Source organism: Candidatus Krumholzibacteriota bacterium (genome assembly GCA_016932415.1).
GTDB lineage: Bacteria > Krumholzibacteriota > Krumholzibacteriia > Krumholzibacteriales > Krumholzibacteriaceae > Krumholzibacterium.
Map to the genome: position 1 here is coordinate 1 of JAFGCX010000020.1, position 333,287 is coordinate 333,287.

Below are 333,287 nucleotides of genomic sequence, written 5' to 3' on the forward strand. Positions count from 1 at the left end.
TCCTTTGTCCTTACTCAAGGACTGGTTTTTAATTCAAACCGAGGATACGCTCATTTTTCTTCATCCACAACTTTTGATAATATCTCATTACAAAGACCAGATAATCTATAATATTAAATAATAGTAATATGTGGCAAAAAGCGGTTTCTATCAGAGGTCATAAACATTCCCGCCGATACACCCCTTACCGACGGGAACATTTATTAATCGAGTACCGAGAGTGTTTCTTATCGCAGCCACCAGAACAAATCAATGATCAATGCGAAAGGTAGCATCGTGATCACCTCCATATTCCTGTTTGTGCTAAGTTCCCGGTTTCATTTCCAGCTATCGGAAATCACGTTCAAAACTTTAGCTGCATTATTTGTGCCTGAAGGGTAATAGCTTCCCGGATGAAGGCGGGAGACATTCTAAATATTTGAAAGAGGGGCAGTTAATGCAATACAGCATTTATCGCAAAAGATCGAGAACTATCTCTGTCATATTGAATCGACAGGCATGTGGTATCTATTTTGCCGACCGGCGGAGGATAATCGTGCAATATATACAGCAATAATGTCGTCATTGGCGTTATGAATATAATAATTGCGGTATATACTATGTAATAAGTCTATATTTAATAAACAAGGTGGGTCATTTGGTCACACCTGCCGTATTGTTCCTCTTTAAAACAACGGCTGTCATATCATCCTTGAAAATGCCGACGCCGAATATCCTCTCCATCTCATACAATCTGTCGATTATTTGATCTGCTGTTCTGTCAGCGTTTTCACGAAGGAGCGAAGTAAGCCTCTCTTCTCCGAAATAATCGCCTTTTGAGTTTTCCTGGTCTATCACTCCGTCTGAATATATAACAAGAAGGTCTCCGGGAAGAAGTTTCACAACACCTTCGTTAAAATACGAATCAGGGTCCACACCTACCAGAGGTCCACCTCTTTTAAGTTGTTCGACCCGTCCGTCATCATGAACAAGGATAGGGGGGAAAGATCCCCCGTTTGAATAATACAGAATCCCCTCGGTATCATCATATTTGGCGTAGAAAAAAGTGGCGAATTTACTCTCTTCGCTTCTTCTGTACAGAGACCTGTTAAGGGCATTGAGAAGGTCGGCGGGGGACCTTTCCAGCGTCGCTTCCGACCTGAACGAAGCCTGCAGGGTCGTCATAAGCAGTGAAGCGGGGATACCTTTGCCTGAAACGTCAGCAACCGCTATACCTATTACACCTGATCCGAATTCGACGAAATCATAAAAATCTCCGCCAACTTCCCGGCTGTTCAACAACCTGCCTGAAACTGTACTGTTTACCATATCCGGCGCTTTCTCGGGTAACAGTCTTTTCTGTATCTCGCTGGCAAGCTGGACTTCCTTGTCAAGCTTGTCTTTTTCAAGTGAAGCCTTGATCAAGAATGTGTGCCTTATTGCCGCTGAACATCTCTCACCGATCAATTCGAGTATCTCGGAATCTGTATGATTATATGGATTACCCGACTCCTTTTTCCCCAGGATGACAAACCCAAGCATCTCATTCTGCTCGATCAGAGGAAGGATCACCGCAACCTTGAGGATGGAGAGAAGTTCGATCGATATCCTGTCAAGATTGTTCTTGATCCAGAGCCGGTCATAATATTCCACCATTACGGGACGTCGTTTATTTTCCGATATTCTGATGATCTCGATACCACTTGGAAATGTAGTCAGGAGTATATGTTTTTCTCCAGGCGAGCTGTGCCTGTGGATGAAATTATCACTGTTGTCCTTCAGAAAAATATGGATATGTTCGGGAGCGAACAGGTCCTTCAGTTCCGATACCACGAATTCCGATATCTCCTGCATTGAAGCAATGAACTGTATCTTTCGCGAAAAATCTATCACTTTCTCCCTGAAGATCTTCCGGTCTTTCATGAATAATCTGTCAGAAAGTCTTTGAATACCTGTCCTCGCGAGAAAAAAAACAACGCCGGCGAGCAAAAGAGAAACCGATATCGTGGTATATCGCCCATTTGGTGAAAAAACGGAGAATTTGGTGCCGATCGATTTCGCGATAAAATAAAAGAACCCCGTAAGAAAAACAGGAAGAATCACATATGCCAGACCGGCCTTGAAAACGAGGCTTATGTCAAAGGCATCATGTTTGAGGATCGCGTAAGCGAAAGATATCGATATGAAGGAGAGGAATACCATTGAAATATAATCGAACGGCAGGTTCAGCGAAGGAGCGAATTGCCTCAGGACTATCACTATCGTTACAGGTACAGTCCCGATTATCAAGCCAAGAGTCGCTATCCTGAACTTGATTCGCTGGATGCTGTCAGATGTCACATATGTGCGGATAAACATCGCTACTCCGGTGATCATGTAAAGGACCCAGTATAGCGAGGCTATGCTGTTTGAAGCGAGCAAGAGGGCCGGGCTGATTTCTGATGTGTAATTGATCAGGGCCAGAATAAAAAATGAAACGAAAATGAGGAAAGGGAGGATATAGAGGACCCTGGTCAACTGGGATCGCCTCGATCCATAGTGAATATCCTTCCCTGGAAAGATAAGAAAAAAATGCAGGAAAAAAGCAGGCAGAAAGGCGAAAATGCCGTCGTAAAAAAGCTCTCCGATGACATGAAGCACCGGGGCCTGCACGGCTGGCCTTTCAGTCAACAAAAAGGAGAATATAAGACAGTTTACGCTGAATAGTCTCCCAAGGATATCGTTGCGCCGTAAAACAAGATACAACGCGACCAGAATGAATGTAAAGGCGACGAATGACAGCACTATCTTTCGAATAACCCAGTAACTCGGCTGATCTATGTATTCTATCCTGGCATTAAAGAGTGAGTCACCTCTCGAAATCGTGTATATCTGAGGTGCATGAGTATTATTGGAGAAGGTCAGGTATTTAAAATGAATGATATTTCTGACACGGATCCCGTCTACCGCCATTATGCGGTCCCCCCTGAGAAGACCCGATTTCTTCGCGGGGCTGTCCTTGTCGTACTTCAGGAATGTAAGATTGTTATGCCTGATGCCGTGATAAGGGGATTTCGAAAAATGTTCCAGACCTGAGAAATTCAAGAGAGTGATCACGACAGCAATCGCAATTATCGCGGGCCTGAGAAACCTGGCCACCTGAGCCCTCCCTTGAAGTCTGAAACTCCAGTTGATTTTCACAGATGGCTGTCGTAATGTCAATTCAAAACATCGATTCGGGGGTGGTAACCAATTCGGTATAATTACCTTGAATTTAAACCCCACAAGATGTTAATTATGGCTAAAGGAGGTAAGCAGAATTGGTACATAACAAGTTAACGAAACATGATTTGAAAGAAGACGGGTTTGTGACATTCGTCCTCGGCGCCTGGGAGTACGTAAGGGAAAATCAGAATAAATTCTTTATCGGACTTATCGCGCTTATCGTGGTTGTCGCGTCGAGCATCTGGGTGAGTAATTCCAGGAAGCAGGCAAATGAGCAGGCACAGATCCAGTTTTCAGAAGCGGTCACATCCTTCCGAAACGGTCAGATCAAAAGCGCGGAAGAGCTTTTCAGGATCGTGGATGAAAGGTTCAGCAACACGAGGGAGGGCGTCTTTTCAGCCTATTTCGCTGGCAAATGCGCTCTTATCGATGGCAGAAACACCGAAGCTGTGGAACTGTTCGGGAAATACCTTAAGAAGGCTGATAAATACCCGTTTTTCAGAGAAGCCGCCATGGATGGGATGGCAACTGCCTATTCAAATGAAAGAAATTACGATATGGCTGCCGGCGTATATACCGATCTTATCAAAAGGATAGGAGAGGGCTCTTTTGAAGAAAAGGTATACCTTAGAAAAGCGGCAGACTCGATGAAAATGGCGGGCAGGAATACGGAAGCGATCGGAATGCTTGAACGTCTGCTCAAGATCTCGACAGGGATCGAGCGCCGGGATATCCAGATAGAACTCGATTTCCTTCGAGGATAGGATATTATGAACGATCTTGAATCAAACAGTTTTAAAGATGGAACAGGCTCCGTTCCCACAGACAGGGCAAGGTGGATTTCCGCGATAAGCTATGTGACTTTTTTCTGCTTTCTTTCGTTGTGGAAATCAAAGAATGATCCTTTCGTGAAATATCATGCTCGACAGGGTTTCTTGCTTCTGCTGGCAGAATGTATTATTTTGATCCTGGCAGTCATACTTGACCTGACGATAGGGAGACTGAGATTTGTCGGAGTGCTTATCGTCGGACTCGTTCAGCTCGTTGCGGGGCTTGGAGCGCTGACTTTATCAGTTCTCGGGTTTGTAAAAGCCCTTTTCGGTGAGTACTGGGATCTTCCGCTTCTGGGAGAATACAGGGAAAAGATCCCGGGATTACACAAGGACGACAACTAGATTTTTCTTGACACGATGTGATCCCCGTTTTAACCTTCGGCAGTTTTAAAGGAAAAAAAAGACAGGAAAACAGGCTGGGAGAGTTTAACTGGTTCACAAGGAGGGTCCGGAATGAAAAAACTGGCAATGTTTCTTTTAGTGATGCTTATCGCGGCAACCGGTATCAACGCGCACGAAGGTTCGTTGGGATTGTTCACTTCTTCATCAGCAGATGACTGCGATATGGCCGTTCCACCTTTTTCGCCGACAAATATCTGGCTTATGTATATCAGAAGTGATAGCGGCCCGGACGGAATCACCGGCGCCGAGTTCAAAGCGGAACTGAGTACGGCTCAGGTCCAGTGGCTGACACCTACCTGGGCGGCCGGCACGATGATCATTGGGGACCCTGCCACAGGCATCGGAATCGTATTCAACGACGGTTGCACCGGACAGGGAAGTCCGACTGTATATATCGGAACTCTCCAGATCATGAGTGTTGGAGCTCCGGCTGGATGGACGATGCACATAGTTCCGAGTCCGGAAGCCCAGGACCCAAGCAGTATCTGGGTTAGCCGCTGTGACGCCAATAAAACGATTCATCCAGTACTTGGCGGATGGTTCCACGATGGTGAAGGCAACTGTAACGTCGAAGCGGAATCAAAGACTTGGGGCGCGATAAAGAATATGTATAACAACTGATAGAGGGAAGAGAGAAAACCCGCATATTTTTTTATATGCGGGTTTTTAATGTCCTGAATTAATGTCGCATAATATATATTATGTTAACCAATGGATATTGATTTTTTCTCGCGTCGTTTATCTTTTTGAATATCATCGTGTTACAATTATCAGACCGCTACTATATTGACCAGCTTGCCTGGTACATTTATGATCTTGTTTATCTTCATCCCTTCCAGAAGATTCCTGATCTTTTCATCTTCCAGGGCAAGCTTTTCAATATCTTCCTGGGATATATCCTTTTTGACTTCGATCTTTGATCTGATCTTGCCGTTGATCTGCACGACAAGAGTAAAACTCTCAGATACCAGGTACTTTTCGTCCGCTTCAGGGAGTTTTTCCGCGAATACAGTCTTTTTATTTCCTATTCTTTCCCAGATCTCCTCGCACATGTGCGGCGCCATCGGAGCAAGCAGGATCAGTATCTTCTTCATTGAATACTGGAGCAGGTTTCTAGAACTTTCCTTTCCAGAGATGAAATCATCGTTATTTTCAATGTATAGATAGAGGATGTTGGTCAGTTCCATAAGGGCGCTTATAGCCGTGTTAAAATGGAAATTACCATCAAGGATGTCATGTCTAACACGATCTATGGTCCATTGTGTCTTTCTATAGACTTCCAGATCGTCCCCAGCCAGATTTTCAGGGTGATCGATTTTGATGCCGGGACCAGGTTCAAAACAATCCTGGAAACGATCATACAGTCTCCAGACCCTGTTTATGAACCTGTAGGCACCCTCGACTGATCGGTCGTTCCATTCAGCGTCCTTTTCAGGAGGCCCTATAAAGAGCGTATAGAGCCTTACGGTGTCGGCGCCGTACTTCTCTATCAAAGGCTTCGGATCGACAGTATTCATGGCACTTTTGGACATTTTGGCGCCATGCCTCGTTATCATACCCTGTGTAAAAAGATTCTTGAATGGTTCGTCGAAATCAAGAAGCCCTTTTTCCTTCAGGAATTTCACTATAAATCTCGAATACAGCAGATGAAGGATCGCGTGCTCGATCCCCCCGATATACTGATCGACCGGAAGCCATTTGTTGACCTTTTCTCTGTCGAAAGGCTTCGTATCGTCGTCTGGAGAGAGATATCTCAGGAAATACCAGCTCGAATCGACAAAAGTATCCATTGTGTCGGTATCGCGCCTGGCCTGTTCGCCGCACCTTGGACATTTAGTATTGACGAACTCCTCAGAAGCAGCCAGCGGTGATTTCCCATCTGATCTCGGCATAAAATCGACATCTTCAGGAAGCAGGACAGGCAGATCTTCTTCAGGAACGGGGACAACTCCGCATTTCGGGCAATGGATCATCGGAATCGGCGCTCCCCAGTACCTCTGCCTGGATATCAGCCAGTCTTTCAACCGGTAATGGACCGTATCCCAGGCGAGACCTTTCTCCGACAGATATCCCGTTATTTTATCAATAGCATCGCGATTATCCATCCCGTCGAACGAACCTGAGTTGATTATTACCCCGTCTTCCGTGTAAGCCCTGTCGAGCACGTCAGGTATATCATCTTCCAGAGGTTTTATCACCTGCAGAACGGGTATTTTTATCGATGATTCACGTACGAATTCAAAATCCCTCTGGTCGTGCGCAGGAACTCCCATTATCACGCCTGTCCCGTAATCCATGAGAACGTAACTTGCCAGAAATACGGGGACCCTCTCCCCCGTGGCGGGATTGATGGCGTAGCATCCCGTAAAGAACCCCTCTTTCGTGTTCTCGGTCTTCTCCCTTTCCATCAACCTCAGCTGTTTTACATGTTCTATGAATTTCAACCCATCCTGTTCCCTGAATCCTTTTTTTATCAGATCTCCGGCCAGCGGATGATCGACAGCCATTACTATAAAAGTCGCGCCATAAATCGTGTCTATTCTCGTTGTAAAACAGTTGAGGACTTCATCTGAATCGGCAAGCTTGAAAGATACCTCCACACCTTCGCTGCGCCCTATCCAGTTCTTCTGCATCGTGCGGACGCGTTCGGGCCAGTTGTCAAGTTTTTCAAGGTCGTTCAAAAGCTTGTCCGCGTAGACTGTTATGCGGAAAAACCACTGCTTGAGTTTCCTGCCCTCTATATCCGATTTGCATCTTTCACACTGCCCGCCGACCACCTGCTCATTGGCAAGGACAGTCATGCAGGATGGGCACCAGTTGACCGTCGCCTCTTCCTGGTAAGCAAGGTTAGATTCGAAGAGTTGAAGAAACAGCCACTGTGTCCATCTGTAGTAATCGGGCCGGCATGAAGCTACTTCCCTCGACCAGTCGTAGACAACACCCCATTTCTGGAACTGGGCCTTCATATTTGCTATGTTACCTTCAGTCCATTTTGAAGGTTGAATCCTGTTTTTGATAGCGGCATTTTCCGCTGGAAGCCCGAAAGAGTCCCATCCCATCGGTGCAAGGACATTGACTCCTTCCATCATCTTTATCCTAGCGAGAGCATCGCCTATGATATAGTTCCTGCCGTGCCCCACGTGAAGATTGCCCGATGGATAAGGAAACATCATCAGGCAGTAGTACTTTTTGTCTGTGGAATCCAGGTCGCACAGGAACAGTTCTTTCCAGCGCTGCTGCCATTTTCTCTCGACTTCATCAAATGGAAATATCTCCTGCATCAATCAACATCCTTGAAGTTTTTCATATCTACAAGCAGGTGATAATCATCACCCGCGATATCGATTTCGGTATTCACACCCCTGTCACTGAAGTAATCCTTCAACGCTTCGACCGCATCGCTGAAGGAAACGATGATCCTCAACATCCCACTCTGCCTTCCTGATATATTTTTTTTTACAAGAAGCAGGGCAGCGGGTGCCTTGAGACCTCGAGCTACTATTTTATTCTCTTTCCCATCAGTCATTTTGAAGCAATCCCCCACTTTTCGTCAGCCATGACCGGCAATCCCCCCGGCACCCATAACCTGTTCATCAGAAGATATACACTGTTCATTTCACTCTCAAGCGGTTTCAGCAAGAGATCTCAATTTTCCTTCAAGAGTCTCTCTCGTTATTGAACCCACCGCATGATCCACTATCTCTCCATTCCTGAAAAAAAGAAGCATCGGAATACTTCTTACCGAATATTTCGACGCCGTCCTGTTGCTTTCATTAACATCGACCTTGTAAAACGATACCTTACTTCCATATTCCGATGCCATTTCATTCAAGACCACATCCAGTTCCCTGCAGGGCGCGCACCATGTCGCCCAAAAATCCACAACAGCCGGCGTTCCGGGGTCTATTACCTTGTCTTCGAAATCATTATCGGAGACTTTGACCATCTTTACATCTGTCGCCATTTTGTTTTTTTCCTCCTTCGGGTATCGAAAAGAGACGAAATATCTCACATCCGGTAAGGTGGGTCTTCGATACCGTCTATACGGATCCCTCTTATCGAATGAATAAAGACGCTTTCGAGTAAAATTTCTTCAGGATAAGATATGCTTTTCATCATCACCTCGGCCAACCTTAGATTCTCAAGCCACACGAGTATTTTTCTTGTCCCGAGTTTATCAGCTTTGTCACCCAGTCTTTTATAGTAATATCCTCCTTTGCCCGAGTGGCCTGCTTTTATTTTCAAAAGAGTCAAAAAATGCCTGATCAGGAGATAGATTACAACAGATGGCCTTTCAACGCCAGAGTTCAATATCGAAGACAGTATTTCGATCGGCCTGTTCCCTTGCGACAATCCCGCGCAATCAAGTAATTCATCAATCGCGTTGAGCCTGTAACGGCCGACTACGCTGGCAAGCTCATGCTCGGATATTTTCCCCTTTTCATATACAAGGGAGAGTTTGTCAAGTTCGTTCTGGATATTATAAAGGTCTTCCCCGACACTTCCTATAAGCGCTCCGGCGGTCTTACTGTCCATCTCCAAACCGGATCTTTCAGCTCTGCGTTTTACATATTCCCGCAGATCGTTTACATAAAGAAAGTCGAACTGGATTATCTCTCCGTTTTTTTTTATTGCCGCCTCGAGGTATGAATAATCTTTCGGATGCCGTAAGCGCCTTCCTGATTCGTCATGAGAATCACAGAGAAAGACCATAACACTGGATGGGACGGGATTATTTGCGTATGAGATTATCTCTTTCCACTTTCCCTTGAGCTTGTGGAGTTCCTTGAGGATAAGGACTCTCCTTTCGCCAAGGAAGGGAAATGAATTGGCTGTCGATATAAATCGCTCAATATCGACTTCGCCGCCATACTCGATATCCAGATTAAAACTGTCGCTCTCTCCACCTGTTATCTTTTCTACAAGGCGCGAAGTGAACTCTTCCATAATATAGCGTTCCTGGCCTCTGAACAGATAGACAGGCGAGATCTTTTTCTTTTCCATCCTGGAAAATAAATTTTTGTAATAAGCAATATTTGTGCGCATTATTTCTACCAGTCTTCGACAGTCGACGACAATATCGACTCGACTATATCCCTGTACACATCCTCAAGAGCTTTTTCATAAGTCTGCTCCGAAGCGGTCTCAAGATAATAGTCGCCGTGCGCGGAGATATTTTTGTCCTGCCAGATATAGGAATTGTTTTTTTTGTCAAAAAGAGACGCCTTCAACCTTACAGTCAACCTGTATTGTTCGGCCTGTATGTCTGTTCCGCTTTCAGAAAAAGTATATGGCACGTTCCTGTATTCCTGAATCCGCGCCTCCAGTATCCCATCGGCATCCTGGTCCGATACGACCTTCAGCGTGTTGTCGTTTACGATCCCGTCTATTATCTTCTGAGTTATCTCAATTTCTATATCAGGTTCGGAAGTCTCGTTCACGAGATATGGGATCGCGATCTTCTTGATATCACCCGGTGTCCTGCTGGTTGTCCGATAGATCCCGCATGCGGAACAAACAAGTCCGCAAGCGATCACCGCTGAAACAAGAACATTCCTTTTCAAGATTCTCCCTCCGGTATCAATTGTTTTCCAGATCAAAATTCTTCAGTCGGTATCTCAACTTGTCTCTGTTCAACTGTAGCAGCCGTGACGCCTTGCTCTGATTATTGTCAGATTCGTTCATCGCTTTAGATATCAGTTCCTTCTCGATATTCTTCATCAATTCCTCGAAAGGAATACCGTTTTCGGGATAAGGCCGCCCGAGAGCTATCCCGATGTTGTTCGCTATGGTGAATTCCCTGTCCGACAGGCTTTCCGTGATCATGCTGCCGGGAAGATGTTCTCTCTTCAGAACAATGTCATCTTCAAGAAGAACGATTCTTTCTATTACATTCTTCAGTTCCCTGATATTGCCTGGCCATTTGTAAGACATGAGTATTTCGAAAGCCTCATCGTCTATATCCTGGAAATTTTTCTTGAACTGCTTGTTGTACCTGTTCAGGAAATGTTTAACCAGCAGGAAAATATCTTCTTTTCTGTCCCTGAGCGCAGGTATATCTATCGGAATGACCTTCAACCTGTAAAAAAGATCCTCCCTGAAAGTCCTGTTTTCCACTTCCAGGGCAAGGTCCCTGTTTGTCGCTGAGATTATGCGTACGCTAACATTTATATCCTTCGTCCCTCCAACCCTGCGAAACGACATCTTCTCAAGGACCCTGAGAAGTTTTACCTGTATTGTGAGGCTCATTTCTCCGATTTCGTCGAGAAAGAGCGTGCCTTTGTTAGCAAGTTCAAGCAGTCCCGTCTTCTGTATCTTGGCATCGGTAAAAGCCCCTTTCTCATGCCCGAAAAGCTCACTCTCCAGAAGCTCTTCAGGCAGGGAAGCGCAGTTTATCTCCAGGAACGGCTTGTCATGTCTCGGACTGTTCTTGTGGATCATGTTTGCGATTATTTCCTTGCCCGTGCCACTCTCTCCCTGTATGAGGACAGTGGTCGTATCGCTTTTCGCGACAGCCTTGACAATCTCGTAGATCTCCTTCATCTTCGGCGATTCTCCAGGTACATATTGATCGTCAAAATCTGTTTTCAGTCTTCTTCTAAGCTGAAAAAGCTCTCTTGTCAATTTCTGCGAATTCAATCCTTTCTCGATAGTCAGGAGTAACTGTTCGAGATTTACCGGTTTGCTGACAAAATCAAAAGCGCCTTTCTTGATGGCTTTAACGGCTATTTCGATATCCCCGAAAGCGGTAAGCATGATAACGCAGATGTCCGGGAGTTCTTCTTTTATCCGTGCAAGCACCTCTATCCCGTTTATATCTGGCAGCTTAAGATCGAGAAGTATAAGATCGGGTAGTTCTCTTCTGGCCAGTTCAAGAGCTTCATTTCCCGTCGCGGCTGTTAGAGATTCATATCCCTCGTCAGTTATAGTCTTCTCCAGAAACATTCGGATTGTATCTTCATCATCAACCAGAAGCACTACCGGTTTCAACTTTTCCTCCCTTAGATGGCCGGTTAACGGGAAGATAGACTCTGAATACTGTTCCCTTCCCCGGTTCAGATAAAACGCTGATCCTGCCCTGATGGTGGTGGATTATGCTGTGTGTCACGAAGAGTCCAAGGCCGGTTCCCGCTGATTTGTTTGAAAAAAACGGTTCAAAAATCTTGTTCTTGTCCTTTTTGGATATCCCCTGTCCGTCATCCTCTACCTCTATACATATCATCTCCTTGAATTTTTCTTTAAGCACGTCAGGGTCGCCACCCGTGTATACCCTCGACCTCACTACTATGTTGCCTTCGTCGGAGACTGCCTCGGCGGCGTTCTTGATGAGATTTATAAGTACCTGAGTGATCTGATCGGCATCGACCTCTATCCCATCAGGGCCATCTTCCATCTCGATATTGAAATTAATATTTTTCGAGGCCATCTCCTCATTGAGGCTCCTGTAGCTTCTTTCTATAAGATCTTTCACCTTGATCTCCTGGTAAAGGAGATCTCTCGGTCTGGCCACTTTGAAAAGATCGGTTATTATTCTGTTAAGTCTCTCCACCTCATTCAAGATAAAAGAGATGTTTTCCATCTGGTCCTCAGATAGCCCGCCTTTTCTCTGAAGATACTGGATCCCCGCGCCTATCCCGGTCAGTGGATTTCTGATCTCATGAGCTATCGCCGAGGTGAACCTTCCGAGCAGGGCAAGCTTGTCAAGGTGCCTGATAGCTTCTTCCATCCTTCTTACTTCGCTCAGATCTGTAAAAAGAATTATTGCTCCCTGCACTTCTCCTTCATTTCCGTACATCTGCGATACGTTTATCCTTAAAGGTATATGCGTTCCGTCAGATCTCTTAAGAAACGTCTCATAAAATATCGACGGCATTTCCTCCTTTATGAGATCTATGATACCGGTATCGCTCTCCTTTCCCTTCCCGCTTAAAATCAGCGTGTCAATCGTCATTTTTCTTACTTTGTCTTCGTCATATCCGCACATTTCCAACGCGCTCCGGTTGGCCAGAGTGATATTGCCTTCCATGTCCGTAACGAAGAGTCCATGCTGCATCGATTCGAGTATCTTTTCCCTGAATATCTCCTCCTGCCTTAATTCATGGTAAAGAAGCCAGTTTTCGATATTGGAAGCCACAAGCGAACCTACCGTCTCTATTGTGACCTGATCGATATTGGTAAGCGGAGATCCCCTGAATCCGTCGGTGACTATGACCGCTCCCATCACCTTGTTCTCATCACATGAAATACAATCGCTGGATCCCATATAATGGCGCTCGTCAGCTTCGCTGTCTTCCGTTTCCTTGCCGCTTAAACAGCACCCGGTGTCCGAACAACAATTTTTCCTTTCGGCAGTCATAACAAGAGGTACGCATATATATGAAGTCATGGTAGTCTCGGGAAAAAGAGTCTCGTGCCCCGACTTCAGCATTTTATGCATCGAAACATCTTTTATCAGCATCGATTTTCCAGAGACGAGGGTCTTCAGGAGAACGCCGTCGATATCATCTATTCCAAGATTTATGATCCTCCTGAAAACCCTGCTGGCGTTCTCCACGCAGACTATCGCTTGAAAGCATTCCTTGTTTTTCCTGAGCAATAGAAAAGCCGTCTCCCTGTACCCTACTCCATGGATAAGATAATCGAAAACCGAATCTATCAGCTTTCGTTCATCCATCGAACTGATGATATTCCTTCCTATCTCCTTGAGGCTCAAGAGCTGGATATTCTTTTCGACCAGCTTAAAAAGCGATCTTTCGAGATCCCTGAAAAGAGTAAGTATCAGTTTGTAGAATACGTCACCATCATCATCCTTGATCTTTTCTTCAATGATCAATCCTTCGCTGCGAAGATTTGTCAGCCTTTTCTGTATTTCTTCGATCTTGCTCTTGTGTACGATCCTCTCGTGAATGACCATCACGGCCGCGATCAGCAATCCGGAAGGAATCACGATAAGGGCATGAATATTCAGCTGGAATGCTGAAATAATCAGCAGGCTATAAATAAGTGCAAGCAGTATAAGACTTTGTATTCTCAGCATATAATCACCACCGGACCAGTGTAATGCTGAAATTCCCACAGGTCAAGCTATTCCATTGTTTTTGGTAGGATTGTCAAGAGCGGTCACGGGGCTAACGAAAGCTAGCAGGCGCCTTTACCGGTCACGACTACACTCACAGTCTTTAGAAGGATCCGAAGCTCATGAAGAAGCGAGAACTGGGAAATATATTTCAGGTCATAAAACAATTTCCTCTTCATCATGTCGAGTGTCTGAGTGTAACCATCTTCAACCTGGGCGAGGCCGGTTATTCCAGGTTTCACCCTGTGCCGTAGAGTGAACTCCGGTACTTCCTGGCGGATTCTGTTTATGAAAAAAGACCTTTCCGGTCTGGGACCTATTATGCTCATCTCGCCTTTAAGGACGTTGACGAATTGCGGGATCTCATCGATTCTCGTCTTCCTCAAAAAGAGTCCGACCCTGGTTATCCGGGGATCATTCTCCTGTGCCAGTACGGGACCGGAATCTTCCGCCTGCCTGCACATCGTCCTGAGCTTGTAAATAAAGAACGGTTTGCCCGCGTGTGTATTCTTCCTTCTGTCCGTGCTCTGGCGGCGTTCTGTCCCATATCCGCTGTTGTAGGAATTTCTTCTATCAATACGGCGCTTGTTAAGGCCTATTCTTTCCTGCCGGTAAAATACAGGGCCCCTCGATTCAAGTTTTATCAGGATCCCCGCGATTATCAGTAAGGGGGAAAGCAGCATTATCGCGAAAGCCGAAAATATGATGTCAAAAATTCTTTTGATCTTTACAGATATACCTTTTAATTCTTTTTCAGAATGAGAGACGATTTCGCTGAGAATCGATATCTCGTCTTTCAAAGGATCGAGACTGGGCTGGTATCCAAAATCTCCTGTTGTATTCTTTTTCAGCGCTGTCTTGTTGAAAATAACCAATTCTTTTTCTTCCCTTGTTTAGTCAATCTGATGCGGTCCGGCCGCAGCTGCACATATTTTTTGGTAATTAACGCAAGTACTATTCCACTTATAAAGTTAATTTATTTGTCAACCGAAAATGCTTTATATGATTGTCGTAACACACTATTATATATCACGTTATAAAATACCATATTGACGGATAAAAAGTATTCGTTAAAAATCGTTCTTTTTTAAACAGCTATTATTGTGGATTATTCCCCAGGTAATAGACTTTACTGGGTGATATTACTCATTCAGACCGGTTTTGTCAAGAAGATAATTAGAAGGTAGATTCCTCGTTGCTCCTTGAATATCTGCCGCCCTTATCGTACACAAAGACTCTGTAGTAATATATATCTGTCACAGTGTTAATTCCAATATCGTCATACCATCCTAATTCCTGAACATCGAGTGTGGTTACAAGATCTGAATTTTCCGTCACTCCCGGAGAGGTAGACCTGTAAATCCTGTATTCCAAAAAATCGGTATTCTGATTGATGCTCCATGTCAGGGTCAGGCGGTCGTCGCCGATCGCCGAAAGAGTGTCGAGATATACTGATGAGGGGTAATCGTCCAGTGTCGACATCATCCTCTCGTTGCTTCCAGCTATATCCTCCAGATCATTCACCACGAAGATCCGATAGTAGTATGAAGTCGCTTCCTTCAGGTCTCCGTCCGGATAACTTGTCTGGGCCCGGTTGTCGAGCCCGCGGACGAAATATTCGGGTAGAGCTTCGACATCCGGATCAGTACTCCTGTATATCCTGTAGGCTAGAAAATCAGGTTCAGTCGATTCCACCCATTTGATTGTTATGCTGCTTGTGGTTGAATCGATCGGAGCAAGCAGTACGACCGCCGGTGGAGGATCGGTAAAAGAGATTCTCTGCGAAGATTCTTTGACCATCGCGCTATTTCCAGCTTTATCGATGAATCTGCCGGCGACACCGAGATCCTTGCCCCTTATGCTTGATGGAAAAGTGAAATCGAGTTCGTAAGATCCGTCCGAAGCAATGGGATCCCCTCCCTTTCCATCATCCTTAAGGACAATAGCCTCTGAATAATTCTCTAGCTCGATCCATGCTTCACCCCCCGTTTCCTGGCCTTCTGTACGAAGGGAAAGCCTTACTCCTGACCCCAGTGGGTATTTTTCAAGATCAGGATCTATTTCTACCGAAGAAATAGAGGCATACGTATCGAGTGTTATATTTTTCGAGACGATCGGTGAATTTGTACCGTTGTCATTCTGGAATCTCGCGTATACTGTCTTTTCAGAATCACCAGGTTCGATCTCCCATCCAGTAGTCGTCGCGAATGTCTCCCAGACGGCCTCTGAAAGGTCGGGATCGTTTGATATCTTCATCAGGACGCAGGATACCGGCGCTGTAAGTGACAATATGACATCGGTGCTGTTTGTGAATCTATCTCCGTTGTTGATCCTTATCGAATAGATCGACGGTATCGCGTGGATTGTTTCCGCGCGGCCGCCTTCCAATCCCGAGTTGTTCACGGCGGCAACAGTATAGTAATACTCCTGTCCGTTCCTCACGCTATTATCAAGATAAGTAAGCGCCGCGGTGTTGGCCACAAGTCCAAGAGTCCCATAATAACCGGTCATCCTGTAGATGTTATATGAGGACGCGTCTGCTACAGATTCCCAGGTCAGGATGATCTCGCCATCACCGACATCGGCGTTTAACCCGCCGGGAATTCCAAGTTCCGATCCGGGAGGATCGATATCAACTTCTTTTACGTCATCGAAACAGCCGGATACGGAAATAAGAAGGATCAGCACGAACATTATTCCATAATCGAGTTTTCGCATCAAGGCAACCTCCATCGATCAGAATCTCAGCACCAGAGCCGCGCCCGAGGGACCGAGTTCAAGACCAAGGTCAGAAGAATAATCCTTGTTATCAGTCGTAAAAAATGTGTCTATTATATTTAGACCCCAAAGACCTGCAAGCACCATATACGAGATATTTCTGTCTTTCCTCGCGTCCTCAAGCCTGTCCCACGATCTTGCAGCCCTGCTTCGGCAGAACTCCCTCTCTTCGAGAGAAACGGCGTCATTATAATCCCTGATATCGAGATCATATCGAACTGTTTTTTCCTCGTAATTGTTCAACCTGTCAAGGGAATAGAACCCTGCGGCGGCTGTCAATCCGGAGAACAATATACATCTCGTCTTTTTTCCCTGATAGAACTGCCCTCTTCCAGGACAGACCAGGGAGTGAATAAAAGCTTTTTTTCTGTTTGCTGGCGTTCCTCTGATCTCGACTATACTTCCACCAGCTTCCGATCTGCATCCAGGCGATCTGTTAAAAAGAACCGGATCCAAAAGCTGATACCCGTACATAGCCGCCGCGACGATGAGGATCCTTTTTCTGTGATCGTTCTGAACATTGAGATACAAGGTCGATGAGTATAGTTCCTCTCCGGCTTTAATACGTTCTTCGTACGTCAAGGCTGATTCGTAAGAATTCTTTATCGATTCATAGCCGTCGTGAAGATCGTCATATTCGGATTCCTGCTTCAAAAAATATCCGGCGGTAAATGCGAGAATGGAAATATCGGTCCAGCCAGAAGCAGATCTTCCTGAAGATATCGCCCCCCAACCAGGAATAAGGGCATTTTTAAGGATCGTCGAAGCAATCTTCCCATCGATATCAGGGTTCCCATTACGATCGAGGGAAAATACGCCTCTGCGTCTTTCTATACCTGGACCTTCGATCTCCATCTCCCATTTCTCCCTCACCGGAATATCACAAATAGTGAGCGGAAGTACTCCGTTAATGGAATAACCCCTTTTCAGTCTCAGATGAATCTGATCGTCTTTACTGGAGAAGTGGACACAGAGAGAATCGCTTTCCTGGCATCTGGCCATGCCTGTTCCCGTTACGAGGGATGCGATAGTCACAGAGACAGAGATAAAAAGCGTCAGATTTAGTGAAATCCCGCTGAAAGGCCGGTTCTCTTTTCCTTGCGTTAGTGTCATCACTCTTTCTCATCCTCCGTGTACCCGTAATAGTGGTAATCGTAATAATAAGGAAGGACTTCTGAAGCGTTGTTGACTACGACACCGAGCAGATTGGCATTTGCGTCCAACAGTATGTCTCTTGCCCTTATGGCTACGTTCCTTGGCGTCATCCCGGCCAGAAGAACCATTATTACACCATCCACGACGCTGGAGATCAACATGGGATCGCTGACAGGTATTATAGGAGCACTGTCGACTATGACAATGTCGTAATAGAATTTCATCTTCTCGAAGATCTCTGACATGATCTCACCCTCAAAAAGATGCGCGGGTGATTTTACCATTCGCCCCGCCGGAATTACCTTTAGATTTTCCCGTTTTGTATCTTTTACGGCATCGACGGGGTCGATTTTCCCTTCAAGGCATTCGAGCAGCCCGGGTTCCTTCGGAACATTGAAAATCTGATGAAGGCGTGGCCTTCTCAGATCGGCATCGACTATGAGAGACTTTTTGTTTCTGAATCTTGCCACTGTCAGGGCAAGATGGGAAGCAACAGTGCTTTTTCCTTCCCCCCTGTTCGCGCTTGTGACAAGATAACTTCGCTTTTTCGTTTTCCCATCAATGTGCCTGACGTTGGAATATAGCCTTCTCATCTCCGTCGCTATGGGGCTTTCCTGATCGAAAACATCGTAGATTGTCGGCGTCTCTTTTTTCCCCAAGATCTACCCTCCGTCCCTGTTCACGTTCAGTTCGACTTTGATGTTGTTGCTGTCGAGGGCTTTCGCGTACATGAACATCGCGCCGCTGATTAGCCCAATAAACACAACGAGGACGATCGACCAGATCACGATCATTCTACCTCTTTTTTTCTTTTCCCACGAGAACCTGGCGATCGTTTTCGGGACTGTTCCCAGCACAGAGAGTTTCAATACTTTTTCGACCTCATCGACAGACCTGAAAGAGTCGTCGATGTACTCTGTAACTAGGATCGCGCCTATTCCGCACGCTATTCCGAAGATTACCGACATAAGGATGATCCTGATCTTGTCAGGTTCGACTGGGGAAAAAGGTTTTTCAGCTTTTTCAATAATGCTTATATTATCGCCAAGATTAGTACTCTGGACTGCCTCCGTGATCTGCGTAGATGTCTTCGATTCAAGGAACGCCTGATAGACCGCCCTGTTTGTCTCTATCTCGTTGTTGAGCCTGACTACATCTCTTTCCAGCTGCGGCCTTTTCGTAAGATTCTGCCTGTGCCTTTCTATATATCCCTGAAGTTTCCTTATCCGGGACTGAAAATGTTCGAGAACATATCTCTGGTAATAATATTCCGTGATCAGGGGGCGGTATTCGGCAGAGAAATTGGAATATTCAGCCTGTATGATCTCCGAGATCCGGTTTCTCAGCTCTATCCACAAGGCGTCAGAACCATCATCGAACCCCGGTTGTTCATCGACGCCCCTGATTATTGCGAGAAATCGTTCATCGCTCTTGGCGGATATCTGGTTTTCGATGATCCCGAGGGTCTCATCGGCGCCGACCTTGTCGGTAGACGGTACAAGGCCAAATATATTGCTTAACCTGCTTCTTATCCTTTTCAGCGTAAGGTTGCTTCTTTCTTCCTCCGATAAAAGAGTGGTCTTCCTCGCTTCCGCCAGATGGAGGTTTGCGCTGTTGATTGGATTGGATTCGATATCAGTCGAGGCCAACTCCTTTCTGACCCTGGCGAGTTCTTTTTCAGATGCTTCCATTTTTTCCTTGTATATCGCTATCTGTTCGTTACTGAAAGCACCGGCCTGCCTTAATCCTTGAAGTTTCGATTCCTGGGTGATCTGAATATATTTCTCAGTCACCTTGTTTGACAGGATATAAGCACTGTTCGGATCAGCATCCGAAACGCTTATCATGTAGAATCCCGGGACGGAGCTTTTCACGACGATCTTGTCTCTCAGCATCCCTATCAGTCTCTTCATGACCAGCTCATCAACAGAATACTCCGATTCAGGACTTATCGAATTCTCAACCGCCATCCTGATACCGGGAGACCATTGAAGGTTAAGGTCCCTTATGACTGCTTCGAGAAAATTCGTACTCAGCAACCGGGTCTCCATGACAGACCTGAACTGTCTGTCCCTCGCTCTCTGGTTTTCCTCGAACGTCTGCAGGTACTGGCCCATCGTCTGGGAGAGCACATTTCTCTGTTCCAGTGAGACTACCGTACTCGCCTCATAGACCGGCGTAAGATATCTTACTCCAACGAATGACACTATCATGGAAAGGACTACCGGAATGATCAGGAAAAACTTTTTTCTCTGAAAGATCTTCCAGTAAACCGACAGGTCGATCTTGTTCTCTTCCTCTTTAGGGAGTGTCTGCCTGATATTTTCCAACCTGAATCCTTCCTACCTGTTCAAAATAGCGATCAACGTAGCTGTACCGGTTATCAGTCCTATCAGATACCTGGGATCTGTTACCAGTACTTTAACAAAGTTTTGATCTCGCGGAATATTCACCGTATCGTCAGGAAGTATCCTCGGATTATGACGTGAATCCCCGTTCTCCAGGTATTCGCCGAAATCGACCTGGATAGTGATCACTCTGCCATCAGGTTTATTTCTTATTATTGTGACCTTCCCGAGATCGGCATTTGACCCGGGTCCCCCAGCGGCAAGGATCGCGTCAGTAAGCGTTTTTTCACCAGTGATCTTGTAAGGCCCGGGCCGGACAACGCTCCCGATGACCCTTACAGATCCGTCACCGGTGTACTGAATGCTGATGGCCGGGATAATTATGGTATCTCCCGGTTTCAATCTCGGCAGGGAATCGAAGTTCCCATTCTCAATGACTTGCTGAAGGTTTACTATCAGGGTCCGTCTTCCTTCTTTTTCCGCACGGATGATCCTGACCGTCTCAAGGGAAGCTGCCGCCGTTGCCCCTCCCGCTTCGCGTACCGCCTCCCAAACGTCAGGATTCGATTTAAACTCGTATTTTCCCGGATTAAGTACTTCTCCGTGCACATAGATGAGTCGCCTCGATTCTTCTCCGACGAGAGTCACAGATATCCTAAGGACACTCGGGTATATTTCCTGAAGGCGCGCAAGTATCATCGATTCGACTTCCGGAACTGTCAATCCTGAAACTTCCATTTCTCCGATGACCGGAATAGAGATCCTTCCATTTGAGTCGATTTCAAGGCGCCGGCCAAGGCCGGGCCTGCCTGGTACATCAAGATCAAGCCTGTCGCCTTCCTGCAGCCTTATTTCCTGCGACGACACTGAAAGCGGAAAAAGCAGCAGTATTATCGCAGCCAGTACTCCGAAATATTGAATCCTGTTTTTGATTTTGACCGCCTCCTTTATTGTTGAGGCATTAATCGTATATTTCTTTAGCTTTTCAGTAAAGAAAAAAGGGAATTACATCTGATCCCGATACCATTCGACTGTCTTTGTCAATCCATCTCTGAACGATATTTCGACTGAATAGTCAAAAAGTTTTTCAGCCAATGTGATATCGGCATGGGAATGTTTCACGTCTCCCTGCCGGGTCTCAGCATAGACAGGTTGGATATCAGTATCAATTAATTTACATAAGATCGCGAAGAGTTCATTCAGCGAATACTTCCCGCCGCATGCCACGTTGACCATCTGCCCTCCGGCTGAAACGCACTTCGAGGCTGCGATGTTCGCGTTAACGACATTCTTGACATAAGTGAAATCCCGGCTTTGCTCTCCGTCTCCGTAAATCGTCGGAGCCTTGCCATCCAGAAGATGAGTAATAAAGATCGGAATGACCGCCGCGTACTGGGAAGCCGGATCCTGCCGTGGTCCGAATACATTGAAATACCTTAAGCTTATGGTAGGCAATCCGTAGACCTGTGAGTATACAGAGCAGTAATATTCGCCGACAAGTTTCGTGATTGCGTAAGGTGATAGAGGTTCTGGCAGAATATCCTCGGTCTTGGGAAGTTTCTCTGTCTCTCCATAAGCCGACGATGAAGCGGCATAGACAAGGCTTTTGACACCTGCTGTTCTGGCTTCCTCGAGAACGACAAGCGTGCCGTTTATGTTTACGTCGTTTACAAGCACGGGATCGTCTATACTTCTCGGCACCGAAGCAAGCGCTGCCTGATGGAGAACATGATCGACTCCCTTCATCGCGACACGGACTTCGTCGGGTTTCCTGATATCGCCTTTTATGAATTCGATATCAGTGGCGATCCCTGCAAGATTATCTTCATGTCCGGTGGAAAGATCGTCGAAAACAACTACATCCTCGCCTCTTGACACCAGTTCGCTGGCTATATTTGAGCCTATAAATCCAGCCCCTCCGGTAACAAGATATTTTGACATCCTGCCTCCATTCAAATTCATCGTTAATTATAGCCTTACAATATTTTTATCATCGAATTCTTTCAGGACATTCCTTGAATCAAAGATCAGCGGGCAGTTCGTTACTATCTTTTTATAATCGATGGAGGAATGCCCCGTGACTATGATCGCGCAATCCATCTCCCTGAGTTTTTCAGGTTCGAAATCAAGTTTTCTGGCGCTGCTTCCAAGTTCTCCGAGTTCGTTAACATAAGGATCGTACCAGAAGACCTCAGTGCCTCTGTTCAGGAGAAGTTTGATTATATCGTAAGCCGGCGATTCACGTGTGTCATCGATATCCTGTTTATAAGATATTCCCACGACAAGAACTTTTGCGCCATTCATGCATTTTTTTACAGAGTTCATCGCATCAGAGACGCGAACGACGACCTGCATTGGCATATCACCGTTGATCATACCTGCCAGCTCGATGAAACGTGCGTCGAATCCGCTTTGTTTGGCTTTCCAGGACAGGTAAAACGGGTCGATCGGGATGCAGTGGCCTCCAAGCCCTGGACCTGGATAAAATGGCATGAAACCAAAAGGTTTTGTTGCCGCGGCATCAATGACTTCCCAGACATTGATACCCATTCTGTTGCACATCAAAGCGATCTCGTTTACCAATCCTATATTGACGCTACGGAAGGTATTCTCAAGTAATTTGACAGTTTCAGCGACTCTCGAAGATTTGACAGGAACGGGATTCATACCGGCAGCCCTGTAGAGCATCTCGGCAAGTTCAGTGCATTGAGGTGTGACTCCTCCCACGACCTTTGGAATATTCTTTGTATTGTATTTTTCGTTACCCGGATCCACTCGTTCAGGAGAAAAAGCGAGAAAGAAGTCTTTACCCACATTCAGGCCGCTCTCCTCCAGGATCGGCATCATCACCTCTTCCGTCGTCCCGGGGTAAGTAGTGCTTTCAAGGATGATCAACTGGCCCTTGTGGACATATTTCCGAATCTCTTTCAACGCGGCGACTATATACGAGATGTCAGGATCTTTGGTCTTTCTGAGCGGAGTCGGTACAGCTATGTTTATCGTGTCAACATCCTGTAATACGGAAAAATCATCTGTAGCTTTCAATTTGCCGCTTTTTACAGCGTTTTTTAATTCTTCGTCTGTGACATCACCGATATAGCTATTGCCGGCGTTGATTTTTTTTACCTTTTCAGAATCAATATCTATTCCGACCGTCTGCAGACCGGCTTTACTGAATTCCACGGCCAGGGGAAGACCGACATAACCAAGGCCTATAACGGACTGGACTGCCGTTCTTTGGGATAATTTCTCTTTAAGATCCAATTCTGACTCCTTTCAAAAGCCAATTCGATGTGGAGAGTACACCAAAACCGGTTTTCAGGTCAAAGGTTTCAAGCTTTTTCCAGATATTTTAATCCCCTGTAGCATTTGATATTGTTCTTTCCCTCGGCCTTTGCCTTATAGAGAGCCGCATCCGCATTGTCTATAAGTTCTTCGACCCCCAAGGCATCTTCCGGATATACGGCTATTCCCAGGCTGCATGACAGCAGTCCTGCATTGACCCTGTCGAATTTAAAAAGGTTTATCGCCTTCAATATCCTTTCTCCCAGTTTTATCGCACCCTCAAGATTGGTCTGCGGAAGAAGGATAGCAAATTCGTCTCCACCGTATTTGGCGACAACATCGATATCACGGCAGTTGGATTTTAATATCGCCGCGATATCAGTCAGTGCCCTGCTGCCCGAAAGATGACCATTTTTATCGTTGTAATCCTTGAGGTTATCGACATCCAGCATGATGAATGAAAATACCTGGTCAAAACGTATCGATCTTTTAATCTCCAGATTGATAGATCTAATCAGATACCGGTAATTATATATGCCGGTAAGTCCATCCGTGATCGATTCGAGTTTGAGCTTTTTATAGAGAAGGTAATTTTCAAACGCGATAGCCCCCTGATTTGCCATCACGTTCAGAAGATGAATATCTTCTTCCGAAAAATCCCCCTGCTCAGGATCGTTGATGGCCAGAATGACTCCGAACAGCGCGTTCCTGGACATCAGGGGAGCGGAGATCACAGTGCTGAAATGATTCTCGTCTTTTACAAGCTCCCGGGCGACAAGGGAAAGATCGAGGTTAAATATGCTACTCCCGCTCTTCGATTCCTCAAGTTCCCTGTGAAGCCACATTGTTATTCCGCTTGACCCAGGTATATCCTCGATTCCGACTGTATATTTCTTGCCTTTCATTTCGCCTGTATACTTTATTATCCTCTGACCTTCGATAAAGATCATATGGATCTTGTTCGTAGGGAGGATATCAATGGCGCTGCTTATTATCTTATTAAAGATCACACGATTATCCTTACCAAGACTGATAAGGCTGGTAATCTCGGCGAATGTGCGGAACAGGATGTCTTTTTCATCAAATTTATGATGCATATTATTACCAATGCGTAAATTACAAACTCAAATAACGCAAAAGACATGCCACCGATTAGTAAAAAGGCCTGCCAGGTTCATAGATGTCAAAATAATAATAAAAATCTTGAGAGATCAGAGGCTTACGTTTAATGTAAATTCTTATATTCTTCTTTTAAATTGTTGATATTTTTAATGATATAATATATCAATACTGCGATCATAATTACAATCAACCCCGGAAGTGAATATCTCAATGCCGCTGGACTGTCACTGAACCTGTAGATGAATACACCTATTGTCGTCTTCAGAAGGATGATGAGAAACACCAAAAGGATAATTTTGACAAGCAAAACGGTAATCGATGAATAGAAATATTCCCTCTTTCTCCGTGCCGTCTGTCTTATGGTTGACTGAAATTTCCGTCTTTTAGGCTGCCTTGTCTTTAGAACCATCACTCTTTATCCTTTGGGATCTCCGCCTGGCATGGGACTTCCTTTATTCGATCTCCTCGTAATCAGCATCTTCTATCTTCTGGTTGGTCAATTCGCTGTAATCCTCATCCCTGCGATCTCCTCCCGTACCGGTCCTGGGTTTCCCGGATCTTCTCCCCGGATTAAAAGATCTTCCAAAAATCTTTATAAGATAATAGGCCAGCCCGAATATCAGAAGAATCCTGAAAAATAACATCCCTTTCCCCTGTTGAGATCTTTCCCCCGGTTTTACAAAAGAAAACTCATATTGTTCCCTGTTTTTATCAGGCTCCGTGTCCCGCATCCGGGATTGACCGGGTCACGGAGCCAAAAGCACGCCCGAGAGGATTCGAACCTCCGACACCCAGCTCCGGAGGCTGGTGCTCTATCCAACTGAGCTACGGGCGCTTTTCTTTATTTCCGAGAAGTTCCGAGGCAAGTTTCTCTCTCAGGTCTCCCCTGCCTCCCAGCATTCTCGCCAGTTCGATTTTTCTCTCTTCCTTGCCAAGGACAGAAGCTTTTGTGATCGTCCTGCCGCCAAGGACCTTCTTTTCTATTAAAATATGCTGATTTCCAGCTGCCGCGACCTGTGGCAGATGGGTTATCGTTATGATCTGATAATTATCAGCAAGTTCTTCCATTTTTTCAGCTACAACGGCCCCGAGATCTGCTCCGAGTCCTGAATCGATCTCGTCGAAAATAAGGGTTGGTATTCCCTTTTTCCTTACAAGCAGTCTCTTGAGTACCAGGGTGATCCTGGAAAGTTCCCCTCCTGACGCCACTTCCGAAAGTGGGTGCATCTGCTCTCCCACATTCGTTCTGATCATGAATTCAACCCTGTCCCAACCGCCAGGATGTAAATCTAGCTCATCAGCACCGTCTATGAAAGCTTTTATTTCGACGGTTTTTATGCTGGTTTTAAAAACAGCGCCATTCATTCCGAGTCCCTGCAATTCCATTGTGATCTCTTCATCGATCGATTTAGCGTGTTTTTTCCTTTCATCGGAAAGCCTTTTCAATAAAGGTAAAAGTCCTTCCTTTGCTTTTTGAAGCATACTGGATGACTCTATCATCTCGTCAGACCCATCTTCGAGAGATCTCAACGAGGATCTAAGTTCATCGCGTTTTTCTATAAGCCCCCTGAAATCAGTAGCAAATTTTCGTTTGGCCGACTGGATCGCCGCAAGCCGGTTCTGCAGATATTCGAGATCTGCGGGATCGTCCTCATCGTCCGATTCCGAATGTTCAAGCGTTCTGTCGATCTCTTCGAGCGAAATGATCATTTCCTCGATCTCAAGCTTCGAATCACTCCAGCTCTGATCGATCATGGACAATTTCCCCAAAAGCCTTTCCAGCGCGCTCATTTTTTCAAGAATAGATCCCTCTCCTTCGGATAGCAGAGACCTTGATTCTTCGATCGATCTGGCGTGGCTATGAAGATTCTCCAGTTTTTTGATCCTCGTCGCAAGCTGATCGTCCATCCCCGGGTCAAGCCCCAGGGCATCGAGCTGTTTCAGCTGAAACCTGAAATAATCTTCTCTCTCCCTGTTTTCCCTTTCTTTTTTTCTCAACGCGTCGAGATCTTTCCACCTGTTTCGGAAAAGCTCTATGGCCTCATCGCATCTCTCGAGAAGCTGCACATATGGTCCCGAGCCATCGAGCTGCGCGATATGGCTCGAGGGATCAAGAAGCTCCTGGTGCCTGTGCTGTGAGTTAAGTTCAAGAAGTATTTCCGAGAGTCTTTTAGCATCCTGGTTTGAAGCAGTTCGATCATTGATCCATAATCTGCTTCTTCCGTCGAAACCTATCTCTCTTTTTACCGATACCTGACTGCCAGGTTTGATATCAATCCCTGGAATACCTGAAATATCCATTTTCCCGGGCATAAGGAATCTTCCCTCGACACAAAGCTTATCCGCTCCTTTTCTCAAAAGAGATTTTCTGGCTCTTCCACCTGATAAAAGATCCACCGCGGTAAGTATGATAGATTTGCCAGCCCCCGTAGATCCGGTTATAACGTTCAATCCATTATCGAATATTATCGCCGCGTCCTCAACGACGGCAAGATTGCGGATGAGCAACTCCTGAAGCATACCCGTTTCCCTTCATCAATGTTCCCGCAGAACACCACCCCATTTAAGCTTCTTCCTGACAAGATCGTAAAAATTGTAATTTCTCCGTGTCACAAGCCTTGTGACTTTCTCACTTTTTTGAACCGTGATAATTTCTCCGGCTTCCAACCCGCACACCTTCTGTCCATCAATGGTCAGCATTATATCCTGATCCTTTTCGACCACCTCCACCTGCAGAGTCTCGAGGCTGCTTACCACGACCGGTCTTACGGAAAGAGAATGGGGACAGAGAGGGGTAATGATCATGCCCTGCATCGTTACGGGATTGATGATAGGACCGCCGGCTGCTAGCGAATACGCGGTCGATCCGGTAGGAGTAGATATGATCACGCCGTCGGAGAGATACTCACCGAGCATCGTATTATCCATTGTTGTCTTCAGATGGATCACTCTTGAAAGTCCTGTTCCATGAATAACGATATCGTTTAGTGCCGAGTAGTATTCTCCCCTCTTTTCTTTTCCCGAAAATGATACTTTAAGTCTCATCCGTTCCTGCACCATACATTTGCCTTTAAAGAGGTCCTTCATCGCTTTCTGGAGATTATCCTCAGTCAGAAACCCGAGGCTTCGTATTTTGACACCCATCAGAGGGATCTCCTCTCTTTCCACAAGCCTCGCAGCTCTGAGAAAAGTTCCATCTCCTCCAAGAGATATCACTATATCGCAATTTTTATATGAGTTGGCGAACCTTACACTGGCTTCCGGTACAAGTCCCGAGACTTCTTTCATCGCTATTATCTCTACACCTTCAGGGATAAGTTCTATCACATCCTTCAGTATATCAGCGATATCAGCTTTATAGATATTCACTGCGAGTCCCAGCCTGCTGATCTTCATTATTATCCTCCGTTATCGTTCAGGCTTCTTGCACGCAGTTCCTTGCCGATTATCCTCGCGATCGAGATCTCGTCGAGAGCTGTCTCTTCAAGGAGCTGATCTCTCTTTCCGTGCGGAACGAACCTGTCGTTAATACCAAGTTTTATCAGTCGGGCTGATGATCTCAGTTCCGAAAGCAGGTCTCTCACTGAATCTCCGAACCCTCCCTTTTTGACATTCTCTTCGAGAGTAAAAACAATATTCTTCTCCATCGAAGTCTCTCGAATGAGGAGCTCGTCGAGTGGTTTTGCGAATCTTGCGTTTATTACCTGCAGTTCTATTCCTTCTTTGGAAAGAATATTCGCAGCGGCTATCGCAGTATTGACCATAGAACCGATCGCGTAAACGACCGAATCTTTGCCTTCCCTTACGATCACTCCCCTGCCTTTCTCCGGAAAAGTTCCGGTCATCTCCGATCTTACTTCCGGAACGTTGCCCCTCGGAAATCTGATCATTACGGGACCGCTCTCGTGCGACACCATATCGCCAAGCATTCTTTCCATATCGACCTCGTCAGAAGGAGCCATAATCGTCATACCGGGGATCATGTTCATGTAACTGAGATCGAAGTTGCCGTGATGCGTGGGACCATCCTCACCGACGATACCGGCTCTGTCCAGAACGAATCTTACCGGTAGCCTCTGAAGCGCCACGTCGTGGATGATCTGGTCGAAACTTCTCTGCAGAAAGGTCGAATAAATGGCGACAAAAGGCTTGTATCCCTCTTTGGCAAGTCCTGCCGCGAATGTGACAGCGTGCGGTTCGCTTATCCCGACATCAAAGAATCTACCTGGAAATTCTTCAGCGAAACAGGCAAGGCCCGTACCTTCCTTCATCGCCGCTGTTATGGCTACGATTTTGTCGTCTTTTCTCGCGAGCCCGGATAATACCCTGCCAAAGACCTTGCTGTACTTTTCTTTTTCCGAGACACTTTTTGAATCACCGGTAGCTTTATAAAAACTCCCTATACCATGGAATTTTTCCGCATCCTTCTCCGCGAAAGGATACCCCTTGCCTTTTTTCGTTATAACATGCACAAGAACCGGGCCTGGCAATTGGTGAAGGTTCGAGAAAGTATCTACTAATTCCTCGATATCATGCCCGTCAAGGGGACCGAGGTATCGAAATCCAAGTTCCTCGAAGAGGATGGTCGGAACGACAAGATTTTTGATACTTTCCTTGATACGGCTGGCGAGCGTCCGTGCTTTTCCTCCAAGAGAAGGGATCTTCCCCAATAACTCCCACACATCTGATTCGATCTGCAGATACGGTTTTTTTGTAGTGATCCTTGTCAGATATTTAGCGAGCGCGCCCACATTCTTCGATATGGACATCTCGTTGTCGTTGAGTATTATCACGAACCTGTTCTTTTTCAGATGTCCGGCCTGGTTGATCCCTTCCTGGGATAACCCTCCCGATATCGAGCCGTCACCAACAACGCTGATGACAAAATTGTCCTTTCCCCTTAGATCCCTCGCGACGGCGAATCCGAGGGCTGCGGATATCGCTGTGCAGGCATGACCTACTCCAAAGGAATCATGTTCGTTCTCGTAGATATTAGGAAATCCGGAGATACCTCCCCTTATTCTCAGATCTCTGAATGCTTCTCTTCGTCCCGTCAATATCTTGTGAGCGTAGCTCTGGTGCCCGACATCCCAGACGATCTTGTCCTCCGGTGAATTGAAGATATAATGCAGGGCGAGAGTTATCTCCACCGTACCCAGGCTTGATGCGAGGTGTCCTCCCCTTATTGAGACAGTCTCTATGATATATCTGCGGATCTCGCCGGCAAGTACTTCAAGATCGGAGATCGAAAGATTCTTTATATCCGACGGGGAATCGATATTTTTCAGATAGATGCTATCTTCCAAAATAAACGCTCTTTTCTACAGTACGATGTATGTCAGCAGAACTCCAAGCGCGGCGCCGCTGATCACATCGAGCGGACGGAACTGGAGTATTCTGCTTGTCTTGAACGAATCTATCTCACTGTATCCGTGTACGCTGAAAATAATAGAACGCAGGATTCCGACCTGTTTCTCTTTTTCCCTTTTCACCCTCATAGTATCATGAAGGATAATCACCGTGTATGTGGCGCTGACCGCGAAAAGAATCGACGAATAGCCATATTTAAGGCCTACTATCGCAGATAATGACCCAAAGACGGTAGCGTGAAGGTTCGGCATGCCGTCGGTCTGAAAAAGTTTTCCAATATCGAGTTCCCTGCCCACTATGGAATAGATACCCATTTTGATCAACTGTACGATAATGCCGCAGATTATCGGAACGATGAAAATATTCTTATAGAGAATCAGCTTGATCATAGTCAGGAAATACGCTCCAGAATGTATTCAAACAGCCCCTCTATCGACCCGTCATCACCAAGCCCACGTATCCTTTCGATGGATTCATTTATCAGCGATCTTGCCATATCCCGGGATTTTTCGATACCGAACGTCGCGGGCCATGTGATTTTCCCTCTTTTGTTGTCCTTTCGCAAGCCTTTTCCCACATCACTGACATCACCCACAAGATCAAGAAGATCATCGGTGATCTGAAATGCAAGCCCGGCCTTTCTTCCTATATCGGCAATCTCCGAATTAATATCCGCAGATACTGTTTCGAGGGCTGTTCCTATTGACATTGAAGCAGAGATAAGTTCCGCCGTCTTTCTTTCGTGGATAAAAGCGACCATTTCGGCCATGGGATCTTTACCTTCACCTTCAAGATCGGCGACCTGTCCTCCCACGAGCATTCTTGAACCGGCCGCTGCGGCGAGGATCCTTATCGCGAGCAACCTGTTCTTATCCGGCACATTTCCATTTCGCGACAATATTTCGAACGCAAGGGCCTGAAGCGCGTCCCCGGCGAGCAAGGCGATAGCTTCCCCAAAACGTACATGACACGAAGGTTTACCGCGCCTGAGCGCATCATCATCGAGGGATGGAAGATCATCGTGAATCAGGGTGTACGAATGAAGGCATTCGATTGCGCAGGCCGCATCAAGGGCCTCCAGAGGATAGGAATTGCCGGCAAGATTGTGAGTCCACAAGCAAAGTGCCGCTCTTATTCTCTTTCCCCCCGCGAGAGTAGAATATCTCATCGCCCTGTGAAGCGATTCAGGGGTTTCCGACTCCGGAGGAAGAAGGATATCAAGCCTGGAATCAACCTCTTCAGCCGTCCTGGCAATCCTTGAAAGAAACGGAGAGTCTCCGGTACTGTCACTCACTTGATTCCTCTCGGTCAAGTCCAGCGGATAGTTGCGTTATTCTCCTGTCAGCCGCTTCAAGTATCTGTTTGCATTTTTTCCCCAGTTTCATCCCCTCTTCGTATAGCCGGATACTATCTTCAAGCGGTACCTGTCCCTCTTCAAGCTCTCTTACTATCTCTTCAAGCCTGTTTATTGAATCTTCGAAGCTTTGTTTTGGCGCCACATCTTCCCCTTTCTTTTGTCCTTTACGGTGCAAAAAGCGGAACCGTCATGAAAATTTACAGCTATATTGTCACCTTTTCCAATATTATCGGTTCCGGAGATTATCCTCAATCCATCATCCGAGGTACAAAACGAATATCCCCTCTTCAGTATTGAAAGTGGATAGAGCCCTTCAAGCATCCTTATCCTCGCGGCTGTTTTTTCCTTCACAAATCCCAGCCTGTCGATGAGTGTCCTGTCGAGCCGCACACAGAGATTTCCGCTTGATGCCAATAGATCGTGCCTGTTTCCTTTCCACCAGTTCTCAAGCCGAACCTGTTTCTCGTCCGCCTGCAGCATCCCGTAATCGAGTCTATGCCTGATAGCCGGGAATACGCTGCTTCGCATCACAAGATCGAGCATGTTGTACCTTCGTAATGAACCGCGGTCAGCTATTTTCCCGAGAATCCGGATAATATTCGCGATGTCATTTTTTACCTGTCCGATCTCCGGAGCGGCAAGTTCCGCTGCGGCAGTAGGAGTAGGAGCTCTCAGATCTGATACATAGTCGCAAATTGTAGTATCGATCTCATGGCCTATACCTGTTATCACCGGGTACTTGCTTCCCAACACCGCTCTTGCCGTTTCTTCAAGGTTGAAGGCCCAGAGATCCTCGATACTTCCTCCTCCGCGAGCGAGGATCACGCAATCGATCCCTTCCATCGAATCAGTTTCTTCAAACGCCCGTATTATTGATCCCGCGGCTGTCGCCCCCTGTACTTCCGCTGGAACCCTTACGATCCTTGCCAGCGGCCAGCGTCTGGCAAGCGTATTGGATATATCTTTTATAACGGCACCGGAGAGAGAGGTTATGACTGCTATTTTTTCCGGGAAACGAGGAATAGCCCTTTTCCTGTCGATCCCCGTTGCGCCTTCGTCGATCAATTTCTGCAGGGTCCTTCGAAACTGAAGTTCAGAGGCTCCCTTCCCGGCTCTTACAAGATTCTCGGCTATCAGCTGCGTCTGGCCAGTCCCACCGTAGAATGATATTCGTCCGGATGCGATCACCTGCATCCCGTCAGAAGGAAGAAACGGGAGCCGATACGCGTTTCTTTTAAAGATGACTATTCGGATAAGGTTCTTTTCATCCCGGAGCGTAAGATAATAATGTCCGGAAGCGTGCGCCTTGAAATTTGCGATCTCGCCGATTATTCTGACGGAGGGGAATTCAGTCTCAAGATTATGCCTCAAAGCCTCGGCTATCTCGGAAACAGAATATATATCTTCGTTTTCTGTAACTGGCGAATCGTTCCAGTCACTTGATCTCATCACCCGCTCCCCTTGCCCATTTCGCCGCCTGAAGAGTGTTTTTCATAAGCGTAGCGACAGTCATCGGCCCTACACCTCCGGGAACCGGTGTTATCAGTGAAGCTTTCGGCTGGACTGAATCAAAATCGACATCCCCATCGAGGCGATATCCTCTTTTTGCCGCCGGATCGTCAACCCTGTTCATTCCGACATCAATGACGACGACGCCGTCACTTACCATCTCACCTGTTATCATCCTCGGACTGCCGGCCGCAGCGATTATTATTTCCGCTTTCGAAAGGATTTCCTCAAGATTCCTTGTCCTGGTGTGACAAAGTGTCACCGTCGCGTTTCCCCCTGAAGACCTTGCCGAAAGAAGAAGAGCCATGGGTTTTCCCACTATAAGGCTTCTTCCAACGACAACAATATTACTTCCTTCAGTCTTGATAGAATACCTTTCGAGAAGCGTCATAATGCCAAGAGGTGTGCACGGTACGAATCTTCTCTTTCCGGATACGAGCCTTCCGAGATTGTATGGATGAAAACCATCAACATCCTTGTCGGGTGATATCGACTCGATGATCTTCTGCTCGTCGATATGCGCGGGAAGAGGAAGCTGAACGAGTATTCCGTCGACAGACCTGTCACTGTTCAGTGTACGCAGTCTCTCGATCAGGTATTCCTCCGTGATGTCCGCGGGCAGTTCTATCAGATCGGAATCGATATTACATTTCGCCGAAGCTTTGACTTTCATACCGACATAAACCTGGGAAGCAGGTTCGTCACCGGCGATCAGAACGGTAAGTTTTGGAGGAGCATTGTCCCTGGAGAACCTCGCTGATTCCTCATTGACTTCCGAGAGTATTTCCTTTGATATTCTTTTTCCGTCAATAAGGTTTTTGTATTCCTGGGTCTTCAATACTGCCCTCCTTCACAACGGCTGATGGATTCTTTCCAGCTTCAAAGCTTTTCCGGTATTATCATCCACTTCAACGAACAAACCCTGGATACAGGGATCTTCTCCGCCCGGTTGAAACCTGACATTGATCCCGGTCAGGAATCTTTCTATGACAGCTTCTTTCTTTACCCCTATCACCGACGAATACGGACCGGTCATCCCGATATCGGTCTGGTAGGCTGTCCCTCCAGGAAGGATCCTTTCATCGGCGGTATGCACATGCGTGTGAGTGCCGGCAAGGATCGAGATCCGTCCGTCAAGATAATACGCCATGGCAAGTTTTTCACTTGTAGCTTCGGCGTGAAAATCGACGATGATTATCCTGATATCTGAGGAAAGTGACGAAAGCACTTCATCAGCTTTTCTGAACGGGCAGTCGATATCGGGCATATACGTCCTGCCCTGAAGATTGAGCAGGCAGACACGCCTTGAAGATACCTCTCTGGTGACGAATCCATACCCTTTCGCGCCGGGTGGATAATTCGCCGGCCTGAGCAGATCGTCCCGATCATCAAGGAGTCTTACGCCTTCCTGTTTGTCCCAGATATGGTTACCACTGGTCATAAGATCGACCCCGTACTGCCTGATCTCGTTGACGACAGATTCAGTGACGCCGAACATCCCCGCCGCGTTCTCTACGTTTGCCGTACACAGATCTACTTTCAGTCTCTTTTTCAGTTCAGGCAGCCCGTCTCTTAAAGCTATCCGGCCGATTTTTGAAAGGACGTCTCCAAGGATCAGGATATTCATGCTGTTCTTTTCTCCCGATTTTTACTTGAACGGCATCGAGCAGACTCAGTCGTCGCTTGCGCCGCGCCATGTAAAGCCTACTTTGCGAAATCGACAGCCCTTGTCTCCCGTATCACAATCACCTTTATCTGTCCGGGGTATTCCATCTCGTCCTCTATCTTTCTCGAAATATCGCTCGCAAGCTGAGTAGCCTGGGCGTCATCTATCTTCTTGTGACTGACGAGGATCCTTATTTCCCTTCCAGCCTGTATCGCGTATGATTTTTCCACTCCATCGAAAGCGTCGGCGATCTTTTCGAGTTTTTCCAGCCTTCTGATATAATTCTCCAGAGTCTCTCGCCTCGCGCCAGGTCTGGCCCCGGAGATCGAATCCGCGGCTGAGACAATATGCGCCATCAGTGAAGTCTTTTCGACATCCTCATGATGTGAAGCGATCGAGTTGATCACTACCTCTGATTCACCGTACCTTCGGGCGAGGTCTGCTCCTATTTCGGCGTGCGGTCCGTCTACTTCATGATCGGCAGCTTTTCCGATATCATGAAGAAGTCCGGCTCTTTTCGCGATGACGGGATCGAGACCAAGTTCGCTTGCGAGAAGCGAAGCGACGAAGGCTACTTCCTTCGAATGCTGGAGTACATTCTGACCGTAAGATGTCCTGTAGTTCAACCTTCCAAGCAACTTTACCAGCTCGGGATGCAATCCATGCATATTGAGTTCGAGATATGTGCGCTCTCCGATCTCCCTTATTTCTTCCATAAGGTCTTTTTTCGTCTTTTCGACCAGTTCCTCTATCCTTCCCGGGTGGATCCTTCCATCCTTAACAAGCTTATCCAAAGCGATTCTCGCAATCTCCCGTCTTATTGGATCAAATCCCGAAAGGATGACAGCTTCGGGCGTATCATCGATGATCACATCGATTCCAGTGGCGTTTTCGAAAGCCCTGATGTTACGGCCCTCTCTTCCGATTATCCTCCCCTTCATCTCGTCATTGGGAAGATCGACGACTGACACTGTCGATTCGACAACGTGATCGGCGGCGCAACGTTCAATAGCAAGCGTTATTATTTCCCTTGCCGCTTTCGTCGCGTTCCTTTCCGCCTCATCCTTGATCTCCTTGATCTTTCTGGCAGCCTGCATCTTGGCTTCGCTTTCCAGATTCGAGATAAGGAGTTTCTTGGCCTCATCGCTGCTCATTCCAGCTATTTTTTCAAGCTTCTCGTTCTGTTGATGCAGGACCTTTGTTATCTCTTCCTTTTTCGAGTTCAGGTTTATAAGCTTGTTTTCAAGGACCTTCCGGTTATCTATCAGCTCCTGTTCCCTTTTTTCAAGATAGTCCACCTTCCGGTTTATATTCTCTTCTTTTTCCTCGATCCTCCGCTCGACATTCCTCAGTTCATTTCTCGTTTCAGCCGTATCTTTCTCGAACTTGAGCTTGGCCTGGTACCACTCGTCTTTCGCTTCAAGAATAGAGGCTTTTTTTCTCGTCTCCGCTTCCCTCTGGGCTTCGGCGATGATATTCTCGGCGAGTTTCTGCGTATGTTTCATCTGAGCCTGGGCTATCTTCTTGTTCACGAACCAGCCCACGATAAATCCCAGGAAAAGTACAAGGATTCCAATCAACAGATAATAGATCATGCCTTCCATTTTAATACCCCCCTTAAAGAATTCAGGGGTTTTCACCTCCCGATTTTTTCAATTAAACTGCAATCTACATAAAATATGAATATAGTATCTGGATTATTCTGGAAATTTCAGGGAGATGCTGGTAACAATGAAAATTCCCCACTCAATGCCGTGAGGTAGAATCCTTTTAAGCCCTGACTTACAACAGTGGATATCCTCACGGCAATCTCGACCTTCCGGGATCGCCCCGGCCTGGTCTGAATCACCATTCATTGGATTTCCGGGCTTAAAGCGTTGGCAAAAAATGATTTTTACCTACACCAACAAAGCAGGGAATTTCTCGGTAGCTCTATTTATCGATCTCATCTCATATCCCCGCGTTTTATATAAACTTGGGGATGAGGATTACCTTCCTGTACTAATCTTGTCTTCTATCAACTCTCCCAGCCTCGCAGCTCTCCGTCCGAATTCCTTCTCGTTGTTCTTTTCCTTCTCCTTGATCTGGTGCAATTCGTCGGCGATATTAAGAGCAGTTAAAATAGCTATACGTGACTGTGACATTATCCCACTGGAATGCGCGATCTCCCTCATCTTCTTGTCAACATATCCAGCGATCCTGTGAATATAATGAGGGTCACCGACACCTTTGATTTTATACTCCTGACCAAAAATTTCCACCTTCTCTGTGTTCTTTTCGGTCATCTATCTTCCTTTCAAGATCAACACAGTTGAGTCCTCATCATCCCCGCCCGGAAACAACCTCGTAAAACCTCGCGGACTAGAGTTCAAGTCCGTCGAGCTTTAACAGCATCTCCTCGATTTTGTTTCCTATCTCCTCTCTGGTTTTGTCGAAATCTTTTCTTTTGTCTTTATCACTATTAAAGATTTCAATCTCTTTCTTCAGTTCTTCATTTTTAATATATAACGAATCGACTTGATCTTTCAACTCTTTATTCTTTTCCTCGAGCCTCTTTTTTTCCCCGGAAAGTCTTTCAATAAGTTCCGCCGCCTTAATTATCTTTTCCTCAAGGACTTCGAGGCTTGCAAGCCCGACTGATCCCATTTTTTCTCCTATTCCATCCTTAAAGATACCTGTAACTCTGTACGTAATCCGTCCAGGACCTTGCCGATCACCTTGTCTACTACCTTGTCATCGAGCGTCCCTTCAGGTGATCTGAAGGAGAGCCTGAAAGCGTAACTTCTCTGCCCTTCCCCCAGATTGCCACCACGATAATAATCGAACAGCCTTATATATTCAAGATATTTGGCCCTTTTTTTAACGACCTTCATGATATCGGAGAATTTAACCCTCTCCGAAGCAACGACACACAGATCCCTCTTTACAGCGGGATATGGTATAAGTTCCGAATACGTGAGTTCATTAACTCCCAGCGAATGAATCACTTCGGGAAGTATTGAAAAATAGAATACAGGGCTCGGTATTTCGTACCTCTTCGAAATACGGCCCGGTATCATTCCACAATAACCTGCTAACTCGTTTTTATAGTAGCAGTTAAAAACAAAGTCCGGTTCCTCTCTCTTTTCCCTTTCAATATTAACCTCGGATTCTATACCGATCCACTCAAAGACCGTTTCGATCTCCCCTTTCATATCGAGAAAATCGAATTCTCTCTGCTTCTCATTCCATTGCACCGGAATATTCTTTCGGGTAAAGCAGGCTGTCAGGTGCAATTTTTCTTCAGGAAGCCCATCACCTGGACCGACAGGCAGAAAGATCCTGCCCATTTCAAATACTTTTATCCCTTCCTGTTCGACCGGAGCGTTCCTCGCGATCGTCCTGAGGATTCCAGGAAGAAGAGAAGTCCGCAGGACCGATTGGCCCAGCGAAAGAGGGTTAAGCAGCTTTACCGGGTTACACCTCGGATCGCTGGAATGCCACTCGAAGACCCTCGTGTCTTCGGGATCCATGAAGGATGAATTGATCACTTCGGCATACCCTCTCGATACAAGGAAAAACGAAAGATCCTCCCGCAACATGTCAAGAGACGAGACACGCGAGAATATCCTGCTGCTGTATTCCTCTTCACGTCCGATATTCTCATATCCGTAGACTCTTGCCACTTCTTCTATCAGATCTACCTCGGCCTTGATATCCCTGCGGAATGACGGTATCGCCACAACGATCTCATTCCCTTTTATCTCCGATTCCAGATCGAGACGTAAAAGAAGGTCTTTCAGATCTGTTGGGCCCAGATGCGTCCCCATGAGCCTGTTTGCCTGGCTGACCCTGATCGATATCTTTTTCTCCTCAAGGACCACCCGGTCAGCGACATTATCGGTAATCTTCAGTTCAGGTTCGCCAGCTCCGATCTCTTTTATCAGGTAACATGCTCTTTCGAGCGCCTTTACCGTTATACCGACATCTCCCTCGCGCTCAAACCTGTAAGAGGCTTCCGTGTCGAGCTTCAGATAATGACTCGATTTTCTCACTGCGGCCGGATCAAAAACCGCGCTTTCCAGGACGATCCGTTTCGTTTTGTCCTTGATCTCGCTGTCGGCTCCACCCATCACGCCAGCGATGCCGACGGGAATCTCTGAATCGGCGATGACCAGGACGCTGCTGCCCAGTTTTCTCTTGACTCCGTCGAGAGTCTCGAGCGTCTCCCTGTCATTTGCTCTTCTAACAGTTATAGTGTCCCCTATCAACCTGTCCCTGTCAAAAGCATGGAGAGGCTGACCGATCTCCATCAGAACGAAATTCGTTATATCGACGATATTATTAAGAGGTTTGACGCCGGCCGATACCAGCAGTTTCTGAATCCACTGTGGAGATTTTTCAATCTTTACATCAGAGACGCATGCCGCAGAGTACCTCCAGCAATCGTTCGTATCCTCTATTTTGACTTTGAACCGGTCATCGGTCTCGAGAGGCAGATATTCCGGTTCTTTCAGATCCCTTTTGTAGAGGGCGGCGATCTCCCTGGCGATCCCCAGGTGGGAAAGCTGATCAGGTCTGTTCGGCGTCACCTCGATATCGAGGATGACATCATCAGATCCTAGATGGCCACCAAGATCGGTTCCAGGCGCGAGTTCAAATCCAAGTTCAATGATACCGCTTTTGTCGCTTCCGATCCCAAGTTCTATCTCAGAACAGATCATTCCCTCCGAGACCTGTCCCCTGATCCTGGTCTTTTTTATCTTGAAATTACCAGGAAGGACGGCACCGTTGACGGCTACCGCAACATTCAATCCGGCCCTTACGTTCGGGGCGCCGCACACGATGTTCAGATGCTCTTCCTGACCAGTGTCAACTTTGCAGACGCTCAGCTTGTCCGCGTCAGGGTGTTTCCCGCATTCGGTCACTATTCCGAATATTACTCCGCTGAAATCAGGCCGCCTGTCCTCGATCCCTTCGACATTCAATCCGAACATCGTCAGATCGTCCGCCAGTGTCTTCGGATCTTCTACTATATCCACGTATCTCTTAAGCCAGTTTAAGCTAACTTTCATTCCTTCGCTCCTACCCATGATCCACTCCAGAACTGGCTGAGAAAACGGATATCATTCGCAAGGAATCTGCGTATGTCGTCGACTCCATATTTCAGCATCGCCACACGGTCTATTCCGAGGCCGAAAGCAAACCCGGTGACCGAATCGGGATCGTAACCGGCGAATTTAAAGACGTTTGGATGAACCATACCGGCTCCCATGATCTCGATCCATCCTGTTTTCTGGCAGATCGGACATCCGTTTCCGTGACAGGCGAAGCATGTCATGTCCACCTCTGCGCTCGGTTCCGTGAAAGGAAAGAAATGAGGCCTGAACCTGACCTTTGTCTCTTTTCCGAAGTATGAATGTATAAAATAGGTCACATCGTTTCTCAGATCGGCAAGCGATACGTCCCGGTCAACGTAAAGACCCTCCATCTGATTGAATTCAGCTGAGTGAGAAGGGTCTGGTGTTTCGTTCCTGTAGACTCTTCCCGGTGAAATGATCCGTAACGGAGGATCGTTTTTTTCCATGTACCTGACCTGGACGGGCGAAGTCTGCGTTCGAAGAAGGATATCCCGGTTGATGTAAAAAGTATCCTGCGTGTCGCGAGAGGGGTGTTCTTCGGGAAAATTAAGAGCCTCGAAATTGTAATAATCCAGCTCCACCTCGGGCCCCTCGGCAAGCGAGTATCCCATCCTGTAGAATATCTCCTTGACGTCTCTTGTCACCTTGTGAAGAAGATGGAGTCCGCCTCTCCACCCTTTCCTGCCAGGAAGGGTAGGATCTCCGGGGTAAGGTTCACTGTCGGTTATCCCCGAGGAAAGCTCGTTTTTCTTCTCTTCGATAAGACGATTGATCACCGTCTTGATCTCGTTGAAAAGGCTTCCGATAAGCGGCCTTTCTTCCTTTGGAAGTTGGCCTATCGATCTGAGGGCGTTCGTCAGGACGCCCTTCCTTCCAAGATACTCGATCCGTATATCCTCAATCGCCTCAAGACCTTTCGCGCTGCCGAGCCGTTCGGAAGCCTCGTTCTTGATCTTTTCGAGAGATTGTCGGTCGATTCCCTCGCGACTCATTTAAAGGGCATCCTTTGCGATCTCGGCGAGTTTCGAGAATCCTTCCGCGTCATGGATAGCTATTTCGGAAAGCATTTTTCTGTTTATCTCGATCTCGGATTTCTTCAGGCCGTTCATGAAACGACTGTAACTGAGACCATTCAGCCTCGCCGCGGCATTGATCCTGGCGATCCAGAGTTTGCGAAAATCTCTTTTTCTGGCACGCCTGTCCCTGTACGCGTATGAAAGCGCCCTGTTCACGGCTTCCTGGGCTGAGCGAAAGAGTTTTCCCCTTCCGCCGGTAAACCCTTTTGCCTGTTTCAACACCTTCTTTTTTCTTTTATGCGAAGCTACACTGTGTTTTGTTCTCGGCATACCTGTATGCCTCCTGTACTTATTTCCTATTCAAGACAATATGATTTATTCGATCCCAAAAAGACCTACATGCCCAACATCCTTTTGATTCTTTTTACATCAGATGTGGCTGCCAGAGTCTGTTTGCGGAGGTTGCGTTTCCTCTTGGTCGATTTTTTAGTAAGAATATGGCTCGCATAAGCCTTACCTCTTTTTATTTTTCCATTCCCGGTCAATCGGAATCGTTTCGCAGCTCCACGGTTTGTTTTAATTTTTGGCATCCTCGTCTCCACCCCCTTTTCTCGCATTTTTCTCTGAGACCGGTCCCATTATCATCGAAATTATTCTGCCGGTTCTGACGGCAGGTTTTTCGATAATAGCCAAATCGGAGAATTCCTGGATTATCTTTTCGAGAAGTTCATACCCCTTCTCAACATGTTCCATTTCCCGGCCTCTGAAAACGACAGTGAACTTCACCTTGTCTTTCTGTTCGAGAAATCTCTGAGCGTTTCTAAGCTTGAACTCAAAATCATGTTTCTCGATCTTGGGACGGAGTTTTATCTCCTTCAGATGAGTCACATGCTGTTTCTTCTTCGATTCGCGGACCTTTTTGCTCTCTTCATATTTATGTTTTCCGAAATCCATGATCTTGCAGACCGGTGGCCTGACGTTAGGGGCTATCTCCACAAGATCAAGCCCTCTCTCTTCAGCGATCCTTTTCGCTTCGTCCGTAGACATCACACCGAGCTGTTCACCATCATCAGCGATGACCCTTACTTCGGGGATTCTGATCATTTCATTGATCCTGGTCCTTTTATCGTTCTTATCTTTTCTGAATCTGTCTTTGATCTGTTCACCTCCTGAACAAAAAATAAAAAGGGCGCGTAGATATTCCACCCGCCCGGTTTGCTTCGGTATTAGATGAAACCCTACCAGTACATTTAAGACCGCAAGGTGAGGAGCTCTCGCTCCTTCTTTTATTTAAAAAACCAGATAACAGCATAATATTATGCTTTTCTATCTATCTCGTCAACCAATTCCGTAATAAATTCCTCTATTTTGCTGCTTCCCAGCCTTCCCTTCGATTTAGACCTGATATCGAGAGTCCCATCCTTTATCTCGTTATCACCGCAAACCGCCGCGTAAGGTATTTTCTGGACTTCGCATTCGCGTATCCTGAAACCGAGTTTCTCCTCCCGGAGATCGCAACTTGCCCTTATGCCGGCCGCCTTCATCCTCTTAGCGCATTCGACCGCGTACTCATGATGGTCTTTTCCGACAGGTATGATCCAGACCTGTTCCGGTGCCAGCCAGAGCGGGAAAAGTCCGGCGTAATGTTCTGTAAGCGTGCCAATGAACCTCTCTATCGACCCGAGAAGGGCCCTGTGGATCATATAGACATATTCTTTCTTTCCAGTGCTGTCGATATACTGGACATCGAACCTTCTCGGAAGGTTGAAATCGAACTGTATCGTCGTCGCCTGCCACCCTCTTCCGATGGCGTCTATCAGCTTCAGGTCTATCTTGGGTCCGTAGAATACCGCCTCACCTGCGATCTTTCTGAACGGTATGTCACGCTTCTCGATCGCCTTCATCAGAGAGCTCTCCGCCATCCGCCATTCTTCAGGTGATCCAGCGTACTTGTCCATGTTATCGGGATCGTGAGCGCTGAGTTCAACAGTGTACTCGTTGAATCCGAAGGTGGTCAGGATGTGGTGCGCGAGATCAAAACATTTGTCGACTTCGACGTCCAGCTGTTCTGGAGTACAGAAGATATGAGCGTCATCCTGCGTAAATCCCCGCACCCTGAGAAGGCCATGAAGAGTCCCGGAACGTTCGTTCCTGTATACCGTTCCCAGTTCCGCGTATCTGATTGGAAGGTCCCGGTAGCTGTGAATGGCACTTTTATACACAAGTATATGACCAGGACAGTTCATAGGTTTCAAAACGAATTCCTGGCCCTCGTCGTTCTTGATGATGAACATGTTTTCTTTATAGAAATCGTAATGCCCCGAGGTCTTCCAGAGTTCGCTCCTGGCGATATGAGGAGTCATTATCATCTCGTAACCGTTAGCCCTATGCTCTTTCTTCCAGAAATCCTCCACCGCTTCACGCAGTATATATCCTTTTGGATACCAGAATGCGAGTCCACCGCCTGCTTCTTCCTTGATATCGAAAAGCCCGAGCTGTGGGCCAAGTTTTCTGTGATCTCTTTTCCTTGCTTCTTCACGCCTTTCCAGTTCCTGGCTCAGCATGTCGGCAGAAAAGAAGACAGTCCCGTAAATCCTCTGAAGCATATCCCTCTTCTCGTCGCCGCGCCAATAGGCCCCGGCCAGGGAAAGAAGTTTGAAATGCTTCATCATCTTCACATCCGGAATGTGAGGGCCCCTGCATAGATCGACGAAAGCTCCAAGCCTGTAGATCGAGACAGTGTCGTCTTCTATTTCGTTTAAAAGTTCGACTTTGAATTGCTGGCCACCGGAAGAAAAGAGCTCGATCGCCTTTTCCTTTTCGATGACCTCCCTGACAAACTCAAGACCGCCGTTTTTCAGAAGATCTTTCATCTTCTCCTCGATAGCTTCGAGATCTTCCGGCGTGAACCGCCTGTCTAAAAGAAAATCGTAATAGAACCCTTCTTGTATCGAGGGGCCTATGGCGAACCTGACATCATTGAAAAGTTCATGGACGGCAAGAGCCATGAGGTGTGAGGTGCTGTGCCTGAGTATATCGAGACCTTCGGGATCATCGATCGTTATGACAGTAAAATCGCCTCCCACTGTTATATCTTCCCGCAAATCGAAGAGCCGGCCGTCTATCCGCGCGGCCACAGCCTTTTTACTTACTGACCTTGGAAGTTTGCCGAGAAGCTCTTTTACGGGCAAGCCTTTTTCGATTTCGTCTTTTGATCCATCCGGATATATTATCTCGACCATTTTATGATTATCCACCTTACAGGGAATTTCAGGGGAATGGTGGGCGATACTGGAATTGAACCAGTGACCCCCTGCATGTCAAGCAGGTACTCTAACCATCTGAGCTAATCGCCCACACACCATCTTTGCTGAATCTTATGAAATAAATCACCTACGAGCAACTAAATAATCATTTTCGGCAATTATTTCTTCTCTTCGTCATCAATTACCTCAAATTCAGCATCGACGACCTGATCATCCTTGTCTTCCTTTTCCCCGCCAGAAGAAGATCCGCCCTGCTGCTTCGGTTCCTGGTGTTGCTGCTCGCCGGCCGCGCTCTGATACATCGCCTGGGCCGCTTTCTGCCAGATCGCGTTGTGGGAATCGATCGCCTGTTTGATCCGTTCCTTATCTTCAGTCTTTGAAGCTTCTTTGAGTTCCTCGAGAGATTTTCGCATTTCATCGAAATCCGAGGATGGGATCTTTTCCTTGTACTCTTCCATCTGTTTTTCGGTCTGGTAACTCAGCTGGTCCGCCTGGTTGCGCAGATCTATCATCTCGCGGTTTGCCTTGTCCTCAGCGGCATGTTCTTCAGCTTCGTGAACCATCCGTTCTATATCGTCTTCAGACAAACCGCTTGAAGCCTGGATGATTATCTTCTGTTCTTTTCCGGTAGCCTTGTCTTTTGCCGTGACATTCAGTATGCCGTTGGCATCTATATCAAACGTTACCTCGATCTGCGGTATCCCTCTCTGGGCGGGAGGAATGCCGGCAAGCTGGAATCGTCCTATCGATTTGTTCGCGGCGGCCATCTCCCTCTCTCCCTGCAGGACATGGATCTCCACAGTAGTCTGGTTGTCAGCCGCAGTTGAGAATATCTCGCTTTTTGTTGTCGGGATCGTCGAGTTCCTGTTGATAAGTCTCGTCATCACTCCGCCGAGAGTCTCAATCCCCAGAGAGAGCGGGGTAACGTCTAGAAGAAGCACGTCATGCACATCTCCCGCAAGAACGCCACCCTGGATAGCCGCGCCCAGCGCGACTACTTCATCGGGGTTTACTCCCTCATGCGGTTCTTTTCCGAATATCTCTTTTACCTTGGCCTTTACCGCGGGAATCCTTGTTGTCCCGCCAACAAGGATGACCTCATCGATCTCTGAGAGATTGATCTTGGCGTCCTTTATCGCGTTCTTGCATGGCTGTACTGTCCTTTCGATCAGGCTGTCGGTGAGAGATTCGAACTTCGCTCTCGAGAGTTTGACATTCAGGTGCTTCGGACCTGCCGCGTCGGCAGTTATGAAGGGTAGATTGATGTCCGTCTGAGTTACTGTCGACAGTTCACATTTGGCTTTTTCGGCAGCTTCTCTCAACCTTTGCAGAGCCATGGGATCTGTCGTCAGGTCTATACCCTGATCCTTTTTGAATTCCTCGGAAAGCCATTCGATTATCTTCTGGTCGAAGTCGTCTCCTCCAAGATGCCCATCTCCGTTCGTCGCTTTTACCTCGAATACATTCTCGCCCAGTTCAAGCACCGATACATCAAAAGTACCGCCACCAAGGTCGAAGACCACTATGGTCTTTTCCCCTTTCTTTTCGAGTCCGTAGGCGAGAGACGCCGCTGTAGGTTCGTTGATGATCCTCTCGACCTCAAGCCCTGCTATCTTGCCCGCATCTTTGGTGGCCTGTCTCTGGCTGTCGTTAAAATACGCGGGGACGGTAATTACTGCTTTTGTTACTTTTTCGCCGAGATATTTTTCCGCGGCTTCCTTCAGATACTGAAGCACCATGGCAGAGATCTCCGGTGGCGAATATTCCTTGCCCCCCGCTTCTACTCTGACATCGCCAGAAGGTCCTTTCTTTATCTTGTACGAGACTTCCGATATCTCCGTCGATACTTCCGAGAATTTTCTTCCCATGAATCGTTTTATAGAATAAATAGTATCTTCGGGATTTGTGATCGCCTGCCTTTTAGCAAGCATCCCGACAAGCTTCTGAGAATCCTTGAATCCGACTATCGAAGGAGTGGTCCTTCCGCCTTCCGGATTAGGGATTATTACCGGCTCTCCACCCTCTATGACAGATACGCACGAGTTTGTAGTCCCAAGGTCAATTCCGATTATTTTTGACATTTCGTTCTCCCTCTGAAAATAATAAGTTTAAATATTCCAGAATACTAACTTCAATAAGCATGCCAATTAGGGCAAAATAGAGGCCTACATATCATATTGCAATATAACAAATTAGGATTATATCAATTGTCCATGGCAGAAATGGCAAAACTCACGCCATGACAGAAGCTGCCATAGATGCCATTATGGCGTATTATGGCAGGCTCAGAGAGGTCAGTCCTTAGCATCGCTTTCAGAGTCGTCCTCCCCCATCGCGCACTTTATCTCCCCGTTTTCAAGACGCAACTGTATCTCGAGACATATATCATAGTTTCTTTTTGCAATATCGCTGTACTCGTAAAATACGCACCTGTTGTCTCTCGAACACCTGTTCTTTTTCCGGCATATCCTCAGCTGTTCATAGAACCAGGATTCGATATATTCTCCTTTCCCGACATCCCATCTCTCTCCTCCCCTTTCCACATCATGCTCATGATGGTACGGGAAAAGCTTTTTCCTCATATCGCGTATCAGTTTTTCAAGCCGCCTCATTTTACCACCCGCATGATCATGCCTGTGCGTCGTTCCCCTTTAAAGATAATACACTTTTGATGACCGGCAATAGCTCATTACTAATTCAAATCTTCCCTGACAATAGTGGTAAGATTCTCCCTTGTATTGATCGAGGGGTCATCTATCACCATTTCAAGGAGCGCGTCGAGTATTTCTCCGATCCTTTTACCTGAAGCTTTGCCGGTGATCTTCATGATATCATTACCGTTTATCGCGAGATCCTTTATCTTGAATACCGAATCGGCAGCAAGTACGTCATCGACCCTTTTTCGAGAGATTCCGACTTCCCTGCCGATATCAAGATCCCCTCTCGAAAGACCATCGGCCATCCTCAGGCTGAAAAGATCCTCAATCGCTTCAACACCGACTCTCGCAATGAACCTTCTCACCGCGGCGTCAGACCATTCATCGGTTATATAGAACATGTGATGAAGCACCAGATGGGACACGTACTTTACGAAAGAATTCGGAAAGATGAGCCGTCTGAGTATTTCTGTGGCGATCTTTGAACTCTCCAGTTCATGCCGGTAAAATATCACCCTGCCATCTTTCTCCTGTTTCATCTTCTTTTTTCCAAGATCATGGAGCAAGGCAGCCCACCTGACTTCTTGACGCTTTCCGGCAAGGTCACAACTCTTCACGCTGTGCATGAAAATATCATCTATATGGTATTCGTTCTGTTCTATTCCCCACGTCTCATCAAGTTCAGGAATAATAAAATCGAGTATCCCTCTTTCATGCATAAAAATGAAGCCATCTCCCGGTTTTTCCGCGTACCTCATCATTTTTTCAAGTTCCAGCCTTATCCTCTCGTTCGAGACGGTCTCAAGAGCGGGAGCGTACCTGGCCATCAGTTTTCCCGTTTCTTCTTCGACAGAAAATCCAAACCTCGCCATAAACTGGACTCCCCGCATGATCCTCAGCGGGTCCTCGATGAAAGCTTCTTTTCGGTTTACTCTGAGAATATGTTTTTCCAGGTCTTCGATCCCTCCCAGAGGATCGATCAATCTCATCGTCGCGAGATCGAGTGCCATCGAATTGATCGTAAAATCCCTTCTGACAAGATCGTCCTCAAGGGAAACACTGCTGTCGAACCGGACGTCGAATTCTCTGTGCCCCGGGCCGGTGCTTGTCTCTTTTCTGGGGAATGAGATATCGACTGTGTCCGAACCTTCAGGAGTGAACTTGATGACTCCGAACGATCTGCCGACAAGGTCGGTCTTTCCAAATCTGCCAAGGATATCGAGAAGTCTATCTGCTTCTATTCCGTGAACCAGGTAATCCGTATCAACCGAAACGATATCTTTTCCAAGGATCAGGTCCCTTACCGCTCCACCGACCAGGGAGAGGCCGCATATCTCAAGGATCGACCTCTCCCACGGATGGTGTTCTCTTCCCAGCGAAATCTTCAGATCACGTTTCATACACTGGAATGTACCTAAACGCGACTCTTCCGGTCAACATCTTAACCGCGCTGATCAATGATAGCCCCCGGTTCTTCTTCAGGTTCAGGATGCTGTGCCTGTTCATCGTACATCCCCTCCCGGCTTGCTACCGTATCTTCCGGCGATCTGCGCCGGGATTCCTTTTTGGCACTATTCCTGAGTTCCGGCGGTGTAGATCCTTCCGCCTCCCTGATCCTTACGACCCGGTTCCCCGGATTAGGATTATTCAACCTGGCAGCCTGCTCAGGTTGCAGATCGGCCCGGATCTCCTGCCCACCGGCACCCCGGTTCGCGGCCGGATTCAGCAGCACCATACAGAACCTCCTTTTCAGGGTTTCCGTCTGTGTTGCTTCTGTATCGATTTTCGGCAGATTACCGGCGGCCTTTAACATTTTCGGGAAAATATTTCCGCATCAGAGACCGATTGGGAGCGAAAAGAGGGGGAAAATTCGTCTTATCCAGCCCCCCGAGGCCATCCCCTAGAAAGATATGGTGCCGAGGGTGGGACTTGAACCCACACGATGCCAAGCATCAGCGGATTTTAAGTCCGCTGCGTCTACCAGTTCCGCCACCCCGGCACGAAGGTAAAGTTATAATGGAATCCTGCTTTCTTCAAGCGAAAATGACCAGTGACTATCGCAACGAGGAGGAGATATAAGTTGGAGGCGGCAACCGGATTCGAACCGGTGATAACGATTTTGCAGACCGTCGCCTTAGCCACTTGGCTATGCCGCCTCAATAAACTGGAGCGGGAAACGGGGTTCGAACCCGCGACCTCAACCTTGGCAAGGTTGCGCTCTACCAGCTGAGCTATTCCCGCTCTCCATTCCTGACTTAATTTTTCTATAGACTATATAAATAAAGCTTTATCCGCTTGTCAACCTCATTCCTGTTTTCCCGACAGTCTTTTGATACATTTTTATGTATTCCCTCGCTGAATTCTCCCACGAGTGATCTTCCTTCATTATTCTTTTTCTCGTCCTGGTCACGGCGGCCTTGTCACTGAAGAACTTAAGCGCCCTTTCGACAGTTTCTATCAGCGCCTTGGGAGTATACTCCTCAAAGGTAAAACCGTTCCCCCTGTTACCTTTTGGCGAGAGTTCGCTGATCGTATCCTTTAGACCCCCGGTGGCTCTTACGATAGGGATCGTCCCGTATCGCAGGGAGTACATCTGGTTCAGACCGCACGGTTCATACTTCGACGGCATCATGAAAAAATCGCTTCCAGCTTCGATAAGATGAGCAAGCCTGTTACTGAACGCGAGCTTGATCCCGAGTTTTGATGGATATTTTGCCGCCAGTTCGGTATAGAGTTCGTGATATTTTTTCTGGCCGGTTCCAAGGATTACGAATTTAAGATCATCTTTCATCAGGTCTTCGAAAGCTTCCGAAAGGATATCAAAACCTTTCTGGTCGACAAGTCTCGATACAATACCGATCACGGGATCATCACCGGTGGGCAGTCCGAACTCGGTGAGAAGTTCGTCTCGGTTTTCCCTCTTCCCTTCAAGATCTTCAACAGAAAAATGATGCGACAGATTTTCATCTGTCTCCGGGTCCCAGGCACTCGGATCGATCCCGTTGAGAATACCGTTAAGGTCTTCCTTCCTGTATGTAAGGACACCTTCAAGGCCATACCCGTATTCCTCGTCCTCTGATATCTCGTCGGCGTAAGCCTTGCTGACCGTACTAATCGTTCCGGAAAACAGCAGGGCCATCTTCATTAAATTCACCCGTCCCCAGAATTCGAATGGACTCATCGGCTGAAAAAGCTCTTTACCTATCCCTGCTTTCTCAAGAAAATCCGGTTCGAAAGTTCCCTGATATGCGAGATTATGGACGCTGAAAACTGTTCCTGTATATTCGAACAGTCCATTATTCTCTTCTTCCAGCGAAAGATAGACCGGTATCAATCCAGAATGAAAATCGTTACAGTGAATAATATCCGGTTTCAACCCCAGTATCTTGATCGCTTCTATGACCGCCCTGTTAAAGAAGATCACCCTCTCATCCTCGTCCTTGTAGGCTTCCCCCGTCTCCGGGACAGTATAGATACCCTTGCGTCCATAGAAATGCTCGTTGTCTATAAAATAGACCCTGATCTGCGTACCCGGTTTCAGCGTGGAACAGAGTCCGAATTCAATGTCGGTACCGTTCACTGGAACCCTCATCTTCTCAATGCCCTTTTCCTCTTTTATGCCGAATTTTTTCCTGTCGACCTCGGAATAAAGGGGAGTGAATATGACAAGGTCGCAACCGAGTTTTTCAAGCTCATCCGGGAGGGCTCCGATAACATCTGCAAGCCCGCCTACTTTTGAAAACGGCACCATTTCGGTTGAGACAAGAACTACCTTCATCTGTTTTTCAGCCATCTTTATTCCTCGACCTTCTGCGGCTCTTTGTTACCCTCTAGAGAGGAAGATATATCAATATTGCGCAATACTTCTGCGGCGTCTTCAGGTGGTGTCGGATTAATATAGAAACCGCTGCCCCATTCGAATCCCGCAACTCTCGTAAGCTTCGGCATGATCTCTATATGCCAGTGATAATAATCCAGGTCGGGCTGATCGCACGGCGCTGTATGTATTATCAAGTTAAACGGAGGAGCATCAAGGGCCAGATCTATCCTGAGAAGAACGTTCTTCATTATATCGGCCAGACCGGCGAAAAGATCGGCCGGCGTATTCTCATAAGAGGATATATGCTTCAGAGGAAGTACCCATGTCTCGTAGGGAAACCTTGCGGCATATGGAGCAAGGGCGATAAAATTCTCGTTCTGGTATACGATCCTTTTCTTTTCCCTTATCTCCTGCTTGAGCATATCGCAATATACGCATCTTTCCTTAAGGTTGTAATGGAATTTCGCCCCGTTCAGTTCCTCGACAGCCCGCTTCGGTATGATCGGTGTCGCGATAAGCTGCATGTGAGAATGTTCGAGGGACGCGCCCGCCTCTTCTCCCCAGTTCTTGAACACGAGAATATACTTGAACCTTGAATCTCTTTTCAGGTCCAGGCACCGTTCTCTCAACGCCCAGAATACCGATTCCACGTGATCGACATCGAGATGGTGGAGATTCTTCGCATGGTCCGGCGATTCGATCAGGACCTCGTGTGCTCCGACACCTCTCATCCGGTCGTAGATCCCGTCGCCACTTTTATCAAGTTCCCCTTCTATCTGCAACGCGGGAAACTTGTTCGGCACTACCCTGATCGTCCACCCTTCCTTGTCCGGAAGTGATTGAGGAGTCCTGTATGCCAGGACTTCTTTAGGAGTCTTGTCTTCATTTCCATTGCAAAAAGGGCAAAAACCACCTTTCAGCGGGCGTTTTTCCCTCTTGAAATCGTCGGGCCTCTTACCCCTTTCCGTCGAGATGATCACCCATCTTTCCAGTATGGGGCTTTTTCGCAACTCAGGCATGGATGCTATACTCCTTATGTTGACAACAAGCTATTTCCTTACAGTGGTATTAACTATCCAGCAATCGGGATATCCATCGACAAGTTTTTTCCTGGCTTGTGAGGCATCTTCCCTCGTCAGGAAGTCACCGACTCGCACTTTGTACATTCCATCCTCAAACTCTATATATACTGCAAGACCTGTTCCCGCCATGATATTATTTTTCAGTTCGCCTGCTTTCCCCAGATCGGAAGAGGCGAAAACCTGTATCCTGTAACCTGTATCGTAATTTGAGGCTTCCACCGCCGCTTCGGAGAGATCCTTGACCGTGAAAGAATCGACCGATATCTTTTCCTCAAAATCAAGATTCTCGATCTTCTTATCGATCACCTCGTCTTCGAGGATCTCATCCTCCAGATCGTACACGAGTTCTTCCGCCTGTTCCTCCACCTTCGTCTCCGAAACCACCCGCTTCGAAGGGGTCTTTTCCCGTTCTACCACGACAGGGACTCTACCGGATACTTCGGACCGGGTACACCCAAGCTGAAGCAAAAGAATTATTGCCGCGTTAATGAATAAAACAGCTGAAATAATCCTGCAGGATTTCCGCATTGTACGTCCTCCCATCCGAAAAAGCTCAAATGCGCTTCGCCACTAACTAACAAATAAACGTGGCGATGTCAATGAAATATGGACTACGAACCCTGGCGCCCGTAGAGAATATCGAGGTAGAACCTTTCTGTCCTTTCTGTTATCAGATCCCAGTTATATTCGATCTCAACCTTTTTCCTTCCTTCCTTTCCCAGCTTTTCCCGTTCTTCTTCGGTGAGGGATAACATCTCCTTCAGAGCGCGCGTAAGATCGCCGGGATCGTCGTGGATAAAGGTCAACGATGAGCCGCCGGCGACCTCAAGATTTTCGGGGATATCGCTTATCAGGACCGGCCTGGAAAAACTCATCGCCTCCATGAGCGAGATCGGCAATCCTTCTACGGTCGACGGCAGAACATAAAACGCGCAATGAGCGTATAGTTCGTCGAGTTCAGCACCTGAGATATATCCTGGAAAGATCACTCTTTCATCAGCTTTTTCATGAAGAGTCCTGGCGTACCGCGTCTCAAAACGCTCATCCCCGACTATGACAAGCTTCAAGGGTGTATCGACAGCCTGGTACGCTTCTATCAGCGAATGGAATCCCCTCTCGATAATGAACCTGCCTACGGTAAGGATATATCCTCCCTTTTTAAGGCCCAATCCGGAAGAATCCGCAAATTCAGGCATTTCGCGCAGGGAAGCGCCATTCGGTATATATTCGACCCTTCTTCCGTATTTTCCCGATAGCTGGGCGGTCATAAGCTTTGATACGGCGATCGTCGCGGACGAGTTCTTTACCGCGCATCTCTCGCCAAACCGTAACATCGATTTGGCCAGCTTTCCCCACTTTATCTGCCTGTAATCCAGAGCGTGTATTGTCGACACTGTTTTCTTTCCTGAAACACGAGGGATCACGTTGAAGATCGAGGGGCCTATTCCATGAAAATGGACGATATCATAATCCCTGAAAATGGAAACGAACGAAGAAAGAAAAGAGTTGGTCGCCGTATCCAGATTTTTTGTCCGAACAGACGGAAGGATCTCGATCTTCATTCCAAGATATTCGGCCTGCTGACTGAACGGCTTTCTTCCGAAAACAGTCACATTGTGCCCTCTGCTGACGAGTCGCCTTCCGATCTCCTCTACATGCCGCTCTATTCCGCCGAATAACGCCGGCAGACCTTTTGATCCAATGATAGCTATATTCAATTTCCCGTTACTTTCCTGTTTCCGCCGGAATCCACGCCACAAAGATCAGGTCACCGAGATTCCCGCTCCGAGCAACAGCCTCGCCCAGTTTTTAAGTATCCACCAGATGGGGCGAATGGGATTTCTCTTCATCGAGACTCTCGCGGTGCATATCATCCAGCATGGAAGCCTGCAGCTGTCAACAGCCTTTCTTGCCTTCTCCGCCTTTTCACTGTTCCATATCTCCTTGAACGAAGATTCGTTGAGGTTGCCCATCTCTTTCTCGAGAGTAAGGCATGGATACACTTTTCCCTCTGGATCGATGAAGACCGAATCGCGTCCCGCCCTGCATCCAAGCGCTCTTTCTCCGGCCATGTTGTATCTCAGTACTCCGGAGTAGAAATACGCCCTCAACCATCTTTTAGGGCTTAGACTGAAAAGTTCCTTTTTCATCACGTATTTCAATTCCCGTTCGAGATCCCCGGGATCAACTTGTTGGTTGTCTGAAGTCGAAAAATAAAACTCCGAATTCTGCACAACCGAAGTAGTGAACTGGTATCCGTATTGCCTTGAGAGATCGTACACGGCGCCGAGATGCTTCACGTTCTCCTTTTGAGCTGTGAATGCCACTCGGACGTTCCTGTACCCTATTCTTTTAAGTTGATTGAGGGTTTCGAGGACTTTCTCAAACCCCCCGTCGACTCCTCTTATCCTGTCGTGTACTTCGCCGATACCATCAAGGGAAACTGCGATCCCGACCTTTTTTGATATTGCCAACAATTTCGGCGCGACGTGCGCGATCTTCTTGCTCTGAAAACCGTTAGTTGAGATCACAATCCTCGGATTTTCGGCTTTTTCATGTATCTCCCTGACAAGTTCGACGATATCATCCCTCAGGAACGGTTCTCCGCCGGTAATATTGACATCATTCAGCGTTTCGGGCAGGCTGGTATAGGCCGCGGCCGGCATCTCCGCTCCGGGAGGCAGCTTCCAGATATTGCACATATTACACCTGGAATCACATCTGTATGTTATCGCCGTGACTGCATCGATAGGAAGATGCATCATATCACCTGCTTTCGGGAATCATCTTTTTCAATCAAAAAGTCCTGCATAGCCTTCTATCATCCTGTCTACGGAAAAATCCCTTATTACCCTATCTCTGGCCTTTCGACCTATTTCTTCCCTGAATGTTCTCTCCTTGCTCAACCGTATCATATTTTCCGCAAGCGCTCCGACATCTCCGCTTTCAATGAGGATCCCTTCCCTACCGTCTTCGAGCATCTCCGGAATCGATCCAACCGCGGTAGATATCACGGGCAGTCCCGTTGCCATCGCCTCCAGGATGGTGAGAGGAAATGTTTCGACAACGGGAAACGATGAGAGTATTGCTACATCAGTCGCCGCTAAAATCGATTCCGTGTCTTCTCTCCTTCCAAGGAATTTCAATGTCCCTTGCGAAAGAAGCCTGTCCGCGGCTTTTTTAAGCCCAGTTTCCATGGGACCCTCTCCCACTATAAGAAACCTGAAACGACCCCCTTCACTTTCCGCTATCTTCAAAGCAGCCTCGATGAACATCATATGGTTCTTTTCCGGTCTCAACGCGGCGATTATTGTGACAACGAAATCCTCATCAGACAGGCCGAGCAATTTTTTAGCCCCTTTCTTCTCCCGCGTCTCAACCGGATGGAAACGTGCAATATCCACACCATTATTTATTATTACGAGCCTGTCATCGGATACGCCCTCATTTTCGGAAAGGAAATCCCTGTGATTATCCGCAAGAGCAATCACCTTGTCGTAACTGCCCAGAACGAGCCTGTCTGTCCAATTGAAGATCTTGCCCGTCTTCCACAACCCTGTCGAATGGACAGAGAGGACTTTTCGCCTGCCATCGATGAATTTCGTCGCGATCGCCGTAAGGAAAATAGCATCGTGATGATCGAGGACGATAATGCCCGCGCCTGGATATCTTTTAAGTACTCCGGCAAGACGGAAAACGGCGAGTGGGTCATACCTCGCGCCCGCGAGGCGCGAAAAAGTCCGGATTCCCGACGAGGCGATTGCTTCGCCCACTTCGCCTGGCTCTCTCAGGCAGACCAGGACCGGTTCCAGACGATGGCGCGGAAGGAGCTCGCAAAGGGCTTTTACGATCACCTCGGCTCCGCCCGTCACGAGGGTGGAACAGACAATAATCAGATTTTTATCCTTACCGGTCGAATTCATAAAGGGAGCCTTTAAAGATAAGGCGCCTCTCTCCGGCCCTGTTTGCACTTCAGGTCGACAAGCTTCCCCTGTACTCTGGCGGGGTTGCCATACGCGAGGACTCCGGGAGGTAGATCCCTGGTCACCACGGAACCGCTCCCGACTAGCGTTCCTTCGCCTATCGTCACATAAGGTACGACAGTAACGTTGACGCCCAGCCTGCATCCCTTTTTCAAAACGGGTCCTCGCATACATTCGCCGGAATCGGGGCATCCAGGGTGGATATCATTGGCTATCGTGACTCCTGGCGCCATGAAAACATCATCCTCGATCACTGTGAACTGGGCTACATAGATATTGCAGTGTATCTTTACATTATTTCCTATTGTGCATCCGTAATCTATTACCGAGTTGTTCCAGATCGAAAAATGATCACCTATGGTATTCTGTTCGCGGATCACGACATTATGACCTGTCTCGAATTGAGTCCCAATGATCGATCCGGCATAGATAACCGATCCGCTCCTGATCCTCGCCTTCTCGCCGATATCGAGCCTGTCGCTGATATTCTTTCTTGGCGAGAGATAACCTATGATCGCTTCCGGGTCGATCGAAGATCCATCTCCCAGATGTACCTGTCCCAGTCTTTCCGGGTTCTTTTCGGGTTTCATACTGTCCATCCTGATCTAAGTTAAAGATTTCGGATACTCGATCTCGATCTGTCTGCCGTTTTCCATGATCGACCGGTCGATCGCGTCAAGAACCAGCAGTACTTCAAGACCGTGCCTGCCGCTGCTTCTCATCTCTTTTCCCGCGATACAATCGAGAAAATGCTGACACTCTATCTTCAACGGCTCGGCATCATCGAGCTTGGGGATGGAAATATCACCGTATCTGTAGGAAAGTTGAAACTCTCCGAAAGTGTCGTAGTGAGGAATCACGTCGACGCCCTTGTCATAAATACGGATCTTCTCCAGGCTTGCGACATCATCATATAAAAGCATTTTTTTGCTTCCGACGACAGTCGTTTTCCTTATCTTGTTAGGATTAAGCCATGATACCTGAAGATTCGCAAGTACTGAACCGGGGTATGTCAAAGTGACGAAAGCGACATCCTGTATACCCGGCTGGATATACGAATGCCCCACCGCAGACACCGATACCGGCCTCGACTCGAGGATGTAGTTCATTATCGACAGGTCATGCGGAGCAAGGTCCCACACGACGTTGATATCTTCCTGGAAAAGTCCAAGATTCACCCGGGAAGTCGACATGTAATATATGTCTCCCAGCTCGCCTTCCCTTATCAGGGCCCTTATCTTGTTCACGGCAGCTGTATATACGAATGTATGGCCGACCATAAGAGTCCTTTTGCATCTGTCAGCCGTGTCGATCAGTTTCACACCTTCCTCAACGTTCTGAGTAAGAGGTTTTTCGCAAAACACGTGTTTTCCCGCCTCCAGGGCGTCGACCGCGAGTTTGAAGTGCGTGGATACAGGAGTCGCGATAACGACAGCGTCAATATCGGGGTCTTTGATGATATCAAGGTAGTCGCGCGTCACGGAGATCGATGGATATAACTTTTTCATATGCTCCAGACGCTTCTGATCCAGATCGGAACAGATCTTTACCTCAGCGTCGTCAAGCGCCGAAAAGTTCCTTATCAGATTTGGGCCCCAATACCCACAACCGATTACTCCTACTGTAATCAATTTTCCTCCATCCTGTTAATAGCCTCCCGTACCGGAAAGCATCACCGGTACGGTCTTGACCATGATATTAATATCCATCTTCAGAGACCAGTGTTCGATGTAGTAAAGATCAAGCATCACCATCTCTTGAAATGGAACGGTGCTTCTACCGCTCACCTGCCAGAGTCCGGTCAGGCCCGGCCTGACTTTCAATCTCAACTTGTGCCAGTTGTCGTAATGCTCGTATTCGTATTCCATCGGCGGTCTTGGACCTACGATACTCATCTCGCCTTTGAGAATATTTATAAACTGAGGCAACTCGTCAAGACTTGATCTGCGAAGAAAGCTGCCTATCGCGGTTACGCGAGGGTCATCCGCTATCTTATAGAGCTTTTCAGGTTTTTCGTCAAGTGAAGATTGAGTGGTCGCGCCCTGAATGAAGTTCTGGGCGAATTCCCGATGGATGGAATCGTCATTCCCCGCCTTCATCGAGCGGAACTTGTAAAGAAAAAACAGTTCGCCGTTCTCCCCGACTCTCTGTTGTTTAAAAAAGACAGGACCTCTGGAAGTCAGTTTGATCAGCAACCCTATGGCGAGGAAAAACGGAAAACCAAGAACCAGGACTGCCAGTGAGGCTACGACATCGAAGGAACGTTTGACAAACCGTTCAAAGTTGCTTCTTTCCCGTACCTCAAGCAGTGGCCGATTCTTAAGCGGTTCCGCTTGGTGCTGAGACTTAATGGTGCTGTCCAGGGCCAGTGAATACTTTCTCATTGCTGTATTGTCCCGTCCCGGTTTCTGCTCAACTTATTTCGTTAACCGTCTTACCTAAGGCCCCCTCCTTGAAAAAGTTAACCTGTCATTTTCCGACCGCAGCCTTCAGCACGTCGCATACCTGGTCTACTTTTCCGGGCTCAAGTTCCGGATACATAGGCAGAGTAATGCTCGTGCGCATCAGCTTTTCGGATACGGGGAAATCACCTTCAGACAGTCCGAGATGCCTGAATGCCGGCTGAAGATGGATAGGAACAGGATAATGCTGTCCCCAACCTATCCCGGCATCAGTAAGTGCTTTCCCTACTGCTTCCTTCTCCGCGCACCCCAGCGCGAAAAGATGGTAGACCGGCTTACACTCTTTATGTTCAGATGCCATCCAGAATCCTGTTCCCTCAAGATTCCTGTGATATCTTTCCGCCAGAGAACGCCGTTTTTCGTTCCATCCGTCGAGATATTTAAGTTTTACCCCCAGGACAGCCGCCTGAAGGGAATGCAATCTGTAATTATGGCCCAGTTCACTGTGCTCGTTCTTTACTATCTGTCCATGATGCCTGAGGCCCTTGATCCTCTTTAACACTTCTTCATCATCGGTCGTTACTGCTCCACCTTCTCCGAACGATCCGAGATTCTTGCTCGGGTAAAAAGAAAAAGCACCAGCGTCGCCGAGCGAACCAGCCCTTTTTCCCTTATACATTGCTCCATGCGCCTGGCAGGAGTCCTCTATTACTTTCAATCCATGCTTGCGGGCGATCTCCATGATGGGATCCATGTCGCAGCACTGTCCGAATAAATGTACCGGTATAATCGCTTTTGTATTCTCAGTTATCGCGTCTTCAAGTTTTGTATGATCCATAAGAGCGTTATCTTTAAAAACATCGACCAGTACCGGCGTCGCGCCGACGATCGCTATCGCTTCGACCGTCGCTATGAAAGTATTCGCCACGGTGATCACTTCATCGCCTGATCCTATCTTGTAGGCAAGCAGGGCCAGGACAAGTGCCGATGTGCCGCTGCTCGTCCCAGCGCAGAACTTTGTACCGCAATAGCCGGAAAAATCTTTTTCAAATTGTTCAAGCGCGGGTCCAAGGACAAAAGATGTGTTATCAATGACCCCTGAAATAGCCGCGTCTACTTCCGCTCTGATACCTTTTGTCTGTTCGCTGAGATTAAAAAACGGTACATTACCCATATATACGCCTCTTCCGATCCGTTAAAATCATTCCCATGCCCAAGTTCTGTAAATTATATCATTTTTTGTCAATTATTACTACCCCCTATTTTAAATACCATATATATTTGGACTTATATCTATTTATCAGATGTATATGATAATAAACCCTGAAATTGTGTAATTGATATTCTTTCAATATTCTGATTTAATAAGATTGATATGCGTATCCTGCTTGTATCGGAAGAGATCACCTTTAGCCCTTCAGAAGGACTTCTTGTCTTTATAATGCACCTGTGCCGATATCTCGATGAAAGAAGCGAAGTTACTCTACTCCATAAGTCGGGTTCTCCCCCTCCGCTCTTCGATTCCTACAGATTGTTGAAGGGAAGATTGCATCTTGGTTTCGGGATCTCGAAGTTCTATAAAGAGAATGATTTTGACCTGGTCATCTATCTCCCTTCATCCGGGCTTACGGGAATGGGAATGCTCAGAGCAGGAATAATCAGAGGTTTATCTGCCGCTCCCCTTATTCTCATTGGCCTTCAGGAAAGAAAGACAGGAGTGCTGCACAGAGCGATGTCACTGATAAACCCTCCCGACATGATACTTTCCCCCGTGGACAGGATGCGGACCGATCTGGAAAAAGCAGGTTTCAGTACCGGGTATATAATGCCCGGTTATGACGAGAATTCCTTCAGGCCTGTCACCAAGGAAGAAAAAAAACGCCTGAGAAAAAAGTACGGGTTCCCGGAAGAAAAATTCCTCGTCCTCCATGTCGGTCATATCAAGGAGAGCAGGAACCTGGCGACTTTTCTCAGGTATCGCGACTGGGGAAAAGATATCCTTCCGGTAATCAAGGGTGGAGAAATCGAACCCTCATGGAGAGACAGGCTCCGGCTTGCCGGGATCATAGTGATCGATGAATATACCGACGATATCCACGAGCTTTATCAGGCGTGCGACCTATATCTCTTTCCCGTTTCTTCATCTCTCGGCGCCCTCGAGTTCCCCCTTTCAGTCATTGAGGCGGCAGCCTGCGATCTTCCCGTCCTTACGACAAGATTCGGAGCTCTACCCGAGATGCTGGAAGAGGGAGGCGATTTCATCTATTACGCGGAACCTTCCGAGATCGCAGGAAAGATATCAAGACTCCGTGGGATCGATGCCGCGACATCACGTATAGTGGAATCGTTTTCCTGGAACAACGTACTCGACAGATATTTAAAACCCCATATCGAACTTCTTTCCCCGTGCAGTAAAAGGAAGATAAAACGATGACCCAAAAGGTTTTTTCTCCGAAAGTGACCGGAAAACGGGGAATACTTGTCCTGAGCGGACTTGACGGTACCGGCAAGTCATCGCAGGCCAGTATACTCTCCGGCCGACTGGCCTCTTCCGGGGTTAAAAACGTGATGATATGGAACAGGTGGAAACCGTTCTTCAGCGCCCCCCTCGTTTTTCTCGCAAGGCGATCGCTGAGCCGCACGAAAAACGCGCAGACAGCCGAATACTCGAGTTTTACGGCGGCTAAAAAAGATAAGATGAGATCTCCGGTAAAGAGAAAACTCTGGCAGGCAATGGTATGGAGCGAATATGCCGTTCAGGTCAACCTGAGACTTCTTTTCCATAACTATCCATACCGCGCGATAATTTCGGACAGGTATCTCTTCGACACCCTGGTCGATATGGCTGTCAATTTTTCAATCCCTCCATCAAGGCTGGGAGAGCTTTTCGACAACATCCTTTTTCGATTCTTTCCCCGACCGGCAATGGCGATATTTTTCGACATAGATCCGGAAAAAGGCGCCACCAGAAAAAGCGACGGCACGCCGGTCGAATACCTTGACGACAGAAGAGCGTTGTACCTCGAGATGGCGAAGATGACAGGTTCGCCCGTCATAGACAGCGCGCTGCCGATAGATGAGATAGCCGATCAGGTGTGGGAACTTACTTCCGAATGGAGAAGATCTCTTGAATAAAAGAACGGAGTGTGAACCTTGAGCCGGCTGGTAGTCATAGGAATAGACGGAATGGACTGGCTTGTCACTAAGCCTCTGCTCTCGAGGATGCCTAATCTGAAAAAGATCGCCGATGAAGGATATTCCGGCGAGATGCCGGCTATTTTCCCGCCTGACAGCATCCCTTCGTGGATCTCGATCTTTACAGGGATGGACCCGAGTGAGCACGGCATATTGGAGACCATAGATTATTTCAAGAAGGACGCCCGCGAATTCGCCGTCGACACAAGCGCTTTCAGAGGAAAGACTTTCTGGGACAAAGCCTCCGAGCATGGCAAAAAAGTAATCGTCGTCAACCCTCTGATGGCTCATCCCCCATGGCAGGTCAACGGCGTCATGGCATCAGGCCCTGTCTTCGTATCCGGCGATTCCTCGACCTGCCCGCCCGGGATCTCCGATTCGATCGATCTGCCTCCGCTGGGAGGTATCGTCGATTTTCCGGAAAAGAACGAGTTGGGCGAATTCTATGAAAAGACAAAAGAGGAAACATGGGCCATCACCGATTTTACCGCCAGGTTGATGGAGACGAGAGAATGGGACCTTACTTTCATCACCCTTCTTACCATGGACAGGATATGTCATTTCTTCTGGCGCTACTATGACAGGGACGACCCCACATATCCTGGAAACAGCATACACAGTGATATCATTCCGGATTTTCATTCTTTCATCGATAAGTGCATCGGAAGGCTGGTCGAAGCGGCTGGCGATGAGGCTTCGTTCATGATCATCAGCGATCACGGGCACGCGATGCGTCCTCCCCTGCTGTTCAACCTCAACCAGCTCCTGATGGAAAACGGGCTTCTCGAGAGCAGGATCAGCGGTCCGAAGCTCCTGAGCGCGAGATATCACCTTGAAAGAGCCAAGAACCTCACTCTCGAGACCTTACACCGTCTCGACCTGGAAGATCTCTCGTACCGGCTGGCGCATTTATTCCCGTGGACGAGAAAGCTAAAGAAAAAAGATTTCATGACCTCTTCATCGAAAAACATCGCTACAGCTTCCGGTTTCGGCGGCACCAACCCTTTCGGCGGAATCGATATCTCCGTTGACAGGTGCAGGGAGGAATCACATGATTACGAGGAAGTCCGCGACCGGGTGATAAGGCTCATCCTCGACCTCAAAGATGAAAGAGGAAACAGTTACTTTCTATGGGCGAGGCGCAGAGAGGAACTGTTCGGGGGTGAATTTCTTCATAAATATCCTGACATCCTCTACGAGATGCGTCCCGAGTTCGGAACGAACTGGTCGGTGCATCTGCCCCTCGTTACTATAAATCCTCGTCACAGAAAAATTTCGGGAGGTCACAGAAAGAACAGCGTTCTCATCTTCGGCCCGACGCGGGGATGGAAAGTTATCGACAGTAATATCAGGTCGTTGAATATAGCTTCCTCAGTCCTTGCCTTCCTGACGGTCGACATGGACGGCCCGGACTTGTACAAAGGATCTTTTCTGGCCAGGCGCGATGGTTGAAAAGACTTTCTTGAGACAGGCCCTGATCGCCGCGCTTGACATCGGCGGCAGGCCGATTTAGAGTTGCTGACTTGAAGATAGCTTGAGTCAAAGTGGAGGAGAATCATGATCGATGGAGTATCGGTAAAGAACCTGAGAGTCATCCCGGATGAAAGAGGCCGGTTGATGGAGATCCTCAGGTCCGACGACAGTGAATTCACTACATTCGGGCAGGTGTACATGACTACCTGTTACGAGGGTGTCGTGAAAGGCTGGCATTTCCATAAAAAACAGACGGATTATATGACAGTGATCAGCGGTATGATGAAGATCGTGCTTTACGATTCTAGAGAGGATTCCGCTACTTTTGGCGAGGTAAACGAGTTCTTTGCCGGAACGCACAATCCGGTCAGGGTACAGATCCCACCAGGAGTATGCCACGGTTTCAAATGCGTAAGTCCTGGCGAAGCGGTCGTGATCAACACCGTGACAGAAAACTACAACTACGACGATCCGGATGAATTCAGGATAGACCCACGTGATAACGACATACCTTACGACTGGGACAGAAGAGACGGTTGAAACCGGGAGATCGAATGAGACGCGTATACGTGACAGGCGCCCGTGGCATGCTCGGCAAGGCTTTGGTCCCTCTGCTCGAAAAGAAGTACGAGGTGAAAGCCACCGACCTTCCCGAAGCTGATATTACGGACAGGGACAACATCGTCAGCGATATAAGATCCTTCTCTCCCGATTACGTATTTCATCTCGCTTCGATGACAGACGTCGATCTCTGCGAACTTCATCCGGAACAGGCGCGGCTCTCAAACACCACCGGTACGCGAAACGTCGCCGAAGGGGCGAAGGAAACCGGCGCCATGATGATATATATCAGCACGGGGATGATCTATAACGGCAGGAAAAAAGGCCCCTATACCGAATACGATCTTCCCGACCCCGTCAATGTCTATGGACGCACAAAATATGAAGGCGAACTGGAGATCGGAAGGCTGCTCAAGCGATATTTTATCTTCAACACATGCTGGATATTTGGAGGAGGAAAAGAAGATAAGAAATTCGTTTCGAAGATCCTCGAACTTGCCGGTAAAAACAAAAAGCTGAAAATCGTCGACGACAGGATCGGTTCCCCGACTTATACCGTCGACTTTGCCCGGGCGATAGCCGACCTGATAGAGCAAAACGAATATGGCAGGTTTCATTGCGTCAACAGTGGACTTGCCAGCCGTTTTCAACTCGCTGAAAAGATCCTTCAGATAGCCGGCATCACCGGTTGCAGCCTGACTCCCGTATCATCCGATGAATTTCCTCTTCCCGCGCCCCGGCCGGAAATGGAAGGGATGAGCAACTACAGGCTGACATTGATGGGACTCGATAATATGAGGCCATGGGATGAGGCATTAAGCGAATATATAAGGGAAGTCCTTATTTGATCTTGTTAGCCCCCGTTTCAGCGACAAGATTACTCGCCTTGTGCAGCGAAGCGAACGTGCCGGCGTCAGTCCACCATCCGTCGAGGATATCCCAGGCAAGCTCGCCTTTTTCAATATATGCGTTATTTACATCGGTGATCTCAAGTTCACCCCGGTCCGAGGGCCTAAGGGTCTTGATGATCTCAAAGACAGAATTATCATACATATATATTCCCGTCACCGCGTAACGCGATTTCGGCTCTGCCGGCTTTTCCTCTATCTTCACTACCTTTTCCCCTTCGAGTACGGGGACCCCGAATCTTTCCGGATCAGGGACTTCCTTTAAAAGGATCCTCGCGCCGCGCCCCGTCTCCCGAAACCTCTCCACAGCCAAAACGATATTGTTCTCTATGATATTGTCACCGAGAACAACGCAGATACTGTCCTCACCTGCAAAATACTCGGCGAGTCTGAGCGCTTCCGCGATCCCTCCCTCGCCTTCCTGGTACGTGTAATTTATATGCGCCAGGCCGAACTCGCTTCCATTACCCAGCAGCCTGAGAAAATCGCCGGCATGATTGCCTCCCGTAACAATCAGGATATCACGAATGCCCGCGTTTATAAGGGTCTGTATAGGGTAATAGATCATCGGTTTGTCATATACCGGCAAGAGGTGCTTATTCGTTATCTTGGTAAGCGGCAGAAGTCTTGATCCAAGTCCGCCGGCAAGTATTACGCCTTTCATTCAATCTCCTTTTCATCGATAAAACGCAAGCCGCAGTCTACCATCACGACCGGTTTGAATCAAGGAAAACCGGGAATCACGAATATCCTTTCAAAAAAGCCGACAAGTTGTTAATATTCCGCCTGGTTGTGGCAAAGTGTGATAACTGGAGGAATTATGAAAGTCTGTTTTTTTTCGCCAACTGCCTACAGCTATTTCAATCCTGACGCCGACGAGTGGGCCGGAGGAGCGGAGACGCAGCAGGTCCTTCTGGCAAAACAGATGTCCTTGAAGGGGATCGACGTCTCCTTCATAGTCGGCGACCATGGCCAGGAGGAAGTCGAGAAATTCGGGAATATAACTGTCATAAGATCTTTCGCCCCTTTTTCGGGAAACAGGAAACTCCGTTTTCTCCCGGACATGATGAAGATCAGAAGAGCGATGCGCTTGTCGGGTGCCGATATCTTCAACCAGAGATCGACATCTTTCTACACCGGCCAGCTGTGCTATTTCGCGTCATCTCTCGGCAAACAGTTCACTTTTTCGATCGGTATCGATTATAACTGTTATGGCGATTGTGATGGCAACCTCTCCTTTCCGATGACATCGATGTACCGGTATGGAATAAGGAATGCCGGCGCGGTGATCGCGCAGACACAGAAACAGAAAGACCTGCTGTTTGAAAATATGCGGCGCGAGTCGACTCTGATCAGAAACGGGATAGAGATACTCGACCGCGTGGAATGTCCCGTTAACTCAGGCTCTGAAAAGACTGCGGAAGGCCGGAAGGAATTCCTCTGGGTCGGCTCTTTCAGAAGACGAAAACGCCCCGAACTCTTTCTGGATCTCGCCCGGGCTGTTCCAGAAGCTGATTTCACGATCATCGGCGGTGGCGGGGACGACCGGGACTTTTACGAAATGATAGCAGCGAACGCCGGATCGATCTCCAACCTGAATTACCCTGGATTCATTGAACCTGAAAAGATCGAAGAGTATTACCGCAGGGCTTACGCTTATATCAACACATCTGTTCTTGAGGGCTTTCCAAACACGTACCTCCATAGCTGGAGGCGCGGCGTTCCTACATTTACGATAGAGATCGATCCTGACAGGATTATCGAAGAGAACGGTATCGGTGAATGCACGGGAAGTTTCGAACGTCTCGTCGAGGCCGTCCGCGAATTATCTTCCGATGAACCGATGAGGACGCGGATGTGCCGGAGGGCTCTTGAATATGTGGCGCGCGAACATGATATCAAGGACAAGGCTGATGAATATATATCTCTGTTCGAATCACTTCTCTGATTTATCGATAATTTTTTCGAACAGGGCTTTCAACCTCTCGCTGTAATTCGCGTCCGAATAATTCTTCTCCATCCATACCCTGGCATTCTTTCCAAGCTCACCGGCGAGATCGTCATCATCGAGCAAACGCAGCACCGCGGCGGCGATATCTTCAGGTGAACCGGCTTCGAGATATTCCCTTCCATCAACCAGGCCCATACCCTCGACGCCAGTGGGAGTGCTTACAACCGGGGTCCCGACAGCGGCAGCTTCGAGCATCCTGATCCTTATCCCACCGCCGAACCTGAGAGGGATAACAAGGACGGAAGCTTCGGCCAGAGAGGAAGAAAGATCACTGACATATCCGCAATATTCAATATTCTCTCCCTTGAGAGATTCCATGTCCACCGGATGAACGCTTCCGACTACATGGAGAACAGCCGAGGGTCTTTTCTTTCTTATAATGGGAAGAACATCGAGTATGAAAAACCGTAGCGCGTCCCTGTTGAAATCGGATAAATGCGTTCCGGTCAGAAGGATCCTGTCTCTTACCCTGATCCTGCCTCTTCTGTCGAAGTGCTTAAGGTCGAGAGATACGGGAAGGGTCTCTATTTGTTTCTTCTTTCCCCTGTACTCTTTCCTGAGAATATCCGCGTCTTTTTCCGTCACGGTCATGATCATATCGAAATTATCGTACGCCTTTTTTTCCGTCCTTTCCCTCATCCGGTCCCTGAACGGAGTCCTCTTTCCGCTCCGCTTTCCCCGCGCGAACTTCAACCTTGAAGGAGCCACCAGATAATCGAGATCAAGAGTCACAAGCAGGTGCCTGAAACGTGGCAGGATAACGGGAAGCATGTAGAGATGCCAGTATGATGATATGATAAGATCAGGGTCTTCAGCACGGGCAAGATCGGCGACCAGCCTGATGTATTTACCGGGAGAAGCGTAACTCACTTCCGGAACGATCCCCTTCAACATATACCTTACTGCGTATCTTATCTTGAAGATCATCCGGCCGGCCAACGACCTCTTGTTCGGAGCGATCATAGACGCGATTTTAAGGTGCTCTTTTTCCTGTTTTCGAAGTGAATCCCTTTCTTCCTCCGTAAATGTCATCGTCACCAGTACGACCTCGTGATCGACAATAAGGCCGTCAACAAGGTTCGTCATCAGACGATCGAAACCCCTCCTGACGGGGTATGGAGAATACGGGACTGCCAGCAGGATCTTCATCTCATCTCCTGTGTCTTTTCTTTTCCGCGCACAAGGGCTTCATACAGTCGAGAGGTGAGCGATACCGACCTTTCGATAGTAAAACGTTCTTTGAATACTTCTAACGATCTTTTCGACATCCTTTCGAGCAGTTCTCTGTCTGACATCAGCCTCTCGACCGATTCGGCCAACCTGCCACTGTCGCCCTCGTCGACAAGGAGCCCTGTCTCACCATCAGAAACAAGCTCCGGTATTCCGAATATATCGCTCGCGACAACGGGGACTCCGAGAGACATCGCCTCGATGATGACATAGGGAGTAGCCTCGAGAGTCGACGGAACAGCGAGAAGATCCGTCCGGGAAAGAAGCCCCATGATATCATCGCTATGGCCGATGAATTCCACCCTGTCGCCGATCCCCGCGCTCTCGACGTATTCCCTGTATTCCTTTTCCATCTCCCCCTCGCCGGCAACAGTGAGCCTTACGCCGCGGGGCAGCTTCGCGATCGCCTCGAATAGCACGAGATGACCCTTCCTCTTGTGGAGCGCGCCGATAATCGTTACTTCAAAGATATCGTCTTGAATTGCTTTGATGGTCTCTCCATCAGGGACTGCCCGGTCTATCCCGTTATATATGACTTCGATCTTATCGGATGGAATGTGATGATTCCTTTCAAGATGTCTTCTGTTATCCTCACTTACAGTGATCACCCGGTCGATCGATCTTGACGTGATGCTTTTTAACAGCATTCCTTTTGTAAATGCGGGAAACATCGGAAGATGCTCCGTTGAAACGACCTTCCCGACACCGGCGAGTCTGGCTACCGGAGCGGCAAGTCCATACCCCGCGTCGTATGAGCCCGGGAGATTGATGTGGAAAATATCAGCTGGATATTTCCTGAGGATCCTGTAGAGCTTTCGCGCGTTCCCGGGCGAAAAAGGCGGCGTGTATCCAAGCGACGAGACTTTGATCCCCGAATCTTCCAGCCACGATCTCAATCTCTTCAGGCCCTCATCGTTATTTATGATGACATGACTCTCGAATCGAGCCGGATCCAGGTGCGAAGCAAGAAGAAAGATATATTTCTCCGCTCCTCCCGTATATGGAGCGTCGCAGAAAAACGCGACTTTAATCTTTTCTGGCCGGTCAATCACGGAAATATTCACCTGTTTTTCGTTTCTCGTCCGCTGTTCGCATCTCCCGGGCCTGTAATATCGATCCTTCCTATAAGGGTCCCGGAAAGAGAATCCCTGTTTCTCAGGTAGTCTTTTATCATTCTATTGGGTAGATACGTCTCCCTTCTGACGATCAGGCCGAGATCGTACCTGCCTGGAGCGATATTATCGGGGAGAACAAAAAAGAGACGCTGGCCGGAATCCTCGCCCGTGCCCCACCTTTCCGGCATAGTAGAACCGCTTCTTATCATTCCTCCAGCGGTATACCTGTAAAATGTCCCTTTTTTTCTTTCAACTATACGCCTGTACTGTTTATCGTACCATGGCCTGTAAAGACCGCCCTGGGGATAATCGCGGTCAAGCCTCAGGTTCCAGCTGCATGGAAGACCCGGCTTGTAAGATTCCCCGGCATTCCAGCAGAAGATCCCCCTCACTGTATCTCCCGCGACTACTTCCCTTTCTTCGAGGACCAGTGAAACGAACCTTATGCCTTCCCATTCCGCCGCCTTTTCAAACCGGTTCATGCCCTCGCCGAAAATGCAGCATTCCTTCCGTGCCTCGCTTTTTACCTCGCCCACATCATTTTTCATCTCGTCAAGGAACCTGATATTGAGTTGAAACAGTATATACCTCTCTCTTTCGCCTTTCCTGACGAACAGGCCGGGATATCTCGAGATCTTTTCAAGAAACGCCGGGACAATCTCCGCCGGAACGGCCTCAAAGAAATCGACCATCGTTTCTCCGCCGGTATCGACAACCAGGTACCTTATATCCTTTTCCATAAGCCATGCCGCGCTCTCAGAAAGGGGAAGAGCGGGATCGAAGAGATTTCTGACGGCCGATATCCTTTCAAGAGCTTCACCGTCGCAGGGTGATCCATGTTGACCGAGCGTGACTACGGCGAAACAGTCTGTGTATGCCGAAAGCAGGTAACTCGTCGCTGGATCGGAGATCACTACCGACCCTTCAGGGAGTTCCCTGGTCAACTCACAGAGGATATCGCCCCTCTCAAGACTCGACTCCGGATCTGTAAGCAGTATTTTCTCCGTTTCACTCATTATTCCTGAAATTGCGAACCTGAGAGGAAGAGCGGCGAAGAGAAAGATCAGAAGAAGAGACAATACGCGGGCCGCGACTGTCCTGGCTTTCCAGGATCGCTTCTCTCCTGATACCGTCCCCATTATGATGAGCCTGCATAGATAATATATTATCAGAGCGAGCAGGCCGGTCGACGGAGCGGCATAGACCAGTCTGTAGAAAAGATAACCAAGGTGGCTCTCGAGAGGCGTAGCGGTAAGAGGATTTATCACCGCCAGAACCGGAACGAGAAAAAGTACGCCGGCAAGTAGAGGCAGTCCCTTTTTCTCCCTTATGAAAAAGACCAGCGGGGACGCGATTAATATGAAAAAGAAAACCAACCCCATCTGGCTCATGAGCTCGATCGGATCGACTGTCAGAAACTTCTCTCCGAGAAGGAGGAGGCCCTGCCTGTGCGTGTGTATGATGTTATACTCTCCCTGTACCATCGATATCCTGGCGATCACCGCCGCCGCGGTGACACCGGCCAGCACAGGGACTATTACCCTGAACCCCCGCATCCATCTTCTGCCGGCTGGAAGAATGACTCCATAGATAAAGAAAGAACCGAGGATGCCGAACATAAGATACGCGAAGACGATGTGATACGCGATTCCCGTCACGACAAGAAAGACCGACAAGATCAGATCGCGCCTTTCCTTCAATCGCAGGTACCTGATCAGGTATCCGGTCGTACCCCACATCATCACTATCGCCAGGTTCTTGCTGTACCCGATCCTGGTGAGCCACGCGATGCCGTTCCCCCTCATGAACAGGACAAAAAGTATCGAAGCCAACAGAGTCAGCCTTATCGTTCCGAGAAGCTCCTTTGAATAGAACCAGAAAACGGCCAGGGCGAAAAATGCCAGAAAAGAAGGGATCATCGACCAGAGATCGTCCGGCGCGGCATCAGCCTGGTATGCCCAGAGGGAAAGCACCGGATGCCACAATCCCTTTCTTGGATCGAATCCTGTCCCATCTCCCTCCCTGAAAAAAGAATCGTCTGGAAGGATCGTCCCGCTCTCGATAGACCTGCGGATAAAACTGATATGATCAGGCGCGTCGGTGGAAATACCAAGCTCGCCGCTTTGATCGAAAAACACGAAACAGAGGATCATCATGACAAGGATGATCGCCAGCATCGCTCTTTTTTCTCTGGCCGAAAGTCCAGTATCCTCTACAAAGTAGGGCCTGATACGCTGGTTGACCTTTTCGTCGTTTCTCCTGATGTGCATGTGGTAATAGAGGATCAACACGACCGTGACTGCAGAACAGGCTGTCGATATACCGGCATATCCCGTTCCAGGCAGAAAACCGAGAGTGACGATGAACGTCGCATAGATGATCCCGCTGAAGAAGACCCTGCAGACTCCCTCTACAGTCAGCGGGACGGAACCGGAACGGATCAGCGTGATATAGATCCCCGGGAGAACGAATAACGAAAGGAAAGCCAGGATCAACCCCACTGGCGCGGGACCCGGGATGATGCGGGCACCGACCAGAAAAGAAAGGATTATTAACGAAATGCTCAACGTGAGGAAAAACGCTTTGTTCTTCAAGGCAGCGGACTCCTCGATTCTGAGAGCGTGTCGGCCACTATTTCCAATATCAGTTATATGTCCTGCTTACCAGGAAGACTCCGGCACAGATGACAATGATACCTATGAATCTCTGGATCGAAAATGACTCGTTAAGCAGATATGGCGCGAGCAGCGCCGTGATCACGTACGAGAGGCTCACCATCGGGAACGCCCAGCTCAGTTCCGAACGCGACAGGATCAGTATCCATAGGACAGCGCTCAGCGCGTACGAAGTGAATCCTCCTATCACGTACCATGATGTAACGACCTTCTGAAAGGCTTCGACAATATTCCCAAGCCCGATCTTCCCTATCCTGTTTATTCCAGCTTTCATCATAAACTGGCCCGCTGTATTCAGGACGACTGTAGCCATGATCATAATCAGGTTTTTAAGCATATTCAGGGCCCTCCAGTGCGGTCACCCGCGAAGATCTACTTTTTTGCCGGTCTGAAACGTAATTTCACAAGATAGAGAAGATTCTCGAAACCGTCTTTCCATTTGTTCAATTTGACCTCGCCGACGCGAGGATGATAATTGACATTGTACTCGTCGAACCTGATCCCCGGATGTCTTATCGCGGCGATCTTGATCTCTTCGCTGAGGGGCATCCCGTCGCTCTGAAGACCGAGTCTGGGATAGATCTCGCTCTTATATATCCACATCCCCGATTGCGAATCCCTTATCGCGTGCGCGAAAAGTATCAGCGTCCCCATAGTTAGGACCCAGTTGCCGACCTTGTTTGAAAAATTCATCGATTTCTTGTCTTTCAGTGGAAAACGAGAAGCTGACACGAAATCGAGATCCTTGTCTATCAGGTGATCGATGCATTCTTCGATCTGTTCGACGGCGTAAGTCCCGTCGCCGTCCATCGTCACTGTTATATCACCGGTGACGGCAGGTAGTCCGGCCTTGTACGCCGCCCCGTACCCCTTCTTTTTTTCAAAGACGACGCGGGCTCCGAGCCCTTTCGCGACTTCGGCTGTCCTGTCGGTCGAATTGTTATCGACGATTATGACCTCATCGACCGATTCGGGAAGAGATGGTATTACCAGCGCTATCCCTTCCTCTTCGTTGAAACACGGAATAACGACCGATATTTTCTTTTCACGATACATAGATCATCCTTATCAAAAGATCCCTGTCAGCTTTTCCTTGAAAGGAAGAGGGAGTTTATTTATCAACCCCTTCTCTCTTTCCCCTATAATATTTAAAAATCTGAATCCCGCGAAAAGCAGGGCCAATCCCAGGATCATCAGTAAAATCAGCAGAACGGGCGAATCCCATCTCGATGAGAGAAACGCGAGAGCGGCGGTCGGAAGAGCGGCCAGGTAACACCTTGCTATAAAACCTGACGGCACTTTGATATCCGGCCTGAAATACTTTACAGTCACTCTGAATACAACGACCTCTACCGCCAGGATCAGTACCACGGGGAAAAACGCCCCCCACAAACCATACTTGGGGATCAAAGCAATATCCAGGCCTATATTCAATATCGCCATCACCGTGAGGACAAGCATGTTAACCCAGCTTTTTCCAATCACATAGAGGGCCATACTCATCGGAGTATAGAGAAACGAATATGAAAAGACAATAAAAAACAATTGCGTAAGCCGTGCCGAGGGAACCATTTCGTTTCCGTAAAGCAAAGGAACCATCGGTTTCGCGAAAGCGAATCCCATCGCGGCAACCGGTATGACGAGCAGGAAAAGGAGCCTGTAGTATATATCGATAGCTTCGGCAAGTCTCGAATCGTCTTTTGAAAAGACTTCGGACATCCCCGCCATCACGATAGGCCAGATAGTAAGCGGAACGAATTCAAGCGCCATCTGTGGGATATCATATGCCAGGCTGAAAAATCCGGATGCCTCGGCGCCTGAATATCGGCCCAGGAATATCACCTCGGAATGACGCCAGACGATCTGAGTAAGCAGACCGGTGACTACAAAAGGCAGGGAGTATTTCATTATCCTTCGTATCCCCGGAATATCATCTCCGGGCCTGTCGTCTTCGCGGATCAGTTCCATTATCCCGGGGAGTAGTATGACTGTCGAGAGGATATCGATGATCGCTCCGGCTGCAAGATACCCGATTATCCCCAGCCCGGCCTTTAGAAGCAACATCATCAAAACAAGATATGCCACGTTGGATATTGCCGTTACGATACTGAGACGTTTCGTGACATACCATGACTGAAGAATATTCGTGACCATCGAGATCAAGACTTTGAATATCACGAGGGCGACGGCTGTCACAAGATAGATATTAAAATTATCCGGCCTGTCCTCATAAAAAGAACCGAGCTCTTCCCTGAAAAACCAGACGGCACCCAGCAGGATCAACCAGGCTGCCACCTGCAGCAGCAGCAGTCTTTTTACATTTTTAAAGAAATCACCCATCCCTCCCCTGACGCGCCTCGAGGGAAGATATTTAAGCATAGCCTGCGTCCCGCCGAGCGCGACAATGATCATGGCGAAACCGGATATCGTCTTGAGTATACTCAGTACACCCCAGTCATGGCTTCCCAGTATCCTTACGACTATTATGAAACTTACCGGTCCGGCGAACAGCCTTGCCAGCTTCGCCAGGATATTCCATGACATCGCCTGTCCGACTTTTTCGTACGTCATCTCCGCTCCATGCCGCCGTTGCCGGGTAGTATCATCCCCGCAATTTCAGTCAACGAGATCCGGTCTGGCACCGCCGGGACATTCGAATACAGAACACTGTCCATGCACGGAGCGCCGGGGTGATATCCGTGCATGCCGGCGATCGGCTTCTTCCCCATGAAACACGGTACTATCATCACGCCAGGATCGGCCAGAAAGATCATCTCCCCGAACCTCTGGTCGTCAAACCATACTCCGAGCCTCCGGAGTTCTTTTTCTTCGAGGATGCGGCCTCCCTTTATATCTGTCAGAACATTGCCGACAAGTTCCCTGCCCCTGCCTGAATTGAACCTGAATCTCGCCATCGTCGAATCGTAAAATGGTATGTAGTCTTCAGGGACTGACAACCCGAGCCGGCCGATCTCCCCCATCACATCGATCACCGCTGTCACGTCGCACATACCGTGATCTCCCAGAACGAAGATCCTCAGGTCGTCGCGGGAAGAGGCGATCTCACCGATCCTTTTTTCATACCAGCGCAGGTGGAGCCCGGTCTCTTCAGAAAGCGTTCCGCGTCTGTGAAGGGTCGAATCGAAACCTGCCGTATACAGTAAGAAAAGACCATCTCCTCCGCCGTCAAGGGCAAGTGCGAGATCGTTGAACGCTTTTTTCTCTTCCGTATTGTAATAACGGATGAACAGTGGGATATTTTTCCGGAGCGCCGTGTCTATGATTGTCTCACGCCCCGGAACACTCCCCGGTGAAAAAAGTTGCTTTCTCGCGGGCAGGTCGAGAAAAGAAAGCTCCCTCGCGGGTACATCGTAGAGATTGTAATAAGCGCTTACACCGATCGACCTTGTTATCTGCCGGTCGATGATCGTCCTGACCCATCTTCTTTCGGTAGATACAAAGCGGGGCATATTTCTCAGCCATTTGAAAGGAGACCCCTGCTGGTCGAACGAATACATCATCCATAGTCCGTGATGGTCCGGTAAGGCGCCTGTCATGATGGTGGTAAGAGCAGCCTGGCTGAATCCGAAGACAGTCTCGGCCTTCGCAATTTTATCAAGCCCGGCTGGCCTGAAATCGTGATGCCTTGTTATATCGTATCCCAGGGCATCGATTATTATCATCACCGTGGCGGCCAATGTATATCAACCTTTCCTTCCAAAGACGAGCCGATTCCACTCATCGCTGAGCCTGCCGGCCGCTTTGGCCCAATCGCCCTCACCAGCTAAAAATATCCGATCATTCGGCCCGATGACCGAACCGGTCCCACGCGATACTGCATGGTCGAGAAGCAGTACTCCCGCTTCCCTCAGCTTTTCAAGAGGCGATGATCGGGCCAGAGCGAGCCCGACAGAAAAGACTGTCGATGCTACCGTTCGAAATGGCTTATCGCGAAGATAGCATCTCCACGCCGTAATATAATCCTTTTTAAACGATTTTGTCCTCCTGCCGGCAAAAAGGTCCGAAGCGTTCTGCTCCTCTGCCCCGACGGCGGCGCCTCCCTGAATGAACGATTCACATCTTTTCCAGCAACCGAGCAGGTCGGCCGCGACCTCGAACCAAAGAGATCTATCAGTTCCTGCTGAAAAAGGCGGCACCTTGCCGGAGGGGTCGAGCTTGTACTCCGACCATTCTAGCGCCTTCATAACTGCCCCCTGGCCTGCCAGCCTGACGCCCGGATCATCCTCGCCAGCGCCGGCAACGTACTCAGCCCGTTCCCTGTAGCCGGAGATGAAATTTCCAGATACGCATAAAGACGCCGTGATGATGTCGGCGTATCCCTTTGCCGCCTGATAGAGAAAGTGATGCCTGGAAAGCGGCCCCGAAGATGTATCGGGAGGCCACTCCCCGATAAAGGAAGCGATCCTGTTTTCCAGAAGTATGATCCCCTCGCGGCGGTCGACCTCTTCCGGCCTGAAATCTGGAAAAAACCCGGACGCGCCGAGGTCTCCTCTCAGGACGATCGCCCTCCGGTTTATATCATATACTCCGGGAGACCGTGGAAACCTGCCTGTCTCGCCAGCGGTCACTATACCTACGTCGACATGCCCGTCGAAGACAGCGTCCGGGAATAATGATTCGCATTCTCCGGAAAGCCGCTCTTTTTCGGGAAGAAGCTTCATCAGAAGTCCTTTGTCCTCGATTATCGCGAGAAGATCTATGTCGGACAGAAAAACGGGGCTTTCGCCCCCGAACAGTATGCTCCCCTCGCCGATCGAGAAACTTCCTGTCAGCAGAAGGGATTTCAAATTATCTGGTCCGATATGCCCGGCGAGAAGGTCGCCGCAACATTCAAGAGACTTTTCGAACCGGTCGTGATAACGTTTTTTTATCTTGTATAGAGGATCGCCCTCGGCATGATGGAAAAAGATATTGCTACTCTGCCGGCCTTTCTCATTTCCCTGATTTTGCAGCAATCAAACCCGCCTGTATATGAATTCGGGGATATAGTATTTCTTCCTGTTGAGGATCGAACCGAGGAAATGTCCATCGAGCTTTCGCACCATCATTATCGCTCGCTGCACCACTTCTCGCTTGGTATGTCCAGCCTGTATGACCAGGGCTATTCCGTTGGCCCGCGAACCTATAACGGGAGTCTCGGGAGCTTCCAGTACCGCCGATGTGTCTATGATGACATAGTCGTATCTCGCTCCGGTCTCGGCTATCAACTCGTCCATCAGGGCTGATTTAAATAGCGGCTGAGTGACATCGGGCATACGGACAGAACCACTCGTAATAATATCAAGGACCCCGTCATCTACAGGCCGGATGATCTCTTCCAGCGTCACGTCGCCGGAAAGGTAATCTATGATGCCTTTTTCGTTTTCTATTCCGAAAAGCTCATGTATTTTCGGATCGTTTATCGCGCAATCGATAATCAGCACCCTGTCCGCTTCACTCTGGGCCAGAACTCTTGCCAGGTATGAAGCTATCAGAGTCTTTCCTTCGCCCTTTACGGCGCTGGTGAACATGACGACCCTGGAATCTCTCTCCTTGAACTCGGAATCGATCGAATTTCTAAGGTTCATCAGGGAACGCCGGAATTCGTCGTCGACGCCGGGGATAAAAAGATCATCCCCACCCGAGGCAGGCTTGACCGGCCTTACCGGACGCTGATTCTTGATTCGTGGAGCCCCTTTTTTCATCTCCGCTTTTCTAAGGGCATCAAATATCTTACTCAAATCAGACAACCCCCTGGTCGAGATATCGCTACATCGGCCGATTTCGACGCTCCGTAACTATACTCTCCTTGTTTTCCAGGTCTCTTATCGCCTCACGCACTATCTTTCCGTCGAGCGAGTGAGTGTTCCCCACATATCCGAGAAGAAGGACACGGTCGCAGAGAACATTGATCAGTCTCGGCGTCCCTCCCGAATAATGAAATATCTCTTCGAGCGCGTCCCCCGAAAATACCGGTCCGTTGTTATCCTCGGAAGCGACATGAAGACGGTACTTGATATAGTTATCCGTCTCCTGGCGGTTCAGCATCGGGATCTTGCATATCCCCGGTATCCGCTGGCGAAGCTGTCGCATCTCGTTGAGGTTGAGCATATTCTCCAGCTCCGGCTGGCCGACGAGCATTATCTGTATCAGTTTTCTATCCCTTGTCTCGAGGTTCGAGAGCATTCTCAGTTCCTCAAGGACGTCCGGCGAGAGATTCTGCGCCTCATCGATGATCAGAACGGTGTTCCTGTTTTTTTCATACTGCGATATAAGGAACCTGTTGAGGGACAGAAGCATCTGCGCCTTGTTCATCCCCTCGACGTCCAGCCCGAAATCGTTGCATACGAGATATAGAAGCTGATCGAATGGAAACTTCGTCGTAAAGACGAAAGCGACTTCCAGAGAGGGTTGAAAGAGATCGATAAAGGCGTTTACCACCGTTGTCTTTCCCACTCCCACCTCTCCGGTCACCGCGATGAAACCTTTTTTCTGAAAGATCCCGTAAGTTATATAGGCCAGCGCGTCCCTGTGGCTCTCACTCCTGTAGAGAAAACGCGGATCGGGAGTCACGTTGAAAGGCAGTTCCTTGAATCTGTAAAATTCTTCGTACATCCTGGCCTATTTCCGTTCCATATCAGGAAAACTCGACAGCACCTGGAATCCCAGAAGGTCTTCGGCTTCCGATATATTCTTGATCGAGTGATCGAGATTATCTATGAAAAATGTAAACCCGAGCGCTATTACAAGGCTGAAAATCGGGCCTAGGGCCATCCTGACATAATCTCTTGTCTTCTTCTGGTTGCCAGGCGTGGCCGGCGCCAGTATCGTTATAGACCATTCAGGATTACTGGCAAGCGCGACTTTCGATGTCATGTGCTGGTTCTTCAGATCGCTATAGTTTATCGCCAGCCTGTCTATCGCCCTGTCTATCCTCTCAAGCTCCACTCCCTTTTCCGGGTATGAATCCTTCTCAACCACGATCGCGTCGATCATTTCCTTGAGATCCTTTTCCCTAGCGATTATATGAGAAAGGTTTGTTTTTCTTGCTTCGATGTTGAGATCGATCTCGCTTTTCAGGAAGATGTTTATATCCGATATCTGTTTGCGCACCTTTTTAAGTTCCCTGTGCTCGTCGGTATACGTAGCGGAAAGTTCCGATTCGGACAACTTCAGTTCCTGCAGCTTCTCGACATATTGCTCGATCATCGTCTTCCTCGTCCCGAACGAAAAGTTCCAAGCGGCAAGCATAGCCTGTGAATAGACTCCGTTTGACTCGGCCTTTTCCAGCGTGGTTATGACGTCCTCCACCTCGCTGCGTTCTTTCTGGACGAGATCGAGTTCAGTCCTGTACGCTTCGATCCTGTTAAGTGTGTTTCGTTCCTGAGCCTGGATATCGACTATTCCCCATTCTTTTTCAAGCATACTCTTTCTCTGCCGCCAGTATTCGAGATCCTCATTCACCCTTGTGAGCTCAGAGGTGAAAAAATCATCCATCTCGGGAGGAGTCCTCACCTGCTGGTAATATTCCTTGTACGAATTGACGATCGCGTTGACCGCCGCTTCCGCGAAGACCGGATCGAGACAGGTATATGTCACCCAGAGGACGTTCGAAGTGCTGATAACGCCAGATACAGTCGATCCCGGATTTATCTTTTCGGGAGTCTCATAACCATCCGGAAGAAACGAGGGAAGCATATCATTGGCCCTGTCAAGAACGACCTGGGAACGGACCATCTCGATCTGCGAGGCTATCTCCTCTTCCCAGGTGAGGACCCTCACATAGCTGTTAAAGACTCCCGGAGCCTCTCCCCTCTTTACAAGCATCTTGCCTACAGATTCGTAGACTGCCGGTTCCTTCAGGTTGAGAATAATCACGAAAACCGTCGAGATCAGGACTACGCCGACGATGATCCATTTTCTTCGGAAGATCACCTCGAGAAAATCCTTCACGGTCGATTCTTTTACTACACTCTTGTTTTCCATAAGGCTACTGGCTCCGTCCGACCGATCTGTAAAACTCATACATCGTCTTTACATTCACTACCTGCCATCCCCTTAGATAAAGATCGGCCGGTTTGGCGAGGATATCAAACATTTTATTAGAAAAGTCCGCTGCCGAAGATATCCTGGATTTAGGGACCATCACAATATCGTAAGGCCTTATCGCGATGTCGAGATCATAGTGGTTTCCTTTGATGATATCGTTGATATTTACTTCGATACCAACGATGTGATCGGGAGCGATCCTTCTTATCACCACAACGTTGTTCTTCCTCGCATCATCATTGAGCCCGCCCCCGGAAGCGAGAAGATTGAGAAGAGTCTGTCCCGGCCTGTAATCGTATCCTCCAGGGTTTCCGACTTCACCCAGCACATAGACCAGGCGTTTGTCGAATTCCCTTACCATCACGGCTATATCGGGATCATTGATTATCTCCGAGAACTTCTCGGTGAGGATACTGTCTATTTCATCGGTAGTCCTGCCGACTACTTCGATATCGCCGATATACGGATAGGATATCCTTCCGTCCGGGCGGATCTTTATATTTTCCCTGGAATAGTTTCTGTTATAGAGAAAAAGCACATCGATGACATCTCCGTATCCCAGAGTGTAGATGCCATCCTCTTCAGCCTGCGGAAGGGCTGAGAGATCGAGCGTCGAAGTCTCAACGATTCCAGCCCTGTTGTCGATAATCCTGTTTCCGCCTCCACATCCGCCGAGAATCAGGGCAGATAGTGTCAACAATATTACCATATCGAGGCAGAATGTAATTCTTCGCATTGGTCTCCAGATTCAGCTACTTCAGGTCCGACCCTGTAATTCCTTTAAATCGAGGAAAAGTTACCCTTTCAGGCGTAATATGTCAAACAAGAATTAGGGCAAGATGCATGCCAGAATACTAGTAGGCCCCTTTCCTGGCGATAACTGCCGGAATGGTCTTTAGCATTATTTTAAAATCAGTTACCAGACTTCTTTTCCTGATATACTCAAGATCCAGCCTCATCCATTCGTGGAAACCGATATGGCTGCGACCGGTGATCTGCCAGAAGCAGGTTATGCCTGGGGTGACTTCGAGACGTTTTTTCTGCCATGGCAGATAGTGCGCCACCTCCGACGGAAGATTCGGGCGCGGACCAACGATACTCATATCTCCTTTTATGACGTTGAGTAACTGAGGCAGCTCATCAAGGCTCGAACGCCGTAGAAACCGTCCGACCCTGGTCACTCTCGGATCCTCTTTGAGCTTGAAGATCGGTCCGTCGACTCCGCTGAGAGGCCTCAGATGACCGATTATACTCTCCGCCCCCTGTAGCATCGAACGGAACTTGTAGAAATCAAATTCCCTGCCACCCTTGCCTATCCTTTTTTGTTTAAACAGGATAGCTCCGTTCGAATCCAGTTTTATCAACAACACTATTACCGGAATGACTGGAAGGAAAAGAAGCAGGATCAATCCCGCGATGATGATGTCTGTCGCTCTCTTGAAGAAGGTGAAAAACCTGTCCTCCCTGATCTCCGTGCATTCATTCATCGAAAAAGCGGAGATCCCCGATGTAGCAATCGTCTCTTTCAGTTCCGGATATCCAGCCATCTCTCCTCCAAAAAAATGCCCAGGCCTGTGACTTCGGCCTGGGCATTGTGACGTAAAAAAACGCCTGTAATAGAAACTTACTTCACAATCCAAAAGTTAAACCAGCACCGAAGCAAATATCTATAACAAACGTTTCTCTAAGTACACCTCCCTGTACTTCATGGATTGTATCACAACGCCACCGCGCCTGTCAACTCCTAAAATCAACCGTAAACTGATTATGACATCAGGGCGGAATAAAGAAGCGGGATCATGACCTCGTGATGGCCGGTAAGGGAGATAGCTTCAGCTCCAAGGCCGGCAGGGCGCCTGAGAAGATTCTCTCCTGGGCGGTAATGCTGGATCATGTCGATATTGGCTGTCGTGAGTCTTTCAAAAGGGGCCCCGAGGTTCCTCGCCGCGCTGTAAGCCTTGAGAAAAACCTCTGGAAGGATCACAGCCGAACCGATATTCAGTACGACTCCGGTCGAATGTCCGAGGTTATGGACCCGCTGGCCGAATATACGAAAATCCCGGGCCGAGAGCTCTCCCCATTTTCCCCCGTCGTACCCAGGGTGCTGGGCGACTATATCAGTACCGATCGATATATGCATCGTAACAGGGATATCGGCCCTGTACGCCTGGGCAAGAATGCTCTTCGCTGCGTAAGGCGCTTTTGCAGTTGTTATATAGCGGCCTATCGACTCGCCAAGTCCGAGCTTGTCGTCAGATCCCGCCTCGACAGCTTCAAAAAGCATTCCGGCTGTCTCCGCGCAGAAGCCGAAGGTGCCCGTTTCGAGATTCGCAGCGACATCTTCGGAAGTCTTGCCAAAGAAGGCGATCTCGAGGTCGTGGATAGCGACAGCGCCGTTCGCTGCCAGTGCGGTAATATACCCTTTTTTCATCAGAGATATCAGGTATGGCGGGAGTCCGCATTTTATCACGTGGGCTCCTATCATCCATATCATCTCTTTTTTCTTTGCCGCTTTCGCCCTTCTGAAAGCCAGCACGAGCTTGCGGAACCTTTTCGCGGCAAGCTGATCAGGGAGAGAATCTATCCAATGCCTCAGGGCCTTTCCGCCCTTCACAGGCTCTCCATAGTCATCGACGGAGACCTTGCTTTCGCGCTCTGATATCGAAACGGTCCGGACACGGCTGAGATCGATCTCGTTATATTTGCTCGTCATCCTGGAAGATTCCCCTTTTTTCAAGCACCCTGATCGAGTCGGGACTCTGCTGATACTCCTCAAGCACCGCCTCGAAGGCCCCGACGATCACCTTCGAACGCATCAGAACAGGCATCTTGAACGTATCATCGGTCAGCCATATTGTCAACTTACCCTTGTTCTCGAATATCGCGCTCGTCTCGAGGACAGGTTCGATCACTACGCAGTCGAACTCACCGGCGGGAACAATTACCCTTTCCCGACCCAGCATCTTGATATATATCGGATAGTTTCTTCCGCTGGCATGATTCGCCATCGCCACCGCCTGCCCCGGTTCGAAATCAAGCGTCCTGACGTAATAGAGGGCGGCAAGAATATCGCGCGTATTTGGCGCAATAGGCATCTCCTTATCCTTGTAGAGCGCCAGATGTCTCTTCTGATCGAAGACATACTCCCTGTCATACTTGTATTTTCCCTCTCTCAGATGCTTCTCGAACCTCAGCGAGTAGAGATTTTCATAATCGATGAAGGATTCATGCCTGTCGCGGACCTTGAATATCTTGTCGAATACCTTGTTCGTCCTCGCAACGGAGACTATATGGTAGCATCTTACGCTGTCGATCTCCGCTATATTCCTTACTTCGAGGGTTGCCGTACCGGCGTTTATCAGCCCGTACCTGATCTGGAAGATCAGGTTCTCACCCTCGCTGAACGGCACCCTTGACGCGACAGGATTGACCAGCTCGAAACCCTCGAGCTTCTTGATACCATGGTCCTTCGTCCCTACAAGAGGCAGCTTTCCCCCTGCTTCGTCGGCAGAGATCTGCCCTGAAAAGAGGACGATAAATCCTGATAGAAGGGCTACCACCCTTCCCGGCCACATTGATGCTGAATCCACATATTTAATTATCATAATACCTTTATTACCTGTCCGTTATGCTCTTTACCTTACGCCATTTCTAATTCATATCCGTGCTTCCGGATCTTCTATTTGCAAGGAACGTGCTAGAATGGTGGAATAAGTGAGCCGCGACCCATTGTTCCAGCATCAGTTTCGCCTGTCTCGGTTATTCATGAGGTCCGTCCACAACCTGATCACTGTATCCTTGTTTATCGGTATAAAGTTACCTTTAGCATTCCTGTCGAATTTGAAAGTCTCGACAGCATTTTTATTCGCCGGATAATATTCAGGTTTTCCGTTCCGTGTCACCTCAAGGAGATAAAAGGGACCGAATCTTATAAGGCGATTATCGGCCTTTTCAAGAAGACCTGCTTTTATCATATCGATCATTTCTTCCGATGGTTTGCCTAGAGCGGAGAATCTCCATCCATCGGCCTCTTTTGTCAATGATAGCCTCGCCCGCGCATGACCTTCCGCCATGATGATGAAATTGTCATTGATATATTTGCACAGATCGACAATAGAATCATCGGCGCCTAGGGTCGTCAGGTCACCTTTTAGATTGTATTCGGCGTAGTGGATTCCGACAGATACTTTCTTCTCAAGCTCCTCTATTTTCTCTTCCGGCTGCAGATATCCCCCCTCGACAAGTTCTTCGCATGGATGCGATCTCAGAAAATCAGAATATCTTTTTATAACAAGCTCCTGCAGCTTATCTTCAGCGGCGGCGCTTTCAGATTGAGAATCGGCTGACTGGGTCATAAGGATCATTAAAACCGGAATTGCCAGAATACAGCTCAATTTTACGAATCGAGTCTTTTGTCCTCTACGCATAATATCCTCCCTTTCCCTTTCAAGCAGTTCCTAAGCTTTTGTAGCCGCCGACTTTCTCAGGTAATTTGAATTTATCCAGTTCCAGTTCAGGATCAGATGAAGCACCCCCGACAGGGCAAGGATTATACCTCCACCCTCATGCAATATTTCGTACATATTGTGAGAAAGTCTCGCGTGAATCAGCCCGGTCACGACCTGATTGACGAAGAATATCCCAAGGATCAGGTTAACAACCTTAAGAACTCCCGTCTTTTTCATGATCCACCTCCGTTTTTGAAAAATGCCTGAAGAGCATCTCTGTCATGAAAAATGATATGGCAAATACTACAGCCGGGACAACGATCCCGAAAAGAACGGATTTCATCAGTTGTCCTCCCTGCTGCCGTGATGTTTTCTCCATGAATGCCAGGCAAGTATAAGCCCGGCGAACGAAGTCACGTAAGCGAGTGTCATTCCAAGCACCATCTTCAGTCCATTGTCCATTTAGATTATCCTTTCCTCTTCCCAGTATATGAAAATCTACTTTTATCCGATCATCTCCACTCGGAGTCCGCCTTCAGGCAGACCGCCCGGCCAGCCGATTATTCCTCCCACTTCACCTTCTTCTCAAGCTCTTCCATATAACCCTTCTGCTTCTCTTCGTACGCCTTCGATATGGCGGAGAGTTTGGGGTTGATTATTTTTACCATGACAAATATTAGAACGATACCTATAGCCAGGAGGGCAAATCCGAGCGGCATCAAAAGGGCGCTCAACGCTCCCCCTATCAGTATGAGAACGTATATTACAGGTGAGATAATCACCGTCACAGTATCGTGGATCGTCCATCTCTCAGCTTCATCGCTTGTCCATTCTTTTCTGAACATCAAGATCATCTCCCTGGGTGATTGATATCAAAACAGGCGACATCTATTGTATTCCATTTTCTCCGCTCGCCGGAGCGATCGTTCCTCATAACAATCCGCGCTTTTGCGCTTCCCGCCTTACCGGGCCCCACCAGCCGACAGGCCGTGACATGACATAGAACTTGACCAGCCTGTCCATCTTCTCCGGTTTCGTGAAGAATGTCACCGGGATGAAGACAACGGCTCCGAGAAGCATCAGGAGCCAGAACTGGTGATAATCCTTCAGCTCGGGCAGAATCCCGAACGCCGGAAGCACCCAGACGACAAGCCACGAAAAAACGAGGTTCGAGACCCAGGCGGTCAGGTACCCCCAGCCGTTGAACCTCCACCAGACGACCTGTAGTATCCCCGGAAGCCATATACCCGCCGCCATTATCCAGAGGGCGAAGATCAGCCACTCAGTGATATTCTCCATTATGGAACCGAAGATAAAAGATCCAGCGAGCAGTATCACAGTCCCTATCCGTCCGACCCTGACAAGCTTTTCCTGGGTCGCCTGAGGATTGATGTAGTGGTGATAAAGGTCCCTTGTTATATAGACCGCGCCGAGATTCAGATGCGTAGATATCGTCGATATATGTATCGCCACTATGGCGGCGAAGAAGAACCCTATCATCCCCGCGGGCAGATTCTCGAAACCGAGCCGGAACCAGCCCATCTCGTAATCTTTCACATCGCTGAGGTTCGGATAGAGGACGAAAAAGGCGAGGATCGCGGCGCCCCATAGGGCGTTCCTGAAGATGACGAGAGCCGACCCTGCCCATATCGACCATGACGCGTCCTTGACCGTTTTTGCAGACTGGATCCTCTGCGCTTCGGGAAACCAGTCTATCGCGGTTCCCATGCCGAGTCCGCCAAGTATTCCGATAAACAGCATCGTCAGAAACCAGACCATCGGAAAATCTCCGCTGAGAAATCCCGTGAAATTGAACGGGTTGAGCCTTCCCGCCTCTCCCATCACCTCAAGCTTCGAAATTATTCCCGCCGCTCCGCCGGCAGCATGGATCCCCCAGAAGGAGACTATGATTATCACTATGAAAGCGATTACTCCCTGCTGGAAATCGGCCATCACGACCCCCCAGTATCCAGCGGCAAGAACATAGACGGCGCAGACTGAGGAAAATACTATAAGGCCTATCCAGAGCGGCCAGCCGAACATGAATCCGCAGACCTTCCCCATAGCTATACCGACCCAGCCGAGGATAAACATATTGAGAAAGACCTGCCAGCCCGCTACCCAGCCGCGGAGCAGCTCGCCAGACATCCCGCCGAAACGCTGAGACTGCCACTCGGCCTGCGTGTAGGCGAGAGAACGCCTGAATATTTTAGTCGATACAAAGGCGCTGATCGCGCACCAGGCCGAAAAAAAGGTGTACCAGAGGCCGGCGAGGCCGAACCTGTATACAACTCCCGAGACCCACATCGGCGTATCGGTCGCCGTATGCGTAGCATATACGGAAGATGCCGGAAGCCACCACGGCAATCCCCTGCCGGCAAGGAAAAAGTCCGCCTCGGATCTCTTGCCGAGCCTGTAGAACCTCACTCCGCTTCCTACCATCAGCACGATGAACGCTATCAGCCAGAACCAGTCGAGAAAGCTGAAAACGACCATTGATCCTCCTTGTTATCTACTCTACTGCCTGTCGACCGTTATCTCGTCGATGAATATCCAGGACCTGCTGCCCTCGCCTGGATGGCCCGGCGGACATACTCCTATGTTCTCCGCTCTGACCCTGACATACCTCGCGCGCACGCTGAGGTTTTTTGAACGAGCCTCCCATATTTTTTCATCATCCGGTTCTTCGTTGAAAGGATTTTCAATCTCTCCCGCGTCGCTGAAGCTCTCGCCGTCAGAAGATACCGCGAATCCGACTCTTACCGGCAGAAATATCCAAGCTCCTGGATCGTTCATGAAACCGGCTGATATTTTCTTTATATCGATTTCTTTTCCAAGATCGATCACTGCTTCTAAATCGATCCCCTGGTATCCCTGCCATCCCCCGGTTCGAAAATCCTCGCCTCCCCTGATCTGGTCGACAAGCGCGAGCGGGCCTCCGCCGGAATAAAGAGGACTGTATTCTCCCGTGAGCTTGACGAATATTCCCTCCTTGATCCGGGTAAAGTGGCTCATGAGCGTTCTGCTCCCGATCATCCCGGTTTTGTACGCGGCTGCTTTAATAGTGGAAGTCTCTGTTATAGTGAACGGTTTCCCGTACAGCCTTGACTCCGGTCCAGGCTCGCTGCCATCGGTGGTATACCTGATTTCCGCCTCATTCTCGGCGCATGAAAAGGAGAGAGTCAGGCTCCCGGTAAAGATCCTCCCTGAGGTATCTATCACCGGAGACGGACAGACGATCTCTTTCTCTATCCGGGATATGGGGACGTTTCCTTTTCCCATCCCCCAGGAATAGGAAGGCTCGGGACCGAGTTCGAGTTCCAGGGCGCCGCCGTGGACGATATCCCGATGCGAGATGAACGACCTGTCGTACTTCTTGCCGTTAAGGGTGGCAGATCGTATATATATGCTCTCTGGCGTATCCCTTCGCGCCGATACGATGAATGACTTTCCATCGCTGAGTTCGATCTCAGCCTTATCAAAGAGAGGCGAACCGATAATATAAATATCATCTCCGGGAGTTACCGGATAAAAGCCCAGAGCGCTCAGCACATACCAGGAAGACATCTGCCCGCAGTCCTCGTTGCCGCAAAGACCATCCGGTTTGTCGCCGTACATCGTGTCGATGATCTCCCGCACTCGCCTCTGCGTCTTCCAGGGGGAGCCGGTGTAATTATACAGGTAAGCCATATGCTGACTCGGTTCGTTCCCGTGGGCGTACTGCCCGATCAGGCCTGTGACATCAGGTTGATCGAGGCCTTTCAGATCGCTCCTTTGCGCGAAGAGAGAATCGAGTTTCGCTTCGAGCTCCGCCATCCCTCCATGCAGCATCGCAAGTCCGCTTATATCCTGCGGAACGTAGAAGCTGTACTGCCATGAGTTAGCCTCGGTGTAGTGGAAATTCACCTCGGCTGGATCGAACGGCTCGATGAAAGCGCCGTTGAGCCTCGCTCTCATAAACCCGGTCGCCGGGTCGAAGAGGTTCTTGTAGCTCTGCGCTCTCCTGAGAAACTTCGCCTCGACATCGGCGCGGCCCATGGCTCGCGCCATCATCGCGATGCACCAGTCGTCATAAGCGTATTCGAGAGTCCTCGACACCGACTGCCCGGCATCCTCGGAAGCTATGAACCCGTTCGCCTTGTACGATTCGAGACCGAGATGATCCTGGCTGGCGCTCGATATCATCGCCTCGAGAGCAAGCTCTGAGTCAAAATCATCTATTCCTTTTATATATGCGTCGGCAATGACGGGGACGGCGTGATACCCTATCATGCAACCCGTCTCGTTAGCGCCGAGTTCCCACACCGGCAAGGCGCCTCCCTCTTTGTACTGCCTGAGGAATGTCTTCATAAAATCGACTGTCCTTTCAGGCTCTATTATAGTAAAAAGAGGATGAGCGGCCCTGTACGTATCCCATAGAGAAAATACGGTGTAATATTCGAAATCATCAGTGCTGTGTATCTTAAGATCCCTTCCCCTGTATCTTCCATCGACGTCGCTGTAGAGATTGGGAGCAAGAAGGGAGTGATAAAGAGCGCTGTAGAATGTTCTCTTCTGACTCGTGTTACCCCCCTTGACTATTATCCTGCTGAGAGATCGGTCCCATTCAGCAAGCGCTTCTCTCGCTGTCTCATTGAAATCCCAGTCGGGGAGTTCGGCATCGAGATTTCCCCGGGCCCCTTCTATGCTGACGGCGGATATCCCGACCTTTACGAACAGAACACCTCCGTCGCCTGGATCGAATGTGAACCACCCTCGGAGATCCTCACCGGATATTTCCTTCACCGTTTCCGACGCCGGATCGCCGCCTATTGATAAGGCGTGTCTAACGATCGGCCGCGAGAACCTCGCAACGAAATAGACATGCTGATCTTCGGCCCATGCCCTCGATCTTCTGAACCCAGAGATTTCCGTGGAACTGTTTATATATATGGCCGAATCAATGACCTTGTCCCTATGCGCCAGGTCTATTACTATCGCCTCTCCCCTGCCCTCGGGATAGCTGTAGTGATGGAATCCGCATCTTCGAGTCGCTGTGAGCCTTACACCGATATCGTGGTCATCAAGATATACCGAATAGAATCCCGGAAGAACCGTCTCGCTCGAGTGGTCGAAACGAGACCTGTACCCGGCTTCCCCGTCAGCACCGTTTTCCAGTGACGGCTTTGTCTCCGGCGGGTCCAGCGGAATACTTAACGGCATCAGGAGGATATCTCCATAGTCGGAGCAGCCAGTTCCACTCAGGTGCGTGTGGCTGAATCCGTAAATATAATTATCAGAGTAATGGTACGCCGAGCACCCGTCCCATCCTGTAAGCCTCGTGTCTGGACTGAGCTGCACCATGCCAAAAGGGATGGTCGCTCCGGGATAGGTGTGGCCGTGGCTCCCCGTGCCGACGATAGGATCGGCGAGGACGGCGAATCCCAGGTTGCTTGTCAGGAGGCCTGCCAGTTCCGCGGTACTGGATTGAAACAGATCCTTACCTTGAATGATGGCGCCAGGTTCTTTACTCATAGAGGGAACCGGCGTAATTCCCGAAAGAAGAATGGACGAAACCGCGACTAAACAGAAGGCTAAGCGGAATTTACCTGTCATGCCCTTCCCCCGATCGCCTGGAAAGATATCCGACCACCTAAAGAACCGGGTCTGAACTATTGATCTTACGCTTTCGGATTATGATTCAGATCATCGATGAAAGTCCAGAGATAACATCGCTGTCAGAACAGATTAAAAGCAGGGAAGATCAAAATCGTTACGTTATCAAACCAGCAATGATAAAGACGATAACGACGCTCATAAACTCAACGATAAGTAATAAGATAATATTTTGCCCGTTCATACCGTCACTGCAAATATCATTCAATAACAGTGAATTTGGCAATTTGTGTCGTTGATTCTCTGGTTCGTCTGTCCATTACTGTTACTGATAATTGAAATATTCCTCCCCGGAGTTCTTTTGCGTCAAATTCGATACGTTCCCGTTGTGTTTTTCCATAAGCTGACGTTTCATATTTAACTGATACCAAGACCTTCTCCCAAAGGCTTGATGAGGTTGCTGATTCTGTAACTCCCGTTACGATTTGAAATAAGGTCTTTAGCCTTTAAACAGATCCGGTAGTATCCCGGATCCAGAGTAAATGTAAACTGGGCTGGAATGAGTGATGTTTTTTCAGGATTCAATCCTTTGAACGATAAACTCGTTTTCTTTTTCGCGGATACAATTTCATTCATTTCCATATCATGAATGCTGACAAAAAGTTCAAGCCGTGAATGACATTCTCAATTTTCCTCAGAATAAGTCAGCTCGGTTGTCGGTATTTCCAAATTCACTTCCGCTTTGACCTTGCCAGGGCCACCTCTGAAATGTACTATATCGAAGTAAAAATCAATCAGACCAGATATCATTTAAAAGATAATTCCCGTTTCTATTCAACATATCTCTCATATTTCGATCGACAGTAAATATCTCCATATTGTATATGCACTCACCATCGAGCTTGACCTGTTCAAATGGGACAATGAGGCCTATCAAATGATAATACCATACTTCACCAGGCTTTTTTAAACGGAAATAATCTACACTTTGCTCCAGCGAAACCAGGTCGGCATCGACTCGATTTATCTGATCCGGTTCACCGAACCTGATCAATGTTTCCCCTCTGTGGTCCAGACCTGGAAATGTTTTTTTAGGATATTGCTCCTTCGCAATCCTGACCCTGTTCTCATGTTCAATTCTTCGTTCATTTGCTTTTGTACTGGGAATCGGATCATTCATTTTCCAGAATTTAATTATCCAATTCTCCCTCGCTGACCGTGTTCCAAGAGTAAGATATTGCCTTTTTTGGTATTTATTCAGTAGGAATCGTAATCCCTGATAATATTCTCTTTCCGGTTTACTCAAGAGTTGAAACAGCTCTTCTTCATTGAAAGCAGAAAGATTTTCATTGGTTGAACAAGTAGCGCAGCAGGAAGAATGATGATCAGGTATAGTGAGAATATGATTTTCATTCCAATGTATTCCAATAGTTTCAATAGTACTTTCGTATAACGTTGTGTGAGCTTGCGGCGCGGCCGCAATCCCCTATCGATATATCACCATGCACTCAAGCTCCGCGCGGCCGTAACAGCCGAGGCTGCGTCAGCAGCCGAGTGTGCAAATGCATCTGTTATGTACTTTACACGGATCTCATTGTTTATCTCGAGCTTTATACGCTCGAAGTTCCACTATCATCAGCACTATTATGATTAAGAATATGATCAGTTGAGGGAAAGCGATCCGAATCACAATTAAGTCAAACAGCAATCCAACCAATATAAATGTAAAAATATTGAGAATGATAATCCCGACTGGTATCCAAGATGCAACCCCACGCAGCTGAACACGATTCAACCCTCTCAAGAATTGCAGTAAGCCTACCCCAAGCAGTATCACCCCACCCTGGTAGATCATCACTCGGACAGAACCAATTATGGCAGGATCATCAAGATGTTTCATCAGTTCGGGAATCTGCGATACCTCTCCGAATATTATATGTACAATACCAATGAGTAATATCAGGATTCCTGTCAGAATTGCCACTTCTCCTCCTATAAGTGATGCACCGTCTATAGCGCATAACGTTGTGAGCATTTGCGGCGCGGCCGCAATCCCCTATTTATCTATCACCAAGCACTAAGTTCGGCCGGCCGTGACTGCCGAGTCCTGGCATCGCCAGGCGAGTGCGCAAATGCCTCTATTTACGAATTAATGTTTCAGTTCTGATGCAATTCCCTATGCCAGTACTATACGCATTATATGATAATAATTCTATCTGAAAACATCCTGTTTGTAGATGCAATTGCGAACGATTTGCTACCGCATAACACCCGAATCCTTGAGGATCGAGAGCAGCTTTTCCGCTGTCCTTTCAGGATTGTGCATTGATCTCACAAGCCCCACACCGTTTCTGGAAATAACGTTTCTTTTCTCTCTGTCAGATCGAAGCGTTTCAATAGCCACGGCCAGTTTTTCCGGCTCCCCCTTCGGTACGAGTAATATATCTCTGTCCGCTCTGAAGAGCTCCCTGATCGCCGGAGTATCTGCCGTGATGACTGGCCTTCCCGAAGCGATCCCCTGAAAGACCTTGTTCGGGATGACCAGTTCGGTCTTGGGAGTCGTCCCGAAGATACCGAGAACCAGGTGATGATCGCGAATCAACTGGCTGAGCTTATCCGGCCGGACATATTCCCTGAAAATTATCTTCTCTTCAGGAAGACCTCGCGCGAGTTCTCTTGCGATAGAATATGTCTGCCCGCCTCCGACCATCGTGAATGATACTGGACTCTCCGAAAGATGCCTTGCCGATTTGACGATCGTATCGACGCCGTGAAGAGGCAGGTAAGAACCGTAGAAGAGGACCCTGAAAGGTTCCGATTCGGGGGGTTCCTCGCACAGACCGAATTCCCCATCGTCGAATCCGACGTACAGGGTCTTTATCTTTCCCCTGTCGATACCGAACTCTTCTGAATAATATCGCGCGTGAGCGTCCGTGTCGGCGATGACAAGATCAGCCATCTTCATCGAGGTCCTGTCCAGATTCCTGTTGTGCCACGATGCGGGCGTACCCTCGGTGGCGTCTTCCCTGTCGAGCACCCTTGTAGCATACCTCGAGACGAGGGGATCGAAGACGACCTTCTTCCCCGACATCCTTGCCAGAAACCACGCGAGAGGTACATCCTTGTGCCTGAATTCGGGGACAAAGAACACTTCTCCCCTCTCCCTTGTCCCGAGATACTTCGCGGTAAGGCACGGATATCTTGTGATCACTCTGGACTTCCAGTCGGCGTGGCACTCGTCCACCCTGACACCGATCTTTCGGAGCCCTTTTCTAATGATCCTGTTTCTCGGATATTCCTCGTCGTACCCCCCGAAAAAGAGGATTGAATTATTCCCGCTGCCATCTGATATGCCAGTCATCGGATGATCTTTCTTATCTCATCGAGGACATCATCTACCTCGATATCTTTCATACACCTGTTATCAGGGCAATCTCTGTCCCTGCAGGGAAAACATTCCATATCGACAGAGAGGACCCGATGCTTCTCGGTCACAGGATCCCATACCATCGGATCGGTTGGCCCGAAAAGAGTGACTGTTGGAACGCCCTCAAGCACGGCGATATGCTTCGGGCCCGAATCTATCCCAACAAGAAACCTCAGTCTCCTGATCATAGCGCCGAGCTCCGGTATCTTGATAAGAGGCGGCAATATGGATGATTTCACCGAATCGCGTAGCTTCATGGCATCTTTCTCTTCCCCCGGGCCCCAGATTATCACAGGGATGATATCGAACTCGTAATGTATCTCTCTCGCGAGTTTCGAAAGGTTCTCGATCGGCCACGATTTCGACAGGTAACTGGACGATGCGGTTATCCCGGCGTAACCACCCCTTGTCGAAGGCAGGCCAGCGAAATACTCTTTTGCCCAATCTTCCCCGTAACGAGCGGGGGGAAATCCGATCTCGAGGCTGGCGTCATCACTCCTATTTACCGGCGTCCACGCCATGCCATCGCTACCAGTGACCATCATCTTCATAAGTTCCCTGTTCGTGTCGAGAGTGTAGTATTTTATTTTTCTGCTTTCCTTTTCGAATCTTCTCGGAAGCAGGTAATGATAACACCAATCGTTTCGGCCGGTCTCCATTCCTATCCTGACCTTCGCGCCACTCAGCCAGCTGAGCTGCGCGCTGCCTGGAGAGCTGACAAGGTCCAGTATAAAGTCGTACCTGTCTCTTCTTAGCCTTCTTGCCATCATCAACCACTCGAAGATCCCCTCTTTCAGGATGATCACGCGATCGACCTCTTCGACGCCCAGAAGGGCATCGGAGTATCGTTCCCATACCAGATAGCTGATCTCGGATTCGGGGAATGCTTCCCTCATGCCGCGGACTATAGGTACGGATAGAGCTATATCGCCCAAGGCGAAATATCTGACAATGAGGATCCTGTCGACCCGCCCGAGTTTTGTCAGATCTGGAAGCGGTTTTTTTTGAGCCATCTCACCTCCGGCATTCGTTCGGTTAATATTTGCCTTTTTTACCAGAGAGCCGCCGAGAGCAACTCATCCGCGACATCCGAAGGTCCGATATCTTCCATGCACCCCATATCGCCGCACGTGTGTCTGTCGCACGGCGAACATTCCCGTCCTGCCGTCAGCACGCGAAAAGGCCCCATCTCTTCATATGGAAACCATATCGCCGGATCTGTAGGGCCGAAAAGGGCGACAGTCGGCCTGCCGAGTGCTACGGCAAGATGCATTATTCCTCCATCGTTAGCCACAACAGCATCGCATGATTCGATGATCAAAGCAACATCCCTGACCGCCCGCGGCGAAAGAGTCTCGATGTCCCCCTTGGCTTCCCCGACGAGTCGACCCACGATCTTCTCTTCTCCCGGACCTGTTATCACCACGCAATGGGCGCCAGCCTTCTCCCGGACCAGATCAGCAAGCGCCGCGAAATATTCCGGCGCCCATCTCTTCACCGGCCATTTTCCTCCAGGAACAATAGCGACGATCCTTTCGCACCGTGATTTACCCCGGATCGCGTCGACAACCGCTCTTCCCTTCTCTCTCTCATTATCATCGAGATAGACCTTCGGAATCGCACCGGATATCTCTATATCCACCGCTTTCAGAAAATAGAGATGATGATCGACCGCGCTTTTTACTCCCGGCGGAACATCGACCGCAGAAGTATAAAGCTTTTCCCTGAACCGCCTCCTGCCTCCGATCCTTACCGGTATCCCTGACAGAAATAAAAGATTGGCGCTCGCCGGGTTGTAGAAAAGATCTATCGCCGCGATAAATCTCATCTTCCTTAAAAGCGAGACCGTTCTGTGAAAGCCTCCGATCCCGGGCTGAAGCTCGATGATACCGCGGAGCACCGGGTGGTTTCTGAGGATATCAGCGTACCCTGGCTGCGCGAGATAGCAGATCTCCGCGCCGGGATACTTCCTTCCAAGGGCTTCAAGTACAGGAGTGGTGATGATCACATCACCGAGAAATCTCAGCCTCGTGACGAGTATCTTCAGTTTGCGCCCTCTTCTTCGAGCCTCTACGGCAAGATCCACATCAGTCCTTCCCGCGCACCCTGGCTATGATCTCACTGCTTGAACGCGATTTCCTGTCCCCGGTGATGATCGTCCTGCACCCGACAGAGATCGAGCTCTCAAGCTCCGGGACATCGTCTATCATATAATCGGTCCCCTTGGCGTGCACGTCTGGCCTCAGTTCCCTTATCACCAGGTCCGCGGTCAGCCCTGGAAAGATCAGTATATAATCGACACACCTTAGAGCCGCCAAGATCTCTGCCCTCTCGACATCGGGGACGACTGGCCTGCCGGCACCCTTCAGCTTCCGCGCCGACGCATCGTCATTTATGGCAACGACCATTATTTCGCCTTCTCTTGCAGCTTCTTCAAGATACCTTATATGGCCGGCATGCAGAATATCGAAACAGCCATTTGCAAGCACGATCCGCATTCCCGCTTCGCGGTGTGCGCCGAGGACTATCATAAGCTCTCCGGTCTTGTCGAATATCCTTTTCATGTTTCCTTCGTCTCTCCGTTTCTATTTTCCGGGCCTGTTGCCATCCAGCAGCCGATAAAAGCCGGTCTCCATTTTATCGCAGAGTCTTTCCCACGAAAATTCAGCTACTTTTTGCCTGGCCTTCTCTCCCAGTCTTTTCCTCAGTACGGGATCCTCTGCCAGTCTCTTCACTGCTCTCCCTATGAACCATGAATTTCGAAATGGCACTACCAGCGCAGACTCACAATCTACGGCGAAATCGCCAGTGCCGCTTCCAGTAGTCACGATAGCCAGGGAGCAGGCGGCAGCTTCCGCGGCAGTATTGTTCCAGCCGGCCCTTTTCTCTGCTGTGACGAAAATGTCTGCCCCCCTGTAGACCTCCCGGAGAGATTCCTGCGATATGTTCGAGTAGAACCTGAAAGGAACTCCAGGATCGAACCCTATCCTCCCGTCAACGCTCCCGCCGACAGCGCTGTCGAAAAGATGAAGCTCGACCCTGTGACCTTTGCGGTAAAGATCGGCCGCCGCCTTCACGGCGAACCTCGTCCCCTTTCTCGGCCGGGATAACCTGCCGTAGCAGAGGATGTTGAGCTTTTCCCCTCTTAGCCGGTCGCAAAAGGGGCCTTCTCCTCCCTTATCGACACTGATTTCCCTATCAGTGCCTGGACAGAAAAAGTCAGGATCTACTCCTCCTATCCCATCAATCGGTTCGATCGAATAACTCCTTCTCACCCTTCTGGCAAGCCTGGACGAATTGACCATCAGGTGAAGGGTTCTGTCGCGCGCTATCTCGCGCTCTTCTTTGAGGCCCTCGATCTGAAGGTAAAATACAGATGCTTTCGCCTTTGCTCCCTTGACCGCGTCTATATATTCGGGGCTGCCGGTAAGAAGGATATCTTGACTTGATCCCGCCAGGTCATCGATCTTCCCGGTCTTCCCTTCGAACCCCAGCCACAAAGGCTTCTCCCCTGACGGAGTATATATCGTAAAACTGTGCCCCCTCGAAACGAAGATATTTCCGAGCTCAATATATCTTCTCACTCCGCCAAAGACCATCATGTGGGGAAGAAGAGCTCCTATATTCATTCTCGCTCCGCCGCGTTGAGTTTTTTCCGTATCTGCCCCGACTCATAGATACTTTCCGCCTGGGTAAATATCACGAGATACCGGTCTGCAGGTCGAAAAGCATCCTGTATATACCATCTTTTTCTATAAGTTCCGCGTGGCTTCCACTCTGATCAACCCGTCCGTCCTTTATAACTACTATACGATCAGCGTTTCTTACAGTCGATAGCCTGTGCGCTATCACAAGAGTCGTGCGCCCTTTTACGAGCCTTTCGATCGCCTCCTGCACAAGCTTTTCGCTTTCCGAGTCGAGCGCGCTCGTAGCTTCATCAAGGATCAGGATCCTCGGGTTCTTAAGCAGTGCCCTTGCAATCGCTATCCGCTGCCTCTCCCCTCCCGAGAGCTGCGCTCCTCGGTCGCCGACGACAGAATCATATCGATCCGGCAACGCTGATATGAAATCGTGCGCGTTCGCCGCCTTTGCCACCTCTACGACCCTGTCGATCGACGCGGTACTGTCCGCGTAAGCTATATTGTTCAATATCGTATCGTTAAATAGGACCGTCTCCTGCGTGACAACGCCGATCATCGAACGAAGCGAGGCGAGGTCGATGGTAGTGATATCCCTTCCGTCAATCGTGACAGCGCCGGAATCGGGCCGGTAAAACCTCGGGAGCAGATCGGCTATCGTCGACTTGCCTGCTCCACTCGGCCCGACGAGCGCGACTACCTCTCCCTTTCTTATGACCATATCTATCCCGCTCAGCACTGTGGTCCCTTTCCTGTAGGCAAACGAGACGTTCCTGTAAGCTATCTCCTTCTCAAAATCGTCGATCACGATACCTCCGGGATCGTCATACTCTCCCGGCGCATCGATGATCTCGAAGACCCTTCTTCCCGAGGCAAGACCCACCTGGACGACGTTGTTAAGCTTGCTGAGGTTTCTTACCGGTCCGACGACCCATAACATCGCCACGATGAACATGATAAGATATGATGCGCTAATCTCCCCCGAGATCACAAGCCTTCCTCCGTACCATATTATGATCACCGAGGCGACAAGAGCAAGCATCTCGCTCCCGGGAGAAGCGAGCTCGGCGTATTTTCTCATCCTGAGATATTCCATGAGATATCTCGCGCTGAAAAGATCGAACTTCCTTTTTTCCCTCTCTTCCATCCTGAACGCCTTGACGACCCTGATTCCCGATACCGTCTCCTGTATGACCGAGGTCATATCGGACATCCTCTCCTGCGCTCTGCGTGATCTCTTCCTCAGCTTTCCTCCTATCACCGAGATCATAAGTATATTCACCGGAACGATGATCACAGTAAGAAGCGCAAGTTTCCAGGAGGTATAGAATATTATCACCGCCGCCACGGCAGTCATCAGAGAATTCCTTATAAGGCTCGCGAGGCTACCGACGATCGTTCCCCTCAGATTGGTGACATCGCTCGTGATCCTCGATATGAGGTCGCCAGTCCTGCGCCTTTCGAAAAAGGAAAGTGGCAAGTCCTGCATCCTGCCGTACAGCTTCCTCCTGATATTGTGCAGAATCGACTGTTCAAGGAATATCGTCAGGTATGTACTCATATAGCCGAAGAAGTTCTTCACGAACATAAGCAGAAAGAACAGGAGACAGAATCGGGCGAGCTTCTCAAAGGGACTGCCGCGGAAGATCATCGCTCTTGCCAACGTCCTTATCCCTTCGACCCTCTCCCTGATGGCGCCCGGCACGTTATCGGAGATGTCTTCGCCGGAAGATACTTTCCACTCGACAGCGGCGCTCTCTTCAGTGAAAAGTATCTGCAAAAACGGCGGGATGAGCGTAAGTGAGACACCGCTCAGGACAGCAAATATCGAAGTGCATAAAAAAAGAAGGACAAGTTTTCGCCAGAAAGGCCAGAGGAAGGATAAAAGCCTGAGATAAAGTCGCCCGTCACCCCGTGGTTGCACCCCTGTCCCGCCTTCCGGTGAAAAAGATCAGATCGTGATACCCTCTTTCGTCGCGAGGACCTCTTCCACTTTCGAGAAGAAACTTTTCAGCGAGAGTTTCTCTCCTTTCACACCCTTGAAGACCCTTACGTTCGAGGCGTAATCGGGGACCCAGTTCTTGTCGTCATACCTTGTGAATACAGCCAGCGTGGGTACGTCAAGAGCCGCCGAGAAATGAAAGAGATCGGTATTCCCGGTCATGAAGAGATCGCACTGCGACAGAAGGGCGAGAGTCTCGCTTATCCCCATCTGTTCGAGGTCGATCACCTCTCCCTTCAGTTCGCCCGTGAAGCGTTCGATCGTCTTCATATCCACCGGGTTCATCAAAACGAGAAATTTCAGCTTCAGGCGTCCTGCGAGGTTGTTCGCCAGGTATATCATTATCTCGGGGATGACATTATGCCTTGTCTTGCTCTTGCCCGGGTCTATTCCAACCGTGATGACCCCTTTTTCAGGTTTTCTGAAATGTATCAGCTGCCTCGCGTGTGCTATATCCGCCGCTGGAAGGGTGATCCGGCGATCGCATTCTTTCACGCCAAGCCCCATCGCGCCGAGAAGTCGCACTATGCTGTTACCGATATAACTGTCTTCCGACACCCTGACCTCGCAATTTATGAACGGGAAGGCCATTGGATGGGCGAACCCGATCCTTATTCGAGCACCCGAGAGAAAAGCGAGGAGATACCTTTCAAGCGACATCTGCCTGCTTATCAGTATCGTCGTGTCGATCTGCTCCTTCTTGAGTTTTCTTGAAAGGGCCATGTAATCGGATTTGAGGATCTTCATCTGTTTAGGTTCGTAGGAGATAATGGTATTGAGTCTCATGACGCTTTTCGCCACTCCCGCGTGCTTCCTGTCTACCAGCATCATCAATTTGATATCGGGATAGTAATCCCGGAACCAGTTGACCATCGGCGCGGCGAAAAGAATGTCTGTCATATCTCCGGAATCGAAGAACAGGATCCTTTTAGACCTGATAAGATCGTCCGGCAGGGAAAAAGGCTTGTCCTTTCGCATCTTTTTCAGAAAGATGGAGATCGTCTTCGACATAAGAAGTTTTTCATTCTTCTTCTCGTACGTCACCTTGACTCCTTTTCAGTCTTTTTCCCGGGCGAACGGCCGCAAAGTGCCATTTCAATCGCCTGATCGACCCTGTCTATCATCTCGAAAGTCACTTCATTCTTTATCTTTTCGGGAATATCCTCAAGTTCTTTTCTGTTCGAAGAGGGAATTATTATCGTTCTTATCCCGGCCCTGTGAGCGGCAATAACCTTGTCCTTTATACCGCCGACGGCTAGAACCTTCCCTGTCAGCGTGATCTCGCCTGTCATCGCGATATCGTTGCGTACTTTGCTTTTTGTCGCGAGAGAAGCGAGGGCGGTAGAAATCGCGACACCCGCGCTCGGACCGTCCTTGGGGACTGCTCCCGACGGAATATGAAGGTGTATGTCATGGTCCTCGAAGAATTTTTCATCAGCCCCTCCGCTCGAACAGAAAGACCTCACGTAGCTGAGCGCCGCCTCGGCTGATTCCTTCATCACCTCGCCGAGCTGGCCAGTGAGCTTTATCTTTCCGTCTCCCTTCATCGCCAGAGCCTCTATAAACAGTATCACCCCTCCAGTCGCCGTCTTGGCCATGCCGGTCGAGACGCCGATCTCAGCCTCGCCCAGCATATCCTGTCCGGGATAATCCTTGCCTCCAAGATATTTCCTGAGGTTTCGCGTCGAGACCCTGTATGGGCCTTTCCTGCCTTCAACGAGCTTTCGCGCCACTTTGCGCGCGATACTACCGATCTTGCGCTGAAGCTCGCGGACTCCCGCTTCCCTCGTGTAGCGCTCGACAATCTCGACCAGCGCGTCATCGGTTATCTCGAGTCTGCCTTTTTTTACGCCGTTCTCTTCAAGTTCGGCGGGCAGAAGGAACCTTCTCGCGATCTCCACTTTCTCACTGGTGATATATCCGGGGATCTCGATCACTTCCATCCTGTCCTGCAGGGCTGCCGGAATCGTATCGGTCACGTTTGATGTCGTAATAAAGAGCACCTTAGAGAGATCGAAGGGTATATTTAGATAGTTATCGACGAAAGAGCTGTTCTGCTGGGGATCGAGTACCTCAAGAAGAGCAGAGGAGGGATCCCCCTTGTAATCGTTACCAAGTTTGTCTATCTCATCGAGCATAAATACAGGATTGTTGCTTCCCGCGGTCTGTATCCCCTGGATTATCCTCCCCGGCATCGCCCCGATATATGTCCTCCTGTGCCCCCTGATCTCCGCTTCATCCCTTATTCCGCCAAGAGACATCCTTACGAAATTCCTTCCCGTCGCCGAAGCGATACTCATCCCGAGCGAAGTCTTCCCGACTCCTGGAGGTCCGGTGAAACAGATGATCGAACCCTTCCCCCCCTTTCTCAGTTTTCTTACGGCGAGGAATTCGAGGATCCTCTCTTTCGCTTCCTCGAGATCGTAATGATCCCTGTCGAGTACTTCTTTCGCTTTCTTTATATCGATGATATCATCTGTCGAAGCCTCCCATGGCAGTTCTATCAACCATTCGAGGTATCTCCTCGACACGGAGTACTCCGACGAACTGGTATTCATCCGCGATATCCTGTTCCATTCCTTTATTGACGCTTCCCTGGCGTGGTCAGGCATCGCCTTGCCGTCTATCTGGTCCTTGAGCTCATCGAGTTCCTCGGCAAGACCTTCGTCACCGAGCTCTTTCTGTATGACCCTTATCTGCTGCCTGAGATAATATTCCCTCTGTTCCTTGTCCATCTCCTCATTGACGCCGGATCGTATCTGCTCACCGATCCTGGCGATCTCGATCTCGCGGTTGATCCTTTCGTAGATATATTCGAGACGGCTGATCGGATCGCTCATCTCGAGAGCCTTCTGCTTCTCGCCGATATCGAGATCTATATTCGCCGCCAGGAGATCACCGAGCCTGCCAGGATCCTTTATCCCGGGAATGACATTCCTGAGGTCATCAGGGTAGCTCTCTGAATGGTCCATCAATCTGAAAAAGGCGTTATTGACGTTGACCATCACAGCTTTTGCCTGCTGGTCGACCTCTTCACTCTCTTCCAGGATTTTTATCCTGGCTCTCATGAACGGAACATCATCGGTAAAATGTAAAATCTCTATCCTGGAAAGTCCCTGCCCTATGATCCTGATATGGCCGTCGGGGAAACGGGCCATTTTCTGTATCTGCATCGCGCAGCCTGTGTAGTAGAGATCGAGAGGCCCCGGCGCGTCAACGCTCCTGTCGACCTGCGTGAATACCCCGACTATCCTGTTTCCATCGAGAGCTTCCTCGATCAGCCGGATAAGGTTGGCGTCGCTGATGATCAGTGGCACCAGCATGTAAGGGAAAACGACTCCGTCATTTATGGGGATAACGGCAAGTTCGTCCTCGATCTGCCTGATTAAATCGGTATTATTCTCCGACACCGTGCCTTCTTTCGGTCTGTTGAGGGATATTTATCCCGCATAACGGGTTAGAGAATAGATTAAGGACCGGTCCAAGTCAATTTGAAAAAGGATTTTTATAAAAACAGGGGCGCTGAAAGCGCCCCCGCGCGATGATTATCTTTTCCAGGAGACGGAAGACCATCCTGGCCTGGTCATCTTCTGTCTGAAGCCTTGCTATCGCTGACTGGAATCTCCTGGTTGCCGGGGCTGTAGACATAGCTTCCTCCGTTGAACCTCTTGATGTCAATATCCCAGTCGGCAAGATTGTTCTTGTCATTGAAGGTCAGGGTGTAGATCAGGATCGACCTTGAGTCCTCGTTGTGGACATAGTAGACCCAGTATTCGTTGGGCCCGTTTTTCGACAGGAGATAGACGTTGGGAAGCCCCCACGACGCCATGACTTCGTTTCCCTCCATCCCGCGTACTATCTCTCCGGAAAGAATATTCTCGCCGAATCTGCATTCGGGATGTTTTTTAACATAATCTTCCCTCTCGCAGAGATCGACAAGCTCTTCCCTTTCTACCATCGGAAAACATGAACACCCCAGGGAAAATATCAGGGAAAGCGATACTATCGATAAAAACACCTTATTCATGTTTTCCTCCTGACTTGCTGATGCTACCGCCAGACAGCGTGTTTTGCGGGTCGAATACGAATATACCGCAACGCCTGTGGCGCCGCGGTAATATCGATCACCATGACCGGTCTATCGCACACAATAGCCCTCCAAAGCATTTCAACCCTGCATTAATAATTTTATCCGGATTTTCCTGATTGTCAACCCATGAACCCTTACGCGGCAGGTATATATCTTATATATATCAGGCAAGATCGTTGCTACTTCGTCATTTCTGCTCTCCGGCAGCTTTCAGGCCGAAAGGATGGACGGTGAATAGAAATATCCTCACTCCGGGAAATTCCCACGATTCGGTCTGCTCTGAACGCCTGGAAAGGGCTGATATCGCAAGGCGCCCCGGATCGACATCCCATTCCCTGCACTGGATATACCAGATCCTTTGATTGCTTTCAACGTATTCAGCGATCTTCCGACTGGTATCCTCAGCCCCCCTTTCCACCGGGATATACCCCACTACCCGGTTCGTTCCCGTATAATAATGCGCGAATACCGGTTCGAATCCGGGAACGAGGATCAGATCGCCCGGCTGTTCGGCCGAAACGATCACCTTCGCTCCCGAGCGCATATCATCTCTCGCGTAGAGAGGATCGAAATGATAATTCCACGCGGAAAGTGCCATTATAATAGTAATAGCCGCCATGACAGCTATCCTGAAGACCTTTTTTTCAGGGACGCCGAAAGCCAGCAGAGCGATAAAAACTGGAAAAGCGCTCATAAGATACCTGATATTGAACACCTTGATATTAAGCATCGCCGCCAGGGTCGCGGCTCCGATCGTCACTGTCAGGATGGAAAGGAAAAGAAGAAAGACTCCCTTTCGCGCCGACATGATGATCCCGCGCAGCGCCAAAAGCCCGAAAACGAGAGAGACCGCTATGAGATGAAAACCGTACCTTCCCAGAAGCGCCATGACCGAGGATGCTTCTCGCAGGCTACGAAGGTCCGGGCCGAATGAGAATCCTGTAGAGAAGGCATACAGGATATAAGGATAGGACCATCGGCTGATAGTCAGTTCACCTCTCAGCTTCGATTCGTCGGGAAGCGCCGAGATATCGACGACCTCGATCTGCCTTAGAAAATATATTTCCCTGTATATCCACGGAGATACCATGGCAAATGTTATTAGCGCCGCAACGAGGCCATAGCGAAGGTGATCGCCTTTGACCTTCCCCGTTACCAGTATGAAGACGAGAAGTCCCGCGCAGAGAAAAAGAGCCATGAAATGCGAAAGGCAGGCCAGGCCGAGGGTGATCCCCAGGATTATCCCCGATCTTCTTCCGGGTCTTTCGAGAAAACCCCTGAAAGCTATCATCGAAAGGGTGACAAAGAGGATAAGCAGCGAATAGAACCTCAGCTCCTGCGAATAGTAGATATGAAGGGGATTGAGAGCAAGTATCCAGGCAGCCGTCAAAGCAACGGTCCCGGTAGCTATCATCCTTACCCAGCGATATATGAAGAATACGGAAAGGACGCCGGCAATGGCGCCCGGAGTCCTCAACCAGGCTTCGCTCTTTCCGGCAATACTCCAGAAGTGCATTACCAGCGAATAGAGAGGGCCGTGCATATCCCAGAGGATCTTTCTCCAGTATGATATCGGAGCCGGTGGCGACGCGTATGAACCTATCGTCAATATCTCGTCGACCCAGAACGACTGGTGCCCCAACCTGACAAAACGCATCAGCGCCGCGATGAAGATTATCGCGGCAAGGATCATCCATTCGCGCCTTACCCTGTCCATCTCTTTCATGTGACCTTTATACCTTATACTAAAGCTATTTTCCAGTTGAAAAAGATCTTTATTCGTTTCAGTATGATAAGAATGCGGGGGGAAAATAACATCGGTACCGATATCTATATAGGTCCGGCCGGCTGGTCATACCAGGACTGGACGGGAAAGGTCTATCCGCCCGGAAAAAAGATCGACCATCTCCTTTACATCTCGAAATATTTTAACTGCATAGAATTGAACAGTTCTTTCTATCGCGTTCCCTCAAGATCTCTCGTATCAAGCTGGCATGACCGGCTGGGCGATTCCAAGGGGTTCAGACTGAACGTGAAACTCCATCAGAAGTTCACCCATGAAAGGGATATCTCCTCTGCCGCTGTCGGATCGTTTATTGACAGGTTTTCCCCCCTCGCCGAAAGCGGGCTGCTCGGCGCGTATCTCATGCAGTTTCCCTGGTCATTCAGGATGAACGATGAGAACACCAGGTACCTTGCCCGGCTCGCCGGACATTTCAGAGGACATCCGCTCGCCGCTGAGGTCCGGCACGGCTCATGGGCCTGCGGGGAAGCTCTTGAGATATTCGAGGAAAATAAGATCGCCTTCTGCAACATAGACCAGCCGGTCATAGGTGATTCGCTCGGACCGACGAACCATGTCACTGATCCCTCGACAGGATATATCCGGCTTCACGGCAGAAACCATTCGAACTGGTTCAGGAAAGAGGCGGGAAGAGATGCGAGGTACGATTATCTATACACTACCCGGGAGATCGGAGAATGGCATGAGCGCGCGAAGAAGATGGCGGGAAAAGTCAAAGAGCTTTTTATAATAACAAACAATCATTTCCAGGGCCAGGCTCTCGCGAACGCCCTTCAGATCAGGGCGCTCATCGAAAACGGCAGGGTCGAGGTCCCGCCCGCCCTTCAGCGATCGTACCCTCACCTGCGTGACATTTCGCTGACCGGACCGGACACGCTCGATCTCTCCCTTTGACAACTCCGCGCAAGACAATACGATCGGCGATCGGTCAGATATCATTCCTGGAAGACGGTGAAGGTCAGGATATTACATTGATAAGTATGATCGCCGAAAATAAAAGGAACAGGTAGAAAAGAAGCCTCGGTGGAGATATGTACAGTTTTTTCGCTTTCTCCACCACCGGATGGGCAGTCTTTTCGACCTCGACCAGGGAAGACATGCAGAACTGGCAGAACTCGTCATCCTTCTTCGCTGGAAAACCGCATTTCGGACAAAGGATCGACCCGTTCTTCTTCCCCTTTACCTGGATGTCGGATGCTTTCTTCTTCTCGACCTCTGGTTTTTTAGCCTCTATCCTTCCTCTTCCCCCCGCCTCTACTATGAGGGAAAGCAGGCCGTTCGCCTTCGATTTCGAGGGTCCCGACCAGATCACCGGGTTGCTGTCGTTTATCATATGCTTTACCCTGGTGACAGGGATATTGGCAAGGATACTGAACTTAATAGCGAATGAATCCAGCGTCTCGATCTCTCTCTCCACGCCGTCAAAGAGAACGGAATAAATCTTCCTCTTCATCATCGGCGTATCGCCAAAATAGAAATCGCCTGCTTCGCTGTTTGTCTCTCTCTGCTTTGTTCCAGTCATGACATTCCTCCACTTTGGGCCAAAATGCATCTTTTATGCCATGATCATACCTGGAACGACAGTGGAAGACTTGACGAAAAGCCCCTAGGGAGAAGGCGCGTCGACCATTTCACATACTGTCTCGCTGCGCCATCCCTCCAAGCCGCTCATATTGACGGCGGAGACCCTGTAGCAGTAAACCATATTCCCGATCAGGTCCTCGTCGACGTAACTCGTAACTTCAGTAGAATCTACCAGTTCCGCGACACCATACGACTCGTAGAAATAATAGATCCTGAAGACCCTTACCTCGTCGAGCAATTCAGCAGGGTAATCCCATTCCAGCAAGGCGCTGTTCACTCCCGGAGTCACTGAAAGGCCGGTCGGCCTTTCCGGAGCATCGAATAAAAAGGCGGCAGGTGAATCTCCATGTTCATTGCTGCACGCCGGAACGATAATAATCGAGAATAAAAGGAATAATATTGCAACACGCCACATAATGATCTCACCTTCCTAAAAGGAAAAACTCTTTGAAACGAGAAAACCGTCATTTCTGATCTCAAGCGTCAGGGGTGGATATTCAGCCTCCGGCCCCCAGACCATATCGGCAATATTGATCAACCATACTCCGGCGGCGACGCCGAGAAAGGTGTTTCTGTATCCATGATAACTATCGGCGTCTTCCCATTGGGAGACCATCTCTCTGTAGTACGCGTCAGCATCCCCTATGTACTCGGCATTCTGATAGAGGACTTTCGCGCGCTCGTAAGCTTCGACGCTTCTGTCATACTGGATGTCGGTTATTCCCAGTCCGATCAGGGCGACAAGCTCAATCCCCATAAAAGCGGTCGCGCGCGTATATCTGCCGGTCCTGTACTGTCCCAGTCCCGGAAACAAGATTGAGTACATGATATCTTCGCTGTCTTTCGCGCTGAGCGGCGAAGCGCATATGGTGACGATCACTGCCAGTACCAGCAGAAAAGTTCTTCGCATATCGTTTCCTTTCTTCATCATCGTCTTATTGATATTTCAGATGCCTCTGTTCTCTTTACGCATCGATCTCACGATTTGTTACAGAGATCTTCTCATAATATCGAAAATAAACAATAGCAGATTGACACTTCGATGAAAAGTCCTTAGTTTATAGTAATAAGTTACAGGGATATGCCAGGATAGCGGTCTTTGCCGCCGCGCGGATCCCGGCAGGCTCCGGAGGTCGGTCTTGATCAGGGTTGAAAACCTATCCAAATATTACGGCTACAACAAGGCGGTCGACGATCTCTCCTTCGAGGTCAGTAAAGGAGAGATACTGGGATTCCTGGGGCCCAACGGTGCCGGCAAGACGACGACGATGAAGATGCTTACATGTTTTCTTCCCCCGTCTTCGGGAAAAGCGCAGATATTCGGATTTGACATCCTTGAAGATTCAATGGAAATACGCAGGCGGATAGGCTATCTCCCCGAAAGGACACCACTGTACCAGGACCTCGGAGTAAGGGAATATCTCGATCTGGTGGCGAGGCTTAAAGGGGTCGATCGGGGCTCGTTAAAACAGTCTATAAGCCGTTCGGTCGAGAGATGCGGTCTCGAAGAGGTAACGGAAAAGAAGATCGGCACTCTTTCGAAAGGGTATCAGCAGAGAGTCGGGATCGCCCAAGCGGTGATAAACGATCCGGAGCTTCTTATCCTCGACGAACCTACTCTCGGGCTGGACCCGAGGCAGATAATAGATATACGCAAGCTGATCAACAGCCTCGGACGCGAGAGGACGGTGATCCTCAGCAGCCATATCCTCCCCGAAGTCAGCCAGGTCTGCAACAGGGTGATCATAATAAACAAGGGGAGGCTCGTCGCCGTAGATTCCCCGGAAAATCTCAGGGAAAGACTGAGAAAATCATCGATGACAAATGTTACGGTGCGCTCGGAAAAAGCTCCATCAGCCATCAACGATATGATATCCGGACTGGAAGGAGTCCTTATGTCGAAAGTGCGCGGCATCGAGGGCGACACGATATCGCTGATCGTCGAATCTGGCACCGACATGGAGATACGAGACACCATATCGGAAACGCTTGTGAAAAACGAGGTCAGGCTGCTCGAGATATATAACGAGGAACTCTCCCTCGAGGAGATCTTCATGAAACTCGTGACGAAAGAACCGAAATGATCCCTGAATTCAAAGCAATATACGCACGGGAACTGAAATACTATTTCAATTCGATCACGGCGTACGTGACTATATCGATCTTCCTGATAATATCGGGATATTTTTTCTTCAGCATATTCAGGTTTTACAACCTGATGTCCCTGCAGATAATCCAGAAAAACGATTTTTCGATGAACCTCAATCTTATCGATGGCGTCATGCGCCCGATCTTCGGGAACCTCAGTATAATAATTCTTCTCATCCTGCCGATGATCACGATGAGGTTGATAGCGGAAGAGAAGAAACAGGGGACTTTCGAACTTCTCCTCACCTTCCCCGTATCGGACGCCGCCGTCGTCGGGGGGAAATATTTCGCTTCTCTGACGATACTGGCGATAATGCTCGCTCCAACAGCCCTATATCCGGTCCTTCTGAAGGTCTATTCCGATCCCGAACTTCTACCGGTCCTGTCCGGATACCTAGGACTCTTCCTCATGGGAGCGGCTTTCCTGTCGATAGGGACCTTCTTTTCATCACTGACATCCAACCAGCTAGTCGCGGGCGTTTCGACATTCGGGGTGTCTCTTTTCTTCCTCGTTATCGGCTGGGCCGCGCCACTGAGCGGATCGACTCTCTCGGCAGTCCTTTCGGAGCTTTCTATCCTTGTTCACTTCGAATCATTCTCAAAAGGAATCATCGACCTGAAGGATATTACATACTACCTTCTCCTGAGCCTTTTTTTCCTTTTTCTGACGCTGAGGTCACTCGAATCATCAAGGTGGAGGGCGTGATATGAGAGGATTGAACCTTATCCTTGGAACAGCCGGCCTCATCCTTGTGATAGCGGGAAGCGTTGTATATGGCGTTTTATATTCGAGCGGAATCGTGGCATTTCTCCCTCTTCTTGCCGGCCTCTCTCTCTCCACCGCGTCAGCGGTTCTGGCGTACCGTGGATCGGTCAGTGAAGGGTCCAGGCGTTCGGTGAGATATGGCCTCAACACGGCGGTCACGATAATCCTCGGCCTTGCGATACTGGTCTTTCTCCAGACCCTTGTCACGCGTCACACCGTACGCCTGGATACGACATCGAACAGAAGATTCTCCCTTTCAGCGCAGACCGGCAAGGTTATAAGCAATCTCGGTATCGAGATAGCGATAACCGCCTTCTTCAAGGAAGGCTCGCAGGAAAGGATCGAACTTGAAGATCTCCTTTCCGAATACAGGAATCTCTCCCCGAAGATGACGTACAGGTTCATCGACCCGGACAAGGACCCGATCTCGGCTCGGAGGTACGACCTCAAAGATTACGGCACTATCTTTATCGATGCATCAGGCCGGCGCGAAATCATATCCGAAGGAACGGAAGAGAAACTGACGAACGCGATATACAGGATCGTATCTTCCGGCGCGAAAAAGATCTATTTCACTACCGGTCACGGAGAGAAATCAATCGAAAAGACAGATCCTCGAGGCCTCAGTTCTCTCAAGGAAGCAATCGAACTTGAGAGCTACGAAGTCACGGAATTTCTTCCTCTTGGTAACGAGAGGATACCCTCCGACTGCACCGTCCTTGTGATAGCAGGTCCTCGCGATGATCTTCTCAAGGCCGAGCAGAACATAATACTCGACTATCTTATCTCCGGGGGGAAAGCCCTTATCCTTCTTGAACCTGCTACCGATATCCCCTTGATAAAAGGGATAACGAAAGCTTTTGGAATCGATCCGTCCGACGACATCATAATAGATCCGGGTGGAAAGATGCTCGTCGACAACTTTCTCACCGCTGTCGTGAACCAGTATGGAAAGCACCCGGTGACAGACGGTTTCAGACTATTTTCGTTCTTCCCGCAGGCGAGGTCTCTCTCCGTCCTTGATCGCCTGCCCGACGCAACTACGGTGACGATCATAGGAAAAACCGACGTAAAGGCGTACGGCGAGAGTGATATCGATACGCTTATGATCGAGGGCAAGACTCAATACGAAAGCACCAGCGACAAAGCAGGTCCAGTATCGATCGCCGCCGTGGGAGAAATGGAACTGGTACTGGCCAGGGAGGATTCGGCGGGATCTTCCGGCAAGCGTTTATCCAGGATCATCGTTTTCGGAGACAGCGATTTTACAGGCAATTCGAATTTCAGGCTTTCGGGAAACAGGGATCTGGTGCTCAATTCCATCAACTGGCTCGCCGAAGAAGAAGACCTGGTGTCGATACGCCCCGCTGAAGTCCTCAATCAGCCGGTCCTTCTGAGCAAGAAAGAGGGACTTGTCGTTTTCTGGATACCGGTTGTCGCTTTTCCCTCTCTTTTCGCCATCGCCGGCCTGCTGGTCTTCATCCGCAGGCAACGCGCGTCATAGACAGGTATTTAGATGAAGATAAGAACGACTGTCATCTTTTTTCTCGTGCTGGCTGTCATAGCCGGCTACTTCTACTTCGATCAAAAAAAGACAAAATCGGCCGATGAGGAATATTCCGCTTCAAAGGCCCTTCTGCCATACACTTTTGATGAGATAGACAGCGTAGATTTTTTTAATCCCTTCGGTGACCTGATCAAATGGAAGCGCGATGGCGATGGCTGGCAGGTCACTTACCCCGTCGTCACGGTAGGCTCCAAATCGATGATAGACTATATGTTGAAACTGACCGTACCAGGGAGAAGATGGAAGAGTTTTGACGCCGAAGACAGATTCGCCGATTACGGGCTCGAGAACCCGTCGACATCGATAATACTCCATAACAGTCTGAGAAGCAGATGCGACACGATCCTTTTCGGCGACAAGACTCCCCTGAACACGCAATGCTATGTCAGGCTCGGATCATCAAAAGAGATCATTGTCACGACCGATCTTTCCCGGAACCTTATGGAGAAAACCCTTTATCATCTCCGTGACAAGAATCTTCTCTACATGGAAGCCGACTCGATATCGGCGTTCTCCTTCCGTAAAAATACAAGGAGTTACTTTTTCGAAAAAGACGCTGAAGGGAACTGGGTCGTAGCTGGCACATCCGTCCTCGCTGACAAGAATCTCATAAAACCTTACCTCTACGACCTGGTGGACGCTTTGATATATGGTTTCGCTGCTGAAAATATGCTTCACGCTAATAAATTCGGGATAGATCCAAAATCAGACAATATCCTTCTGTCCACCCGGTCAGGGACGGTCGAGGTCTCGTTCGGAAAAATCGATGAGAATTTTGTCTACGCAACGCGAACCGGACTTGGAAAAATCGTAAAGATCGAATCGAGGTATCTTGATATCTTCGACTGGATAGACGAAAGGATAATGGTGCTGAAAGCCGCTTCATTCGATCCGGCGGAAGTGAGTGGCCTGGTCTGCGAATATCCTTCCGAAACGGTCAGGATCGACTTTGCCACCAAAAGCCTCTCGATCGATGGGAATCCATCGATCGAGATATCGACAGTCGATATCCAGCGCATACTTTACATGCTCATCTCTGTATCTTTCGACTCCGGTATATCACCCGCGGCAGATGATGATTCGGAAGTCCGTGCCGCGCGATATTCTATCCTGGGAGAAGATGAAATACTCCTTGATCGACTTGATTTCTACATCGATCAGAACGGAATGGAGAATGTCATGGGCTTCAAGACACGCTCGTCGGGATCTACCGGCACGAAAAACTCCCGCGAGATACGGACCTTTATACTCAGCCGCGCGAATTCTTCGAGATAGGCCGGAAGGCTCGATATCGAGACGGTGTCTTTATCCGCGCATACTCCTCCCCATCCGGAAGAATCTCTTCTTCCTGCTTGTACGATCGATCTTTTTGGTTTATTATCCAATGTAGAGGTGAACCTGATTGAAAGATACTCGTATTAATAATCCCCGCATTTCATCCTACGCGAACAGATCGATTACAAGGAGGAGTTTTCTATCCGGCGGTGCCTCTCTCGCGGTTGCCGGGATCGTCCCCGGATACCTTTACGCTACTGATGAAGGTCCTCGTGAAGCCTGTTTCTATGAAAAGCTTGGAAACGGCAAGGTGTCATGCACCCTCTGTCCCCACAACTGCAGGATCTCGCCTGGGAAAAAAGGTATCTGCCGCGCGCGAAAGAATATCGGTGGCACCCTTTTCTCGATCGTCTATTCCAGACCCTGCTCGTTGCATATCGACCCTATTGAAAAAAAACCTTTCTTTCATTTCCTTCCCGGCACCCGGGCTCTTTCGATCTCCACGGCGGGTTGCAACATGCGATGCAAGTTCTGCCAGAACTGGCAGATATCCCAATCCGATCCAGAAGATATCTCCCTGGATGCTGTCTCACCGGAAACGATCGTTTCGAAAGCAGTCGGGCTAGGCGCGGAATCGATCGCTTATACATATGGGGAACCGGTGGTATTTTACGAATATATGAGTGACATCGCCACACTCGCCAGGAAAAGAGGGGTCAGAAGCGTGGTAGTGACTAATGGATATTACTCTTCCCCGGCGATACAGTCGCTTTGCGAAAAAGTCGACGCTATCAAGATCGACCTTAAATCATTCAGCGACGCGTATTATCGAGATATCTGCGGAGGATCGCTTAAACCTGTACTCGATGCTCTTGTCGCGGTAAAAGGATCCGGTGTCTGGCTGGAGATAGTATACCTGATGGTCCCCGGCCTCAATGACGACCCATCGATGCTAAAGAATATGTCACGGTGGCTTGTAGATAATCTCGGCGCCGACGTCCCACTGCATTATTCAAGATTCCAACCCGCGTACCGCCTCTCCAACATCCCTCCCACTACAGCCGAATCGCTCGAGCGGGCGTGGAGTATCAGCAGGGACGCGGGTATCAGATTTGTCTATATAGGCAATCTGCCAGGCCATGCCGCCGAGAACACATATTGCCCGGATTGCGGAGAAAAGATCATATCAAGAAAAGGTTATACAGTTGGGAAAATAGATATAGTCAATGGAAAGTGCCTGTATTGCGGCAATACGGTCCCCGGATCGTGGGGGGAGGCGATCGATTGAAGAGCCTGAAAGCTATCTTGACCCTTTCCGCCCTGATCGTAATCTTCACGGGAGCCGCTTTCTCTGGCAGGAAAGGTGATCCGATGAAAGACCATACGCGTTCGCCGGCGGTTGCCGGCCAGTTTTATCCGGACGACCCGGCAAAATTGAGATCTATGATCGAAAATATGCTTTCAAATGCTTCGTCGAAAAAAGTAAAGGGAAGGATCAGGGCGATCGTCGCGCCCCACGCGGGATACGTATACTCCGGGCATGTCGCCGCCGAGGCTTATTCGCTTCTCGGCCCGCGATACGCCGGAACTGTCATTGTGATCTCTCCATGCCATGTCGATCACTTTCCCTATGCCTCGATCTTCACCGGTTCCTCATATACCACGCCACTCGGAAATATCGAGATAAACGAAGAACTTTCTGAAATGATAGCATCGAAGACCGAAGCGGTAAGAAGGGACGACAGGGGTCATACCTCGCGCGCCGGCGGAAGGGGCGAACATTCCCTCGAAGTGCAGCTTCCATTCCTCCAGGTGGTGATCGGAGAATTCCGGCTGGTACCGATAGTGATGGGAGATCAATCTACGGCGCTGATAGAATCGCTTGGCAAAGCCATCGGAGAATCGATCAAGGGTGAAGATGTTCTGATCGTGGCTTCCACCGACCTGTCCCATTTTCATCCAGCCGATCACGCAAATATTCTGGACGAAGCTTTCATTAAAGCTCTCATGGAATTCGATCATGAATCGGTAATCGCCTCGATCGTTTCCGACAGATCCGAAGCATGCGGAGCGGGACCTGTCGCGGCAGCTATAATAGCTTCAAAAACAGCTGGCGCCGATCGGTGTGAAATAGTCAATTATGCCAACTCGGGCGATATCAGTGGCGATTACAGCAGCGTGGTCGGGTATCTCTCCGCGCTCTTTATCGATGATACCTCGATAAAGGAATCTTCGTCAGACATCAGGGCCGCATCTTCGAACGAGGATGATATCTCGCGGGAAGACCGGCTTTTTCTCCTTCGTTATGCCCGCCGTGTAATAGAAGACAGGCTATCGGGGAAGGAGACCGATGACGATATACCGGACTCCCGCGTGCTGGGAGAAAAACGCGGAGGCTTTGTGACACTAAAGAAAAGGGGACAGCTTCGAGGCTGTATCGGATATATCGAGGCGATCAAACCACTGGCAGAAACGGTCGCCGAGATGGCCGCCTCAGCAGCCTTTAACGACACTCGTTTTAATCCGGTGTCAAAAGAAGAACTCGACGATATCGCGATAGAGATATCAGTTCTTTCTCCGGTAAGAAAGATCGATGACCCGTCAATAATCGTCGTAGGCAAGCACGGGATAATCATCACGCGCGGAAGAAACCGGGGGCTGCTCCTGCCCCAGGTAGCGACCGAATGGAAGTGGGACAGAGAGACTTTTCTGTCGCAGACCTGCGTGAAAGCCGGTCTTGATCCAGACGCGTGGAAACTCGAAGGGACCTTAATAGAGATCTTTTCGGCGGAAATATTCTCCGAGGAGGAACTCGGACTTCGCTGATCGCTTATCTTCCGATCCTTATCGTGATCGCCGCGAAAAGATGGATCGCCGCGATAAGAACGAGAGTCGACAGCACACCCGCCACTGGAAGAAGGAAAAACCCTCCCGTCAGACCGCCGAGCGTGGCACCGAGCAGATCTGTCGAGTAATAGACTGCCGGGACAGAACGCTTTTCTTCATCGTACGACAAAGAAACGACGGTCCTGTAGTACGATCCGGTAAGTATGCCCCCCGCGAAAGAGGCTGCGTAAAAGACAATCGGTCCAGCGAGACTTATCATGCCTTGACCAGCCCTGCCGGTAAGAAGGGCGAAAAGCACGCCGGTGGTGAGAAGGAAACCGATATGCAGCTTCCTGACACTCGATGCCGGTCTTTTCCCTGCCATCGACTTTCCGGAAGATCCCAGAGAGATACCTGCCATAAAAAAGGCGCTTAGAAGTATGAGCCCATGGTAAAGCACGCCCGAAATGATCTGGAAGAGGGTCATTATCGTCATCTGAAGCAGAAAACCGGTAAACCCGGTGATGAATATCGCCGTTCTGTCGATCGCCCGTTTACGGGTCATAAAGATCAGTGACGAGATAGCCGTAAATATCAAAGCAGCGTATAAAAATCCCGGAACGCGCGCGAGCATCTCAAGTATATCAGCGGCGCCACTGCTTTTTCTTTCCGCTTCCAGTATCATCTCATGGTATGGAAGGACCGGATGGAGATCGCTGTTTACGCCTGCTTCGGGACAGCTGCCAAGACTCGCTTCGAGAGCATCGAACCTTTCTGGAGAAAGCCTTGAAGGAAGATATGCTTCATTCACGTAAGATGCGTCGAGTTTTCTATCGTGAAGATTCCCAAGGAGCCTCTCTCCGATTCTCCCGGGAACAGCCCCGGCGATGAAATGCGCTGTACTTCCCGGAATCATCCCGACATCGCCGAATACTTCTTCAAGAGTCTTCTTCAGAATGCCCAGAACAACGCACTGTCTTCCGGAAATGTAATTCTCCGAGGAAGGATGGGATATGTCGAATATCCCTCCGGCAGCAAGGGCTTTCCTGGCCGACAGGAAAAACTCTCTGGTATAAAACCGGTTCCACAGGATATTGACCGGGGCGGGGACCGAGACGATTATCAGATCGTATTTTTTTTTCGAAGAGAAAAGAAGAGCCCTGGGATCGCCGAAAACCCGGTCGATTTTCAGTCCTTCCAGCCGGTAGACTCCTGGCCCGCCCGGCACTGTTCTATCGATGCCTTCGACCAGCCTGGAGACCCCTTCGTCAAGTTCCATCAGATCGATCGATTTTACCGAGGGATGTTTTGACGCTTCATTTACAACCCCCTCCGACAAAGAACCGATTATGAGGACGTCACGGGGATCGTCGTGGCAGAGAAGGGGAATATCGACTGCTTCCTCGATTCTTTCTGGCTCTGGGATCGAGAATATCCTTCCGCCCCCAGCGTATACGGAAAGCATATCCTCGCGCTCCACCGCGACAAGTTCAGCGTATTTCGAAGAGATGAATCCCCTTAACTGATACCCCGGGAAAACAGCGGATATCGACGACTCGTCGATTATCGCAAGCGCGGGCAGAATGGCCGCGCACAAGATTGCTCCCGCGGCGATTACCGCCGGCAACTTCCACCCCGGCCTGAATCTGACAAACGAGGAGACGAGTACGGTCATGAATATTATGAATGATGCTTCAAGCTGCGAGAATCTTCCGATCAGAACGAATGAAAACAAAAGCGCCCCGGCTACCGAACCGGCCGCTTCGGACCTGTAAACAGAGGTTATACTCTCGCGCATATCGGCGAACTTTTTCCTGAAAAGAAGACTCGCAGTATTGTAGATCCATCCGTACAGGAAAGTAAAAGGAGCGATGATGAAGAAGGAGAAGGTCAAAGCCTTGAAATAACCGGGGAATTCACCGCGAGCCTCCTGGAGAGGACCGCGTGACAACCTTATCAATATAACGGTAAGAGGTAGTAGCGACCCGGCTGCTATGGAAAGGATCCGGGTCAAACTTTCGCGGTCAGTGATCCTGGCTGTCATTCTTCCACCAAGAAGACCTCCCGCGGCGATCCAGAACAGCCATGAAGCGAGAAGAAAACCTATCGTGAATTCAGTACCGTGAAACAGCCCGAGAAGTTCCCTCAGGAATACAGCCTGGGCTGTCACAGCGCATGCCCCAAGGATCAGTATCTGGGGCCTTCCCGGATAGATATCGCCATTCACCTGTCAGTTTTCATTGTTGAAGTAATCCTCTTCAAAAACCCTGGTAAAATCGTACCGGTCCCTGAAATCCTCTATACTGTCTTCAGCAGTCTTATCCAGAATACCGTAATCTACCAGTCTGAAAACAATATTGCCCACATCTTCAGTCTCGAAAATACCCCATGAATTAAGTACTTCCTTCGCCATGGGACCATACCTGGATGAAGCGTAGATCCTGAGGCCGTCGAGGAGTATCTCTCCCGAGATATGCCGGGGCACTTTAAGAGAGTTCTGGATCTCGTCTATTACAAGCATCACGAAAACGTAAGCTTCCCCCTTGTAACGGGGATAATTCTTTGTTATCAGTTCTATCCAGCCATCTTCCGCGGATCTGTCTTCCATCATCATTCTTTCGATAAGATCGTATCCTTTTCCCACCGGGGGTCGGTATCGGGGTGATCGGCGTTGAAATGCAGCCCTCTTGATTCCTTCCTCATAAGTGCTGACTCGATTATCAGGCTGCTGACAAGGACTATGTTTCTGAGTTCGATTATATCTGCCGACACGCCGTATTCCGAATAAAGTCTTCCAACCGTCTCTGATATCTGCCTCATCCTGTCTCTTGCTATACGCAACCTTTCATCGCTTCGCACTATCCCGACGTAATCCCACATGACCCTTCTCGCCAGATCCCAGTCGTGATCGATGATCACGGTCTGCAATCTCTCGGGGTCGCTGATCCTCGGGCAACCCGCCTTGATATTTTCTGGATCTACCGTGCGCCTTTCGGATCTCGATACGAGCGTGGCGCATCTGTCAGCCATCACAATCGATTCAAGAAGGGAATTACTTGCCAGCCTGTTCGCTCCATGCACCCTCGAGCATGCGACTTCACCTATCGCGTATAATCCATCCAGGTTCGTCTCTCCGTTTATAGTCGCCAGCACTCCTCCAACCATATAATGCGCCGCCGGCACTACCGGTATCGGTTCCTTTCTTATATCTATCCCGAACTCCATGCAGGATTGAAATATATATGGAAATCTTTTCATCAGCCATTCTCCCGGGCGGTGGGAGATATCAAGCAGTACAAATTTCTCTCCGCTGTTTTTCATCTCGGTATCGATCGCTCTCGCCACTATATCCCTCGAAGCGAGTTCTCCACGGGGGTCGTAATCGGTCATGAATTCTACACCGGCATGATTCTTAAGGATCGCTCCTTCGCCTCTTAACGCTTCGGAAATCAGCCTCGATTTCGCTTCAGGGTGGTAGAGGCATGTCGGATGGAACTGTACGAACTCGAGATTGGCTATCCTCGCTCCCGCCTGGTAAGCCATCGCTATTCCGTCACCGGTCGCCACGTCCGGGTTCGACGTATAAAGATATGTCTTTCCCGCGCCACCGGAGGCCAGGATGGTACTGGGACTCAGGCAGGCTGTGATCTCATGTTTCTCGATATCGAAGAGGTACGCCCCGCATATCCGCCCCTTTTCGTCCTTTATCAGGTCGATCGCCAGTTGTCCCTCCACGAGTCTTATCGACCTGTGCTCCTTGCAGCTCTGGATGAGCCTCTCTTCAAGTTCCCTTCCTGTAAGATCACCGTAATGGACGATCCTCGATTTCGAGTGTCCTCCCTCTCGTCCGAGCTGAAGTGGCCCGTTTTCCCCTTCCCTGCTGAACCGGACACCGAGCCTGATCAGCTGCTCGATCTTGTCAGGGCCTTCAGTCACCATTATCCGCACAGATTCGGGATCTGAAAGTCCCTTACCTGCCATCAGAGTATCTGATATATGCAGTTCCACCGAATCGCCCGAATCGATCACTGAAGCGATCCCTCCCTGAGCGTAGTTGGTATTCGACTGCTCGGCCTTTTTCTTTGTCACGACGAGCACATCGGCGTTATCCGCCGCTCTCAGCGCGAAATAGAGGCCGGACGCTCCACTTCCAATGACAAGCATGTCTGTCGTGATTTTTTTCACCAGGACTTCCTTTCGTTACCAGATAATAGGTAAAAGAAGTCTGGAGAGGCAACATAAAGAAGTGCATTCTGCATAAAGAGAGGCCGACGGAGTTTATCCCGATATTTACGGTTTTGTAACTATAATTAACACAAGACATTAGACTTTACAGCATGACCGTGTCCTTGGCACAAACATTGCGTAACCCTCTCTGAAAACTATTAAATGCCAGATATCGACGAGGAGGTTACCCGATGTCCGTAAGAAATTTCGCCACTCTGGCTGTAATTTTACTAGTCGCTGCAGTGACTTTCACCGCAGGCTGCGACACAGATTCCAACTACGACGAGAGAACGATCGTTTATGTCAGCAATGTAAACGAGGGATACCCGTTCATCGCCGATGTCATCAATCAGGGCGATTCGCTTTATTACAAGGACACTTTTGTTTACAAGTATGAAGATGATTACATCGTGGAAGACTGGATGAAGGTCGAGATCCACAACAGGCCCTATAACAGTACTATAGACCCGACGACGAGCGCTCTCGGCGATTTTCTCGTCACGGGATATACGGTGGAGTTTGTAAGGCTCGATGGCGGACCTGAGGTCGTCGCTCCCTTCACCGGCGAAATGAGCCTGCTCGTGCCGGCGAATACGATCGTCGAAGCCTACTTCCTGGCGGTTCCTTACGTCGCGAAAAACACCGGGATACTCCTGGGAGTCCAGTATACTACACAGGAGATCATGACCAATATGCAGGTGACTTTCCACGGGCATGAGATCCAGACGGACAGGGAGATCGATTTCTCGGCGGGAGTAATGGTCAACTTTGCCGACTGGCTTGGAAAAGAGGACCCGAACGAGCATTGATCACGCGATCACCGGGTAATCAGAATAGAATTGATGTCAAACGATCCGTCCCCCGGGGCGGATCGTTTTTCATTGTCCCCTCCGGACTGAGCGGATATCTTCATCTCTATCTCGAGAGAGTAGACATCAGCCTTCTGATCTATCAATGGAAAAGATTTGGCCCTGTCCTTTTCCGTCGTAATAAAGACTGTACTACCACTTCCTTCCGACAGGATCCTTTCGATCTCTTCTTTAGTATATGACGCGTGGTCAGGATAACGGATCGACCTGACAGGCTCGATCCCGACTTTTCTTACCGTTGATTCGAACGAATCGGGCCTGGCGATACCTGAAAAAAGGATGACTTCTCTCCCCTGGCAGACTGAAAAGGGAAGTATCTTGCCGCGCTGGTCTCTAAGTCCCGACGGAAGATGCTCGGCAAAAAATATCTTTTTCCCCTCGACATACCGGCGGACCCTCTCAGGCACGGTCCTGTCCGTTGCCCTGGTGAATATCACTACATCGGCCCTTCTCGCCGACGAACCGGGTTCTCGTAGCGTTCCCGCCGGAAGGAGCCATCCCTTGCCAAGTGGAGCGTCATGGTCGAGAAGAAGGATATCTATGTCCTTCCATATCTCTCTCTGCTGGAAGGCGTCATCGAGGAAGATATGGGTGGGCCCGAATAGTCTTGTAGCCGTTCTGACGGCACGGTCTCTGACGGGGTCGACGATAACGATGAATCCTCGCCGGGCAAGCATCGCAGCCTCATCTCCGAATGCCGCGGCTTCGGCGTCTTTTTCCACACGACCTTCAGAAACCAGACGGGAAATAAAGAGTTCCGCAGATATGTAATCTTCATCTTCCTGGTGCCACGCACCGTTCTCCGCCGATATTACAACGCTCTTTCCCGCTCGTTCGGCGGCTCCCCTGTATCCCCTTGTTACTATTACCGGCTTTCCACCCGCTTTTTTCACTGCACCGGCAAAGGCGATCACAGCCGGGGTCTTTCCGCCTCCACCTATCTCGATATTTCCGATCGAGATCGTCAAGGGTCCGCTTTCCTGTCTTTCTCTCCCCTCTTTTTTTCCCGTTCCATATCTTCTGGACAGATACAGGTATTCCCAGTAAAGAGCGGCCAGAAGATAGCGCAGCGGTAACAGAAACGCCCAGCCTCCCCGTCCGGCGAATACCCTCAGCCGGCGGTCATATCTTTCGATAATCTCCATCATGCGTCCTCATGCGGCCATAGATCGATCCCACTGTACCCTATCTCCCGATCGAGCCGCCTTGTCAACACGCCAAGTGAATCCTCAAGGGCAAGCCTTATCCTTTCCCTCTCTTCAGGATCACTGTCACGGGAAACGCTAAAAGGCTTTTCGTATTCGATTATCACTTTCGCGAAAGGGTACGGGATCTGGAACCTGTCCCAGGAACGGGTAAGGAACCTGCCTTTGGCCGTGCAGGAGACCGGTATGACTGCTTTCGAGGCGAGCCTCCCAAGCTCGATCGCTCCCTGTTGAACGATCCCCCGCGGGCCCCTTGGCCCATCGACTGTCAAGGCGATATCTATCCCATTCTTCAGAAGAGAGGTCATCGTCATCAGCGCCCTTGCCCCACCTCGCGTACTCGATCCCTTTACATGACCGTATCCGAGACGCTCGATCGTCTTTCCCATAAGATCGCCGTCGTAGTGTTCCGAGGCTAGCACATGAACATTCCGGTTTCTATGCGACCAGGTCATTGCCAGCATCCTTCCGTGCAGAAAGGCAAATACCACCTGCCCGGATAACGCCCTTGCTTCATCCAGATGACCGGTCCCCCGCCATTCTATCCTCAACGTGACCCCTAGTAACCTGATGAAGATCGCTCCGAGGAAACTCGCCACCGATCGATTCACCCTGATTTTCATAAGGAGACCACCTCTGCCGTCACGGCAGACAGATATCAAGCGTTTTCTCAGCTAAACGCCTTATTCCGTTATCAACCAATAATTTGTCATATATACTTATCAAGCTCTCAGAGATATTTCTATATCTTTCCGCGTCGGTCAGGACAGAGAGTGTTTCGCCGGCGATCCTCTCGGCTGTCGCGTCCGATTGAATCAGTTCCGGCATAAGCGTCTTTCCAGCGAGCAGATTCGGCATCGCGATCCATCTGACCTTGACGAGGAGGCGTCCTATCAGGTGCGTGATCGCTGAACTTTTATATATCACTACCGCGGGAGTACCCGAGATCGCTGTCTGAAGGGTCACAGTGCCTGAAGATGCTATAACAAAGTCCGCTTCGTCGAGCATACTCGAAGCATCCTCGCGTATCTCGACAGAATCCCTGATATCGGCGGGAATCGATTCCCTGTCGATATCGATCAGCGGGGCAGCTCCGATGATAAAATTCGCAGAGGGAATCGAAGAGCGGATGATCCTCGCCGCTGAAAGAAGCAGCGGCAAATGTTTCGAGACCTCCTGTTTCCTGCTTCCGGGAAAGAGCAATATCAATAATCCGTCCCGATCCCTTCCTATCTCCTTCGGCCTGCCGGGAGGCCGAATCGTATCTGTCATGGGATGACCGGCATAAAAGACTTCTATCCCGGCTTCTTTGAAATACTTCTCCTCGAAAGGAAATATCACCGCCATCATGTCGATCGAGCGCTTCATCTTCCTGATCCGCCATCCACCCCAGGCCCAGACCTGCGGGGAGATAAAATAGATGACCGGCACCCCTCTCTTTCGCGCGTATCTTGCGACCCTGAGATTCAATCCAGGGTAATCTACCGGGATGAAAAGTCCGATATCGCCGCTGTCGATAAGCCTTCTAAGCTTTTTTTCGAGAGCGATTATCTTCGGCAGTCCGGTTATTATCTCGGAAAAACCCATGAAAACGAATTCTTCCATGGGAAAAATGACGCGCGCGCCCGCAGCAGCAAGCTCTTTCCCGCCCATGGCTACGATCGGGCGGTCGGGGTCGAGTCGTTTCAATTCCGCCACAAGGCGAGCGCCATGCTCATCACCGCTCGTCTCGCCGCATGTCATAAGGATAGACTTCATATCCCTACCGATCGGTCTTGATGCTTTCGATTACCTTCTCAGCGATGATGAGGGCGTTGAGGCCTTCCTCTCCCGTGACTTCCGGATCATTACCTCTCCTTACCGCTTCAAGAAACGATTCTATCTCCATCATCAGGGGTTCGCTTTGATCAACTTCTATATCAAGCTTCTCAATGAACGATCTCGGATCGGATGATAGCCTGTCCATCGAGATATTATCCGCCTTTGAGAAAGCCTCGATCTCCTTCGCCCTGAAATCGGCCGAGACATAGATATTCTCCTGAAAGAACCGGATCTTCCTGAGAGGTTCTCTCGAGATCCTTGATGATGTCAGGTTCGCCACGCAACCGCTTTCGAATTCAAGACGCGCGTTGACGATATCCGGTTCACCGGTGAGGATCGCCGCCCCGGAAGCCTTCAGGTCTACGAGTTTTTCCCCGCCGAGGATATCAAGGACAAGATCGATATCATGTATCATAAGGTCGACCACTACAGAGACGTCGATCCCTCTTGGAACGAAAGTGCCGAGGCGGTGGGATTCGATGAAAAGAGGCCTGTTGATAAGTTTTCTAACAGCCTTGTATGTCCCGTTGAATCTTTCTATATGACCAACCTGGAATACCAGTCCCCTGTTTAGGGCGAGATCTACCATCTTGCGGCCCTGGATCGAATCTGAAGCGATCGGTTTCTCCACGAGAACGTGTACATCTTTGCCAAACGCTTTCATTACCGAATCAAAATGATCGGTCGCGGGAGTACAGATACTTACAACGTCGCAGATATCGAGAAGTTCTTCGTCCGTAGCGCAGACTGTCGCGTCATACTCTCCGGCGATCTTTTCGGAGCGGTCCTTCATGATATCGTAAAGGTAAACTCCGCTGATATTCGAGGAGGAGTGGTACAGCCTGGCGTGATTCTTTCCCAGGCTTCCAGTGCCTATTACACCTGCCTTGATGCTCCGTGCCGGATCGTTCATTATATCTCCTGGTTTAAACTGGTAAGAACGGTCACTTGGTCAGCCCGCGCCTCGAATTGCAGATAAATTCAAGGAGAGTCCTGATCTCTTCCGTCTGATCAAGCTCCTCTTTGATCTTTTCGGCGGCCTGGGTGACATTCAATTCGCTGCGGTAGAGATATACGTACGCTTTTTTAAGAAGAGCCCTGGTCTCCAGACTGAATCCGCGGCGTTCAAGCCCGACGCTGTTAAGCCCGCTTACTTTAGGTGGATTACCGGCGAATTTGAAGTAGGGCGGGATGTCTTTTGGTATCCTGCTGCCGCCTCCGATGAAAGCGTGCGCCCCGATCGATACGAACTGGTGAACAGGGACCATACCACCGATGATCGCCCAGTCATTGACGGTGACGTGTCCCGCCAGATTCACCGCGTTGGAGAGTATGACCCTGTTTCCGATCACGCAGTTATGCGCGATATGAACGTAGGCCATGAGCAGACAGTTGTCTCCAACCAGCGTGCTCTCTCCCTCACCTACCGCCGCGTTGATAGTGACGAATTCCCTTATCACATTATCGTTGCCTATCCTTACATGGCTTTTTTCGCCGCCGAACTTCAGATCCTGTGGAGGTGCCCCTATCGCCGCGCCGTGAAAGATCGTATTCCCGCTTCCTATAGATGTATGACCTTCTATCAGGACATTGCTTCCGACTTTCGTTCCATCTCCTATCGACACATCCTTGCCGATTACCGAGAATGGACCTACTTCTACCTTATCACCGATCCTGGCATCCTTATGTATAATAGCTGAATCATGAATCAACCCTGGCATTATTCCCTCCATCACCGTTCCACCAATGTCGATGTAAGATCTGCTTCGGCGACGATTTTTCCATCAACGTATGCCAGACCGCGCATCTTGCAGAATCTTTTCTTAAGCGATTTCAATTCAAGTTCGAATCTCACCTGGTCTCCCGGAACAACCGGTTTTCTGAACTTGGCGTTATTGATACTCATGAAATATACGAGGTATTTCTCATGGTCATCTACTGACGAGAAGAGAAGAATACCGCCTGTCTGGGCCATCGCTTCGATTATCAGAACGGCCGGCATTATAGGGTGCCCGGGAAAATGCCCGATGAAGAAAGGCTCATTTATAGTAACATTCTTTATTCCGACGACCCTCTTCTTGTCCTCAAGCTCAAGTATCCTGTCAATCAGGAGGAAGGGGTACCGGTGGGGCATGATATCCATTATCCTGTTTATATCCCAGTGGTTGCCAGACTTGACGATTGTCCTTTCAGCCTGATCGCGTTTGTCGCTCAGTAAACGGGCGAATTCCAGGTTGTAATTGTGCCCCGATCTTATGGCTATTATATGACCTTCGACAGGGGCTCCGGCAAAAGTAAGATCACCTATGATATCGAGTATCTTGTGCCTTACGAACTCATCCTTGAACCGCAATGGCTCCTTGTTCATAATCCCGTTTTCATCGACAACAACAGCGTTTGCAAGACTTCCGCCCTTAATCAGTCCTTCCGCCTTCAGCATATCGACATCTGACATAAGCGCGAAGGTGCGGGCGGGAGCTATCTCCTTTGCGAATATCTCCGGATTGATATCTATCGAGAGGAACTGCGTCCCTATGTGGACATTATCATACTCGATCGTAAAACTGATCCTCAGCCCATCGTATGGCAGAGCTATCAGTTCGGCATCATCCCTCTGGTAGGCGACCGGGGTATCTATCTTGAAATACCTTACCGCTTCTTCCTGTTCTTCTATTCCGGTGGCAAGGAACTTCTCCACCAGTGACGCGACACTTCCGTCCTTCGGTTCAGGGGGCTCCTCGGCATCGATCTCGACCACGAGGTTGTCTATCTGCAGTCCCGCGACTGCCGCCAGGAAATGCTCGACTGTATGGATCACCGCGTCGCCGTTGACTATGGTAGTGTTCCGTTTGACTTCCCTGAGATCTATATATTCAGCCGTTGCCGGGATCTCGACTACGGGATCAAGATCGACTCTTCTAAAGACGATACCTGATCCGGGAGGCGATGGGAGAAATCTTGTTTTGACGCTTTTCCCTGTATGAAGTCCTGTCCCGATATATTCGAATGCTTTTTTAATCGTCTTTTGATTGCGGATCAATATCCGATCCTTTCTCAAGAGCTTCTACTCTTTTCTGAAGATCCCTGAAATTTTTCAGAAGATCGGGAAGCCTTGTACTCGCCGCGTATATTTTTCTGGCGAAAGAATGCTCCCTCGCCGGATAACCTGAAACAGTCGTGCCGGGTGGAATCGATTTGGTCACTCCCCCCTGAGCGCCGACCATTGCTCCTTCACCTATTTTTATATGCCCCACCAGGCCGGCCTGGCCCGCCAGCACGACATTCTTTTCCAGTTCCGTACTCCCTGAAACTCCCACCTGGGCGGCAAGAACAGAATTATTTCCAATAACGACGTTATGCGCTATCTGGACTAGATTGTCGATCTTCGAGCCGCTCTGTATAAGGGTCACTCCTGTCGTCGCCCTGTCCACAGTCGTATTGGCCCCTATCTCGACATCATCCTCGATCCTTACAATACCTATTTGCGGGATCTTGTGGTGCTCGCAACCCTGCTTCGCGTAACCAAAACCATCGCTTCCTATCACAGTCCCGGAATGAATGATCACCCTGTCGCCGATCTCGCAGTTCTCCCTGATGATCACATGAGCGTAAAGAAGGCAATCTTCTCCGATCCTCACATCGCCGGAAACAACGGTCAGAGGAAGAATTGTGCTTCTGTCCCCGATTACCGCATTATCGCCGATTACAACATATGCACCTATCGAGACATCCGACCCGATAGAAGCGCTCCCGGAGATCACCGCGGTCCCGTGAATTCCCCTCGGGTACCTTTCCATAGGGCTTTGGGAAAAAAGAGTCACGACCTTCAGAAAAGCAAGATACGGATTATCGACCGTGATCACAGGACCCTTGAAATTGCCGTTGCCTGCCGCTATAAGCGCCGAAGCCTTAGTCGAAGCAAGATACGATTCATATTTCGAATTGGCCAGAAAGGTTATCTGCCCTTTTCCCGCTTCCTTTATACCGGCCACGCCGGTTATCCTGACTGTAGGATCACCTTCTACTTCACCGCCGACGACCCGGGCAAGTTCTTCAAGAATGTATTCAGCCATAGGTTCACCTGGATATTACTGCTCCTGGATAACGATCCCCATGGAAAGGATTCTAACCCGATGGGGAGATAAAGGCAATTGATTATCCGGCCCTTTATATTTAATAACAAGCTATCTTATTGTGCTGTTTCCAGTTGCGCTTCCAATTCGGCTATCACGGTATCTGTAAGATCTATCGATTTATCGGCATAAATGATATTTCCCTGTGCCGCGTCGAAGACCATCGTAAAACCCTGTTCCTCGGCGATCTTCGAGATCACCGCGTTGATCTTCTCGACTATCGGATCTGTCAATTCCTTGTTCCGCCTGGCAGCTTCACCGTTCTCGCCAAAGATATCATTCATGTACTTTCTGTATTCATTCGCCGCCTGATCGAATTCCATCTTCTTTTCCTGGAGCTTTTCCTCGCTCAGCATCAGGGTCTGGCTCTGGATAGTCTCGCGCATCTGGGCCAGTTCGGTTTCCATCTCTTCAGCTTTCTTCTTCCAGGATTCTACTTCTTTTTTGTATATCTCCTCGGCCTCTACTGTCTCCTTGAAATTAGCGAAGATCTTGACTGTGTCTATATACCCGATCTTTACCTCTTCAGCTCTCAATGAAGCGGCAGGCAGCATGCTTACCACGTAAACCAGCAGCAGTATCGCAGAGATTCTCTTTTTCATCCTTCTCCTCCTTTTAATCTGACAACTCACAAAATATATTACTTTTCATCCGAAACGAAACTGTTTTTTAAAAGAAAGTGCCGAATGTGAAGTGGGGTTCCCAGGCAGCCCCGCCTTCCTTGTCGTATCCGTAACCGTAATCAAACCCGAGATTTCCCATTCCGGGCATCTCAAGCCTGATGCCAAGGCCCAACCCTCTCTTCATGCTGAAGAGATTCGCGTCCCGGAACGAGTTCCACGTGTTTCCCGCGTCGAAGAAGACAAGGCCGTATACCGCCTGAGAAAACGGAAAGACGATCTCCTGAGTGAACTTTGTCATGAACCGGCCGCCGATATAGCGATCGTTCCCTTCGGGAACGACTTCATAAAAATCATACCCCCTGAGCGGATATCTTCTGTTTCCGCCGAGCCGGAATTTTTCATAATCCTCTACTTCCGAACCTCCGTAACTGTCTATCAGACCGGCATTCATCTCGAGATGGAAGGTGAATTTCCAGAAAAGGTTCCTGAACCAGGACATCTCGCCGTTATACCGGATGAATTTGACATTACCTCCGAACGGCCCCCCGGCCAGTTCCACGCTGAGGCTCGACTGTGAGCCAGTCGTAGGGTGAAAGGGGCTGTCTGTCGAATTCCTCGACAGGCTCAGCATCACAGTGCTTTTATTAAGAGGCCAGTCCACTTTCCTGAGGCTTCCGAATTCTGGATATGAGGGGTCGAAATTGTTGAGTTCTACCGTCTCGAAACGGTACTGGAGATACGCCCTGGTGTAGTCGAGGTAGGGGAACGGATGTCCAGCCTGGACCGAGAATCCCTTTCGGCGGTCGGTATAGTACTGCTGGCTTACCCTGTCCTGTATCCAGTTGAAGACCGTCACTGTCATCGCCCATTCAGAATCAAAGAGGTGCGGTTCAGAGTATCTCAGATTCATATTCTTTCTATAGCGTCCGAATTCCCAATCGAGGGCTATCGTCTTGCCACGGCCCAGGAAATTATTCTCCTGTACGCCGAGGAACCCGCTCAGTTTGTTGAGTTGTGAAAAACCGAACCCGCCCTTGAAGTTGCCTGTCTGTTTCTCCTGGACATCGATCAGCAGGTTGATATCCCCTTCATCGTTCACCGGTTCGGTATCGATCTTGGGAGGTCCCTCGAAATACCCCATCTGGAAGATCTCTCGTACCGAGCGCTGCACTTCACCCAGTATGAACCTGTCTCCGGGATATACATCGAGCTCCCGCCTGATTACAGTCTCAAAGGTCTTCGTATTTCCACCTATCTTTATCTCTTTAATGGACGCGGGATTGTTCTCTATGATATCAAGGTCCAGATCTACCCTGTTCTTCCTTACATTCTGCCTCGGTATCACCCTGCTCCAGATATAACCCTTTTCCCAGTAAAGGCTGTTTATCGACATCTGGACGAATTCGACTTCCTCGAGGGAGAAGGGATCGCCTTTATCAAGGATAACCAGGTCGCTTATTTCCTCGTCTGTGACGATCTCGTTCCCGCTCCACCCGATATCACCGGTGATATATTCTCTTCCTTCATCTATCGCGATATATACGTCTACATGCTCCCCCTCATTGATCTCGTCAAGCCTGTACAAGGATGCTCTCGCGTCCAGATACCCCTTGTTACGGTAGAGGGTCTCTATTTTCTTGAGATCCTCCTCGAGTACGGCGCTTTTGTACTCCCCGCCCTTCCACCAGTGATCGACGCGGCTTTCGATCGCTTTCCTGAATTCTTTCGACTCAATGGCGCCATTACCGATAAAATCGATATTCCTGATCTTGACCTTATGCCCTTCTTCTATCACATAAGTAATGTAGACCCTGTGGTCCTCTGTCTTGTCGCTTATCCTCGAAGTTATCTTCGCCCTGTTGTAACCCTTTTCGGCAAGCAATTCCCTGATCGCCGCGATATCGTCGGCTATTACCGCCGGGCGGGCGAAAAAACCCTCTCTGAGCATTATCTTCTCGGTTATATCCTTATCCTTGATATTATCATTTCCCTCGAAAAGTATCGCTTTGACCCTGGGATATTCCTCGACACTGACAGTGATCACCGCCAGAGAGTTCTCTTCGCTGTAATATGCCGTTACATTGGCGAAATCCTTCGTGCTTACAAGTCTTTTTATCCCTTCAGAGATCCTTTCGACCCTGAACTCCTCTCCGGTGAGGAGACCGAAAACCGAGACGATCTTCTTTTCAGATACGAATACATTCCCCTCTACGTCGACCCTTCCTATGTTTATCGCGGCCGCTCCCGTACTGATGACGCAAAGGATGACCACAGACAGTACCAAGATCCTCATCTATTCACTTCCTCGTTAAATCCACCCTCAAAATCCGGAGAATGCTAGCATAGCCCCTGAACTCTTGCCAAGATAAAAGGACAGCCGGAAATTATTAAAATACCGCGTCCTCGACATGAAGATATCTCTTTCATACCTTATAGTCCAGGGCGGCAGAGGGAATAGACCCTTTTCCGGCTTACGCGGCCCAGGGGTGGCCCTGGACCGCTATATTGTACATTTGGGGAATATAAAGGTTCCGGCTATTCAGACCTGGCCGTCTTGACCTTCCTCTCCGTCTCGAAAAGAAGCATCTTTCCGGATGGATCAGCGGTGATACTGAGCTTATCGTGCCGGCTGATATCTCCCGACAGCATCTTCTCGCTGAGTGGGTCTTCGAGAAGTTTCTGAATAGCTCTCTTCAGGGGCCGCGCTCCCAGAGTGGGATCGAACCCCTTTTCTATGATAAGTTCCTTCGCCTCAACTGTTATCTCGAACTCGAGCTTCATCGAATCGAGTCTCGTGTAGAGGTCCTTGAGAAGAATATCGATTATGTTCATAAGATCGTCGCGGTCAAGCTGCCTGAATACGATAAGTTCATCGATCCTGTTTATGAACTCGGGATTGAATATCTGTTTGGCGGCTTCCATGATCTTGTTCTTCATATGCTCATAACCGGTATCGACTTCCTTTTCATCAGACGAGACGAAGCCGAACCCTTTTTTACTCCTGACATCTTTAGCGCCGGCATTCGAAGTCATTATCAGCACGGTGTTCTTGAAATCGATCTTCCGCCCGAACGAATCGGTGATATTCCCTTCTTCGAGGATCTGCAGCAGAAGGTTGAATACATCCGGATGTGCTTTCTCTATCTCATCGAGAAGAACGACCGAGTACGGTCTTCTTCTGACCTTTTCCGTCAGCTGTCCTCCTTCTTCGTATCCGACATATCCCGGAGGAGCTCCTATCAGTCTGGAGATAGCGAATTTTTCCATGTATTCAGACATATCTATCTGTATGAGCGCGTTTTCACTCTCGAAAAGAGTAGCCGAAAGCGTCCTTGCAAGCTCTGTCTTCCCGACTCCCGTCGGGCCGAGAAATACGAACGAGCCGATAGGCCTTTTTGGGTCTCTCAGACCGGCACGGTTTCTTCTCACCGCTTTCGCAATGGCAAGAAGAGCCGGCTCCTGGCCGATCACTCTTTTCCTCAGTTCTTCCTCAAGATTGAGAAGCTTGACAGTCTCTTCCTCCTCGACATCGGAGACGGGGATACCTGTCATATCAGAAATCACGTTGGCGATGTCCTTTCCCGTGACGATCGACTCGGTCTCCTGCCTGTGCTCGGTCCACTCCTTGTACCTTTCCTTCAGTTCCTCGCGCAATCCCTTCTCCTGGTCACGGAACGAAGCGGCTTTTTCGAACTCCTGGGACTGGATCGCCGATTCCTTTTCCTTCGACATCTCTTCTATGCGCTTTTCCATCTCGCGGAGTTCATCGGGAGTAGTCGTGACAGAAAGCCTCGCCCTCGCTCCCGCTTCGTCTATGACATCGATTGCCTTGTCGGGAAGGAACCTGCCCTGTATATACCTCTGCGAGAGATATACAGCCTGTTCAAGGGAATCCTGATCGAACTTGGTCCTGTGATGAGCTTCGTATTTATCTCTAAGCCCCTCGAGGATAAGGACCGATTCGTTCTCGGTAGGAGGACTGATTATAATCGATTGAAAACGCCTTTCAAGGGCTCCGTCCTTCTCGATATGCTTCCTGTACTCGTCGAGTGTCGTCGCCCCGATACACTGGATCTCACCCCTTGCCAGAGCTGGTTTGAGCATATTGGAAGCGTCGATCGCGCCTTCCGCTCCACCTGCACCGACGATCGTATGGATCTCGTCGATAAAGATGATGACCTGGTCGTTATCGCGTATCTCGGCTATGATATTCTTAAGACGCTCCTCGAACTGTCCTCTGTATTTTGTTCCAGCTACTACAGATGCTAGATCGAGCGTAGTTATTCGTTTATCCTTGAGCAGTTCAGGGACCTTGTTGTTCACGATCGCCTGAGCGAGGCCTTCGATTATCGCCGATTTCCCCACACCCGGTTCACCGATCAGGACGGGATTGTTCTTCTTGCGGCGGCAGAGGATCTGTATGATCCTGTTCATCTCTCTTTCACGCCCGATGATCGGATCAAGCTTATTCTCCCTTGCCAGCTGGGTCAGGTCTCTTCCGAACTGATCGAGTGTAGGAGACTCGCTTTTCGATTTTGATGATTTCCCAGCTCCGATATTTCCTCCACCCTGATGAAGTATCTTCATGATCTCTTCACGGACCCTCTTTCGATCGACGCCGAGTTCAAGCAGTACCCTGGCTGCCACTCCCTCACCCTCCCGTATCAATCCAAGAAGGAGGTGCTCTGTGCCTACATAGTTATGCCCCAGAAGCCTTGCTTCCTCGACCGAAAGCTCCAGGACCCGTTTCGCCCTCGGAGTAAGTGGAATCTCACCGAGGGTTAGCGTTCCGCCGGTAGGTTTTACGAGGTTCTCGATCGCCTGCTGAATCTGTTCGAGATCAAGATCGAGTTTCTGAAGGACCCTTGCGGCAATCCCTTCACCCTCGCGTACTATCCCGAGAAGCAGATGCTCTGTTCCTATATAATCGTGCTGCAGCCTGTTAGCCTCGTCTCTCGCGAGGTATATGACTTTTCTTACTCGTTCTGTGAACTTGTCGTTCATGACATCCTTTCGAAAAACCGCAATGGCCTCTCTAATCTTTCTTTAATCTCGATCGTATGTGGTCGGCGCGAATCCTGTCCCTTTCCTCAGGTCCCAGCGCCTTGCCATAGAGCCTCTGCAGATGCATCGGCTGGATAATAATCAGAATTTCGTTCAAATCTGCCAGTTTTATATCGGTAATGATCCCCAAACCGATACCAAGCCTGATAGCTGAAATCAAACTCATTGTCTCTTTTGAAGTTACAAGCCTGGCACTTTTCAGGATACCATAAGACCTCCAAATCTTGTCTTCCAGCAAAGTCCGTGCCTCCCTCAGAAGGCTCGTGCGCGCTTTTTTCTCGAACTCAATGACCTTCCTGATATGCGAATCAATATTCGTCACCGTATCAGCTTCTGAAAGCCCCAGGGTTATACTGTTCGATATCTGGAAAAAGTTCCCGACTACCTCGCTTCCCTCACCATAGCTGCCACGGACAGTCAACCTTACATGCCTCAGGCCGTCAATTACGCCTCTTATATCGTTATTATGGACCAGTCCGGGCAGATGCACCATCGCTGATACCCTGAGTCCAGTCCCCACATTCGTCGTACAGGCGGTCAGATAACCGAGCCGCTTGGAAAAGGCGAAATCAAGCCGTTCATCCAGTTCATCGTCAAGATCACCTATCCTCTTGAACGCTTTTCTTACTGAAAGACCCGATTCGAAAGACTGTATTCTGAGGTGATCCTCCTCGTTGATCATGATACTGAGTTTTTCGCCTTCTTTTACGGCCAGGCTTCTATTGGAGTAATTCCTGACCATCTCTTCGGAAATAAGACGCCTTTCAGCGAGGATCATCCTCTCGCCTTCCGATATATCGTCCATATCCACTATCGTCGCCTTGCCGAGCATATCGGTTCTCAGAACCGCTTCCTTTACCTCACGGGACATCTCAGCGAGGAGCTCCGGCTCGGCAACATGCGAAAAGGGTCTGTTTTCAAGGTTTCTGGCGAGCCTGACCCTGGAAGAAAGGACAATCTCACTCTCATCGCCATCGCTTGAAAGCCATTCAGCCGGTTTCTTCAGCAGTTCCGAGATATCAGCCATCGAGCCTTCCCTCCGATTCGTCCTTTTCTTTCAGAATCTTTATCTCATCCCTGATTACCGCTGCCTGCTCGTATTGCTCAAGTTCAATCACTCTGCCGAGCTCGTACTGGAGTTCTTCTATCCTTCTCGAAAGATCGACGCTTTTTCCGTATCTTACCGGGACCTTACCCTTATGAGTGGTATCTCCGTGTATGCTGCTCAGAACCTGGTCCAGCCTCACTCTGAATATATCATAACACTGAGCGCAACCGAGTTTTCCCGATTTTTTGAAGGCAGCGTACGTTCTGCCACACCCGGGGCAGCGTTTAGTCGCCGATGTCCCCTTGCTCGTCTCCGCCGCGAGATTCATCAGTCCGGCGAGAAGGTCTACCTTCTCGAAATTGCTCTTCTTGAGGTAATCGAATCCTTTTTCCTCGGCGCAGACCGTGCAGATATGTATTTTCTCGACATTTTTACCTATCACGTTGGTAAAATGAATCGTGGCTTCTCTTTCCTTGCAGAATTGACAGAGCATATCATCCCTTTTCTGCCTCGAAGAGCTTTCCGTCTCTGAGAAGGAATCCCTTGTCAGCACTGTTAAGGATCTCTTTTTTGTGTGTCACTATAACGAAAGTCTGATTCCTCGATCTGCTCAGTTTTGTTATCAGAGTATGTAATACCATGCTGTTCCTGTCATCGAGATTACCTGAAGGCTCATCGGCAAGTATTATCGCCGGTTCGTTCATCAGAGCCCTTGCCACGGCGACTCTCTGCTGCTCCCCTCCCGAGAGTTCGGCAGGTTTATGCGAAGTCCTCTCCTGCAGCCCGACATCCTCAAGAAGTCTCCTGGCCCTTGCCTCAATCTGCCCGTCAGGGCTACCACGAAGAACCGCGGGCATCATTACATTCTCGAGGGCATTGAATTCCGGGAGAAGATAGTGGAATTGAAATACGAAACCGATATCCCGGTTTCTGATCATGTTCAGTTCTCTCGCGCCGCACTCGACCGGATCCTTTCCCTTTATCAGGACCCTGCCGCCATCGGGGGTGTCAAGTGTGCCAAGCAGATGCAGCAGTGTCGATTTTCCGGCACCGGATTCACCGAGGATCGCTATCACCTCGCCCTCGCCAGCTTCGAAATCGAGTCCCTTCAAAACCTCGATCTTTCCCATTTCCACGTCGAATACCTTGGACAGATCTTCAGCTTTCAGAACATTCATATGCTACCTCTGTTAAAATATACTTTTTCTTTCTCTTCCTGGCAAGCTGTCCTGTTCCTTTCGCCGCCTCGGACACCTCACCTAATCGAACCTGATCGCGTCCAGAGGAGGCATTTTGCAGGCCTCCCAGCTTGGATATATCGTGGCGGCGAAACAGATGACCAGTGACGCCGCGCTGACCATAAGGATATCAGCAAGTTTGACGACTACGGGCAGCGTGTTAATAAAATATATGTCTGCCGGCAGATCGAGATGCACGGCTGAGAGGATCATGCATATACCATAGCCGAGTAATACTCCGAGTACAGTCCCGGCAAGCCCGATGATCGTCCCCTCCACCATAAAGATCGACATGATACCCCTCGACGACGCCCCCATCGACCTCAGTATCCCGATCTCGCTTCGTTTTTCCATTATCACCATAGTAAGCATTCCCACGAGATTGAATGCCGCTATAAGGATTATAAGGGCGAGAAGAAGGAACATCAGTATCTTCTCGACCTTTATGTAGCTGAAAAGACTACTGTTCATATCTATCCAGTTATTCGTGCCATATTCATAGCTCTGAAGCCTCTCCTGTATGGCGTCATCTATATCTTTCGCCCTGTATATATCGTCGACCTTGATTCCGAGCCCCCTTATCGAAGATTCGAAATCGTACAATTTTGAAGCGTCCCTGATATCGATATAACAGAACCTCGAATCGAATTCGAAGACTCCCGTCTTGAAGAACCCTATGACCCTGAAATCCATCAGCCGTGGCACGATCTCTCCCGCCTTCAGATCGGCGGGAGCGCTGACAAGCGTCAGTTCCTCAGCCAGCGATATCCTCAGATCATCCGCCAGCTCCTGCCCGAGGACGATCCCTGGCAATTCCTCGCCTTCATAGAACCCACCCGTCTCGAAAGTCGTAACGGGTGGATAGAAGGAATCTATTACAGTTGAGACGTTTCTTTCCCTCTCGATCTCGATACCCTTTATTATCACACCCTTTGTCTTCACGCGAATGCCTGGGATCAGCTCGTAATTCAGTATCGACTCACCGCGTACGAACGGGGATGAAGAGATGACGCCTGGCACATTTCCTATCTCCGCCGAGATCGAGTCGATATCGGCCCACGCCTTCGGGGACCTGGCGAAAAGGAGTACATGCGTGTTGAATTCGATTATCCTGCTTCTCAGTTCGCTCTCGAACCCGTTCATCAGTGACAGGACGATCACCAGAGTCGTCACGCCTACGAGGGTGCCACCGACCGCGATTAGAGTCACTCTCGAAACGAATCCGCTTCTGTGCCGCGCCTTGAGGTACCTCAGAGCGATCGAAAAGGAATAGTGCATCTGTGCTACCTTCCCTCTCTGCCGGTCTCTGGCCGCATCTGGGGAAACAGGATGACATCCCTTATCGATGATGAATTCGTCAGAAGCATCACCAGGCGGTCGATCCCCACGCCAAGTCCGCCAGTAGGAGGCATTCCGTATTCAAGAGCCCTGATGTAATCATCATCGACCGGGTGCATCTCATCGGCGCCCTCTTCTCGCGTCCTTACCTGTTCTTCAAACCTCGCCCGCTGGTCTATCGGGTCGTTCAATTCGCTGAAAGCGTTAGCCACTTCGAATCCCGCTATATACGGTTCGAACCTCTCGACAAGCCCTTCTTCCTCCCTGTGCATCTTTGCCAGGGGGGAAAGCTCGACCGGATAGTCGATGATAAAGGTGGGCTGGATCAGGTGGGGTTCCACCAGCTCCGAAAACAGTTGATCGAGAAGCGCGGCCTTGCCCGACACACCATCGAGACCGATCTCCTTTTCCCTCGCGACTTTTTCCAGATCCTTTACTGTCGCTCCGCGCAGATCGAGACCTGTCCTCTCCTCGAGCGAACCGAAGAATGTCAACCTTTTCCATGGAGGAGTCAGATCGAGTTGATGTTCGCCGAAGACTATCCGGGATGAACCGACGACCTCTTCGCAGAGCCTCTGGTACATCTCCTCAAGAAAACCCATCATGTCGTTATAATCCCAGTACGCAGCGTAGCATTCAAGCATGGTGAATTCCGGATTATGCGATTTGTCCATCCCCTCGTTCCTGAAATCTTTCGCGAATTCAAAGACTCTCTCCATTCCTCCCACGATCAGCCTCTTGAGGTAGAGCTCGTCAGCGATCCTCAGGTAGAGCTTCATGTCGAGAGAGTTGTGATGCGTCACGAAAGGCCTCGCCGAAGCCCCTCCGTAAAGCGGTTGAAGCACCGGTGTCTCGACCTCGAGAAAATTATGCTCTTTGAGATAGTTCCTGATCGTATCTATGATCATCGTCCTTTTCTGAAATACTTTCATCACATCATCGTTCACGATAAGGTCTACGTAGCGTCTCCGGTATCTCAATTCCTTGTCCTGCAACCCATGGTATTTTTCCGGAAGGGGTAGAAGTGATTTGCTCAGAAGTTCAAGACGGCTCACCTTTATGGTCAGCTCTCCGGTCCTTGTCTTGAACATGACTCCCCAGATCCCTATGATATCGCCGATGTCGAGCAGCCTGAAGACCTTCCAGTCAGTCGCGCTGACTTCAGCATCCTTGATGTAAAACTGTATCTCTCCCGTATCGTCCTTGATATTTCCGAAAGAAGTATGCCCATGTCCCCTCAGAGACATTATCCTTCCCGCCACGGCTATATCTCCGCCGCTTTCCAGAAGCGTCTCTTCACCCGAATGAAGTCCGCTTATACGGTGCGTTCTCTGAAACCTGTACGGATAAGGGTTTATTCCGGTTTCGCGAAGCCTGTCAAGTTTCTCAAGCCTGTTCTCTCTTTCACGCCCACCTTCGTGGACAATCTCATTCTCTTTCACCTTCAGTCAGTCCTTTCTTTCATTCTCAGGAACGCTTCTATGAAATCATCTATTTCTCCATCCATGACGGCAGTAATATTTCCAGTCTGAACATTGGTCCTGTGATCCTTGACCATTGTGTATGGATGAAACACATAGCTTCTGATCTGGTTTCCCCAGGAAATGGCCTTTTTTTCCCCAGTGATCTTCGATTTCTTCTCTTCTTCCTCCTCGAGGAGTTTTACGTATATCCTCGATCGCAGCACTTTCATCGCCATTTCCCTGTTGCGGTGCTGTGACCGCTCGTTCTGGCACTGGACGACGATCCCGGTCGGATAGTGCGTTATCCTTATCGCCGAATCAGTCTTGTTCACATGCTGTCCGCCCGCCCCGCTCGCCCTGTACGTATCGATCCTGATATCCTCAGGATCGATCTCAACATCGATATTATCGTCCACCTCCGGATAGACGAATACCGAAGCGAAGGAAGTGTGCCTCCTATGATTGGCGTCGAAAGGCGATAACCTTACAAGCCTGTGGATCCCCGCCTCAGCCTTCAGTCTTCCATAGGCGAGTTCACCTTTCACCTCGATAGTCGCGTTCTTGATCCCAGCCTCGTCTCCCGGCTGAAGATCGAGAAGTTTGAATTTATACCCTTTTTTATCCAGGTACCGCGTGTACAGCCTCAACAGCATCTCGGCCCAGTCCTGAGATTCCGTGCCACCGGCGCCGGGATGAATGTTCATCAGCGCGTTGCTTCTGTCGTGTTCTCCGGAAAGGAGGATCTCCAGTTCGAAACTGTTCATCCTCTTTTCAACAGCCTTCATCTCCGACTCTATCTCGCCCAGGATGCTATTGTCCCCATCTTCGCTGAGAAGCACCAATTCTCTCAGCGAGCGGATCTCATCGTTCAGCGACGAAAACGGTTCAGTTTTGCTTTTAAGAGATTTCAGCCTGGTTATAAGTTCTTCCGCTGTCTCACGGTCGTCCCAGAAACCTGGCGATGACATCTTTTCCTCGATCTCAATGGTCTGTGCGGACATTGTTTCAAGGTCAAAGATACTCCTTGAGGCTGGAGAGTCTTTCTTCCATATCGCTTACATATTCTTCGATCTCTCTTATCGGTAGATTTTCGGTCATCGGTCTTCTCCCGTCCGGGCAAACGTTTTCCCGCTGTAAATACTGTCAATAATTCCTTCTTCTTTAAATATAGCGCCCCGCTCACGAAAGGGCTAAAGCGCTGATGAATTTTTCGCGTATATCAACGGTTTTCCTCAGCAGGGCTTTACGCGAACAATCGGTATCTATCGTGACGCCTGCCCTGTTCCATTCATCCTCCATACCCTTCTGCGTCTCTATCCTCCTGCGCGCCTCGCTGGCGTCGCACTTGTCTCTTTCGACAATTCGTTTTACTCGGGTCCGTTCGGATGCCCTGGTCGTCACGACCAGATCGGCCCTGAACCTGAATTTATACTGAAAATACAGTACAGCATCAAGAACAATGTATTTATTCCGGCTCCTGCTTTCCCTGACTGTCTTTGATACAAGTTCCTTCACAAAGGGACGCACCGTCCGGTCGAGAAGCGCCATCATACGCAGGTCCGAAAAGACAATACGTCCAAGTTTCGCCCGCGATACCGTTCCGGAACGGGTAAACACTCCCGGACCGAACCTTTCCATCAATTTCTCTTTAAGCGCGGGGTCATCGTAAACCCCGTGTGCCAGAGCGTCCGCGTCGATTATTTTCCCGTCCTTTCCGGCAAGTATCGCCGCGACTGTCGATTTTCCCGAACCGATCCCTCCCGTAACAACGATCAAGGGAGCTCTCATCAATGGGCCTCCAGCCAGTTTCTACCACTTCCGATCTCCACTTTCAGCGGAACTCTGAGTTCAATTGCTGATTCCATCAACCTGACGACGAGTTCTTCCATATCGCCGAGTTCCCCTGGAATAACGTCAAATACAAGTTCGTCATGCACCTGAAGTATCATCCTGGACTTCATTCCTCTCCTTGATATCTCCCTGTCGATCTCGATCATGGCGATCTTGATAAGGTCCGCGGCTGTACCCTGGATCGGCATATTTACCGCGATCCTCTCCGAGAACGACCTGAATCTTCCGTTGCTGCTGTTGATATCGGGAAGCGGCCGCCTCCTTCCAAGAAGAGTCTCCGCGTATCCCTTTTTCCTCGCCGATTCGACAGACGAATCGATAAACTCCCTTATCCCTGGATATTTTTCGAAATATTCATCTATGAATTTTTTCGCTTCCTCGAAAGGTATCCTCAACTGCCTTGATAAAGCACGGGCTCCCTGTCCGTAAAGGACGCCGAAATTGATCGTCTTGGCCGAGACCCGCATCTCCCTGGTGACCTGTTCCTCATCCACGCCGTAGATCCTCGCCGCCGTTCTCGAATGTATATCACTGCCGTCTATGAAGGCAGAGACCAGCTGGGGATCTCCGGAGAGATGGGCCATTAGCCGCAGTTCGATCTGCGAATAATCGGCGTCGAGAAGCATATTGCCTTTCTCCGGTATAAAAGCGCTTCTTATCTTCCTGCCCAGCTCAGTTCTGATCGGTATGTTCTGAAGGTTCGGATCGCTTGAAGACAGCCTTCCGGTCGCCGCCACAGTCTGATTGAAAGAAGTATGGATCTTGCCTGTCACCGGATTTACGAGACCGGGAAGGGTGTCGACATAAGTGCTGAGCAGTTTTGACATCTGCCGGTATTCGAGTATCAACCCGGCGACCGGATGATCGATCGCGAGATCCGTCAGTACGTTGACATCGGTCGAATATCCGGTTTTCGTCTTTCTCGCCGCGGTCAATCCCATTTTCTCAAAAAGGATCCTCTGCATCTGCTTGTTGGAATTGATATTGAATTCCTCTCCCGTCATCTCATGGATCTTCGACGTAAGGATGTCGATCTCCGACTTTATCTCTCTTGAAAGTTCGCTGAGCCTGGAAGTATCAAGCGTCATTCCGCTGTCTTCCATTCTTTTAAGAACGAAGCTGAGCGGCATCTCGATCTTCCCGAACAACTCCCCGAGAGGGTTGTCTTCGAGTGGACCGGTGAAATATTCTTTCAATCTGAAGGTGTAATCCGAATCTTCGCAGGCATACGCGGCAAGTCTTTCAAGAGGGACTTTTCTTATATCTTTTTCCCTGTCGCCCTTCTCGAAAAGTCCGCTGTACGGGATCATCCTGTGCCGAAAGATATCGAGAGCCAGATTGTCAAGCGAATGCGATCTTCTCGAAGGATCTATACAATACGACGCGATCATCGTGTCCCACGTCACGTTGGCGACTTCGAACCCGTGCGCCTCGAGTACCTTCAGGTCGTACTTAATATTATGCCCGGCCTTAGTCGTCTTTTCACTCGCCAGGACCGGGCCGAGGATATCCCTTACCCGTTCAAGCGGGATCAGCGAGCTCTCTTCGTCTACTTCTTCGTCAAAGAGGCCCGTTCCCCCGACGGCCTTTCCCGCTACCGGGACATACCAAGCCTTTCCTTCCGAAAAGCAGAAGGAGATACCTACAAGTTCCGCCCGGTAGGCGTCCAGCGACGTTGTTTCCACGTCAAGCACGAATCCTCCCGAGTCTTCCAGCATCCCGGCGAGCTTTCCGAGATCTTCCTCCCTGACGATCGTGTAATCATCTTCCGATCGTTCCTTATCGCCTCCAAGGGAAAGCTCCTCGATCATCTGGTTGAACTCAAGGCTGATGAACAGGTCTGTCAGCCTCTCATCGTCCCTCTTACGACGTTTCAACTGGTCGAATCTGATACCGACGGGAACATCTATCAGTCTGACCAGTTCCCTCGAGAAAAGACCTTCATCCTTCCCCTCCGATATCTTTTTTCCTATGTGGGCAGGTTTGATCGACCCTGCGTTTGCAAAGATGTTTTCGAGATTATCGTACTCGTGAAGAAGCTTAAGCGCCGTCTTTTCGCCGATACCGCGTATCCCCGGTATGTTATCGACGCTGTCGCCCATCATCGCCAGGAAATCAGTGATCTGTTGCGGTCTCAATCCATACTTCTCGTTGAGCCATTCCGGACCGATAGTATCAGAAAGATTGTTGCCTTTACCCGGTCTTATCATCCTGATCCTGTCGCTTAAAAGTTGAAAGAGGTCCTTGTCACTGGATACTATCCTGACATCATGGCCGTTTCCCGCGGCATCGAGGGCAATGGTGGCTATTATATCGTCTGCTTCGTATCCAGGACTGGCTATGACCGGGATCCCCAGCGATTCGATGATATCGACGATCACCGGCAACTGTGACTGGATATCTTCCGGCATAGGTTCACGCTGAGCTTTGTATTCTGCGTATTTCTCATGCCTGAGCGTCTCTCCCTCTGAGTCAAAGACGATGGCGATCATCTGGGGATCGTAACTGTCGAGCAGCCTCAGGACAAGCCGCGTAAATCCGAACGAGGTGCTGGTATTCTCACCCCGGGAATTTGTAAGAGGATTGCGTATAAAGGCGTAGTATGACCTGTAGGCTATGGCGTGACCATCAATCAGGAACAGGGCCATTTTGACTCCCGGTTTCTTCTATCCGATGTAAAGCGATCTCTCTTCAATATACCTGGCAACGCTTTCCGGGACAAGATAGCGTATCGACTTGCGCTCGGCGACACGCTTCCTTATACCGCTCGAGGATATCGAATTCGACGCGCCTGTCAGAAAGATGATCGCAGCTTCCGAGGGCAGAGGGGAATTCACGGTATGTCCCGGCCTCTGCATCGCGATGATAGTCGCGTTTGAGAGTATTTCTTCCGGATTCCTCCAGCGCGTTATATCATTGAGCGAATCGGCTCCGATAATAAGATGTATCTGATCCCTGCCGAACCCTTTCTCCCTGAAATGCAATATCGATTCGAAGGTGTATGAGATATCTCCTCTATCTTCCAGGTCTGAGATGAAGAACCTCTCGTTTCCGGCGATCGCCAGTTCCACCATGATTTTTCTGTCACTGAAGGAACTCATCCTCCCTGCGCTTTTGTGCGGAGGATTCGAGGTGGGAATAAACAGCACCCTGTCGAGCGATGCCGCTTCCGCGGCCATCTCGGCGAGAATCAGGTGCCCGGTATGAACGGGATCGAAGGACCCTCCAAAGAGCCCTATTCTCTCCCTACTCTTCACTATCCTTTTCTCCCTTTAATGAAAGGATCCTTTCGCGTGCTTTCTCTTTCCCGGAAAACTGGAATTCCGAGGAAATGCTTTTTCCGTATTCTGCTATGGCGTTTTCAATTTCACCGCGTTCCTCGGCTATCACACCCTTGTGGTAATGCGAAAGATCTTCCCAGACCGTCCCCGGATATTGCTCGATCACTTTATCCAGGTAGACCAGAGCGGCGTTGTAATGCTTGCGCGACAAATAACTCCTGGCATTCATGAATTCTTTTTCGCCGAGCAGTTCGAATATCTCTTTCCTTGTCTTCTCGGCTTCGGCTCTCCTCGGACTGTCGGGAAAGAGTTTGAGAAACCGGTTGATCCGGCTCAGAGCCTCGTAAGTCTTCGCCTGGTCTCTTTCAGGCCGCTGCCTCTGCATGAACGCGCATAGTCCTTCGAGGTAGAAAGCGTCATCAATATATTCACTGTAGCCGTAATCATTGATGAGTATCCTGTACTCTATGGCGGCAATCGGATAATCCTCGTCGAGCCTCAGGCATTCCGCCAGCCGGAACTGGGCGTAATCGGCCCGTTCATCACCGGCGAAGACAGCGAGAAAATCCTTGTACTCGAGAGAGGCATCTGCATATTTCTCTTTCTGGAAAAGCGATTCGGCCAGAGCAAGTTTCGCGTCCGGCTGATTTATCCTTTTAGCGGTGTATGGACCACCGCAGGACGTTATCAATAATGCTGCCGAAATGATGATCCTGGCGGATCCCGATATATATCTACCTTGCCTTTTCAAGCTCCACTATCCTTTCTTTCGCTTTCTCGGCCAGTCTTCCGCTTGACCCGAGATTTATATATATGACTCTTTTATAATATTCGATAGCCGTATTTATCTCGTGATTCGATTCGAATATCTGAGCGAGCATAAAATTCGCTTTTTCCCTTACGAGAGGATTATCAGCCGAACCTGCAAGATCGCGAAGCAGTGACTCCGATTCGTCTGTCTCGCCACCGATAAAAAGTTCCTCGCCCGCGTTTAGGAGAAGATTCTCCAGTTTCCATTTAGCCGTCGAAACCATCCGGCTTTTTGGATATCGTTCCTGGAAAAGCCTGTACAGATCTATGGCCTTGATCGTCTCCCCCAGACCCTCGTAGGTGGCTCCGAGGTCGATCATCACTTTCGCGGCCCCCATTGAATCGGGATATTGCGCGAGATATCTCGTAAAATAGAATTTCGCTCCTTCGTAATCCTTTCTTTCAAGGAGAAGCTCTCCCGCCAGAGAGTTATACTCCCTGAAATCGATGTTGTTCCTGTAATTCACCGCTCTGAGGATAAACCTTTTACCACGTGAATCCTGTCCTTTTTCAAGACTCTCTATCGCTTCGACCTGAAGGACCTCGGCAAGCTTCGGGGCCCAGAGACTGTCGATGCTGTAGATCTCGGCGAAAGAATCATCCGCATCCGATTCTCTTCCGAGTTTTAGAAGGGCTTTACCCGAAATGAAGAGCAATTCGGGACTCCTGTCTCCTCCGCGCCTGAAATGATGTTTAACCAGAAAGACCGCCTCGCGGAAATTGTCCTTCTTGTACTCCTCTTCCGCCTGTTGAAGCAGCGTCTTCTTCTCGCATGAGAGTGCTGATGAGACTATCAGCCCCGCCAGCGCCAGCGATATATATCTCTTGTTGAGAAAGGAAATGACAGATCGACCCCCCCTCATACCGGTTATCATTCCGTACTGGTCTGATTTGAAAAGAACAGATAGACAAGTCCTGTCACGATCCCTGTCACGACGACCGGTTCAACGAGCTTGCTCCAGCGAAGTTCTTTTCTGGGCGGTCTGGTAAAATCGTATTGCGGATCCTCTACGCGCTCAAGGAGTGAATATGAGATCACATCCTCATATTTTTTCTGTGTCTCGCCGACCCAGATGATATCTCCGGTCGACAGGTCTGTCAACTGGGTGAAGACGCCTATCTCGGCAAGCCTGTCGACCTGCTTGGATCCGACCCAGTAACTGCGGTGAATGTCCGGGTATTTGAAATCCAGCCTTATCAACTGATAACTTAACCTGTAATCAGCGGTCTTCTCCCCCTCTTTCGTCGTTACAAGATCTTCAGCCACTCTCATTCCAGCATTCGTCATCGTCTTGATCATGGCGTTCTTGAAAATGATGTCGATACTGCCGGCGCCCTTCTCTTTTGACAGGAAGATCAGTTTCTCTCCCGCGAGACCGGGCATGTTGGCTCTGAGTTCCGCTATAGCCTCGAGAGAGATCTTTTCTATGATCTCGTAATTAGTCGGTATTTTTTCACCCGCACCAGGCGAACCCGACACGGGAAAGGTGTTAAAGACCAGCACAAGACAGATTATCGCCGGAATTCTCGACATAGCACCATTCTCTCTGAAAGAACTCAATCAACGACCTCCATGGGGGTAGATCAGCTATTATTACTTAATAACCGGCCGGCAGTCATTAACTCCCACCTTAACGTGAATTATATTCAGTATTTGCAGACAAATGTCAATCTAAATCTTCCCTGACCGTGGCGAAAAGATCGTATGCTTCTACTTCGGTTACATCGGCCAGAGAAAAACTGCCAGGTTCTGTCTTTCTGCCGGAGAGGTATATCACTCCATCGATCTCGTATGACTGGCCGTAGAAACGGCCTGTCCCCCACACTCCGGAAACGGGAGCATGGTCCGGCGCAACGAGATCATCGACAAGCACCTTCAACCTCTTACCATCCCTTTCCGCCAGCCTCTCGTAAGATATATCCATCTGAATGGAGATTACCTCATCGGCTCTCGACCTGGCTGTATCTTCAGAAATAGTCGATCCTAGACTCGCCGCGGGAGTGCCATTTTCAGCTGAATATGAAAAAACACCTACATGATCGAACCTGTATTTTTCAAGAAAATCGGTCAATTCCTGAAAATCCTCATCCGTTTCCCCGGGAAACCCCGTCATGACTGTCGTCCTCAGTACCATCCCGGGGTCGATCGATCTGAGGGTCCCGATGATATCCTCAAGCTCCCTTCGCCCGTACCCGCGCTTCATCCTCCTGAGCACTCCGTCAGAGACATGCTGGATCGGGATATCGAGGTAGGGTATTATGATACCTGATTCCGAAAGACGGCATATCTCCTTCGCGTCGGTATGCGCCGGATGCATATACATCAACCTTATCCAATCGAATGAACCTCGATCTGCTATATCTTCGAGAAGGTGGTACAGCGACTGCTTTTCTCCGGTCTCATGACCGTAAGCAGTCGTATCCTGCGCGATTATTACAAGTTCCTTGATTCCTGCCGCCGACAGGGCCTCGATCTCGAAAAGAATATCGCCTCGGCTCCTGCTTTCGAGTTCTCCCCTTATCGAAGGTATCTTGCAGTAGGCGCAGTGATTTGAACACCCTTCCGATATCTTGAGATATGCGATGTGAGAAGGAGTGAAGAGCCTCCTTCCCGCCTTCCCGATCAGTAGACGGTCCGGAGGAGATATCGACGGTATGACAGGGCAGCTGCGATCTGTCACGATATCGGCGAGGGATTCCATCTCTTTTACCGGCAGGAAGATATCGACTTCCGGTATAAGTCCGACGAGTTTTTCCCCTTCCCGGGTTACGAGACATCCGAGTACGGCCAGGATCTGGTCTTCCCTTCTGCCTGAAGAGACCCTGAGGATCTCGTTTACCGATTCTTCCTCCGCTATGGAAATGAAAGCGCAAGTCGTGATGACAAGAAGATCGGCCGACGCCGGATCGCCAGTTTCGCGCCAGCCTTTCTCTTCAAGCCTGGCCGCTGTCCGTTCAGCGTCGACAAGATTTTTTGGACACCCCAGATTGAAAAAATGATAGGTTCCGGGAGTGATCGAAAAGTCAGATTCCTTCATACTCTTCACGGCTGATCAACACTTCCCTTGCCTTGCTTCCTTCGAACGGACCGACTACTCCCGATTGCTCGAGCATATCGATCAACCTCGCCGCTCTCGCGTACCCGACCCGGAGCCGCCTCTGAACGAGAGAGATCGATCCCTGCTGGTGCATTATGACAAGTTCCCGCGCTTTTTCATAAAGATCGTCGTCGATATCGGCATCGGCGTCAGGTTCTGGCCCGGTCTCGGCTGAAAGGTCTATCTCTCCTCCCCCCTGGAACGACCTCCAGTAATCGGCAACGTTCTCAGCCTCTTTCTCCGAGATGTAGGCGCCCTGGATCCTTACCGGGGCCGGGAGATTCTTGGGAAGATAAAGCATATCGCCGTTACCGAGAAGAGTCTCCGCTCCATTGACATCGAGGATCGTCCTGGAATCAGTCTTCGAGGTCACCTGGAAAGCGATCCTCGATGGAAAATTGGCCTTGATAAGACCGGTTATCACATCTACCGATGGCCTCTGAGTGGCGAAGACGAGATGTATCCCGACGGCCCTCGCCATCTGGGCAAGCCTGGTGATCGGAGGATATATCTCGTTGCCGAGCGTGACCATGATATCGGCCAGTTCATCTATTATGCACACATAGTAAGGCAGCGTGGAAAGAGCCTCACCAGTCTCACTTTCGACCAGCTTTTCAGAAGTGACCTTCTGGTTGAATCCCTTGATATTCTTCACTCCGAACCTGGCCAGCAGCTTATAACGCCTGTCCATCTCTATTGTCAGGTAGTTCAGGACCTTCAGGGATTGCTTCGCCTCGGTGATCACCGGATGAAGAAGATGGGGAATATCGTTGTAGGTGATCAGTTCAAGACGTTTTGGATCGATAAGTACGAATCTGCATGTCGCCGGGGTATGGTTGAAGAGCAGGGAACAGATAATGGTATTTATACAGACGCTTTTCCCGCTCCCCGTAGCTCCGGCTATAAGAAGATGCGGCATATCCGATATATCGACGAAAACCGGTTCACCGGTGACGCTCTTACCGAGCGAGACCATCAGTCCATCCTCCGCGGGCGGAAAATGCTCCAGCAGTTCTTTCAGAACGACCATCTTGGGTTCGGGATTCGGCACTTCTATCCCTACCGCTCCCCTTCCGGGGATCGGAGCCTGGATCCTCAGCGCCCTGGCCGCCAGGGCGAGAGAGATATCATCGGCGCGGTTGGCAATCTGACTGACCTTCACTCCCGGCGCCGGCACGAATTCGAAGGTCGTCACGACCGGTCCGGGCAGGACCTTCTGTACCTTACCCTTCAGCCCGTAATCCTCGAGTTTCGCCTCGATCACCTCAGACCTCGCGATCAGATCCTCCTTGCTGTAGGTAATCGTCGATTCATCATAGTCATCCAGGATCGACAGGTCGGGTAACGGCGCGTTATCTGCCGGCGTAGCGTCTGCTCCGGCGACGACAGGAGGTTTTTGCGCCGTATTGGGCCTCGGCAGAGGTCTTCTTTTTCTGGGAGCCGGAATATCGATCTCTACAGGCTCCTCATCGAGTTCATCATCGGAAGGCTCCGGTTTTTTCTTTTTCTCCCCCTTTGCCCGGATCGAACGTTTTTTTCCTGCCTGGGTCTTCCGTTCCCCGCGCGGTTGTTTTTTATTTTCCCTGCTGACTGAACGTGTAAGCGCGCCGAAAATATCAAGCTCGACGATCCGCTCGATCATTCCATGGATTGAACCGAAAAGCAGCACGAGAAGAGTCAGCATAGTCGCTGAAACAAGGATTATCAGGGATCCTATCCTGCCGGAGATAAGCCGCAGGAAAGCATCGACTCTCTCCCCGGCAAACCCGCCACTGTCACTATCGCTGAAGGCGGAAAAAAGAGCGGCGACAAGAACGGCAAGTATCCCGACACAGACGAGATGCTTCGCGTGTGCCGATATTTTTCTTCCCGACAGGAGGATCCATCCCCAGTAGAGAAAGAAAAGCGGCACGATCCACGAGACGACAGGCCCGACCGCTATTCTGAGAAACCCCGCGATAAAAGCTCCAAATGGTCCACAGAGATTTCTCGCGCCGAGGAACGATCCCCAGTCGCGAAAATCGTACGAATAGAGCGCCACGCCGATAAACACCGAAGCACTCACCAGCAGAAGTCCTGTCGCTATCTTCTTTTTCACCGCCATGCTTCAATCCTGTCAGTATTCACCTGGCGACCGATCATCGCCTTCATGCGGAACAACAGCCCAGCCTCGGAAATCAGGCCTCCCTTTTAGAGGAGCGGAAGACCCGTCTTCACGGTGAAACTTCCATTACCTATTTCTTTTATCAATGATCTGCGAGAAGGTAAAGGAGTTTTTCCTGGCATCACCGTTTAATATGGCTGATATCACGGCAATTCCATCAGCCCCTGTTTCAAGGACCGAGCCCGCGTTTTCCGTTGTGATCCCCCCGATGGCTACGACCGGGATAGCGCTTTTTTCGCAGACTCGCGCGAGAAACCCAAGACCCAGCGGTTTGACGCCTTTCTTGGTACCGGTGGGGAAGACACCGCTGACCGCCACATAATCAAGGATCTCCCCGGGGGCGTGGCGAAGTTCTTTCATGGTGCGGATGCTAAGCCCCACTATGCTTCGCGGACCGAGCACTTCCCTCGCTTCTGCGGGACCCGCGTCATCCTGCCCGAGATGTACGCCGGCCGCGCCGGTCTCGGCGGCAAGATCGATCTCATCGTTGATAATGACCGGAATCTTCTTTCTCGAAGCGGCGGAAATTATTCTGATAATATCTATCCGCATTTCGTCGCGCGAGATACCCTTCGCTCTGTACTGGATCATTCCGGCGCCTCCGGCGACCAGGTCATCAGCTGTCTTTTCCACTTCTGGCGCGCCGATTACGGCCCTGTCGATAAAAGCGTACAAAAAAGGAGATGAAGGCATGACCGGCAACTCAATTTCACTGCCGAAAAAAGTCCTTTCTGCTGAATAGACCCTGAATCGCAGATCCTTTACCTGTTGTGATATCTCCGGGGCGACAAGTTTTCCGAATTCCTCGATCACCCGCAGCCCCTCCTCAACCCTGAGAAAATTGGCGCGAGCGACTGAGGAAAAAGACCCTCTTGATTTTTCTGACACAGTCGAAAAAAGAGCGCCGACATCATCATCGCTTTTTCTAAAATCAACAAGCCTGTTTGAAATAGATTCGGCAAGCCTTCTTATTGAATGCCGGAGTTCTTTTATCCCGGCCATGAAAGAGATATCTTCATCATCGAAACGCACTATCTCCTCGATGACCCTCAATCCCTCGCAGCATCTGTTTGCATTGGCGTCGATTATTCTGAATATCGTCTTTTTCCTGTTATCCATCGACTGAGGCAGGATTAAAGTACGATCTGTCCCTGTCTGAATTCCGGGACGATCCGACAACTGTCAAGCGTTGAACAATGTACAACATCCGATTCATATCCGAGATCGACAAGCTGCCTTCCCCTGTCAGTCCCGCGTATAAATTCCTCGGCATTTTCAGCATATTTTTCCGCGAGGAAAAGCGCGATCCTCGATGTGTCGCAGAGCCGGGCTCCCCGTTCCATGGCTCCGATATTTTTCAGAAGTATTCCGGCGCAAAGGAGATCTTCGGCCGAAAGCCTTCCCGAATTACCAGCGCATATTATATTCAGTTCATCTTCGGGAGAGACAGTCCTGCTGACCGCGCCGATATTGTTCATCGAACATATTATGACACGCTCCGCTTTCGAGGCGGCTACGATCGCTCTTGTGCCGTTAGTCGTGGAAAGAATGACAGTCTTACCTTCGATCTTCTCTGGAGTGAATTCGCCGGGAGAGTTAAAAAGATCAAAACCGTCGATGGGAAGGCCTTTCCATTCACCGGCAAGAAGCTTGGCACCCCTGTCCGCATGGCCGACAAGCCTCGATGCCGTCTCAATGCTCTCGACGGGTATGATCGTACCTGCTCTGTTCACCATCCCGGCGATGATCGTCGATGTCGCCCTCAGGACATCTATAACGACGGCTGTTGATCCATGTATCTTGTCATTATCTACGAGCATCCAGTATGGAAAGAGATTTATCTTCATTCGCGCGGTTTTCCGCCTTCCTCGTCTATTTGCCAATCCTGTCTATAAAAGATGTATCAAAATCACCATTTATAAAATCCCTGTTCCGCAGGATCCATAGATGAAACGGTATAGTCGTCGGTACACCTTCAATGACCAGTTCCTCAAGCGAACGGATCATCCTGTACCGTGCTTCCTTTCTGGTACGGCCCCAGGTTATCACCTTGGCGAGAAGGGAATCGTAGTATGGCGGCACTACATAACCGTCGAAAAGATGCGTGTCGACCCTCACTCCCGGACCGCCCGGAGGATGATAGAAAGTGATCCTGCCGGGAACAGGCTTGAAATTATTGTCGGGATCCTCCGCGTTTATCCTGCATTCCATCGAGTGCCCTTTAAGTTCAACGGGATTGTCCATTATCTCGCTCGAACCAGTAGCCGCGAGGATTATCTGTTCCTTGATAAGATCGTAACTGCTGACCATCTCCGTGACGGGATGTTCTACCTGTACCCTCGTATTCATCTCGAGGAAATATATCTTCTTATCCGCTGTCACGAGGAATTCGATGGTACCGAGCGACCCGTACTTGATGTACCGCGCTCCCTTGACCGCGTATTTCCTTATTTTCATCCTCATCTCGTCGTCGATCCCGGGAGACGGGGATTCCTCGATAAGTTTCTGGTGACGGCGCTGAATACTGCACTCACGTTCGCCAAGATCGACAGCTTTTCCCTTTCCGTCACCAAAAATCTGGACTTCTATATGCCTGGGGTTCTCGAGGAATTTTTCTATATACAGTCCGCCGTCTCCAAAGGCTGCTTCCGCTTCCTTTCCGGCTGAATGGAAAAGTTCGACCAGCTCGCCGCGGTCCCTGGCTATGCGGATACCTCTTCCTCCACCACCAGCCACCGCCTTGATCATTACCGGAAACCCTATTTTCTCAGCGATAGATATCGCCGCATCTTCATTTTCGACGATTCCATCGCTTCCCTCGATCACGGGAAGCCCCGCTTCGGCCATCAATTTTCTCGCTGTGGCCTTGTCTCCCATCTCCTGCATTATCTCGGGAGAGGGACCTATCCAATCTATATTGCACGACATGCAGACTTCGGCAAAATGAGGGTTCTCCGACAGAAAACCGTACGCTGGATGGATTGCGTCGGCATGAGTGATCTCGGCCGCGGCGATTATCCTTGGGATATTGAGATAGCTGTCGACAGGTTTCGGCCCGCCGATACAGACATCTTCATCGGCGAGTTTTACGTGGAGAGAATCCGCATCAGCTTCTGAATGGACTGCTACAGCTCTTACGCCGAGTTCTCTGCAGGCGCGTATCACCCGCATCGCAATCTCGCCGCGTGCCGCGATAAGAATCTTTTTATACATAGACTTCTAGAAGTCGCCGCCAGTAGCTTTGCCTCCTGCTTCGGCTCCTTCGAAGCCGTCCCAGGATGTGTCACTGCTGGCCTGTATGCCCTTCAGACGCAGGCTGAACTCATGCGGATTGGTGCTGTTCTTCATCGCTTCTTCCATGCTGATATATCCTCCGGTAAGAAGCCTCATCAGCGACTGGTCGAAACTCTGCATCCCGTGGGAGGAGACCCCTTCCCGAATAGCCTGCTGTATCAGGGACGCCTTGTCAGGGTCAATAATATACTCCCTTATAGCGGAAGTTACAACCATTACTTCCACAGCCGGAGCACGTCCCGGACCGTCTTTCAACGGGACAAGCCTCTGGGCTATTACAGCCTGAAGGGTCGAGGAAAGCATATATCTGATCTCCTGGTGCTGGTGAGGAGGGAAAAAGGAGATCACCCTGTTGATAGTCTGCGTGGCGTCAATCGTATGAAGGGTGGAAAACACAAGATGGCCTGTATCGGCTGCCATCAGGGCGATTTCCATCGTCAGGGCATCCCTTATCTCGCCGACGAGGATCACGTCCGGATCCTGGCGGAGGATATGCCTGAGCGCTTCATGAAAAGATGTTGTGTCCGTGCCGATCTCACGCTGATTAATGATACTCTTGATATCATGGTGAAGAAACTCGATCGGGTCCTCGATCGTTATGACATTTTTATTGGTATTCTCGTTTATTTCCCGGATCATCGCTGCGAGCGTCGTCGATTTACCGCTTCCGACCGTGCCGGTCACAAATATCAGCCCTCTCTGTTTCAAAGCCAGTTCCTTGAGGATCAGAGGGAGCTTGAGATCATCGAGAGACTTGATCTCGACAGGGACATGCCTGAAGACCATCGCGATCGAACCTCTCTGAACGTAGAAATTCGCTCTGAACCTCGCCAGCCCGGCTACTCCGAAAGCAAAATCGACCTCTCTGGTTTTTTTAAACTTGTCTCTCTGCGCGGGGGTTAGTATCTGCTCGGCAATAGCTTCCATATCTTTTGGTCCCGGCCGGTCGAAATCCAGGTGGGTAAGCTTCCCGTCGATCCTTACGACAGGAGGCAATCCAGCCTTAATATGCAGATCGGAACCGTTTTTTGCGATCATCGCTTCAAGGATATTCTTAATTTTCATCAGTCGGTGCCCCTCGCGTAAATTGTTATCCTGCAACAGACAAATCGATACAATACAGGATTATTCGACAGAAGCCGGATATCTGCCCTTGTGCCGGATCAAATACTGTAATGAAGATCAATTGCAAGGATCACGCCGGTTCGATAAGAAAAAGAGGTTGCCCGAACTCGACGGGCTGGGAATCCTTCACGAGGATCTTGCGGACAATCCCGTTCCTGTCCGATTCGATCTCATTCATCAGTTTCATGGCTTCGATTATACAGACGACCTGCCCAGCCTCAACGACCGAACCGATCTCCACGAATGGCTCTTTCTCCGGTCCGGATGCCTGGTAAAAGGTGCCTACCATCGGTGATACGATCTGTTCGAAGCCATCACCCTTCTCATCGGAGGGTCCTGACGGAATATCAATATTTTCAGCAGCTTTTTCCACTTGAGGTTCAGCGGGAAGATCCTCTGTTCTGTTCTCCCCCGCTTCATCGGGGATTGGTTGCGGCTTGAATTCGATCCTCGCCGGCTCGATGATGCCCTCTTCCTCACCGCCGGTCAGGGAGGCGCGGTTCTTCACCAGTCTGATCGAAGTGAAGAACTTCCTGACCTCGATCTCGTCGAGACCCTCCGAGTTCATGATATCTATAAGTTTTGATATCCTGTCGAATATCATTCTATACCCGCTCGATATAACGACCAGTCCTGGTATCGATTTTCAATATATCACCGATCTCGATGAATAACGGAACACTTACCGTGGCTCCCGTCTCCAGCCTGGCAGGTTTCGATCCTCCCTGGGCTGTATCCCCCCTGAGCCCCGGTTCAGTCTCCGCGACGGCAAGTTCGACGAATGTTGGCAATTCGACCGACAATGGTATCGTTCCGTCCATAAGGACAGATACTTCCATATTCTCTTTAAGGTATGGAGTTATATCTTTGACAAGTTCGGCGGCAAGGGGAATCTGTTCGTAAGTTTCCGTATCCATCATGTAATAAAGCTCATCGGAGTTGTAAAGGAACTGATAAGTGTTCCTGTCCACCCTTACTTCCTCGATCTTTTCCCCCGCCCTGAAGGTCTTGTCGACGACCGCTCCTTCAGGTATCTTTTTCAGTTTGGTCCTTACAAAGGCTCCGCCTTTTCCCGGTTTTACGTGTTGAAATTCGACAATCGCGTACAGCTGGTTGTCAATCCTCATTATAAGGCCGTTCCTGAAGTTACTGGTATCAGCCAAATCGATTTCCTTTCAGATCCCAGGGCTAGTCATTCTTTCCGTGTTTTTCCTGCATCTTTTTTATCCAGTCGTGAAAATGATCCTTTCCTTCACCCGGTCCCTGGTCATCGAGATCTTTTTCATCACTTTCACGTTCTAAAGCCACGTCATCCGAGTCTTCTTCCTGATCGTGGGAAGCACCTTCGCCACCTTCAAGCTGAGCCGCTATCTCCTCCAGCCCGGAATCGTCACCTTCTTCATTTTCATCTTCTCTATCGGCCGCATCGCCGGTCCCGGGCTGATCATCCTCTTCGCCGGTCCCAGAATATCCGCCATGCCCCGCGGTGTTTTCCACCAGCTCTCTGCTTACGTCATCGATCGATATCGTCAGGACCTCTTCGCCGAACGCCTCGGACCGTTCTTCTTCCGAATGGTCTATCATTGCTTTCAGTCTTTCCACCATCGACGCGGCTTCCCTGTTGCTGTCGTCTCTCGAACAGATATCTTCGTACATGCTAAGCGCCTTGGCATAGTATCCCTGTGACGCGTATATCCCCGCGAGTGTCATAGTCGCGAGTTCCCGAGGCTGTTCGGTCTTTTTGACCCTGCTTTCATCTTCAAGGTCTATCTCTTTCGCTTCGAAATCCTTCTCGATATCTTTCAGGCTCTTCAGGATCTCCTCATTTGTCGGATCGATAGCTAGCAGCGTCCTGTAATATCCCGCTGCTTCCACCTTCTTATCCTCGCCGAGAAGAATGTCGCCAAGGAATTTCAGGGCAACCATGTTCTCAGAGTCGATCTCGAGGACTCTCTTGAACTCTCCCCGTGAACGTTCCGTGGCTCCCTTGTCATAGAAACACTTACCCAGTATCACATGAGCGCTTGCGTAATCGGGAAACCTCTTTAGTCCGTCCTCGCATATCTCTATCGATTTGTCAATGAGTCCGCTTTTGCGGTAAGCGTCGGCAAGGGGAGCGAATATCCTCGATTCAGGAGCGTTCCTGTACCGCTCGGCCAGCTGTTTGATTTCATCGCTTAGATTATCAGACATTGAGACCTTCCTTACCCGTTATTTCCATAGATGTCAAGCTACCAAAGCCAGATACACCATGTCAAGTTGTTTGGCTATACTTTCATTCTGAGTCGTCGATCTCAATTTATCCTGAATGTCTCCGCGACCGCTCTCAATTCCCTCAGAAGAATATGCTTGCTGAATCCGGGAGCGTATACGAGGCAATCTATCATCCACACCCTTGATCTGCCCCGGTCATGTATGAAGTACGCGGTGAACGGGCCACCGAAGAGGTCTTTGCTGTTCTCCCAGTATCCGTCCATACGGATCACGTCGTATTGACCAAGCTTGTCTGTTCTGTAAAATACCAGGTCTTTCCTCATAATATCCTGGTCGTACATCTTCCACGCTATGTTGGCACGTATATCGAACAGCGCCGTCGAATCGGCAACTGAAAGGGTCGCCTTGTTCCATGAAAGCCAGGATATTGTCAATCCACGGTGCGGTTGGGTCCTTATTATCTCTATTCCAGGTATATCCCCGCGGTCCTGGTTTATCTCATATATATACGGAATATCTATGTGAAAACCGTACTCTGCTCTCAGCCTGGCCATTCCTTCGGTATCTTCTTTCCTTAGGAGATACTCCCTTAACCTCTCCCTGTTGGCTTCTTCTATTATGTCGCGGATCGTCGATCCGTTCTCCGTGACGACCTTCTTAAGCATTTCAGGGGAAGAAGCTGTCACAATCACCGTAAGCTGGCCGGTGACGGGATAATCCATCTTCTTGAAAATATGATGTTTGCCCTCCACCACTTTTCTTATCGCGTTTGTCCCGATAAAACTCTCAAGCACGGTACCAATCATCCCCTGCCTGGCGACGCCGAATATCACCATATTCTTTGTCGGAGGTTCCTTGGTCACTTCCGCGGCCGCGATCATCCTCAGTTTGAACTGTATCTCTGTCTTGGTATAGTAATCTACGGGATGCTGGAGTTCCCTGATCATGTAATCGTTTATCCCTCCCGGTTTACCAGTCTCAGTGACAAGCACGACATCACTGTACGATCCGGCAGGCGGGAAATTCGATTTTCCCGTGCATGAAACGAGAATCAAAGTGGCGAGAGCCAGAAATCTGACAGATTGTTTCATAGAGACCTCCTGATTGAAAAATAGATATTATGACCGCTTCTTTCAAGGAAAAAGGATGGCCAACTGAATGGCCATCCTTTTCGTCTGTTCCACGGGTCCAGGTTATGATCTCTTTTATTACCGGCTCATCGATCGTTATTCTGCTCCACGATGATCCTTTTAAGCTTTATGTTCTCTGTCTTGTAATATTCGATATATTCTCTCAGCATCTTGTTCTCCTTCGCGAGATATTCGATCCGTCTTTCCGATTCCATGCTGAACGGCTGCTGTTTCCTGTAGGAATCTCCGCCGGAGTTTCCGTAGAAATCATCTGATACCATCCTTATACCGGCCGGATAACCTGTCGAAGTATAATTGATATTCCTTCCGCCGCGAGCGGGAGAAACAGTCTTCTCGTTGATCCTGGCGGCCTGATCAGTCCCGGATGAATCTGATGATCCGTCGCCGATAACCAGCCATGCCCCCGCGAGCACGATTAGCAGGACGGCTGCGGCGCTTGTCACAAACTTCCGGCCCCAGGCCGGGTTGGTGAAGACCGATCCGGCTCTTTCTCTCATTACACGGGATTTTTCCAGTGCAATCATACGTTTTACGTTCCAATCGAAACTCTCCGGCAGTTCCATCTCAGGAACTGAATCGAGAATCGACAGGCAATCGTCCATTTCCCTGCAATATTGAGCGCATTCCGGGCATTCCTCGATATGATGCTGTAACTTGATCTTTTCCATTTCGTCCAGCATATTGTCCCGGCTCGCGAGGTAATACTCCTGTGCTGTCCTGCATCGCATCAGTCAATCTCCTTGAACCTGTTGTCATCACCGAGAAGGGGTGTCACTGCTTTCTTGAAATGCATCCTTCCCCGGTTGATCCTCGAGCGTACCGTTCCGAGTTTCAAACCGGTAGAGGCCGCTATCTCTTCATAACTCAGACCATTGATCTCCCTGAGAACAAACGAGGGCCTGTATTTCGCTGGAATCTTATCTATCGCTATCTGTATCAATTCGTTCAATCTCTTTCTGTCCATCGTCTCTTCGGGATCGGGACTCTCATCTCTTATCTCAAGCCAGCGCCCATCATCGCTGCTTCTTTCGTCTGACCACATACTGATCGTCTTTGGACGTCTTTTTATATTCCTTATCCTGTTTCGTACCAGATTTGTCGCAATCGTATAGAGCCATGTCGAGAATTTGGCGATCGTCTTGTATTTATCCGCGTGCATGTACGCCCTTACAAAAGCTTCCTGGGCATACTCCTCCGCTTCGCTTTCATTACCGAGTAGCCGGAAGAGATATGCGTAAAGCCTGTTTTTGTACCTTCCGACCAGGATATCGAAAGCCTGGTTATTACCCTGCTGAACAAGAAGTATCAGTTCCTCGTCACTCAGGGTGGCGCTGGCGGCGCGCGCGCCGTGATATTGCTGCTGCAGATTCAAACTTTCATCTCCGGTCTCATCATCTTTCATTGTCTGATACCCCTTCACAGACGAATTGTTCCAGATTTAATCGATCCCCCGCAAGTTTTTTATCAATTCCCTTTTACCGGCTGTGACTCGATCTCGACGCTGTTGATCGTCAAAGAGAATCTTTCCGATCCGTATTTTCTCTCAAATACTATTTTGTCTGGATACCAGCCGACGCCGGGCCATTCCCTGTATCTGTATCTTGCTATGTAACAAGGAGTCCCGCCATTTCCGCAGAGGACGGTCTCGACGGGTCCCTTTCCACTTTCGATCCTGACTGCCGATTCCCTGCCAAGCCATTTCCCTTTGATCGTTCTTCCCCATTCCTCGATGATAACCTTCCGTTCAACGATATCGGGTTCCTCAAAAAGAAGAAGCGCGATTATATCTGCCGGATAGATATCGAGGCCAAAATGCTTCTGAAGCGATCTCATCGTCTCCTGGCTTTGCCAGATCACATCTCTTTCCCGATCGTCGATCGTGATCTGATCGCGATCGATATACAGCGTCGCATCTTCCCTGTAGGAACCAAACAGGCTTGAATGCAGAAAATCGACCTGCAGATCACCATTTCCTCCATGGAAGATCATGCAACTTCCCTTCACTCTGTATTCAGGAAGTTCGAATCTGACCTTTCCCGTAATGACAAGATCTTTTCCGGTCGCCGCGGAGGAGATGATGCCGGAAGATCCGACAGAGGGATCGACCGGGATACCCGCGGGAGGCACAGACGCGCATGATCCAAAAAACAGGAGACAAGCGAAAATATTAGTTATCCGCCTGAACAATTATTTCTCCACGCGCAGAAGCGTTTCGTTGATCTCAGTGAGTTTCTGGAGGACTTCTTCTTTCTCTGAATCTATATCTATTGATCTTGTATAGGCATCCCTGGCCCTGTCGAACATCTCAAGCTTCGAGTAAATATCGCCAAGATGCTCCCAGATGACAGGGTCATCACCTACTATCTCGATCGCTTCCATCAAAATCTTCAGCGCGTTCTGATAATCACCCTGCCTGTATTTGATCCATCCCATGCTGTCGAGAAAATATCCGTTTCGCGGTTCCGAATTCAGGGCCTGAGAGAGAAGTTCTTCAGCGAAATCGAGCCGGTCTCCCTTTTCCGCGAGAAGATACCCGTAAAAATTCAGAATGGAAGGATCACCGGGGCTTATCTCGTGAAGGTGACTGATCCTCTTTATCGCTTCGTCATATTTTTTATACTGTTGAAAAAGAACGGCCAGTTCCATCAACGTCCTGTGATCATCAGGCCTGATCTGTTCCGACCTGAGAAGATATCCGCCGGCCCTGTCGTAATCCTCAAGTTTCCTGTATATCGTACCTAAGAGATAGTTATCCCCCGCGGAATCCGCGTCATGAAGCCTTTCAGCCTCTACGAGATATCTTTTTCCGTCTTCCAGTGAAAGATCGGATGCTTCGTCAGGGCTCGAAGGTTCTCCGGCAAAATCGAACGCTACGAGAAGCAGACCGATATAATTCGTGAAGTTTTCCGGTTCGAGCCTGATCAGCCTTTTTATGTACGAGCAACCTGATCTGAAATTTCCTTTTTCAAGCTCTATCTCTGATATGATCCTCAGGATCGAAGGATTCTCTCCCGATGATTCGAGTATATTCGTAAATATGGCAAGTGCCATGTCGTATTTTTCGCTCCGGTAATAGAACCTCCCCAGACTGATCTTGCCTGCCTGGTCGAGATCCTTTTCGAGATAAAGCGGTTCGAGAAGAGATATGCCTTCCTCGATCTGGTCATCCTCGTAGTAAAGATCGGCGAGGTCCCTGATCGCGTTCCTGTTGCCCGGTTCAAGTTCGATCGCTCTATTGAAAGATCTTTTCGCCTCTTCCCTTTCTCCCTTGTGAAGAAGCATCGAACCGAGAGCGAGATGAGCGCTGGCCAGTCCCGGATTCGATCCGATCGCTCCGCGGAAGGCTTCGATCGCCTTGTCGATCTCGTTCTCCTCGGCATATATAAATCCCAGCCTGTAATTTGTGAATAGATCCGACGGGTCGATCGCGCGGGCCTCCTCGAGGACCTGTCTTGCTTTCTCTTCGTCTTTCATCTCAATATAGACCCTTGCGAGAAATTTCCTTACTTCCAGTTGAGGGACTCCGGGAGAATCCTTTATCTCTTCAAAGATGGTGACCGCCTTTTCCCGGTTCCCCTCCCTGAATTCGACTTCAGCGAGTATCAGTTTCGCTTCACCATCCTTCTTTCCAAGTTCTATCATCCGCTGGGCGTACCTGCGCGTCTCGTCGTATTTTTCCATATCGAATGTCACCCTGGCCAGGGCGAAAAGTATGACCTCGTTGTCTTTCTGGTACCTGTCCGCGTAGATGTAGTAAGTATAGGCGTGCATAAGATCGTTTCGAGCTTCAAAAAACGACCCCTTCATATAATAAAGCATTCCCTGGCCGTCTATCTCTCCGCCTGACAACGGCGCCTGCTGAAGCAATGCGAATGTCAAAATAATAAAAAACAGCTTTTTCATTTCCAGTTTCCTTCCCGGCTTCCTCTTCTATTATACGTTAACATCGATTCGCAGGCAAATGCTCCTGTCGACGTCATTGAATTTTTATCGTCACGGCGCCACATCCATCTTTAGCCTTTAATGGCAATGGAGTGGCGCAACGGCCGGCATAGTTAGATTGACTTTGCATCAGCCGTGCCATATAATCCACTTGGCGTTTCTCAACAGGAAAGGGGCGGATCATGAATAATAAATATTTCAAAGATCGTATTTTCGGGGTGATCCTTCTGATATCAGTGATAATACCAGCCGCCGCGCACTCACAGGTCATAGGACTGCTTACACTTGAAAGACTTTCCCTGCTGGATACTTACAGGACTGGAGCAAGACCGATGGCTCTCGGGACCGCTTACACCGCGGTAAGCGATGACGCATTCGCGCTTCTGTATAATCCCGCCGGGCTTACGCAGATAGAAAAGAATGAGATCATCTTCGGAGTACAGCATTTCAACCTCGATATCGACAACGAATACGAAACGTGGAATACGGCGACGTCGAATTCCTACACGTCGTTCGGACATATAGCGATGGCTACGCCTGTCGGTTCGTATGGAAATAATATCGTCCTCGGTTTCGGAATATTCAGGGTCGGTAATTCCGACGCGGAATATATCAGGAAGGGGCTCAGGCCCGATCTCGATGGGATGCTTGAGAATGTTTTCCTCCAGTCAGGTTCGATATTCCAGTACAGATTCGGAATAGGTATTGAATTGATGGAGAATATCTCGGCCGGAGCTACCCTTGTCCTCTGGGATGAATCCGTAACGTATACCGAGACGATCAGGTTCAACCAGAGCGGAAGCGACTCGAGTTATAACTATATAAACGACTCCGGTTCCGAACTGGACGGTATCAGCGTCGATTTTGGACTGATGATGTGGCTTAACCAGTATATGCGCGCCGGCGTAACCTTCTCCTCTCCCGTCGCCCTCAGCTATGTCGGCAACGGGACCGACTATTACGACGGCACGAATCCTGACGGCTCGACATGGGAGACCGATTCGGAATCTCTGTACAGTGAAGATGATCTGACCCTTCCGATGAGATTCGCTGGAGGCGTCTCGTTCCTCTCGGGCCCGCTCCTGCTCGCTGCCGATCTGTCATACTGCGATTATTCACAGACGAAATACAACGGGTTAAGGCTTACAGGCGATGAAGGACCAGGCAGGCAGCTCCTCGGTGAAGCCCTTGATTTCAGTATCGGCGGAGAGTTTGTTTTCCCGTCGATGCCCCTGACTGTCAGGGCGGGGTATTCTTATATGCCTCTTAAGCTGAAGGCGATGGATGAATTGACCTATGTCACCGATACGGTAGATGAATGGGGACTCGTCACAGAGTACGATTTTATTGATGTGAACGTACAGAGGCGGTTTTTCACTTTCGGCATCGGTGGTATCATCGAGGATATGCTGGCGATCGACTTCGCTCTCGCGATCGGAAGCTTTGAGAGAGAGACAAGATACTTGAAAGAAAACCGCGACATCTTGGAACTGGTCGTCACGGCGGGGTATTCTTTCTGATCAGTCGGTTTTTCTGCTGATCCCCCTGAGAAGCGACAGATAGGCATCGTCAAGTCTTGACAGCATCTCTTCTGAGAGTCCGCCCCCGCTTTCCAGGATCTGGGTGTAATACTGTTCAATGTAGCGGCAAAGGTAGACTCCCTGCCTGTCTATCTCATTTTGTATCAAATCGAACACATCCTTGCGATTCTTGAGGAAAGCCTCGTCTTCTTCTTTTCCGTCCCTGTTGTGAAAATAATCATTCAGAAGATTTAACCAGTACGCGTCGTGTTTCCCTCCGTTATCAAACACGCATCCCGGCACGTCGACGAGAAAACAGTATCCGTAGACGAAATAACTGCAGTTAAGCAACCCTAAAAGAAAATGCCGCCTGTGACAGTCGACCGGCATTTCGTCGAGATTGCAGGGAAGCTGGCATTCCTCACATATCACCTCCGGATCGCATCCGAAGGTGAAGGGAAATCTCTTTGCTTTGCCGGGATCGCCCATTATTCACCTCAATGGATCTTTCTCAACTTGTTAAGGGCTTCCTTGGCAGCCATCTGCTCGGCGTCTTTCTTGCTTTTGCCTCGTCCGCGGCCTGTTATTCCTTCAGCCGCTTTGACTTCGATCAGAAACAACTTGTCGTGTTCCGGACCGGTAGTCGATTTGATCCTGTACTTTGGATAACCCTTGAATTTTTTCTGGGTCCATTCCTGGAGATGGCTCTTGTAGTTTATATGATCGGTATGTTCAATTATCTCGTCAATATCGTCGAGCACGAGATTTTCGACTATTTTTCTCGAAGGTTCCAGTCCGCCATCCATATAGACGGCACCAATGACCGCTTCGAAAACGGCAGTCTGTATCGAATCCTGGCCATGAACGCCTCCCCTGAAAGCATTGTCGCTTAGAATAACGTGATCTTTCAATCCTATCAGATCTGCCTTTTTGGAGAGTACATTCTTGCTTACCAGCAGGGATTTCTTCTGTGTCAGCTGTCCTTCATTCTCGTCGGGGAAATTCCTCATCAGGAATTCGGTAGTTATAAGGGCAAGGACCGAGTCCCCCAGAAACTCGAGTCTTTCGTATGTAATCCCTTCCTCGCCTGGCTTTAATTCTCCAAGTGTCGAACGGTGAGTGAGAGCTTCTATAAGAAATTCCCTTTTTTCGAACCTGTAATCTATCTTTTCTTCCAGCGACGAAAGATTTACAGGCACTTCCACCGGATCGGGGCTGAAGAGCCTCCTGATCCAACCGAACAACCTTTGCATAGACAGATCGTTCCCCTCTAGCCTTCGAATTTTGAAAGCAGAAGACTTACGTTATGTCCTCCAAATCCGAACGAATTGCTGATGACGTATTTCAATTCTTTTTCCACAGCATTTCGCGGGACATGATTAAGCGGACATTCCGGATCTATATTGTCGAGATTCGCCGTCGGAGGAATCGTCTGTTCCAACAGAGCTTTGACGCTGACAATGAATTCAATCCCCGCGGCGGCACCAAGCAGATGCCCTGTAGAGGATTTTGTCGAACTCACGCGCAGGGAATCCCTGGTTCCGAAAAGACCTGTTATAGCTTCTGATTCAGCTCTGTCATTATACAAAGTGGAAGTACCGTGAGCGTTTATATAATCGATATCGTCCGGTTCAAGCCCCGCGTCCAGCAGGGCCATCTTCATGGCCTTGACCGCCCCCGCTCCTCCCGGGACGGGGGATGTCATATGATAAGCGTCGCCAGACATCCCCACTCCTGATAATTCCGCCAGGATCTCCGCTCCCCTTGCTCTCGCGTGAGAGAGTTCCTCAAGAAGAACCAGGCCAGCCCCCTCTGACATGACAAAACCGTCCCTGTCGACGTCGAAGGGTCTGCTGGCTGCGGATGGGTCATCGTTGCGCGTCGAGAGGGCTTTCATTGAACAGAATCCTCCCAGAGCCATCGGAGAGATCGTCCCTTCAGCACCGCCTGTGAGAGCAGCTTCCGAATAACCCTGCTTGATAAGCATAAATGCCGTCGCTATAGCGTTACCGCCTGATGCGCATGCCGATACGGTGCAGTAATTCGGTCCTTTCAATCCATACCTGATCGAGACAAGGCCTGAAGCCATGTCGGAGATCATCATCGGGATATAAAAGGGACTTATCTTCCCGGGGCCTTTTTCGATAAGATTATGATGCTGAGTCTCGAACGTGATTATGCCCCCGATACCTGAACCGATTATCGTCGCGATATTCTCCCCGTCAATATCGCAGCCTTCGAAACTGCGCATAGCTTCAACCGAAGCGGCCATCGCGAGATGAACGAAACGATCCATCCTCCTAGCGTCTTTTTTGTCGATATAATCGAGTGGATCGAAGTTCCTGACCTCTCCGCCGATCCTGCTGGAATATCCGGTCGTATCAAAAGCCTGTATCAGGCCTATGCCTGAATTCCCCGCCTTGATGTTCAACCAGCTTTCATCGACAGTATTCCCGCATGGAGTCACCGCTCCCAGTCCAGTGACCACGACTCTTCTGCCATTATCGAACACGTTTTCCCCCTCGCAGGTCCGTTTTCGTTAAAATGCGCGCATCAGTTAAGGGAGTTATTCTGTTATATGCGCCTTGATATACTCGATAGCGGCTCCGACCTTCGTGATCTTTTCCGCTTCATCGTCAGGGATCTCGACGCCGAATTCTTCCTCGAGAGCCATGACCAGTTCAACCGTGTCGAGCGAATCCGCTCCAAGGTCATCGATAAAAGATGCCTCGGGAATGATCTGGTCCTGGTTAACTGAAAGCTGATCTTCTACTACTTTCTTGACTCTTTCTTCTACTGATGCCATCGTTCTTCGACCTCCTGTAAGCTCTGTCTTTTATTTTAAGACATTATCATCCCACCGTCACAGTTTATCACCTGTCCCGTGACGTAACTTCCCAGCTCAGAAACCAGGAAGAGAACGATGCTTGCGACATCATCCCCTGTCCCGAATTTTCCGAGAGGGATCATGCGGCGCATTCCTTCCTTTACTTCCTTGGGAAGCACGGAAGTCATCGCCGTCTCGATGAAACCGGGAGCGATCGCGTTTACCGTCACGTTCCTTGGCGCAAACTCTCTCGCGACCGATTTCGAGAACCCGATTATACCTGCCTTGCTGGCCGCGTAATTGCTCTGGCCGGCGTTACCCATCTGCCCGATCACCGATGCTATGCTGACTATTCGACCGAAGCGCTTTTTGAACATATGCTTCGATACGACCTTCGTCATGTTGAATGTCCCGGTGAGATTTACGTCGATGACGCTTTTCCACTCATCCTCACTCATCCTCAGAAGCAGGTTATCTCTCGTTATACCGGCATTGTTGATCAGGAAATGTATCTGGTCCCTCCACGCGAGGGTTTCCTTCACGCATTCCTGGACTCCGGCGTAGTCGGCGACATTGCACTTCAGGGCCATGCCTCTGCCACCTGCTTCTTCAAGCAGGTCGACAGTCTCCCTGGCAGTATCGATATTCATGTCGATGACCGCCACGTCTGCCCCGTTTCTCCCCAGTGCAAGAGCGATGTCGCGCCCTATACCCTGTCCGGCGCCGGTGACTAAAGCTGTCTTTTCTTTCAGGTCAATCATAACGCAGTCCTGTATATCAAAAACTCTCTTTCACGTAAAGCAGAACTTTATTTAAATTACACTTCTCTTTCAAGAAACTTCTGCAGATCTTCGACCGAGCCTGCCGGTTCGACCTGCCTGCTCCTGTCTATTCTCTTCATCAACCCGGCCAGGACCTTTCCCGGACCGGCTTCAATGACCGGGCCGTCCCATTCGCCAAGCAGCAACCTCATAGATTCAGCCCATAGAACCGGGCTTGTAAGCTGCCTTGAAAGGGCGTCGATTATTTCTTCCCTTGATCTTATCAGCCTCGCGTCGGCGTTGCATATTACTCCCGTATCAGCGTCTTCGATCGTGAAACTCTTTATATATGCCACCAGGTCATCCTGGGCCGGCGCCACCAGGGGGGAATGAAACGCTCCACTGACGTTAAGCCTTACTACTTTTTTTGCTCCCGAGGCGTCAGCGATCTTCATCGCTGTTTCCACCGCTTCGATATTTCCAGAGATTACGATCTGACCGGGGGAATTGATATTCGCTATGACGACGGTCTGGCCCCCGGTCGAAGCTTCCCTGCAGGCGGCGGCCACTTCTTCCTCTTCCAGTCCGATGACGGCAGCCATCGTTCCCGGACGTTCGAGGCCAGCATTGAACATAAGTTCGCCTCTCCTGCGCACGATCCTCAGTGCGTCCATTCCGTCGAGCACCCCTGAAGCGACGAGCGCGGAATATTCTCCAAGACTGTGGCCAGCCGTCATCGCCGGTTCGACCCCGGCTTCCTCCCGCAGGATCCTCAGCGCGATTATACTGTGAAGGAGGATCGCCGGCTGCGCGTTCCTCGTTTCGGTAAGTTCATCCGGATCTCCATCGAAACAGAGTCTCGAAAGGGAAAAGCCGAGGACATCGTCCGCTTCACTGAACATCTCCCGGGCGACGGGAAATGTTTCTGCCAGATCCTTCCCCATACCCACGTACTGCGATCCCTGTCCTGGAAAAAGCATTGCGGCTTTCATCAATTGATCTCCTTGTCATCAGACCCGGCACCGGCCCCTGAACAGAAGAAGCCTATATGATCCCTATCTCTTGAAAAGGACCGCACCCCATGTCAGTCCTCCGCCGAAAGCTACCATTATTACCAGATCATCTTTTTTAAGGACTCCGCTTTCATTTATCTCGCCAAGCGCGATCGGAATGCTTGCCGACGAGGTGTTCCCGATCCTGTCAATATTTACTACGACCTGTTCCCTGTCGAGTTTGAGTCTTTTTCTGACACCTTCGATTATCCTGATATTGGCCTGGTGCGGAATGAGAAACGACACATCGTCAGTCGTCAGGCCTGCTTCCACAAGAGTCCTTTGTGCCGCGTCAACCATGGATCTGACTGCGTATTTAAAGAGCCCGTCCCCTTTCATCTTCACGTACTGCAGGCGCTCATCGAGATTTTCGGCCGTGATCGGATTCCTTGACCCTCCTCCGGGGAGAAAGAGCAGTTCTCCGAGTGATCCGTCACTCTGCATGAATGTACCGAGTATCCCCTCTCCCTGCGGACAGCTCTCAAGTACCACTGCTCCCGCTCCATCGCCGAACAGGACGCAAGTCTTTCGGTCTTCCCAGTCTATTATCTTTGACAGCACCTCTACGCCGACGACAAGGGCTTTCTTCACGTGTCCCATGCCGATCATAGACTGGGCGACTGTTACTGCGTAGATAAAGCCTGAACATGCCGCGCTGATGTCGAACGCGGCTGCTCGCTTTGCTCCAAGCTTGTCCTGGATGATGCATCCCGTCGCGGGAAGGGCCATATCGGCAGTCACTGTAGCTACGATGATCAGATCGAGGTCTTCAGCATCTACACCGGCGTCTTTCAGGGCAGCCTTCGCCGCCTCGAGCGAAAGATCGCTCGCCGCCTGCTCGGGAGTAGCTATCCTTCTTTCCCTTATGCCGCTTCGAGTGACGATCCACTCATCCGTCGTATCGACCATCGTTTCAAGCTCGGCGTTCGTCAGGATTCGATCAGGTATGTAATATCCTATACCTGTGATCTTCGCGCTCATTTTTTCGCTTGTGGAAATCACTGACCGTCTGCCTCCATTCTGTCCCTGAGCTTCTTGTTCATACCGCTTACGTAGAAAGCCTCTGCCGCGAAAAGAGCGTTTTTGACAGCCTTGGCGTTGGAGCCTCCATGACCGATAAGCGTGATCCCTTCGACTCCGAGGAGCGGCATCCCTCCATATTCTGAATAATCCAGGGTCCTCTTTACCCTGGCAAAAGCGGGCTTCATGAGAAAAGCCCCGAGTTTGGCGATCCTGTGCTCGGCGACCCCTTCCTTGATCAGGCTGTTCATGTAGTCTATTATAGATTCGGTGAACTTCAGAACGACATTCCCCGTAAATCCATCGGTGACGACGACGTCGACAGTATCGAGAAAAATATCATGACCCTCGACATTTCCGACAAAATTTACGCTGCTTTTTTCGAGAAGCTTGTGCGTCTCCCGGGCAAGTTCGTTACCTTTTGAGGATTCCTCCCCGATACTGAGAAGCCCTACCCTGGGATTATTCCTTTTCAGTACTATTTCAGCGTAGATCGATCCCATCAGGGCGAACTGCTCCAGATGTTTCGGGATGCAGTCGGAATTGGCTCCTCCGTCGAGAAATATCGTTCCGCCTGTCTTGGTGGGAAAGTGTATGGCGATCGCCGGTCTTGAGACCCCGGGAATCCTGCCGTACGAAAAAAGAGAGGATGCCACCGCGGCACCTGTATTTCCAGCGCTCAGAACCGCTTCGGCGAGACCGTCACGGACCAGGCCGGTAGCGACGGCGATCGAGGAACTCCTCTTCCTCCTCAGCGCCGTAGCGGGGGATTCCGACATCCCTATAACTTCGGGGGCGTGGACTATCTCAACATGATCGACCAGCCCTCCCTGTTCGGCAAAGAATTCTTCTATCAGAGACTGGTCACCGACCAGGATGACATCAAATCTGCCTGAAGCCTCTTTGACGGCTTCGATTGCTCCCTTGATGATTTCCTCCGGCGCGTTGTCGCCGCCCATTGCATCCAAAGCTATTTTCATCATCACTCCGGAATAAATGCCGGCAACAGGCGTGGCACAGCCGCTGTCGACAGGGAATCCAGGTCGTTAAAGAAAAAGTCCGGGAGGATCAACTCTCGTCTTTTTCAGAGGGCTTGATAACTTCGCGTCCGCCATAATACCCGCAATTCGGACAGACTACATGGGGTTGCTTCGGCTGATGACAATGCGAACATGTCGCCAGGGCAGGAGATTCTGCCTTCCAGTGAGTCCTGCGGCTGTGCTTTTTCGCTTTCGAAGTCCTTCTTTTTGGTACTGCCATTATCACTCCTCCCGCTTCAGGGGATCTTGATTATCGTCAATTTCTACCTTGATCCGATCAAGTGCGGCCCATCTGGGGTCGACTTCTTCCTTACTGCATTCGCATCTTCCAGTATTAAGATCGGTTCCGCAGGAGGCGCATATCCCGGCGCACTCTTCCCTGCAGAGATATTTAATAGGAAGCTCCAGCAGGATCGCTTCCCTTACCCGCGGAAAGATATCATAGGAGAAGGTATCGCCCAGTGAAAGAAAAACAAAATCATCTTCATCCTCTATCCCGGGCAGTACTGATCTCTCTCCGCGTTGAAAGACTATCTCGAATTCAGTACTCACAAAGTGATCGAAGGGTATCCCGCAGCGGCTGCATTCTGTCGATAAAACGCAATCGACCTTCGCTTCGAGCAGGTAACGAATGCCTGTCTTCGTAACCCTCGCTTCGACAACCGCCCTGCAGTCATTCTCACCGCCGTCGAAAGAGGGCAGTTCGAACCCTTCGCTGAAGGAAAAGGACTCCCGGTCCTCAACATGACCCAGGTCCAGTTCCATTTTATGAAAATCCTTCTCCATAAAGCGTTTATATTAATCTTCAGAAAACACGATAGCAAGCTCTTTTTCTGCTGATTCCGGTGAATCTGAAGCATGTACGGCATTTGTCTGGAGACTCGCGCCATATATATATCGGATCGTACCTGGCCGCGCGTCGGCAGGATCGGTCGCGCCGACAAGCTCGCGAACCATCTTGACGGCATTTTCCTTTTCCAGTTCGAGTCCGATAACGTCACCAGATGTAATATATTCTATCAGATCCTTAAAGAAAGGTTTTTCGGCATGGATCCCGTAAAAATCCTCAGCCCTGTCGACTTCGAAGCTGAATTGCTTCATCCGCAGTATATTGAGACCGTTCTTTAGAATAAAATCGATAATCTCTCCCTGTTTTCTGGCCTTTACCATCTCCGGTTTGATCATCAGGTAAGTCTTTTCCACGAATGCCTCCATCATTGAAAAACCCTGACAGGCAGATCGACAGTATTACCTGCCCCATTGGAAATATCCACCCGCTTTCGCCAGTTTCAGTTCTGCCCGATCAATCCCGCTACGATACCGGCTATCATCGCAGGAGTCTCCGCCACATCAACGCCGGCCTCAGCGAAAGCCGCCACCTTTTCCGCTGCTGTCCCAGTCCCGCCTGTCACTATAGCTCCGGCGTGTCCCATCCGTTTTCCGGGGGGCGCGGTCCTTCCGGCAATGAACGCGGCAACCTTTTTCGGATATCCGTCCTTGATCATCATTGCGGCTTTTTCCTCGTCATTTCCGCCGATCTCGCCTATGAGCACGACCACTTCGGTCTCGTCATCTTCAGCAAAAAGATCCATCGCGTCGAGCAGGTTGGTACCGATTACAGGATCTCCTCCGATACCGAGACATGTCGACTGGCCAAAACCGTTTTTTGAAAGATGATATACGATCTCATAAGTCAAGGTACCACTTCGTGATACAACCCCCACATTACCTTCTTTGTGAATATTGCCCGGCATGATCCCGACCTTGGACTTCCCCGGCGATATCACACCCGGACTGTTGGGGCCGATCACCCTCGTACCTCTTTCGCGCGTATATGGAAGGACTTTCAGCATATCCCTTACCGGCAGACCTTCGGATATACAGACGACCAGCGATATTCCGGCATCCGACGCCTCAAATATCGCATCGGCGGCAAACGGGGCCGGTACGTAGATCACGCTTGTGTTCGCCCCGGTCTCTCTGACTGCTTCTTCCATACTGTTGAAGACCGGGACTCCATCCTCTGTCTTCATTCCGCCCTTGCCAGGCGTGACTCCTCCAACGACATTCGTCCCGTAAGCCACCATCTGGCTGGCATGGAACCCGCCATCTCGTCCAGTGATCCCCTGGACAATCAACCTGGTATTTTTATCGATAAGAATACTCAAGACCAGCTCCCTTTCCAGTGATCACGAACCCGCGATCTCGATTGCTTTCTTAACTCCCTCATCCATCGTGGCGGCGCTTTCCAGTTCGGTATCTTCAAGAAGCTCTCTCGCTTCCTTCTCGTTCGTGCCGGTCAGCCTGACTACCAGCGGTACATCGATTCCGAGTTTCTCCCTGGCTTCAAGAAGCCCTCTCGCCACATCGTCGCACCTCGTTATTCCGCCGAAAATATTTATAAGGATAGCTTTTACCTTTTCGTCCCGGAGAATGATCTTCATCGCGGAAAGCACCTTTTCCGGGTTTGAAGAACCTCCTATATCGAGAAAATTCGCCGGTTCAGCCCCGTAGTACTTGATCATGTCCATAGTCGCCATCGCGAGACCCGCACCGTTGACTATGCACCCGATATTTCCATCCAGCTTGACGAATGAAAGATCAGCCTCTCTCGCCTCGACCTCTCCGGCATCCTCAGCCGAATCATCCCTGAGCGCCTCGATCTCCTTGTGCCTGTAAAGGCTGTTGTCATCGATATTGATCTTCGCGTCGATCGCCCAGACCTTTCCATCGGGACTTACGACAAGCGGGTTGATCTCTGCAAGTGACGAATCGATCTCCATGAACGCTTCGTAGAGCGACCTGAAGACAGGAGAGAGCTGTTTAGCCACATCCTTGTCGCTGGTCAGGAAAGAGGCCATCTTTCTTGTCTGGAATGGAAGAAGCCCCGTCACCGGGTCTATGACTACCTTGAGTATCTTCTCCGGAGTCGACCTCGCTACTTCCTCGATGTCAATCCCGCCGGCAGGCGATATCATCATAAGAGGTTTCCGCGTCACGCGATCGACGACCATTCCGACATAGAATTCCTCCGAAATATCGACCGCTTTCGCGATGAGGATCTTTTCAACTTTCAAGCCCTTGATATCCATCCCCAGGATCGCTTTGGCTTTCTCGACTGCTTCAGCGGGACTTGAAGCGAGTTTGACTCCTCCAGCTTTCCCCCTGCCACCGACGAGGACCTGGGCCTTTACGACGACCGGGCAACCGAGATCCTCAGCCGCAGGGCCTGCGTCTTCAGCTTCTGTTACAAAACAGCTTGGTGGTACGGGAAGACCGAACCTGGTAAATATCCCCCTCGCGTCACCTTCATGGATCTTCAATTCTGACCTCCACTCCTGAATTATATATGTCAAACTCCCTACTTCAGGTAATCTTTCAGGACATCCCTTAGGTTCGGATGGCCGATCTCGCAGAGATCATACTTCACCCGGGCGCATGGCTGGGAGATCTTGACTACCCTGCTGAGATCGATCGGTGTCCCGATGATGACCGTGTCACATTCGACTTTGGCTATCGTCGCCTCCAGGTCCCTGATCTGCTCATCTCCATATCCCATCGCCGGCAGAAGTGTGCCGACATCGGGATATCTCGAGAATGTCCTGGCGATCTTGCCGGTCGCCCAGGGTCTTGGATCGACGAGTTCGCTGGCACCGAACTTCAGGGCGGCCATTATGCCGGCTCCGTACTTCATGCCGCCGTGCGTGAGAGTCGGCCCGTCCTCGACGCAAAGGACTTTCTTGCCCCTGATAAGTTCAGGCTTGTCAACGCTTAAAGGTGAAGCGGCATCGACGACGATCGCGCCTGGATTAAACTGGTCGATATTTTCCCTGACCTCCTCTATCCCCTCTAGATCGGCCGTATCGATCTTATTGATCACTATGACATCAGCCATGAGAAGATTGGCAAAACCTGGATAGTAGTCGAGTTCATGCGAAGGCCTGTGGGGATCGACTACCACGATGCTCAGGTCCGGTCTGTAGAAAGGCATATCATTGTTTCCGCCGTCCCAGAGGATCACATCGGCTTCCTTCTCCGCTTCCCTGAGGATAGCTTCATAGTCGACGCCGGCGTATATGATGATGCCATTGACGATATGAGGTTCGTATTCTTCCATCTCCTCGATTGTGCACTTGTGTTTTTTAAGGTCATCCAGACTTGCGAATCTCTGCACCTTCTGTTCTACAAGATTCCCGTAAGGCATCGGGTGCCTGATCGCCGCGACCTTTTTGCCCGCTTCGAGAAGAAGTTTCGCCACTGTCCTGGTCGTCTGGCTCTTTCCGCATCCGGTACGGGTCGCGCAGACCGAGATAAGAGGCTTTGTGCTTTTTATCATCGTGGGATCAGCGCCGGCAATCGTGAAATGAGCTCCGAGGGCATTGACAAGCTGTCCTTTCTGCATCACATACTGGCTCGTGACGTCACTGTAAGCGAATAAGACCTCTTCTATCTTTTCGTTTTCTATCAGTTCCACGAGTTTTTCTTCAGGATAGATAGGTATCCCATCTGGATAAAGGCTTCCGGCCAGTTCGGCGGGATATTTACGGTCATCGATATCGGGGATCTGCGTCGCGGTAAAGGCGACTACCTCGACCGTTTCATCATCCCGGTAAAGGGTGTTAAAGTTGTGAAAATCCCTTCCTGCCGCGCCCATGATAAGCATTCTTCTTCTACTCATATCTGTCTCTACCTCCATCGATCGTCATTGACAAATAAAAAACATCAAACCGGCATAAAACAGAATCTTTCCAGTGTCGTCTAAGAACCCTCCCTCATTTTATCTATCAGTCTGCTGGTCGAAAGACCTTCCACCATTTTTATCCTTTCAACTTTCCCGCCTCTCTTCTCCATGAAATCGGCTCCCACAATATCCCCGATCGGATATTCATCACCCTTGACCAGGATATCGGGACTTAGAGCCTCTATAGTCTCGAGAGGCGTATCTTCATCGAATATTGTGACATAATCGACGGCGCGAAGGCTGAGAAGCATGAAGACCCTGTCTTTTTCCTCAACGACTGGCCGGTCCTTTCCTTTGCCGAGACGCCTGATCGACCTGTCGCTGTTCACGCCGACTACAAGGATGTCACCCATCTCCCGGGCTTTTTCGAGCAAGGTCACGTGCCCCCGGTGGAGAATATCAAAACAGCCATTGGTAAAGACTATCCGGCGCGCCGAGTTTTCTTTTCTGAACCGCGCGAGCCTGCCGCGTACGATGACTCTCTCCTGTTCACTGATCATACCGTTATACGGGAAAGGATCCCGCCAGTTCCTTTCTGCTGACTGTCGCCGTACCCAGCTCTCTTACAACGATACCGGCGGCGGCGTTTGCCATTTCAATCGCGTCATATACGTGCGCCTTCGCCGCTAGCCCTGCAGCGAGTACGCTGATCACCGTATCACCGGCTCCCGTGACATCATATACCTCACTCGCCATCGTCGGGAAATGTCTCGGATCCTTCCCTCTTTCGTAAAGGGTCATCCCCTGCTCTCCCCTTGTAATCAGAACGACCGTCGCTCCAAGGTCCTCGAGGAGTGATCTTCCCACCATATCGAGTTCTTCATCAGTCTGGATCCTTATATTGTAAAAACCTCCGGCTTCCATCAGGTTCGGTGTAAGCCCCCAGGCTTTCCTGTAAAGTTCAAAATGCCCTTCCTTCGGATCGATAAGAAGAGGTATATCCTCTTCTTCACATATCCCCCTGACAGTATCCATCACATCCATCGATACCACGCCTTTTCCGTAGTCCGATACGATCACCGCTCCCGATGAGCTTACCGCCTTTCGCACCGCGGAACGTATCTTCCCGACGACCCTCGCCGACAGCGGCTCGCCTGATTCGAAATCGGCCCTGACGACCTGCTGATGATGAGCTACTATCCTGATTTTTTCGGTAGTGACTCTTCCGGGATCGGAGACTACAAATTCTGTCGATATTCCCTGCGTGGCGAGAAGCCTTCTGATCTCGCCGGCCTGGGGATCCCTTCCCAGGATGGCGACGAGCCTCGGAGTGCATCCCAGAGAAACAAGGTTCCACGCCACGTTTGCCGCTCCTCCCGGGCGTACGTCGGTCTTTTCGACGTTTACCACGGGTACTGGTGCTTCCGGACTAATCCGGTCGACCATCCCCCAGAAATATCTGTCGAGCATTATATCGCCGATCACAGCTACCGAGGATTTTTCAATTGAGGAACAGATCTGATTGACTCTTCGACGATTCATTTGAATTACCGCCAACTGATCCCGGATATCCGGGTGGATGACCGACACCTCTACAACTTCAACGGGATAGACCCGGATTTTTTTCATCGCGTGTGAATTGATTACAGCCTGACAATGACTATACAACGCACTTTCGGGAATATACCCCGAAGATTTCTATTATTCAAGAAGATATATCTGAATTCCCCCCGTATCTTTAATCATCACCGCATTGAAATGTATTCGTCATCTTCCAGGGGAGGGGATCCCACTCTCCTGAACCTGACCGTATCACAGAATTGATTATATAGTAATATTTTCCGCATTCGAACCCGATGGCGCGAAAAGGCGGACTTTCTCCGCCAGGCGAGGCCCAGGTCCCGTCGACGACGATCGCCTGCCGGCCTTTGAAGACGATTTTCTTATAACTTTCGATCTCTGTCTCTATCCCGAACGCCCCGGCGGAGGTCTCCCCGACAAGAACCACGAACTCCCGCACTGCGACCTTGCCACCGGTCGACATCCTGTAGAGAAGGACTGAACTCGTCTCCTTTCCCTTGATTTCCAGGGCAAGGTCATCCCTCTCCCGGGTAAACTCCTTTCCCCTGTGCAGCACGTCGAATCCGCGCGGGGTCCTGATAGAAAAACCGTCGAAGATCACCTTTTCCGGAAGAAGCTCAAGGGTCACCGAATCTATCAGTCCGCTCCTTAGATCCTCGATATTCATCGTTTCTTTGCTCTTTTCGCATCCTGGCGCGAAGATAGCGGACGAAAGAATGATAGAGAAGGCGAGAAGGACGAGCCTGGCATCCTGAGTTCTTAAGGCTTTCCCACCATCAGTATTCGTTATATCGGATAATCGTTGAAAGAAGGATTTCACTGCGTCTTCTCCCTCGCGGCGCCGGCGCCCGCGTTCTGCTGCTTTCCCGCGGGTAAGGAAAGGGTAGTAACTACCGCCGTAAGACTGGCGACGGCAAAGGTCATCACGCGGGCGGTAATGACCTTGTCCATTCCCGAAGCGATCCATATGATCGTAAATACCATACCTGTCACGATCGTCACGAGAGCCGCCCTGCCGTGGAACCTTTTCCAGAAAAGAGAGAGGAGTATCACGACCGAAAAATTACTCCCTATCCCCGCCCAGACATATCCTACCAGCCTGTGTATCAGCGCGCGTGGAAACGACCATGCCACACCGAGGGCTACCACAGCGATCATCGCGGTCACGAATCTCGAGACTAAAAGATCGTTTCTTTTTGCCTTTTCGGCTTTTCTCCGGTTGAGCGGTTTTATGATATTCTCATGCAACTCCGTCGCCGAAAGGATCAACAGGGAATCAGCGGTCGAAATCATCGCCGCTATCGCTCCGGTGATCAGTACTGCGGCGATCGCCGGATGGAATATCCTGAGCATCACCGCCGGCATGACATATTCCGGATCATCGAGTCCGCCCGGCCCGAAAAGTGCCAGTCCTATCCAGCCGATAGAGAGAGCTCCCATGTACGCGAGGATCGTCCAGGCGATCCCGATGTTTCTTGCCATCTTCCCATTTTTGGCGTCCCTGATCGCCATAAACCGCATCGAGAGTTGGGGCTGGCCGCCGAGATAACCGAAAAACCATGAAAAGCCGCCGGTAATGATGACTCCCGCGGCGAAACCACCTGTAGCCCCGGTGAACGAACTGTACGAATCTCCAGCCTTCGATAGTGCCTGCGGTATCGTTGAAGCGAAGATCCCGGGAGCGTTTGCTATCGTGATGATCCCGACGACAGGACCTGCGATAAGAGCGGTTATCATCACGATCGCCTGCACGGCGTCCGTGTAGACGACGCTCCTGAACCCTCCATATACCGTGTAGGGAATGATTATCAGGGCTGTAAGGATCATCCCTGATCGCGGATCGATCCCGAACATCGCGTGGAGAGTCTTTCCTCCTCCAAGAAATTGCGCGCCGATATAAAAGAAAAAGAAGAATACGATAGTCAGGCTCCCGACAGTCCGGATAGACTTTCCAAAATCGTTGTGCTTAAGGGAGATGTACTCTATGAATGAATTGACCCTGTATTTCTCGGCCTCGCTCCTCAGGCGCCACGCGATAGCGACCCAGGCTGTGAGTATTCCCGCTACGCATCCTATGGCTGTCCAGACCTCCATCAATCCGGTCGCGTATGCCGCTCCGGGAAGTCCTAGAAGAGCCCAGGACGATTCACCCGTCGCCCTTTCGGAAAGAGCCGCTATCCAGCCTGGAAGATCACGTCCGGCAATCATGAAATCTGAATCTGATTTTACCTTACGGCCTTGATAAATACCCCATGCCACAAGGAAGAAAAGATACCCTGCCATCACCGCGAGTATCTGGGAATTCTCTCTCAAGTATGACTCCTTCCGACAATATCGCGATCCCCAACGGTCAGACCGTCCCCGATCGCGGACGCGGCCTCACGGCGGACCGGAGGTATGACTTTATGCCAGACTGGCGTCGACCGGCAAGTAATAAAAAGTTATCAGGAACAACTTGCCTGCCACCGCCTCTTGATCGAGCGTTGTTGACTGATGGTCGATTATCTGTTAATCATATCATTGACAGTTACCACAGTTACGGCGAAAGGAAATACAATGGAAAAAAAACCGCAGCAGCAACAGATCCAGCTTGAACTCGATCCGAAAACAGCTGAAGGGATCTATTCGAACTTTGTCCTTACCGGATCGACCCCATCCGAATTCATCCTTGATTTCGCAAGGATGCTTCCAGGCCTCCAGAAAGCCAAGGTCCTTTCAAGGATCATAATGACGCCTCAATCAGCCAAATCCCTTCTTTCGGTGCTGACAAGGACGGTTGAGCAGTACGAGAAGAATTTCGGCGAGATCAAGATGAAGGGAATAAAGGGAGCCCCGACGATAGGTTTTCAGTCAACGGTCATAGACGAAACGGACAAAAAAAACTGAATCTCAGGACGGATCTTTCCCTGGATCGGGACTGGTCTTCCATCTTTTATGAGCCCAGAAATAGTGGTCGGGATATTTTCTTACGCAATCCTCAAGCGCTTTGACGTGCGCCGCGGTCAGCCTCAGGATCTCTTTATCGACCGGGGCGCTTCTGTCTACTTCGATCGGCGGCATAAAGACAGTCTCGTGGGTCTCATCAGCCTTTCTTACTATATAACAGAATATGATCGGGCAACCTGTCCTGCAGGCAAACTGGGCAGCGCCGGGATATGTCGAAGCGGGAATACCGAAAAAATCGACGAATATGCCATGTTTCCTGGCATCCTGGTCGGAAAGGAGGGCGACAAGCCTCTTCTTTTTCAGAGACCTGAATATGCCGCGTGCCGCGACGCCCCTGGAGATAATACCTATTCCCGCACCGCGTCGAAGATCGTTCATAAGGGCGTCGACCATCCTGTTCCCCTGCCGTCCGACGAGAAAATCGACTTCGAATCCATGCGCGACAGCGGCAGCTCCAAGAAATTCCCACGAGCCGAAATGACCGGTTACGACGACGACACCCGCTCCTTTGTCCAGCGCGTCATCGACATATTGGCGTCCGGTCAACCTGACCAGTTCTATCAGCCTCTTTTTTCGCTGCTTCTTCAGAGACGCGAACTCTATCATCGATTTCGCGAAATTGATATATGACCGTCTCGCTATCTTTCTTCGTTCTTTCGGCGTATATCGATCTCCGAAAGCTCTGCGAAGATTCTCGATACTCACATCCCTTCTTATTCTTACTATATCAAATGCTATTATGCCCAGAATCGAGGCAAGCCTGACTGAAAGCCGCAGGGGAAGCAGCGAAGGAAGCCAGACCATGATCCTTACTCCGATGAGTTCCAGTCTATGCCTTATTCTTTTGATCCGGTCGATCTTGCCCTCCTCCACTTCAATGGACCATGCCACTCATCCGGTGACCACGTCCCGTGTGAGCTTATAAAAACAATCGCGCGAGAAGAGAGAACCTGATATCTATAGCGTCCTCCGGACAGAGTTCGTGGCAGCACATGCACTGTATGCATCCCTTCTGATCAATAACGAAACTCTCTCTCTCTTTTCTTATCGTCTGGACGGGACAACTTTTCGCGCATTGCCCGCATAGGATGCATCTTCCGGTCGCTATCTCGAGCTTGAGCCACACGAGCGGAGCGACCATTCTCGCCAGAGGCCGTGGTATCATCCTCAGTTTTCTGTTTGAGGGAAGGATGAAATTGTCAGGCCTGGTGACCTCCCTGGCTCCTATCACGCCGATATTCTCAAAACGGCCGTTCCCCACTCCTCTCTCATCAGCTATCCTCGTGGTATCGATCTGTCCTTCCCTGAAACCGACAATGTCGGCTATCACCGCGTCAACGGCTACGGCATCGCCCCCCGCCGCGAGGAGATCGAGTTTTTTCGCTCTCCCCGAACTGGGCCCGTTCCCTTCCATCGACAGTATTCCATCTATTATAGTAAGTGAGGGAGAAATCAGCCTGTACAACTCAACGAGCATTTCGGCAAATTCTCCAGGCTTCGGAAAAAGCTTGTGCAGTTCAGATTTTCTGAAACCCGGTATCACGCCGAAGAGGTTCTTTACGCCTCCCGTCAGCAGCGTAAGGGTATGTGTCTTCAATTTCGCGATGTTTATTACAAGGTCGGCCTCCAGGACGGCTTTCGAGATATAGAACCTGTAGTTCCCTCTGACGATCTCCTCCAGTCCCGAAGTCTCGAAATTGACCAGGTCGATACCTGATTCCAGAGCCATATTTGTCATCCCGGTATTGTCCCAGACTCTCTTTACGCCTCTGATCGCCCCTCCTGGACTGTCCCCGATAAAGACTTCTCCCCCTGCTTCCCTTACCATTGCCGTGACGACCCGGACAACGTCCGGATGAGTAGTGATAGCCCTTTCAGGAGATTTTGCCGAAAGCAGGTTAGGTTTGACAAGAACCCTCTGGCCCGGCTGGACAAAAGAAGCGATACCTCCGAGCGGTTCGAGAAGCTTCTCCATAGCGGACCTCAACTTCTCCGGTTCATAGGAACCGCATCTGACCAGGGATACTATGCTCTTTTCAGTTTTTCGATCCATAGCGGTTTTTTCAGATATTTCTAATCATCATTGATCGATACCGGGGCTGCGTGGATCCAGAGCTTCGTTTCCGGCCCTGGATGACAGTCTTTTCGACGCCGCAGCGAATCTTCCACCTCCGCAGGCTTCCACGAGACCCTTCATCTCGAGGTTGAGAAGGATCGGCAGGATGGAATTCGCTGAAATATGACAGATTCGTATGAGTTCATCAACATGTTTCGGGTCGACTCCGATGAAGGAAAGGACAGTCTTTTCATCACCCGTCAGGGAAGGCATTACTTCGCACAGGCATTCTCCGGTATTGTTCGATCGATCCACCGAACGATCGAAAGGCAGTATTGCATTGCGTGGAATCGCGGCGAGTATATCATCTATCGATTCGACAAGGCACGCGCCATCCCTTATCAGTCTGTGCGGACCTTCGCTACCATCTTCGCCCGCCGGACCTGGAACGGCGAAGACTTCCCTGCCCTGACCCGCCGCCCAGCGGGCCGTGTTCATCGCGCCGCTTCTGATCCTGCCTTCAACTACGAGTATCCCGACAGAGATCCCGCTCATGATCCTGTTTCGCCTGGGAAAATTAAATTTCAGAGGAGGAGTGCCGGGAAGAAATTCGGAAATAATGATCCCGTTCGAGATGATCTCGATCGAAAGAGAGAGGTTTTCCGGCGGGTAAGGAACATCGATTCCGCATCCGATAACACCGCATGTCTTTCCCCCGCTTTCGAGCGCTCCCGAATGAACCATACTGTCGATCCCCCTTGCCATTCCGGAGACGACGGTAAAACCTCTTCTTCCGAGTTCAAAAGCGATATTCTCTGCAAAAAGAAGTCCCCTTCTCGAAGCATTTCTCGAACCGACAACGCAGAACGCGGGAATATCAAGAGATCCCGGATCTCCCGCGTAAAACAGCACGGGAGGAGGATCCGCTATCTCCCTGAGAAGGGAAGGGTATCTTCTGTCCGAGACCGTGATGATCCCGCAGTTGTCCTTTCGCGCGAAACGGAGCTGACGCTCGGCCAAGCTTCGATCTGGGGGAGTCACTTTTCTGCCGAGAAGACGGGATAGCTCTTTGCGGCCCGGCGTACTTCTCAGCATCGATACGATTCGCCTGGCCGGCAATGACCTGTTGAGCCTGGACCATTTAAGGCTGCTGATACCTTTTACGGATAATATCTCGACCCAGGAGAGAAGGTCGTCGGAACCTGTTATCATAGTCACCTCCACATCATCATCACAACCCCGGGATCCGGCCGGAAAGGAACCGTGCGGCGCATTCCAGCCGTCGACCACAACAGATTATTACCATTTTCAGCGGGAAAATACCATCTGAATCTTGCGCTGGATATTTATAAGTGAGTCGATCTCAATGATCAGACAGGCCCGATGGACGACCGGCCCGAATCGATCGGGTGCAGGCCGATCGTGCCGGGCCGGTTTCATATGAGGCCATGACCGGCTTTATTCGATTGAAAATCCCAAATCCCATCCGGGAACGCCCCGATAGCCGGTCACGGTCTCTTAAGAGCCTCCTGTCAGATCTTCTCTTTCTTCATCTCCATCTTCTTCTGGATCTTCTGGAGTACCATCTGTCCGTTCTTGTTCTCGGGATTGATCTGAAGTGATTTCTGGTAATATTTCTTCGCCTTTTCAATATTTCCGGAAGCAAGATACGCTTCTCCGAGAGAATCATAAGTATTCCAGGAATCAGGATATTCTTCCACATTCAGCTTGAATACCCCTATCGCTTCGTCCGGTTTCTCGTGATAGAGGAAGACATAGCCGAGAGTATTGAACTCGCCTTCCTTGAAATAGATGTTTTCCTGCCCATCGGACTTGAGTTTCTGGAAGACCTTTATCCCGTTTTCGAGGCCTTTTTTCTTGATAGCCTTGCCTACGATGGCGGCGGCGGAGTTTTCATCGGCGGATATCTTCTCCCAGGTGCCCATGATCTTTTCCCTCTGGGCCTGCTTTTTCTGCTCCGCGTAGGCTTTTTTCTCTTCCTCGGTCATATTCTTCATCTTCTCCGCTTCGAGCATCTTTTTTTTCTTTTCGATCTCCAGTTTCTTTTCCTTCTCCATCTGTTCGGTCTTTTCTTTTTTCTCTTTTTCAGTCTGCGCGACCGCCTGAGAATTCCACAGGCCCGATGTCGAAAGGGGAACCGTTATCATCAGGACCAGGATAGCGGTGACCACAGCGACTCTGCGGCTACCTCTTTTCCTGTCGATCCTGGTATTGAGGATATTCATCAGCCTCTCCTTAAGGTTTGAGCTCTGGGATATAGTTGACAACTGCCACACCGGCCTTGCCTGGCCACTCAGATCGGAAGCTATTTCCATTAGAAGCTCGGCATAATCTGATGGTTTCGCGCCTGCGCAGAGGACAGCATCATCACAATCCCGTTCACGTTCTATCCTGAGCTGCCTTACCGCGAACAGGATGACCGGATTGAACCAGTAGATCACAGTCACTATCAGCGTAAAGATCTCGATCAGGGCATCCCATCGTTTCACATGGACAAGTTCATGGGAAAGGACAAGCCTGCGATGCGTTTCCGGCCAGTCCCCGGAATCGGCCGGCACTATCACTACGGGATTGAATATACCCGTTGTCATGGCGGCCTTTATCCTTTTTGACTCCAGCAGGCGTACGGTCCGGTTCAGGCCGATTCCTCCGGCGACATCACCGAGGATATCTTTCCAGCCATGGGAGGCTTCAGCGCAATTGAGGACAAAACGGCGCATCGCGACCCATGATACCAGGCACCAGCAGATGTGAATCACCACACCGGCCATCCATACGGCGAAAACCCAGATATACCAGGGAGTACCGGCAAAGATATTTTTCCCCGTGATGCTCTTCTCCGCTGTACCGGCTCCTGGTGTCACGACGGGAGGGCCGGCTGAAGCAGGACCTTCACGGTATTCAAAATCACCGAGGACCCGCGCTGAATTCCAACTGCCCGGTTCAGGCAGTAACGGGAGGTTCCAGACCGGTGTTATAAGTGAAAGAACCGGTAAAAGAACCAGTCCCAGCAGGACCGAGACCCATATCGCGTTTCTCACGAAAGCCGACGAACGACTCAGAACGAGCGTTGCTATCGCGGCTCCGGCACAGATGACCGTCCCCTTGAGCGTAACGTCGATAAACAGCCTCAGCACCTCAGCCCACTGAACCTGTCCCAGCTGGCCCATAATGGTATCGATCATCTTTACCTTCCCTCCTTTCTCGTATTCTTTATCAACTCCAGTATCATTTCTTTATCCGCATCAGTCAGCCTGGCATCAGACCTCTTCAATATCGAGATGACGGCGCTCGCTTCAGAACCTTCAAAAAACGAGTCCATAAGATGATCGAGTGCGTTTTTTCTCGCCTGGCCAAGGGGGATCGTCGGTTTGTAAATGAATTTTCCCTTTACCGTTTCGTGAAAGAGGTAGCCCTTTTCCTCAAGTACTCCGAGCATCGTCCTCACGGTCGCGTTGACGGCATTGCCCGGGAGAATGTCGACGATCTCGGAGGCGCTGGAACTTCCCAGTTTGTAGATGATTTCCATTATCTGTCTTTCTCTCTTAGTCAGCTCACTTATCTTCGGTCCATTCTTCATCCTGCCCTCCCTTTGTATTGTTAATACTCTAACATGTGTATAATTTAACATTATGTCAGGGATGTGTCAATATTTTTTTTGTAACTTCCTTCTTCCCCGCTTCGACGTTAATGGCAGAGACGAGTTCTTCTTTACAGCGAATAGTCATAAGGGAGGTTTCATATGAGGTTTATGTCGATTTTATCGGCGTTTTTAATACTGTTCACGTCGACTTTCGTCCTTGCCTCCGGTCAGGACGCGAGCAGACGGGCGATCGAGAGCGATTATTCAAAATTACTTGTCAGGGTAAAAAGTACCATAACCCTTACTCCCGATCAGGACGCGAATATAAGCGCTCTTTACAGAGAGTATAACAGTTCGAGAAAATCGATCATTGAAAAATACCCGGAGGAAAACGACAACGACAGATTATCCAGACAGATCGAGATCAGAAGACTGAACAGGGATATCGAAACCAGGTTGATCGAGATCCTTGATCCGGAGCAGCTTGAGACCTTCAACGGAATCCGGGAAGAGCATATCGGATCGGCGCGAAGGGAACACCGCGAAAAAATGCGTACCGATGAGATCGATCTGATCATCGAGCGTCTTGAATTGACTGGTGACCAGGAGGAAAAAGTCATCGAGATCCTTGAAAAACGATCGGAGAAGATAAACGCCCTGATGGAGGGAAGAAAGGACAGAGGCCGCGGTGGTTTCGCCGATATGCGAAAGAGGATGGAAATGATCGATTCCGAGATCGAAGAGAGCCTTCGCGCAATACTGAACGACGATCAGATGATCGAATACACTAAGATCCACGAGGAAAGACGGGAAAAAATGCGTTCGACGCGTCCCGGCCCCGGTGGATCAGGAGAGATGAATAAAGACGATGAAAGGAGATTCTGAAAGAAAGATCTGTCGTGAGCTTTAAAGCTTGTACGGCACACTGATATCTGGCATTAATTCAAACAAGAAAGAGGTAAGATAAAATGAATACCGACAACAGCATGAAAAGGAACCCGAAAAGATCCTCCCGCCTGGCCGGAAAGGTCTCCATCACCTTTCTGATCTCGCTTATCATCGCCGGCCTTGCCGGAAACCTGTACGCATCCAGGAGTGGCCGGCAAAGGCACACGATGGAAGAAAGGGAAACGATCCACAGTGAGCACGTCGCCCGTATAATAGAGAGACTCGATTTGACTGAGGATCAGAAAACAAGGATACTTCCTCTTCTTGAAGAAGGCATGGGAATGAGGATGGGAGAACGGTTCGAGCGCAGAGACGGATATCGCCTCTCTGGCAGGTCAGCCCATCGGAAGGTTCGGATGGACTTTCACCGGCACGAAGCTCGCCGGCATGAACTCATGGCGCTTCGTCATCATCGCCAGATGAGCGACCGATGCTGCCAGGACCACTCCATTGACCGTAATCGCGGGGCCGCGCGCAGACCTGATCGTTCTTATCATAACGGCAAAGTATGCGATTCCGGAAAAAACCTCCGTTTCAGGGATGATCGTGGCGTTCGCGGCGGCAATCATGGCCATATCGCCCGGATCGAGGAGATCCTGACCAAAGAGCAGATCGAAAGATTCCACGAGATCCGTATGGAACTTAGAAAAGAATTATTCGATAATGAAGAAAGTGAAGACAGATAGTATCCTGTAACGTGGACTCATTCAGCGCCTGGTGCTATACAGATGACCGACGAACAGTTAAAAGCCGCCGACGGGGATATCATCAGCCAGGTGCTGGGTGGGGACCATGACGCTTTCGGGAGATTGATAGACAGGTACAGTGAAGAGATCCTCAGGATCGTATCAAGAAGAATACCGGCGGAAGACGCCGGAGAGGTAGCTCATGAAGTTTTTATCAGGGCGTTCAGATCGCTTGCCGGATTCAGGGGAGAAAGCCCATTTGGCAACTGGCTCGCCAGGATCGCCGTCCGGAGTTGTCACGATTACTGGCGCGAAAGATACAGATCGAAAGAATCGCCGATGAATACTCTTGAAACCGAACAGAAGGAATGGCTTGACCGTTTCACTTCGGAAACCGCGAAAGATTCTTTCGACAGGGAAGAATCGAAGAAGACAGCCAGAGAGATCCTGATGTGGGCACTTGAAAAGATCGACCCGGACGACAGAGCTGTCCTCGAACTGGTTCATCTTGACGGTTTTTCCGTCAGTGAAGCAGCACTCACGCTTGGCTGGAGCAAAGGCAAAGTGAAGATACGAGCATTCAGATCGAGAAACAGATTAAGGAAATTGCTGGAGAAGGTCATCGATTGACAGGATTTGCAAGGAAGTATCCGATGAGATCCCGAAAAGAAATAATAGACGGAATAGAAAAAGAACTGGCTTCTTCCTGGAAGAGTGGAAAGACGGTCTCTGTCGATCCTCAGTGGAAAAACCGCATAATGAGAGAGATTAGGATATCCGCGGACGAGGCTGGACAGAGATCATTGTTTGAAACCCATGGAAGGTTGATCTGGCGTTTCTCCATGATCGCCACGGGATTGACCCTGTTTTTCCTGATATATGTTTTGTCGAGCGATGTTATGCCGTACAGGGATCTTGCCCTTCTTTTCCTGGAAGACCCCGCAGGTTTTATACTTTCTCCCCCGTTTGTATAGGCCGGAAAGGAAAGATGAGGAATATGAAAAATCTCAAGGTATGGTCGGCGATGGCGCTTATTTTCTTTTCAGGAGCTGTCATAGGGGTGGCTGTTTCCACGTTCGTCATAAAAAAACATGTCATGGGATTCATGGAAGGAGGGCCTCCGAGAGCAAACCGAAGGATCGTAATGGAAGTCACGAGGGACATAGACCTCTCCGACCTTCAGCGAGCGCGGATAGATTCGATCATGAACGATAACAATTCAAGGATCGAAACGATCGCCGGAGAGTTCCGCGAGACAATGGACCAGTTCTTCGAATCGCAGACTTCGCAGATCATGGCTCTTCTAACCGAGGAGCAGCAGAGGGAATTCGACAGAAGATATTCGGAAATCAGGAAGACTATTGAAAAAAGGATCCATCGGCATTCTCCAGCTCACAGGCCAGGAGACAGAAAGATACGCAAGCGGCATCATCCGCGGCAGCCGTCAGACAGCATCTGACGGCGGAATATGATCATCGACCAGTGTATTCCGGTGTCTATTGAAAAAACTCCATTTCAATTTCCCGCCGGCTTGATTATAATCTTTTATTGAATGAATCATCGGCATAATGAAAGGATCCGGTAAGTTCAAATTGACTGTGAAACTGATAATATATCTTCTTTTCATACTCATTACGGTCTCCTCGTGCGGAACCGGGCTTTTAAAACCTGGTATCGATAGCCATGCTTCCCGCCTCGTCGAGATCCCTTCAACCTATGAAGGATCATTGGCAGACAGTTCATCCCCGGCAGATTTTGACAAATGGTGGACCGTTTTTCAGGATCCGGATATCGATACTCTCGTAGAAGACCTGATCGAAAGAAACCTCGATATTCAGGTCGCCAGCGCGGTTATAAAGGAAATGCAGGCGAGATCGTCACAGACCCGCTCGGCGAGATTGCCTTCGGTCTCACTGAACGGAAGTTACCAGCGCCAGTTGACGCCGGAAATATCGACTCCGATGGGGATCTCGGGGGGAGAAGAAACTGACTCGTATAATCTATCCGCCGCGGCTTCGTTCGAACTCGATCTCTGGGGAAAATTATCGATGGCCGATGAAGCCGCCCGCTTCGACCTTCTTTCCTCGATCGAAAACAGAAATATTATTGTGCAGGGGATAATCTCCGAAGCGATATCGATCTATCTCCAGATCGAGGCTCTTGAAAGACGGATCGCCATATCAGAGGAGACTATCTCCAGATATAAGAATAACGTCGAAATAATGACCTATCGTTACAACAAGGGACTGGTATCGACTCTTGAACTTCAGCAGTCGAAGCGCAATCTCGCGAGTGCTGAATCGAACCTGCCACTTCTCAGGCAGGAACTCGGGATCAATCAGCAACGTCTCCGCATCATCACGGGAAAATATCCCGCGACCAGTCCACCGAAGAAACAACCTGAGGATTACTTCAGAACCCTCTCCCCCGTTCCCGAAGGCCTTCCCTCAGACCTTCTTGAGAACAGGCCCGACATCAGAAGCGCAGCGGCGAGGCTTGGAGCGGCTGCCGCCAGAGTAGGCGTCGCCAGGAGCAACCTTCTGCCCAGGATCACCTTCACCGGAAATTACGGTTACGCCAGCGACCAGCTCACAGACCTGACCGGGCCGGGGAACCTCCTCTGGAACATAATCGCTGGTATAACCCAGCCTGTCTTCAGTTCAGGAAGGCTTACCGCTGAAAAAAATGCCGCGTGGGCGAAATATCAGCAGGAATACGTCAGTTACGCTAAAGTGATCCTTAACGCTTTCTCGGAAGTGGAAGCCGCCCTTCTCACTCGGGAGCAGCAGATCAGGAGAAGGGAAAAGGTCATTGTCTTCCTGCGCCAGGCAAGAAGCACTCAGGAAATAGCCGAAAAAAGATATCAGAGAGGGCTCATAAGCTATCTGACCGTACTCGACGCGATGCAGGCAAGGTTCATCGCCGAACAGAGTCTTGTCCTTACCGACCTTGCGATAATGACCAACAGGGTCGCCCTGCATCGAGCACTCGGCGGCAGCTGGCTGGAAGAAAAGGAATGATGATAATGGGTGTTACGAAGAGACTCGGGGACCTCAGGAGATCAAGACCCCGGTTGTTTCAATTTCTCATCTCGATCGTGATCATCGCCGTGGGAGCTTTCATCGTCGTTGTCTTGATGGCCACAAAGACAGAGGTGATAAAACGTAAGTCCAGCATTCCTGTGCCTGTCGTGAACACACTCAGGATCGAACCGGCCGCCAGGAGGATAGTTCTTACGGGAGAAGGGACTGTAAGGCCCCTGAGAATCATAAACCTTGTGCCCCAGGTCAGCGGAAAGATAGTCTCGCTCGATGACAGGTTCGCCGATGGAGGAGAATTTGCCCGGGGAGAACAACTCCTTAAGATCGAGGACACCGATTACAGGCTTGCCGTCAAATCGGCCGAATCAAAGGTCATGGACCTTGAAAGCAGACTCCAGATGGCGATCGAGGAAGCGGCGGCGGCCAGGGAAGAATGGGCGATGAGTAATAATGGAGAGGAAAAACCTCCCCCCCTTGTCGCCAAGGAACCACAACTTGCCGCCTCCAGAGCGGCTCTTTCAGCGGCGGAAGCTGAATACGAAAGAGCAATGTTGAATCTGGAAAGGACATCGATAACCGCTCCTTTCGAGGGAAGAATAAGCGCCAAGAACGCCGACATCGGCCAGTTTGTCTCGCCCGGGCAGGTCCTCGCGACGATATATTCGATCGAGGCTGCCGAGATCACCGTCCCGATGAAAAATGATGATCTGTCATGGTTTTCAGTACCCGGATTCACTACGGAAAATGATCCGGGCAGTTGCGCTACCGTCATCGCCGAAATCGCCGGAATGGAACTTCAGTGGCCTGCCATGGTGATGCGCGCGGAAGGGTTCCTTGATTCGAGAACCAGGATGGTGAACGTGGTCGTCAGGGTCGACAAACCTTACCAGTCTACTCCGCCTCTGGCGATGGGCCTTTTTACGTCGGTAAGGATCGAAGGCAATCTTCTCGAAAATACAACGGTCATTCCCCGCTCGAGCGTACATGAGGACAACACGGTCTGGCTTGTCGATCCGGATGGAAGGCTTAGGTTCCGCAGGGTGGAGATAGCAAGATTCGAGGGAAACGACGCGTGGATAACCTCCGGACTCTCAGCCGGCGAACTCGTCGTGACCTCCGCCGTTAAAGCAGTCACGGACAGCATGAAAGTGAATCTCCGTCCGGTGAAAGGAAAAGACGGAAAATGAACGGACTTATCAGATGGTTCACTGAAAATCACGTCGCGTCCAATCTTCTGATGGTCTTTCTGCTTGTTGCCGGGTTCATGACGGCGCAGACGGTGAAAGTGGAGACTTTCCCCGATTTCTCTCTCGATATCATAAACATATCCGTTGAATATCCGGGAGCTTCCCCGGAAGAAATTGAAGAATCGATCGTCCAGAGGATCGAGGAACGGATCGCCGGACTCGCCGGGATAAAAGAGATTAACTCGACCGCGCAGGAAAGTTACGGATCGGTGAATATCGAGGTCGTCAACGGCTGGGACATAGAGAACCTTGTAAATGACGTCAAATCAGAAGTAGACCGTATCAGGACTTTTCCGGCTGAAGCTGAAAGGCCTGTCGTAAGGCAGATAGTAAGGACAAACCAGGTAATAAACCTCGCCGTGTTCGGCGACGCCGACGAGGCTACGATCAAACACCTGGCGGAAAAGATAAAGGACGATCTGACAGAACTGCCAGGAATCACCCTTGTCGATCTTTTCGGCGTAAAGAAGGGCGAGATCCATATAGATATTTCCGAAAAGGATCTTCGGCGATACCACCTCACTCTCGACCAGGTCGCTGACAGGGTGCGCAAGGCAAGTCTCGATCTGCCGGCGGGATCGATCAAGTCATCCGACGGTACGATAATGATCAGGACCAAGGGAAGACGCTACTACGCGAGTGATTACACTGATATAGCTGTTATTACCGATCCCGACGGCCACAAGGTGACTCTCGGCCAGATAGCTACTCTGACCGACGGGTTTGAGGATATCGATATCCACGTAAAGACAAAGGGAAAACCAGCGGCCTTTATTCAGGTCTACAGAGTCGCCGACCAGAGCGCGCTGAAGGTCGCGAACGAAGTAAAAGAGTACGTGAAGGAGATAGAGGAGGATCTTCCCGAAGGGATCGAGATCGTCTTCTTCGCCGACATGTCGGAGATCCTTAAAAGCAGATTGAACCTTCTGATCAGAAATATGGCCCTCGGTCTCATCCTCGTGATCATCCTTCTCAGCCTCTTCCTCAATCCGAAACTCGCGTTCTGGGTCACGCTGGGGATCCCGATATCTTTCGCCACGGCGTTGTGGCTTCTCCCCCTCTTTAACGTCTCGATCAACCTCATCTCCCTTTTCGCCTTTATACTGATCCTCGGGATAGTGGTCGATGACGCGATAGTGATAGGTGAGAATATCTACAGGAAAAGGGAAAACGGTATCGACGGGATCAAGGGCGCGGTAAGTGGAGCGGCCCAGGTATCTCGCCCCGTCATATTCGCCGTACTTACGACTATCGCGGCATTTTATCCACTACTGATGATACCGGGCGTCCGCGGCAATTTCATGCGGAATATTCCAATTGTCGTCATACTCGTTCTTCTCGGATCTCTCCTTGAATCTCTATTCATACTCCCCGGCCACCTTGCCAGAAGCAGATTCAAAGGTATAAATCATTCAGCCGGAGATAAAAGGACAAAATGGTCAGATCGAAAACTCAAGGAATTCATCAAGGGTCCATACTCACGGGCACTGCGATTCTCCCTGAAGTGGAGATACGCGGTAGTCGCCTCCGGGATCGCGCTGCTTCTCATCACCGCGGGGATATTTCAGAGTGGCAGAATAAAATTCAGCCTCTTTCCAAAGATCGACGCGGATAACCTCGTTTGTTCGGTAGTAATGCCGCCAAGCACCCCCGTGGAAAAGACCGAAGAGGTCCTGGCTCACATAGAGAGATCAGCGATCGAGATGGTCAGGGAGATCGATTCGAAAAGGCCGCCGAACTCGCCTTCGGTGATGGAAGAATATTTTTCACTTATCGGTGTGCATATGGGCGGAGGCGGACCGATGGGAACAAGCACTTCAGGCGGACATCTTGCCCAGGTTCATATACAACTCCTCGAAGGTGAAAAAAGGAAGATCAAAGCATCTCTGCTTGCCAACGAATGGAGGAAGAAGACCGGGCCGATCCCGGAAGCGAGGACTGTCAGTTTTGTCGGGCAGCTCCGCGCGATGGATTCCCCCGTCGAAGTGCACCTTTCATCGAACAATAACCAGAGCCTTCTTGAAGCTGTTGAGGCGATGAAAGACGAACTGAGCCAGTTTCCCGGCCTAATCGATATCAACGATAACTTCCTCCCCGGGAAAGATGAGCTCCAGATGAGGCTCAAACCCTCGGCAAGGGCGCTCGGCCTTTCTCTGAACGACCTTGCCAGGCAGGTGAGAGCCGCTTTTTACGGCTCCGAAGCGTTACGGATCCAGAGAGACAAGGACGAGGTCAAGATCCTGGTGAGATATCCTGATTCCGAGAGAAAGACGCTCGACAATATTGAAAACATGAGGATCAGGACGCCCGACGGTACGGAAATCCCCTTTGCCCAGATCGCCTCCGTGAACATGAAGCAGGGATATGCCGTCATACAGCGTTCCCAGCGAAAACGGGTGATCGCAGTCACCGCGGACGTCGAGGAGGAAATCGCCAACGCCTCGGAGATAAACGCCCGGCTCGAAGAGGAAACTCTTGACCAGCTTTCGAGACGTTTTCCCGATGTCCGGTTTATCATCGAGGGATCAGGAAAAGAGGACAAGGAGTTCATGAGTTCCATCGGGAGGTCTTTCCTTTTCGCTCTGTTTCTGATCTATGCTCTTCTTGCGATTCCCTTCAGGTCATTCTCACAGCCGATCATCGTCATGACGGCGATTCCATTTGGTATTGTTGGGGCGATCATGGGCCACATGCTGATGGGATTCGATATAAGCATGATGAGCATGTTCGGAATAGTCGGTCTTTCGGGAGTCGTGGTCAACGACTCCCTGGTACTTATCGAAGCGACCAACAGGATAAAGGATAGCGGAAAGTCGCACTTCGAAGCGATAACCTCGGCGGGAGCGCTCCGATTCAGGGCGATCATCCTTACATCGATAACGACTTTCGGCGGATTGACTCCCATGCTCATGGAACGCAGCCTCCAGGCAAAGTTCCTGATCCCGATGGCGGCCGGCCTGGGATACGGAGTCCTTTTCGCTACAGGTATAACGTTGATCCTGATACCGTGCCTTTATCTTATACTCGAAGACATCCATATTTTATGGAAGAATCTCAAATCGAGTCTCAGCTGATGAAAGTGAAGAATAACAGGTGATCAACTGGCATCTTAAATGGGCTCTGATATCGCTGATCGCTTCGATCGTGGCCGGGTTCCTTGTCCGGTTCGAATCCACGAGAAGGCTCAAAACCCTGTTCCTTCTATTATCGATCGTCATCCTCGGTTTTTACAACGGCGCCTGCCCCTGCCCGATCCAGAGCCTGATGAATGTGGTCCGGATATCGACAGGCAAAAACGTGAAGTGGCAGAATCTGGTCTTCTTCATCGGCCTGCTACCGGTGACGTGGTTTTTCGGCAGGATCTATTGCGGGTGGATCTGCCATATGGGAGCGCTCCAGGAATTCATATTTCTTCCTTCCCGGTTCAATCTTTTAAGATCATCGCGCGCCCAGAAAATACTCAGATACGCGCGATACGTTTTTCTCGCAGCCCTTGTCTCGTGGGTCGCGGTAAAAAAATTCGCCGTATGGTGTCTTTACGATCCTTTTCGCGTTGCCTTCAAACTGTCGTCTTATAATCTGACAGGCTGGATCCTTCTTGGTCTTCTCCTTCTCAGTTCCCTTTTCATATACCGGCCTTTCTGCAGAGGCTTCTGCCCCATAGGCCTGATCCTGGGGTGGGTGACGAAGATCCCCGGAGCCCGCGTGATCGGACAGAGCAAGGAATGTACGCTTTGTATGGCGTGCGCCAATAAATGCAGGATAGACGCTATCGTTCGAGATGGAAATAGTTTTGTAATGGATAACCAGGAATGCGTCGTCTGTGGAGACTGCCTCGACGCCTGCAGAATAAACGGGCTCGGTCTTTACAGGAAGGACAGGGAACACCCAGGTTCATTTTCCTGCTGAAAAACGGAATCCCTCAATCTTCCCCCATTATCAGGTAATCTCGCATATCGGCCTGGAGCATCCTCTCGATCTCGTCCCTGTTGCTATCATCGGTCTCTGAAAATGTAAATGCGAAGACAATGAATTTTTTAAAATCCGTCTTCCTCACTTCAAGAAGCTTTTTGAAATTGGATAGATATTCATCATATTTTATTCCCTTCACCGAAGAAGGATCAATATCAGCGGGGATCAATCCGATAACCAGGGGAAACACCTTATCCTCCCTTCCCTTGAATATGGCTGGCCAGTCCGGTGTCAGCTGCCTGAAATAATATTCGACCGTGTCTATTCCCCATGCGTGCCACGCTATATCGGTGGCGCACCATCCGGCGAACCTCATCGGATTCGCTTCTATCGGCAGGACTCTATCACCATCGACCCTGAATTCGATATGCATAGGCATATTTCTGAAATCGCCAAGGATGCCGATCTTTTCAAGATGAGGATAAAAGATCCTCGAATATTTCTTTATTATACGCATCGAAGTCAGATAGGTCCTGTCGGTGACATCGGTCTCGTCTATAAAAAGATGATGAAGGATATTGAGGATCACCGGACTGCCTCCCTCATCATAGTATAGATCGACCGCGAACTCGTCTCCGTCGATATGTTCTTCTATGATAAACCTGCCGGTGTCGAGGACTTCGCGGGGATAAAGGCCATCGACTTTCCGTATCTCCGCGCCTATTCGACTGAGAACGAGGGGCCATTGCGCGTCTGAGATCACTTTGTGGACGCCAAGGCTGAAAAACCCTACTACAGGTTTTACTATAAACGGTTTTTTCAGGCCCGATGTGTCAAGGGAAGCGAGAGCTTCAAATGTCAGTTCCCTGAAAAAGAAATCCCTGTACTCACCGGCCAGAAGCCTCCTGAATCTTCCCTTGTCCTTGCATATATCTATCCTCTCGGGGTAACCGGTAAATGCAAGATTGTCCTCGATCCACTTGATCGAATCCTCCGAGTTGGTATAAACGAGGGGGGCTTTCTCCAGTCGCAGTTTCTCGACGATCTGTTCGGTCTCTAGTATCCTGAGATCGTACTTTTCAGAAAGGGATATCGAAAGATCATTTGAAAGGACCGGCAGCTGCAGCCTCTCGGCCGTACCGGCAAGAAGGTCGGATACAAACGGTCTATCAAGAATAATCATAGCTCACCATTTCCGGTTTTCATCGCCTGAAATCATGGATAATATATTCAATTACCTGAAGATTGCGAGAAAAATCGCCCGGCGATAAAAGACTTCCCTGCCTCGCGCACGGGCGGGGCAGGGAAATCTGTCTGGCAAGAGATCGTTCATGGAGGTCAGGTTCTGGCGGCTCCCTGCAGCATATCTCTTATCCCACCTATTGAACTCAGAACGCCAGTCGCTTCGTATGGCAGATATATGACCTTATTGTCCTTGCCGGAGACCATCTCCCTGAGCGTCTCGATATATTTGACCGCTATCAGGTACGTGGATGGATCTCCTCCCGATTGCGCAATTGTCTGTGTTATCTTCCTTATCGCTTCAGCTTCAGCCTCGGCTACTTTCATTCTCGCTTCAGCTTCTCCCTCGGCAATAAGCACCTTTGCTTTTTTCTGGCCTTCAGCTTTGTTTATCTCCGACTCCCTGATCCCTTCGGCGTCGAGAATTCTCGCCCTTTTCATCCCTTCCGCCTCCAGAATGGCGGCACGCCTGTCTCTTTCCGCGCGCATCTGCTTTTCCATCGCTTCTTTGATATCTTTTGGGGGATTGATGTCCTGGAGTTCGACCCGGTTGACCTTCACTCCCCACTTGTCGGTAGCTTCGTCAAGAATATCCTGGAGCTTTCCGTTTATCGTATCTCTCGATGAAAGAGTCTCATCTAGATCGAGTTCTCCAATGACATTTCTCAAGGTCGTCTGGGTCAGTTTCTCGATGGCGTTTGGAAGATTCGATATCTCATAGACCGCCTTGACTGGATCTGTAATCTGAAAATAAAGGAGGGCATTGATCTCTATGACGACGTTATCCTTGGTAATCACGTTCTGCCGCGGAAAATCGTATACTGATTCGCGAAGATCGATCCTCTTGATCTTTCTTCTCCGGACGAGCATCGTTCCGTCGGAGCCTTCCTTTCTGTATACCCATTCTATTTCCCGGGGCTTTTCAAATATCGGCCAGATTATATTGATCCCAGAACCAAGAGTCCTGTGATATTTCCCGAGCCGTTCCACTACGATCGTCTCCGCCTGTTTGACTATCTTGAATCCTCTTGAAGCGAAGACCATCACGAAGACGGCAAGCAGGACCACAACGAACAAGACTTCCATGATTTATCCTCTCCTTCCTCTATCAGGCATTTCCAGCGGGTTTGTCACGATTTACCAGCAGTTTTGTTCCTTCGACCCTCTTGACCGTTATCCTTGTTCCTTTTTCGATCCGTGTGTCGTCAATTGAGACGCCCCGCCAGTTCTCTCCACCTACCAGTACTCTGCCAGTGCCCTTCACGGGATCGATCTTCTCGACGACCATGCCTGTCTTTCCGACAAGCGCGTCGACATTCGTCTTCAACCTGCTTCCGGATTTGTGCAGATATTTCAGCATCACCGGCCGTATACCGAAAAAAACAAGCAGGGTAGATACGGAGAATACGACTATCTGCGTCTTGATGCCGAAAGAAAGCGCGGCAAACAGACCTGTTGTAAGGCACGCGATGCCAAAACATGCAAACAAAAATCCCGGAGTAAGGACTTCTCCGATCAACAGGAGAATTCCCGCGATGACCCAGATGACCCATAAAGACATGACCTATCCTCCTCTTTCTTACCTAAAATACAGCCGCCGGTGTTTTTTTATTCATTTTCAGGATACGAAATCACTTTTTATTGTAAATGGAATATCAGAGCCCGAATTGCGGGTCCGCCCCCGGGTTGAAAAAAAGCCATTGAAAAGTCGCAGCATCGATCTACGATCTCTGTCCAATGGCTCTGAATTGTCCCGATCAGGATCCGATACCCGGTCACTTGCTTTCGAACTTGAACGAGATCTTCACCTTCGCCCTGTAGGCTTCCACCTTTCCATCCTTGATCTGCAGGTCGAGCTGGGATATCTCAGCTATTCTGAGATCCCTCAGCGTCTCGGAAGCTTTCGCTACCGCCGCCGCCGCCGCTTTTTCCCACGACTCGCTGCTGGTGCCTACCAGTTCAATGATCTTGTACACGCTTTCAGTCATTACAACCTCCTTTCTCATCTTTTCTTTCCACGCTCATCACGCGGTTATGTTTTGTTTAAACTACTCTCATCCTCTTCAACATATCCGTTTCTGTCCGAATTTCTTATGACGAATGTCTCCGCAAGCATGTCTCCAAGCCTCTGCCTTTTTTTTGAAAAATAGACTACAGTCGCGGCAGGTATTCCCCCGAGAAGGACTGGATTGAGCTCAGCCAGCCTCAGGAGTGTCCTCATAGAGGCTCTTCCTATCCCAGGAATATCTCCTCTGGAAGTGACCACCCTGAGCCCCGCGACCAGTTTCCCCAGCGTATATCCTTTCAACCCCTCGAGGAGGATATAATAGATCCCGGCGGTGACTATCGCGATATATATAGTATCCTGCAGCGAAAGTCCGGTAAAAACGACCCTGATAATCCCGATTAAAGCGCCGATCAGAACAGCGTCGCAGATGCTCGCCAGCCACCTCCAGATGATTATCTGGGGTCCATACTCTCTGACAATCTTTTCAACATCCATGAAAAATCCGGTTTCGAAACAGTTCCTTAATATTTTTCGGAATACATCCGTGATTCTATCTTCCGCCCCGGATTATTTCCAGAATTTTTTTATCGCTACTGGGGCCGCCGTCTCTCCGGCGGCGGCGCGGAGCTATCCGCTATCGGACCCGATGCCGGTACCCTTGAAGAAAAATAGAAGACTACCGCTCCCCCTATAAAAAGTATCGAGATCGAGGAAATGCTTATCCGGCTTGAAATGTCCGCGCTGAATCCCGATGCTCTGGCGAGAAGACCAACCGATCCGATAAGGAGAGGCCCTACCACGACGGCGAACTTACCCGTCATATTGTAGAAACCGAAATATTCCGCCGACTTGCCATCCGGTATCATCCTCGAATAATATGCCCTGCTCAGAGCCTGCACGCCTCCCTGGACGAGTCCTATTATCACGGCAAGGAGATAAAAATCCGATCTGCTCCTGATGAATGCTGCAAGGACCGATACGACAAGATAGACGCCTATCGCGATGAATATCGCTTTTTTCGCTCCGATCCTGCCTCCGGCTATTCCAAAGATGATCGCTGACGGAAACCCGATAAACTGCGTCATGAGAAGCGCCGTGATAAGATCCTTCTGATCGAGGCCGATCGACATCCCGTAGTCCACCGCCATCCTGACTACCGTATCGACTCCATCGATATATAACCAGTAGGCGATCAGAAAGAGTAAAAGATTCCTTCTCCTCCTTATCAAGCGGAATGTAGCGGCTAGTTCCACGGCCCCTTCTGAAATGATCTTTCGCAGATCCGATCGAGTTGTCGGATCATTTTCCCTGACATTTACGATAAGCGGAATCGTGAAGAGGGCCCACCATACTCCCGCTGTCAGGAATGAGAACCTGACAGCCTGCTCAGTTCCATCGAACCCGAACCTGCCGGGGTCGAGCGTCATCCATAGATTGATCGCGAAAAGGACACCCCCGCCGAGGTAACCCAGGGAATATCCAAGTGAAGAGACAAAGTCATATTCCCTCTCTCTCGCGACCGTCTTAAGTAAAGCATCGTAAAATACCAGGCTGCCGGAAAAACCAATTGACGCCAGCAGATAAATCATCACAGCCGCAACCCATTGCCCTCTCGAGACAAGATACAGGCCGGTAGTCATGACAGCCCCGAAACAGGCGAAAAATATCAGGAATCTTTTCTTCAGACCACCGCGGTCAGCGATCGCTCCCAGGAGCGGAGCGATCAAAGCGATCGAAAGTCCGGCCAGGGAGTTGCCCAGCCCCAGTCTTGCCGTCGTTATCGTGGTGTCGGCACCGGCGCTCCAGTAGCTGTTGAAGAATACGGGAAAGAATCCAGCGATCACAGTCGTGGCAAAGGCAGAGTTACCCCAGTCGTACATAGCCCAGGAAATTACCTCTTTACGATTCTCGATTCTCATACTATCCACTCTATACAAGTTCCCGGACCGTTTCAACCTGGGATCACCATTCTTTTCGCCAACCTGCATTATATAGCCGGTGTTCCCTTTCCAGCAGGCAGAAGGAATCAAAATTGCTTTCCTCGACTGGTGACGATCAGGTTCAGGTCGTGGAAATATCAATCATGCGTATAGTGTTATATTGCAGGATGTTACTAATTTTTCTCAAAGTCATTACTGAAGGATAGCCCTCGTAAAAAGAGGACTTTTGCACTATAGATTATGCATTTTTACAGAAATATCAAAACTGGAGACCGGATATGGATAATATAAAAATTAAGCGGATCGATGTTTTTACGACCAGTCCTTTCGGGGGTAATCCGGCCGGCGTCATAATAGACATGGAAAAAAGTGTCATGGGCGGGCTGCAGGATATCGCCGCCGAGATGAGGATGAATTTAATCGAACTGGCTTATATCTGTAGATCGGATTCTCCAAAGACCGATTTCAGGATCAGGTTCTATACGCCTGACAAGGAACTCGAGTTCAGCGGCCATGTCGCGATCGGAGCATGTTACGCCCTGATAGAGGAAGGAATGATAGAGCTCGCTGATGGTCTGACTACTGTTCTTTTTGAAACAAGGATCGGGAATGTTCCGATAGATATCTATTTTAATTCGGATGGCGGTGACTCTTTCGATGGCAAGGAAGGCATCAGAATAAAAAAAGGGGTCAATTCGAAAGGTATACTCTGGAAGATGATGATGCAGCAGCCTCTTTATCATTTCAGGGAAGCATCGGTCGACGCGGGCGAGATCGCGTCCGTACTCGGTATCGATCGGTCAGATATAACATCTACGGGACTTCCCGTAGTGACGGCATCTAACGAGATAGACTGGTTGATCATTCCAGTGAAGTCGAAAGAGACCTTGTTATCAATGCATCCCGATCTTATCAAACTCGGGATCATGAACAGGAAGTACGGCGTCTGGAGCAATCATATATTTACTCTTGATACTTTCGACCCCGGCTGCGTTACGTATTCACGTAATTTCAGCCCGTTGATGGGATTGTGGGAAGACCCCGCATCGGCAAACGGATCAGCGGGACTCGGCGCCTATCTCAGGCACTTCGGGATAACAGCGTCTGATTCGATCGTGATGCAGCAGGGAAACGAGATCGACAGCCTGGCCAGGATGCAGGTAGAGTTTACCATGGATGGCAGTTCGATAGGGGTCGTCAGAGTCGGAGGCCTTGCCGTCAATTCGATCGAGCGGTCGCTCGACGCGTCCGCTGCCGATCGTGTAGTATGATCCGAATTTGCCTGGAACCGCCGTTTTAGCGGCAGACAGAAGATCCTCTTTTCTATTCACCAAGATCAAAGGCTCTAACGCTGTTCCCGTAGTATGTCGGGATAACGACGATCCCCCTGCCTGGTACCAGGTCGAAGTCGGCGATCTTCTCTCCCCTGGCCCTTACGTCAAGGATCTTTGATATCTTGCCATTCCTGTCGATCCGGTAGAGTTTCCCTTCCCAGTGAGAGACGATCAGTTCTCCAGTTTCCAGCGATTTTATACCGTCGATCAGACCAGGCCCCATATCGGCTATCTTCCTTATCTCCCCGGTCCTGAGATCGGCCGCCTTGAGATAATCATCGCCACTGTTTCCAAAAAACAGCCTGCCATGATCGATGTGAAGTGAATTAGGGGAAGTTATCTCCCCGCCTTCAAGCCATCTTTCCCATTTATCATCCCTGTACCTGTAAATCACGTCTCCGCCGGAATCCGAGATATAGATCGTCCCGGAAAGGTCGATGGCGATATCGTTGAGAAAACTCCCGTTTTCAAATGGGTATCTTTCAATGACTTCACCCCTCTCCGGATCTATTCTTGCGACACCTGCTCTTTCGACTACGTAAAGATCATCTTTATAGAGCGCCATCCCTGTAGGATTAAGCAGGCCTTCGACCCATCGCAGGTCGATCAACCTTCCATCGAGTCCCATCCTGCTGATAAACTGTGTCACGCGTGGATTCCTGTTGTTCACCGCGTCGAAATTCGAAACGTACAATATATCTCTCTTACGGTCATATACTACCGATTCAGGAGTTTTCAATCCCCGCGATGTCTTCCATTTTTCATCCATCCCTTTCGCCCGGAATTCTGCCTCCGCGTCCTGGCATATGAATCCCCACCCGCCGAATGCTTCAGCGATCATAAGAACCAGTTCGTTTTCGCCTTTTTTCAAGGAAAGAAGAACGGCATCATTCAATCCAACGATTCCCAGAAAAGAAGGGTCCCGCTGCCTGTAGGCGCTGTTACCTGTGAACAGCAGGTCACCGTTCAGAAATATCCCGATATAATCACTGTAGCCGAACTTCAATTCTTTTCGTTCTCCTCCGGTAGAATGAATATGAGCCTTCGCGAACACAAGATCGGCTTCCCTCCCCGTCCTCGAATAGTACCGGGCGATGTCGACAAGACCTGTTTCATCAGCTTTGACATCGATCCAACCCATATCACCTTCCGTGATCTGTGACTCGTCGAACCGTTCATCGATATCCACTTCACTGATCTTGAACACCTTCGAAAGCTCCCATTTATCAATGAAACCCGGAGCCCTGTCGAACTCGCGTGGAGGATCGGGATCGAGATCAACTGCCTTTTTATAACTGAAAGCTGAAAAATACGCGGAACCGTCTACTGGACCCTGGATGCCTATCGCCCCTTTCACCTGGCCATGTTGAAGCTTCTCTATGACCAGATCCGGTTTTTCCGATCGATCGATGAAGACACTTGCCCTGGTCCCTGATACTTCCAGCCTGACATGGATCCACTTTCCCGAAGGCACATCGTAACTCGAAGAAAAACCGTTGCCTGAATAGAGCTGCCAGCTGGAGATCCCGTTCGTGACGGGAGCATACTGCAGATCATCTCCATACAACCCTTCCCTGTGCGGACGGATATAAAAATGTTCGTAATTATTCTGCCCCTCAACGTGGAAGACTATTCCAGGGTAGGACCTCCCTCCGGGCATCGCCACATCGACTTCGATCACGCCATCTTCAAACTCGACATCTTTAAGAATGGCGAAGCCCGATACGCATTCCCTGCCGAGATAGCTGCCCCTGACGATATTGACAAAGTTCCAGTTCGATTCATCGAAAGGGACCGTATCTTCCCCTTGAGCAACCGACTCTGAAATCAATACGATCGATAAAAGCAGCATTAATGGAAAGATCGCGGATGATCTGCTTCTGAACCGCACGGCATCCTCCTTTTTATTATCCCGCTCCTTATTTCTGGCTGGCCAGAAAAGGCCACGCTGGCCCCCGGCTGCTATGAAAAGACAGTTCCTCCCTGTTGATACGAATATTCCCGGCTAAAGTTCGCGGAAAATCGAAGCGGCGGATCCCAATGGTCAATTTTCGATGAAAAGACTGACGAACTTCAGGAAGATTGCTACATCCCTGAAATTTGATGCTATCCCGACGGATACTCTGACTGCTCCGGTGCTTTTACCGTCTATGCACTGCCTGAATTCCTCTATTGTCATCCTGCTGTCAGTCGTGCCCATGCAGGTTATCATTTCATTCTTTGACAGTCCCAGCGCCATCTCTCCAGCACCGGGATTGCAGAAACAACCGGTTCTGAGAGATATCTTCCAGAGATTTGCTTTCTGTTCTATCAATGTGTGGTCTATGACGGCCCCTTCCCTGTCATAGATATTGATCGTTACAGTTCCTCCTCTCCCGCCTTTTTCAACCGGTCCGTAGAGGCGGATCAAGGCCCTGCCGTTTCCGTGTTTCAATTCGATAAGCTCTTTGATCAACCAGTCCACCAGGCACTCCACCCTTTTATGTATCGTATCGATTCCGATGCTGTCTATGTAATCAAGCCCCCTGCCGACTGCGGGCAGGTTCGCGTAGTCGAGAGTCCCGTCTTCGAATCCCTCCGAGCCGGGAGCAAGATAGTGCTGATCTGCCTGGACAGAGGCGACAGTGATCGTTCCCCCGGCAAACCAGGGGCGATGTAGTTTTTCAAGCGCCTTCCTCCTTGCTATCAGGCAACCTATTCCTGTTGGAAACCCGAAGATCTTGTAGAACGATATCGCGACATAATCAGGTTTATGTACACTCAGATCGAGCCTGTTCGTCGGTACAAACGCCGCCGCGTCGAGAAGCACGTCCCAATCCCTCGCTTGAGCGAGCCCTATCCAGTCGAGAGGATGCTGAACTCCCGAGAAATTCGACTGGGCGGGATAGGCGAACAATCTGTTTTTTGATCCTGATCGATCTTCGAGATATTCTACAAGCACATCCCGCGAAATCGTCAGATCAGGCGGGATCACCGGGACATATTTCGTCGAAGCTCCCCTGGCACGATCGAATTCCCTTATGCCGAGGACCGAATTATGATTATCGAAACTCAGAAGAAGCTCGTCTCCCTTTTCAAAAGGATACGCTTCTCCGACAAGTTTCAAAGCATGGCTGGCGTTGGCCGTGAAGATCAGGACATATTCGTCAAGAGAAGCGTTGAAATAATTCAAGACCCTTTCCCGGCAGCTTTTTACCTTTTCAGTACAAAAGGCTGAAGTCGGATTCGATGAATGCGGATTACCAAGGACATTGTGGAGAAGAAAATCCATATGGTCTCTTATCTGTGAATCGCTGTACAGACCTCCCCCGGTGTAATCGAGATAGATATGCCCGCCGGTATCAAGCCTGGAGTACTCCGTATGTCGTAGCTGGTCGAGAATCGCTGTTTCCGCGTACTCGGGGTATTCTTCCAGAAATATGCCAAGGAGTTTTTCGATCTCGCTTTCATCTACATCTGGCTTTTCCCACATCTTCGATCTCCTGCTTCAAATATCATATCCGCCCCGATCCCCTTGTCCTTAACCGGTGTCTATTAAATAAAGAGCGAGAACTTTGATTCAGAAGCATCGCTGATAAATGTCGCTACTCCGCCGATCTCCACTCCATCTATCAGATCCTCCTTACCGATCTCCATTACCTGCATGCTCATCTCGCAAGCCACCATTTTTACTCCCTGGTCGAGAGCCTGTCTTACCAGTTCGGACAGCGGCATGGCATTCGCTTTCTTCATCATTTTTTTGAACATCCACCGGCCGATTCCACCGAAATTAAACCTCGAAGGACCGAGCCTGTCGACTCCGCCCCTGTTCATCACTCCGAGCATCTTACCGAAGAGACTACGGCCTGTCCTGTTACCCTTCTGAAGAGCCTTGAGCCCCCAGAAAGTGAAAAACATCGTCACTTCCATATCGAATGCTGCGGCGCCATTCGCTATTATGAACGCGCCCATCACCTTGTCCATATCTCCACTAAGAACTACTATGCTTGCTTTCTCCACTGCTGATGTTTCCGTCATTTTCCACCTCGGCTGAAATCATCAAAATAAATGCCGGCCGTAAAAGCGATCATAAAACGTCCAAGATCGGACGCTTTTTAAATAGCGGGATTAAAACCGGCTTTCTGTCTTTTCACATACACTCGGCCCGTGTCATTCTTCATCGACCGGTTTATATATGAACTCCTGGCTTGCTATTTTCCTTCCATCTTCGAGAACGATATCGACTCTCCAGACACCGGACCAGCTATCGGCAATCCTTTTTGAACTCCACGTCCTCCAGTCGCTAGACTCTACTCTCAGTTCGACTTTTGCCATCTCCTTTTCGCCAAAATACCATTGATGATAAATGCTGATATCTCCTGTAACCCCGGTAATCCTTGTGTAACAAAAGATACGATCCGCACTGTTGAAAAATTGACTGTTGACTCCGGTAGGTTCTCTTTCTTCGATCCCGGTACAGAATTTGAATTCTTTTACTTCGACGCCGGGTTTTTCTTTCTGTGCCCGGGCTGATATAGCCATGAGGATAAAAAGGACCGAAAGAATCGCTCTTGCTTTTCTCATAATATCCCTCCCTGGATATCGTATCCTGAACAAGATGAATTCTAATCATTAGCGCCTTCAATGTCAAATGATTGGAGCCTGGAAGGGGGATATGCACGCTGAAGCTGCAACGTCGATCGTCTTCTCAGTGCGATGGCGGACCGCCTGTTCGGGCTGGACGCAAAAACGCCGAGATTATTGTTGGTGGACTTCGCAATCTTATCCGCCCGGATAAGCCTTAAAATCTTTGCCAGGGCGCGGAAATAAAATCAACGATCCAATTCCCGCGTTCTGAGCGTGCGCGCCAGGAGCAGGGCCTTCCCGTGTGAGGATCAGACCTCACACCCCGTTCCCGATTCGATGAACACGGCCTGAACCCCGCTTCTGGCCGGTCATCTCAAGTCACACCAACATTAATCCTCGGCATAAATCAAAAAAAACATAATGATTCGACAGATATGTAATACAAGAATGGTTCCAATTTCGTGGAATTCGCCATTCTATTCTTCATCTACCTGCCGAACGTATTCGCGCACCCATATTTTATTGATATAATTGAAATTACAGTATTGGGACTCTGGCCGATATCGGCGATATCGCGATCGGCACGCGCGAATTTGCGCCAGTCGATCGAGTTTCCGAAAAATCACTATGATACACAATCGACTGATGGAAAATTGTAACGCATTTTACGACCGTGTATTATACTCATCGTCAACTTGACACACTTTGATACAATTTGAACATATCAGCCTCGATCCTATCGATATCGATGATTTCCTCTATCCGTGCTTATTGACATTTTGTTCATTTGCTGTATAATCGTCACAGTCAAACGTAATGTGGAGGTCTCAATGTTGATTTCGAGACAGTGCATTTCCCGAATCTCAGCAGTATTACTGCTTCTTATCGCTTTTACTGCCTCTCCCGCGAGCTCCGGAGTGAGAGAGATATCCCTTTTTAAGGAAGAAGTAATACCGGTAATAGCTTACCAGTATGAGTTCGGCGAACCGGGACATGATCCATTCTCGCGGGGCGGACCGACAGGGAATACCTGGCGGAAAGAGAACTTCAATCATGAAGAAACAGAGTTGGAGATCCCCGATATTAATGGAAACGGATCGAACGGTTCGGGTGGAGTCAATTCGATGATCGATCTTATCGAATCATGCTGCAGAGGCCTGATCGGATCATTCAGGTCTTTTTAAGCCATAACCGCGCTGTTTTTATGACGAAGGGAAAGGAAGATATTCGGGAAAACCGTTTTCCGGCTATCTGATACCGGGTCTGACATGACTATGGAACCCGAAATATTATTAAAAAAGATAGATGCCCAGATTGAAGCTGAGGATTATATCAAAGCCCTGGAGATCGTAAAATCCTCGGGGCCCCTGGATGAATTAGTCTCCATCCCTTCCGATATCCATCGGGACCTCTCGGTGCTATTCGCCAAGGTCCATTATTATAACCATGATTACAGGCAGGCGGGATTATACCTTTCAGGCCTTACCCCTCTGTATAAGAACCTTTCATGCCATAGAGATTATATATTTGTAAGATCTCAACTCTATCTGATGGAAGGGGAACCGGAAAAAGCTCTACGACAGATCGATGAGGCACTCTGCCATGAAGAGGCCGGATGGTCACGGAATGATGAATTCTTCCTAAAGTTCTGCCTGGGAAAATCTCACTTCTGGAAGGGAGATTACCTCAACGCCAATCTCCATTTCCAAGCCTGCTATCAGTTCTATGGTACAGGCAACCACCAGATGATGCTCGGCAATGTGCTGTATATGCTCGGCTACACGGCGTTCCAGCGATGCTTCTTCGATCAGGCTGATTCTTTCTATAGAAAAGCGATCGGAGCATTCAGGTCAGCAGGCAGCAACTCCCAGCTTGCCGCCACTTTTCACATGATAGGCATATTGTCATACCGAACCGGGAAATATTCGATCGCGGAGGAATATCTCCTTCAATCAAGAAAATATTTTAAAAAGGTGAAGAGTAATCCTGGTATCATAGAATCATACATCGCCCAGGGCCGCGTAAAGATGTTCCGAAACGATCTTTCACAGGCCTTTTCCCTGATAAGCAGGGCGCGCGAAAGAGCCGGAGAAAGCGGATATAAACGCGGTACAGCGCTTGCTCTCGAGTTTATGGGGGAGATCGAACATCGCAGGAACAATTATGACAGGTCCCTGTTTTATCTTGTCGAGGCGGAAAAACTCGCTCTTGAGATAGCTCCCAACGGAGATATCGCGGTCGAGGTCTTCAGACGCCTCGGAGAACTGTACACATCGATGGGCAGGCTGAAAGAAGCTACCGAAATACTCGGAAAGGCACTTGAACTATCGAAATATCTCCATGACGATTACGAGCTTGCCTGTATTCTACGCACGTATGCCCTCGTTGAATCGAAGATGAATAACCCCGAACTTTCCCGTTCCTATTTCAGCGAAGCGATATCGCTGTTCAGCATCATAAAGGAGCGCAACGAACTTGCCAGCACGTATATCACGGCGGCAAAAATATACATCGATTATGTCACTTCGTCGGGACAGGAGATAAAAGACACAAGGATATTCCTCGATGAAGCGAGAGAATTCTCAACCGAAGCCGCGCACCTTTATGACGCCCTTGAACTGCCCGAACCTTGCGCCTTGTGCGAAGAATTCTCCAACAGATTAATGAACGATTTCTATCAGAAAAAAGAGCTGTCCGGCTACGAAGAGATATCGTTCAAACCGTCCTGGTTGTATGACGGTTTTGTTGTGGCCAGGTCCGATCATATGAGGAAAATAGTCAAAAAAGCATCCTCTTTCGCTCCAAGCACGATGCCAGTCCTTATAACCGGTGAGACAGGCACGGGCAAGGAGATCATCGCGAAACTTCTACATCAGAAAAGCACGCGCGAATCGGGACCTTTTGTCGCGGTCAATTGCGCTTCGATCCCGGGATCGGTATTCGAAAGCGAGATGTTCGGTCACAGAAAAGGAGCCTTTACCGGAGCTGACAGGGATCATATAGGTCTGATAGAGATGGCCTCAGGCGGAACGTTGTTTCTTGATGAAATATCGGAACTCACGCTTTCCCAGCAAGCCAAGCTTCTCAGGGTATTTCAGGAGCAGAAGATAAGACGGATCGGGGAATCGATAGAACGGACGATAGACGTACGTCTTGTCTCTGCTTCGAACCAGAATATGGAACTGCTTCTGCGCGACGGCTCGTTGAGACAGGATTTTTACTACCGCGTTTTGACCGCCAACATCGAAATAGAGCCTTTAAGAAGAAGAAAAAACGATATTGAAGCCCTGTTCGCCTATTACATGCTCGAAAGCGGCTGCGAGTCGAAGATCGAGGAAGGTGTTACAGATCTTCTGAAGAGCTATTACTGGCCGGGGAATGTCAGACAGCTGATCAGCGTGGTGAGAGTGCTCGCCCTGATCGGAAACAGCCGGAGTTGTATCTGCAAAAATGATCTTCCGTTGAAGATAAGGAACTATCCTATATTCGGGGCGGGCCACACGGCGAGCGAGTCGGCCAATATACTTAAAACGAAGGATATCCCCTCCATCGGTCTTACGAGAAACCGCGACGATATCAAGCAACTGATCATATCGAGCCTTCTTAAGTATAACGGGAACAAATCCGCTACAGCAAGAGGCCTCGGCATATCAAGAAGCACGTTGTACAGGACTCTCAAGGATATAGGGATATCCTGACGTCAATCCTTATCCTCCTGCCCGCCGGGCCTGGGATAATCTCCCGTCCAGCAGTAAAGGCAAAGGTCCTCTTTCGGCAGTCCTATCGCCTCGACCATATCGTCGATCGTCTGATATCTCAGAGTCGTCACTTCGAGATCATCAGCGATCCAATCGATCATCCGTCTGTATTTTTCCGATGTATGGTCAATATATTCCGAGATGTCGGAAATATCCCTGCCTTCCAGGGCTTTTATCGCTCTTCTCGCGGCGAGCTCATCGATATCCCTGGTCGACAGGTTGAATCTGCAGGGAAACATGAGAGGTGGGCACGCCGGCCGGGCATGTATCTCTTTCGCTCCCCCTTCCCACAGTTTTTTTGTCGTGAAATTTTTCAGCTGTGTTCCACGGACTATCGAATCTTCGCAGATCACGACCCTGTTGCCGTCGATGATCTCCTTTACGGGAACAAGTTTCATCCTCGCTATGTGATCGCGCGTTGCCTGCGACGGAGGAGTGTAGCTCCTTCCGTACCCCGGAGTGTACTTGACCAGCGGGCGCCGGTAAGGCTTACCTGATTCCATGGCGTATCCGATGGCATGAGCAGTGCCTGAATCCGGGATACCGGCGACAAGATCGGCTTCTATATCCTTGTCTCTTCTCGCCAGGCATCTCCCGCATCTCTCCCTGACCGCTTCAGTGTTGACACCCTCATAATCGGAGGCGGGAAAACCGGTATATATCCATAGAAACGCGCATATCTGGTTTTTACTCTTTCCCTTTTTTTTCTGGACCAGGCCATCCCTGCCTATCAGCACGATCTCGCCAGGATCAAGTGATTTGACGGTCTGTAGATGGTTGTTCGGAAAGGCCACAGTCTCAGAAGCAACAGCCCACGCGTCATCCCTTTTTCCTATTGTCAGCGATGAATATCCAAACCTGTCCCTGGCGGCGTAGATCCCATCATTGTGAAGCAATAAAAGCGAACATGAACCGTCAATCGCATCAAACATCTTTTCGATACCATCTACCAGATCTTCCCCGCGGGTAATGAGTTTCGCCACCAGCTCGGTAAAATTGACCGATCCGCTCCCCACCTCGCTGAATGTCACGCCATCTTCGAGAAGTTCTTCGGCAAGCTTGTTGGCGTTATCTATGAATCCGTCGGTTATTATGCAGAATGATCCGAATTTTGAATGCAGATACACGGGTTGTTCGTCGAAAGCGCTGATCACTCCTATTCCCATGGTTCCGCGCGCGTTGAAAATATCCTCGAAAAATTTGGATTTGAACTGGCTCTGGCTGATGTTATGGATCTGCCTGTAAAAATCTTCTCCCAGAAGCGCTATTCCACCGAATTGTGTTCCGAGATGAGAATGATAATCGGTCCCGTACAACAACAGTTCGTTGCAACTTTTTTCTGAAACGACTCCGAACAATCCGCTCATTATCTCCTCCGGCTGTATGATTTTTAAAGGACGATTCCCGATCGGGGCCCCGTCTGATGGAAAAAGGGATATTACTCCCGATATGGCATTGATTCAATATTTTTTTCGAGGAGATGCTCTGTCGCGCGGAATACGACCGGAGGCATTACGCCTGATCCGGCAAAATGGCATATTAAAAGACCGGAGCGAGGTTCATTCATCCCTTCCGGTCTCTTCAGCCGGATTAAATGTGAAGCTTTCTTCTTTCTCGGCCTGGAGTTCTTCGAAGACCTTCTGATACAGAAACTTCACAAGCTCATCGATCCCCTCTCCCGATACGGCCGATATCCTGAAAACTTTTTCTTTCCCCGGGGGTTCGAACAGATCCTCGCGACTGCCTTCCGGCAAAATATCTATCTTGTTCAACGCGACAAACCTTGGAAGATCGAGCAGTTTTGCGCTGTAAGCACCAAGTTCTTCCATCAACTGCCTGTAGGCCTCTCCGGGAGGTACTCCCCCTCCTATATCGATCACGAGCAGCAATAATCTGCACCTCTCAACATGCTGCAGAAACTGCAGTCCCAATCCTTTACCGGTATGGGCTCCCTCGATCAGGCCGGGGATATCCACCATGCAGAAAGAGGCCGATCTGTCTATCTGTACGATCCCCAGGTTGGGACTGAGAGTCGAAAAAGGATATTCCGCTATCAGGGGACGGGCTTCACTGACCGAACTGAGCAGCGTCGATTTACCGGCATTAGGAAGGCCGACCAGTCCGACATCGGCGATCAGCTTCAGGGTCAGTCGGAGATTTCTCTCACTTCCCGGCTTTCCCGGGGTAGCTTTTCTGGGAGCCTGGTTCCTCGCGCTTCTGAAGACAAAATTTCCTTTACCACCACGGCCACCTTCGGCGACCATTATCGTTTCCGAGTCTGCCGTAAGATCGGCAACGACTTCACCTCTGTCGATATCCTCCACGAGAGTTCCCGGCGGAACCTTTATTACTACGGGATCAGCGCTTTTGCCGGTTTTTCTCGATCCTTCACCCTGTGAACCGTTCCTGGCCTTGTAATCTCTTTTGTACCGCAGATCCAGAAGGGTCCTCATCTGCGATTCCACGGCGATCATAACGTCACCACCGCGGCCCCCGTCACCCCCATCGGGCCCTCCTCTGGGAACGTGTTTCTCTCTCCGGAAACTGACGCATCCATCGCCGCCCCTGCCGGCTCTTACATAGATCTCCACCCTGTCTATAAATATCATGATGAAAAATACTTCCCCGGGTTAAGTGTTCCTCCGTTATCGAAAATATTCTTGATCTGTTTCTGCAGCCTCAGTTCATCCTGGCTGAAGAGCATTTCGAGATACCTGTTTTTTGTGATCCCTATTCCATGTTCGCCGCTCAACGTTCCGCGCAGTTCGACGACTTTCGAGAATAATCTCTCCACGAAAACCTCTGTCCGTCTCATCTCATCTGCGCGCCGCCTGTCGGTCATGATATTCACGTGAAGATTCCCATCACCGCAATGACCGAACAGATAACAATCCAGTCTGAGTTCCGAGGCTAAAGTTTCGATGAATCCGATGATGTCCTTCAGTTTCCCCAGTGGAAGAGAAATATCTTCATTAACTTTTGTTATTCCCCGTCTCGCCAGGCTGGGACTGATCGATCTTCTTAACTCCCATAGAATCTCTCTTTCTTTTTCGTTTTCAGCGGTGAGTATCTCATATCCTTTATCCGAGATGAACGAATCGAGTATCTTCTGCTGATCCATGACCTCGCCGTGGCTGCCATCGATCTCAAAAAAGAGGTAGCTTCCCCTGCTGTCGAAAAGTTCAACCTCCTGGTAACCTGATACGCACTCCATCGTCTTCGCGTCGATAAACTCCAGGACGCCTGGGCATAATCCGGTCGAAAGCAGCTCCGAGGCTGTTTCCATAGCTTCGATATCCCCGGGCACCTTCACTATGGATGCCTTGTACGAGACCGGTAAGGGAACGATCGACAGTACTGCCGAATAGAGCACGCCAAGAGTGCCTTCCGATCCCGGTATCAGGGCCGCCGGGCCCTCGAGAGGAGATTCGATCACCTCTCCATCGGTGGTTATCCAGGTCAATGACCGGATATAACGCCTCGTCACTCCATATTTATACGCCCGTGGGCCACCGGCATTCTCGGCAATATTCCCTCCGATAGTCGAAACGTTCATACTCGCGGGATCGGGAGGATAGAACCACCCCCGGGGCGCAAGGAAATCCTGCAATTTTCTGTTAACCAGCCCGGCCTCCACTTCGACCCGCGCGCTGTCGATCTCAAGTCTGAGTATTTTTCTGATCTTCTCAGTTGAAATGACGATCCCGCCGCCCTGTGGTACTGAGCCTCCGGAGAATCCCGTTCCGGCACCCCGCACGAAAGATGGTATCGATAGCCGGGAAGCTTCACGCAGGATCGAGACCAGATCGGTGAGACCACGCGGAAATACAACGGCATCGCAATCACCATGCCTGCCGGTAGCATCGTAATTATACGCGTATCGGTAGTAAGCTTCGGTCCTTATATCCAGGCTGCCGATCCTTCGGGCGAGTTCTTCAATCCTGTCTTTCATCGCCGGGACCGCTTTCCAAGAGGGACAGATCTGTCAGATCGCCGCTGCCAGGGATTATACTTTATCGAACTCCGTTTCCATATCAGTATCACTTGCTATAGTCGGCAATAAAGCTCTCAAACCTGTCCAGCGCCATGTTCAGCTGATCGATGCCGGCCGCGAACGAAAACCTGATCATATTATCGCAACCGAACGGACCGCCCGGAATAACGAGCAGTCCTTTCTCCTTTAGCAGCTTCTCGCAAAAATCTCCGCTTCCCTTTACCCCACAGGCTTTATAATATGATGAAACATCCGTTAAAAAATAGAACGCTCCATCAGGATCGGGATAACTGATTCCGGGGATCCTTGAAAGCCGCTCGCCGAACATATCTTTTCTTTTTTCAAACTCGGCTCTCATCCGGTCCCGATCATCATTACCCTTTTCCACGGCCTCGAGCGCCGCCCATTGCGATATCGCGTTTGGACACCCTGTCGCGTGAGCCTGGTACGCTCCCATCCTGAAAGCGGTATTATCGGCGGCTAGAGCGAATCCAATCCGCCATCCCGTCATAGCGTAGCTTTTTGAGACTCCCGTGATCACCACGCTCTGATCCTTCAATTCCGGAATGAGACTGACCGGAGACTTATGCTTCGCGTCGCCATAAACGAGAAATTCATAAATCTCGTCGCTTATCAGGGCTATTCCCTCATCCAGCAGAAACCGGCCTATATCTTCGAGTTCCCCCGGAGTGTAGACTATTCCCGCCGGGTTGTTGGGCGAATTAAGAAGGATAGCCTTCGGCCTGGAAGTTTCCATCTGCTTTTTCAGATGATCGACGGTGAGTCTATAGCCAGTCTCTTCACCAAGCTCTATGATCCTGGGCTCCGCGCCTACGAGCTTGATCATCTCCGGATAACTGACCCAGTAAGGAGTAGTGATCAACACCTCGTCACCCGGATCGGTAAGGACAAAAAGGGCGTTGAAGATCGAATGTTTCGCTCCATGCGAAATGACTACTTCTTTCCAGCCATATTCAACTCCAAGGAGCCTGGAATACTCTCCGGCGACAGCCTCCCTGAGCTGTTTTATACCGGCGGCCGGAGTATACCTGGTCTTTCCCTCCTCTATTGCCCTGATCCCGGCAGCCTTGATTATATCCGGCGTCTGAAAATCAGGTTCCCCCGCGGCGAGTCCGACTACGTCTTCTCCCGCTTCCTTCAGCGCGTTCGCTTTTGTATTCAGGCTGAGTGTTATCGAAGGTTCTATCAATCTTGCTCTTTTGCTGACTATTCCCGCCACGTGGCTTCCTCCTTTATTACCTTGACCGCCTGTCGCTGACAGGGCCTTTTACTTTTACCTTGGATTCCATTGACTGAGCCTGTCGACGACGACATCGGGTACAAGGCACTTGATATCGCCGCCCAACCTGTAGATCTCTTTCACGAGCGAACTGTGAAGATATATATACCTCTCGTCGGGCATGAGGAATACCGTCTCGAAATCCGGGTTTAGTTTCCTGTTCATAAGAGCGATCATCAGTTCATACTCAAAATCCGACACCGCTCTCAAACCTCTTATTACGACATTCACCTCACGTTCCCTGAACTCGTCGACCAACAACCCGTCGAAAGTGACTACCTCGACCCTCTCCATACCGGAAAGGGATTCCCTGACAAGCTGATATCTCTGTTCCAGATCGAGAAGTGGAGATTTGTGCACTCCCGCCGCCACGGCGACCGTGACTTTATCGAATATCCTCGAGATACGTTTGACCAGGTCGACATGACCGTTGGTGATCGGATCGAATGTTCCGGGATAAAGCGCTGTCTTTTCTTTCAAGACCCTACACCTCCTTACTCTGGATCGCGATCCTCAATATCTTTAAACCTTAAATAGGTTATTACCGTCTGGCCGAATTTTCTTGTCCTGATCTTTTCCAGTGAACCTTTCTCGTCCATATCGAATTCCTGGCCAGTCTCGACTATAAAATATCTGCAGACGGGCTTATTCGAGATACTGATCATATCGGCGAGTTTTTTCCCCAGCTGCGAAGCGTAGGGAGGGTCGGCTAATATGATATCGTAGTTATCCCCCGACTTGATAGCTTTTTCAAGAAATTTCACCGCGTCGGCGTTTCTTACTTCCGCCGCGGCAGGTTCTATCCGGCACCTCTCGATATTCGTCCTGAGAGCCCTGATCGCTGTGCTGTCCTGCTCTATGAAGCGGACTCTGGAAGCTCCTCTGCTGAGCGCTTCGATACCGAGTGAACCTGATCCGGCGAAAAGATCAAGTATGACTGCTCCCTGCACTTCGGAATACAGCGAATCAAAGATAGATCCCTTGACTACCTGTGCTGTAGGCCTGAACTGAGGTCCTTTACCTCCCCTGAGGGCCACTCCCCTGAATTTTCCAGCGATCACTCTCATCTATTTCTCCCTGTATCATCCTGCGATCGGAACACCGAGACATTTCAGGATATAGAAGATAAATCGCCGTAGCAAGCGAAAACGGACGGCAGGCGGAGTACAGGTCTTTTTACTTTGTTGAATTGAAATAAAAAGCCCCCGGAAGTCAGGGAAAACTCCCGGGGGCACGACGGTCAGTGGAGGGGGCAAGGTTATTCCACTATCGTCGGAGTTACAAAAATGACCAGTTCTGTCTTCTTGTCTATTTTTGATTTCGACGAGAAAAGCCTTCCAAGGTATGGGATATCTTTCAGGTAGGGAACGCCACTGACCAGTTCAGTCTCGACCTTCTTTATAAGACCACCGATAACGGCTGTTTCCCCATCACTTACAACCACTCTTGTGTCAGCTTCGGCCATCGCGATTATTACTCCGCCCTGGGCGGTCGCTTCCGACTGAAGCTCGCTGACCTCGGGATGAAGATCAAGGGTGATCGTCCTGTCGGCGTTGACATGAGGTATTACCCTGAGAATAATACCGATCTTGGTAAGCTCGGTAACAGGATTGCCTGCCTCATCGGCGACGATCAAAGGGATCTCCTTACCGACAAGGATGCTCGCTTCCCTGTTGTCCATCGTCGTGATCCTGGGATTGGAGATGATATTCGCCCTGTTCGTCTTTTCGAGGGTTTGGATCATCGCGTTAAGTTCACCCCATGACCTGACCATACCGAATTTCATGTTCGCCGCTGAGACCGGGATCGAAGAAGTGACTTCCGCGCTTCCAGTCGCACCAAAACCAGCTTTGTGCAGATTGAGAAGTCCCCAGTTTATTCCGAGCTCCTGCGACGCTTCGACATCTATCTCGACAAGTTTGGCGTTGATATCGACCTGGAATGTCTTCATATCAAGCTTCTTCACCATTTCCGAGATCTGCTCGACATTCTTCTCTATATCGACGACGATCAGCGAATTGCTTCCCGGATCGACATTGATGCTTCCTCTCTGGCTTACCATCTGCGCCAGAGCGCTGCTGAGTTCTTCAGCGTTCGAATCATTGACATACATTATCCTCGTTACGAGGGGAAGCAGATCATCCTGCTTCTTCGCGGCAGTCTGGACTTCGAGTTCTTCCTTGAGAAGAGTGGAAAGCTCGGCTACCCTTATCATTCCGTATTCTTCCCTGTACCCGTAACCATGAGCCTTGAGTATGACATCGAGGGCTTCCTGCCATGGACAATCTTTTATGTGAACATGGACCTCTCCCTCAACGCCTTTTCCGGCGACTATATTGATGCCGGCAAATTCCGAGATAGTCCTCAGCACGGTCTTTATATCAGCCGCCTGGGCATCCAGGGTTATCTTTTTCGAACCCATTCCGAACCCGCCACCTTCAGGAGCGGCTCCACGGACATACGATTCAGACCATGGGACAGTCTCATTGTTGACGGGAGTCCCCACGACCGGAGCCGGAACTTTTACTTCATTTGCTGAATTGTTCCTGTTGTCCGAAGCGACCCATGGGGAGTCGGCCTTCTGCTGGACTCTGGTTTCTTTTACCTTTTCCTCGACCGGCGCCTCCTGCCATCCACTGTCGAGACCCGTATCGACCGGTTTGATCATCGGAAGGACGGGGCCCACTGACGCGGCCGAAAGCACCTTCGGTTTTTCAACCGGAGTATCGTTCTTGACCACTGGAGTATAGGATGCGAATCCAGCATTCTCTTTTCCGGTCAGTTCCACGACCTGGATCTCTCCATCTTCGTACATCCTGTAGTCGACCTGTTTTTTCAGATCAACCACTATCCTGCTTATACGGACCGGATCAATCTGGAACTGGCTCGTCCGGATCATCGATACTATATCGTTCGGCTGTTTGTTATCGATCTCCCGAAGGTCATATTTCGCTCCGATGCAATCGACGACCAGCCTTTCAGGATCGGACATCCTGAATACTTTGAACTCCATATCGCCGGACTTGCTGATCTCGATCCTAACCTTCCCGTCGCCAGGAATGACTTTGAGGTCGTTGACCTCGGAATCACGATCGCCGGCGGAAAGGCTCAGGCATGGCAACAACAGGCCAGCGAGAACAACCAGAGCAACTTTACGTACACTCAGCATCTTATTCTCCTTTTCCCTCTTTGCCCTCCAGCCGGAGGGTTACACTGTTAGTCTGTCCAAACATCGTTAATCTGGCGACAAGAGTCTGTTCTCCTACCGAAATGATACTCCCATGCCTGATCGGATCACCAGCTTTGATGATGTATCCAAATCCGTTCTTATCTTCAAGCATCGCGTATTTTTCCAGTCCCCCGGAAAGAATACCGACCAGTTTCACGTTGTAGATATCGACAAGTTCATATTCATTTTCCTCGAATTCGCCCGATACCAGGCTCCTGAACGGATCTCTTCTGTTAAACGCCTGGTAGTAATAGCGTTTCTCTCTAAAATTGCCCTGATCAGACGCCTTTTCCTCGGCAAGCGCGCGCAGCGGCAGCACTGCCAGGATCAGAAGAATGGAGGGCGCTACGGAACAGAGCAGTTTTTTCCAGACTGCTTTAAGATTTCTTCTTTGTGATATCATCAGCTACCGCACCACCTTCCTGAAGCGTGTAGGCGATCATAGTCATTTCAGCTTCTATGGTATGATCTCTTCCCACCTTGTTCTTGTCTGAAGAGTTCGCCTTGACATTTTTTATGTGAAGCCCTGTCACGTTGATGATCCTGTCGAGATTAGCCACTTTCGAAAGAAAGATCCCAATATCATGGTACTGGCCCTGGACAATTATCTTTACCGGATTCTCAGTGACAAACTCCTGCCTTACCTGCGGCTGCGGCTGAAAAAGCGAGAATTCCACGCCAGCCTGGTTTCCGGCTCTTGTTATCTTGCGCAACAGCTTGGCTACTTCTTTCTCCTGAGGGAGCAGACTCTGTGCCGCTACCCATTTTGTGTGAAGCCTGTTGTATTCACTTTCCAGTTTTGCCAGGTTTCCCACTGTTTGTCTTGCCTTCTCGAGCTCAGCGCTCATCTTCTCATATTCCCCAGTGAGCGTATTTATTTTCGCTTTTTGAGGCGAGAAGAAGAACGGCATGAAAGCCGTGAAGAAGTACACATAGCCGAATATCAGGATCAATATCCCGACTATCATCGACTTCTGCACCTGTGGATCTTTGAAATCCATTTTTAAGACCTCTCTTCCCTACTGGGGCATTGCATTGGCGTTTAAGCTGAATTTCATGACTTCTCTCTTATTTATCTCCCCTTTTTCCGCGACCTTGAGGTCGATATGGGTAAAGACCTGAGAAGCTTCGAGATTAGATATCATGTCAGCGATCGTGTAGTTTGAAAACGCGATCCCTTCGATTGAAAAATTATTGGGAGTCGCTTCCTTTATATCGGTCAACCAGCAATTGTCCGGCACCTTCAACCCGATATCGTTGAGAAGTTTCACCCTGAAATACCTGTTCCTGTCGAGAGAAGTGATCAGGCTGAGTCTACGATCGACCTCTTCGCGTTCCTTGGTGATCTGTTTGATCTTCGCCAGCTGTGGGGCGAGTTTCTTCGACTCTTCCGTCGCGATATCCATCTTTTTCTGCAGGCTCCTTACCTTTCCTGCCTGGACCGTTCCGATGACAGCGATTGAAAGGAAGAACACGACGACTGTCGCGACAAGATATACCGTCGACATCTCGGGAAGATTTATCTCTCGTTTTCTTTTCCTGTCTTCCTGTGGAAGAAGATTGATTCTTATCATTATTTTCCCGCCTTTCTCAAAGCGAGCCCTATTCCGACGGTCAGCAATGGAGCGATATGTTCCAGATTCTCCTCGTATTCTCCAAATACTCCCTCGTCGTAATCGATCCCTTCCAGGGGATTCAGGACCATGAATTCGATCCCGTGTCTCTCTGAAAGGATCTCCTTGAGGAAAGGTATCTGCGCTCCACCCCCACTCAGAACGACCTCGTCGATCCTGTCAGCATCTCCGGCAGCCTTCAGAAAAGAGATGCTTCGTTCGATCCCGAGTATCAGATCGTCGGATGCCCCTTTTATTACCTCTCTGACCTTGCCGCTGTCCAATTCGCCCAGATCACCGGATATGATATTCTGAGCCGTTTCATAATCTATGTTCATCTCTTTCTGAAGAAGTTCGATGAAATTGTTCGAGCCGACGCTGATATCCCTTGTAAAATGAGGGCTCGAACCCTGTATAATATTTATGTTGGTGACATCGCTGCCGATATTTATAAGTCCGATGACCTTTTCTTCCCTCTCCTCATGTGACCCGTCTTTCGAATCAGAACGGCCGTTGACGACACCAAGGTTTGTCTCGAAGCAGTTCTGAACGGCGAAAGAATCGACATCCACGATGCTCGGAGTAAGGTCGGCATCGGTTATGATAGCTGAATGGTTATTGACCATATCTTTTTTAGCGGCTACCAGAAGGACTTCCATCTGGTTTGCGCCTATGTCTTCCCTGAGTATCTGGAAATCAAGGCAGACATCATCGATATCAAAAGGAACATGCTGCTCTGCTTCCCAGAAAATCGCCTCTTTCGCGTCCTCGGGAGCCATCTTGTCCATGACGACCTTTTTAACGATGACAGCACGACCCGAGACCGCCGATACTACGTCAGTCGAAGTTATCCCCGCCTGTAACATGCACTCCTTGATTCCTTCGATCACCAGGTTACGATCCATGATCTCGCCCTCGACAATCGCCTCAGGCAGCAACCTGTTCATCCCGAATCGGACTATTCGCGGGGTATCCCCCGAATGTTCGATCTCAATCGCCTTGATAAGACTTGAACCGATATCAAGTCCAACGGTCGAAGTCTTTTTTCTGAATGGTAGGGAGATCATTCTCGCACCAGCCTTTTCGATTTGCTGCTAAAAAAGCATCCGTTCTTCAGACCCGTGGCCGAAAAACGCTCAATTAACATCCATTCCACTGATAAATCTCTTAGTTTTTTTCCTCGAAAGGCAGAACACGCAACAAATGTGCCAAAGACCTTTCTCCTGTCGCCGTTATATAAGCATATTTAACAAGCTGTTACAGTTCAACCTCTCACCCAGTCCAAAGAGCCTTTTCACCTATTGCACTGAAGCTATGCAAAGTGCCAAAAAACGCGGCATGGGTCTATATACCCATTTTGATCCACTCGACAGATATGCTTGTTGAAGATGATTTTTTCTTTGTGGAGAAAAGATTCCTCGATATTTTTTTAGAATCTCGTGAAATACCAGCCAAGCAGCTGATTCCCGAAGAAAATACAGATCCCCGCCGATGGAGCAAGGAAGGATCCAAACGCTACAGCTGTCCCTGCTTCTCCCCCTTTTGCCCGAAGAAGGTATATTCCATAGATCGATCCGAAGAAGGAGGCGAGGACGATCACCGGAAGAACAAGCTGGACACCGAGAAAGGCTCCGATCATTCCCATAAGTTTTATATCTCCTCCACCCATCCCTTCCTGTTTCCTCGCCAGCTTGTAGAGCGCTCCGACAAGCCATAGCGAACCTCCACCGACAATGGCTCCCAGGATGGAACTGAGGAAGGATAGACCGGGATTGAAAAAGCTCCAGACAATGCCGACAACGATGAATGACAGGCTAATCTCGTCTGGTATGATCCTGTGGTCCCAGTCTATCAGCATAACTGCGAGCAACGCCATCAGGAAGGCAAATGCCAGTATCGCTTCGATTGAATACCCCCATCTCCAGACCACCGCGGCGGCAATGAGGACTCCGGCTGATTCGACCGCCGGATACCTGGCCGATATCCTATCTCCACAATCCGCGCATCTGCCCCGGAGTAGAAGATAGCTCAAAACAGGAATGTTCTCGTACCAGCGTATCACGTGAGCGCAATTTCTGCATGCTGACCTGGGTTTTATTACCGATATGCCCAGGGGCAGCCTGTAAATTACTACATTGAGGAATGAACCGAACAGCGCCCCGATGATCAGGGCCGGGACATAAAGGGTAAAAAGCATAATGATAATTCTTTCCGGCGCGATCAGCGCCCCGCGTATCTCATGTGCCGTTGACTGGTCCTTTGGAAGATTCTCCTTCCACGATCCTCTTCTCGAGTTTGTCTATATATCGCTCGGCCAGTTCACGGATATATTTGTTCTCGGAATTCTCGGCAAGTTCTTTCCACAGGGCGATCCCGTCTTCATAATTTCCACCCTTCGATGCCGCCGCTGCTGCGAACCTGGCAGCTCGTTCATCCGCCGTGGGGAGGGCCGCGGCGATCTCGAACCATTTCTGAGCCTCCTTGTAATCTTTGCCCTGCAGATAATGTACAAATCCGAGTTCGTAAGTCAGCCAGAAGTCTTCCGGATTGTTCTTTACTCCCTTTTCGAGAAGCTTGACACCTTCGTGATACTGGTCGAGGTCCTCAGTGATTATCAGGGCGCTCAGTTTATATGCTCCGATGAAATTCGGATCAAGATCGGTTATCAGTTCAACAAGATGGGAAAATAGCCTGATCCCGTTCTGGGCAAGGATATATCCTCCGTAATACTGTACGGCCTTGAACCACAGAAGATCCGAAGAAAGGTTCCTATAACCGAGAGAGATCATCTTCATACAATCGGTGGAAGGAAGGTACATCACTTCCATCGCCGTCTTTTCCTGGGTCAGGTACTCGACGCTGTCGGTGGCTTTGACCAGTATAAAGATCGCCATGACCGCTATAAGTATTCTTATGATCGTGTATCTCAATATCTTCACCTTCACTCGGCTCGACTGCTGTTAATACTGCTGATACAGGTTATCAGGTGAATTCTCTTCTTCGAAATATCAGATAGGCGAAATAGAGTATCACCGCGCAATAGACGACGGCGTACAAGGTCGTCAACCAGATATCAAAATAACTGAACCTGAGGTCATGGACCGCTTCATGCCTGAGGTTGAATACCTTGAAATTGGGAAGCAGGTAATAGAACCCCTGCATCATATATCTCATGGCGGTTCCACCGTAACGGTTCGCGAATTCTCTCAGATCACTGCTCAACGAACCTGTCACGAAAAAACAGAGAGAAAAGAAAGAAGTAAGGATCGGCGTCGTGAAGGTACTGAAAAATATTATTACGGCGCTCATCACGACTACTTCAAGGATGGACAGATAGGCAGCGGTCAGTATCGCCAGAGTCACATTTCCCCTTCCGATGATTATCATCAGCGACATTACGGCAGCCATCGATATCATAAGTACGGCAAGCGAAAGAACGATCCCGGAAAATTTTCCCAGTATGTATTCATGCCTGGAAACAGGTCTCGTTATGACCATATAGATGGCTTTCTTGTCGATCTCCTTGTGTACCAGTGAACTTCCCACGACTATCGCCGTCAGTACCCCGAATATCGATATGGCGGCAAGTCCAATATCAGTTATTATCTTTCCTCTCGCCGCACCGACTGAAAGAGGCGAAAGCACGAATGTGCTGAGCAGAAGAATGCCGACATATATCACCACGAGGACGAGCAGTTTCTGGCGGAATGTCTCTCGGAAGGTGTTCAGGGCGACACTTCTTATCCTTCTCATGACACCCCCTCCTTTTCCCTGACTGCCGCCGGAACGTTTCTACCTGCCATATTTCCGTTTCCCGAAAGATCTTCCCGCAGTACGTTCATAAATATCTCTTCAAGAGACGGGTGCTGATTGACCACCTTCAATATCTCGCCTCCTGAATTGTATATCTGCTGTATCACAGTCCTTATATATTCCTGTTTTTTGACAAAGATAAATGTCTCACCGGCAGTGACATTCGCTGATTCTATATAATCCCGGATGCTCTCGATCGTTTCCTTTTCACAGCCTCTCGCGGTTATCTCGACCCTGTTTTCTCCCATCCGGAATATCTCGTCAAGCCCCGCGCTTTTCGTGATTACACCGTCTTTTATTATTACTGTCCTGTCACATAGAGCTTCCATATCGGGCAGGATATGGGAAGAGAAGAATATCGTCTTTCCTTCTTTCCTGAGATCGAGGATTATATCGCGTACCAACTTCCTGCCGATCGGATCGAGTCCGGAAAACGGTTCGTCGAGTATCAACAGATCCGGATTGTGAAGAATCGCCTGGGCCAGCCCCGCTCTCTGAAGCATTCCCTTGGAAAATGACCTGACCTTCTGTTTTCGATGCCCGCCAAGCCCGACTAGGGTGATTACTTCATCGCACCTCGATCTCATGCTCTTTCCTGAAAGCCCGCTCATCTTCGCGCAGAACTCCATGAATTCCCGGAGGGAAAGATGGGGGTAAAAATACGGATTCTCGGGAAGGTATCCCACTCTCTCCAGGGAACGCCTGTCTCCGGCCTTCCTGTCGAAAATCCAGACATTTCCCTCGTCCGGTCTGATTAGACCGAGGATGATCTTTATCGTTGTAGTCTTTCCAGCGCCATTCGGGCCAAGAAACCCGAGTATCTCACCTTTCCTGGCGAAGAAAGAGACGTCGTGCAATATTTTCTTCGACGAAAACATCATATCAGACCTGAAAGATTTTTTTACTTTCTCCACATTGAGTACTTCCATCTTTTTTCCTGTCCTGATAATGGTTCCTGTCACTATTTATCCGGTCATATGGATATATTTTCACCAATAACTGGCTGATTTGCGGGCGTTAACAGCCTGATAACGCCTCATTCCCCGAATATGTGCAGATTTTGTGCCTGAATCACCGATCTGGCCCTCCGGGTACGGGGAGCCGATATGACTGCCAAAAAAAAGGGCGGCCTTGCGGGCCGCCCTAGAGTAAGCATCTGTCAGATCCCTACTGACCACTGGTCAGAGTAATAACAGCCGTACCTGCGGTCTTGCCTACGCCATCGATCGTATAACCGATGTTGACGCCGTTAAGCGCTACTACGACATAACCTGTCTGTCCAGGTGTAGCAGCCGCGGCAAACTGCGGTTCCGAGGCGACCTTTGTGAAAGGGTTCTCCATAAGGTTTCCGCCGGGGAGCAGATCCTGCAGGACCTCTCCACTGGGAGTAGCGTCAGCAGCCGCACCAGCGTATACTCCATCGTTCTGTACGGCAAAATCTTCAGCAGCAAGCTGGACCGTGTGGCAGTTTGATTTTACTGAAGCCTCTTTGGCTCTTGCCTGCATATTGATAAAGTTAGGGATCGCTATGGCAGCGAGGATACCGATAATGACCACTACGATCATAAGCTCGATAAGAGTGAAACCCTTGTTATTCATCTTGCACCTCCCTGGTACAATTTTTCAAGGCTTTCTGCCTTGATACCGATGTTATCGGTTCTTGTGGAACCGTGAATCGCTCAATAATCCCGGTCTCTATGTCAACCGGGTTCAACTGCATAACCGCAAGTTCTATGCCAACAGAATCGCCCCTATGCCATGCAGTAATATCTTGCCAATATGGCCTTTATACCGATACCTCCCTTCGGGCCTTCAAAACATTGATTGTAAAATGCCTGTAAATCATTCGCTTTTGCAACCCGGGCGTATCTTCGCCTCAGACAGTCGCTTTCTCTTCTTCCCTGTCCAGCTCATATCTCTGGATCTTCCTGTAAAGGGTCGAAGCATTGATTCCAAGGATCGAGCTTGCTTTTTTCTTCTGCCAGTTGGTCTCTTCCAGGACGGACAGGAGGTATTCCTTCTCCAGTTCTTCCAATGTCATCTGGGAATTATCCATGACAAGTTTTCTTCTGTCCTTCGAATGCAGCCTGACCTTGTCGGGAAGATCGCATATATCCACGACGTCTCCATCCTGCAGGATCACGGCTCTTTCTATGACATTCTCCAGCTCACGCACATTTCCCTGCCAGTCGTAATTTATCAGAAGGCACATCGCTTCTTTTGAAATGGTCTTTTCTTTCCCGGCTTTCTGTGAAGCGATCTGGAGAAAATGCTCGACGAGCAGGGGGATATCATCCCTTCTCTCCCTGAGAGGGGGAATATTTATCGGTATGACGTTAAGACGGTAATACAGGTCCGCCCGGAAAGCGCCGGCATGGACAGCTTCTTCGAGATCCGCGTTGGTTGCCGCGACAAGCCTCGCGTTGACCTTGATCGGTTGGGTCCCTCCGACGGGGATTATCTCTCTTTCCTGCAGCACGCGGAGAAGTTTGACCTGGATAGCCAGAGATGTCTCCCCCACTTCATCGAGGAAAAATGTTCCACCGCTCGCGACCTTGAACAGGCCATCCTTGTCCCTGATCGCGCCGGTAAAACTGCCTTTGACATGGCCGAAGAGTTCGCTTTCAAGAAGATTCTCGGGAAGGGCGCCGCAGTTTATCGATACGAATGGAGTATTCGATCTGTCGCTCTGGTAATGGATAGCCCTTGCGACAAGTTCCTTACCCGTACCGCTCTCTCCCGTCACCAGTATCGTCGAATCTGTATCCGCCACTTTGTCTATGAGATCGAAGACCTTATGTATCTCCTCGCTCTTTCCTATGATCTTTCTTGGTGAATCCTTCTTTTTCAGCTGCTTTTTCAGAAAGAGATTCTCGCTTTTCACTTTGTGCAGGTCAAGGGCGTTACGGACGACCATCTTGATCTCTTCGTTCTTGGCGGCCCTTTTTATCAGATAGTAAAAGGCTCCTTCATTCAACGCGTCGATCGCCGTCTTCTGAGAAGCGTACGCCGTCATGATTATCACCGGAAGAGTCGGATTGATCTCTTTGGCCTGTTTCAGCACTTCGATCCCGTCTATCCCCTCCATCCTTATATCAGTCATCAAGAGATCGAAATTCGAACCGGATATCTCCTTGACAGCCTTTTTTCCGTTATTGACCGTTTTAACGTCATACCCTTCCTTCTTCAACATTATGGCAAGGTACTGGCACATGCTTTTTTCATCGTCTACGATCAGGATCTTTTCATCCGCCATTAATAGAGACCCCCAGAATTAAATAACATCGACACTGCATAACTTCTCTGTTTCATGATTCTCTTCTTCTTTGATTGTCTCAGGGACCGAAACGGGAAGAATCACTGAAAAGACCGTCCCGGTATTTTCCCTGCTCTCTACCTTGATCAAGCCGGAGTGGCTTTCGACTATCCTCGCGGCGGTGGCAAGTCCCAGACCTGTCCCGCCATTCTTTGTCGTAAAAAACGGAACAAATATATTTGGAAGCACATCCTCCGGAATAACCGGACCGTCATTATGAAAATCGATTCGCACGCATTCCTCAGGATCCCGGTTCTCCCGCAACCTGGTCGTCACCTTGAATACTTTGATCTTCAAAGTCCCAATCGAATCAAGCATCTCACAGGCGTTGAGACCGATATTGAGAAATACCTGCCTGATCTGTTCATCATCTATATAGACAACTTCGTCGGAGATATTGTCATTCACGTCTATCAGGACTTTGTGGCTGAGATTAGGAGAATGTTTCAGCAAAAGAACAATATCACGGATCGATTTGACGATATCGGTACGAGTCATTTCGGGTTTACGCATTCTCGCGTATTCGAGAAAATCGGTTATTATCCTGTCAAGCCGGTCTGATTCGGTGATTATAAGATCCATAAGTTCTTCATTATCGCCGCTTACATCGAGTTCACCTTTCAGCATCTCGATCGATCCACATATCGAAGCGAGTGGCGCGCGTACTTCGTGAGCGATTGCCGCGGAAAGTTCACCGACGGCGGCGAGCTTGTCCGACTGACGAATCTTCTCGCGCATCTGGTCCACTTCCGTCAGATCCTGGAATATCGCTATGACTCCCTTTATCTCACCACCTTCATCCTTGAGAGTCGATGTGCTTATCCCGAGAGGTACGACAGAACCGTCAGTTCTCTGAACTTCGATCTCGTAGCGCTTTCGGTGAAGGCCACTGTCAATAGTAATAATGAACTCGTGCACGAGATGAGGCATATTCGAAAAGACCTTCTTCACGTTCTTACCCTTGTAATCGATGGCGCTTTTCATCCCGAGTATCTCGACCGCGGCATTGTTTATCGTAAGGATCATTCCATCGAGATCAGCCACAACGAGTCCACTGCTCATGTTCATCAGGATACTATCGGTATCGAACCTGATCTGGCGGATCTCATTCTCCTTATCTTCAAGTTCCATAGCCTTCTTATGAAGGTACTTTGAGGCGTATCCACTGACGAGCCCCGTGAGAACGAAGATAACCGAGTAAAGGTAACCCTGTACTATCAGGTTTGAGAATATCGTCCTCGAGTATGGTTGCATCCAGCTTCCGGCCGGAGAGACGATCTTGCCGCTGATCTCGAGCATGCTGAAAGTGAAGTAGACCGAAGCGGCCAGTATAGCGGTTATGAGGCCGCCTGAAACCTGAAAGAATTCACCACCGACAAGAATCGGAAGAATAAAAAGCATCGTAAAATAAGATGACGCACCGCCGCTGTAATAGGTCAGCATAGATAAGACACAGATGTCTATACCGATCAGGACACGTATGACTATGTCGACGGAGACTCCTTTTTTATACGCGAGATAAGCGGAACCGGTGCAGATATATACGATTCCCAGCAGACTGTACAGCCCGGCGACAGAGATCAACCTGCTGTTCAACTGCAGGATCATGATAGCAGCCCCTATAACCAGGGTCGACATGATGATCCTGAGAAAAGCAAGTCTTTTCAGTTTCCGTTCCTCTTCCAGAGGAAATGCACGCGGAACCAGTTCCATCCTTTTCTACCCCTATTTATTTTATCCCGCGACGACTGTCACGAGTTTGAACATCGGCAGATACATCGCGATCAACATCCCACCGACTATCGCTCCCATTACGACGATCATTATTGGCTCAATCGCCGCAGTCATCGATTCAACTGCCGAATCAACCTCGTCATCATAGAAATCCGCGACCTTGTCGAGCATCTCATCGAGAGCTCCGGTCTGCTCGCCGACTCCAATCATCTGAACTACCATCGGCGGGAATACGCCGCTTTTTTTCAACGGTTCGGCAATAGTGTTTCCTTCGCTGATACTCTGTTTTACTTCCATTACTGCCTTCTCAATGACCTTGTTTCCAGATGTACGCGCCGTTATCTCCAACCCGTTGAGGATCGGAACACCGCTTGAAATAAGCGTTCCCAGGGTCCTCGTAAATCTTGCCACCGATCCTTTTCGGACAACGTTACCTATAATGGGAAGACCGAGAAGGGTCTTGTCGACATTGTAATGCCCCTTTTCAGTCTTGTAATACCTCTTGAAAAAGAAAGCACCGCCGATCGTCCCTCCCAGGAGCAGGTACCAGTTCGCTCTTAAAAAATCACTGAGGAACATGACGATCTGTGTCGGCAGGGGCAGCGTCCCACCGAAATCTGTGAACATTTTCGCGAAAGTCGGGATGATCACCATCAGCATGAAGATAGTCGCTCCAAGCGCGACGCAGAGGACTATCGTCGGATAAGTCAACGCGCCCTTGATCTTTCGCCTTAACGCATCAGCTTTCTCAAGGTACTGAGCCAGCCTGTTGAGAATTATATCGAGAATACCGCCTGCCTCACCGGCATCGACCATGTTTACGAAAAGATCGCTGAAACATGAATGTTTATTCAGCGCTTCGGCAAGAGTCGATCCCGACTCGACGTCGCTCATCACTTCAGTGGCAATCTGCTTGAACCTCGGCTTCTCAAGCTGAGAAGAGAGAATGTCGAGGCACTGGACCATCGGAAGACCGGCATTGATCATCGTGGCGAACTGCCTGGTGAAGATCCCGAGATCTTTGACCGTGATCTTGTTCTTCGCGCCGAAATTGATCTGTATGTCTTTCGGTTTCTGTCTTATATGAGTTATTATGATCTTTCTCTTGCGCAGATGATTGATCAACTCATTCTTGTTCTCAGCGGCGTATTCCCCGGAAAGGACTTCTCCTGTCGGCGTCCTCCCCTTCCATATATAAGTAGTAGCCATTTTGATCCCCCTGATCGATATTTTCCTGCACGCAACAGCTGATTTAGTACTGCATACTTCCTGTTCCAGCCCTCTCACCCATCATCTGTTCGAGTTCGATAGGATCGGAGCTCCTTCGTAATGCTTCATCTCTCGCGACCTTTCGATCGCAGAACGCCTGGAAAAGCGCCTGATTCATCGTCTGCATCCCATATTTGTGTCCGGCCTGCATCAGGCCGTATATCTGGTGTATTTTATCGTCGCGGATGACCGCCCTGATCGCCGGTGTACATACCATGAGTTCGGCTACAAGAACCCTTCCTTTGCCGGAGATGTGAGGGATAAGCTGCTGCGTCAGCACTCCTTCGAGCACAAACGCCAACTGAGCCCTGATCTGCGACTGCTGGGTAGCGGGGAAGGTATCGACTATCCTGTTTATCGATTCAAAAGTCGAATTGGTGTGGAGAGTGGCCAGAGCGAGATGGCCTGTCTCGGCGATCGTAAGGGCCGCCTGCATCGTTTCGAGATCGCGCATCTCTCCGATCAGGATAACGTCCGGATCCTGCCTCAGGACATGCTTCAGTGCTGAAGCGAAAGTCTCCGTATCAGCTCTGACCTCCCTCTGGTTCACGATGCAGTTCCTGTGCTGATGAATATATTCGATGGGATCCTCGATCGTGATCACATGCGCTTTACGTTCATTATTGATCTTGTTTATAAGGCTCGCCAGGGTAGTCGATTTACCGCTTCCCGTCGGACCGGTCACGAGGATAAGGCCCTTCTGTTTTTCCGCGAAATTCTTTACTTCCTTCGGAAGGCCGAGTTTATTGTAGTCGAGAATCTCAAACGGGATCTGTCTTATCGCGAGGCTTGTCACTCCCCGCTGCTGAAAAACGTTAGCCCTGAATCTGGAGAGTCCCTGCACGCCGAATGAAAAATCGAGTTCTTTCTCGTTCTCAAACCGTTTCTGCTGTTCCTCCGTAAGGACGCTGTAGGCGATCTGTTTGCTGAGTTCGGGAGTTGTCACAGGGTGATTCGTTTTGTGTATCACGCCATCCACCCTCAACATCGGCGGAACACCGGCAGTTATATGCAGATCGCTGGCTTTCTTCTCGATCATTTCCTGTAGCAATTCTCTGAGGTTTAACATAAAAGCAACATCTCCCTGTCGTGTAAATCTGCCCTGCTACTTGTCAGTCGTCTCTCTTAGGACTTCCTCAAGGGAAGTTATTCCATCTTTTAGTTTCAGTATCCCGTCAGCCCTGAGCGTGAGCATACCCTCCTTTACCGCCTGTTCCTTGATCTCCATAGAGGAGCAACGGTTCAGGATCATCTCCCTGATCTCGCTCGAGATCGGCATGACCTCGTAAAGGCCAAGGCGACCCTTGTAACCTGTATTGCTGCACTTCGAGCATCCTTCGGGAGTATATATCTGGAATGCGGGTTCATTAGGTATTCCAAGTTCCCGAAGAGCTTCAGGATGTATCTCCACTGGCTTTTTACAGTTGTCGCACAGCCGGCGGATCAGGCGCTGGGCCTGTATAAGGTTGGTCGAACTGGACACAAGGAAAGGCTCGACACCCATATCTATCATTCTGTTTATCGTGCTTGGAGCATCATTTGTATGGAGAGTGCTTAGCACCAGGTGCCCGGTAAGCGCCGCCTTGACGGCGATAGAACCGGTCTCAAGATCACGTATCTCACCGACCATGACGATGTTGGGATCCTGCCTGAGAAAAGCTTTCAGGGCAGTCGCAAACGTCAGACCTATCTCCTCGTGTACGTTTACCTGGTTGATTCCCTCAAGGTTGTATTCCACGGGGTCTTCGGCTGTCATGATATTATGATGGGGAAGGTTTATTTTGCTCAGCGCCGAATACAGCGTCGTAGTTTTTCCGCTACCGGTAGGGCCGGTCACAAGGACCATTCCATATGGCGACTCGATCGCTTCATTCAGTTTGGCGAGCGCTTCCGGCTGGAATCCGAGTTTTGTAAGATCTATCTCGAGGTTGCTCTTGTCAAGGATTCGCATAACGATCTTTTCACCGAAAATGGTTGGAAGGGTGCTTACCCTGAGATCTATCTTCTTGCTTCCGATCCTGATCTTTATTCTTCCATCCTGGGGTATCCTCTTCTCGGCGATATCCAGTTCAGCCATGATCTTCAGTCTCGAGGTGATGGCGCCTCTCATCTTTACCGGAGGGGACATCATCTCATGCAGCTGACCGTCTATCCTGAACCTGACCCGCATGGAAGTCTCGAACGGTTCAATGTGGATATCGCTTGCTCCCTTGTTGACGGCGTCGGCGATAAGGGAGTTTACGAGTTTTACCACTGGCGCGTCTTCACTCTGCGCCTCGGCAAGGCCCATATCATCTTCGATATCTTCGACGATCTCGAAATCCTCTTCCATGTCCCGCATCACTTCGGCGAGTGAATCCGCGGAATCATAAAAACGATCGATCGCCCTTTTGATCGAGGTCTCAGTCGCGACCACGGGACTTACTTCGAGTCCCGTTATGAACTTTATGTCGTCTATTGCAAAAATATTGTCAGGATTGGCCATCGCAACGGTGAGTACGCGCCCCTCGCGTAAAACAGGCACGACCTGGAATTTCGTCGCTACTTCAGCGGGTATCAGTTCTACTGAATGTTCATCGGCTTCGAGTTCATCAAGATCGACGGCGGGTACCTGATACTCCTGCGAAAGGAATTCCGAAAATGCTTTTTCGGAAATCGCTCCTGTCTTGACAAGGTTGTACCCAAGGCTTCCGCCCGAATTCCCCTGCTCTATAAGAGCAAGATCGAGCTGATCCTTGCTGATAAGGCTCGATTCAACAAGCTGGTTTGCTATATTGTCTTTCAAGGATTTCCTCCGACCTTCTTCTATTCCCGGGAAAATACAAGCAATTTCCTGACCATTTGCTGAAATCCATCTATCATTCATTCGGCAATTTTTTCTATACATTGAACAAAAAATTCCCGACCGCAATAAATATGCCACGCTTCGGCTTTGAGGATAACAGATTGAAGTAAAATCGATTCTGGGAGAGGCGCTCGTGTCGAGTACGCGTCTTTCAAATGACAGGGCACCTGATCGCCAATGTGCTAACAAGTTGCGATTTTTACAATTCAGCCATTATTGAGAGATGTCCTGTCATCTACCCGGCGGCCTGATTTTGTGCAGGCTGCAAGATATTTCGCACTTTGCAAGATGGTCGGATATCGATTCGAGCCTTTCCAGTGGATAGGATTATGACTGTTCGCGTGGACCGTTATCAGCCATAGTGGTGGGAAAGAATCAGTCGAAGATCTTCCATATCACTCCGACGCGGAAATGCCGCTCGGGCATCAGGTACCCGGGCACCGTCTGGTATTGCGTATCAAAAAGGTTCCTCATCTCGATCTTTACAATGGCGGACATCACTGTCATCGAGAAGGAAGCGTTGAGAATGGTGTACCTTCCAAGCTCGATCCCGTCCCAGTCGCGAGGACCTACGATAGCTCCACCGAGCATCAGCATGAGGGTCTCCGTATCCTTGAAAAACCGTCTCTTGATCCTGATCTCTCCCGTTATACGATACTCGGGGATGCCGTACGTGAAATCGCTTCTCTTCCCAAAATATTCTCCTCCGGCCCTCGCCGCCAGATCGATGCCGAAAGCTTTCCCATCCCCGTTGATGCTGCTTCTGATACCGGTAACATCGGACCGGCCCGAGGATTGATATCTCGAGTTGTCCCTGGCCAGTAAGATCCTTTCTCTCTCACGTCTCGCGAAAAGGTCGACCGAGACTCTGCCGAGAAATCCGAACCCTGCCGAGATCTCATCGACCTGTTCCGGATCGAGTCCGATATTTCCCTCGCTGCCCAGAAAGATGCCGTCTACCGTATAGTCAAGTTGTGGCTGGAACAGTTCCTCGGAGACAGGCATCCTTATAGACCTTGAGATATTGATATTCTGATATGTCCCGTTTTCAGCTTCTCTCGATATTCCCGCCGCCCCGGCGATCCAGTTTCCCGCCGTACTATGATGTCCCGTGTTTATATTACTCCTGAATTTCAATGAAAGGAATCTTCCCGTGGCGGTGACTCCTCCCGAGACAACAGTATATTCAGGATGGAAATAGTCTCCCCATAACCTGTTCTCAAAGGTGGCCCTTTCGGCATTGAGAGAGGGATTCAGCGTCAGCAGGCCCAGATCGGCCTTCCACTTTAAAGATCCTTCAATTATCTGCCCGGAGGTCCATCCGCAGTAGCGTTTCATCTCGACGACTCTCTGCCTCAGAAGGACCGACAGGTCCTCTCTGGTGTACCTCATATGAGCGTCTATTCCGTAATAACTTATATCCTCACCGGTATTTCCCGATCCGGGAATTATCGGGATCAACCTTGTCCCCTTGTACGCGTCGTCGAACCTTTGAAGCCTGAAAAAGAGATGCTCCTTCCCCTCTCCCTTAAAAAGAAGTTCGGTAAGGATCGATCTCGATTTGTATGAACCGATGAAACTGCTTTCTCTCTCAACGAGAGACTTGGAGGGATCCTGCAGATATTCATCATAGGCGAATGTCAGGTTGACAGGTGAGTCAGGAGTAGAAAACCAGATCCTTCTCGATCTTCTCGACAGGCGGCCATTCGTAAAATCCGCGACGGCCATCGGACCTTTCCTTCCACCTTCCTCGATCACTATATTAATCGCCCCTCCCGGTGCCGGTATTCCCGAAGGAAGTACAATACTGCCATATACCACCTCGACCCTGAGCAATCTTGACAGAGGCACGAATCTCAACAATGGATCATTGTTATACGGATCGCTGTACGGAAGGCCGTTGATAAGAAAGATCATTCCACGTGGAAGGTCGCCGTCGACCGAGAAAGAGACTGCCGCTCCTTCCGGGCCCTTTCTCCAGAAAGCGACTCCCGGAACCATCTCAAGTATATCTTCCACTGTATTTATATTCCAGGCGGCCAGGTCTTCCGCCGTTATAACGTAGAACTCTCCCGTGAACAGCAGTGAATCGGAAAGAACGGATCCTTCGGGCGCACTTTCCCCGAGGACCGTGATGGAAGCATGAAGAAAAATGACCGCCAGCGAAGCGGTAAATAATATTTTATAAACGGAATCCTTCATTCGGACTGCCAGCGTAAGTCGTTAGAACATCAAACAGTGCGCTCACAGGGACTTTAAGACAGTGATTGCCGCTGGTCAAGTCAAATCATCTTTTTCAGATCTATGACCGACTGGTAAGTCACAGCGGTCCCCCCGATAGAGGCCTTCATAGCCTCATCGAAGTGATAATCCGATCCCCCGGTAGCGGCGAGATCGTGCTTTTCAGCGATGTCGCGGATCTCAATAGCCATTTCCCCGCTATGGTTGGGATGCCACGCCTCGATTCCGGACAATCCGGACCGTAGAAGAGAATCGATCAGATTTTTCCTCCTCACCAGCACGCCTGGATGGGCCCAGACAGCCACCCCACCGGCATCGCGGATGCGCGAGATAGCTTCAGAGGCGGTGAGGACCATCCTTGGCACGTAAGCGCTCCTGCCTTTTCCGAGATACTTGGAGAAGGCTTCCTGGATAGCTGTTATATACCCTTTTTCAAGGAGGACCCTGGCGATATGCAACCTTCCTATCGTTCCGCTGATTCCCGATATCCTCATGACTTCCTCGAATGATATTTCGAGTCCGGCTTTGTTCAGTTTTTCAGTCATAAGTTCAGCCCTGTCAGATCTGGCTTTTTCAAGCCTGGCCAGCAGAGTGGTCAGCCGTTTTTCATTACAGTCAAAAAGGTATCCCAGGATATGGATATCCTTGCCGTTTTCCTTCGCGCTGAATTCTACTCCGGTCAGTACCTCGACGGCTTTATCGGAAGAGGCAAGAAGAGCCTCCTCCTGGCCCGCGATTGTATCATGATCTGTAACGGAGATCGCGGCAAGACCCGCTTCCAGCGCCTTTGTGACCAGTTGAGCCGGAGTCATCCGACCATCTGAATAGCAGGAATGAAGATGAAGGTCGCATGGAGATCGAGGATCTTTCATCTTGGACCGTTTCAGGAGATAGTGCTGAATTTTTTCATTTTTTCGGAGATATCCCTGAATGTGACATCAACGATATATACTTCTTCGAAATGTTCACGGGCCTTATCCATCTCCCCCAGGGCCTCATGGGCAAGACCGAGATTGTAGTGGATCCCGAGATTATCCCCGTTGGCCATCCCGGTAAGTTCCAGCCCTCTCTGAAGCTGTTTGACGGCAAGACGCGGATTGTTTATCTCGATAAAACACTGTCCTATCATCTCGAGACTCTGGAGTTGCAGCTGTTCCGATCTTGACGAGATCTGGAGTTCCTTCAGCGCGTCGTCAAAGAGGCCCATTTCGATATAAGCCATTCCAAGATCATAGTGGCTTTTAAAATCGTCTTCTTCGACATCGCTGGTTATATCTTCAACAATATTCCTGACAGAAGCTTCGTTCTCGATCTCGGCGTCTTCCTGTTCAATGATATCAGAGAGATCTTCAGCAAGTGTCGCCGCTGACCGCCCACCGCCCTCTATATCTTCTTCCGATGATGGAATCTCCCATTCTTCGACTGGCCGCGAATCGATTGCTTCTTCCTCAACCGCCTCTTCACCACCCTCCGCGGCGATATCGCCGCTTTCGTGGCTCCCACCCTGGAGATCCTCTTTAAGATCGTCTTCCCCCATCTCATCCCCGGACTTCGGCAGAGGACCAGTGCTGACATCCGGCTCTTTCCCCGCCTCATCATGACCGGCCTGCCCGGCTCTCTCTACCGCTTCCGCTCCGGCGACAGAGTCATCATTATCCCGCGCGCTGGCGACAGCATTACCGGTAATATCTATTCCCGTGGTATCGACCCCCTGCGCCGTCACCGGCGGTGCCTGGCTGGGCGAGATGATCTCGTTGATCTTTTCGATCTCTTCGTGCTTTAGCGATTGCTTGATCAGATCAAGCCTGTTCCTGTAATAATTGAGCCTCTGCGGGTCGCCCTTAAGCGAATTTTTGGCGATCAGCTCCGCGAGAATGGTCGCTGCCTGGGATTTCAACCCCGATTCAGCATATACCTCAGCCGCTTTCGACCATATACCTTCACAATCAGGCGAGAGATCGAGAATGTTCTTCACCTTCTCCTCGATCTTTCCTCCCTTGGAATCGTTGCCGGCAACGATCAGGTCGAAATACTGCATAAAAAATGTCTCGGCCTCTCCCATGAATTTCTGTTTGGCTTTGATTTCTCCAAGTTTATATATCGTTTCAATCCTGTTCGGAACAGTTCTGAGGATTTTTTTACAGACAGCCACCGCGTTATTGTATAAAGCTACTTTTTCGTAATTCTCCGCCGCTTTCTCGAATGATGTGACGGCAAGGACCTTTTCTCCCGTCCTGAGATATATATCGCCGAGTTCGTTGTACAGGTTTGGATTGCGTGATTCGACCGTAAGAAGCTTCTTGTATTCCTCTATCGCCTTATCGACTTTTCCCTTCTTAAGAAAAGCCTGAGCCTTCTGCCTTAACTGAGTTGCCTTACTCACAGCCCGACCTCGCTCCTGATCCTGAAATCCTGGACCTGACGTACAACTTTCCCTTCCTTGATCACGACAACAGCATGATTCTGCCCAGCTCTGCTTGGTATTTCCCGATAATCCTCATTATCGTATATTACTATATCGGCTTTCTTCCCGATTTCTAAAGAACCAAGTTCATCTCCCATGCCGATCGCGAATGCTGCATTCCTCGTCGCCGCGACAATCGCTTCACCTGGAACGAGTCCCATCTGTGAGCAGGCGATCGAAACGGTCAGCGGCATCGAGCTCGACGGGGCGCTCCCCGGATTGTAATCGGTCGACAGGGCTATCGCCGCGCCTGCTTCTATAAGATCCCTCGCCGGGGCGAAGTGCTTCGAAGCGAGTCCGAAGGAAGTCCCCGGTAAAAGGACTCCGATAGTATCGCTTCCAGCGAGAGCCCTGATCCCGGCCGGAGTGATCTTCGTCAGATGTTCCACCGACACCGCACCGATCTCAACAGCAAGCTCTGTTCCACCTATCGCATATATCTCGTCTGAATGTACCTTGAGCCCGAATCGATGTTTCTTCCCCGCTTCAAGGATCCTGCGGGTCTGTTCGACGCTGAAGACTCCTTTTTCACAGAAGACATCGATGAATTTTGCCAGACCGGTACTTGCTACGTAAGGAATCATCTCATTTATGAGGAAATCGACATATTCATCCGAATCGCTGTATTCGGGGGGTACCTGGTGAGCACCCATGAAGGTCGCCACCACATCGAGGCACGTTTCTTTTCCCAGGCGTTCGATGACCCTGAGTTGTTTTATCTCGTTTTCCCTGTCGAGGCCGTAGCCGCTTTTTATCTCGAGGGTCGTGACTCCTTCTTCCAGCATCCGGCCTAGTCTTCGCCTGCTTATCTCGAAAAGCCTCTCCTCGTCCATCTCCCTCAGACCCCTGACAGAACGTTTTATCCCTCCGCCCTTCTTTTCGATATCGAGATAGCTCTCCCCCCTTATCCGGGATTCATACTCATCAGCCCTGTAACCGGCAAATACGGCGTGCGTGTGAGGATCGACCCAGCCCGGCATGATTACCCTGCCACCGGCGTCGATATTCTCCGATATCTCCGCGCCCTTGATCTGCGCGAGCACTTCTTCCTGATTTCCTATAGCTGAAATTCTTCCTCTACTGACAGCAATCGCACCACCCCTGACCACTCCCGGGTCAGAGAGATGTCCTCCACGCCACGGCCCGCTGCCGAATCCCGCGGATGTGACGATCTGTCCGGCGCCAAGAAGTAGCAAATCAATGGTCTCTGGCAAGCGCCTCTCCTTGCAGAATGATACCTTTAACCTGTTCAATCCAGGCATAATGCACACAATCAAATGCGCAAATCCGATTCCGGTTTGGAATCTTCGCCCGGCACAAAGGATGGAAAATATTTATTTTCACAACATCGGGATCTTAAGCCCTGCATCCTTGGCCTTTTTAATGGCTATCTCATAGCCCGCGTCGGCATGTCTTGCAACTCCCGTGCCAGGGTCATTATCGAGACAACGTGCTAGTTTTTCACGACCTTCCGACGTTCCATCAGCAACTACGGCGAGTCCGGCATGGATCGAAAGTCCCATGCCCACTCCACCTCCGTGATGGACCGATACCCATGCCGCTCCACTCGATACGTTGAGCATCGCGTTGAGGATCGGCCAGTCGGCGACGGCATCGCTACCGTCGATCATCCCCTCCGTCTCGCGATAGGGAGATGCGACAGATCCGCTGTCGAGGTGATCGCGTCCTATCACTATCGGAGCGCTTATTTCGCCCGAAGCGACAAGATCATGCATCGCGAGACCGAATTTCTGTCTTTCCCCGTGAGCCAGCCAGCAGATCCTCGACGGCAGACCCTGGAAAGCTACCTTTTCCCTGGCCAGCCTTATCCACCTGCAGAGCGATTCGTTCTCCGGGAAGAGTTCCAGAGCAAGATCGTCTGTCCTGTAAATATCCTCTTTCTTTCCCGACATGGCGATCCAGCGAAATGGTCCTTTTCCGACGCAGAACATCGGTCTGATAAAGGCTGGAACGAAACCGGGGAAGGAAAAAGCATTCTCAAGCCCTCCCTTTTCAGCCATTCCCCTGATGTTATTTCCATAGTCGAAGGCTACAGCCCCCTTTTCCTGCATATCTATCATAGCTTTCACGTGATCGACCATCGAGGATATAGCCTCGTCAATATACCGGTCCGGATCGCTTTTACGCAAACCGGCCGCTTCATCGAGAGTATACCCTTTGGGGACATACCCGTTAAGCGGATCATGAGCTGATGTCTGGTCTGTGACTACATCGGGGATCACTCCGCGTCTTACCAGTTCCGGATAGACATCCGCGCAGTTTCCCACCAGACCGATCGATAAAGGCTTTTTCGATCGCACCGCTTCTTCCACCTTTACCAGCGCCGCGTCGAGATCAGTCTCGAGAAGATCGCAGTAGTCGGTATCCAGACGCCTTTTTATCCTCTCCCGGTCGACTTCGACGATCAGGCATACACCTGCGTTCATCGTGACCGCGAGGGGTTGCGCGCCACTCATTCCTCCAAGCCCCCCTGAAAGTACAAACCTGCCTTCGAGAGTACCCCCGAAATGCTTCCTGGCGCATTCCGAAAAGGTCTCGTAAGTCCCCTGCAGGATCCCCTGCGTCCCTATATACATCCATGAACCGGCTGTCATCTGTCCGTACATCATCAGGCCCTTGGACTCAAGTTCCCAGAAATGTTCCCAGGTCGCCCATTTAGGGACGAGAAGCGAATTGGCAAGGAGGACTCTTGGCGCGCCTTCATGCGTCTTGAATATCCCGACAGGTTTTCCCGACTGCACCAGAAGCGTCTCGTCGTTCTCAAGTCGTCTTAGCGAATCGACTATCGCGTGATAACAATCCCAGTTTCTCGCAGCTTTGCCTTTACCGCCGTATACGACCAGTTCTTCAGGTTTTTCTGCGTTTTCAGGATCGAGATTGTTCATCAGCATCCTCAACGCCGCTTCCTGAAACCATCCCTTGCAACTGATCTCATTTCCTCTCGGGGACCTTATAATAGGGGAATCCATCTCCCTTACCTCCGAACCAGGTTTTACTTTGTTTTATAACACCCTTTGTTATTAGCCTGTTACAAATATTAAGAACAGGACTTAATCAATCACAGGATACATTATTTGTCCCCCCTGCCGCAACTCTTTTGCTGAAAAGAAACCGGTACCGGTCAAATACCTTACCGGGATTACAGATGCGCATCAGACTTATCCCGGGATTTCTTCACTCGTGCGGACCGGGTCTGCCGTTGAGTGCAGAAGGGGGGTCTTTCTCTTCAAACCAGGCGGCGGCGGCATCGACTGTCTCGCTATTATTTGTGGTTATAAGAGGTTCCACTGGAAGAGAGGAGATCACCCGTTTTGAATATGGCCTCGATTCGATCCTCGGATCTAGTATCACCGCCACACCCCTGTCAGTCGAACGCCTGATCACTCTTCCTATTCCCTGCCTCAGTCTCATTATCGCTTCAGGCAGATATAGCGAAGTAAAGGGCTCTTCACCGATGCTGCGAAGCCTGTCCGATCTCGCCTCTATGATCGGTTCCGTAGGTACTGGAAAGGGCAGTTTCGGTATCACCATTATCTCGAGCTGATCGCCCGGAAAATCGACCCCTTCCCAGAAACTCGCGACACCGAGCAGCACGCCATTCCGCGATGATTTGAACTGGCCGGCGAGTTCTTCCCTGCTTCCCGAAATACCCTGGATGAAAAGAGGGCCTGGAAGATCGAATCCGTCAAGATGCCTTGCGACAAGCCTGCACATCCGATGGGAAGTGAAAAGGACCATTATGCTCCGCCTTGTCTTTTCGGCAAGCTGGGATATTATCAACGCGGCATCCCCGGCATGGCTGCCGCTGTTCGGGTCGCCCATCCCCTTCTGGGTTATTATCAGGAAATTCTCCCTGTAATTGAACGGAGAAGGCACGACAAGCCCGTTCGTTTCAAGACCGGACAAGACAGTACCAAGCCTTCTGCCGATGGATGAAAATGACCCTTCCTCGGCCAGTGTCGCCGATGTAAAGACAGCCGAACTGCACTTTTCCTCCAGATAGTCGGAGAAACGACGGTCTATCGACAGTGGAGAACCGCAGATACCGTACGCCTTCCCCGCCGATGACCATTCGATCCAGAATACGCTTTCATCGTCTGAAGCCGAAAAGAGGTATTCGAGGGCCGCTGAAAGTTCGACAAGTTCCTCATCGATATACCTTAACTCCTGCTGAAAGATCGCCCCCGCCGAGGATGTCGGTATTTCAACAAATGGTTTAAGTACATCTTTTAATTCGTTGTATATATTGCGATAATGATTAATTTCATCCTGGACATCAGCAAAGACGACAGCTCCTTCCTGGTATCTTGTCCTCTGATTTCTGAAGTTGCCGCCAGGATCAAGACGCTCGGAAATAGCTGTAAAGATCGAATTGAAACCCTTCTTTAGCTGCTCGACTCTTGCCGAGAGATCGGCCACGGCCAACGATATCCTCTCCGACGCTTCTCTCCCCTCCACCTGGGAGATAAATAACTTCCATCTCGGCGAAGCGGCAGATATCGGAGAGACCTGCTGGAATATCGCCGGTATATCCCTGCTGAAGAGGCGTACGGAAAGGTTTTCCATAACGCAGTTCTCAAGGTGATGCGCTTCATCGAAGACGGCATTCTGATATTCTCCGAGAACGCTTCCCCCCTGCCTGTAATCAGTCAGTATCAGCGCGTGATTGACGAATACTATAGAGGCGTTCCTCGCTTTTTTCCTCGCTATAAGGAGCGGGCAGGTATCACTGTGGCTGCAGGCGTTCATCAGGCATCTCGCCGGAGCTGCCAGTTCTTCCCTGTCGACTTCTCCCCCGGATATAATAGATTCTACTCTCCCTGTCATCGTAAGAACGGCAGAGATAGCGAGGGAAAAGGCCCGGGAAGGATCATCACCGGCCAGTGCCGTGATAAAGGAGAGAAGTCTTCTCGAGCAGATATAATTCTCTCTTCCCATCAACCTCGCTACGTCGAGGTTGATCCCGAAAAGATCCCGCAGAAGCGGTATCTCTTTCGTCATCAATTGATTCTGAAGATTTCTCGTGTAAGTCGAGATGATTACGCGTTCCCCCGTGCGACGCGAATGGATTATCGAGGGAACAAGATAGCCGAGAGATTTGCCTGTACCCGTACCGGCTTCTATAAAAGCGATCTTACCCGACTCGAAGGAATCAAGGACCATCCGTGCCATTTCTACCTGGCCGCTTCTTTCCTCTCCCAGTAAATCGCTGACCCGGCCGAACACCTCTTCGACCGTCATATCACCGGGATGGATCGAGCCGTCCGAAGGTATTCCCGTAGAGATCCCGTCTTTTATCGTTTCACCATCTATCGGATAAACTGAAAGATCTCTCGATCGTTCTTCGGCAGTGAACAATCCGGCTCCCCGTTGAAGGTCGAAAAGCCCTGAAGAGAGGATCGGGGTGGTGATCGCTTCCAGGACCCGGTGGCCGTCGAAACCTGATTTCAGGGAAAGATCGAGCAGGATGGCCAGGGGCACCGGAGAAGCCGCGATCGCGGCGATAATATCTCCGGCGACCTGCTGATCGTCAAACGAAGCGATCTCTTCCGCCGGAATAAATGAGCTGAAAGAAGCGCATATATCGGTAGCCGACAGGATATCCCTCGATCGATCACCGCCCGTCCCGGCCTCTGCCGGCGTCTCCCCCTGGCGTCGCCTCAATTCCCGCTGCCTCTTCGACTACCGCGGATCGCGCAGAATTCTCCACACATCGTGCAGAGATCGTCGGAACCGCCGGAACTCGAATCGTACATCTCTTTGGCCCTTACCGGATCTATAGTCGCGTCGAGAGCTGCCTGCCAGTCGAGGCTAGCTCTCAGTCTCGACACCTTCCTGTCCCACTCGGCCGCGCCGGCGACTCCCTTTCCTATATCACCGGCATGCGCGGCGATCCTCGCTCCGATCACTCCATCCCGGACGTCATCTATCGATGGAAGCCTCAGATGTTCGGCTGGCGTGACATAGCAGAGAAAATCAGCACCGTGCCAGGCAGCTATGGCACCACCTATGGCTGCGGTAATATGATCATATCCCGGAGCGACATCTGTCACCAGTGGTCCAAGGACATAGAACGGGGCTCCCTTGCATATCTTCTTCTGAATAAGCATATTCGTCGCGATTTCGTTAATAGGTACATGCCCGGGACCTTCGACGAAGACGCTGACTCCTCTGTCTCTCGCCCTCTGAACAAGTTCACCGATAACGAGAAGCTCGCTTATCTGGGGCAGATCCGTCGAATCGGCTATCGCTCCTGGCCTGAGCCCGTCGCCCAGACTGAGGGCGATATCATATTCATGAGCAATATCAAGCAACCGGTCGTAATATTCATAGTACGGATTCTCGCGTTTGTTCCTTACGATCCACTGGAGAAGAAAGCTGCCTCCCCTGCTTACCACTCCGGCTGTCCTCGTTCCAGCCACCTGCTCGGCGATCCGTTTTACCAGGCCGCAATGTATCGTCATGAAATCGACGCCGTCTCTCGCCTGTTCCTCTACCACTGAAAAGAATTCGTCGACCGTCGTGTCGGTCAATTCCCTTCCCTGCCGCGTCACATCAACTACAGCCTGGTAGATCGGGACGGTGCCGACCGGGATCGTCGATCTTTCAAGGATAGTCCTTCGTATCGCGTTTATATCTCCGCCGGTCGAAAGATCCATCACGGCGTCTGCTCCCGCGTCGATCGTGACCCTGAGTTTTTCGAGTTCTATATCGGTATCATCATGATCGGGGCTTGTCCCGATGTTGGCATTGACCTTTGTCCTCAACCCTTCACCGATCCCTATGACCCTGGAATGTTTTCTTGCCATGCCGGTAAGGATAACTTTTCCCGCGGCGACAAGTTCGCGCAGCTTTTCCGGATCGACACGTTCCTCGCGCGCCACCGCCCCAAGGACTTCCGTTATCTCACCTGCTTTTGCCTTCTCATATTCAGTCAAGACCCAGGCCTCCTCTCGATTCAAAAGGTCTTTGATTATAATCAACTGGCGTATTCCTGTACAGACAAGAATACTCACGGGCCGATCGGATTCGGGAATATTGATAAAAAGCGATCAAAAGGGCAGGGGCGATCAGAATCTCTCGGTAAGCGAAATATGTATCCTGGTACTGCTTAAAGAAAGTTCCTCTCCTACACCGAAGCTCAGCTCGACTATGCCGAACTGCGAAAATGAGACGACGCCGAAACCACTCCCGTTTCTGATCTGCCAACCTTCCGAACGCCTGTAATACGCTCCTGTATCATTGAAGAAAAAAATCCTGCTTTCTTCTCCGAACCGGTACTCGAGACTGAGACAACCTGTCTTCTCACCCCGGAACTGGTTTTCGCGGTATCCGCGCAGGGATCTGGCCCCGCCAAGAAGAGACATCTCGGAAAGCGACAGGACGCCTCTGGAAAATACTCCCTCCGAGACGAGCCTCGTAAAGAACTCCTGCCCCGGGCGCAACGGAACCTCGATCGCTCCATCAAATTGGTACAGAAGTTGGTTCTCCACCTCTTTTGCTCCTACCTGATGGACCGAAGACCTTCTCGCGCCTTCAAGATAGATATTGAATCTGAGACCTCTTCCCCTGTTCCTGATCAATCCGAGCCTGTATCTCTGCCTTGAATTCCTGTCAACGGCACTCTGCCCTCCAAAAAGGGTCCTGTCAGCGAAAAAGCCCGTCGCAACTGAATAAACCGGACCGATCGGTATCCTCAGCGAGACTCCTCCCGAGGCAAGATCGTACAAAGTATCCTGCACCGTCTGTCTGAGCTCGCCGTCAAAATGGACAGGCATCGAGAAAAGGAAAGGTTCGGTAAATAGCAATCTTGTATTCGAGTACTTTTGTCCGTCGTTAAGCCAGTCGAGGGAGACATCGCGGCCCTTTCCGGCGATGTTGCGAAGATCGAGGCGAAGCGATCCGTTCAGCCTGTAATCCCCGTCATCCTTGCGCGAAAACCCGAATGCTCCGAGAAATGAGTTGCTGTTCTCCTTTTCAATTACCGGAACTACGAGCTCGACCTTTCCCATATCGCTTCTTATAACCCTGATCCTGCCGGTGGATCTGAAGAGCCCGGAACTTCCAAGGTATTCCTGAGATTTTTCAAGGTCTCTCTCGCTGAATCTTTTTCCCTTCCCGAGACGCGATGTCCTCAGCGCGACAGATGTGTCCGTCCTGGCTATCCCCTCGAATGTGACTCCTGAGATTATCGATATATCTCCGTTGTACTGCGAAAAGACGATGTCGACCGTATTGGCCTGCCGGTCGAATGAAAATCCAGTCATCCAGATCTGGGCAAAAGGATAACCTGAATCGACCTGTTCCCTGAGATAGACCTCCATAGATCTCCCGAGACGGCGTGGCTCGAAAGTTCTCCCTTCTTCGAGCCCGAGCCTTCCCGGCAGAGACCGGCGGTCATGATCTGATCCACCCGTGACCGTTATCTTCCCGACGAGCGCCTGCTCACCTTCGTACAGCTTCACGCCGACCGAGACTTTTCCTCCGGACAAAAGGGTATCTATCTCGATCTCGACACCGAGAAGACCATGGGAAAAATAGATGGAATCTATCCTCGCCAGTTCCATCTCGATCATTCTTTCCGTAAGGATCTCTCCACGCCGTAAAAAAGTCTCCGAAACGAGTTCGTTGGAAGCGACCAGGTCCGATCCCCGCCACTCGACCTTTCTGATCGCCTGACCGCGCGCCCCCCCTGCCGATATGAGGATCAGGAAGGTCATGCTAGAAAAAAGCACGGCACTCCATTTTAAGCGCATGGACCGTCTTCACCTCCCCGATATAGTCCTTTTCCCTTCGACCGGTATAGTTGATCCCCAGGCTGAGGTTTTTAGTCAGCCTGTACTGGCCGATAACCGCCCAATCCTGCCGAAGCCCCTCTTCGAGGAAAAAGAGAGGTTTGCCCGCATCTGACTGGACTGTGGTGTAGGTGAACTTTAGAAATGCCGACATATGCACCTTGCGGCCGATCGAAGAGTTTATCGACGGCGTTGCCGCGTATGACCTCTGCCCCGCTCCCGAGACGGCATCGTTCCTGTTTTCTACTCCCAGTTTGAAAGAGAGCCTGGTAGATATCCTGTACCGGTAACCGAGTACGCTGGCCAGGTTGATCGATTCGACCCTGTATCGCTGCTCGCCCGGTCCATCAGATCCGGTCGTTCGCAACTTTGTCCCTCCCTCGAGAGAAAGGCTGAATGCCTCCGACGGAAGAGACTCGATCCTTAACTGGGTCTCTCTCGTGTACCTTGAAGTAGAAAAATCTCCCGAACGGTTATCTTCTTCGTCTTCCCTGAAATAAACAAGCTTGATATCGAACCGGTTCACGTCGTTGAGGAAACTCCATTCCTGCCTCAGGCTGTTCTTTCCGTACAGGGTCAGATCGTCACGCTGCAGCAGTCCCGGGTCGAGAAGATAGAGCCTGATCGTCTCATCGGTCGACGATCGCTCCTGGACGGAAAAGAAATGGTCGACGGAGAGATTCTTTCTCACCATGCCAAGAAATGAGGAATCCCCGCCATCGGAACGGATGCCTCGTATTCCCCCGCCGATACTGGCTCTCCATGTCAATTCGACTGCCCTGACGACCTCCACATCCCCGCCGGGAAGATAGAGGACCATGTAATCTCCCCTCTTCTGCCCTACTTCTCTTCCCTCCTCATCGTAGTCTCCCTCGTTTTCCCCCACATAGATCACCGCTTTTTCAAGCCGCCTGTCTTCTCCTGAACTGATTTTATACCCTACGTCGGTCGTTACCCCGGCGCTTTCCCATGAATCCCTGAACCTTATTTTTGCCAGGTCCTGGCTGCTCTCTAAACCACTTGAGATATAACGCGTATTAACATGCATAATATACAGATCGATCATTTTTAAGTTGTCCCGATATCCTCCGTCCAACCGGATCTCATCGTTCTCTCTTTCCCCGGACCAATCTCCTCCGGAAGCTGACATTCGCTCGGTCCTCCGCCGACTGAATGAGAGATCGGCCCTGTATCTGCCTGTATCCCTTGATGCCAGTGAAAATCTGTTCTGATAATAATACCTGCCGGTGTCGGCCGCCGCTGGAACGAAGGAACGATACCTCTCCGTATCGAATTCGAATCGCGGGATTACCTTCCAGAGAGCGTAAGCTCCGGACAGGCTCGCAGACCTTCTGTCTTTTTCCCTTCCAGTACTCGTGTTAAAACCTTTCAAATCCAGGCCCCTCACCTGCGGATCTCCAAATCGCGCCGCGATATCTGTCATTTCTGCCGAAACGTCCCCCTTTCTTACAAGTCTTTTAGCGCTTGACGAGAAGGCCCAGAGGCTGTCTCCGCGCCATTCCAGGGTAGCTCCGGCGAGATCCTCCCTGCCCGAAAGGATTTCATCTTCAAGATTCCAGTTTCTGTAGTAATAAGGATCTCTCGGTTTATCGGGGGATTCAAATCTCGATTCAAGAACGGAATATTCTCCCTTTAATGAAAGGTGACTTGAAGCGATGCTCATATCCCTTATTCCCGCCTCGGCCTTCCACGCCCCTCCCATGTTGTCGCTGTCGTCTATCGAAGAAAGTATATTATTGTCCTTTTCACTCAGATCTCCTTCGGCATCAAGATAGAAGATCCCCTTTTCGGCCGACACTCCCAGAGCGAATACTCTCTTTCTCTGCGGCAGCGGAAGTCTGCGGCCTACGGAATAGCTGCCATTTCCTTCTCCCACGAACCTGTATCTGATCTCTCCGCGCCTGGTGAACCCGTCAGGTTCGTAATCTCCCTCTCCAGGCCCGGTCCTGAAGAATGAAAGCCTGAACGCTCCCCCCTCTTCGACAAAAAGATAGTGTTCGGGAATGGAATCGGCCGGAACCAGAATATAGCAGTCTTCGGCGTCATCGACCTCTTCGATCCCTGAAGCCATCGCTTCGCCGGCATCATCTCCCGCCGAGCGTATGATATCCTTCTCATCAGGTGTGATGAGCTGCCTGAGGGGATCGTCCGGATCGTCGCTCTCCTGGAAGAAAAAGGCATTGAGCCTTACTGCCCCGCGCGCAAGCGGCGCGTACCATTCTCCCGTCACCGTAGATCTTGTGAAATCGTCCTCCCCGGTCTGGTAATCGATGACGATCTCCGAATCAGCCGTTATCAGCGTCTTTTCAGTGAACGTCACCGCACCTCTGTTGTAATCGATCGTATAGTCCTTCTCGCCGCCCCTGGAGAGTCTTCTGCCATCGAGATAGACCGTCTCCGTCCCGGAAAGGATGACGACTCCATTGAACCTTCTGGCGTCAAGGAGTTCGTACGGTCCCTGGACTCCCTCGCGGCCTCTCATTGAAACTGTTTTGAATCTTCCTTTGGAGATCCCTCCTCCGGCGAGGAACTTCTGATCACCGATCTTCATTCCTACGCTCGCCCCCCGCAGCTCTCTTTTAAAAGATGAATAATCCGACCAGTCAAGACCGGTGCTGAAATCGCCGAGCCTTGCCTCGATATTTCTGCTTTTGACTTCTATATAGACCTTGTCGAGATGTTTCAGTTCCTCGGTATTTCCCTCAGGCTGCACCGGCAGGTTATCATCTGTCAGGTAGGCTTTCACCTCAAGGTCCCTTGCCAGTTTTCCAGCCATCGTGACCTTGAGCGACTGATCGATCCCCAGTCCCCTGTTCGACCCTATTGAAAAACCTATCGTTTTGCTTCCCGACAATCTCAGCCTGTACGGAGACCCCTGTTTTCTCTCTTCATCCCTTCCCGTGGATATCAATCCTGTCTTGAGATGAGGAAGCGGTTTCTCGCCAGGAAACCTGATCGCGGTAACAGGGGCGAAAGCGAAAGGATATTTCGACCACGAAGCTCTAAAGATCTCCGTACCGGATGGAGGATCTACCAGTATGATAAAACCGTTCAACGTATTGATCCTGTAATCGGCCTCCCTTATCAAAAGCTGTCCGTCGATGAAGACTGAATCGCTCCCCGGAATGATAAAGGCGTCCACGAGATCTATCCTTGTCTGCCCCTCCTGAAGCTTCAGATCGAAAGAGCTCCTGAACTTGTCCCTGACCGGTCCCTTTTGAAGATCGGCACAATTCGACTCCGTAGGGATCATCAGCATCGAGATCAGGAAAAGAGACTGAAGAAAAGGACTGAATCGCCTCATGATCATTTACCAGGATAAATCATTTTAAAGACAAGGATGGAATGGGAGCCGATATCGGCAATATAGAGATCGTCGTTCCAGCCTATCGTCACGGCCGCGGGTCGTATCTTTCTATCGAAAAAGGAATCGATCTTCTGGACGTACCTGCATTGAGAATCGAAGACGAAAACCGCGCCGGCTTCCGAATCGGCAATAAAAACATACCCTTCACCATCGGTGGCCAGGTACCTGGGAGATCTGTACGCTGATCCTCCCGGAAGGGTAAGAAGAGACTCAAACGCCCCTGACGGAGAGAAGACCTGTACCCTCCTGTTCGCTTGATCAGCGACAATGATTCGTTCATCAGGAAGCATCGCCGCCTTTACGGGCCGGTTGAAGCTCCCCTCACCCAATCCGAAATCATCCCACGAGATCTCTATGTCAAGAAAGGGACTCCACACGGCGACAGCATGGTTATCTGGATCAGCCGTGAGGAATCTTCCCCCGTTCCCCCCCGTCAGGGAGACCGGTTTCATTCCCTCGACACCTTCAAAAGAGATAAGGATATCGAGGTAGGAGCCTTTTCCATCGTATCTCAAAACGCGGTTCCTCGAATAATCAAGGATATAGACGAATGGCCCGTTCAGGGCCAGGTCGATCGGATAGAAAGAGGCGTTGCGGGGCGGATTCTCGAACTCGATATGACTCCCGTCCGGAGAGAACCTGAAGACCTTGCCTGTCATCGCGTCGGCTACGAAAAGAAACCGGTCAGGATCGGCGGCAAGCCCGAGGGGCTCCATCAGAACATCCTCTCCGAGACGTTCAATTTTTTGGTGGAGTATTATTGCCGGGGCTGATCCCTTCTCTTTCAGGGGATCTTCGGAAAATGCCGATTCCGGTGACAAAAAGAGAATGATCAGAAAAAGAACGAGGGTGCCGATATTTTCCGCTTTAAGAATACTGCCGCGAGACATTCCGCTCCCCTGCTAGAAGGACCGGGTCATCGTCATCCTGAATCCATCCGGCGCCGGATCGATATCTATCGATATCTGCCGCGACTGCTCCTGTGAGGAATAGTCGCCACCACCGGCGATCTTGAAAGCATCGACCATACTGACGACCCGTACGCCGAGCGCGAAGAAAAGTGTGTAGACGATTCTTTTCTTCGAGACATCATACCCCGAATAAAGGGAACTATACCTTCTGTAGACTCCTTCATTCTCCCATCGCCAGCTCATATCTCCGGTCAATATATTATCCTGATAGTAGTCCTCGATAGCGGCCATATCAGGATAGTACATGTCCCTGGCTTCCCTGAGAATATATTCGTTATACCCGCCGGGACCATCGTTGCTCATATAATTGGCGATAATCTTGTAATACGATTCTGAATGTCCCGTGCCCGACACGCCGGCGTACGCGACGGCGTAATCTTCAAACGCGTCCCTTCGGGCCACCGATTGCCAGTAAAAAGCCCCGGCGCTTATCCAGGCTATCCCTTCGAGGCTGAAATATATCTTTGATCTCACGGTACGCCCCATCCTGTGCTGCCCGAGTCCGGGGAGCAGGAAACTAAGCAATGCTTCTTTTTTTGCAGACCTTGCGGCAAGATCAGCCCCCGTGTATTCAACACCGGAAAAAGGCAAAGAGACAAGCCCGGTGCTATTTCCCTCGCCTCGTCGACTGGTCTCTTCGGGAAGGTTGAACCGCGGAGCGCCAGACCGGTCGAATAAACTCTCTTCCCGGTCCATCAGGATCATCGGGGAATCGGCACCTGTTCCAGCACAATCGGCCGGCATCGGCGAATATATGACGATTGCCATGATAAAAACAAACAAGAGATTTCTCACCGCGTTGCCCTCCTAGAAACGATAACTGATTCCCACGGTAGGGGTGACTGCATCCGGCGAAAGATCTATTGACCATCCACCGTCGTCCAGACTGTCATTATTCATTCGATGAGCCAGCCAGAGAGCGTCTATCATCGATACGACCCTGTTCACGATAAGCATCATCAAGTGCCTGTCAGCGCTTACGAGGAACTCGTCACTCACCGCGCGCATATCCCAGTAAGCCAACCTGTTGGGTGTCCACGGCTGGAAATTCTCGTATGTCCCGTCCCATGAATCTCCATCCCAGTCATCCCAGCCGAAAGCGAAAGCGTCATATTTCCCGCAATTCTCGTAATACTCTTCCCTGTCGAGATTCTTCGGTATATAGATAAAATAGAAATCCGCCATCTCGTCGGCATTGTCATTATAGACATGCCAGTCGCTGCATCCCCCGATCCCCTCGCAGTAGGGGTGCTGCAGAAGGAACCTCGCCTCGCTCCAGTGAGTGTCGCAGAACTCCTCGTATTCTTTTTTACTGTCCTTTCCCTTGTCATAATTATCCTTGTATCCATACCAGAGATAGGCGTCGATCCCGATAAAAGCAGGTACTCTGGCAAGGGTCGACCAGTCTGACCAATCGCCCCGGTCGACATAAAGATACAATTCTCCAAGCCCGGGCAGAAGGGCTGAGGCAAGTACCGATATAGCCATCTTCTTCTTCCCGCCCTGCCGGACCGTTGAAGGATAGCTGCCGCTCCTCATCAATCTCATATCCCTCGCTGATACAGAGGGAGATCCTATCCTGTCTCCCGATAATTTCAGGGTCTCGCTGACCTTGTACGATTTGAGATCGTAATCTCCCTCTTCTCTCGCGAAGACCGAGTTAGCCTTCCCCGCTTCAGATCCTGGATCTATTGTCCTGGAGAGCGAGATCGATTCTTTATCATCTGCCGCCCCGGCAGAGGCGGAAGAAGTAATCGCTGGCCCGGCTGTAAGACCGGCTATCAGGACCGTTAAAAGCGCGGTGTCCCTGGAAATCCGAAGCATCCTTTATCCTCCACGGTCAGTTTACAATAGCGAATTTCCTGTTGGCCTGGTATTTCCTTCCGCTGGAAACGATAACAAGCCTGCATAGATATATTCCCGAAGCCTTCCCCGACAGGGAGACTTCAAACTCGTCTTCTCCTCCTGAAAGATCCTTCTTCTCTTCGTAAACAAGCTCTCCGGCAAGGGTCATTATCTTCAGGAAAGCCTCCCCGGTCAAAGGCGCGTTAAAATGGAATCCGACCCGCTCGCCAGTGGAAGGATTAGGATAGATCACAAGATTATCGTCGATAGCCTTCCACTCGTCATCGGTCTCCGAGAATCCTCCCGTATTAGCCGCAAAAGCCGTTCTTCCAGGACCACCCCAGAGACTGGTCCAGGAATCATCCAGGCCGCCCGGATCAAACGGCGCGCTGCGCCATCTGATCTTTCCGATCCCGGGACGGAATTCAAAATAGGGATTGTACCCGATATTCCTGATAATGTCTGAATAGGAGAACAAAGCCTCATCACCCGATTTTACGATATCTACAGCATCCTTGAATGAAGATGCCATCTTTTTCGGATAACCGGGGACCAGTTTTCCGCGGTAGTCAAAGAGGAAGAAAAGACCCTTGGAAGTACCAGCCGCGATCCATCTTCCTGACCCGTTCTGCGCCGTTGTCAAAGGGCTTGATATCTTTACCGGGGCGGGAAGATCGAAGACCGCGTTTATATCTCTCGGCCAGCCGGATACGTTCGCTCCCGAAGAACTGATTACGAATATTTTCGATCCGTCGCTGCAGCAGATATCAATAAACCCGTCGCCGTTGATATCCTGGAGGGCGGGGACGGCTGTCAGGGATGCTCCCGTCTTCCTTTCGGAGATTACCCCGCTGCCCGTGCAGTAGAGGATCCTTCCCGACTGGAGCATCGAAAGATAGACTTCGCTTCCATCGCGCTCCGGATCGATATCTCCGCTGAGAAGAGCCGTTTCACCTGCCGCTTCCCCGGCTGATAGTGATATATCATATTGCCATAGCGCGTCAGACTGGAGGTCTCTCTCTCCGGTAAAGACCCAGTGGAGTATACGGGCTGTCTGCGCGCCGTCGACAGTCACCAGAGCAAAGATTCCCGAGGCGTATCCCTGCTGATCGGCTTCGATCGATATATTGCCTTTAAACCGCGTACCGGAGGGTGATGATAAGGCAGAGGCGACGGAGCCGTCAGAAGCGAGCAGCCTGAGACCACCGTCCGAATCGATCACAGCTATCAACGTCTCATCGGTTCTTCTCACTTCGACAGGATGGGTGACCAGCGCGCTGCCTGCGTCGAAAGGCCAGCCGCCATATTCGGTCCATTGACCGCCGCCCGTTCTGAAGGCGTGGACCTGTCCTCCGTAATCAGCGACGATCACGGCGTCTGAATGCGCCATGTGATCGAACAGCGAGGAATAGACGACCGGCGTCACTGCCGGACGTCCGAGCGAAAAGACCTTCTCATCCTCACCGGCAATAAGCCCGTTGCCGTATAGATCTATAACGAGATTCCTGAATCCTCCTGAAAGGGGCAAAAGTCCCCCATCGGCGATATCCGAGGGGAAGAAAAACCTGTCAGCCGCCCTGATATCCCTGTTCCCCGCGCCGAATGTCATCACCGTGTCGCGCCGCGTGATACCCTCTATCCTCACTCCGGTCGGCACGCCCCAGTTGCTCCAGGAAGAAGGAATAGTCGAATCGGAAAATTCCGACCTGTTCCCTTCGAAAAACGCGTCGTCAAACCACCCCATACGGAACCCTGAATAAGGGTTCCCCAGATCGGTCACTCCCGAACCCTCTACGACCCAAACGCCATAGGGCCAGCGGGAATTCACCTCATTGCTGTACCACCTGTCCTCTATGAAAGATTCGTCTACATGCCATATTAGAATACCCGGACCGGCATCGGTCTCGGGAATATCAGATTCGGTAGGCAGCAGGATGTCATAACCGTTTGTCAGTTCCCATTCGATCTCGTCGGGTATACCGCCCCCGCAGTTCATGCAGTTACCCGTCCCGATCACTACTCCCGTAAGCGGATCAGCGACAAATCCTGTCAATATCCCGTCGATCTCGACGGCGCGGTTTTCTATAAGAAAATATTCGTCGTTCGATATCTCCACCCGGACCAGTCTCGACGGGCATTTTTCCACGGCGGGAAGGTCTATCTGGTTATCAAAAGTATTTATGGTATCCGTTTCGGCCCACCCGAGAGCGTATCTCGACCAGGCGCCGAGCCCCGATGGAAGCATCCCCGTCACATAGACTATCTCGCCCCTGTCTTCGACATAAGCACCCAGAAGGGGCCCTGAATCCATCTGATCCCAGACTCCAACGATCGGCGACCCGTAATATACGTCATAAAGATCGGGCAATCCAAGGACATGACCGAACTCATGGCCGAGGACAGAAGCCATGCTCCCGTAACTGCCGTCCTGCGTCGCTGTCTCGGGGACTACTGATATCTCCCTGATTATCGTCGTCCCTCCCTCGATGGGGATCTCGTCACCATCGCCGAGTATGGCGAAAAATGATGGTATATCGTTCGGGGAATCACCCCTGTAATCACTCTGGATATCGGCGCCGGCATGTACAAGGATTATAGCATCGTAATCTGAAAGCCTCCTGGGATACCCCGCGCCGGAGAGTTCCTGATCAGCCAGGACGACCGCATCATAAAGGAAATCGGCCAGCTGATCGTTCGTCCATCCGACCGTGTATGACCCGGGACCATAATCGGCGACATCACTGAGCTTGTAGCTTCCATTTTCTTCAAGGGGAAGGATCTCCCAGTTCACTTCGAGTTTTCCGCATGATTGAAACCGCATATAATTCGCCAGGCCCTGCATATGGGCGTTGAAATATGTCCTGTTGTGGGGCGTTGGATCGACGATGGATGAATCGTATGGAGAGAGATCGAAATCGCCACCGGTCTTTATCGATGAAAGACCGCTCCTGCTGTTATCCTGGAAAGCGATCCTTATCATGACAACGTTAAGCTCGCCGTCGACCATTCCGGCACTTCCCGGGCTGGACAAAAATCCCTGCTCGAATTTTCCCGGCGGTGGCACTTTATATAAGAATGTCTTACGGTTGCCGGCGAGGTCGTCCGGAACAGCTCGCCGCTCCCCGGTACGTACCAGATCGCCAGATTCAGTCCGCCTGAAGACGGGGGCTTTATTCTCTCCCGCCAGAATAACTTGCGGCTTGCCCGTAAAAAGCAACAGCAATAGCGATACAAGGGTAATCTTGAAAGAACTTACCGAAGACAAACCAGGTTCACCTCTCTCAGGGGCAGATGCCTAGAAAGTCATGCCAAAGGACCAGCGGTGGACCCTTCCGAGATCTGACGCCTGAGGGACACTGGCATAATCGATCCTGAATTTATTGAAAAGGAATCCTATCCCGTACGTCATATCTTTGATATCTCCGTCATTGTCGTATACATAACCTCCACGGATCACAAGCAGGTTGGCATATATGCCCTCCGCTCCCATGTGGTAGGTGTTGGAACGGTTATAGTCATTGTCACTGAAATACTCAACGAGCGATTTATTGATGTCGGCGACAACGGTAAGGCCTGCCGATTCGCTCATTACCGGTGTATACGCGAACCCGACTCTAAGGTTCCTCGGCAGAGGAGCAGCCTGCTCTCCCGGGTTAATGTATGTCAGTGCCGGTCCAAGATTCGACAGGGCAAGGCCAAGATTCAGACGGGAGATTTCATAACCCAGGACACTGAAGGTCGGGATCCTCCACAATCCTCCGAAATCGACCGCCACCGATGACCCCTGTCCCGCCTGTCCGTCCTGGGTCGCCCATTTCGGAGCGAGGTTCACATATACGAACTTCAGGTTCATCCCCACTGAAATATCATTTGTGATCTTTATCGCTCCACCTACCGTCGGGACCACTTCATATGAAGAGGCGGTACCAAGGAATTCCCCGACCTGTCCCGTCGCGTCCCAGTCACCGTAACTGAGGTACTGTATCGCCGCGCCTATGACGGCGAAACCTTTGATAGCATATACCCAGCCGGCATATTCATAGAACACGTCGGAGGCAAGATCAGGTACCAGCTGCGTATGCATCAGGTCGAAAGCCATTCTATCTATAAAGGCCATACCTGCCGGGTTCCACCAGAGACAGGTGGCATCATCGGCGATCGCGACGAAACTCTGCCCCATCGCGTTGGCCCTGGCACCCGGCGGTATTATCAAGCTGCTCGCGCCTGCTTCTCCCTGGGCCGACAGCGACCCTGAAAAAGCCAGGACAAGGACCAGAGAAACGGAAATCAGCCTAAGAGATCTAATCATATTTTGATACTCCTTCTTATCTAAACAACTGCCATATTAAAATTATGCTGCGCGACACTCCGGGTCAAGCATTTTGACGATCCGGACAGGGAAGCTCAGACTTCCCGAATCGCTGGTTTTTTAATGCCTTATCGAAGCAGGACCACCTTCCCGGTTACAGTTTCGCTACGGTTGTAAGAATTTCTGAATGAAACATCGATCATGTATATATAGGTGCCGTTGGCGGGGATATCCCCGGCACGGTCCCTACCGTCCCAGTAGATACTGTTATATCCCTCTCTTCCGTATATTTTGCTGCTCCATATCTCCCGGCCTGAGACATTGTAGAGACGCAGTATTACATCGGCGACACTGCTCAGCTGGAATATGAAATTAGTCGACACCCTTACAGGATTCGGCATATTGAATACATCGCTAATCGTGTAGAGACCGTCCTCTATCATCTCGAACTGAAGAGTGTCGTTCGCCTGGGCTCCAAGGTTGTCGAACGCCCTGACCACAACCGAATGGTCTCCCGGAGTGAACCCGGATGGGATCGGATATTCGACCTTACCCTTCGTGCTCGATCCGTGGTCATATTTGAAATAATCGGTGACAGCGCGGAAATACCCGCTTCTGTCGAATTCCAGGTAGATCGAACTCTGCGGATCCTTGCCAAGTATCGATATCCCGTCCGTATCGGAAATCTCGACATTGAGGATCGCGCCCTTTTTCACCTTGTCCGCCTGGCCTGCGAAATATATGTCGATATCGGGAGGGGATTGGTTATCCGGCGGATCGGGGTTGTTCATGATCAGCAGGTGGTCATCCGCTCCCACTCCATCGGCGTTGAGTGAACTTATATAGCTTCGTACCCGCGCTTTTGACCCTGTCCTGCATCTCAGCGGAACAACAAAGTCAGCGGTGAACCGCCCGCCGGTCACATCGACGCTCCCCCTGAAAAGGCTCTTGCCTGGAAGGTCGTATTTAATCGTCGCGAGAGGGATACAGGGATGCGGTTCGTTTACTTCCCTGCTCGACTCCTGGATTATGATATCGGCCTTTCCATTGAAGGACTCATAGACGGCTCCCCCCGACCGGACCGTTCCGTGGAAAGTGTATCTCTTCCCTGTAAGCATCGAATCGATCTCCGACCTTTCATGTTCGACCTGGTACGAAGGAAGCGCGATCTTTGTCGCGGGATCGCCTAGAATAAGGAACTGCGCGAGACTGAGCTGGTTTGAAGGAATGCTGCTGTACGGTTTGGCAAAGATCATAGCGTTGCCGAGGGTCTCTGTTCCCGTACTGTCTTCAGAGGTGAAAAGAGCCATCATGAACCTGTAATTTATAGTCTTGTTGGGATCGGCATATGTGCCGCCCGTTCCACCGATCACCGCTATCGCTCCGCCATCTCCGCTGAGAACAAGGTCCTGCCCGATACTTGTTTGGAAAGGGGATTCTATATTCGCCACCGAGCAGGAAAAAGCGAGAAAAAGCGGCCTTTTGTTTCCGTTTGTCAGCGCGGGGATATCGGCCTTCTCCATAACGACCTCATCAGCCATTACATTCGGAGCCCCATGGCCGATATAGTTGATTATCAAAGCGCCGTCGTTCCAGGCATCCCGCAGAGCCTGCCTCGCGCCAGGCTTGAAGTTTCCATCGAACGGATATTCATGGAGATAGATTTTGTTAAAATCGATAAAATCGGGGAAATAGGTATAATCGAGCGTCATATCCTCGGATGTATCGAGAAATCCGAAATCGCAATCGGTATGGGTCGAAAATTCATCATCAGCTACCAGGATCACTTCATCTCTCCATTCGCCCATATCGTCGCCGGATTCATATTCGATGATATCCCGCACCCACCTCTGCGCCTGTGCCGCAGTGAATACAGGCATCCTTCCAATCGCCACATCGATGAACCAGTCGTCTGAGTCGTCGAGCCTTACGAAATGGTCATCGTCCTCTACGACTTCGCGGCCGTAATCTTTCATGAAGAGTGGCAGATAATCGTTTCCCGTCCCGAGAATGTCCCGTGGATCGTTCGTACCGTTTCCCATAAGAACGAGATATCGTATTATGGGACCTTCCGCGTCGGAGAAGTTATCGTAGAGGAATTTCACGTAATTTCTTATCGCGATCGGGTCTTTCATCCCGTTGGAAAAATTGTCATATATATCATCGATATCGACAGCCCTGACTACGGGATCCACTGTTCCAGGAAGATTGGTCTCCCTGTAACCGGCCAGCATCGACGCGGCATCTTCGAATCGCCCGTTATGGACGATCAGCATATGGGGAGATACCGGATCGTCCCTGAGCGAGACGGGCGCTTCTCCCCGCGCCGATATCGCCTCGATGCCAGGCGTCAGAAGGACGTTCGAGGCCGCGGCAAGATAATGTCTTCTCGCCCCCCCGATCACATCCTCGAATTCGATTATCCCGCCGGTTATATCTTCCGTGGTAAGAAAGGCGGGAGATCCAAAGGATGTCACATCCAGGAGATATATCCCGCCTGACGGGAACCCGCTTATGGCGAATCCCGCCCTGCCGTCGAAACGCGGAGTGAAAAAGTCGATGGCCCCGTCAAGGGCGATAAGGTCTCTTTTATAGAAAATGTCATACCACATCATATACATGAAATCGCCGGTCTGGATGGAAACCTTGAACTGATTCGATGAATCCAGGAGATTATCAAGATCGACCATCAGAGTCTCGGGAACGAATTTTTCGTGCACCGACCGCCAGTCGAGCGATCCGACTTTCGTTCCGTTGATGAAAAAATCGGATATCACAAGTTCGAACGAATCGTAGGGAGAATAGGCGATCGACCGGAGCATTCCGCTTCCGTCAGTCACGTCTGACAGGGTGAAATTGTTCGTAAACAGGTTGTTGCCATATCCCAGAAGCCTCCAGTACCATCCATCGTCGGTATATTGAGGATCATACGCGTAATCCTGTTCATTATGAAGCCTGTGCTGATATGAATCGATGACGGTGTCGGGATCGGCGGGAAGATTTGAGACGTCCCGTTCGGCCATCCTTCTCGGTCCTGAAGGGAAAGACCCGCCCCACGTCAGCCAGTATATATTCTCTTTAGCGTAAGGGTGTTCATAAAATTCGAGGTCGAGATTATCCGGATCAATATGATCTTTCCACCCCCTGGTTCCCAGCCCGTGGAAAAGGATAGACTCACCCGGAGAGAAAGCGCCCAGGTCTGCGCCAATATAATGGATCGCGTGTTCCGTCATATGGTAATCTTCCTCGAAACTTCCTCCATCATCGAGCTCTTCGGGCTGCCGAAGTGGTCCCGAGGAAAAGATCCTCATAGTGGCCGGATCGATCAAAAGCGGATTTATACCCGCCGAATAGAGGTCGTTATAAGTGACCTGGTAGATACCTGAAGAACCGACTGTCAATCTGACCCAGTTATCCGACAGGGCAAACTCGAAGGGAGTCCTTGCCAGAGGTCTGAGGATTTCCGGACTACTTCTCCAGGCACTTGCCTGTGAGGCATTGACAATGAACCTGTCTCCCGGCATCTCGACTGTCGCGTGATCCTCTGGCCAGCTTTTCACTCTACTTTCCGGGTCGAAGGAAAGGCGGATCGTTATGCTGCTCGAGTATACGAGTCTGGAACTCTCCGCGTCGAAAAGCACGGGATAAAGATCGATCAGGACTAGATGCCTTTTCCTGTAGACCCCCGTGGCGGCGATCACCGCATGTTCCCCTGCCGTAAGGATCGATCTGTCCGACAGGATCCTGATCGCCTCTTCAGGGCTGCCGGTTCCGTCGAACCAGACTTCAGGCAGGACTCCCTCGATAAAAGAGGGTTCCTTTTCCACGACCTGAAGTCTGATCCCACGGTCTGCTGGCACTTCGAAGAAAAATCTCTGGACCGGAAGAACCGGTCTTCCATCTATCTTTTCACTTATATATCCCGGGATCGCGATCCTGGACAGGGGTTGAGCGTCTCCCTGTCCCAGGGGAGTAACGACCGGCCTGCCCGGAGTGAACCTTACCGTCACGCTCGCGCGGTCACTTCCGATTATCTCGTAATCGGCTGCGGAAACGGCCGAAGGAATGATCATCGATATGGCCAGTAAGAAAAGAGCGCTCTTCATGCAGCCCTCCAGATCAAAAACCCAATCACAACCACGGAGAAAAAGACCTGGAGTGACAGGTTTACCGTCCCCGCCCTTCCACCGTGGGGAAGCATCCCCGAATGCGTGGGGAATATCTTTCGTCCACTCGTTATCTTTCCGGTCTTTACGAGAAGGTTCTCCATGTCGGGAAGCGCCGCGATCACGCCCCCCGCGATAATGGGAAGGGAATAGACTCCACCGGCAAGAAGGATAGCCAGCGCGACCAGTCCCAGTACTATCTCAAGGATCATATTCTCAAAATCGAAGTGAGGGATCATATCGAGAATTGCGTGGCTGCCAAGAGCCAGTACGGGCATAAGAGCAATATGAGGAGCATAAGCGCTTACCACCGCGCCGGCGGCAAAATGGGTGAACACGCACATCTCTTCCAGCCTCCAGGCTTACGACTCGATATTCTCCGAACGCTCGACGAGCATTATCGGGATATCATCCTCTACAGGATATCTTACAGAGCATTCATTACAGACAAGCCATTTCTCATCATCACTCAGGATGACCTTTTCATGGCACCTGGGGCAGGCCAGAATGTCCAGAAGGTCTTTTCTGATCATATCCCTGTTCCTCCCTAAATAAAAATCCCTGACCGCATGGAAAATCGTCGTTCCATATCAGGGACCTGCAACGTTGTTGTATTTTACCTTTTCAAATCCTTTAAGCTGGCCCTTAGATTATAGACTATCCTTTCAGGTCGGGTCAAGGATAAAAGTCCCGCTGCCTTTCCTGATAGATCGGGGAAGTTCCCCTACGCTCCTTTCGGGGAATCCTTATCCCCATCTTCAAACTTGCCCATCGCGAAGAATTTCTCTTCTCTTTTTTTCAAAAGAAGGTCAAGCGGCTCCTCGCTCAGTCTCTGAAATTCACCGATGACTCTCTCGGCGAGATTTTTCGCGTTTCCCTGCGGATCCCTGTGGGCCGCTCCGTGGACTTCCTCGATAATCGCGTCTATAACTCCGAACTTAAGGCAATCTCTGGATGTAAGCTTTAGAGAAGCAGCAGCTTCCGGAGCTTTTTCCCTGCTGTTCCAGAGTATCGCCGCGCATCCTTCAGGCGAGATCACGGAATAGACGGCATGCTCCATCATCAGTATCGCATCGCCGACGGCGAGCGCGAGCGCTCCGCCGCTGCCCCCTTCTCCGATGATCACGACAACTATCGGAGTCCTGATCCCGAAGATCTCCTTGAGATTATCGGCTATCGCTCTCGGCTGGCCTCTCTGTTCCGCTTCTATGCCGGGATAGGCACCCGGCGTGTCAATAATCGACAGGACCGGCATGCTGAATTTTTCCGCCATCCGGAAAAGTCTCAGGCTTTTCCTGAACCCCTCCGGCCTGGCCATACCGAAATTCCTCGCGATCCTTTCGCGCGTGTTCCTCCCCTTTTCATGTCCGACGATCATAAGTTTCATTCCGGAGAGATCGCCTATTCCTCCGACAACAGCGGTATCGTCACCGTAATACCTGTCGCCGTGCAATTCCTCGAAATGATCGGTGATAAGACGGATGTAATCGAGAGTCGTCGGCCTTTTTGGATGTCTGGCCAGAAGTACATTCTCCCACGGAGAAAGGGATCTGTATATCTTTGATTCGAGTTCAGCCAGCCTGTCCATGAGTTTCGATATTTCACCGGTATTGACTTTGCCGCTATGCTTGAGATCTTCTATCTTTTTTTGAAGTTCGAAAACCGGTTTTTCAAACTCGAGGATCCCCGATTCCTGTTTTTCCATGATCTTCGCCTTTAGAAATAATCGATGAATAAAATCTCGATCGCCCTCGCCACGCCCGGTTCACGATTATAGTTATCAAGCAGGTCCCTGAACAGTATCCTGATCCGCAGATTTTCCTTATAATCGAACCTGATACCGGTATCCAGATATCCCCTGCCTTCTGTTCTGCAGGAAGCGAGATCTGCGTCGTCGTCGTTCATCGCAGGACTGTACTCAAAGAGAAGGGACATCCCCGACAGCGCTTCCAGTGAAAATCCGGCAAAGAAATCCATTCCCTTTTCATCGGCGTCTTCCATCGAGTAATTGATGCCTCCATGGAACGATATATTCCTTAAGAAATAGTAGTTCTTGCTGAGAACGGCGTAAAAACCCTTCGATTTTCTTTCGTACCTTTCGTCAGCCTCGCTGTAAGCTTCTTCACCCTGCGTATCTATCCCTATTGCGAGGGCGGGCCCGGCGATCGATTCATCAAGTATCCTAAGCCTCGCCTGGAATCCCGGCATATCATTGATATCTATATCTCCGCGTCCTATGAACTCCTGTATCCCGAACGAGGCTCCCATCATCAACCGGTCATGAAACCCTACTTTGACACCAAAGAGGAGCCCGCTTCTCGGACCGATCGAGCCTTCGAACATGTAACTCCCGTGAGGTATTATTCCAGCAGTCGGGCTGTCTATCAGACTGATATCCTCGAAGACCTGAGCTGCCGATGGAAGGGAAAACAGACAGATTACTACAGTGAACGCGCAAATCAAGCATCTATGAAGAGACTTCGACATTTTCCACCCCCGTCAGATTCCTGAGTTCCCTCAACATGTCGAGATCGGGTGATACTCCCGAATCTCTGGAACGTATAGTATACATTTCACCACCATTGTTCTTCCAGTGAAAGATGAGATCTTTCCCTCCGGAATTCCGGTGAACGATTTCCGATATAACCTTCAGATCCTTTTCTCCGAACTCCCCCGGGCTGAGCGTCAGATGGACCTTTCTTGAAAGGAAACGGACCGCCTCATCGATCGAATATACTTTATCAGCAATGAGCTTCGTATCTCCCCTGTCCTTGACAGATATCTTGCCGACGATTACGACGAGATTATCCTTCTCCAATTTGATTCTACCTGATTCATAGAGGCTTGAAAAGATTATCGCCTCACAAGTGCCGTGAAAATCCTCGATCGTCACGAAAGACATCTGTTTTCCCTTGCGGTCAAGGATCACCCGCGATTCAGTCACAAGCCCGGCAAGTACTACCTGTGTCCTGTTGGGTTTGTCGGTCAGCGATGAACTGTCAACCGTTATGATCCTGCCAAGCATCCCCATGTACCTGTCCATCGGATGGCCTGAAAAATAGAAACCAAGAGATTCCTTCTCGCGATGGAGTGTTTCGCTGTCATCCCAGTCCTGCGCGTCTTCGAGCCTGTCCGAGTCAGCGACGGAAGGATCTTCCACGAATCCGAGGAAAGTCTGTCCACGGTCTCTCTCTGATTGTCTTTTCTGCGCCCGCGACATCACTCGTTCGAGTGAGGCCATCTTCTGGGCTCTCGTGCCGGGAAGAGTATCCATAGCGCCGCTCTGGATAAGGTTTTCAAGCACTCTCTTGTTCATTACCCTGAGATCGACCCTGTCGCAGAAATCATATATATCGGTGAAAGGACCATCTTTTCTCGCCTCGATCGCGCTCATCACCGCTTTCTCCCCGATGTTCTTGATCGCCGCGAGGCCGTATGTTATCTCTCCACCGGAGAGTCCAAAAGCGACTCCGCTGCTGTTTATATCAGGGGGTCTTACCTTGAGCCCAAGATTCCTGCATTCTTCAAGAAGGATGATCAGCCGGTTCGTGTCACCCATATCGCTCGTCATCGCCGCGGCCATGAACGCGTCCGGGTAATGAGCCTTGAGCCAGGCAGTCCTCATCGATATCATGGCGTAGGCGGCCGAATGAGACTTGTTGAATCCATAACCTGAGAAAAACGCCATGAGGTCGAATATCTTTCCCGCCTTCTTTTCAGGTATCCCCCTTTCGATAGCGCCCCTGATAAATGCTTCGCCCTGCCTGGCCATTTCTTTCTCGTTCTTCTTGCCCATGGCTCGACGCAATATATCGGCCTGTCCGAGAGAGAATCCTCCGAGATCGCTCGCGATTCTCATGACCTGCTCCTGGTAGAGGATCACTCCATAAGTCTCTTTCAGGATCGGTTCGAGGCTGGGATGGACATACTTGATCTTCTTGCGTCCGTGTTTGCATTCTATAAAATCGGTGACCATATCGCTGCCGAGCGGTCCCGGCCTGTAGAGGGCGTTTACCGCCGTGATATCCCCGAAGGTGGTCGGTTCGATCTTTCTGAGCAATTCACGCATCCCACTGCTTTCAAGCTGAAATACGCTTATTGTCTGACCCTTGCTGAGCAGGGAGAAAGTCTTCTCGTCATCGAGCGGGATCGATTCGATATCCAGGTCGACATCGTATTCGCTCCTAATCAGCTCGATCGTATTATCCATGTGCGAAAGGGTCTTGAGCCCGAGTATATCTATTTTCAGGAGACCTATGCTTTCGAGTATCTTCATCTCGTACTGCGTTGTCGTCTCGCCTTTGTTCGATCGATATAAAGGCACATGATCGACAAGCCTGGTCGGTGTGATCACAAGTCCCGCCGCATGAGTCGACGCGTGCCTGGCCAGTCCCTCCAGCTTGATCGAAAGATCGACGAGGCGCTTTATCTGCGGATCATTGTCGTACCGTTCCCTGAACTCCGGCACATTCTTGAGCGCTTTCGCCAGTGTCGTGCCTGGAACGGCCGGTATCAGTTTGGCGAGCGAATCGACCTCGCCGTACGGGACCTTCAGTACCCTGCCGACATCCCTGACGACAGCTCTCGCGGCCATGCGGCCGAAAGTGATTATCTGGCAGACATTCTCGTTGCCGTATTTGTTGACAACATGGTCGATCACCTTCTGCCTCTTTTCATCGCAGAAATCGATGTCGATGTCAGGCATCGAGACCCTTTCAGGGTTGAGAAACCGCTCAAAAAGAAGGCCGTTCTTAATCGGATCTATCGTCGTGATCCCCAGGACGAAACAGATGATGCTGCCCGCCGCCGAACCCCTGCCCGGCCCGACCGGTATCCCCATCTCCCCGGCGGTGTTGACTATGTCCCAGACAATCAGGAAATATCCCGAATAATTCATCTTCCTGATTACGTCGAGTTCATACCTTACTCTCTCCTCGATCTCCTCCGTCATCTCAATGAACGCTCCGGGAAGCCTTTCCCTTACAAGATGCTCAAGGTAATCGCCAGCCGTGCTGAACGGTTCCGGGATAGGGAATACGGGAAGATGAAGGCCCGTATCGGCAAGATCGAAATCGCACTTTCCCGCGATCTCGAGAGTGGTCTCGAGTGATTCGGGATATTCGGCAAAGAGGCGGGCCATAGTCTCGGGATCCTTGAACCATGTCTCGCTGTGAGATCTAAGGACCCGGTTGGGATCGTCAAGGTCTTTTCCCGTCTGCAGGCACAAAAGGACATCGTGCGCGTCATGATCATCCTTTTCGCAGAAATGACAATCATTGGTCGCTACCGTCCTGATCCCCAGTTCGCCGGCGAGTTTTACGAGCTTCGGGAGCAATTCCACTTCTTCAGGGATCCCGTGATTCTGAAGTTCGATATAGAAATCTCCCGGTTCGAATATCGACATCATTCTTCGGGCGAGGCTTCTTGCTTCTTCCCATTTTCCTTCGCGGATCAGTTTGGGGATGCTCCCCTGCAGACAGGCGCTCAGTCCGATCAACCCTTCGGAATATTTTTCCAGAAGCTCCAGGTCGATCCTCGGTTTATAGTAGAACCCCTCGAGATATGCTATCGATGATAGCTTTAAAAGGTTCCTGTATCCCGTGTCGTTTTTTACCAGCAGAACGAGATGGTCGTTTCTCGTCCTTCCCCTGACCGATACTTTTTCGAGGTGTCCGCCGGGAGCAAGGTACGTCTCCATCCCGAGGATCGGCTTGATCCCCGCTTTTTTTGCCGCCCTGTAGAACGGGACGGCACCGAACATGTTGCCGTGGTCTGTAAGCGCGACGGCGCTCATCCCCATCTTTTTCGCCGATGAGACCATATCGCTGATCCTGAAAGCGCCGTCCAGAAGACTGTATTCCGAATGATTGTGAAGGTGTACGAAGTTCGCGCCAGCCATCGGTCATTTTCCTTTCGGTCGCCTATTTTAGCATAAAACCGAATTCTTCAACAGTCCTGTTTCCTGAACGATCGCTGATCTCAGCCCTGAGCTTTACATACTCCGGGGGCAAAAAAGCCGGCACCGGCATATAAAGTCTTTTACGGAATTCATCCCATTCGCATACTACCCTTTCTCCGTCAAGATAAGTCTCGGCAGACCAGGGATCTATTCCGCTTCCCGTCTCGTCGACAGGCAGATAGCATATATAGGGTTTGAAGAAACCGCTTCCCGCGTATCTTTCCTCGAGAGCCGCGTGCCTGATGACCGGAGGCAACCCGTCATACAAAAAGATATATATTCCGGATTCGGGAATATCGACCGATCCGCCTTCCATCGCCGGCACACCGACGCAGGACCAGCCCTCGTCCTCTTCCCATAAAAAGAGAGCAGTTTTTCTCCCCGTATCACAGACGAGTTTCATCGGCCTCCTGAAACTCTCCTCGCAAAAATCGATGGAAAAAGCCGATGTCACCGGTTTGAGGCCTTCGGGAATACTTCCGGGAAAACGAGCCGCGTTGACGACCACCGCCGCCTCAGCCGAAACCGCCTGTCCCCTAAGACTCGCTTCGAGGGTGTCTGAGATCACTATATTCGCTTCGCTCTGTGAGCGCAGAAGATATATCCTGAATGCTTCGGTGCGGATCAGTGGAAATCCCCTGTGATCGAAACCCTCGATTCTGAATATGTTCAACCCGTTTTTGAGTTCCTTGTTACGGGCAATAGCTGAAAATGTCAATGGACCGGTCCTGATGACTTCGATTTTCCTTAAAGATCCCTCAGCCGGCCTTGTCACTGAAAGATCCGATTTCGCGATCCTGTCGGTCGTTATATCTATGACGACACCGTCTTCAACCGCTCTGATATCCGCCTCACAAAATGTGCTGTCCCTCTCCCCCCTCGTTACCGGCGTCCCGAAGAATTCTACGGCGCGAGCTCCTTCATCGTCGATCGCTTCATACCTGTATATGGCGTCGACAGTTCCCGAAAGGTCACCCTTCAGGAAGATCCCGAACGGAGTCAACGGTACGGCAGAGTATTCATTTCCCCCGTCGATAGATTCGAAAAGGCGTCCGGTGACTTCTCCTCCATCGGGGTCGACAGCCGACACTATCGCCTCTGGAGCGGCTTCCAGGACTCTCGCTTCCGTAATGACTGGATGATCATGGATCGAGAAGAAAAATATCCCTTCCGACCTGTTCCCCGAAGCGTCGATTATCGATATCTCGCCACGGTGAATACCTCTTTCCAGAATGATCACCCCGTTTTTTCCGTTCGCCGACGAATCGATGATACCCTGGCCCGTCCTGTCAGGCCTGCTGACTCCTTCTTTCCTGTACAGGAGGGTATAGCGTTGCGAAGAACCTTTTCCGACAATATCGTATTCGAGGTCTACTTCTCCGGATTGGGCATATGAGAAAATCGAATTTCTTATGTGATAAAGGGGAGCGCCGTCTATCAGGATCTCGATATCATACGGTGCCATGTGATACCTGCTGAATCCCTGTTCATCCCATGTGGATACGGCAAAACTGAAACTGCCATCGAGATGGAGGGTGTCGGCTAATTCATAGTTCTCCCGTCCCGAGGCTCTGAAGAGATAAAACCGTGGAAATCTGCTTCCGTCGACAATGCTTCCCTCCCCCCGGGGTATGACTTCGAGACCTGATATCATCGGAGCCGTCTCGTCGGGAAGGTGATAGAATCCTTCCAGGGGATTCAGGGGGCGTTGCGAGGAGTCGCGAAGTTCGAAATGCAGATGGGGAGCAGTGGTACCGGTCTCTCCGGACCAGCATAGCGTGTCTCCAACGTCAAAACAGAATCTGCCGCCATCAAGCGTCAGATCGCACCAGGAAACCCCTTTTCCTTTCCTGTAATACCAGAGGAAAGAATCGAGTGACGCGCTGAAACCATCAAGGTGCGCGTAGACAGCGGTGTTACCGTCGGACAGGCGCATATATAGAGCTTTTCCGTACCCGGAATGAGATATCCTGACCCTGCTGGCGCATCCGTCAGAGATGGCAAGACAGGGAAGTCCTATCGCGCCGAAAGATCTCAGGTCGATACCGGCATGGAAGTGCCCACTGCGAAATTCGCTGAAACTGGAACTGAGTCTCCTGCTGCCATGAAACGGCCAAAGGTAGACTTCCGCCGCGGCGGTGGAAGCGAAAAGAAGGATGATAGCGCATACTATTGCTTTTCTTCGTTTCATACCCTGTGGAAGTTACCATCCACAAGTGCTCTTGTCAATCATTGAGGAAAAGGAGGAAGATAATAGCACCACGGTTATCTGACCAGGAGCATCTTCCCGGTCCTGAGGTAGTTTTCCGATCTGACGGCGTAGAAATAGATCCCGCTTCCGACCTTGTCACCACTGTCCGAGGTCCCGTCCCATGCGAGGTCTATCTCCGGTTCGGCGACGTCGCCGCCATAGAGGTCCCTGACGAGTTCTCCTTTGACATTGTATATCTTGACTTCGACCGGCACAGATCCTCCCTGAAGGTCGAAACTCGCTCTTATCATGGTAGAGGGATTGAACGGATTCGGGTAATTAGAAGCTGATACGATCCTGCTTCCCGGCAAGCTTTCATCAGAAAAAGCTACAGCCGTGGAGATCAGCGATTTAAAGAACCTTTCCAGTCCAGCCACTTCGACCGGTAATGGAAGGCTGCCGTTCTCTATTCCCCCCGAAACCTTCGATAACTCAGATCCGAAAAGATATCTGAAATCCTCGGCGAATATTTCCTTCGGCCTGTTCATATGATCTGAATCGTCTGAATATTCCGGATCTCCCAGGATGCCGCGCAGATAGAGGTACCGGTCCCAGCCATTGACATCAGAATCCGGCATGAAACGGCTCTGCATGCAGTGACCGATCTCGTGAGTGACGGTAAAAGCGGTGAACTCGTCGGAAAGTTCAAAGACTCCGGGAGATAGGAATATCATATTGCCGCACGCTGAAGAGGTCGTTATATACCTTCTCGGCATGGGAAGAAGATAGATGTCGATCTCTATTGAGACCGCCGCGCCTTCGAAATCGATACTTTCCACAGCCGACAGGACCGCTTTCTCCCTCATCGGGTGGAAAGCTCCATCTCCCTTGTTCCTGACTGAGGGATCTGTTATATCCTCTACAAGCGAATACCCCGCGTGTCCGGAAGGATGAAAGACGAGCCTGCCGTAATCGTCGCGCCATACCATAGTCGCAAGTATAAGTTCTGAAGAATACAGATTTACCGTGATCCCGTTATCCATCTCCTGCCGGACCGGGTAAATCTGCGCAGATAACAGAACCGGAAAGAGAGCCACTGCCGTGACGATCATGGCGCAAAATACGGCTAACTTATTGTCTTTCTGAAGGTTCAATCCTTCATCCTTCCAATATCCCTGCATAAAGTATCATTTCACAAGTATGTCAAGCTGCAACCGCTGTTCCCCGACCGGGGTGATGAGGCGCGGCGAAAACCGAAAAGGCTTATAATATGGAATGAGATCATTTCAGGTTCGATCTATAATTTTAGTTATCAATTTTATTCATAACGAGATACGTTTTTTTTATCTCACCATTCAGGAGAAGGTCTTTCCATCAGAATGAATCAATATAAATGATTTATTATCAAGAAGATCTAGGGACCGGAAAACCCCTTTTGGGGAATATTCCTCACCCACACTATGCCATGCCTCGGCGTGATATCTGCTAATCGATTTTTTGACAGACTATTACGCGATTATTGATAGCTGCGTAAAGATCCCCACACAGGTTCCTGTGACCTTTCAGAGGTGAAGGCCAGGGCTCTAGAATTGCGTATTTGTAGTAAGGTAAAAGGCAGGTCTTTCATCCTCGCAGAAAGCGCATTCTATTCTTATCATGTCCTGGACAGGAGAGAGTATCTCGAATCCGAACCCTCCCGAAGTCATGAACCTTGAACCGCTCAGCTCGGTGAACGAACTCATCAGAGTACCGTTATCGACAAAGGCGACACCGTTGAGTTGAAGATCGAACCTTCCGATAAGGGGGACGCTGAACACGACCGGGCCGAATATCGGTTTTCTCCACTGCAGAGATCCGATTATCCTCGACCTTCCCCCCTCTTTCCCCATATATCCTCTCAATTCGGTCCTGCCACCGAGCCTCATGCTGTAGAAGGAAGGGAGGTCTCCATCGCGGTTCTCCAGGTCGGCAGCTATTATCAGGGTCCCGAAACTCCTCACCGGCAGGTAAAGATTGCTGATATATCTGTAGAAGGCGAATTGCTGTATATACCCATCGATCGTGACAAACCGGTTGACGCCGATGGCGGTGAAATAACCGTCGAGAGGAGCGATAATATTATCCCTGCTGTCGTACGAAAGGTGCACTCCGTATGATAAAAAAAGCTGATCGATCCATTCCCCCGCCGGAACTTCCACCTCCTTGTCGATCGTCAACTTCGACAATCTTCCTTCTATGCCGAACGACGGCGAGAGCCAGAGCTGCCTCATCCTGTCATCGGTCAGAGGAAAACCGATCATGATCCTTCCGCCGTTACGCTCCCTGATATAATCATTATTTTCAGGCGCTTCAAGCCTTGTGAAATTATACAGGCTTGTCGATAACCTTATCCTCTGATCGCCCAACCACGGGGCGAACCAGCTGATCCCCCCCCCCCGCTCCTTTCCGGAACGTTCCTCGTACTGCATCAGTATATCTTCTCCGAGTCCCCGGAAATTCTTTATTCTCCACCTTATCCCGTAACTCAATCCCTTGTCGAAATCGTAATTGGCCACCGGCATCGGATATTTCATGAAGAGCTTCGGCCTCTCCTCGACATGTACGATCAGCCTGCACCGCTCCGCCCCCGTCTGCTCTACTGAGATATTCACCATTGAAAAGAACCCGAGGCCTCTGAGGTAGGAATCATCCCTGAAGATGACATCATTATCAAGTCTGGACCCCGTTCGGCTCGCCATCACCCTTGTTATCGTACTGGCCCTGGTATATCTGTTCCCGGTCACTATGATCGTGTCTATGACGCTTCCGAGGCATGGCGAGATCTTGCTATCAAACCTCTCCCGGTTGAAAGCCGGCTCCATGCCGTGGTCCCCGGAACCGTCGAATCCCAGTTTTCTCGCGAGATTGTCAAACATGCCGGGCGATTTGGCAGCCAGTTCCTCTTCAGGATCGCCTGCCGCCCTGTTCGCCGGTTCTCCGGGATCACCATGCGCGGTTATGCCGCTATAAGGAATAAAGATAGACAGGAGAATAAAAATGATGAGGAATATCTTCAATGTCAAAAGCTCAGGCTCCAGATCCATATTTCCAAAGGTTCTTTACTCACCTGAAGATAATAGGGAAAAGCGCCCCTGTAAAGCGTTTCATTCCTGATCAGGTTCCGGAAGAGGCAACCGCGCTCCATGCGTCAGCTGACCGGCCTTCGAAAGAATGAAGGCGCCGACTCCGGTAAAGAGAGCGATGAAGTTCAGGAACGCGCTCATGCTTTTGAGTATGATCCTTGCCGGAAGGAAGTATGGAGCAAACCACAGCATTCCGGAAAGAATTCCCAGAAGCATCAGTCCAAACAGGCCTATGATGCCCTGTATGAAGATCGAATCACTTTCGAGATTGAATTTACTCACGATAAAACGTCCGAGCGCAAGGGCGCTGACGAAATATCCGACGATAACAAGCGCTCCGAATGAGAGCACCAGCAGTATCGCCACGGGAATCCCTATAATGGTGATACTGAGGATCACCCCGATCAATCCTACGACCGCGCCACCAATGAATAACACGAGGAGTCCTACTCCGAGCGCTTTGAAGAACGATCCGAAAATGAATTCGGATGAACGGCGCATCCTGTCTGGCAGGAAATAAAGTATGATCAGGAGAAGAAGAGCCCCAACGAGGAATGAGACGAATTTCGCTATCACACGGAAGATTCCTCCTCCGAAGGCGAAGAACGGGACTGAAATAGGATTATGGTGGCTCCATACCTCTATCGTCTCTCCCCTGACGTGAGCGCGCGGGTCCTCATCGAGTCTCCCCAGCACCGATACGACTTCCCCGTTGACTATCGCCGTAGGTCCGATCTTCACGTCGCCGAGCACGGAGACGACATCACCGGTGACCTTCCCGTCGATCTCTATATCTCCGAAAAGGACTACCACGTCTCCACGGACGAGCTCGTTCCTGCCGATATGGACATCATCACCGAACCTGACCAGTTCCTTCGTCCTTACGACCTTGAAATCCCTTTCCTCGATATTAAGAAAATCGAAATCGATATATTCCGAAGGATCATCGAGATCATCGAGGTTTATCTTTATCCCATCGATATCATCGAATACCTTCTCGAGTCCCTCTGATATCCTGGCTTTGTCGATATCAAGTATGACCTCTTCTCCGTCGCTTGAACCTATCTTGACGCCCTTGTCCGATATCGAGATCTTGAGGTTGCTCTTTTTGTCTGTCTCTGATCTCTTCTTGTCTGATTTGTATTTTTTTATCTCTACCGGCTTATCCTTTTCCTCTTCAGCCGTTTTCTCCTTGCGCGACAGCGTGTCTTTCTCCGCCTCCTGCTGTACCGATACCTGTGCCGCCGGAGAGACCAGTGCCTTGATGACAGTTTTTGTGACACCACCGAAACTCAAAAGAGTCACCATAATAAATATCTGAATCGATTTTGCCGCGACAGTGCTAAAAAATACCAACATGCGTCTCTCCTTTTCTCCAGGCAATCCTCGTCATCCTGATTATAAGATAGAGGCTCAGGATAGATGCTATTATCCCTATACTCAGATATACGGCCGAAATATCCCCTGCCTGCCTCTGGAATGTCTTGATGAGGAGTCTTCCGGCCACACGGTATTTCTCAAGAGAATTGATAAATTGCATTAGGATCGCGGGGTCCTCGATAGTCCGCCTGAGCATATATATGCCGGATGCCCCGATACCGAGCATTCTCTGGGTCAATACTACGAAAGAGGTGAGTATCGGCGTGTAGACAGCCACGAAAAGCCCGAAAACAGCTGAAGTCATCACGCCCGCGCGCAGAGGCGCCGGCAGAAGATCCCACCTGCCCCTGACCGAGATCCACGCTTTCTTAAGAGGGCTGACCCTGTAACGCGCGACATTGACGTGAGCCATGATCTTCATATTGAATTCAGGTGATGGTTCAAATATCTCCATCGCGCCGAGTGCGTTGAACACCTTTGAATATTCCCTGTCTATCGCGTGGCACGCCCGGCACTCACTGGTATGATTCTCATACTCCGCCATCCCGGCCAGGTCGAGTTCGCCATCGTAATATTTCTGAACGAGCATTTTAAAAAGATGGCAGTTCATCTGATCTTACTCCCCTGGTTCCTCTATCGTAATATCTCCACTCGCTGATTCAAGAAAAACCTTTCCCTTTCCTCCACGCACAATACCATAGATACTGTTTCTGGCTACTTTTTTCAGGTCGATAGGAAGATCGACATTTATCGTCCCCGATGTAGTCCCTACCTTCAGGACATACCCACCTTCCATCGCTTCAAGGAATCTCAATGTTATCTGGCCGCTCGACGCAGTTATCTTGTAATTATTATCACCTTCGGGCAGAGCCCTTATAAGGATATTACCGCTGGCGGTCGAGGCATCCACAGCCCCTCTCACGTCTATAAAATCAGCTTCCGCGTTCACTCCCCTGTACTCCACCGCGCCGACGCCTTCGACAATGACCTCGCCATATCCGATGCTCACTCCGAGGTCTCCTCCTGTCTGAAGAAGCTCCAACTTGCCTGTAGTGACATCGCATTTTACATTTCCGCCGATGTTCTTCCCCGCTATTTTTCCGCTTGTCACTTTAAGGACAGCATCTCCCGCGACCTTGACAGCCTTGATCTGTCCGCTGGTCACGTTGACCTCGGCATCTCCCCCGATCTCCCTTATATTCGCCTCGCCGCTCGATACCGATACTTCCACGCTTGAGCGTATATCCACTATCGTTATAGCGCCGCTCGCGGTAGTCGCGGCGACCTCAAAATCTTCCGGTACGAGGATGGTCAGTTCCATCATCATGTTCGGATGCTTGTCGACTACCATCGACAGGAGGCTTCGCTTGACTTTATATTTCTTCGGATAAAGCGTCTCTATCTTTATTATATCTCCGGGTCTGGATACCTCGATCTCCATCAGGGAAGCGATCTTCTTCGCCTCCTCGAGATCATCGGAGTGGACCCTCTTTATGACCTTGAGAAAGATGCTTTCGCGCCCTTTCTCCCCCGTCACGGAAATACTGCCGTTTACTCCTTCTATGACGATCGTCCGGGCCTCTCCCGGCTTGATCTCTTTCTCTACAGTCTCGGAATGGGTCACTTCGGCCGATGCCGGAACGGTCTGGATAAAGATGCAGCCCAACGCCAGGATCGAACAGGCTGCCTGGATCCTGCTGATACGACTCTTTGCTCTTCTCATGACAGACCTCCTTCCGTCGAACCCGCGTCATCGACAAGTCCCTTTTTGATAAAAACGCTTTTTATCAGGTTCCTTGCCCTGTGTATCCTCGCCTTTACCGTTCCGAGCGGTATACCGAGGTTGTCTGATATCTCTTCATATGAAAGCTGCTCCTGATGACGCAGGATGACGATGATCCTGTAGTGATCGGGAAGCTCCGCTATCGCCTGATTCAACACTTCCATCATCTCCCTGTTCTCAAGTTCCCGGTCTGGATTGACTGTCTCGGCCGGCAGCTGACGCGACATCTCGCCATCTGAACCGGAAACAGGCTCGTCAAGAGAATATACGCCGCTTTTCCTCCGGCGTATGAAATCGATACAAAGATTCGACGTAATCCTGTATAACCAGCTTGAAAACGGATATGAAGGATTATATCTGTCAAGAACGTTGAATGTCCTGATAAAGACATCCTGCGCCAGGTCCTCGGCGTCCGAATGATTCTTGACCATCCGGAAGCAGATGCTGTAGACGGGATTCCTGTATTTCGTGAGAAGTTCTTCAAAAGCCTTCTCATCCCCTTTCAGACAACGTTCGACCAGAATTGCATCTTCACGTTTCAAACGTACACACCTTGATTACGTGACAGTATTAAGAATGTTTCGTCCTAATAAATCTTTTTTATACATTATCTTCCGCAAGCAGCAAAAAAGATAGCAGGATAATTTAGATGTGGGAAGCCGAATCTTATAACCTGTTGCAGATAATCTGATTCTACCTGTCGGTGGCAAGTCAGAGGATCATTGATAAGATACCGTCGCACTCTACATCAATGCACGATCATTCGACCTGAATACCTGTTTTGTTTAAAACAAGGACCAGTTCCAAACAAAACCCAAATCATTTTAACAGTACCATTTTTCTCGTTCTGGAATATTCTTTGGTTTCAAGTTTATAAAGATATACTCCGCTCGATACTTCCCGATCCCTGTCATTGGTTCCATCCCATCTGATATTCCTGTAATACCCTTCCGGTAAGACTTCATCTACAAGTGTTTTTATCAACTGCCCCGCGATATTATAAATTTTCAACTTTACGTGCATCTTTTTAGAGATAGAGAACTCTATGGCTGTTACCGGATTAAACGGGTTAGGATAATTCTGGAATAGATGTGTTCCCACAGATATCATCTCTTCATCACCTGTCGGCTCACTTATCGAACCATTGAACCAATCCAGTATTTTTTGCAGGTGTTTGACTCGTGCTGGCGGTTCTTGAAGATTGTCGTCTCTTATCGAATGAAAACTGAATCCATCAAGAACGACCCTGGCAGTGTATCCCGCTCCGTTCTCAGCGGTTTCCTGCGCGACTCCAGCAAAGCCACTCTCGCCGTTATAGTCCGGATATTGCATTACATTAGTCGATGTTTCCCATCCGGAACTCTCAACCACATCGAATGATTTGATTTCAGGGCAACCACCGTTAATGTAGAAACTGGTGCCTTCAAATAATCCGATGCCGGTTAACAGCGGGTTCATGATCCCACCGCTGTAAATCCCCCCTGTAAAAAAATAGTAACTGGAAAAATCCGTTCGGTACTGAATGAATACAGAAAGAGGATATCTGTACAGGTCATATATTTCGGTTGCCAGACCGTCTCCCGTCAGATAGAGACCGACATCCTGCGTGGAACGATCGAGAAATTCATATAACAATCGGGCATCATCGGCAGTCGTCGGTTTTGCCTTGTATCCGATCGTGCTTTCCGCCAGATCCCCCGAACTCCATATTATGATCCTGTACGTTCCCAATAACTGATCTATTGTCGCCCTCGATGCCAGCGTATTTCCCGCAATCGCCGTGGGATCCAGCACATCGAAACGATCAGGTGTCACGTCTAAAAATTCAAACGCTGTCTCGAAGTATATCTGTCCGCCCCTGTTGTCGAATCTGTTTACGTAAAGGATATCCGAATTTCCAGTCGGAAATATTGTCGCTTCACACGGCATTTCTCTCACCAGGGATTCCTCGCTGGTAACTCCAATGTCCTGACTCCAGTAAGTAGTTATCCCGTTCGCGTCCCTGGCGGAGAAATAATATGAAACGGTGTCTCCGGGTATATAGAGGTCGTCGTTGAGATCAATGCAAAATTGGCCCTGTTTTGGGACTCCTGAAACATATACCGAATCGAAGCGCAGGATAGTCCATCCTTCCTCCTGTCGAATAAATGGCCATCTCAGAGGGTCGCCGGATATCGATGCTCCCGACCGTTCCCCTATATCCCTGACATGAGCATAGACAGCAGGACCTCCCGAGTCATCGTGATCGAGACCTACATTGCATTCTCCGACGAATACTACTGCCGAATCCCCTGGTACATTGGCAGGCCTGGCAATATCCTCGATATCCATCGCAATATCTATCCGTGCTGTTCCTGTTATTGTGCCATCAGCAGGAAAATTATCCTGAAAGAGACAGATCTCGTTCACGAACCATGCGGGACCCTGCGCGTCATACCTTTTTATCGATACATTATCAAACCATGGAGAAGGTTCGTGTCGGGATCCACTGCCCAATATATCTCTGAGCTGATAATATTTATCCACAACGCCGATGGCGACCTGGATAGAATCGGCCCCGGGTTCGATAAGATGTCCTATAGGCTGATTGATAGTCACATATCTGTTACCGTTACCGTTGCTGTTGATGTAGTAATATAATTTATCGGAATTTTTCCATTCCCCTTCAACCCCATTCTTGATCGATCTGACCAGCCAGTAGTGAAATACAAGATTGTCGAGAGGCAGGTCCTCATATGCATCGTACTGAAGCAATACGGTCGACGCGGAAGCTGGAACGGATCCTCCTGGATTCATCGCCATGACTGGAGATACGAGAGTATTATCAAACGCGTACCCACTGCTTTCATCTGCGAAAGGTATCTCAAACAGGGCAGGATATCTTGGTGATGGATAAGTGGATCCGGTGAAAAAATTCACCACAGTCCCATAGTTGTCATGGCATGGATCGAGGTCTATCATGTTACTTGAAAGTCCCTCGAAAGAACCCAAAGGCGACGCCCCGTCCAAATACCATCCGCTCCAGTCCATTGTTTCGAAATCAAAGTAGCCGAGGAGCCAGTTCGATTTTCCAAGCAACCAGAGATCGGGATCCGGACAATCCGTTTCTCTTGTGAATGAAGTGATCCCCGCGTCCATAGGCTTCAGTACGGGACCGGTGACAAACCCCACACCAAGCTGTCTCGCCTCATCAAAAATGGTTGAACTCATTGCGAAATAGGAGCCGTCATACTTGACATCAAAAATATCGGGAAGTTCAAAAGAGAATCCATCGAGACTGTCTCCCGGCAATACCGGGTCCGTGTCAGTGGTCCAGAGAATGCCGTTCCATTCGGGAACACCGGTATCTATGTCATCGTCATCTGCGGGATTCAAATAAGGCGGCATTGTTGCCAGGCCTGGTGTCGAAGCGGGTATCCAGGGCTGCGGCGTCCAGCCTGCTGGACTCTGTATGTTTAGGTCCTCATAGTCGAAAGGAACATCGATTGAGATCCCGACAGCTCCCACCTGTTCAGGAGGAATACCTGGAAGCGTATTATTCTTGACCTTATAAAAATATCCCATTTTGGGAGGGTCCTCTACGACCCTTTCTGTTTCTCCAATCGTAACCAGGCCACAATTGTCCTTATCGAAAGGGCAGATCGTGGTAAAACGCTCCATTTCGATATAATCGCATCCGTCTGGCGGTATCCCCGTTTCCGGATAGTCTGTTATGCGAAGCCTGTCGTTGTTCAGCGCAGGGTTTTTTATTGTGCATATACCGTAATTGTCAGTATGTACGAGGTTGATATTATCCTGAGGCTGACCAGTGCTGTTATGCCATCCGTTTGTTGTGACCGCCTTTGTAGGAGGGTTATCGGTATCCCAACCGGCGGCTGTCTGGCAATGAGCCCAGAAATGCCTTTTGTCACCAGTTCCGACCTGGAACCAATGCCCATCGGCTGAATCGGGGTGGTGCGCTTTGAACCCGGGAAGCACATTCTGACAACGGGAAAGTTCCTGTATATATAAACTGTAAGTGGCTTTCTCCTCAAAAAGATCATTGAAATACTCATTTACACCAAGACCATTCTTATGCCTGTATACATGATGTTTTCCCCTTGATTTGATAAATTCGGCTATCCCCCTGTTACCACCCAGACCCTTGTCCCCTCCATCGTCTTTTGACCTGATATAACTGAAAAGGGTGTTTATGACTGTTTGACTGTCGTCCTGCCATTTACCAGGATCTCCCTCTGTGTGCGGAAAGAGTCCGGAAAATCCGTTATGATCCCAATACCAGAGACAATTGGCAACGGCAACCTCGGTACAGTTTCCTATGCCGGGCTTTTGCCAGAAATCAGGGACTCCTCCAGGAGATGTCGAATTCTTGTACTGTATATCGGCATATGCATAACCGCCTGACACAATAACAATGCATGCGACACAGGCAAGCGAAAGCTTTCTCATCATTACCCCCATCAGCAGCCTGAATTATCATATATAATATAATTGCTTAAAAATACCCCCTATAAGAACCTCATTATATTTCCATTTTGACTGGAATTCAAGGAAATTTCATTTGATATCCATGTTCATCTCCTGGAGACAGAGGAATTTTCATACAGTAATTCTTCTTGACAGAAATTTGAAAATACAACTAGACTCGGTCAACTTGGACGACCGCCTTATTCCTTGCGGTAATACAAGTTACATTTAAGGAGGACAGAATGACAAGTATCGAGTATCTCTTTGCCAGGGAAGTGATCGATTCTCGCGGAAATCCGACGATCGAGGTGGAGGCGTATCTCGCCGGCGGCGCGGTCGGAAGCGTGATCGTACCATCAGGCGCTTCGACCGGTGAACATGAAGCGGTAGAACTGCGCGATGGAGACAAGAAACGTTTCGGCGGCAAAGGTGTCCTTACTGCCGTCGACAACGTAAACGAGATCATTGCCCCGGAGATCATCGACCTTGACGCCCTCGACCAGGTCTATATCGACAGACTCCTCTGCCAGCTCGACGGTACGGCTAACAAAGGCAGGCTCGGCGCGAACGCGATCCTCGGCGTCTCCCTCGCCATCGCCAAGGCAGCGGCTGATGAACTCGGACTGTCGCTTTTCGAATATATCGGAGGCATAAACGCCAAGGTCCTCCCCGTCCCGATGATGAACGTGCTGAACGGTGGAAAACATGCCGACAATAACGTCGACATACAGGAATTCATGATAGTGCCGGTCGGAGCGGGATCGATCCGCGAAGCGGTCAGGTACGGCGCCGAAACCTTCCACGCGCTGAAAAAGATCCTCTCCGAAAAAGGGTACGCCACTTCTGTAGGGGATGAAGGAGGGTTCGCACCCAACCTCAAATCGAATGCCGAGGGATTCGAAGTGATTCTCGCCGCGATCGAGAAAGCGGGATACAGGCCGGGGGAGGATATCGCCCTCGCGATCGACGCGGCGGCGAGCGAGTTTTACCGTAAAGACGGTTACCACCTCGATGCCGAGGGAAAGATCCTTGGCGCGGCAGAGATGATCTCATTCTACGAAGACCTTGTCGGAAGGTTCCCCATCATATCGATCGAGGACGGCTTGGACGAAAATGACTGGAACGGATGGAAATCGATGAACGAGGCTCTCGGCGGAAAGATCCAGATCGTCGGAGACGATATCTTCGTTACCAACACGGAAAGACTGGCAAAAGGGATCGAGCAACGATGCGCCAATTCGATACTGATAAAGCTAAACCAGATCGGGACGCTGACCGAAACTCTCGACGCTATCGAAATGGCAAAGAGGGCAGGATTTACCTCGGTTATATCGCATCGCTCCGGCGAAAGCGAAGATGTCACGATAGCCCACGTGGCGGTCGCGACTAATGCCGGTCAGATAAAGACAGGTTCGATGTCCCGTACCGACAGGGTCGCCAAGTACAACGAACTTCTCCGGATCGAGGAGGAACTGGGAGATACGGCGATCTACCCTGGCCTCTCGGCTATTGAATCGGCCAGGACAAAATAAAGATCGACTGATCAACTGGAGGAATCATGAAATCTCTCTGGGGACAGAACAATCAGTATCTCAGGGTCAAACGGAACAACCTGGAAATCAGCCCGAAATTCACGAAGATGGTACTGGCGAGCATATTCATACTTATCGCCGCGATCTTTCTGGCCAGCGACGTCGGCCTCTGGAACCTATGGCAGGCCCAGAAAGAGATGGATGAGCTGGAAAGCGAGATCGAGATACTGAGGGCGCAGACACAGTACCTCAGAACGACAATCGAGGAATTGAAGACCAATCCTTTCATGATCGAGAAAGTCGCCAGAGAACGTTACGGTTATCTCAGGCCGGGTGACAGGGTCTACCGGATAATCCCCCTCCCTGCCGATCAAGAAAACTATCCAATATCAACAACTTCTCTTGACATCAAGGGGGCAAGTCAATAATATTGGATGAGAAAATGATGCGGGGTGGAGCAGTCTGGTAGCTCGTTGGGCTCATAACCCAAAGGTCGCTGGTTCAAATCCAGCCCCCGCTACCAATATAGAAAGATGAATTCCCGGCTTCCCTGATCGATGGAGCCGGGAATCGTCTTTTACAGGGCCTGAAACTCAGACTCTTGAAAAAACCCCTCGGCCTGCCGGTCCTTGATCACTGTACAAAAGCGCCTGCCTGACGTCATCTATCTGACTACCACGATCTTCTCCGATTTTCCGGCGCCGCCTGCAACTGCCCTGCAGAAATAGATCCCGCTGGCGACATCGATACCCCGATCGTCCTTTCCATCCCAGAACCTGTCAAATGAAGCGGAGTCGAGTCTACCCCTGTAAAGCCTCCTTACAACTCTGCCAGCGGCGTCGTATATCGTCAGGTCGATCATTTCAACCTCTTTATCCCCTGCCTGTCGAACGCGAAAAGGCGATCCTATTTCTATCCCCTTTGTGGCGAACCGGATCATCGTTCCCGAACTCATCGGATTCGGCATGAACAAGATCTCTATGGATGGAACGGGGATCGGTTGAGCGGCTGGATCATCAGCGTCGCACGGAACACCTAGAAGGCCTTGGTAATATTCCCTTCCGCCGATCAGCGCCTCCGCCGCCGTGACAGAATCTGCCTTCGATGGCCAGTCTCTTCTCCGGACGATATCGAGAAGATCATCGATCCATCGCACGAAATATTCCGCCGATTCCCTTTTGAGGACGGGTTTTCCTCCTATGGTGATGTAGACGGGACTGGTATGAGCGAAAAGATAACCGCCGACTGGCAGCCAGCCGTTGTTCTCTCCAAAGACCCGTGATGCTATCCAGGCGCTCTCCCGCATATCGATATTCACAATAGTATCGATCACGCACGGATCGAATGAGGGATAGAGAGTCCTTACCACTTCGCCGTTGGCGACTATCTGCGCGGCGAGAAGAGGCCATACCGACTTTACCCTTATCGAAACTGGAATATTGAAGTGTCCGCTGAATACATCGAGCGAATCGCCCGCTTCCCTGTCGAACACGTTGAACCTGGCAAAGAGAGGACCGTTAGTGACAAAGGTCCTTCCCTTTACCACTCCATCGAGCCATTCGTAGTACCCAAACTGGTCGCCTGGGATCCTGACATAAGTCCTGTTCCCCCCTATCGGGTTGGAATCGAGATAATTGGGAAGGGCATCCGTACCCCCGCAGGCGGGAAGTTTGAATCCGCAATTGAGAAGATTGTACCAGAGAGCCGTCTCGATCCCATTGGCTCCGCAATTACTGTAGCTCATTATCTCGAAGGCGTCGATCTTCCCCCTGGCGATATCGATGGGAAGCTCTCGCGCTATTCCCGAACCGGGCCAGGCTGTGATCTGGTCGAAATCGTACGAAGAGACAGGATGGGCCGCCACGACGATCGCTCCGGGCTGAGAGTGCGTAGAATCGGCATAATCGAGAAGAAGCGGACCCCAGTCAGAACCGTAGGGTTCGATAAGTCTCTGTAGCCCCAGCAGCCCATAGTGTCCCCATACGCCGCTTCTCACCTCTTCGGAGATATAGATAATACAGTATGGACAACTTGAAGGATCGGGCGCGCCGGTAAAACCGGAGTATGAATCGAGACAGTTGAGAACGGCGAGATCCTCGGCAAGGCCGAAAAAATGCCCATGCTCCGGTTTGAGAAAATAGACCCCGGATCCATGTTTCAGGTGAAAATGAATGTCGCCTGAATACCAGAGTTGACCCCGCAGATCCGCGATCCTCGAGAGGTTCAGTGTCACGGTAGTGTCGGACCGGAGATCTACCGTGGTGATCATCGGCCTGTATTCAAAACCGTGGCCTGCTTTGACCGTCATCCGCCCTTCTGGCAGTACAAGTGAAAAAGATCCATCAGAATAGAAATATCCCCCCATCGCGGTATGGTAGAAACTCATGACCGAGGGATATCGAACTACGGAAAGACAGTCGATCACGGCGCATCTCGCGCAAAGAGTATCTCCCGTCGCGTCGTCGAGAATGACCACTGTAAGGCAGCGATAAGCCGCAGGCTGGCCCTCATAAGATGATCCTGCCAACCCTGCCGCAACATCGGGACGCTTATCCAGAGCGGCGTGACCGGAAAAAGATGCTCCGGTGCCGGATGCCACAACGACCAGCATGAGCGCAAACGAAAAGGCCATGCGGGCTGAAAGCCATTGCGGTACTCTCACCGGGTGTCTGCTGTTCATTGATGTCAATTCCCGGTCCTCTGCTTTTTCTCTGTCGATTGCTATTCGGTGAGTATCCCCCACTCATTGAATATCACGGCGGCAATACTGTCAGCCGCTTCATGGTCGAAGAACCAGAGAGGCAGGCCGAAATGGAAACTATTTGCCGCTACGGCCCGTCCCGATTCCACTACCGGAGTGATATTCGAATATTTAGTCAATATTATAGCACAAACCGCGTCATTTATGGCGGAATTAGAGCTCCTTGCCTTCATCCTGTACAGAGGATGGAAGCAGCCGAGCGGAGTGATCCCCCTTGTATCCATCCAGTACTGCGGATTGTACAGTTCGACGTAGGTGAATCCCCTGATCAGCGGGTTGAAGAAACATGTAGGACAGTCTGTTATGCCTTCCCACAACTGGAGTTCTTCCGGGAACGCGGAGAATTCCTGAGCGATCGAATCGGAGGTCTCTTTGTAGATGTACCTCAGCGCGTCCCTGTCGATATCTCTGCGAGGCATCTCGATCCCGGTCTTGAACGTTCCCACTACCTTGTCGATCACCGAAACGCAGTAATCCTTGTACGCCAGGCTTCGGACCCCTGAAGTATCCTCGGGGTCGGGAGTGATCTCGTTTTTTACAACCGCGGGGAATTCAGGAGGGACAGGGAAGATCCTGGAGATCCCTCCGGACGCCCTGTCAGAGCGGCCGAGAGTCCAGATGTGCCCTCCCTTCTTCAGAAATATCGCGATGTAATTTATAGCGATCTCGCCTGTCTGTCCGACCATGCTCTCGGGGATGAAGACGATGACCTGGCCGAGAGTCGATGAGGTCGAAGAACTGTACGTCCATACGATATTCTTGTATTTGCCGACTACGTTTATCGTCGGAGCGGTAAAATTGGTGCTCCTGCAATCGAACTGATCCCGCAGAGGCTCAAAATCAGGGACCCTGGCGAGAATATCATTCCAAAACTGGTCGTGTTCCGACTCCATCGGATCAGTCCTGTACGGATTGTACTCAAAGGTCGATGGATAATCATCGACCCAGAGGACCGATCTCTCCATTGAAAACGGGATTATATTTATAAGGATCCTTCCGAGAGTCACCTTGTCGGTATTGTCTTTGACCTGCACGTAGAGAGTGTGGCTCCCCGAATAGAGTATTCTTTCATCGGCCGCTTTGAGGAAGGGGCTGAAATTCGCCTCCCAGTCGCTTGGATTGTTCAGGTCCTGAACATCCCATCCATACCTGTATCCGGTTATCTCCCCGCCGTAATCGCTGGCATCAGCAATCCAGGTGAAATTCAATGGAACTCCCGGTGGCAGGTCTTTCTGCACTGGGATCTGCAGCGACCCTAGAAATCTGAACGATCCAAGATAAGGTTCGGATACGGTGAGCAGAGGACCGGCTTTCCAGGAAACGAGGAATTGCCTGACATTCTGATCTTCCCGGAACAGCGCCGTGACAGCCCCCGCTTCATCCTTTGCCTGCACGGCGAAAATATGTTCCCTGTTCAGTTCGAGGATCTCGTCCTCTCCGATCACAGTCGAGCGGCCCGAATCCCCCTCCGCCGTGTAAGATATCCATTTCGACCATCGGTCTTCATACCAGGCCGGGTTCTCGTTCAGATCGTCGATGATCGGAAAATCATTGTCGTACCTGTTCTCGTGGTTCAATACCTGCGTTATAAGATACCTGATCGAATCGGGATTCTGTGTATTCGAAGGGCTGTCTATCGGATCTTTTCCCGTCCACTCGAAGGTCACTTTCGTGCTGTATGTCCTGCCACGCCCTACAGGCTTTTCTATCTGGACATACGGCGCGAGGGTCCAGGCGGTAAATGAGATATTCGCCGGCTCGGAGCGTTTCCCTCCCAGATCGACAGCCCTTATAAAGAAGGTGTGAGTACGGTCATATCTTGTGTAAAGGGGATTATCCTCATACGGCCTGGGGAAACTGTCCGCCTCGACCTTGAAGACGCTGTCGAACGAGTTCGTCCTCGTCCATTTATCAATACCCATCGTATCCGCAACAGACATACCGAACGGCTTGCCGTCGACGAAGACGAATTCGAAGAAATTTATCTCACCATCCGGATCCCAGCCACTCCAGTAAAAATGGACACTGTAACTCGTCGTATCGTTATTGACCGGACCGCTGGAAAGCCATATCTCGGGAGGCTGATTATCACTTTCAGATCCCGTATAGATGCCATCCGCGCAACCGGTTATAAGTGCCAGAAGGATCGCGAAAAGGATCACGAGGATCCCGGGAATATGCCTTGCCTTCATCGATACTCTCCTCTGGTGGGTCTGAACCAGTCCATCCCTGCCACTATTAAATATATATGATGAAGACTCCGCATCAATAATTTTTTATTTCGCTCTTTTTTCTATCTCCATCAGAATATCTCTCGCGGCATCACGATGAACAGTATATGAGAGCATCTTCAGCCTGATGTAATCTTCCCTGTAGAAAATATACCCTTCAAACTTCCCGTGCCTCGAAGCCCTGGCCGAATCCTTGATCAGATACCAGTCTTTTCCGCCCTTTTTCGCGTACCCGATAAGGTGTACTCCGTGATCGTCGTCGGTCGTCTTCTTGTATATCCTCAGTTCCCGCGAATCCTGGTCGATATATTCGTACGGTATATCGAAAGTCGGGATCACGCAGGCATCTTCCATCCCGTAGTACCCCGGTTCTGAGACATCTCCGCCAATACAGACCGTATAGCCGTTCCTGATCGATTTTTTTATCGTATCGTAAAAACTGTCGAGAGGAATATTGTAATAGGTGCCGGTCGGCCTCCAGTTGTCGTGCACGTCGAATTCCGCCATCTCGTAAAAAGGAGAGGAGAGCGTGGAGATGAACTGGACGTAATCGGAGGAGTCGACCTTGAGGATATCTTTCAGAAATCCCCTCGGGGTCATCTTCTTTCCATCGAAATCGAATTCGGCCGGCGGAGGACCGAGATACCTGTCAAGGATCTCTCTTATGTGTTTTATATTGGATTCTTCATTCCAGTATCCCTTTTCCGCGACCATGTCGAGATAGGCTTTCATCTCGTCGAGCATCGGCCCGTGATTGTGCTTGTCGTACATTTTCAGGCCCGGATACGCCTCGGCCGGGACTATCCCGTATTTATCCCATATTATGAATACGCCGTCTGATTCCGCTCCCTCTACAAAAGGCTGGTGGCCTCTTTTTTGTACGTATCCTCTGGCCTTTTCGACATATTCCCAGTAAACAGTGTATATCTCAGAGAGCTTTACCTGACGGCCCGTGATCCTCGCTATCTCCGATTCCATGAATGAAGTCGTGCAGAAGCACCAGCATGTTCCGGTGAGATACTGCGGGACGGGGGGAAAGTGAAAGGGAGGATTGAATTTCGACGGAGACTCCGGTTTACTGATGCCGGAGAAATCGAACCGGATGACCTTCCTGTTCTCCTTTTCCTCCTTTTCCTCCTTGCTGTACTTCGCGTCGATCTCTCCCGTGACACTGTCGGCAAGTGCCTTCAGGCTGTCGTTTTCCGCGATCATCTGCTTCAGGACCGGATCGCGATACCTCTTTTTATACGTGACCCTGTCTTTCCCTCCAGCCTGAGCGCCGGCGCAGACCAGACCCGCCTGAGCCACCATTAAAAAAGCGATGATCAAAAGCGCTGAACGTTTCATCTCGATCTCCCTTTTCCACCTTCAATTCGTTGAAGCATCGCGGCCGGTGGCAGGGGATGCCCCGCCGCCGGCCGCGAGACCGTCTGCCTAATTGCTTCTGTCCGGATACGGAGGTTGTTTTACCTTCTTTACCGGGTTCTTCTTCAACTCCTCAAGAAGATACTCCACCGCTTTCTCGATCATCGGCTCTTTTCCAGCCTGGATGAGCGTCGGATCGTCCCAGACATAGATATCGGGATCGACGCCGACAGCTTCAACGTCCCACTCTCCTTCAGGATTTATGAAGGAGAATCCTGGAACGGCGAACCTTCCGCCATCGATGAAACCCGGTGAGAAACCGTACCCGATAAGCCCCCCCCATGTCGTCTCGCCGATCAGCGGACCCAACCCCGCTTTTCGGAAGTAGAATGGGAACGCGTCGCCCCCGGAAGACGAAAGACCGTTGATCAGCATCGCTTTCGGACCCTCATTGACGGGGAACGGCGTCGAGTTCATCTCGGCATGCCTTACCGCCCAGTAACTGTAAACGGTGTTGCTCATCATCTGCACCATCTCGAACGGCGAGTGCCCCCCTCCGTTATACCTTTCGTCTATAATGAGAGCTTCCTTGTTCATCAAGGGCTGCCATGCTTTCAGAAATTCCCTGTACCCATCATACCATGTATTGGGAACATGCATATATCCCACGCGTCCACCTGAAAGCTTGTCGACGAGCCTTCTGTTCTCCTCCACCCAGTCTATATAGAAGAGGCTCAGTTCGCTGGCGATCGGTCTTACCGTTATCTCCCTCGCCTCTTTCATCGAAGGCTTGTCGTTTATCTTCAGCACCACGGGGACGCCTACCCTGTTCTCGAGATACTTATACGGGCTCTCCGATGTCGTCACCGCGTTTCCGTCTATCTCGAGAAGGTAGCTTCCCTCGTTGACGTTCATTCCCGGTTCGGTAAGGGGAGAACGTTCATCATCGTGCCAGTTGGCGCCCTGGTAGATCTTCGAGATCCTGTAATATTTTCCGTCTGCTTCAAACCGGCAGCCGAGCAGCCCGACAGGGACTCTCTCAGCATGAGGCATATCCCCTTCGTTTACATAGCAATGCCCGGCATTGAGCTCTCCGATCAGTTCTCCCAGGAGATAATCGAGATCGCCCCGGTGAGCGACATGTGGAAGTAACACGGCATACCTGTCATGCATCTTCTTCCAGTCGACCCCGTGCATGCCTGGATCGTAGAACCAGTCGCGCATTATCCTCCACGCGTCATGGTATATCTCTTTCCATTCGGTCGTGGGATCGATCCTCATCTCCAGGCCGCCTAGATCGAGCGTGCCGTCGCTCGTCTTCTTGCCAGGCGCGAAATCGGTTATGCCGTATCCGCCTCCGCGTGCGGGAGAGTAGATGAATTTTTTCCCTCCTGCCGCTATCTGATACGCCCTTATCCCGCTTATGATCTCCTTTGTCTCCCTCGATTCAAGATCGAACTTTTTCAGAGTCATATCGCGATTCTCATCCATCTCGATAAAGGCGACACCTCCCTCCACAGCAGTGAGGCCGAAATACGTGCCGGCTGGAACCGGGATCGCGAGGACCCTTGACTCGAACCGGTCGATATCTATGTTCACCCTGAGGACATCATCCTCATCTATTTTCTTCGCCTCCCCCTTATCTTCCTTCTCCTCCTCGATCTTTTCCTCGTCGTTCAGAGGGGCAAGGGGATTTTCCTCGCTCGAATTCAGAGTGGCGATATATATCCTGTCTTCCCATTCTTTATCGGGGTATGTGAAATCCCTGCTTGAAACGAAATAGAGATATTTACCATCCTTTGAGAAGACAGCACTTCTCTCGTTCGCGAGATCACTCGTCAGCCTCGACGCTTTTTTACTTTCAATCGAATATACCCAGACTGAACTCATCCTGTTATCGCCATCCCTGGTATAGACGACCCACCTGCTGTCCGGTGAGAATGAATAATCGGCGATCCCGCTGATCCCGGATATATCAGCCTGCTCTTTACTCGAACTTTCCACGTCGACGACCCAGAGCCTGTTCTTCTTGTCGCTATAAGCGATCTTTTTGCTGTCGGGAGACCAGACCGGTCCCATTATCCACGAATCTGTCCCGCTGGTGATCTGTTTCGGCTCTCCCTTGCCATCCTGCGGAGCTATCCACAGTTCATACTCGCCGCTTTTTTCCGAAAGATAAGCTATCGATCTTCCGTCAGGCGACCACTCCACCGAGCGCTCCCTGACAGCGTCGCTCCTGGTGATGTTGCGCGTCACGCCGTGCTCGGCTGGAACGGTGAAGATCTCGCCTCTCGCGGCGAATACCGCCCTCTTGCCCGACGGAGAGATCGAGAACTCTCCTATCTGGTCCTTCACATTCTTGAAGACTGGCCTGATGAACGGCTTGTCGCTTCCGAGTGAGACCTCGATCTTGACCGGGCTTGCGCTTCCCGCCTTGAGCCAGTAGAGATAACCGCCGTTCTCGAAGATCATCCTGTCTCCGCCGCGGCTCGGCCATAGAACATCGTATTCGTTGAAGTCGGTGACTTTGCTTACCTCTTTCGTGAGGCTATCATAGCGGTAAATATTGAGTTTTCTCTTCGAGTCGCGGTCCGAAGTGAAATAGATCGATTCATCGACCCACATGGGAAAATTGTCGGTGCCCTTGAACGCGGCTATACGCTCGACCTCGTTTCTGGCAAGGTCATAGATGAAGACATCCTGCGCCCTTCCCGCGTTATACCTCTTCCAGGTCCTGAACTCCCGGGATTTGATATTATACGCGAGCTTTTTGCCGTCGGGAGAAAAAGAAGCGGGACCTCCCTCCGAGATCTGGATCTCTTCCTCTATTCCCGGCTTGTCCGGATCAATCAGGAAATACCTTCCGACCCTCCGCCCGAAAGGAGTCCTGTTACTCCTGACAAGTATCTTTTTTCCGTCAGGCGTCCAGTCGAGGATCATATAGTCGTATCCACCCCTGGGCGGCATCTGGCCGACGTCGGGATAGTATGTAAGCCTTTTAGGAACGCCCCCGTCGTAAGGCACGACATATACCTGCCGAGTCCCGGAATATTCCCCTGAAAAGGCGATCCATTTACCGTCGGGAGATATCCTTGGAAATACCTCGAGTCCTTCAGGAAACGAAGTGATCCTTCGCGCCCGTCCGCCACTCACCGGAACCGTCCAGATATCCCCGGCATAGACAAAGGCTGCCTTGTCACCCATTATATGGGGGTAACGAAGCAGCCTCGCTTCTTCACTCTTCGACTCGCCGGCCACTCCCGCCAGTAATACGGCGAGAAGCGATGCGGTGAGTACTTTTGATAGCAGATTCATCCGCCCTCCTTTTGAATAAATTGATCTCTACTGAAACAAAACAGTGTTTATGATATCAAAAATACGGATTAAGAGTCGAGAAGTTCCATAAAATACCTGCAATCACCGACAGCGCCGCGGGAAAGAGGTGTTTTGCCTGTTTTTAGCGGGCTCCGGGCGGATCTACCCGTAATCAAGTGATATTACCCATTAACTTTTTCACCCGCGCTGCCGAAGTATCTGTATCGGGCGGAGACTTGCCCGGGTAGCCATGACAGACAAAGATCGCGAGCCGTCATTTCGGGCAAGATCGCGGAGAAGATAAACTGAATATTCAAGAACAGCCATGATGAAAAAAATAACAACATCGCGCGCGGCAATATCTCCGGTCATCCTGGCTCTTGCCACTTTTCTTTCTTGCGGCATCGAAACTCCGCAGGCCCCCTCATGGGATATAGATATCAATATTCCCGTCGTATCGCACAGATACGATATGCTCGAGATAATTGACAGGATGGCCGAGGATATCATCTCGTACGATTCGACTGGCCTTATCTCCCTCAATGTCGAGGAAGAACTCGACACGGTGATCATAGACGCGGGACTGTCGGTCGCTGGCCTTACCACGACATTTTCCGAGACTCTCGGTATCATCGACGTAGCAACTCCTGAGCCACTGACCGAAACGGTCCCTCTGGGCGATCATATATTCACCGGCGGGGATGTCCCCCCCGATACGATCGAGGTAGAAAAGGTCTTCACTGAGATCCCGGAGATAGAATCAGCGACGATATCGACCGGGGAGATGGTTGTCACCGTGACCAACGAATTCGGGATCCCCCTGGCTTCGGTTATTCTCTCGATAATCGATATTGACCGTTCGGAGATGATCGGGACTGTCGATTTCTCCGGCGGCCTTGATCCTGGAGAATCGGGAGTGCTCGCCATCGATCTGTCGGGAAAGACGATCTCAAACGCCTTATCATTCAGCGCAGTCGCCACGACTCCGGGGGGGTATATCGAAAACATCGACGGAAAGTACATGACTGTGGAAGCTGCTTTTCCAGACGGACTCGCAGTTTCCGAAGCCAGGGCGGTGATCGAGCCACAGACCCGCCACTACGAGCGGACGATATCTCTTTCAGATTCAGGCGACAATACTATAACGGCGGCGACTGTCAAGAGCGGAAGCCTCGAGATCACTCTTACAAATGAGACCTGTCTCGGCGCGGTTATGGAAATCGAGATCCCCGGGATAATCGAAGGTGGAATCGCCGAGCTCCTTTCAATAGACCTGCCGCCGGGAGGAACAGGGAGAATCACCAGCGATCTTGCCGGCAAGACAGTCACGCCAGTGCCTGGGACGACCGAACCATCCATATTCATATCAGTCACGGCAGAGCTTTCCGGAAGCGGCGCTGAAGCAGTAGACGTAAGTTCCAGCGACAGGTTCGACGTTGACATAGAAGTATCCGAACTTTTCTTCTCCGATATGTCAGGCACGATCGAACCGGTCCGATTCGAGATCGATCCTTTCATTGCCGACATCGACGTGCCGGATGGATTCGAGACCTTCGACCTCACCGCCGCCACGCTTACTCTCGAGATCCTTTCCGCCGCCGGCCTCCCGGTGGAAATAGATCTGGCGCTGGCCACAGAGAGAGGCGATTCGATGCGAATAACCGGATCGGTCTCTCCTGGAAGCTTCGATGATCCAGTACTGACAATTATCGAGACGAGCGATCTCGACAGGCTTCTATGTCCGATACCATCGTCTATCTCGGTATCCGGGTCGGTGACGGCGGGAGACGGTATCACGCGTGAAACAGTCACGGAAAACGCTTATATCTGTGGAAAGGTCATCATCAGCTCACCGATGGAAGTAGTCATCGGCGAAACAGAGTTTGAGGCCGATATCAACGAAGCGGAGCTTGACGCTGAGGAGTTCAGCGACAACATCGATCGGATGAACAGGGCGACTCTCTACAGCCGGATAATAAACCACATGCCGATAGAATTATCTATGACACTCTATGTAGGGACCGATTCGCTTTCACTCTACAGCGCTCCTCATCTGCTCCTCGGTCCATTCTTCGTACGCGCCGGCACGGTCGTTCCGGACGGACTCGTATCGATCGCGGCGGAATCGAACGTCACGATGGAACTCTCGCATGATGATCTCGAAATATTCAAGAACGAAAGGCTTTACTTCGGACAGATAATATCTTTCCCCGGGACGGAAGGAGTTCCTGTCCGGATGATATCGACTGATTTTATTGATATCGAATCGTATATAACAGTGAACGTCAGGGTGGGAGATATCTAGAAAGCATCGACGCGCGGTGACCGTGCGTCGACAGCAAAAAGCGGCGTGAAAGGGCAGCATGAATCGGCATTTGGGAATAAACCCGATCGTATTATCGATCGCTCTGGTCATCAGCCTGTTTCCCGCCGGGGCGGCGAAGTCAGCGGTATCATCGGACGCTGCGAGCAGGGCTATGGCGGAAAGCTATACGGCTGTTGCCGGAGGATATTCTGCCATCCGTTTCAACCCGGCCAATCTCGGTTTCCCTGACGACTCGTTCCTGCAGCTGCAGATCTTTGACGCATCATCGATCCTCAGCAACAACTCCTTCTCTCTCTCCGACTATAACAGGTATAACGGAGAGTACCTTTCCGAAAGAGACAGGTACGACATACTCTCGCTTATCCCCCGCGATGGACTTCAATTCAGGGGGAACGCGTCCCTTTCCACACTATCGCTCTCAGCCGGCCCGTTCGTCTTTTCAACGGTCGCTCACGCGGCAGGCGGCGGAAGCGTCTCAAAGGATCTTGTCGACCTGGCCTTCTTCGGGAACGCCATTGGAAAGACAGTATCGATCGACGACGCCGATGCCGAGGCTCTGGCGCATGTAGATCTGAACTTCGCTTACGGGATGAAGGTCGCTCAATTCAGCGACTGGCTTATCACCGCTGGAGCGAATTTGAAATATATCCACGGGATAGCCTGGTACGATATAAGCAAGGCTGAAGGATCGGCTCTGACCGGTACCGACGGTATCGACGCCGATGGATCGGTATTCATAAGGAGCGCCGCCGGAGGAAAGGGCGCGGGGCTGGATCTCGGTATCGCTTCGAAGTACCGTGATGACTGGATTTTCTCGGCGGGATTTCTTAATCTCCTCTCTTTCATCGACTGGAACAGGGAAACGAGCGTCACCGAATACCGCTTCGATGTCACTTCCCTTTCGCTCGATAATTCAGATGAGGATTCGACCGTAGTCTCCGAAGAGATCGAGAGAGAGATAGGCTCATTCAGATCGGCTCTCGCTCCACAGATCAACCTCGGCGCGGCGCATGAGAAGGGAGATTTTCTTTTCGCCGCCGACGCGCAATTCACCCTCGCCGAAGTTGCGGGCTTCTCGACGACTCCGCGCCTGTCGATCGGCACCGAATTCCGGCATTTTTCATTTCTGCCGCTGAGAGCCGGATTCTCGCTCGGCGGAACAGACCGCAGGTCTTTCGCCATCGGCGCCGGGTTCAGGATAGGGCCGTTCTACTTTGACCTCGCGTGGGCATCTTCCGGTTCCGTCCTTCCGACTATCCATAACGGATTTTCCCTGGCTCTCTCCTCCGGCCTCGATTTTCGCGTGAAGGAAGATATGCCGGCAAGAACACTCCCCGATCTGGAAAGGATCGAAAAAGGACCTGACATCTTCTGAAATGGCGATACTAAACTGTTCCGACTGTTGACACAAAAATGCTTTTCAATGTATTTTTCGTGTAAAGAGGAAAACCGGCATTTAAAATGACGGTAACAGATTCACGGCACCCTGCTTTCATAGTAGAAGATGGCGAGGTTATTTTTTGTCTATCAGGTAATTATCAATGGGACAACGAATCGATCATAAACGTCCATTGAACTTTTTTCGCATCCTATGGCATTTTTGTGTCGGGATAATAGTATTTATCCTGGTCTACTTCTCAAAGAATGGATTCAGGCCGGATATCTGGTTTCTCTCACTATCGTCGGCTGTGATTTTCCTTATCGAGATATTGAGATTCAAGACCGAAAAGGGAAAGAGGTTTTTCTGGAAGTATTTCGGGTTTTTGGCCTCGGACAAGGAAGCAAATGGGGTTAACACTTCTTTATATTACACTATTTCATTACTGATCTGTTCACTTATTTATCTAAGGGAGGCCGTGCTCGGGGCAATTGTATGCCTCGCGCTGGGCGATCCGGTCGCCATCATCATCGGAACAAAATTCGGCAGGATAAGGATAAAGAAAAAATCGGTCGAAGGCGCCCTCGCGAATTTTGTAATCTGCCTGATCGTACTTACAATCGTACTCCCCTCAGTAAAGATGGCGTTCGCGGGAGCACTTGCAGGCGCGTTTATTGAGATCATGCCTTTGCCGGCAGATGACAACATCACAATACCATTATTTTCCGGAGGCGCGATCTCGATCGCGGCGGCTTTTTTTTAGAACAAGGTGCCACTTTCAGTCTATTCCCTCCGATTTCCAGCATTTTCGTCTTCCCCACCGAATTACCAGTTGGCCATTCGACCTTCAATGGTGTTACAATGAGTATCACTGAGGATCGCTGAAAGATCCTCGCAAAAAAGGAAAGATAACTATGACGACTGTACTGGTATCGGGTGTTTTCGGTTTTTCCCTCGCCGTTGCGATCTGGATCGCCTTCCGGATCCTGAAAAAAAGACTGGGGCACTCAGGCCCATCGGTCAAGGTTTTTGCCTCTATCGACCATCTTCGCTCCGTCGGTGAGCTTGTCGTCTTCAAGATCATCACAAAGGAGATCGTCACTACGGCGGAACACTGGTTCGGTGAAGCAGGCAAGAAATATTTCCAGTGGCTGATCTCCGCCAAGAAAATGGCGATGGTCTTCGAGTTCGAGATCGATTTCAGATACGACCTGCGAGACCCTGAATTTGTAATCGAGGAAAAGAAGACCGGACATTATCTACTCAAGATGCCTAAATGCCTCTACGAAGTACATATCAGGGACATCAGTTTCTACGACGAGCAGAGCGCCAAACTCCTTCCATGGCTTCTCCCAGGCCTGCTGACTAAAGCTTTCGGTACGGGTTCCACGGAGGAAGACAAAAACCGCCTCAAAGAAGAAGCAAAACTGCAGGCCGCGCAGATGGCCGGACTCCTCGTCCAGAAGATGAGGTCCGAGGTCCAGAACTCGACCCGAAAGACCCTTGAAGCTCTCGCGAGGAATTTCGGCGCGGAAGAAGTGACCTTCGATTTCACGCACGCCGACCTGATCCGTTCCAAAGTGGAAGCGGCCCTGCTTAACTCGGGCGAGGGGTAGAACGCTCCCTCTCTGCTCCCCGGCGAACTGAAGCATTTCCCACTTGCGCATCGGCGATACCGGTCGCGGATACCAGCGACGACGTACACGCTCTGACGTGACAGGCATCTGAAGGTGTCACATTGCCAATCTATATAAGAAATAATATTACAAGTGGACAAAATACTGCTTTCATGATGGCCTCCTTATCCAGTCGGATAAGTCACAGAAAAATAAAAAAACACGCGCAATAAGAATATGCGCAATTAATTCCATATCAGTTATTTCCAGCGCGCGTAAAATATACTAGTCTCCAATAATGTGATCGGATCGCGTTTTAACAGCCATCTTTCCTCACCAATATGGCGCATTTTACAATATCTGTCGTTATAAACCAATATTGGAAATGTTTTTTTGAACCATGTGTATCGATTTGAATTGCACATTTGAGTTAACACGCTAAAATCAATATATCTCAGCAAATAGTTTAGCAATAATTTCGGTGAATTGTTCCCTGGCACAACTGGCATATCTATTGGCATTGCGCTGTTGGGGAGAATGAAGTAATTCGAATGCTCTGGCCGGTGAAAGTCGCGGAACGCGTGGACCCCCAATAACAAGTGACTGAGCGCCTGCTGTTGCGCACATATCCAAGACCTTGCTCCGAATACTAATTATGGGATCGTAATACATGTCCAGACTGACGAACGGAACTTCATTTGAAATCGCTGCTACGAGTGGATGGAATAGTGAACCGATATACCCTGCGGCATTTTGTATCCACGCATACCAGCCAAGTGGCGATATCGGCAGATGGATCCTGTAATCGACGCACAAATTTGTTTCAAATGTCGGCCAAGGCAGGCTGAACACCTTGAGACCATGACTATGTGCTATGCTTTTAAAATCCAGAACCCAATCATTTGTCAAAAAACCTTTATTGGGCATCAAAAGAAGATATTGTTTTTTATTATTCGCTGGCTCATTCATATATTCATCCGGGATCGTGAAACAATCGTTTAACATGAACAGGGGATCCGGACATCGTGCTGGCCGGATTTTCCCTATAGTGACCGATGAAACCATCAACTGACTCCAACGATCACGGACACTGACAAAATTCATTTCAACGAGGGCCGCCCGAATACCTTTAAGAGTGTTGACTGGTAATCTATAGTAGTTTGCGCCGTGAGCAGAAGCTGCAAGACTTGCTTTCGCGCAGGAAAGACCGTTACTCTTTTTTACCCATGTAAGCCAGAATGGATTGGGGAAATGCCCCTCCGGCTCGCCTGAAGGCAGAAGCCGGAATACTGCGTCACTCCCGGTGATTATCAGGTCGGGATCCAGTTTCTGGCAACATTCGATCAATTCTTCCGATGAATGGCAGCGAACTGACAAAGGAATAAATTTCCTGCAGAATTCTTCGTGCTGGTTCAGGAACTCGGGATTGACTGTAGCAAGATACCTGGCCTGGATTTTCAGGCACCTGTAGTCAAGGATGATCACGTCATGACCAAGCTTGTGAAGATAACTATACGTGGATAACACTTGCAGTTGAGCCCCAAAGTTACATACGGCGTGATGTGTAATAATAGCAATTTTCATGATTTCTATCTGTCGAACATCGTTGCCTCATCGCTGTCCGAATGAACAATCAATCGATTGGATAATCTGAATACTGCCCTTATCCTATCCCGATCTATCTGTTCCAATCCCACCTTCCAGGATAATATCGCCCACGCAAGCGATACCACGACGATATGAACAACCAGCATAAAAAGTGATATGTTATTTTCCAGCATGCGTAACGCGATCGCGATACAACCGGTAATAATTAATACAATTACAGGTTGAAGATAAGCACCCTTCAGAAATAATTGTACTTTAATGCCGCATATTCTGGAACTGTAGTAGATAATGAGTGGCCGGCGCATAACTGAAAGGACAACCGTCGGAACCACTACACCGAGAATACCAAACCGGGTGAAACCCACCAGGATCACGGAAGCAATAAAATTTACCGCGGCAAAGATGCCATCTATTTGAACAAGTCCTTTTATGCGATTCATCCCGAGAAGCACGCCCCATATCGCTCCGCCCGAGTAATTCGCGAGATCTATTATTGCCATGCAGCTTAACACCGACGCGGTGATAACGTATTTTTCTTTCAGACTCTGTTCCAGCCAGATTCCGATTAAAGGTTTGGCAAAAACACCAAGTATTACCGTCACAATGATCTGCAGTAGGAAGGTAACGCGCGTTCCCCGTACAAGAATTGAAAGAAGTTGTTCTTTTTCCCCGGTTACGTGGCGCATCGTCGCGATGGGAGTCAATTGCGTCGAGATCGTGGTTACAAAGGGACGAAAGGCTCCGGTCAACACAATGGCAGGATTGTATAAAGCAATGGCCCCCGGTCCCATAAATATACTCAATATTATCGGATCGGCCTTTACGCTGAATATGTTGATCAACTGCAGGGTAAAAAGGCTTTTTCCTAGGCTTAGCAGCTTTGACATGGCTCTGCGGTTGAAGAGCAGCATGTTAAGACGCAACGTGTGCTGAATACGGTATGCCAGTCTACGCATAACCAGCAAGGTTGCCAGTTGAGCCAACAACATCGCGACGGACCATCCTATAAATCCCGTATCCGTCAATTTAAGCGCAGCGACAATTCCTGCGGCGCGAAAAACAGACGCGCCTGACACCACATAGTTGACTATGTCAAACCTGTTGTGGCTGGTTATGGCAGCAACATATACCGGAAGCAGGCATGACAGGATTATCGAACCGCAAGCGTAATAGCGTATGAGAAAGATCGCCTGATCCATATAATTTTGTGAAACATTGAACACCCGGGCGATCAATGGAGCAAATATTATGCATCCCGATCCCAGCACCACGCCTATAAATAACCATATCACTTTTGCCGTGGCTGCCAGTTCATTAAAACTCTGAGTATCATGAGAGGCGATTTTTTCAGCCAGATGACGCTCCAGAGCACCGCGCAACCCCATGTCCAGGATCATGGTCAATCCAACGATAACACCGGCCAGCGTTAACAGTCCATAACCATCCTGCCCGAAATCATTCAACAGTAAGGCCATTAAAAACACACCAATCGCGCCCTGAATAATCGTCGCGACCCAGGTTGTGCCGGCATTAATCGTGATCCGTGTTGAATCCTTCAAGAATCCTCGCCTTTACAAAAACGAAATCAGACAGATTTTTCACGTCCCCTTGTCCTAAAAAAGATCCTTAATAATTTCGACATTATCAACAAGCATCGATCCATGAACTGGACTCCGATCATGCGATAGTAAAATACCTTGAGGCCCGGTTGTGATTGTATCTGCTCAACCATTGCCTGTTTGCTTCTGTTCATTATATATATTGAGAAAAGAATATTGAACTTTTTAACAATCGTTATTCGTCGGGAAGGGATTACACGTTTGATCGGTATCTCCCAGCCCTTGTTATCCGCGAAAGTCAACCTCGCTGCCAGTTCCTTTCCCTTGTTGGACAACCCTCCAGATTGGCTGCTTATCACCTTGCTCACCGGGATATTATCCAGATTCACCTCGCCGTTTTCGATACCGTTACGCAATATTTCATTGATTGCATCGTTACGGACTAACACGATGTTGGTTCCGGCCTCTTCGCAGGTATATTCAGGTAACCAGGCATCCATGAATACTACATCAGCTACTTCAGCGAATAGATCATCACAATAATTGCAGGCATTGATCTTGAAATATCCCATATCCCAGGCATAGTGATAATCACGAAAATGGTGTAATAATATCTTCCCTTTTCTGCTGGAACGTGATTTACATGAAAATGTAAAATGGAACATGCCATCCGGCTTTATTATCTTCTCCCGGAACGAAACGTCACATGCCTGGTTTTCATCAATTCCCGATGCCCTGACCAGGTAGTCCGTAAACAGGCGGCTTTTAAGCTGTCCACAGGTTAATCCGGCAAGGAATACCACGCGTTCGGACAATTCCGGAACTTTAAGCATCGTCAGCCGGAGAGATTTCAGCACACACGGAAGAGCGATAATCGCATAGCGAACCTGATCCTCATCATATAATATATTTCGAAGCAACTCAGAAAATTCAACCTGTTGATAACACGAGGTTGACGCATTCCACAAATCCTCCGGATCTTCAATCACGCGGAATCGAAATCTTCTCGTGGGATCGTCATCCTGAACAACGCATACCACCCGGTCCACCCGTCTCGTTTTAAGTAATCCGGATAGTACCCAACTCGCGATCCCGCCTGAAGAGCGAGACCATCTCCTTGATTCAGATGTCACAGCTCCAACATAGCATTTAAGATAATAACCCGTTTCTTCAGTATGATTTATATCAGGTATTTTTTTAAATTCCCGCGCGGATATCGTATCCTCATTTTCCTTATTATTATAAAAAGGGCAAACATCGAGACATAGCCCGCACTCGACACAATCCCCGAGGCAAACCGGAACGTATTCCTTCAATGAATTGAACCGCATTTCCAGGCATTCATTCGGGCAAAGACCCGCGCATGTCCCACAGCCAACACACAGGTTTCTCTCAACGACCAGATTATTTACATTGTTATACTTAGTGAGCTTATGGGAGCTTGACAAACAAAATGCCTTTTCATCCCGTTGCTTTTTCATTCTTCACGTGCGGCAAAAAGGGGAATTGATTCCATAGACCGGTTGATTCTACATTAAATTTTTATTTCCATAACCTATTGTAACTCTCTAAAATAGCAAGGTCAAATGGTTTATTCTGCCCGGAAATGAAGTGACTACCCACAGCCATGAATAACGCGGGAGAGGAAATTGACAGTCTCTCGTTTATATGTTACCATTTTTATTAGTGTTACCTGAGATGGGGTTCGAACAGGATGTATTCGTGCTGCTTTTGGAACTCATACCCGATTGATACGGGATACGGGGTAAAACGGTCGCGCGAATAATAATAGCCGGATATACTTGGATAAGTAGAAAGTGAAAATTAAATTGCTGGTTGGGGTAACAGGTGCGAATGGATTTATTGGGAGTTCCATCGTAACCGGCCTTAAAAAAGCCGGTTACGAGGTTATTTGCCTGGTCAGGAACCGATCCGGAACAGATCTTCTTCCCGAAGGGTCATGCCAGGTCCGTTATACAGATTACAGCGAACCAGGTAAGATTTGCGTTGCCCTTGAAGGCGTGGATGTAGTCTGCCATTGTTGCGGCCAGTTAGGTGGATGGGGAATAAACACGGATCTGCTTTATCAAGCAAATGTTGAACTGACGCGGAAGGTTATGCAAGCATCCGTTTTCTGTGGAGTAAAGCGTGTGCTTCATTTAAGCAGTGCTGGTGTCTACGGCCCCACGGGGGGAAATGTTTTCACCGAGGAAGACCGGTTATCTCCATCCAATCATTATGAAGAAAGCAAAGTCGCCGCCGAGGAGGTTGTGTCAGAGATTGCCGGATCGTTTATTCGAACGGTCATCATCAGGCCGGAGTTTGTCTATGGACCCAGAGATATGCACCTTCTTGGATTTTTTCGAAGAGTGGCGTCAGGTGTTTTCCCCGTGATGAATAATGGAAAATTCCGGCTCCATCCAACTTATATTCAGGATGTCGTACAGGCAACCGTGAAAATCCTGAACGATCCGGCAATCTCCGGTACATATCTCATTTGTGGACAAAGACATCTGGAATGGAAGGAATTTCTGCGAATTATCGCGGAAATAATGGATATCAAACTGAGAACTCCAGGCATTCCCCTGCTTCTGGCACGGTCTTCAAGTTTTCTTTTTGAAATTTCGGGCAAACTATCCGGTAAAGAACCGTTGCTTACGAATTCACAGGTCAGATTCCTGTCCACAAACAGGTCTTTTTCTTCATCCAAAGCGACCAAAAGATTTGGGTACTCCCCCATTGGTTTGCGAGATGGGATATCAGAGACGGTGGCATGGTATCGGCGAGAGGGGTTGCTGGCATAATGTGGCGGGGACCGATGTTTCAAGATTATCTTCAGGCGGCGCTTTTCGAGGGAGAGGGGTTTGGAAGCGCTTATGAATACCTTGTCGTAGAACGTTTTCGCCGGGCATTTTCAGGGCACATCCTTCGTCCCAGGCATATAGTTGTCGATGGATTGCCGGAAAGGTACGGAATCGCGGCTGATATTCTCTTATTGGCAGATTGGTGCGACGCCTCAGTGACAATCCTGGATTGGGATACATCCAGAATAAAAACATTCAAGGAAGTGTATGCGAAGATGTGCGATCATGGAGTCTTTTCAACTGCCCACAAAACGGTCGATGTCCACAATCTTCATTGGTCACGGTTAGATTCCATGCTGTCAGAATCGACAAACGATGTGGATTTAATTTATTCGAAAGAGGTATTTCAAACAATCCCTGCAGAAGAACGCGCTGGATACCTGGAATCCATGGTCCGGACTGAAAAACAAGTATTACTGACGGTACCGAATGGAGACAATCCAGATCACCCGACGACAAGCGGATTGCTCGGTGTTGACAGAAATGATTTGTCAAGGACCGTTAAAGCGGTCGCAGCGTCACGAAAATACAGTATGAGATGGATAGACTGCCCGCCCGCGTCATCCGGAAATCGATCGAGATATCGGCCGTTAAAACCAGGGAGTAAAGTATCAATCGCAGAGCGCGCAATCTCTTCGGCGCTTCAACTCTGGGCAACACTGGAGGAACTCGTTCCAGATGCATTAAAACGCCGGAAGGCTCATATAATCGCGCTTACCATTTATTGAAAGTCCTGATGAAATGAAAATTACAGAAACTGATAAACCCTCATGCGATCCATTAATCATCCTGGTTCATCCTCCCATCTCAAATTCCAGCATCATGTCGATGCCCCCCCTGGGAATAATATCCCTGGGAACATACCTGACTTCCATGGGAGTGCGGGTTCGAATTGTCGATTTGGCAAACTTCTGTCGCCGCGGAAAAGACTGCATCATTCAACCCGATAACATTCCCACGGAGAGACTGGTACAGTATTATATCACCATCCAACCTCCATCAAAGATACGAAAAGAGGTTCAGCGTTTACTGGAACAAATAAATCCCGGCGAGAATGACATTGTCGGCTTCAGCATTCTTACCTTTTCTCAATATGCCACTGCTGTTGTGCTGGCCCGCGCGTTAAAACTCTTTTACCCGAAGGTTAAAATCGTATTTGGCGGCCAATTCATGACATTAATGGGACATTTTTATTTCTATTCCGAGAAAGCCATTGATTACGTTGTAACCGGTTCAGGTGAATTATCGCTGTTGTCATTGTACAGAATGATTCTGAGCGGCAACGATACGACCGGAAGCGAGATAACTCTCGAAGCTCTCGAATTTCCCCTGGGTTTGGATGACTTCAGGATATCATCGGCAAAACAGGAAGATCTGGCAAAAAGAACTCTCGATATACAAAAAACCCTTCTAAGGCACGCTCCATCAAACCTGCTCAAGCGTGATCTGAATTGTATCAAGGCGATACACTCCGGGGAACTACCAGTCTCCGATCTTCCGACTCCAAGTTTCGATCTCTGTGACCTTGAACAGTACAAGCAGAGAATATCGGGATCGATGGAACTTATTCTACCCTACCAGACTCAAAGAGGTTGTTCCAATTCATGCGCATTTTGCACACACCCCCTTACACAGAAACATGAGTTAAAATCGATAAACAAAATCGCATCAGATCTGGCTGAGATCAAGGCTTTAACAGGCGCCCGGCGTTTTTTCTTTTCCGATTCTTCAATCAACTGCACAAGTGATTATTTATTGAAATTATGCTATAATATCAAAGAGTTAGGATTACAATGGGGTGCCTTCACGCGTATCAGCGGTCTTGATGACGAGGTTATACGGGAGATGGCCCTGGCCGGTTGTTGCTTCGTTTTCCTTGGAATTGAGTCAGGCAGCAATCCGGTCCTGAGACGGATGAACAAGCGAATCAAGGCTGAGGACTCGGAACGAGTGCTGAGAACTTGTTCCAGGTATGGCATAGCAACTTTTGCTTCTTTTATTGTGGGATTTCCCGGAGAGCGGGATAGCGATTTAAAAGAGACCCTGGATTTTATAGTCAGAAACAGCCGTTACATCCAGGAAGCAGGAGCTACCGCTTTGATGCTCGATTTGGGATCAGGATTGCACATGAATGCCGAGCGATTTTCGCTCCGTTCCCTTCGTTGCGATCCCACGGCCGTTGTGCGGAAAAGATCCATATTTTCTTACATTACATCAGAAGGTGATTCCTGGCCCAAAATACAAGACCTTATTGACGCAAGGCTGAAACAACTTCAACGCGTTGTCTATCAATATGTCACCCGCAGAAATTACCCTGGAACCATCATGAGGTTCTTACCGTTTGCCTTATACCGCTTTCTATTGAAGTATGAATACGACAGAAAATCATTCCTTGGACAACAGATCTTTATCATCAAGAAGTTAACGACAAAAAGAGAAGAAAGATATTCCTCATTTGCGAGGATTTTCCAGCTACATGACAGGTATTTTACAAGCAAAATTTGTGAATCCGGTGAGGAGGTCAAATAATCAGATTGCAAAAGGCATACCGTCTGCATGGAGCCATGAACAGGCAATACTGGCCGCGGGAACAGCTGGACAAATTTCGTTTCCGACGATTGAAGATGATGCTGGATCACGCTTACAGCCAGTGTCATTACTATCGTACTGCTTACGATCAGGCGGGAATACACCCGGATGACATACGCTGCCTCGATGACCTAGTCCATCTTCCCATAGTCGAAAAAATCGATGTTCAGGAAATGACAGAGAGCTTTATCACTTTCCGGCTGCAAAATTACGTCAGGGAAATAGAGAAAGCTCTGGCGACAGGTGAACATCCTCAAGATATTTACCATCACGGGCTCATTTTTCGCCGGACATCCGGTTCAACAGGTAAACGGCTTATCATATTGATCGATCCGGGTTCCTGGGATGAATTGGAGGCCATCTATGCGAGAAGTCTGTTCGCTACCGGTCATGGAATCAGAGAATTACTCGCGGTAAGCACTCCCTACGCAGTCCCGGCCAAACGGTGGTTTGCCCGAGTCGGCCTTATGAGAAAAACATATGTCCCTCTTTCCCTTCCGGTGGAGAAACAAGCACATATTCTCGCCGGTTTGCCGCTCTGTGATCTGTATTCATATCCCACAAATCTAATGGCTCTGGTTCGCATCGGATGCGGCAAATCATCGGGATTCAATTTTCGCAGGATTATTTGTACGGCGGAAATCCTGACCGAAACGGCCAGGCTTGAGATCGAGAAAGCTTTTCAATGCCCGGTGTTTGATCATTATGGGACAATGGAATTCAATCGAATGGCATGGGAATGTGAACATAAAAGTGGCTTACATGAAGATATAGACAGTGTAATCATGGAAATAGTCCGAGATGGCCGGCCTGCAGATCCAGGTGAAAAAGGAGAAATTGTGGTCACCGGGCTCGTCAACAAAGGGATGCCCCTGATTCGTTACCGGCTTGGTGATATTCTTGTCAAGGGTGAGACGCGGTGTCAATGTGGAAGATCTCTTCCACTGCTGCGGAAAATCGAAGGTCGATCAAATGATTATATCGTGACGAGGGACGGGACGCTCGTCAGTCCTACGGCTTTTGATACCGCTCTTTGCAGCGTTCCGGGCGTTAAACAGTTGAAACTGGTACAGAGGGATGTGGACACTTTCGATCTGCAGTTAATCCCCGGCATTGCCTTCGATATGTCAGCATGTGAAAATAAAGCAAGGAATATCATTTCGAAAATACTGAACAATGCATCATTTGTGATGAACATTAATGTGGTCGAAGTGATTCCACGAAGCCCGGGAGGAAAGCTTCAATCCGTGGTGTCCGACTTGTCCAGGGGAATCACGAAAGACAAAGAGATATCTTCAAGGAATAAATAATGAACCTTAATTTCGCTGCAAATCAATTTCGCAACCATATCATGGAGTCTCTGAGCAGAGTTTTTAATATTCCCGGAACAAGACCTTCACGTTTGACGATGGTCCTGACGGATCGATGCAATCTAAACTGCACTTTCTGCAATTTATGGAAACGCGATTGGCCCCTTTTGTCGACAGATTCCTGGATACGCGTGATCGATCAGCTGCATGAATGGCTCGGACCTCTTCACCTGGTTTTTACCGGCGGTGAACCTATGACGCGAGAGGATTTAACCGAGTTGATTCGTTTCGCGTCGGATAAAGACTGCTGTTGTGAAATTAATTCAAATGGTATTCTAATCAATGATTCCATGGCTGAAACACTGGCTGATTGCGGCCTTCGTGAGGCTAATATCTCCCTCATGACCACGGACAGGGACGTTTCAAATCTGTTGCATGGTAAAGGAGACATCCCGGAAAGAGTGATTGAAGCATTGAAATCATTGCGGAATGCCAGGGGAGGATTGATACAGGTTCGGGTCTTATGCACAATCATGGCTGAGAATCTTGATAATTTACAAGACATCCTTGCTGTCACCGAGGAACTTGATCTGGAAGGCGTGTTATTTCAACCGGTATATCAAAATTTCGGAAACAACCGGCTGGGAAACAAGTGGTTTATGGAGAATCCACACTGGCCCTCTGATAATCAGAAGGTTTTTGAATGCATGGATAAATTGGCAGAACATAAGAAAGCCGGGCGCAGAATTGTAAATCCTCTTGAACAACTGTATCTCATTAAAGACTATTTTTCAGATCCACGGAAATGCAAAAAAGCCTGCGTCGCCTCTGATTCCTCCCTTATTATCGAGTGCGACGGAAATGCCTATTTATGCGTTTTCAAACCTGCCGGACCGCTGGGTAATGTCATGGATGCTCACCCCCGTGAAATATGGAATGGAGAGACGAGCACAAGATTGAGAAATGGGATCCGTGGCTGTAAAGCAGGCTGCGCGTTGATGAATATGAATTATTCTATCCCAATGGTTGATAAAATAAGGAAATACTTTAACATGTACGGACATTTAAACTTTTAACCGTCCTGATTGATGGAGCAGAGATAAATATGTTGAGATTCAATAAACCGGGATATGTCAGATTCAAATGTGATTTTCCAGATGGAGATAATCGATGAGTTCATCAGGTCATTCTGTTGAATCACCTCGCATGTGCCCTGATTGCGCAAAAATATCCCTGGATGTCGTCATACCCACGCGGAATCGGGCCCGCAGGCTGGGGAACTGCCTGGAAACGCTCGCGCGCCAGAATTGCGGACCAAACATGGTTTACATAGTCAATAATGGCTCGACTGATGATACTTCAGAAGTCATCCGTTCCTTTTCAGTAAGATTGCAAATCCGGGAAGTGTTTCTTCCAACTCCCGGTGAAGGCCTGGCGAGACAGACCGGATATGGAAACGCAAAATCAGCGCTGGTCGCTTTCACTGATGATGATTGTCTCGCGGGCGAAAACTGGTGCCATATGATTCGTAGAACTCATATGGATAAACCGGAAGCGGCAATAGTACAGGGACGATCGATTAATGACGATCCCTCCAACAAGTTCGGGATCGCAATGCAGCACCGTTTCGATATAGCTACCTGGGACAGCAGGCCGGGATATCGCAGTCGCTGGAGCATCGAGAATATTGACGGTAAATTAGACCGTTCCGTAAATGTTTCGCTTGGACCTGAAGCTGTTGACACGAAAAACATGTCTCTGCGAAGAGCCATTGTCTCTGACATAGAACCGGTATTTGATATCTCTCTTCCCACCCTGTCCGATCAGAGCCTCGGAACTCGAGTAAAACAAAAAGACCTGGATATCGTATTCGAACCTGATATGTTCGTAAGGCACCAGTACAGGCGGGGTTGGATGATGTTGTGGCGGACCTACAGCCTTTATGGAAGATGTCTCGCCATGATTCACCATAACCACGGATGTAAACATATCACTGTACCTGTTGATTTGAAATCATCGTTACTGTTTTTATTGGAATGGAGCCTTGGTCCTGCAAGGATCTCCATGAGAGCGGGGCCAGGCAGGTTTCTCTGGCAATGGCCATACCAGATTGCAATGGAATCCGCTTTCAAGTTCGGCATCCTTCATGAAAAGTTCTTTAACAGGACAAAATCAGAGTCGAACAGCCAGGGAGCATCATTAGAGTGATAATATAATTATTGGCTGAATAACTATAAATTTCGCCGAGCGTACCGTACTTAACTTGCAAAGAAGATCCAACATGAACATACTGCTTATCAATCCTCCATACGCGTACATAGACACAAAGAAACGTGATCAGGGACTGGGCCCCCCCCACGGCCTCGGTTACCTTGCCGCAAACCTGCAAAAATATGGACATGAAGTCGTCATCCTTGACGGAGCTCTTGCAAACTATAGCTGGAAACGGCTGGAAGCTGAAATGAAAAAACACAATCCCGATATCGTGGGGATTTCGTTTATCACAAAGAATCGTTTCCCCGCTTTCAAGGTGATTAAAATTGCCCGGAATATGTTTCCCGATTGCATGATAGTGGCGGGAGGCCCGCACCCTTCACTAGCTGTTCAGGATACACTCGAACATATTGAAGAACTTGATGTAATCGTGATTGGTGAAGGCGAACAGACCATAGTGGAGTTGGCGCAGGTACGACAGGGTAAAAGAACTCTCAGTGACGTGAGCGGTATCGCATACCTGGAAAAAGGCGAAACCGTGATGACTGACAGAAGAGAAAGATTAAACCTAGACGATCTGCCTTTCCCCGCTCGTGAACTATATTATCACAATAATTTCATGGAAAGAATTTCCCCCAGGCAAAAGGTACCCTTGGGATTTATAGTCAGTAGCCGTGGATGTCCGGGTAACTGTTCTTTTTGTTCTTCAGTGCGAGTCTGGGGTAAATGGAAGGCTCGCACCCCGGGAAATGTCATGAAAGAGATCGAATTATTGTATAACAGCTATGGAAAGAGAGTGATTTGGTTTGTCGACAATAATTTCACAGCTGATATGGACCGGGTTGAGGAAATTTGCGACAGGTTGATTCATGCCCGCATGAATCTGGAATGGATCTGTTACTGCCGTACGGACGGTATAACATTTTCCCTGCTGGAAAAGATGAAGAAATCCGGCTGTCGCGAAGTGATTTTCGGGTTGGAATCGGGTTCTCAGCGGATCCTCGACGAAGTAATCGCCAAGGGCACGACGCTGGAACAGAACGAAAAAGTGCTGCAATGGTGTGACCAATTAGAGATTCTTAAAATGATGGATTTTATAATCAGTCATCCTTCCGAAACAGTTGAGGACCTCGAAAAGACAATGCTATTGATTCGCAAATATGGTCGCAAAAACGCCGTTGTTGCGTGGACAACCATGCACCCGTATCCAGGAACGAAGATTTATAAAATGGCGATCGAGAATGGCCTTCTTCCACCCGATTTTTCATGGGCCGATGAAAGGTTCCGGGGATACCAGACTCTGAGTGCTGTACATGGCGATGTTCCGATTTTCGTTGATAAGCTGAGCTGGTTCGATTTCTCCAAGGTACTCGTCGAACTGTCCGCTTACGAGGATTATTCCCTTTGGAGCAAGATGGGGAAAGCAATTAAGGATATACATTCTTTCAGCGATTTAAAGAAATACGGCGTTCTCGGTTTCGAGTTATTCAAACAAAAAATTTCGGGAAATCTTGATTGGGATAAGGAATATTGATGGACCATCAGGGCAATGTACGAACAAAACAAAACAGCCTGCTCTGGTTTTTGGAGCGAATTTCCTATTTTCCCAATTTTACTATTCTGGTATTTGCACATATCCTGAAATACAGGATAATTCCCAAACCATATTTCCTGGATCTTGAAATCACCAATAAATGCAATTTCAACTGCAAAGACTGTTCCTCCCATTTCATGGAGAAAAAAGGCGAGGAACTATCTACTGAAGAAATCTTTGCCGTAATTGAAGACGCGTGGAAACTTGGCGCGAGGCATCTGAATTTTTCTGGCGGTGAACCTTTTATGCGTCCCGATCTGTTTGAAATAGCTCGAAGAGCCCGCGATATTGGCTTCATGCTGACAGTAAATACAAACGGTTCCCTTATTGAAGAAAAGAGTATTAAACTGATTTCCACTTTATTCGACGGAGTGATCCTGTCGATTGATACACTAGATCCGGAACTGCATTCGCGAATCAGGCCTGGACCATTAAATGTTCAAGGATTTATCAGGAAATGTGAACAATTGCGGAAAGCCGGAATCCGCGTAAGGATTTCTACCGTGCTCAGGCGGGAAAACATCAATGATCTGGATCATGTTCTGACATATTTTCACTCAATTGGAATACAGGTCGATCTTCAGCCATTGAATTACTGTGACGATAGAGGAACATCGGTTGGAAGAGGACCCCTGCCTGGTTTCGATAAAAATCATATTTTCAAAGATTGGGAGACGATAAGAAAAAAACACCTTCCGAATACCGAATATTACAGGTATATACCTGAGTTCTTGACAGAACCTGCATCCGCGGCAAAACGTTTCATCTGTTTCTGGGGAAGCTGGGACCTGTCCGTGCGCTCTAATGGTGATGTGACATGCCCCGCTGGGCGATGTCACGCCGGGAACACGCGAATGACTCCACTTATTGATATATGGAAGGAAATGCGAGATTTTCGTAATAATATCACCCACTCCGGACGTCCGTGCGTCTGCTGGTTCCAATGCACTTCCTCGCGATATATTCCAATGACTAATCTTATGCTTGGCAAGTTTAATAATTTGTTTGTAAAGGCACCATTATGAACAGATCAAGACATGTACTGGTCACCGGCGGAGCCGGGTCAATCGGATCACGTCTGGTAAGGAGACTCGTATCTGAAGGTCATCACGTATCAGTTGTCGACGACCTTTCAGGCGGACATATTGAAAATATCGACGAATCATCTCTTATCGATTTTTATAAAAATGACATCAATGACGAGGAACTTCTGCGGATGATTTTCCAAAAGAATATCGATTCGGTCTTCCACCTTGCGAGCTGTTTCGCGAATCAAATGTCGATAGAATATCCAGAGATCGATCTTAAAACCAGCCTGCTGGGGACAATAAAGCTCCTCAATCACGCAAAGGCGAACAATGTCAGGCGATTTCTGTTCGCGTCTACCGCAAGCGTGTATAAACCCTCCATGGGATTGTTGAAAGAAAATTCTACTCTTCACTTTGAAACCCCTTATGCCTTGAACAAGTATCTGGCGGAAGAGTATATCAGGTATTATTCGAACTCTTTCGGTCTGTGTTCCACGGTTCTAAGATATTTCAATTCTTATGGACCTGGTGAGTTTCCCGGCATCTACCGCAATGTCATACCGAATTTCATTTATCTGGCTCTGAACAAAAAAGCTCTCACTGTATTCGGGACGGGCAATGAAAGTCGAAGCTTCTGCTACGTGGATGACATAGTCAACGGAACTCTCGCGGCATGGCGATCTGACGACGCTTTTAACCAGGTTATCAATATTGGCGCCCATAATGAAATGAAGATCATCGATCTTGCCAGCTCTATCAATAAACTGTGTGATAATGAAGGAAATATCGAATTTTCACCATTGAGGAAATGGGACAAAACCATGAAACGAATTCCAGATTTGACAAAAGCCATGAAGCTTCTGGACTACAATCCATCAGTCGAATTCATGGATGGATTGAAGAATACGACGCAATGGTTTCGTACCGGAAATATACACAGGAGAATATTTTAGATTTGAACAAAGAACGCGCGTTTAGTATTGACAAGGATATTCCTTCACCGGCAATAGAGACCGCTATTTCACAATTACTCGGTAATGAAAACCTTGATCCCCCCTGGCCAGGAATCCTTCAGACCGGTATGAGGGGGGCATATTATATTGCCAGTTCTCAAATTGAACATGATTTCAGACGTAAGATCACAAAACATGATTTTAATGATACTGAATCAACATTTGATGTTTATGAAGTTCACAAGCGTTTTGTGACCATTTTGTGGCGGGAAATAGATTTGTTCATGTGGTCAGCGATTCAGAACTTCGACCGCGGGGGGAACAGTTTATTCGTATTATGGACGCTCATAAGATGCCTGCAGGGAACACTATGGATAACGGCGATCCTCCAGGGACGTTTTATATTTCCGGAAGACCCGGACGCATGGATTGCTTCTCTTTCATCGGAATTCAAAGAACCAATCGAGCTCTGGAAGCGTGGTTTCTCCGCTCAGTCAATCACCACCTACATATATTTTGGATTGAAAGCATGCAGCGTATTGCGAGACCGTATAATGGAATATTATTCGATCGAATTACCGAATAATCTTTCCGGTGATGCGTTGAAATTGTGGCCGGCAATCAATAGAGTTCCCAACAATCTGAATATTGCGAAACACTGGCGTACTATTATTGATCCTGTTATCAGGGCTTGCCAGAAACAACGTGACTTCGCAGCTGCTCTCGTGTACGGTTCAGCCGGCCGTGGCTTCGCTGACCGGTTTACAAAAGATATCGATATCGTTTGCATGTTCCATGATGATGTTCTTACTGAGGAACAGCAAAATATCTTTATAAATAATCTTGGCGGGGGTCGCCTTTTAAATGACGGTTTCATCAATGTTAAACTCAAGGGAGTCGACGTTGTAATGCTGCAGAGCGTTGTTGAACTCTCGGAGATATTCTTTGGATCAAAACTTGGAATTGAAACGATATTTATCCCTAACAGGCTTCATTTTCCTCCCCCGAATGAAACATACGGATGCTCGGTAGCTTCTGATCCGGAAGGAATATTGAGCCGCAGAATCCAGCGTATGAAAGACGCGGAAACCCAGATGGAAATGACTACATGGGCAAGAAATGAGCCCCAAATCGATTCCCTGCTCCCGATAGTGGTAATATCCCGGGAAAAAGGCAAACAATTCGAATATTTACTCCACGTAATCGAACTTGACAGGTATCTCTTGGAATTGCTGTCATCCAGAAACGGTGCTTATCACAGGAGTGACTTTTTGAAATGGAGCGATTATTATATCAATAATTACGCACTTAAACCTGAATCATGCCTTGAAACGTTGAAAACGTCACTTTTCAAATTATCAGATACCAGGGAATCTTTCAGCGAGTTTGTAACCCTTGTTTCTAATATTCACGCCCTCGGTAGACAGGGTAGATAAAAGGATCTGTCGTGAAAATCGCAATGGTTATACCGGAAACAGAGAAAAGCGGGATAATAGATTATTCGAATTTCCTTGCGTCGGCTTTATCCATATCCCACGAAGTAGAGATGATCGGGATCGACCCAAAAAAATGTTCTGAAAGAGGTTTGGATTATTTAAAAAGCAAAGCGATGAAATGCGGCCATTCTGATATATGCCATGTGCAGCACGCATACCCTGTTTTCGGCAATTTTCTTACTCTTGGTAAAAATGGATTCGAACAATTCGTCAATACCGCGAAAATTCCGGTGATCCTGACATTGCACGAACGTTACCTTTCTCCACGATGGAACTTGCTTTCTTCTTTCCCGGGAAGGTTACTCCGCCGCGGAACCTCGCTGATTTGCCTTAAACGGCTGGCAAGGAGCGTGAAAAGGATCATCTCGCATGTTCCATTGAATGAAATAACCAGATCGAGAGAGATCCTTGATAAAATTGACGTCATCCCCCACCCCATACCACTCAATCGCGACAGCCAAATATCGTCCGAGGAATGCAAGAAACAGTTTGGACTTGAAAACAAGATAGTACTCACAATATTCGGTTTTACCTATTCGCGTAAAAATTATGATCTTGCCGTAAAGGCAATGAAATTTCTGGGACAGGATTACCACCTTCTTATCGCCGGCGAATCTTACAGTAATATGGCTTCGGACTGCTGGTCCCCGAAAGATACAGAAGCCCGAAATCTGGCGCTGGAGGGCCGTATTTCAGTAACTGGATACCTTGATGATAATGATGTAGAAAAAGCTTTGATGGCGTCTGATGTCGTTCTGGCCCTCTATGACCAGGCGGACGGCAGCGGCTCACTGAGTTTCGCCATCGCGTACCGGAGGCCGATCGTTTCCATATCAACATATATGACCAGAGCCATCGTTGATGAGAGTCCATGCCTTCGACTAGTAAAAGACCGGAATCCCGAGACAGTTGCTGCCGCCATACAAGAAATAACAGGGAACGAACGCATAAAAGATCAACTCTCCTCGGCCGCCGGCCAATATGCTTCAAACCATACATTCGAGCAAATGGCAAAGCAGTTAGACACAATATATTCCAAAATGCGGAAGGAATAACATGGCTAAATCAATCGCAAAACGGCATGAAGGTGGAGATACGGCATGAGAATATTGCACGTCCTTCATCAGTATCCGCCTTACAAGATAGGCGGAGTATGCACGTATGTTCCAAATATCATACAGGCCCTGCGCCCGAGTTTCGATCTCGCAGTATTCTGCCGCGAAGGCACTTCTAAACGCGGAACAAAATTAACCGGCGAAATTTACCAGAATATCCCTGTTCACAGGTATTACGGGACTCCCTATACCGATTTTGAACAGACATATAGAGACCCCTGTGCAGACGACGTATTTATTCGTTTCCTGGATTATTGGAAACCGGACATCGTCCATTTTCACCACCTCATCGGATTATCGCTTTCATTCATCGAGATTGTAAAAAAACGTAATATAGCCTGTTTACATTCATTGCACGACTATTGGCCCATCTGCCCAAGATTGAAAATGATCAAGAACGATTTCAAGCTGTGCGCTCCGGATCAATCACCTGCAGAGTGCAGTGATTGTTACAGTCTGGATCCCAGCAGTCATTATTTCTTTCCGCATAAAATTTCCGATTTATTTACCAATCCAGCAATTCGGCAATTGGTTTACAGAATATCCCTCTTTCTCCCAAAATCCCTTAATGCAAGAATTCACGATCCTCATACGTCTATCCATATAACTTCTGGGGATATTTCCAGAAGAAAGGCTTACGCTTTTAAAATGATGCTGAGCTGCGATCTGTTGACTTCGCCATCGCATGCAACGAAACGTATTTATGCGCAATGGGGTATCCCATCAAATAATATCATTGTAAGAAGATGGGGACTCGATCTGTCTCAATTCAAGGTTGGATCCAGGACACCTGTTCAACGCCCCGTACGTTTCACTTATCTCGGCATGCTTTTACCAAGTAAAGGCGTGTCGGATATCATCACAGCCTTCAAAAACATAAATAATTCCCAGGCATCCCTTTCCATTTGGGGAACGGGTGATCCTGGGTTCGAAATGGAATTGAAGGATTTATCGTCGGCCAATGATAACATTGCATTCAAGGGAATGTACAAGCCTGAACGAGTTTTTCGTATACTTAAAGACACCGATGTTTTGATATTTTCATCCATATGGCATGAAACACTCGGGTGGGTCATACTGGAAGCTCTTGCGTCAGGAGTCCCTGTAGTCGCTTCTGATACAGGCGCCGTAAAAGAAAATGTCATACACGATGTGAACGGACTGATTTATGAACCTGGCAACATTGATATGCTGCGTGACTGCCTTTCATTGTTGTATAATAATCCTGAATATATAGACAGATTAAGGAATAATTCCTCTTTACCGCGATCCATCGATGAAGACGCCAATGAATTGGCTGATTTGTACAGGACGCTCGTAATTCAAACATGAATATGAAAATACTTGTAATTGCTTTCGAATTCCCGCCCCTCGGTGGAGGCAGCGTTCAACGCTCCGTCAAAATGGTCAAATACCTTTCGAGTTTCGGACATGAAGTCCGTGTCCTGACCGTTCGCGATGAAGATTACGCAAACTGGTTTGATCAAAAATATGATCCGACTTTATTAAACGAAGTGCCCTCTGGTGTGGTGATACATCGTGTTTCAAGCGGATTTCCAGCGTGGTACTGGGATATCATTGATAAACCGTTTTCCCATGGTTTGATACGATTGTTTTCTTTCGGTGATCCGGTTGTCCGATTCTGGAAACCCGGATTCGAGCATGCTTTCGCACAAATAATCGATAGAGAACGCTGGCGTCCCGATGTAGTGTGGTGTACTTCCCCACCGTACGGAGCGTGTGTTCTCGCTTCACGGGAATGCAATAAAAGGGGTATCCCGCTTGTCAACGACTTTCAGGATCCCTGGACTCTGTGGTCTCACTCCGCTTTTCCTTCTTACTTTCATTACCGTTTTATCAGGAAACAGGAACTTGAAGCGATCCGGTATTGTAAATATTTCATATTGACTACTGAGCAGAGCCGTATCGATTATATAAGGGAATATCCATTCCTGAACGTCGACAAGATACGCGTGATTCATAATGGTTATGATGACGAAGATTTCAAGAACCAATCCTTTCACAGGAATATAAATGATGATACAATTCGAATCACTCATATCGGACATTTCTATTACATCCCATCCGAACGTGAATTGATGCTTAGAGTCTGGTGGAAGCGCCTGCCTCACCAATGGATCCGTTATCGAAAACGGGTTGAGGACTGGTTGTACCGGTCTCCATATTTTTTCCTCCTCGGATTGCGCCGTTTCCGCGATAAATGGCCTTCTGAAGTTAATAATCTGCGTGTTCGTTTCGTCGGAAAACCGCCGTATTGGCTTGATAACATGCTGACTGAAACCGGAACAAAAGAAATTGTTGAAATCATCCCTTATGTCTCTCATGAAGAATGTTTAAAGATCGAAGCTGAAAGTGACGCTTTCCTACTTACCAGTGCGAAGGTCTCTGGGGGGCTTGATTACACTATAGGCGGTAAATTTTTTGAATATTTATACTGGGATCGCCCTATTCTTGGAGTTCTGACCGATGGTTCCATGAAAACTCTCCTTGAACAATCAGGACTCGGCATATTTGCAGATCCTGACGATCATGAGTCAGTCTCCAACGCAATAAAAACAATTATGAATATAAAGTATTCCGATAACTATCCGCATCGTGCGGCAGGATTCCTTGAGAGGTTTTCCCGAATGCGTCTGGCCAGAATTCTGGAAAAACTGTTGCTGGAAGCATCTGGTCTGGATTGAGGTTGCCAATGAGCAGTCAAACCCCACTTGGTTATTTTCTCGCGCATACATGCTATTCCATGCCCGTGGAAATCAAGAAATTAAGAAATATTTATTCTACTTTGCAGAGATATCGTGCGTCGAATAACCTGGGTTTTGACTCAATGAAGATTCTGGAATTCGGATGTGGTTCGGGAGGAATAACCCTGCCGCTGGCATCTCTTGGATGCCAGGTCAAAGCGATTGACATAAGCAGTTATGCTCTTGATCTTATCAATAATAATATGGATGGGTATTCCTTCGATAATTTGTCCGTTATCCAGGCTGATGCCTGCGTCTTTAATGATCGGATAAAATACGACGTCGTCGTCGCATCAGAAGTCTTCGAACATGTCGACGATCCTGAAGCCCTCACTCGTAGTATTGTGGCGAGGATGAATGATCGTTCAATACTTATCGTGACCATTCCGAATGGTTATGGTATCAAGGAATTCAAAACACGGATAAGTCCTCATACTGTTTTATTGAAATGGCACTCAAACTATTATTTTCGGAAATGGAAGTGGCTGCGCAAAGTCATGAATAAAGAACAATGCGAGCAGGGGATAGGCTCGGTTCATTGTCAATATTTTACAATGCGCGGGTTTCTCCAGATAATGGAGACTTGCAACCTGCACCTGATCGAATACGCCAAAATGGACTCACTGCTTACAGTCCTTGGCCCTGTATACAGGAAATCAGCGTTTCTCGGTAACCTCGACATAAAGATGGCCGATGCCCTTCCCTCCTGGCTGGCGAGTGGATGGTATTTTGTCTTTTCACTCAATTATAAAATGACAGATATGGATGAATCTCGATGAAACCAAAAGTTGTTCTTATACGCCCCATGAATCCACTTAGCCGTTACACATATCCACGGAACAGCATATTCCCTCCCATGGCGTTGTTATGTCTTGGTTCCGCGTTGAATGATATTTGCGATTTGAGGATTATCGACTGTTTGATGGAGAGGGATTACAAAAAACTGATATTATCAGAATGTATAAACGCAAGCCTTGTGGGAATTACCGCAATGACTTCGGAAGTTCCCAGCGGAATCGATATCTCCGATATGATCAAGGCAGAATATCCCGATATGCCCGTGGTATGGGGAGGAATTCATCCCACATTTTATCCAAAACAGACCTGCGAAGATGACTCAATAGATTTTGTTATTGTTGAAGAGGGTGAACACGCGCTACGCGGCCTTTTAACGGCAATTCATGAAAAACAGCCATTTAATAATATTAACGGATTATTGTATAAATCAGGCGGGGAAGTTATTCGTAATAATTCTGATGAATACATGAATCTGGATAACTCGACCCCGGTGAACTATGATCTTGTCGACATTCGTCAATACACAAAAAAAACACTTCTTAGTGGTATGGAACAAAGCTGGCTCCCCTACCAGTCTTCCCGGGGTTGCCCCTACCGTTGCGTATTCTGCCATAATTCTATTTTGCAAAGAGGGTATCGGAAGAAAAACGCGGACAAAGTCGTGGAAGAATTGGAAAATATGATTCAAAACTATAATCTTAAATCCTTTTCTTTTATGGATGATAATTTCTTTGTTGATCCAGTTCGCGTTGAAGCGATTTGCCGGAATATGGTCCGCCGTAATTTTGTAGTAAAATGGTCTGCTGAATGCAGGGCTAACTATTTTGGGAATATTCTTGATGACAGCTTGTTGATCCTGTTGCGTAAAGCAGGATGGGCTTCCACAACAATCGGAGCAGAATCAGGATCGCAGAGAATCCTTGAATTATTGAAAAAGGACATTCTTGTTGGCGACATTTTGAAAGCGGCAGAAATGTGTCACAAATATTCGATTATCCCCAATTTTTCATTCATTACGGGTATTCCGGGGGAAACTCGCGAAGATACTCGTCTTACGATGGAAGTCATAAAGAGGGTCAAGGAAATATGCCCCCGGGCGTTCATCTCAATAACAAACTATTTTTTGGTACCCGGATGTGAATTGTATGAAACACTTGTCGAAAGAAAAGAGATCACAGCTCCCGAATCCTTGCGTGACTGGAAAAGCGAGGAATACCAGCGAATGTTCCTGGAAGGATACACAAGTGATAAGTACAGAATGAATGTGGCGTTTTATCACAATCTTGGAAGCGTGTACAACGGGAATGAAATACGCAAGGCATTATTTAAATTCAAGATATGGACATTTCCATATTTGTTTTTCGTGATTATAGCCAAGCTAAGATTGAAATATTCCATCTATTCTTTTTCAATAGATATACGCTTATTTCGAATATTTTCCACTCTATTCCACAAAGCCAGAAATATTATATAATTACAGACTGGCGTTTTTATTGCGAATATCCCTGATTATTCTTCGTCACGCTTGCCATGATCATCAAACGTCGCTTCTTCATCATCGAATGATTTTGTCGTAGCGGCAATATTCCAGATACTATGGTCACGATGTAATAAATAATCAATAACACCCGCGAGTCTTGCTATAATTTCAAGAGTGGCAATCCCGCAGAACACGCAAAGGTGCTTCATAATACCGGATCTCCAGGATGCTTTCAATATTCTTTTCAGTGATATCGTCGAAACAGAGTACCTGCATTCATGTTTCAATTTGAAATGCCCGCAAAATATTCGTCTTCTCTGTTTTATAAAATCAGATACTTTCTTGGGACCGTAATTATATACTATCGCTTTGGGTGCATATTCGACTTTATACCCATTATCTTTAACCGTGCATTCAATCAAAGCTTCGTCGACAGAGGTTTTCACGTCCAACCCTTTTACGATTGATGCTCTCCAGGACACTATTTCGCCCATTTTAGGATTAATAAGACATACCTGGTGATGAAGCTGCCATAGCCAGAAAGAAACCTTGCCCATGAATTCTTTATAATCGTTAAGGGGAATCGATCTTCCGCCAGTCATGCCAATTTCAGGATTCGAGAATGGTGCAATCAATTCTAAAAGGGAATCCGGATCGAGCAATGTATCACCATTGTTCATTACAAGGTATTCTCCACTGGCGCGTATAACAAATTGATTTATATCGTACGCTTTTCCCCTCCTGCCCTGAGTGACATGTAGTGTAATTCTGTTGTCAATATCGACATATTTACCAACTATCGCATTTGTTTCATCGTCACTGCCACCGGTGAATACGAGTACCTCTTTTACAATGGTATTGAATCCCCTTTGTTTGACGAGAGAATCCAGCATTCTTTTAATGAATATTTCTTCGTTGTACGCGAATACCCCTATACTGACCAAACCATTAAACTGCCGCATATCAATAGACATAAAATCACCGACGCATCAAATAATATAATGTTTTAATAACAACTTTAGAATATTGAACCGGATCACACAGCAGGTTTGAATAAAACACGTTCACAAGAGGGCATGCGCAATCTTTACGCAAATATGATCTTTGCTTCATTCTGGCCGCTTCAGAATTCCACAATTTATTAAAATCATAGTCATGATCTGCTATATTTGCCATTTTATCACCTTGTATACAGCAATTCCATACATCTCCGTTCGGACAAATTTGCACGGACGCCCTTCCCGCAAGACATCTGTTATTCATATTTTCAGAATCTAACCATCGGTTTAAATGCTTATAATATTCTTCTCGAACTACAGAACGGAACATGAGAAGCATATTTTTTCCATCGCGATCATACTCAGGTTTTATGCGACTTATTATCTCCTTCAAGGAGTAATTATCCGGAAGCAGGGAAGTCCCCAGAGTGTCCAACTCTTTCCTTTTTTCAGCGATCTCAAATATGTGACCATCGATTTTTAATTGAGCTATCTGTTGTATCAATTGCTCCAAATATTTTATGTTATATTTTGATATCACTGAATGCACGGAAGTCTTCAACCATGGGTATTTCAACTCCTGCAATCGCCTGATTGTTTCCAGTGCCAGCACGTACGCGTCTGGACGCCCCCTGATATCGTCGTTTAATTCTTCCAAACCATCTATGGAAACATTAACCATCATTTGAGATGCAGACGATCTGAAATATTTATTGCATTTCTCGACGCATAAGACAATTTTTTCAGGTAAGAGGCCGTTGGTAGGCATATTTATAACGGAAGCTTTGCATCTTTTTACCGATGCTCCTATCAATTCACTTAAATCTTCATAAAGGGATGGCTCTCCCCCACTGAACGTTATCCAGCGGGCGGATTCACCGATTGAGTTGATTATCTTCAACCATTCATCAATATCAAGTTCTCGATCAGAATCCTTTGCCCATATGTTACAGGTCTTGCATCTGGAATTACATCGGTTCGTTACCGACAATGTGTAATTAAAAGGCATTGGCGAATCGAGTTTCAAAACGGAATTGGACCAATGAAGCGATGCACTTTTCAACAGCTTGATTATTTCACCCGTTTGTACCATTATTATGACTGATAATGCTCAATTACCGTCGTACCACCTGTTCTTCCATGTAAACAAAAGATCCTGTAATTAATTATCACTTTCTGAATCTCACTCTATATTCATATTCCTTGTATTTTGGATCAATCCTTACAGCCTCGTAATATTCCCGCATTGCTTCTCTATATAGTTTCATTTCCTGATATTGCAATGCTAAAGTATAATGCGCGATGTCGAGACGCGGATTAATTTGTACGGCTTTTTTTATATCGCCTATGCCTTCTTCGACAGACCCCATACACAACCTCACTACACCAAGATTATAGTAAGCCATAAAGTAAGAAGTATCATATTCAATAGCTTTACAGAGTTCGGTTTGTGCCAATTCGTAATATTTTTTTCTTCCGTACAACGATCCAAGGTTATAGTGAAGAAGGGCGTATTTATCCGACAAATATCTTGGTTTGATTTGATTGTTCTCATTTATATCCATATTATCCGACCTGTCAAATTCGAGCGCAATTCTTTCACTCACAGCATCACAAATAGTTAACGCAGCTTTATACTCATCTAGCGCCTTATCGAACAGACCCTGGCTTTCGCACGCGTATCCCAGATTGACGTGAGCATCAACCGATTCCGGATAAAGGAATACTGTTTTTGACCATAAAGTGTAATTCGACTTCCAATCCTTGTTACGTTGAATTATCAGGATCGAATAAAATACAAACAACGCCAGCAACAGTGAGTAAAATACATTTTTAACGATAATGCTATTTTTTGATTTAATTGCTTGAACATATATCCGATCAATCAATAAAGCCGATACAAGACAGGTCCCGTATGAGGGTGCGAACAAGTATCTATCAGCCATATAATGAGGCACAATATGGAAAATGTGCAAAAATGGTAAAAGACCGATTAAAAACCAGTACAATCCGAAGGATATATCTTTAAAATACCTGAATCCGATAATTAATAACCCAATAAATATCGCGCATACAATAATGGATCTTATCACTTTGTATGTTTCAATTGATGTTATATCCGGGTAAGGATAGATCGCTGAAAGATTAATTGGCACCGTATAAAGAGACATGTACCTCGTCATTGTGATGAAAGGAATACTTGATTTTCCAAATTGATGCTTTCCGGTAGCTATTGTTTCAATATTCATTTTATTGGTTACTTCACCAATATATCTTGGAAGCCTGTAAGTGGATGATATCTCCATCCCAAAAAGAAATATCGCGATAACCAGTAGATAGAGAGCATAGAACTTTATCATTTTTCTTATATGATGTTTTATGCTGCCCTGTAAGGTAAAGTAGAAATCATATCCAATAATCAAAAACGGGAGCACAATGCCAACCGCTTCCTTTGTCATCAATGAAATGGCAAAAAACACGAGCGACAACAAAAGACCTGCATTCGAGCGATTTCCCTTTATATATAATATGAATGAAGACAGTAAAAATACAGTCGCAAGGAGGTCTGCTCTATTCGACGCATTGTTTACGACTTCTGTATGTACGGGTTGCAGAATAAACAGTAACGCAGCGAGAAATGCCACTGATGATCTGCTAGTGACCAACATTGAAGTCTTGTAACATAATAGAACGCACACGATAAAGAGCAGTACATTCGTCAAATGATATCCGAATGGATTGAGTTTCCAAATGCTGTAATCAATACCGAATGTGATTATGCTTATGGGACGAAAGCCTGGCATGTTAGAAAACAGCATCCTCCAGTTTCTGATATTTTCATTATTTATGATAGATTTGAGGTCATCATACGTAAAACCATTTTTCAGGCTGTTCGAATATACCGCGAGTGAAACTGCCGCGAGGCCACATATTAACCATATATTATTTTTTTTCATCGGCGTATTTTCGAAACTACACTCCAGAATTCGACTATTACAACCTGCTGTCAGCTATTATATCAATTCTCTGGAACATTGCCGTTTTCGACAAATTCAGGTTTCTGACCTATCCGGTGCCTGAGGTACTCCGAAGCTATGGAATCATCATATTTTCCTTAAACCAGGAAATCGTCAATCGCAGACCTTCCTCCAGTCCGACCTTCGGTTTCCACCCCAGGTATTTTTCCGCTATAGAAATATCCGGGCAACGTTTATCAGGATCATCTTCGAATCTTTCCATAAATTCTATTGCAGCATCACTATCGCATAGTTTTTTAATTATATTCGCGAGCTCAAGAATCCGTATTTCCTGGCTATTGCCAATATTGACAGGTTTATTATAATCACTTTCCATGAGTTTGTACAAACCCCTCACGGTATCGGAAACATAACAAAACGATCTTGTTTGCATTCCTTTGCCATGCACGGTGATGGACTCATTATTCAGGGAATTGATGATAAGATTGGGAATGACCCGGCCATCATTGAAAGCCATATTAGGTCCGTATGTATTGAATAATCTGGCTATCCTTGTGTCAGCGACTGCGCTTCTGGAGTAAATGGTCATTAACGTCTCGCCGAATCTCTTTGATTCTGAATAGCAGCTTCTCATTCCAACAGGTGATACTGCACCAATATAACTTTCATTCTGCGGATGCATCTCAGGATTCCCGTAAATCTCCGAGGTCGATGCGAACAGAATCCTTGCATTTTTTTCTTTGGCAAGTTCCAGCATCTTCAAAGTGCCAATTGAATTGGCCATTGCTGTTTCCAATGGAGCCTCATAATAATGCCTTGGACTCGCTCTTGAGGCAAGATGATATATCTGATCAATATGCTCATCTATTGAGAGCGTTTGACAAATATCATGTTCGATGAATCGCAGATTTAACTGCTCAAGCAGGAGAGTTTTATTTTCAGGGTGACCCGTACTGAGGTTATCGATCCCTATAATCGAATTACCTTTTGAAAGAAGTAACGCGCACAGATGACAACCAATATGCCCGCAACATCCGGAAACGAGAATATTCATAAGACCCCCCGATACTCTATAATGCAATTGTAGTACTTATAATCACATAAGTCAACCCGTCCCTGTTTATTAATTCACCTTTTCAATCCCCGGTACGGACGAAGATCATTCAAATCGTATTCTACTGTCGGAGATTTAGTGGGGAAAAACCATCCTCTTCAATTATGAAATGTTATACGGCACTTTCCTCCATGGCCCGATTTGTCGAATTAAGGAGGTCTCCTACCGTCCGGCGGCAATTAGGTATGTCTGTTGCTACCGGTCCCAAGAATCCAGAACAATCTTCTATTATCGCCGGGATGGATTTTTTTACAATGGCAGGGAGAATCAAGGGTTACTTCCTATAACCTGCATTTTTAGGAAAATTGAAGGGATTTGAAAAATCTGTTGACACTGTATCGTGGTTAAGAACAAGTACTAGTATCTTAAGTGTCTTTTGAGTAAAAACCATCGATATCGAGTCCTTCGAGGACGAGACGATTATACTCCATCACGATGCTGATGTCCATTGACATGAGCAATCGCACCTACTACAATAGATTCAGGAGAGCCAAAAGGCCGGATTAAAGATCTGGGATATTATCCCGAACATATCTTTTGGCCCAGGCTCTCCATTTCATTTACACCTCCCTTTGAGAGTACTCGATAAGCTCTTTCCAGCAACCTTGCCGCCGTTGCGCAGATGGCCACGTTTTAGTGTTTTCCGCGTTCTCTCATGCCGTGATAATAAGCTTTCAGTTCAGGGTCGTACTGCAAAAGGTTGGAAATGAGCCTAAAGTAGAAACCTGTGAGTAACAAGAAATATTTCCATTCATGAGAGCGCCGAAGAACAGATACCAGCCATCCGGCGTCACAGAGACCGCCAGCGCAGCAGCACCATCTTCCTCGTCAGTCGGGCCAGCTAACACCGTCATCCGGCCAGACCATATCAACGCGGTAGAATCGGGGCATACCTAGCCTCTTCCACAGTCGCCGCTTGTACCAGTTGTAGATCCTGCGCGAAAGGATCGGAAGGTTTCTGAGACGTTTCTTCCTCGAGATGATCCGTCGTTTTTCTTCCTCGCTCAGGGATTTTTGCACGATCACCTGCCGCTCGCGGATCATCTGTGCCTTGTGGACCGGCAGCAGGGCGATGTCGATCTTCTCGTTCAACGCGGCGCCCTGGAAGACAGCAAAATCCGACGTCTCGCGGTTGATCGACATCGGCTTGAAATCCCGCTCGAGAGCATCTTTCAACTCATGGAACCTCTGCGGATTTTCGGCCGGCAGAACAAAATCGAAATCGACACTGCCAGGAACATTGAGGCCGGTCACCAGGGACCCCGTAAGAAAGAGATCTCCACTGTACTTGTCACGGAGGAATCGCTCCAGTTCACGAGCCCTGTCCATTATGCGAGGATCGATTGTCATCACGACTGAAGTCTACAATACTCCGGGTTCGGAGGAAAGACAAAAGGCCCGGATCGTTTATCACTGGAAAACAGAACGGCATTGGGCTATCCTCCCCTTCATGCCTGTAGTCCTGCATACGGAATCGCTGCGGCTCGGTCCGGGAGGACAGACGATACGGCTCGCCCAGGAAGCGCGCCGGCTGAACTCCATTAACGGCTGGTCCTGCCATGTAGCGGGCCGGTCGCCAGGCCCTCTCGATGCCGACCTCCTGGGAGAGGACTGGTATCACCCCTTCCGTTTCAATCGCTCCAAGTTTCACCCGGGATCGCTTCTACGGGCAATTCGCCTGCTGAAACAGATCCGTCCCGATATCATCCATACCCATTCGAGCTACGACGCGTGGGTGTTCGGGGTGGCCGGCCGCATCCTTGGCCTTCCTATCGTGCGTGGCCGTCATTCGAGCTGGCCGCTCAAAAAACCTGCCATAAGAAATTTCGCCTATACGCAACTCGCGGACGCATTCACAGTGTCGGGCGCGACCATCGGCCGGATACTTACATCGAGCGGAATAATCCGGGAAGATAAGGTTTTTGATACAGCGGGGGGATTCGACCAGGACAGGTTCGACCCGGACAGGGTCGACAGGGAACTTCTGCATCGTGAACTGGGATTGGCGACGGGAGCACGGATCATCGGGGCGGTATGCATGGTCCGTCCCACGAAAGGAATAGATATACTGGTCGATGCTTTTTCCCGCCTTCCGGACGATTCTGCCGGTGCCGGGCTGCATCTCGTCATAGCTGGTACCGTCTCGGACGAGGACCGGGCGTCTCTGACTTCCGCCTCTCCGGGCAGGATCCACTTTCTTGGCTACCGTGATGACATCGAGGATATTATCGGGAGCATGGACCTGCTCATCGTGCCATCGCGCAAAGCCGACGGAGTACCGCAGGTCATCCCCCAGGCGATGGCGCTCCGCGTTCCCGTGATAGGAGCCAGGGCCGCAGGCATCCCCGATGTCATTACAGACGGGGAGACGGGATTCCTCGTCCCTCCGGAGGATCCGGTAGCCCTTACGGCCAGGATCGTTTCCGTGTTATCGATGACCCCGGCCGATATGGCGGCTCTTCTCGAGCGGGCCCGCTGCCGCTCACTGGAACGCCATACCTTCGATAGCATAGTGGAGACATATCTCAGCGCTTATAACTATCTGCTGGGCTGATATCGGGTCTCTTATTGACACGGGAAGCTTTCTGGATTAGACTGTACTTTTTTAATTCTATTACCTGTTTATGGGGGGGCGAGACAGCCGGGTTTGAAATTCAGAGATCAGTATCATCTTGTGCGCACTCCGTATGATTATTATGCGATGACTCTGCGAAGGCGCAGACCGGTCGTGGCTCCAACCGGAACCATGGTAAGGCTGTACGCGATCCGGCTGGCCGAACTCGCCGGGCTGTTGCCGCGGGACCGCATCGACTGGCAGCTCGACGGCGGCATGGCCGTTGCGGCGCACACCGGTGGTTTTAGGCGCCAGCACGGCGATGTGGATGTCGGGATCTTCATTGATGATCTGAAAGCCTTTGAGCGCAGGCTCATAGAATGCGGCTTCGCACTTTTCTCCAGGAATCCTTTTCACGGATTGGAATACACGCCGGTCGATATCGTGCACCGCACCAGCGCGAACGAGGTCCTGTCCAGTGAGAGGGTCAAGAGGCTGACAGCGATCAAAGTCAACCGTAAGGGGAGGCCGGTCTGGGAACCGGAGCATCTGACGCGATTCGATGTACATCTGCATGAGCGCGCCAGAGACGCTGTGCTCCTGACGCGCAATCATCTCCCGTTTCCGGGGGACCTCTTTTTCGGCTCCAGGCAGGAACTGATAATCAACGGGTGCAGCCTGCCGGTTGCCAGCCTGCCCTTTCTTTATTTCTTCAAGCTTCGCTCCGGCACGCATCGTCCGAAGCACCGGTTCGACTTGAGGATCATGGATACTAAGGAATTGGTATCGGTGCCTGAAAAGGAACGATTAAGAACCCTGCTCGAAACCGATCGGGCCTTGCGCGTCGCCCGCGGCCAGCCGGGCTACAAACCACTGAAACATATCTGGAGCATGATGATACAGAAAGGCGGTCCGGCACCAGAAGAGTTATGATCGATTCATCGAAAATACGGGGTTTCGTTGTGAACAGGAATACGGCTTACGCTGCCCGTATCCTTGCCATAATGCTGCTCGTTTTCTGCGCCTCCTCCATGATCCGGCCCCTGCTCGACCTGCACATGAAACTCGTCGGCATCAACAACGGATATATCGGCAAGGTCGCCATGATGTGGGAAGCCGGCGCTCTTGTCGCAGCAATGGCCCTGCTCCCTCTGCTCAGGAGGATCAGTTCCCGCAGGCTGCTCATAATATCTCTATTCGTATTCTTCTCCCTTGTCATTACCTCCCCGTTTATCCATAAGACATCAGTCGCTGTCGTGGCTCGCTTCCTGATGGGCTGCATGACGATGCTTATTCATCTGACTTGTATCGCGGGAATACTCAGGATAAACGGCAACCGCAATCACGCGACCGTTCTGGCTGTCATCACCGCTTCGGCCAGTGGAACGAAAGCGCTCGGAACATCGGCACTGGGATTCATAGGTATCGAGGGCAACCTTTCCTTTTTCATTGTAGCTGCCATTCTCGGATTGGCAATACCACTGGCTTGTTCGGGTAATATCCCCAGCACCGGGACCGGTCAACATGATAATACCGGAATGTTCACGTCCCGTGTCTTCCCGCTGGCAGCCGCGTGGCTATTGATACTTGTATTCTGTGTCGGGGCGTGCCGCAATGCTCTCGTGACTTTTCTTCCCATACACGCGATCGAGATAGGATTGCGGCCGGAGACCGGTGCGATGCTGCTTTCTTCTTCATTCCTGGGAGCCCTCCTTCTTGCTATTCCCCTCGGGAAGATCGGTGACACATTCGGACACCGGAGCACTCTCGCCATAACCGCCACCTCGGTAGTAGGAGCATCGATCGTCCTGCTCCGGACCCAGAACCTGATCGGGCTTCTGGTCGCCTCTTCTTTCCTTCTGGGAGGAGGACTGATGGCCATTCGCGACCTCGGTATGGCATTCTGGACCTCCAGGCGCGAGGATAATACCGGCGTTCTGGCATGGTGCTCACTGGCTGGAGGAGTCGGATCGGGCCTCGGAATCTTCGGGACCGGGATGCTGATGGATTCCTTCGGGCCGTCAGCGCTTGGATGGGTTGTTTTCGCGACAGGCATGGTGATTCTTTTCATCGCGATGCGGACCAATAGTCGAAACACTATGGACAGTGGACAGGTAAATCCGGTAGAAATGACTGAAAAGAGGGAGTTTGTCTCATGATCAGCCTGAAACGGCTATCGACCATTACATTGCGGATCCTTCTTGTCTGTATCCTGGTGGTGCTGGTCGTCCGGATGGTCTCCCTCGTTTCGTCCCGCTTGAAACTGAGGCCTTCATACAAAGACGTCAAAGAAATACTGCTGGTCGATTCTCCCTCCGGCGGAAAGCCTGACATCAGTCTCCTGTCGATCCATCCCGCCACCAGCGATCTCTGCTTCCCATATCTCGATGATGTTGTACGGTCCTTAAACATCCGCTTAAACGACATTCTGACAGTAAGCCGGGCGAGGGGCCATGATTTCCGATATGTTTTCCAGGGTGGGTACGGTTCGGGTTTTCTGCGCCTGAATACTGTAGGGAACGACCTCGATTACAGCCTGAAGATCCATCTCGGCGAACTCGATGTCACTGGAAGGGACTCTGAAGCGGCGGCCGATGCCCTATTGAAAAGGATCGAAGAATTTCTCAATTCCTATCTCGACGTAATGATCCATGACCGCGGCCCCGAACTTGTCCCGACCTGGTTCTCGTATATGAGAAAGGGAAGACTCAGGTCGAGAAAGTTTCATCGGAAGCATCTCGCCGAATCCTTCAAAAGCCTGTGGAAGGATCGGGTCCATTACATGATGTTCGAGAGCAGGTCCGGAACGATCGTTCCGTCAAGCGTACCCGCAGGCACACTGACGCTGTGGACACACCTGATGCCAAGTTCACACTCCAACCAGATCAGATATACAGAGGATATGTTTCCCGGGATCCGTGAAATCAGCGTGGGCCTTTCCTTCTACGTCGATCTTGCCGATAAAGGGAGATCTTCCGGGTGGCGTTCCAGGCGTGAAGTCCCGGTGATGTGTCTGCACCCCTATTCGGGCCGCATGATAGGGCTGGACCGATACTTTATTTTTATTGCGCCGGGAGGTGAACGGTCCCGTGAGTATGTCGAGACGCAGGTCCGCAAGGACCCCGAACTGTTCACCTCCTACAGGATAAGCGTGGGCGGCGACCTTGTAGAACAGGTCGAGGTGCAGCTCGCCATGGGACTGCCGCTTAAGGCTCTAAAGCGTCTTCACCAGGCGTTAGATTACCTGAAGCCGATCTTCGACGACTCCTTCGTCGCGGAGATCGAGGAGTTTCTAGAGCGCAGGATGAACGATCCCGATGTCCTTCTCAGCGAAGAGACGCGGGTACTGGCCTCTCAGGCGGCGGCTGTCCTCTCAAACAGGACATCGATGGATGTCTACCTTGCCTCGGGCGATCTTGCTCTCGTAATGGAGAGGATATCCGAAAATCTGGCGAAGCTCGACGCCCGGTCCAGCGCCCTGCCATCTGTCGGCTCTTCAGGCAACAGGTTCGCCCTCATGGGCAAAAAGCTGAAATATGGATGGCTGTACGGTAATAACCCGCGCCGCAGCATCAGGGATATACTTATGGAAATAGTAGACGAGACAGAAGCGCGGACAATCGCCTGCCTCGCCGATGCTGAAGAGGAGACGAGGAGCTGGCGTCGAAGGATAGTAAGCGAGCTCGGCGCGTGTGGAGTGCGGCCGGTACCGGTCTATGGCCTTTCGAGCGACGGAATCCTTGGCGTACTGGCAGAAGATATCGAAGGCATAGCGACGATCGACGACCTTAACCGCCTCGCCTCCGCGGACGATGATTGTTTCTGGCGATACAGGCTGATCGAGCGGGGCGAGATCCCTCCCGACAAGGATGGCAGCACTTCATACTCTCCATCACTTCAGTGGCTTCGCCCCTCTCCCTCGGAGATCGAGGAAGCGAGGTACAGAGAAGTACGCGCCGCTCTCACTGCCGACCTTCACTGGTTCGAGCAAGGAGGGGTGAGTGAAGCGGCTAACCAGTAGTCTTGCTGCATTGGCGGGGGGCGTTCTGCTGACGATAACAGGGGCGCTCAGCGCCTGGATCGTAAACACCATCCATTACAGCCGGTACCAGATCTTCGCGGCGGATTTCCGCTGCATACTTGCCGGTGAACCTTACAGCCCCGCTTTCGCTAACCGTCGCCTCGGGCCATGGACCTTCACGATGCTGGACAGGATCTTCGGATCCTCTGAGGTTACATTAAGCCTGATCGTATACGCGGCCTGCGTGGCGCTCCCATGGCTGGGATATCTGCTCGGCCGGCGGCTTGGATGGTCGATAAAGCAGAGCCTCGGCGCGGCCGTCGTCCTCTGCGTCAGTTTCGTTCTACTGCAGGACGATTACTGGCTTATGATATGGGATCTGTACGACGTACTTTTCTTCACCTGGTTCGCTTACGCTATCTTCCGCCGGTTGTCGATCAGTCAAATGGTTCCGGTCTTTCTTATAATGATATTCAACAGGGAGACGGCGCTGTTTGTCCCTCTCTGGTTCTTGATCCGGGGGTTTCTTGACAGAGACAGGAGGACCATGTTGACTGCAGGCCTGATGGGAATCGCCGGGGTAATCGTGACCCTCGCCTGGCGACTGCCGTACATGGGCCGAACCGGGCTTCCTCATGTCGGGGGCAATCACTTCCGCCCGACTGCCAACTGGCGCATACTACTGGGCGGAAACAATGAAGCGTGGCTCGCGCTTGCCCTGTCGATAACCGTAATCATCCTCACATGGCGTACGATCAGAGTGACTGTGCGTGGTCGCGAGAACGAGTTCCGCGGAGTCATCGAGGCAATGAGTGTAACCGCCGCGCTGGCACTGGTGATACCTGTAGTCGGATATATCGGCGAGCTGCGCCTCTATCTGCCTGTCGCCCCGCTTATAATCTTCTCTTTTGTATCTTTGAGGAAGGGACAGTCCTTGATTACATAACCTGTCCCTTCTATTTATTCAATCCGACTTACAGCGCTTGCACTTACTCTGATTCAAACATTATATAAATCAGATGCTATTTCTAATTCTACGCGCCTTTATCTCGGCGTTGAGGTCCAATCTTATCGCAATCGCTGCAACAAATGGTTATAGGATCGCGAACGCTCCCGTTGTCATGAACAGCAGCGATATATAGATCCTTGCGGCCTAAATCAACACCAACATGCCACATCATGCTCCTTCTTCTCTAAGGGAATCAAATGAGTTCTAAACTCATTTTAATCCACTGAGTGGAAGTTCACATGTGGCGGTTATAGTATCAGGTCAGCCCCGGCAGTCTTGCAACACGTTTGCGTTCCATGTTATAATTTGTTATACTTGAACAAGGTGATTAGATAAAATCTTTTTAACATCCAAATCCCCACCTGTCTGCCGTACGAGGTTTGACCATAGGCAGCCCAGCCATGGTGCTGTGCTTTCGAGGTCACCGACTGAAAGGAGAAGGTTGTGGTATTCCAGTTTTCACTCCCTAAATCCCTGCTAGTATTCCTGACTGTCACCATAGGGGTGCTGTGCATTGCGCAGTCGTCAGCGCGAGAGCATGTGACACCGTTCCAGGAAAATAGCGGAGGTCATCAGAACATCGTCCCTACGCTTGACGGAAACAAGGAGCGCGATCCCTTACGCATTGTAGTACTGGACGGAAGTGGAGTACACGATGTTGGTCAGCTGCACATGCACACCGGAAACTGGGGCGCCTTCGGTTCATATCCGCGTTATGACACGCCGATAAGCCTCTACCCTTCGGCGGAATGGCCGGCGGGAAGCGGGGTCGAGCACCTCAACATCGCCGGGCTCTGGGTCGGGGGTTTCAAGGATACAGGCGAAACCTGGCCAACATACCTCGTGTCGACCAGCGCCTTCGAGAATGAATTTCGTCCGACCTCTGATCCCATCGACCGCATCTACGAAACGTTCGAGGGAACGGTGGGGGGAAATAGACTCCCCTGGCCAGGCGCCGACGACGACTGCGATGGAATGATAGACGAGGATCCGCTTGACGGACACGACAACGATGGCGACGGGATGATAGACGAGGACTTCGCTGCGATCTCGCAGCAGATGTTCAGCTCCTGGTACACAGACGACCAGCCGGATGCTGCGACCGAATATCCGGAACACCAACCTATGGGTTTGAAGGTAAGGCAGGAGAGCTACCAGTGGACCGATCCTCGTTTCGACGATTTCGTCGGAGCCTCTTTCACGATCACGAATACAGGCCTGGATAATCTTAAAGGGATTTATACGGGGTTCCTGCTCGACTTTGATTCAGGGTCCGCAGAGGACGAAACCCCGTGGGAAGACCTGTTCGCATACTGGGAAGGAACAAAAGAAACCGAGCTTGGCCCGGCTTCGATCCAGATGGTTTATCTTTGCAACAAAAAAAACGGGGAGATTGTGAGCTATATGGCAATAATGCTCCTCGGACACACTATAAGCGCCGATGGTATAACGGCTCCCTCGACCGTCAAAATCACATCTTTCCATGAGTTCAGTGGAGATAAACCGTTCGAGAATGGCGGGGATCCGAATAACGATTTTCAGCGGTATGAGCTCATGTCCAGTTCTTCCATAACCAGCAGTTCAGGGACGCCCAGCGACGTTCGTGGGCTGATCAACACGGGAGATTTCGAGCTGGGCATCGGCGAATCGATTGAATATGATATTGGATTCGTCTGTGGAGCCACATTCGACGAACTCCTCGACAACGCGGCCAGGTGTCAGAGGTTCTACGACGGCCTCTGGTTCGATATCGACCACGATCCGACGACGGGCGAAAGCGGACGAGAGACGCAGGTGCACTGGATCCTCGAACGACCCATGATAATGGCTAACCTCGACATTAAACCTGGATCCTGCCCGAACCCGTTCAACATGAAAGTCTTTGATTTTCTCACCAGCGGGAATCCTCATAAGGGAGGAGTGCTCCCGGTGGCGATCATCGGAAACGAGAATTTCAACGTACGCGACATCGACCTCGAAACAGTCACTCTGGAAGAGGTCAAGCCCCTGAAACAGGGATGCGCTTACGAGGATGTATCGGCGCCTCTTGATATGGGATCTGAATGCGGTTGTGCCGTAACCGGTCCCGATGGGTATGATGACCTCGTCTTAAAGTTCAGCAAGCAGAAGATAGCGGAAGCGATGCTTTGTTCAGGCCTGCCTGAGGCTGGCCAGAACGCGGTACTAGTCATGAAGGGTAACTTGTATGACGGCACACCGTTCGAGGCGACAGACTGTATACTTTTTGTCGGGCCGACCCCCGGGATCGATCCTGGCAGCCATAACTTGCTTACGGTGACAAAGACCTGTCTGTACGGGGCGAGCCCCAATCCGTTCAACCCATCGACGACGCTCAGGTACGAGATCGCCTTGCCCGGTCGCGTGACCCTTATTGTTTACGATATCAGCGGCCGACTAGTTCGATCTCTCGTCGATCGCGAGATGGGCGCGGGGCATTACGAAGCTATATGGGATGGCAGAAGCGAAAGCGGCTCGAAAGTGGCGAGCGGCATTTACTTTTATAAACTGTCGGCACCAGGATTCATGGAGACGAAAAAACTCGTTCTTCTTAAATAATCGTAGCTTTTCTGTTATCGGCTGCAAAACCGGCCACCAGGTGTTCAGGAACCTGGTGGCCGGTTTTTAACAGCTTACAATCCCCTGAATGTATGATATTTTAATTTACAGTGTGGAGCCAGATATCTGACGCGCCGTTCGATCCGGGATCATCTCAACAGCACCATTTTTTTCGTCTGTTCGAAATCACCGGCGATGAGGCCGCATAAATCCCTGGGATATCTGACGCCTGAAGAGTATGCTGAGAAGCATAAAAGTGAGGAATTTTTAACTCATGGTCTGGCTGGAAGGAGAGAAACGCTGGAGAAAGATAAACAGTTATAAACTGCTCAGCAAAATCGTTGAAGGCGTGAATTTCAAGGATGGATTAGAAGCTAA

277 protein-coding genes, 6 tRNA genes, 1 other RNA gene and 1 other annotated feature are annotated in these 333,287 nt (G+C 49.6%); of the genes, 59 read left to right on the plus strand and 225 right to left on the minus strand.

Annotated features, from left to right (window positions below; all coding sequences use genetic code 11):
* Positions 1-633: 633 nt before the first annotated feature.
* On the minus strand, positions 634-3,117 hold the full coding sequence (locus JW814_07195) for a SpoIIE family protein phosphatase (GenBank protein MBN2071228.1): 2,484 nt from the start codon (positions 3,115-3,117) through the stop codon (positions 634-636).
* Between the two features lie 161 nt (positions 3,118-3,278).
* Between JW814_07195 and JW814_07200 the strand changes: the two genes are divergently transcribed.
* The 3 genes from JW814_07200 (at position 3,279) to JW814_07210 (ending at position 5,039) form a co-directional block, all read left to right on the plus strand.
* On the plus strand, positions 3,279-3,947 hold the full coding sequence (locus JW814_07200; protein MBN2071229.1) for a hypothetical protein: 669 nt from the start codon (positions 3,279-3,281) through the stop codon (positions 3,945-3,947).
* A gap of 6 nt (positions 3,948-3,953) precedes the next feature.
* Entirely contained in the window at positions 3,954-4,358 is a 405-nt protein-coding gene (locus JW814_07205; GenBank protein MBN2071230.1) for a hypothetical protein, read from the plus strand.
* 111 nt (positions 4,359-4,469) lie between these two features.
* Positions 4,470-5,039, plus strand: coding sequence for a hypothetical protein (locus JW814_07210; protein ID MBN2071231.1), 570 nt, complete (start codon positions 4,470-4,472; stop codon positions 5,037-5,039).
* A gap of 149 nt (positions 5,040-5,188) precedes the next feature.
* Here JW814_07210 and JW814_07215 read toward each other — a convergent pair whose 3' ends face one another.
* From JW814_07215 to JW814_07485, 55 genes are all read right to left on the minus strand, one after another.
* Entirely contained in the window at positions 5,189-7,699 is a 2,511-nt protein-coding gene (locus JW814_07215; GenBank protein ID MBN2071232.1) for a leucine--tRNA ligase, read from the minus strand.
* Complete coding sequence (locus JW814_07220; protein ID MBN2071233.1) at positions 7,699-7,944, minus strand: hypothetical protein; 246 nt, start codon at positions 7,942-7,944, stop codon at positions 7,699-7,701. The genes JW814_07215 and JW814_07220 overlap by 1 nt, the downstream gene beginning before the upstream one ends.
* Before the next feature lie 96 nt (positions 7,945-8,040).
* On the minus strand, positions 8,041-8,382 hold the full coding sequence (gene trxA, locus JW814_07225) for a thioredoxin (protein ID MBN2071234.1): 342 nt from the start codon (positions 8,380-8,382) through the stop codon (positions 8,041-8,043).
* Positions 8,383-8,426: 44 nt separating this feature from the next.
* Entirely contained in the window at positions 8,427-9,464 is a 1,038-nt protein-coding gene (gene holA, locus JW814_07230) for a DNA polymerase III subunit delta (protein ID MBN2071235.1), read from the minus strand.
* Between the two features lie 5 nt (positions 9,465-9,469).
* Positions 9,470-9,982, minus strand: coding sequence for an LptE family protein (locus tag JW814_07235; GenBank protein ID MBN2071236.1), 513 nt, complete (start codon positions 9,980-9,982; stop codon positions 9,470-9,472).
* 16 nt (positions 9,983-9,998) lie between these two features.
* Positions 9,999-11,408: a sigma-54-dependent Fis family transcriptional regulator gene (locus JW814_07240; protein MBN2071237.1), complete on the minus strand. Its 1,410-nt coding sequence runs from the start codon at positions 11,406-11,408 to the stop codon at positions 9,999-10,001.
* Positions 11,383-13,455: a PAS domain S-box protein gene (locus JW814_07245; protein ID MBN2071238.1), complete on the minus strand. Its 2,073-nt coding sequence runs from the start codon at positions 13,453-13,455 to the stop codon at positions 11,383-11,385. Before JW814_07245 ends, JW814_07240 begins: the two co-directional genes overlap by 26 nt.
* A gap of 101 nt (positions 13,456-13,556) precedes the next feature.
* Positions 13,557-14,369: a sugar transferase gene (locus JW814_07250; GenBank protein ID MBN2071239.1), complete on the minus strand. Its 813-nt coding sequence runs from the start codon at positions 14,367-14,369 to the stop codon at positions 13,557-13,559.
* A gap of 301 nt (positions 14,370-14,670) precedes the next feature.
* Positions 14,671-16,212 (minus strand): hypothetical protein, encoded by a 1,542-nt coding sequence (locus JW814_07255; protein ID MBN2071240.1) that lies wholly within the window; start codon positions 16,210-16,212, stop codon positions 14,671-14,673.
* 18 nt (positions 16,213-16,230) lie between these two features.
* The gene (locus JW814_07260) at positions 16,231-17,385 is read right to left on the minus strand and encodes a hypothetical protein (protein MBN2071241.1); all 1,155 of its coding nucleotides are present in this window, start codon (positions 17,383-17,385) and stop codon (positions 16,231-16,233) included.
* Positions 17,385-18,086, minus strand: coding sequence for a CpsD/CapB family tyrosine-protein kinase (locus JW814_07265; protein ID MBN2071242.1), 702 nt, complete (start codon positions 18,084-18,086; stop codon positions 17,385-17,387). The genes JW814_07260 and JW814_07265 overlap by 1 nt, the downstream gene beginning before the upstream one ends.
* Before the next feature lie 3 nt (positions 18,087-18,089).
* Entirely contained in the window at positions 18,090-19,757 is a 1,668-nt protein-coding gene (locus tag JW814_07270) for a hypothetical protein (GenBank protein MBN2071243.1), read from the minus strand.
* A 12-nt stretch (positions 19,758-19,769) separates the two neighbouring features.
* Positions 19,770-20,642: an SLBB domain-containing protein gene (locus JW814_07275; protein MBN2071244.1), complete on the minus strand. Its 873-nt coding sequence runs from the start codon at positions 20,640-20,642 to the stop codon at positions 19,770-19,772.
* A gap of 138 nt (positions 20,643-20,780) precedes the next feature.
* Positions 20,781-21,716, minus strand: a complete 936-nt coding sequence (locus JW814_07280) for an SDR family oxidoreductase (GenBank protein ID MBN2071245.1) — start codon at positions 21,714-21,716, stop codon at positions 20,781-20,783.
* Between the two features lie 27 nt (positions 21,717-21,743).
* Positions 21,744-23,039: a nucleotide sugar dehydrogenase gene (locus tag JW814_07285; protein ID MBN2071246.1), complete on the minus strand. Its 1,296-nt coding sequence runs from the start codon at positions 23,037-23,039 to the stop codon at positions 21,744-21,746.
* Positions 23,040-23,107: 68 nt separating this feature from the next.
* On the minus strand, positions 23,108-24,070 hold the full coding sequence (locus JW814_07290; GenBank protein MBN2071247.1) for a sensor domain-containing diguanylate cyclase: 963 nt from the start codon (positions 24,068-24,070) through the stop codon (positions 23,108-23,110).
* Positions 24,071-24,634: 564 nt separating this feature from the next.
* Positions 24,635-24,826 (minus strand): hypothetical protein, encoded by a 192-nt coding sequence (locus JW814_07295; GenBank protein ID MBN2071248.1) that lies wholly within the window; start codon positions 24,824-24,826, stop codon positions 24,635-24,637.
* A gap of 117 nt (positions 24,827-24,943) precedes the next feature.
* Positions 24,944-25,017 (minus strand) — tRNA-Arg (locus JW814_07300).
* The gene (gene recN / locus JW814_07305; protein ID MBN2071249.1) at positions 25,008-26,702 is read right to left on the minus strand and encodes a DNA repair protein RecN; all 1,695 of its coding nucleotides are present in this window, start codon (positions 26,700-26,702) and stop codon (positions 25,008-25,010) included. The genes JW814_07300 and recN overlap by 10 nt, the downstream gene beginning before the upstream one ends.
* Positions 26,703-26,717: 15 nt before the next feature.
* Entirely contained in the window at positions 26,718-27,578 is an 861-nt protein-coding gene (locus JW814_07310) for an NAD(+)/NADH kinase (protein ID MBN2071250.1), read from the minus strand.
* Positions 27,579-27,580: 2 nt separating this feature from the next.
* The gene (locus tag JW814_07315; protein MBN2071251.1) at positions 27,581-29,476 is read right to left on the minus strand and encodes a 1-deoxy-D-xylulose-5-phosphate synthase; all 1,896 of its coding nucleotides are present in this window, start codon (positions 29,474-29,476) and stop codon (positions 27,581-27,583) included.
* Between the two features lie 27 nt (positions 29,477-29,503).
* Positions 29,504-29,941, minus strand: coding sequence for a divergent PAP2 family protein (locus JW814_07320; GenBank protein ID MBN2071252.1), 438 nt, complete (start codon positions 29,939-29,941; stop codon positions 29,504-29,506).
* Positions 29,942-29,943: 2 nt separating this feature from the next.
* Positions 29,944-30,846 (minus strand): polyprenyl synthetase family protein, encoded by a 903-nt coding sequence (locus JW814_07325; protein MBN2071253.1) that lies wholly within the window; start codon positions 30,844-30,846, stop codon positions 29,944-29,946.
* Entirely contained in the window at positions 30,839-31,051 is a 213-nt protein-coding gene (gene xseB, locus JW814_07330; protein MBN2071254.1) for an exodeoxyribonuclease VII small subunit, read from the minus strand. Before xseB ends, JW814_07325 begins: the two co-directional genes overlap by 8 nt.
* A complete protein-coding gene (gene xseA / locus JW814_07335) occupies positions 31,018-32,358 on the minus strand; it encodes an exodeoxyribonuclease VII large subunit (protein ID MBN2071255.1) in 1,341 nt (446 codons plus the stop codon). The genes xseB and xseA overlap by 34 nt, the downstream gene beginning before the upstream one ends.
* The gene (locus JW814_07340) at positions 32,345-33,256 is read right to left on the minus strand and encodes a bifunctional 5,10-methylenetetrahydrofolate dehydrogenase/5,10-methenyltetrahydrofolate cyclohydrolase (GenBank protein MBN2071256.1); all 912 of its coding nucleotides are present in this window, start codon (positions 33,254-33,256) and stop codon (positions 32,345-32,347) included. Before JW814_07340 ends, xseA begins: the two co-directional genes overlap by 14 nt.
* Positions 33,257-33,268: 12 nt before the next feature.
* Positions 33,269-34,045, minus strand: a complete 777-nt coding sequence (locus tag JW814_07345) for a TIGR00282 family metallophosphoesterase (protein ID MBN2071257.1) — start codon at positions 34,043-34,045, stop codon at positions 33,269-33,271.
* 77 nt (positions 34,046-34,122) lie between these two features.
* Positions 34,123-35,688: a ribonuclease Y gene (rny, locus tag JW814_07350; protein ID MBN2071258.1), complete on the minus strand. Its 1,566-nt coding sequence runs from the start codon at positions 35,686-35,688 to the stop codon at positions 34,123-34,125.
* A 131-nt stretch (positions 35,689-35,819) separates the two neighbouring features.
* Positions 35,820-36,005, minus strand: a non-coding RNA gene (gene ssrS, locus JW814_07355) — 6S RNA.
* Positions 36,006-36,072: 67 nt separating this feature from the next.
* A complete protein-coding gene (locus JW814_07360; protein MBN2071259.1) occupies positions 36,073-36,369 on the minus strand; it encodes a cell division protein ZapA in 297 nt (98 codons plus the stop codon).
* A 76-nt stretch (positions 36,370-36,445) separates the two neighbouring features.
* Positions 36,446-36,730: a cell division protein ZapB gene (zapB, locus tag JW814_07365; GenBank protein MBN2071260.1), complete on the minus strand. Its 285-nt coding sequence runs from the start codon at positions 36,728-36,730 to the stop codon at positions 36,446-36,448.
* Positions 36,731-36,738: 8 nt separating this feature from the next.
* The gene (locus tag JW814_07370; protein MBN2071261.1) at positions 36,739-39,138 is read right to left on the minus strand and encodes a phenylalanine--tRNA ligase subunit beta; all 2,400 of its coding nucleotides are present in this window, start codon (positions 39,136-39,138) and stop codon (positions 36,739-36,741) included.
* Entirely contained in the window at positions 39,135-40,196 is a 1,062-nt protein-coding gene (pheS, locus tag JW814_07375; protein ID MBN2071262.1) for a phenylalanine--tRNA ligase subunit alpha, read from the minus strand. Before pheS ends, JW814_07370 begins: the two co-directional genes overlap by 4 nt.
* The gene (gene rplT / locus JW814_07380) at positions 40,197-40,550 is read right to left on the minus strand and encodes a 50S ribosomal protein L20 (GenBank protein ID MBN2071263.1); all 354 of its coding nucleotides are present in this window, start codon (positions 40,548-40,550) and stop codon (positions 40,197-40,199) included.
* Between the two features lie 65 nt (positions 40,551-40,615).
* Positions 40,616-40,810: a 50S ribosomal protein L35 gene (gene rpmI / locus JW814_07385; GenBank protein ID MBN2071264.1), complete on the minus strand. Its 195-nt coding sequence runs from the start codon at positions 40,808-40,810 to the stop codon at positions 40,616-40,618.
* Positions 40,797-41,324, minus strand: a complete 528-nt coding sequence (gene infC / locus JW814_07390) for a translation initiation factor IF-3 (GenBank protein ID MBN2071265.1) — start codon at positions 41,322-41,324, stop codon at positions 40,797-40,799. Before infC ends, rpmI begins: the two co-directional genes overlap by 14 nt.
* A gap of 71 nt (positions 41,325-41,395) precedes the next feature.
* Positions 41,396-41,512 (minus strand) — a sequence feature (ribosomal protein L20 leader region).
* Between the two features lie 24 nt (positions 41,513-41,536).
* Positions 41,537-43,462, minus strand: coding sequence for a threonine--tRNA ligase (gene thrS / locus JW814_07395; GenBank protein ID MBN2071266.1), 1,926 nt, complete (start codon positions 43,460-43,462; stop codon positions 41,537-41,539).
* 37 nt (positions 43,463-43,499) lie between these two features.
* A tRNA-Val gene (locus JW814_07400) sits at positions 43,500-43,576 on the minus strand.
* 68 nt (positions 43,577-43,644) lie between these two features.
* On the minus strand, positions 43,645-45,567 hold the full coding sequence (gene dnaK, locus JW814_07405) for a molecular chaperone DnaK (protein ID MBN2071267.1): 1,923 nt from the start codon (positions 45,565-45,567) through the stop codon (positions 43,645-43,647).
* Between the two features lie 213 nt (positions 45,568-45,780).
* Entirely contained in the window at positions 45,781-46,098 is a 318-nt protein-coding gene (locus tag JW814_07410) for a hypothetical protein (protein ID MBN2071268.1), read from the minus strand.
* 80 nt (positions 46,099-46,178) lie between these two features.
* On the minus strand, positions 46,179-47,543 hold the full coding sequence (locus tag JW814_07415) for an HD domain-containing protein (protein ID MBN2071269.1): 1,365 nt from the start codon (positions 47,541-47,543) through the stop codon (positions 46,179-46,181).
* Positions 47,544-47,584: 41 nt separating this feature from the next.
* Complete coding sequence (locus tag JW814_07420) at positions 47,585-47,878, minus strand: hypothetical protein (GenBank protein ID MBN2071270.1); 294 nt, start codon at positions 47,876-47,878, stop codon at positions 47,585-47,587.
* Between the two features lie 176 nt (positions 47,879-48,054).
* Positions 48,055-48,142 (minus strand) — tRNA-Leu (locus tag JW814_07425).
* Between the two features lie 82 nt (positions 48,143-48,224).
* Positions 48,225-48,299, minus strand: a tRNA-Cys gene (locus tag JW814_07430).
* A gap of 9 nt (positions 48,300-48,308) precedes the next feature.
* Positions 48,309-48,384: transfer RNA gene (locus JW814_07435), tRNA-Gly, on the minus strand.
* A 46-nt stretch (positions 48,385-48,430) separates the two neighbouring features.
* The gene (locus JW814_07440; GenBank protein ID MBN2071271.1) at positions 48,431-49,936 is read right to left on the minus strand and encodes a glycogen synthase; all 1,506 of its coding nucleotides are present in this window, start codon (positions 49,934-49,936) and stop codon (positions 48,431-48,433) included.
* Between the two features lie 2 nt (positions 49,937-49,938).
* Positions 49,939-50,982 (minus strand): galactose-1-phosphate uridylyltransferase, encoded by a 1,044-nt coding sequence (gene galT, locus JW814_07445; protein ID MBN2071272.1) that lies wholly within the window; start codon positions 50,980-50,982, stop codon positions 49,939-49,941.
* 30 nt (positions 50,983-51,012) lie between these two features.
* Positions 51,013-51,573, minus strand: coding sequence for an SPOR domain-containing protein (locus tag JW814_07450; GenBank protein ID MBN2071273.1), 561 nt, complete (start codon positions 51,571-51,573; stop codon positions 51,013-51,015).
* An 83-nt stretch (positions 51,574-51,656) separates the two neighbouring features.
* Positions 51,657-52,763 carry a glycosyltransferase family 4 protein gene (locus JW814_07455; GenBank protein ID MBN2071274.1) on the minus strand — a complete coding sequence of 369 codons (1,107 nt, stop codon included), beginning with the start codon at positions 52,761-52,763 and terminating at the stop codon, positions 51,657-51,659.
* A 45-nt stretch (positions 52,764-52,808) separates the two neighbouring features.
* Positions 52,809-53,810: a radical SAM protein gene (locus JW814_07460; GenBank protein ID MBN2071275.1), complete on the minus strand. Its 1,002-nt coding sequence runs from the start codon at positions 53,808-53,810 to the stop codon at positions 52,809-52,811.
* Positions 53,811-53,837: 27 nt separating this feature from the next.
* Positions 53,838-54,968, minus strand: a complete 1,131-nt coding sequence (locus JW814_07465; GenBank protein MBN2071276.1) for a glycosyltransferase — start codon at positions 54,966-54,968, stop codon at positions 53,838-53,840.
* An 11-nt stretch (positions 54,969-54,979) separates the two neighbouring features.
* Entirely contained in the window at positions 54,980-55,618 is a 639-nt protein-coding gene (locus tag JW814_07470; protein MBN2071277.1) for an N-acetyltransferase, read from the minus strand.
* 15 nt (positions 55,619-55,633) lie between these two features.
* Positions 55,634-56,659 carry a Gfo/Idh/MocA family oxidoreductase gene (locus tag JW814_07475; GenBank protein ID MBN2071278.1) on the minus strand — a complete coding sequence of 342 codons (1,026 nt, stop codon included), beginning with the start codon at positions 56,657-56,659 and terminating at the stop codon, positions 55,634-55,636.
* Positions 56,660-56,674: 15 nt separating this feature from the next.
* Entirely contained in the window at positions 56,675-57,412 is a 738-nt protein-coding gene (locus JW814_07480; GenBank protein MBN2071279.1) for an exopolysaccharide biosynthesis polyprenyl glycosylphosphotransferase, read from the minus strand.
* Between the two features lie 85 nt (positions 57,413-57,497).
* Positions 57,498-58,604, minus strand: a complete 1,107-nt coding sequence (locus JW814_07485; protein ID MBN2071280.1) for a DegT/DnrJ/EryC1/StrS family aminotransferase — start codon at positions 58,602-58,604, stop codon at positions 57,498-57,500.
* A gap of 201 nt (positions 58,605-58,805) precedes the next feature.
* Between JW814_07485 and JW814_07490 the strand changes: the two genes are divergently transcribed.
* The 5 genes from JW814_07490 to rfbD all read left to right on the plus strand — a co-directional run bounded on the left by JW814_07490 (position 58,806) and on the right by rfbD (position 63,507).
* Positions 58,806-59,864, plus strand: a complete 1,059-nt coding sequence (locus tag JW814_07490) for a glycosyltransferase family 4 protein (GenBank protein ID MBN2071281.1) — start codon at positions 58,806-58,808, stop codon at positions 59,862-59,864.
* Positions 59,861-60,565: a hypothetical protein gene (locus tag JW814_07495; protein MBN2071282.1), complete on the plus strand. Its 705-nt coding sequence runs from the start codon at positions 59,861-59,863 to the stop codon at positions 60,563-60,565. The genes JW814_07490 and JW814_07495 overlap by 4 nt, the downstream gene beginning before the upstream one ends.
* Before the next feature lie 18 nt (positions 60,566-60,583).
* Positions 60,584-62,077: an alkaline phosphatase family protein gene (locus JW814_07500; GenBank protein MBN2071283.1), complete on the plus strand. Its 1,494-nt coding sequence runs from the start codon at positions 60,584-60,586 to the stop codon at positions 62,075-62,077.
* A gap of 105 nt (positions 62,078-62,182) precedes the next feature.
* Positions 62,183-62,638: a dTDP-4-dehydrorhamnose 3,5-epimerase family protein gene (locus tag JW814_07505; protein MBN2071284.1), complete on the plus strand. Its 456-nt coding sequence runs from the start codon at positions 62,183-62,185 to the stop codon at positions 62,636-62,638.
* Positions 62,639-62,652: 14 nt separating this feature from the next.
* The gene (gene rfbD, locus JW814_07510) at positions 62,653-63,507 is read left to right on the plus strand and encodes a dTDP-4-dehydrorhamnose reductase (protein MBN2071285.1); all 855 of its coding nucleotides are present in this window, start codon (positions 62,653-62,655) and stop codon (positions 63,505-63,507) included.
* On the opposite strand, the gene JW814_07515 is transcribed toward rfbD, so the two are convergent.
* Positions 63,500-64,231: an NTP transferase domain-containing protein gene (locus tag JW814_07515; protein ID MBN2071286.1), complete on the minus strand. Its 732-nt coding sequence runs from the start codon at positions 64,229-64,231 to the stop codon at positions 63,500-63,502. The two genes, rfbD and JW814_07515, sit on opposite strands and share 8 nt — an antisense overlap.
* A gap of 156 nt (positions 64,232-64,387) precedes the next feature.
* On the opposite strand from JW814_07515, the gene JW814_07520 reads away from it, so the two are divergent.
* On the plus strand, positions 64,388-65,515 hold the full coding sequence (locus tag JW814_07520) for a glycosyltransferase family 4 protein (protein ID MBN2071287.1): 1,128 nt from the start codon (positions 64,388-64,390) through the stop codon (positions 65,513-65,515).
* On the opposite strand, the gene JW814_07525 is transcribed toward JW814_07520, so the two are convergent.
* The 32 genes from JW814_07525 to JW814_07680 form a co-directional block, all read right to left on the minus strand.
* The gene (locus JW814_07525) at positions 65,504-66,727 is read right to left on the minus strand and encodes a glycosyltransferase family 4 protein (GenBank protein ID MBN2071288.1); all 1,224 of its coding nucleotides are present in this window, start codon (positions 66,725-66,727) and stop codon (positions 65,504-65,506) included. The two genes, JW814_07520 and JW814_07525, sit on opposite strands and share 12 nt — an antisense overlap.
* On the minus strand, positions 66,724-67,860 hold the full coding sequence (locus tag JW814_07530) for a glycosyltransferase family 4 protein (GenBank protein ID MBN2071289.1): 1,137 nt from the start codon (positions 67,858-67,860) through the stop codon (positions 66,724-66,726). Before JW814_07530 ends, JW814_07525 begins: the two co-directional genes overlap by 4 nt.
* Before the next feature lie 8 nt (positions 67,861-67,868).
* On the minus strand, positions 67,869-70,517 hold the full coding sequence (locus JW814_07535) for a hypothetical protein (protein ID MBN2071290.1): 2,649 nt from the start codon (positions 70,515-70,517) through the stop codon (positions 67,869-67,871).
* Between the two features lie 49 nt (positions 70,518-70,566).
* Complete coding sequence (locus JW814_07540; GenBank protein MBN2071291.1) at positions 70,567-70,935, minus strand: EamA family transporter; 369 nt, start codon at positions 70,933-70,935, stop codon at positions 70,567-70,569.
* Between the two features lie 35 nt (positions 70,936-70,970).
* Complete coding sequence (locus JW814_07545) at positions 70,971-71,654, minus strand: glycosyltransferase family 2 protein (GenBank protein MBN2071292.1); 684 nt, start codon at positions 71,652-71,654, stop codon at positions 70,971-70,973.
* Positions 71,655-71,666: 12 nt separating this feature from the next.
* Positions 71,667-73,169 carry a flippase gene (locus JW814_07550; protein MBN2071293.1) on the minus strand — a complete coding sequence of 501 codons (1,503 nt, stop codon included), beginning with the start codon at positions 73,167-73,169 and terminating at the stop codon, positions 71,667-71,669.
* The gene (locus tag JW814_07555) at positions 73,166-74,296 is read right to left on the minus strand and encodes an alkaline phosphatase family protein (protein MBN2071294.1); all 1,131 of its coding nucleotides are present in this window, start codon (positions 74,294-74,296) and stop codon (positions 73,166-73,168) included. The genes JW814_07550 and JW814_07555 overlap by 4 nt, the downstream gene beginning before the upstream one ends.
* Before the next feature lie 6 nt (positions 74,297-74,302).
* Positions 74,303-75,574, minus strand: a complete 1,272-nt coding sequence (locus JW814_07560; GenBank protein ID MBN2071295.1) for a hypothetical protein — start codon at positions 75,572-75,574, stop codon at positions 74,303-74,305.
* Positions 75,575-76,339, minus strand: coding sequence for a CpsD/CapB family tyrosine-protein kinase (locus tag JW814_07565; protein MBN2071296.1), 765 nt, complete (start codon positions 76,337-76,339; stop codon positions 75,575-75,577).
* A gap of 28 nt (positions 76,340-76,367) precedes the next feature.
* On the minus strand, positions 76,368-77,213 hold the full coding sequence (locus JW814_07570; protein ID MBN2071297.1) for an AAA family ATPase: 846 nt from the start codon (positions 77,211-77,213) through the stop codon (positions 76,368-76,370).
* Positions 77,214-77,219: 6 nt separating this feature from the next.
* Complete coding sequence (locus JW814_07575) at positions 77,220-78,584, minus strand: hypothetical protein (GenBank protein MBN2071298.1); 1,365 nt, start codon at positions 78,582-78,584, stop codon at positions 77,220-77,222.
* Between the two features lie 4 nt (positions 78,585-78,588).
* Positions 78,589-79,383 (minus strand): polysaccharide export protein, encoded by a 795-nt coding sequence (locus JW814_07580; protein MBN2071299.1) that lies wholly within the window; start codon positions 79,381-79,383, stop codon positions 78,589-78,591.
* A gap of 118 nt (positions 79,384-79,501) precedes the next feature.
* Positions 79,502-80,134: a sugar transferase gene (locus JW814_07585; protein ID MBN2071300.1), complete on the minus strand. Its 633-nt coding sequence runs from the start codon at positions 80,132-80,134 to the stop codon at positions 79,502-79,504.
* Between the two features lie 278 nt (positions 80,135-80,412).
* A complete protein-coding gene (locus tag JW814_07590; GenBank protein MBN2071301.1) occupies positions 80,413-81,360 on the minus strand; it encodes a hypothetical protein in 948 nt (315 codons plus the stop codon).
* The gene (locus JW814_07595) at positions 81,344-82,252 is read right to left on the minus strand and encodes a DUF3108 domain-containing protein (GenBank protein MBN2071302.1); all 909 of its coding nucleotides are present in this window, start codon (positions 82,250-82,252) and stop codon (positions 81,344-81,346) included. Before JW814_07595 ends, JW814_07590 begins: the two co-directional genes overlap by 17 nt.
* Positions 82,253-82,387: 135 nt before the next feature.
* A complete protein-coding gene (locus JW814_07600; protein ID MBN2071303.1) occupies positions 82,388-83,074 on the minus strand; it encodes a hypothetical protein in 687 nt (228 codons plus the stop codon).
* 30 nt (positions 83,075-83,104) lie between these two features.
* Positions 83,105-83,332, minus strand: a complete 228-nt coding sequence (locus tag JW814_07605; protein MBN2071304.1) for a hypothetical protein — start codon at positions 83,330-83,332, stop codon at positions 83,105-83,107.
* 323 nt (positions 83,333-83,655) lie between these two features.
* Positions 83,656-83,946 carry a hypothetical protein gene (locus JW814_07610; GenBank protein ID MBN2071305.1) on the minus strand — a complete coding sequence of 97 codons (291 nt, stop codon included), beginning with the start codon at positions 83,944-83,946 and terminating at the stop codon, positions 83,656-83,658.
* A gap of 79 nt (positions 83,947-84,025) precedes the next feature.
* The gene (locus tag JW814_07615) at positions 84,026-85,591 is read right to left on the minus strand and encodes a sodium:solute symporter (protein MBN2071306.1); all 1,566 of its coding nucleotides are present in this window, start codon (positions 85,589-85,591) and stop codon (positions 84,026-84,028) included.
* Between the two features lie 21 nt (positions 85,592-85,612).
* On the minus strand, positions 85,613-88,609 hold the full coding sequence (locus tag JW814_07620; protein MBN2071307.1) for a GH92 family glycosyl hydrolase: 2,997 nt from the start codon (positions 88,607-88,609) through the stop codon (positions 85,613-85,615).
* 871 nt (positions 88,610-89,480) lie between these two features.
* Positions 89,481-89,996, minus strand: coding sequence for a GWxTD domain-containing protein (locus JW814_07625; GenBank protein MBN2071308.1), 516 nt, complete (start codon positions 89,994-89,996; stop codon positions 89,481-89,483).
* Positions 89,997-90,281: 285 nt separating this feature from the next.
* On the minus strand, positions 90,282-90,674 hold the full coding sequence (locus JW814_07630) for a hypothetical protein (protein MBN2071309.1): 393 nt from the start codon (positions 90,672-90,674) through the stop codon (positions 90,282-90,284).
* Positions 90,675-90,947: 273 nt separating this feature from the next.
* Complete coding sequence (locus tag JW814_07635; protein MBN2071310.1) at positions 90,948-92,051, minus strand: glycosyltransferase; 1,104 nt, start codon at positions 92,049-92,051, stop codon at positions 90,948-90,950.
* Positions 92,048-93,130, minus strand: a complete 1,083-nt coding sequence (locus tag JW814_07640; GenBank protein MBN2071311.1) for a glycosyltransferase family 9 protein — start codon at positions 93,128-93,130, stop codon at positions 92,048-92,050. The genes JW814_07635 and JW814_07640 overlap by 4 nt, the downstream gene beginning before the upstream one ends.
* A 38-nt stretch (positions 93,131-93,168) precedes the next feature.
* On the minus strand, positions 93,169-94,203 hold the full coding sequence (locus JW814_07645) for a glycosyltransferase family 9 protein (protein MBN2071312.1): 1,035 nt from the start codon (positions 94,201-94,203) through the stop codon (positions 93,169-93,171).
* Between the two features lies 1 nt (position 94,204).
* Positions 94,205-94,681, minus strand: a complete 477-nt coding sequence (locus JW814_07650) for an adenylyltransferase/cytidyltransferase family protein (GenBank protein MBN2071313.1) — start codon at positions 94,679-94,681, stop codon at positions 94,205-94,207.
* 21 nt (positions 94,682-94,702) lie between these two features.
* Entirely contained in the window at positions 94,703-95,746 is a 1,044-nt protein-coding gene (locus JW814_07655) for a glycosyltransferase family 4 protein (protein ID MBN2071314.1), read from the minus strand.
* A 70-nt stretch (positions 95,747-95,816) separates the two neighbouring features.
* A complete protein-coding gene (locus JW814_07660) occupies positions 95,817-97,679 on the minus strand; it encodes an ABC transporter ATP-binding protein (GenBank protein ID MBN2071315.1) in 1,863 nt (620 codons plus the stop codon).
* Between the two features lie 27 nt (positions 97,680-97,706).
* Positions 97,707-98,801, minus strand: a complete 1,095-nt coding sequence (locus JW814_07665; protein MBN2071316.1) for a glycosyltransferase family 9 protein — start codon at positions 98,799-98,801, stop codon at positions 97,707-97,709.
* The gene (lon, locus tag JW814_07670) at positions 98,798-101,080 is read right to left on the minus strand and encodes an endopeptidase La (protein MBN2071317.1); all 2,283 of its coding nucleotides are present in this window, start codon (positions 101,078-101,080) and stop codon (positions 98,798-98,800) included. The genes JW814_07665 and lon overlap by 4 nt, the downstream gene beginning before the upstream one ends.
* Before the next feature lie 260 nt (positions 101,081-101,340).
* Positions 101,341-101,784, minus strand: a complete 444-nt coding sequence (locus JW814_07675; GenBank protein MBN2071318.1) for a hypothetical protein — start codon at positions 101,782-101,784, stop codon at positions 101,341-101,343.
* 250 nt (positions 101,785-102,034) lie between these two features.
* Entirely contained in the window at positions 102,035-103,573 is a 1,539-nt protein-coding gene (locus tag JW814_07680) for a glycosyltransferase family 39 protein (protein ID MBN2071319.1), read from the minus strand.
* A 36-nt stretch (positions 103,574-103,609) separates the two neighbouring features.
* Between JW814_07680 and JW814_07685 the strand changes: the two genes are divergently transcribed.
* Entirely contained in the window at positions 103,610-104,545 is a 936-nt protein-coding gene (locus JW814_07685; GenBank protein MBN2071320.1) for a DUF72 domain-containing protein, read from the plus strand.
* A 64-nt stretch (positions 104,546-104,609) separates the two neighbouring features.
* On the opposite strand, the gene JW814_07690 is transcribed toward JW814_07685, so the two are convergent.
* The 3 genes from JW814_07690 to JW814_07700 form a co-directional block, all read right to left on the minus strand.
* Positions 104,610-105,173 carry a hypothetical protein gene (locus tag JW814_07690; GenBank protein MBN2071321.1) on the minus strand — a complete coding sequence of 188 codons (564 nt, stop codon included), beginning with the start codon at positions 105,171-105,173 and terminating at the stop codon, positions 104,610-104,612.
* An 84-nt stretch (positions 105,174-105,257) separates the two neighbouring features.
* Positions 105,258-105,650, minus strand: coding sequence for a fibronectin type III domain-containing protein (locus JW814_07695; protein ID MBN2071322.1), 393 nt, complete (start codon positions 105,648-105,650; stop codon positions 105,258-105,260).
* 15 nt (positions 105,651-105,665) lie between these two features.
* On the minus strand, positions 105,666-106,145 hold the full coding sequence (locus JW814_07700; GenBank protein ID MBN2071323.1) for a hypothetical protein: 480 nt from the start codon (positions 106,143-106,145) through the stop codon (positions 105,666-105,668).
* Positions 106,146-106,374: 229 nt separating this feature from the next.
* Here JW814_07700 and JW814_07705 point away from each other — a divergent pair, with 229 nt between their 5' ends.
* The 6 genes from JW814_07705 to amrB all read left to right on the plus strand — a co-directional run bounded on the left by JW814_07705 (position 106,375) and on the right by amrB (position 113,817).
* Positions 106,375-107,319 carry an ATP-binding cassette domain-containing protein gene (locus JW814_07705; protein MBN2071324.1) on the plus strand — a complete coding sequence of 315 codons (945 nt, stop codon included), beginning with the start codon at positions 106,375-106,377 and terminating at the stop codon, positions 107,317-107,319.
* Entirely contained in the window at positions 107,316-108,089 is a 774-nt protein-coding gene (locus tag JW814_07710; GenBank protein ID MBN2071325.1) for an ABC transporter permease, read from the plus strand. The genes JW814_07705 and JW814_07710 overlap by 4 nt, the downstream gene beginning before the upstream one ends.
* Before the next feature lies 1 nt (position 108,090).
* Positions 108,091-109,653 carry a GldG family protein gene (locus JW814_07715; protein MBN2071326.1) on the plus strand — a complete coding sequence of 521 codons (1,563 nt, stop codon included), beginning with the start codon at positions 108,091-108,093 and terminating at the stop codon, positions 109,651-109,653.
* A gap of 12 nt (positions 109,654-109,665) precedes the next feature.
* The gene (locus JW814_07720) at positions 109,666-110,991 is read left to right on the plus strand and encodes a DUF4340 domain-containing protein (protein MBN2071327.1); all 1,326 of its coding nucleotides are present in this window, start codon (positions 109,666-109,668) and stop codon (positions 110,989-110,991) included.
* Positions 110,992-111,118: 127 nt separating this feature from the next.
* Positions 111,119-112,279: an AmmeMemoRadiSam system radical SAM enzyme gene (gene amrS, locus JW814_07725; protein ID MBN2071328.1), complete on the plus strand. Its 1,161-nt coding sequence runs from the start codon at positions 111,119-111,121 to the stop codon at positions 112,277-112,279.
* Positions 112,276-113,817, plus strand: coding sequence for an AmmeMemoRadiSam system protein B (gene amrB, locus JW814_07730; GenBank protein MBN2071329.1), 1,542 nt, complete (start codon positions 112,276-112,278; stop codon positions 113,815-113,817). The genes amrS and amrB overlap by 4 nt, the downstream gene beginning before the upstream one ends.
* Positions 113,818-113,821: 4 nt before the next feature.
* Here amrB and JW814_07735 read toward each other — a convergent pair whose 3' ends face one another.
* The 3 genes from JW814_07735 to nadB are packed head-to-tail and all read right to left on the minus strand — an operon-like array spanning position 113,822 to position 118,005.
* On the minus strand, positions 113,822-116,044 hold the full coding sequence (locus JW814_07735; protein ID MBN2071330.1) for a hypothetical protein: 2,223 nt from the start codon (positions 116,042-116,044) through the stop codon (positions 113,822-113,824).
* A 3-nt stretch (positions 116,045-116,047) separates the two neighbouring features.
* Positions 116,048-116,425 carry a hypothetical protein gene (locus JW814_07740; protein MBN2071331.1) on the minus strand — a complete coding sequence of 126 codons (378 nt, stop codon included), beginning with the start codon at positions 116,423-116,425 and terminating at the stop codon, positions 116,048-116,050.
* A 2-nt stretch (positions 116,426-116,427) separates the two neighbouring features.
* Entirely contained in the window at positions 116,428-118,005 is a 1,578-nt protein-coding gene (nadB, locus tag JW814_07745) for an L-aspartate oxidase (GenBank protein ID MBN2071332.1), read from the minus strand.
* A gap of 230 nt (positions 118,006-118,235) precedes the next feature.
* On the opposite strand from nadB, the gene JW814_07750 reads away from it, so the two are divergent.
* Positions 118,236-118,853 carry a hypothetical protein gene (locus tag JW814_07750; GenBank protein MBN2071333.1) on the plus strand — a complete coding sequence of 206 codons (618 nt, stop codon included), beginning with the start codon at positions 118,236-118,238 and terminating at the stop codon, positions 118,851-118,853.
* Between the two features lie 8 nt (positions 118,854-118,861).
* Here the strand turns inward: JW814_07750 and lpxK are convergent, their stop codons facing one another.
* From lpxK to JW814_07930, 36 genes are all read right to left on the minus strand, one after another.
* Positions 118,862-120,058, minus strand: coding sequence for a tetraacyldisaccharide 4'-kinase (gene lpxK / locus JW814_07755; GenBank protein MBN2071334.1), 1,197 nt, complete (start codon positions 120,056-120,058; stop codon positions 118,862-118,864).
* Positions 120,058-120,741 carry a lysophospholipid acyltransferase family protein gene (locus JW814_07760; protein MBN2071335.1) on the minus strand — a complete coding sequence of 228 codons (684 nt, stop codon included), beginning with the start codon at positions 120,739-120,741 and terminating at the stop codon, positions 120,058-120,060. Before JW814_07760 ends, lpxK begins: the two co-directional genes overlap by 1 nt.
* A gap of 19 nt (positions 120,742-120,760) precedes the next feature.
* Positions 120,761-121,876: a lipid-A-disaccharide synthase gene (gene lpxB / locus JW814_07765; GenBank protein ID MBN2071336.1), complete on the minus strand. Its 1,116-nt coding sequence runs from the start codon at positions 121,874-121,876 to the stop codon at positions 120,761-120,763.
* Between the two features lie 4 nt (positions 121,877-121,880).
* Entirely contained in the window at positions 121,881-122,852 is a 972-nt protein-coding gene (locus JW814_07770) for a Gfo/Idh/MocA family oxidoreductase (GenBank protein ID MBN2071337.1), read from the minus strand.
* Between the two features lie 31 nt (positions 122,853-122,883).
* Positions 122,884-123,660 (minus strand): acyl-ACP--UDP-N-acetylglucosamine O-acyltransferase, encoded by a 777-nt coding sequence (lpxA, locus tag JW814_07775; GenBank protein MBN2071338.1) that lies wholly within the window; start codon positions 123,658-123,660, stop codon positions 122,884-122,886.
* A gap of 11 nt (positions 123,661-123,671) precedes the next feature.
* Positions 123,672-124,979 carry a bifunctional UDP-3-O-[3-hydroxymyristoyl] N-acetylglucosamine deacetylase/3-hydroxyacyl-ACP dehydratase gene (locus JW814_07780; GenBank protein ID MBN2071339.1) on the minus strand — a complete coding sequence of 436 codons (1,308 nt, stop codon included), beginning with the start codon at positions 124,977-124,979 and terminating at the stop codon, positions 123,672-123,674.
* Positions 124,954-126,012, minus strand: coding sequence for a UDP-3-O-(3-hydroxymyristoyl)glucosamine N-acyltransferase (lpxD, locus tag JW814_07785; GenBank protein ID MBN2071340.1), 1,059 nt, complete (start codon positions 126,010-126,012; stop codon positions 124,954-124,956). The genes JW814_07780 and lpxD overlap by 26 nt, the downstream gene beginning before the upstream one ends.
* Positions 126,013-126,128: 116 nt before the next feature.
* Positions 126,129-126,674, minus strand: coding sequence for an OmpH family outer membrane protein (locus JW814_07790; GenBank protein MBN2071341.1), 546 nt, complete (start codon positions 126,672-126,674; stop codon positions 126,129-126,131).
* Between the two features lie 67 nt (positions 126,675-126,741).
* A complete protein-coding gene (bamA, locus tag JW814_07795) occupies positions 126,742-128,988 on the minus strand; it encodes an outer membrane protein assembly factor BamA (protein MBN2071342.1) in 2,247 nt (748 codons plus the stop codon).
* Between the two features lie 242 nt (positions 128,989-129,230).
* A complete protein-coding gene (locus JW814_07800; GenBank protein ID MBN2071343.1) occupies positions 129,231-131,699 on the minus strand; it encodes an ATP-dependent Clp protease ATP-binding subunit in 2,469 nt (822 codons plus the stop codon).
* Positions 131,700-131,730: 31 nt separating this feature from the next.
* Positions 131,731-132,786 carry a protein arginine kinase gene (locus JW814_07805; protein MBN2071344.1) on the minus strand — a complete coding sequence of 352 codons (1,056 nt, stop codon included), beginning with the start codon at positions 132,784-132,786 and terminating at the stop codon, positions 131,731-131,733.
* Positions 132,779-133,300 (minus strand): UvrB/UvrC motif-containing protein, encoded by a 522-nt coding sequence (locus JW814_07810; GenBank protein ID MBN2071345.1) that lies wholly within the window; start codon positions 133,298-133,300, stop codon positions 132,779-132,781. Before JW814_07810 ends, JW814_07805 begins: the two co-directional genes overlap by 8 nt.
* A 1-nt stretch (position 133,301) precedes the next feature.
* The gene (locus tag JW814_07815; GenBank protein ID MBN2071346.1) at positions 133,302-133,985 is read right to left on the minus strand and encodes an ABC transporter ATP-binding protein; all 684 of its coding nucleotides are present in this window, start codon (positions 133,983-133,985) and stop codon (positions 133,302-133,304) included.
* 81 nt (positions 133,986-134,066) lie between these two features.
* Positions 134,067-135,323 carry an FtsX-like permease family protein gene (locus tag JW814_07820; protein ID MBN2071347.1) on the minus strand — a complete coding sequence of 419 codons (1,257 nt, stop codon included), beginning with the start codon at positions 135,321-135,323 and terminating at the stop codon, positions 134,067-134,069.
* A 5-nt stretch (positions 135,324-135,328) separates the two neighbouring features.
* On the minus strand, positions 135,329-136,810 hold the full coding sequence (lysS, locus tag JW814_07825) for a lysine--tRNA ligase (protein ID MBN2071348.1): 1,482 nt from the start codon (positions 136,808-136,810) through the stop codon (positions 135,329-135,331).
* A 17-nt stretch (positions 136,811-136,827) separates the two neighbouring features.
* Positions 136,828-137,944, minus strand: a protein-coding gene (gene prfB, locus JW814_07830) for a peptide chain release factor 2 (protein MBN2071349.1) whose coding sequence is annotated in 2 segments (ribosomal slippage) — positions 136,828-137,871 and positions 137,873-137,944 — 1,116 coding nt in all. Because the reading frame shifts where the segments join, the coding sequence is not laid out codon by codon here.
* 81 nt (positions 137,945-138,025) lie between these two features.
* Complete coding sequence (coaE, locus tag JW814_07835; protein MBN2071350.1) at positions 138,026-138,634, minus strand: dephospho-CoA kinase; 609 nt, start codon at positions 138,632-138,634, stop codon at positions 138,026-138,028.
* A complete protein-coding gene (gene polA / locus JW814_07840; protein ID MBN2071351.1) occupies positions 138,634-141,345 on the minus strand; it encodes a DNA polymerase I in 2,712 nt (903 codons plus the stop codon). Before polA ends, coaE begins: the two co-directional genes overlap by 1 nt.
* An 18-nt stretch (positions 141,346-141,363) precedes the next feature.
* Positions 141,364-141,954: a nicotinate (nicotinamide) nucleotide adenylyltransferase gene (gene nadD, locus JW814_07845; protein ID MBN2071352.1), complete on the minus strand. Its 591-nt coding sequence runs from the start codon at positions 141,952-141,954 to the stop codon at positions 141,364-141,366.
* Positions 141,944-142,729 (minus strand): outer membrane protein assembly factor BamD, encoded by a 786-nt coding sequence (bamD, locus tag JW814_07850; GenBank protein MBN2071353.1) that lies wholly within the window; start codon positions 142,727-142,729, stop codon positions 141,944-141,946. The genes nadD and bamD overlap by 11 nt, the downstream gene beginning before the upstream one ends.
* A complete protein-coding gene (locus JW814_07855; protein MBN2071354.1) occupies positions 142,713-143,651 on the minus strand; it encodes a tetratricopeptide repeat protein in 939 nt (312 codons plus the stop codon). Before JW814_07855 ends, bamD begins: the two co-directional genes overlap by 17 nt.
* Before the next feature lie 8 nt (positions 143,652-143,659).
* Positions 143,660-144,349, minus strand: coding sequence for a hypothetical protein (locus tag JW814_07860; protein MBN2071355.1), 690 nt, complete (start codon positions 144,347-144,349; stop codon positions 143,660-143,662).
* A 106-nt stretch (positions 144,350-144,455) separates the two neighbouring features.
* Positions 144,456-145,835 carry a 30S ribosomal protein S12 methylthiotransferase RimO gene (gene rimO, locus JW814_07865; protein ID MBN2071356.1) on the minus strand — a complete coding sequence of 460 codons (1,380 nt, stop codon included), beginning with the start codon at positions 145,833-145,835 and terminating at the stop codon, positions 144,456-144,458.
* Positions 145,813-147,990, minus strand: a complete 2,178-nt coding sequence (locus tag JW814_07870) for a DNA translocase FtsK (protein ID MBN2071357.1) — start codon at positions 147,988-147,990, stop codon at positions 145,813-145,815. Before JW814_07870 ends, rimO begins: the two co-directional genes overlap by 23 nt.
* 126 nt (positions 147,991-148,116) lie before the next feature.
* On the minus strand, positions 148,117-149,169 hold the full coding sequence (thiE, locus tag JW814_07875) for a thiamine phosphate synthase (GenBank protein ID MBN2071358.1): 1,053 nt from the start codon (positions 149,167-149,169) through the stop codon (positions 148,117-148,119).
* A gap of 14 nt (positions 149,170-149,183) precedes the next feature.
* Positions 149,184-149,897 carry a 2-phosphosulfolactate phosphatase gene (locus JW814_07880; protein ID MBN2071359.1) on the minus strand — a complete coding sequence of 238 codons (714 nt, stop codon included), beginning with the start codon at positions 149,895-149,897 and terminating at the stop codon, positions 149,184-149,186.
* A gap of 25 nt (positions 149,898-149,922) precedes the next feature.
* The gene (gene accC / locus JW814_07885; GenBank protein MBN2071360.1) at positions 149,923-151,263 is read right to left on the minus strand and encodes an acetyl-CoA carboxylase biotin carboxylase subunit; all 1,341 of its coding nucleotides are present in this window, start codon (positions 151,261-151,263) and stop codon (positions 149,923-149,925) included.
* Positions 151,264-151,269: 6 nt separating this feature from the next.
* Entirely contained in the window at positions 151,270-152,409 is a 1,140-nt protein-coding gene (locus JW814_07890) for a type IV pilus twitching motility protein PilT (protein MBN2071361.1), read from the minus strand.
* A gap of 130 nt (positions 152,410-152,539) precedes the next feature.
* Positions 152,540-153,073 carry an acetyl-CoA carboxylase biotin carboxyl carrier protein gene (gene accB / locus JW814_07895; protein ID MBN2071362.1) on the minus strand — a complete coding sequence of 178 codons (534 nt, stop codon included), beginning with the start codon at positions 153,071-153,073 and terminating at the stop codon, positions 152,540-152,542.
* Position 153,074: 1 nt separating this feature from the next.
* The gene (gene efp / locus JW814_07900; GenBank protein ID MBN2071363.1) at positions 153,075-153,632 is read right to left on the minus strand and encodes an elongation factor P; all 558 of its coding nucleotides are present in this window, start codon (positions 153,630-153,632) and stop codon (positions 153,075-153,077) included.
* 25 nt (positions 153,633-153,657) lie between these two features.
* Positions 153,658-154,662 carry a tetratricopeptide repeat protein gene (locus tag JW814_07905; protein MBN2071364.1) on the minus strand — a complete coding sequence of 335 codons (1,005 nt, stop codon included), beginning with the start codon at positions 154,660-154,662 and terminating at the stop codon, positions 153,658-153,660.
* Between the two features lie 101 nt (positions 154,663-154,763).
* Positions 154,764-155,774 carry a DUF4837 family protein gene (locus JW814_07910; GenBank protein MBN2071365.1) on the minus strand — a complete coding sequence of 337 codons (1,011 nt, stop codon included), beginning with the start codon at positions 155,772-155,774 and terminating at the stop codon, positions 154,764-154,766.
* A 125-nt stretch (positions 155,775-155,899) separates the two neighbouring features.
* Positions 155,900-156,562: a zf-HC2 domain-containing protein gene (locus tag JW814_07915; GenBank protein ID MBN2071366.1), complete on the minus strand. Its 663-nt coding sequence runs from the start codon at positions 156,560-156,562 to the stop codon at positions 155,900-155,902.
* The gene (locus tag JW814_07920; GenBank protein MBN2071367.1) at positions 156,562-157,236 is read right to left on the minus strand and encodes a sigma-70 family RNA polymerase sigma factor; all 675 of its coding nucleotides are present in this window, start codon (positions 157,234-157,236) and stop codon (positions 156,562-156,564) included. Before JW814_07920 ends, JW814_07915 begins: the two co-directional genes overlap by 1 nt.
* A gap of 62 nt (positions 157,237-157,298) precedes the next feature.
* Entirely contained in the window at positions 157,299-158,021 is a 723-nt protein-coding gene (locus JW814_07925) for a hypothetical protein (protein MBN2071368.1), read from the minus strand.
* Positions 158,022-159,737: a tetratricopeptide repeat protein gene (locus JW814_07930; protein ID MBN2071369.1), complete on the minus strand. Its 1,716-nt coding sequence runs from the start codon at positions 159,735-159,737 to the stop codon at positions 158,022-158,024. It abuts the gene before it with no gap.
* A gap of 221 nt (positions 159,738-159,958) precedes the next feature.
* On the opposite strand from JW814_07930, the gene JW814_07935 reads away from it, so the two are divergent.
* Positions 159,959-161,296: a hypothetical protein gene (locus tag JW814_07935; GenBank protein MBN2071370.1), complete on the plus strand. Its 1,338-nt coding sequence runs from the start codon at positions 159,959-159,961 to the stop codon at positions 161,294-161,296.
* Here JW814_07935 and JW814_07940 read toward each other — a convergent pair whose 3' ends face one another.
* The 18 genes from JW814_07940 to JW814_08025 all read right to left on the minus strand — a co-directional run bounded on the left by JW814_07940 (position 161,297) and on the right by JW814_08025 (position 176,571).
* Positions 161,297-161,785 (minus strand): hypothetical protein, encoded by a 489-nt coding sequence (locus JW814_07940; GenBank protein ID MBN2071371.1) that lies wholly within the window; start codon positions 161,783-161,785, stop codon positions 161,297-161,299.
* 8 nt (positions 161,786-161,793) lie between these two features.
* A complete protein-coding gene (gene rnc, locus JW814_07945; protein ID MBN2071372.1) occupies positions 161,794-162,549 on the minus strand; it encodes a ribonuclease III in 756 nt (251 codons plus the stop codon).
* Positions 162,550-162,566: 17 nt separating this feature from the next.
* Positions 162,567-163,808: a beta-ketoacyl-ACP synthase II gene (fabF, locus tag JW814_07950; GenBank protein ID MBN2071373.1), complete on the minus strand. Its 1,242-nt coding sequence runs from the start codon at positions 163,806-163,808 to the stop codon at positions 162,567-162,569.
* 54 nt (positions 163,809-163,862) lie between these two features.
* The gene (gene acpP / locus JW814_07955) at positions 163,863-164,102 is read right to left on the minus strand and encodes an acyl carrier protein (GenBank protein ID MBN2071374.1); all 240 of its coding nucleotides are present in this window, start codon (positions 164,100-164,102) and stop codon (positions 163,863-163,865) included.
* Between the two features lie 35 nt (positions 164,103-164,137).
* A complete protein-coding gene (gene fabG / locus JW814_07960; GenBank protein MBN2071375.1) occupies positions 164,138-164,881 on the minus strand; it encodes a 3-oxoacyl-[acyl-carrier-protein] reductase in 744 nt (247 codons plus the stop codon).
* A gap of 59 nt (positions 164,882-164,940) precedes the next feature.
* Entirely contained in the window at positions 164,941-165,876 is a 936-nt protein-coding gene (gene fabD / locus JW814_07965; protein MBN2071376.1) for an ACP S-malonyltransferase, read from the minus strand.
* Between the two features lie 63 nt (positions 165,877-165,939).
* Positions 165,940-166,917, minus strand: a complete 978-nt coding sequence (locus JW814_07970) for a ketoacyl-ACP synthase III (GenBank protein MBN2071377.1) — start codon at positions 166,915-166,917, stop codon at positions 165,940-165,942.
* A 17-nt stretch (positions 166,918-166,934) separates the two neighbouring features.
* A complete protein-coding gene (gene plsX, locus JW814_07975; GenBank protein ID MBN2071378.1) occupies positions 166,935-167,936 on the minus strand; it encodes a phosphate acyltransferase PlsX in 1,002 nt (333 codons plus the stop codon).
* Between the two features lie 88 nt (positions 167,937-168,024).
* Positions 168,025-168,216: a 50S ribosomal protein L32 gene (rpmF, locus tag JW814_07980; GenBank protein MBN2071379.1), complete on the minus strand. Its 192-nt coding sequence runs from the start codon at positions 168,214-168,216 to the stop codon at positions 168,025-168,027.
* A gap of 2 nt (positions 168,217-168,218) precedes the next feature.
* Positions 168,219-168,761, minus strand: a complete 543-nt coding sequence (locus JW814_07985) for a DUF177 domain-containing protein (GenBank protein ID MBN2071380.1) — start codon at positions 168,759-168,761, stop codon at positions 168,219-168,221.
* Between the two features lie 33 nt (positions 168,762-168,794).
* On the minus strand, positions 168,795-169,199 hold the full coding sequence (ndk, locus tag JW814_07990) for a nucleoside-diphosphate kinase (protein MBN2071381.1): 405 nt from the start codon (positions 169,197-169,199) through the stop codon (positions 168,795-168,797).
* 86 nt (positions 169,200-169,285) lie between these two features.
* On the minus strand, positions 169,286-170,164 hold the full coding sequence (sucD, locus tag JW814_07995) for a succinate--CoA ligase subunit alpha (GenBank protein MBN2071382.1): 879 nt from the start codon (positions 170,162-170,164) through the stop codon (positions 169,286-169,288).
* A 21-nt stretch (positions 170,165-170,185) separates the two neighbouring features.
* The gene (sucC, locus tag JW814_08000) at positions 170,186-171,319 is read right to left on the minus strand and encodes an ADP-forming succinate--CoA ligase subunit beta (GenBank protein MBN2071383.1); all 1,134 of its coding nucleotides are present in this window, start codon (positions 171,317-171,319) and stop codon (positions 170,186-170,188) included.
* Between the two features lie 38 nt (positions 171,320-171,357).
* Entirely contained in the window at positions 171,358-172,674 is a 1,317-nt protein-coding gene (locus JW814_08005) for a GTPase (protein MBN2071384.1), read from the minus strand.
* Between the two features lie 80 nt (positions 172,675-172,754).
* On the minus strand, positions 172,755-173,237 hold the full coding sequence (gene rfaE2 / locus JW814_08010) for a D-glycero-beta-D-manno-heptose 1-phosphate adenylyltransferase (GenBank protein ID MBN2071385.1): 483 nt from the start codon (positions 173,235-173,237) through the stop codon (positions 172,755-172,757).
* A 4-nt stretch (positions 173,238-173,241) separates the two neighbouring features.
* Positions 173,242-174,219 (minus strand): D-glycero-beta-D-manno-heptose-7-phosphate kinase, encoded by a 978-nt coding sequence (rfaE1, locus tag JW814_08015; protein MBN2071386.1) that lies wholly within the window; start codon positions 174,217-174,219, stop codon positions 173,242-173,244.
* A 196-nt stretch (positions 174,220-174,415) separates the two neighbouring features.
* Complete coding sequence (locus JW814_08020) at positions 174,416-175,078, minus strand: hypothetical protein (GenBank protein ID MBN2071387.1); 663 nt, start codon at positions 175,076-175,078, stop codon at positions 174,416-174,418.
* Positions 175,075-176,571 carry a sodium/proline symporter gene (locus tag JW814_08025; protein MBN2071388.1) on the minus strand — a complete coding sequence of 499 codons (1,497 nt, stop codon included), beginning with the start codon at positions 176,569-176,571 and terminating at the stop codon, positions 175,075-175,077. The genes JW814_08020 and JW814_08025 overlap by 4 nt, the downstream gene beginning before the upstream one ends.
* 243 nt (positions 176,572-176,814) lie before the next feature.
* On the opposite strand from JW814_08025, the gene JW814_08030 reads away from it, so the two are divergent.
* Entirely contained in the window at positions 176,815-177,144 is a 330-nt protein-coding gene (locus JW814_08030) for a DUF3467 domain-containing protein (protein MBN2071389.1), read from the plus strand.
* A gap of 3 nt (positions 177,145-177,147) precedes the next feature.
* On the opposite strand, the gene JW814_08035 is transcribed toward JW814_08030, so the two are convergent.
* The 5 genes from JW814_08035 to JW814_08055 all read right to left on the minus strand — a co-directional run bounded on the left by JW814_08035 (position 177,148) and on the right by JW814_08055 (position 182,861).
* Entirely contained in the window at positions 177,148-178,095 is a 948-nt protein-coding gene (locus tag JW814_08035; protein ID MBN2071390.1) for a lysophospholipid acyltransferase family protein, read from the minus strand.
* A gap of 28 nt (positions 178,096-178,123) precedes the next feature.
* Complete coding sequence (locus JW814_08040) at positions 178,124-179,257, minus strand: DUF362 domain-containing protein (protein MBN2071391.1); 1,134 nt, start codon at positions 179,255-179,257, stop codon at positions 178,124-178,126.
* A gap of 27 nt (positions 179,258-179,284) precedes the next feature.
* Positions 179,285-180,472 carry a DNA-processing protein DprA gene (gene dprA / locus JW814_08045; protein ID MBN2071392.1) on the minus strand — a complete coding sequence of 396 codons (1,188 nt, stop codon included), beginning with the start codon at positions 180,470-180,472 and terminating at the stop codon, positions 179,285-179,287.
* Positions 180,473-180,792: 320 nt separating this feature from the next.
* The gene (locus tag JW814_08050) at positions 180,793-182,466 is read right to left on the minus strand and encodes a tetratricopeptide repeat protein (protein MBN2071393.1); all 1,674 of its coding nucleotides are present in this window, start codon (positions 182,464-182,466) and stop codon (positions 180,793-180,795) included.
* Between the two features lie 2 nt (positions 182,467-182,468).
* A complete protein-coding gene (locus JW814_08055) occupies positions 182,469-182,861 on the minus strand; it encodes a BlaI/MecI/CopY family transcriptional regulator (protein ID MBN2071394.1) in 393 nt (130 codons plus the stop codon).
* Between the two features lie 162 nt (positions 182,862-183,023).
* Here JW814_08055 and JW814_08060 point away from each other — a divergent pair, with 162 nt between their 5' ends.
* The 9 genes from JW814_08060 (at position 183,024) to JW814_08100 (ending at position 192,695) form a co-directional block, all read left to right on the plus strand.
* Positions 183,024-183,749 carry a hypothetical protein gene (locus JW814_08060; GenBank protein ID MBN2071395.1) on the plus strand — a complete coding sequence of 242 codons (726 nt, stop codon included), beginning with the start codon at positions 183,024-183,026 and terminating at the stop codon, positions 183,747-183,749.
* 83 nt (positions 183,750-183,832) lie between these two features.
* Positions 183,833-184,498: a hypothetical protein gene (locus JW814_08065; protein MBN2071396.1), complete on the plus strand. Its 666-nt coding sequence runs from the start codon at positions 183,833-183,835 to the stop codon at positions 184,496-184,498.
* Positions 184,499-184,540: 42 nt separating this feature from the next.
* Positions 184,541-185,128, plus strand: coding sequence for an RNA polymerase sigma factor (locus JW814_08070; GenBank protein ID MBN2071397.1), 588 nt, complete (start codon positions 184,541-184,543; stop codon positions 185,126-185,128).
* Positions 185,129-185,151: 23 nt separating this feature from the next.
* Positions 185,152-185,472, plus strand: a complete 321-nt coding sequence (locus JW814_08075) for a hypothetical protein (GenBank protein ID MBN2071398.1) — start codon at positions 185,152-185,154, stop codon at positions 185,470-185,472.
* Between the two features lie 14 nt (positions 185,473-185,486).
* Positions 185,487-185,957: a hypothetical protein gene (locus tag JW814_08080; protein MBN2071399.1), complete on the plus strand. Its 471-nt coding sequence runs from the start codon at positions 185,487-185,489 to the stop codon at positions 185,955-185,957.
* A 133-nt stretch (positions 185,958-186,090) separates the two neighbouring features.
* Complete coding sequence (locus tag JW814_08085) at positions 186,091-187,518, plus strand: TolC family protein (protein MBN2071400.1); 1,428 nt, start codon at positions 186,091-186,093, stop codon at positions 187,516-187,518.
* A 5-nt stretch (positions 187,519-187,523) separates the two neighbouring features.
* The gene (locus tag JW814_08090) at positions 187,524-188,726 is read left to right on the plus strand and encodes an efflux RND transporter periplasmic adaptor subunit (GenBank protein MBN2071401.1); all 1,203 of its coding nucleotides are present in this window, start codon (positions 187,524-187,526) and stop codon (positions 188,724-188,726) included.
* The gene (locus JW814_08095) at positions 188,723-191,860 is read left to right on the plus strand and encodes an efflux RND transporter permease subunit (protein MBN2071402.1); all 3,138 of its coding nucleotides are present in this window, start codon (positions 188,723-188,725) and stop codon (positions 191,858-191,860) included. Before JW814_08090 ends, JW814_08095 begins: the two co-directional genes overlap by 4 nt.
* 19 nt (positions 191,861-191,879) lie before the next feature.
* Complete coding sequence (locus JW814_08100) at positions 191,880-192,695, plus strand: 4Fe-4S binding protein (protein ID MBN2071403.1); 816 nt, start codon at positions 191,880-191,882, stop codon at positions 192,693-192,695.
* Positions 192,696-192,708: 13 nt separating this feature from the next.
* Here JW814_08100 and JW814_08105 read toward each other — a convergent pair whose 3' ends face one another.
* The 6 genes from JW814_08105 to JW814_08130 form a co-directional block, all read right to left on the minus strand.
* A complete protein-coding gene (locus JW814_08105) occupies positions 192,709-193,881 on the minus strand; it encodes an ATP-grasp domain-containing protein (GenBank protein MBN2071404.1) in 1,173 nt (390 codons plus the stop codon).
* Between the two features lie 155 nt (positions 193,882-194,036).
* Positions 194,037-195,026 (minus strand): SPFH/Band 7/PHB domain protein, encoded by a 990-nt coding sequence (locus tag JW814_08110; GenBank protein ID MBN2071405.1) that lies wholly within the window; start codon positions 195,024-195,026, stop codon positions 194,037-194,039.
* A gap of 22 nt (positions 195,027-195,048) precedes the next feature.
* A complete protein-coding gene (locus tag JW814_08115; protein ID MBN2071406.1) occupies positions 195,049-195,501 on the minus strand; it encodes an NfeD family protein in 453 nt (150 codons plus the stop codon).
* A 214-nt stretch (positions 195,502-195,715) separates the two neighbouring features.
* Entirely contained in the window at positions 195,716-195,928 is a 213-nt protein-coding gene (locus JW814_08120) for a dodecin domain-containing protein (protein MBN2071407.1), read from the minus strand.
* A gap of 44 nt (positions 195,929-195,972) precedes the next feature.
* Complete coding sequence (locus tag JW814_08125; GenBank protein MBN2071408.1) at positions 195,973-196,443, minus strand: RDD family protein; 471 nt, start codon at positions 196,441-196,443, stop codon at positions 195,973-195,975.
* A gap of 95 nt (positions 196,444-196,538) precedes the next feature.
* The gene (locus JW814_08130) at positions 196,539-197,867 is read right to left on the minus strand and encodes an MFS transporter (GenBank protein MBN2071409.1); all 1,329 of its coding nucleotides are present in this window, start codon (positions 197,865-197,867) and stop codon (positions 196,539-196,541) included.
* Between the two features lie 299 nt (positions 197,868-198,166).
* On the opposite strand from JW814_08130, the gene JW814_08135 reads away from it, so the two are divergent.
* Entirely contained in the window at positions 198,167-199,159 is a 993-nt protein-coding gene (locus JW814_08135; GenBank protein MBN2071410.1) for a PhzF family phenazine biosynthesis protein, read from the plus strand.
* A 52-nt stretch (positions 199,160-199,211) separates the two neighbouring features.
* Here the strand turns inward: JW814_08135 and JW814_08140 are convergent, their stop codons facing one another.
* The 4 genes from JW814_08140 to JW814_08155 form a co-directional block, all read right to left on the minus strand.
* Positions 199,212-201,113, minus strand: a complete 1,902-nt coding sequence (locus JW814_08140) for an SMP-30/gluconolactonase/LRE family protein (protein MBN2071411.1) — start codon at positions 201,111-201,113, stop codon at positions 199,212-199,214.
* A 153-nt stretch (positions 201,114-201,266) separates the two neighbouring features.
* The gene (locus tag JW814_08145) at positions 201,267-202,694 is read right to left on the minus strand and encodes an aminotransferase class V-fold PLP-dependent enzyme (protein MBN2071412.1); all 1,428 of its coding nucleotides are present in this window, start codon (positions 202,692-202,694) and stop codon (positions 201,267-201,269) included.
* Positions 202,695-202,756: 62 nt separating this feature from the next.
* The gene (locus tag JW814_08150; GenBank protein ID MBN2071413.1) at positions 202,757-203,239 is read right to left on the minus strand and encodes a DsrE/DsrF/DrsH-like family protein; all 483 of its coding nucleotides are present in this window, start codon (positions 203,237-203,239) and stop codon (positions 202,757-202,759) included.
* 132 nt (positions 203,240-203,371) lie between these two features.
* Entirely contained in the window at positions 203,372-203,785 is a 414-nt protein-coding gene (locus tag JW814_08155) for a DUF2914 domain-containing protein (GenBank protein MBN2071414.1), read from the minus strand.
* An 833-nt stretch (positions 203,786-204,618) separates the two neighbouring features.
* On the opposite strand from JW814_08155, the gene JW814_08160 reads away from it, so the two are divergent.
* A complete protein-coding gene (locus tag JW814_08160) occupies positions 204,619-204,972 on the plus strand; it encodes a hypothetical protein (GenBank protein MBN2071415.1) in 354 nt (117 codons plus the stop codon).
* A 90-nt stretch (positions 204,973-205,062) separates the two neighbouring features.
* The gene (locus JW814_08165; protein ID MBN2071416.1) at positions 205,063-207,486 is read left to right on the plus strand and encodes a sigma 54-interacting transcriptional regulator; all 2,424 of its coding nucleotides are present in this window, start codon (positions 205,063-205,065) and stop codon (positions 207,484-207,486) included.
* A gap of 2 nt (positions 207,487-207,488) precedes the next feature.
* Here JW814_08165 and JW814_08170 read toward each other — a convergent pair whose 3' ends face one another.
* The 49 genes from JW814_08170 to JW814_08410 all read right to left on the minus strand — a co-directional run bounded on the left by JW814_08170 (position 207,489) and on the right by JW814_08410 (position 277,743).
* Complete coding sequence (locus JW814_08170; protein ID MBN2071417.1) at positions 207,489-208,913, minus strand: amidophosphoribosyltransferase; 1,425 nt, start codon at positions 208,911-208,913, stop codon at positions 207,489-207,491.
* 192 nt (positions 208,914-209,105) lie between these two features.
* Entirely contained in the window at positions 209,106-210,158 is a 1,053-nt protein-coding gene (obgE, locus tag JW814_08175; protein MBN2071418.1) for a GTPase ObgE, read from the minus strand.
* Positions 210,152-211,498: an FAD-binding protein gene (locus JW814_08180; protein ID MBN2071419.1), complete on the minus strand. Its 1,347-nt coding sequence runs from the start codon at positions 211,496-211,498 to the stop codon at positions 210,152-210,154. Before JW814_08180 ends, obgE begins: the two co-directional genes overlap by 7 nt.
* 88 nt (positions 211,499-211,586) lie before the next feature.
* Positions 211,587-212,780, minus strand: coding sequence for a pyridoxal phosphate-dependent aminotransferase (locus tag JW814_08185; GenBank protein MBN2071420.1), 1,194 nt, complete (start codon positions 212,778-212,780; stop codon positions 211,587-211,589).
* 54 nt (positions 212,781-212,834) lie between these two features.
* Entirely contained in the window at positions 212,835-213,320 is a 486-nt protein-coding gene (gene coaD / locus JW814_08190) for a pantetheine-phosphate adenylyltransferase (GenBank protein MBN2071421.1), read from the minus strand.
* 14 nt (positions 213,321-213,334) lie between these two features.
* A complete protein-coding gene (gene rsmD / locus JW814_08195; GenBank protein MBN2071422.1) occupies positions 213,335-213,907 on the minus strand; it encodes a 16S rRNA (guanine(966)-N(2))-methyltransferase RsmD in 573 nt (190 codons plus the stop codon).
* A gap of 191 nt (positions 213,908-214,098) precedes the next feature.
* Positions 214,099-216,009, minus strand: coding sequence for a type IV pilus secretin PilQ (pilQ, locus tag JW814_08200; protein MBN2071423.1), 1,911 nt, complete (start codon positions 216,007-216,009; stop codon positions 214,099-214,101).
* A 1-nt stretch (position 216,010) separates the two neighbouring features.
* A complete protein-coding gene (locus JW814_08205; protein ID MBN2071424.1) occupies positions 216,011-216,472 on the minus strand; it encodes a hypothetical protein in 462 nt (153 codons plus the stop codon).
* Complete coding sequence (pilO, locus tag JW814_08210) at positions 216,447-217,070, minus strand: type 4a pilus biogenesis protein PilO (protein ID MBN2071425.1); 624 nt, start codon at positions 217,068-217,070, stop codon at positions 216,447-216,449. Before pilO ends, JW814_08205 begins: the two co-directional genes overlap by 26 nt.
* An 18-nt stretch (positions 217,071-217,088) precedes the next feature.
* Positions 217,089-217,643, minus strand: a complete 555-nt coding sequence (locus tag JW814_08215) for a PilN domain-containing protein (protein MBN2071426.1) — start codon at positions 217,641-217,643, stop codon at positions 217,089-217,091.
* Positions 217,643-218,749 carry a type IV pilus assembly protein PilM gene (gene pilM / locus JW814_08220; GenBank protein MBN2071427.1) on the minus strand — a complete coding sequence of 369 codons (1,107 nt, stop codon included), beginning with the start codon at positions 218,747-218,749 and terminating at the stop codon, positions 217,643-217,645. The genes JW814_08215 and pilM overlap by 1 nt, the downstream gene beginning before the upstream one ends.
* A gap of 362 nt (positions 218,750-219,111) precedes the next feature.
* Entirely contained in the window at positions 219,112-219,879 is a 768-nt protein-coding gene (locus tag JW814_08225) for a prepilin peptidase (protein ID MBN2071428.1), read from the minus strand.
* Between the two features lie 40 nt (positions 219,880-219,919).
* Positions 219,920-220,612: a hypothetical protein gene (locus JW814_08230; GenBank protein MBN2071429.1), complete on the minus strand. Its 693-nt coding sequence runs from the start codon at positions 220,610-220,612 to the stop codon at positions 219,920-219,922.
* A 52-nt stretch (positions 220,613-220,664) separates the two neighbouring features.
* A complete protein-coding gene (locus tag JW814_08235; GenBank protein ID MBN2071430.1) occupies positions 220,665-221,435 on the minus strand; it encodes an ABC transporter permease subunit in 771 nt (256 codons plus the stop codon).
* Positions 221,432-222,424, minus strand: coding sequence for an ABC transporter ATP-binding protein (locus JW814_08240; protein MBN2071431.1), 993 nt, complete (start codon positions 222,422-222,424; stop codon positions 221,432-221,434). Before JW814_08240 ends, JW814_08235 begins: the two co-directional genes overlap by 4 nt.
* A 238-nt stretch (positions 222,425-222,662) precedes the next feature.
* The gene (locus JW814_08245) at positions 222,663-223,094 is read right to left on the minus strand and encodes a prepilin-type N-terminal cleavage/methylation domain-containing protein (protein ID MBN2071432.1); all 432 of its coding nucleotides are present in this window, start codon (positions 223,092-223,094) and stop codon (positions 222,663-222,665) included.
* Positions 223,095-223,371: 277 nt separating this feature from the next.
* The gene (locus JW814_08250) at positions 223,372-224,751 is read right to left on the minus strand and encodes a sigma-54-dependent Fis family transcriptional regulator (protein ID MBN2071433.1); all 1,380 of its coding nucleotides are present in this window, start codon (positions 224,749-224,751) and stop codon (positions 223,372-223,374) included.
* An 18-nt stretch (positions 224,752-224,769) separates the two neighbouring features.
* Positions 224,770-226,524 (minus strand): PAS domain S-box protein, encoded by a 1,755-nt coding sequence (locus JW814_08255; protein MBN2071434.1) that lies wholly within the window; start codon positions 226,522-226,524, stop codon positions 224,770-224,772.
* Positions 226,525-226,545: 21 nt separating this feature from the next.
* Complete coding sequence (locus tag JW814_08260) at positions 226,546-227,754, minus strand: type II secretion system F family protein (protein ID MBN2071435.1); 1,209 nt, start codon at positions 227,752-227,754, stop codon at positions 226,546-226,548.
* Between the two features lie 43 nt (positions 227,755-227,797).
* Entirely contained in the window at positions 227,798-228,883 is a 1,086-nt protein-coding gene (locus tag JW814_08265) for a type IV pilus twitching motility protein PilT (GenBank protein ID MBN2071436.1), read from the minus strand.
* A gap of 36 nt (positions 228,884-228,919) precedes the next feature.
* Positions 228,920-230,680: a type IV-A pilus assembly ATPase PilB gene (pilB, locus tag JW814_08270; GenBank protein MBN2071437.1), complete on the minus strand. Its 1,761-nt coding sequence runs from the start codon at positions 230,678-230,680 to the stop codon at positions 228,920-228,922.
* A 354-nt stretch (positions 230,681-231,034) separates the two neighbouring features.
* Positions 231,035-232,861 (minus strand): TonB-dependent receptor plug domain-containing protein, encoded by a 1,827-nt coding sequence (locus tag JW814_08275; GenBank protein MBN2071438.1) that lies wholly within the window; start codon positions 232,859-232,861, stop codon positions 231,035-231,037.
* A gap of 80 nt (positions 232,862-232,941) precedes the next feature.
* Positions 232,942-233,772, minus strand: coding sequence for a PHP domain-containing protein (locus tag JW814_08280; GenBank protein ID MBN2071439.1), 831 nt, complete (start codon positions 233,770-233,772; stop codon positions 232,942-232,944).
* Positions 233,773-233,783: 11 nt separating this feature from the next.
* Entirely contained in the window at positions 233,784-235,283 is a 1,500-nt protein-coding gene (locus JW814_08285; protein ID MBN2071440.1) for a tetratricopeptide repeat protein, read from the minus strand.
* On the minus strand, positions 235,280-236,578 hold the full coding sequence (locus tag JW814_08290; protein ID MBN2071441.1) for an imidazolonepropionase: 1,299 nt from the start codon (positions 236,576-236,578) through the stop codon (positions 235,280-235,282). The genes JW814_08285 and JW814_08290 overlap by 4 nt, the downstream gene beginning before the upstream one ends.
* A gap of 126 nt (positions 236,579-236,704) precedes the next feature.
* On the minus strand, positions 236,705-238,354 hold the full coding sequence (gene hutU, locus JW814_08295) for a urocanate hydratase (GenBank protein MBN2071442.1): 1,650 nt from the start codon (positions 238,352-238,354) through the stop codon (positions 236,705-236,707).
* A gap of 205 nt (positions 238,355-238,559) precedes the next feature.
* Positions 238,560-241,049, minus strand: a complete 2,490-nt coding sequence (locus tag JW814_08300) for a hypothetical protein (GenBank protein ID MBN2071443.1) — start codon at positions 241,047-241,049, stop codon at positions 238,560-238,562.
* Entirely contained in the window at positions 241,046-242,323 is a 1,278-nt protein-coding gene (gene thiC, locus JW814_08305; protein ID MBN2071444.1) for a phosphomethylpyrimidine synthase ThiC, read from the minus strand. Before thiC ends, JW814_08300 begins: the two co-directional genes overlap by 4 nt.
* 132 nt (positions 242,324-242,455) lie before the next feature.
* Positions 242,456-244,141 carry a hypothetical protein gene (locus JW814_08310; GenBank protein ID MBN2071445.1) on the minus strand — a complete coding sequence of 562 codons (1,686 nt, stop codon included), beginning with the start codon at positions 244,139-244,141 and terminating at the stop codon, positions 242,456-242,458.
* Positions 244,107-247,505 carry a hypothetical protein gene (locus tag JW814_08315; GenBank protein MBN2071446.1) on the minus strand — a complete coding sequence of 1,133 codons (3,399 nt, stop codon included), beginning with the start codon at positions 247,503-247,505 and terminating at the stop codon, positions 244,107-244,109. Before JW814_08315 ends, JW814_08310 begins: the two co-directional genes overlap by 35 nt.
* 2 nt (positions 247,506-247,507) lie before the next feature.
* Positions 247,508-248,458 (minus strand): NHL repeat-containing protein, encoded by a 951-nt coding sequence (locus JW814_08320; protein MBN2071447.1) that lies wholly within the window; start codon positions 248,456-248,458, stop codon positions 247,508-247,510.
* A gap of 12 nt (positions 248,459-248,470) precedes the next feature.
* Positions 248,471-249,334: a hypothetical protein gene (locus JW814_08325; GenBank protein MBN2071448.1), complete on the minus strand. Its 864-nt coding sequence runs from the start codon at positions 249,332-249,334 to the stop codon at positions 248,471-248,473.
* A 12-nt stretch (positions 249,335-249,346) separates the two neighbouring features.
* Entirely contained in the window at positions 249,347-250,363 is a 1,017-nt protein-coding gene (locus tag JW814_08330) for a hypothetical protein (GenBank protein MBN2071449.1), read from the minus strand.
* A gap of 16 nt (positions 250,364-250,379) precedes the next feature.
* Positions 250,380-253,649, minus strand: coding sequence for an immune inhibitor A (locus JW814_08335; protein ID MBN2071450.1), 3,270 nt, complete (start codon positions 253,647-253,649; stop codon positions 250,380-250,382).
* Positions 253,650-253,679: 30 nt separating this feature from the next.
* Positions 253,680-254,693 (minus strand): PorV/PorQ family protein, encoded by a 1,014-nt coding sequence (locus tag JW814_08340; protein MBN2071451.1) that lies wholly within the window; start codon positions 254,691-254,693, stop codon positions 253,680-253,682.
* Positions 254,694-254,821: 128 nt separating this feature from the next.
* Positions 254,822-258,799 carry a type IX secretion system sortase PorU gene (gene porU, locus JW814_08345; GenBank protein MBN2071452.1) on the minus strand — a complete coding sequence of 1,326 codons (3,978 nt, stop codon included), beginning with the start codon at positions 258,797-258,799 and terminating at the stop codon, positions 254,822-254,824.
* Positions 258,796-259,203 carry a hypothetical protein gene (locus JW814_08350; protein ID MBN2071453.1) on the minus strand — a complete coding sequence of 136 codons (408 nt, stop codon included), beginning with the start codon at positions 259,201-259,203 and terminating at the stop codon, positions 258,796-258,798. The genes porU and JW814_08350 overlap by 4 nt, the downstream gene beginning before the upstream one ends.
* Before the next feature lie 18 nt (positions 259,204-259,221).
* Positions 259,222-259,392, minus strand: a complete 171-nt coding sequence (locus JW814_08355) for a Trm112 family protein (protein MBN2071454.1) — start codon at positions 259,390-259,392, stop codon at positions 259,222-259,224.
* A 191-nt stretch (positions 259,393-259,583) separates the two neighbouring features.
* Entirely contained in the window at positions 259,584-260,564 is a 981-nt protein-coding gene (locus JW814_08360; protein MBN2071455.1) for an acetyl-CoA carboxylase carboxyltransferase subunit alpha, read from the minus strand.
* Positions 260,565-260,575: 11 nt separating this feature from the next.
* Entirely contained in the window at positions 260,576-261,346 is a 771-nt protein-coding gene (locus JW814_08365; GenBank protein ID MBN2071456.1) for a hypothetical protein, read from the minus strand.
* Positions 261,327-264,758, minus strand: a complete 3,432-nt coding sequence (dnaE, locus tag JW814_08370; protein ID MBN2071457.1) for a DNA polymerase III subunit alpha — start codon at positions 264,756-264,758, stop codon at positions 261,327-261,329. The genes JW814_08365 and dnaE overlap by 20 nt, the downstream gene beginning before the upstream one ends.
* Positions 264,759-264,780: 22 nt before the next feature.
* Positions 264,781-267,009 (minus strand): M23 family metallopeptidase, encoded by a 2,229-nt coding sequence (locus tag JW814_08375; protein ID MBN2071458.1) that lies wholly within the window; start codon positions 267,007-267,009, stop codon positions 264,781-264,783.
* A gap of 74 nt (positions 267,010-267,083) precedes the next feature.
* Positions 267,084-268,163 (minus strand): hypothetical protein, encoded by a 1,080-nt coding sequence (locus JW814_08380; protein ID MBN2071459.1) that lies wholly within the window; start codon positions 268,161-268,163, stop codon positions 267,084-267,086.
* Positions 268,164-268,592: 429 nt separating this feature from the next.
* A complete protein-coding gene (locus tag JW814_08385) occupies positions 268,593-270,092 on the minus strand; it encodes a BamA/TamA family outer membrane protein (protein MBN2071460.1) in 1,500 nt (499 codons plus the stop codon).
* Positions 270,093-270,152: 60 nt separating this feature from the next.
* Entirely contained in the window at positions 270,153-271,490 is a 1,338-nt protein-coding gene (locus tag JW814_08390; protein MBN2071461.1) for a hypothetical protein, read from the minus strand.
* Positions 271,474-272,121 carry a zf-HC2 domain-containing protein gene (locus JW814_08395; protein MBN2071462.1) on the minus strand — a complete coding sequence of 216 codons (648 nt, stop codon included), beginning with the start codon at positions 272,119-272,121 and terminating at the stop codon, positions 271,474-271,476. Before JW814_08395 ends, JW814_08390 begins: the two co-directional genes overlap by 17 nt.
* 6 nt (positions 272,122-272,127) lie before the next feature.
* Positions 272,128-273,234: a DUF4097 family beta strand repeat protein gene (locus JW814_08400; GenBank protein MBN2071463.1), complete on the minus strand. Its 1,107-nt coding sequence runs from the start codon at positions 273,232-273,234 to the stop codon at positions 272,128-272,130.
* Entirely contained in the window at positions 273,231-273,836 is a 606-nt protein-coding gene (locus JW814_08405) for a sigma-70 family RNA polymerase sigma factor (GenBank protein MBN2071464.1), read from the minus strand. The genes JW814_08400 and JW814_08405 overlap by 4 nt, the downstream gene beginning before the upstream one ends.
* A 277-nt stretch (positions 273,837-274,113) precedes the next feature.
* Complete coding sequence (locus JW814_08410) at positions 274,114-277,743, minus strand: T9SS type A sorting domain-containing protein (GenBank protein MBN2071465.1); 3,630 nt, start codon at positions 277,741-277,743, stop codon at positions 274,114-274,116.
* Positions 277,744-278,003: 260 nt separating this feature from the next.
* Here JW814_08410 and eno point away from each other — a divergent pair, with 260 nt between their 5' ends.
* The 3 genes from eno to JW814_08425 all read left to right on the plus strand — a co-directional run bounded on the left by eno (position 278,004) and on the right by JW814_08425 (position 279,816).
* Positions 278,004-279,293 carry a phosphopyruvate hydratase gene (gene eno / locus JW814_08415; protein ID MBN2071466.1) on the plus strand — a complete coding sequence of 430 codons (1,290 nt, stop codon included), beginning with the start codon at positions 278,004-278,006 and terminating at the stop codon, positions 279,291-279,293.
* Between the two features lie 26 nt (positions 279,294-279,319).
* A complete protein-coding gene (locus tag JW814_08420; GenBank protein MBN2071467.1) occupies positions 279,320-279,721 on the plus strand; it encodes a septum formation initiator family protein in 402 nt (133 codons plus the stop codon).
* Between the two features lie 18 nt (positions 279,722-279,739).
* Positions 279,740-279,816, plus strand: a tRNA-Met gene (locus JW814_08425).
* A gap of 141 nt (positions 279,817-279,957) precedes the next feature.
* On the opposite strand, the gene JW814_08430 is transcribed toward JW814_08425, so the two are convergent.
* The 4 genes from JW814_08430 to JW814_08445 all read right to left on the minus strand — a co-directional run bounded on the left by JW814_08430 (position 279,958) and on the right by JW814_08445 (position 288,965).
* The gene (locus JW814_08430; protein MBN2071468.1) at positions 279,958-281,973 is read right to left on the minus strand and encodes a CehA/McbA family metallohydrolase; all 2,016 of its coding nucleotides are present in this window, start codon (positions 281,971-281,973) and stop codon (positions 279,958-279,960) included.
* 41 nt (positions 281,974-282,014) lie between these two features.
* Positions 282,015-284,246: a hypothetical protein gene (locus tag JW814_08435; GenBank protein ID MBN2071469.1), complete on the minus strand. Its 2,232-nt coding sequence runs from the start codon at positions 284,244-284,246 to the stop codon at positions 282,015-282,017.
* 84 nt (positions 284,247-284,330) lie between these two features.
* Positions 284,331-285,632, minus strand: coding sequence for a peptidase C1 (locus JW814_08440; protein MBN2071470.1), 1,302 nt, complete (start codon positions 285,630-285,632; stop codon positions 284,331-284,333).
* A gap of 87 nt (positions 285,633-285,719) precedes the next feature.
* Positions 285,720-288,965, minus strand: a complete 3,246-nt coding sequence (locus JW814_08445; GenBank protein ID MBN2071471.1) for a PD40 domain-containing protein — start codon at positions 288,963-288,965, stop codon at positions 285,720-285,722.
* A 328-nt stretch (positions 288,966-289,293) separates the two neighbouring features.
* Between JW814_08445 and JW814_08450 the strand changes: the two genes are divergently transcribed.
* The 4 genes from JW814_08450 (at position 289,294) to JW814_08465 (ending at position 294,285) form a co-directional block, all read left to right on the plus strand.
* On the plus strand, positions 289,294-291,270 hold the full coding sequence (locus JW814_08450; protein ID MBN2071472.1) for a hypothetical protein: 1,977 nt from the start codon (positions 289,294-289,296) through the stop codon (positions 291,268-291,270).
* 58 nt (positions 291,271-291,328) lie between these two features.
* Positions 291,329-292,666, plus strand: a complete 1,338-nt coding sequence (locus JW814_08455) for a hypothetical protein (protein ID MBN2071473.1) — start codon at positions 291,329-291,331, stop codon at positions 292,664-292,666.
* Positions 292,667-292,832: 166 nt separating this feature from the next.
* Entirely contained in the window at positions 292,833-293,432 is a 600-nt protein-coding gene (locus tag JW814_08460) for a hypothetical protein (GenBank protein ID MBN2071474.1), read from the plus strand.
* A gap of 151 nt (positions 293,433-293,583) precedes the next feature.
* Positions 293,584-294,285, plus strand: coding sequence for a DUF4230 domain-containing protein (locus JW814_08465; GenBank protein ID MBN2071475.1), 702 nt, complete (start codon positions 293,584-293,586; stop codon positions 294,283-294,285).
* Positions 294,286-294,729: 444 nt separating this feature from the next.
* Here JW814_08465 and JW814_08470 read toward each other — a convergent pair whose 3' ends face one another.
* The 3 genes from JW814_08470 to JW814_08480 are packed head-to-tail and all read right to left on the minus strand — an operon-like array spanning position 294,730 to position 298,585.
* Positions 294,730-295,869, minus strand: coding sequence for a polysaccharide pyruvyl transferase family protein (locus JW814_08470; protein MBN2071476.1), 1,140 nt, complete (start codon positions 295,867-295,869; stop codon positions 294,730-294,732).
* A gap of 5 nt (positions 295,870-295,874) precedes the next feature.
* Positions 295,875-297,452 carry an oligosaccharide flippase family protein gene (locus JW814_08475; protein ID MBN2071477.1) on the minus strand — a complete coding sequence of 526 codons (1,578 nt, stop codon included), beginning with the start codon at positions 297,450-297,452 and terminating at the stop codon, positions 295,875-295,877.
* A 26-nt stretch (positions 297,453-297,478) separates the two neighbouring features.
* A complete protein-coding gene (locus JW814_08480) occupies positions 297,479-298,585 on the minus strand; it encodes a Coenzyme F420 hydrogenase/dehydrogenase, beta subunit C-terminal domain (protein MBN2071478.1) in 1,107 nt (368 codons plus the stop codon).
* A 684-nt stretch (positions 298,586-299,269) separates the two neighbouring features.
* Here JW814_08480 and JW814_08485 point away from each other — a divergent pair.
* The 15 genes from JW814_08485 (at position 299,270) to JW814_08555 (ending at position 317,652) form a co-directional block, all read left to right on the plus strand.
* Positions 299,270-300,256 (plus strand): NAD-dependent epimerase/dehydratase family protein, encoded by a 987-nt coding sequence (locus tag JW814_08485; GenBank protein ID MBN2071479.1) that lies wholly within the window; start codon positions 299,270-299,272, stop codon positions 300,254-300,256.
* Positions 300,226-301,044, plus strand: a complete 819-nt coding sequence (locus JW814_08490; GenBank protein ID MBN2071480.1) for a hypothetical protein — start codon at positions 300,226-300,228, stop codon at positions 301,042-301,044. The genes JW814_08485 and JW814_08490 overlap by 31 nt, the downstream gene beginning before the upstream one ends.
* A gap of 13 nt (positions 301,045-301,057) precedes the next feature.
* Positions 301,058-302,845 (plus strand): radical SAM protein, encoded by a 1,788-nt coding sequence (locus JW814_08495; GenBank protein ID MBN2071481.1) that lies wholly within the window; start codon positions 301,058-301,060, stop codon positions 302,843-302,845.
* Positions 302,846-302,850: 5 nt separating this feature from the next.
* Complete coding sequence (locus JW814_08500) at positions 302,851-304,215, plus strand: phenylacetate--CoA ligase family protein (GenBank protein ID MBN2071482.1); 1,365 nt, start codon at positions 302,851-302,853, stop codon at positions 304,213-304,215.
* Positions 304,215-305,291: a radical SAM protein gene (locus JW814_08505; protein ID MBN2071483.1), complete on the plus strand. Its 1,077-nt coding sequence runs from the start codon at positions 304,215-304,217 to the stop codon at positions 305,289-305,291. The genes JW814_08500 and JW814_08505 overlap by 1 nt, the downstream gene beginning before the upstream one ends.
* A 94-nt stretch (positions 305,292-305,385) precedes the next feature.
* Positions 305,386-306,423: a glycosyltransferase gene (locus JW814_08510; GenBank protein MBN2071484.1), complete on the plus strand. Its 1,038-nt coding sequence runs from the start codon at positions 305,386-305,388 to the stop codon at positions 306,421-306,423.
* 73 nt (positions 306,424-306,496) lie between these two features.
* A complete protein-coding gene (locus tag JW814_08515; GenBank protein ID MBN2071485.1) occupies positions 306,497-307,963 on the plus strand; it encodes a cobalamin-dependent protein in 1,467 nt (488 codons plus the stop codon).
* Complete coding sequence (locus JW814_08520) at positions 307,963-309,048, plus strand: radical SAM protein (protein MBN2071486.1); 1,086 nt, start codon at positions 307,963-307,965, stop codon at positions 309,046-309,048. Before JW814_08515 ends, JW814_08520 begins: the two co-directional genes overlap by 1 nt.
* On the plus strand, positions 309,045-310,004 hold the full coding sequence (locus JW814_08525; GenBank protein MBN2071487.1) for an NAD-dependent epimerase/dehydratase family protein: 960 nt from the start codon (positions 309,045-309,047) through the stop codon (positions 310,002-310,004). The genes JW814_08520 and JW814_08525 overlap by 4 nt, the downstream gene beginning before the upstream one ends.
* Before the next feature lie 2 nt (positions 310,005-310,006).
* On the plus strand, positions 310,007-311,440 hold the full coding sequence (locus tag JW814_08530; GenBank protein ID MBN2071488.1) for a hypothetical protein: 1,434 nt from the start codon (positions 310,007-310,009) through the stop codon (positions 311,438-311,440).
* An 11-nt stretch (positions 311,441-311,451) separates the two neighbouring features.
* Positions 311,452-312,555, plus strand: a complete 1,104-nt coding sequence (locus JW814_08535) for a glycosyltransferase (GenBank protein ID MBN2071489.1) — start codon at positions 311,452-311,454, stop codon at positions 312,553-312,555.
* 45 nt (positions 312,556-312,600) lie between these two features.
* Positions 312,601-313,947: a glycosyltransferase gene (locus JW814_08540; protein MBN2071490.1), complete on the plus strand. Its 1,347-nt coding sequence runs from the start codon at positions 312,601-312,603 to the stop codon at positions 313,945-313,947.
* The gene (locus tag JW814_08545; GenBank protein ID MBN2071491.1) at positions 313,944-315,320 is read left to right on the plus strand and encodes a glycosyltransferase; all 1,377 of its coding nucleotides are present in this window, start codon (positions 313,944-313,946) and stop codon (positions 315,318-315,320) included. Before JW814_08540 ends, JW814_08545 begins: the two co-directional genes overlap by 4 nt.
* A 143-nt stretch (positions 315,321-315,463) precedes the next feature.
* A complete protein-coding gene (locus tag JW814_08550) occupies positions 315,464-316,159 on the plus strand; it encodes a class I SAM-dependent methyltransferase (GenBank protein MBN2071492.1) in 696 nt (231 codons plus the stop codon).
* The gene (locus tag JW814_08555) at positions 316,156-317,652 is read left to right on the plus strand and encodes a B12-binding domain-containing radical SAM protein (protein MBN2071493.1); all 1,497 of its coding nucleotides are present in this window, start codon (positions 316,156-316,158) and stop codon (positions 317,650-317,652) included. The genes JW814_08550 and JW814_08555 overlap by 4 nt, the downstream gene beginning before the upstream one ends.
* Before the next feature lie 35 nt (positions 317,653-317,687).
* On the opposite strand, the gene JW814_08560 is transcribed toward JW814_08555, so the two are convergent.
* From JW814_08560 to JW814_08580, 5 genes are all read right to left on the minus strand, one after another.
* The gene (locus JW814_08560) at positions 317,688-318,632 is read right to left on the minus strand and encodes a glycosyltransferase (GenBank protein ID MBN2071494.1); all 945 of its coding nucleotides are present in this window, start codon (positions 318,630-318,632) and stop codon (positions 317,688-317,690) included.
* 4 nt (positions 318,633-318,636) lie between these two features.
* Positions 318,637-319,719, minus strand: coding sequence for a radical SAM protein (locus JW814_08565; protein ID MBN2071495.1), 1,083 nt, complete (start codon positions 319,717-319,719; stop codon positions 318,637-318,639).
* A gap of 106 nt (positions 319,720-319,825) precedes the next feature.
* On the minus strand, positions 319,826-321,613 hold the full coding sequence (locus JW814_08570; protein MBN2071496.1) for a glycosyltransferase family 39 protein: 1,788 nt from the start codon (positions 321,611-321,613) through the stop codon (positions 319,826-319,828).
* A gap of 136 nt (positions 321,614-321,749) precedes the next feature.
* Complete coding sequence (locus tag JW814_08575; GenBank protein ID MBN2071497.1) at positions 321,750-322,688, minus strand: GDP-mannose 4,6-dehydratase; 939 nt, start codon at positions 322,686-322,688, stop codon at positions 321,750-321,752.
* An 888-nt stretch (positions 322,689-323,576) separates the two neighbouring features.
* Complete coding sequence (locus JW814_08580; GenBank protein MBN2071498.1) at positions 323,577-324,077, minus strand: nucleotidyltransferase domain-containing protein; 501 nt, start codon at positions 324,075-324,077, stop codon at positions 323,577-323,579.
* Position 324,078: 1 nt separating this feature from the next.
* Between JW814_08580 and JW814_08585 the strand changes: the two genes are divergently transcribed.
* From JW814_08585 to JW814_08610, 6 genes are all read left to right on the plus strand, one after another.
* Positions 324,079-325,302: a glycosyltransferase gene (locus tag JW814_08585; GenBank protein ID MBN2071499.1), complete on the plus strand. Its 1,224-nt coding sequence runs from the start codon at positions 324,079-324,081 to the stop codon at positions 325,300-325,302.
* A gap of 192 nt (positions 325,303-325,494) precedes the next feature.
* Complete coding sequence (locus tag JW814_08590; GenBank protein MBN2071500.1) at positions 325,495-326,235, plus strand: hypothetical protein; 741 nt, start codon at positions 325,495-325,497, stop codon at positions 326,233-326,235.
* Positions 326,236-326,264: 29 nt separating this feature from the next.
* Positions 326,265-327,461, plus strand: coding sequence for an MFS transporter (locus JW814_08595; protein ID MBN2071501.1), 1,197 nt, complete (start codon positions 326,265-326,267; stop codon positions 327,459-327,461).
* Positions 327,458-329,323: a hypothetical protein gene (locus JW814_08600; protein ID MBN2071502.1), complete on the plus strand. Its 1,866-nt coding sequence runs from the start codon at positions 327,458-327,460 to the stop codon at positions 329,321-329,323. Before JW814_08595 ends, JW814_08600 begins: the two co-directional genes overlap by 4 nt.
* Positions 329,304-330,269 (plus strand): hypothetical protein, encoded by a 966-nt coding sequence (locus tag JW814_08605; protein MBN2071503.1) that lies wholly within the window; start codon positions 329,304-329,306, stop codon positions 330,267-330,269. Before JW814_08600 ends, JW814_08605 begins: the two co-directional genes overlap by 20 nt.
* A gap of 507 nt (positions 330,270-330,776) precedes the next feature.
* The gene (locus tag JW814_08610) at positions 330,777-332,909 is read left to right on the plus strand and encodes a T9SS type A sorting domain-containing protein (protein ID MBN2071504.1); all 2,133 of its coding nucleotides are present in this window, start codon (positions 330,777-330,779) and stop codon (positions 332,907-332,909) included.
* Positions 332,910-333,287: the final 378 nt, after the last annotated feature.

Excerpts from the sequence above, each read along its gene's own strand:
- JW814_07205 (MBN2071230.1), top strand. The coding sequence starts at position 3,954 with ATGAACGATCTTGAATCAAACAGTTTTAAAGATGGAACAGGCTCCGTT.
- JW814_07210 (MBN2071231.1), top strand. The coding sequence starts at position 4,470 with ATGAAAAAACTGGCAATGTTTCTTTTAGTGATGCTTATCGCGGCAACC.
- JW814_07215 (MBN2071232.1), bottom strand. The coding sequence starts at position 7,699 with ATGCAGGAGATATTTCCATTTGATGAAGTCGAGAGAAAATGGCAGCAG.
- JW814_07220 (MBN2071233.1), bottom strand. The coding sequence starts at position 7,944 with ATGACTGATGGGAAAGAGAATAAAATAGTAGCTCGAGGTCTCAAGGCA.
- trxA (MBN2071234.1), bottom strand. The coding sequence starts at position 8,382 with ATGGCGACAGATGTAAAGATGGTCAAAGTCTCCGATAATGATTTCGAA.
- holA (MBN2071235.1), bottom strand. The coding sequence starts at position 9,464 with ATGCGCACAAATATTGCTTATTACAAAAATTTATTTTCCAGGATGGAA.
- JW814_07245 (MBN2071238.1), bottom strand. The coding sequence starts at position 13,455 with ATGCTGAGAATACAAAGTCTTATACTGCTTGCACTTATTTATAGCCTG.
- JW814_07255 (MBN2071240.1), bottom strand. The coding sequence starts at position 16,212 with ATGCGAAAACTCGATTATGGAATAATGTTCGTGCTGATCCTTCTTATT.
- JW814_07260 (MBN2071241.1), bottom strand. The coding sequence starts at position 17,385 with ATGACACTAACGCAAGGAAAAGAGAACCGGCCTTTCAGCGGGATTTCA.
- JW814_07280 (MBN2071245.1), bottom strand. The coding sequence starts at position 21,716 with ATGTCAAAATATCTTGTTACCGGAGGGGCTGGATTTATAGGCTCAAAT.
- JW814_07295 (MBN2071248.1), bottom strand. The coding sequence starts at position 24,826 with ATGTTATTTTTCAGGATTCTTCTGATATTCGGGCTGGCCTATTATCTT.
- recN (MBN2071249.1), bottom strand. The coding sequence starts at position 26,702 with ATGCTTCAGGAGTTGCTCATCCGCAATCTTGCCGTCGTTGAGGACGCG.
- JW814_07310 (MBN2071250.1), bottom strand. The coding sequence starts at position 27,578 with ATGAAGATCAGCAGGCTGGGACTCGCAGTGAATATCTATAAAGCTGAT.
- JW814_07320 (MBN2071252.1), bottom strand. The coding sequence starts at position 29,941 with ATGATCAAGCTGATTCTCTATAAGAATATTTTCATCGTTCCGATAATC.
- xseA (MBN2071255.1), bottom strand. The coding sequence starts at position 32,358 with ATGAGATCAAGTGACTGGAACGATTCGCCAGTTACAGAAAACGAAGAT.
- JW814_07345 (MBN2071257.1), bottom strand. The coding sequence starts at position 34,045 with ATGAATATCCTGATCCTTGGAGACGTCCTTTCAAAAATCGGCCGGATA.
- rny (MBN2071258.1), bottom strand. The coding sequence starts at position 35,688 with ATGGAAGGCATGATCTATTATCTGTTGATTGGAATCCTTGTACTTTTC.
- JW814_07360 (MBN2071259.1), bottom strand. The coding sequence starts at position 36,369 with ATGACCGAAAAGAACACAGAGAAGGTGGAAATTTTTGGTCAGGAGTAT.
- zapB (MBN2071260.1), bottom strand. The coding sequence starts at position 36,730 with ATGGGATCAGTCGGGCTTGCAAGCCTCGAAGTCCTTGAGGAAAAGATA.
- JW814_07370 (MBN2071261.1), bottom strand. The coding sequence starts at position 39,138 with ATGAAAGTTAGCTTAAACTGGCTTAAGAGATACGTGGATATAGTAGAA.
- pheS (MBN2071262.1), bottom strand. The coding sequence starts at position 40,196 with ATGAGTCGCGAGGGAATCGACCGACAATCTCTCGAAAAGATCAAGAAC.
- rplT (MBN2071263.1), bottom strand. The coding sequence starts at position 40,550 with ATGCCGAGAACAAAACACAGTGTAGCTTCGCATAAAAGAAAAAAGAAG.
- rpmI (MBN2071264.1), bottom strand. The coding sequence starts at position 40,810 with ATGCCAAAAATTAAAACAAACCGTGGAGCTGCGAAACGATTCCGATTG.
- infC (MBN2071265.1), bottom strand. The coding sequence starts at position 41,324 with ATGATCAGAATCCCCGAAGTAAGGGTCATCGCTGATGATGGTGAACAG.
- thrS (MBN2071266.1), bottom strand. The coding sequence starts at position 43,462 with ATGGTCGAGATAATATATCCGGATGGATCAAAAGACGAAATCGAAAAA.
- dnaK (MBN2071267.1), bottom strand. The coding sequence starts at position 45,567 with ATGTCAAAAATAATCGGAATTGACCTTGGGACTACAAACTCGTGCGTA.
- JW814_07410 (MBN2071268.1), bottom strand. The coding sequence starts at position 46,098 with ATGAGGCGGCTTGAAAAACTGATACGCGATATGAGGAAAAAGCTTTTC.
- JW814_07415 (MBN2071269.1), bottom strand. The coding sequence starts at position 47,543 with ATGAAACGTGATCTGAAGATTTCGCTGGGAAGAGAACACCATCCGTGG.
- JW814_07420 (MBN2071270.1), bottom strand. The coding sequence starts at position 47,878 with ATGGTGCTGCTGAATCCGGCCGCGAACCGGGGTGCCGGTGGGCAGGAG.
- JW814_07440 (MBN2071271.1), bottom strand. The coding sequence starts at position 49,936 with ATGGCTGAAAAACAGATGAAGGTAGTTCTTGTCTCAACCGAAATGGTG.
- galT (MBN2071272.1), bottom strand. The coding sequence starts at position 50,982 with ATGCCTGAGTTGCGAAAAAGCCCCATACTGGAAAGATGGGTGATCATC.
- JW814_07450 (MBN2071273.1), bottom strand. The coding sequence starts at position 51,573 with ATGCGGAAATCCTGCAGGATTATTTCAGCTGTTTTATTCATTAACGCG.
- JW814_07460 (MBN2071275.1), bottom strand. The coding sequence starts at position 53,810 with ATGATGCATCTTCCTATCGATGCAGTCACGGCGATAACATACAGATGT.
- JW814_07465 (MBN2071276.1), bottom strand. The coding sequence starts at position 54,968 with ATGAATTCGACCGGTAAGGATAAAAATCTGATTATTGTCTGTTCCACC.
- JW814_07470 (MBN2071277.1), bottom strand. The coding sequence starts at position 55,618 with ATGAAACCCGAAAAGAACCCGGAAAGACTGGGACAGGTACATCTGGGA.
- JW814_07480 (MBN2071279.1), bottom strand. The coding sequence starts at position 57,412 with ATGAGAAAGTATTCACTGGCCCTGGACAGCACCATTAAGTCTCAGCAC.
- JW814_07485 (MBN2071280.1), bottom strand. The coding sequence starts at position 58,604 with ATGGGTAATGTACCGTTTTTTAATCTCAGCGAACAGACAAAAGGTATC.
- JW814_07490 (MBN2071281.1), top strand. The coding sequence starts at position 58,806 with ATGCGTATCCTGCTTGTATCGGAAGAGATCACCTTTAGCCCTTCAGAA.
- JW814_07495 (MBN2071282.1), top strand. The coding sequence starts at position 59,861 with ATGACCCAAAAGGTTTTTTCTCCGAAAGTGACCGGAAAACGGGGAATA.
- JW814_07505 (MBN2071284.1), top strand. The coding sequence starts at position 62,183 with ATGATCGATGGAGTATCGGTAAAGAACCTGAGAGTCATCCCGGATGAA.
- rfbD (MBN2071285.1), top strand. The coding sequence starts at position 62,653 with ATGAGACGCGTATACGTGACAGGCGCCCGTGGCATGCTCGGCAAGGCT.
- JW814_07515 (MBN2071286.1), bottom strand. The coding sequence starts at position 64,231 with ATGAAAGGCGTAATACTTGCCGGCGGACTTGGATCAAGACTTCTGCCG.
- JW814_07520 (MBN2071287.1), top strand. The coding sequence starts at position 64,388 with ATGAAAGTCTGTTTTTTTTCGCCAACTGCCTACAGCTATTTCAATCCT.
- JW814_07525 (MBN2071288.1), bottom strand. The coding sequence starts at position 66,727 with ATGAAGATCCTGCTGGCAGTCCCGTATTCTCCATACCCCGTCAGGAGG.
- JW814_07540 (MBN2071291.1), bottom strand. The coding sequence starts at position 70,935 with ATGCTTAAAAACCTGATTATGATCATGGCTACAGTCGTCCTGAATACA.
- JW814_07545 (MBN2071292.1), bottom strand. The coding sequence starts at position 71,654 with ATGTATCGTGAAAAGAAAATATCGGTCGTTATTCCGTGTTTCAACGAA.
- JW814_07550 (MBN2071293.1), bottom strand. The coding sequence starts at position 73,169 with ATGACGTACGAAAAAGTCGGACAGGCGATGTCATGGAATATCCTGGCG.
- JW814_07570 (MBN2071297.1), bottom strand. The coding sequence starts at position 77,213 with ATGTACGAAGAATTTTACAGATTCAAGGAACTGCCTTTCAACGTGACT.
- JW814_07575 (MBN2071298.1), bottom strand. The coding sequence starts at position 78,584 with ATGGAAAACAAGAGTGTAGTAAAAGAATCGACCGTGAAGGATTTTCTC.
- JW814_07580 (MBN2071299.1), bottom strand. The coding sequence starts at position 79,383 with ATGCGAAGAATTACATTCTGCCTCGATATGGTAATATTGTTGACACTA.
- JW814_07585 (MBN2071300.1), bottom strand. The coding sequence starts at position 80,134 with ATGAATGAATGCACGGAGATCAGGGAGGACAGGTTTTTCACCTTCTTC.
- JW814_07590 (MBN2071301.1), bottom strand. The coding sequence starts at position 81,360 with ATGACGAGCAAATATAACGAGATCGATCTCAGCCGTGTCCGGACCGTT.
- JW814_07595 (MBN2071302.1), bottom strand. The coding sequence starts at position 82,252 with ATGATAATTAAATATGTGGATTCAGCATCAATGTGGCCGGGAAGGGTG.
- JW814_07600 (MBN2071303.1), bottom strand. The coding sequence starts at position 83,074 with ATGCGTAGAGGACAAAAGACTCGATTCGTAAAATTGAGCTGTATTCTG.
- JW814_07605 (MBN2071304.1), bottom strand. The coding sequence starts at position 83,332 with ATGAAAAAGACGGGAGTTCTTAAGGTTGTTAACCTGATCCTTGGGATA.
- JW814_07615 (MBN2071306.1), bottom strand. The coding sequence starts at position 85,591 with ATGGTCGTTTTCAGCTTTCTCGACTGGTTCTGGCTGATAGCGTTCATC.
- JW814_07620 (MBN2071307.1), bottom strand. The coding sequence starts at position 88,609 with ATGAGTAAAGAACCTGGCGCCATCATTCAAGGTAAGGATCTGTTTCAA.
- JW814_07635 (MBN2071310.1), bottom strand. The coding sequence starts at position 92,051 with ATGACTGGCATATCAGATGGCAGCGGGAATAATTCAATCCTCTTTTTC.
- JW814_07640 (MBN2071311.1), bottom strand. The coding sequence starts at position 93,130 with ATGGCTCAAAAAAAACCGCTTCCAGATCTGACAAAACTCGGGCGGGTC.
- JW814_07650 (MBN2071313.1), bottom strand. The coding sequence starts at position 94,681 with ATGAAAAGGATATTCGACAAGACCGGAGAGCTTATGATAGTCCTCGGC.
- JW814_07655 (MBN2071314.1), bottom strand. The coding sequence starts at position 95,746 with ATGAATATAGGAGCTCTTCTTCCCCACATGATGGTCTTTGGCGGAGTG.
- lon (MBN2071317.1), bottom strand. The coding sequence starts at position 101,080 with ATGCTGGTGCCACTGATCATCAGCGACGCCAACCTTATCCGGCTGATC.
- JW814_07675 (MBN2071318.1), bottom strand. The coding sequence starts at position 101,784 with ATGAATAAGGTGTTTTTATCGATAGTATCGCTTTCCCTGATATTTTCC.
- JW814_07680 (MBN2071319.1), bottom strand. The coding sequence starts at position 103,573 with ATGAAAGAGATGGACAGGGTAAGGCGCGAATGGATGATCCTTGCCGCG.
- JW814_07690 (MBN2071321.1), bottom strand. The coding sequence starts at position 105,173 with ATGACTGGAACAAAGCAGAGAGAGACAAACAGCGAAGCAGGCGATTTC.
- JW814_07695 (MBN2071322.1), bottom strand. The coding sequence starts at position 105,650 with ATGTGGCGTGTTGCAATATTATTCCTTTTATTCTCGATTATTATCGTT.
- JW814_07700 (MBN2071323.1), bottom strand. The coding sequence starts at position 106,145 with ATGCGAAGAACTTTTCTGCTGGTACTGGCAGTGATCGTCACCATATGC.
- JW814_07710 (MBN2071325.1), top strand. The coding sequence starts at position 107,316 with ATGATCCCTGAATTCAAAGCAATATACGCACGGGAACTGAAATACTAT.
- JW814_07715 (MBN2071326.1), top strand. The coding sequence starts at position 108,091 with ATGAGAGGATTGAACCTTATCCTTGGAACAGCCGGCCTCATCCTTGTG.
- JW814_07720 (MBN2071327.1), top strand. The coding sequence starts at position 109,666 with ATGAAGATAAGAACGACTGTCATCTTTTTTCTCGTGCTGGCTGTCATA.
- JW814_07740 (MBN2071331.1), bottom strand. The coding sequence starts at position 116,425 with ATGGAAGACAGATCCGCGGAAGATGGCTGGATAGAACTGATAACAAAG.
- JW814_07750 (MBN2071333.1), top strand. The coding sequence starts at position 118,236 with ATGTCCGTAAGAAATTTCGCCACTCTGGCTGTAATTTTACTAGTCGCT.
- lpxK (MBN2071334.1), bottom strand. The coding sequence starts at position 120,058 with ATGGAGATTATCGAAAGATATGACCGCCGGCTGAGGGTATTCGCCGGA.
- JW814_07760 (MBN2071335.1), bottom strand. The coding sequence starts at position 120,741 with ATGAAAATCAGGGTGAATCGATCGGTGGCGAGTTTCCTCGGAGCGATC.
- lpxB (MBN2071336.1), bottom strand. The coding sequence starts at position 121,876 with ATGAAGTCTATCCTTATGACATGCGGCGAGACGAGCGGTGATGAGCAT.
- JW814_07770 (MBN2071337.1), bottom strand. The coding sequence starts at position 122,852 with ATGAACGATCCGGCACGGAGCATCAAGGCAGGTGTAATAGGCACTGGA.
- lpxA (MBN2071338.1), bottom strand. The coding sequence starts at position 123,660 with ATGCCAGGGTTGATTCATGATTCAGCTATTATACATAAGGATGCCAGG.
- lpxD (MBN2071340.1), bottom strand. The coding sequence starts at position 126,012 with ATGGCTGAATACATTCTTGAAGAACTTGCCCGGGTCGTCGGCGGTGAA.
- JW814_07790 (MBN2071341.1), bottom strand. The coding sequence starts at position 126,674 with ATGAAAAAGAGAATCTCTGCGATACTGCTGCTGGTTTACGTGGTAAGC.
- bamA (MBN2071342.1), bottom strand. The coding sequence starts at position 128,988 with ATGAGGATCTTGGTACTGTCTGTGGTCATCCTTTGCGTCATCAGTACG.
- JW814_07800 (MBN2071343.1), bottom strand. The coding sequence starts at position 131,699 with ATGAACGACAAGTTCACAGAACGAGTAAGAAAAGTCATATACCTCGCG.
- JW814_07805 (MBN2071344.1), bottom strand. The coding sequence starts at position 132,786 with ATGGCTGATATCTCGGAACTGCTGAAGAAACCGGCTGAATGGCTTTCA.
- JW814_07810 (MBN2071345.1), bottom strand. The coding sequence starts at position 133,300 with ATGCTCTGTCAATTCTGCAAGGAAAGAGAAGCCACGATTCATTTTACC.
- JW814_07815 (MBN2071346.1), bottom strand. The coding sequence starts at position 133,985 with ATGAATGTTCTGAAAGCTGAAGATCTGTCCAAGGTATTCGACGTGGAA.
- JW814_07820 (MBN2071347.1), bottom strand. The coding sequence starts at position 135,323 with ATGCACTATTCCTTTTCGATCGCTCTGAGGTACCTCAAGGCGCGGCAC.
- coaE (MBN2071350.1), bottom strand. The coding sequence starts at position 138,634 with ATGAGAGCTCCCTTGATCGTTGTTACGGGAGGGATCGGTTCGGGAAAA.
- polA (MBN2071351.1), bottom strand. The coding sequence starts at position 141,345 with ATGGCCCTGTTCCTGATTGATGGTCACGCCATAGCCTACAGGTCATAC.
- JW814_07855 (MBN2071354.1), bottom strand. The coding sequence starts at position 143,651 with ATGAGGGGGGGTCGATCTGTCATTTCCTTTCTCAACAAGAGATATATA.
- JW814_07870 (MBN2071357.1), bottom strand. The coding sequence starts at position 147,990 with ATGGCGGTGAAAAAGAAGATAGCGACAGGACTTCTGCTGGTGAGTGCT.
- thiE (MBN2071358.1), bottom strand. The coding sequence starts at position 149,169 with ATGGATAACAGGAAAAAGACGATATTCAGAATAATCGACGCCAATGCA.
- JW814_07880 (MBN2071359.1), bottom strand. The coding sequence starts at position 149,897 with ATGAAGATAAATCTCTTTCCATACTGGATGCTCGTAGATAATGACAAG.
- accC (MBN2071360.1), bottom strand. The coding sequence starts at position 151,263 with ATGTATAAAAAGATTCTTATCGCGGCACGCGGCGAGATTGCGATGCGG.
- JW814_07890 (MBN2071361.1), bottom strand. The coding sequence starts at position 152,409 with ATGAAAATTAAGAATATCCTTGAAGCGATGATCGCAAAAAACGGTTCC.
- accB (MBN2071362.1), bottom strand. The coding sequence starts at position 153,073 with ATGATATTCGACAGGATATCAAAACTTATAGATATCATGAACTCGGAG.
- JW814_07905 (MBN2071364.1), bottom strand. The coding sequence starts at position 154,662 with ATGTCTGATAATCTAAGCGATGAAATCAAACAGCTGGCCGAGCGGTAC.
- JW814_07910 (MBN2071365.1), bottom strand. The coding sequence starts at position 155,774 with ATGAAACAATCTGTCAGATTTCTGGCTCTCGCCACTTTGATTCTCGTT.
- JW814_07915 (MBN2071366.1), bottom strand. The coding sequence starts at position 156,562 with ATGCGATGCAGGACAGCACAGGAGTATTACCTCGCGAGCCGGGACAAT.
- JW814_07920 (MBN2071367.1), bottom strand. The coding sequence starts at position 157,236 with ATGAAAGATGATGAGACCGGAGATGAAAGTTTGAATCTGCAGCAGCAA.
- JW814_07930 (MBN2071369.1), bottom strand. The coding sequence starts at position 159,737 with ATGAAAAAGCTGTTTTTTATTATTTTGACATTCGCATTGCTTCAGCAG.
- JW814_07935 (MBN2071370.1), top strand. The coding sequence starts at position 159,959 with ATGAATAATAAATATTTCAAAGATCGTATTTTCGGGGTGATCCTTCTG.
- JW814_07940 (MBN2071371.1), bottom strand. The coding sequence starts at position 161,785 with ATGGGCGATCCCGGCAAAGCAAAGAGATTTCCCTTCACCTTCGGATGC.
- rnc (MBN2071372.1), bottom strand. The coding sequence starts at position 162,549 with ATGCAAAGGTTGTTCGGTTGGATCAGGAGGCTCTTCAGCCCCGATCCG.
- acpP (MBN2071374.1), bottom strand. The coding sequence starts at position 164,102 with ATGGCATCAGTAGAAGAAAGAGTCAAGAAAGTAGTAGAAGATCAGCTT.
- fabD (MBN2071376.1), bottom strand. The coding sequence starts at position 165,876 with ATGAAAGCCGCAATGCTTTTTCCAGGACAGGGATCGCAGTACGTGGGT.
- JW814_07970 (MBN2071377.1), bottom strand. The coding sequence starts at position 166,917 with ATGAGCGCGAAGATCACAGGTATAGGATATTACATACCTGATCGAATC.
- plsX (MBN2071378.1), bottom strand. The coding sequence starts at position 167,936 with ATGAAAATAGCTTTGGATGCAATGGGCGGCGACAACGCGCCGGAGGAA.
- rpmF (MBN2071379.1), bottom strand. The coding sequence starts at position 168,216 with ATGGCAGTACCAAAAAGAAGGACTTCGAAAGCGAAAAAGCACAGCCGC.
- JW814_07985 (MBN2071380.1), bottom strand. The coding sequence starts at position 168,761 with ATGGAACTGGACCTGGGTCATGTTGAGGACCGGGAGTCCTTTTCCTTC.
- JW814_08005 (MBN2071384.1), bottom strand. The coding sequence starts at position 172,674 with ATGAGTAGAAGAAGAATGCTTATCATGGGCGCGGCAGGAAGGGATTTT.
- rfaE2 (MBN2071385.1), bottom strand. The coding sequence starts at position 173,237 with ATGATCAGTGAACAGGAGAGAGTCATCGTACGCGGCAGGCTCGCGCGG.
- rfaE1 (MBN2071386.1), bottom strand. The coding sequence starts at position 174,219 with ATGAATCGTCGAAGAGTCAATCAGATCTGTTCCTCAATTGAAAAATCC.
- JW814_08030 (MBN2071389.1), top strand. The coding sequence starts at position 176,815 with ATGGAAAAAAAACCGCAGCAGCAACAGATCCAGCTTGAACTCGATCCG.
- JW814_08040 (MBN2071391.1), bottom strand. The coding sequence starts at position 179,257 with ATGGATCGAAAAACTGAAAAGAGCATAGTATCCCTGGTCAGATGCGGT.
- dprA (MBN2071392.1), bottom strand. The coding sequence starts at position 180,472 with ATGATAACAGGTTCCGACGACCTTCTCTCCTGGGTCGAGATATTATCC.
- JW814_08050 (MBN2071393.1), bottom strand. The coding sequence starts at position 182,466 with ATGATCGATACCATTATGGGCCAGCTGGGACAGGTTCAGTGGGCTGAG.
- JW814_08055 (MBN2071394.1), bottom strand. The coding sequence starts at position 182,861 with ATGAAGAATGGACCGAAGATAAGTGAGCTGACTAAGAGAGAAAGACAG.
- JW814_08060 (MBN2071395.1), top strand. The coding sequence starts at position 183,024 with ATGAGGTTTATGTCGATTTTATCGGCGTTTTTAATACTGTTCACGTCG.
- JW814_08065 (MBN2071396.1), top strand. The coding sequence starts at position 183,833 with ATGAATACCGACAACAGCATGAAAAGGAACCCGAAAAGATCCTCCCGC.
- JW814_08070 (MBN2071397.1), top strand. The coding sequence starts at position 184,541 with ATGACCGACGAACAGTTAAAAGCCGCCGACGGGGATATCATCAGCCAG.
- JW814_08075 (MBN2071398.1), top strand. The coding sequence starts at position 185,152 with ATGAGATCCCGAAAAGAAATAATAGACGGAATAGAAAAAGAACTGGCT.
- JW814_08080 (MBN2071399.1), top strand. The coding sequence starts at position 185,487 with ATGAGGAATATGAAAAATCTCAAGGTATGGTCGGCGATGGCGCTTATT.
- JW814_08090 (MBN2071401.1), top strand. The coding sequence starts at position 187,524 with ATGGGTGTTACGAAGAGACTCGGGGACCTCAGGAGATCAAGACCCCGG.
- JW814_08095 (MBN2071402.1), top strand. The coding sequence starts at position 188,723 with ATGAACGGACTTATCAGATGGTTCACTGAAAATCACGTCGCGTCCAAT.
- JW814_08105 (MBN2071404.1), bottom strand. The coding sequence starts at position 193,881 with ATGATTATTCTTGATAGACCGTTTGTATCCGACCTTCTTGCCGGTACG.
- JW814_08110 (MBN2071405.1), bottom strand. The coding sequence starts at position 195,026 with ATGGAAGTCTTGTTCGTTGTGGTCCTGCTTGCCGTCTTCGTGATGGTC.
- JW814_08115 (MBN2071406.1), bottom strand. The coding sequence starts at position 195,501 with ATGTCTTTATGGGTCATCTGGGTCATCGCGGGAATTCTCCTGTTGATC.
- JW814_08120 (MBN2071407.1), bottom strand. The coding sequence starts at position 195,928 with ATGACTGAAAGCGTGTACAAGATCATTGAACTGGTAGGCACCAGCAGC.
- JW814_08125 (MBN2071408.1), bottom strand. The coding sequence starts at position 196,443 with ATGGATGTTGAAAAGATTGTCAGAGAGTATGGACCCCAGATAATCATC.
- JW814_08130 (MBN2071409.1), bottom strand. The coding sequence starts at position 197,867 with ATGAGAATCGAGAATCGTAAAGAGGTAATTTCCTGGGCTATGTACGAC.
- JW814_08135 (MBN2071410.1), top strand. The coding sequence starts at position 198,167 with ATGGATAATATAAAAATTAAGCGGATCGATGTTTTTACGACCAGTCCT.
- JW814_08145 (MBN2071412.1), bottom strand. The coding sequence starts at position 202,694 with ATGTGGGAAAAGCCAGATGTAGATGAAAGCGAGATCGAAAAACTCCTT.
- JW814_08150 (MBN2071413.1), bottom strand. The coding sequence starts at position 203,239 with ATGACGGAAACATCAGCAGTGGAGAAAGCAAGCATAGTAGTTCTTAGT.
- JW814_08155 (MBN2071414.1), bottom strand. The coding sequence starts at position 203,785 with ATGAGAAAAGCAAGAGCGATTCTTTCGGTCCTTTTTATCCTCATGGCT.
- JW814_08160 (MBN2071415.1), top strand. The coding sequence starts at position 204,619 with ATGTTGATTTCGAGACAGTGCATTTCCCGAATCTCAGCAGTATTACTG.
- JW814_08165 (MBN2071416.1), top strand. The coding sequence starts at position 205,063 with ATGGAACCCGAAATATTATTAAAAAAGATAGATGCCCAGATTGAAGCT.
- JW814_08170 (MBN2071417.1), bottom strand. The coding sequence starts at position 208,913 with ATGAGCGGATTGTTCGGAGTCGTTTCAGAAAAAAGTTGCAACGAACTG.
- JW814_08180 (MBN2071419.1), bottom strand. The coding sequence starts at position 211,498 with ATGAAAGACAGGATTGAAGAACTCGCCCGAAGGATCGGCAGCCTGGAT.
- rsmD (MBN2071422.1), bottom strand. The coding sequence starts at position 213,907 with ATGAGAGTGATCGCTGGAAAATTCAGGGGAGTGGCCCTCAGGGGAGGT.
- pilQ (MBN2071423.1), bottom strand. The coding sequence starts at position 216,009 with ATGCTGAGTGTACGTAAAGTTGCTCTGGTTGTTCTCGCTGGCCTGTTG.
- JW814_08205 (MBN2071424.1), bottom strand. The coding sequence starts at position 216,472 with ATGATATCACAAAGAAGAAATCTTAAAGCAGTCTGGAAAAAACTGCTC.
- pilO (MBN2071425.1), bottom strand. The coding sequence starts at position 217,070 with ATGGATTTCAAAGATCCACAGGTGCAGAAGTCGATGATAGTCGGGATA.
- JW814_08215 (MBN2071426.1), bottom strand. The coding sequence starts at position 217,643 with ATGATAAGAATCAATCTTCTTCCACAGGAAGACAGGAAAAGAAAACGA.
- pilM (MBN2071427.1), bottom strand. The coding sequence starts at position 218,749 with ATGATCTCCCTACCATTCAGAAAAAAGACTTCGACCGTTGGACTTGAT.
- JW814_08225 (MBN2071428.1), bottom strand. The coding sequence starts at position 219,879 with ATGCTTTTTACCCTTTATGTCCCGGCCCTGATCATCGGGGCGCTGTTC.
- JW814_08235 (MBN2071430.1), bottom strand. The coding sequence starts at position 221,435 with ATGAGAAGGATAAGAAGTGTCGCCCTGAACACCTTCCGAGAGACATTC.
- JW814_08240 (MBN2071431.1), bottom strand. The coding sequence starts at position 222,424 with ATGGAAGTACTCAATGTGGAGAAAGTAAAAAAATCTTTCAGGTCTGAT.
- JW814_08245 (MBN2071432.1), bottom strand. The coding sequence starts at position 223,094 with ATGAATAACAAGGGTTTCACTCTTATCGAGCTTATGATCGTAGTGGTC.
- JW814_08250 (MBN2071433.1), bottom strand. The coding sequence starts at position 224,751 with ATGGCGGATGAAAAGATCCTGATCGTAGACGATGAAAAAAGCATGTGC.
- JW814_08255 (MBN2071434.1), bottom strand. The coding sequence starts at position 226,524 with ATGGAACTGGTTCCGCGTGCATTTCCTCTGGAAGAGGAACGGAAACTG.
- JW814_08260 (MBN2071435.1), bottom strand. The coding sequence starts at position 227,754 with ATGGCTACTACTTATATATGGAAGGGGAGGACGCCGACAGGAGAAGTC.
- JW814_08265 (MBN2071436.1), bottom strand. The coding sequence starts at position 228,883 with ATGTTAAACCTCAGAGAATTGCTACAGGAAATGATCGAGAAGAAAGCC.
- pilB (MBN2071437.1), bottom strand. The coding sequence starts at position 230,680 with ATGAATGATAGATGGATTTCAGCAAATGGTCAGGAAATTGCTTGTATT.
- JW814_08275 (MBN2071438.1), bottom strand. The coding sequence starts at position 232,861 with ATGAAGGATTCCGTTTATAAAATATTATTTACCGCTTCGCTGGCGGTC.
- JW814_08280 (MBN2071439.1), bottom strand. The coding sequence starts at position 233,772 with ATGAAAGATCCTCGATCTCCATGCGACCTTCATCTTCATTCCTGCTAT.
- hutU (MBN2071442.1), bottom strand. The coding sequence starts at position 238,354 with ATGGATTCCCCTATTATAAGGTCCCCGAGAGGAAATGAGATCAGTTGC.
- JW814_08310 (MBN2071445.1), bottom strand. The coding sequence starts at position 244,141 with ATGCGCTTAAAATGGAGTGCCGTGCTTTTTTCTAGCATGACCTTCCTG.
- JW814_08315 (MBN2071446.1), bottom strand. The coding sequence starts at position 247,505 with ATGAGGCGATTCAGTCCTTTTCTTCAGTCTCTTTTCCTGATCTCGATG.
- JW814_08320 (MBN2071447.1), bottom strand. The coding sequence starts at position 248,458 with ATGTCTCGCGGCAGTATTCTTAAAGCGGAAAATATCGGCACCCTCGTT.
- JW814_08330 (MBN2071449.1), bottom strand. The coding sequence starts at position 250,363 with ATGCTTCGGATTTCCAGGGACACCGCGCTTTTAACGGTCCTGATAGCC.
- JW814_08340 (MBN2071451.1), bottom strand. The coding sequence starts at position 254,693 with ATGATTAGATCTCTTAGGCTGATTTCCGTTTCTCTGGTCCTTGTCCTG.
- porU (MBN2071452.1), bottom strand. The coding sequence starts at position 258,799 with ATGAAGAGCGCTCTTTTCTTACTGGCCATATCGATGATCATTCCTTCG.
- JW814_08350 (MBN2071453.1), bottom strand. The coding sequence starts at position 259,203 with ATGTGCGTGTTCACCCATTTTGCCGCCGGCGCGGTGGTAAGCGCTTAT.
- JW814_08355 (MBN2071454.1), bottom strand. The coding sequence starts at position 259,392 with ATGATCAGAAAAGACCTTCTGGACATTCTGGCCTGCCCCAGGTGCCAT.
- JW814_08360 (MBN2071455.1), bottom strand. The coding sequence starts at position 260,564 with ATGGAAAAACAGGAATCGGGGATCCTCGAGTTTGAAAAACCGGTTTTC.
- JW814_08365 (MBN2071456.1), bottom strand. The coding sequence starts at position 261,346 with ATGTCGAAGTCTCTTCATAGATGCTTGATTTGCGCGTTCACTGTAGTA.
- dnaE (MBN2071457.1), bottom strand. The coding sequence starts at position 264,758 with ATGGCTGGCGCGAACTTCGTACACCTTCACAATCATTCGGAATACAGT.
- JW814_08375 (MBN2071458.1), bottom strand. The coding sequence starts at position 267,009 with ATGAAACGAAGAAAAGCAATAGTATGCGCTATCATCCTTCTTTTCGCT.
- JW814_08385 (MBN2071460.1), bottom strand. The coding sequence starts at position 270,092 with ATGGATCTGGAGCCTGAGCTTTTGACATTGAAGATATTCCTCATCATT.
- JW814_08390 (MBN2071461.1), bottom strand. The coding sequence starts at position 271,490 with ATGTTGGTATTTTTTAGCACTGTCGCGGCAAAATCGATTCAGATATTT.
- JW814_08395 (MBN2071462.1), bottom strand. The coding sequence starts at position 272,121 with ATGAACTGCCATCTTTTTAAAATGCTCGTTCAGAAATATTACGATGGC.
- JW814_08400 (MBN2071463.1), bottom strand. The coding sequence starts at position 273,234 with ATGAGAAGAGCAAAGAGTCGTATCAGCAGGATCCAGGCAGCCTGTTCG.
- JW814_08410 (MBN2071465.1), bottom strand. The coding sequence starts at position 277,743 with ATGAGAAAGCTTTCGCTTGCCTGTGTCGCATGCATTGTTATTGTGTCA.
- eno (MBN2071466.1), top strand. The coding sequence starts at position 278,004 with ATGACAAGTATCGAGTATCTCTTTGCCAGGGAAGTGATCGATTCTCGC.
- JW814_08420 (MBN2071467.1), top strand. The coding sequence starts at position 279,320 with ATGAAATCTCTCTGGGGACAGAACAATCAGTATCTCAGGGTCAAACGG.
- JW814_08430 (MBN2071468.1), bottom strand. The coding sequence starts at position 281,973 with ATGAACAGCAGACACCCGGTGAGAGTACCGCAATGGCTTTCAGCCCGC.
- JW814_08435 (MBN2071469.1), bottom strand. The coding sequence starts at position 284,246 with ATGAAGGCAAGGCATATTCCCGGGATCCTCGTGATCCTTTTCGCGATC.
- JW814_08440 (MBN2071470.1), bottom strand. The coding sequence starts at position 285,632 with ATGAAACGTTCAGCGCTTTTGATCATCGCTTTTTTAATGGTGGCTCAG.
- JW814_08445 (MBN2071471.1), bottom strand. The coding sequence starts at position 288,965 with ATGAATCTGCTATCAAAAGTACTCACCGCATCGCTTCTCGCCGTATTA.
- JW814_08450 (MBN2071472.1), top strand. The coding sequence starts at position 289,294 with ATGAAAAAAATAACAACATCGCGCGCGGCAATATCTCCGGTCATCCTG.
- JW814_08455 (MBN2071473.1), top strand. The coding sequence starts at position 291,329 with ATGAATCGGCATTTGGGAATAAACCCGATCGTATTATCGATCGCTCTG.
- JW814_08460 (MBN2071474.1), top strand. The coding sequence starts at position 292,833 with ATGGGACAACGAATCGATCATAAACGTCCATTGAACTTTTTTCGCATC.
- JW814_08465 (MBN2071475.1), top strand. The coding sequence starts at position 293,584 with ATGACGACTGTACTGGTATCGGGTGTTTTCGGTTTTTCCCTCGCCGTT.
- JW814_08470 (MBN2071476.1), bottom strand. The coding sequence starts at position 295,869 with ATGAAAATTGCTATTATTACACATCACGCCGTATGTAACTTTGGGGCT.
- JW814_08490 (MBN2071480.1), top strand. The coding sequence starts at position 300,226 with ATGGTATCGGCGAGAGGGGTTGCTGGCATAATGTGGCGGGGACCGATG.
- JW814_08495 (MBN2071481.1), top strand. The coding sequence starts at position 301,058 with ATGAAAATTACAGAAACTGATAAACCCTCATGCGATCCATTAATCATC.
- JW814_08505 (MBN2071483.1), top strand. The coding sequence starts at position 304,215 with ATGAACCTTAATTTCGCTGCAAATCAATTTCGCAACCATATCATGGAG.
- JW814_08510 (MBN2071484.1), top strand. The coding sequence starts at position 305,386 with ATGAGTTCATCAGGTCATTCTGTTGAATCACCTCGCATGTGCCCTGAT.
- JW814_08515 (MBN2071485.1), top strand. The coding sequence starts at position 306,497 with ATGAACATACTGCTTATCAATCCTCCATACGCGTACATAGACACAAAG.
- JW814_08520 (MBN2071486.1), top strand. The coding sequence starts at position 307,963 with ATGGACCATCAGGGCAATGTACGAACAAAACAAAACAGCCTGCTCTGG.
- JW814_08525 (MBN2071487.1), top strand. The coding sequence starts at position 309,045 with ATGAACAGATCAAGACATGTACTGGTCACCGGCGGAGCCGGGTCAATC.
- JW814_08540 (MBN2071490.1), top strand. The coding sequence starts at position 312,601 with ATGAGAATATTGCACGTCCTTCATCAGTATCCGCCTTACAAGATAGGC.
- JW814_08545 (MBN2071491.1), top strand. The coding sequence starts at position 313,944 with ATGAATATGAAAATACTTGTAATTGCTTTCGAATTCCCGCCCCTCGGT.
- JW814_08550 (MBN2071492.1), top strand. The coding sequence starts at position 315,464 with ATGAAGATTCTGGAATTCGGATGTGGTTCGGGAGGAATAACCCTGCCG.
- JW814_08555 (MBN2071493.1), top strand. The coding sequence starts at position 316,156 with ATGAAACCAAAAGTTGTTCTTATACGCCCCATGAATCCACTTAGCCGT.
- JW814_08560 (MBN2071494.1), bottom strand. The coding sequence starts at position 318,632 with ATGTCTATTGATATGCGGCAGTTTAATGGTTTGGTCAGTATAGGGGTA.
- JW814_08570 (MBN2071496.1), bottom strand. The coding sequence starts at position 321,613 with ATGAAAAAAAATAATATATGGTTAATATGTGGCCTCGCGGCAGTTTCA.
- JW814_08575 (MBN2071497.1), bottom strand. The coding sequence starts at position 322,688 with ATGAATATTCTCGTTTCCGGATGTTGCGGGCATATTGGTTGTCATCTG.
- JW814_08580 (MBN2071498.1), bottom strand. The coding sequence starts at position 324,077 with ATGGACAGGGCTCGTGAACTGGAGCGATTCCTCCGTGACAAGTACAGT.
- JW814_08585 (MBN2071499.1), top strand. The coding sequence starts at position 324,079 with ATGCGAGGATCGATTGTCATCACGACTGAAGTCTACAATACTCCGGGT.
- JW814_08590 (MBN2071500.1), top strand. The coding sequence starts at position 325,495 with ATGGTAAGGCTGTACGCGATCCGGCTGGCCGAACTCGCCGGGCTGTTG.
- JW814_08600 (MBN2071502.1), top strand. The coding sequence starts at position 327,458 with ATGATCAGCCTGAAACGGCTATCGACCATTACATTGCGGATCCTTCTT.